We start from the raw sequence: 368400 nt of genomic DNA on the forward strand, positions 1-368400 counted from the left end.
GTTGGAAGAACGGTTTCATTCAAAACGATGAAAAAAGAAGCGAAGCCTCAAGAAGTCGTTTTGTCTATTGAAAATCTAGTGGTGAAAGAAAATCGTGGATTAGAAGCCGTGAAAAACTTGAACTTAGAGGTTCGTGCTGGCGAAGTACTTGGTATCGCTGGAATCGATGGAAACGGGCAGTCGGAGTTGATCCAAGCTTTGACTGGTTTGCGAAAGGCAGAAAGCGGACATATCAAGCTAAAAGGGGAAGACATCACTAATAAAAAACCCCGAAAAATCACTGAACATGGTGTAGGACACGTGCCAGAAGACCGTCATAAATACGGGTTAGTCCTAGATATGACATTATCTGAAAATATCGCACTACAAACCTATCATCAAAAACCTTACAGTAAAAACGGCATGCTGAATTATTCAGTAATGAATGAACATGCCAGAGAATTGATCGAAGAATATGATGTTCGAACAACGAATGAACTTGTTCCCGCAAAAGCTTTATCAGGCGGAAATCAGCAAAAAGCAATTATCGCTCGTGAAGTCGACCGAGATCCTGATCTGTTGATTGTTGCAAATCCAACTCGTGGACTGGATGTAGGTGCGATCGAATTTATTCATAAACGTCTGATCGAACAAAGGGACAAATACAAAGCAGTGTTACTGATCAGTTTCGAATTAGAAGAAATTTTAAATGTTTCGGATCGTATTGCTGTTATCCATGAAGGAGAAATTGTCGGTATCGTTGATCCGAAAGAAACATCTGAAAATGAATTAGGTCTATTGATGGCGGGCTATACCTTAGAAGAAGCACGAAAAGAGTTAGAAAAGGGGGCTGGCGCACATGAATGATCGCAGCGAGAAATTCCGTAATTTATTAGTGCCTGTACTTTCAGTTGTTTTAGGATTGATCTTAGGCGCGATATTGATGGCTGCTTTTGGTTTTCAGCCCATCCAAGGTTATTCTTCTATGCTAGATGCAGCCCTTGGTTCGCAAAGAGGGATAGGTGAAACGTTAAGGCAAGCAACGCCGTTGATTTTTACAGCATTAGGTTTTTCTGTAGCTAACTCAGCTGGGTTTTTCAATATTGGGCTTTCTGGACAAGCACTTTGCGGGTGGATCGTCAGTGTCTGGGTGGCACTTGCGTTTCCAGATCTGCCAAAAGTTGTTTTGCTTCCGTTATGCGTGATCTTAGGTGCCTTAGCTGGTGCGATGGCAGCGGCTGTTCCAGGTTTACTTCGAGCATTTTTTGGAACAAGTGAAGTGATCGTAACAATCATGATGAACTATATCTTATTATACGTAAGCACATTTGCTTTACATGAAGTGATGCCTGAAAGCTATCGCTCAAGTTTGGACTCTTCCAATATGATCAGTCAAAATGCCTCACTGCGGTTACCATGGTTAACACAAGCTTTTGGCGGCTCTCGCGTAAACTCAGGATTATTTTTAGCAATCATCGCGCTTATTTTCGTTTGGCTGCTGATGAAGAAAACGACTTTAGGATTTGAAATCCGTTCTGTTGGATTGAATCCTTTTGCTTCTGAGTATGCAGGAATGAGTAGTAAACGTACGATCGTTTTGTCGATGGTCATTTCTGGCGCTTTGGCAGGGCTTGGCGGTGTGGTTGAAGGATTAGGAACGTATCAAAACTTCTTTGTTCAAACGACTTCGCTATCTATTGGATTTGACGGAATGGCTGTCTCCTTGCTTGGTTCTGGATCAGCAATCGGTATTCTTTTATCAGCGATCTTGTTCAGTATTTTGAAGATCGGTGGACTTGGCATGCAGACAGGAGCAGGTGTTCCGTTTGAGATCGTCAATGTATCGATTGCTTTGATTATCTTCTTTGTCGGGATCAACTTCCTGATTCGTTTCGTCATGGCTAAAGTCTTCCAAGGGAAAAAACAAGAAGAGATCGTTGCGACAATCGAATCGAAACCAACGAATCAAAACCATGAAGGGGGCGAACTATAATGTCGACTATCGAATTAATTGCCTTGATCCTTACTTCTACACTGGTTTATTCAACACCGCTAATTCTAACGTCACTAGGCGGAACTTTTTCTGAACGAAGCGGGATCGTAAACGTAGGGCTAGAGGGAATCATGGTCATGGGTGCTTTTAGTTCCATCGTTTTCAACTTGACGATGAGTCCATCACTTGGTTCTATGACACCATGGATCGCTATTTTAGTGGGTGGCGTCGTAGGTATCCTATTTTCTCTGATTCACGCAGTAGCAACAGTCAGTTTGCGTGCTGACCATATCATCAGCGGGACAGTAATTAATCTGATGGCACCTGCTTTAGGTGTTTTCTTGATCAAAGCATGGTATGGTAAAGGTCAAACTGATAACATCACGCAGAATCTGGGGTATTTTTCTTTCCCAGGATTAGCAGATATTCCGGTCATTGGACCAATTTTCTTTAAAAATACATTCTTACCTGCTTATTGTGCTATTTTGATTGCTGTCCTAGCTTGGGTGATCATCTTCAAGACGAAATTCGGCTTACGCCTCCGTTCAGTTGGTGAAAATCCTCAAGCTGCCGACACATTAGGTATCAATGTATATGCTATGCGTTATTCAGGCGTACTGATTTCTGGCTTGTTAGGCGGTATGGGCGGTGCTGTTTTTGCTCAGTCGATTTCCGGTAACTTTTCAGCTGGTACGATCGTTGGACAAGGGTTCATCTCCATGGCTGCTATGATCTTTGGTAAGTGGAATCCTTTAGGGGCAATGGGTGCCTCATTGTTCTTTGGTTTTGCTCAAAGCTTGAGTATCATTGGCGCACAATTACCAGTTATTTCCTCGATTCCGCCAGTATTGCTGCAAATTGCTCCATATTTGCTGACAATCATTGTGCTGGTTGTTTTCTTAGGGAAAGCTTCTGGTCCAAAAGCAAACGGGAAGAACTATATCAAATCAAAATAATCTTTTAGCGAATAAAAAGGGTGGGTTACGGGAAGTGTTTTTCGTCTCGCCCTTTTTGTTTTAAAGGCAATAAAAATAAAAAGAAAGAAGGAATAATCATGTTTAAACGCGTACATCTGATCGTCATGGATTCAGTAGGAATTGGAGAAGCACCAGATGCCGATAAGTTCGGTGATATTGGTTCTGATACATTAGGACACATTGCGAAAGAAGCAGGATTGAACGTTCCACATTTAGAGCAGCTTGGTTTAGGAACGATCCGTCCTCTTGAAGGTGTGGAATCAGTGAAAGATCATCAAGGCTATGCGACGAAATTAGAAGAAGTTTCTGTAGGGAAAGATACGATGACAGGCCACTGGGAAATCATGGGATTGAATATCAAAACTCCATTTCGTGTGTTTCCGAACGGATTCCCTGATGATCTGATCAAACAAATCGAAGAATTTTCTGGCCGTAAAGTCGTATGTAACAAACCTTATAGCGGAACAGCTGTTATTGATGATTACGGTGAACACCAAATGAAAACAGGCGATTTAATTGTATATACTTCTGCCGATCCTGTCCTTCAGATCGCGGCACATGAAGAAATCATTCCTTTAGAAGAATTATATCGGATTTGCCAATTCGTTCGTGATATAACAAAAGATGATCCGTATATGATTGGCCGAATCATTGCACGTCCGTACGTGGGTGAACCAGGAGACTTCACACGAACAAGCAATCGCCATGATTATGCGTTGAATCCATTCGGACACACAGTCCTTGATTCTTTGAAAGAAGCAGGAAAGGACGTGATTGCTGTTGGAAAGATCAACGATATTTTCAACGGACAAGGAATCACTGAATCTGTCCGCACGAAAAGCAATATGGATGGCGTTGACCAGCTGCTGAAAGTTATGAAAAACGATTTTTCAGGAATCAGCTTTACCAATTTAGTAGATTTTGATGCATTATACGGTCATCGTCGGGATGTAGTCGGCTATGCGCATGCGATTGAAGAATTTGACTTACGAATTCCAGAATTGCTTGAAGCGATGGAAGAAGACGACTTGCTAATGATTACAGCCGATCACGGAAACGATCCGACGTTTACTGGTACCGATCATACGCGAGAATATGTACCGTTATTGGTTTACAGTAAAAAAATGAAAGAACAAGGGGCATTGCCTCAAGGATATTATTCAGATATTTCAGCAACGATTGCTGAGAACTTTAGTGTTTCTTCGACTGAAAATGGCGAAAGCTTCTTGAAATTATTAAAATAATCTTTTTAAATAGGAGAAAGCAAATGACCAAGTTAAGCGAGATGTTACAAGAAACGACCCAGTTTATCCTTGACAAAGGAGTAAAAGAAATTGATTTTGGTTTGATTCTAGGTTCAGGATTAGGTGAATTAGCAGATGAAATCGAAGATGTTGTAATGATTTCTTATGATGAGATCCCGTTCTTTCCTGTTTCGACAGTAGTTGGGCATGCAGGAAAGCTAGTTTATGGGTCTCTGGCAGGCAAGAAAGTGTTAGCCATGCAAGGGAGATTCCACTACTATGAAGGTCATTCCATGCAAACAGTGACCTATCCAGTACGTGTGATGGCCGGGCTAGGGGCCCATTCAGTCATTGTGACTAATGCATGTGGTGGTGTCAACGAATCATTTGTACCAGGAGATTTGATGCTGATTACCGATCATATCAATTTTACTGGTGAAAATCCTTTGATCGGTCCGAATGAAGATGCAATGGGCCCTAGATTTCCAGATATGAGTCAAGCTTATACGCCTGACTATCAAGCAACAGCAAAAGCAGCAGCAGAAAAACTAGGTTTGGATCTTAAAGAAGGCGTATATATGGGCTATTCTGGACCAACTTATGAAACGCCTGCGGAGATCCGAATGTCTCGGACAATAGGAGCCGATGCAGTAGGGATGTCGACTGTTCCAGAAGTCATCGTAGCAGCTCACAGCGGATTAAAAGTGTTAGGAATCTCTTGTATTACCAACTTAGCAGCAGGTATGCAAGCGAATCTGAGCCATGAAGAAGTTGTAGAAACAACTCAGAGAGTCAAACAATCTTTTAAAGCATTGGTTAAAGAAACATTGACATTATTGTAATAGGAGGAACAATAAAATGAGTGTGCATATTGAAGCGAAAGAAGGCGAGATCGCCGATAAGATTTTACTTCCGGGAGATCCTTTGCGAGCTAAATATATTGCGGAGACTTTTTTGGAAGATCCAGTTTGTTACAATCAGGTACGCGGTATGTTAGGCTTTACCGGCAAATATAAAGGAGAACGTATTTCTGTTCAAGGAACAGGAATGGGAATGCCATCAGCCACCATCTATGCCCATGAATTGATCCAGTCGTATGGTGTAAAGAAATTGATTCGAGTAGGTACATGCGGTGCATTGTCAAAAGACGTCCATGTTCGTGATTTAGTACTAGCACAAGGTGCAGCGACCAGTTCTTCGATGATCGAAAAAAATTTCCAAGCCTTTCATTTTCCTCCAATCAGTGATTTCAATCTATTACTGAAAGCATATGAGATAGCTAAAGAAAAGGGCTATACGGTTCATGTAGGAAATGTTCTTTCGGAAGATTCTTTCTACAAAGATGATTTGACAGAGACATTCCAATTAGCTGAACTTGGCGTTTTAGGAGTGGAAATGGAAGCAGCGGCTCTTTATTACTTAGGCGCGAAATACCATGTGCAGACATTAAGTTTGATGACCGTTAGCGACCATTTGATCACCGGTGAAGAAACAACAGCTGCAGAACGTCAATCTACGTTCAATGAAATGATCGAAGTAGGATTGGAAACAGCGATAGCAGAATAAGAAGGAAATGAAAAAGCTGCCCTGCATTAAGTAATAAGAACATCCAAGCAAAAATAGCTCCTCATGTTTTTGACTTGGCTGGACTTATTATTGCAAATGTAAGCTTTTGAACACCGTTTACTAAGAGGTTGTGAATCTGCCGTTTAACTCTGAGTCACAAGGAACAATTTCAAAAAACAGCTTTTCATGTTTGATGAATATTGTGACTTGTGACCGAGAAGTTGGCAGGAGAACACCGTTTATACGAAAAAAGGGACTGTGACAAATCGTGTCACAGTCCCTTTTTTATAGTGTTTTTTATAGGTAGTATTTTTTAGCAACTGTTAAGTCATCATTTAATTCATAAACAAGTGGTTGACCTGTTGGAATTTCAAGGTCCATGATGTCTTCGTCAGAGATACCTTCGATATGTTTAGCTAGGGCGCGTAATGAGTTACCATGTGCAGCTACTAAAACAGTTTTGTTGTCTAGTAATGCTGGAGCAATTTCATCTTGCCAGAATGGCAAAGCGCGTTCTAATGTCACTTTCAAGTTTTCTCCACCAGGAATATCGCGTTTGTCTAACATTGCGTAACGACGGTCATTTGCTGCAGAACCTTCGTCAGTTTCTTCCATTAATGGAGGAAGAGTATCGTAAGAACGACGCCAGATGTGTACTTGTTCGTCGCCGTATTTTTCAGCTGTTTCTTTTTTGTTCAAACCTTGTAATTTACCATAGTGACGTTCGTTTAAGCGCCATGATTTGATTTGTGGTACCCAAAGTTGATCTGAATATTCTAAGATCAAGTTACATGTTTTGATTGCACGAGTTAAAACAGAAGTGTAAGCAACATCAAATTCGATTCCAGCTTCTTTGATTTTGCGTCCGCCTTCTTTTGCTTCTTCGATTCCTTCTGGTGCTAGATTTACATCAGCCCAACCAGTAAATTGGTTCAATGCATTCCATTCACTAAGACCGTGACGAGAAAAAACTAATTTTGGCATGTTTAGCTCTCCTTTTAAGATAGGTTTATATTTCTGAAATTTTCAGTTCTGTTTTATTGTACAATTTTTTGGAAGAGATTTCCATCGAAAAATTAGATAAGATTCTATGAGAAAACAAGTAGAGAATATAAAAAAACGAACAGTGCCCACGCAACTGTTCGTTTTTAGGTATTAGATGCATAATTGCTCGATTTCTTTTTCAGGTAAATTGATATATTTATAACATGTTCCAACTGAAACACCGCATTTTGAAGAAATAAATTGGATCGTTTCTTTTTTTTCATAATAGAGACGTCGGATTTTTTTGATCGTTTTTGCATCGATTTTTGGTCTTCCGCCGATTTTTCCTTTTTTACGAGCTTCATCTAATCCAACTAACGTACGTTCTTTGATCAATGCGCACTCCATGTTTGCTAGGTTTTCCATTAATTGGAAATAGATTTTTCCCATTTCGCGCGTATCGATTCCTTCATCAAGACTAATCAAGTGCAGCCCGCGATCTTTGAATAATTGCGTGAGTTCTGTTAATTGCCGCGTAGATTTGCCTAATCGATGAAGTTGGCAAATGACTAGTGCATCGCCTTGTTGCATGTCAGCGATCACTGACTCCAAATGAACAGCAGTAGAATCATTTTGTTCCACTTCATATGTCTCATGGAAAATTTCTTGACAACCAAAGTCAGATAATTGATCAACCTGAGTTGTTAAATCAACGTCATTTATGGTTGTGCGTGCATAACCAATAATTTTCATGGTGATTCCTTTCTAGCAGTGATTTTCTAACTGGATATAACAGTAAAAATGTAGCATAAAGTACGTCAAAAAGATAGTTTTTTCGCAAATTTTCCGCTGTCTTTTTTTATTGGATGATCAAGCAGTTTTTCTTTATTTACGACGGATTGCGTCAAGAATCTCAACGCCTTTTTCTGAGCCGACAACTACTTTAGAAACCATGTTTAGGAAAAGCCCATGTTCTACTACCCCAACAAGTTCATCTAAATAGGTAGCTAAGCTTTCTGGCTGTTCGATGACTTCTAGATGCAGATCAATGATGTAATGACCACCATCTGTGGTTAGGACTTCTCCGTTTTCGTCTGTACGCAAGACAGGTTGGAATCCTTTTTCTTCAAAAATATGAAGTAGCTGTTGGGAGCCATAAGGGATCACTTCAACTGGGAGTGGGAACTTCCCAAGTTTATCGACTAATTTAGAAGAATCAACGATCCAAATCGTTTCTTTTGAGTACGTAGCGACTATTTTCTCGAAAAGCAAAGCAGCGCCGCCGCCTTTGATCCCTTGAAAATCAGCACTGATTTCATCAGCACCGTCTATTGTCAAATCGACTACGGGGACTTCATCAATACTCTTTAACGGTATTCCTAATTTTTCCGCTTGTTCTTTTGTCGCATTTGAAGTAGTAACTCCTGTGATACGTAAACCTTCTTCACGCATACGGCGACCAATCTCTTCTACCATATAATAGGCGGTTGAACCGGTCCCGAGACCTACGATCATCCCGTCCTTTACGAATTTCGCGGCTTCAATGCCAGCTAATTGTTTTAAATTCATCTTTGCGTCCACCTTTTTTTAGTTTGAGCATCGTGCTTTCCTCACTATTTTAGCGTGATTTACGGTAAAAAGATACCATTCTTTTTTATTCCAATAAAGCTTTTTCAAAAAAAATTGTATCTCTTGTTGACATGTTTTTTCATTCGTGATATTCTAACAAAGGTGCTTTATCTACAGGTTTCTGTGAAGAAACGTGCTGACTGTTTATCAAAGCATATTTGATAAGGATGCAGACATTGCATTTATTTTTTATCACAAAAAAAGAACCACCTGGATGTGTGGAACTAGACGCAAATCGTGGGAAGGAGGAAACAAGGAATGCCTACAATTAACCAATTAGTACGTAAACCTCGTAAATCAAAGGTGGAAAAATCTAATTCACCTGCTTTGAACAAAGGATATAACAGCTTTAAGAAAACTCAAACTAACGTAAACTCACCTCAAAAACGTGGGGTAGCAACTCGTGTGGGTACAATGACACCTAAAAAACCGAACTCAGCTTTACGTAAATATGCACGTGTTCGTTTGTCAAACTTAATTGAAGTTACTGCTTATATCCCAGGGATTGGTCATAACTTACAAGAACACAGTGTTGTATTATTACGCGGTGGTCGTGTAAAAGACTTACCAGGGGTACGTTATCATATCGTTCGCGGTGCTTTAGATACTGCTGGTGTTAACGACCGTAAACAAAGCCGTTCTAAATACGGAACTAAAAAACCTAAAGCTTAATTTTAATTATTAAACAAATGAAACTTGCTTCTACTATATAGAAGTAATTACTATGAACAATATTTCGGAAGGAGGAGTTACGGATGCCACGTAAAGGTCCTGTTGCAAAACGTGATGTTTTACCAGATCCTATTTATAACTCAAAATTAGTAACTCGCTTGATCAACCGTGTAATGGTTGACGGAAAACGCGGGATTGCAGCTAACATTATCTATAATGCCTTTGACTTGATCAAAGAATCTACAGGTAACGATCCATTAGAAGTGTTTGAACAAGCAATGAAAAACGTTCAACCTGTTCTTGAAGTTAAAGCACGTCGTGTTGGGGGTTCAAACTACCAAGTACCAGTTGAAGTTCGCCCTGAACGCCGCGTTACTCTAGGTCTTCGTTGGGTAGTAAACTACGCTCGCTTGCGCGGTGAACACACAATGGAAGAACGCTTAGCAAAAGAAATCATGGATGCTGCAAACAACACAGGTGCTTCTGTTAAAAAACGTGAAGACACTCATAAAATGGCTGATGCCAACCGCGCGTTTGCTCACTATCGCTGGTAAGATTCTCTCTGTTTGGTCGGCTTTTATAAGTCGACCTCAGATAGTGTCCTTATTTTTAGCAACTAGATAGTAAAGAGAGGAGAAACAAGGAGAATGACCAGAGAATTTTCTTTACAAAACACTCGTAATATCGGTATCATGGCCCACATCGATGCTGGTAAAACGACTGCTACTGAACGTATCTTGTACTACACTGGTAAAATCCATAAAATTGGTGAAACTCATGAAGGAGCTTCACAAATGGACTGGATGGAACAAGAACAAGAACGTGGTATTACGATCACTTCTGCTGCTACTACAGCACAATGGAAGGGTCACCGAATCAACATCATCGACACACCAGGACACGTAGACTTCACAGTTGAAGTTGAACGTTCATTGCGTGTACTTGATGGTGCTGTAACTGTTCTTGATGCACAATCAGGTGTTGAACCTCAAACTGAAACAGTTTGGCGCCAAGCAACAACTTATGGTGTACCTCGTATCGTATTTGCAAACAAAATGGACAAGATCGGTGCTGACTTCTTATATTCAGTATCAACTTTACATGACCGTTTGCAAGCAAACGCTCACCCAATCCAATTACCAATTGGTGCGGAAGACGACTTCACAGGAATTATCGACCTTGTAACAATGAAGGCTGAAATGTATACCAACGATCTTGGAACAGAGATCGAAGAAACAGAAATTCCTGAAGAATACCGCGAATTAGCTGAAGAATGGCGCGAAAAATTGGTTGAAGCTGTAGCTGAAACTGATGAAGAACTTACTTTGAAATACTTAGAAGGTGAAGAAATCACTGAAGCTGAGTTAAAAGAAGGTATCCGCCGCGCAACAGTTAACGTAGAATTCTACCCAGTACTATGTGGTTCAGCATTTAAGAACAAAGGGGTTCAATTACTATTGGACGCTGTTCTTGATTACTTGCCATCACCGTTAGATATCCCAGCTATCAAAGGGATTGACCCTAAAACTGATGAAGAAGTAGAACGTCCTGCAGACGACAGCGCTCCTTTCTCAGCTTTAGCATTTAAAGTTATGACTGACCCATTCGTAGGTCGTTTAACTTTCTTCCGTGTGTACTCTGGTGTTTTACAATCAGGTTCATACGTACAAAACGCAACAAAAGGCAAACGTGAACGTGTTGGTCGTATCCTACAGATGCATGCCAACTCTCGTTCAGAAATCTCTGAAGTTTACGCTGGAGATATCGCTGCTGCTGTTGGTTTGAAAGACACAACTACTGGGGACACACTATGTGATGAAAAGAGTCTAGTTATTCTTGAATCCATGGAATTCCCAGAACCAGTTATCCAAGTCGCTATTGAACCTAAATCAAAAGCTGACCAAGATAAAATGGGTGTGGCTTTACAAAAACTATCTGAAGAAGATCCTACTTTCCGTGCTGAAACAAACGTGGAAACAGGCGAAACAATCATCGCTGGTATGGGTGAACTTCACTTAGATATCATCGTTGACCGTATGCGTCGTGAATTCAAAGTTGAAGCTAACGTAGGTGCGCCTCAAGTATCTTACCGTGAAACTTTCCGTGCTGGCACTCAAGCCGAAGGTAAGTTTGTACGTCAGTCTGGTGGTAAAGGTCAATACGGTCACGTATGGATTGAATTTACACCAAATGAAGAAGGTGCTGGTTTCGAATTTGAAAATGCGATCGTCGGTGGGGTTGTTCCTCGTGAATACATTCCAGCTGTTGAAACTGGTTTGAAAGATGCTATGGAAAATGGTGTCTTAGCTGGCTATCCATTAGTAGATATCAAAGCTAAACTTTACGATGGTTCATACCATGATGTCGATTCAAATGAAACTGCCTTCCGTGTTGCTGCTTCTATGGCATTACGTGCAGCAGCTAAGAAAGCTAATCCAGTAATCCTTGAACCAATCATGGCTGTAGAAGTTGTTATCCCTGAAGATTACTTAGGTGATGTTATGGGTCACGTAACTGCTCGTCGTGGACGTGTTGAAGGTATGGAAGCTCGCGCTGGCGGCCAACAAGTTGTTCGTGCGATGGTTCCACTTGCTGAAATGTTTGGTTATGCTACAACTCTTCGTTCTGCTACTCAAGGTCGTGGTACATTTACAATGACATTTGACCACTACGAAGATGTACCAAAATCAGTACAAGAAGAAATCATTAAGAAAAACGGCGGAAAAGCTGAATAATTTCTTAAAACCGGATAGTCCTGCAAAGAGATTATCCAAAGAGACTATATTTTTAATATAGTTTCGTGTAAAATAATTATCGATGATATGGGCATGTGGTGTACCTTGTGTACATCATATACCTATCAGACAAATAAAAAATATATTGTATTTTTAGGAGGACATTTTAAAATGGCAAAAGAAAAATTTGACCGTTCTAAACCACACGTTAACATTGGTACTATCGGACACGTTGACCATGGTAAAACTACATTAACAGCTGCAATCACAACTGTACTATCTAAGAAAAACGGCGGCCAAGCTATGGCTTACGATCAAATCGATGGTGCTCCAGAAGAACGCGAACGCGGAATCACAATCTCAACAGCTCACGTTGAGTATGAAACAGATACACGCCACTACGCTCACGTTGACTGCCCAGGACACGCGGACTACGTTAAAAACATGATCACTGGTGCTGCTCAAATGGACGGAGCTATCTTGGTAGTTTCTGCTGCTGACGGCCCAATGCCTCAAACTCGTGAACACATCCTATTGTCTCGTCAAGTTGGTGTTCCTTACATCGTTGTATTCTTGAACAAAGTAGACATGGTTGATGACGAAGAATTACTAGAATTAGTTGAAATGGAAGTTCGTGACCTATTAACAGAATACGAATTCCCTGGTGACGATGTTCCTGTAGTTGCTGGATCAGCTTTGAAAGCTCTAGAAGGCGACGCTTCATACGAAGAAAAAATTCTTGAATTAATGGCTGCAGTTGACGAATACATCCCAACTCCAGAACGTGACAACGACAAACCATTCATGATGCCAGTTGAAGACGTGTTCTCAATTACTGGACGTGGTACTGTTGCTACAGGTCGTGTTGAACGTGGACAAGTTCGCGTTGGTGACGAAGTTGAAGTTGTTGGTATTGCTGAAGAAACTTCAAAAACAACAGTTACTGGTGTTGAAATGTTCCGTAAATTGTTAGACTACGCTGAAGCTGGAGACAACATTGGTGCTTTACTACGTGGTGTTGCACGTGAAGACATCCAACGTGGACAAGTTTTAGCTAAACCAGGTACAATCACACCTCATACAAAATTCTCTGCAGAAGTATACGTGTTGACAAAAGAAGAAGGTGGACGTCATACTCCATTCTTCACTAACTACCGTCCACAATTCTACTTCCGTACAACTGACGTAACAGGTGTTGTTGAATTACCAGAAGGAACTGAAATGGTTATGCCTGGCGACAACGTAACAATGGAAGTTGAATTAATCCACCCAATCGCTATCGAAAACGGTACTAAATTCTCAATCCGTGAAGGCGGACGTACAGTTGGTGCCGGTGTCGTTACAGAAATCAAAGCTTAATTCACTTAAGTTTTAAAGTAAAGCAACATTTATTCGGACGTAATCGCTCGGAACGAAGGTCTCAGGATCTTTGTTCCGAGCTTTTTTATTTATTGCAGGATCAGGGAAAAAGACAGGAGCATTATAATAGAAGAAACACGAAATAAAAGAGTCAGTATTTTCTAAATGAAACTTTATGAAAACAAAATGTTTTTTACAAGAAAAAGCCTTGCTTTGTGAGTTTATATATATTATAATGACAAAGGTGCGTTTACTTTAGTGAATTGCACAGACGTAATCAGAATGATTTCGTCGGCTAAGAAACGAGAGGTTGCGACACGCCCGGACGCTTTGCCACGAACGAGCGTGACGGAAATTTTCGTGGAGCTATGTCTACTTTTCAAAATAGGCGAAGGAGGGAACAAGATGGCAAAACAAAAAATTCGTATCCGTTTAAAAGCGTATGAACACCGTATTTTAGATCAATCAGCGGATAAAATCGTGGAAACTGCAAAAAGAACTGGAGCTAGCGTGTCTGGTCCAATTCCATTACCAACTGAACGCAGTCTTTACACAATCATCCGTGCAACTCATAAATACAAAGATTCACGCGAACAATTCGAAATGCGTACACACAAACGTCTTATCGACATTGTGAACCCAACACCAAAAACTGTTGATGCTTTGATGAAGCTAGACTTACCATCTGGTGTAAACATCGAAATCAAATTATAAAACTAAAACAAAAATAATGGAGGTGTACTCATGACCAAAGGAATCTTAGGGAAAAAAGTGGGAATGACACAAATCTTCACTGAATCTGGTGAATTAATTCCAGTAACTGTTGTAGAAGCTACTCCAAACGTAGTACTACAAGTGAAAACAATGGAAACGGATGGCTACGAAGCTATTCAAGTTGGTTACCAAGATATGCGTGAAGTTTTATCAAACAAACCTGCGAAAGGTCATGTTGCAAAAGCAAACACGGCTCCTAAGCGCTTCATTCGTGAATTCAAAAATGTTGAGCTAGGAGAATATGAAGTAGGAAAAGAAATTACAGTAGATGTTTTCCAAGCAGGAGACATTATTGATGTAACAGGTACTACGAAAGGTAAAGGATTCCAAGGGGTTATCAAACGCCACGGACAAAGCCGCGGACCAATGGCTCACGGTTCTCGTTACCATCGTCGTCCTGGGTCAATGGGTCCAGTTGCACCTAACCGTGTATTTAAAAACAAACGTCTTGCTGGCCGTATGGGTGGCAACCGCGTAACTATCCAAAACTTGGAAGTTGTACGTGTCGATGCAGAAAGAAATGTTATCTTGATCAAAGGTAATGTTCCTGGAGCTAAAAAATCTTTAATCACTATCAAATCAGCTGTGAAAGCTAAATAATTGTAGGAAGAAAGGAGGAACTAAGGAATGCCGAATGTAGCATTATTCAAACAAGATGGAAGCCAAAACGGTGAAATCACACTTAACGAAGAAATCTTCGGAATTGAACCTAATGAAAGTGTTGTTTACGATGCAATCGTAATGCAACGTGCGTCATTAAGACAAGGAACACACGCGGTTAAAAACCGTAGCGCTGTTCGCGGCGGCGGACGTAAACCATGGCGTCAAAAAGGAACAGGTCGTGCACGTCAAGGATCTATCCGCTCACCACAATGGCGTGGAGGTGGCGTAGTCTTTGGACCAACACCACGTTCTTACAGCTACAAACTTCCTAAAAAAGTTCGTCGTTTAGCAATGAAATCTGTATTGTCAGAAAAAGTTGCTGAAAACAACTTGGTAGCAATCGAAGGCTTAAACTTCGACGCACCAAAAACAAAAGAATTCAAACAAGTTCTTGCTAACTTATCTATCGACTCTAAAGTATTGGTTGTTCTAGAAAAAGGTAACGACTTTGCTGCTTTATCAGCACGTAACTTACCAAACGTTTCTGTAGTAACTTCTGATAATGTGAGTGTGCTAGACGTTGTATCAAATACAAAAGTGTTAGCAACACAAACTGCTCTTACTCAAATTGAGGAGGTGCTTGCATAATGAACTTACTAGACGTAATCAAACGCCCAGTGATCACTGAAAAATCAATGCTTGCCATGGATGACAAGAAATACACTTTTGAAGTGGACACTCGCGCAAACAAAACTTTAGTAAAACAAGCGGTAGAAGCTGCTTTTGACGTTAAAGTCAAAAACGTGAACATCGTGAACGTACGTGCGAAATTCAAACGTATGGGCAAATATGCAGGATATACAAAAAAACGTCGCAAAGCGATCGTTACATTGACTGAAGATTCAAAAGAAATCCAATTATTCGAAGCTGCTGAATAAGCACTAATAGATAACTCATTAAATTAGGAGGGAAAAACGTGGCGATTAAAAAGTACAAACCTACCTCAAATGGTCGTCGTAACATGACAGGTTCTGATTTTGCTGAAATCACAACATCAACACCTGAAAAATCATTGTTACAACCATTGAAAAACCATGCTGGACGTAACAACAACGGCCGCATCACTGTACGTCATCAAGGTGGCGGACACAAACGCCAATATCGCGTGATCGACTTCAAACGTAACAAAGATAACGTTGTTGCAACTGTTCAAACGATCGAATATGATCCAAACCGTTCAGCTAACATCGCGTTAGTACACTATGAAGATGGAGTGAAAGCTTACATCTTAGCACCTAAAGGACTAGAAGTGGGTATGAAACTTGTTTCAGGTCCAGAAGCAGATATCAAAGTCGGAAATGCTCTTCCATTAGAAAACATTCCAGTTGGTACTGTTATCCACAACATTGAAATGAAACCTGGTAAAGGTGGACAATTGATCCGTTCTGCTGGTACAAGTGCTCAAGTACTTGGTAAAGAAGGCAAATACGTATTGATCCGCTTGAACTCTGGTGAAGTTCGTATGATCTTAGCTGCATGCCGTGCTACAATCGGTTCTGTAGGTAACGAACAACACGAATTAATCAACATCGGTAAAGCTGGACGCTCTCGTTGGATGCGTAAACGCCCAACTGTACGTGGTAGCGTAATGAACCCTAATGATCACCCACACGGTGGTGGTGAAGGTAAAGCTCCTATCGGACGTAAAGCACCAGTTTCTCCTTGGGGTCAACCAGCTCTTGGTTACAAAACTCGTAACAAAAAAGCTAAATCAGACAAACTTATTGTTCGTCGTCGCAAAAATAAATAATTACTTTGACCATGTGTCGCACATTTTGAGAGGAGGTTCACCATGGGTCGTAGTTTAAAGAAAGGACCTTTTGTCGATGAGCATTTAATGAAAAAAGTTGAAGCTCAAGCAGGGGTTGAAAAGAAAAAAGTTATCAAAACTTGGTCACGCCGTTCAACAGTTTTCCCAAGTTTTGTTGGATATACCATCGCAGTTTATGATGGACGTAAACATGTACCAGTTTACATCCAAGAAGACATGGTAGGACACAAATTAGGTGAATTTGCACCTACAAGAACTTATCGTGGACATGCTGCTGACGATAAGAAAACGAAACGCTAATTTGAGGGGAGGATAAATCCAAATGGCAGAACAAATCACATCAGCTAAAGCAACTGCAAAAACAGTTCGCACTTCACCTCGAAAAGCCCGTTTAGTAATTGACCTTATCAGAGGTAAAAGTGTCGCAGATGCAATTTCAATCTTGAAATTCACACCAAACAAATCTGCTGGAATCATTGAAAAAGTATTGATGTCAGCAGTTGCGAATGCAGAAAATAACTTTGACTTAGATGTTGAAAACTTGGTAGTAAGCGAAGCTTTTGTTAACGAAGGACCTACAATGAAACGTTTCCGTCCTCGTGCAAAAGGATCAGCTTCTCCAATCAACAAACGTACAAGTCATATCACGGTAGTCGTATCAGAAAAATAAGGAGGGATAATCAGTGGGTCAAAAAGTACATCCAATTGGAATGCGTGTAGGCATCATCCGCGACTGGGATGCTAAATGGTATGCTGAAAAAGAGTATGCTGAGTTCTTACACGAAGATTTAAGAATCCGTAAATTTATTTCAACTAAACTTGCTGATGCTGCTGTATCAACAGTTGAAATCGAACGCGCAACAGGTCGCGTAAACATTTCAATTCACACAGCTAAACCAGGTATGGTTATTGGTAAAGGCGGTTCTGAAGTCGAAAGCCTAAGAAAAGAATTAAACAAATTAACTGGTAAAAGAATCCATATCAATATCGTGGAAATCAAAAAACCAGATCTAGATGCAAAATTAGTAGGTGAAGGAATCGCACGTCAATTAGAAAACCGTGTTGCTTTCCGTCGCGCTCAAAAACAAGCCATCCAACGCTCAATGCGTGCTGGCGCTCAAGGGATCAAAACTCAAGTATCTGGGCGTCTAAACGGAGCAGATATCGCTCGTTCAGAAGGATACTCAGAAGGAACTGTTCCTCTTCATACTTTACGTGCGGACATTGATTACGCATGGGAAGAAGCAGATACAACATACGGAAAACTAGGAGTTAAAGTGTGGATCTATCGTGGAGAAATTCTTCCAACTAAAAAAAACACTGAGAAAGGAGGGAAATAATCATGTTAGTACCTAAACGTGTAAAACACCGTCGTGAATTCCGCGGAAAAATGCGCGGGGAAGCTAAAGGCGGAAAAGAAGTAGCATTCGGTGAATACGGTTTGCAAGCTGTTGATTCACATTGGATCACAAACCGCCAAATCGAAGCTGCTCGTATCGCAATGACTCGTTACATGAAACGTGGTGGGAAAGTATGGATTAAAATTTTCCCTCACAAATCTTATACTGCCAAAGCAATTGGGGTACGTATGGGTTCTGGTAAAGGGGCACCTGAAGGATGGGTTGCACCAGTAAAACGTGGTAAAATCATGTTTGAAATCGCAGGCGTTCCTGAAGAAGTAGCTCGTGAAGCGTTACGTCTAGCTTCTCACAAATTACCAATGAAAACTAAGATCGTAAAACGTGAGGAAATGGGTGGTGAATCGAATGAAGGTTAAAGAAATCAGAGAATTAACCACTGCCGAAATGCTTGATCAAGAAAAACAATTAAAAGAAGAATTGTTTAATCTTAGATTCCAATTAGCAACAGGTCAATTAGAAAACACTGCACGTATTAAAGAAGTACGTAAATCGATTGCACGCATCAAAACTGTGTTGCGTGAACAAGCTAAGTAATTATGGAAGGAGGCCATTAAGCGTATGACTGAAGGAAGAAATCAACGCAAAGTTTATCAAGGTCGCGTGGTTTCAGACAAAATGGATAAAACAATTACCGTTGCTGTCGAAACAAAGAAAAACCACCCTATCTATGGCAAACGCATGAACTATTCTAAGAAATACAAAGTGCATGATGAAAACAACACAGCAAAAGTTGGCGACATCGTGAGAATTATGGAAACTCGTCCATTATCAGCTACAAAACGTTTCCGTTTGTTGGAAGTAGTCGAAGAAGCAGTTATTATCTAATAACACGAGATTTTCCTATATAGATTGAATGCAAAATCTGAAAGGAGGATACACAACGTGATCCAAGCAGAAAGTCGTTTAAAAGTCGCTGATAACTCAGGCGCACGTGAAATTTTGACGATCAAAGTCCTTGGTGGATCTGGTCGTAAAACTGCTAACATCGGTGATGTGATCGTTGCTACGGTTAAACAAGCAACGCCAGGTGGGGTTGTCAAAAAAGGTGACGTCGTTAAAGCCGTTATCGTTCGAACAAAATCAGGAGCTCGTCGTACAGACGGTTCATATATTAAATTTGATGAAAATGCTGCAGTGATTATTCGTGATGATAAAAGCCCTCGTGGAACACGTATCTTTGGGCCAGTTGCACGTGAACTACGTGAAAACAACTTCATGAAGATCGTTTCACTAGCACCAGAAGTTTTATAATCTTGAGACACTTATCAAAGGAGGTGCGAAACAGTTATGTTTGTTAAAAAAGGCGATAAAGTTAAAGTTATCACTGGAAAAGACAAAAACAAAGAAGGCGTTGTACTAGCAGCGTTCCCGAAAAAAGATAAAGTTATTGTCGAAGGTGTAAATGTCGTTAAAAAACACCAAAAACCTTCTCAAGCTGCTCCTCAAGGTGGAATTGTTGAGATGGAAGCGCCAATTCATGTTTCTAACGTGATGGTGGTTGACTCTACTGGTGTAGCTGGCCGAGTTGGCTACAAAGAAGTAGACGGCAAAAAAGTCCGTGTTTCTAAAAAAACCGGTGAAGTTTTAGATAAATAAAAGTTTAAGGAAGGAGGGTCTTACTGAATGAACCGCCTAAAAGAAAAATATCTTAAAGAAGTAACTCCATCATTGATGGAAAAATTTAACTATAGCTCTGTTATGCAAACACCTAAAGTTGAAAAAATCGTCATCAACATGGGTGTTGGTGATGCGGTATCAAACGCTAAAAACTTAGATAAAGCAGTTGAAGAATTAACTTTGATCACTGGTCAAAAACCAATGATTACAAAAGCTAAAAAATCAATCGCTGGATTCCGTTTACGTGAAGGAATGCCAATTGGTGCAAAAGTTACATTGCGCGGAGAAAGAATGTACGAATTCTTAGACAAATTGGTTTCTGTTTCACTACCACGTGTACGTGACTTCCATGGTGTAAGTAAAAAAGCCTTTGACGGTCGTGGAAACTATACTTTAGGTATTAAAGAACAATTGATCTTCCCAGAAGTAGATTATGATTTAGTAGATAAAGTACGTGGTATGGACATCGTTATTGTAACAACAGCAAACTCTGATGAAGAATCTCGTGAGTTGTTGACACAATTAGGCATGCCATTCCAAAAATAATTAAAGGAGGCGAACTACGTGGCTAAAAAATCAATGATTGCTAAAAACAAACGTCCTGCAAAATTTTCAACACAAGCTTATACTCGTTGCGAACGTTGCGGACGTCCACATTCAGTTTATCGTAAGTTCCATCTTTGCCGTATTTGCTTCCGCGAACTTGCCTATAAAGGTCAAATTCCCGGCGTGAAGAAAGCTAGCTGGTAAAAAGTAAATTCGCATAAGAAGGAGGTAAAAGATCAATGGTCATGACAGATCCAATTGCAGATTTTCTAACTCGTATCCGTAACGCAAACATGGTTAAACATGAGTCTTTAGAAGTACCTGCATCAAAAATTAAACGTGACATCGCTGAAATCTTGAAACGTGAAGGTTTCGTTCGTGATGTTGAATACATCGAAGATGACAAACAAGGCGTGATCCGTGTTTTCCTAAAATTTGGTAAAAACGGCGAACGTGTTATCACAAACTTAAAACGTATCTCTAAACCAGGTTTGCGTGCTTATGTCAAAGCTGACGAAGTACCAAAAGTATTGAACGGTTTAGGTATCGCAATCATTTCGACTTCTGAAGGTGTTGTCACTGATAAAGAAGCTCGTGAAAAAAATATCGGCGGCGAAGTTATCGCTTACGTATGGTAATCAAGTAGAATCTACAAGGAGGTGTCTTTAAGTGAGCCGTATCGGAAATAAAGTCGTTGTTATCCCTGAAGGAGTAACAGTTACTCAAGACGGAAACAACGTTACAGTTAAAGGACCAAAAGGTGAATTGACTCGTACTTTTTCAGCAGATATCAAAATGAATATCGAAGGAAACGAAGTAACTTTCACTCGTCCAAACGACAGTAAAGAAATGAAAACAATTCATGGAACAACTCGTGCGAACTTCAACAACATGGTTGTAGGTGTCAGCGAAGGTTTCCAAAAAGCGTTAGAACTAATCGGGGTTGGGTACCGTGCACAATTACAAGGATCAAAACTTGTATTGAACGTTGGTTACTCACATCCAGTAGAAATCACACCACCAGCTGGAGTAACTGTTGAAGTACCAGCTAACACACAAGTAATTGTTAAAGGTGCGAACAAAGAAGAAGTTGGCGAATTAGCTGCAAACATTCGTGGAACTCGTCCTCCAGAACCTTATAAAGGTAAAGGTATTCGTTATGTTGGCGAATATGTACGCCGTAAAGAAGGTAAAACTGGTAAATAATCGTTTAGAAAAATTGCATAGAAGCCAGCAGCAGGAAAAAGGCATTTGGCTGAAGTTTACCTTCAAAAAAATACATTTTTACTTGTGCCGCAGCTTCTATTTTTCGAAACGTATTTACTGCTTGAAATAGTAGTACAATAAAATAAAGAGGTGACAATTGTGATTACAAAACCAGATAAGAACAAAACACGTCAAAAGAGACATCGTCGTGTACGTAACAATATCTCTGGTACTGCTGAGCGCCCACGCTTGAACGTTTTTCGTTCTAACAAAAACATCTACGCTCAAATTATTGATGACGTAGCGGGTGTAACGCTAGCAAGTGCCTCTACCTTGGATAAAGAAATTTCAGGTGGAACAAAAACAGAAGCAGCACAAGCTGTCGGTAAACTAGTTGCTGAACGTGCAGCTGAAAAAGGCATTAAAGTAGTAGTCTTTGACCGTGGTGGATACCTTTACCATGGCCGTGTGCAAGCTTTAGCTGAAGCTGCTCGCGAAAATGGACTAGAATTTTAGAAGAAGGAGGAATACCATTCATGGTTTATATCGATCCAAAACATTTGGAATTAGAAGACCGCGTTGTTGCAATTAACCGTGTAACAAAAGTTGTTAAAGGTGGACGTCGTCTACGTTTTGCTGCTTTAGTTGTTGTCGGTGACAAAAACGGACACGTAGGATTTGGTACAGGTAAAGCTCAAGAAGTTCCTGAAGCAATCCGTAAAGCAATTGAAGATGCGAAGAAAAACTTAGTTGAAGTACCTATGGTTGGTTCAACAATCCCACACGAAGTAATCGGTGCTTTTAGTGGTGGTAGAATCCTAATGAAACCTGCTGTAGAAGGTTCTGGGGTTGCTGCTGGTGGACCAGTTCGTGCCGTATTAGAATTAGCTGGGGTAGCAGATATCACTTCTAAATCTTTAGGCTCAAATACACCAATCAACGTTGTTCGCGCAACAGTTGAAGGTTTGAAACAATTGAAACGTGCAGAAGAAGTTGCAGAACTTCGCGGCAAATCAGTTGAAGAATTAATCGGATAAGGAGGACAACAATAATGGCTGAATTAAAAGTTACTTTAAAACGCAGTATTATCGGACGTCCTCAAAACCAACGCGATACAGTTAAAGCGTTAGGTCTTACAAAGATTAACAGTTCAGTGGTTAAGCCTTCTAATGAAGCAATTAAAGGCATGATCAATACTGTTTCTCACCTAGTGGACGTTGAAGAAATTTAATTTAGAAAAATCATAACTAGAACATTAAGGAGGTGCCAAACCTATGAAACTTCATGAATTAAAACCTGCTGAAGGTTCACGCCAAGTACGTAACCGTGTTGGTCGTGGTACTTCATCTGGTAACGGAAAAACTGCCGGACGCGGACAAAAAGGACAAAAAGCTCGTTCAGGCGGCGGTGTGCGTTTAGGATTTGAAGGGGGACAAACACCATTGTTCCGTCGTTTACCAAAACGAGGATTCACAAACGTGAACCGTAAAGACTATGCAGTCATTAATCTTGATGTATTGAACCGCTTTGAAGACGGAGCTGAAGTAACTCCTGTTGCTTTAGTTGAAGCTGGAATCGTGAAAAACGAAAAAGCTGGAATCAAAGTATTAGCTAATGGGGAACTAAACAAGAAATTAACTGTGAAAGCAGCAAAATTCTCTAAAGCAGCTCAAGAAGCAATTGAAGCGGCTGGTGGATCAATCGAGGTGATCTAATGTTTAGACTATTAAAAGATGCTTTTAAAGTAAAAGACATTAGATCGAAAATCCTATTTACTGTATTTGTGTTGTTTGTATTTCGCCTAGGTGCACATATTACTGTACCAGGCGTAAATGCTGCTTCATTGCAAAACCTTTCTTCTTTGCCATTTTTCAACATGTTGAACTTGGTAAGTGGTAGTGCGATGCAAAACTTTTCCATTTTCTCAATGGGGGTTTCACCATACATTACTGCTTCTATCGTCATTCAGCTTCTTCAAATGGACATCGTGCCTCGATTTGTTGAATGGTCGAAACAAGGGGAAGTTGGTCGTAAAAAACTGAATCAAGCGACTCGATATCTGACATTAGTATTGGCATTTATCCAATCTGTCGGTATCACTGCTGGATTCAATCAATACGCTCAATTAGGTTTCGTGAATAATCCTAACGTAGCAACTTACGTAACGATCGGTTTGATTCTAACAGCCGGTACGATGTTTGTTACTTGGCTAGGAGAACAGATCACAGAAAAAGGTATCGGAAATGGCGTATCAATGATCATTTTTGCAGGTATCATTTCTAGATTGCCTGAAAGTATCAGAGAAATTTATGAAGATTACTTTATAAATATTGATCCTTCAGACATATGGAAATCTGCTATTTTTGTGGCCATTTTACTAGTAGCGGTCTTGTTGATCGTGACATTCGTAACATTTTTCCAACAAGCTGAACGCAAGATCCCGATCCAATATACGAAACGCGTAGCTGGCGCGCCTACAAGCAGCTATCTGCCGTTGAAAGTAAATGCAGCTGGAGTTATTCCAGTTATCTTTGCTAGTTCGTTTATTGCTACGCCAAATGCTGTTTTACAAGCATTGAGCGGTAGATTCGGTTCTGAAAACTGGTACAAAGTGATGATGGAGATCTTTAACTATAATACAGCACCTGGTGCTACGATTTATACGATTCTGATCGTTGCCTTCACTTTCTTCTACGCCTTTGTTCAAGTAAACCCTGAGAAATTAGCGGAAAATTTGCAAAAGCAAGGAAGTTATATACCAAGCGTACGCCCTGGTAAGGGGACTGAAGAGTATGTCTCAAGATTACTGATGCGTTTAAGTACAGTTGGTGCAGTCTTCCTTGGTTTAGTGGCATTGCTTCCAATCATTGCTCAAATGGTTTGGGATCTTCCACAATCAATCGGATTAGGCGGTACAAGCTTACTGATCGTTATCGGTGTAGCTTTAGAAACTGCGAAACAGTTAGAAGGCTTAATGCTGAAACGTAAATATGTTGGATTCATTGAGTAAGAAAGCGTGTTGAGGTTTCCCCTCAACACACGTTCTCACACATTTATTAGGAGGGAAAACAATGAACCTCATTTTAATGGGGCTGCCAGGCGCAGGTAAAGGAACACAAGCTGAAAAAATCATTGATGCTTATGGTATTCCGCACATCTCAACAGGAGATATGTTCCGCGCAGCGATGCAAAACGAAACAGCTCTTGGCCTGGAAGCAAAGTCTTATATGGATAAAGGTGCATTAGTTCCTGATGAAGTAACAAATGGAATCGTGAAAGAGCGACTAGCTGAACCAGATACAGAGAAAGGCTTCTTATTAGATGGCTTTCCACGTACGCTAGATCAAGCAAAAGCTCTGGACGCAATGCTAAAAGATTTGAATAAAAAAATTGATGCTGTCATCGATATCCATGTTGGTGAAGAAATCTTGGTCGAACGTCTAGCCGGCCGATTTATCTGCAGCAATTGTGGAGCAACTTACCATAAAATTTTCAACCCTACAAAAGTTGAAGACACATGTGATCGTTGCGGTGGGCATGAATTCTATCAAAGAGAAGATGATAAACCTGAGACGGTTAAAAATCGTCTGGCTATCAACATCAAAAATAGTGAACCAATCTTGGCTTATTATAAAGAACAAGGTTTGCTAAACACTATTGATGGTGCTCGTGAAATCGATGCTGTATTTGCAGATGTACAAAAAATCATTGAAAAATAGCACGATTGCCCGTAGCCGACTTGCATTATGCAGTTACTCTTGTCAAGTTCAATAAATTATGATAGAATATGTCAGTCCGACTTCTAGAGAATCCTCTAGATGATCCATTTTGAGAATTTTGAGGTGGGAACTGCAGTTTCCGCCATTTTATCGTGTGAAAATGCGAAACAAGTACAAGGAGGTACTGTGCGTGGCAAAAGAAGATATGATTGAAGTCGAAGGTACAGTCGTCGAAACTTTGCCGAATGCAATGTTTAAAGTTGAACTAGAAAACGGACACCAAGTTCTTGCTACTGTTTCAGGTAAAATTCGTATGCATTACATCCGTATCTTACCTGGTGACAAAGTAACGGTTGAATTGTCTCCATACGATCTTAACCGTGGCCGTATTACTTATCGCTTTAAATAATTGTACTCCGTAAAACTACAGGAGGTATTATCATGAAAGTAAGACCATCAGTAAAACCAATGTGCGAACATTGTAAAGTAATTCGTCGTAAAGGACGCGTTATGGTGATTTGCCCAGCAAATCCAAAACATAAACAACGTCAAGGATAATTGGAGGTGCTATAAATATGGCTCGTATTGCAGGAGTAGATATTCCTCGTGATAAACGTGTAGTAGTTTCACTTACTTATATCTATGGTATTGGTAACACTACTGCTAAAAAGATCTTAGCTGATGCTGGTGTATCTGAAGATGTTCGCGTTCGTGAATTAACGAATGAACAAACAGATGCTATCCGTGCAGAAGTAGATAAATTAAAAGTTGAAGGGGATCTTCGTCGTGAAGTGAACTTGAACATCAAACGTTTGATGGAAATCGGTTCTTACCGTGGAATCCGTCATCGCCGTGGATTGCCTGTTCGTGGACAAAACACGAAAAACAATGCACGTACTCGTAAAGGCCCAGCTCGCGCTATCGCTGGCAAGAAAAAATAATTCTTAAGTGAAGGAGGTTAAAACTTCATGGCAGCAAAAAAAGTGAATCGTAAACGCCGTGTGAAGAAGAATATAGAAGCAGGTATTGCACATATCCATTCTACATTCAATAACACTATCATCATGATCACTGATACTCACGGAAATGCATTAGCGTGGTCATCAGCTGGTTCATTAGGTTTCAAAGGAAGCAAAAAATCAACTCCTTTTGCCGCTCAAATGGCAGCAGAAACTGCTACAAAAGCAGCAATGGAACACGGATTAAAGACTGTTGAAGTAACAGTTAAAGGACCTGGTTCTGGACGTGAAGCAGCAATTCGTTCATTACAAGCTACAGGTTTAGAAGTGACTGCAATTCGTGACGTGACTCCAGTTCCTCATAATGGTGCCCGCCCTCCAAAACGCCGTCGTGTTTAATGAGTGCCGCTCATTTTGAGTTTTATCAGTAACGTCATTGAACAAGACACTTTTCGTTTTGAAAGGGGTAAAGATAAGAATGATTGAGTTCGAAAAACCAAGAATCGCAAAAATTGATGAAGAAAAAGATTATGGCAAGTTCATCGTTGAACCTCTTGAAAGAGGGTATGGGACTACTTTAGGGAATTCCCTACGTCGTATTTTATTATCTTCTTTGCCAGGTGCTGCCATCACTAATATTCAAATCGATGGTGTACTGCATGAATTCTCTACCATCAAAGGTGTTAGAGAAGACGTCACTCAAATCATCTTGAACATTAAAGGCTTAGCGCTGAAAATGTATGGCCAAGAAGAAAAAACCCTTGAAATCGATATTACCGGACCTGCTACAGTAACTGCTGGCGATATTATCGTTGATAGTGATGTAGAAATTCTTAACAAAGATATGTACATCTGTAGTGTCTCTGAAGGAGCTACGTTCCATGCTCGCTTAACAGTGAAACCTGGACGTGGTTATGTTCAAGCAGATGAAAATAAAAAAGAAGATATGCCAATTGGCGTTCTTCCAGTCGATTCAATCTACACACCTGTTCGTCGTGTGAACTATCAAGTTGAGAACACACGTGTTGGACACCGTGAAGATTTTGATAAATTGACGATGGAGATTTGGACAGATGGTTCAATTGAACCGTTGGAAGCAATGAGTTTGTCTGCGAAAATCATGACTGAACATTTGGATATTTTTGTGAACTTAACTGATGAAGCAAAAAATGCTGAAATCATGGTCGAAAAAGAAGAAACACAAAAAGAAAAAATGTTGGAAATGACGATCGAAGAGTTAGACTTGTCTGTTCGCTCTTACAATTGTTTGAAACGTGCAGGAATCAATACTGTACAAGAACTTACAAATAAATCTGAGCCTGAAATGATCAAAGTCCGTAACTTAGGACGTAAATCATTAGAAGAAGTTAAAGCAAAATTGCACGACTTAGGTTTAGGTTTACGTAAAGAAGATTAAAACCTTTTACGAAGGAGGGAAACCAACGTGAGTTATCGTAAACTAGGACGCACATCTAGCCAACGTAAAGCGATGTTGCGTGATTTAACAACTGATTTATTAATCAACGAACGTATTGTGACTACTGAAGCTCGTGCGAAAGAAGTTCGCTCAACTGCAGAAAAAATGATCACTTTAGGTAAACGCGGAGATTTGCATGCACGTCGTCAAGCTGCGGCTTTCGTACGTAATGAAGTTGCCAGCGTGCGTGAAGAAAATGAGGACATCGTCATTGAATCAGCTTTACAAAAACTGTTCAACGATATTGCACCTCGTTACGCAGAACGTCAAGGCGGATACACACGCATTTTGAAGACAGAACCAAGACGCGGTGATGGTGCACCAATGGTTGTCTTAGAACTTGTCTAAAATCACACTAATAACATCACTTTATAGATGATTCTTTTAGAGTGTTATGATGTTGGAAGATATTTTTCCGAGTCTAGCTCAGCGCTGCTCCTCAAGCGAATATCGCTTGGGGAGTAAGCACTCATCATAAAGTGTTTTTTTATACCTTTAATTACCTGTCATGACAGATATGTTTGAAGGCATAAAAAAACATTTTAAGCGAGAAATAATTGAAAATTTTGTCTTTTTTTGATAGTGTTAGTAGGAACTTTAGGATGAAGAAGGAGTAATCATGGAGCCAATTATTGAATTAGAAAAGATAAATTATAAATACCAGCCAGATGATCTTCGCCCCGCATTGAAAGATGTCTCCTTTACAATTGATAAAGGTGAGTGGATCGCTATTATTGGACACAATGGTTCAGGAAAATCGACACTTGCCAAAACGATCAATGGATTGCTTCTGCCAGAATCAGGGATCGTGAAAGTGGGAAATCAAATATTGGATGAAGAAAATATTTGGACGATCCGACAGATGGTTGGAATGGTTTTTCAAAATCCAGACAATCAGTTTGTTGGTTCGACAGTAGAAGATGACGTTGCTTTTGGTCTTGAAAATCAAGGGATTCCCAGAGAAGAAATGCTAGTGCGTGTGAAAGATGCACTTGAGAAAGTTAGAATGGCTGAGTTTGCTTCACGCGAGCCTGCTCGTTTATCAGGAGGGCAAAAACAACGTGTTGCCATTGCCGGCGTGGTTGCCTTACGACCTGATATCATTATTTTAGATGAAGCAACCAGTATGCTAGATCCAGAAGGTCGTGAAGAAGTGATCTCTACGATCAAGAAGATCAAAGAAGAAAGTCAATTGACCGTTATATCTATCACTCATGATATTGATGAAGCAGCTAATGCCAATCGGATACTAGTGATGAGACAAGGAGAACTTGTCCGCGAAGGTACACCAAAAGAAATTTTTTCTGCTGGTCCTGAACTGATCGACTTAGGTCTGGATCTACCATTTCCTGAAAAACTGAAGAGCGCACTGAAAGAACGTGGGGTTGATGTGCCAAGTGAATATATGACAGAAGAAAGGATGGTGGATTGGTTATGGACATCCGTTTTGAACAAGTAGACTTCACTTATCAGCCGAATACACCATTTGAACAAAGAGCCTTATTTGACATCAATATGACGATCAAAGAAAACAGTTATACTGCATTAGTAGGGCATACCGGAAGCGGGAAATCAACCTTACTTCAGCATTTGAATGCGCTTGTTAAGCCAACAAGCGGTACAGTCCATATTGGAGAACGAGATATTCAGCCGGATACGGATAATAAGAATTTAAAGCCCATCCGAAAAAAAGTTGGTATCGTCTTTCAGTTTCCAGAAGCACAGCTATTCGAAGAAACGGTAGCAAAAGACATTGCTTTCGGTCCTAAAAACTTTGGTGTCAGCGAAGAAGAAGCACTAGTCCTAGCAAAAGAAACATTAGAACAAGTTGGGCTGGATGAAAGCTATTTGGAACGTTCGCCATTTGAACTTTCAGGAGGGCAAATGCGTAGAGTAGCAATCGCTGGTGTGCTTGCCATGAGGCCGGAAGTACTTGTATTGGATGAACCAACGGCAGGACTTGATCCCCAGGGTAGAAAAGAAATGATGGAGATGTTTTGGCGTCTTCATAAGGAACAACAGATCACTATTGTATTAGTTACGCATTTAATGGATGATGTAGCCAATTTTGCAGATTATGTCTATGTGCTGGAAAAGGGACGAATCGTTAATAGCGGGGAGCCGCAAGAGGTCTTTCAAAACATTGAATGGCTAAAAGAAAAACAACTAGGCGTACCTACTGCCACCGAGTTTGCAGAAGAATTAATGGCTAAAGGGATGAACTTTGCTACCTTGCCTTTGACAGCTGAAGAATTAGCAGACGCTATCGTCCATTATGCTGGAGGAAATGCCCATGATGAATAAATTGATATTTGGTCGTTATATGCCTGGAGATTCCTTGATCCATCGATTGGATCCCCGAGCTAAATTATTAGCCAGTTTTTATTTTATCGGAATCATTTTTTTAGCAAATAATTGGGAAACGTACCTTTTGTTGGCATTTTTCACATTACTTTCTGTCTTCTTGTCAAAAGTAGATTTGAAATTTTTTATCCGAGGCATTCGCCCATTGATCTGGCTAATCCTCTTCACTGTAGCTTTGCAGGTCTTGTTTACAAGTGGCGGAGAAACTTATTGGAGTTGGGGTGTTTTCCATATCACTGAATTTGGTGTGATGAACGGCCTCTTTATTTTCTGTCGATTCGTGTTGATCATTTTTATGTCGACTCTACTCACGCTTACTACACCGCCTTTGGAATTATCGGATGCGATTGAGTACTTGCTTCGTCCATTGAAAGCCGTACGGTTCCCAGTCCACGAAATTTCATTGATGCTGTCGATTGCTCTTCGTTTTGTGCCTACATTGATGGACGAAACAGAAAAGATCATGAACGCTCAGCGCGCTCGCGGTGTTGATTTTGGTGAAGGAAACCTAGTTCAGAAAATGAAAGCAGTCATTCCTTTGCTGATTCCTTTATTTGTCAGCAGCTTCAACCGTGCGGAAGATCTTGCGACTGCTATGGAAGCAAGAGGCTACAAAGGTGGGGAAGGAAGAACGAAATATCGTGTATTGCATTGGCATAATAGAGACACGATGGTTATCATTGCTTTTGTATTATTAACTGCGCTACTGATCTTTTTAAGAGGATAAACGTTCAGTGGGCCGCTATCTATTCTTTTCTTGCTGATCTGTTTGCAAGAAAGGATGCGAGCAGTGTATGACAAGAAATATTAGGGTCTGTGGCAGACTAAGGTCACAGGCCTCTTTCTTTTATCTGAAAAGAAAGAACGAAAAAATTTTATAGAAAAATCATTATTCCAGATAACCTTTTAGGAACAAAGGAGAGAAAAACATGGTACGTTACAAAGCAATCATTGCGTACGACGGAACAAATTTTAATGGATTCCAAAAACAGCCAAATGGGCGTACTGTTCAAGAAGAAGTAGAAAAAACATTACAAAAAATGGCAAATGGAAAAGAAATCACGGTTTTTGGTTCGGGAAGGACAGATGCCGGAGTACATGCGATCGGGCAAGTAATCCATTTTGATTATCCAGAGGAGCGTCCGTTAGAACGAATGCGTTTCGCGCTAGATACCCAGTCACCAGAGGATATTGCTGTAAGACAAGTAGAAATTGTTTCAGAAGACTTCCACGCAAGATATTTGGTCAAAGAAAAGACGTATCAATTTCGAGTGGATATAGGGAAACCACGCAGTCCTTTTCGACGCCATTATGCAAGTTATTTTCCTTACCCTCTTGATTTGGAAAAAATTCAGCGGGCACTTCCTGATTTATTAGGGACTCACGATTTCACCTCTTTTTGTGCATCAGGAAGCTCGATAGAGGATAAAGTACGTACGATCTACGAGGCTAAGATGGAGGTAAATGAAACAAAAGACGAATTGTTGTTTACATTTAGGGGAAATGGCTTCTTGTATAAGATGATACGGATCTTAGTAGGAACGCTTTTGAAAATTGGCAATGGCCGATTGCCTGAAGATAGTATCCCAGATATTATTGCGAAAAAAGATCGTAATGCAGCAGGACCTACAGCACACCCTGAAGGACTTTATTTGTATGAAGTGAAATATGAATAAGAGGTTATGATAGAAGTGGTCAGTTTCAAGAAATAAGAAGGAATTTACGAAAATTACTTCTCAAAATTTTGCAAAATTTCGGCTTATTTTCGAAGGAGCTACTTCTGGAACACCGTGAATAAGAGGTTGTGAAAAAGCTGCCCTGCATCAAGCAATAAACCCAGCCAAACAAAAATAGCTTCTCATATTTTTCGTTTGATTGGGCGTATTACCGCAGATGCAAGCTTTTGAACACCGTTTAAGGAAGAGGTCGTGAAATCAGCGTTTTGACCTGAGTATTAGAGAAACAAACGGGAAAATAGCTCCTCATATTTTGCCGTTTGTTGAGCTAATACCGAAGGTCAGCTGATTGAACACCGTTTAAGAAAGAGGTCGTGAGCCTGTCATTTAACTCTGAGTCACAAGGAGCAATTTCAAAAAACAGCTTCTCATCTTTGATGAATATCGTGACTTGTGGACGAGGCGTTGATAAGTGAATCATCTTTTTGTTACCTATTTTTTCTGTAACCAAAAAACGATGGAACGTTGTTTTGATTGCCCTTGGTGCGGACAGTCTGAACAGGTTCCATCGTTTCTTTATTTTCTTCGTCTTCTTCTGTGTGTATTTCGCGGTTTTTCTTCTATTGCTGGATCAATCGTGCCATAAAAGGGGCGATTGCGGTCAAGGTACCAGACATAAAGAATAAACAATGCAATACATAGGACAAAAAGGATTGCACCTATCATAAATCCTTCAGGCAAGTAACTGAAAGTGACAGTGTGTTTACCTGCTGGAACTTTTATCATCAAGAATGCGTCTTTGAAATTGCTGACCTTGACTGGTTTCCCATCAATTTTAGCTTTCCATCCTTTGTCATAAGGAATAGTTGTCACCAACATGGAATCTTCTGCGGTATTTACAGTCCCAGAAGCTTTTCTGCCAGTGGCTTCCATTTCGACACCTTTTTCTTTGATCTGATTCATTGCGGCTTGATAGGCTACAACATCTAGACCAACGACTTTAGGCTCCATGAAACTTACTTCTTTCGTTCCATAAAAACTTGCAGTAAATGTCACTGTTGTCTCTTGAGGATAATAGCCAAGATCATAGTATTGACCAGAAATGTTGATTTGCGTTTTTCGCGATGTACCATTGACAGTGATCGTCGCACTAGAACTTTCTAATTGTGCAAAATTGGTTGGGAACAAACTTAAGTAAGCTTGTGTATTTGCAGGCACATGGACTTCCCAAGTGAGCTCTTTTGGCTGGTTATCTGCTGTTTCTGAGTAAGTGACGCCAGTCGTTGTCTTTGTGATCGTCGTATTCAACTGATTCTTCAAAGTAGGTGTATAGAATGTAAAATACTGTTCATTTAGACCAGACAATGTATTGATCAAGTTTGTCTGACTGGTCAAATTATCTGTCACTGGCTGCTCAACATCATTAACGGACAACGGTGCAGTAAATGCTAGTGGCAATGCATTGACATTCTGATACAGTGTATAGTCGCCGCTTTTACCATCTTGGCGGAAGCCATATTTACTGAACGTGCTTTCGTTTTTAGAAATGTTATATTTGATTCCTGTAAACCCATCCATCAGCAAAGTATTATTGTTATAACGGATATTCAAATTTGTCCCTCTTGAACGGAAACCTAATTTATCCAGGTAAGAGGAAGAATTACGATTTCTTATAGAAGAAAACAAACTGATACCACTGTAACCATAGTTGATCGAATCGTTTGCAGACACTGGATCCAGATTTTCCAAGCGGTAAAACGAGTCGGAATCTTTTTTTGTTTCATTTACAAGAGCTTTCAAGTCAGGATAAGGATCAGTATATAAACTGCGGGAAGCATAATTCCAATCATCAAGAATGCCATGGATCATACTGTTTGTATTGACCAGTGCTTCAGCAGACATGATCAATAATAACAATATACTCAGATGATTGAATGAAAGTTTTTTATGCTGATAAAATCCCACAGCAAAAGCATAAATCCCTAAGAAAACCACTGTCAATACAAAGGAAGTCATCGTCACATAGGTATAGCTTCCTTCAGGTTTTATGCCCCATGCCACCGCAAAGAGAGCAGCTACGACCAAAATGATTCCTAACAACAGCCCACGATCGTCTTGTTCTATCTTTTCCCATCCTTTTCCTGCAAGCAGGAGCACTAAGAAAGAGAACAGATAGGCATAACGGAATAAAAACATATTCGGTGCATGCATACCATGCCAGAACAAATTTAATGGAACAAGATAAAAACTTGCGATAAGTATGGCGAAAAGACTGCCGTACAAAAATTTATTTTTCAACGGTACTTTCCGACTGGCAAAATAAAACAGACAGAGGACTAATGGTAGCAGACCTGCGTAAACGAACGGAATCGATCCGTATTTTGTCGTGTCATAAACACCAATCATATTTTTCATGATCAGATCCAGATAAGAAGTCGCTTCTGTTTTCAACGTAGTGATCTGACTCAGTGCCTCGCCATTTGACCGAAGATCCAGCACTGCTGGCAATACAATGATCATTGAAGCGCCGCCTGCCAGTAAAGAAGTGATACCATAAGGAACAATCGTTTTTTTATATTCTGACCAGTTTGTCAATAGACGGGCGATAAAATATAAGAAAGAAAATACGCCAATCATAAAACCCATATAAAAACTGGATAAAAACAAGAGTAAATAACTGATAAATAAAAGTTTCGGCCGTTTAAGATCCATAGCACGATGAATCCCCAAAATCACTAATGGAAGATAAACAAATGCATCCAGCCACATGATGATCTCCGAATGTGCAGTGATAAATGAGATCAATGCGTAACTGACGCTAAGTGCAACATGCCCCCAGCGAGGAATCTTGAACGTACGTGCAAGAAACCAAAAAGCCAATCCGGCACAGCCGACCTTAAGCAAAGTCAGAACATACAGTGCATCTGGCATCATCTGGTTTGGAAAAAAGAACACCAGTGGCGTGAAGATCCCGCCTAGATAGTAAGAAATTAAAGATAAATAATTCAATCCTAGAGAAGCATTCCATGTATAAAAAATACTTTGCTTTCCAAGAAGAACATTTCGGAAGCTGGCATGAAAATTAGAAAACTGTGAAAAGGCATCACTTGCCAAAATACTTCTGCTGCTTCCAGGATAGATCCCGATACTTAGATAAACAAGTGCTAAAATCAAAAACGGAATCAGGAAACTAGCTGCTGCGTAGCGTCCGTTTTCTCTAAAGAATGACTTTAAATTTTTTTTCATATTTATTTTCCACCAAATTTCTATGAAGTTGTATTCAGTTTATCATATCCTTGTTTTTCTCTGCTTAAAAAGAGTCTAGTTTTCACAAAAAAATAAAATTTAGAATAAATAACTTCATAATTTGTTCGTATAACAAAAATAAACGCAAAAAAAGGGTAGGAATCAAAAGTCCCACCCTTAAAAATTTTTATTAAATAAAAAACCGTTCACTATCTGAACGGTCCAAGTATCATTCAATTAAACGCGTTCAACTTTTCCTGATTTCAAAGCACGAGTTGACACCCAAACTTTTTTAGGTTTTCCGTCGACCATAACGCGAACTTTTTGTAAGTTAGGTTTAACAGTACGTTTTGTTGAGTTCATAGCGTGTGAACGGTTGTTTCCACTTTTTGTCTTGCGACCTGTAAAGTAACAAACTTTTGCCATGGTAATTTCCTCCTTTGCCTTGATTTGGAGCAATAGAATAATTCAGCTCATACCAGACTAACATATCATATAGAATGGGAATTTGCAAGTACATTTTCATAGATACAATTGACAATTGAGAAGAATAATTGTAAATTAAACAAGGTTATACCTGAAATTTTGCAAGGTTTTTGAGTACTTTGGGTAACTGCCTTTTATTTCAAGTTGCGCTATGATAAAATATGATAGAAGAAAAATGGGAGTTTTTTACCCGTTAAGGAGGCTCATTCATGGCTGTAAAAATTCAAACGTCAGCTGGAACCATTGAAATTACCAATGATGTAATTGCAACAGTTGTTGGTGGCGCCGCGACAGATGTGTTCGGTGTTGTAGGAATGGCCAGCAAAAATCAAATTAAAGATAATATTACTGAGATTTTGCGTAAAGAAAATTACTCAAGAGGAGTAGTTGTCCGCCAAGAAGATAATGGTATTGCTGTAGATGTTTATACGATTATCAGCTATGGTACGAAAATCTCTGAAGTTTCCCGCAACGTCCAAGAAAAAGTGAAATACAATCTAGAGGCATTATTAGGCGTAACTGCCAATTCAGTTAATGTCTTTGTACAAGGTGTTCGTGTACTGCCAGACTAGGCAGGAGACTGGCTGGTAACTCAGCAGTCGATCTGAAGGAGGATTATCTAGGTGAGTGTAACAGAAATAAGTGCAAGCCAGTTCCAGGAAATGGTCCAGGCAGGTGCGAATCGTCTGCAAGTAAATGCAGAATACGTCAATTCATTAAATGTATTCCCTGTGCCAGATGGCGATACGGGAACAAATATGAATCTATCTATGACTAGTGGAGCTAAGGCAGTAGTAGATTCAACCTCAGAAAAAGTAGGAGAATTAGCAGCAATGCTTTCAAAAGGATTGCTGATGGGTGCGCGCGGAAATTCCGGCGTTATTTTGTCTCAATTGTTTCGTGGATTTTCTAAGCAAATTCCAGATGTTGTCTCATTAAATGCTTCTGATCTTGCTGCAGCCTTCACTCATGGAGTTGAAACTGCGTATAAAGCAGTAATGAAACCAGTAGAAGGAACGATTTTGACAGTAGCTAGAGAAGCAGCGAAAGCTGGAGAAAAGAAAGCAAAAAGTACTGATGATGTCGTTGAAGTAATGACAGCTGTTGTAAAAGGAGCAAAACGTGCTTTAGCTAAAACTCCAGACTTGCTTCCAGTCCTAAAAGAAGTCGGTGTCGTAGACAGTGGAGGGCAAGGACTGCTGTTTGTTTATGAGGGCTTTTTAAGTGCATTGAATGGAGAATTCCAAGCGGATGAAACATATGAACCTTCTCCAGCAGAAATGGATGATATGGTCAATGCAGAACATCATCGCAGTGTCCAAGGTCAAATGGCGACAGAAGATATCCATTTTGGTTACTGTACAGAAATCATGGTAAAAATCGGAGAAGGACCTACAGTCGATAGTACATTCGATTACGAAGAATTCCGTAACTATTTAGATGGTATAGGAGATTCTTTACTTGTGGTCAATGATGACGAGATCATCAAAGTCCACGTGCATACAGAAAACCCAGGAGAAGTCTTGAATTATGGACAAAAATTCGGTTCATTAGTCAAAATCAAAGTCGACAACATGCGCTTGCAGCATGAGACGATTTTGGAACACGATGAAGAAGTGAACGAGTTTGCGAAAAAAGAAATACCACGTATCCCGTATGGTATCGTAGCGATCGCTGCTGGTAAAGGCGTCCAAGAGCTGTTTGAAAGTTTAGGCGCTAATTATGTTATCAGTGGTGGGCAAACAATGAATCCAAGTACGGAAGACATTGTTAAAGCGATTCAAGAAGTAAACGCAGATAAAGTGATTGTCTTGCCAAACAATAAGAACATCTTCATGGCAGCTGATCAAGCAGCAGAAGTAGCAGATATCCCAGTAGCAGTTGTTCCTTCAAGAACGATTTCCCAAGGATTGACAGCTATGCTTTCATTCAATGATCAAGCTTCTTTAGAAGAAAACAAAGAAACGATGACAGAAATGTTGTCTAGCGTTGTGAGCGGTCAAGTCACTCACGCGATCAGAGATACCTCAATTGACGGTGTAGAGATCAAAGAAGGAGACTTTTTGGGCATGATCGATGGAAAAATCCTGATCTCTAACCCAGATATCACAGCAACAGCGTTAAGTACACTAGAACAAATGATCAATGAGGACACAGAGATCGTAACGATCTTGGCAGGTGATGAAGGAACAGTTGAACAAGCAAATGAATTTGCTGAGAAACTAACAGAAAAACATCCTGATTTGGAAATCGAGATTCACCAAGGAGATCAGCCTGTCTATCCTTATCTATTTTCTGCTGAATAATTTCTGTGTCAGAATATCTTTCTAACACAGTATTCATTCATAAAAGGCCTTCGGTTAGTGATCAGGTATGATCGCTGACCAAGTCCTTTTTTTGTTAAAGGAGGGAGGAAAAATTTATGCGTTCTTTAGATGATCCAATCACTATGCTGGCAGGAGTCGGAGAAAAAAGAGCAGCTAGTCTTGCCAGCTTGGGCATCCAAACGATTGAAGACTTACTGACTTATTATCCTTTCCGCTACGAAGATATTCAGGAAAGAAATCTAAACGAGATCCAAGATCAAGAAAAGGTTACTTTGAAAGGAATCGTAGTCTCGCCTCCTGTGATGAATCGATTTGGTTATAAAAAAAGCCGATTGCAATTTCGTATGATGCAAGAACATGATGTGTTCAACGTTTCTTTTTTTAATCAACCTTATCTAAAAGAAAAAGTCATTTTATCGGAGGAAATCGCCGTATACGGTAAATGGGATGCAAAGCGTAAAGCATTGAACGGGATGAAGATTTTAGGTTCTCAAACAATGGATGACTTTTCGCCGATATATCACGTCAACAAATCAATTCGTCAAACGACATTAGTTGATCTAATCAAAAAAGGGTTTCAAGAATACGGCACATTGATTGAAGAAAATCTGCCAAACAACCTTGTGGAGAAATATCGACTGCTTGACCGAGCTTCTGCTGTAAGAAGTATGCATTTTCCAAAAGACCACGAAGAAAACCATCAAGCCAAACGACGTGTCGTTTTTGAAGAGTTCTTTTTATTTCAAATGCGTCTTCAAGGATTGAAAAAAGCAGAAAAAGCAGAAACGAATGGTTTGGAGATCCTTTATGATGTCCAAAAATTGAAAGAATTTACTCAAAAGCTACCTTTTGAACTGACAAATGCACAAAAACGTGTAACGAATGAAATCTGTCGGGATCTTCGCAGTCCGCAGCATATGCAGCGACTTTTGCAGGGAGATGTAGGTAGCGGAAAAACAGTGGTTGCCGCGATTGCGTTATACGCTACCGTTACAGCAGGTTTCCAAGGTGCGTTGATGGTGCCTACAGAAATCTTGGCACAACAACATATGGAAAGCTTGCAACAGCTGTTTGATCCCAATGAAGTAACCATCGCATTGCTTACGGGGTCAACGAAAGCAAAAGAACGTCGTGAGCTCCTTGAAAAACTAGAGCAAGGGGAAATTAACATCGTGATCGGCACACATGCATTGATCCAAGATGGAGTCGAATTTCAGAATTTAGGTCTAGTTATTACGGATGAGCAGCACCGTTTTGGCGTGAACCAGCGGAAAGTACTTCGTGAAAAAGGCTGGCGACCAGATGTCTTATTTATGACAGCGACTCCGATTCCTAGAACATTAGCTATTACAGCATATGGTGAGATGGATGTATCTATCATTGATGAACTTCCAGCTGGACGTATCCCGATCGAAACACGCTGGGTAAGAACACCTCAATTGGACAGTGTACTGGATTGGACGAAAAAAGAACTGGCAAGAGGACATCAAATGTATGTCATCTGTCCGCTGATTGAAGAATCAGAAGCATTAGATGTAAAAAATGCAGTGGAAATCTATGAAAAACTTCGTGAACTATTTGCACCAAAATATGAAGTTGGCTTGTTACATGGTAAAATAAAGAATCAGGAAAAAGAAGTAATCATGGAAGCCTTCAAAGACAACCAGATGCAGATATTAGTTTCGACTACTGTAATTGAAGTAGGGGTAAACGTGCCGAACGCGACCGTCATGCTGATCATGGATGCGGATCGATTTGGATTGGCACAGCTGCATCAACTTCGTGGACGTGTTGGACGCGGAAGTGATGCTTCCTACTGTATCTTAGTTGCTAATCCTAAAAATGAACTAGGTGTGGAACGGATGAAAATCATGACAGAGACCACCAATGGTTTTGTACTAAGTGAAAAAGATCTGGAATTACGTGGTCCTGGTGAAGTATTTGGCTTCCGTCAATCTGGTCTGCCTCAATTTGCGATTGCTGACTTGGTGACGGATGGAAATGTTTTGGAGGTAGCCAGAGAAGAGGCTGCAGCCCTTTGGCAGATAAAGGATTGGCAGATGCTTCCTGAGTATCAGCCTTTAGCGCAAAGCCTCCAAATAGAAAATCAGGATAATCGTTATTTCGATTAGCAGACTGTGCTATACTTTATACTGATGACGGAAAAAGGAGTGGAAACAATGAAAATTGCCGTAGATGCAATGGGCGGAGATCACGCACCTCAAGCAATTGTAGAAGGCGTGGCTTTAGCGCAGCAAGATTTTCCAGAAGTAGAATTCTTACTTTACGGAAAAGAAGCAGAAATCAAGAAATACTTAACAAATGAAAAAAACATCACGATTATCCATACAGACGAAAAAATCAATAGTGATGATGAGCCAGTAAAAGCAATTCGACGAAAAAAGACTGCATCAATGGTCCTTGCTGCACAAGCAGTGAAAAACGGTGAAGCAGATGCTGTATTTTCAGCAGGGAATACAGGCGCGCTACTAGCAGCAGGGTTGTTCATCGTAGGACGTATCAAAAATATCGAACGCCCTGGCTTGATGTCTACCTTGCCAGTAGTAGGGAAAGAAGGTGCCGGTTTCGATATGCTGGATCTTGGCGCTAACGCAGAAAACAAACCAGAACATTTGTTGCAATACGGTATTTTAGGTTCTTTTTATGCACGTAAAGTCCGAGGTATCGGACGTCCTCGTGTCGCACTCTTAAACAATGGAACAGAAGCAACAAAAGGTAGTGAAGTGACGAAAAAAGCCTATGAACTCCTTCAGAATGAAACAAGCTTGAATTTTATTGGAAACGTAGAAGCTCGTGAGCTACTCAATGGTGTGGCTGATGTAGTGGTCACAGATGGATTTACAGGCAACGCTGTTTTGAAATCTATTGAAGGAACAGCAATGAATATGATGAATCTATTAAAATCTGCTATTCTAAATGAAGGGATCAAAGGAAAAATGGGCGCTATGCTTTTAAAAGACGGCTTACGTTCTTTGAAAGCAGAAATGGATTATTCCAAACATGGCGGTGCCGTTTTGTTTGGCTTGAAAGCACCAGTCATTAAAACTCATGGAGCAACAGGCCCCGATGCTGTTCGCTATACGATCCGCCAAATCCACACAATGCTTGAGACAGATGTAGTTGGACAATTAGTCGAACAATTTGAAAAAAGCGAAGAATAGCATTTGGATATCTGAAGCGATCCGTTCCATTGAAAAAAAGGTGGACATTCCTGAAAAATGCCAGTAAAATTAGCCATGGTGTAGGTAATTGACAAGTGTATGATTCTTGGAGGTGAAAAAGTTGACTCGCGAAGAAGTATTTAACAAAGTAGCGAAAATTATTTCAAATCATTTTGAGATAGATACCGATAAAGTGACGGATGAATTGAACATCAAAGATGATTTAAAAGCTGATTCAATTAGTATTATGGAATTCGTTTTAGAGCTTGAAGATGAATTCGGTACGGAAATTTCAGATGAAGATGCTGAACAAATTGAAACAGTCGGTGGCGCAGTAGATTATATCAGCAGCCATCTTAAATAATTTCAAATAAAAGCAAAGAAGGATAAAAAGCTGCATGCAGCTTTTTATCCTTCTTTTTTTAATCTTTTTGACACGTAAAAGTCATTTTTCTGATAATTCTGGCGATAAACAGAAATTATGTTGCAAAGTAAAGCGGTTTTCTATATAATTGTTAATAATTCATTACACAAAGATAAGAATAACCTTTGTTATAAAACGCTTTATTCTGTGTAATGTCCTTTTTTATTAAGAAAAACTTCCATTTAGGAAGCAGAGAGGGGTATTCGATTGTCCGATAACCAATTATTAGAAGTTCAGAACCTACATACAGGATTCCGACTCAAAGATGACTATTACGATGCAGTAGATGACGTTTCATTTACTTTAGACAAAAACGAGATTTTAGCAATCGTTGGGGAATCTGGGTGCGGGAAAAGTACCTTGGCTACTACGATTATGGGATTACTTGATCCTAATAACACAAAAATTACAGGTGAGATTTTATATAACGATCTGAATTTAATCGACCTGAACGAAACGCTCTATAATAAAATCCGCGGAAATGATATCGGAATGATTTTCCAAGATCCGTTGTCTGCATTAAATCCTCTCATGAGAATCGAAGACCAGATCAAAGAAGGACTTTCCTATCACACAAAGATGAATGCAGAACAGCGTCAAGCTCGTGCACTAGAATTGCTAGAACAAGTAGGGATTCCTAATCCTGCGAGAGTTGGACGCCAATATCCCCATGAACTATCAGGCGGCATGAGACAACGTGTCATCATCGCAATCGCAATCGCCTGCAAACCTCCAATCGTCATTGCAGATGAACCGACGACAGCCCTAGATGTAACCATCCAAGCACAGATTCTTGATTTACTGAAAGACCTTCAGGAAGAAACAAAAACAGGGATCATCTTGATCACTCATGACTTAGGAGTCGTAGCAGAAATGGCTGATCGAGTGGCAGTGATGTATGGCGGACAGTTCGTTGAAGTAGCAGGTGTAAAAGAACTGTTTGATCATCCTAAGCATCCTTATACACGCTCTTTACTGAACTCTATACCACAAGAAGGAAATCATGATGCAGAACTCCATGTGATCGAAGGTGTCGTTCCTTCTCTGAAAAACATGCCTCGTAAAGGTTGTCGGTTTGCACCACGTATTCCATGGATACCAGCAAGCGATCATGAAGAAGAGCCTATCCTTCATGAAGTCGAACCGAACCACTTGGTACGTTGCTCCTGCTATAAGCATTTCCACTTTAGAGACGAAAAAGGAGAGGTGTAGATGACAGAATTAATCACAATCAAAGACCTGAAAGTTCATTACCCTATTCGCAGTGGATTCTTCAATCGAGTAACGGATCATGTATATGCTGTAGATGGTGTGGATTTTATTATCGAAAAAGGAAAGACATATGGTTTAGTGGGAGAGTCTGGCTCTGGAAAATCTACTACGGGAAAAGCCGTTGTGGGATTAGAAAAGGTGACAGCCGGACAAATCATGTATGAAGGAAAAGATGTAACGAAGCGAAGCAACCGCAAAAAAATGGGTTATAACAAGGATGTGCAGATGATCTTCCAAGATTCAATGTCCAGTTTGAATCCTAAAAAGCGAGTGTTGGATATCATTGCTGAACCCATCCGAAATTTTGAACGATTAAGCGATCAAGAAGAAAAGAAAAAGGTAAAAGGACTGCTAGATATCGTTGGGATGCCGGAAGATGCGCTATATAAATATCCTCATGAATTTTCAGGCGGACAACGTCAACGTCTAGGAGTAGCCCGTGCTGTTGCTACCAATCCAAAACTAATCGTAGCCGATGAACCTGTATCTGCTCTGGATCTATCTGTTCAAGCGCAAGTATTGAATTTCATGAAACGAATCCAGCAAGAATACGGCCTCAGCTATTTATTCATTTCACATGATTTAGGTGTAGTAAAACACATGTGCGACAACATCGCAATTATGTACAAAGGTCGATTTGTAGAAATCGGTACAAGAGAAGACATTTATAATGACCCGCGACATATCTATACGAAACGTCTGCTTTCAGCTATTCCGCAAATCGATGTAGAAAATCGGGAAAGCCACAAAGAAAATCGACGAAGAGTAGAACAAGAGTATATCCAAAATCAAAAAGAATACTATGATGCGACTGGTCGAGTCTACGATTTGCGTACGATCACAACTACACACAAAGTGGCGTTGAAAGATGGAGGTGCAAGCTAATGTGGAAAACGATTCTGCGACGTGTTTTATTGATGATCCCGCAAGTTATTATTTTAAGTGTTCTGATCTTCTTATTAGCCCAAGCGATGCCGGGGGATCCATTTACCGGTTTGATCAATCCAAATCAGGATCCGGCAGTGATCGAACAGATGCGACAAGCAGCTGGCTTGAATGACCCATGGTATGTCCAGTACTTCCGTTGGATCGGAAATGCTTTGCAAGGCGATTTTGGTCAAAGTTTCTTATACAAACGCTCTGTTGCTGACTTGATCGGCGAACGGATCATCAACACTTTATATCTATCGATCTTGACAGTTGTCCTTACTTATTTGATTGCTGTGCCTCTGGGGATGCTTGCTGGCCGGTATCAAAATTCAATCTTGGATAAGATTGTCGTAATCTACAACTTCTTTAGTTTTGCTGTTCCTTTATTTATCTTCGGCTTGATCATGCTATTTGTTTTTGGTTATCGTTTAGGCTGGTTCCCAACAAGTGGATCACAAACACTAGGTTTGCAAGGTGGATTTATCACTCAATGGATAGACCGTTTGAAATATATTCTGTTACCATCAATTACCCAAGCATTTTTGGCGACTGCCGTCACAATCCAATATCTGCGAAGTGAAGTAATCGATTCGAAATCGCTCGATTTTGTCAGAACAGCCCGTTCCAAAGGGGTACCGACGAATAAAGTATTCAGTCGACATATTTTCCGAAATGCAGCGTTGCCGATGGCTTCTCAAATGGGGTATGAAATCACTTCGTTGATTGCTGGTTCTGTAGTTATCGAAAAGATTTTTGGTTATCCGGGAGTCGGAAAACTATTTATTGATTCCATCGGCCAACGGGACTATACCGTGATCACATCCTTAGTATTGATTTTAGGAATCGCGACGCTAGTGGGGACATTACTTTCAGATATCATCATGAGTATCGTTGACCCGCGTATTCGGATTCAATAAAACCAATCAGAAAGGAGAATGGATCGATGAGTGAAAAAAACAATACAGCAGTTCAAGAAAGTATTCCTCCTATGGGGATACGAATGATTGCTCGAGAATTTAAAAAAGATAAAATTGCTATTTTTTCATTAGGTTTGCTAGTGGTTTTATTATTAGTGATCTTTATCGGTGCGATGCTGACCGATCAAGACAAAGTGATGTATGTTAGTATCTTCGACAAATACGCTGCACCAGGAACAGTTTCGACACAAGGACAAAAGTTCATTCTGGGAGCAGATGAAGGCGGACGTGATGTATTAGGACAATTGATCATAGGTGCTAGAAACTCTGTTACGATCGGATTTGCGATCACGATCCTTACTTCGATCATCGGGGTTGGATTAGGGATCATCTCTGGCTACTACGGAGGGATCATTGACAACATCTTGATGCGGATCGTTGATTTTATCATGATTCTACCGATCATGCTGATCATTATCGTCTTCGTATCGATTATTTCCAGATACAATGTCTGGTCCTTTATTTTCATCATGAGTGCATTTTATTGGGTAGCTAAAGCCCGATTATTCCGAAGCAAGACATTATCTGAAGCAAGAAGAGATTATGTAAGTGCCTCAAAAACAATGGGAACCAATGATTTTAAAATCATGTTCCGCGAAATCATGCCGAATCTAAGTTCATTAATCATTACTAATTTGACGATGAACTTTGCGGCAAACATCGGTATCGAGACAACTTTGACTTTCTTAGGTTTCGGCTTGCCGGCAAATGTACCTAGTTTAGGTACATTGATCGGTTATGCAAGTAACGGAGAAGTCTTAGTGAATCGGCAATGGATCTGGTTACCCGCATCAATCCTTATTTTAGTTTTGATGTTGAGTATCAATTATGTTGGACAAGCATTCAAGCGTTCTGCAGATGCGCGCCAACGGTTAGGCTAGTATAGAAGTGAAGGGGGAAATAGGAATGAAGAAAACGATTTTTGGATTTGCAGCGCTGATGTCTGCTGTCGTTCTTGCAGCATGCGGGGGCGGAGGTACAGATACCTCTGGAAACAACTCTGGAGGCAACGGCAATAACAAAGAGGAATTAACTTTTCCAATTGCAACAAAAAATAATGATGATGCAATCGAAGACGGCGAATTAGAAGCTGCGGTCGCAACGGACAGTCAGTTTAAAGGATTGTTCCAGTGGGAGTTTTACCAAGATTCATATGATGCAGCTTTTATGGCTCCTTCTCATGAACCGCTATTTGCAAACGATGACGATTTCAGAATCACAGACGACGGAGCTGCAACGCTTGATCTAGATGAAGATACGAAAAAAGCGACAATCAAAGTAAAAGACAACGTCAAATGGTCAGATGGTGAAGATGTAACGGCGGACGATGTGATTTTCCCTTACGAAATCATTGGGAATAAAGATTACACTGGTATCCGTTATGACGACACTTTCCGTAACATCGTAGGTATGGAAGAATATCATGATGGAAGTGCCGACACAATCTCCGGAATCAAAAAAATAGACGACAAAACAGTTGAAATCGAATATAAAGAAGTAAACCCAAGCATGCTTCAATCGGGTGGTGGTATCTGGTCATATGCAGCACCAAAACATACGTTAGAAGGTGTAGCAATCAAAGATATGGAATCAAGCGATCAAGTACGTAAAAATCCAGTGACTTTTGGCCCTTATTACATGAGTAATATCGTTGCAGGAGAATCAGTAGAATACTTGCCAAACGAGCACTACTGGAATGGTACGCCTAAATTGAAAAAGATCACGATGAAATCTGTACCGATGGCAAGTGCAACTGAAGCATTGAACTCTAAATTATATGATATGATTTTCCAAATGCCAACAGATACTTACGATACCTATAAAGAAATTGCTGGCTATACAAACTTAGGCCGTGAACAAACTTCTTATACTTATCTAGGATTCAAGTTAGGTAAATGGAATGCAGATACAAAGAGTGTGGAATACAATCCAGATTCAAAAATGGCTGATAAATCATTACGTCAAGCAATGGGCTATGCATTAGATAATAATGCAGTAGGTGAACGTTTCTATGCAGGTTTGAGAAGCAATGCGACTTCATTGATTCCTCCAGTATTCCAGTCATACCATGATGATGAGATGAAAGGATTCACACAAGATCTAGACAAAGCGAAAAAACTATTAGATGATGCTGGCTACAAAGATGTGGATGACGATGGTTTAAGAGAAGACAAAGATGGAAATAAACTAACAATCAACTTTGCTTCGATGTCCGGTGGGGAAACAGCGCAACCATTGGCAGATTACTATATCCAACAATGGAAAGAAATTGGTTTGGATGTCCAATACACAACAGGTCGTCTGATCGAATTCAATTCTTTCTATGATAAATTAGAAAACGATGATCCTGAAATTGATGTTTACCAAGCTGCTTGGAATACAGGAACTGATCCAAATCCAAGTGGACTATGGGGACCAAATGCTGCGTTCAACTACACTCGTTATGAATCAGAAGAAAATACAAAATTGATCAACGATATCAGTTCAAGCAAAGCATTTGATGAAGAGTACCAAAAAGAAGCATATCAAAAATGGCAACAATATGCATTTGAAGAAGCATTTGCGATTCCAACGTTGTTCCGTAATGAAGTATTGCCAGTCAACGACCGTGTCAAAGACTGGGATTGGTCTTATGATGTACCAAACCCATGGGCAAATGTTTCTGTTACAGCAGATTCACGTTCATAATCACTAAAAATGACCGAAAAAGGGCGATGTCCTTTTTCGGTTTTTTGATATTTTTCTGTTTATTTCTCTAATATTCAGGTCAAGGCGCTGATTTCATGACTTCTCCAATAAACGGTGTTCAAAGTCCAGTTTCTCGGTATTAAGTCAAATTTATGCAAAAACATGGAAAGCCATTTTTACAAAATTTTTTCTTCATACTCGAAACTAAACGAATTTTTCACAACTTCTCGTCAATCACTAGGATTATTAAAGCTTTACTTACCTTTTGACCGAACCATTTCAAATTTGACAAAAAACCAGTATAATAAGGAAGTATCGAAAAAATATCCATAAAAGGAATGTGGAAAATGGACAACCAGCTGACAAAAGAACTAAAAGAAAACTATAACATCGTTTTTCACGATCTAAATTTGCTTGAACAAGCTTTTACCCATTCATCCTATGTGAATGAGCATCGCAATCTGCAATTATCGGATAATGAGCGACTTGAATTTTTAGGAGATGCCGTTTTAGAACTGATGGTTTCTCAGTATTTATTCCGTTTATATCCTCATTTGCCAGAAGGAAAATTGACAAAAACACGAGCTGCGATCGTTCGCGAAGACAGCTTGTCGAAATTTGCCAAAGAATGTCACTTTGATCAATATGTTCTGTTGGGCAAGGGAGAAGAGAATTCAGGAGGACGTACGCGACCAGCATTGCTTTGCGACCTATTCGAAGCTTTTTTAGGCGCGTTATATCTTGACCAGGGATTCGACACGACCCATGCATTCATCGAAAAAGTGATTTTTCCTAAAGTCAAAGCAGGTGCTTTTTCACATGAGATGGATCATAAAACAAAACTACAAGAAGTCTTGCAAAAATCAGGTGATGTATCAATCGAATACCGATTGATAAATGAAGAAGGTCCAGCTCATGAACGAGTATTTTGGATCGAAGTTTATGTAGATGATCAATTGATTGGCACTGGACAAGGAAAATCGAAAAAATTAGCAGAACAAGCTGCGGCGGAAAATGCATTGGCAGCACTGTAAAAGTAAGTGAGGGAAAGCTTTGTATTTGAAACGAATTGAAATAGCCGGTTTTAAATCATTTGCAGACAAGACAGTCATTGATTTTGAAAACAGCGTCACAGCAGTGGTTGGACCAAATGGCAGCGGAAAAAGCAATATTACAGAGGCTATCCGCTGGGTATTAGGAGAACAATCTGCTAAAAGTCTGCGAGGCGGAAAAATGCCGGATATCATCTTTGCCGGTTCCGATACCCGTAAGCAGCTGAATATTGCAGAAGTCACAGTGATTTTAGACAATAGTGATCATTATCTGCCATTGGAGTACAATGAGATCAGTGTAACCCGCCGTTATCGACGGACTGGGGAAAGCGAGTTTTTCATCAATAAACAAAGCTGCAGATTAAAAGATATCCAAGAATTGTTCTTAGATTCTGGATTAGGAAAAGAATCGTTCTCAATCATTTCTCAAGGAAAAGTAGAAGCGATTTTCAGTAGTAAACCGGAAGACCGTCGTGGGATCTTTGAAGAAGCAGCTGGTGTCTTGAAATACAAGCAGCGGAAAAAGAAAGCAGAACAGAAGCTTTTTGAAACAGAAGACAACCTCAGCCGCGTCCAAGACATCATCCACGAATTGGAAGAACAGTTAACTCCTTTGGCCGCCCAGAGTGAGGCAGCAAAGGAGTTTTTACGGCTAAAAGAAACACTGACTCAAACCGATGTCTCTTTGATGGTTGCCGAAATCAAGACAGCAAAAAAAGATTGGGACAACAAACAAGCACAGCTTGCGAAATTCAATCTAGAATTAGGCAAACTATCTGAGTCGATCCAAGAACAAGAATCCATTTTGGCGAAGCAGCGTAAAGAAAATGCGCAAGCCGACCGTCTGATCGAAAAAAATCAGCAAGTATTATTAGATCTTTCGGAAAAACTGAAGCAGACAGAAGGACAAAAAGATGTTTTGCAGGAGCGGACAAAGCATACACAAAAAAACTCGCAAGAATATCAAACTTCATTAGCAGAAGCACAAAAAAAGGTTAAACATTTTGAAAAGCTTCAAGAAAGCTTGATGAAAGAAGCAGCAGAAAAAGAAACAGAGATCCAAAAAGCTGAAGCAAATCTCATAAAAACACAGCAAGAATTAGAAAAATACCAAAAATCAACGAAAGAATTATTGGCAGAATTAAGAGATCAATATGTTGATTTGATGCAAGAACAAGCAGCTGTAGGAAACGAACTGAAGTATCTAGAACGTCAATATATACAAGAAACAGCAAAAAGCAAGCAGACGTTAGCCAAGCAATCGGAAGTAGAAGCATCAGTAGATCGATTGATCTTACAAAAAGAAGAATTGACACAAAAGCAGGCGCAGCTAAAATCATCTTTAACTGAAACAAAAGAGAAGTTAGAAATGATCCAACAAAACGGGAAAAAGTTCCAAGAAGCATTAGCAAAAGAACAGCCTAAAATGTATCAATTGATGAATCAAGTCCAGCAGCTGCGTGCTCGTCAGAAAAGCCTTCAAGAAATCCAAGAAAACTATTTTGGTTTTTACCAAGGGGTTCGATTGGTCTTGCAGCATAAACAGCAGCTTTCGGGTATTGTCGGAGCAGTGGCTGAACTGATCGATGTTCCTGCAGATTTCACGTTAGCTATCGAAACAGCTTTAGGTGGGGCAGCCCAGCATGTCATCGTTGAAAATGAAAAAGATGCTCGGCAAGCCATCACGTATTTGAAACAGCAAAGAGGAGGAAGAGCAACATTCCTTCCACTGACGACAATCAAACCAAGACAATTACCGGCTCATATATTGACACAAGCAGCAGCTGTAGAAGGGTTTATAGGGATTGCCAGTGAACAAGTCAGTTATCCCGATCAAATCCAAACTGTGGTTCAAAACCTGCTAGGAACGATCCTTTTAGCCAAAGACTTAACTAGTGCCAATGCAATCGCGCAAACGATCCGCTATCAATATCGAGTGGTTTCCTTAGAAGGTGATGTGATGAATGCCGGAGGATCCATGACAGGTGGAGCGAATAAACGAGGAAACCAAGGCAGTTTGTTTGTACAAAATCAAGAATTGAAACAGTTGACTAGTGAATTTGAAGAAGCAGATAAACAACTCCAAGCACAAGAAAAAAAAGTTCAGGAGCTGCAACAAGAAACAGCTCGTTTAGCCGAAGAACAAGAAGTTTTGCGTACACGAGGCGAACAATTACGTTTTGAAGAACAAGAAGCGACAAATCAGCTGCAAAACATCATAAATGAACTTGAACGTTTTGAAAAAGAAAAGCAAATCTCAACATTTGAGACACGTGAACTGCAGCAGTTTATCGAAGATTACGAAAAGCAAACGAACGAATTGAAAGACAAACAAACAGATCTTGAATCGCAACGACAAAAAATCGACGAAGAAATCAAATCGTTAAGTCAAGAAAGCGACCAGATGGAAGCCAGAAGAGCACAAGTACAAAGTCAAAAAGCACAAGAACAAGCAGATCTTGCTGTCTTGAAAGAGCAGTTTAATCATCTGCAGATCCAGCTCCGCGGTGCCCGAGTCCAAAAAGCAGAGGCAACCGAACGTCAAGAAGCGATAGAAAAGCAGTTGGCGACATTGACAGCAGACTTTTCTGATCATGAAGTCACAGAAGAAAGTTTGGAAAAACAAATTAACGAATTATCTGCTCAGCGAGAAACATTAAAAGCCGAGTTGGCAAAAGCCAAAGAGCAGCGAGATAGAAGGCAAAAGGAGATCGATAAGCTTGAAGCAGTCTTGGCAGAGCGTAATCGTGAGCAAAAAGCACGACTGTCGGAACAATCCAAATTAGAAGTCCAAAAAGACCGAGCTGAAATGATTTTAGATAATCATTTGACCTATCTGCAGTCAGAATATCAGCTGACATTTGAGAAAGCTTCCCAAGACTATCAAGAAACAACCGATATCGAAGACAGTAGAACAAAGGTTTCATCCTTAAAAGAACAGATTGAAAAACTGGGACCAGTAAACTTAAATTCAATCGAACAATACGAACAAGTCAGTGAAAGACATACATTCTTAGCAACACAGCGAGATGATCTGTTAGCAGCGAAAAACCAATTGTTTGAAACGATGGATGAGATGGATGATGAAGTGCGGACAAGATTCAAAGAAGTATTTGAATCTATCCGTCAAGAATTCAAAATTGTCTTTCCAAATATGTTTGGCGGCGGTAAAGCTGAATTAGTACTGACAGAACCAACTGATTTGCTGAAAACAGGTATTGAGATTGAAGTACAACCTCCTGGCAAAAAACTGCAAAGTCTAAGTTTGCTTTCTGGAGGAGAACGAGCACTTACAGCCATCGCGTTGCTCTTTTCCATTATCCGTGTCTGTCCTGTTCCGTTTTGTATCTTAGATGAGGTAGAAGCAGCGTTAGATGAAGCCAATGTGAAACGTTTTGGTCGTTACTTGAGCGATTTCCAAGATGACACACAATTTATCGTAGTCACACACCGCAAAGGAACGATGGTCGCAGCAGATGTACTGTACGGAGTGACGATGCAGGAATCCGGTGTATCAAAAATCGTTTCTGTACGGATGGAAGATATCAATGAAGAGGCGAAAATCAACGAAACGAAAGTGTAGGAACGAAAATGATCAAATTAGTAGCAATCGATTTGGACGGTACATTATTAAATGAACAAAAGCTGATTTCAGATGAGAATAAACAAGCATTAGCACAAGCAAAACAGCAAGGGGTCAAGATCGTTCTATGTACAGGACGCCCCTTAGCTGCGATGGCGCATTATCTGCAAGAATTAGGACTGGTAGATGAAGGTGACTACAGCATCACTTTCAACGGCGGTTTGGTACAAAAAAATGATACTGGTGAAATCATGGAAAAGAAAGTGATGGAAGTATCAGATATCCAACGCTTATACAAACTGGCTCAGCAATTGGATCTGCCACTAGATGTTTTGTCTGACAATGTGGTTTTACAGCTGCCTAGTGCCCCAAGGAAGCAATCCTTGTACAATGTGTTGAATAAGCTGCTGCAATTCCAACCAGCGGATATAAGCGATATTACAGATGAATTTGTGCTTAATAAGGCAGTAATCGCTTATGACCAAGAAGAATTAGATCCTAAAATCAAAGAAATACCAGCAGAATTCCATGAAATGTATGAGATCATCAAAACGAGAAGTATGCTTTTGGAATTTATGCCAAAAGGTGTTACAAAAGCTTATGGTATTTCTTTATTGGCAAAAGATCTTGGTTTGAAACAAGAAGAAATCATGGCAATCGGTGATGAAGAAAATGATTTACCGATGATCCAATACGCTGGACTAGGCGTAGCGATGGAGAATGCTGTGCCTTTCGTCAAAGAAGCAGCAGATTTCGTGACAGCCAGCAATGAAGAAAATGGCGTAGCCAAAGTGATCCAAAAATTTGTATTAGAGTAGGGGGGAGTCAAATGGGATTTTTTGATAAAATCAAGCGTGCTTTTACTGGCGAAGAGAAAACAGAAGAAGTTGAAGTACAGGAGAAGTACGACAAGGGTTTAGAAAAGACGCGTAAAACATTTGGTGAACGGATGAATGAGTTGTTTGCCAATTTTCGAACAGTCGATGAAGACTTTTTTGAAGAATTAGAAGAAACACTTATCGGTGCAGATGTAGGTTTTGAAACAGCGATACGAATCACCGAAGCATTACGTCAAGAAGTGAAACTCAGAAATGCGAAAAAATCGGCAGAAGTCCAAAATGCGATCATCGAGAAACTTGTGGATCTCTATGAAGCGGAAGGAATCAATGAAGTAAATGAACTAAATATCCAAGAAGACGGACTAACAGTTATTTTGTTTGTCGGTGTTAATGGTGTAGGGAAAACAACAAGTATTGGTAAACTTGCCCATCAGTTCAAAAACGAAGGTAAAAAAGTATTGATGGCAGCAGCAGATACCTTCCGCGCTGGAGCAATCGACCAGTTAGTTGTCTGGGGCGAACGCGCTGGTGTTGAAGTTGTTCGTGGCAATGCAGGCGGCGATCCAGCAGCTGTCGTATTCGATGCTTTGGAAAGAGCAAAGACAGAGCAGGCAGATGTTTTACTAGTTGATACTGCAGGCCGACTGCAAAATAAAGTGAACTTGATGAACGAATTAGAAAAAATAAAACGAGTAATCCAGCGGGAATTACCAGAAGCACCCCAAGAAACACTTCTTGTACTAGATGCAACAACTGGTCAAAACGCGATGGTTCAAGCAAAACAATTCAAAGAAACAACAGATGTGACCGGTCTTGTTTTGACAAAATTAGATGGTACAGCAAAGGGCGGTATCGTACTTGCTATCCGTAACGAATTGCATTTACCAGTGAAATTGGTCGGTCTTGGTGAAGGAATCGATGACTTGGAGCCGTTTGATCCAAATGATTTTGTCGTTGGATTGTTCAAAGGATTACTAAAAGAAGAATAACCGATGTCTAAAAAGCAGGAGCTGTGACAAAAGTTGCAGCTCCTTGTTTGAATGATTGTTTTTAACATAGCTGTGTTTTTGATGCCTTCATTTTTATACTTATTTGTAAGCGGTTCTCAAACAATTTCGTTCTTTTTCTTAGACTTTTTGATTATAATTAGATTCATATGAATTGGAGGTCACTTAATGATGAATTTTAAGCAATTATTATTGCATGTCAATGCGCGCCCTTTTATCGACCAAGCTCGATTTGGTATAGAACGGGAAGGACAGCGGGTTGATCTTGCAGGAAATCTAGCAAAAACCGATCATCCAGCAATCTTTGGCGATCGATCCTATCACCCCTATATCCAAACAGATTTTAGCGAAACACAAACAGAGATGATCACCCCTGTTACCGATTCTATTCCCGAATTATTTCAGTATCTCGCTGCTGTTTATGATGTGACTGCTCGTTCTATACCGAAAGAAGAGATGATCTGGCCATTAAGTATGCCACCTTCCTTACCGGAAAAAGACGAAGAGATCATTATTGCAAAATTAAAAAATTTCGAAGATGTCTTGTATCGACGTTATTTAGCAAAAGAATACGGGAAGCGAAAACAGATGGTAAGCGGTATTCATTTCAATTTTGAATTTGGCGATGAGTTGCTAAGAACATTGTTCAGCCATCAGGAAGAATTTCAAGATTTTTCCGAATTCAAAACAGAACTTTATTTGAAAACAGCGAGAAACTTTATGCGCTATCGCTGGATGATCACTTATTTATTCGGTGCTTCACCAATGAGTGAGAAGAACTATTTTTTAGATGAATCACATCCGCAAGAACCTGTTCGCAGTATTCGCAACAGTGCGCTGGGCTATACGAATCATCCAAATGTGAAAGTTTCCTATGCTTCTATGAAACAGTATTTAGCAGATATCGAGCGAATGATCGAAGAAGGGAAACTTTCGGAGGAGAAAGAATTTTATACACCGCTTCGTTTCCGAGGCGGAAAGAAAGTCGCAGATTTAGCAACAACAGGTGTTCGTTATATTGAATTGCGGAATATCGATTTGAATCCTTATGCAAGATTGGGTATCAATCCAGAGCAAGTTCGGTTCTTACAATTATTCCTGATGTACATGTTATGGACAGAAGAAAAAGAAGACTGCGACCAATGGGTAGCAGAAGGTACGACTCGAAATAACAAAGTAGCACTAGAACAACCATCAGATCAAACAGAATTTCATCAAGAAGGTAGAGAAATTCTTGAAGGGATGAAGCAAATGCTGGTTGAATTGGATTGGTTGGATTCTCTTTATTTAGTAGAGGAAGCATTGACTCAAATGGATCATCCTGAACAAACGTTAGCAGCGAAACTCTATCAAGAAGCACAGCTATCGAGTCAGCAAGAAGTTGCTGTGGCATTGGGACATCAATATTATAAAGAAAGCCATGAACGTCCCTATCAGTTGGCCGGTTTTCGCGAAATGGAACTTTCTACTCAGATATTTATGTTCGATGCCATCCAAAAAGGTGTCCAAGTCAAAGTATTAGATGAGTCGGATCAATTTTTGCGTCTGCAATTCCAAGACCATGTAGAATATGTGAAAAATGCAAACATGACAAGTAAGGACAGCTATATCGTCCCACTTATCATGGAAAACAAAACAGTAACGAAAAAAGTCTTAAAAGAAGCTGGGTTCCGGGTACCAGGAGGCGCAGAATTTTCATCCATGGAAGAAGCGGTAAAAGCTTATCCGAGATTTGCCGAGCAGGCATTTGTGATCAAACCTAAATCAACCAATTACGGGTTAGGTATCACGATTTTCAAGGAAGGAGCTAGTCTGGAAGATTATCAAGCAGGTTTAGCCATTGCTTTTCGTGAAGACAGTTCGGTTTTAGTAGAAGAATTTATGCCGGGAACGGAATATCGTTTCTTTGTGATCGACGGAGAAGTCCAAGCCATCATGTTGCGAGTCCCTGCTAATGTTATTGGTGACGGTATCCGAACAGTGAAAGAACTTGTTGAAGAAAAAAATAGTGACCCTTTGCGTGGAACGAATCATCGTGCACCTTTAGAATTGATCCAATTAGGTGAATTAGAACAATTGATGTTGAAAGAACAAGGGTTGACGATCGAATCAGTTCCCCAAGCCAATCAAATTGTTTATCTAAGGGAGAACTCAAATATCAGTACAGGTGGTGATTCGATCGATATGACTGATGAATTTTCTGAAGCTTACAAAAAAATCGCCGTTTCTGCGGTAGAAGCACTAGGAGCTAAGATTAGTGGTATCGATTTGATTATACCAGATAAAGAAATCGATCCTACAACTGATAAAAAAGCATATGGGATCATCGAAGCAAATTTCAATCCAGCGATGCATATGCATGTTTATCCTTTTGCAGGAAAAGGCAGAAGATTGACGATGAATGTATTGAAATTGTTATATCCTGAAGTATTTTAAAAGAAAAAGCTTTTGACAGATTGTCCTATTTGATGTCAATCTGATCAAAAGCTTTTTTTGCATGTAAAAATTTATGTGTTTTTTCGTTTTAAAATAAACGATCCCAGAAGCTTTTTTTCTTTTTTGGTTTTTCTTTTTCAGCTGGCGAAGAGTTTTCTTCTGGGTATTTTTTTTCGATATCAATCACAGGTTCATTTACTGCTTCTTTTGCTGTTAAGAGCAATCCGAATTCCTCAGGATTTGCAGTGACGTAATCGTTGACTACAGTGAAACGGCTATTGTTTTTCGTTGCTAGCTGGATATATTGGTTTTGGACAGAAAGGGGTAGAGCCCCATTCAAGAGTATGGAAGCATCTGGATGTTTTTTGAGTTCTTTTAAAAAGTTTTCTTTGTTTTTTGGTTGGATCATTTCAGCAACAGTCATACTAAGATAGCAGCGTTCCCTGAATGTCCCTAAATATTTATGCTGTTCTTCAGGGTTCACTAAAGGTGTACCATAAAGTCCCTTATCCAAATGGCTTTTTACATCATCTTGTGCCATAAAAAATACCCTCCTTCTTCTCTTTGTCTTTCTTACGATTATAGCATATTCCCAATAATACCTAAAACATATGAAAAAGCGGTTGCTTTTGTTCAACGATTCACTTAAAATAAGAATGAAAATCATTCTCAATTAGAAAGGTGGATTGGATGCGCTACGGACGACTAGTAGCATTATTAGTTATTTTAAGTAGTATTTCATTGTTCATCGGAGTATCGAATGTACAATTGTCAGAACTGCTCCAGTTAGATGGGCAAAGCTTACAAATCTTGCTAGCGACTCGTTTGCCACGAACGATTTGTTTGATCCTTGTGGGAGCGACCAGTAGTATTTGTGGGTTGATCATGCAACATTTGACCCAAAATAAATTTGTTTCACCAACGACTGCGGGCACGATGGATAGTGCGCGTTTAGGTATTTTAGTGGCTATGATTTTCCTACCTGGTGCATCCTTGATTGTCCGATCCTTGACAGCATTTTGCTTTGCTTTTGCAGGAACATTGCTTTTTTTATCCCTTACGCGATTGTTCCCCCAGAAAAATCAATTGATGCTTCCGTTGAGTGGGGTCATGTTAGGGAATATCATTGGTTCAGTTGCTACTTTTTTTGCTTATCAATTCCAGTTGGTACAAAATATGACTTCATGGCTTCAAGGGAACTTTGCAACTGTGATACGAGGAAATTATGAGTTATTGTATGCTGTTGTTCCATTGTTGCTCTTGGTTTGGCTATTTGCTTACCGATTTACGATCATTGGTCTGGGCGAATCGTTTGCAGTAAATTTGGGAATAGATTACCAGAAGATGCAGTTTTTAGGCATTGGCTTAGTATCATTGGCTAGTGCAGTCATGTTGATCATGGTAGGAAGCATTCCTTTTATCGGAGTGATCATTCCGAATCTTGTCTCTAGAATATATGGAGATCAAGTGCACAAAACAATTGGCGTAACTGCTTTAGCAGGTAGTTTGTTCTTAGTATTTTGCGATCTTGTCGCTCGCGTGTTGATTTTTCCTTATGAAATACCAGTCAGTGTGATCGTTGGAATCATCGGTGGGGCTATCTTCCTTTATCTTCTGATAAGGGGGCGACGATATGCTTAAAAAAAAGCCATCTATTTTTATTGGTATGCTTGTTCTTGTTTTATTTGTTACAGGAATGTACTTGACGATCCATACATATGGAAACTGGCATTTTGCATGGGCATTGAGGAGTAAGAAAATTTTTGCATTTATCCTTGTCTCGCTAGCTGTCAGCAGTGCCACAATCAGCTTTCAGACAATTACGCATAACCAGTTTTTGACTCCTTCAGTATTGGGACTTGAGTCGTTATATGTCCTTGTCCAAACGGTCCTTTTCTTCTTTATCGGAGGAGTGACGATGCTTCAGCAGACAGGTACAGGTTTTTTCTTATTGAACGTTGGGCTGATGGTCGGGCTGAGTCTGTTGTTATTTTTCTTTCTTTTGAAAAAAATGAGAGCGAATCTTTTTTTATTACTGATGTCAGGGATGATTTTAGGTACGCTTTTTGGTAGTGTCAGTACCTTTTTACAAGTCATCATGGATCCGAATGAATATGATTTGCTTCAAGGCAGATTATTTGCAAGCTTTGGCAATATCCAGAGTCAGTATCTTTTGCCTGCTTCTTTGATCATTATCGGCTGCTGGTACCTGTTATTTCGATATCGACATGCGCTAGACGTTTTCCATCTCGGAAATGAACAAGCAGTAAACCTCGGGATAGACACAGATCGTTTTGAATTTTTGATTTTATGTTGTGTCAGTCTTTTGACAGGGACATCAACGGCTCTTGTGGGTCCAGTTACTTTTTTAGGGTTTATTGTCGCAAATATCAGTTACCGTGTCTTTTCTACTTATCGTCATGGTCAGCTATTTATCGGAAGCTTTCTGGTAGCTATGCTGTTTCTGACAGGAGGGCAGCTCGCAGTAGAGCAGATTTTCGGCTGGAATACAACAGTGAGTGTCGTCGTTGAATTTGTCGGAGGAATTTATTTTGTCACAAAATTGATTCGCGAAAGGAAGAGTATCCTATGATTGATTTACAAAAGGTCAATAAACTGTACCATGGAAAATCAGTGGTTAAAGATGTACAGTTAACGATTCCTGAAAAGAAGTTGACTGCTTTTATCGGTCCAAATGGTGCTGGAAAGTCAACGGTGTTGTCGATGATCAGTCGTTTGATACCAAAAGATACAGGTGAAATCTATTTAGACCATAACGAAGTAAAGGCTTGGAAATCCAATGAATTAGCCAAAAAATTATCGATCCTACGACAATCGAATGAAATAAATGTCCAAATCACCGTGAAAGAATTAGTAGAATTTGGACGATTTCCTTATACGAAAGGAAAATTGACGACAAAAGACGAGGAAATCGTTCAGGAATCACTGGAACACCTTGGGTTAGAAGAAATAGCGGATCAATCGATTGACACTCTTTCAGGCGGTCAACTCCAACGTGCGTATATTGCAATGGTACTAGCGCAAGACACGGATTATATTTTACTGGATGAACCTTTGAACAATCTAGATATGAATTTTGCGGTTCAAATCATGCAGATTTTAAAAAATTTAGTACAAAAAATCGGAAAAACGATTGTTATTGTTCTTCATGATATCAACTTTGCTGCAAGTTATGCAGACGAAATTATTGCAATGAAAGATGGGAAGTTATTCACGCAAGGAACGACCCAAGAAATGATAAAAAAAGATGTATTGGATGAATTGTACGAAATGGACATACGGATTTGTGAGATTGAAGGCCGCAGATTCTGTCTTTATTTCTAAAACTAACATTAGGAGAGAAGAGATGAAAAAATTAGTAGTAGGTATCTTGATTCTAGCATCATTTGGTTTAGCAGCATGTGGAAATAGTAACAATACCAGTCAGGCAGACACAAAGAAAAGCAGTACGCAAGCTGAAACGGCATTAACGATAAAAGACAGTAATGGAGACCAAATCGAGGTGCCAAATAATCCAGAAAAAGTCGTCGTATTCGACAATGGTTCTTTAGATACGATGGATGCTCTTGGTGTTGGAGATAAGGTAGTTGGAGCAGCTACAAGCAGCCTTCCTGAGTATCTTTCATCCTATAAAAAAGTAGAATCTGCAGGTGGAATAAAAGAACCAGACTTAGAAAAAATTAATCAGCTTCAGCCAGATCTAATCATCATTTCTGGCCGACAAAGAGATTTTCAAAAAGATCTAAGTCAAATCGCTCCGACTATTTTCCTTTCTTTAGATGCGAAAAAGCCATGGGAATCTTTCCAGCAAAATGTCACTACTTTAGGGGAGATCTTTGGCAAGCAAGAAGAAGCCAAAACTCAATTAGAGGAATTATCTAGTGCAATCGATCAGACGAAAAAGAAAGCAGAAGCGTCTGATAAAAAAGCACTAGTCACACTTGTGAATGAAGGGCAATTGTCAGCCTACGGATCTGGTTCTAGATTCGGTTTCATCCATGATTTATTTGGCTTTGAACAAGCAGATGATCAAATCGAAGCATCCACTCACGGTCAAAGTGTTTCTTATGAATATGTGCTAGAAAAAAATCCGGATATCTTATTTGTGGTAGACCGAACAAAAGCTATTGGTGGAGACGACAGCAAAGATGATATTTCTGCCAATGAACTGGTAGCACAAACGAATGCTGGTAAAAATCAGCAGATCATCTCCCTTGAACCAGATGTCTGGTATTTAAGCGGGGGCGGTTTAGAATCAATGAAACTGATGATCGAAGATGTGAATCAAGCATTTAAATAGCATAAATAACAGAGGATTAAACTCTCATACTATGTAACAATAATGTTTCTTACATTCTTAAATAGCAAGAGCCTATCCTAAAAGAAGTTATCAAAAACCATCCGTAAAATCGTATTGATGATTTTACGGATGGTTTTTATTTATTTGGGAAATCTTTTTTCAACGTGAATTCATTCTCTACATCATACGGGTTGATTCTAGAATGGGGAGTGGCAAAAAATAGTGTGATCCATTTTTTCAGCATCAAGATCGCCTCCTTTGATTTGAATCAAAGGTACAAAGCGAAACTTAGATAAAACTTAAATTTAGATATTTTTATTTTGTACCGATCTCTTCTTTAAACGATGTTCCATCTGCTGCTTCTCGGCAATAAGTCCACTAGACTAGAAAATATGAGAAGCTATTTTCTGTCCAGCGTTCTTATTACTCAAAGCAAATCGCAGTTGTCACAATCTCTTCTAAACGATGTTCAATCAGCTGACCTTCGGTATTAGCTCAAAGCACTGATTTCACAACCTCTATTTAGGCATGTGTCTCAGCAAGTGGTTGATAGTTGATGATCTGCATTTTTCGATAAAAATCGGCGGGAAGCTTACTCCACCGTTTTAATAATTGATAGAAATAACTTTCTTCTGCTTTGATTTTATACTCGCTTAATATCAATCCAAAACTATTCGTTTTTTTTGAAGCTAATTTTTTATAAATATCCAATGCTTTGGTTTTATCTTCATTGACAAATAGTGTTTTTACTTCAATATAAGAACCCTCGATATTTTGTGTTTCTTCGATAAAATAGATGTTTTTTATATATTCCTTCATAGTGATTCCTCCAAAGAAGTCTTTTTATTTGATAAGTTTACTCTACCGAAGAGTTGTTAATAATCCGTGAACAAAAAGTAATTCTTTTTCCAATAGTTGTTAAAGATTTTTTATTTTTTATAGTATTTTTTGTTATTTAAGAAAGGAATAAGGTTAAACAAATAACAGGTTGCTTTTTGGGTCTTTTTCCGTTCAAGAAACTGAACGAAGAAAAGGGAAAGTTGTCTCTTTTGTGATAAGAGAAATCATAATAAACGAATGACTTACTTTCCAATAAATTGAGAACAGTCAGAACCAGACAAATTAGTTGCATCTGATGAATAAAGTGATTATTCTATGACATGAGGTGATACAGATGAAATTAGAAGTGACAAAAGAAGCACAAGAAGTATTGAAGAATAAATTAGAAGCAGACGATCAACTTTTATTAGATATCGAAAACGGTGACGGTCCATTTGCAGAAAGCCAAGTCAGTTGCCAATTGGACACGGCATTTCGATTGATCATTGTCAAAAAAGATACACAAACAGATCTAAGTCTTTATTCTGTAGTGGCTGATACACCAGTTGGACCAATCAAAATCAAAGACAGTGCAATACTTTACATGGATGATCCATCCACACTTGCTTTAGAACCAACTTATAATAGTTTACAATTAAAAGGACCAAGCGGCTTGAGAAAAGGCAACTTGCAAGTTGTTCGAAAAGACTAGAGGGATAAAATGGGAAAATTGGCGATCATCAGCGACCTACATGTGGACATCAATAAATTCGGCGAATCAGAGCTGATGCAGCTTTGGCAAGTTTTGCAAAAGCACAAGATCACTCGGCTTCATCTAGCCGGAGATACGGCTAATAAAGTAGACCGTTGCCTAGCTGTTGTCGAATTTTTCGTCAATAAAGGATTATCTACGACATTTCATTTCGGCAATCACGAGTTGGCAGATGTGCCCAATGAACAGATGATGGACCATTTTCCAGACCCACATTTTTTAAATGAACGGTATATTGCTTTAAATGAGCAGACCGTTCTTTTAGGGATGAATGGCTGGTACGACTATCAGTTTTCCGAATTGAAAGATTACGAGGCAATCGTACGAATGAAGCGTTTGTATTGGTATGATCGGTTCATCCAGCGTGGGAAAACAGATCTCGAGGTCAATGCAGAAATGCTTGCAGCTGCAAAAAATTTGCTAGACCAGCTGGAAGCAAAAAAACTTGAGGTGATTTTATCCACTCATTTCGTTCCTAAACGGGCATTTATCATGTATCAATCTGCTCCTTATGAGCGTTGGAACAAATTAAATGCATTTTTAGGATCAGAATCATTCGGAGAATTACTTGACCGTTATTCAAATATCAAACAAGTAGTTTTTGGCCATACGCATCGTCGCTTTGAAGATAAATCCATCGGTCACACGATTTACAGCTGCAGACCTTTTGGTTATTATTATGAATGGCAGCTGACCCGAGATTTTGTCTTGAAAGAACAGCTGTTAGATAGCTATGAACCCATGAAATTACGTGTCCTCTTGCGTGCCCATCACCCAGCTTTTCAGGTCTATCAAACACAACATTTGCAAGAGGAATTTGAACAGGCGATGACAATCGTTCCGTATTGAGACAGCATTAGTAATGTGTAAAAGAAAATACCTTGTAAAACATAAGGATAAGTAAGAGCAGTAGATCCATTTATCGTGGATATGCTGCTTTTTTTGTGGAAAATAATCAGCGAATGTTTATTTGATCGGATGATTTGTAACTCGCGGAGTACTAGATGCAAGCGTTTATTCTTTTTTTGAACGATAATCACAAAAAAAATATAATATACATTTTTTATTTAATTATAATTAATATTGATTGAAGTCTAGGCAGTCAAGTCACATTTTGATAGATAGGAGGGGGACTTACGAATTATTTTAAAGGCTATGACAGCTGTATTTCTAGATTGTGTTTGCATCAAGTTGCAATAAAAACTAGAAAACAAATCGGGCTGATAATCATTTATAACTAATCGATACATAGGACCAAATATAGGTCTATGTTCTTTTATTTCATAAGTATCGTAAAACAGAATTTTGCTATGGATTAATCCAATCGACTGATATGTTTAGTAAATAAAGAAAGAGGAATGTCAATGATGAAAAAAGAAATCGTATTAACAGCAACAACGATGTTATTCAGCATGGTAGCAAGTACGACTTTTGTTTCTGCAACTGAAGTATACCCAAAGGAATATAACACAGAAGGAACGATTACATTTGAAGCAGGAGATGAGGGTGTAACTCCTCCTGTTGATCCAGAGAATCCTGATCCCAATAAACCTGTCGATCCATCAGATCCTCCAAGCCCTGGAACAGGAGGGGCATTATCGATTGATTATGGATCAAAATTCAAATTTGGGACTCAAAAAATTTCTACTGCGGATAAAACGTATTATGCAGCTGCTGATGTGATGAACGATGGGTCTAGAAAACCGACATATGTCCAAGTGACAGATAGGAGAGGTACCTTATCTGGGTGGAAATTAAGTGTCTCTCAACCAGAACAGTTTAAAACTGCCAGTGGGGATGAACTAGTTGGAGCACAGCTGAAATTTACGAAAGGGCAGGCTGTTTCTTTGGTTGATCCAACATATACGCCGCAAACGGTGAATTCTGAATTAACGTTGACACCGGGAGGAAACAATACGTTAGCAATTAATGCTAAATCAGGAACAGGTGTGGGGACTTGGGTCTATCGATTTGGTGCAAATGAAAATGAAAATCAAGATGCGGTACAGCTTTCGGTACCCGGTAAATCTGTCAAGTTAGCGCAACAATATTCCACTAAATTAGTTTGGACATTAGAAGATACACCTAACAACTAGTTTACTGAAAAGAACTGTTAAAAATAAATACGTAGTCATATTGTCTTGCGAGGTAATCGAGCAAAAATTGTCAAAGGCTAGGCTAAATTTGTTTGGATACGAATAGTTCATCTAGGAATTTAACGATCAGGAGGAAAAGATATATTGGAAAAGAGGAGGATCGTGCTCATTTTAAGCAGTCTCTTAGTGACTAATATCTTTCCGATCATAGGGTACTCTTTGGAATTGAATCAGTTGGAGCATGGAAATAGAAGAGACGAAGAAAGCAAACTCACTTCGACATTCGACAGTTTAATAGAATCCAACCAGACACAAGAAAGCAGTGAGGATTTAAGTATTTCGAGTAGTGGAGAGACCACTGACAACGTAGAAGCTGAGGGTTCGGATAAACAAGGACTGGAAGATGCACCAATTTCTGCGGTTGAGCTGCCTGACGATCCCAATATTATTTCTATCGATAAAATTTTTCAAACACCTATCGGTACTAGCACGTCCATATTGGAAAATGGGAAGTTACTGCAGTTGAACCCAGCAGAAAGGTCTCAAAGAGGTGCTATTTGGTCAAATAAGAAGATTAGTTTACTCTCGGATTTTACATTTAAATCTTATTTATACTTAGGAAATCAACGAGATAGAGCGGGAGATGGCATGACCTTTACATTGACTGGCGATCCTAGAATGGCTAGTAATCCCAGTCAAGTTATTGGATCGCCAGGTATGGGAATTGGCTCATATTCTACTCGTTCTGGCCAACCTTACATTGCGAATGCGCTCTCGATTGAGTTTGATACGTATAAAAATAGTGGTTCTTCTGATCGAATGGATCGAGAGATAACTGCTGATAATAGAGGGCATGGACATGTCGCTTTTGTCACGCCTAAACCAAATAATAATAATTATTCTGGAGAGCATACTGGCGTGACGGTAGCTCCTACATTTCTTTCTAATGGCACATGGCGCTTGTTAATAATTAAATGGGACGCGGAGCAAAGAAGTCTTACTTATGATTTGGAAGGTGTCGGTCGCTCTTCTCGGATTATACCTGATCTCATTAGGCAGTTCGGTTCTACAGAAGTAAATTGGGGGTTTACTTCTTCAACAGGTACTTTTTTTCAAGAAAATGCTGTCGCTGTCACGCGACTTCCATCGAATGTCACATCAACAGCTGATGTAAAAGTCAACGATAGTGATTATGGGGCCATCGCTGAAGCTGGAGGAAACGATAAGATAACTATCAGAAATACATTGAAGGTCGAGGGGGATTTTCTTGAATATAAGAAAATGCAGACTAGTATCGACCTCCCACAAGAATTAACTATTCCCGAGCATATCTTGATCAATGGAAATCAAATTGATGCCAAAGATATCTTGATAACCGGAAATCGAGTCACGCTAAATCTGACAGATTATTTTATTGCTGGAGATACGTTAATAATCGAATTGGAGACAACTTTGCAGGAAGTAATTCCTGAAAAAGTACTCACTATGCATTTTGAATACCTTGAAAACGAGAATTTGATTGAGCAATCGAATGAAATAAACCTAAAGATCGCAAAGCTGAAGGAGATAGATATCCATGTTTATTATAAAGATAAAGACAGTCAGATTGATATTGCTGAAATGAAAACAATCACTGGGAAAATAGGAGAGAAGTATAAAGAAACTCCTATTGATATTGAAGGGTATGTCTTTGACTCGGATTCAGCGAATACAGAAGGCATCTTCTCCGAAAATACAGAGGATATCTATTTTTATTACAGAAAAGGCAAACTTTATCTCTCAACTGCTCCTCAATATGTCAATTTTGGAAAACATAAAATATCCAGTAGACCATTAAGTGAATTCGGACAGTTTTCAGGTGGGTTGAAAATTATAGATGAACGGGCTTTTGGAAGTTGGAAATTACAATTGAAACAAGAGAAAGTTCTTACAAATGGAGATTTTGAGCTTCCAGAAGCTCTTTCCTTTGTTACCTCTGAAAATACAACGGTTATAGGGACATCCGCTGTTACGATTTTCGAAAGTGATCAAAAGGGTGAAAGCGATTTGTCCTCTCTTTTAGATTCTACAGCTCATCGTGGAATCAGAATAGATATTCCTGTAGAAAACCAAAGAATCGGAACCTTTGAGGGGAAACTATCTTGGATACTTGCAGATGTCCCAGGAAATTAACAGGAAGAGAAGAATATAACAAAATTATTGAGTTTCAAGAAGGGCACAGGTACCATAGGCTCTTGTGTCCCACAGAAACAAGATTTTGTTATAGTCTTCTCTTACATATGATTAAAGGAGCGATTTTCTTGAGACCAAAACAACAATTATTTATAACACTCCTAGTTATTTTAGGGGCACTTTTTAACAATATATCAGTGTCAGCTAGTGCATTTAATTTTTCAGTGACGCCGATAACTTCAGAGAATCAAATCGACAAGAGAAAAACTTACTTCGATCTTCAACTTGATCCGGATCAGGAAGTAGAAGTAAAAGCGGAATTGAGAAATGATACAGAAAAAGAAGTGAAAATCGATATTTCTGTGAATAGCGCAACCACCAATTCAAATGTGATGGTTGAATACGGAAAAAACGAGATTGAAAAAGACATGAGCCTGATCTTTGATCTGGTAGATTATGTGAGCTATCCACAGATAGTGACGCTAAAACCTAAAAGTGTCCAAACCGTTGCTTTTCATGTCAGGATGCCGAATGAGCGATTTGATGGTGTATTGGCTGGTGGGATCACATTCCAAGAAATCCAGACGGAAAAGGACCAAACAGAAACTAAGGATCAAAGCTTATCGATTGAGAATGAATACACCTATATTATTGCTTTGTTGATGCAACAGACACTGAACGAAGTTGCTCCGAACCTTACTCTTCATGAAGTTAAACCAGATCAAATCAATGCAAGAAATGTCATCTTAGCAAACGTTCAAAATGATCAAAAAACCTATATCAATCAAGTAGTTATTGAAACAAAAATTACAAAAAAAGGACATTCTGAAGTTTTATATCAAGAGGAAAAAGAAGGATTGCAGATTGCGCCGAATACAAACTTTTCTTTTCCAACAGCTTTGAATGGTCAACCGCTAACCCCAGGTGAATATCACCTTACAATGACTGTTTTAGGAAATGAAAATGAAAATGGAAAATTTTCGAGAAAAAAAGGAAATACTACGATCAACTATACCAATCAATGGGTATTTGAAAAAGATTTTACAATAGACGGAAAAGTAGCCAAGGAATTGAACACGACGGATGTTACGATTAAAAAAGACAATAATTGGATTTATATCTTAGTAGCTTCACTTTTCTTATTGTTTATTTTATTATGCATACTTTTGTTTGTTTTGAGAAAAAAAGAAGAGAAAGAAAAGTAAGGTTAAGATAACAAATAGTAAATTTTTATTATTGTAGGATGGTTGGGCTCTTTTTATAATAATATAAAATATACCATTTTATTAATAAAAATGCATACTAGTAAATGATATAATTCTTATAACAGGTTTGATCGCGAGAAAGGCCAAATAAAACGCTCTCCAAAATGTTAAAAAAAAGACAGGACGATGTATATTATACAAGCAAGAATCGCTGACAACAGTGACTCGAATCCAGGAAATCAGTTTTATCCCCAGCTAGTTGGTGAATGCATGGAAAGTAATATACGTAGAAAGAGCTGATGACTAATGAATTATGAGTTTTTTTTAAGCAAAGAAGATCACAGAAGTTATTCATTACTTAAATATTTAGAAGCAAGCTCAAATTTATCAGAGTCAATATCGAATGTTCAAGAAGAGTTGTCGCTATCGACATTTCTCTTGAAAAAAACGATCGATAAGCTGAAACATGATTTACAAAAGTTCGATCTAGAGAAAAATTTGCGAGTAACCGTCAGTGAATTGGATATATGTCTGGAAATTAATGGAAAATGTTCTAGCAAAGCTCTGTTATCTCGTTATATAACGGATTCTTTATCTATGAAAATGGTATTGGCTTTCTTTCAGGAAAAATATATCTCAGTAGAAAATTTTGCTAAACAGCATCACGTGAGTTATTCTGTGGCTTATAAAGTATTACAAAGACTAAAAAGAAATCTAAAAAAATATCAAATTTTTTTTGAAAAGAGAAAGTTGACAGGGAATCCTAAAAACATTCGGCTTTTTTTATATAATCTTTTTAACTCAACAGAGATAAGTTTTGTGGAATTGTATACGCTACCTATAATTATAAAAACAGAAAAAATGTTAAAAGATTTAAAACAGTATTATCCTCTGTCTGCTTATGAAAAAAAGAAATTATTCCACTTTTTAGCAATCAACCTGTTGGCTGAACAAGCTGGTTCTTTAGATATTGCTAGCAATCAGTCGCTATTTTTTTCGGATATAGGATTTTACCACTTAAAAGGAGTATTAGGAGAAAAATCCGTTATTTTTATCAATAAGACACTCTCTTGGCTTTATCTTCATGATAAATTGGATCAAAAATACTTGAGAAAAAATGAAGATGAAACAATCGAATGGTTGAATGAACTATTCATTGAAAGTTTTGAAAATCAGTTTAATCTGTTGCGAGAAGAGACGAGCCAATTGATCCGAAGAGAGTTAACCAAAATACATTTTAAACTTTTGCATTACACTATTAATAAAGCTGATGAATTTCCACTTGATGTTTCTTTTTTTAGAGAAAACTATCCAGCATTTTATTGCTATTTGATAGAGTATATAAATGATCTAACGTCAAAACGCAAAGAGTTGCTTCAAGATAAATTTTTTCTTTTTTTCAGTTATTTATTATTATTGATCAATCACATACCCATTCAACTGATTTCTGAACCAGTAAAGATCATCATCGATTTTTCTTATGGTGCTGCCTATAATCAATTTATCAAGAAAAATTTAAGCTTGTACATTAATCTGAACACGGAAGTGATAGAGGCAGGAAAGCCTGAGTTCCCGGATGTTATAATCACGAATAGGAATAATCTATATGAAGAAAGTGCATCTCAAGTAGTGGTTTGGCTCGATCCGCCAAGAGCAGTAGACTGGGGGAATCTTACAAAGATTTTGTTGACTATCCAAGAAGAGAAATACAAAGACAGCAAAATTGACAAGCAAATAGACGATTTTCCTGAAGAAATCATCGACAGGATCGAATAGTGAACTTCTTTTAGAAAGTCCGACTGCTTTTTCTAAAAATAAAAAAACTTGGTACGCAATCGCTGTACCAAGTTTTTTTATTTAGCTTTTGATTAAGCCATAAATAATAATTTATATAAGAATACTGCTACGACACCAGCACAGATAGGTGCTACAACTGGTACCCATGCATATCCCCATTGAGAAGAACCTTTATGTTTCAATGGAAGAAGTGCGTGTACAAGACGTGGAGCAAAGTCGCGGGCTGGGTTTAGTCCAGGACCTGTAGGACCACCAAGTGAAGCAACTAATGTCCATACAAGGAAACCAAGTGCTAAGTGAGCTGTACCAAGATTATCTTGGAAGAATGGTGCTTTTGTAATACCTAGGGCACCAAAGAATAAAACGAATGAACCAAAGAATTCATTGACGAAACCATTGAATTTAGAACCAACGCTGTTGATTGTTGAGAATGTACCTAACACATGGTTTACGTCTTCTGTTTGGTCGTAGTAAGGTTTGTAACAAGCTACTACGATCAATTGTCCAATCGCTGCACCAATCAATTGTGCAATGATATAAGGAACAACTTCAGCCCAAGGGAATAGACCATTAGATGCTAAAGCAATTGTAAATGCTGGGTTGATGTGGTTACCGCTGATTCCACCAAAAATCATTGCTGGCATCATAACCCCGAATCCATACCCGACAGCAATCAGCATCCAGTCACTGCCATATCCTTTTGTACCTTTTAAATCTACGTTTGCTACAGCACCGTTACCTAGAACGATTAGTAATGCTGTACCAATCATTTCCGCCGCAAGACGGGTCATTAGTGAGTAATCCATAAATACCTCCAAAAGTTATAAAAATGCAAAAAAAAAGAAACATCAACACGAAAAGCATCGGTGCAGTGTTTCGTGTCGGAAGGATTTCTGCAGTCTTAACAAATGTGAATAAAAAAATGAATTCCATTACTTATAAGAAACCAGACCAACAGTAAAACTCCAACTCTTTTTAAAAGTTCTCCACAAATCACCAAGCTTAACTATAAATATACCAAAAAAAAAACGTTTTTTTTCTCAAAAATTGTATCTTAGAAACAGCATGTTTTGAAACTTTCAGAAAAGGTTTGTTAGTAAAATGAAAGCTATACGTAAGGAGTGTTGTTTGATGAAATTTTTTCAAGAGTTTTTCATTATTATTTTCTTTTCTGTATTAGGAGAAGGCATACGGATTTTTGCTCATTTACCTATTCCTGGAAGTATCTTAGGTATTCTTTTTTTATTTTTAGCATTTGAAATGCATCTTGTTGATCCTGAAAAAATCGGAGCAACTGGTGATTTTTTATTGAATAATCTAGCTATTTTATTTGTTCCTGCTGGTGTAGGTTTATTGGAATATTTTGATGATATTGCTTCGATATGGCCTGTTTTACTGGGAGCAGTCGTCGTGTGTTCCATCGTCACGATGGTTGCAGCGGGAAAAACGGCAGAAGGTGTAGAAGCTTTGCTGGGCTATGTCCGTAAGAAAAAAGCAGGAAGGGTATCTGTAAACGAAATGGAGGAAAATCAAATTGACTGAGTTTTTTGTGAATCCACTATTTGGCTTAAGTTTGACTTTAGGAGTGTATGTATTATCTGATAAATTTTTGCGGAAATATAAACTGCCTGTTTTGAATCCTCTCGTATTATCGATTGTTGTTATTATCTTATTTTTGCATTTTTCTGGGATCAGCTATAAAGACTATAATATCGGGGGCAATTTTTTGACTATGCTGATTACTCCTGCGACAGTGGCACTTGCCATCCCTCTTTATAAAAACTTCCGTTTACTGAAAGAGAATTTTTATCCTGTAATGGCTGCGATTTTAGCAGGAATAGTCGCAAATTGCTTGGTTAGTGTAGGGTTCGGTTACTTCTTCTCTCTTCATAAAGAGATGGTGATCTCATTACTACCTAAATCTGTAACGACGGCTATTTCTGTCGATTTATCTCATACGATGGGCGGGGTGAATGCCGTGACACTTGCTATTGTTGTCTCTACAGGTATTTTTGGTTCGCTGATCGCCACTCATATTTTCCGCCTATTCAAGATCGAAAGTCCAGTTGCTCGCGGTGTGGCGTTAGGAAGTACTTCTCATGCTATCGGTACAGCAAAAGCAATCGAGATTGGCGAAGTAGAAGGGATCATTTCAGGGCTTGCGATATGCGTAAATGGGATATTGACCGTTTTGTTGCTGCCGTTATTCTTTCAGCCTTTTGCTGGCTTGTTTTGATGCGAAAACCACTATTTTATGCTACAATAACCAAAACGTTCGAGCATAAAAAAGGAGGGAAAGACGTGTATTTGTCTTCCGAGTATCTTAAACAATTTGATAAAGATCTATATTATAAGATTCTCCTCCTAGAAAGTTTTGAGGATCAAGCTTGGCATACCGCTGCACAATTAGCGCAAGTTGTTCAGCTGGATGCCCGCAGCGTGTCGAAATACCTGAACGAGCTGTCTAAAAACTATCAGCAGTTTAGCGGTAAGACACACCCTTTGTTTACAAAAAATCACCGTTCTGGTTATAACTTTTATGATACGCTCGATTCAATTGAACATGAGCGTTTTTTGATCTATCTCGTGCAAAGTACGCTGAAATTCCAGTTGCTGCACGACATTTTTTTTGAAGAATTCCATACAATGTACCAATTTGCGCAAAAGCATTACATTAGTGAATCTACTGCTCATCGAAAAATCAATGAATGGAAACAGCAACTGCAAACTTACGGAATTCGGCTGCAACGAGGTACATATATCGCTCAAGGCGAAGAAGAAATCATTCGACTTTACTTGCATATGACATTCTGGCAGTTGTTTCGAGGGAAAATCTGGCCATTTGAAACGATTTCTCAAATGGACGTAAAGAATATGGCAGAACATATCATGGCTTTTTTTAATGTTCGTCTGAACGAGATCAAAAAAAGACGATTGGAATATATGCTAGGTGCCTTTTTTTTAAGAAAATCACAGAAGCATTATGTTGTATTGAATGAGAAAAAAAGACGGCTGATTTCTGACAATCTGTTGTTCCAGCGATTTTGCCAAGTCATGGAGCCGGTATTTCCTAATTATTTTCAAGTAGAAGACGAGTTAGGCGCATTATTTCTTGTACTGATGACTCGTGAAGAATATTATAGTGATCCTAAGATACGGAAGAAAATTTTTGATTTTCATCAACAAGCAAAAACACCGCCCTTTACAGCCCTTTCAGAAGCAAAAGCCGCTCTTTCTCTTTATCAGGAAGAGCAGGGGCTGCCAGCAGAAAATCTAACCTTCGAGGCAGAAAACTATTTATTCAGCAGTCATTTTTTCGCCTATCTTTTTCCTAATGCGAAAGAAACGATTGATGGCAATAGTAGTGATTTTATTAATCATTTAGTTATTGAAAACAAGGAATTGAAACAATGGCTCGTACATTTTTTTGAAAGTAGACACAAACATCCCAATCATCTGGCATTTAAAAATCATGCGTTTTTGATGGGTCGGTATCTGACTGTGTTTAAAACATTAGGAGCCTTTACTCCACAGCTTCCAAAGATCACGATCCTTTTAATGACAGATTTCCCATTATTTGAAGAGCAACTGTTAGAGGAGGGATTACGGACATTTTTCCGTAATGAGTATCAGCTGATTTTTCTGCCAACAGATTATCGGGGGAGAGAAGTTGATCTTCTGATTTCGACAAGTAAAGTCCACCGCAAACCATGGGCGGATCTTGACTATTTTATTGTGACTGAAGAACTAAAATTAATTGATTACATCCAACTATCTCAAAAATTTGAAATGATTCAAAAAAAACTATTAAAACAATAACAAAGAAGGAGAAAAAAGATGACATTTGAAGAAATTTTACCAGAATTGAAAAAAGGTGCAAAGATTATTCGTAAAGGATGGAGTGGATTTGAACTTTATGTTGTTCTCGTATCCGATGATGAATTTGATGGCTGTCCAGTGACACCTTACTTATTGATCAAAACAAGTGACGAAGGTTTTTCCAGCTTCGCTCCTACAGTCTGTGATATTTTAGCAGATGATTGGGCGATCGTAGAATGAAAAACCAGTATCCAGATCTAGCTAAACAGGTTGTATTTATCACAGGAGCTGCTTCTGGAATTGGTGCTGCGCAAGCCCGAGCGTTTCTTGAACAAGATGCTTTTGTATTTGGATTAGATCAAAAGTTCGGTAAAATGGAAGAACTCTCTTTGCGATTTCCTGAAACTTTTGCCTACGCACTAGGTGATGTTCGACAAATGAAAGAACTCCAACAAGCGGTATCGAAATGCCAGGATCGTTTTGGTGAAGTTACGATTTTACTGAATACAGCGGGGATATTGGATGCCTACAAACCATTGATGGAAACTGACGAATCGCTGTGGGATCTTATTTATGAGACGAATGTGAAAAGCATGTATCAGCTGACAAAAATCATCCTTCCTGATATGATCCGCCGAAAAAGCGGAACAATCATCAACATGGCTTCGATTGCGGGTTTGGTTGCTGGCGGAGGTGGGATCGCTTATACAAGTGCGAAACATGCAATCGTCGGTTTTACCAAACAACTCGCTCTGGATTACGCAGGACAGGGTATCCGAGTAAAAGGAATTGCTCCAGGAGCCATCCAAACACCAATGAATGCGGCTGATTTCGAAGGAGAAGGCGAGATGGCTGAGTGGGTCGCAAATGAAACACCAGTCAAGCGATGGGCACAGCCGGAAGAAGTAGCTGAGCTGACGTTATTTCTTGCCTCTCCTCAAGCAAGCTACATACAAGGAACGATCATCCCAATCGATGGCGGATGGTTGTTAAAATAACCTTGTGTTTTTTTCAAGCTTCTGTATGATAAGAAATAAAGAGAGAACCAAATGGTTGATGATAAAAGAAAGTCGATGATTGTTCCCGACATTCGATGCCGAACAGCCAGTTCAAAAAATTCTTTTTAATAATCGTTAATATTCGAAACTAAGCGGCTTTTCACGACCTTTTGATATAAACGGTGTTCAAAAGCTTGCAACTGCGGTAACAAGTCCAGCCAAATGAAAAATATAAGGAGCTATTTTTATTTGACTATTCTTATTACTTGTTGCAGGGCAGCTTTTTCACTACCTTCTGCGGCACTTCAGTTGGAATTTTCTTCCCATCCTTTGGTCGCAGTCATTACCAAGATAAAATTATCTTGCAAAGGAGAAATAGAACATGGAAAAAAATAATACCCGTTCAGCCAAACGCTGGACAACGACAGATGTGACTCGGATGGCGCTAGTCACTGGTTTATATGTGGCAGTGACGCTGGTTTTGTCTGTCTTTAGCTTTGGAGTGATTCAGATTCGTCTCTCGGAGATGTTCAACTATCTGTCCTTGTATAACAAAAGATACATCGTCGCGGTAACAGCGGGAGTAGCTTTGGCTAATATTGCTTCTCCTTTTGGACTGATAGATGTTGTAGTAGGAAGCGTCAGCACGCTGATTGTATTGCTTATCAACTATAAAATCACTAGTCGCATCAAAAACATGAAAATCAAAATGGCTGTGACAGCATGCGTATTTGCTTTTTCCATGTTTACAGTAGCTGGTCAGCTAACGATTTTATATCAACTACCTTTTTTCTTGAATTGGTGGGTGATTGTTTTAGGAGAATTGGCATCAATGATTGTCGGTGGGATAATTATTTATTGGATCGGTAAAAAAGTGGATTTGTCAAAATAAAGATCTGTTTAATTTAAAATATGGCAGCGTGGAAGAGACTTTGAGTCTTCTTCCATGCTGCTTTTTTGATTAATTTGTATGAAGAAATCGATTTAGCCGTTTTTTCATCAAGATACCGATATAAGCTGCTCCAGTTGCCTTGATTGCTTCCGGCAGTAAAAACGGCAGTAGTCCACTGGCAAATGCAGTTGTAAAAGTAAGATCACCACTTATTTTCAGCCAGATCGTTCCGCAGATCAATGCAGCAAGAGAGCCCATTAGATTGGCAAAGATTGCATACAAGTAATGAGCATCCGTTCTTTCGATCATCCAACCAGTTATCCACGTTTGTAAGAGAAATCCAATCAAATATCCGCCAGTTGGCCCAAATAAAACAGCTATACCTCCAGTCATCCCTGAAAATACAGGAAGACCAATCAAGCCAAGTAAAAGATAAACTGCAACAGATATCAATCCTAGTTTTCTTCCGAGAAAAGTTGCTGTTAATCCAATAGCAAATGTTTGCCCTGTCAAAGGAACCAAACCAAAAGGAATGGTCATCTGAGAAAGGACAGAAATAATCGCGGCAAATTCCGCAGCAAGTATCAATTCTTTCAATGTTCGGTTCATAACGCCCTCTTTTCGTTAACTTAATATTTTTATTTGGTTAACGAAATTGTAAAACAAAGTGATTCCTTTGTAAATAGAAAATATAAAAAAAGACCAGCTATCCAATAGATAGCGGTCTTTTTCAAGAAAGCTTTTGAAATTATAAGCTTTGGTTGTAGTATTCAACGACAAGAGCTTCGTCGATTTCTGGATATAGTTCGTCACGTTCTGGTAAACGAGTCAATGAACCTTCCAATTTTTCAGCGTCAAAGCTTACGAATGCTGGGCGTCCAACAGTTGCTTCTACAGCTTCTTTTACTGTTACGATGTTTTGTGATTTTTCACGAACTGAGATCACTTGACCCACTTCTACGTGGTATGAAGGGATATCAACGCGTTTGCCATCAACTAAAATGTGACCATGGTTAACTAATTGACGTGCTTGACGACGAGTCGTTGCAAGTCCTAAACGGTAAACAACATTGTCTAAACGTTGTTCTAGTAAGATCATGAAGTTAACACCATGTTTACCTTCTTTGATTTTGCTAGCTTTTACGAACAAGTTACGGAATTGACGTTCGTTCATTCCGTACATGTGACGAAGTTTTTGTTTTTCAGTTAATTGCATGCCGTATTCTGATTGTTTGCCACGGCTGTTAGGTCCATGTTGACCTGGTGCGTAAGGGCGACGTGCTAATTCTTTTCCTGTGCCTGACAATGAGATGCCTAAGCGACGAGAAATTTTCCATGATGGTCCTGTATAACGAGACATTAAAATTTCCTCCAATGAATATAAGTTTTTGGAGTAAAATAATCCGTTGAAAAATTCATAATCATATAGTTTGTTCTTCAATCTTCACCTTTGCAGCCGCGGTTACACAATCGAACCCGAGACGGGGCAACAAACTAGGGATGAGTTATTATTTTTCTGCTGCATTATTTTACACAAACTACAGTATATGATAGATCATCCATGAATGTCAAGATAATTAGTACATAAAAACGCTTTACAAACCTAGGCTGTCTTTATAAAATGAGAGGGTATGTGCAAATGGAAAAAAGCGAAGGAAGTTTAAGGAGAAAATCAATGAATCCGGTATCACCATTATTTGAGAAAATCGATGCTTCAATTGAAAAGAAGGCGAATCTTTTTGAAAACAGCTTTTCACGTTACGCTGTTCGAGCGGTTCTCGCCTGTTTGTTTTTGACTTTAGGAACGGCTGTGGCATTTGCGATCGCGATGAAGGGGGAAGATATCGCGCATGGTCTAGGAAAGATTTTATACGCATTTATGTTCAGCTGGGGTCTGGTCATGATTCTATACATGAACGCCGAATTAGGAACATCGAATATGCTTTATATGACCGTGGGTGTTTTTCGGCAGAGACTTGCTTTAAGTAAGGCAGCCAAGATTCTATTTGCCTGTATTTTTTTCAATATGATTGGCGGTATATTATGTGGATTTCTAATTTCTATGACTACGCCATTTCAAGATTTAACGTTGGACAACTTTATGTTAGAATCAATAGCAGTAAAACTAGCAAAACCTGCAGCAACGATTTTGGTGGAAGGGATGTTTGCGAATATCGTTGTCAATACCGCTGTACTGATCAGCATGCGGATGAAAGAGGATGCCGGAAAAGTGATCACAGTCGTATTCATCATTTTCATTTTTGCTTTTTTAGGATATGAACACGTGATAGCGAATTTTCCTGCCTTTACGCTTGCTTACTTTGCTTCTCACGGACAGATGGATGGAATGACAGTCAGCAATGTGTTACATAATTTGTTTTTTGCTTTGGCAGGAAATTATATTGGTGGCGGTTTAGTAATGGGACTGGGATATGCTTGGCTGAATCAGTCAAAATCATCCTATGTGGACTAAAAAGTCGTTCATTAAAGGGGAAGTGCCATGGAAGTTTTAGTTTTTCCAAAAAATGAGGAAAAAGCGTTACAAATGGAAAAGTACATGAAAAATCTTTTTTCCTTTGCTGGAGTACCTAAGCCGGAACGCGCTCTTTTACAACAACCGTTACTGGATGAGAGCAAAAATTTATCTATTTCTGAAGTTTTAGCTTTTGTTCATTATTATTATGAACAAATCGAAAGAGAGTATCAGTATGTAGCGATCGATTTAGTCCAGAAAAACATCAAACGGCTTACATTTGAAGACTTAGTCGTATTGTTGCCACTAGTTCAGAAAAAAGAATGGTGGGACAGCATCGACTCTTGGAGAAAAGTATACAGCACATGGTGTAAAGCCTACCCAGAGCAGCGTGAAGAAGTCTTTCAATTGTTTGAAAAAAAGGAAGATTTTTGGCTACGTCGAATAGCAATCACGTTGCAATTAGGTTATAAACAGCAAACAGACACAGGACTATTGATCCGAGCAATAGACGAAGATCGTCAAACAAAGGAATTCTTTATCCAAAAAGCAATTGGTTGGGCATTACGCGATTATAGTAAGACCGATGCCGATTGGGTAAAAAGACAGCTGACAACAGATTTGAGTAAGTTAGCTGTTCGAGAGGCAAGTAAGTATTTATAAGAAAGCGAGACGACAAGAGATGAGACGCAAATTATTTGCTTTTGATATTGATGGAACGTTGTTAGATTCAAACAAACAAGCTTTAGATAGCACGAGAGAATCATTGGAAAAATTACGCAAAGCCGGTCATCTGGTCACGATTGCTACAGGGCGGAGCCGATTTCATGCGCAAGAGATCATTCGCGATCTTGATTTTACGAACTACATTTTATGTAATGGAGCGGCCGGTTTTTTAGACCATGAACAAGTATATAAGAATTTACTAGATCGCGACCAGTTGGATGCGTTCGTTCAAGAAGCGCATCATGAGCAGATCGATACAGCTTTTGTCAGCTTAGACAATATCAAGCGTTCTTCTTCCAATGATGTAACGGTGATGGAAGAAGCGATGCATTCTTTCGGTGCTGTCTTGCCTGAATTAGATCAGTTTTTTGCAGAGGAACAAGAAATATACCAAGCGTTAGCATTTTTCGATCAAACATATGATGGGAAGTTCTCTTCATATGATAAAATTCGATTTGTCCGCTGGCATGAGAACAGTGTAGATGTCGTACCTAAAAATGGTTCTAAAGCAGCGACAATTCTGCACTTAGCAGAACAAGTAGGCATCCCTCATGAAGACATCATCAGCTTTGGCGATGGACAAAACGACCGTGAAATGTTGCGCATGTCAGGAATTGGGATAGCTATGGGGAATGCTGTGCCAGAAGTACAAGCAGAAGCTAAGATGGTCACTGATACAAACGATCAGGATGGAATTTGGAAGGCATTGAAAGAGTTAAGCGTGATTTAAAAGAGGTTGTGAAAAAGCTGTTCTGCATCAAGTAATAAGCCCAGCCAAACAAAAATAGCTCCTCCTATTTTTCGTTTTTCTGGGCTTATTACCGCAGATGCAAGCTTTTGAACACCGTTTAAGGAAGAGGTCGTGACAGAAGTGGTCAGTTTCAAGAAATAAGAAGGGATTTACGAAAATTGCTTCTCAAATTTTTGTAAAATTACGGCTTATTTCTGAAGAAGTAGATGAAACAACGTTTATTCGGGAAATGGGGCTGTGACAAGATGTTTGTCATAGTCCCATTTTTTATTTTATTTTTCAAAACTAAGAAATACCAGGAAAGAGTTCCTTTTGTTTGACCTTTTCTTTCTTATTGAAAACAACTATAATATAGAGTGATGTTAAAAGAGAAGAGGAATTTAGTGTGCGGGTATTGTTTATTGGTGATGTAGTAGGTTCAATGGGACGAGAGATGATTACTGAATATCTTCCTAGATTGAAGAAGAAGTACCGTCCGCAAGTAACGATTGTAAATGGTGAGAATGCCGCTTCTGGACGTGGAATCACAGAAAAAATCTATAAAAAATTTTTGCAAGACGGCGTAGATGTCGTGACGATGGGGAATCATACGTGGGACAACCGCGGAATCTTTGAGTTTATAAATGAAGCTAAAAAGATGGTTCGTCCGGCAAATTTTCCGGAAGGGACGCCTGGACAAGGGATGGTCTTTGTCAAAGTGAACCAAGTCGAACTGGCAGTGATCAACATGCAGGCTCGTTCTTTTATGGTGGACTTGGATGATCCTTTTCGTAAAATGAATGAGCTGGTAGAAGAAGCCAGAAAACGTACGCCGATCATTTTTGTAGATTTTCATGGAGAAACAACAAGTGAAAAACAAGCAATGGGCTGGTTTTTAGATGGGAAAGTTTCAGCAGTGGTCGGTACACATACACACGTTCAGACAAATGATGCGCGAATTTTGCCAAGAGGAACAGCGTATCTGACAGACGTTGGGATGACAGGTCCCTATGATGGTATTTTGGGTATGCGCAGAGAACCTGTAATCGAAAAGTTTCTGACTGCATTACCAAAACGTTTTGAAGTTGTGGAACAAGGCCGATCGATTTTAAGCGGCTGTATCTTGGAATTGGATGATACGACAGGCCATGCAAAAGAGATCCAGCTGATTCAGATCAACGATGATCGACCGTTCATGGAGTAGAAAGAGAGGCAGTTTTTTGCAGCAGGAGCCGGAAATTCAAAAAGAAGTAAGGAAACTGACAAAACTTTTAGGAGAGAATGAAACGATCATTCGCTACAAAGAACTTGAAGAAAAGATCCAGCAAAACCAGTATTTAGCTGAGTTGAGAGAAAAAATCAAACAAGCGCAAAAAGATGCTGTTCATTTTGCCCACTATGACAAACCAGCAGCAGAACAAGAAGCAATCAAACAAGCGGATCAATTCATGCAAGAATTTGATCAGCATCCGCTTGTTGTAGCTTATAGAAAACAGCTGTTGGAAGCAGATGATCTGCTTCATCATTTAACAACTATGATACAAGAAGAAATCAATGGACAAATAGAGGAGGAAAAACATGCCTCAAAAAACTAAAAATACTCCTATGATGGAACAATATCTAAGCATCAAGGCCCAATACCAAGATGCTTTTTTGTTCTATCGTTTAGGAGACTTTTATGAACTATTTTACGAAGATGCGATCAAAGCGTCACAGCTTTTGGAATTAACGTTGACGAGCAGAAATCGAAATGCAGAAGAACCTATTCCTATGTGCGGTGTACCTCACCATGCAGCACAAGGATATATCGATGCCTTGATTGAAAAAGGCTATAAAGTAGCGATTTGCGAGCAGGTAGAAGATCCAAAGACGACTAAAGGGATGGTCAAGCGCGAAGTGATCCAGCTAGTCACTCCTGGTACAGTCATGGACAGCAAAGGATTGTCGGCAAAAGACAACAATTTTTTAACAGCTGTAGTTAGTCAAGGAAATGAATTTGGCTTTGCTTATGCCGATTTAAGTACGGGAGAATTGAAGACGGCTCGGTTGCATGATGAAGAAGCTGTTTTAAATGAAGCCTCTGCATTGCAGACAAAAGAACTCGTATTAGGCAGTGAGATCACTGATACCCTTCGTGAACAGCTAAGCGGGCGTTTAGGGCTAGTCTTTTCTCAACAAAATGAGATGGAAGAAAACGCGGAATTTAGCTTTTTGACAAGCGAACTAGTCGATCCGCTGGAAAAAGAAGCAACCGGCAAACTATTGACTTATTTATCGGTGACACAAAAGCGGAGTTTAGCTCATATCCAAAAAGCAGTAGAATACCAACCAGATCATTTTTTGAAAATGGATTATTATTCAAAATTCAACCTAGAATTAAGCCAATCTATTCGGACTGGGAAAAAGCAAGGCACTCTTCTATGGTTGTTAGATGAAACAAAAACAGCAATGGGTGGCCGTTTACTAAAACAATGGCTAGACCGTCCGCTTATCCAGGCAAAACAAATTAAAGCAAGACAAGAAATGGTCGCTTCTTTGCTAGACAGCTATTTTGAACGTATCGATTTGCAGTCAGCATTAACGAAAGTCTATGATCTGGAACGCCTAGCAGGTCGAGTAGCTTTCGGTAATGTCAATGGGCGAGACTTGATCCAGCTGAAAACTTCTTTAGAACAAGTGCCAATGATCAGAGGGTTGATTGAAGGAATCGATCAAGGTCAATGGCAAAGTCTGCTTTCAGAAATGCAGCCGATGGACCATCTCGTCCAATTGATCGACCAAGCTATCCAAGATGATCCGCCGTTACAAATAACGGAAGGAAACATCATCAAAGATGGATTCAATGAGCAGCTCGATATGTACCGTTCTGCTATGAGAAACGGAAAGAAATGGTTGGCAGAACTTGAAGCAAAAGAGCGTCAAGAAACAGGAATCAAGAACTTAAAAATCGGATTTAACCGCGTTTTCGGTTATTATATAGAAATTACAAAAGCAAATCTTGGAAATGCAGAACTGGAGAAGTATGAACGAAAACAAACTTTAGCAAATGCAGAGCGTTTCATCACACCAGAACTAAAAAAATTGGAGACACAAATACTCGAAGCAGAAGAAAAATCTGTTGATTTAGAATATCAGTTGTTTTTAGCTGTGAGAGAAGAAGTCAAAAAGGCTATCCAGCCGCTACAAGTACTTGCAAAAGCAATCAGTGCAGCAGATGTGCTACAAAGTTTTGCAACGATCAGCGAACGCTATCAGTATGTTCGGCCAGAACTTGTCAGTGACAAGCATCAGCTTCTGATCAAAGACGGACGACATCCTGTAGTAGAAAAAGTATTAGGACATCAGGAATATATCCCTAACAGCGTAGAAATGGCAGAATACGAAATGATCTTGCTGATTACAGGACCGAATATGTCTGGTAAAAGTACGTATATGCGACAGTTGGCATTAACTGTTCTGATGGCGCAAATGGGCTGTTTCGTTCCGGCAAAACAAGCAGTTTTACCTATTTTTGATCGGATTTTTACCCGAATCGGTGCAAGTGACGACTTAATCGCTGGACAAAGTACTTTTATGGTAGAAATGATGGAAGCCAATCAAGCCCTGCGTTATGCTACGCCAAACAGTTTGATTTTGTTTGACGAACTCGGGCGAGGAACAGCAACATATGACGGAATGGCATTGGCCCAAGCAATCATCGAGTATATCCATCGTCATGTACAAGCAAAAACACTCTTTTCTACCCATTATCATGAACTGACGGTACTTGAGAAAGAACTTCCGCAGCTTAAAAATGTCCATGTTGGAGCCGTTGAAAAAGACGGAGAAGTTGTCTTCTTGCATAAAATGATGGATGGACCTGCGGATAAAAGCTACGGCATACATGTGGCAAAGATCGCAGGATTGCCTTCCAATCTACTAGAACGAGCAGCAGATATCCTGCATACGCTAGAAAATGGCGATAACGGACACCATACTGTTCCAGCTGAAGTAGAAGAGAAAACTAAAACAGCCAAACAGGAGCAAATAAAACCACCTGCAGAAAAAGTAAATCAAGACCATATACAAGACCGTGTAAAAGAAGAAAACCAACAGCTTTCTTTATTCAGTGAATTATCCGAAAATGAAACAGAAGTCATTGAATCACTGAAGCAAATAAATTTACTAGAAATGACGCCAATGGATGCACTAAACACATTATATGAATTACAAAAACAACTGTAGGAAGAAGGCGGATATCGATGGCCAAAATCCAAGAATTATCTGAACGTTTAGCTAATCAGATCGCTGCGGGAGAAGTAGTGGAGCGACCAGCTTCCGTTGTGAAAGAATTAGTGGAAAATGCAATTGACGCCGGCAGTACTCAGATTGATATCTTAGTTGAAGAAGCGGGACTGCGGACGATCCAAGTGATTGATAACGGAGAAGGCATTTTGGCAGACGACGTAGAGAATGCCTTCAAGAGGCATGCGACAAGTAAGATCCATAATCGCGACGATCTTTTCCGCATACGAACGCTTGGATTTCGCGGTGAAGCTTTGCCAAGTATTGCCTCGGTTTCTGAAATGACTCTGGAAACGGCAAATCAGGAAGAAAAACAAGGCACCTATCTGTCGCTGAAAGGCGGAGAAGTTATTGAGCATCGACCAGCACCACTGCGTCAAGGAACGAAGATTACCGTCAGCAATCTGTTTTTCAATACGCCAGCCCGCTTGAAATACGTGAAAACACTGCACACAGAATTAGCGAACATCGGGGACATCGTCAATCGACTGGCATTGAGTCATCCATCGATTGCTTTTCGTTTAGTACATGATGGAAACAAAATGCTGGCAACTGCTGGAAATGGCGATCTGAAACAAACAATTGCGGGAATCTACGGATTATCTACCGCAAAAAAAATGCTGAAAATCGAAGGAAAAGATCTAGATTTTGAGTTATTTGGCTATATTTCATTGCCTGAGGTGACTCGTGCCAGTAGGAACTACTTATCGACGATCATCAATGGACGTTTTATCAAGAACTTTTCCTTGAATAAAGCAATCGTTGCAGGTTATGGGTCAAAATTAATGGTCGGTCGTTTCCCTATTGCTGTATTGGAAATCAAAATGGACCCGCTTTTAGTAGATGTAAATGTTCATCCGACGAAGCAGGAAGTCCGGCTATCGAAGGAAAAAGAACTAACAGAGCTAATTAGTAACGCCATTCAAAAAGCATTGTCTCAAGAAAATCTGATTCCAAGTGCAGCGGATAATCTACGGTTTAAGAAAAAAGTACCCGATCAGCCTAAAACAGAACAAATCGAAATCGATTTGTCCTACGCTTTTGAAGAAGAAAAACCTAAAAAGCCAAGTAGTTTGAATTTTGATCGAGAGACAGGAACCTTTTTCGTAGAAGAACCAAAAAACACATTTGTTGACAGAATTGTTGATAAGTCTGTGGAAAATGTTGAAAACTATTCTGGTTTTTCTGAAGAAAACACCACTTATCCAGAAAAAACAGCGAAAACGGTGGATAAGTTTGGTGAAAATGTTGATAACTTTGTAGAAAAAACAGTGGAAAAATCTGAAAAGAAAGAATTTCCCATTGTGGATAACATGGAGAAAACAAATGAAGAACAAGCAGATAAATCCGTAGAAGAGGATGAAAAGATTTACGAGGAAGAATTGGCGCTCCATCCTGAATTTGATTTCACTCAAGGAAACGACAAAACATTAGAACAAGCGATCAAGAAACTAGAAACGGAAAAACCAGTTCAACGTTTTCCTCAATTGGAATATTTTGGACAGATGCACGGAACGTATCTTTTTGCCCAAAGTAGCGATGGGTTGTACATCATTGATCAGCATGCTGCCCAAGAGCGCATTAAGTATGAATATTTCCGGGAAAAAATTGGGGAAGTATCTGATGATCTGCAAGAATTGCTTGTTCCATTTGTGTTAGACTATCCAAACAGTGATGCTTTGAAATTAAAAGAGCAAAAACACTTGCTAGAAGATGCAGGGATTTATTTAGAAGAATTTGGTCAAAACAGCTTTATTGTACGGGCCCATCCTACTTGGTATCCCAATGGAGAAGAAGAATCGATTATTCGGGAGATGATCGATATGCTGCTGACAACTGGAAATGTGAGTGTAAAAAAATTCCGTGAAGCAACAGCAATCATGATGAGTTGCAAACGATCGATTAAAGCCAACCATTATTTGAATGAAGCACAAGCACGTGTGCTGCTGAAGGATCTGGCACGATGCGAAAATCCTTTCAATTGTCCCCATGGCCGTCCAGTATTGATTCACTTTACCAATTCGGATATGGAAAGGATGTTCAAACGAATCCAAGACCCGCATTAAGTCAAAGAGAAGAGGGAAAACATGAAGATTGTATTAGCATCCCAATCACCAAGAAGAAAAGAGTTATTGGCTCATATCGTTTCAGAATTCGAGATTGAACCTGCTGATATCGATGAAACGCCATTTCCAGACGAACAGCCCGTCGATTATGTTCGTAGAATGGCTGAAGAAAAAGCACGAACTGTCTGGGAACAAGTTGAAAAAGAAGACCATTTAGTGATTGCCAGTGACACGACTGTTGTTCTCAATCAAGAGATCATGGGTAAACCAGAAGATCTGGCTGAGGCTGAATTCATGCTGAAAAAACTAAGCGGGGAAACACATACTGTATATACAGCTGTTGTTTTAAAAACAAAGGAACGAGAAGAACGGATACTAGCAGAAGCACATGTCACTTTTTATCCTTTGACAGACGAAGAGATCAAACGCTACTTGGAGACGGGAGATTATGCGGATAAGGCAGGGGCATACGGCATCCAAAATGCTGCGAGTGTATTCGTCAAAGAAATTTCTGGAGATTATTACAGTATCGTAGGATTTCCGATTGGTGCTGTCAATCAGGCACTGAAAACATTCATTTAAACAAAAAAGCGGACTATCTGATTTTCGATTGAAAATCCATGATAGCCCGTTTTTTTATTGAAAAGATTACTTATCTACTCTGACTAAGATTTTACTTCAGCTTTACCGACTGCTTCGCCCGGGCGAACAAGTCCTGATTGGTCAAGAGAAAGTCCTGCAACTTTTTCATTATTGGTCAAAGCAACAATAATGTCAGTTTTCTTGCCAGCTTGTTCTATTTCTGGCAAATCCATTTCAGCAATCAGGGTCTCTGGTGTGACAAGGTCTCCTTCTTTCACGAATACATTGAAAGGAACACCCTTTAGTTCAACAGTATCTAATCCCATGTGAACAAGTACTTCCAGCTCCTCATTAGAAAGAATACCAATGGCATGTTTTGTTTCAAAGACACTCGTCACTTTACCGTTTACTGGTGCATAGACTTTGCCGTTTGACGGTTCGACAGCATAACCGTCACCCATCATTTTTTGTGAGAAAACTGGGTCATTTACTTCAGTTATTTCCTTGATGGTCCCTGCAGCGACTGCGAATAATGGTTCTTTTGTTGCAACTGCCGTACCAGTTGCTGAAACAGGTTCGAAAGACTGTGGCGTTGCTGTTGCGCCATTTGCTGTTTGAAGTTGTACATCAGCAGCATTTTCAGGAACAGCAGGATCAATCTTATTCAAAATTCCCTGACGTCTAAAGATGATCGTCAAGCCAAATGGAATGATGACAGCAATGATCATTGCGATGATGAAAGGTACCCATGTTTCTGCTTGGATAGCTAGTATTCCTGGCAAACCACCTACTCCGATCGCGTTAGCTCGAACACCCATCAAGTTAGCAAACATGCCAGCTAATCCAGAGCCGACCATTGCAGCGACGAAAGGATAGACGTATTTCAAATTGATTCCGAACATAGCAGGTTCAGTTACGCCTAAGTAACAAGAAATCATTGCTGGAATCGAGATTTGTTCTTCTTTTTTATTCCCACGATGTAAGAAGATGATGGCTAAGACTGCAGAGCCTTGGGCGATATTTGATAAAGCAATCATCGGCCATAAATTCGTTGATCCGAAATCTGCAATCAGCTGCATATCGATGGCATTGGTCATATGGTGGAGACCAGTAATCACTAAAGGAGCATACAGGAATCCGAATACGGCACTAAACAACCAGCTGATAGAAGACGTCAATCCAGTATTTACGATATTTGAGATCCAGCTTCCGACTGTCCAGCCGATAGGACCTAAAATAACGTGTGCAGCTAAAACAGTTGGTAACAATGAAAACAATGGAACAAAAATCATCGAGATCGACTGAGGGATATATTTGCGGAAGAAGATTTCTAGATACGCTAACATAAACCCTGCCAGCATGGCTGGAATAACTTGCGCTTGATAACCAATCATCTGGACTTGAGCAAAACCAAAATCCCAAAATGGAATATCTGCTGCGGCTGTGGAAGCTACACTATAAGCATTTAATAATTGCGGAGAAACTAACGTAATTCCTAAAACGATTCCTAATATTTGTGTAGTACCCATCTTTTTTGCAATACTCCAAGTGATACCTACTGGAAGAAAATGGAAAATTGCTTCACCCGGTAACCACAAAAAGGCATTGACACCATTCCAAAACTTCGAGTGTTCAACGATTGTTCCACCAAGACTTTCAAACTGGATACCTTCAAGTACATTTCTGAATCCAAGGATCAATCCACCGACAATGATTGCAGGAATCAGTGGTGTAAAGATTTCTGCTAAAACGGCAATAGCACGTTGAACGGGATGAAGGTTTTGTTTTGCAGCTGCTTTTCCTTGTTCTTTGGAAACCCCTTCAACTCCAGATACTGCAACGAAGTCGTTATAAAAAGTAGAAACATCGTTTCCTATGATGACTTGGAACTGTCCTGCATTCGTGAACATCCCTTTTACGCTAGGTATATCTTCGATCGCTTTTTCGTCCGCTTTTCCTGGATCATTCAGGACAAAACGCATACGAGTCGCACAATGACTAACTGCAGCAATATTTTCTTTTCCGCCGATATCATGTAACAGCTTCTCGGCATCTGCTTGATATTTTGCCATATCAATAAACCCCTTTCTCTTAACTTGTCTATGCAAGTTGTTTCTTCATTTACTATACTTTTTTTCGGAGAGAATTGCAAGCGTTTTATTAAAAAGTACGAGAGAAAATGATATCGTTTTAAAAAGCTTAAAATAAGCTTTTCTTAAAAATAGGAACATTGAAATACAAAAAGAGCTGTAGTATAGTGAAGAAATGATGGAAGAACGAGTGAGGGAAAAAACATGAATAAGTTCAATGAAATTTTTTTAGATTTGGAACAGAAAATTTTAGCGAAAGAATATCCTCCGCATTCGCTTTTACCCAGTGAGAACCAATTGATCAAAATTTATGGTGTTTCACGAGAAACAATTAGAAAAGCGCTGAATCTTTTGACTACGGAAGGTTATATTCAAAAAAAACAAGGAAAAGGTTCGATCGTACTGGATCGGAATCGCTTCGACTTTCCTATTTCTGGATTGACTAGCTATAAAGAGCTACAGGAGACCCAACGTATTCCAAGTGAAACGATCATCCATACGTTAGAAGAAACAGAAGTGACAAAAGCATTGAACGAGATCACTGGCTGGGAGATCGGTGCGCCTGTTTGGCATTTGATACGCGAAAGAAAAATCAATGGCGAAGTAGTTATATTAGACACCGATTATCTATTAAAGGAAATCGTTCCTATTTTAACTCCAGCACAAGCACAAGGATCGATCTATGAATATTTTGAAAATGAGCTTTCTTTGACGATTGCTTACGCGCAAAAGGAGATCACAGTAGAAGAAGTAACGGAAATCATGAAAACAGCGATGGATCTTCACGATGACATTTATGCAGTAGTAGTCAGAAGCCTCGTTCATCTGGAAGATACCCGCTGTTTCGAGTATTCTGAGTCGGTTCACCGATTAGATAAATTCCGTTTCGTTGAGTTTGCCCGACGCCGAAAAGTGTAAATAGTTCAAAAGAAAGCAAATTGTTGGCATCTGTCCACTTTGGCGCTATGATAGGATCACAAAGGGGGCATTTTTAATGGATAAACCAATAAGACCAGAAAAAGAAGAACTGAAAGAAAAGTTATCACCCATGGCTTATGCAGTCACACAAGAAAATGCAACAGAACGACCATTTAGCGGGAAATATGATGATTTTTACGAAAAGGGGATCTATGTAGATATCGTCAGCGGTGAACCGTTATTCAGCTCTGCAGAAAAATATGATGCAGGTTGTGGCTGGCCATCATTCAGCAAACCAATAACGAAAAGACAGGTGCGCGAAAAAGCCGATTTTTCTCATGGCATGCATCGAATAGAAGTTCGAAGCAAAGAAGCAGATTCTCATCTCGGACATGTGTTTACCGATGGACCAGTAGATCAAGGTGGTCTACGTTACTGCATCAATTCTGCCTCACTGAAATTCATTCCATATGAAAAGATGGATGAATTAGGTTATGGGGAATTCAAATCACTTGTAGAATAATGGAAATACACAAAGAGCGGTACAATACGGGGATTTACTCGATCGTCCGCTCTTTTTTTATTCAAGCGATTGCTATTTGAAAGAAACGCTCCCCAGACTCCTTTTTTCACAAGGTGAAATGTGCTACAATAAAGGGAACGTATGTGTGCAAAAGAAAGAGGACTAGAATATGTATGAATATCTGACAGGTGTGGTTACCTTTATCAACCCCTATTACATAGTAGTAGAAACCAATGGTATCGGCTACCAGATCGCACTAGGAAATCCTTACCGCTACAGTAGCAAACTAAATCAAAAAATAAAAATTTATGTCCATCAGGTGATACGTGAAGATGCGCATCTTCTGTATGGATTTGATTCGCTAGAAGAAAAGCAACTGTTTTTGCGATTAGTAAGTGTTTCAGGAATCGGTCCGAAAAGTGCCCTTGCAATCATGGCAAGCGAAGACCACTCCGGTTTGATTCAAGCAGTAGAATCCAGTGATGTCACTTATTTGACGAAATTTCCAGGAGTAGGGAAAAAGACAGCACAACAAATGATCTTGGATCTAAAAGGAAAATTCGGTGAGCTGAGTATCGATACACCTTTTAGTCTATTTGATGAAGCAAACACAAAAGACGCTACAGCTCTATCTGAAGCAATGGAAGCTCTCTCGGCTCTTGGTTACAGTGATCGAGAAATCAAACGTGTAGAAAAACAATTAAAAGAAGTCGATAATCAGACAACGGATGAGTATCTACGCCAAGCACTCAAGCTAATGATGAAAAAATAAGGAGGAGACCAAATGACAGATGAATACTTGTTATCACCAGAATCTGGCGAAAATGAACTGAGTTTGGAAAAATCTCTTCGACCACAGCTGCTTTCTCAATATATCGGACAGAGAAAAGTCAAACAAGAACTTCAGATTTACATCGAAGCTGCCAGAAATCGGGAAGAACCTTTAGATCATGTTCTGTTGTACGGGCCTCCTGGATTAGGAAAAACGACGATGGCCATGGTCATTGCTAATGAGATGACCGTAAATATTCGTACGACGAGTGGCCCTGCTATCGAACGTCCGGGTGACTTAGTAGCAATCTTGAATGAACTGGAAGCAGGGGATGTCCTGTTTATCGATGAGATCCATCGATTACCTAGAGTGGTAGAAGAGATGCTTTATTCAGCTATGGAAGATTTCTATGTAGATATCATGGTAGGACAAGGGCCAACCGCACATCCGGTTCATTTCCCTCTTCCTCCCTTTACTTTGATTGGCGCGACGACACGGGCAGGTATGCTTTCTGCACCTTTACGAGATCGATTTGGCATCATTTCTCATATGGAATATTATGACGAACAGGATCTGCAGGAGATCGTTTTACGTTCTTCGGATATTTTTCAAACAGAGATCATTGAAGAAGGGGCATTGGAAATTGCTCGCCGATCACGAGGAACGCCTAGAATTGCTAATCGCTTGCTCAAACGGGTTCGTGATTTTGCGCAAGTCCAAGGAGACGGGAAAATCGATCGCCCTATAGCGGATCAGGCACTTACTTTGCTACAGGTCGATCAGGCTGGATTGGATTATGTTGACCAGAAATTGTTGCGAACAATGATCGAGTTATATGGCGGCGGACCAGTAGGGTTAAGTACGCTTTCAGTAAACATAGGAGAAGAGCGTGAGACGGTAGAAGATATGTATGAACCGTATCTGATCCAAAAAGGATTTTTAAAGCGTACACCTAGAGGGCGAATTGCTACTGCTTATGCCTATGAACATTTTGGTTACGACTATCATATATGATTTTTGCTTTTAGATTGGAGGAAAATGAATGAGTGATACAACACGTACGAAACAATTGATCAAAAACGTATTGATTGATTTGTGCCAAACGCAATCTTTTCGAAAAATCAGCGTCCAAAAAATCGCAAATGAAGCAAAAATCAATCGACAAACATTTTATTATCATTTTACAGATAAATACGATTTGCTTCGTTGGGTCTATTGTGAGGATGCATTGCATTATTTAGATCCACAATGTCTTTCACTTGATAATTGGGAAGAGCAAGCATTGAAAATGCTGAAAGCAATTGCTGAGAAGAAAGAATTTTATGCAAATACTGTGCTTTCTGACCCAGAAATTTTACAAAAAGAGTTTTCTCAACTGATCCAAAAATCATTTATCAAGATTTTTGAACAAATGGATGAAGAAAGACAACTTTCTGCAAGAGACAAACTATTTTATGCTCGTTTTTTTTCTTACGGTTGCAGTGGTGTATTAGTCAATTGGATCACGAATGAATATGAAGAAACACCGATGGAAATCGCTATGCAGCTTTTCCGTTTAGCCAAGGATACGGAATTATATTCTTATCGTCTTTATGCAAAAGAAGAGTTGGAAGAACAGTAATAGAAAAATTTTTTGTTGGAAAAGCAATAATCGCTAAAAGGAGATGGGGAAATGACAAAAATTTTATTTGTTTGTTTGGGAAATATTTGCCGTTCACCGATGGCAGAAGGCTTGCTGAGAAAACGAATAGCAATAGAAGGAAGGGAAGCAGAATTTTTTGTGGATTCTGCTGCTACAAGCACGTATGAAGTTGGAAAGACACCGCACCCTGGAACGAAAAAAATATTAAACCAAGAAAAAGTAGATATGACGAATATGGTTGCTCGGCAAATCACACCCCACGATTTTGAAACTTTTGATTGGATCATTGGCATGGATCAAGAAAATGTAGAAGAACTGAAACGAAGAGCACCACGCTCAGCGCAGGGGAAAATCCATTTGTTTTTAAGTAGCATTCCTGGAAAAGAAAAAGAAAATGTTCCCGACCCATACTATACCAATAACTTTGATGAGACATATCACTTGATCACAGAAGGCCTGAATCATTGGTGGAATATTTGGATTGACGAAAATAAAATAACGAACAATTTGTAAAGTTAACGCTTTCTTTTTAAGGCGATGTTAGAGCATTTCCTTGTTTTTTTGTAAAATGTTAGGTAAAATAAAATTAATTAAGTAACACTTTCTTAGCTAAAGGAGGAGTGCTTTCGATGAACGAAGAGACAGTATCGCCAATGAAGAAGCTTACGAAGTTAGTTACTCATACTTCGTATCAACTTTTTGATTCTTTTGTAAATGACACTGAAGAACATGCTAAGAATGTACGATTGCAAGGAAAGTTTATTCTTGAGCTGCAAAAAGCTGCTACTGAACATAGTCTAGTTATCTTACAAGTAAGAGCAAATCGTTTGAGTAGCAAGTATGAAACGATCTCAGGCTGGGTGGCGACAAAAACGGTCGAAAAAGACCGAGTGATGATCCGCCTACAAAACGAAGAGCAGCAGATCCGGATGGTTCCTGTAGAACAAATTGAAAAAATAACAATCCTTTCACCAGCAGGGGAACAGGAACGATTATCAAAATAATTTATACCAGATAGAAAAGCACGTATGAGCTTGTACCATCAATCATTACTAATCAAAAATAACCGAATGCTTTAAGCTGATATCAGTAAAACGGAACGTTTTAGGATGAGTATCACAGCATGACAGCATTGGGTTGATTAGTTGAATCGATTGGATGGTACAAGTTTTTTTGATAAAAAAAGGTCCTGCTAGCCGGGGAGCTAGCAGGATAAGGAGTTAAAAATGAAAAAGTGTTGTTAGGGTTGTTTGTTGGTATGCTTATATAATAGTCACTAGTTGTGAATATTTTGTGACGAAAGTTTTCGAAAGTTGTTAAGTTTTTTTGCGAAAACTATTTTTATATCATATATATGTCTAAAATCTATATTATAAAAGAAATGTTGTTCGATCAGCTACTCTTCGGTATTAGTTCAAAACAAAACGGCAAAGTATATGGAGCTACTTTGCCGTTTTGTTTCTCTAATACTCAGGTCAGTTTATAGACGCTCAATAAACGGTGTTCAAAAGCCAGTTTCTCGGTATTAAGTCAAATTTATGCAAAAATGTGAGAAGCCATTTTCACAAAATATTTCTTAATACTTGAAACTAAGCGGCTTTTTCACGACCTCTCAATAAACGGTGTTCAAAAGTCAGTTTCTCGGTATTAAGTCAAGTTTATGCAAAAATGTGAGAAGCCATTTTCACAAAATATTTCTTAATACTTGAAACTAAGCGGCTTTTTCACGACCTCTCAATAAACGGTGTTCAAAAGTCAGTTTCTCGGTATTAAGTCAAATTTATGCAAAAATGTGAGAAGCCATTTTCACAAAATATTTCTTAATACTCGAAACTAAGCGGCTTTTTCACGACCTCTCAATAAACAGTGTTCAAGAGACAGCCTATCGGCAATAAGGCACAATTTTGTAAAATATGAGAAGCTATTTTTCAAAATTACTTTTTATTGCTCAAGGCTGAACGTCTCTTTCACAACCTCTTTTATCAATCTGCTACTTCTTCTTTCTTAGCGAAACTCCAAATCAGTCCGATAACAAAACCGATAACTGCTGGTACGATCCACCCCATCCCCAATTTGAAAAACGGCAAGTAGCTTTCCGCAACATGTAAAAGATTTTGAACAATAGGTGTTTGTTTGATAGTTTCTGGGCAAGCGTTCAACCCATCAAAAATCGAAGCAATCAATGTAAAATAAGTAGTCATTCGATAAACAGCCGTACGCTGCTTAAACAAAGGACCAACTAACACTAGTAAAATCAGTGTCATTGCTAATGGATAGATGAACATCAAAACAGGCAACGAAAATTGAATGATATTCGTCAAGCCTACGTTTGCCGCTAAACAAGGAAGGATACTAGCAAGTGCAACAAAGAATGCGTAATTTCTTTGCGGAAACAAATCTGTGAATGTTTCTGCAAAAGCTGTAATCAAACCAATACCGGTCTTCAAACAAGCTAATATAACGATAAATGCTAATAAGATACTGCCATAAGTACCTAAATAATGATCAGCAATCTGAGCCAGCGTGATCCCGCCATTTTCACTTAGAGCAAAGCTACCTAAGCTCATAGCACCTAAATAAGCGAGCAAAGTATAAATGATTCCCATCAATATAATGCTGATCGCACCAGATTTGATCGTGTCTTTAGCGATTTCAGCAGGTTTTGTTACACCCATGTTTTGGATTGTTGTGACAATGATGATCCCAAATGCTAAAGCAGCAAGCGCATCTAATGTGTTATATCCTTGAGTAAACCCTGTGAAAAAAGCATGCTCTTGATAATTTGGCTGAATAGGCGCTTGATTTACAGAACCTAGTGGATTCAAAAAAGCAAGGAGAAGCAAAGCACCTAATAAAACCAAAAATGCAGGATTCAGGAACTTTCCAACATAATCTAATATCTTTGTCGGTTTTCTTGAAAACCACCAAGCCAGCACAAAAAATACAATACTGAAAATTGCTAGATATAGCGTCTGTCTGCTAGGATCGATAAATGGTGCTAAACCAATCTCGAAAGATGTGGTTGCAAGGCGAGGTAAAGCAAAAAACGGTCCGATAACTAAGTAAAGCAAGATGGTAAAAACCATCGCATATGTTTGATTTATCCGTTTTGCTAATTCATATACACCTGAGCTTTTCGATACACCAATGGCAATCACCCCTAAGAAGGGAAGACCGATACCGGTAACCAAGAAACCTAGATTCGCCCAAAAGGTAGCAGCGCCTGCTTCTTGACCCAAATGAACGGGAAAGATAAGATTTCCAGCACCAAAAAATAGACCGAAAAGCATGGAGCCTATAAAAAGATAGTCTTTAAATGATAATTTTTTTGTCATACATAACTCCTTTACGGTTTTTTTAAAAGTAACAAAATTTCGAAAAATATGCAACAATTTTCAGAAAATTTCCTATATAAAACGATGGTTATTTAATAACGTAAGTGATAAAATAAAAGCGCTGAATCATCTGAGGAGGAATCATCGTGACAAAGACGAGATTAGAAGCATTTACTGATGGAGTGGTAGCCATTGTTTTGACAGTTCTTGTATTAGAGATCAAGATCCCTAATCCATCTAGCTTTCATTCTTTATGGGTCATCCGAAATACATTATTAGCTTATACCATCAGCTTTATATTTGTTGCGGTGATCTGGGTGAACCATCATCGTATATTTCAGATGGCAGAACGAATTAATTACCGAGTGGTCTGGTCGAATATCTTTTGGCTCTTCTGGCTGACTTTATGTCCTTCTGTTACTAGTTGGGTTGGGCGTAACCCTGAAGCTTTTTGGCCTGAGATGGCTTATGTCTTAGTATACACGATGTGGAGTTTTTCTTTTGGTATCTTGATGAGGCAAATCATGAAAGCAAATAAACCAGATTCCCATGTCGTGAGAGTTTTGTCAAAGGACCGTCGAAGTCTTATCTCCATGATGATTAACTTATGCTTGATTGCCGGTGTCTTTTTTGTACCGTTGATCGGGTTATTCGGACGTTTTTTTGTACCGTTGATCGGGTTATTCGGACGTTTTTTTGTATCTGGTATTTGGATTTTTTCCTATAAAAAAGCAGATGCCTATTATCAGCGGTTGTTTCCGGGGAAATAGAAAAGAGGCTGGGACAGAAGCTTTTAACTCCAAGAAATAAGCCGAAATTTCACAAAAATTTAAGAAGCAATTTTCGTAAATTCCTTCTTATTTCTCGAAGCTGACCACTTCTGTCACAACTACTTTCTTACTTCTTACGTTCATATTTCATATGATAGATCAGTAATAGAAGCAAGAACCACACAGGTGTTAGTAATAAAGCGATTCTCGTATCTTTTCCTAGGAACAAGACGACACACACAAAGGCCATGTAAAGAAATACCAGATAATTACTAAATGGGTACAACGGCATTTTAAATGAATGAGCTTTTTTGCCGAGGATACTTTTACGATATTTCATGTGCGTGTAGACAAGCATACTCCAGATAAACAAGAAACAAGTAGTGGCAATACTGCTTACTAGTGTGAATACTTCACTAGGCATCACATAATTCAAGATAACAGAAATGAAAATGACGATAGTAGAAAATGTCAAAGCATTCCCTGGCACATGATGTGTTGTTAACTTTTTGAATTTTTTAGGGGCACTGCCTTCTTGCGCTAAAGAACGAAGCATACGTCCTGTACTATATATTGCACTGTTGCAGGCAGAAGCTGCTGCACTTAATACGACTAAATTGATCAAGGAAGCAGCAATCGTGATCCCAATTTCCGAAAATACTTCTACAAATGGACTGTTATCTGGATTCAAGCTGTTCCATGGATAGATTGCCATAATGACAAAAAGAGATCCTAAGTAAAATAAGATGATCCTGATAGGAATATTATTGATAGCTTCCGGCAACACTTTTTCAGGATTTTCTGTTTCTCCAGCGACTAATCCAACTAATTCTATCCCAGCAAAAGCAAAGGTTACCATTTGGAAAGCTAAGATAAATCCTTTTGCACCAGTTGGAAAGAATCCGCCATGAGACCATAGATTCGTGATACTGGCTGTGCCAATATCTGTCGTATAGTGGGTGAGGATCATATAAGCTCCTACGAGGATAAAGGCAATGATCGCTACAACTTTGATCAATGCAAACCAAAACTCTAACTCACCAAACAATGAGACAGCCACCATATTCAAGCAAAGAAGAAGACCTAATGCAATCAGTTCAGGAAGCCACTGAGGAACACCAGGCGCCCAGTAGCGTACATACATTCCGATGGCTGTTAAATCGGCCATTGCAATCGATACCCAGCAGAACCAATACGTCCAGCCAGTGATGAAAGCCGCTTTTTTGCCAAGATATTCTGCAACAAAATCCAGAAAAGAATGGTTATTGGTGTTTGATAACAGAAGTTCGCCTAACGCACGCATAATGAAAAAACAGATGCATCCAGTAATAAGATAGGCGAGCAATATCGAAGGGCCAGCTAGCTGGATAGACTTTCCGGAACCTAAAAACAACCCCGTTCCAATCGCTCCGCCAATAGAAATCAGTTGGACATGTCTATTTTTCAGTCCACGCTGCAGTTCTTGCTCTTCATTCATTTTTAAATCATCCTAACTAAAAAAGTTTAATTACTTCCATATTAAGAGAGTTTTCTGAAAAACACAACTAAGATTCCAAAATTTTCAGAAATTTACCTTTTATGAGTAATTCATAAAAAAGAACTGCGGTAAACACCGCAGCTCTTTGTTCCAATCAGCTATTGATCTAAGCATTTAAAATACGTGAAAGGAATTCTTTTGTACGTTCTTCTTTCGGATGGACAAAGATATCTTCTGGTGTACCTTCTTCTGCAATCACACCTTTATCCATAAAAATGACACGGTCAGATACATCTTTTGCAAATTCCATCTCATGCGTCACGATAAGCATTGTCAAGCCAGTATGTGCTAAGTCTTTGATCGTATTAAGCACTTCGCCAACCATTTCAGGGTCTAACGCCGAAGTAGGTTCGTCGAATAGCAATACATCTGGATTCATTGATAATGCCCGAGCAATTGCGACACGCTGTTTCTGTCCACCAGATAATTGTGCTGGTTTGGCTTCGATATAACGATCCATACCAACTTTTTCCAGATTTTCGATTGCTACTTTTTTGGCAGTTTCTTTATCTCGTTTCAGGACAGTTGTTTGACCAGACATACAGTTTTCCAAGACGTTCATATTGTTGAACAGGTTGAAGGATTGGAAAACCATACCTAGATTCGTTCGATATTTAGGTAAATTATATTTAGGAGCTAATACATTTTCTCCATTATAAATGATCTCGCCGCCTGTTGGTTTTTCCAGTAAATTGATACAGCGCAAGAAAGTAGATTTACCAGAACCGGAAGAACCGATGATCGTCACAACTTCACCTTTATTGACTGTTACGCTGATATCTTTCAATACTTCATTTTCACCGAAGCTTTTTCTTAGATGATTGATTTCAATAATTTTTTCATTCATGATTCTTCCTCCTTATTCCTGCAAATTTGAATTGTCGATTTCTTCAAGCTTGGTATAAGCTGAAGGACCATCGATTTTCTTTTCTACCGCCCGCAGGATTCTGGTGATCGTAAAGGTCATGACTAAGTAGATGATCCCGACGATCGTAAATGTTTGGAAGAATTGGAAATTCGCACCGGAAGCAGAGTTTCCTTGGAAGAACAAATCAGCTACGCCGATTACACTTAAAACTGCTGTATCTTTGATATTGATAACAAACTCATTTCCTGTTGCTGGCAAGATATTCCGTAAAACTTGTGGAATAACAACTTTTCTCATCGTTTGGCCATGGGTCATACCAATGGCTTGCGCAGCTTCGAACTGCCCTTCATCTACTGCAAAAATCCCCCCACGAACGATCTCTGTCATGTAAGCTCCAGTATTGAGAGAGACAATAAACAAAGCGGCAATCGTTCGGTTCAATGAAATGCCAAAAGCGAGTGCCAGACCGTAGAAGATGACCATTGCTTGTACCATCATCGGTGTTCCGCGGAATACTTCGACATAGATAGAAAGAAGTGCATTTCCGATTTTTTGGAAGAAGCGAGTCAGTGCATTTCCTGATTCAGGTACCGAACGGAAGACACCAATCAGTAATCCAAGTGTAGTACCGACAACTGTCCCGATCAATGCGATGAACAAGGTAAGTCCAGCACCTCGTAAGAACATATTGCCGTATTGTTTCCAAATCGTAGTGAAATCAGAAATGATGCCAGGTTTTTCTTCACTATCAGTTGCAGCAGGCTGATCTTTGACTGCTTGGTCCATAATTTTGGTTCGTTCATCGTTAGAGATGCCAGAAAGAATCTGGTTTACTTTTTGGATATCCGGGTCGCCTTTACGCATACCAACAGAAATCTGAACATCTTCCGGGTTTGTCTGGAAGCCATCTGCACCGCTGAATTCAAGCATTTCCAAGTCTTTGTTCACACTAGTTGCCGTTACACCTTCCGGACGTTCGCTGACATAACCATCGATCATTCCAGAAGCTAAAGCTGTTCTCATTGCTGAGAAATTATCCATTGCTTGTTGTTTCTGCACATCTGGTATCTGATCGATCACAGTATAGTGGAATGTATTTAACTGAGCAGTGATCTTTGCTCCAGAAAGATCTGCTAAACTTTTTGCTTTTGCATATTTGCTATCTTTTTGAACTACTACTACTAATTGTGATTCGTAATAAGGATCGGTAAAATCAATTTCTTTTCGTCGTTCAGCAGTAGGGCTCATTCCGGCGATGATCGCGTCGATCTTGCCTGATTGAAGGGCAGGAGCCAGACCATCCCATTTCGTTTGGACGATGACTAATTTTTTCCCTAAACCATCTGCTACTTTTTTAGCGATTTGAACATCATAACCGCCGGCGTAACTATTTTGGCCTTGAATTGGCAAGGCATTATTCTCATCTGTTTGTTGAGACCAGTTGAAGGGTGCATACCCAGCCTCCATACCTACGCGAAACTCATCGCTCGGTGTTTTTTCATCTGCATTTGCCAGAGATCCCACACTGAATAGTGAGAAGACAAAAGCAAATAGTACGGCAACTGAAACCATATTTTTTTTCATTTTTTTCTCCCTTTCTGATTATATGATACACGAGCGGTCTAGATGAAATGCGGTAAAGCTTTATCTGAAAAAATAAAAAGCGACCGATTTATAGATATAAAAAGGCCGCTAAAATTCCATAAGGTGATAAACCTCTCACAAAACATAGCGCAACTTAGCATCACTGCTAAGACAGTCCGCAAGCTCTTAACTTGCGTCCCAACATACACTCCAAGCAAAAAAGTGCACATTTCGGCGATCCTCCCTATTCCTGCTTCTCCATGTTTGCTTCACTCCACAGGGTTAATGATTCTCGCGACCTCTACCTCATTGATTGAGGCATCTCGTATTCAGTTATTTATACAAAAAAAAGTTTACGATACTCGAGAGGCTTTGTCAATCTATAACTGCTGTTTTTTGAAAAAATACTGATAAATATAGAAATCTTTACTTTTACCGAAAAAACAATCAAAATGTGAATCATCTATCCATTGCAAACGATAGTATAATTATACACAAAAATGTATGTAATACAATAAAAAAAGAACTAGAACAGAAAATTTCCTGTGTCCAGTTCCATCTCGATCATTTAAGCTGCCGCTTTCTTTGGCTCACGTCCTAGGATCGCTTGCAAAAGAACAACGACGCCATAAATGGCTAATATTAGATAAATCAAACTTGAGTATTGGGTGATTCCCCAGCCCCATGTTCGATATACGGCTAATGTAATGGCTAAAACAATTGCGGCAATCACGTTGAATAAAGCAAAAGCCCAAAGATTTCCATTTTCTTTGCGTACAAGATAAAAAACAGAGAAATAAACGCTTAACGCTAACCAGGCGATACAAGCCAGAATAACGCCCCAATAAATAAAGAATGGTAACATATCGATTCACCTCACTTTTATACAGCAGTATTGTAACACGTTTTCATTCTTTTGTCAGTGAACATTGTGATAAATTGCTCAAATGCCCATAACACTTTTTTATTCCCATTTTTCTGACTTTTCAACAATAAATTTGTTCGAGTATGGGCTATAATGGAAAGTGAGGTGACAAAACATGAAACAATTAACAGTAGACGAAGCAGCAAAAGAGATATTAGCTTATCAGCAAATTACATTTTTGACCGGTGCAGGGGTATCCACACCTTCTGGAGTGCCAGACTATCGATCTTTGTCAGGAATCTACCACGGGATGGAGCAGCCGGAATACTTGCTGAGTCATCAAGCAATGGTGAATGAACCGGATAAATTCTATCAATTTGTCAAAAAGATTTATCATCCTGAAGCAAAACCCAATATCATCCATTTGGAAATAGCACATTTAGCGAAAGAAAAAAATGTTTGGGTTGTTTCCCAAAACATCGACGGTTTGCACGCAAAGGCTAAAAGCCCGCAACTCGTCAATTTTCATGGGAGTCTGTATCAATGTCATTGTCGAAAATGTCAACAAACGGTAGACTGGAAAGAATATCTTCACAGCGACAAACATCAAGCATGCGGAGGACAAATACGCCCAGACATCGTGTTATATGGTGAAGGGTTTCAAGATGGAGTCATGGAGCAGGCGGCTTATGCCGTCAGCCAAGCAGAGCTGATCGTCATTGTTGGAACGAGTTTTCAAGTTCATCCGTTTTGTGATCTGGTACAGTTTCGCCAGCCGTCAGCCAAAATCTTAGTAATCAATCAAACGCCTGTTTATTTAGCGGAGCCTTATACGTTTATTCAAGAAGACGGAGCGGTTGTTTTCAAAAAAATACAAGAATTAGGAGCAGATTATGACTGAATTCAAAACCGAAAAAGAAAAAATGATTGCAGGCGAGCTTTATTTTGCCAATGATCCTGAGCTGGTTGCCGACCGTATGTTTGCAAGAAGTCAAAGCCAAATCATCAACCAAGCAGAATCAGCGGAACTGCGATCCCAATTGTTGAAAGAGACTTTTGGCCGTACAGGGAAAAAAATCTATATGGAGCCAGTTATCAATTTTGATTACGGATATAATATATTTGTTGGGGAGAATTTTTATGCAAATTTCAATTGTACATTTTTAGATGTCAGCACGATTGAAATCGGTGATAACTGCATGTTCGCTCCGAATGTCCAGCTTTACACGGCGACGCATCCACTACATCCAGTGAAACGTAACAGCGGTCTGGAGTACGCAAAACCCATTAAAATCGGTAATAATGTTTGGTTAGGCGGAGGAGTTATCGTCACGCCGGGTGTCACTCTAGGGGACAACGTAGTAGTCGGCGCAGGTTCGGTTGTGACCAAATCTTTTCCCGACAATGTAGTGATTGCAGGAAATCCTGCTCGTATCATCAAGACAGTAGAGGAAGAACTAACAGAAGAGTCTCTTGAAACATTACGTCATAAGATCGATATGATCGATCGAGAGTTGGTTGCTTTATTAGAAAAAAGAATGGATACGGTAACTAAAATAGGACAAGTGAAAAAAGAAGAAAACCAAGCAGTTTATGATGCAAAAAGAGAGCAGCAAGTATTGGATAAAGTTGTTAGTCTGCTGAAAAATAAGGGATATAAGGAAACAATAACAGACACGTATGTTGATTTGATGAAACACTCGCGCGAATACCAAAACAAAATGAAGGAGGAATAAGTGTGATCGAAGGAGAGACACGGCGAAAACAAATCATGCAAACCTTGGCAAATACAGAAAAACCAGTGAGTGCTAGCAAGTTTGCGAAAACTTTTGGAGTCAGCCGTCAGATCATTGTAGGCGATATTGCTTTACTACGAGCTACAGGTAAAAGTATCGTGGCAACAGCAAGAGGTTATATCCTCGAAACAGAAGAAACCAATACTGGGCACATCAGTAAAATCGCTGTCCAACATGGAAAAGATCAAACAGAAGAAGAACTGAGACTAATCGTTGAAAATGGTGGTGAAATCATTGATGTAATTGTGGAACATCCCCTTTACGGTGAGTTAGCAGGAACTTTGCACATCAAAACGCCACAAGATATCGATTCCTTTATGAGACGTTATCAAAAAAGTAATGCTACTTTGTTATCCGAATTAACAGGCGGCATCCATCTGCATACGATCCGCTACCCAGAAAAGCATATGCTGAAAATCATCAAACAAAAACTAGCTGAAGCAGGAATCCTCTACGAAGGATAACATCGTAGCTGCTACTTTTTATCCTAGAAACTATTCTATCATCTCTGAGATAAACACCCATATGGAAGAAATAAGAAAAAATAAGAAAAGATGCGTATCCAATACACAGAATTTTTTGGAATTGCGATTTCTAGATGTCTATCTAAATTTCGATTAGTGGAGAAACATAAAAAAGGGAAGTGCAGCTTTTGAGCACTCCCCTTTTTTATAAAGCTTTCTTGTAGCATAGTATCGAAGGAACCTGCCAATTCTCTACTCGATTACCAATACGCCTTCTTTTAGTGCAAATGGATTTTGATCGTTGATGTGGTCATAGAACATCACACCGTTGATATGGTCGATTTCATGTTGAACGACGATTGATTCATAATTCTTCAAACGAATCTTGTGTTTTTCACCATTCATATCATAATAAGACACAGTGATTTTGGCATGGCGAACAACATATCCTGGTACTTCTCGATCAACAGATAAACAGCCTTCACCTTCCCCTAAACAAGCATCTTGAACAGAATGGCTCAAAATTTTAGGATTATACATAACAGTACTTAGAGAAGGTCCATCTGCCTCTGGGTCAGGACTTGGTACGTGAACAGCAATGATTCTTTTAGAAATATCTAATTGAGGAGCAGCTAAGCCAACACCGCCTCGTAAGTGTAGTTCTTCAGCTTTGATTGGATCTTGGCTGTTTTTTAAGAACTCAAGCATCTCTTTTCCTAAAGAGATATCTTCTTCGCTTAATGGAAGAGAAACTTCTTTTGCAACTTCGCGTAAGGTCGGATTTCCTTCACGAATGATATCATCCATTGTAATCATGGAATATGTACCCCTTTCTTAAAAGACTGTGTTTCAAGTCTATTTTCGCATTATAGTTTACCACAAAAATGGAAAAGTAGTAGTAAGATTGTTTGAAAACTACCTTTTCTTAATGATTAACTACTTGATTTTCAACCCGGTTTCAGGTAAAGTATAGCTGTGTGCTCTAGGCACATGACCTGCCACTTGGTTAAGCGAATCACCAACGTTTTACTCAGTCGCAGGGGAATAATCGAAAGAGGTGAAAGAAATGGCAATTTCAAAAGAACGCAAGAATGAAATCATCAACGAATACGCTCGCCATGAAGGGGATACTGGTTCTCCAGAAGTACAAATCGCTGTATTAACTGAAGAAATCAACCACTTGAATGAACATGCACGCGTGCACAAAAAAGACCATCATTCATACCGCGGCCTAATGAAAAAAGTTGGTCACCGCCGTAACTTGTTAGCTTACTTACGTAAAACTGACGTTCAACGTTACCGCGAATTGATCAAACGTTTAGGCTTGCGTCGTTAATTTTAGTCAAAAAGAGTGGGATTCACATGAATCTCACTTTTTTTACTCGTATATCAATTAAGTAAAATTCCGTGATCAAGCTAGATGGACTCCTACTAACCAAATGAAAGCTGCTCAAAAGACGGCTTTCGGCAGTTTTCATTTGTTTAGTAGCGTCTTGCTTTCACGAGAAGGAAAAGGAGAAGTTATGTCAGAAAAACAAGTATTCAAAACGACATGGGGCGGCCGTCCCTTACAAATCGAAGTCGGTCAGCTAGCAAAACAAGCAAACGGAGCCGTTTTAGTCCGTTATGGAGATACAGTAGTCTTAAGTGCAGCTGTGGCCTCTAAAGAAGCAAAAGATACAGACTTTTTCCCATTAACGATCAATTATGAAGAAAAAATGTATGCAGCAGGGAAAATCCCTGGAGGTTTCATCAAACGAGAAGGCCGTCCAAGTACGGAAGCAACATTGACTGCCCGTTTGATCGACCGTCCAATTCGCCCGATGTTTGCAGAAGGCTTCCGTAATGAAGTCCAAGTAACGAACATCGTGATGAGTGTAGAAACAGACTGCTCGCCAGCTATGGCAGCAATGCTAGGTTCTTCTTTAGCACTATCAATCTCAGATATCCCATTTGACGGCCCAATTGCAGGCGTAGAAGTTGGTCGTGTAAATGGCGAGTACGTCTTGAATCCAACAGTAGAACAAGCAGAACAAACAGATATCGAATTGACTGTTGCCGGAACGAAACAAGCCATCAATATGGTTGAAAGCGGCGCGAAAGAAGTTTCAGAAGAAGACATGCTTGGTGCATTGCTGTTTGGTTTTGACGCTATCAAAGAGTTAGTTGCTTTCCAAGAAGAAATCGTTCAAGCAGTAGGGAAAGAAAAAATGGAAGTGACTTTACTGCAAGTTGATGAAGTATTGAAAAAAGAAATCTTTGATGCTTCTTACGCTACAATGAAAGCAGCAGTAATGACTGAAGAAAAACTTGCTCGCGAAGATAATATCGAGCAGGTGAAGATCGATATCCGCGAAGCTTATGCTGAGAAATTTGCAGGTCATGAAGATGAAGATCACTTGGTGAAAGAAGTTAAACAAATCACAGAAGATCTTGAAAAAGATGTCGTACGTGAATTGATCACCATCGATAAGATCCGTCCTGACGGGCGTAAATTGGATGAAATCCGTCCATTGTCATCAGAGGTCAGCTTATTGCCACGTGTACATGGATCAGGTTTGTTCACACGAGGACAAACACAAGCTTTATCAGCTTGTACACTCGCACCTCTAGGAGAGCACCAAATCATTGATGGTTTAGGGGTGGAAGTCAGCAAACGATTCATCCACCACTACAATTTCCCTCAATTTTCTGTTGGTTCTACAGGACGTGCAGGCTCTCCAGGGCGTCGGGAAATCGGACATGGCGCATTAGGTGAACGTGCGTTAGCACAAGTAATCCCTTCAGAAGAAGAATTTCCTTATACGATCCGTTTAGTAGCAGAAGTATTGGAATCAAATGGTTCTTCTTCCCAAGCAAGTATCTGTGCTGGCACATTAGCATTGATGGATGCAGGTGTACCAATCAAAGCACCAGTCGCCGGTATTGCGATGGGACTTGTTTCTGATGGTGAAAACTATACGATCCTAACTGATATCCAAGGGCTGGAAGATCATCTTGGCGATATGGACTTTAAAGTTGCCGGTACAAAAGATGGTATCACTGCTTTACAGATGGATATCAAGATTCAAGGAATCACAGAACAAATCCTAACTGAAGCATTAACTCAAGCAAAACAAGCACGTATGGAAATCTTAGAAGAATTGACTTCAACGATTGCTGCTCCACGTGAAGAATTAAGCCAATATGCACCAAAAATCGAAATGATCCAGATCGAACCTGCTAAAATCAAAGATGTTATCGGTAAAGGCGGCGATACGATCAACGGAATCATCGATGAAACTGGTGTGAAAATCGATATCGATCAAGATGGAAAAGTAAGTATTGCTTCAGCTGATGCAGAAATGATCAAAAAAGCTATCAAGATCATCGAAGATTTGACCAAAGAAGTCAAAGTTGGTGAAGTTTATCTAGGGAAAGTTGTCCGTATCGAAAAATTCGGTGCATTCGTCAACTTGATCAAAGGAAAAGATGGACTTGTCCATATTTCCCAATTAGCAAACGATCGTGTCAATAAAGTCGAAGATGTTGTTAAACTAGGTGATGAGATCCTTGTGAAAGTAACTGAAATCGATAAACAAGGACGCGTAAATCTGTCAAGAAAAGCAATGTTGAACGAAGATGGTTCAACGAAAAATGAAGAAAAATAATTTAATTCATAGGAATAATGTACTTGTGATCGTGAAGGTGACAGGGGGACAATAATTATTCGAAAAAAGGGGACTGTGACAAAAGCCGTGTCACAGTCCTTTTTTTGCGAATAAACGGTGTTCAAAAGCTTGCATCTGCGGTAATAAGTCCAGCCAAGTTAAAAACATTAGGAGCTGTTTTTACTTGGCTGTTCTTATTACTTGATGCAGAACAGCTTTTTTACAACCTCTCCAATAAACGATGTTCAATCAGCTGTCCCTCGATATTAGCTCAAAAAACGGCAAAATGTGAGGAACTATTTTTCCGTTTGTTTCTCTAATACTCAGGTCAAACCGCTGATTTCACAACCTCTGATTCACGGTGTTCCAGAAGCAGCTTCTACGGAAATAAGCTGAACACTTTTGTTACAACTTCTTTTTTTCTGGAGTTTCTTGGCGCATATTTTTGGAGTCCTTCTGAATAAAGCGTAAAATAAAAGTGAGAAATATGGATAAAGGAGGGAAAGGAGATGCTGAATTTTTTATGGTCGTTATTTATCGGCGGTATATTAGGTTTGATAGCTGGCGCAATTTTAGGAAAGGAAGTCCCGGGAGGCGTATCTGGAAATATCATTATCGGTTTTTTAGGTAGTTGGCTCGGCGAATTTTTACTAGGACCACTGGGACCGGAACTCGGCGGTTTTTATTTGATACCAGCATTATTGGGTGCAATTTTTTGCCTTGCTCTTTATTCATTTGTGGCAAGACGTATCAGAGAACGTCCAAAGAAAGAATAATTTTATTCAAATAAGTTGACACTTCAGTGTGTTACTTGGATAATTAGAAGCAATTTAGGAAAGCGGGTGTCATGGATAAGAATATCATCTATCATTCAAGCTTACCTAAAGGATATCCATATAACAAGAAATGAGGGAAAAACGTGGCAACAACGCACAATACCAAAAAGATATCAATGGCTGGCCTGCTTGTAGCGATGGGAGTCGTCTACGGAGACATCGGGACAAGTCCGCTTTACGTTATGAAATCGATTGTTGAAGATAATGGCGGATTGTCAGGAATCAATCCTGATTTTGTTATCGGATCAGTCTCATTGATTTTTTGGACATTGACTCTACTGACAACAATCAAATATGTCGTGATTGCATTGAATGCAGATAACCATGGTGAAGGTGGAATTTTCTCACTCTACACACTTGTCCGAAAAGGTGGGAAATATTTGATCATTCCTGCAATGATCGGAGGAGCTGCCTTACTAGCAGATGGGGTATTGACCCCTGCTGTGACGGTAACGACTGCGATTGAAGGCTTGCGAGGAATTCCGCAGTTTTTTGACCGGTTCGGTAATAACCAGAACGTGATCGTCATTATCACTTTAGTTATTATTTTTGTTTTATTCATGGTCCAACGCTTTGGTACAGATATTGTCGGAAAAGCATTCGGACCAATCATGTTCGCTTGGTTTACTTTTTTAGGCGTAATGGGATTAATGAACTTCAGTCAAGACTGGACAGTTATCCGTGCACTGAATCCTTATTATGCTATCCAGCTGCTTTTTAGTGCAGATAACAAATTAGGCTTGTTCATTCTTGGAAATATTTTCCTGGCTACGACAGGTGCAGAGGCGCTTTATTCCGATCTTGGACATGTCGGCAAACGAAATATTCGTCTGAGCTGGCCTTACGTCAAAATTTGTTTGGTTATCAATTATTTTGGGCAGGCTGCGTGGTTGTTGAATGTTTATCAAAACCCTGAAGCACAGCAAATCAAGAACCTGAATCCATTCTTCCAAATGATGCCTCAAAGTTGGATCGTGATCGGCGTTGCTTTTGCAACAGTCGCTGCAGTCATTGCTTCGCAAGCATTGATTACAGGTTCGTTTACGCTAGTTTCAGAAGCAATCAAATTGAAACTGCTGCCTCGGTTAAAGATCATGTATCCTGGGAACAGTATCGGGCAAATGTATATCCCAGCAGTCAATCTGATTTTATGGATCGCCTGTTCTCTAGTGGTTGTCACATTCCGAACGTCTCATCATATGGAAGCTGCTTACGGTCTATCGATCACTGTGACGATGTTGATGACAACAGCACTGCTTTACTTTTATCTTATCCAAAATGGGCATTCTCGTTGGCTTGCATATTTAGTTACCTTTTTCTTCGGTGCGATAGAAGTCGTTTTCTTTATCTCAAGTGTTGTCAAATTCTTCCGAGGCGGTTTTGTAGCCGTTCTGATTGGTTTGATCATCTTAGTCGTGATGTTTATTTGGGAACAAGGGAACATTATTCGCGAATCGTCAACCGAGGATGTGTCTTTGAGAGATTATATCCCGCAGCTTAGAGAATTACGTGATGATACTTCTTTACCAATCTATCAGACAAATGTGGTCTTCTTGGTTCCTGATATGGCTGAAGATAAAGTTGGCCGACAGTTCATCTATTCGATTTTAGATAAACGGCCTAAAAGAGCACGAGTCTATTGGTTTGTTCATGTGGAAGTGACGGATGAGCCATATACGAAAGAATATCAAGTAGACATGATGGACACTGATTTTATTGTCCAAGTGAATCTGTTCTTAGGTTTCAGGGTTCAACAGGAAATCAACGTATATGTTCGCCAAGTCATCCATGATTTGATGAAACAAGGCCGTTTGCCAAAACAGCCACAAAGATACTCTCTGACACCAGGGCGAGAAGTTGGCGATTTCCAATTTGTCCTGATTGATGAAGTAGTTTCCAATGTGACAACTCTAGGAAAATGGCAACGTCAAATCATGCAGGCAAAACTGGCAATCAAAAAAATCGCTACCTCGCCAGAAACATGGTTTGGGCTAGAGTACAGCGAAGTAAAACATGAAACTGTTCCGCTTATCATTGGAAATACTCGGAAAACATGGTTGAAAGAGCGGTTGTGAAAGTAGCGCTTTGACCTGAACTAATGTCGAATGTCAGCTACTTGAACACCGTTTATCAGAGGTCATGAAAAAGCTGTACTGCAACAAGCAGTAAGAACGAGCAGATAAAAACAGCTTCTCATGTTTTTCATCTGTTTGGGCTTAATGCCGCAGATGCAAGCTTTTGAATACCGTTTTTATCAGAGGTCATGAAAAAGCTGTTTAGCAACAAGTAACGCAATGATTTTGAAGTGATAAGGAGATGTGGCTGAAAAATGCCGCATCTCCTTTTTTATTCCTAAATATGAATACGCATTATTTTCAATCTTTTTGTAGAAAAAGGGTACAATAGAAAAAGAGAAAGGCGGGAGAATATGGTTATCAATTTTATTATTTTATTTTTGATGATTGCAATTACTTCATTTTTTGTAGCAAGTGAATTTGCTTTAGTGAAAATCAGACGATCAAGATTGGAACAACTAGAAAAGGAAAATGTAAAGAACGCCAAGCTAGCTCTTCATGTTACACACCATTTAGATAACTATTTATCAGCTAGTCAATTAGGAATTACGCTAACCGGTTTGATCATCGGGTGGGTCGGTGAAGGATCTGTCGCGGCTTTACTAGAACCAGTGATCGGTAAACTACCTTTTAGTTCGGCTATTAGCAGTACAATCTCTGTGGCGCTGGGATTTATTTTAGTTACGTATATCGATGTGGTTATTGGCGAACTGCTTCCTAAGAGCTATAGTATCGTCAATACGGAGAAGGTCGTCTTGTTCGTAGTTAAACCACTTCATTATTTTTATAAAGTAATGTTTCCTTTTATTTGGATATTGAATCATTCAGCTGCAGGGCTAGGGAAGCTATTAGGTGTGCGTCTCGTATCTGAAGGAGAAGAGACATTGTCTCAAGAAGAGCTGACATTAGTCGCATTGAATTCTTATGAAAAAGGAGAGTTGACCAAAGAAGAATATCATTATTTGGAAAACGTGTTTGAATTTGATGATACCTTGGCAAAAGATATACAAGTAGACCGTACGTCCATGCAAGTATTCGAAGCTTCAGAAACCGTCAAAGAAGCGATAAAAGCTTCGATTGAACAAGGACATACTCGCTATCCGGTTATCTTAGAATCAAAAGACAATGTTTTAGGTTATGTCACCTTGCCAGATTTGATCAAGCAATCTTATAAAGATGACCAGCTGACAGTAGAACAGTTGATTGAAGAGCCGATCGTAACAACTGAAACGATCCCTATAAAAAAATTATTGACGATCATGCGAAAAAAGGGAAAGCATATTGCTATCTTAAAAGATGAATACGGAGGAACAAGCGGTTTAGTGACAATTGAAGATATTTTGGAAGAAATTGTCGGGGAAATCCGAGATGAGACAGATTTGGACGAAGCATTGATAGCGGAACAGTCAGATGGCTCTTATATCATCTCCGGCAAACTAACATTAGATGATTTCCAGCGTTATTTTCATGTAGAGATTCCAGAGTTTGAAGAAACGAATTTTACTACACTTGCGGGCTTTGCTTCTAGCCGATATAAAGAAATAAAAGCAGGAACAATCATTGAGATTGCATCTTTCCGTTTCACGGTATTAGAATACCAGCATGCACATATCGATTATTTCAAAGTAGAGTCCACGGAAAGAAAAACAGAATAAAAGAAAAAGGCTGTGACATTTTTTGTCACAGCCTTTTTGTTATCTAAAAAACCTGTTTTCGGTAAACGAAGAAGATATTTTCAATAAAAGTTTTCATTTTTAGCCGCAACGATTTCTTTTAATCAAGGCTATCTTGCTTCTGCATGTTCTAATGTGAAATGTTCCTCTTCACCCATGTGTTTCAATTGTTTCATCGAACGCATATAAGAGTAAAGCAACACGGCAACAGAACCGATCCAAGCTAAAGGAGAAGCTGCTGCTGCTCCTGGGTATCCCCACATTCCTGTAAGAACGATAGCTGCAAAAGAACGCATAAGCAATTCCATCATACCGGCGATCGTAGGGATCTTGCTTTGTCCAAGCCCTTGAAGTGTGTAGCGTAAAATGAACAGGACTGCTAAGATCCAGTAAAGAGACCCATTGATATTGAAGTAGGTTTGTGCTAATTCAAATACACGTGTTTCTGATGGGCTAACAAACAATTGAACAAAGAAATGACCGAAGAAAATGACGATAGCACCTGCTAAGAGACTAAATCCGACACTCATCAATAAAGTTTGACGTACCCCTTGCAAGATTCGGCCATATTCTTTCGCACCATAGTTTTGTGCAGTGAAAGTTGCCATTGCAATACCAAATGACATCATCGGCTGATTTGCAAATTGGTCGATACGACCAGCAGCGGCTTGAGCAGCTACGACATCTGTCCCTAGACTATTTAGTGCTGCTTGTAACACGATAGCACCAACAGCGATGATCGAAGATTGAAACGCCATTGGCAAAGCAGCGTTTAGGTGTACAGCAAACTCTTCTTTTTCAAATTTGAAATCTTTTTTGCGTAACTGTAACAAAGGCATTTTTTTCTTGATATACACTAGACACAGTACGCTGGAAGAAACTTGTGCGATTACTGTAGCAATAGCTGCACCTTCTACACCCATGCCAAAATAGATAATAAAGATCAAATCAAGTACGACGTTGATGATGACCGCAATGATCAGAAAGAATAGTGGTGTGCGGCTGTCACCAAGTGCGCGAATGACATTAGAAAGCAAATTGAAACTGACTGATGCAAAGATCCCTAATAAAATAATTGAAATAAATGTTTGTGCTTGATCAAGTATTTCAGGAGGAGTTTGCATCAATTGAAGCATCGGACGAATAAACAGGAGACTTAGGACAGTTAAAATCACAGTGACGACAAGACTAATGACAACACTAGCAGCAAAACTTTTCTTCAGACCCCGATAATCTTTTGCACCGTAACGTTGTGCGGTAATAATGGCTAAACCAGCTGTTAAACCTTGGGCAAAGCCAATGATCAAAAATGTCAGGCTTCCAGTTGCACCAACCGCTGCCAGCGCATTTTTACCTAGCGTCTGACCCACGATGATCATATCGATCATATTGTAGAACTGCTGAAAAACATTTCCGATCAGTAAAGGAACAGTGAACATCAAAATCAGTTTAGCGGGGCTTCCTTTTGTTAAATCGCGCATCTTTTAAACTCCTTATATCTTTAAAATTTAGTTAGTAGTATATAGCGTTTATCCTGAGAATACCAATTAGAAATCAATGATAATTTATGAAACTCCATAAAAAGAAGCCAAGAATTGAGTCAAAGAATCAACAACTTGGCCTGGTCTGTAAAATAAGGGACATCCACGTTTATCTATCACCTTAATATTGTCTAATCTCACTTGGTAAAAGGATCGTTTCTCTCGTACCGTCATCATAGGCGTATACTTGAGCAGGAAATTGGTTCGAATAGGCAAACGGCAAATCAATATCCATTTCCACATTGCTTCCTGCTTGAGAAAAATGCATCGTCACTTTTCCACGATTTTCGATCAAATCAAAGGTTAATATATTTTCTAATGGAATGACTCCCTTAAGATCTAGGTCAATAATAAACCATATACTGTCAATCAATTCATCTGGCAAACTTGATACTACACCAACTGAAGCGTAACGGTTGCGGCTGCTATCAAAACTTTCAAACATCTGTTTAACCTCCTTCGAATCAACGAATGTTTTATTTTTATAATTAATCCTAGGATAAACTAGAAATACTTACTTCAACGAGGGTTCATTCTAATAAAGAATCAGGAAAAATGCAACAATAATTGAATACTTTTTTTCAAAGTATAAATTTTTATAAAGGTACGATAAAAGTATGCGAGGAAAAGCTTGGTAAATTAGGATTTTTCGTTTGCAAAGCTATTTGTAAAAGTGGAAGCCTCATATGAAAATAAACGATTAGAAAGAAAAAAAGGCGTGTTAAAAGCTGCTGACCCGCCGCTTCTAACACCACCTGATTGTTTCAGTATTATTCTTCTGTTGAACCGATCACTTCTGGTTCGCCACCTTCACCTGTGCTTTCTTCTTCTTCACTTTGAGCGACTACAGCAGCGATTTGCTCTTCACTGTCGGTCACGAATTTGTAATCGTCGTTTTTTGGAAGATCGGCTACTGTAATAGAATCACCTAATTCCAAGTTTGTCACGTCAACTTCAATTCGTTCAGGCAATTTGTCTGGTGTAGCAGATACGACTACTGTATACAAGTTTTGAGCTAACACTCCACCAGATTTAGCACCCACTGATTCGCCAACAAGAACGACTTCTGTTTCGACTTCTGTTTCTTCCGACATGTTTACAGATAGAAATTCTGCATGTTCGAAATGATTGGTAAAAGTGTTCGTTTGGATCTTGTGAACCAATGTATTGACTTTTTGTCCATCGATGTCCATCGTGATGACTGTGTTCGCTCCATGCTCACGCAACAATTTGCTTAGTGTCAAACCATCGAATGAGATAGGGGTACTTTCTACTTTATACCCATAAACAACAGCTGGAACTTTCCCTTCGTGACGAAGTTTGTTTCTTAATGAACGGGGACGTACTTCTCTTTTACTTACTTCTAATGATACTGACATAACCAAAATTCCTCCTTAAAATGTGACTGTCTGCTTTGGTAACGGACAGATTTTATTTAAGTGAATTCTAAAGGCTAATCTCGTGCACATCATCGAAGGCAGGGCGCTTAAAAAAGCGCAAAAGGAGAGATGCGCGCATCTCCCCTTAGAAAGTCAGGATTCAACTTTTCTCCACCAGGTCATTACGCTGTGTATGAGAAATCCAATTCACTTTACTATTTAACCGTAACGTGAACTGTTAATTAAGTCAAGGAATAACTATGATGATGTATTTGCAAGCAAGAATATTCAAGGTATAATTAATTAGTAGTAATAAGAAAGGAAACAGCATGCGTTTAGATAAATTAATAGAAGAAAAATTAGAAACGACACGCAAGGAAATGAAGCGGCTGTTTGCTTTGAAGCAAGTGATGATAGATGGCACAGTCGAATTACGACAAAATCGAAATGTAGATAGTTTACTGCATCAAATCGAAGTAGCAGGTGAACACTTAGAAACAAATGAGTCCTATTATCTTCTCAATAAACCTGAAAAAGCTGTTACAGCTGTATCAGATCCAGAAAAGACGACAGTAATCGATCTGATTGCAAGTGCCGATCGTTTCCAACCATTATATCCAGTGGGAAGACTAGATAGAGATACAACAGGACTATTGCTGATCACTTCGAATGGACAATTGGGATATGAAATGCTACTTCCAGAAAAAAAGGTTTCAAAGACTTATCAAGTAGTTGTGAACGAAAGGGTGACATCAGCAGACGTAACAGCATTTGAAAATGGAATCGTATTCGCTGATGGGTATCAATGTAAGCCGGCTGATTTAAAAATACTCAAAGCAGACAAGCACCAAAGTACGGTTTTATTGACGATCCAAGAAGGAAAATTCCATCAAGTCAAAAAGATGTTCTTAGCCCAAGGAAAGAAAGTGATCGCATTGAAGCGGTTAAGCATGGGACCATTGGAATTAGATGAACAGCTAGGAGTAGGCGAGTATCGATCGTTGACATTAGCAGAGATGAAAAAGTTAAGTATTTATTTTAAATAGGAGGTCAAAAAGATGAAATATAAAACTTTATTGTTCGATGTAGATGATACATTGTTAGATTTTCAATTAACTGAAGCCAATGCTTTAAGTGCTTTGTTTGCAGAACAAGGAATCACATTGACACCAGAAATCGAAACCAGCTATAAGGCTTTGAATCATCATTTATGGCAGGAGTTTGAAAAAGGCAGACTATCACGAGAAGAAATAATAGGCAGTCGTTTTGGGTTACTTTTCCAGCAATTTGGGAAAACAGTAGATAGTGATCAAATGGAAAAACGCTACCGCCACTACTTGAACCAAGGTCATGATCTTGTTCCAGGAAGTCTAGAAATCCTGAAAAAGGTCCATCCGCATGCTGAACTTTATATTGTGACGAACGGTGTGTCGCACACGCAACATCGGCGATTAACAGATGCAGGAATGCTTGATTACTTCAAGGATATCTTTGTCTCAGAAGCTGTCGGAGCGCAAAAGCCGATGAAAGAATTTTTTGATCATGTCTTTTCCCACATTCCTAATTTTGATAAAAAGCAAACTGTGATCATTGGTGATTCTTTGACTTCTGATATCAAAGGAGGAAATATGGCAGGGATCGATACGATTTGGTTCAATAGAAATAAATTACCAGAAATCGAAGAAATCCAGCCTACTTATCGAATCGATTCATTAGAGGAACTTTATTCATTATTGGAAATTGAAAAGGATTAATTTTCAGAAAAATATAGCATTTTCGTGTTTTTTCGCTATAATAGATTAGAATGAAAAAACGGATACGAAAGAGGTTTTAGTCAATGACAAAAAGCAAGCCAATTATCATTGGTGTGACGGGTGGATCCGGAAGCGGAAAGACAAGTGTCAGCCGTGCGATTTTCAACAACTTCCCGGACCATTCCATCATGATGCTTGAACAAGATTCTTATTACAAGGATCAGAGCCATTTGAGTTTTGAAGAACGATTGAACACAAATTACGATCACCCATTTGCCTTTGATAATGATCTGCTGATTCAGCATGTAGGCGACTTACTGAACTATAAAGCCATTGAAAAACCCGTGTATGACTATGTAGCGCATACAAGAAGTCAGGCAACGATCATTCAGGAACCAAAAGAAGTGATCATTCTAGAAGGAATCCTGATTTTAGAAGACGAACGTCTGCGTGACTTGATGGATATCAAAGTATACGTAGATACAGATGATGACATTCGTATCATTCGTCGTATCAAACGGGATATGGAAGAACGGGGACGCACATTGGACTCCGTGATCGAACAATATTTGACAGTTGTTAAACCGATGTATCATCAATTTATCGAACCAACGAAGCGCTATGCGGATATCATTGTTCCAGAAGGCGGAGAAAACCACGTTGCTATTGATTTGATTACAACAAAAGTAGCTAGTTTCTTAAACCATAAATAGTGCGCAGCGAAACAGTTGAACGGACTGCGACCGTTTGAAAAGCAAGGATTCTGCTTTTTGAACAGTCACCAGCCAACTGTTTTTTTATTTATAACAAGAGGTTGTGAAAACAGCATCTTGACCTAAGTATTAAAAAGAAGAAATGGAAAATAGCTGTTTATATTTTACCGTTTTTTGAGCTAATACCGAAGGTCAGCTGATTGAGCACCGTGAAGTAGAGGTTGTAAAAAAGCTGTCTTTGCATCAAGCGATAAGAGCATCCAAATAAAACAGCTCCTCACGTTTTTCGTTGGGTTGGGCTTATTATCGTAGATGCAAGCTTTTGAACACCGTTTAACGAGAGGTTGCAACAGAAGTGGTCAGATCCAATAAATAAGAAGAAACTTACGAAAATTATTTCTCGAATTTGTGTGAGATTTCGTCTTATTTTTTTGAAGAAGCTCTTTTGTCGCACCCCCTAAGGAGGCAGTTTTAATAAATGAAAAAAGATGTGGGGAATATAGATGTCTAAAAAAGGATCAGTTTTACAAAAATGTCTTCAGATCATGCCCATTATTGGTCTGTTGTTTTTCTTTGTGTTGATTCTTTATGCTTATCATCATGGGATTTTTCGATCGAGCACGTCTTTGCAAGCGTTTATCCAGCAATTTGGCAAGTATGCAGTGATGATATTTGTTCTGCTGCAAGTGATCCAAGTGATCATTCCTATTTTGCCGGGAGGGATCTCCTCAGTAGCGGGCATGCTGATGTTTGGCAATGGATTTGGGCTTTTATATAGTTGTATTGGCCTAGTGATTGGGGAAGCAATCGGATTTTTACTTGTCCGTTACTATGGCGTAGCCTTTGTCCAGCTTATTTTATCGCCAAAAAAGTATAAGAAATTTGATGAATTGCTGACAAGAAAAACGAAAGATATCAAAAAAGTACTAGTCGTTACCTTGCTGCTTCCCTTTGCGCCAGACGACTTGATCTGTCTAGTAGCTGGTTTGACGAAATTATCTTTTAGGGAATTTATGCAGATTGTGATTTTCTTGAAACCATGGTCGGTAGGTGTGTATAGCATGATCATGCTCTTTTTATTCCATCAAGCGCAAGGTCATTTATAATGTAAAAAAGGACGTGGGTGTATGGAAAAAATAAAAGTAACAGAAAATGAATTGGATGAGCTGATGGCAGTCATACAAGAAGTATGGCCGGAAGCTTTTGTGCCGATCATTGGTCAAAAACAAGTGGATTACATGCTGAAAACTTATCAGTCAAAAAAACAGATTCAAAAAGAACTGACAGAAGGTGTGTCCTACTTTTTATTAAAAAGCGAAGAAAAGACGGTCGGTTACACTGCTTATGAAGAGATAAATGGAAAAATTTATTTAAGTAAATTATATTTGCTAAATAAAGTACGTGGTCAAGGATTGACTTCTTCAGTTTTTCGCTGGTATGAAGAACTTGCTGCGCAAACAAAGGAAAGAGAGATCTTTTTGCGAGTGAACCAGGGAAATCATCAAGCAATCGAGGTTTATAAGCATGAAGGATTTGAGATTACAGAAGAACTTGTTTCAGATATCGGTCAAGGATTTCAAATGGTCGATTATAAAATGAAAAAAGCTCTCGCATAAACATAGGAACTGTGTTAAAGTAAATTTATGCGACGGGTCGAGAAGGACTCTGGTTTACAGAGCTCCTAATTGATTTTGGAGGCACAGGATAATTGATTTCTATCTTTATCACCTGCCGGATGCAGGGGTGTCGGGCAAGACTTTTGTGGAGAAGGGCTTGTCTGCTTGAGTAATCAAGTACCGTAAAAATGCAGAAAGAAGCTTATGCTTCTTTCTGCATTTTTTTTTACAAGAATATATTCTGTAAAATTGGTTTATTTCCCCTTTAATGCTAAAATCGAAGAGCAGATTAGTTATAAGACTGTTTAAGGGAGCCATTGTCATGTTCGAAAAACTCAAACGATTTGGGCGTAATTTTACACAAACAACGCCCTTTATCTTAAGTAACACGGTTATTTTTATTCCTTATCTTTTATTTTTGGGACTAACAGACTCGCATAACTGGCTGACGATTTTGCCATTTACGCTGTTTTATGCCTTTCGGATGACTGGACTATTTTTAGTCAACAGTCTACGATTTGGTCTAGATAGTTACACGTTGCTGATGATCGCTCTGCTGATTGGTGGTGCTGGTTCATTGCTTGGAATATTAGGCGTATTTTATTTTCCTTTATTTTATTTTTCAAGTGTTTTGCTAGGGCTGAGTGCAGCATGGCTTGTACCTGCTAATACCACGGTCAATTTTCACGAAAAGACGCAAGGTTTTATCAATATGGATGGGAAAAAGTACTTATTTGCAGCTATCTGGCTATTTCTCCTGTATCAAGCGATTGAGTTGCCTGCACCGACTCAGATTGCAGCAAGCTTTACTATTTATACACTTTTTTACGTCATGGCCTACCATACGGTTAGTCATTATCCGCGTTACGAACTGGATTTCAAAGACATCAAAAGAAATCTGGTAGCTACGCGAGAGCTTGTTTTATTTTTGATATTCTTTGGCTTATTGTTTCTTTTGAGAAATGCCCGATTGTTATTCGATGAAAGGCTTTTTGATCTTGCTATTTATGGTTTCTTGCTGCTGTTCATCTTGTTCGTGTTTGTTTTAGGACACCAGAAGAAGGAATGGAAGTTGCCAAGCTGGCTAAATCTGTTTACTTTTCTAAATGGAATGCTAGGGAATTTCCTTTTTTTGTTTAGCAGTTTTTATGTTGGCATACTGTACGGATTAGAAAAACTTTCGATTTTTATGTATTTGCCTTATGCAGCAGGCTTGATTGCAGCAAAAATAGTCGGACCATGGATTTTGAAACGTTTATCATGGTCTCCATTGGCTATGCAATTGCTTGGACTGAGTTCTTCTTTATTGGTCCTCTTGATTCCAAATGGTTTTGCGATAGGTGTCTTTCTGCTTAGTTTCTGGCACGTAGTAACAGGCAGCTGGCTAAATAAGGAATATTATCAAACTGATGCAGCTATTCCAATGGATCGCCGGATCGTTGTCAAGTATACTACTCAAAATAAAGGGAGTGTGATCCACCAGTTTTTATTGATGACGCTTTTGTTTATTTTAGCAAAAGAAATGGGAGAGCCAATCCATCTATTATTGATCACGCTGAACCATGAATCAGTGCCGATAGAAAGTGTACAACTGCTTATCTTGGCAAAATGGATCAATGTTGGTCTTTTACTGAGCGGATTAGTAACTGTTTATCATTTATGGAAGAAGGCGAAAAAGAATGAGGCTATTCATTGATGGAGATGGTTCTCCAGTAAAAGAAGATGTCATAAAATTAGGAGAATCCTATGGTCTCGACGTGATTATCGTAACCAGTGTGGACCATTATACGACCAAAGAATACGCTAATCATGTCCAAATCGTCTACGTAGACCGCGGAGCTGATAGTGCGGATTATAAAATCGTCGGTATGGTTAAGAAGAATGACTTTTTGATCACGCAAGATTATGGTTTAGCTTCACTTGTATTGCCGAAGGGTGTGCGAGTGTTCCATCACTCTGGAAAAGAATTTGACGAAGCGAATATCGGCACGCTTCTAGAACAACGTTATCATAGTGGAAAGTTAAGAAAAGCTGGCATAAGGACAAAGGGTCCAAAACCCTTTACGGAGAAAGATCATATGTCTTTTCGTCAAGCGTTAAAAAAGGCAATTGACCAAGGTTTACCAAGTACAGAAGATAGTAGGTAACGAAGGTATTTTATTTATGCTCGAATACATCAAAAAGGGAACAGGGAAACAGGATAAATGTGTTCCATGTTCCTTTTTGATTGTTCTTATTACTGGGTGCAGAACAGCTTTTTCACATTTTTTATTCTCGGTGCTTCAGAAGTAGCCTCTTCGAAAAATAAGCCGAATTTTCACAAAAATTTGAGAAACAATTTATGCAAAATCCCTTCTTATTTCTTGAAGCTGATTCTTTCTGTCACAACCTTTTTCTACTTTTTCCTCTTCTTATACATTTGGATCAATGCATCGATTGCCAAAAAAATAATGACGAATGCGGCAATAGCATACGTAAATATCCCTAATAAGGAAACGACCTCTGCGTTTTCTACAGGTGCTGCTTGGACAAGCAGGGAGGACCCTACGATCAATGCAGCTAAAATCATACCGAAAACAAGCCGATTGATCATACTTTCGATCCTGCTCAATAATTTGTCTTGCTTTTTCAATTCCAAATTGACTTTTCCTTGTCCCGAAGTCCACATTTCTAATAGATGGTGGAGCTGTTGAGGGATCTTAGGCGCAGCCTTCATCCCTTCCAATAAGTCTAATCCGCTTTGTTTCAATGTATCTTCTACATCCAGATGAGTGAGAAAATAATGTTGGGCAAAAGGCGAAGCGACTTCCATGAGGGAAACTTCAGGGTCAAGGACGCGGATCACCCCTTCTAATGTCCCAAATGCTTTCAGCAAAAGCGTGATATCACGATCGAACTGCAGATTATTTTGATGACAAATCGTCACGACGTGTGTGAATACTTCTTGCAAGTTGATTTCATCAATAGGAGAATCATAATACTGTTCAAGAAAACTTGTCAGTTCTTGGTGGAACCGACTTTCATCAAACGAGCCTTCTTGCTGACAAAGTCGAAGGACCGCTTTTTCGATTCGATAAGCATCTTTCGTATACAGCGCTAAAACGGCTTGTGTGAGTTTTTGCCTAAGTCCTGCAGAAAGATGCCCCATCATACCAAAATCGATGTAGTTGATGGTATATGGCGCAACAGGGTCTTCTGTAGAAGTGGAGGCTCGAAAAGCAAAGGAACCGAACTCTTTTTCATGGACTGTTTCAGTTTTTCGGCTAGCTTGTGTCTGTTCTTCTTTTGTTAGTACATGGAATAGCAGATTCCCTGGATGAGGATCAGCATGGAAAAAACCATCATCAAACACCTGTTTCATAAAGTTCTCAACTAAAAGCTTTGCAACTTCTTGTTTCAGCTGCTTGTTTTGAATTCCAGTGATAAAAGTTTCAGTTTTGTTTTCGGCGTTCATTAAATGATTCAAGTTTTTACCAGACATTTCTTCCATCACGATCACTTTTTTCGAACAAAAAGCGTCATAAATCTTGGGGCTGCGGATCTCTTTCCAGCCATTGTTCTTTTGATAGAATTGTTCGCCATTTTGACTTTCTTTTAAGAAGTCCATTTCATTGATCAAGGAACGTTTTACTTCTTGGAGTACCCCTTTTAGATCAACTACGCTAGTTTCAGGAATGTATTTGATCAAAGGGATTGCTCGTTCAAATAGTTGAAGATCAAGTCGAATCTCTTCGGCGATGTTAGGGTGTTGGATCTTAACGACGACCGAGTCACCGTTCTTCAGCTTGGCACGATGAGCCTGCCCCATAGAAGCAGAGGCAAAAGGCGATTTGGAAAAATCATCGAATATATCTGATAATGAAAGAGAAAGTTCTGTTTCGATCGTCTTTTTGACCGTTGAAAATGTGTCGCTAGGTACACTATCTTGTAATGTTTTGAATGTTTGAGTGAAGGCAGAAGAAAGCAAATCTTCTCGAACAGAAAGCATCTGTCCTATCTTGATGAAGGTGGGGCCTAGTTCTTCAAAGGCTTTTTTTACCTGTTCGGGATTTTTTTGCTGTACAAAGTTTGGCACTACATTGTAATTGATGAACACTCGAATGATTTCTGCCAAGCGGCTACGTGGATTTGTTTGCGCCATCATCATCCCTCCTTTTCTTTATCATAACTTTTTATAAAAAACGGGACAAATAATCTAGCTGACAAAAAATAAATGACGTTTGTTCTTTTAGGAACCAACTCGTTTTTTTATAAATAAGTTATTCGTTTATTTTTGTTTTGTGCTAAAATATGAGAGTAAATCACTGAACGATTTAGAATACAGGAGGACAATCTTTTGAAGATTACTTTACTATATGGCGGACGCAGCGCAGAGCATGAAGTGTCCATTCTTTCCGCATTTTCAGTTTTAAATGCCATTTATTATAATTATTACCAAGTTCAACTCATATTTATTACAAAAGAAGGACAATGGGTCAAAGGTCCATTACTAACAGAAAAACCTGCCAGCAAAGATGTCTTGCATCTTTCATGGGACCCAAGTGGACAGACAGAGGAAGGCTTTACAGGAAAAGTGATCAATCCGGGCGAAATCAAAGAAGAAGGAGCCATCGTTTTTCCAGTTTTACATGGGCCAAACGGGGAGGATGGAACGATCCAAGGCTTCTTAGAGACATTGAATATGCCTTATGTCGGCGCAGGCGTATTGACCAGTGCATGTGCCATGGATAAAATCATGACCAAGTATATTTTACAAGCTGCTGGTGTGCCGCAAGTTCCTTATGTACCAGTACTTAAGAATCAATGGAAAGAAAATCCTAAAAAAGTATTTGATCAATGTGAAGGTTCTTTGCTTTATCCGATGTTTGTCAAACCGGCGAATATGGGTTCTAGTGTCGGCATTACAAAAGCAGAAAACCGAGAAGAGCTGCAAAATGCTTTAGCAACAGCCTATCAGTATGATTCTCGAGCAATCGTTGAACAAGGAATTGAAGCGCGCGAAATCGAAGTTGCTGTATTAGGAAATGAAGACGTTCGGACGACTTTGCCTGGTGAAGTCGTAAAAGACGTAGCATTCTATGATTATGAAGCAAAATATATCAATAATAAAATCGAAATGCAGATTCCAGCCGAAGTGCCAGAAGAAGTTTATCAAAAAGCACAAGAGTACGCGAAGTTAGCTTACACGATGTTAGGCGGAAGCGGATTGAGCCGGTGTGATTTCTTTTTGACAAATAAAAATGAATTATTCCTGAATGAATTAAACTCTATGCCAGGATTTACGGAGTTCAGTATGTACCCACTTTTATGGGAAAACATGGGCTTGAAATACGGCGATCTGATTGAAGAACTGATCCAGTTAGGAATGAATCGATACCATCAGCGTCAATCTTTTTTTGAAAAAAATGAATAAAGAAAAAATAAAGGAAGAAGCTGGAGTGAACGCGTAGCCGCGTTCATTCTAGCTTCTAAATACGAATAGAGAAATTTACTTGGAAGTGAGAGTCATACGGACCCGCCGTTTAGACCAAACGCTTTTTTCACAACCTTTTTTAGGAGAGATCTCAATGAATCTAACAATACAAGAAATTGCACAAGCCGTGGGCAGCGAATGCTCTGCACTAACAAAGATTACCAATGTCGAATTTGACAGCCGGAAGATAACCGAAGGAAGTTTATTCGTTCCTCTTGCTGGTACGCGAGATGGACATGAATTTATCCAGCAAGCGATCACAAACGGAGCATCTGCTTCATTTTGGAGCTTGCCTGTTGAACAAGCTCCAAAAGATTTTCCAGTTATTCCTGTAGCAGATCCTTTGAAAGCCATGCAGCAATTGGCAACCTATTACTTGGAAAAAGTAGGCGCAGAAGTCGTTGCAATTACAGGAAGCAATGGTAAAACCACCACGAAAGATCTAACCGCGTCTGTCTTGTCTGAAAAATACAAAACATATAAGACGCAAGGAAATTACAACAATAATATTGGTCTTCCTTACACGATTTTGCACATGCCCCAAGATACAGAAAAGATCGTTTTGGAAATGGGCATGGATCACGCCAATGAAATCACGGAACTTTCACTTATGGCTCAACCAAAAGCTGCAGCAATCACAATGATCGGTGAAGCACACATAGAAAATCTTGGGTCGCGAGAAGGAATCGCTAAAGCCAAAATGGAAATCACTGACGGACTTGTACCAGACGGATTACTCGTTGTGCCCGCAGATGAACCGTTGCTGACACCTTTAACGGCAACATTAGTACAAACAGTCACAACATTCGGTATTGGAAATGGCGATGTTCATGCGGAAGTGACAGCAAAAGGAAAAGCACAAACCGATTTTGTAGTAGAAGGAGAAACATTTACGATCCCGCTGCCTGGAAGTTATAATGTAACGAATGCTTTGATTGCGTATACGATCGGGCGCTTCTTTGGACTGTCCATACCTGAGATACGCCAAGGGCTCGCCCATGTTTCTATCACTCAAAACAGAACCGAATGGCTAACGGCAGGAAATGGTGCAGCTATTTTGAGCGATGTCTATAATGCAAATCCAACAGCCATGGGACTGGTATTAGATACTTTTAAAAATCTACCAACAAAAGGACGCAGAATCGCTGTGTTAGCAGATATGCTGGAATTAGGGAAAGAGTCTTTAAATATGCATGCGCAAATGAGTGAACATATCGATCCTGAGAAATTCGCCATGATTTTCCTTTATGGGGAACAAATGCATGCACTAAAAGAAGAATTGAACCAAAAATACCCCCAACTACCTGTGTTCTATTTTGAAAAAGAAAAGAATAAATTGATTGATGCTGTAAAACAAAATCTTGAAGCAACAGATAGTATTATGCTAAAAGGCAGCAACAGCATGGGCTTATTTGAAGTGGTAGAACAGCTTCAGCAAATGAAATAAAAATCTGTAAACTTGCAGAAAACGAAAAACTATGTTAGAATAACCTATTGCCGAAAGATGAAGAGAAATTGGACTGGTTTTGCCATAGAAACAACTTGTTGAAGCCAGATGTCATAATAATGATAAAGCTGAACGCGACCCGTTTGGCTTTTCTAATGCCTAAACTTCGCAAAGTGATTTTTCGGTGGTGCCACAGGGGCTAAGAATGGATAAAAACGTGCGTGGCCACTGTCAAAAAGAAACAATACACTTTGACCGAACAAATCGACGGGGTAGCAAAAAAGCTACATCCTCAGTTAACAACCATATAGGAGGATTCATTTGAAATTTAAAGAACTAGAATTATCACCAGAATTGTTGAAATCAGTCGAACGCGCTGGTTTTGAAGAAGCAACACCTATCCAATCAGAAACGATTCCACTAGCATTAGCTGGAAAAGACGTTATTGGACAAGCACAGACAGGTACAGGGAAAACAGCTGCATTTGGATTACCAATGTTAGAAAAAATCGATCCAGATCGTCACGAATTACAAGGTTTAGTTATCGCACCAACACGTGAATTAGCTATCCAAACACAAGAAGAATTATATCGTTTAGGGCGCGACAAAAAAGTACGTGTACAAGCCGTTTACGGCGGAGCAGATATTGGCCGTCAGATCCGTGGCTTGAAAGATCGTCCACATATCGTTGTGGGTACACCAGGACGTATGCTTGACCACATCAACCGCCACACATTGAAACTTGGAACCGTTCAAACATTAGTTTTGGATGAAGCAGATGAAATGTTGAATATGGGCTTCTTGGAAGATATCGAAAAAATCATTTCACAAGTTCCTGATCAAAGACAAACATTACTTTTCTCAGCAACGATGCCGCCAGCTATCAAGAATATTGGCGTTAAATTCATGAAAAATCCACATCATGTGAAGATCAAAGCGAAAGAAATGACAGCTGACTTGATCGATCAATACTATGTCCGCGCAAAAGAATACGAAAAATTCGATATCATGACTCGCTTGTTTGATGTTCAAACACCTGAACTAACAATCGTCTTCGGACGTACAAAACGCCGTGTAGACGAATTGGCACGCGGATTAGAAGCACGCGGTTACCGTGCAGAAGGAATCCATGGCGATTTGTCTCAACAAAAACGAATGAGCGTATTGCGTTCATTTAAGAGCGGTCATTTAGATATCCTTGTAGCGACAGACGTTGCTGCACGTGGATTAGATATTTCAGGTGTCACTCATGTGTACAACTATGATATCCCTCAAGATCCAGAAAGCTACGTTCACCGTATCGGACGTACAGGCCGTGCCGGAAAAGGCGGTATGTCTGTGACTTTCGTTACACCAAATGAAATGGACTACTTGCATGTGATTGAAAACTTGACGAAAAAACGGATGACGACTTTACGTCCACCAACCGAAAAAGAAGCATTCAAAGGTCAATTAGGTGCTGCAGTTGAACAAATCGAAACAAAACTTGCAGAAAATGGTCTAGATAAATACCTGCAAACAGCAGATAAATTATTAGAAGAATATTCTGCACAAGATTTAGTTGCACTTTTGCTAAAAACGACAGCAAAAGATCCAGCTGATGCAGTGCCAGTGAAGATCACACCAGAACGCCCATTGCCAATGCAGAAAAAAGGATACAATAAAAATGGCAAACGTGGTGGCGGAAACAACCGTAATCGTCGTGACGGCGGTAATTATCGTGGAAACAAATCAAAAGGCGGTTATAGCAAAAATAATAACAGCCAAAAAGATGGCGGTAAACGTCACAATGATAAAAAACGCGGATTTGTAATCCGTTCAAATAACGATTAAACATAAAATGAAAGTTTCTCTTTTTTAAGAGAAACTTTCATTTTTGTTATTTGTGGACTTATTTGTGTCAAAATGGTTATAATTTGGTAGAATGAGAGTGTTCTAAATTTATTGAAAAGAGAAAAGCATATGATAAAAGGAATTGGGATCGATGCAGTCGAACTTCCTAGGATCACTCGGCTGATCGAAGAAAAACCAAAATTCATTGCACGAATCTTGACCTCTGGTGAAATGAAACTATTCCAGTCCTTGCCTTTTCATCGCCAAGTAGAATTTTTAGGCGGGCGTTACGCTTGCAAAGAGGCTTTCTCTAAAGCTTGGGGAACTGGGATCGGAAAAGTTACCTTTCAAGATGTCGAGATTTTAAAAAATGAAAATGGTCAGCCTGTTGTGACGCGTTCACCTCATGAAGGCAATGTATGGGTCAGTATTACTCATACAAATGAAACAGCTTTTGCACAAATTATTTTGGAAGACTAGAAAGAAGGAAAAACGATGGTTGTCGCTTGGCACCGCCCAACGAAAGCAGTGATACATAAAAAAGCTATAACTGAAAATGTAGCAAATGAAGTTGCAAGACTTCCGCAAGGAAAAGAATTGTTTGCAGTAGTAAAAGCGAACGGATACGGTCATGGAGCTATTGAAACAGCTGAGGCAGCAGTTGCAGGTGGAGCTTCGGGCTTTTGTGTTTCAAATTTAGATGAAGGAGTCGAGTTGAGAGAAGCTGGATTTACTCAGCCCATCCTTATCTTGAATATGGTTCCTTACGACGCACTGACTGTAGCTGTTGCTCATGATTTATCAGTAACTGCAGGTACACGGGAATGGTTGCAAGCAGCAGCTGCTGTTTTAGAGAAAAGTAAGCTAGAGACGCCTCTTTCGATTCATCTAAAAGCAGACACTGGGATGGGTCGTATCGGATTTTGTACACCTGAAGAAGTAAAAGAGGCAGCTGCATTCATCAAAGAAAGTCGTGTATTAGAATGGGAAGGTTTATTTACCCATTTTTCTACAGCAGATCAGGCAGATGATACATATTGGAATCTGCAAAAAGAACGCTTTATAGAAGTGCTGAAAAAACTTCCCGAACTTCCTCGATATGTACATGTCAGCAATAGTGCAACGGCTTTATGGCATGATGAAACAATCGGCAATATGATTCGTTATGGAGTAGCAATGTACGGACTTAATCCCTCTGGGCACGCACTACCGGAAGTTTATCCATTGCAGCCAGCACTTGAGCTGGTTTCTGAATTGATTCAAGTCAAAAAACTCCCAGCAGGTGAAGGAATCGGCTATGGAGAAACATATATCACTCCTGAAGCAGAGTGGATCGGAACGATACCGATCGGTTATGCAGATGGCTGGCCACGAAAGATGCAGGGTTTTTCTCTATTGGTAGAAGGGAACTACTGTGAAACGATTGGGCGTGTATGTATGGATCAACTGATGATCCGATTGCCTCAAGAATTTCCTGTCGGAACAAAAGTGACGCTTATCGGCAAAAATGCAGACAAAGAAATCACTATGCAGGATATAGCAGATCAATTAGGTACGATCCACTATGAAGTGGCTTGCGGATTAGGACAGCGGATACCAAGAGAATATCAAGAATAAGGAGGATCCTATGGTAAAAAGAGGAGATATTTATTTTGCTGATCTTTCTCCAGTCGTGGGATCGGAGCAAGGCGGAACACGCCCAGTTTTGGTTATTCAAAATAATCTAGGTAACCATTTTAGCCCGACGATCATTGTTGCGGCCATAACGGCAAAAATGGCTAAACCTAAGCTTCCGACTCACATTGGGATCAAAGCTACTGGAACAGGAATAGAAAGAGACTCCGTTATCCTGTTGGAGCAGATCAGAACGATCGATAAATCAAGATTGAAAGAAAAGGTCTGCCATTTGGATCGACCCATTATGGCAGAAGTTGACCGAGCATTGAAAATTAGTGTGGGTATCGAAGCACTGACTCCTGTTACTAAATAAATATAGCGAAGTAACCATGCAGCCTTTACATATAAAAAAGGACCAGCTGTGCGTAAAAAAAGATACGTCTGCTTCTAGTACCAGCATTTCTGCTAGAAGCAGACGTATCTTTTTTGATGATCCAAGGAGTGGTCCATGCGCCCTCCTCCTTTACATTACAGCCAGACTTGGATTACCAGCTGGCTTTTTTTACTCCTGGAATCAAACCTTTATGTGCTAATTCACGGAATTTTATACGGGACATCCCGAATTTACGCATGTATCCGCGAGGGCGTCCATCGATTAAATCACGATTTTTCAATCGTTCTGGACGAGCATCTAAAGGAAGTTTGCGCAAGCCTTCGTAATCTTTTTGCGCTTTTAATTCCTGGCGTAAAGCAGCATAGCGTTCAATCGTTTCTTGCTGTTTTTTTGCTTTGGCAATCTTTGATTTTTTAGCCATCAACAAATTCCTCCAATTATTTTTTATTAGCGTAAATCGTAATCTTTACGCTTTTAGATAAATAATTTAACACGTTTCGCGAAAAAAGACAATTATTTTGTTTTGAATCATGCGCCAAAACGAAAAGACATTTTTTTTGTCAAAATAAAGGCATAAACGTAAACTTAAAGAAAAAGGGAGATGGTGACCATGCGAAGATTTGCAATTAACGGTTACGGAGAAGCACAAGATGTTTTTGAAGAAATCGATGCTCATCCCAGAGAAGTCGGTTCTGGACATGTTCGTGTAGAAATAAAAGCATTCAGTGTGAATCCTTATGATGTTGCCTTGCGTTTAGGAGAAATGAAAGAGATACGAACATTGAAATTCCCTTATGTACCAGGTAATGATGGTGCTGGTATTGTGACAGAGATTGGTTCAGATGTCACAACTGTTCATGTAGGTGATCGAGTAGCTGTCCATGCAGTCGGCGGGACTTACGGAGAAGAAGTCGTGTTGCCATCAGCAAAAGTAGCAAAAATTCCAGATAAAATGAGTTGGGAAGAAGCAGCCGGAATGGTCACGCCAGGAATTACGGCTTATAATCTAATCAACCATTTGACGGAAATCCAGCCGACAGATACTGTAATGATACTAGGAGCATCAGGTGCGGTCGGGTCAAGTCTGATCCAGCTTCTCCATGAAAAGGGAATCCGAATCTTAACCAGTGCATCCAGTAAAAATGAGGAAAAGGTAAAAAAATTAGGAGCTTCAGCATTTGCTGCTTATGATAAAACAAATCCAGGTCTGCAATTTGCTGATCAGGCAGACCTTGTAATCGATGCGACGAAAGGAAGTATCAAAGGAGAAACCGGCATCCAGATCATGAAACCAGGCGGCAGGTATGTTGCATTAAATGACCTCCCAGATCTAGATTTGCGGCAAAAAAAGGAAGGCTTTTATGAATCGTTTGTTCCAAGAAAGGAATATCTAGATGCAGAAGCCTTTGCTGGCATAATCAAAGCCTACCAAAAAGGAGCCTTTCATGTTTTTATTTCAATGAATCTGTCTGCTTCACTTAAGCATGTCATCCAAGCACATCAGCTAGTTGAAGGACATCCTCCTGCTGGGAAAATCATCCTGTCATTCGAAAAATAAGAAATACAGGAATAAAAAACGAAAAAAGCTGAAACATTTTTGTGGGGGCAAAGACAAAAAATGTTTTAGCTTTTTTGCGTATACGTATAATAGATAAAAACTTTGGCATAAAATTATCTTTCCCTTTTATTTCATGATAAAGTAAAGGCTGTAATCCTTAATTATTTCTCAATATGTAAGAGATTACAATGAGACAATTGCCGTGATATGTCCAAAAATTCGACTTTTTTGAAAAAAGCCGATTGAAAAAAGTATGAAATACATGGTAAAGTAATTCAGCTGAAAAAAGAAGAAGGGGGAGAACTATGCAGTCAATCAAAAATACGCTTCGATTATATTTGCTTGACTGGAAACGGATTTTCAAAAACCCGATTGCAACACTTCTGATCATCGCGATCATGATCATCCCTTCGCTATATGCGTGGTTTAACATCAAAGCATTATGGGATCCATATGGAAATACTGGAGAGCTGCCAATTGCTGTTTACAGTGCAGACAAGCCAGCAGAGTTTCAAGGTAAAGAAGTGGCCATTGGGGAGCAAGTCATCGAATCGCTTCATAAAAATAAACAATTAGGATGGCAATTCGTTGATTCAAAAGAACAATTAGAAGACGGAGTCCGTTCCGGAAAGTATTACGCAGGTATTTACTTGCCAAAGGATTTCTCAGAAGATCTGCTGAGTTTTACTAGTGGTGATATCAAGAAACCAAAAATCGAATATACGGTAAATGAAAAAATCAATGCGATTGCACCGAAAATCACCGATAAAGGAGCAAGTTCGATCCAATCGCAAATCACAAATGAATTTATCAAAACAGCCAGTTCGACTTTATTGAAAGTATTCAATGAGATAGGTTACGACATCGATACGAACCTAGTAAGTATCAATAAAGTCAAAGATATGATTTTATCAACAGATGAAAATTTGGACACGATCGACGGCTACACAAAACAAGTCCTCGAATTACAAAGTCAACTACCTGAAATCAAGGAAAAACTGAATAAAGCAAATGAATTCGTGGATTACATCCCTAAAGTAGATGAGATGGGTGAAAAAGTCGTTGCATTGAATGACAAAATGCCTGAATTGAAAGACCAAGCAAAAATCATCCTTGATTTGCAAGAAAAAATCCCAGAGATCCAAAATGCCGGTAAACAACTAGCAGAGATCGACGGTGATTTTGCTTCGATCCAAGAGACAATGAACCAAGGAATCGATGAAGCAAAACAAGGCTTGACGATCATCCAACAAGTACAGGATATCTTGCCAGATGTGAAAAATTTAGAAAACCAGGCAAGTGATCTAGCAAACCAAACAAAATCAGGTGCCTCTCAGCTGAAAGAGGCGATACCAAGCATCACAAACAGCGTAGATGTCACATTGAAGTCAATTGGACAAGTGGCAACAACGACAGGTTCGTTAATAGATACTGTAAGAACAGCTATTGAAGATGGTAAGCTGACTGATGATGAAAAGAAAAACATCAGCAATGTATTGAACGGCTTTATTGACGGAATATCTCAACAACAAAATGCAATCGATAAACTGGTCGAGTTCCTGACTAAATTGCAAACAAGTGCTGGAAATACGAAATTGCAGCCAATTATTGATCAGCTAAATCAATTAAAACCCTTGCTAAGCAATCTGCAAAACCGCCTATCTGCTTTGAACACAGCTGTTCAAAATGAAGACACGAAGGCTATTGATGAATTGCTAGATCAAATTGATGCCGTTGTTAATAATATCAATGGCATCATTGCTGGTATCAATACAGGTCAAATCAGTTCCACTGTCACTTCTCTACTAGACCAAGTCATCGATACGATTGGGACTGCACAAGGCGCACTGAGCAAAGCGGACCAGATCGACTTTGATTCGCTTCTCAGCTCAACGAAAGCAACTGTAACGAATGCAGTGGCAATTTTAGAAAAATATCAAAAAGAAATGCCTGCAATTGGACAAGAAATCCATGATGCCAATACAATGCTGAATGGAAATATGGATACCATCGTCAATGGCATCAATGAAGGGGCAGACCTATACAACAATGAATTACCGATCCTTCAGCAAAAATTAGGATTGGCCGCTGATTTTATCCAAAATGATTGGCCAGCACTAAAAAATGAAATCACCGGTACATTGACAACAGTAAATGAAAAAATGCCAGAAGTCGTAACAGCTGTGAACGCTGCTGCGGACTTGATCAACAATGACTGGCCAAATATCAAAGCTGGTATCCAAAAAGCAGCAGACGCGATCCGAAAAGGCGAACAAGAAGTCGATCTAGGCGAAGTCATCAAATTATTGAAACTAGATGCAACAAAAGAAAGTGACTTCTTTACACAACCTGTTGAGCTACAAACCAATGCGCTTTATCCAATCGCAAATAACGGTTCAGCTAGCACCCCGTTTTATACTGCACTATGTCTGTGGGTCGGCGCTGTTCTTCTTTCAAGTGTTGCTACGACAGAATACTATTTAGGAAAGAAAGACCGAAACAATTTTACGAAACGAGAACAATTCGTTGCTCGTATGCTGACATTTTTGACAATGGCGATTGCGCAAAGCTTGATCGTTACATTAGGGAATATTTTCTTACTAGGAGTAGATGTCCAAAATCCGGTCTACAGCGTGTCATTTGCTGTCTTGATCGCCTTAGCGTTCATGATGATCGTCTATGTCTTGGCTGCATTATTCGATAATGTCGGTAAAGGGATCGCTATTATCATCTTAGTACTGTCGATCTCTGGCGGAGGCGGGAACTATCCGATCCAAGTCTCAGGGAAATTCTTCCAAATGATCAATCCGTTCTTGCCATTTACTCATGCGGTAAACTTGTTACGGGAATCTGCAGGAGGAATTTATTGGCCAAATGCTACGAAAGCAATCTGGATCATGATCGGTTTGTTTGTTGTCTTTGGAATCGTAGGAACGGCAATCTATCCGTTCATCGAAGAAAAAATGACGAAATTCAAAGAAGCGGCGCATGAGAGCCATATTTTTCATTAAAAAAAGAGGTTGTGAAATCAGCGTTTTGACCTGAGTATTAGAGAAAAAAATGGAAAAATAGTTCCTCATATTTTGCCGTTTTTTGAGCTAATGCCGAGGGTCAGCTGATTGAACACCGTGTACCAAGAGGTTGTAAAAAATCTGCTCTGCATCAAGTAATAAGAACGACCAAATAAAAATAGCTTCTTATGTTTTTAATTTGGTTGGGCTTATTACCGCAGATGCAAGCTTTTAAACACCGTTTATCAAGAGGTTGTGACAACTGCGCTATGCTTCGAGTAGTAAGAACGATGGGTAGAAAGCAACCTTACATCTCTCTTTCAAAAGTTAAGATATCAAAAAGGATAGAACTTGATTTTCTAAGTCAAGTTCTATCCTTTTATTATAGAATTCAAAGAAAAAGCACATAAAAAAATGTTAGATTTTTGCTGTATTAAAGCGTTTGAAAAAGCGCTTGATATTTTTCTGTTTTTTTCCAATTATTTTCTTAAAGTTTATTGACTTTTAAGGTCAGTGAGCGTACTATAACATCTTGTTTACTATAAATTTTCGACTATAAAACTTGAAGTAAAATTGTGTGTAAAGGAGTTTAGAAATTGGATTACTTAAAAAGGTTGTTAGTAGGTAAGCCTTTAAAATCTGCTGAAAATGATGAGCACAAATTAACCCGATTTGCTGCTTTGGCATTATTGTCGTCTGATGCGTTATCATCTATTGCATATGGTACGGAACAAATCGTTGTCGTTTTAGTCGCTTTGTCTGCTGCAGCCATCTGGTATTCGCTACCCATTGCCGCTTTTGTTATTATTTTATTGATTTCATTAACGCTATCATATCGTCAAATCATCCATGCTTATCCTCATGGCGGGGGAGCATATGTCGTCAGCAGTGAGAATCTTGGAAAGAATGCTGGCTTGATTTCCGGTGGCTCTTTATTGATCGACTACATGTTGACAGTAGCAGTATCTGTCTCAGCAGGTGCTGAAGCGATCACATCAGCGGTGCCAGCACTCTACGGTCATCAAGTCGCTATTTCTGTGACAATCGTTTTGCTACTGATGATGCTGAATCTTCGTGGTCTGAGGGAATCTGCATCGTTCCTATTATTTCCGGTGTACACATTTATCCTTGTGATCTCGTTACTGATCGTTGTTGGTTTATATAATATCGTGACAGGTGCTGTGCCATTGCAAGCTACTGCACTTCCAGGAGCGGCTGTGCCGGGTGTTTCTATCGCTTTGATTTTACGAGCATTTTCTTCTGGTTCTTCCTCTTTAACTGGGGTGGAGGCGATTAGTAATGCTGTACCATTCTTTAAGAAGCCAAGAGCAAAAAATGCCGCTGCTACATTGACGATGATGGCATTGATCTTAGGTTTCTTCTTCGTGGGGATCACATTTATCAACTATTGGTATGGGATCGTTCCTGAAAAAGAAGTCACTGTTTTGTCTCAAATTGGTAAAGCTGTCTTTGGACATGGTATTTTGTATTACGTCCTTCAATTTGCTACAGCGCTGATTTTAGCAGTTGCTGCTAACACCGGTTTTTCTGCTTTTCCAGTTCTTGCATACAATCTGGCAAAAGATAAATTCATGCCTCACATGTATCAAGATCGTGGGGATCGACTAGGCTATTCCAATGGGATTATCACACTAGCGCTAGGTTCGATCGTATTGCTGTTTATTTTCCATGGCTCAACAGAACGCTTGATTCCGTTATACTCTATCGGCGTGTTCATTCCATTTGCTTTATCTCAAACAGGGATGGTCGTCAAATGGAAAAAAGAAGGAAAAAGATGGTTAAGCAAATCGATTGCCAATATTACAGGTGCGTTCATCTCATATGCAATCATTGCGATTTTGTTTGTCTATCGGTTAGGGGACATTTGGCCTTTCTTCATCATTATGCCAATCGTTATGTTCATTTTTTATAAGATCCATGATCATTATAAAAAAGTAGCAGAACAGCTTCGTTTAGAAAATGATGCAAAACTACATGATTATGACGGGAATACCGTTCTTGTATTAGTCGGGAATGTGACACGGGTAAATATCGGTGCGTTGAATTACGCACGTTCGATCGGTGATTATGTCGTTGCGATGCATGTTTCGCTAGACGAAGATGTCGAAAAAGAAAAAGAAATCGAAGCAGAATTTAAAAAGCATTTCCCAGATGTCCGTTTTTCAATCGTCCACTCTTCTTATCGCTCGATTGAAAATCCAATTATCCGTTATGTAGATATTGTAAGTAAAAATGCAGCGAAACAAAACTATACAACTACTGTGTTGATTCCTCAATTTGTACCAAACAGACGCTGGCAGAATATTCTCCATAACCAAACAAGTTTGCGGTTAAGATTGCGATTGTCTTGGCGTGAAAATATCGTTGTCAGCACCTATAGCTACCATTTGAAGAAATAAACCAAGTTTTAAAATCAAAAACAGACCCTCTAGCTCTTAATTGAAGCTAGAGGGTCTGTTTTGTCTTATTCCCAGCTAAAGGTGCCCTCTATAAGCCATTAAAGATGGGAACAGCGTATGAAATGTTATTATTCTTCCTATTTAGCTGTAAAACATTTTGATTTTGATGTCTTGATCATAATTTCCGAATCCTTTGCCAAATAATGTACAGCCTCCTATATTTTCAGCTTCTTCCTTTACCTCGACTCTTAAGTGCCATGTGTCTTCATAAGTAGAAATCTCAGCCTCGTCAAGTGACCATTTTTTGTTACCATAACTCAGTGCCATTTTTAATTGGTGATTCACAAACCCGACGGTCTAAGCAAGTATCAAATCGATAGTGAACATGAATGGCAGGAGACGAAAGAGGCAATCATTTTTGAGGCAGTAGAAGACTTGACGGCCAAAATCAGTTTTGAATAACCGTTACAAATCTTGCGTGCGTATCCTCAGGTTATTCAAGATATCAATCAAGTCACACTGCAACGAGGAACCTTCGTGTATTGGTGTTGTTGCATAGACTCACAGGCTTTGGATTCGACCTTTGCTAAAGATGATACGTTGTTACCAATTACTTTACGTTTGGCTACCGCTAGTCGTAAAGGAGTAAGAAGTGAGCGTGGACAAAGATCCTCCCTAAAAAGGGGTCTTTTTCTCTATGTAAAAAAGAGGAAAAGTTTGCTGAATTTAAGTGCTTTATTGTATTTTTTGACGTACTTAATCAAGTACGCTATAATTATATCAGAAAAAGGAGGAGAGACAATGGCTAATACAACGATGAATCCTAGCACTGCTCGTAAAAATTTTTATCAGTTATTGAAAGAGGTAAATGAAAATCATACTGAAATCGAGATTATTAGTGATCGTAGTGGAAACAATGCTGTATTGATTGGGCTGGAAGACTGGAGAGCGATTCAAGAAACCCTCTTTCTTGAGCAAACAGGTACTTTAGATAAAGTACGAGACCGCGAAAAAGACGACAGTGGCTTTACGAATATCGATGATATTGATTGGGAAGCTCTTTGATGAATAACTATACAGTCGCAATCAAAAACTCTGCGAAAGTGGATTTAAGAAAAATCAAGCAATCGAATTTAAAGAAACAATTTGAAGAAGTGATTCAGACATTGAAGGAAGATCCATATATGCCCACGCAGTCTTTTGAAAAGCTGAGACCTACACATGAAGGCAGATACTCACGCAGGCTGAATAGACAGTATCGAGTGGTTTACAAAGTTGATGAGGAAAATAAAGTTGTGGAAATTTATTCTGCCTGGACACATTATGAGTGAAGTGAGAAGAGCCAACCTTTTTAGATAGTTAACAAAGAGTCTCCCCAAAAAGGAGACTCTTTTTTTGTTCTAAAACCAACCTTCTTGGATTTATTGCATGATTTCTTTAATTTGTTCCTATATCTCCACCTTTGAAGGGTCATTGTTTGAGTTTAGGAATGGAATGTTGACGGGTTTATGTAAAACAAGGAGGAAGAAGTGTGACAAGGAAAATCAGTAAAATTGGAGCATCGTTGTTAGTGTTGGCAGTGGCAACGACCATCGATTATCGCCAAAGTGAGGCGAAGACAATTGGAAATGTCGTTTATCGAGAAACAGCCAAAAGTATGTTGAAAAAAGCAATGGACAATCAACCGGAGTCGTCTTATTGGTTCCCAGAGGATTCGTTGGCATGGTCTTTTGGAAAAGATACAGATACGAAATACAATACCAGTGTCGTTCCTTTAGCAGAGCGGGTATCCAAAGCGACATTGCCGAACATGAATGTTACTCAAACGGAAGAAGTCAAAGTCGTGGCGCTTTCGGCCATGAATAGCAGTATCAACGGCAATGCATCACGAGGGATCGATACCTTTGACGCCAATGTCTTTTCTTATTGGCAATATATCGATCAATTGGTTTACGGGGGTGCTCTTCTGGTGAAGGATCATCGTACCGCCAAGTCTAGTTGCAACGGATGCAGTCCATAAGAATCGTGTATCGGTTTTAGGAACCGCAAACCGCCCATGGCGAGAAGCTTGAATGGCTAGATATGTTTTTAGCCAAGGATGAGGATGGCAAGTTCCCGATTGTAGAAAAGATGATCGAAGTTACCGATACGTATGGCTTTGATGACTGGTTCATCAATCAAGAAACCGATACGGCAGTCACCAGTTTTGATGATGTAGCTGAAGGCATCGAACAATCGAGGACTGATGGAAAAGGCTTAAATGAAAGCCACGCCAAAGGATGTAAGAATTGATGCCCAATTCAAAGAACAAGCAGACGAGTATTTAGAGATCATGTGGTATGAATTCCATGACGAGTGATGGGAAAATGGATTGGCAAAATGCCTTAGCGGATAAGAAAAAAACTTAGTCGGTGGATGCAGAGATGCACCCGTTGGCAGTATGAAGTTGGAGTATACGGAATGGATAAATAGCTAAGAAAAGCAACTCTTTGCCCATAAGGAGGGAAGAATCAGAGTGGATTATTGCCTTAAAAAATGACAGAACTAAAAAAGCCTTTGCGACCAACAAATGGTCGCAGAAGCTTTTGTTTTTTACAATAACATCAGCGTGATGTACGGCTGGCTGGATCTAGCCGTCTTTCCAAAATACCTAAAAGCCAGTCCGTGATAATCGCCATTAATGCAGTTGGCAATGCACCTGCTAAAATAATCGATGTGCCATCTGTTGCATTGGTTCCTCGGATAATGATATCTCCAAGACCACCAGCACCGACGAATGCACCGATCGCGGTTATCCCGATGGCAACAACTAACGCGTTTCTTATGCCTGCCATGATAACAGAAACAGAGAGTGGTAACTCTACCATGAATAGTCGTTGTCTAGCAGTCATCCCCATGCCTTTGCCGACATCAAGGATGTTTTTGTCTACTTGGATCATCCCGGTATACGTATTCTTGATGATCGGTAAGAGGGAATACAAAAATACAGTAACAATCACGACATTGACTCCCAGGCCTAATCCAATGATTAAAATGGAGATCATGGCTAGAGAAGGGATCGTCTGGATGATATTCGCCAAACGAATCACCCAGTTTGCTAATTTACGTCTCCTAGAAATCATGATCCCAACCGGAATCCCGACAACTGCTGCAAAGAGGACACCATAGATAGAAATCAGGAAGTGACGGATAAATTGTGCAAAGATATAGGAGCCATTTTCCTGGAAATAATAGAAAAATTGTTGAAAGACATTCATTTTATCCAATTGCTTCACTTCCCTTCAAAATAGTGGTTTTCTTGTAAGAAACGTTGTGCTACTACTGATGGTTCCACTAGATTATTATCTGCTTCGTAGTTCAATTCCTGCATTTTTTCCGTACTGATGGTATGACCTAACTTATTTAAGGCTTCTTTTAAATGAGGCGTATCAGCTAATATCTTGTTGTCTACAACTGGAGCAGCATCATATGGTGGGAAGAATTGACGATCATCTTCCAACATGACTAGATCATAACTGGCGATCCGTCCATCCGTAGAGTAGCCAAGAACAATATCCATTTTTCCTGCTTCGACTGCGTCATAAACAAGTCCAATCTGCATAGGTAATATCGAATTGAAGGAGAAGCCATAAGTTTCTTGGAAGCCGTCATAACCGTCTCCTTTACGATTGATCCAAGAAGTATCTACACCAGCTACTAATTCATCCGCTACATTTTTCAGATCGCTGACTTTAGATAGATGGTATTTTTGTGCGGTGTCTTTTCGAACAAGAAAGACATACGTATTTTCAAAACCATAGGACGGGAACCACGTTTGATCGTATCTTTTCTCAAATTCATCTTTCACGGTAGCAAACGCTTTTTTCGGATCTTTTTCAGGAGGAAGGTTCAATGTAGTCGTTAAATCTGTTCCTGTGTAGCGAGCCGCTGAAATTGAAGCATCTCCGTTCATCATCGCTTGATGGTTGATAGTTGTGGTAGCCAGATTGTTGATGATTGCGGTATTTTTATCTGTATAATGTTCAACCATTCCGGCAACTAGGCTTGCTAAGATCTGTGCTTCTGAAGTGATTCCACCTGTGATCGAAATGGTGTCTTCATCTGTATTGCTGGCAAGACCAGGGAAAGAACAACTCGCAAGTATAAGAAGGGAGGAAAGTATCATGGTCATTTTTAATATACGTTTCATTCTTCATTCTCCTCTCTAAGTGCGATCGGTGTCAGCCGGTGTTCCAAGAGACCTAGAAGCCAATCAGCCAATAGTGCTAAAATTGTTACAGGGATCGTACCTGCCAAAATGAGATCTGGTTGGTAATTATTCAGTCCACTAAAAATCAAATCACCTAAACCACCAGCGCCGATATAAGAGGCAAGTGTAGCCCATGCAATCACGTAAACGGCAGCTAAACGGATACCAGCCATGATCGTTGGCATAGCAATGGGCAATTCAACGGAAAAAATGGATTGGAACTCAGTCATCCCCATGCCTTTTGCCACATCCCGATAATTCCAATCGACATTTTTCATCCCAATGTACGTATTACGTAAAATCGGCAATAATGAATAAATAAAGAGTGCGATAATCGCAGGTAATTTACCTACGCCAAATAGCGGGATCATCAATGCCAATAAAGCAAGAGAAGGGATTGTCTGCAAGGCACTGGTTAAGCCAATCACAATCGTGGCAGCTTTTGGAAAACGTGTCAGTAAGACACCAAGCGGTACAGCAATGATGATACCAATGATCAAAGCAAGTCCCGAAATATAAAGATGTTCAAAACCTTTTGAGAGAATTTCTGAACCGTGCTGATGAAAAAACTGCTGCATAGGTCAGACCTCCTTAGATTCTTCAGGAGTAGCTGACTCTGCAACATCAGTAGTTGCGGGATCTTCTCCCCAAATCACATCGTAGACGATATCCACTAATGATGCACGAGTCAGGATACCTACGACTTTGTTCTGTTCATCAACGACCGGCACGTATTTCAGCCCGCGTTTTAAAATGCGTTGCAAGGTATCACGAAGATAGGCGGATTCTTTTACGTAAAAAACATGTTTATTCAAAATGTCGCCGACACTGGATACTTTTCCTCGCTTTTTATTCAACGTTTCTACATCGATAAATCCTTTTAATACATTCGAATTATCGGTAACTAACAACGTATCTACACGTTTTTCCCTCATCAGTTTGATTGCTTCTTGTAATGATTTTTCCGGTGTAATCGTGATTGCTGTATTTAGCATAACTTCTCCGACTCTTGTCGCATTTGGCTTGGCTTGTAGTAGGCGATCTTCTCCAATCAACTCTTCTACGAAATCGTTTGCAGGATGACGTAAAATATTTTCTGGTGTATCAAATTGGATCACACGGCCTTCACTCATGATGGCGATACGGCTTGCTAGCTTAATCGCTTCATCCATGTCATGGGTTACAAATACGATCGTTTTTCCCAAGCGCTCTTGTAAATCTTTGACAAGGTCTTGCAAAGAATCACGAGTGATGGGATCAAGCGCACCGAATGGCTCGTCCATCAAGATGATATCTTGATTCGCTGCAAGGGCACGAACGACTCCAATACGCTGCTGCTGCCCACCAGATAATTCATGTGGGTAGCGATCTAACATCTCACGGGGCAATTCCACAAGATCAATCATTTTTTCAGCTGTTTTATTCCGTTCTTCTTGACTGACTTTCAACAATTTTTGGACAAGAGTGATATTTTCACGGATCGTCATGTGAGGCATCAATCCAATACTTTGGATAACATAGCCGATCTGACGTCGCAATTCCACTGGATCAATTTCTTGGATGGATTTTCCATCAATCAAAATTTTCCCTTGTGTTGGATCAGTCATTCGGTTGATCATCCGCATCGTCGTCGTTTTTCCGCTTCCGCTCGTACCGATAAAACAAATGAACTCACCCTTTTCAAATGAAAGATTGACGTCCTCTACAGCGACTTTTCCACCTTTATAAATTTTTGACACATTTTGAAATTCAATCATGGTGCCACCTCTTTTTCTATTTTCAATGAAGAACTATCTATTACTAGTATGCCTAAAACAATGAAAAAATACAAATAGGGTAGTTTTTTTATTTAGGAAAACAAAAAATAGAAGTGAAAAAGTGCTGATTTTGCCAACAGAACGAAAAACATGATAGAATGATGAAGCACATGATAGAAAGTGAGTGACGATATGTTAACAACAGAAGATTTTGATTTTGACTTGCCGGAAGAATTAATCGCACAAACACCATTAAAAGACCGCGATCATTCTCGTTTACTTGTTTTGGATCGGAAAACTGGAGAGATGGAAGATAAACATTTCCATGAAATCATTGAAGAGTTACAGCCTGGTGATGCGCTAGTTATGAATAATACACGAGTTCTGCCTGCTCGTTTATATGGAGAAAAACCAGATACTGGTGCGCATTTAGAAGTCCTTCTTCTAACGAATACACAAGGAGATACGTGGGAGACATTGATCAAACCTGCGAAACGTGCCAAAGTTGGGACAAGAATCTCTTTTGGTGATGGCAGATTGCAAGCAGTAGTGAAAGAAGAATTGGAACACGGCGGACGGATCATTGACTTTGAGTATGAAGGAATTTTTCTAGAGATTCTTGAATCATTGGGAGAAATGCCATTGCCTCCATATATCAAAGAACGTCTGGAAGACCCAGATCGCTATCAAACTGTCTATGCGAAAGAAAATGGTTCTGCTGCAGCGCCAACAGCTGGATTGCATTTTACGAAAGAATTACTTGATGAGATCGAAGCAAAGGGTGTTGAATTAGTCTATCTGACACTACATGTAGGGTTAGGTACATTCCGACCTGTCAGCGTAGATAAAATTGAAGAACACCATATGCATAGTGAATTCTACCGTTTGACGGAAGAAGCAGCTGAGCGATTGAACCAAGTACGTGAAAATGGCGGGAAAATCGTGGCTGTCGGAACAACTTCAATTCGAACATTAGAAACGATTGGAACGAAATTTAATGGAGAAATCAAAGCAGACAGCGGATGGACTGATATTTTCATTACGCCTGGCTATGAATTCAAAGTGGTAGAAGCTTTCTCAACTAATTTCCATTTGCCAAAATCGACTTTAGTCATGTTAGTTAGTGCCTTTGCAGGAAGAGAATTGACTTTATCTGCTTACCAGCATGCGATTGAAGAGCGCTATCGTTTCTTTAGTTTTGGAGATGCGATGTTCGTGAAATAAGGTTATGAAAAACCGCTAGTTTTGAATAACAAAAAAGCTTTACAAAGATTTTATGACAAAGAAAAAGCCGAGCTCTCGATAAGCTCGGCTTTCTTGTACCTCGGAAGGTTTCAAATAAACAGAAATGATTGTAACTTTCCATCATACATGCAAAGCACGGTGTTGAATTTCTTCATGTTAAACAAAAATTTTGTTTTCGTTACATCTTCAACATTTGAAACATCTCTTGTTCCTATTCAATTTTCAGACGTTTACGTTATTCAATTGTTACGTATCGCATTACTTCTTGTTTCGGATACTTCGTGATCCAAACATCCATACGCATTCACTATTTATAGGTTTGTACTCTACACGCATGTCTGGGTGAAACCTGTACTTCTAACAACTTTGTTTGCTTACACTGTTCTATCGAGAAATTCTTCTGTCTATTTGATGGTATCCTCCTTCCTTACATCTATATAATAGCATCCTTTGGTAGCGTTTGCAAATATAAGCACTTTAAATTTTACGCTTTCTTAACAAATAATCGATAAGCCCTTTATTTGAAGTAAATAAAAAAAGGATGTTATAGTAAAATAAGTACCTTTTTTTGTACGAAGATTTTAAAGGAGGAATAGGATGGAAGAATACAAGCAGACAATAGAAGAAGTAAAGAAGGTAACAGAAGCAGATCCAGATACTGGGTTGTCTTCACAAGAAGTGGATGAACGGCGAAAAAAGCAGGGATTGAATAAATTCGATGAGGCGCCGAAAGAATCGATGATCAAAAAATTCTTTCGAAGCTTGTCCGATTTTACAACGATCATCCTTCTTGTAGCAGCGGTGATTTCCTTTTATACCGCATTTGCTACAGAACATGGGGATTTATTTGAAGGACTGCTGATCATCGCTATCGTTGTGATCAACTCGGTATTGGCGATTGTCCAAGAAGGAAACGCAGAAAAAGCACTGGAATCCTTGCAAGATATGAATAAACAAACGGCAACTGTCATACGAGACGGCAAAGTGACCACTGTTGAGTCAGAGCAACTGGTAGTGGGTGATATTCTTGTTTTAGAGTCCGGTGATGCTATTTCTGCCGATGCCCGTTTGATCGAAGCATCACAATTACGTGTAGAAGAATCGGCGTTGACTGGAGAAAGTGAAGCAGTTGAAAAAGATGCAGCATTTATTGCTGAAGAAGATGAGTCATTAGGTGACCAACTTAATATGGTATTTAAAGGATGTACGGTTGCTGCAGGTCGTGGGAAAGCGATCGTCACTGCCATTGGTATGGCTACAGAAATGGGTAAGATCGCGGATCTTTTGAACGAAAATACTATGCAAAAAACACCTTTACAGGTCCGATTGAATCAGCTAGGCAAACGAATCAGTATGATCGCTTTAGCGGCTGCGGCTTTAGTATTTGTGATTGGTGAACTGCAAGGAGAACCACTCCTTGAGATGTTCATGACTTCGATTTCCTTGGCTGTTGCAGCTGTACCGGAAACCTTGACTGTTATTGTTACGTTGACACTTGCATACGGTGTGCAGAAGATGGCGAGGAAACATGCGATCATCCGACAGTTACCAGCAGTTGAAACGCTAGGAACCGCTAATGTTATCTGCTCAGACAAAACAGGAACGCTGACACAAAATGAAATGCGCGTCCGCCGGGTATGGAGCAAAGAAGATGAAGTAACGAATATCGAAGATTCAATGACGAACAGCGCGATGGAAATATTGAAAATGGCTGCACTATGTACAGATGTGACGGTCGAGCAAGAAGATGACGACCTTGTTATCAAAGGTAATCCAACAGAAGTAGCCATCGTAAGGGCTGTTGAAGAGAATTATCATACAAAAGCAGAATTAGAAGAAAAATATCCACGAGTAAACGAGCTTCCTTTTGATTCTGAACGAAAAATGATGACAACAGTTCACCAAATGGGCGAAAAATACATCTCAATCACCAAAGGAGCATTTGATGTTCTTGCTCCGCGCTTTAGTTCAGGCGATGTAGAACAAGCGGCGATCGTTAATGATCGCTTTGGTAAACGGGCACTGAGAGTGATTGCTGTTGGTTATGCTACTTATGACGAAGAACCGCAAGATATTTCTTCTGAAGCACTGGAAAAAGACTTACGTTTGATTGGTCTGATCGGAATGATCGATCCACCACGTCCAGAAAGTAAAGGAGCAATCAAGCGAGCGAAAAAGGCTGGCATCAAAACAGTCATGATCACTGGAGATCATGTGGTAACTGCCAGTGCCATAGCGAAAGAATTAGGTATCTTGAATGATCCGTCAGAAGCACTCTCAGGATCAGAACTGCATCAATTATCAGACGAAGAATTAGATGCGCGTGTCAAAGCTCTCTCTGTCTATGCTCGGGTAACGCCAGAAGACAAGATCCGGATCGTCAAATCTTGGCAACGTACGGGTGCAGTCGTAGCGATGACTGGGGATGGTGTGAATGATGCACCAGCGTTGAAAGCAAGTAACGTTGGGTGTGCCATGGGGATCACAGGGACAGATGTGGCGCAAAGTGCCGCAGATATGATTTTGACGGATGACAACTTTGCGACGATCGTAGATGCTGTTAGTCAAGGGCGTTCAGTTTATCAGAATATTCGTAAAGCAATCAACTTTTTACTAAGCTGTAATATTTCGGAGATCTTTATTGTTTTGATTGCGATGCTGTTAGGATGGGGAGCACCATTTACAGCTGTGCAACTACTGTTTGTCAATGTAGTTGCTGATGGACTTCCAGGATTTGCTTTAGGAAGAGAGCCAGCGGAACACGGCATCATGGATCAGCCACCCATTCCGAAAAACGAAGGGATCTTTGCTCGAGGTTTATTGCAAAAAATCGCCATAAACGCAGGAGTCTTCACCATCGTAACGCTGTTTGGTTACTATTTAGGTAGTTATGTCGATACTATCAGCCCATGGGTAGACGCAAGTCAGCATGTCGGTCAAACTGTTGCATTCTTGATCTTAGCTTATTCATCGATTCTGCATGTGTTCAATGTACGCAGCAGCCAATCGATCTTCAAAGTCAATTTAGCAACCAATAAAGCTTTGGTAGAAATGGCGTTACTGGCATTAGCTATTACAACGGCTGTTGCTTTGCTGCCATTTACGCAAGAACTATTCGGCCTAGTACACATCAGTTTGAATCACTGGTTCTTGGTAGGGATTTTATCTATCGTACCAATCGCGGTGAATGAACTGATCAAGTTCCATCGATTACCGGAAGCAGAAGAAGAGGAATGATTAACTGTTTCTAAGTTGATTTTCTTTTTACTGGAACTATACAAAAAGGAGGTGTGACATGAATGTTGTCACACCTCCTTTTTGCTAATGGGCTGAATGTTTCTTTTACTGCCTCTCGATAAACGGTGTTCTCCTGCCAACCCCTCGGTCACAAGTCACACTCTCTTTTAAATATCTTTTGGCAATTGTTCATAAAATGCTGCTTTTGTTGCGGAAATGTATGGGCTGAGCCATAGATAACCAATACCAGCAGTTGCTAATGCTAAGATATGCCAGCCGATAAATGAAAGATCTAACCAGAAAAGTTGTCCTTTATAACCATCCATCAATTTTCGACTTGCAGTGATCGTATCCAGTACTTTAGGTGTTTGTCCTGTTTCTTGGACGATATCGTAGTAGATAAAATAGCTTTGAGAATAAGAATAGCTTTTAATGATTCCAGGAATAACTAATAGCAAACCCCATAATGTTGTAAAGATCGAGATCAGCACAGCTAAGCCGATCACTCCGCCGATAAACAAACCTTTGAATCCACGAAATGCATCTTTGAATGGTTCGATCTGATCTTTTTGTCCACGTAAAATATCAAGATAAGTCCAAGAAATACCGCTCATGAACAAAGCGCTAATGATGCTGGAAATAATTCCGCCACCGCCTCCTGAACTACCGCCTCCTGAAGTTGTCGCATCTGAGACGCTCGCTGATCCATCATATATGGTGGTGGCAAATAAGATAATAGGAATCATAATAAGAAGAATAGCAGCAATACCAATCAATGTAGGGATTAGATTTAGTAAAACAGCTTGTCCCCAACGTCCTTTTAGACTCTCTTTTGCTTGGCGTTTTAATTCTGCAGAAGATTGCATGATTTTTCCCTCCTTTTCTTTAATAACACCAATATACCATGTATCAAAAAATATTTCTGTCATAATGTTTTTCTTTTTTTTTGTTATTCATAAAAAAAGGATAAAAAAAAGAATATTAAATAAAGTAGAAGGAAGCCGAGGGAACTTGCAAAAAGCACTTGAAACGATTATGATGGTGGGAGTTGTCAAGATATTTTATATAGAAAGTAGGGAAATGAATGACGCAACCTGCCATTCGCTATCGTTTAATCAAGAAAGAAAAACATACTGGCGCGCGTTTAGGGGAATTGATCACGCCACACGGAACTTTCCCCACACCAATGTTCATGCCAGTAGGAACATTAGCTACAGTAAAAACAATGTCCCCAGAAGAGTTGAAAGAAATGGGTGCTGGCGTTATTTTAAGTAATACATATCATTTATGGCTACGCCCTGGTGAAGACTTAGTAGAAGAAGCTGGCGGACTGCATAAATTTATGAACTGGGATCAACCGATTTTAACAGATTCAGGCGGCTTTCAAGTTTTTTCATTAAGTGATATGCGGAATATCGAAGAAGAAGGCGTGCATTTCAAAAATCACTTGAACGGTTCGCGTATGTTTTTATCACCAGAAAAAGCAATCAACATCCAAAATAAATTGGGCTCTGATATCATGATGAGTTTTGACGAATGTCCACCATTCGATGAAAGTTACGACTACGTGAAAAAATCAGTAGAACGTACGTCTCGATGGGCAGAACGAGGATTGAAAGCTCATGCTAACCCAGACCGTCAAGGATTATTTGGAATCATCCAAGGAGCAGGATTTGAAGATCTTCGTCGTCAAAGCGCGAAAGATCTAGTCGGGATGGATTTCCCTGGTTACTCAATCGGCGGGTTATCTGTCGGGGAACCTAAATCAGAAATGAACCGTGTATTAGAATTCACTACACCGTTGATCCCCGAAAACAAACCACGTTACTTGATGGGTGTCGGTGCTGCTGATTCATTGATCGATGGTGTTATCCGTGGAGTAGACATGTTTGACTGTGTCTTGCCTACTCGAATCGCTCGAAATGGCACATGTATGACTTCTCAAGGTCGTCTAGTAGTGAAAAATGCGAAGTATGCTCATGATTTCCGTCCAATTGATGAGAAATGTGATTGTTATACATGTAAAAACTATACACGTGCCTATATCCGCCATTTGATCAAATGTGATGAAACATTTGGGATTCGTTTGACTTCTTACCACAATTTATACTTCTTGTTGAATCTAATGAAACAAGTACGTCAAGCAATCATGGATGATAATTTGCTTGAATTTAGAGAAGCCTTTTTTGAAGAATACGGGTTCAATAAAGAAAACGCAAAAAGCTTCTAAAGGAAAATCTTTTAAAAATTAAGTAAAAAACTAGTGTTAGCAGCATTTTTCTGCTAAAGTGTTTTTTGTAGATACAGAATTAGTGAGGTGAAAAAAATGGGAACATTACCAATGCTTGTGATGTTTATCGCGCTATTAGCAATGTGGTTTTTTATGTCACGTTCGCAAAAGAAACAACAGCAAGAACGTCAAAACTTGTTAGATAGCATGAAACCAGGTGATTCAGTCGTAACGATCGGCGGATTACATGGAGTTGTTTCAGAAATCGACAATGACAAACGGACAGTTGTTTTAGACTGCGAAGGGATCTTCCTTGAGTACGATCGTGCAGCAATCAAAACGGTCAAACCAGGGACTGTCGTAACAAATGATGCAACGACTACTGTTGAAACAACAGAAGAACCAGCTGAGACAGTTGAAGTAAAAACTGAAACAACAGAAACGCTGGAAGAGACAGAAGAGAAGAAAGAAAAATAAGTATCAAAGCTTATTTAAAGACGAGGTAGGGCAGAAAGATGTCCTACCTCATTTTTTATTCAAAAAAGAAAGAGATAAGAGTATAGGATATATTGCTCAATATTGAATAATCGGGTGTGTTATATAAATAATAATAAATAACTTTATATATTTTTCTATACAAACACCTGTAAATAAAGCAATTTTATATTTAAAAATAACTGTGAAAAAAATCACAAAAAAGTGTTTACATAGAAAAACAAATATTGTATGATATACATGTGAATGATTTAACAAATAACCATGACCCATTAGGAGGATAATGATGGCTAAAGTAATGGAAAAAGAAAAAACGAAGACAATTGACGTACAAACAATGATTGATGATTTGGCAGAAAAAGCAAATGCAGCATTGAAAGAAATGGAAAGCTTTGATCAAGAAAAAGTAGACCATATCGTGCATGAAATGGCAATGGCAGCTTTGGATCAACATATGCCATTAGCGAAGATGGCTGTAGAGGAAACAGGCCGCGGTGTTTACGAAGATAAAGCAATCAAAAATATGTATGCGTCCGAATATATTTGGCATAATATCAAACATGATAAAACAGTTGGTGTGATCAATGAAGATGTCCAAAAAGGGTTGATTGAAATTGCTGAACCAGTCGGTGTGGTTTGCGGAGTAACTCCAACAACGAATCCGACTTCCACAACGATTTTCAAATCAATGATCGCGTTGAAAACAAGAAATCCAATCGTTTTTGCTTTCCATCCAAGTGCCCAAAAATCTTCTGCAGAAGCAGCACGAGTAGTACGTGATGCTGCTATCGCTGCCGGAGCTCCTGAAAATTGTATCCAATGGATCGAACATCCTTCGATCGAAGCGACTTCTATGCTAATGAACCATCCAGGTATCGCGATCGTCTTAGCGACAGGTGGAGCTGGAATGGTCAAGTCTGCTTACTCTACAGGAAAACCAGCTTTAGGTGTAGGTCCAGGTAACGTACCAGCTTATATTGAAAAAACAGCAAAAATTAAACGTGCAGTGAACGATTTGATCGTTTCGAAAACATTTGATAATGGAATGATTTGTGCTTCTGAACAAGCTGTGATCGTGGATAAAGAAATCTATGCAGCAGTAAAAGCAGAATTCCAAGCACACCAAGTTTATATCGTAAAACCAGATGAATTGCAAAAATTAGAAGATGCAGTGATGAACGAAGGAAAATATGCGGTCAATCCATCAATCGTTGGACATTCTGCGATGGAAATCGCAAAATTGGCAGGAATCAGTGTACCAAAAGGAACGAAAATGCTGATTGCTGAATTGGAAGGCGTAGGCCCAGATTATCCGCTATCAAGAGAAAAACTTTCTCCAGTTCTTGCCATGATCAAAGCTAACAACACGGACCATGCGTTTGATTTGTGTGAAGGTATGTTGAATCTTGGAGGATTAGGACATACAGCAGTTATCCATTCAGAAAACGAAGAGTTGCATGTCAAATTCGGTCTTCGAATGAAAGCTTGTCGTATTTTAGTGAATACACCATCTGCAGAAGGCGGCATCGGTGATATCTATAACGAAATGATTCCGTCATTGACTTTGGGATGCGGTTCTTATGGTAAGAACTCTGTTTCTCGTAACGTCTCTGCTGTAAACTTAATCAATGTCAAAACTGTAGCGAAACGGAGAAATAACATGCAATGGTTCAAATTACCGCCAAAAATCTTCTTTGAAAAGAACTCTCTATTGTACTTAGAGAAAATGGAAAACGTTGAACGTGTCATGATCATTTGTGACCCTGGTATGGTCCAATTCGGTTACTGCGATACAGTTCGTGAAGTATTGGCACGACGTAAAAATGATGTGAAGATCGAAGTCTTCTCAGATGTTGAACCGAACCCATCGACAAATACCGTATACGCAGGAACGAAACTGATGGCAGACTTCAAGCCAGATACAGTAATCGCTCTTGGAGGCGGTTCTGCAATGGACGCAGCTAAGGGAATGTGGATGTTCTATGAACACCCAGACACATCTTTCTTTGGTGCAAAACAAAAATTCTTGGATATCCGTAAACGGACATATAAAATCGACAAACCAGAAAAAACACAATTCGTATGTATCCCGACAACATCAGGGACTGGTTCTGAAGTAACGCCATTTGCGGTCATCACTGACAGTGAAACACATGTGAAATATCCGTTAGCAGATTATGCATTGACGCCAGATGTCGCAATCGTCGATCCTCAATTCGTCATGTCAGTTCCAGCATCTGTCACAGCAGATACCGGGATGGATGTGTTAACACATGCAATCGAATCCTATGTTTCAGTCATGGCTTCAGATTATACACGTGGATTGAGCCTACAAGCAATCAAGTTAGTCTTTGACTATTTAGAAAAATCAGTAAAAACACCTGATATGGAATCACGTGAAAAAATGCACAACGCTTCTACAATGGCTGGTATGGCGTTTGCTAACGCATTCCTAGGTATTTGTCACTCAGTCGCACATAAAATCGGCGGGGAATACGGGATCCCTCATGGACGGACAAATGCGATTCTTTTACCGCATATTATCCGCTATAATGCAAAAGATCCACAAAAACATGCGATGTTCCCTAAATATGACTATTTCCGTGCAGATACAGATTACGCAGATATTGCAAAATTCTTAGGTCTGAAAGGCGAAACAACAGAGGAATTAGTCGAAGCTTTAGCAACGGCTGTTTATGAATTAGGAAAATCTGTCGGCATCAACATGAGTCTAAAAGCTCAAGGAGTCACACAAGAAACACTAGATACAACCGTAGACCGTATGGCTGAATTAGCTTACGAAGACCAATGTACGACAGCTAATCCGAAAGAACCATTGATCTCTGAATTGAAACAGATCATCATTGATGCTTACAACGGATAAGCAAAAGAAAGCGTAGAAAAAAGATAAGAAAATAGATGAAAAAGAACTTGGAAAACGTTGTTTCTCCAAGTTCTTTTTTTAATTTTCAAGTAACTGAAAGTTACTTTTGTTATTTAACATTTAGGTCAATTTTAGACAGTTTTTGTTCAAAAAGCGATATTTATAGTGGACGGTATTACTGCTATATTAAGGATATAAAATGAAAGCGTTTAAAAAGGTGGCGTAAAGATGATTATTAAAGAAGAGATTTTTGTACCTAAAGAATTAGTGAAAGAAAAAATTGACCTGCTCGTTGAAAACCTGACAACGATCAAAGACGATAATGGTGAATTTTTGTTGGACTTTGATGGACTGAAAGTAGATGACAAGAGCTGGACAGTGTGGAATTGGCCACAAGGTGTCGGTCTATATGGTATTTATAAAAATTACCAGATGACAAAAAATCCTCGCGCTTATCAAGTGGTCAATGAATGGTTTGAGGATCGTATGGAAGAAGGCGCTCCGCCCAAAAACGTCAATACAATGGCACCGCTATTGACTATGGCTTACTTGTATGAAGACACGAAAGATTCACGCTATTTGCCTTATTTAGAACAATGGGCAGAATGGGTCATGAATGACATGCCTCGGACAAATGAAGACGGGTTACAGCATGCCACATATGGACCGGAAAATAAGAATCAGTTGTGGGACGATACATTGATGATGACAGTGCTTCCTTTGGCAAAAATCGGGAAACTGTTGAATCGCCCAGAATATTTAGAAGAAGCTCGTTACCAGTTTATGATCCATATCAAATACTTGATGGATAAACGAACAGGATTGTGGTATCACGGCTGGACGTTTGAAGGAAATCATAACTATGCCGAAGCATTTTGGGCTCGTGGAAACTGCTGGTTGACGATTGCTATTCCAGAGATCATTGAAATCTTAGAATTATCGAAAGAAGATGCATTGCGCAAATTATTGATCGAAACACTTGAAGCACAAGTGCGTGCATTAAAAACTTATCAGTCTGAAAGCGGTTTATGGCATACGTTGTTGGATGATCCTTCTTCTTACGTAGAATCTTCTGCAACTGCAGGATTTGCTTACGGTATTTTGAAAGCGGTCCATAAACGTTATTTACCACAAGAATATAAAGAAGTCGCTTATCGTGCTATCCAAGGATTGCTTGAACAAATCGATGAAAAAGGAGAAGTTCAAAACGTTTCAATCGGGACAGGAATGGGGGACAGTTTAGATTTTTATCGGAATATCGGAATCACAGCAATGCCTTATGGACAGTCGTTAACGGTGCTTTGTTTGACAGAATTGCTCGTCTCTTATTGTTAAAAGAAAGGAAACCCATATGAAAAAAACATCACTGCTGTTTGCAGCAAGTTCGCTTAGCCTAGGTCTGCTAGGTCTAAGCGGCTGCGGAAATAATTCTAGTGTGGCAACTGTCGCAGATGCAGACGTAAATGAGATAGTTACCTTGCGCTTTGCTTATGCAAGCAACAGCCAGCCAGTAATTGATGCAATGAATGAATTTGGGCGTTTAGTAAAAGAAAAAACAGATGGTTCCGTACAGATCCAGTATTTCCCAGATGGACAACTGGGTGGAGAACGTGAACTGATCGAATTGACACAGTCAGGAGCAGTAGATTTCACAAAAGTAAGTGCCTCAGCGTTGGAAAGTTTCTCTAAAGATTATTCGATTTTTTCAGTTCCTTATCTATTCAATGATGAAGAACATTTCTTTAAGGTGATGGATAATGAAGAAATAATGGAGCCAATCTACCAATCGACCAAAAATTTAGGATTTACCGGATTGACCTATTATGATTCTGGTCAGCGCAGCTTTTATATGGTAGACGGTCCGATCCATACGCCGGAAGATTTGAAGGGAAAGAAGATCCGTGTGATGCAAAGCGAAACCGCTATCAAAATGGTAGAGCTTTTAGGCGGTTCGCCCGTACCTATGGGAAGTGATGAAGTGTACACGTCTCTTCAATCCAATTTGATCAACGGATCAGAAAACAATGAATTTGTCTTGTATACAGCTGGACATGGCGGGGTAGCTAAATACTATTCTTATGATGAGCATACACGTGTGCCAGATATCATCATCATGAATGATGCCATCAAAGAACAGCTAACTGATGAGCAGGAAAAAGCCATTGAAGAAGCAGCGAAAGAATCAACGGTTTTTGAAATTGAAGCTTTTGCAAAAGCAATTGAAGAAGAAAAAGCTTTAGCACAAGAAGAACATGGAGTCCAATTCAATGATGTAGATAATACACCGTTTCGAGAGGCAGTTGCCCCACTTCATGATATATTCAAAAACGATCCTACCTACAAAGACCTTTATCAAAAGATCCAAGAGCAAGGAGCGTAGCTGTGATGAAAATGATTTTAAACAAGGTATTAGAGATCCTGGGAGCTGTTTTGCTTGTTGGGATGGTCGCTGTTGTTTTATGGCAAGTATTTTCCAGAACGGTTTTAGGAAATCCAAATACGGTCACGGAAGAACTTGTTCGATTCGGTCTTGTCTGGTTTGCCATGTTGTCTTCCGCGTATGTTGTGGGACAAAAAGCACATTTAGCCGTAACGGTTTTAAGTGAAAAATTAACTGGCAAAAAAAGTAAAATTTTAGAAGTTGTTGTTCAAAGTTTATTTCTGGTATTTGCTGCGATGATCATGGTGTATGGCGGATGGAATGCTGTCACATTGACAATGGGGCAGATCTCGCCTTCTTTAAGTATTCCTATGGGATATGTTTATCTGTCAGTACCTGTATCGGGGGTACTCATCATTATCTATAGCCTGATCAATCTAATCGATACATTAAGCAACAAGCCAGCAATTCAAGAAAAAATATAAAATTGGAGGAATAAAATGGCAATAGAAGCCGGATTAGTGTTATTTTTTGTGTTTGTTGTGTTGCTTGTATTAGGGATGCCGATTGCTATAAGTATTGCATTCTCATCGATGATGACTTTATTGTTAGTTATACCGTTTGATGTTTCTGCTTTTAGTTCAGCTCAAAAAATGGTGGGAAGTATCAATAGTTTTTCGCTGATCGCTATTCCGTTTTTCGTTCTCTCGGGCATTATCATGAATAATGGAGGGATAGCTAAGAAACTAGTGGATTTTGCGATGTTGTTCGTCGGACGCGTACCGGGGGCTTTAGCTCATACGAATGTGTTAGGGAATGCTTTATTTGGTTCCATCTCTAGCTCGGCCATTGCCGCTTCTACCGCGATTGGTGGAGTGTTGATCCCTCAGCAAGTGGAAGAAGGATATGACCGGAAGTTTGCGACAGCGGTCAATATTGCGTCAGCTCCGACAGGTATGGTCATTCCTCCAAGTACTGCTTTTATCATGTATTCACTTGTTGCTGGTGGTGCTTCGATCTCTGCTTTGTTTATGGGAGGTTATCTCGTAGGCGCTTTGTGGGCGCTAGGAATCATGCTAGTAGCATTCATTGTTGCTAAAAAGAATAAATACCCTGTTGTCGAAAAAGGACAGATGGCTCATGCTGGAAAAATAATAAAAGAGGCGATTCCTAGCCTTCTATTGATTGTCATCATTATCGGTGGTATCTTGACGGGGATATTTACAGCAGTAGAAGCTTCAGCGATAGCTGTCATTTACTCCCTATTGATTGCTATGTTTTACTATAAAACGGTAAAACTAAAAGATATACCTAATATGTTGTTTCAATCAGTAGCAATGTCAGGGACGATCATGTTCTTATTAGCTACTTCTTCCATGATGTCTTTCGCCATGGCGTTTACCGGTATTCCTCAGGCAATTAGTTCGTTGATTATGGGCGTAACGGATAATAAATTTATTATTCTGTTATTAGTCAATCTTGTGTTATTACTGGTGGGTATGTTTATGGATGTGGCGCCTGCTATCTTGATTTTTACACCAATATTTTTACCAATCGTCACAAGTGTAGGGGTTGATCCTGTACATTACGGGTTGTTTTCAATCATGAATCTGTGTGTAGGCTCCATCACGCCGCCAGTAGGTACAGGACTATATGTCGGTGCAAGTGTAGGAGGCGTAAAAGCAGAGGCAATGCTGAAACCACTTCTTCCGTTTTATGGGATTATCCTAGTTGTCTTGTTTTTGATTACCTATTTCCCGCAAATCGTCATGTGGCTACCCAATATGCTGAGTTAGGAGAATAATTATGTTAAACATTACAATTAGAGGACATGATCTTTCCCAAGTCCAAACGATAGAAGATCTTGCAGAAAAAACAAAAGAACAAGGGATCCATACACTGCAGCTCGCCTTAGGTCTTTCGTTTCCTGCAATACCTTCTGGCGCAAATGAAATCAATTCTGGGATGGGAAATTATGTCAAACGAGTTTTAGAAAAGCAAGAAGTGACTGTAGGAATTTTAAGTTGCTATATCAATATGATTCATCCAGATTTAACGATACGAGAAGAGTTGCTGACAAAGTTCGAGCAGTATCTTCGCTATGCTTCTTCTTTTGGTGCGTCGATGGTTGCTTCGGAAACTGGATGTGTCTTGCCGGAAATCCAATATACGGAAGAAAATTTCACAGATGAAGCATTTGCTGAAGCAGTGTCCGTTATCCGTCGCTTGGTAAAAGCTGGAGAAAAATACCAAATGATGGTGGGGATAGAACCAGGTTTGAATCATCCGGTGTATTCTTTAGCAAGAGTAGAGCAGCTGATCCAAGCAGTGGATTCGGACTATCTGGGAATCATTTTAGATCCGACAAATTTGATCACAAGTACTGATTATCAAGAACAAGTCCAATTGGTAGAAGAAGCTTTTGAGCGTTTTGGTGAAAAAATATGTGCGGTTCATTTGAAAGATTTTCGTGTCGAACAGGAAAAAATCGTGCCGGTAAATTTGGGAGACGGTATGATCGAGTACACAAAAATCAAAGAAATCATCAAGAAGAACCGTCCGTATCTGTATGTGGTTCTTGAAGAAACAAAAGATGATGGGATTCGTTATGGAAGAAGTCTTCTTGAATAATGTAAAGAATACATTGATTAACTAATATTTAGAATGGAGGGGGCGGGGCTAGAAGATGCCACGTCTCTTCTTTTTTATAAGAGTATATAAAAGCAGCTCTTTTTGATTACAAAAAACGTGGTATAATAAAATTGTGCATAAGTGAACAAAAGGAGGTGCGGCACATGCTCCAAAAGAAAATCAGCGGTGAACAAGTCAATACGATGGTTTCTGATCAGTATGAAATCTATCATGTCAAAGATGTCGTCAGCCAAAATAAAACGATCTATCATCATCATGATTTCTATGAGATCCATGCTACATTAAAGGGAGAAGCGACTTTTTATTTGAACGGACGACAATTTACGATCAAAGCAGGAAGTGTGCTGCTCATCCATTCCAATGATTTGCATCGTATCGTCCGCCAATCTTCAGATGTATTCGAGCGTGTCTATATCTTTGTCACCCCTTCTTTTCTAGAAAGTCGTTCCACGCCATGGTCTAATCTATCGGCTTGTTTTCAACCAATGGGAGAAAAGAGGAGTCGTGTATTGCAAATAGAACAGGAAGTATTGAAGCAAAAATTATCATTTATCGACCATCCTCCTGATAAAAAAATTTACGGTGAAGACATAAAATATGAACAAGCTCTGGTAGAATACTTGATTTTTCTCAATCAAGTTGTACAAAAAGAAGAGAGTGCGCAAGAACAGAATGCTGTAGTTCCTAATGAGCGTGTGGAACAAATGTTACAATATATCTCAAAAAATTTATCTCATCCGCTTTCTTTAGAGGAAATGGAAAAGCAGTTTTTTGTCAGCAAATACCATATCACACGAGAATTTAAAAAGTACACTGGATTTACGTTTCATCAGTATGTAATGAAGAAAAAGCTGATCTATGCCAAGCACTTGTTGCGAGAGTACCGCAGCTCTAGTGCTGTATATAGTAAAAGTGGTTTTTCGTCTTATCCGCATTTTCTGAAAGCATTCAAGAGAGAGTTCGGCATAACGCCTAAAGAATTTTTGAAACGTGATACACAGAAACAGTTGGTTCATTATGAACATTTTGAAGATGAACAATGAGAATGATCACTAAAAAATAACCGCAGTAGCTGCTGTTGTTTATATAGAAGCAGAAACTGCGGTTATTTTATTTTTATCTATATATTTCAAAATATTTTGAAAAAATGACGTACATATTATATGAATCAGCTGAATTTACGGAAGTCTCTCGGCGATAGTCCTGTTTTTGCTTTGAACAGGCGGCTAAAGTAAGCAAAATTCTCAATCCCTATTTCTTCGGAAATCATTCGAACCGTAAATTCTGTATACCGAAGAAGGTCTTTAGCGTAAGAAAGTTTTTTGCTGATCAAATAATCGATTGGTGGAGAACCGATAAATTTGGAAAAATCTTTGCTCAGCTGATATTTATTCAATAAGAATTGTTGTTCTAATTGATCAAGTGTAATCGTTTCTTTGAAATGTTCGTCTAAGTATTGCTTCAGTTTGTAAACGTAGGCGGGAATATCCTCTTCTTCGAAATCTAGCTGATACTTTTGCAAAATCAGTTCATTCAACAACTCGTGGATAGCTACAGAGGACTGGAAATCGGTACGGGCATTCGTGCCTTGTTGCATGTGGATCAATTCTGTGATCAAATGGTGGATCTTGTTTTCTGATGGATCCCCTGTTGAATGGAAGGTGTTATGGCCGTCTTTTGTGAACTCCTGATAAAATGATTGGACGTTCTGACCATTCAAATGGATCCAATCCATTTCCCATGGTTCTTCGCTGATCGTTTGATAACGCTGATATTCTTGGCAGTCAATAAAAAATAAGTCTCCAGCTTTTAGCTGTTGCTGATTATCATTATATGTAAGCGAACCTTCGCCAGACAAAGTAAACTTTATCAAGTAAGAAGGTAAATGTGCTCGTTCAGTATAGTAAGGGATTGGTGCTTTGAAGTAACCGATTTCTTGGATATAAAAAAATAAATTCCTGCTTCTTTGTGTAGGCGTCAAGATCACTCTTTTTGAGTCTTCCGACCATGAGTGGTTGGCTTTTTCCCAGTAATCCATGTAAACACTCCCAACTTGTCAAGATAATGCAATTATATACCAAAATAGTGTGAAGCAAAATATAAGATTCTGTATTATGATAGCATTGTTAATAAATGATAACGCTTTATTAATAAAGTGCTAATCAACAATAAAGTAAAAGAGGTGGAGAAATGAATCCAACATTTGTTGCCATCGATATCGGTGCATCAAGCGGACGACTAATGAAAAGTACGAGGGATGCAAAAGGTTCTTTGATCTTGGAAGAAGTGCACCGGTTCAAAAACGGCTTTCGGAACAAAGACGGTCACGATCGCTGGAAGATCGATTATCTTATCAAAGAGATTTTGATTGGATTTGAAAAATTAAAGCAGACAGGGATTGATCGTCTTTTTGCGGGGATCGATACATGGGCAGTCGATTACTGTCTGATTGACGAACAAGGGGATCGGATAAATGATCCGATTGCTTATCGGGACAAGCGTACCAATGGAGCAGTAGAACAGTTTTCTGAAATCTATTCTCTAGATAAGTTGTATGAGCAGACAGGGATTCAGATCCAGCCTTTCAATACCTTGTTCCAATTGTTTGCTGAAGAAAAAGAAAATTTGGCAAAAGCACATAAATTGTTACTGATACCTGATTATTTAGGGTATGTCTTTACTGGTAACATGGTGACGGAGAAAACTAATGCATCTACTATGCAGCTGCTGAATGCAGGGACAAAAGAATGGGAAATAGAACTTCTTGAAAAAATCGGTGTCTCGAAGGAATTATTTCCACCATTGACAGAGCCGGGAACGATACTAGGAGATCTGCAAAAAGAACAATTTTCAAAATATGATTTGCCAGATGTGACCTTTATCACAGTAGCAAGTCATGATACGGCGTCAGCTGTATTAGGAACGCCAGGTCAAGGAGAACGTTGGGGTTATATCAGCAGTGGGACATGGTCGCTTTTAGGGATTGAAACAAAGATCGCCAATGTTTCTCGCAATGCTTTTTCTGAAAATTATACGAATGAATGGGGTGCCCATAACACGGTGCGTTTTTTGAAAAACATCATGGGGATGTGGTTGATCCAGGAAGTTGCCCGAATGCAAGAGTACGAGTACAGTTATGCGGAATTGGCAGAGCTTGCTGCAAAAGAAAAACCGCTGCAGCAAGTGATGGAAATCAATGACCCTCGATTTTTGAATCCCCCAAATATGATAGAAGAGATTCAGCAATACTGTTTTGAAACAGAGCAGCCAGTCCCTGTCTCATCGGGAGCTATCGCTCGTTGTGTGTATGATAATCTTGCTCTTTGTTACGCACAAGAGCTGATCAAAGTAGAACACTTAACTGGAACGAAATTGGAAAAGCTGCACATCGTAGGGGGCGGATCGAATAATCGTCTACTGAATCAATTGACAGCAGATTATGCCGGAATCATTGTAGAAGCAGGTCCTAGTGAAGCCACAGCAATCGGGAATGTTGCCATGCAAATGCTCAGTACAGGTCAGTTTTCGAATATAGAACAAGCAAGAAATGTAATCAAACAGTCGTTTCCATGTGAAACTTTTTACCCAGATGAAAATAAGCAAAACACGATGGAATGGTACGTGAATAAAATCAAAGGAGTAATCGTATGAACACGATTGAAAGAAATTACGAACAAGCAAAAGAAAAATATGCAACTATCGGTGTAGATACAGATGCTGTACTAGAAAAGATACAGGACATCAAAATTTCTATGCATTGCTGGCAAGGAGATGATGTCAAAGGTTTCTTGACACCGGATGGCGAATTGACCGGTGGAATCATGGCGACAGGGAATTTTCCAGGAGCCGCACGAACACCTGAAGAGCTTAGACAAGATCTGGAGAAGGCTTATTCGTTGATACCGGGCAAACACAAATTGAACCTTCATGCTATCTATTTGGATACAGAAGAATCTGTCAATCTAAATGAAATTGAGCCGAAACATTTTGAAAAATGGGTAGAGTGGGCAAAAAAAGAAGAAATCGGTCTTGATTTCAATCCGACTTTCTTTTCGCATCCAATGATGAAAGACGGCTTTACATTGGCTCATCCAGATAAAGAAATTCGTGAATACTGGATCGAACACGGGAAAAGAAGCCGCAAAATCGCGGAGTACTTTGGGAAAGAAACTGGACAAACAAGTATCAATAACTTTTGGGTACCTGATGGGATGAAAGATAATCCGATTGATCGTTTTACCCCACGGAAACGTTTAATGGAATCACTCGATGAAATTTTTACAGAAGAGTTAGATGAACGGTATGTACAAGATGCAGTAGAAAGCAAACTATTTGGTTTAGGCGCTGAAGCTTATACAGTCGGTTCCCATGAATTTTATATGGGTTACGGGTTGACTCGTGACAAACTTGTTTGTCTAGATGCTGGACATTTTCATCCAACAGAAGTGATTTCCAATAAATTATCTTCATTAGCTTTATTCAGCAAAGGAATCATGCTGCATGTTTCCCGTCCAGTGCGTTGGGATTCAGACCATGTGGTTTTGATGGATGATGAATTGCAGGAAATCGCTAAAGAATTAGTCCGTAACGAATTGTTGGAAAAAACAAATATCGGTCTGGATTTCTTTGATGCAACGATCAACCGTATCGCTGCTTGGGTCATCGGTACGAGAAATACACAAAAAGCACTGCTGAAAGCTATGCTGGAACCAGTTGAGCGATTGAAAGAAATGGAGCTGGCTTTTGACTTTACTTCAAGAATGGCTTATACGGAAGAATTGAAAGATTTCCCGTATGCCGATGTATGGAATTATTTCTGTTACAAAAATCAAGTTCCAGTTGGTTTGGATTGGCTGGAAGAAGTCCAGGAATATCAAAAAGACGTGTTGGAATTAAGAAAATAGGAGTGTGGCTATATTGAAAAAAATAGATATTTTACAAGCGCCTTATGTGAAAGAAATGATCGAAACGACGTCGAATCTTTATCGCTTGGGATGGGATGAAAGAAATGGCGGGAATATTTCTTATTTACTAAAAGAAGAAGAGATCACACCGTTCTTGGATCCTGAAAAAGTGATCCGCCGCATCTCGATGATTTTTGATGCCAGCCGTTTAGCAGGATGCTATTTTATTGTAACTGGTTCAGGAAGATATTTTAAAAATGTAGCGAGCGAACCTGCCGAGAATCTTGGAATCGTTCGAGTTGCTGAAGATGGCAAAACATTGGAACTTTTGTGGGGGCTGGAAAACGAATGCCTTCCTACAAGCGAGTTGCCAAGTCATTTCATGAGTCATATCGCCCGTTTAGAAGTAGACCCAGATAATCGGATCGTTATGCATTGCCATGCTAGTCATCTATTAGCGATGAGTTTTACGCATGAATTAGACGAACGTTCCTTTAGTCGTACGCTATGGCAAATGTGTACGGAATGCTTAGTTGTTTTTCCAGAAGGAATTTCCATCATTCCGTGGATGGTTCCGGGAACAAATGAGATTGGGGAAGCAACAGCTGAAAAAATGAAAGAAACTCGATTGGTTTTATGGCCACAACATGGAATCTACGGGTCAGGAAAAGACATGGATGAAGTCTTTGGTTTGATCGAGACAGCAGAAAAGGCAGCAGAAGTCTATACGTACGTCAAAGCGCAAGGACCAATCTTGCAAACAATCACAGACGATAATCTGTGGCGCTTAGCAGATGCGTTTGGTGTTACTCCGAAAGCAGGTTATTTGGAGGAAGTTCATACGAAAGCAGGTGTCTGACATGGTGAAAAAAGCTTTTTGCATGAAAGTTTACCCAGAAAAACAAGAAGAATACAAAAAAAGACATGATGAACTTTGGCCAGAGATGCGTACAGCACTTCGTGAACACGGGGTCATCGACTATTCGATCTATCTTGATCCGAGTATAAGTTTGTTATTTGGTTACTTAGTGATCGAAGATGAAAAGTTATGGGAAAAAATGGCAAATACATCTATCAATCAAAAATGGTGGAAGTACATGGAAGATATCATGGAGACAAATCCAGATGCCTCTCCAGTCAGTTGGGAATTGATGCCAGTCTTTGAACTGTAGTAACAAGCAACTGGGCAACCGGTTGCTTGGAGTTCTTTCGTTTTTATTGTGAAAAATAATACAAATTAGGAGGAATAAAAAATGAGTAATCGAATGATTTTAAATGAAACATCGTATTTTGGAAAAGGAGCGATTGAGTCGATCGTCCCTGAATTTCAGCAGCGAGGATTCAGCAAAGCAGCTGTCATTACTGACAAAGGATTGATCGAGCACGGTATAGCAACAAAAGTAACAGAACTTCTAGATAAAGCAGCAATCGATTATGCTTTATACGACGGGATCGTACCTAATCCAACGATCCAAAATGTAAAAGATGGAGTGGCTTTTGTTAAAGAGGCAGAGGCAGACTGTTTGATCGCAATCGGTGGAGGTTCGCCAATCGATACGGCAAAAGCCATTGGGATTATTTTGACGAATCCAGAGTTTTCAGACGTCATTAGTTTAGAAGGTGTTGCTGATACGGAAAATCCATGTTTACCTATATTAGCTATACCAACGACTTCTGGAACAGCAGCAGAAGTAACGATCAACTACGTCATCACAGATGAAGTAAATCACCGAAAATTTGTTTGTGTTGATCCTCATGATATCCCAATCGTCGCGTTCATCGACAGCGATATGATGATGGGAATGCCGAAAAAATTGGCTGCATCAACAGGTATGGATGCTATGACGCATGCTATTGAAGGGTTTATCACAAAAGGCGCTTGGGAAATGACTGATATGCTGCATTTAAAAGCAATCGAAATCATCGGTCATTCTTTGGAAGCTTCTGTAGATGGCGATCAAAATGGGCGAGAAAAAATGGCATTAGGACAGTATATTGCGGGAATGGGCTTCTCAAATGTCGGTTTAGGACTGGTACACGGGATGGCTCACCCGTTAAGTGCATGGTACAACATTCCTCATGGCGTAGCGTGTGCAGCACTTTTGCCAACTGTCATGAAATATAACAAAGAATATACTGGAGAAAAGTACCGTGAGATCGCTCTTGTTCTAGGGATTAAAGGAGCAGCTGAAATGTCTTTAGAAGATGTAAGAGAAGCGGCTTGTGGTGAGATCGATCGGTTGAGCAAAGCGGTTGGAATCCCAGAAACCATTTCTGAATTAGGTGTAAAAGAAGCAGATATCCCAGCAATTGCAGAAGATGCTTTGCGAGATGTATGCACACCAGGAAATCCAAGAGAAACGACAGTAGAAGAAATCATTGCTTTATATCAAAGTTTGATGTAAAAACGAAGCGGATCTTCAACATTAAATTGCCTGTAAAGAGAAATGGTAGTTTATATCTGGATATCTCTTTTAAATTGATGGTATTTCCGCTATAATTTTTCTTATAAAGAAATAGGAGAATATTATATGGAAAATAAAAAGCCTTATGGAACTGTATTGATCAAAGCCTCTAAAATACTAGACTATTTAGCGGAAAACCAAGATGTCTCTTTGCAGACGATCGCAAAGGATGTGGGAATGACCTCTTCTACAGTCTTGAAAATACTAGATACTTTGCTGATGATCGGCTACGTAAATAAAAATTCAGAGAAAAACTATCGTTTAGGTGCAAAGCTTATTCGCTACGCGAATAAAAACATTGAACAAATCGATTTGGTAGAGTTGACTTTACCGTTTTTAGAACAGCTGCAGCAAAAGATCGATGAGACTATCCACTTAGGAGTATTGGACAACAATGAGATCTTGTACGTGAACAAACTAGATCCAAAACATCAAACGATCCGCATGTCTTCAAAAATCGGAATCACCCGACCATTATACAATTCTGCGATGGGCAAAGCCGTATTAGCAGAATTCAGTGAAGAGCAGTACACTGATTATCTTGAAAAGCATCCGTTGATCCCTTACACAGAATATACGATCACCAATGCATTACGGTTGAAAAAGGAAATCCAAACGGTAAAAGAAACCCACATCGCATTTGACGATGAAGAAATCGAACGTGATATTTTTTGTATAGGAGCCTCAATTGTGAAAAACGAACAAATCATTGGTGCATTTAGTGTAAGTATGCCGAAATATCGTTTAACAGATGAGACAAAAGAACAAATAATCAGTGCCCTCAAGCAAACAAAAAGCGAAATCGAGCAAAGAATTCAAAAATAATGAAAAAAGCGTTTGCAATTTTTCTTTTCTGCCGTATAATATGGGTATAGATTTCCAAGTTATAAAATAAAATTTCTAAATAGGAAATAGGTGGAGAAGATGAAAAAAATTGATATTTTATCTCGATTGAAAAACGCCGGAGTGATTGCGGTGGTACGCGGAAAAAGCAAAGAAGAAGCTTTGAATGCTTGCCACGCAATCATCAAAGGTGGTCTAACTGGTATTGAGTTGACTTTTACAGTCCCTCAAGCAGATCAAGTAATCAAAGAACTTTTGTCATTCTACAAAGACCAACCAGAAATAGTGATTGGCGCAGGCACAGTATTAGACGCTGTCACAGCTCGCTTGGCTATCTTAGCTGGCGCAGAGTATATTGTTAGCCCTTCCTTTGATCAAGGAACGGCAGAGATGTGCAATCTGTATCAAATTCCTTACTTACCAGGATGTATGACTATTACCGAGATCAAAACAGCGCTGAAAAGCGGGGTAGATATCGTCAAACTATTTCCTGGAAGCGCTTATGGACCAAGTATCATTTCTGCCTTCAAGGCGCCGATGCCTCAAGTCAATATCATGCCAACTGGCGGTGTGAGTCTGGACAATATGAAAGAGTGGTTCGATGCTGGTGTCGTAACAGTCGGAGTAGGTGGGAACCTTTTAGCACCCGCAGCTACAGGAGATTTTGACAAAGTAACGGAAGTCGCGCAACAGTATGCAGCAAAAATGAAAGAAATCAAGAGGTAGCTGCTTATGGGAAAAGTAGTGACACTCGGAGAAATCATGTTGCGATTGTCCACAGATCAGGGAACCCGTATCGATTCAAGTGAACGATTCGCTGCCCATTATGGCGGAGGGGAAGCAAACGTAGCAATTTCTTTAGCTAATTACGGACATGAAGCGATTTTTGCTACAAAAGTACCTGATAACGCATTGGGAAAAGCAGTCAAAAAGCACTTGCAATGTTATGGAGTAGATACGAAACAGGTATTATCTGGTGGATCAAGACTAGGTACTTATTATATGGAAACTGGTAGTGGCGAACGCGCCGCCTCAGTGATCTATGATCGTGCCGGATCAAGTTTTGCTGAAATGGATCATTTGGAATGGTCGCTAGAGGAGTTATTCCAAGGAATAGATATATTTCATGTTTCAGGAATTACCCCAGCTTTGTCTAAAAAATGGCAAAAAATGACGAAACAGGTGATAGAAACTGCAAAAAAAGCTGGCTGCCTGATCAGCTTCGATATCAACTATCGTGGAAAATTATGGACACAGCAAGAAGCCAGCGAAGTAATCCATCAGCTTTTACCTTTAGTAGATATCTGCTCAGCTGGAAAAATGGATGCTCTTTATTTGTTAGGTATCGAGAAAGCGCCAGAAGCAGAAGAACAACCTCTAATTTATTATTATCAAAAAATGCAGGAAAAGTTCCCGAATATTCAGGTGTTTTATTCGACCAAGCGTACCGTTCATTCAGCAAGTGAAAATGAACTGAAGGGGACATTGTGGATGAACCATGAATATGTGGAATCCCAAGTCCATAGAATTACCCCAATCGTGGATCGAGTAGGTGGCGGAGATGCTTTTGCAGGTGGCGTGCTCCATGGGATTTTATCCAATATGTCTCCGCAAGAAATCATTGATTTTGCTACGGCAGCTTCTGCCTTGAAGCATACGATCCATGGGGACTGCAACCAATTCAGTCAAGAAGAAGTCGCACAATTTTTAGCATGCGGCTCTGGAAAAATCATTCGATAGAAGGAGTAGAAGAAAATGCAAGAAATGGAAACACGTTATACACACAGTCCAGAAGATATCCGTCATTATTCAACGGAACAATTGAGAAAAGAATTTTTAGTAGAAAAGGTATTTGAACCAGGGAAAATCAGTTTGACTTATACGCACAACGATCGAATGATCTTTGGTGGAGTGACACCTACTGAAAAAGAATTAGAAATCACATTAGACAAAGAACTAGGTGTTGATTACTTCTTAGAGCGTCGTGAACTAGGTGTGATCAATATCGGTGGACCAGGATTCATCGAGATCGATGGGCAAAAAGAAGAAATGAAAAAACAAGACGGATACTATATCGGAAAAGAAACACGACATGTTGTATTTTCTTCTCAAGATGCTGAAAACCCAGCTAAATTCTATATTAGTTCTGTTCCAGCTCATCATAAATATCCAAATGTAAAAATCAGTATCGACCAAGTAAAACCAATGGAAACTGGTGAAGGCCTGACACTGAATGAACGTAAAATCTATCAATACATCCATCCAAATGTATGCGAAAGCTGTCAATTACAAATGGGTTATACGATTTTAGAACCAGGAAGTGCTTGGAATACGATGCCTTGTCATACACATGAACGTCGTATGGAAGCTTATGTCTACTTTGATTATGCCAATGAAGATACACGTGTGTTCCACATGATGGGCAAACCAGATGAAACAAAACATTTAGTTGTAGACAATGAACAAGCCATTATTTCGCCAAGCTGGTCGATCCATTCAGGTGTAGGTACAAGCAATTACTCATTCATCTGGGCAATGTGCGGAGAAAATATCACCTATACAGACATGGATATGGTGCAAATGGATCAATTAAAATAAGCATAAGGGAGAGAAAATGATGGAATTTAGTATGGATATGTTTCGTTTAGATGGAAAAGTAGCATTAGTCACCGGTGCTGTCTATGGTATTGGATTTGAGATTGCACGCTCTTTAGCTACAGCAGGAGCAAAAATCGTATTTAATAATTTGAATCAAGAATCAGTTGATGAAGGTATAGCGCATTATAAAGAAGCAGGCATCGATGCAAAAGGTTATGTCTGCGATGTGACCGATGAAGAAGCGGTTCAAGCGATGGTTCAACAGATCAAAGAAGATGTAGGTTCAGTTGATATTCTAGTCAACAATGCAGGGATCATCAAACGGACACCGATGATCGAAATGGATGCGGCAGACTTCCGCCAAGTAATCGACGTGGATTTAAATGCCCCATTCATCGTTTCAAAAGCAGTTATTCCGGATATGATCGAAAAAGGCGGCGGTAAAATCATCAATATCTGCTCTATGATGAGTGAATTAGGACGCGAAACGGTCAGTGCTTATGCTGCGGCAAAAGGCGGATTAAAAATGCTGACGAAAAACATCGCTTCTGAATACGGTCAATACAATATCCAATGTAATGGAATTGGACCAGGTTATATTGCTACACCGCAAACTGCTCCATTACGCGAAACACAAGAAAACGGTGAACGTCATCCATTCGATCAATTTATCGTTGGACGTACGCCAGCAGCACGCTGGGGCGAGCCAATCGATTTGGCTGGACCATCTGTCTTCTTGGCTTCTAGCGCATCTGATTTCGTTAACGGCCATGTCTTGTATGTGGACGGAGGCATACTTGCCTATATCGGAAAACAACCTTAAAAGAGCTTTAATACACTGTTTAGTGGAGAGGTTGTGAAATCAGCGGCTTGAACGAATACCGAAGGACAGCTGATTAAACATCATTTATTCGAAAAAAGAGGCTGAGACAGAAGCATTTAACTCCAAGAAATAAGAAGGAATTCACGAAAATTGCTTTTCAAATTTTTGTGAATTCCTTCTTATTTCTTGGAGTTGCTTTTGCTTCCGCCGTTTGTACGTGTTTAGAGCGTGAGACAAAAGTGTTCTTTACTTTTGTCCCACGCTCTTTTCTGTGCGTCTTCCATACTTCACTAAGTCGATCCCTCTTGCTTCGCACCAATCCTTCACTGGTCCGGAAAAGATCAGAGATTGTTGGTGTAGGGCCGCGGTATTCGTTGCGCCGACCATAGTATAAAGCAGACGAAGCTCTTCTTGCCATTGCTTCATCAGTATAATAGTTTCTTCTACGCCATGATTCATCAGATGCGTCAGTACGGTTCCTGAAGTACCCACTGCATTTGCGCCGAGACAAAGGGCTTTAAATATGTCATAGGCATTGCGGATACCTCCGGAGGCTAGGATTTCCATAGAAGTGTCTGCTTCATTTGCTTCAAGCAATGAAGAGACTGTCGATTGCCCCCAGTCAGCTAAATAACTCAGTTCCCGCTTGGAGCGACGGGCGTTTTCGATCTGGGTGAAGCTTGTTCCGCTTCGACCGCTGATATCAACTGTATGAACTCCTAAAGAAGCTAGATCATTGAGCGTTTCTCTTGTCATGCCAAAACCGACTTCTTTTACGATGAGGGGGACGTCAATGGCTGTTTGAGTCTCTTGAATAAGTACTTTCCAATTGGTAAAATCACGGTCTCCCTCAGGCATAACCAACTCTTGAGGTGCATTCAAATGAATTTGTAAGGCATCTGCGTGAAACAATCGGATAGCTTCTTTGGCTCTTTCGACAGAAGTCCCTGCACCGATGTTGGCAATGATTTTCCCGTGAGGATATTCTTGTCGCATAATCGTATAAGTATCGGCTAAAGAAGGGTCTTTCAAGGCAGCGCTGACTGAACCAGTGGCAATCATCAAATCTGCTTCTCTTGCGACGATTGCAAGATCTTGGTTGATTTTTTTTGTTTTTTCGCTTCCGCCAGTCATCGCATTGATATAAAATGGGCTGCTTAGTGTAAACCCAACTGCCTGTGTACTTAGATCGACATCAGAAACTGCTATTTGCGGCAAAGGGTTATGGATGATCCGTACGAAGTCAAATTCGTTTTTTTGTTTATCATGAAAGGCTTTAGCTAGTGAAACATGTTCGTCTTTTCGATTCATCGGTTTTCCTTTCTTTGATCGCTATAGACATGTAACGGCAGTGGAGTGATTTCTGCTTTTTCCCATGCACTCATTAAAGGAAGAATGCCAGATTTCTGGTCAACAATTACGATTCCGCAATCGCCCCCACCTGCACCAGAAGATTTTGCGGCTCCTTCATACTGTTCAGCTAAATTACACAATTTGTTCAAAGCAGGCGTTTCGATGACGACCCCAGTGATTGCAGATAAATCATGCAGTAATTGTCGGTTTTTTCGAATCATCTGTTGGATCAACGTTACATTATTTTCTTTAAACCCTTTGATCATTTCGTTGACACATTCTGTACTGTTTTTTAAGAAAAGCTGATAAGCCACCATTTTATCTTCTCTCGAACGGTGAACTTGATCGACCAAATCAGAAGTAGAGGCAGGGCTACCCGTCCAACCAATCAATAAACGTAAATCTTCAGGAGCAATCAATGGCTCAATGGATAGACCTGGCCAATCCAGGGCAAGTAACTCACTGATAGAATGCTGAGTTTCTTGTTCTTGGAGCCAAGGATGGTCGAAGGTTGAGAAAGCGATCCAGCCACCATAACAGCTAGCAGCGATGTCGCCGCAGGAACCATTATCTTGAACTGCTAAATTGGCTAGTGCTGCAATCTTGAAAATCTCCAACTGAGATAAATTCAACGCGTAAAAAACATTCAAGGCTTTGACCGTTGCAACGGTCACGGCACCGCTAGAACCCAATCCATATTTCCGGCCATTTGAACTGTCTAACTCACTTGTTACTTTCAGATCATAAAAGGATAAAAGAATGTTTTTTTCTTGTGCATACTTTTCAGTCAAGCGAATAGCAGCAAGGATATAATGAAAAGGATTTTCCCGAATATCTAAAACTAATTCTCCGTTGCGTCTTGTCCAACGTACAGGCATCCCACTATATTGTGCAGATTGGATACTTCCGACTTTTCGTGCAGATTCTACAGTGACTGTCACGAATTGATCGACTGCAGCGATAACTGCTGGATGGCCTGTTTCAACAACTGCATATTCTCCGGCAATATAGAGTTTGCCTGGTGCAGATACTTCAATCATAAAAATCTCCCTTTATTCAATAATCGCAATTCCTGGACCAGCATGGGCAGTAATTACTTGTTCTTTGCTAAATAATTTGGTAAAAGCTTCTTGTACCTCAGATAAATAGGTGTTTTCCACTAAAACTTTGACATTAGGCCCAGCGTCCATCGTAAAGTAGCATGGAATGCCTTGCTTTCTCAATTGCCGCACTGCATCCATCGCTTTTAAGCTGTCAGGAGACCAGTAAGTGAATGGAGGCTGGGCAGCTAAAGTCGTTCCATGCATTTTTAGTCCGTTTCTTTCCATCGTTTCTCCGAGAAGTTGGAAATCTTTTGTTTTGATTGCTTGTTTCAATTGATATAGATCCCCTTCAACGGAATCTAACCAGCCTTGATAAAAACTGGATGTTTCGACTGTCCGACGCATCCCATTTCTGCTGGACACTTCTTTTTTCTGGTCGTTGATCAAAACGAAAACCATTGCTAAATCGTCTTCGAAAGAATCGGAAGGGACAGGCTTAGCGTAAGAACTTAAGTCGTCATGGCCTTTTTCCCATTCGACGAAACCACCGAAAATACTTCGGCAAGCTGAACCAGACCCGCGTCGAGCAAATCTTGAAAGAGAGAGATCATCTAATCCAAGCTTAAGAGCAGTATTGCAAGCGCCTGCTAAAGCAGCTAGCCCGCTGGCAGAGGAGGCTAATCCAGCTGCGGTAGGAACGAAATTCTGACTGATTACTGAAGCTTTTAGTGAGAGGCCGGCTTCTTTACGAAAAAGGTCAAGAAACTGACTGACTTTTTTTGTTGCTTTTTCGTCTTGCAAGGTGCCATCTAGATAAAATTCATCTACCATATAGCTATCAGAAAAGATGACTTCTGTCTCTGTATAAAATGCATCCAATGTTAACGAAAGGCTGTTGTTCATTGGAAGGATGAGTTCTTCATTTTTCTTACCCCAATATTTGATTAGAGCAATGTTGGTATATGCGCGTGCTTTGCCTTTAAACATAGGTATGTACTCCTAATCCTTGTATCCAAGTTTCAGCAGCACCCGCATCTTCAAGTGCTTGACTGATTTCTTGGGCTTTTGTTTTTGTTTGTGCTAATGCAATCATACAGCCACCGCGTCCACCGCCAGTTAATTTGGCACCCAATGCCCCGGCATCTTTTGCTGTTTGGATCAATAGATTAAGAAAATCATTGCTGATTGTCAGCTTTTCCAGAAGTGATTGTGATTCATCCATTGTCTGTGCCAACGTTTCTGGTGAATTTTCAATGATTGCTTGTTTTGCTTGCTTCGTCAAGTATCCTAATTTTTGGATCATTTGTCCAGTTTCATGAGGCTGGGTTTCAAAGAGGTGAGCGACATCTTTGACGGCTTCTCTTGTTTGTCCTTTGATTCCTGTATCAGCGACAATCAAAAAAGCATCGATGTTCAAAGAAAAGTAGTCGAAAGGATGCCCTTTTGTAAAATAAATCGGCTGCAAGCTGCTAGTAGCGGCTGCATCGATTCCACTAGGATTACCGTGGGCAATTTTTTCCGAAAGCTGGACATTTTCTAATAGTATTTCACGAGACAAAGGAAATGCTAAGTAATCATAAAAAGCACGAGTGACTGCTGTGGCGACTGCAGCGCTTGATCCCATTCCACGTTCAGCAGGAATCGTGCTTTCAATGGTCAGTTGCAAGTTTTTTTGGATGTCATGCTGTTTTTTTAAGTGAATGAATAATTTTTTGATATTTTTTAATGCATGAGGAGCTTCGGCTAAATTTCCTGAATAGTAGGAAGAAACCAGTTGATCGTCCATTGCATCCAGCTCTTCAAGGAATGCGGTGACTTTTGTTGCATAGAAAGGAAAGGCAATCGCTGGTTCTCCATAAACAACCGCGTGCTCGCCCATCAATATGATCTTTCCGCTTGATTCTCCTTGGCCATAGTTTGCCATAATCTAACTCCTTCTCACGTAAAAGTGATTTTTAAGCAAAAAATAAAGCGCCCAAAACGAGTTGCGCTGCTTCACGAATTTTTTTGTCCACTAAGGGTCTCAAAAAACATTCCTCCTTTATTTTACTAAAACCATCTCAGAAGTAAAACTAAGAATACGTTTTCTAAAGAAAAAACACTTTTTTCTTAAGAATTTTTTGACTTTTTTTCTTCTTTGACTAGAAAAAAATACAATTGACACTACTAGATATTGGGGGTATATTTAAAAAGGTTGGAGTTAAACACAATATTTAGTGATGAAGTGAGCTGGAGGTAAATGAGCGTGATCGTTTTAGCAGGTACAATTGGTGCCGGAAAATCAAGTTTAACAGAAATGATGGCTGAACACTTTGATAGTCAGGCATTTTATGAATCGATTGATGATAATGAAGTCTTGCCCTTATTTTATGCAAACCCTGAACAGTATGCTTTTTTGCTGCAAATTTATTTTTTGAATAAACGTTTTGCAAGCATCAAACAAGCAATGAAAGATGACAATAATGTATTGGACCGTTCGATTTATGAAGATTCACTGCTTTTCCATCTAAATGCAGATCTAGGAAGAGCAACAGAAACAGAAGTTCGTGTGTATGATGAACTGCTGGAAAACATGATGGAAGAACTTCCCTATGCTGCCCATAAAAAACATCCGGATTTATTAGTTCATATTCGTGTATCTTTTGATACGATGTTGGAGCGTATCGAAAAACGTGGTCGTTCGTATGAACAATTGTCCTTTGATCCAAGTCTATACGATTATTACAAAGAATTGAACAGACGTTACGATCAATGGTATGAAGAATACAAAGAAAGTCCAAAAATCCAAATCGATGGAGACCGCTATAATTTTGTGGAAGATCCTCAAGCAAAAGAAGAAGTCTTGAAAATGATCGAAGAAAAATTAGCAGAGATTCGCCAAACCAAAGTAGCCATTTGATTTACAGTTGCTCAAATAAAGGGTAAACCTTTATTTGAGCGACTTTTTTCTTTATACTGGAAACAAATGCCAGGAGGATAGAGTATGCGGGAAAAACACTATTTTAATCAAGACCGTAATTTTTGGATCAATGTACAGCAAAACGATGTGCTAGCTGTTAAAAACTTAAAAGAAGAATATGGCATTAGTGACGAGATGCTGACTTATTCTCTAGATAAAAATGAACGGGCGCGCGTAGAGTACGATTCTTTTGATGAAGCGTTACTGCTTGTATCAAATGTTCCGCACCAGCAAAAAGTCGATAATCATTATGAAACTAGTCCTATCGCTTTTATTTTAAAAGAAGACGGTTTGTTTACATTTACCACGCCGAATACCGAGTACGTGATTCGACTAATTCGATCGCTTTTGGAACGAATGCCAGACATGAGTGTATACAGTTTATTGTTTCGTACATTGTTTTTGATTTCTGATTCCTTTTTTCCTTTAATCGAGGAAGTGAATAGTGAACGTCAGCGGCTTAATCTGAAATTAAGAGAAAAAACAACGAACAAGAATCTGCTGCAACTTTCAGATTTAGAGATCGGTTTGGTTTACTTAGTTACAGGAACAAAACAAAATGTAGTACTTTTAGAACAAATCAAGGCATTGGCTATTTATCGCAAGTTGTCAGAAAAGGAAAAAGAAGAGTTGGACGATGCACTGATCGAAGCACGACAAGCAGTTGAAATGACGAACTTAGCTTCGCAGATTTTAGACCAGCTCTCTGGCACTTATAATAATTTGCTGAATAACAACTTGAATGACACGATGAAATTTTTGACGGTCTGGTCGCTGATCTTGACCGTTCCAACTATTGTGACAGGATTCTTCGGAATGAATCTCCAGTTACCCTTTACCCATTCCGTTTTCGGATGGGGAATCGCCTTGATCATCAGTTTGGTCTTATCTATTTGGATGCTTATTGCACTGTGGCGGCGGATTCGTTGATCTAGTCTTTGATCTGCAAACCAAGGGCTTGGGCGATCACAAGTGCTTGCTCTTGGTTGACGATTAGTCCCGCCAAAGAATCTTGAGATAAAGCGATTGCTGTGAAGAAATTAGTCGTAAAGTCTAATCCCTTCAGAGAAGTTCGAAACCAGTTCGAACCGGTTAACTGATTGTCAGACAAAAAAAGGTTTTTCCAAGTGACCTCATAAAATTCGCTGTCTTCTAATTGACAATGATCGAAGGAGACAGCTTTCAAGTTTGTACTACTAAAGGAAGCCATCGAAGCAATACAATCAGTGAAAGTACAGTCTCGAAGATAACTTTCGGCAAAATTCGTACCTGTTAATTTACATTGATGAAACACGACTTGGTGGAAACTGCCACCAATCCACTCCAGATTGGAAAAATCACATTTTTCAAAAATGACATTACTGCATTCAAAATGACGTAAAACTGTTTTTTGCATCGTAAGTTTTTGGATATGACTCTCTCTTAATACCATATTTTTGGCATCGAGATAGCTTTGGTCACCCCCGTTGATCAGAAGACCAGAGAAGATCTCCTCATCTTCTAAATAAAACTCTCCCTTTGTAAGAAGAGGAAGAGAAGGTGGAATAGGTTCGATTTTTTTCATGTGGGTTCACCTCGTTTTTCTTTAGTATAGCAAAGAAGCGGGAATCACTGCTAGAAAGTCTGCTAATCTAATCATTTTCAGAAAAGGAAGACAAACTGTATGAAAAACATTGACAAAAAGATTAGTTTTTGCTATACTATGATGGTTGAGAAATAAAAGCAGAAGCACCCGCTTCTCGCCTTAGTTGATAATGTCACTGGGCTAGATAGTTTTCACTGGTTCTATTAGGTGAAGTACGCGCGGGTTCTGTAAAAGAACTCGTTTTTTTATTGCCGTTTATTCGGTAAGCTTTTCTTTCTCTCATAATATTTGGAGGTGAATGACCATAGCAAAGGATATGATGGTTAACGACGGCATTCGTGCACGAGAGTTACGATTGATCGGTTCAGATGGTGAGCAATTAGGAGTTAAGACAAAAGCAGAAGCATTGAATATTGCAGAACAAGCAAACTTGGATCTTGTGTTAGTTGCCCCTGGTGCGAAACCACCAGTTGCGCGAATCATGGACTACGGTAAATACCGTTTCGAACAACAAAAGAAAGACCGCGAAGCGCGTAAAAAACAAAAAGTGATCAATGTAAAAGAAGTTCGCTTAAGTCCTACGATCGACTTGAATGACTTCAATACAAAACTTCGTAATGCACGTAAGTTCTTGGAAAAGGGCGATAAAGTGAAAGCTTCTATCCGTTTCAAAGGCCGTGCCATTACCCATAAAGAAATTGGTCAAAAAGTCTTGAATCGCTTAGCTGAAGAAACTGCGGATATTGCAACAGTGGAACAAAAAGCGAAAATGGACGGACGCAGCATGTTCTTGACGCTGGCACCGAAAAACGACAGTAAGTAATTTGAATGACTAACTGGCTGTTGGACAGCCGATAGTCGGATAACGAAAGATTTTGAGGAGGAAATATAGTCATGCCAAAACAAAAAACACACCGCGGATCAGCAAAACGTTTCAAACGTACTGGTAAAGGCGGATTGAAACGCTTCCGCGCGTTTACAAGTCACCGTTTCCACGGCAAAACAAAAAAACAACGCCGTCAATTGCGTAAAGCAAGCATGGTTTCTAGTGGCGACTTCAAACGTATTCGCCAACAACTAGCAAAAATGAAATAAGAAGTACAAATAACAGAATCTGAAGATTTATTTTTATTAGGAGGAATTATACATGGCACGTGTTAAAGGTGGAACAGTAACTCGTAAACGTCGTAAAAGAGTGCTAAAATTAGCAAAAGGTTACTACGGTTCAAAACACACTTTATTTAAAACAGCAAAAGAACAAGTAATGAATTCATACAACTACGCATATCGCGATCGTCGTCAAAAGAAACGCGACTTCCGTAAATTGTGGATTGCTCGTATCAACGCAGCAGCTCGTATGAATGGCTTGAGCTACTCAAAATTAATGCACGGTTTGAAAGTTGCTGAAATCGACATCAACCGTAAAATGTTAGCTGACTTGGCTGTTAACGATGCAGCAGCATTTACTGCATTGGCTGACCAAGCAAAAGAAGCTTTGGCTAAATAATTAAATAAACGTTGTCGTATCAACGTATACCCCGCCTTTATTGAGCGGGGTTTTTATTATTGTTTTAAGACCTAATTGAGCTCGCAAAGCGAGTAAAACACAAAATTACCTGCTATGCGGATGGCAAAAGTGTCAAGGTCGTATGGATTGAACATAAAATGTGAAAGTCAGCGTCTTTAGGCGCTGTCCGGTATTGTGGCTTTTTATAGTTCTGAAACAAACCACCCTTTTGAAGAGTGGTTATGATTATTTCAGCTAGTTAAAAATCTGATGCTTGATTAATCTAACTATGTTAGTATTGAATAAATAAGCTTTTTTATGGAAAATTAAAAGAGCTAACAAGGAGTGGAAGCAAATGAGTGTTTACCGAATTACAGCGTGTGTACAAGTGAAAGGGGACTATCAAGCTTGTTATGATTTTTATACGGAAAAAATAGGGCTGGTACCGATCTATGGTGATGGATCAGGTCCTTATACAAGTTTTGCATCAAAGAAAGAGGAATCTCCCTTTTTTGCGATGTTTCAAATAGGTGCTGTAGTTGAACAAATGGAGGGTTATCCTATTTCGGATAATCGGATCTCGTCTGACACCCTCTCAGCAACTTTTCATACCACAACCTTTGATGATGATTACAATAGAATGGTCAATGCTGGAGTAGTGTTTGAAGTTGGGAAAAAAGTATTAGGTGAAGGTGCAGAAGCTTTTCATATAGCTTACTTTCGTGATCCAGAAGGGAATTTGATGAGCTTAGAGGACGGTGGAGTATAGTCAGAACTGTGTTGCTAAGGACAGGTAAGTTTTTAATTCTCTTTTTTTGTCTGTATAAGTTATATAGTCCAAACTACCGTTTCGGTATTTAAGGTGTAAATGGTCATGGTAAAACAGAGAGAAAAAACGTTCACACTTATAATTTACAGAAGGAGTGATTACTTAATGTCCCAAATTACTCGAGAGACTAAAAATGGATTGATGAACTATAGGCGCTTAGTACGCGTCTTACAGGTTGTTCGTATTCTCTTGATGAAGGTTGTGTATCGTGTATCGAAGAAAGTTTCATGAACGAAGCAACAGAGCTGCAGTTTGCGGTTGAATGTTGGTTACAGAATCTGCTTGAATTTAGGAAACGCCCAAAATGGTTAGTCCTAAAGTAGCGCTTGCCGGTATTAGAATGTAGCTGAGGGCAAAAATGCGCTGTCCACAGAAATGCGGTGAGCAGTACATCGCTATGGTTTTAACTCATAAAGAAAAAGAGCAACCCTCAATACACATAAGTATGCTCTGTGTTTCCTCTTTTTTGTTTACAATCCTCCATCAAATGAAACAGGACAATAACGTATAAGTCTAAAATAGCATAATTAAGGTTTTTTAATTGAAAACTGAACATTTATGGTCATCCTTTAATGAAAGCGCTAACTACATAAGTTAGAATGAGTTTGACTGATATATTAGTTTGCTTATCAGAAAAACAAAATGGACGGAGGAATAACATGAGTGATATTATTATTGGTATTTTGTTAGTTATCTCATTCTTTTTCATGGTCTGGTACTGTGTAAAAGGCTACAACTTGATGGTCGGCTTTGCCATCATGGCTACTGTATGGATGGGATTAGCGCTAGTCGGAAACACGTTTTCACCAAACCCGGCGATGGAAGGGCAAGGAGTAATTGATGTGTTGACGCATATCTATACGACGGGGCCAGCTGAGTACGCCAAATCGATCTTGGTAAATGTCTTCTTTGGTGCCTTTTTCGGGCGTGTTCTAGTAGATAGCGGAATCGCAGCTACCCTGATTCGAAAGGTAGTTGAACTTGGAGGGGACAAGCCAAGAATCACGATGAGCTTACTATGTATTGTAACCGCTGTTATATTCATGTCGATGACAGGAATCGGACCAGTGATTTCTATTGCAGTTATTGTGTTGCCGATCTTGATGTCATTAGGTATTTCAGTACCGGTTGCACTGTTCTCATTTATGGGCTCGATTATGGCTGGAATCTTTGCTAATATCGTCAATTTCAAACAATATCAAACGATTTATGCTGGTTTCAATCCAGCGGCTGAAAGCTATACTTATAATGACTATTTCCAAATTGGTATGATTGGGATGATTGTAAGCTTAGTTGTGGTACTAACGGTCGCTAATATATCAATGAACAAAAAGAAACGCTATGCAATGGCAGCAAACGTACCAGCTGAAGGTGGCGACGCACCAATGACCTCATGGTTAGCCGTCTTACTACCAGTTTTAGGGGTCGTTCTTTTAGATCTTCCAATCATCTTAGGTTTTATTCTAGCAGGTATCTGGGCATTGCTGTTTACTGGAAAATTGCGCGGAGGTTATAAAGAAATCTGTCGTCAGTTTGCGAAATTATTTACAGATGGCGCAGTCGATGTTGCACCAATGGTTGGTTTCTTGATGACCTTAGCGATGTTCAATAATTCAGCTGCGTATGCTTCTCCTTATTTTTCAGCTATTTTTGGAGATTGGATACCGCAATCACCATTAGTCTTGGCAATCGTATTTGCTATATTGACACCACTAGGATTTTTCCGCGGTCCAATGAATCTAGTCGGTTCAGGCTCAGCTATTTTAGCTGTCGTGTTAGCTGTTAATCCAACGATGTCGCCAGCCTTTTTGTTCCCGTTATTTGCAATCACAACGATTGCTCCTCAGCATTTAGATATTACACAATCTTGGGTTGCTTGGGGATTAGGTTATACAAAAGTAACTTCTCGAGAATATATGAAGAAATCCATCCCAACTGGTTGGATCATCGGTGCGATCTTATGCCTGATCACGTTCTTATTGTACGGGAACGCCTAGTAAACAAAACGTCGATAAAAACGATTAGATGAATGGAGGAAAAGAAAATGAAACGTTTTGTGCGAATGGGAATTGATGTTGGCGGTACACATACGAAAGCAGTCGCAATCGATAATGCGACGCACGAAATCATCGGAAAATCTTCAGTGAAAACAACCCACGATGATGTCCGTGGAGTAGCCGCAGGTGTCGTTCAGTCTTTTCAAAATTGTTTGCGGGAAAATAATATCAGTCCAGAAGATGTTGTGTTTGTTGCACATTCTACCACACAAGCGACTAATGCACTGATTGAAGGAGACGTAGCAAAAGTCGGCGTAATCGGGATGGCAAAAGGTGGATTAGAAGGTTTTTTAGCAAAACGACAAACTAGATTGAACGATATCGATTTAGGGAATAAGAAAAAAATAGAGATTGTCAATGCATTCTTACCTGTCAAACACTTAAATGTAGACCGTGTTTCAGAAACGATTTCTTCTTTAGAAAGAGAAAGAGCGGAGGTCTTGGTTTCTTCTATGGCATTTGGAGTAGATAATGGGGAACCAAAACGAGTTGTTTATGAAGCAGCATCTGTGAAAGCGATCCCTACAACGATGGCTTCTGACATTACGAAATTATATGGATTGACAAGAAGAACTCGGACAGCAGCAATCAATGCATCTATTTTACCAAAAATGCTAGATACGGCAACCTCTACAGAAGATTCCGTACGAGAAGCAGGGGTCAATGTTTCTTTGATGATTATGCGCGGAGACGGCGGAGTAATGGAAATCAATGAAATGAAAAAACGACCTGTTTTAACCATGCTTTCCGGTCCTGCTGCATCAGTCATGGGCTCTTTGATGTACTTGAGAGCGTCTAATGGTGTTTATTTTGAAGTAGGCGGAACAACAACCAATATCGGGGTCATTAAAAATGGACGTCCAGCAATCGATTATTCAATTGTAGGTGGCCACCCAACATATATCTCTTCATTAGATGTTCGGGTTCTAGGTGTGGCAGGCGGTTCGATGGTACGGGCTAATCAGTCAGGAATCATCGATGTCGGTCCACGTTCTGCACATATTGCCGGTCTAGATTATGCAGTATTTACGGAGACAGAAAAAATCAAAGGTCCTAAGGTTGAATTTTTCTCTCCTAAAGAAGGAGACCCTGCTGATTACGTCAAGGTAGTGATGGAAGACGGAGAAGAAGTGACTATTACAAATACATGTGCAGCCAATGTCCTTGGATTAGTGCAAGAAGAACATTTTTCTTATGGAAATGTCCCATCTGCACGAAAAGCCATACAGGCATTAGCAGACTATTGTCATACGACGGTTGAAGACATCGCAGAGCAGATCATGGAAAAATCCTATGCTAAGATTGAACCGGTGATTTTAGAATTGGCAGACAAGTATCACTTGGAGAAAGATCAGATTTCTCTTGTAGGTGTAGGGGGCGGCGCTGCCTCATTGATTACTTACTTTAGTAATAAAATGGGTGTGAAATATTCGATTCCTGAAAACGCCGAAGTGATTTCTTCTATTGGTGTAGCACTTGCAATGGTCCGAGATGTTGTAGAACGTATCATCCCTTCGCCAAGTAAAGAAGATATACGATCGTTGAAAAATGAAGCGATGAATAAAGCGATTGAATCAGGCGCTACACCAGAATCGATCGAAGTCCACGTAGAAATCGATCCACAGACTTCAAAAGTAACGGCTATCGCTACTGGTTCTACGGAAGTGAAAGCAACCGATCTAACCAAGGAGATCACAACAGAAGAAGCACTAGAGCTTGCTGCAGAGGATATGCGATTAAATAAAAATGAAGTTTGCTTATTGGAAAATACACCTTTCTTTTATGTATGCGGCGAACAGAATCGTTCAAAAAATGCTGGAAGTCTTCGGATCATCGATCAAAAAGGATTTATCAAGGTCCAACGTGGACATGCTTCATGTATGAAAACAACTGCAGCCAATTATATGACAGCTGTCGAACAACTTTGGGAAGATATGGCAGTTTATCAAACTGAATTGATTGCCCGACCAGAATTTTATCTCTGCTTAGGAGCAAGAGTCTCTGATTTTACAGCGACGGATCTGGAACAACTACAGCTTTTGATGGATCTGGAAGTATCTACTATGGAACCGGAGGAAGAAGTGATCGTCGTTGCCGGAAATATCAAACAAACATAAGTTAGAAGAGTTACTAAACGAATTACAACAGATCCCCGAAGAAATTTGGGGATTCTACCAGTTTCGGCGAGATTTATTTTGGAAAAAGATTCCTTTGTCCAAGCAGAAAATTCTTATACAAAAATCAATCGATTGTGGTATCGAAACGGCATGTAGCATCAAAAAAAAGTACCCTTTTGCCGATGTAGGAGAAATTTGTGAACAAATGGCTGTTCCAATCGTTTCCTGTGAATCAGAGCAAATAAACGAACGAATCACTTTTGCAACTTATGCAGAAGATGAAGGGATCCGATTGATGACGGAGCCGTTAGAAAAATTAAAATGTTCAGGACTAGCTTCGATCTCTAAAGAAACAGCGCAAGCTTTGATTATTGGACATGAACTATTTCACCACATCGAAGCTTCTGTTAAGGGAATTTATACGCAAAGCGAAAAAATTGTGCTGTGGCGGTTGCCTTTTTATACACATCAATCAAACATTCGTGCATTGAGCGAGATAGCAGCGATGAGTTTTTCAAAAGAGATGAATCAAAGCGATTTTTCGCCTTATGTATTAGAGGCAGTCTTACTTTGGCCATATAATGAAATTCGTAGCCAAGGGATCTTAGAAGAAATAAAAGAAATAGAAAAAAGATGTACGGAGTATGATTTAGATTACAAATAAAGAGACTGTGACAAAAGTCGTGTCACAGTCCTTTTTTTCCGAACAAACGGTGTTCAAAAGCTTGCATCTACGGCACTAAGCCCAATCAGATGAAAAATATGGAGTGCTATTTTTATCTGATTGTTCTTACTGCTTGATGCAGAGCAGCTTTTTCACAACCTCTCCACTAAACGGTGTTCTCCTGCCAACTCCTCGGTCACAAGTCAAAATATTCAACAAACATGAGAAGCTGTTTTTTGAAATTGTTCCTTGTGACTCGGAGATGAACGGCAGGCTCACGACCTCTTGGAAAACGGTGTTCAAAAGCTTGCATCTGCGGTAATAAGTCCAGCCAAGTTAAAAACATAAGAAGCTATTTTTACTTGGCTGTTCTTATTACTTGATGCAGGGCAGCTTTTTCACAACCTCTCAATAAACGGTGTGCAATCAGCTGACCCTCGGTATTAGCTCAAAAAAAAACGGCAAAATATGAGGAACTATTTTGCCGTTTCTTTCTCTAATACTCAGGTCAAAACGCTGATTCCAAAACCTCTTATTTGATGGGTCTGTCCTGAATATCTTCAAAATAATCGGGGTAATTATGAATCACGTATTCTTGCTCCTCGATAATCATATGTAAATGCATCGTGCAAAGAAATCCGACTTCATCAAAGTTATGATCAATCATTGATTGAAGCATTGTCTGATGTTCATCTAATACTCGACCCCAGTCTAATTCTGAAATCGTCAAACGTAACCATCTGAAACGGTTCAAGTGCGTACTATAACTTTCTAGCCAATCCCAAATTTCTCGTTTTCCAGCAATTTCATAACAAGTTCGGTGAAAATCAGTATCCAAATCAAAAAAAGCTTTTTTATTTTGAGCGATCACTGCCTGATCGGTTTGTTCTAGTATTTTTTCTAGTTTAGCTTGATCTTGCTTGGTCATTTTCGCACTGCATTCTTGCAGGATCGGTTTTTCCAACTTTTCCCGCGTATAACGGGCTAATGAAGCAGATCGGATATCGATTTTTGAAACATAAGTGCCGGACTGTGGAATGGTTTTTACAAGCTCTTGATTGCGCAGTTGGATCAGTGCTTCTCGAATCGGTGTACGCCCGATAGCTAGTTGTTCTTCTAACACTTTATCGGAGATTTTACTTCCAGGTGCTAACTCGGAATAAATGATTTGTTTACGTATAGATTCATAAGCTTGCTGTTGCAAATTATTGATAACCATTTAACCTTCCTTTCTATGCAGATATAATCTATTATAACATAAATCGCTTACAAATCGTGTGGGCATAAAAACACAGTCTGCAAAAAAAGCCCTGATAGGCATGCCTATTAGAGCCTCGAAAAGAAAAATATTGAATCAATCTGGTCGTACCTCTTGGATCGGTTTGACACGACCGCCGATTCTTTTAGCAAAAGCTTCGGATTCTTTTTTGTCTTTGAAAATGAGCAGATTGTCTAAGTTTTTTTCCCGAGTGCGACAGCCAGTTTTATCGATGTAACCGTGCATTACTTTAACGACATACATGGGGATCACCTGCTTTTTTCTTTTCATTATACGAACTACTCGACACAATACAAGAAAAATGCTTAGACGGTCTTTATTAAGAATTTACATCATCCAAAGAAGCGTACGCTTGGAATAACTGATCTAACTCCGGATTGACTTTGCTCAGCTTCACTAATCGCTGCGAATCAGAAAGTAAAAAACAGTGTTTACTACTGCCAGTAGTTTTTAATTTTTTGTCTTCAGTTCCCACAATTTCGTAGCTAAAATCCAACCGTGTCCCCGTATACTTTTGGATAGTTGGATGGATGCTCACTTTTTCTCCGTAATGGATCATTTCTTTATAGCTGCAATTTACTTCCAGAACGGGGATGATGATCCCAGATTCTTCGATTTTTTTATAGGGAAACCCTAGATGTACCAATAAGGCTACCCGAGCCTCTTCAAACCAGCGGATATAATTGCTGTGATGAATAATCCCCATTTGATCTGTTTCATAATAAAAAGGTTCTCGCACATAACCTGTAAATTTCTCCATGACTCATGCCTCGTTTTCCATTGATTTTTTACAAAAATAATTCATCCACTTCGGAAGTGCTTCGCTGATTTGTGTCGGCAAAACAATATATTGTTCTTTTGCCAGCTGGTCTCCAATGAAACTATGAAGATAAACAGCTGCTGCAATCGTTTGGTCATTTTGAGGAAACTGGGCTAAAAATCCTGTGATCATCCCAGCTAAAGTGTCACCCATGCCGCCTGTTGCCATAGCAGCAGAACCTAAAGGATTGGTGTAGAAGTGCTGGTGACCATAAATTTTTGTCTCATGACTTTTCAAAACGAGCACAGCACTGATTTCCTGTTGCTTCTTTTTGTTTTCTTTATCCCGTTGTTCTTGTATCGGTAGAGAACTCAACCGTTGCCACTCCATTTGATGAGGTGTAAGTACAGTTTGTTCGGGATAGGGTAGCAAAAGATGATTAGCAGCAAGTAAACTTAAAGCAGAGCCATCAATCACCAGCCATTGTTCTTTTGATTGGTTTTCTAGTACTTGTTTGAAACGTTCCAAACTCTTAGAAGAAGTACCCAATCCGGGACCAATCAAGAGTACATCTGCTTGCTTTATTACGGAAAGAAACTGGTCAGTATCCGTCCAATCTACAATCATTGCTTCTGGCAGATGACTGTGAAGAGCACTCCGATTTTTTTCATCAGTTACTACAGTCGTGAGACCCGCTCCACTGTGTACGGCAGCTAAAGCACTCATAATGATTGCTCCGCCATATTGTTCATTGCCGCCAATCAAAACGATACGTCCAAATGTTCCTTTATGTGAAATTTTTGGACGAGGTGTGATGACTCTTTTCACTAGTTGTTCGTTTATCAGCATCGAAAAACCTCCTTTTACTCATTATAGCGTATATTTTTTTTAGAGAAAAACAGATAAGAAAAGGAATTGTCAGATTTTTTGAACTATTTTTTTCTGTAATTTGTGGTATTATGAACACGAAGACTTAAATAAGTGGAGGATTAACTTTATGACAATTGATTGGCAAAAAGAAGTAGAAGCACGTAAAGAAGACTTGCTTGAAGACTTGAAAAATCTTTTACGTGTCAACAGCGAGCGCGATGACTCAAAAGTAACACCAGATGCACCATTTGGACCTGGACCTCGCGACGCATTGAAACATATGTTAGCTTATGGCGAACGTGATGGATTTAAAGTAAAAAATGTCGATAACTATGCAGGGCATATTGATCTTGGCGAAGGAGACGAAACGCTAGGGATATTTGGACACATGGATGTCGTTCCTGCAGGAGATGGCTGGGACACAGATCCTTATGAACCAGTAATCAAGGATGGAAAGATCTTTGCACGCGGATCAAGCGATGACAAAGGTCCAAGTATGGCAGCTTACTATGCGATGAAGATCATTAAAGAACTTGACTTGAAACTATCAAAAAAAGTTCGCTTCGTAGTCGGCAGCGATGAAGAAAGCGGCTGGGGCGATATGGCTTATTATTTCGAACATGAAGAAGAACCAGATTTTGGTTTCTCACCAGATGCTGAATTCCCAATCATCAATGGTGAAAAAGGAAATGTTTCTTTAGCTTTACGCTTCAAAGGCGACAATGCAGGAGATTATGTCTTGAAATCTTTTGTTTCCGGACTTCGCGAAAATATGGTGCCAGGAACAGCAACTGCAGCACTTCAAGTACCAAGTGCAGATGCAGCTATCGCGATGGAAGAAGCATTTTACCAATTCATCGAAGCAAATCCAGTAAGCGGAACGATTGAAGCGGACAATACGTATGTAAAAATCGAATTAGTTGGTAAAGGCGCACATGGTGCAAGCCCACAATCTGGTATCAATGCAGGTTCTTTCTTGGCATTGTTCTTAGATAACTATGAATTCCTAGGATCTGCTAAACAATTTATCCATGTAGCAGCTGCTTATGTCCATGAAGATTTTTATGGAGAAAAACTAGGAGTCGCTTATGAAGATGAAAAAATGGGCAAATTGACAATGAATGCTGGACTATTTGCTTTTGAAGAAAATGGTACAGAGGAAGCGAACTTCATCAATATGAATTTCCGTTTTCCAAAAGGTGTAACAGTAGACGGATTGCAAAGTGACATCGAACAAACAGTGGGGCAAGAAGGCGCAACAGTTACTCGAGGTGCTCGCGTAATGGAACCACATTACGTACCAATGGATGATCCATTGGTGGCTACATTATTGCAAGTCTATGAAGACCACACTGGAGAAAAAGGCTACGAACAAATCATCGGTGGCGGAACTTACGGACGTTTGTTGAAACGTGGCGTTGCTTATGGAGCGATGTTCCCAGGATATACTGATACAATGCACCAAGCAAACGAATTTATGAGTCTTGATGACTTGTTCAGAGCAACAGCAATCTATGCAGATGCCATCTATCGTTTGGCAAAATAATTAATTAAAAAGAGGATCAAGAATTGCAAATTATTTTTGCAGTCTTGATCCTTTTTTTACTTTCTACTGTGGTATTCATGATAAACATGATATAGATTCAATTCATATTCTTTCTTAGCGTTCGTGACGACTGTATCCAAAATCAACCCTGTTACTAATGAAAGAAGTGCTAAAGTCATCAATCCAGTACTTAAAATCGCAGAAGGGATGCGTGTAATAAAGCTTGTCAGCATATATTCGCGAATCACAGGAATCCCCGTGACCAATCCAAATAAAAAGAAGAAGATGGTCCAAATCCCAAAGAAAAGCAAAGGCTTATAATCTTTAAACATTTTAATAATCATCATGATCACTTTGAATCCGTCAGAGAATGTATTCAATTTTGATTCGCTGCCTTCAGGACGATCACGATAATCGATTGGGATCTCAACGAACTTGAATTTTTTATCTAAAGCATGGATCGTCAATTCCGTTTCGATTTGAAAACCAGAACTCATAATAGGAAAACTTTTGACAAAGATACGATTGAATCCTCGATAGCCGGTCATGACATCAAGAATTTTTGTTTTATACATTCTAGTAATTGTATTTCTAACAAGGTTATTTCCAAAATCGTGGAAAGGTCTCTTATTCTCATCAAAGTAGGTTCCATTTGATAGGCGATCACCAATGACCATATCTGCTTCACCAGAACGTAATTTCTCGAGCAAACCATGTACAGCTTCTGCAGGATAAGTATCATCGCCATCTACCATTAAATAATAGTCGGCATCGATATCAAAGAACATTTGGCGGATCACATTTCCTTTTCCTTGACGAGGTTCTTTTTTTACGATTGCTCCACCTTGAACGGCCAATTCGTATGTTCGATCGGTCGAATTATTATCATAGACATAAATATCTGCTTCTGGTAATTCTCGTTTAAAGTCTGCAATGACTGTTGAAATTGTTGCTTCCTCATTGTAACAAGGAATCAGAACAGCAATTTTTTCTTGTTGTTCCATTTTTCACTCTCCTTAACTATAGAAAACAAAAGCTAAATTAAAAATACCTCATAATCAAAGGAAATGCTAGTTTTTCCCGCTAAATATCATTTATTTAAAAAGAAAATACTGGAATATATGTTTGGAAAGCTCTATCTAAAAAACCACCCACTACAAAAGAAGGACATGATACCTCTCTTTTGAATAGTGGGTGCGTATCCGTTCTCTCACTTTTTTGACGTATTAATCTGTTGTACCTTTTTTTCTTGAAATTTCTAATACGGTTCCTGTATGAGCATCTGCTAAAAATTCATAATAAACAGTTTCGCCATCTTCTATTCGAGAAAGACCTCCCCGATAAGCACTCGACCGAACGGCGAATTTCCTAATAGGTTCCTTTTCAAAAGAGATCCAAGAACCTTCGATTGCACCTTCTTTTAGAAAAGATGACTTGATATTTTCAAGTACTTGGTCTGCTGACAATACTTTTTTGCGATGATACCAAATCGTTGAAGCTACCCCGCTCAATAATCCTAGACCGATTCCAACTGCTAACCCGCCTTTAAAATAGCTTAGTTCGCTTTCTTCATACATGTGGACATACCTCCTTCTTCTCACTTGTTACTCCTTATGCTTATTTTACCACACTCTCATATTTTCTTTGAAATAAATAACCGCTACCAGAAAAAATAAGCTATAATAAATACGATCGGTCTGCAGAAAAAATCATATTTTATCCGCAGATCAATATAAGTCTGAGAGGAGTTTAGTCTAAAATTTAGACGAATAGCATATGGAAGAAAAAACATTTCAACGAATCAAAGAGTTAACAGAATTACAAGGAACAAGCGGTTTTGAACAAGATGTTCGCGCTTATATGGAAAGTCATATGGAACCGCTGGTAGATGAGTTACAGTTAGATGGTTTGGGCGGCATTTTTGGTCTGCGCCATCATGAAGAAGCGGATGCACCCCGTGTAATGGTCGCAGCACATATGGATGAAGTCGGATTCATGCTGACACAAATCCAAGAAAACGGGCTTTTTAAAGTCGTACCTCTAGGCGGCTGGAATCCTTACGTTGTTTCTGCACAGCGTTTTACACTTAAAACCTCTACTGGTAAGAATTATCCATGTATTTCTTCTTCCGTTCCCCCACATTTATTGCGAGGAACAAGCGGACAAAAATCAGTAGAAGTAACCGATATTTTGTTCGATGCTGGGTTTGAATCAAGAGAAGAGGCAATGAGTTACGGTGTCCTTCCAGGAGACACAATCGTTCCTTACGCTGAAACGATCAAAACAGCCAACGGAAAGAATATCATCAGCAAATCATGGGACAACCGCTATGGCTGTACAATGGTATTAGAAGCTTTAGAAGCGTTGCAAAATGAAACATTAGGTCATACATTGATTGCAGGCGCGAATGTCCAGGAAGAAGTAGGCTTGCGTGGTTCTAAAGCTTCTGTCAATAAATTCAAGCCAGATCTGTTCTTTGCAGTAGACTGCTCTGCAGCAGATGATACAGTGACGAAAAATGGCACATTCGGACATTTAGGAGAAGGTACATTGATGCGTATCCAAGATCCAGGTTTGATCATGCTTCCTCGTTTGCGCGAGTACTTGCTGGATATCGCTGAAACAAACAATATCCCTTATCAATACTTTGTTTCAAAAGGCGGTACAGATGCAGGTGCTGCTCATACACAAAACGAAGGAATCCCAAGTACAGTGATTGGCGTAGTGGGACGTTATATCCATACGCATCAAACGATGTTCAGTATTCGCGATTTTGAAGCTGCACGAGAAATGTTGATTCAAACACTGAAAGGCTTGGATAAATCAACAGTGAATACGATTGTATACGGAAAATAACGCGATAGTGAAACTATAAAATCTGGCAAAAGATTGCTTTTGCCAGATTTTTTTTATAAAAAGAGGATCAATGTTTGTTAGTTCGAAAGAAAGGTGTATAATTTAATTGAAAAATACATAAACAGAAAGTAGAGGACAAAGAATGATTATCCCAAATAGTTTAGAAGAATTAGCAGGCTACGTAGAAACTGGAAAGAGTGTATTTTTCTTTACTGCCGGCTGGTGCGGAGACTGCCGTTTTATCAAACCGCAAATGCCTGAAATTGAAAATGACTTTTCTGATTGGCAATTTATTGAAGTAGATCGTGACAAGTACATAGATGTAGCCGCTGAATGGAACATTTTTGGTATCCCAAGTTTTGTCGTGATCCAAGACGGAAAAGAATTAGGTCGTCTAGTGAATAAAGATCGTAAAACAAAACAGGAAATCGAATCGTTCCTAGAAAGTGTAACAAAAGGCTGACATCTGTTAGGAGGGGTCAAGATGAATCAAGAATATAAGAACATTTTAGTAGGTATCGACGGTAGTGAACAAGCACTTGCTGCTTTCAAAAAAGCGGTAGAAGTGGCTCGCCGTAATAATGGGAAAGTATATGTAGCAAACGTAATCGATCAGCAATTTTATAACTTTATGGGCTATGCACCTATTGATCAAAATCTAGTCGATCAGCAAACTGAAACAGCCAAGGAAATGATCGAAGAATGTAAAGAATATGGGAAATCTGTTGATTACACAAATATAGAAGGAATTATTGCATATGGTTCTGTTCGTGAATCCATGGCAGTCAAATTGCCAAAAAAATATGCAATCGATCTAATCATGGTTGGGCAGTCAGGTCTAAATGCAGTCGAACGCTTTATGACAGGAAGTGTAGCCAGCTACGTGATACGTCATTCACCTTGTGATGTCTTGATCGTTTCTGACGAAGAAGAACAGCCAAGTAATTAAGCAAGTGGAACTTGTACGACCTTTTTAATCAATTAACTAAAACAGTAAAGGGACTGTGACAAAAGTCTTGTCACAGTCCCTTGTTACGAATAAATGGTGTTCCAGAAGAGGCTTCTTCGGAAATAAAGCATGAAAAAAATCTCATGCAGTGAATGCAATTTTTTGTTAAGATAAATCTCAGCAAAGGATAATGGAGGAAAGAACATGATTTTTGCTTATAATAAAGCACACGTCGGAGACACCTTGATGGTTATCATAGCCGACGATAAAGGAACAGAAAACACCGTTGAACGCAAATGGAATGTTGCTCGGATCAAAGATGAACAAGGACAAGTTGTTGCTTGGAACTTTTTCCATATCTCCGATCATCTAACGATCGAAGGGAACGGCCAAGTAAGATTAACCGATGAAGAATTAGCGAAATTGAATCGATTGATCAAAGAAGCAGGATTCGAAGAACAGCTTGAAGCTGATCATGAACCGAAGATCGTTGTCGGGTACGTAAAAACATGCGTCCCACATCCTGATTCTGACCATTTATCGATTACTGAGACAGAAGTAGACAATGGTACAGTATTGCAAATCGTTTGCGGTGCACCCAATATCGAAGCTGGACAAAAAGTTGTCGTTGCAAAACCAGGAGCTATGATGCCAGATGGAATGATGATCTGGCCAGGAACTTTGCGAGGGGTAGATAGCTATGGAATGATCTGTTCCGCTCGTGAATTGCATTTGCCAAATGCTCCAGCAAAAAAAGGAATCTTAGTATTGCCTGAGGATGCCGTAGTCGGAGAAGCATTTCCAAAATAAAGAGGTTGTGAGTCTGCCGTTTCACTCTGAGTCACAAGGAGCAATTTCAAAAAACAGCTTCTCATGTTTGTTGGATCTTGTGACTTGTGACCGAGGAGTTGGCAAGAAAAATATAGTTTATAAAAAGAGGTTGTGACAAGTCTTTGTCACAACCTCTTTTTTATTAATTTTCACTATTTTGATTTTGTTTTAATGCCGATTGATCGATCGTCAATTCAACAGTAGTTGTTTTTTCTTTTGAGCCTTCATAGTAAGTGATTTTGACAGAATCTCCCACTTTTTTCTTATACAAAGCAGATTGAAGTTCTACACCAGAAGAAACTTCTTTGTCATCGATCTTAGTAATGACGTCGTATTTTTTCAGTCCAGCTTTTTCAGCCGGTGTAGCTGTTTGGACATTTGTCACGATGACACCGTTAGTTACAGATGAAGGAATCTTCAAGATTTGTTCTTGCTGCTGAGTAGAGACAGCAGATAAGTCGACCATTGTGATACCTAGAGCTGGACGTGTCACTTTTCCGTCTTTTTCCAGTTGATTGATGATATTCACTACATCGTTACTTGGAATAGCAAATCCCATTCCTTCTACGCTTACATTAGAAGTAGATTCAGAAGTACTTGCGATCTTACTTGAGTTGATACCGATAACTTGTCCTTCGATATTAACTAAAGGACCACCAGAATTTCCAGGGTTGATTGCTGCATCTGTTTGGATCGCATTGATATTGACTGTTTCGTTCGATTCATTCGTACTTGTCACTTGTCGGTTCAAGGAAGAAATGATTCCTGAAGTGACAGAATTTGCATATTCAGATCCTAGTGGGGAACCAATCGCAATCGCAGGCTCACCAACCTTCAGAGCACTTGAGTCACCAAAAGAGGCAACTGTTTCGACTTTGTCTGAATTGATCTTCAACACCGCTAAATCTGAATAAGCATCTGTTCCAACTAATTCAGCTTTTACCTTCGTACCGTCTTTCATCAAGACTTCTAGACCTTGCTGTCCATCTACTACGTGGTTGTTTGTGACTACATAAGCAGTATTTCCATCTTTTTTGTAGATCACGCCGCTTCCTTCACTATAAGCTTCCAAATTACTATCATCTGAGCTGCTACTTTCTTCTTGCTGCCCGAATAGTCCGCCAAAACCGCTTGATTGGTTTTGACTTTGTAAGTTGATAACAGAAACGACAGCGTCTTGAACTTTATCTACCGCTTTGGTGATATCAGAATCTACATTGACTTTGACATTTTCCACAACTGTTTCACCGGCAGAATTCTGATTGCCGCTTGTAGCAGTAGAACTATTGTTGCCAGTGCCCATCGCTGCATAAAAAATGCCAGCTGTCAGTAGTCCTCCAACGATCCCTCCAACAAGCCCCAGACCTAACTTACGCCAGAGGCTATTATTTTTATTTTTTTTCATCTTTGGTGTCACATTTTTTCTATCCATGTGTTCCTCCTCCAATTACATTCATTTATCTACTGTTAGTATAGTCTTATTTGTTGACTTTAGTCTACTTTGAGACTGTGAACTTTTTATGAAAAACTTTAGGAAAAATCATTGTTTTCAGATGAAAATATTTGATTTTCTTTTTCCACAGATACTGTGTAAAACTACGCGGATAGGATTGGAAAAATAAGGAATAAAACATATCCACAGCCTGTGTATAAAGTGGATAAATTCTTATAAAACGTATGTTTGCCTAATGAATGTGATGAAATAAGGTAAAATAACACTGTTTTCTGTGGATAAACCTGTGGATGTTGTGCATAACTATTGGGGAAATCTTTTTAACAAAAATAGCCAAAATAAACATATAGACGAAAAAATTGATTATAATAAACAAAGTGAGCATGAAGACCAAAGGAGAGAAAACATGAATATCAAAATTATTTCAGTAGGAAAATTAAAAGAAAAATACTTGATCCAAGGTATCAATGAGTATGTCAAACGGCTGAATGCCTATGCAAAAATCGAATTGATCGAAGTTCCTGACGAAAAAGCCCCGGAGAATTTAAGTGAAGCGCAAATGAGACAAGTAAAAGAAAAAGAAGGAGAACGGATCTTAGCGAAAATCAAAGAACAAGAATATGTCTATGCCTTAGCAATTGAAGGGAAAAATCCCACAAGCGAATCTTTTGCTAAACAAATCGACCAATTAGGTATCCAAGGAAAAAGCCACCTTGTTTTTGTTATCGGCGGCTCTTTAGGACTCAGCGAAGCCGTCATGAAAAGAAGCAATGCTCAGATCTCTTTTGGCAAAATGACGTATCCACATCAATTGATGCGTCTGATCCTCGTCGAGCAAATCTACCGTGCCTTCCGGATCAATGCGGGGGCGCCTTATCATAAGTGAGACAAGAAGAATGAAAGATAGTAAAGTAGTAGTAAATAGTCATATCCAAGAAAGCGGATATGGCTGTTTTTTTATGAAAGATGTTTGTTTCGCTAAAGAGATAGCAATCCACGCTCGGTAAATATAAGAGCCACATAATTAAGCTTTGAACTCATTAGTTAAGCAATTCGATGTCGGAACAATTCTTGCTGTTCAGACCATTACCTCCCTCTCTTATAATTTTAGTGCTTTTTTAAGTGAGAGTAAAAATAAATAACGATTTATTTAAAATTTAAGTTATACTAGATAAAGCAATCCATGAAAGGAGTATATAATTAAGTAATGCAAGTAAAGAAAAAAATAATATTGTCCATTCTCCTAGCAATTATTACTGGACTTTATTCAATCAATTATTTTAGAAATGTTCATACTATTTCTACATCGGGGGATATTGCCTTCCATTTTGCTAGAGTCAAAGGGTTATCTTCAATTTTTTCTGGTCCAATCAATTTTACGACGTTTAATCATTATGGGAGCGGAGTGAATTATTTTTATCCCTACTTGACCTTTTTTCCGGCAGTCATTTTTTATTGGATAAGTAATAATTTAATCGTTAGTTATATCTTATATGTTTGGCTATTGAATGTTTGTACTATCATGCTGATGTTTCATTATGGACTAAAATTTTTAAAAAGAATCGATGCGGCTTTTATATTTAGCTGTTTATATACATTTTATGGGTACCGTACGATTGATATTTATCATCGTTCTGCTATTGCTGAAGCGATTGCACTTACGGTTATACCGATAGTTATGTATTATGCTTACGCACTGATTTATGAGAAAAAGCCATGTGCAATTCCATTAGCAGTCAGTATGAGCTTACTCATTTATACACATGTTCTTTCCACTTTTATGAGTGTAATAGCCGTTGGCTTACTAGTCTTAGGTGGCTTTGTAGTAAGTGAAACAAGAAAAAAAGAAAGCATCCGGTTGATTGTGGAGTTGTCAAAGGCAGTAGGAATGACGATTCTTTTAACAGCATACTTTTGGTATCCGATGTTCCGACAAATCATGGTTCAATCGATTAATGAGCCAGATAAAACGACCTTACAACACCAAGCATTAAATGTCTCGGATAGTTTGATTGGTGCGATGAATAATGACCTGACAACCTTTACGGTAGGAATCATTGGTATTATTTCTTTGATCTGTCCACTCTTCTTTTTTAAAGGATTTAATCGCAAAGAAAAAGTGATTTACCTTAGTGCGGTAGTCTCTTGGCTCTTATCCACCAAATTTTTTCCATGGTCTTTATTACAAAATACACCCATTCAAATGATTCAATTTCCTTGGCGAATCTTAGGCTTTCAAGTACTGTTTGGCTCGTTGATTTTATCGTTCGTTTTCATGAAGAGCACATCAGCTAAGCAAAGAAAAGTAGTTAATATAACGACAATTGTTTTATTACTGTTGGCTGTATCTGCTGCAACAAAAGCAAACTATGAACATAAAGTTGTCACTCAGAGAGATCACTTGGTAATGAATCAAGAAAATCTTATTCGTTACACGACACTCCTTCCCGGAGGACTTTATGACTATGCACCCACGGAAGCATTACAATACAAAGAACATTTGCAGAATCATGAAGTAAGAATTGGCAAGGAATGGCATACTATGCCTTATCAAGTGATGGATTCGAAAATAGTCTATACAGTACATGAATCTAAAGGACAAAAAATAACGCTTCCTGTATTTGATTATTGGGGGACAGTCGCAAAAGTAAATGGACAAAAAAGAGAGATTGATAATAGTGAAGGACTAGTGTCGATTGAAGGAACACAAGGAGAAACAATCATTGAAGTTTCTTCCATTTATCCTCCAACTATGAAGTTAGCTTTTTTAATTAGTTTATGTAGTTACCTCTTTCTTTTAATTAGTTTTCTTATCAGGAAGTTACAACATATAAAAATAATGATCTGATTACATTTTTTTCAATATTAGCTTACTAGAGAATAAGAAAAAGTAAGTAATAAACCAAATTTAAACTTTATATTATAATAATGAAGCTTAATCTTCTTTATAGAGAATTGGGCTATTTTTAATGGCAAAGAGGGGAAGAAGATGTTTCAAAACAAAGGACAACGCTATGTTGTAAAAGGAGTAAAGGAATCTTACTGGAATCAAAAATCTTTATTGAGGAAATTATCTTTGAATCTAAGCACAAAGAAATGAAGGTACACTAGATAGCAATGAAGATATCTTTGTCATTAAACGTCGCTATTTTACACAAGCAAGTGATGATTCGATTCATGCCTTTTCCAATGAGTGGTTTGTTTCTGAGAAAGAATTACATGCTTCTAATCTGCAATATATGCCAGGTGAAGATCCAATTCCTAATATGAAAGCAATTATCAACAGTAAGGATTACGAAGGATATAAAGCCAAACATCCAGAAGCGAAACCATTTAAATACCCACAAGAAATGAAGCGAGCATGGCGTAAAATGTTAGATGATGAGTTGATTCCCCTTGAAAATGAATTGAGGTAAACGAGAAGAATTCAATAAACTGGATGATAAAAATATAATATGACTATAAATTGGTTACAGCTTCAACCTATAAGTTGTAATAAATTAGCCTAAAAGTAATTTATTAATGATGAAGTGAATTTGATTGGTACAACAAGATATATCACTTAGAGAGGGAGAAGCAGCACTACAAACTACTTTTCAATAAGTAGGAATTATAGAAATTTTACTCAAAAAATCTTCAGTAAACAATTTGGCTAAATAAGATTCAGTTGTTATACGAGAAGGTTACGGTTCTTCTTAACTAAGCTTAGTATGTTTTTATTCAAGGCATGATTTTCTCTATGTGATCATTCAGTTTCTGTAAGAGTTCTAATAATTCTTTTTTGGAGTACTTGTAATTGCTTTCTACCCATCGATTGAGAACAGATAGACAACCTTGGACGTGGTACGTAGTGAAGAATCTCATTTCTTCTGTGATAATCGTTTTCTTGTCTTCATATAGCCATATGTTCAGATAGTTTTCTTCAATAACTTGTTTAACCTTCTTCTGAAACGAAATATCACCATGGTTGAGGATAAATAAGTGATATAAAAAAGTATTTGCGTAAACATAGTCAATCAAGCGAGTGTATAGTTCCTCATAGCTATGGGCTGGATCATAAGAGAGAATTTCATTTAGATCCCGAAAAAAGTTGCTTTCTAATTGATCATATAGATCATAGATATCTTTATAATGTGTATAAAAAGTCGAACGATGTACATCTGCCGTTTCTGTTAGTTCGCATATAGTGATTGCTTGAATCTTTTTATTTACTAATAATGTGGATAGTGCTTCAGCCAAAGCTTTTTCTGTTTTTTTGACGCGTCTATCTGTCTTTTTCATTTACCTATCTCCTTATCCGACATATCAAAGCAAAGCTGTCGCTTAATCGACAATCTTATAGATGATTGATTATAGATAGTAGACACTGTGTCTATTATAATGTAAGTATAACACAATCATTGAAGTTGTGGAGGCGAAATGATGAAACTAACTTTTAAACCCTTAGAAAAGAAAGATTACAAAAAAGCTATCTATTTTGCTGTTGAAGGAATGAACTTTGATAGATATATGGAAAATGAACTTCTGCTGAATCTTTACGGAAGATATTTTTTGTATATGGAGTTGAATCGAGCTACTCAAATTCTTGCTTTGTATGCAGAGGACGAGTTGGCAGGTGTTTTGCTGGCGGAGATAAAAGGAGAAAAAAAGAAACATCGTTCTTTTGGACAGCAAATATATGTTAAGATATTCGATTTTTTACAAAATATATTTGCTAAAGAAAGTAAAGGAGCTTACGAGACAGCAAATGAACAAATGCTTGCAGCATATTTAAAGAAGCATTCACCAGATGGAGAGATCATTTTTTTAGCTGCAAATCCTGATTTGAAAATAAAAGGCATCGGTACCAAGTTGCTAACAGAATTTGAAAAAAGAGAGAAAGGAAAAGAAATATTCCTTTTTACAGATAGTGGCTGTACGTATCAATTCTATGAACGACGTGGATTTGAAAGACTAAAGGAAAAAATTAGCAAGATAAAAATCTTAGATAAAGAAATAGATCTCCGATGTATGCTGTACAGGAAAATCATTCAATGAAAATTTCGATAGAAACGACAATAGTTGGCAAGATCACTTTTAGTGAGTCTTCTTGCTAACTATTTTTTGTAGTATATTCTACCAAAAGAAAACCGCCTTTTTGACTAAACTTGATAGTGGTCAATTTTTTATGATGGATAAGTCTCTATACTTAGTCTCGTAAGAACGAAAAGGAAAAGAGGGAGAAAGATGAAATTTCAAAAGTGGATCCAAGAGCACCGAAATCATATCACCGCCTTATCAGCTGTGTTGATTATTTTTGGTTTTATCGGAAAATTTACTGGATTTGTCTTGTTCTATAACATTGTTCTAGCCATAGCTTCTGTTATTGCGGTCATACCTATTATGATCCACGCGTATCAGGCAGTAAAAGTCAAAGTTATCTCAATTGATTTACTCGTTACTATTGCTGTGCTTGGTGCCTTTATGATCGGAGAATACAAGGAGTCAGCTATCGTTACATTCTTGTTTTTGTTTGGTAGCTATCTGGAACAAAAAACATTGACCAAAACGCGGGAATCAATCAAGGCTTTGACCGAGATGGCCCCATCGACTGCTAGTGTTGTCCAAGAAGATGGAACGACTGAAGAAGTGGAAATCGATGACGTGGAAGAAGGCGATATCGTCTTAGTAAAAACTGGTGGAGCTATTCCTGTGGACGGTCGAGTCATTGACGGAAAAGGTTATGCGGATGAAGCCGCAGTGACTGGTGAATCACGACAAGTCGTCAAAATCAGTGGAGATGAAGTCTTCTCTGGAACGATTTTAGCAGATGGCTATATGACGATCGAAGCAACTAAGGTCGGAGATGATACGACCTTTGCCAAAATTATCGAATTAGTAGAAGAAGCACAAGATACCAAATCCCATGCGGAAAAATTCATTGATCGATTTTCTCAGTATTATACTCCAACCGTTTTACTTGTTGCGTTGCTTGTTGGTCTGATCAGTCGTGATTTTCGTTTAGCAATCACTGTTTTGGTTCTTGGTTGTCCTGGCGCTTTAGTCATTGGTGCGCCTGTTTCGAATGTAGCAGGAATCGGTAATGGAGCAAAACGGGGCATCTTAGTCAAAGGCGGTGAAGCAATGGATACTTTTTCCAAAATCAATACTTTTGTCTTTGATAAAACCGGTACATTGACCAAAGGAACTACTGCTGTATCCACTATCAAGAACTATACAGAGAATGAAGGGGACAGCTTAGCTTTAGTGGCTCGATTAGAAACGTTATCCGATCATCCTCTGGGGCGCGCCGTGATCCATTATGCTCAGGAGAAAGACATTGATTTTAAACAATTAGCAGTCAAAGATAATCAGACAATCAAGGGACAAGGAATCACAGCTGAGATTGATGGTCATACAGTTTGTGCGGGCAACACCAAATTGATTGCCGCTCACAAACTTTCTCTCACACCAAAGCAAGTACAAGATTTACATCAATTACAACAAACAGGCAGCTCGGTCATTATTGTAGCAATCGACAAAAAAATCACTCAAATCATAGGTGTGTCAGATGTGATTCGACCAGAAGTCGCTGAACAATTAGCTAAGTTGAAACAAGCAGGAGCAAAACAGTTAGTGATGCTGACAGGTGATAATCAGATGACTGCTGATTATGTAGCTGATATGTTAGGCATTGATGAAGTCCATGCTGAATTATTACCAGACGAAAAGGTTCAATTTGTGAAAAAATACCAAGAACAAGGATTGCGCGTTGCTTTCATTGGAGATGGAATCAATGATTCTCCCTCTTTGGCTGCGGCTGATATCGGGATTGCTATGGGATCAGGAACGGATGTTGCTATCGAAACGAGTGACGTTGTCTTGATGCAATCTAGTTTTGGATCGTTGGTTCATGCCTACCGCTTGGCTAAGAAAACTGTTTTAAATACCCGTGAAAATGTAGTGATTGCCATTGGTGTCGTCTTATTTTTACTCATCGGCTTATTTGCCGGGTTTATTTACATGGCTAGTGGGATGTTCGTTCACGAAGCTAGTATCTTGATCGTTATCTTTAACGCGATGCGTTTATTGTATTTTGGACACGAAAGCAAAGAAGAAAAATCGTAAAACTTGATAAGAATCAATTTTTTTATGGAAGCTGTAATCTAGAATAAGACTATCAAGAAAAAGGAAGGAAGAACTACGATGAAAAAAATTATTATGCAATTAGATACACTAGCTTGTCCAAGCTGTATGCAAAAAATCGAACATGCGGTTTCTCAACAGCCTGGGGTAAGCAATACGAAAGTTTTGTTTAATGCGAGCAAAATCAAAGCAAACTTTGATCCAGATGAAGTCCACCCTGAACAATTAGCTGCAGTTGTGGAAAAATTAGGTTATGAAGTCCAATCAGCAAAAGTAAAAGAGGCGTAAATCAATGAATATAGTGGAAGAAAAATTTGCTCAAGAAACAAAACAAGCAGATATCGATCATCATAAACCAACTGCTGGCGCCATGGTGGGGCATGTATTGGCAAATTTTAAATTAGAAGAAATGAAATTGATCCAAGCACAATTGTATGTTCTGGGTACATCTTCGCAAGAATTAAGTACCCTTTTTTCGGAATATGCTGATCAAGAAGCGAGATGGTTCAATAAAATCTCTCATGAGTTAGTGATTGATAATGAAATCGTTCCGTCTACTTTAGAAGAAGTCATGCGTTATGGAAAAATTTACGAACATGGTCAAAACAAATATTTACCAGCCTCAACAATGTTGGAAAACTTTGCAAAAGATTTTGATTTCCAAAATATGTTTATCACACGGGCAATCAAGTTAGCTGAAAAAGAAGAAAAATATGGCTTGCAACAATTGCTTGTTGAACTTTTAAGTTTCAATAAAGAAATCATCTACCAAGTGCAAAGACTCCAAGGAAAAACTGTCCGACAAGATTTGGATGAGGAAGACGATGATGACTAAAAGTCTATGTTTCTTCAAATACAAATATAAAGCGTGAGAAAAACAGGAAAAAAACACGAAGTTTTGTCTTAAAAATAAAATAAAAAGAAGCACCCGCTGATGTCTTATAGACAACTTCAGCGGATGCTTCTTAGTTTTTAAAAGGTTTAAAAGATGGATGAGAAAATACAAAAAATCAATAAAATCACATTGCTTATTTGATAGAATAAAGAAGTGGGAGTAATCGAAAGGAGTTTTTTTATTGAAAAAAAGGATTTTAGTAACAATTGGTCTAGCTTTTTTGTTAGCTGGTTGTACCAACGGGAATGAATCGAAAAAAGAATCAACAAAAGAAACAGCGAAAGCAACAATTGCAACTACTACAACAACTAGCACAGAGAGCAAGTCAACTGCAACAAGTACAGAAACAGCAGATACCTCTACTTCGTCAGAGTCTTCCAAAACGACTGAAACAACTCAAACATCTACTTCAAGTTCTTCTGTAGAGGCTTCATCTTCCTCTTCAGAAAGCAGCGAACAAGTCGAACAAACACTGTGGAATGCAGACAAATCCGCACAATTAGAGGCATTTATGGCTACATGGGGCCAAACAATGGGACAACAATACAAAAGCTATACGAATCAAATGAGTGTGGACTTATATGGTCTTAAAGTCCCTCAAGTTATTTTGAACGGGGAGTGGAAGATGGCTATTGGTGGAGTGCCTGTTTCTGCAGAATGGTCAGAAAGTGGGACAGGTCAAGCAGACTATCAAATCACAGCCGTCTATTCCGATGCAGAGACAGAACCATATCTGAAAAAGCACGTCTATCTATTCGGGTTTCAGCAAAATCAGCCAAAAGTATTGGTGACACAACAAAATCAGGGGAATCCCGATAATTATCTTTACTTTAACGAGACAGCGAATAATGAATTGAAAAATGGCTTTAATCAAATCGTTTATGGACAAGCAAATTAATGAGATAAACAAGGGGTTGTGACATGTCTTTTATCACAACCCCTTGCTCAGTTTATTTGTTAGTCTTTTATTTTTTGTGTCGCCCATGTTGCACTGTACTGGTTACCTGCAACAAGATCATATTGTATCAGACGATAATCTTCTAGAATTTCTTTTTGTTTCTCAGTTAAATTTTTTTCTTGGATAATTTGACTATCCTCTGTAACAAAGACCTGTTTTCCATTAAAACGATTAGACAAGCTTTCTGTAGGATCAATTGTTAATGCAGGTAGATGATTAGATACTTCTGTCAACAACGCATAGTAAGGAGTTACTTTGATATTCGCATGCTCAAGAGCCATAGCACCAAAGTTATTAGGAGCAACAACTTCTTTATTTAACGTAGCTGCTTGTTCACGACTATACTTGTTGCTATAAATGAAATAATCTGTCTGGTGCTGTTCTAATCCATATTTTTTCGAATCATTCCCACTATAGATTGCAGGTAAATGGTCACCATAAAAAACAAAGGTAATCGGTTTATCGATTTTGTCGATTTCTTGGATGAATTTTTTTACTGCTGTATCGGTATAGTGAAGGCCTTGCATATAAGTTTGTAATTCTTTTCTTCTATTAGGAATGACAGCAGTTCCTTCAGCAGTGTAGTTCAATTCACTATAGTAATCATCATAAGGCATATGGTTTTGCATAGTGGATAATTGGATGAATTGCGACGTTTCTGTATTGCTTTGTAAAGCTTTCAAGGTTTCTTTGTATGCTGAATCATCCGATATGCGTGGGCTTTGTTCTATTTTATCCGTATAAGTTAATTTATCCGGACTGTCTAAATAATAGAACCTGTCAAAACCAAATTTATCAAACACTTGTTTTCTGCGATAAAGAGCAGCTGTAAAAGGATGGATGGCTATTTTTTCATCGAATAGATCGGTAATATTTGGACTTATTTTCTGACGCTCCACTAGCTGGGTATAAGGTGTAACTAACGAAGCAGACAGGTTACTGATACTCAAGCCTGTCAGTCCTTCCCATTCCATGTTAGCTGTTCCGCCACCATAACCGACGGATAACATCAATCCTCCTGTTCCTTCTGTTATAATGCTTTTGATGTAAGGAATAGGGTCTGTAGGTACTGTCAGATTAGGGACACGTGCAGGATCACTGAAGCTTTCACTTAAATTGAGAACGATCGTCTGATTGTTTAACCAGTCACTTCTTGTTTGGTTGATTTCATCTGCCTTTGTGTTGTACTTTTTCATTATTCCATTAATTTTTTCTTTCGAATAGCCAGCAGGTTCTTCCATGATTTTAATGTCGATATTGTTTAGGAATTGAATGACTGGTCCGTTATCTTTTACGGCGCCTTGCTGGTTAAAGAAAGTCTTGTTTACTTTAAATAAATTAAACAGCAAGAAAGAAGGCGAATTTTTGTGATTAATGAAAAAGACACCCGAAAAACATCCTAATAATACAGCGATACTGATAAATCGACGTTTCCAATGAATCTTCAAGGAATACTGTTTTTGTAGTCTACGTTGTACAATAATACTAGTAATCAATAATAGGAGAAGGATCAATCCGCCCACGATTAATAAGACTGGGCTAACCATCGATAATAGTTCTGACAATCCGGTCAGCATTTTTAAATCTGAAGGAAAGACAGGCTCTTCCCGCATTTCCATTTTGATTACTGTCGAAATAGTGAGCAGTAAGTTAATGATCAAGGTAGCAGTCAAGGCGTACCAAAAACGATTGGAAATCAACAATAGTAAGAAGAAAAATCCCATAATAATGATGATTGTCAGGATCATGGGTGCTTGTCGCTGAGTAAATATTTTTAAGGCAACCTGGATAGTTTCTTTCCAACCTTCTTTTGGTTCTAAAACGAAAATCTGCACGAAGGTAAAGCAGTAAAAAAATGCTGCAACTAAAAAATAACTTTTATGAACAAAAAGCCAATGAATTCTTTTTTTCCAACGTTGTGTTAATTGTTCAATCGAATCAAAAGCGAAGTATTCGATGAAACGATGAATGAAACGGATTTTTTGTATATAAAATAAAAAGATAACTAGGAGGGACACTGCTAATAAATAGTAAATAAAAAACTGCCCGATATTTATCAGCCATGCCTTCCCTGAGTTTGGAAATTCACGTTTCATAAATGTAGATACGCGATAAGAAACTAAAGGGAAATTACATATAACTTGAGTGACAATCAAAAATACAGCAAGAAAATTTCCTCTTCCTTTTATACCTAATTTATCAGATAGCATTTCTAAAAATAAAAACGAAGAGAAAGTATAATACATTGCGAAGAGAGAATATGGTTTAGAAAACCTCAGCGCTGTATCTGTATTTCCTCTGATGATGAGTGAAATTTGTGTCATCAAAATAATCAAACCGAATAAAACAATCAAGCTGATAAATACTTGAGGAAGCTTATAGCGGACCTTTTCTTTCCAGTTCCATTCTTTCAAACCATAACCCATTAAAAATAAATAAAAAATCCATAAAATACTCTGTCCATTCTGTAATGCAAACGGGTCTTTATTAAATAGAGTAGAGCAGCCAACTAATCCAATTGTTAAAAATAATAGTAGATATTTAATTGTTGTTTTCGATAATTTATTTAAAAATCCAACTGTATAAGGAATACTACAAAAAAGCAAAGTACAAGAAACAGCATAAGTAAAGTAATTCTGACTGATAGGTGTTAGGATAAGCCAATAATCACGAATATTCAAGCTGCCAGCTTGTACGTAAAAAAAGATATTGCAAGCTAGTGTGGCTGTTAGGAATATAAAGGCAAAACGACTTAAATAATGTAAAACTTTTAAACGGGCGATTTTTTGATATTGGTAACCCATGTAAAGTGGGATCAAATTTGTACCAATAACAACGGAAGTTTGTAAAAATGTATAGATGTAGAATCGACCAGGGTTTGTTGCATATGTAGGAATAGTGACTGCTGAAATCAATATACGCTGTAAAACCATCATTATACAAGCGACAAAGATTGTCAGGAAGCCATAACTTTCCTTCTTTATTTTTTTCAAGAATAAACACCTCACAAAAAAATTGGACAAAAACATAAGAAAACGTTTCCTGAGAAGTTGCCCATTAATAACATCCTAACTTAGAATATCTCAAAAAACAACGTGTAGACAGAAAAAGTACAAAATTAGCAAGAAATGGTTGTTTGTATTGTTAGAATTTTTAGAAAATTATACCTTTAGTTTCTTTGCATAAAATGATACAATGATTGTTAAAATTGTGAAAGGGTGGTCATTTGTTAGAGAAGTTTTTGGATATGTCGTTAGTTCAACGTATTGTTGTTGGTATTTTAGTCGGAATATTGTTTGGTATCTTTTTCCCCACGTGGACATTTATTTCAATATTGGGGACGTTGTTTGTCAGTTGCTTGAAGGCAATCGCACCTATTCTGGTTTTTTTCTTGACGATGGCGTCAATTGCCAAGCATAAAATTGGGAATAAGACATTCGTGAAGCCTATTTTGATCTTATATTTAGTGGGAACATTGCTTTCTGCACTTGTAGCAGTTATTGTAAGTTCAATTTTTACTGTTCCTATTACTTTACAAGAAACAGTATCTGAAAAAGCACCGCAAAGTTTGGAAAGTGTTTTATCTACTATGTTGACGAATGTCACACAAAATCCTGTTCAATCTCTTATTGATGCGAATTACCTTGGCGTTTTATTCTGGGCTGTATTGTTGGGACTAGCTTTTCGAGCACGTTCAGAATCGACAAAAGAGTTGGTGGATCAGATATCTATAGCGTTGTCACAAGTCGTACAAGTGATTATTGCATTTGCTCCGATAGGGATTTTAGGATTGGTTTATCAATCAATTGCTACGACTGGAATCGCTGGATTGGCAGAGTATCTGCAGCTTTTACTTGTTTTGATCGGTACGATGCTGTTTGTCGCATTAGTTGTGTACCCATTCCTCACGTTTTTGTTTATTAAAGAAAATCCCTATCCATTGATTTTCTTTTGTTTGAAAGAAAGCGCACTTCCCGCTTTCTTTACCCGAAGTTCTGCCGCAAATATCCCGATAAACATGATGTTGGCTGAAAGATTGAAATTGACAAAAGAGTCTTATTCCATATCGATCCCGTTAGGTGCTACGATCAATATGGGCGGTGCCGCGATTACCATTTCCTTGATGACGTTGACTGCTGTACATTCTTTAGGGATTGAAGCACCTTTTGTTTTGAAAGTCCTTTTATGTATTTTGTCTGCTTTAGCTGCTTGTGGAGCTTCAGGTGTTGCGGGCGGTTCACTGTTATTGATTCCATTAGCATGTAGTTTGTTTGGTATCTCTAATGATGTCGCGATGCAAATCGTCGGTATTGGATTTATTATCGGTGTTATCCAGGATTCAATGGAAACTGCCTTAAATTCGTCAAGTGATCTGTTGTTTACTGCAATAGGAGAGCTAGGCGCGCGTAAAAGAAGTGGGGAAAAAATCAAATTGAAAGATTGTTTAGATGGATTAAGTGAACGTTGAACGTTAGATATTTAGTATTTTTAAAATGATTCGAGTTTTTAATGAGTTATATAGATGTTCGTGTAAATAGAGGTTTCTGTTAAATCAAGACAAAGTCGTTTATAATAACAATTAAAAGCATAGGTAATTGTTATTGGAGGCGTATCATGGATTTTTTACGTAAATTTGGTTTTTTCTTTTTATTATTAGGCGTGCTGAGTGATTTTTTGACTCCGTACGTATTAGGATTGTATTATCCTGAATTAGATCAAATGAAGAGCGTGATCAGTGTATTTGGAGAGGTTTCCAGTCCTGTAAGAAAAGCGTTTCTTATTTGGTCTGTGGTTTCAGGGATCTTTTTCATCCTGTCATTGCCTGCATTGTATGCTGCATTTGTAAGTACATCTCGTGTGTTAGCTACCCTAGTTACAGCAGCCATCGCGTTCTATGGTATAGGTGATTGTATCTTTACAGGTGTGTTCAGTATCAATACCCATGAATCTTCGTGGAATGTCTCGACATGGGTCCATAATATCGGATCAGGTTTAGGTTACAGTGGTTTTTTATTGTTTCCAGTTCTTCTTTTCTTGATCTATCGAAAAAATGGGCAAATGGACGTAAGCCACTTATACCTTGGACTGTCTGTGATCAGTTTGCTTTTTGCGGCGATTTATGGACTGGCAAGAATTCCTTCTATAAATTCTTGGCCATTACTGAATAAAATAGGTTTTTGCCAAAGAATCAGTTTTTTCTTTAATTATGTACCCATTGCCTGGTTGAGTATCTTGCATCTCAAACAGTAAAACTTGAGCCGTCAAATTGAACAGTCAGCGGATACTTCATCCGGTGGCTGTTTTTTGTTTTTCTGAAATATATATTTCCACAGTTTTCTTGTATAGCTTCTGTCTTAGAGAAGCAAGGAGCTATATTTTGTGCTACAATCTTAAAAAGGTAGAGAGAAGACCAAATGGAAGACAGAGGAGCCACTAAAATATGAGAAACATCAAGTTGACAATCGAATATGACGGAAAAAGATATTCAGGATGGCAAAGACTTGGAGATGACGATAAAACCATTCAAGGAAAAATCGAAAAAGTATTGCATCAGATGACAAATGAAGAGATAGAAATTATTGGATCAGGAAGAACAGATGCTGGCACCCATGCGCGAGGACAAGTAGCAAATTTTAAAACAAACACAGAAATTGGACTGGCAGAAATGATCGACTTTATGAATCGTTACCTTCCGCGGGATATTGTCATCAAAAGAATCGAAGAAATGCCTGAGCGCTTCCATTCAAGATATAATGCGGTGGGCAAAAAATACAGCTATTATGTTTGGAACAACGTGATTCCTTCAGCATTTGAGCGAAACCACAGCTTTTATTTCCCTCAAGAGTTGGATATGGACAAGCTGAATGCAGCTTGCGAAAAATTAGTGGGTACACATGATTTCATTGGTTTTTCTGCATTGAAAAAATCAAAAAAATCCACAGTGCGTACGATTGATGAATTATCTATCGAACGAAAGGGAGAAATGCTTCATTTTACTTTTGTCGGAGACGGATTCTTATATAAAATGGTACGGATTATCATGGGGACATTACTAGAAATCGGCACAGGTGCCATGCCGATAGAAACAATCGATGAAATATTTGAAAGCAAAGTGCGGCAACATGCAGGAGAAACCGTCCCTGCACAAGGTCTGTTTTTGGATGAAGTTTATTATCGATAAAAATACTTTGATAATGGATGAAACGCATGTTTCACAGTATAAATATCGATGTTAAATAATGTATGAAGCAAATTAAAGAAATATAAAAAAAGACTTTTTAGCCTGTTTATGTGTACAGCTAAAAAGTCTTTCTTAAATAAAAATCTAGTGAGAATGTTGTACTTCTCTTCTCGGTTGTTTTTGTTTAGAAAAAGTAAATCGATAAAGTAAAAATAAAATCAAAGTAACGATAGATAAATATCTTGAAGCAATTGCTAGTTTTGTGTACTGATAAGTAATAACGACTTTATTTATACCTGGAGGAATAGTTAATTCAGTTGTGCCAAACTTAGATAATTTTGTTTGTACTAGTTTGCCATTAATAGAAGCCACTTGCCCTTTATAACGATAAATAGGTGTCGTCAAGACAGTATTTTTATTATTCGAATTATCTAATTCAATTGTAAGTTTGTTACTCATAAAATGAGTTGTTGGATTTATTTCCTGGTTACCTAGTAAATATTGATCATTATTAATCATATCAGGATGATAGATTGACTCTTTGTTTGCATAATCAGTATGATTGTAATTTTCAGCTATAGCAACAGCGTCTTCAGGTGCTATAAGTGTTAATGAATCTTTGTTAGCATGGATAGAATTGCTTACTCCTGAGAGATGCAATATTAGTGCAAGAAACATAAAGACCATTATTTTCCATGAATTATTTTTAGTAGAAAAAATATAATAGATCACTATACTCATCGTATAGGCTATAAATAAAGAAGAAAAACCATTTAACCGCCAGACAAATTGTAGACTCTTAACTGGTGTATGGTTAAAAAGTTGCCAAGGAAATAAATTGGTTGAACAAAAAAGAACAAATACACCAAGAAAGAAAATAAATAAATCATCAGCAGTTAATTTTTTTATAAAAATAAAAGCACCAATCAATCCGAGAAATAAGAATAATCCAATAGTATAGTTGTTATAGTTATTATTTAAAATATGTGTCAGCATATCACTAGGAGCCATACCACTTAATTCTTTTCCCAGTGGGACTTTCAATTCTTGTGCTCTAGATTGTTGAATAAAAGGAATTAAGAATCCCGCACTTAAAAAAAAGGTGAGTGCGGTAGCTTTTAAAAGACTTAAGAGTCTAGCGATTTTTTGGTCCCAAAAATAAAAAGAAAGAAACAACGTTCCTCCAATAAATACAGAAACCATAGCGACAGAAAGTAAATGAGTATACACTACTAGCGTCATGCCAATAGACAACCAGTACCATTTTTGGTAATCTCTAATATAAATTTCGTAACACCCCATTAGTATCAAAGGCAAAAATGTTAAAGCGACAGCTTCTCCCAATGAAGCACGATGGAATATGTCAATGGCACGATAGGCGGAAAATGTATAAATAATCGAAAATAACAGCGAAATATAACGATTGTTTTTTATTTGTTTCATAGAAAAATAAGAAACGACCATTGTTAAAAAAGTGATAAAAAAATAGTAGATATTATAACCTAAAACAAGATTTCCCATCATTTTATAAAATAAAAAAGCTGGATAAAGAGTAAGCCATGGATAAAAAATATTCATCATTGTTCCATGATGATCGAAGTTATTGAAGTTTACTGGAGAACTCCATACATTATCTAGTCCTATGATTCGAGATAAATGAAAGTAAGTATCCTGATTGACACTATGATAGATTCCCTTAGACATGAATAGAGGGATGACGTAAGCAAAACTTAGAAATAACATAAAAATGATATCTATTATTTGGTTTTTGTTTTTTTTCATTTTTTTCTCCTATTTAAAAGTAATAAAAATTGATTCTTTTCTAGTATATCATACTAGTGCTATGAAAAATTTAACGCAAAGCTTATTAAAAAAAGACAATTCTAGTATACTGAAAATAGAATTAAAAAAGGAGAACAACAAATCTATGAAAATAAGTAAAAAAGCATTTCTTTTAGTAGTTCTTATCTTACTTAGTACTTTATATTCAGTAAATTTTATGAGAAATGCTCAAGAAATTTATACAACAGGTGATTTATCTTTTCATCTTTCACGAATCAAAGGGTTATCTTCTATTTTTGAAGGGCCAATCAACTATACAACATTTAACAATTATGGAGATGGACTGAACTATTTTTATCCTTTTCTTACAATAATTCCTGCAGTCGTTTTTTATGGAATTTCAAATAACTTAATATTAAGTTATGTTCTATATATTTGGTTATTAAATATTTGTACGATTCTGATTAGTTTTTATTATGGAGAAAAGTTTTTTAAAAAGATAGATGCTGCTTTTTTATTTAGTTGTTTATATACTTTTGCAACTTATCGAACAGTTGATATCTATTATCGATCCGCAATTGCAGAAGCAATCGCTCTTACGATTATCCCAGCTGTTTTATATTATGCTTATGGATTGATATTCAATAGAGAAAAAAAAGTCATCGCTTTATCTGTCAGTATAAGTCTACTTGTGTATACTCATGTCTTAACTACACTATTGTGTAGTGCATTGATTGCTTGTATGATTATAGTTCGTTTGTTTTTAAGCAAGCAAATAAAAAACGATATAAAATTTGTGGTCGTGAATTTAGTAAAGGCTGTTTTTTTGACTTGTGCATTAACTAGCTATTTTTGGTATCCTATGTTGCAGCAGATGAATTATCAAGAAATACACAGTCCCTTCAAAACAGATTTGCAGCTAGAAGCACTTTCTATTTCAGATAGTATCATTCAAGCGTTAAATAACGATATTACAACATACACTATGGGGTTATTAGGATTGGTTGCGTTGATTTTTCCTTTATTCATACTGAAAGAAATGGAGAAAAAAGAAAAAATCATCTATGTTGGCGTAGTTTCTACATGGGTATGCGTAACTAATTTATTTCCATGGTTTTTGTTTCAAAAAACACCGATAAGCTTGCTCCAGTTTCCTTGGCGTATCTTAGGTATCCAAATCTTTTTTTCTTCAATGATCATAACGCTTGTTTTTATGAAAAAGACTATGAATAAAAAATATTCATGGTTAATCATTGGCGCTACTGTGGTGTTTCTACTCGTCACGTCTATAGCAGCAAAAGAAAATTACGCAAAAGTTATCCAATCAAAACACGGTCATATTGTTATCAATGAAGAAACACTCCCACGTTATACAACATCAGATATGGGAGGATTATACGATTACGCCCCAACAGAAGCGATAAAAGAAAGGCCTCACTTAGAAAAACATGAAGTAAAAGTAGGAGAATCGTGGGAAAAAGGGAAGTATAAAGCTGCAGATAATAACATTACTTACACAGTGGAAAGCAACAAAAAGCAAAAAGTGACAGTACCAGTATATGCTTATTTAGGTACACAGGTAAAAGTAAACGGTAAAGTCGTAAATGACTCTTATAAAAAACATGGCTTAGTGAATGTGGATGTAAATGCTGGAGAAAATAAGATAGAAATTACAACAAAATATACTCCAACTGCTCTCATGGCTTTATGGATCAGTATTCTGACTTATTGTTTAGTGGTGTATTCAAGTTTTAAACGATTTGCACCTAATAAGTTGAAAGATTCTCGATATGTGACTAAAAAGGAGATAAACAAGAAGAATGAAAATAAATAAAAAAGTAGTAATATTGAGTGGATTAATTATAGTTAGTAGTATATATTCTTTCATCTTTTTCAAAAATACACAGAGTATTTATACCACTGGAGATCTTTCTTTTCACTTATCTCGAATCAAGGGGTTATCGACTATTTTTACCAGTCCGATTAATTATGAGACATTCAATTATACTGGATATGGTGTAAATTATTTTTATCCCTTTCTGACTTTTTTTCCAGCTGTAATGTTATATTGGATGACAAAAAATTTGATTGTAAGCTATATTATTTACGTTTGGTTATTGAACTTGTGTACAACACTCGTAGCTTATCATTATGGCGAGCGGTTTTTAAAACAAAAAAAAGCGGCATTTTTATTTAGTTGTCTCTATATTTTCTCTGCTTATCGGACAGTAGACATCTACTATCGTTCCGCAATTGCCGAAGCTATCGCAATAACACTTGTTATCCCTGTATTATTTTATGCTTATCAAATCATCTCTGGAAAAGAAGAAAAGTATCCGTCTGTAAAGCTAGCATTGAGTATGAGTTTGCTAGTGTACAGCCATGTACTATCAACATTAATGAGTACAGCATTAATTATCATTTTTATTTTTATTCGTTTGGTTTCTAAAGGTTTCAAGAATGCAGATTTTATTGCTATATTTAAAAAATTATTTAGTGCGGCAGGAATGACATTGGTTCTGACGAGTGCTTTTTGGTATCCGATGTTTGAACAAATGCTCTACCAAAAAATCAACAAACCTAGCGTGACAAATTTATATGCTCATGCATCTAATGTGTTCGATAGTCTGACTGAAGCTATGAACAACGACTTAACTACTTACTCAATGGGACTAGTTGGTCTGTTATCTTTATGTATTCCCCTGATTTTATTTAAAAAATTAACAAACATAGAAAAAAAGATTTATTATGGTACGTGTTTGACTTGGCTAGCTACAACTAGTTTGGTGCCATGGTATCTTCTGCAAAATACGCCAGCCAAATTGTTACAATTTCCTTGGCGGATCTTAAGCTTGCAAATAATATTCTCTTCTCTGATATTAACGATGATATTTTTCAAAAATAGAAGATACAATAAGACAAGAGAACTATTTTATTTATTTATGACTGTTTTGTTATTAATCACTTTAACTGTTTCTAGTAAAAAAAATTTCAATCAAAAAATAATTTCTCAGCCGGGACATATTGTTGTAAACAAAGAAACAGTAGAGGCGTATACCACTAAAGGAATGGATTATTTTTTATATGATTATTCTCCTATCGCTTCATTGGAGAATAAGGAGCATATAATAAAACACGAAGCAAAGATTGGCAGTCAATGGGTAAACCTTCCTTATAAAACAACTGGTAGTTCTATCATATATAGAGTAACTAATGAGAAGAGCCAAGTAATCACACTTCCTGTATATGCTTATTTAGGAACGAATGTAGAAATAAATCATCAACCTGTAAAGGAGCAGGTGAATGCTAATGGATTGGTACAAATAAGCGGAGTCAAAGGAGTTGCTGATATTAAAGTAAGCACAAATTATACAGTAACGACTATTATTTCTTATCTTGTTACATTAACTGCATATTTATGTTTATTTTTTAAAATAGTTTTCCATAAAAGGTAAATTAACTTTTCATTTATAAAATAAATTGATTAAAAAGGAGAATCTGTCGATAAGGATTCTCTCTTTTTTATACGAAAAATCTGTAGGGGGATGAAGTAATCGCTTATTTCCTCACTTTATGATAAATTACAGCTAAAGTCACTAGCTTGTCTTCTTCGGAAAGGAGGAGAATCTATGGATGAGGAACAAATATTCATTCAAACACTTTATAATCTGATTTTGAATCCGAATACACGAGATTGGGAACGAAAAGTATTGATTCAGATAAAGAATGACATAAGAGAAAATATATCCGTTAAAGAACAGTTATCAAAACTAGAAGCAACACTACGTCCATTAGCTATCCGAATGAATCTGACGCCTGATGTAATGGACTTTTATTTATTGATTACGGAAGGATTTGATAAGGAGCAAAAATATGACTTTTCCAAGCATGCCATGCAAGATGCTGACTATCAAGAACGTGCAGTATTTGCAGGGGGATGTTTCTGGTGTATGGTCGAGCCGTTTGAATCGAAAAAAGGGATCCTATCTGTTTTGTCAGGATACACGGGCGGACATGTTGAAAAACCAAATTATGATCAAGTAAGTGGTGGTTACACAGGTCATGTGGAAGCTGTGAAGATCATTTATGACACAAGAGAAATAAGTTATAGCGAGTTGCTGACAATCTATTGGCAAATTACTGATCCCACAGATACATTTGGACAATTTCAAGATAGAGGGAAGCAATATCGTCCAGTGATTTTTTATCAAGACGAACGACAAAAAGAATTAGCGGAACAATCAAAACAGAAACTAGACAGTTCAAGGACTTTCCACCAACCAATCGTCACAAAAATCGAACCAGCCGGTACGTTTTGGCCAGCAGAAAACTATCATCAGCAATTTTACAAAAAACAACCGAAACGCTATAAAAAAATCCAGCAAGCACGTAATCAATTTCTGATCTATCAACGAGTAAAAAACAAATGGCAAAAAAATATACGAAAAAATCATTTTGAGTAACTCCTTTTCTTTAAAATGTAGTAAACTAAAAATAGAAAACAAGAAAGCGTTTTAAAAAGATTTGATGAGGAGGAGAAAAATTGTATATTGCAGATAGTGCACGTTATGAAAAAATGGAATATCGTAAATCCGGTCATTCAGGTTTGAAATTACCGATTTTATCTCTCGGATTATGGCAAAATTTTGGTGATTATGATCCTATCCATAATCAAAGAGAGATTTTAAGAGGCGCATTCGACATGGGAATTACCCATTTCGACCTTGCGAATAATTATGGAGGCCCTGCTGGAGCTGCAGAGAAAAACTTTGGGCGTATTTTTAGAGAAGATTTTCAAGCCTACCGTGATGAACTGATTATTTCTAGCAAAGCAGGTTATCATATGTGGGAAGGGCCATATGGGGAATGGGGCTCTCGTAAATCCATCATTTCAAGTTGTGACCAAAGTCTCCAAAGAATGGGGCTAGATTATGTTGACATCTTCTATCATCATCGCCCAGACCCTGATACACCTTTGGAAGAAACAGCAGAAGCGTTGATGCAACTTGTAAGACAAGGAAAAGCATTATATATTGGTATATCCAACTATAATGGAGAAAATACAAAAAAAATGACTGAAATTTTAAAAAGAAAGGAAGCACCGTTCATTATTCATCAGATGCGCTACAATATGTTTTCTCGTGCACTACTAGAAGACGATCTATCTCCAGTATTAGAAGAAGAAGGGCTAGGGGCAATCACGTTCAGTCCGCTTGCTCAAGGGTTGCTGACAAATCGTTATCTACATGGTATTCCTGAAGATTCTAGAGCACATCGTAAGGAAATACCATTCCTTTCAGAAGAACAAGTTGGATCAACTCTGGAAAAAATCAAAGCACTGCAAACAATCGCCGTATCACGAGGACAATCATTAGCGCAAATGGCCCTTGCATGGAATTTGCGACAAAAATCTGTTACAAGTGTACTGGTCGGAGCAAGTCGGTTAAGCCAGTTACAAGAAAGTGTTCGAATGATGGATAATTTAGATTTCTCACCAGAAGAAGAATTGAGAATCGACCAAATTCTAGAATAGAAACGATGTAATCAAACTTTTTATCCATATATTAAAAAAAACAAAAGATGACATCAAGAATCGAATGAAGATCGTCTGTTATTGAACATCATATTTTTTGTCGTTCAAAATAAAAATGATCGAAGGCTAGGAGTGAATTTTATCCTAGTCTTTTTTATGGTAAATATCTTCTTCGTTTGTATGTCTATGAACGGATTAATCAATTTTGTATACAAAAAATCATCAGATGATTCAAACGTGTTATAATAATTACGAAAAAATACATCAGATGAAAAGGAGGTATGTGGTTTGGAAGAAAATAAAACCCTAGTAGAAGTAACTACTGACAAGATCCTTAGATATTTAAAGGAAATGCAGTTGCAAGTAGGAGATAAACTGCCGAATGAATATGAATTGTCCGATTATTTAGAGGTGGGGCGAAGCACGGTGCGAGAAGCTGTGCGGGCTCTAGCTTCCAGGAATATCCTTGAAGTTCGGCAAGGAGCGGGGACATTTGTCAGTGATAAGCGAGGGATTGCCAATGACCCACTCGGTTTTTCTTTGATTGAAGATCAGGATCGGATGATACGAGACTTATTTGAACTGAGATATTTATTGGAGCCTAAGATGGCAGGTTTGGCAGCGGAATATGCAACGAAGAATCAAATCGTCCAAATGAAAAAATTAACGCAAAAGATTGAAACTTCTTTTCGAGAAGGCACACAAGAACATGTTCAATTAGACATCGATTTTCATACGATGATTGCAGAAGCTAGCGGAAACGTAGCCTTGCTGCATATTATCCCAATCATTAATGAATCAATTGCTTTGTTTAATAAAAATTATGATATCCAGCATCTGAAAATCGAGACGATCGATATTCATACAGAGATCGTTCAGGCCATCGAAAGGCGGAATGCACTTGCTGCGTTTGATGCAATGACTGTCCATATGGCAATAAATCGGAGAGAATTACAGAAAATAATAGGAGAAAAAGAAACTAATTGACAGTTCATCTGATGTATTTTATGATAAATACATCAGATGAATTTCTGTTTTATATTTGGTAAAAAAGAGGAGTAAATAGTTTCTGTTCATCGAAATGTAAGCGCTGACTAATAGACAAAAAGAGATGACGTCAAGGAGAAGAAGCAGGAATGAGGGGATCTGGAATGAGTTTTATGGATAAATTAGCCAATGTTTTTTAGGAAACGTGGCAACGAGAATCAATAATTTAAGGTATATCATGGTGATAAAAAACGCATTTGCTGCATTGATTCCGGTAATTATTACGGGTGCTTTTGGCACATTGTTTTCAGCAATGGTCTTTGACTCGGAAAATGGCTTAGCACAGATAAGTTTCTTGCGTTTTTTAGAAGAATTAAAGCCTATCGCATCTGCCATCAGCTATGTCACACTAAGTTTCTTGACCATCTATGCTGTTTTTCTGATAGGGATCGAATTAGCCAAGCTGAATAAAGTGGATGGTGTATTCCCTGGTATCATCGCAGTGATGTCTTATTTATCTGTTAATCCAACTGTTTATGAATTAGTGAATGAAAATCAGACTGTTATAGTAGAAAACGTATTGGCTAAACAATATACAGACACGAAAGGGTTATTTTTGGGAATGTTGGTCTCCATCCTTTCTATTGAACTTTATTGCTGGTTGAGGAAACAGAAGAAACTACAGCTGAGAATGCCTGATACCGTGCCAACGAATGTTTCTGCTAGTTTTTCTGCTTTATTCCCGACGATTCTGACTGTATCGGGTATCGCGGCTGCGGGATTTATCATCAAAGAACTTACAGGAATGTACCTTTATGATATCATTTACAATGTCGTACAACGACCATTAGAAGGTGTCGTACAAGGGTTACCGGGTATTTTGCTATTGATGTTTATTGCGCAAGTCTTTTGGGTGATTGGTATCCATGGAAATCAAATGGTGAAGCCGATACGGGAACCGTTGCTTTTAGCGGCAATTGCTGTAAATACGGAAGCTTTTGAAGCTGGAAAAGAAGTACCGAACATTATTACTATGCCATTTTGGGATATGTATATGAGTATGGGTGGGTCTGGAGTCACGATCGGTTTACTGATTGCAGTATTGTTAGTTGGAAAACGGGAAGATATGAAACAAATCACCAAGTTATCCCTTGCTCCTGGGATCTTCAACATCAATGAACCAGTTATTTTTGGTATGCCGATCATGCTGAATCCAATTTTAGCTATTCCGTTTATCTTAACGCCTCTTATCACAGGAACGATTGGTTATTTTGCAACCGCTTTAGGATTTGCGGCGAAAGCAGTTGTAATGGTCCCTTGGCCAATGCCGCCGATCGTCAATGCTTATCTAGCAACAGCAGGAAATATCGGTGCAGTTATTACGCAACTTGTTTGTATTATTGTTTCTATTTTGATCTATCTGCCATTCGTAAAAGTAGCAAATCGTGTGGAAAATGATGGGGTCTAAAAAACAGGAGGAAATCATGAAAATTACTATTCCAAAAAATTTTATTCTTGGTGCTGCATCTTCTGCTTGGCAAACGGAAGGTTGGAAAGGAAAAAAAGAAGGACAGGATTCGTTTATAGATAGCTGGTATAAAAATGAACATTTTGTTTGGCATAATGGGTATGGCCCAGCCGTAGCAACTAATTTTATGGAACAATACCAGCAGGATGTGGATCTGATGAAATCCATCCATCTGACACATTATCGGACTTCTATCAATTGGGCTCGTTTTTTTACTGATTATGAGAACTGTATAGTAGATGAAGAATATGCTCAGCATATAAGTGAAATGATCGACTCTTTGATCGAAGCAGACGTAGAACCGATGATTTGTTTGGAACATTATGAAGTCCCAGCTTTTCTTTTGGAAAAATATGATGGCTGGTCTTCAAGAAAAGTAGTTGATTTTTATGCTAAGTATGCTCAAATTGCCTTTGATCGTTACGGTGTTAGGGTAAAAAACTGGTTTACATTCAACGAACCAATCGTTCCCCAAACGCGTTGCTATTTGGATGCTGTTCGCTGGCCGCATGAACAAAACACAAAAAAGTGGATGATGTGGAATTATCATAAAGTTTTAGCAACGGCTAAAGCAGTAGAGATTTACCGCAGCGGAAATTACGGTGGAAGGATTGGCTGTATTTTAAATCCTGAAATGGTCTATGCTCGATCCAATTCTCCAGAAGACCAAAAAGCTGCTTATATGTATGATTTGTTTTATAATCGAGTATTTTTTGATCCGATGGTAAAAGGGTACTACACAGAAGAGTTCCTGGAGTTGTGTCAAAAACAATCGATTTATTTCGATCCTGCAACAGAGGATTTAGAAACGATTCAGCATCATACAGTAGATTTCCTTGGAATCAATCAATATTATCCTAAACGTGTTCGCGCTCCTCGTTATCAATGGAATGAAGAGACACCTTTCCATCCAGAACGATATTATGAGGTCTTTGATTTACCTGGGAAGAAAATGAATAATTCCAGGGGATGGGAAATCTATCCGAAAATCATGTATGATATAGCCATGTATCTAAAAGAAAATTATCATAATATCCCTTGGCTGATAACAGAAAACGGTATGGGAAGAGAACATGAAGAACAGTATATGGATGAGAAAGGAATCGTGCAAGATGATTACCGTATCGAATTTATCGGACAGCATTTGCATTACTTGATCAAAGCAACAGAAGAAGGCGCAAATTGCGAAGGCTATATGTTATGGGCATTCACTGACTGTGTGTCACCAATGAATGCATTTAAGAATCGATATGGATTAGTTCGAATCGAATTGAACGATGAACGAAGCAGAACATTGAAAAAATCTGCTTCGTGGTATCAGACTTTGATTGATAAGAGAGAATTGGATTTGCCTGACGAAATCTATAAATAAATAGAAGTTTTTTGTAGATGTTCATTGTATTTACTGGTTATTTGAAATAAAAGAGGTTGTGAATCCAGCGTTTTGAGCTAATACCCAGGGTCAGCTGATTGAACACCGTTTATTGAGAGGTTGTGAAAAAGCTGTCCTACATCAAGTAATAAGAACAGCAAAGTAAAAACAACATCTTATGTTTTTAACTTGGTTGGACTTATTACCGCAGATGCAAGCTTTTGAATACCGTTTATTCGAAAAAAGTTGTGACAAGTTTTGTGTCACAACTTTTTTTGTGCACGTTAAAAGAAAAAAGGTAATAAAAATTAATTTGTGTGTTTAGTGTGCGCTTTCTTTTTTAGTGTGTATGCAACTTGGTATAGACCTTAAATGTGATGATATCAACTTTTTAAAGCGCTTTTAAAGTTGGTACGCTACTTGCTTATATACAAGTGTAAGTATAGAAAGGAACGTGTTTAAAATGGAAAAGAAAACAATCATGCTTGTATGTTCAGCTGGAATGAGTACAAGTCTCCTAGTCACAAAAATGCAAAAGGCAGCAGAAGCAAAAGGAATGGAAGCAGACATCTTTGCTGTATCTGCTTCAGATGCGGATAATCAACTAGAATCTAAAAATGTAGACGTTTTACTTTTAGGACCGCAAGTACGCTTTATGCAAAATCAATTTGCTGAAAAGCTAGCACCTAAAGGCATTCCTTTAGATGTAATCAATATGGCTGACTAAGGCATGATGAATGGTGAAAAAGTACTCGACCAAGCAGAAAAACTAATAAACAAATAATAAAAATTATCGGAGGATACAATAAATGGAAGATCAAAAAAATCTAGAAGCCATCATGGGTCTGATCATGTTTGGCGGAAATGCAAAAAGCGATGCAATGGAAGCGATTGCTGCTGCGAAAAAAGGTGATTTCAATTTAGCAGATGAAAAAATCAAAGATGCAGAGGAATCTTTAGTCCAAGCACATCACTCTCAAACAGAGATGCTGACACAAGAAGCACAAGGAAATCACGTTGAAGTCACGCTTTTGACGGTCCACAGTCAAGATCATCTGATGACATCTATAGCTTTTACAGATTTAGCAAAAGAGATCATTGATCTGTATCGTCGATTGAACGCGTAATCTACAGTAAAGAAAAGAGGGAAGATTTATGGATAAATTTGTTGCATTTATGGAGAAACATTTTATACCTGTAGCATCAAAAATTGGTGCACAACGGCATTTAGTTGCGATTCGGGACTCATTTATGGTGAGTATGCCGTTAATGATCTTAGGAGCATTAGCAGTAATGATCAATAACTTACCGATTCCCGGGTTCCAAGAATTGATGAACTCAATTTTTGGTGGTGAATCATGGAAAGGATTCGGGGCTGCTGCTTGGAACGGTACATTTGCCATTCTTTCTGTCTTGATTGCTTTCTTGCTTGCTTATCATTTAGCTAACGGCTACCGAAAAGACGGTGTTTCCGCAGGTGTGATTTCTTTAGGTTCTTTCTTCGCTTTAGGCGGAGCATTAGGTATGAGCTCAAACGGTTTGTTTATTGCTATTATTGTTGGGATTATTTCAACAGAAATCTTTGTACGTTTAAGCGGAAATGAAAAATTGATCATCAAAATGCCTGATGGTGTGCCACCGGCAGTTGCAAAAGCATTTGCTTCATTACTACCAGCAATGATCACTATCTCTGCGTTTGCTTTAGTTGCTGCAATTTTTGCTGCATTCGGTGTTGATGATATCGTAGGTTCTTTCTATACAGTGGTCCAAGAACCATTTATGGGACTTGCAAACTCTTATCCATCTGCCTTACTGCTTGCATTTATCACACCATTCTTATGGTTCTTTGGTTTACACGGAGCGAATATGGTCGATCCTTTGATGCAAACAATCAATGCGCCAGCCATTGAAGCAAACGTTAATGCAATCGCAGCTGGACATAGCGCACCGTTTATCGTGAACAAACCTTTCTTTGACAGCTTTGTCAACTTAGGAGGAACAGGTGCAACTTTAGGTTTACTGTTAGCTATTTATTTAGTAGGACGTAAAAACAAACCATATATGGTTGTAACAAACTTGTCGATTGCGCCAGGTGTCTTCAATATTAATGAACCAACGATGTTTGGGTTACCTATCGTGTTGAACCCGATCATGTTCATTCCATTTATTTTGACACCAATGGTCTTAGTTAGTGTTGCTTACTTTGCGACTTCTACAGGTTTAGTGCCAGCAGCTACCGTTATGCCTCCATGGGTAACTCCACCAATTATTGGCGGTGTATTGGCAACAAAAAGTATTGCAGGTGGTGTGCTAGCCGCTGTCAATTTGGTTCTTTCTATTTTGATCTATCTACCGTTCGTCAAGGTAGCTACGATCCAAGAAAGAAGAAAAGAAGCTTTAGATGCTTGATTAATCAAAAAACGGAGAACAAGTGATTGTTTTCCGTTTTTTTTTACATCACTATTGTTGTCATTGCTAATTTTCATAAAGACTTGTATAATTTTTGTAAACGTTTTATTTTAGTCGGAGGTTTAAACATTGGTTACATATAACTGGATCAAATTAAGAGAACACCCAGAATTAGTAAAACAAAGCGCGAATTGGTTTTCATCAAAATGGGGAGTTCCTGCTGTTGTGTATGAGGAAAGTATTCGTACTGGAATCGCTAATAAGGAAAGTATTCCTCAATGGTATGTGGTCTTAGATGAAAAAGAAACCATCGTCGGAGGAGCGGGCGTTATTGAAAACGACTTCCATAACCGCCCTGATTTGACACCAAATCTTTGTGCCCTGTTTGTTGAACCGGAAAAGCGTAAGCAGGGGATAGCCAAGCGGATATTAGCGGAAATCAGAAAAGAAATGCATCAACTTGGGTACGAAAAACTTTACTTAATTACAGATCATACCACGTTTTATGAACGATACGAGTGGACATTTTTGACAATGGTCAAGGAAGAAAGTGGGACGACCGCTCGTCTGTATCAAAGTGATACGATAGGGTGAAAAAAGAGGCATGAGATTTGAAAAATTCTCATGCCTCTTTTTTTTTGCTTGTTCTCTTCATTGCTTTTTTTTCGTCGTAAATAAAAATGTTCCTTACGATTCTGAGAATAGGACGAATCGTCAAGAAAATAGCACCAGCCAAATAAAAATAGGTGCCATATCGATCGGGGATTTTAGTTAAGGAAGCAAGGCTTCCAAAAATATAGAAAATCCCGGTTAATAAATCGACAGCCAGTGAGATCAATGTGTAACGATTTTGGAAATAGAAGCGGAAGCGACGTCCTCGTATTTCGATATCTTCTTCTTTTCCTATTTCGATCTCATGGGTATTTCGTTTGATTTTGGGCATAAAGAAAATCACCTGTATTTTTTACTGAATTCAAGGTTTCAAAACAACTTTTATATTTTTATCTTCTTTTTTGTCAAAGATCTCATATGCTTGTGCTGCTTCTGATAGTGGCAGCGAATGAGTAATGATTTGTGTAGGATCGAATAGTCCTTCTGCAATCATTTCGTAAATTTTTGGCATTAGATGGATAATTGGTGCCTGTCCATGCTTGACAGCGATATCCCGCATAAAAAATTCTTGCAGCGGGTAAGAAGAAGCTGGAGTCATATAAACACCAGTTACTTGGACTGTTCCAAATTTTTTGACAGCTTGCGATGCCATCTGTAATGGAGAGATTGTGCCGCTTTGTAAGCTTACTAAATTTTTCGCTTTTTCTTTGACAGGCTCTAATCCGTCCATTCCTACACAATCGATAATGACATCTGCGCCACCTTTAGCCAGTTCATACAATTCTGTTCCAGCTTGTGCCGTGTCTTCTAAGAAATAAGTTTCAACCCCATTGTAATTAGCCGCTTTATCTAGACGGTGCTGTACTGGATCTACTGCGATTACGCGCTCTGCTCCAGCCATAACAGCGAATTTTTGAGCGAATAGACCGACTGGACCAGAACCTAGAATCACAACTGTATCGCCTTTTTTTACTCCTGCGTTTTCAACGCTCCAATAAGCTGTGGGCAAAATATCTGATAGAAATAAAACTTTTTCATCAGGAAGATCATTATCTGGTACAACAAATGAAGTAGAGTCTGCATAAGGAACTCTTAGATATTCCGCTTGACCACCCCAATGATTACCGTTCAACTTGCCAAATCCGAAAAGCCCGCCATATAACTGATCTGGATTTGATTCATCACATTGGCTTTCCATGTGATTCAGGCAGAAATGACAATGACCACAACTAATATTAAAAGGGATAACCACACGTTGCCCTTTTTTCAATGTTTGAACTTGAGATCCCACTTCTTCAACGATTCCCATTGGTTCGTGTCCTACAACATACCCTTTTTCCAAAACTGCTTCACCATGATGGTAAAGATGCAGATCGGAGCCGCAAATGGCTGTTGCTGTGATACGGATGATTGCATCTGTTGGTTCTAATATTTTTGGATCATCTACGTTTCTGATTTCCATTTTCTGTTTTCCTTGCCAAGTGACTGCTTTCATTGGAGATGCTCCTTTCAGATTCATAAAATTGTCTGCATTATTAGTACTACAGATAATTTCATTTTAAAGGAGAACTTACCTTTTTGATAATGAAACGCTTTTTTTCTTAAATGAAACATTCTATAGTCTTATGTATTTGTGTTCGGAGAGGTGTGTTTCCGATTTTTTAGTGTAATGGTAATCATTGAAATAGTTGTATCCGTTAGATGATGTTGGATTGGCAAGAGAGTAAACGTTGAAAAAATGGTTGTTTTCAAAAAGAAACAGACATAAATAAAAAGAGGTTATGACAGAAGGGATCAGTTTCTCGGTATTAAGTCAAATTTATGCAAAAACGTGAGGAACCATTTTCACAAAATTTTTCTTCATACTCGAAACTAAACGACTTTTTCATAACCTCTTGGTAAACGGTGTTCAAAAGCTTGCATCTGCGGTAATAAGTCCAACCAAGTCAAAAACATAAGAAGCAGTTTTAGCTTGGGTGTTCTTATTACTTGATGCAGGGCAGATTTTTCACAACCTCTTGGTTATTCAAACATTTTTTTTGCGGCACGAGCTAGAGTAGGAATATCTTTGTCGTAACGCGGTGTTTTGACAAGACGGGACATAGGAATACCCGCAAAATGGAAAGCAGCGATTTCTCCAGAACGTACAGCACTTTGTTCAGTAAAGATCATCTGATAAGGCTGCTCGACAAATTCTCCTGTAAAGGCCAGATTGGTCGAATGTTTAGGAATGACTTTTGGCCGATCGCTTTTGGCACGATTATTGAACAACGCGGAAGCATAAGGCATATAGACAGGGATATTATTTATCACGCTGTCGAAAATTTCTGTTTCTTTTTCACGAATATTTACTGGTCCAGGATCTACTTTTGAAAGTTGTCCGATCAGTTCTTCTAACATTTCTTTTCCATTCATTTTAATATACTGTTTATCCACAAATTCGCCACGTCGTCTTGGATAAAGGAAATAACCCCAAATAACTGTTTCATTTGGTTTCTGAGACGTAAAATGCGGTTGATGATGCACGACGATAGACATATTGACATCTTTTTGGCCTAACGGCGTGATCGGTGTGGTTGAAATAAATGAATTCAAGGCATTTCCTGGTTCTTGAGTCGTGATACGGGTGATTTCATTCAACAACAAATGGTTTTTCGTCGTCAGGGTAAAGCTGACCCATTCGCTTGCATCTCGATCAGCAAAGAATTTGTCAGGATTTCCCAAGTTGTAGAAACGTTCACTGGCTTTTTTCCAGAGACTAGAAGCTGCACCATAATCCATATTTTCTACAGCTGGTGTTTCGTAATCTCCTAAAGTAGCTGAATCTGTAATGGACCCATTAGTGAAAATAACTGCTGTATCTTCATCGACCACAACGTGTTCTTCTTCTTGAGTCAGTGTATTGGTCATTTTCAAACCAGTCACAGTGATTTCATCTTGCATCGGTGTTTCTTTGAATTCCCAGTCAGTGACACGGCGGTTCAAAATGATTTTGCATCCTTGTTCTTTCAAGTACTCGATCAAAGGAAGCATAATACTTTCGTATTGATTGTAACGTGTTCGATTGACGCCCACTAGATGTTCGATTTGAGTGAATTCATAAATCATTTGATGCATATAGCGACGCAATTCTTGAGCAGAACTACGTGTTCTAAAAGCAAATGTTGTTTCCCACATAAACCAGAAGTTTGTTTCAAAAAAGTGTGGATCATCTTTGAAATATTCTTCGATAGTGATATTGTCTAGTTTTTCTTCTTCTGAATCAGGCATAGCAATCAGTTTAGTCAGAAGAATACGGTCTTTATTATTGAATCCCAGTTTTCCGCCATCAATGATTCCTTTGCCACCTTCCATCAAACGTGCTTTGTCAAAGGTTCGGTGTTTTGCATCAAAATCTCTCGTATCTTCTTCAGCAGTCATCCCTGGCTCAGTAACAGAAGGTATTCGACTTAACAGATCCATCAAATCTACATAGGTACGGTAATTAAGCATGCGACCGCCTCGAGCAATATAGCCTTTTTGGTTTTCTAATGGATGGTTTTTATTCCAATATTCATCCACTACAGTGTCGGTCGGTGCACCATCATTTGAACCGTGATCATCCAATGAATAAAAGGTGATCTGATCCCCTTTCCATTTGCCTTCTTGAATCAAATAAACAGCCGCTGCCATATTGGCAATACCGGCACCAATCATTATTGCTTTACTTTTTCTCATTGTGATTCCTCCAATGTCTTCCAAGTATGTCCGTAGTGATTCAACTAAATAGGATGCTAGATTGATTCGAATTCATCATATAAATGACTGTCATCTTCGAATAGTCCTGTCTTTTTTCCTAGATATGCAGCGCCAAGGGCAAGCAAACCTAAACCGATGCCGACTTTGATTAATTTTTTACTCATGAAAAACGCCTCCTTGTTTTCTCTTTCTATATCCAAGGATAGTTCGTTTTTATTAGAATGCCAAATGATAGGACGAGAAGAAAAAGGAAATTTTGACAAAAAAGAAGAAGTGTCTGATTTTCCTGTAAATAAAAATAGGGTAGGTAAGAAGAAAAGATTTGAGGAGGTGTATGGTTCTATTTTTAGAAATTTGGGTACAAAAAAAGCACCGAGACAGTGCTTCTTTGAAAAGCTGATGACGGACTAAGCCTTATTTTAACTTGCTACGTTGTTTTGGATACTTCCACGATTTATGGATGGGGGGAGAAAAATGGGAGAGTGAAAAAGAAAAATTTAAGCGAACCGTTATCATTAGAACAACTTTTAAATAGACGAACAAGGTAACTTTCTTTTACAATAAAAGAATAGGAACAAATTAAAAGAAAGTAGGTAGCGTATATGTTTCGCTCAAATTTAATTGAATTTCTAGAATGGATCATTGCTATTTTAAATATTTGTTCTATCGGTATCTTAATTGTCGGGATCATTCTTGTTCTATTCAAACTTTTTGATTGGTCTCATGTCAAGAAAAACTATGCAGAACGTAATACTCGTAATGCAGATACAAGAAAATTGCTAGCAAGTTATATTTTGTTAAGCTTGGAGGTACTAGTCGTTGCTGATATCATCGAGTCAGTTATCAAGCCGACTTGGACAGATATTTTGAAGCTTGCACTTATTATTATCATTCGAACAGTCATTTCTTATTTCTTGAATCAGGAAATAGAAGACAAAGAAAAACAAAGAAGAGGAGAGGTAGGATGACGACAGAGTTGATGCAGTTTCTTCTTCCATATTTTGAAAAACTTGTACTGGGACTTGATATCTTTGCTATCTGTTTATTGGTTTGGGGTGTTTGTCTATCAATCAAGGATTTTTTGAAATATTTATTTGTCCATACAAAAGTACAAAACGACCGAGTCAGCGAGAACAATGCTATTAAAAAGATGTTGGGAGGCTATATACTTCTAAGTTTGGAAATTCTTGTTTCAGCTGGGATCATCGAATCGATTATCAAACCTACCTTGCAGGATATTTTCCAACTAGCGGCGTTGGTAGTTATCCGAACCATCATTTCTTATTTTTTAAATAAAGAGATCGGACCCGTAGATGTCCAAAATAAGTGAGGTTGTGAGCCTGATGTGTATCAAGAGATTGTTACAGAAATGGGCATCTTCAACAAATAAGAGGCTGTGACATGATTTTTGTCACAGCCCCTTATTTGTTTTGCACAGCTGAAATGATAGCTCGATCGATCGTATTGATCGAAATAGGAATAATATTTTCATATTGGACCGCATCTGGTGTATATAATGTACGTTCACATAATACCCGGTTTGAGGACTGCTGCGCATACTTCTTTATATCAGATATACTTGAATAAATTGTTGGTGCAACTTGAAAATCGAAAGTAGTTACAGCTTCCAAGGCTTCCCGATAAATCAGATAATGAACATCCGAATTTGTGACGATATAGATAGTCAGATGTTCTTTTGTCAGACGGAGAATTCCGCTCAATTCGATCACAAAAGCCCGCATGCAATTAGGATTCAACCGTAGATCATAAGGTAACTGGCTGGACCAGCTGGAAAAAATTGTCTGGACTTCTTTATATAAATTTGTCTGTTCCTCATTTAAAAGATAAAATTTTTCTGGCATGAATAATTGATAGTTATCCCAAGCCGAACGCATCAGATGAATCAGCGCACGTTCGAATGGTTGGTTTCCGAATAATTCTTGATTGAAGTGAGATTCAAAGGTAGCAACTAGTTCTTTTATTTCGGGAGTATTGTCAATAAACACTTGGTGTAGCTGTTGAAAGTCTTCCGCAATCAACTGATAAGAATGGAAACCATAATTACAAAGATTGAATAGTGTCAAAATAAAGGCGAATTCTTCTTTTTTATAATAGGTTTGGAAATCAGTGTTTTCCCATGCTGATTCGACATAATTGTAAATAGGACGTTTTTTGATTTCTTCGATAAATTTTGAATCTATTGTCACAGCACACACTTGCTGGCGTAGGAAACTGATAGCAAAACCAATCGATAAGATTTCTTTATTTTCTTTATCATAAAATCTGCCACTATTTTCCGTTACGGATTCAATGAAACGATCGGCACGTTCAAAAAACGATTCAGGTAGCTCCCAAGAATTAAAACCGCCTAAACGATACGACACATTAAGAAGCAGCAGACGTCTTTCCATTTCAGTGAATCGAGGGGAGTAGCGGTCGATTTCGATCCCGCAGTCATTAAAATAAGCTAATACTTGTTTTTTTAATGAATAAGCTTTGCTGACAGAGATGAATTCACATTCAGTTAATTGAAGATAATCAGGTTCATCTTCTTCCAAATAAAGCAGACAAGTTTTTAAAAACAACGAATTTTGAGACAATTGCTGCATGATCTTGCATCGAGGTATATGTTCTGAAAAATATAAAGTGTAACGGTCCTTTTCCCGATGTGTATAAGCGATCTGTTCTTCAAATTCTTTTTTTATGTTATTGATATCATTGAGCAAAGTGGTTTTGCAAACATGCAGGAGATTGGAGAGCTTTTCTAGATTGACTTCTTTATTTACATAGAATTGCCCACATAAAAACAGCTGTCTTAAAATATTTTTCTCAATATATTCTTCAATCATAGTAGAGCCTCCGCCTTGTATTTTTTTGCACAATATGGGAAATATTATGACATGTTTTCTTTTTGAAATCATCAGTTAATTTCTGAAAAAGCATATAAATGCCGTTAAAAAAGGTTTTTTATGTTATAAAATTTGGAAAACAGATAATTCTATTAAAAAATAAATTGTGAATTTTTAACAATATAAAAAAATAAAAATATGTTTAGTGAATGAAGGACAGTCATTTTATTTGTTTGTTCGTTTTTTTTAGGTTATCTATTTTAGAAGACTGATTTATTGAAAAATTGTTCGTTTTTTTGCGTTGAATTATCAGAAAAATCCGACTTTATTTATTTTTGTTTGTAAAAATCTACGTGGATTTGATGTTATAAAAAAAATTTTCTCATTTTTGGTGCTATAGTGAAGAGGTGTTACAGATAAACACATGTATCTGCGAGACATTGACCAACAAAATATGGAGGGAAGAAAAATGAAAGATATGGATATCAAGGCCGTCTTTATAGGCGACAAAGCTGAAAATGGACCAGTTTATAAAATGTTGTTGAACAAGATGGTAGATGAACATCTTGGATGGAGAGAAAATTATATTCCTTCAGATATGCCTGCAATTAGCGAAGGAGATAAGCTCACTCCAGATTATCTAGCCACCCGCGACCATATGATAGAGGTCTTGGATGAAGTCAGTCAGCGATTACGCGCAGGATCGATCCCATGGCATTCAGCAGGCCGTTACTGGGGACAAATGAATGCTGAAACATTGATGCCTGCTTTATTAGCTTACAACTATGCGATGCTGTGGAACCCAAATAATGTTGCATTGGAATCTTCTATGGCAACTTCGCAAATGGAAGCAGAAGTAGGACAGGATTTTGCTTCATTATTCAATATGACAGACGGATGGGGACACATTGCAGCAGATGGTTCTATTGCTAATCTTGAAGGATTATGGTACGCCCGCTGCATCAAATCGATTCCTTTAGCTGTCAAGGAAGTGCTGCCTGAAAAAGTGAAAAAAATGTCTGAGTGGGAACTTTTGAATTTATCTGTTGAAGAAATTTTGGAAATGACCGAAAGCTTTACGGACGAAGAAATGGATGAGGTCAAAGCAGCTTCTTCCCGTAGCGGAAAAAATATCCAAAGATTAGGGAAATGGCTGGTCCCTCAAACAAAACACTATTCTTGGATGAAGGCGTTAGATATTTGCGGAGTCGGCTTAGATCAGATGGTTGCTATCCCAGTTCAAGAGGATTATCGAATGGATATTAATGCTTTGGAAAAAACAATTCGTGAATTAGCTGAACAAAAAATCCCAATTCTAGGTGTGGTTGCTGTCGTAGGAACGACAGAAGAAGGTCAAGTAGACAGTGTAGATAAAATCGTCCAATTAAGAGAAAGGTTAAAAGATGAAGGGATCTATTTCTATTTACATGTTGATGCCGCATATGGCGGCTATGCGCGTTCACTGTTTCTAAACGAAGCAGGAGAATTTGTGCCGTATGCTTCCTTAGCTGAATTCTTTGAAGAACATCATGTTTTCCACCACTGCGTAACGATTGACAAAGAGGTATATGAAGGGTTCAGAGCTATTTCAGAAGCGGATTCTGTCACGATAGATCCTCATAAGATGGGCTATGTCCCTTATGCTGCTGGAGGAATCGTAATCAAACACAAAAATATGAGAAATATCATTTCTTATTTCGCGCCATATGTGTTTGAAAAATCAGTAAAGGCTCCAGATATGTTAGGAGCTTATATTTTGGAAGGATCAAAAGCTGGAGCAACCGCCGCCGCCGTCTGGACAGCACATCGTGTATTGCCATTGAATGTGACCGGATATGGTCAATTGATTGGGGCTTCAATCGAGGCAGCTCAAAGATTCAGAGAATTTCTCGATCATCTGACTTTTACTGTTAAAGGAAAAACAATCGAAGTCTATCCATTGAATCATCCTGATTTTAATATGGTCAATTGGGTATTCAAAGAACAAGGCTGTACAGATTTGAACGCTATCAATGAATTAAATGAAAAAATGTTCGATCGGTCTTCTTATATGGATGGCGATGTTTATGGTGAACGGTTTATTACTTCTCATACTACATTTACACAAGGAGATTACGGTGATTCTCCGATTCGTTTTATTGAAAGAATGGGTCTAACGAAAGAAGAATGGAAAAAAGAACAGAAAATCACTCTGCTACGTGCGGCTATCATGACTCCTTATTTGAATGATGATCGAATTTTCAATTTTTATACAAAAGAAATCGCCAAAGCAATGGAAAAGAAACTAAACGAAATCATCCAATAGAACTGATTTTTGTGTGAAAGAATAACAAGAGACATATGGAGAACAGACAATTATTTGCTTCATCAAAACAATTGTATTTCCCCCTGTTTTTCATATATTCCTCGCCAAGATATTCTTTTTTATAAAACGTTCTATAAGTTGGATCGTTCGTTTCATGTATCAAACCCAGTTCACTAAGATCGTTCAATGGATGTTTCGGTGATACTGGGTTTTGTACTGAATCGATGAAACCTAGTCATTTCTGTTCTTGAACAAAAATAAAAGAAAACAAAAACATATGTCGCTATTGAAAGAAGGAATAAAGATGAAAGATACTGGTTCATCAAAGCAAATCACGACCATGACCTTTATCGGAATGACCTGCGCCCTTGTAGCAAGTGTACGAAATATTCCAGATGTAGCAGCAACGAGCTGGACGATGATTTTTTACATGCTGGTTGCAGTATTATTGTACGCTTTTCCAATCTCATTGATCTCTGGTGAATTTGCCGGAATGTTTCCCCAAAAAGGTGGTCCAGAACTTTGGGTATCGAATGCTCTAGGAAAAAAATGGGGGTTCGTTGTCTCATGGCTGTTATGGGTCCAAATGTTTCCTGGGATGGTGATGGTCGCTTCAGCACTCGCTCCGTTGTTTGGTAATATTATCGATAATGTGCCGCTTGGTTTGAACAGCAAATTTACATTAGTTGTTATTTTAGTCGTTTATTGGATCATCACTTTTTTGAATTTGAAATTTGATATGGCAAAAATCGGCGGAAAAGTCGGTGTTTGGTTAGGATTGTACGTGCCTTTGACGATGATGCTCTTATTAGGGTTTGCTGCGTGGATCAAAGTTGGGATCGTACCAACCGGAACATTAGGCAGTTTTTCATGGGACAAATTAATACCAGATACTACGACTGCATCCTCATTTGTTTATTTTGCGCCGATCATGTTTATTTTTACTGGTATCGAAATGTCCTCTGTGTATATCACTCGATTGAAAAATCCAGTTAAAACGTATATTCGCGGAGTATTTGCCGCGTTAATTTTTATATTTTTCGTCAATATTTTGAATGCTTTAGTTGTAGCAAATGTCGTACCAAAAGGACAAATGGAATTGAATAATATCGCGCAATCTATTTCGATTTATTGCCAAATTCTTGGTTTGCCACATCTTATTGTGAATTTGTTTAGTTTACTTGTCTTCATTGGTGTAGCAGTCCAATTATCTGCTTGGGCCTCAGGACCAGCAAAGACAGTGACAGAAAGTGCTAGAAAAGGTGCGTATCCACCAAAATTCAATTTTTGGAAGACGAATCAATTTGACGTATCCAAATCCGTTATTTTGACTCAGTCTGTCATTATCTCAATCTTTGCACTTTTTTATTTGCTGATTCCTGGCGTCAATCAAGCATTTTTGATGCTCGTAAATTCAACTACTGTTATCTACTGTATCGTCTATGTCATCATGGGGATCGCAGTTTTGAGATTGCGTTATACACATGCAAAGTTGAATCGACCATTTAGAATTGGAAAAAAAGAGAAAAAGAGCAATCTTGGAGTTTGGACTGTCGTTATTGTTTTATTTGCGGCAATCGGATTTTCTGTCGGGCTGACGATGAAAGCTGGAACATGGATCAATCTAATTGCAGTCACAGCCATCAGTGTCATTTTGTTTGTAGTACCACTCTGTATTGAAAAAATAAAGAAACCTTCTTGGGAACAGGAAGTCGCCATGCTGCTTGAAAAAGAAAAAGGTGAACTTGATGGAAAAACCGGCAATGAAACGGACTCTAACTAATCGAAATATCCAGTTAATCGCATTAGGTGGCGCAATTGGAACAGGATTATTTTTAGGTTCAGCAAAGGCAATTGCATCAGCAGGGCCAGCTGTTATTCTCGTCTATTTGATATGCGGTTTGGCTATTTATGGTTTGATGCGGGCCATGGGTGATTTATTTTTAGCAAATAGTACATTTAACTCTATCAGTGATTTCATTGACTATTATTTAGGCAAAAAGTGGGCATTTTTTGTCAATTGGACTTATTGGCTTTGCTGGCTTGGAGCTGGACTTGCGGAATTAACAGCAATAGGATTGTATATCCATTTCTGGTTTGTACATGTACCAGCTTTGATAAGCGGAGGTAGCGCACTAATGATCTTAATGGCAGTCAACCTTGTTGCAGTCAAGTGGTTTGGTGAATTGGAATCTTTTTTCTCAATCATCAAGATCTTGGGGATTTTCCTTTTTATCTTATTGGGTATAGGATTGAGTGTCTCAGATTTTCATACCCAGTCTATCGGAATCAAAGAAAATTTTGGACAGATCGATGAATTACTACCGTTTGGCTTTGCTGGAATGGTAGTCTCATTTCCTATGGTTTTATTCAGTTCTGCTGGAATTGAAATGATCGGATTAACAGTTGGTGAGACGAGTGACCCACAAAAGAATTTGAAAAATGCAATCAACTGTCTGCCTTGGCGTATCCTCTTTTTCTATGTAGGAACGATTTTGTCGATTTTATTCGTTGTTCCATGGCATTGTTTAGATTTAAAAGAAAGTCCTTTAGTCACTATGTTGCAAATGATCCATTGCCAAAGCGGGGCAGCAATTGTCAATCTGATGATTCTGGTTGCTTCTTTGTCTTCGGCAAATAGTGCGGTTTACAGTACTAGCAGGATCTTATATCAAACAGCAAAAGAAAAAAGTCTGCCCTCTTGGTTTTGTGCGCTTTCTAAGAAAGGCGTACCTTTACACGGTATTTTGATTACAGGAACGTTATTTCTTGCAGGTCTTTGTCTACATTTTTTTGTCGCTGATAGTCGATTGTTTTTTCAGCTTTTGGCAGGCATGACAACGAGTTGTTTTCTATTTGTGTGGTCTTCGATCTTATGTGCACATGTTCAATTTGTTAAAGAAAAGAAACGGAACACTACAGCAAGATATAAAGACCTTGCTTTGTTGGTATTTTTTGCTGCCATTGCTTTCAGTTTGTTATTCGAAAGCACGACACGCTTTATTCCTTTTTTATTGGTTATCTGGTTTGTATTCTTAAATTTTGTATATAAAAGAATAAGCAATAGAAATATCAGTTAGGCCCAGATACATTCTGCAAAACGAATTATTTCAGACCCCCCTGAAATAATCGATACGTCTGAAAAAACTTCCCTGCGTATAATAACAGTATCAATTAAACAGGAGGGGATAGGATGAACTGGTACAGATTGACGGTAGAAGATGTATTGAAAAACTATCAAACATCAACAGAAGGCTTGTCGCAAGAAGAACGACAGAAACGCCTGACTGATCAAGGATATAATGAAATAAAAGCAAGGCAGCAGACAAAACGATGGAAAAAAATAGCAAAGCACTTTACTGATCTGCTGATGATCGTGTTGATCATTGCCTCTTTTTTGAAATTTGCTTCTAGTGAATATATTGAAGGAAGTATTATTTTATTCGTAGTGATCGTCAATGGACTCGTTAGTTACTGGCAAGAAAGAAAAGCGGAAGAATCATTGAATGGTTTGAAGCAGCTGATGGGACAAGAAGCGATAGTACTATCAGACGGGATGCAAGAAAAAATCCCTGCGAAAGAACTGGTAAAAGGAGATGTCATTGTCTTACGTGCCGGAGATGTCGTTCCAGCAGATATCCGATTAATCGAAGCACATGATTTATTAGTGGAAGAATCGATTTTGACGGGAGAATCAGAAGCATCTGAAAAAAGTCATGCCGTTTTGACAGAAGAAGAATCGATCGGCGACCAGAAAAATATGGCTTTTTCAGGAACGCTTGTACAATCTGGTTCTGCAGTCGGTGTCGTTGTAGAAACAGGAAACACGACAGAAATCGGTAAAATCAATCAAGCATTGCAATCGGTCGAACAACAAACGACGCCTCTGATTAAAAAAATCAACCGATTAAACAAACAAATTTTTCAAGGCATTCTTTGTTTGAGCCTATTCTTAGTTATTTTTACGACATTTCGATATGGTATGGATTGGCATATCCTTCTTTCGGCTATGATCGCTTTGGTGGTGTCAATGGTACCCGAAGGATTGCCAGCTGTTTTGACCATGATCCTATCTGTCGGAGTAAATGAAATGGCAAAAGAAAAGGCAATCATCAAAGGACTGCCTTCTGTAGAAACATTAGGTTCTATGACAGTGATCTGTTCAGATAAGACAGGGACATTGACAAAAAATGAAATGACAGTTGTGGATATAGCAGCAAAAGAAGAAACTCGCGTACTGTCTATTATGAAAAATTGTCAGGAATTAAAAACAAAAGAAGAACAGAAAACAGAAAATTTAAGTGGCAATCCGACAGAAGTTGCGCTGATTCGATACACAGAAGCAGCCAATCTGCCTTTGAAAAAAATAGAAGCAAAGATTCCGTTCAGCTCTGAATACAAATATATGGCAACGATGCATACGGAGGAAAAAGGAGGGGTGATTTACGTCAAAGGTGCGCCAGAAGTATTATTGACTAAATCAACTCTTTCTTCTTCAGAACAAGAAGCATGGGGTCAAACAGCCACAGCGTTTGCGAAAAAAGGTCAGCGTGTTTTAGGATTTGCTTATAAAAAAGTAGATTCGAAACAGGAACTCACGCATGAGACTTTAACCCAATTAACTTTTGCAGGGATTGCCGGGTTGATCGATCCGCCAAAAGAAAGTGCAGTCAAAGCTGTAAAGGAATGCCAACAAGCAGGGATCTCAGTGAAAATGATTACGGGGGATCATAAAGACACAGCAAAAGCGATTGCGGAACAAATTGGCTTAAAACATACTGCTAAAGTTTTAGAAGGGATCGATTTGGATCTTATGTCTGAAGAAGAGTTGATTCGACAAGTACCAAAAGTCGATGTCTTTGCTCGAACGACACCAGAACACAAACTGCGAATCGTGAAAGCTTTGCAGAAAAATGGAGAAATCGTCGGAATGACCGGAGACGGCGTAAATGATGCACCTGCTTTGAAAAGAGCCGATATAGGAATCGCTATGGGAATCAAAGGTAGTGAAGTAAGCAAACAGGCAGCTGATATGGTTTTAGGAGATGATAATTTCCATACGATCGCAAAAGCCGTAAAAGAAGGTCGGCGCATTTTGGATAACTTGCAAAAGACCATCAATTTCTTCTTACCAACTGCATTAGCTCAAGGATTGATCTTGATTTGGGCGCTGATACTGAATCGGCCGCTACCTTTGTCCCCAGTACAGATTTTATGGGTCAATATGGTAACGACAATTACTTTATCTTATGCATTAGGGTTCGAGTCGCCAGATCCAGAAATCATGAAGCGTCCACCAAGAGATCCAAAGCAAGGAATCCTATCAGGTTATCATTTGTTTCGGATCATCTATGTCGCACTACTGATCATGGTTCCTGCCTATTTATTGGCTATGCAATTTGAAGGGCAAAGCTTACAGCAAACCATTCTTCTGCAAAATATCGTCTTAGCTCAAGCTGTTTACATGATCAATTGCAGAGAGTTGTCCAAGCCGTCATTGAACCAAGGTCTTTTGCAAAACAAATCGCTTTTTCTTTCATTGGGTATCCTTGCTTTATTGCAGGGGATGGTTATTTTTCTGCCAATCGGCCAGCAGCTGATCGGTACAGTAAGTTTAACGATGACACAACAGTTATTGATTGGGGCAAATGTGATTCTTCTATTCTTGGTTGTAGAAATAGAAAAAGGGATCATGAATAAACTGTTTCGCAAAAAAGAAAAAACAGCTAGAGAATACAGTCGCTAGCCGTTACTATAAAAAAGTTTTGAAAGTGAGTTCAGTCAAACGATTGAGCTCATTTTTCGTAGGAATAGAAGAAATGTATACGATAGGGATATCTAGAGAATCCAGCGGGAAATTGGAAATCAAGATATCTGTTTTTTCGAAAGAAATAGTGGAAAGATCGGTTAGTTCGATAGGTAAGAAGCAGACACGTTTTCCTAGATAATCTTTTAATTCCTGCTGCAAGAACGCCTTCCATGAAGGTTCTCCTTGGAAAATAAAATAGACATTGAACAAATTCGGTTTGATAGAAAAAATCGTTTGTTGGATCAGTAAAGACAAGAGCTGGAGAAAGTAATTTGGTTCATTGATTTCCATTTCTTTTTTTAGATCGTTCAGTAAATTCTCTTTCTGTTGATACAAGTGTGCATATTGCTGATCATACGTCTCTAAAAAACGATGGTATTGGCGTTCCAAAGGTTCAATCAGTATCGGCGATTCATGATATTTTAATACGAGGAGAGCCAAGTTATCAGTCAGAGACGTTTTTTTTAGCTGATCAAGAGACAGCTCTAAAGCTAATTCCTCTACAAACGTTTCGATGCGTTCGAAAAATGGAGAATGATGCAGGCAGCGAGCGGTTTCTTGTCCATAGTTATTGTTGTAATTCCAACTTTCCAGAAAGCAGAAAGAAGCAAAAGAAAGCTCAGTGTCTTTGAGATAAATACCTTCCGTTAAATACAATTTTTTCAATGCAGAGTCATACAGGGAGGAGAGTGTACTGTTGATATGGATAGAAGAATCTAATCGGCAATTCGCTTTTATACGGATCGTATTGATAAAGAACCAACATGTTCCAAAAATCTCTTCTGTTTCAACCGCTAGCTCCGTTCGATTTATTGTTTTTAAAAATTGAAAATAATGGGATTCATGAATCGAATAATCTTCGAAAAAATAGTTGTTATGAGTAAAAGGAATCAGCAGTCGATGATAGAAAGTGCGAATCGCACGCTCTTTCCCAAGAATAGAAGCGGTATATTTCGTCAAATCGATCTGCAAGTCGTAACTTGCTAAACGCTGATTGATTTTAGTCACATGTCTTTTCAATGTCCCATAAGAAAGCCCATGGTCGGCTAGAAAATCAGGGACAGCAACTTTTTTTGTAAAAAGCAGACTTTTCAATAGTTCGACACTGACTGATTGTTTGAAAAAAATCTCCCAAAGGTCATTTGCTAATAAATTTTGCTGGTTTTGCAAACTGATCCCTGCTTGATCGCTAATGATGTCCCAGCCTTCAGGCAGTTGAGAGCGAATAGATTGAAGGTCAGAATAAATTGTTCGTTCGGTTGTCCCTATGATTTCAGCTAATTCATTTACGGTTATCTTTGTATGATTCAGCAATTGTTCTACTAAAGAAACATGACGTCGAATATCTTTTTCGGTAATGATTTTTTTCATTAGTGAATACATCAATCAGACTCCCTTCTATTCTAAGAATACGGAGAAAATAAACGGTGGTCAAGTTTCAACTGATTTTTCAACCAGTATTCATTTTTCTATTCTTACGTGGTATCTTTGAATAAAGCGAATCAATAAGAAAGAGATGGAAGCAGATGCTAACGAAAAAAGAACTAATCGATCACATCAATGAAACATACAATTTGTCTCCAGAATATATTTTTAAAAAATTTCCTGATTATTGCGTATTCAGACATCAAAAAAGCAAAAAATGGTTTGGGGTCCTGATGTCTGTTCCAGAAGAAAAAATCTATGATGATGCAAGTGACCATAGGATCATCAATATTCTTGATTTGAAGGTCGATCCTGAACTTGGCGGAATTTTGCGAGGAAAAGAGGGGTATTTTCCAGCCTATCACATGAATAAAGAACATTGGATCTCTATTGATCTACGTAAAATAGAAAAGCTAGATGAACTAGCAGATTTGATTGATGGAAGTTTTAAATCAACGCAATGAATGTCTAGGACAATAGAGAAGAGGTTGTGACAGAAATGTTTAGCTTCAAGAAATAAGAAGGAATTTACGAAAATTGCTTCTCAAATTTTTGGGAAATTTCGGCTTATTTTCTAAGAAATTACTTCTGGAACACCGTTTGTTCGAAAAAAGAGCTGCGACAAGAATTTTGTCCCAGCTCTTTTTTTTTATTTTCCTAAATAAAATTCCCGCATCGTTTTTGCAATCATTTTGATCAAAGGATGATCTTCTGTGAAGCTAGAAGATAAATAAATTGTTCGTGTCAAGGGCAAATCTTTGATTTCCCGCAAGACGAAAGGATCATTTTTATCGTAAGACCAAGAAACTTTTGGGAAAAAGCTAACAGCTAATCCTTGCTTGACAATAGAACGTAATGTCGCAGGATCATCTGTCGTCGAACTGATCGTCAATTCGATACTTTTCGCTTCAAGTGCTGCATCCAGTGTATGACGGAAGGCGTTGCTCTTTGACAGCATCAAGATGGGGGTGCGTTGGATATCTTCTAATTGCAGATGTTCTTTTTTCGCAAGAGGATGTTTCTTAGGAATGGCGACATAAACAGGTTCTTTCATGATAGGAATATTGGTCATGCCAGGCTTCATCTCCGAAGTGATGTACAGTACAGGATCGGTAATATCATCTGGTAAATGATGTTGCATGATCGTTAATTGGATATCAGGATGCTTTTCCATAAAAATTCGGACCAAGTTCGGAATAGAAACAGAGGCTACCTCTAAATACAATATGACGGAAGTAACGATCTTCTCATTGACCGAAGACAATAATTTGATTCCTTCTTCTAATGTGTCTAATGTCTTGACTGCATATGGATAAAATTCTTCTGCATAAACGGTCGTCTCAATGTTTCTGCCGCTATGGTAAAACAAAGGGACACCTAATTCGTTTTCCAAATGTTTGATCGCACGGCTCAAGGCAGGTTGAGAAATAAATAATTCTTTGGCTGCTTGGGTAACATTTTTTGTTTCGAATACTTTTTTAAAATACTGCAGATGAAGCAATTTCATAATTATCCATCCTATCCATACCTTTTTGTTATGGTTTTTTCTTTTTTTGGCATTTTTTATTATAGCAGAAATTGACTAAGATAGCAGTGGAAAAAGTAAGTGCTGAGGAGGCGAGGCTCATGAGTACAGGTTTCTTATTTCCTGGACAAGGCAGTCAGAAGTTAGGGATGTTAGCGGATATCCCTGAAATGTACATGGAACGTTTAGAAAATGTGACGGGGTATCGGTTAGTTGATAAAGAAGAAAACTATCAAGATACGGTTTTTATCCAGCTAGCATTACTGACAAAAGCAGTATTTTATTTAGATGAAATGGAAAAAAACGGTATTCAGCCTGATATTGCAGCAGGACATTCGATTGGTGCTTTTTGTGCAGCTGTTGCTTGTCGATCTTTGAGATTTGAGAATGCAGCGGAACTAGTCTATCACCGGGCTGTCTTAATGAAAGAAGCTTATCCAAGCGGTTATGCAATGGGCGTAGTAGTAGGTGTGACGAGAAGCGAAGCTGAGGAAATTGTAGCAAAAACATTTGATCCTGACCATCCAGTTTATCTGTCAAATGAAAATTGTCCGATGCAACATACGTTATCTGGGAGTATCGAAGGTTTATCCGTTACGTTGGCAGAAGCCAAACGGCACCAAGCGCAAACAGCGAAGCTGCTGAAAGTTCCTGTGCCATCTCACTGTCTCTTGATGAATGATACGGTCAAGAAATTCAAGCCGTATATGCAGTCTGTCCATCTATCTGATGCTAGATGTTTGTATATAAAAAATACGGATGGAAGAGCCACTCAGGACGCAGAAGAGATTCGTAAAGATTTGTTGGAAAATCTAGCTTTCCCTGTGCAGTGGAACCAAATGATGGACTTGGCAAAAGAATTAGGAATGGATCTGACGATTGAATTTCCCCCCGGCAATACTTTGACAAAGCTGATTCATACAAAATTTGGTGTAGATAAAGGGATCCGTACGATCAATCTAGACCAACATGGTATTGATGACGCCACGTTTCTATATCAAAAATGGAGATGACTAATTATGGAAAAACCAAACCGCAACTGGGCTTCTAAACGCGAAAAAAAAGCGCAGCGATTGGAAAAAATCAGCAACTTGCTCAATGGCAAGTATGTAGAAACTGAAAAAATCGTAGAAGTAATGGAAAAACTGATTGCTCCCGGCGACAAAGTTGTATTAGAAGGCGACAATCAAAAACAAGCAAGTTTTCTTTCAGAAAGTCTTGAAAAAGTAGATGCAGAAAAAGTGAATAATCTGCATTTGATTATGTCTAGTATCTCACGACCAGAACATTTGAATATTTTTGAAAAAGGAATCGCAAGTAAGATCGATTTTTCTTATGCTGGTGCACAAAGCTTGCGTGTCGCCCAAATGATTGAAGACGGCACAATGAAATTAGGTGATATCCATACTTATTTGGAACTTTATGGACGCTTATTCATCGATTTGATTCCAAATGTTGTTTTAGTAGCTGCAGATAAAGCAGATAAAGACGGCAACTTGTACACAGGTTTCAATACGGAAGAAACACCAACAATCGTCGAAGCTGCAGCTTTCAAAGATGGTATCGTGATCGTTCAAGTCAACGAAGTTGTCGATTCTTTACCACGTGTAGATATCCCTGGTGACTGGGTAGACGTTGTCGTGAAAGCAGATAAACCTTATCAATTAGAAGCTTTATTCACACGAGATCCTCAAAACATCACAGAATTGCAAATCCTAATGGCAATGATGGCAATCAAAGGAATCTACGCAGAACACGGCGTACAATCTTTGAATCACGGTATTGGATTCAATACAGCAGCTATCGAATTGTTACTGCCAACTTATGGCGAATCACTAGGGTTGAAAGGGAAAATCGCGAAGAACTGGGTATTGAACCCACATCCAACGATGATTCCAGCCATCGAATCAGGTTGGGTTGAAAGCATCCATAGTTTTGGTGGCGAAGTTGGTATGGAAAAATATATTGCTGCTCGCCCCGATGTCTTTTTTGTCGGTAAAGACGGCACGATGCGCAGTAACCGAACATTATCACAAGCAGCTGGACAATATGCCATCGATATGTTTATCGGTTCAACCTTGCAATTAGATTACGAAGGAAACTCTTCTACCGTAACAAAAGGACGTTTATCTGGTTTTGGCGGTGCGCCTAACATGGGACATAATCCTGGCGGTCGTCGTCATTCTACACCAGCATGGCAATCACTTCGCGACAATGATGATCCATTAGGGAAAGGCCAAAAATTAGTTGTTCAAATGGTTGAAACATATGGTTCAAATAAAAAACCAGTCTTTGTCGAAGAATTAGATGCACTAGCTGTTCAAAAACAAGCAGGCTTAGCCAATGCACCAGTGATGATCTATAGCGAAGATACTACACATATCGTGACAGAAGAAGGAATTGCTTATTTGTACAAAGCAAAAACAAAAGAAGAACGACAAGCAGCAATTGCAGCCATCGGCGGTGTCACACCTCTTGGGATGACAAGTACTAAAGAATCACTAGACCGTTTGCGTGCAGCCGGCATCGTGAAATTACCAGAAGATCTAGGCATCAAACGCAGTGAAGCGAAACGTTCATTATTAGCTGCACAAACAATCGATGATTTGATCGAATGGTCAGATGGACTATATGAACCACCAATGAAATTCAGAACTTGGTCATAAAATTGGCGAGAAAAACCTTTTGTCGCCATTTACCCAGATGGAAGAAGAAAGACGAATAAGCAGAACGTGTATGCTCTGTTTTACAAAAAGGGGAGAGATCCATGGAACAATTAGCTTATAAATATCCAACGAAACAGCCGATCAATAAGAAAATCCATGTAGGAGTGGTCGGTTCAGGAGATTTGGAAATCTTGATGTTTCCAACAGAAAAAACAGAATCTACTGTAAAAATCTGTACAGGAAGCGATGGCTTCGGCGAAGTATGGAACAATGTATTAACGAGATTTTTTGATCGTTATCCAATTTCAGCAGATATCGTGATCAATGACTTCGGTGCTACACCAGGAGTTGTGTACCTGCGATTGACGCAAGCAATGGAGGAACTTTCAGATGAAAAATAGTTTTGTAGAATTAAATGCCAGAGAACGAGTGAATGCTCTACTTGACAATGGACGTGAATTGATTGGCCCATTCGATCAAATCATCGCGCCAAGTTTACCAGCACAAGGAATCGTCCCTGAAAGTGATGACGGGATCGTTGTCAGCCGTGGAACGATCAATGGCAAACAAGCAGTAGTAATCGCTATGGAAGGAAAATTCCAAGGTGGCGGTATCGGTGAAGTTTCCGGTGCAAAAATCGTTGCTGCACTTGAACATGTGTTAGAAGAAAATAAAAAAGGAAATGAGATCTTTCCAGTCATTGTACTAGATACAGGTGGTGTTCGTTTGCAAGAAGCAAACTACGGACTGTTATCTATTTCAGAAATCGGAAATGTAATCATTGCTCTAAAACAATATGTACCAGTCATCGGTTTGATTCCAGGACGTGTAGGATCATTTGGCGGTATGTCGATTACTTCAGCATTAATGAGTTATTTAATCGCAACAAAAAAAGCGAGAGTCGGTTTGAATGGACCAGAAGTTATTGAGCAAGAAGCAGGCGTTCGAGAATTTGATTCTAGTGACAAAGACTTGATTTGGAATACATTAGGATCTCGTCAACGGGTAGAATCAAAAATCATTGATGAATTAGTGACTGATAGTGTAGAAGCAATCAAAGCTGCTGTCATCGCAGCAATGGACGAACGAAAAGACACGCATCGCAGTGAAAGCTCAGCATTTTATTTATCATTACTTGATTCTTTAGATCTTTCAAAACCAATGGCCATTAACGATTACAATGAAGCAATTGCTAACCATCAAGCAAAATCAATTGACTTACCAGAAGTAGCAGAAGGAAATGAACCAGCTGCAGCAAGTGTTGGTTACGATTGGTTTGCGGCACTAACTGGCATGAAAAATCCAACTTCTTCTATTAGTACTGTGTATTATGGTAAATCAAGTAAATTCATAGAAGAAGCCATCGTGACATCAATCGTACCTGATCCTAAAAACCCGATGTACCGTGTACGAAACGGTGAAGTTGGTTTAGTTGAAGGTTTCCGCATGGGACAAATTTTGGATCACGTTTACGAAGAAGATAAAGACAAAAAAGTGAAACGGCCAATCATCGTTGTGATCGATGTACCAAGCCAAGCATACGGCTATAACGAAGAATTGATCGGTATCCATGTGGCTTTGGCTAATAGTGCTGCTGCTTATGCAAAACTCCGTCAAGCTGGACATCCAGTTATTGGATTGATTGCAGGAAATGCTATTTCAGGTGCATTTTTAGCACATGGATTACAATCAAGCCGCTTGATTGCTTTAAACAATAAAGAAATTACCGTCCAAGCGATGTCTAAAGAAAGTGCTGCACGTGTGACAAAACGTTCGGTTGCTGAAATCGAAGCAGCTGCTGAAAAAGTTCCAGCTATCGCTTACGATATCAATAATTATACAAAACTAGGAGCGATCTATCATTTCCTAGAAGATATCACCGACCAAGCTGCTTCAGAACAAAATGTCAGCAAAGTCATCGAAGCAATCAATGAAGCCATTCAAGATGTCCGCAATACAAATGACACGATGCTGACAAATCGATACACAAACGAAACAGCCAAAACATTCGGACGTGTCGAAACAAATAAAGTCCGTGCCAAAATGGACGAAGAATGGGATGCATAAAAAATGATTCAAGCACATGATATTGTCCTTTTTGATAAACATGAAATAGAAGGGTTCACCTTGCCTGAATGGGTCGTTCTAACTGAAAAGATGTTCGGAACAGTTCGTCGTGCGTCGACGGATCACGCAGAAATACTACCGATTGGTTTACGTGGACCTGCCCGCAATCAGAGATGGGCAACAGAAATCTCAAAACATGCCGTCAAACAAGTCATTCATCCGTGGGACATCATCGAACAAGAATCGCATAGACAAGAGAAAATCATGGATTATCCTGTTTATCAGCAATTTCATGCTGCTAGAAACATATTATCAGGATGTAAATGGGGAATCGGCGGCAGCTTAGGATTTGAATTATCGACTGGGATTCCGGCAGTAAAAGAAACCAGTGATTTTGATTTGCTACTGTACGCAGATTCACCGATTGAATTGCCAATTCAGGTAATTCAATCGCATCCTGCTTTTTTTGATCAATTCGATACCCAAGTAGTGACTCGGCAAGGCGGTTTTTCACTAAAAGAGTATTTGAGAGAGCCAGAGAAAAAAATTCTATTGAAAACAGTCGAAGGACCTAAATTAACCAAAGAACTTTGGTAATAAAGAAAAAGAGAGAGAAAGAGATGTTTGAAAACAAAAAAATCAAAATCAACGTAAGTGACTTCCAGAAAGTATCAGCTGTAACGGCTGTTATGATGCAAACGATATTGAGCTTTGCTTTGGCAAACAGCCACAGCGCAACAAATACAGCTTTTCTTGGTACCTTTTACGTCATCGTTAAATACACAGCACCAATGTTTATTTTTGCAATTGTTTATAATATGGTAAAAACAAGTCAGCATTTGTCTTATTGGGAATTTTTGAAAGAAAAGTTTTTTGAACTAGTCGTTCCGTATCTTCTATGGACGACGGCTTATCTTTGGCTATTTCCAGCAGTCCAACAACAAACTCCGTATACGGATACTGCAAGCTTTTTACTGAAATATGTCACAGGTGATGGAGCGCCTCATTTATGGTATACCGTTATGATGCTGCAGATCCAATTGTTCATGCCGTTTTTTGTTTGGCTCGGTTACAAAGTATTTGCTAATAAAAAATATGTATGGCCAGTATTGATTGGTTCAACGATTTTATATGTCGCATGGTATCTGTTCTATCAAACACAAGTATTGACTGGGCCTTATCATGACAGCTGGTACTTATTAGATCGGTTTGTTGCTAGTTTCATGATTTACGGGATTTATGGGGTAGCCGCATTTGTTTATCACGAAAAAGTTTATCAATATTTGGACAGAGTACGTTATCTTTTCTTACCTGTTGCCTTAGTTATCGCGTTCTTTTCTGTCCGTTCATTGCTCGCACATCCAGGAGACTTGAGCTTTGCGAATGCGCCTTACTTGAATACGATCCAAAGTTTATACAGTTTAGTCATCATCTTTGCTGTCTTCATAGGCGCTTCCAAAATGATTGTAAACGATTCGCCAAAATTGCCATTGTTCAAATGGTTGTCTGTTTATGCTTATCGTACGTATTTAGCCAATGTATTTGTTTTCCAAGTACTGTTATTATTGTTTAAAGATAGTTGGCTGCAGTTACCTTCAGGAGTCATGATTCTTGTAGCTTATCTAATGACGGCAAGTTGTGCATTTGCTTTAAGCTGGTTACTTCATATCATTTGGGTAGCTATCAAAAAAGGTTTCAGCAAGTAATAGTAGAAAGAAGGAGTGAGTGTCATGATAAATGACGAACGAAAAAAAGCAGTAACTCAGCAACTCGCTGCGTTGGTAGAGGAAGCATTGATCGCAGAAGTAACATTAAGTCCAAAACCTGGATTAGTGGATGCACTGGATGCGGGTGCACATTCCGATATGGACTATGCTTTATTTCTTAAGTCTGCTAAGACGCTAACTCCTTTTTTTGAAGAAATGGCTCAAATAGCATGGCATCATGCTATTGATCAGGAGTTAAGAGAAAGAATTGCTGAGATTGGGCGAAAAGCGGAAAAGGCAATGCTGATTGCTACAAATGGCATCAATACCCATAAAGGAGCAATTTGGGCAATGGGGCTATTGATCAGTGTCATTGCACAAAAAATCAGTATGGAACAGCCTTTTTCTTTAACGGAAATACTCGGTGATGTCAGCAAGCTTGCTGCTTTTCCTGATACAAAATATCGTCATAAAAAAACCACTCATGGTCATACGGTGAAGCAAAAATATGGCGTAAATGGTGCATATGAAGAAGCGATATTAGGGTATCCGCATATCAGGCTTGCAATCCAAGCAGCTAAGGAGCTAGATAATGATTCATATGTACAGAAACAAATGCATATGTTGTTAGTTTTGATGAGTTCGCTAGATGACACATGCGTATTGCATCGCAGTGATCAGAAAACGTTAGTGGAAATGCAAAAACTTGCTCATGCTGCTAGTCAAAGTGCTTTACCAAATCGTCCATTTACAGCACTGCTGCACTTTTGTCAGGAAAACCAAATCTCTCCTGGAGGAAGCGCAGATCTCTTGTCTGCCAGCTTGTTCATGCTGAAGATAGAGGAATTATGGACTGCCGACACATACATCTGTCCGATATTACTCAATGACTAAATAAGTCAAAATTGCTAAAAAAACAGTTTATGCATCTGGTTATTGACTCTTCCTTTTAGCAAGGCTATGATAAAAATAGTTTTTTGTAATAAAAGATAACGAGGAAGACAATGAAAAAAATCAATTATTTAGCAATCATTTTGTTAGTGGGCCTATGTTTGTTTGCTCTGCCGACCCAAGGATTCGCTGTCGCGGGTGGTCATGGTGGAGGTACATATAGCGGTCGAAGTTCGGGCAGAGGTTCATTTGGCGGTCGTTCATATGGGGGCAGTTATTTTGGCAGTCGTTCTTACGGCAGAGATTCTTATGGGTATTATGGTCCAAGTACAGGTCCTTCTAGTTATGAGCAAACGGGATTTCTTGCATTAGCTGTTTTGTCAGTAGGAGGGGTTTCTGCTTTTTCTATCGTCAAGAATAAAAGACAAAAGAAAAGGCTGAAAGCGGAGATATTGTCCCGCATGTCAGGAACGGCTAAAGAAAAGAAAGCACAGTTTCTGGAAATCCAAAAGATATTCATGAAGATCCAATCCGCTTGGGAAGAAGAAACTCCTGAAAAAGCCAGAAGCTGTTATACAGACAAGCTGTTTGCCGAACATCAGAAAGTTCTGCAAAAAAGCAAAGCAGACGGTGTAAGAAATCATACTAAAAAAATAACTATTCAGGAAGTAGGAAATTATCGACAGATCCACGAAAATAGTTTTGCCATCCGAATTGATTTCAGATGCTGTGATTATTCAGTCGATCGAAAAGATGGGCGATTGATCTCAGGAAGTAAGACACAACGACAGTATTTTTCTCAGATATGGTATTTTGATTTTTCTGAGAAAGAAAAAAGATGGCAAGCCGATTTTATTCAACCGATTATGCTGGATTGACAGGAAATATTTATGAACGGAGTTGTGACAAAAGCCTTGTCGCAGCTCCTTTTTCTGAATAAACGGTGTGCCAGAGATAGCCTATCGGCAATAAGGCACGATTTTGTAAAATATGGGAAGCGATTTTTCAAAATCGCTTCTTATCGCTCAAGGCTGAACATCTCTGTCACAACCTCTCCACTAAATGGTGTTCAAAAGCTTGCATCTGCGATAATAAGAACAACCAAACAAAAAATAGGAAGCACTATTTTAGTTTAGTTGTTCTTATTACTTGATGCAGGACAGCTTTTTCACAACCTCTTTTTTGTATGGATGGGCAAAATTTTTGTAATAATAGGCGTATGTCTTTTTCGTTGAGGAGATGAAAAAGCATATGGCTTATTTTTTGTTTGCTTTGCTTACTTTCTTTCCACTTCAAGTGGCAGAAATATCTACTTTTTATTATGTAAGCGGAACCATATACTTGAAATCAGAAGGAGATCATTTCTATGAAAACAAGAACAATTGAAATACTTCACAGAATCATGACAGCCCAATATCCAGTAAAAGCAAAACATCTAGCAAGTGAATTCAATGTCAGTCAGCGGACGATTCGTCAGGAAGTTCTTGAAGCGAATATCTGGTTGAGCAGTAAAAAGCTTCCGGAGATCCGTACAATTCGCAACAAAGGTTTTTTGTTGAAGCTGGAAAAGGAAAAGCAAGCTCGATTAGAAACTGAAATAAAAGATGTGAAAGACGGCTTTTTGAATCGGCGCGAACGTATTTTTGATCTAGTTTTAACCGTTGCTTACAGCCGAATACCGATCCATCTAAACAAAAAAGAAGAAGAATTTCAAATCTCTAAAAGTACATTAGATGAAGATATGAGACGGTTACGAGCAACACTGGTCAGTTATGGGATAGAGATCGTCAGTTATGGAAAGCAAGGACTGGTTTATAAAGGTTCAGAACGATCTATCCGTACGATGATCTATGATTTTATCAATCAGAATCTGGGAATGACCGACTTCTTTATGAATCAAGATGCACAATTAACACCGGCTCAAAAAATCTTTCTCCATTATTTTCCTTTGGTGGAAATCAAAAAAATACAGGAGATCTATTCCAATAAGTTGTTGAAACAAGAAGATGATATTTATAAAAAACAAATCCTGCTTTTTACATTGATCTGGATCCAGCGAATCAGGAAACATGAATTTATCTCTGCCATTAATTGGAAAAATACAGAAATAAAAGACAGTAGCTTTTCTGCATTTATTGACCACATGATCGAGGAATTTCAATTGGACAATGTCCCGCAAGTAGAAAGAAATTATCTTCGTTTCACTATTGAGACGTTCAATGCTAGAGATATCTCCAATTCAATCGAGTGGGTACAAGCTCAATTACTAACGATCCAATTGATCCAATTTGTAGAGAACGAGACACACGTACCTTTCCATCTAAAGGAAGAAGCTTTATTCGAAAATCTCTATAAGCACATGGCTGCACTGATTGTAAGAATCAAGAATCATATCCAAGTCATGAATCCATTGAAAGAAAACATCCGAACAAATTATTTCCCAATCTACCGCGCAGTCACTCATTTTGTTCCTACAATCGAAGAAGTAATTGGTGGCAAGATACTGGAGGACGAGATAGCTTTTCTTGTCATCCACTTTTCGACGATCGCCAGTGTAATCAAGCGAGACTTGAATTATGTTTATAAATCAGTCGTTGTCTGTAACCATGGGATGGCTACTGGAAATCTGTTAGCAGAGAATCTGAAAGAAAAGTTTCCTCAGATCGAGATTACTGCAGTTTTAAGTTCAAAAGAAATCGAATTAGTAGATAAATTGGATGTCAATCTGGTTTTCAGCACCTTTCAATTGAATTATCGAAATAAGCCGCTTTTAGTTGTCGATCCGATTTTAACTGAGACGAATATCTTGGTTATAGAAGACTTTTTGAAAAGAAATGAAGAACTACAGCGGTTAGAGCCTAACAGTCATGAATCGACGGAGTTATTCACTCAAATAATAGATGTCGTGAAAGAAAGTGGTGGCCGAGTAGATCGAATCATCTATGGCAAGTTAGAAAAATTATTCGAAACAAACAATTTAGAAATCAACAAAAGGGAGATCCAGCCTATGTTAAAAGATATTTTGACGGACAGCAATATCATGATCAAAGAAAAAGCCACTACTTGGGAGGAATCGATTGAACTAGCTGCTAGACCATTGGTTAAAGAAAACATTGTCGAAGAGCGCTATGTCGAAGCGATGATTCGTGCAGTGAATGATTACGGACCGTATATCGTGATTGGCAAACACATGGCACTAGCCCATGCCCGACCAGAAGATGGGGTCAATAAATTAGGAGTCAGCGTAGCTACGATTGAGCAACCAATCGATTTCGGTAATCCTGAAATGGATCCAGTAAAGATTATTTTTTGTTTGGCAGCAGTAGACTCCTACTCGCATCTGAACATCATGAAAGAACTAATTGAATTGATCAACAACGAAGAGAAGTTGGATCGATTGATTGAATGCACAAATATCGAAGATTTCAAACAACTGCTTTTTTCAGTAGTTGAGAAATAATAAATGATACGGGGGAGAACAAAGATGAACAAATTGAATATTTTATTCGTATGCGGCGCAGGTTTAGGAAGTAGTTTTGCAGCACAGATGTCTGCTGAGGATGTTTTGAACAAATTAGGAGTAGAAGCCAAACTGGACCATTGTGATATTTCTTCCGCAGTTTCCATGAAACCAGATGTGATCATCACAGCAGAAAATTTTCGTTCGCAGTTCGAAAAGTTCGCAGTTGATCCTAAAACGGCGATGATCTATTTGAAAAATATTGTTTCAAAAAATGAAATTGAAGAAAAAATCACCCCAGTTCTGCAAGATAAGGGAGTTATCTAAATACAAAAAGAAAAGAGGGTAAAAACATGAGCGTTATCAATTTTATCATCGAAAATATTTTGACTCAGGCATCGATCACCATTGCATTGATTGCTATGTTGGGTCTACTACTGCAGAAGAAATCAGCAGGACAAGTCATCTCTGGCACGTTAAAAACACTCCTAGGATTTCAAGTGTTGAGTGCCGGTTCGAGCATCATCGTTGGAAGTTTAACTTATTTCGGGAAAATCTTTACTGAAGGATTTCATATGCAAGGGATCATCCCTTCTATTGAATCTATCAATGGTCAAGCAATGAATGATTTGGGTTTAGGTAGAGATATTGCACTGACGTTGTTAGCCATTTTTGTATTCAATATTATTTTGGCTCGTTTCACAAAATGGAAGTACATTTTTTTAACTGGTCAAGCAATTTTATGGATGGCAACGATGACGACAGTCTTTGGCTATTTTGCCGGTCTGCGAGGGATCGTATTGATCTTGGTCGGTGGTTTTATCGGAGCTTGTTTCGCCATTGCTATGCCGGCAGTAGCGCAACCGATCATTCGTAAAATCACTGGATCAAATGATATTGCTTTAGGTCATTTTTGTACGATCGGGTACTTATTTGAAGCCGGTGTTGCTAAGCTTTTTGGTGAGAAAGGCGAAAATAAAAAGTCGATCGAAGATATCAAGTTGCCGACACATTTCGAATTTCTGCAAGATACTTATTTGTCTGTCATGGTCGTGATGGTCCCGCTATATATCATCACTGTTTTATTTGCAGGCGAACCATTCGCTTCTGAATTATCAGGAGATCAAAACTATATCATGTTTGCCTTTTTACAAGCCATCCAATTCGTAGTGGGTGTGTATGTATTGCTAGCTGGTGTACGTCTACTGTTAGGTGAAATCGTGCCGGCATTTCGAGGGATAGCTATGAAATTAGTTCCTGATGCGATCCCTGCCTTAGATTGTCCAGTTTTCTTTCCTTATAGCCCAAATGCTGTCATTTTAGGTTTCATTACGACAACGATTGGTACGATTATTGCCATGTTTACTTTGCCCATGTTCGGCTTAGCGATGATTTTACCTGGTATGCTAACCAATTTCTTTGCCGGAGGGACAGCAGGAATATTTGGCAACGCAGTTGGCGGACGCCGAGGAGCGATCATTGGCGGTATTGCTCATGGTTTCTTTATTACATTATTGCCCGCTTTGCTAGTAACGATCTTTAATTCGATGGGATTCATCAATGCTACAGCAACCGATGTAGATACAGTAGCCGCAGCACTCTTATATGCCTGGATCTTAAGCCCAGTTTTGAAAGCATTTTAATTGAAAGTAGGGAAAATGATGTTTGGATTTTTTAAGAAAAAAGAAAAAGAACCGAAAAAAGTTCTGGCAAAAGAAGAAAAAGCCCTATCGCCAGAAGCGACCGAAAAGATTCAATCAGAGATCACACAATTGAAACAAGAGATTTCCACTACCCAAGATAGGCATAAATTAGCGGAACTTTATGAACAAGTTGGACTTAAATTTTCTGAATTGTATGAGAACGATCAAGCCATCCAATATTTAGAAAAGAGCTTGGAAAATAAACAGACGATCGGAGATGGGTATAAAAAACTGATGAGCCTCTATAACCAGAAGCGTGCAGATGCTGCTCGTGCTGGTGATGATCAAGGGATCGATTACTACATGGGCAAAATGGATGAGATGCGACAAATTGCAAAACAAGTAACGATCAAAGGAAACAAATAAAAAGATAAGGTGGCAATAAAAGATGTATACAACATTGAAAGAAGTAACAAAAACAGCAGAAGAGTTGAATTTTACAGTTGGAGCTTTTAATACGCATAACCTAGAAATGCTTCCTGCTATGCTAGGCGCAGCAAAAGAAATGGGTTCGCCAATCATTATTCAAACAAGTGTCGATACCGCTAAATATATCGGCATGCATGTGTTAGTCAATGTAATGACAGCTATTGCAGAAGAAGAAATGGTTGATGCAGTCTTGCACTTAGACCACGCCCGAGACTTTGATGATATCAAAGAAGCAATCGACAGCGGATATACTTCTGTCATGTATGATGGGTCCCATCTGCCTTTCAAAGAAAATATCCTGAAGACAAAAGCAGTAGTAGAATATGCCCATGCGCACGGTGTTTCCGTAGAAGGAGAACTTGGAACAATCGGCGGTACAGAAGAAGGAATCCATGTCGCTGAAAATGACAAGGTATATACAAGACCGGAAGACGCAGTGAAATTTGTAGAAGCTACAGGCGTGGATGCATTAGCTATTGCTATCGGTACGAATCATGGACAATTCAAATCAAAAACAGAAGTAAACATTCCCTTGCTGAAAGAAATCGATGCAGTAGTTGATGTCCCCCTAGTTATCCATGGAGGAACAGGTGTGAAAGAAGAAGATTATCCTGAATTGATCAATAACGGGATCCGCAAATTCAATGTTGGAACGGAGCTTTTAGTCAACTGGACGAAAGTAGCTAAAGAAACCTTTAGTGAAACAGAAATCAACAAGTCTCTTCGCCATAATGTGATTCCAGCAAATGAAGCAGTAAAAGAAATTGTCAAGCATAAGATTGGACTGTTTATGAACTTGGAAAGTCCAATTAACTTAGGAAATAAATGAGATGAAAAAGTATTTCATTCTTCTGGCTGGTAGTCCTGGTACAGGAAAAACATATCTTATGAATAAACTACGGGAACGATTTCCAGATATGTATGCCATCACGCTCGATGAAATCAAGGAATACTATGCAGAATCCATCGGGTTTAACAATTTGAAAGAACGGGCGGAACAAGAAAGGACGAAAGTTTATCCTTTCTATTACAAAGCACTTGATTTGTATATGGAAGCAGGAAAGAAAGTGATTGTGTCCGAGTATCCTTTTAGTGATAAGCAAAAAGCACGACTCCAAGAATTAGCAGATAGATACGGATATCAGGTGATCACGATTCGCCTAACAGCAGACTTTGAAGTGTTATGGCAACGTCGGTACAAACGTGATCGTGAATCAGATCGTCATTTGAGCTATATCATGGATCATTATCACTATGGTGACGTATTGAAAGATCGAACGAAAGGGACCAATCATATTACGAAAGAAGCATTCAAAAAGATCATCGCCGACCGAAAATATGACAAATTCCAGTTAGGAACACTATATGAATTTGATGTAACAGACTATACTCAAGTGGATTACACTCCACTATTGGATAAATTAGAAAAAGAAATCAATGACAATAAGTAACAAAGAAATGGCTTAATATCGAAAGATTGGTTTTTGAACGCCGTTTACCGAGAGGTCGTGAGCCTGTCGTTCAGCTCCGAGTCACAAGGAGCAATTTCAAAAAAACAGCTTCTCATGTATGATGAATATTGTAACTTGTGACCGAGGAGTTGGCAGGAGAACACCGTTTACCGAGAGGTCGTGAGCCTACCGTTCAGCTCCGAGTCACAAGGAGCAATTTCAAAGAAACAGCTTCTCATGTTTGATGAATATTGTGACTTGTGACCGAGGAGTTGGCAGGAGAACACCGTTTACCGAGAGGTCGTGAGCCTACCGTTCAGCTCCGAGTCACAAGGAGCAATTTCAAAAAAACAGCTTCTCATGTTTGATGAATATTGTAACTTGTGACCGAGGAGTTGGTAGGAGAACACCGTTTAAGGAAGAGGTTGTGAAGTCAGTGTTTTAATATGAGTATTATAGAAAAAAACGGCAAAATAGCTCCTCATATTTTGCCGTTTTTTTAGTGAATACCGAGCATCAGCTGATTGAACACCGTTTAGTGGGGAGGTTGTGAAAAAGCTGTCCTGCCTCAATTAATAAGAACAGCCAGACAAGAATAGCTCGTCATATTTTTCGTTTGGTGGGGCTTATTACCGCAGATGCAAGCTTTTGAACGCCGTTTATTCACAGCCCCAGAGAAGTCGAATGTCTTTTGTTCTCGAGTTTTTTAACATTCTTTTATTTATTGCAGATTTCATTATATTTATTTGCCGTAATTAAACTAGTCTTCTATACTTGATTACATAGTCATACATTTGCTAAAAAAGAAGGGAAGAGAATGAACAAGAAGTTGGCTCAATACAAAAGACTACTCGCACTTTCTCAAGCTGGTCTATATTATGGAAAAGATGTATTTGATAAAGAGCGTTTTGAGGAGATCCGGACGATTTCATTGGAATTGATCAGTGAAATAGGAAAAGAAACTTTCGAAGAAATAAAAGCGCTCACAACGATTGGAGAAGGACATCCAACACCAAAAGTAGATGTTCGTGCCTATATCAAAAAAGATGGCAAGGTCCTACTAATCGAAGATAAACGGACGAAAGAATGGTCACTTCCTGGTGGATTTGCTGAAATAGGATTGTCTCCTGAAGAAAATGTGCGTAAAGAAGTCTATGAAGAAACAGGATTAACAGTAGAAACTACTCAGTTGCGAGCAGTTTTTGATACGAATAAACAAAAAGATATTCCACAGCTTTTTCAGTATTATAAACTTGTTTTTGCTTGTGCGATACACGGTGAAGAGGCCAAGTTTATTGAGAATAATGAAACTTCCAACATGGGATTTTTTAGTATAGAAGAGTTGCCAAAGCTATCAGAAAAGCGAACAACGAAGAAACAGTTACTTATTTTAGAAAACAAAAACCAGATCTATTGTGATTGAGCTTTTTCGTAAAAGAAGAAAAGAATATACTTTACTAGTTATTAAAAAAGAACTTGATTTTTTTATTGAAAATAGTTGCATTTGCAACAAAAAGAGGTAAACTAGTCTTACAAACAAAATAAAGGTGGGATGAAATGGCTGAAATCCTTCGAGACATCGGAATGATTGCCCGAGCGCTAGATTCTATTAGCAATATCGAATTCAAAGAAGTCGATTTAACAAGAGGACAGTATCTTTATTTAGTACGTATTTGCGAAAATCCTGGAATCATCCAAGAAAAACTAGCAGAAATGATCAAAGTAGATCGTACAACGACTGCCCGAGCAATCAAGAAATTAGAATCCAATGGGATGATCGAACGTTTGGAAGATAAAGAAAATAAAAAAATCAAGAAACTCTATCCGACTAAAAAAGGAGCAGAAATCTATCCTTTCATCATTCGAGAAAACAACTACTCCAATGCAGTCGCATTAAATGGTCTTTCTGACGAAGAAGCAAAACAATTGGAATATCTTTTAAATAAAGTATGCAAGAATGTTAGCGAAGATTGGAATTTTGTCAAAAAAGGCAATAAAAGGATCTATTGAAAGGAAGAAGCCGTGAATAAATACGAAATTCGAAAAATGACGCCTTCAGATGTAGACTTACTACAACAAATTAGTATCGAAACATTTACAGATACATTTGGAAAAGATAATTCACCGGAGCATTTAGCTGATTACTTGACACAAGCTTATGCACTAGAAAAACTTACAGAAGAGCTAAAAGATAAAGAAACCGATTTTTTCCTAGTGAGTATCGATCAAGAGCCTGCGGGTTACCTGAAACTAAATACAGGAACGAGTCAATCTGAGGAAATGGCTGATCATTTTTTAGAAATCGAGCGAATCTATGTACGAAAAAAATTTAAACATCAAGGTATCGGTACATTTTTACTAGATACAGCTATTGAAAAAGCAAAAGAAAAGCAAAAAACAGCCATTTGGCTCGGTGTTTGGGAACACAACGATGTTGCGCTCGCTTTTTATCGTAAAAAAGGATTTATCAAATACAGCGAACATGTTTTTTATATGGGAGATGATCCCCAAACAGACTATCTATTCATCAAGCAATTATTCTAATCAAGAGGTGTGAACATATGAAAAAAGTAATAGTGGATACCAATTTCTGGGAAGTATTTCCTGAAGCAACCATCGAAATCTTATCCGTAAATGGTATCGATAACCACGTAACAAAAGAAAGTGAAGAAACGTATCATCAATTATTGAATGAGGCAGCAAAAGAAGCAAGAAATTACCTTACAGAAGAAACATTCAGCCAAAACGAAGTCATTGCTCAGTGGCGTCAGGCATTTACCACATTCAAGACTAAAAAAGGTGCACGTTCTTCTATTGAAGCTTTACTGAAACGTGCAAATCAAGAACGGGAATTTTTCCCAATCAATCCGCTTGTAGATATCTATAATAGTATTTCCTTGTCTTTTGGCGTACCTTGCGGCGGAGAAGATATCGAAAAGATCGCAGGAAATCTGCATTTAGGAAAAGCCCAAGGTGGCGAATCATTCCTGCCTTTAGGTGCAGATTCCGATGCTCCGGCACTTCCGGAAGAAATCATCTACTATGATGAACAAGGAGCGATCTGTCGCTGTCTCAACTGGCGTGAAGCCCAAAGAACGATGCTGACGGAAGAAACACAAGCAGCGGTGCTGGTCATTGAATCCATCAATGCTGAACAAGCGGCACGTGGCGCACAGGCAATCGAAGCGTTGAAGGAAAAAATCGATCAAACATTTGGCGTAACTAGTGTTAGACACACACTAACCAAAGATGAATCAGAAGCAGAATTATAAAAGAATCGAAAAAAGAAGAGCGGCATTCATTGCCGTTTTTTTTTGTAAAAAAAGTTTGTGGAGGAAAGCAATCCTAGTAACTATTGCTTTATTTTTCTTGAATAGTATCAAACACAAGGTGTTTGCGCTTTCGTGATATAATGGAATCAGTTTATAGACAGGAAAGAAAATCAAATAGAAAGAAGGGTCAAACGATGATACAAAAAACACGTGTGATGCTTTATGTCAATGACGTAGAGATGATTTGCCGATTCTTTGTAGAAAAAATTGGTGCAGAAATTTCTGAAACAATCGAATTGCCAGAAGAATTTAAGAGTATTGTACTCAGCATCTCAAAAGAATTAGAATTAGGCGTATTCCCAAAAGTATTTGTGCAGAAATTTTCACCAGAAGTATTAGGACCACCGCCTTCTTTAGTGTTTTTTACGGACGAATTTGAGACTATCTACGAGAACATGGAAGAACCAGGAGAAATCACAGACAACAATGGCGTCTTGACTTTCAATTTTTCGGACCCTGAAGGCAATTATTTTGTTATAGGAAAAGCTGAGTCGTCTGATTGAATAAAAAGGAGGAAAAACAGTGGATCTAATGGGAAGATTAGAAGGTTATTTGAAGTATCGGCGAGCAAAACATAGTGAGAAGCTTCGAGCAAAGAATCTCAAATCAGGAAAAAAGAAGACAAAAGGCTGGGGAAAAATGGTCGATACAGGTTTTGGCGGACTAAATAATCTGAATCCTGTCGATACAAAAGAATTCATCAAAGAAGAACAGAAACGAAATGGTAAAATCAAATCACACTATTGATTTTTGAGACTAGAATGAAGAAACTTTATTAACACAATAAAGAAATTCTTGTAATCCAAAGTGAATGTTCATGAACTTTGAGATAAAGGGATTTAATCAGATGGAACGTTCGGATTTTGCTTAAAATCCGAATTTTTTGTTTACTTATGTTTTGTTTTAGTATATGATAAAACACGTTGTTTTATTAATAAATCGAAATTTTAACGGGCTTTATTTATAATGTTCGGATTTAGGGGGATGGAAGATGAAGGAAAAAATACTTTCCTACTTCGAAATAGAAAAATTGAACACCACGGTAAAACGTGAGGTACTGGCAGGATTTACAACATTTATCTCAATGGCTTATATCTTATTTGTAAATCCAACTGTATTAGGTGCTTCTGGAATGGATGAAGGAGCAGTGTTTACTGCGACTGCATTAGCCAGTGCGATCGGCTGTATTTTAATGGGGGTATTAGCCCGTTATCCAATTGGAACGGCACCTGCTCTTGGGATCAATGCTTTTTTTGCTTATTCTGTTTGTTTAGGAATGGGGATTCCATGGGAAACAGCATTAGCCGGCGTATTCGTTGCTTCTTTGATTTTTATTTTGATCACAATCTTCAAGCTGCGGGAAATGATCATTGATGCGATCCCAGCAGATTTGAAATATGCGATTTCTGGCGGTATCGGTCTATTTATTGCTTTCCTTGGTCTGAGCGAAGGTGGGATCATCGTTTCGAATGAATCTACATTAGTAGGATTAGGATCACTCAACGTTGGTTCTACTTGGTTGACGATTTTTGGATTAGTCGTAACTGCTATCTTGCTTGTTCGGCGTGTACCAGGTGGCATCTTCATCGGGATGGCAGCTACAACGATTTTAGGTCTGGTCACAGGTTTGATTCCAATGCCTTCTGAAATTGTTGCCGCAGCACCAAGTTTGAAACCAACATTTTTAGTTGCATTAAAACATGTAGGAGACATCAATTCTCTTCAAATGTGGGTCGTAGTGCTGACATTCTTGCTTGTGACTTTCTTTGATACAGCAGGAACTTTAGTTGGATTAGCAAACCAAGCAGGTTTCATGAAAGACAACAAGATGCCTCGTGTAGGGAAAGCTTTAGCTTCTGATTCAACAGCTATGCTTGCGGGTTCCTTATTAGGTACTTCTCCCGTTGGTGCATTTGTAGAATCATCAGCTGGTATCGCCGTTGGAGGACGTTCAGGTATCACAGCTATTACTACAGGGATTTTCTTCTTGTTAGGCTTGTTCTTTTCTCCATTACTATCAGTTGTTACTTCACAAGTAACTGCACCAGCATTGATTATGGTAGGAGTATTGATGGCACAATCTTTGCGTCAAATCGAATGGGGAAAATTAGAGATTGCGATCCCTTCATTCTTGATCTTGATCGGTATGCCTTTGACTTATAGTATTTCAGATGGGATTGCATTAGGTTTTATCTTCTATCCAATTACCATGTTAGCAGCTAAAAGAGGAAAAGAAGTATCTCCAATCATGTATGGTCTGTTCTTTGTATTCGTGGGATTCATGTGGATATTGAATGTGAAATAAAGAGGTTGTGAAATCAGCGTTCTGGCCTGAGTATTAGAGAAAAAAACGAAAAAATAGTTTCTTATATTTTGCCGTTTTTTGAGCTAATACCGAGGGACAGCTGAGTGAACACCGTTTATAAAGAGGTTGTGAAATCAGTGTTCTGGCCTGAGTATTAGAGAAAAAAACGAAAAAATAGTTCCTCATATTTTGCCGTTTTTTGAGCTAATACCGAGGGACAGCTGAGTGAACACCGTTTATAAAGAAGTTGTGAAATCAGCATTCTTCCCTGCATAAATCAATCCTTTCAAAAAACAGTTGAGGGAATTTCCTCAGCTGTTTTTTTGTTTTATTCTGTTACCGATAACAAGGTGCAATAGCTATTTGAAAGCGTTACAATTTTTAGTGAGAGAGACTAAAATAAATGATTAAGCAAAAAATAGAAACATCCATTTATAGGAGGAAAATCATGGAACAAAAATGGTGGCACCATTCAGTTGTTTATCAAATCTATCCAAGAAGTTTTCAAGATTCAAATCAAGATGGTATTGGAGATTTGCGGGGGATTATTTCCAGGTTGGATTATCTGGCGTATTTAGGTATTGATGCAATTTGGCTTTCTCCAGTATACGAGTCTCCAAATGATGACAATGGGTATGATATCAGTAATTATCAAGCAATCATGGCAGAATTCGGTACGATGGAAGAAATGGAAGAACTGATTGAAGAAGCAAAGAAAAGAAATATCCGTATCATCATGGATCTGGTGGTGAATCATACTTCTGATGAACATCCGTGGTTCATTGAGGCCCGTAAAAATAAAGAAAATCCTTATCGGGACTATTATATTTGGCGTGATCCGGTCAATGGAAAAGAGCCTAATAGATTGCGCTCAATATTCAGTGGTTCTGCTTGGCAGTTGGATGAAAAAACGGGGCAATATTTTCTGCACTTGTATAGCAAGCGTCAACCTGATTTGAATTGGAAAAATAAACAGGTTCGCCAAGAGATTTATCAAATGATGAATTTCTGGATCGATAAAGGTATTGGTGGCTTTCGTATGGACGTGATCGATATGATTGGCAAAGAACCGGATAAAGAAATCACAAGTAATGGACCTAAACTGCATGAGTATCTTCAGGAAATGAATCAAGCAACTTTTGGTGACAAAAATCTGATGACTGTTGGCGAAACATGGGGAGCAACTACCGAAATCGCTAAACTTTATTCCAATCCTAAAAGAAATGAATTATCCATGGTCTTCCAATTCGAACACATAGGATTAGATCAGCAAGAAGGCAAAGACAAATGGGATTTGAAACCCTTGAGTATCTCTGAACTGAAAAAAGTATTATCCAAATGGCAAACATCTTTAGGTGATGAAGGATGGAATAGTTTATTTTGGAATAATCACGATCTTCCGCGAATTGTTTCTCGTTGGGGAAATGACGATGTGTATCGAAAAGAAAGTGCCAAGATGTTTGCTATCTTGCTCCATATGATGAAAGGCACCCCTTATATCTATCAAGGAGAAGAGTTAGGCATGACGAATTGCCCAATCGATGATATCGCGGAAGCAAAAGATATTGAGACAATCAATATGTATAACGAAAGGATTTCTTCTGGATTTACAAAAGAGGAAATCTTGGAATCAATCAATGCGAAAGGAAGAGACAATGCTAGGACGCCTATGCAATGGAACGCCCGTGAATATGCTGGGTTTACTACTGGAATTCCATGGCTTCGAGTCAATCCAAATTATAAAGAAATCAATGCAGAAGAAGCGTTAGCAGATCAAGATTCTATTTTTTATATGTACAAGAAATTGATCGATTTGCGTAGAAAACATGACATCATCGTCTGGGGAGACTATGAATTAGTAGAAGAGACGCCAGAGCATGTCTTTGCCTATTCTCGCATATATGAAGACCAGCAATGGCTCGTTATTTGTAATATGTCCAGTGAAAAGCAGACGTTCACTGTTCCACGTGAAGCTTTAAGGGTTATTGTGTCAAATTATCCTCTGAAACAGTTACCAGACGGCAAAGTTGATTTACGACCTTATGAAGCATTTGTGTTGGAAGTAAAATAAATCGTTTGCTTAGATGGTTAACGAGTGTTTTCTTTCGGGGATCGTCTTATGTATTTGTTATATATAAATATTAAAAATGAAGAGTAGCATTCAATTTTTTTCTTCTCTTCTGCCGAAATAGTTAGAATATCTTGTTTTGATGAATCGAGCTATACTTCAAGTAAGAAATTGTTGATAGCGAGGAGAGATAGTTATGGATCAGGAAATATTTCCAGAAAATTTTTTATGGGGCGGAGCAGTAGCTGCTAATCAATGTGAAGGTGCATGGCTGGAAGACGGCAAATTACCTAATGTGACAGATACGCTTATCGGGATCATGAACCAGCATCCTAGTATTCAGTGGAATGAAGAAAAAAAGATTTGGGAGATTGCTTTAGACGAATCACTCCATTATCTTTCTCATGAAGCGATTGATTTTTATCATCGATTTGAAGAGGATATTCGTTTACTGAAGGAGTTAGGTTTAAAAGCTTTTCGAACAAGCATCTCATGGGCACGAATATTTCCAAGAGGAGACGAACAGAAGCCAAATGAGGCTGGTCTCGTATTTTATGACAGACTAATCAATACATTAAATCGATATGATATCGAGCCAGTAATTACTCTTAGTCATTATGAAACCCCCTTAGCATTGGTAGGAGAGTATGGGGGGTGGCAAAATCGAAAATTAATCGACTTTTTTGAATTTTATGCGCAGACCGTCTTTGAACGCTACCAAGGGAAAGTGAAATATTGGATGACCTTTAATGAGATCAATAATGCTTTTCGTATGCCTTATGCAGCTGCTGGATTGGTTACATTCCCTGCTAGAGATAAACTTGAACCCATTGCTACACTAACAAAAAAAGAGATTTATCAAGCCTGTCATCATATGTTTCTAGCGAACGCCCGTGCTACTCAATTATTAAAGAAAATCGATCCAAATGCTAAGATGGGTATCATGTGTAGCTTTTCTGCATTAGCGACTTATGCATATGACTGTGATCCAGAGAATGTATTTGGTTCACTGCAATTCAAACGCAATTCATGGTTTTTCTCCGATGTCATGTGCCGAGGGCATTATCCAGCTTATATTTACAGGACATGGAAGGAAGAAGACTGTGCACCAGTAATGTTAGATGGGGACGAAAAGTGCTTGCAAGCTAACACGGCAGATTATATTGCATTTAGTTATTATCGTAGCGCTGTCTATAAAAAAGAAGCAGAAATGCGCGTAGATACTGGCGGAGCAAATGGTTTCGATAATCCCTTTTTGAAGGAAAAATCTCCCGAACCTTGGAGTTGGCCAATTGATCCTCTAGGGTTTCGTTATGTCATGAATGAATTGACAGACCGTTATGAATTACCATTATTCATAGTTGAAAATGGCATTGGACTAGATGAAGCACCAGATGAATCGAATCGAATCCACGATTCAAAACGTTGTGAGTATCTAAAAATACATCTTCAGGAAATTGCTGAGGCAATAAAAGATGGTTGCCAAATCATTGGTTACTTATGGTGGGGACCAATCGATATCGTATCGGCAGGAACAGGGGAGATGAGGAAGCGATATGGCTTTATTTATGTGGATAGACAAAATGATGGGAGCGGAAGCTTTAGGAGATTGAAAAAAGATAGTTTTGAATATTATAAACAAATTATCCAGTCTAATGGTAAAAACCTTGAATATAGATCTTTCTTCAAATGATTTTTAAACCTCTGCAAGTGACTATTGTCATTTGAGAGGTTTTTCCTGTATGTTTATAACAAAGAGGAGGTGTAAGCAAATGGACTTAAATAAACGACAACTCCAAATTCTTGTAGTATTAAGAAATAAGAATCATTGGATAACAAGCGAAGAATTAGCTGAAGCTTTAGGTACCAACAAGAAAACGATCCAAACTGAAATCAAAAATATGCTTGCTATCTACGAGAAGAAAATCATTATCCAGTCAAATAAACGTTCAGGTTATTTTTTAGAATCAATTGAATCTGAAACTAAACAGCAAATCATACAAGAGGTGACGAAACATAAAATCTATTCCAGCATGGATTTCCGAGCTTCAACTATTGTGACGTACTTATTGTTTCAAAAAGGGTATGTCAGTATGCAAAAGATAGCAGACATTTTCTTTCTTTCAAAAACAGCCGTATCATTACAAATAAAAACGATTTTGCGTTGGATCGAGCGCAATCCTAAATTAGAACTGGAAGTTTCGTCGACAAAAGGACTAAAAATCATTGCTGAAGAAAATTCAAAAAGAATTTTCTTATCTCTTGTTGGAACAGAAACGGTGATCCAACACGCAAGGTTGCCTCAACAAATCAGTACAATTTTTTCCAATATCATGCCGACTGTCCAAAAGACATTAAAAGAGGTTCTTATATCATATAATTATATTGTTTCAGGAGAGGACTTCATACGATTTTCTCGGTATCTCGTTTTGACCATTCTTCGAAGAGAAGAACTTTTAGAAAAAACAAACAGGTATACATTATTTATTCCGATGGTAGAGACCCTCACAAAAAAGTTATCATCAGAACTACCCTATTCTTTTTCCAATCAAGAAAAACAAGCAATTGAAAATCGACTATTAGAGTTAAATTATTTGATGATCAATGATGAAAAAAACAAAGAAATAGAGAAGAATCTAAGAGCATTTGAGCAAACGATTATTCGTTTTTTAGATCTTCCTGTTTCGTTATTGTTCCATGAAACAGAATTTTTGCTAACCCATATCAAACAAATGAAAACGAGGATGGATGCCGGACATAATACCATGAATCATTTTGTACAAAAGATCATCTCACGTTATCCTTTAGAAATTTATTTAATTCGGCGTTTCTTCCCAATACATTTTCAATTACGTCCCAACTTAGCTGAAAGCGCTTATTTGGTTTTGTATCTTGCCGAAGCGTTGAATCTTTTTCGAAAACAAGGGGAGATACTGATTGTTAGTAACCAGCCAATTAGTATTTTGAATACACTAAAAAAACAGATTCAACAAAGTATGAACATGTGGATCAAAGAATGCCGGATAGAACCAGTGTATCTTTTCAAAAATCAATCAAACAAAATAACGGAATATGATGCAATTTTGACTACTGAGCAAGAGCTTATTTTTGAGTGGGATGATTTGATTTATCTACCTAGTGTTCTAGATGAGTTTGAATCTTCGGAGATTTATCAGATTTTGCGTGAAAAGCTGACCATAGTTGAAGAAAAAAAGAAAACAAAACTGCTTGATCATTACTACAAAGAAGAAAATCAAATAAAAATCCATAAAAAGATAGATTCCATTCAGCAACTAATTTCTCCTAGTTCTGACCTAGTTATGCTTCCGTTAAATGCCGAGACTTTGTTGTGCTGTCTTATCAAAAGCCAAGTAGAAACAAAAATCACAGAGTATCAGCTTGAGCTACCACTTATATATCAGCAAAGGAAGATCAAGCGTGTTTTTTTTGTCTCCTTTGACTATAAGAGAAACGATATACTTGTTTTCTTTCAAGCAGTGAGTGATTTGCTCGGCTAAGTAAACCATACACACTATTGTACAGTTTCGTTCGCTATTAGAAGGGGTACTAATTGAATGGAGAAACCGTTTTCTAAGAACTATACTTATCTTGTAAGAAGGATTGCTACGGCATTAATTAACAAGGGGGAAGGAAAAATGGACTATTCACAATTAGCGAAAGATATTGTCCGATTTGTCGGAGGCGAAGAAAATGTCAGCAATGTTTACCATTGTGCAACAAGGTTACGGTTTACCCTAAAAGATAATAAGAAGGCAGATAAGGAGAAGGTAGAGCAACTAGAAGGTGTGATCACTGTAGTCGAAGCTGGAGGAATGTTTCAAGTCGTAGTAGGAAATGCAGTAAATGAAGTGTATGACGTATTATCCAAACAAATGAAACTAGAAGATGATGCATCTAGTGGAAAGAGAGGAACTGAGAAAAAAGGCATTTTAAACTCTTTTATAGACATGATCGCCGCTGTTTTTGCCCCGACTTTAGGCGTCTTGGCAGGAAGTGGTTTGATCAAAGGAGTACTCGCCTTATGTACGAGTTTGAATTTATTAACTACTGAATCAGGAACTTATATCATTTTGAATGCAGCAGCTGATGCATTTTTCTATTTCTTGCCTATATTTTTGGCATATACTGCTGCAAAAAAGTTCAATACAGATCGTTTCATCGCTATGGTTATTGCAGCAGCTCTCGTTTATCCTACGATTGTCAGTGCATATAGTGATAGCATAACCTTGCGATTTCTAGGGATGCCCGTGATTCTAGCAAGGTATACAAGTACGGTTATTCCAGCAATTTTAGCTGTATGGGTTCTTTCTTATATTGAGCCTAAGATTCGCAAAAGCTTGCACGAAAGTATTCGAAATTTATTGACACCATTCATTTGTATCATCGTGATGGTCCCAATTACTTTATTAGTTGTAGGTCCAATTGCAGATTATGCAAGTCAGCTGATTGCAGCTGGATATTTAGCTGTTTATAACTTTAGCCCTGTTTTATCTGGTGCTGTTATCGGCGGATTTTGGCAAGTGTTAGTGATTTTTGGGTTACATTGGGGACTTGTACCAGTAATGACCAACAATCTTTCTTTCTACGGTCGTGATACGCTAGGTCCAGCATGTATGACTGCCGTAGCTGCGCAAGCAGGAGCAGTACTTGGGGTATTTTTGAAAACGAAAAATAAGAAAGTAAAAAGTTTATCTTTATCTGCATTTATCACAGCATTATTTGGAATCACTGAACCTGCTGTTTATGGTGTGACTCTTAAATATAAACGACCATTTTACATTGCTTGTATATGTGGAGCTATATTTGGTGGAGTAGCTGGTGCCGCAGGAGCCGGTGCTTTGGCAGTTGCTACAAGAAGTATTTTGTCTTTCCCGATTTATATTGGTGAAGGATTTGTTTGGCTAGTTGCTAGTTATTTCTTAGCGATGATCAGTTCCTGTATGCTAACTTTTCTTTTCGGCTACAAGGATGAAATCGAAGAAGAATCCTCAAAGGATATAGTGTTAAGTACTCCTGCAGCAGGTGAAATAATTGATTTATCTGAAGTAAACGATCCAACATTTGCCAGTGGATCTTTAGGAGAAGGGTTTGCGATCATTCCAACGGACGGAAAAATCTACAGTCCTGTAAACGGGGAAGTTTCAACAGTTTTTCCAACGAAACATGCAATTGGGGTAGTCAGTGAAGAAGGAGCAGAGATACTGATCCATATCGGTATTGATACAGTGAATTTAAATGGCAAATACTTTCAAAGTGCAGTATCTGATGGAAAAAAAGTACGTAAAGGCGATTTATTGATGGAAGTAGATTTGCAAGAATTAATCAAAGAGGGATATGATCCGACCACAATGGTTATTGTTACAAATAGTAGTAGATTCAAAAATATCATTACTAGTCATAAGAAAAATAATCAAACAAGAAAACTAGCAAGTTTAGGGGGATCGATATGAAAAAATTTCCAGAAGGATTTTTATGGGGCGGAGCGACAGCGGCCAATCAATGTGAAGGTGCATGGGATGTAGATGAAAAAGGATTATCTGTGTCTGATGTGTATACATTCGACAGCGATTTACCTAAAGAAAAATGGACAGATCAATGGCATATGATGACGCATCAGCAAGTAAAAGCGGCTCAGGATCCCAACAGCAAGTATTATTATCCTAAAAGACACGGAAATGATTTCTATCATCACTTTAAAGAAGACATCCGTTTATTTGCTGAAATGGGTTTTAAATGCTATCGGATGTCTATCGCATGGACAAGAATTTTTCCTCATGGTGATGAAGAAACACCCAATGAAGCGGGATTATTTTTTTATGATCAAGTGTTTGACGAATGTCTAAAATATGGGATTGAGCCAGTCGTTTCTCTTTCCCATTATGAAATGCCGTTATATTTGGTTACAGAATATGGTGGATGGCCTAATCGAAAGCTTATTCAGTTTTACGTTCGTTTCGCTGAAACAGTATTCAAACGCTATAAAAATAAAGTAAAATATTGGATGACTTTCAATGAGATCAACTGTGTAAAACATCACCCTTTTGTTAGCGTAGGAGTAATTGAAGAAAACCATCCCCATTTGGAACAAGCGAAATACCAAGGTGCACACCATCAGTTTATAGCAAGTGCTTTAGCTACAAAAGCTTGTCATGAAATTATCAAAGGTTCACAAGTCGGTTGTATGATCAGCTATCAGCTTCTTGTTCCGTATTCTTGTGATCCGGATGATATTCAAAAAACAATTGAGCAGCAAAGAACTTCTTTGTTCTTTAGTGATGTTCAAGCAAGAGGATATTATCCAGTGTATACGCAACGAATGTTTGAAGAAAAAGGTGTCAACTTAAAAATAGAAGTAGGTGATGAAGAAATCTTAGCAGCCTACCCTGTTGATTTTGTTTCTTTTAGCTACTACATGTCTAGTGCAGTCAGTGCTCATCCAGAAAATTTGGAAGGGGTCCAAGGAAACTTAATAACTGGAGGAATTAAAAATCCGTATCTTCCATCAAGTGAATGGGGCTGGCAGATTGATCCTAAGGGTTTGAGAATTGCTTTGAATCAATTATATGATAGGTATCAAAAACCACTGTTCATAGCTGAAAACGGACTCGGAGCTATAGACAAAGTAGAAGAAGATGGAACCGTTCAAGACGATTACCGCATTGACTATTTGAAGCAGCATATTGAGCAGATGAAGGAAGCTATCGAAGATGGAGTAGATTTATTTGGTTATACGTCGTGGGGCTGCATTGATATCGTCAGCGCTTCTACTTCACAAATGTCAAAACGTTATGGATATATCTATGTTGATCAAGATGACGAAGGGAATGGCACAAAGAAACGGTTAAAGAAAAAATCATTTGATTGGTACAGACAAGTCATCCAATCAAATGGCGAAATCCTATAATAAAAGGAAAGAAGGGGCTGTGACAAAAGTCTTGTCACAGCCCCTTCTTTACGAATAAACAGTATTCTCCTGCCAACTCCTCGATCACAAGTCACCATAGTCATAAAACATGAGAAGCTGTTTTTTGAAATTGCTCCTTGTGACTCGGAGTTCAACGGCAGGCTCACGACCTCTCAATAAACGGTGTACAATCAGCTGACCATCGGCATTAGCTCAAAAAACGACAAAATATGAGGAACTATTTTTGTTTGGCTGTTCTTATTACTTGATGCAGGACGGCTTTTTCACAACCTCTGATATAAACGGTGTTCAAAAGCCAGTTTTTCGGTATTAAACCAAATTTATACAAAAATGTGGAAAGCCATTTTCACAAAATTTTTCTTCATACTCAAAACTAAACGACTTTTTCACAACCTCTGATTCACGGTGTTCCAGAAGGAGTTTTGTCGAAAACAAGCCGAAATTCTTTGAAGATGGCTACTTCTTTTTCTCAAATCTAGACAGAGCAGGCGGACATTATTCCGTGTTTTTTGACAAAAAATAAAAATCATACTATGATATGTACGCCAATGGAGGGGATGAAATGGAAAAGCCAATTGAAAAAGCGTTAGATGAATGTCTTTTCTTTAGCGTGAAAAAGCTAGATCGCATGTTGAATAAATTAGCTGATGAAGCGTTTAGAAGGACAGGTCTGGCACCAACTTATGGTTTTATTTTATTGATATTAAAAGAAAAAGACGGAATACCACAAAAAGATATTGCACAAATGCTCTATTCCGCTCCATCAACGATTGCTCGTTTTGTTGAAAAATTAGAATATAAAGGATACGTCAAAACAGTTAGCGAAGGTCGCTTGTCATTAGTTTATCTTACAGAACAAGGACGCCAATTTACTAAGGAAGTCGATGGTAGCTGGGAAGAACTCCATCAGTCGTACAAAGCAGTCTTGGGAAATGAAGCAAGTAAAGAATTAGCCGAGATAATGAATGAAGCAACAGATAAGTTACAAAAAAAATAAAAATTTTTTTAAGCAAATTAGTTGCATGTGCAACTAACAGAGTAGTTTAATGATAGATGATTCTCGATAGGTTAATCAGAGCGAATTATGGGAGGAATGACAATGTCACAATTTGATCAATCAATTACTTTACCTTCAGGAGTTCAATTGAAGAACCGATTGATGCTGTCGCCTATGACGACACAACTCAGCTTCTTCAATGGAGTGATCACCGAAGATGAGATCACTTATTATAAACAACGTTCTAAAGGACTTGGTGCTGTTATTACTGGTGCTGCAAATGTCCAAGATATCGGAAAAGGCTGGCCAGGTGAACTGAGCATCGCTCACGATGAAATGATTCCTCGGTTAAGTGAACTAGCTAAAGCAATCCAAGGAGAAGGTGCAAAAGCGATTGTTCAGATTTTCCACGGTGGACGAATGACTAGTCGAGCTACTCTATCAGGAGAACAGCCTGTATCTGCAAGTGCAGTTGCAGCGGAACGACCTGATGCAGAAACACCGCGAGCATTAAGTGAAAATGAAATCAAAGAAACAATCCAAGCATTTGGCGAAGCCACACGCAGAGCGATTGAATCAGGATTTGATGGAATCGAGTTGCATGGAGCAAATACGTATTTGATTCAACAATTTTTCTCTCCGCATTCGAATAGACGAGAGGATCAATGGGGCGGTAGCTTGGAAAGTCGTTATCGTTTTATTGAAGAATTATTAACAACGGTTTTCTCAGCGGTTGAACAATATGCTAAAAAACCATTCATCGTAGGGTATCGTTTCTCACCAGAAGAATATGAAACACCAGGTATCCGTTTTGAAGACACGATCTGGCTTCTTGAACGATTACGTGAGTCAAAACTAGATTATCTGCATGTTTCATTAAATATGTATGATCGAATAGCTCGTTCTGATAAATACAACGATAAATCGATTCTTGAAGTGGTCCATAACACGATTCAAGGAAAGATCCCTTTAGTTGGTGTCGGTGGGATCCGCAATCGCGAAGATGTAGAGCAGGTATTGAAATATGCAGAACTTGCAGCAATTGGACAGCAAATGATCGTCGATCCTGACTGGGCAGAGAAATTATTGGAAAACCGTGAGGATGAATTTGTAACGAAACCCTTCGAAGAAGCATATAAAGAGCTTTATTTGCCAAGTCCATTATATAATTTCTTGAAAGCACGTTATCAATAACGCAATTTTTATAGAAAGAGGATGGGAAAATGAAAGTATTGATCGTATTAACAAATGTAGAAAAGTACGAAAAGATCGAGCGTCCTACAGGTTTGTGGTTAAGTGAACTGACTCATTTTTATGATGTATTAGTAAAAAATGGGATCGATGCAGATTTTGTCAGTCCTAAAGGCGGATATGTACCTTTAGAACCGCAAAGTGTTTTGAATATGGATGAAATCGATTGGGCCTATTATAAAGATGAAGATTTCAGAAATCGGGCCTTGGGAAATACCTTACGTCCTGATGATGTGGATGCAAATGATTATGCAGCGGTTTATTATGCTGGTGGCCACGGAACAATGTGGGATTTTCCAGAAGCAATAGATCTTGGGAAAGTCGCTTCACAAATCTATCGAAATGAAGTGCTGGTCTCAGCTGTTTGTCACGGTGTTGTAGGATTGTTGCCAGTTACAGATGAGTCTGGAAAATCTATTTTAGCTGGACGTACGGTGACTGGGTTCAGTAATGAAGAAGAGGAAGCAAATGGTACAACGAATGAAGTACCATTCTTAGCAGAAGATGCTTTGAAAGAAAAAGGAGCAAACTATCAGTCTGGTGGAGCTTTTTCAGAAGTGGTTCACATTGATGGGCGGCTTCTTACAGGGCAAAATCCTCAATCTGCTCATCAATTAGGCGAAGCAGTTGTTGAAGCATTAAAGAATTAAAAATTGTTAGCATAAAAATGATGTGTCTATTCTAACTATTACATTACACACACTAAAACTCGTCTTTTCGTTCTTTTCTGTTTCCTATTTGGACAGAGGTACGTAAAAGGCGAGTTTTTTTCTTTTATAAGAGTACATTTTTTGAAACATCTCTTCAGAAATGATACTCTTCAATTAGGTCCACTAGTATATTATTAAGAAGCAGACCTAGAACACGGTATGATGGAGAGGGTTGATTCTGCTGCATCGCTATGTATCATAAGGTTGAAAGCGAGTTATGAATACTGTGTTTTCTGATTGAGAAGTTAGCAGTAGAACACCTTATAAGAAAGAGGAATGCAGATGAACATTGTAATTGTCGGCGGGTCGTTTGCAGGGATTCATGCGGCTATTTATCTTCGCCAATTGATGCCAACAAGTGAAATATATTTGATTGAAAAGCAATCGAAGTTAGGATGGATTCCCAGCGGGTTCAATTTGATATTAAAAGGAAAGGTTACCAGTGAAAAACAACTTTCTTGGATCACGAAAGAAGAACTGACTGACCGCTATCGAATCCATGTTTACACAGAAAAGACAGTAATAGGATTGAAAGAAAAAAAAGTCGTTTTAGCAGGAGGAAAAAAATTGGATTTTGATCGTTTGATTCTAGCGACTGGTTCAAATCAAAAGTTTCGAAATATTTCTGCAGAATCAACGCTTATTCACCCAGTTAAAAAGATACAAAACGTAACGGCTCTTCAGCAAAAGATCATGAATGCAAAGAAAATTGCAATTATTGGTGCAGGACAAGCAGGAATCGAAATAGCTGAAGGTTTGGCATCAAGAAAAAAACAAATCCATCTTTACGAAAGCCGAAAGTCAATTCTTTTTCGTTATCTAGATCCTGAAATGACAGAACCGTTAGTAAAGGAAATGAAAAATCAAGGGCTTTCACTTTTTTTAGAAGAACAAGTTGTGTCTTTGACCGAAAATGAAACCGCTATTGTAGAGACGGAAAAAAGAAAGGAGAACTATGATCTTGTTTTGCTGGCTAATCATTCTCGCCCCGACAATCAGATGTGGGAAGAACAATTAACATTGAATGATGATGGAACGATCTGGGTAGATGACTACTTGCAAACGTCTCAAAAAGACGTTTATGCGATTGGCGATGCGATCCAAGTAACTTTTCGTCCAACAAATGAAAAAATGTATGTTTCTCTAGTAAATAACGCTGTCCGTACAGCACGAAATGTCAGCAAGACAATTAGTGGCTCACAGACAAAGGATCAGGGAACCTATCGTCCAGTCGGCAATCAGTGGTTTGGCTATTTCTTAGGAAGCGTAGGTTTGACAGAAGAAGAGAGCATTTTTTATCCCCAAAAAATTGAAACAGGATACGTAGACTACAAGCTTACAGCAATAAATCAAAGCAAAGTTAAACTCAAATTTCTATTTGATTCTGAAAAAAAGATTCTTGGAGCACAGCTCCAAAGCAAAAAAGAGATGTTCCACCTTCTTGACCAACTGACAATTGCAGTAGAAGAAGGATGGACGTTTGAACAGTTAGAAGAACATGAGCTATTTTTCCAGCCAGAATACCGTGTGCCAGATATGGTGTGGTCAAAGGTGGCGAATACTGCCTATGAAGATTGAAGCATTATTAGAAAGAAAAGAGCAGTTACAGATCCTGATTTTGCGAAACCTTGTTCTGCAAGGAGGAACAGCCTCTATCAATGGTTTGAGAGAGCATGTCCAACTGTCAAAAGCCTCGTTTGATCAATATTTGGAAGATATTGAATTGATTGGCCGAATGATGGAAAAAAAAGTAGAAGTACAGCGAAATGAGTATCAGGCGCTGCTGGTGTTGGACGAAGATGTAAGTTTGGAAAAAATTCTATTGTTTTTATTGCAGGAAAGCTTGAAGTTTAAGATGCTCGTCTATTTATTAGAACATCAGCAAGTATCCATCGTTCGATTAGCGACAGCGTTTAATATCAGTGAGTCTTCTGTTTTTCGAAAGATCAAAGAATTGAACCAGCTCTTAGAGGAATTTGGATTACAAATCAAAAACGGTCAATTATACGGAGAAGAGCTACAGATACGATATTTTTATTATGAACTATTCCAATATATCCCGGAAGATCAGCGACCGCTTTTTTTGCAAAATACACCAGAAAAAAGACCGTTCATTCTAGGATTGGACCGTGTATTAGAAACAACGTTTACGGCATCAGCAGAAGCACAGATTGCTTGCTGGCTCGGGATTACGAAAAAAAGACTATTGAATGAAAAAAGTACGTACGCAACTTTGAAAGAAAAGAAATTACTCTATCAGTCGGATCGGCTTTATCAAGCAATCGATCCAATCATCGTGATGCATCTTAGTCGAACAGCAGCAGAACTGAATGTATACGAAACAATGATGTTTTACAGCTTTTTTGTTTCTTTTTCGATAGTAGACGAAGAAATATTTTATCAGTATGATTTGACACGGAGCAAAAAGTTACCAACCGCTGTTTTAGATACTTACATTCGGGAAACGATGTTATGGCATTATCGTCCTCGTCGTTTGAAAATCAAAGAAGAAAAGGCAGTAGGCTACCAAATTTCCCAGATCAACAATGAATGGTTTTTCTTTGTTGGAAAGATCGAAGTCTATGAGCGTGATCGGCTTTTGGAACAGCAGCAGAAAATGCTCGGGCATTCCTTAACACAGTTACTGGCGAAATTACAGGAAACAGCGGTGCAGCAATTGCCTAGGAAAAGAGCTGAAGACAGTGAGCTTAGTTACCTGATGATCCAGTATGCCAATGTTCTTTTGATGATCGATTTTTATATTGCAAAACCAGTAGTGATTGGAATCGATTTAGAAAGTCTGCCGATTTATCGTATTGCTTTTCAACAATATCTGATCAGAGAACTGAGGGGAATCGGCGGTATTGAGATTGGAAGTTATGAAGAAGGTAAAGAATATGATTTGGTGATCACATTTTGCCAGAGAAACAAAAAACAGTGTGAATATTATTTGTCAGAATTTGCGTCACCTTACGACATTATTCGATTGAAAAGAAGAATAGAGACGCTGAAAAAAGAAAAGAATTGATTAAAAAATAGCTTCATAATAAAAAACTGTCAAAAAAAGAAAAAAAGAATAAAATTTTGACAGTTTCTTTTTTTAAAACAGTAGTATGATAAGAGTAGTTAAAGAAAGCGTTTGCATATAATGGAGGGAATCACAATGACAGAACCAACGTATATCATGGCGATTGACCAAGGTACAACTAGCTCACGAGCAATTATCTTTGACAAGAAAGGAAGACATATCGGCAGTTCTCAAAAAGAGTTCACGCAATATTTCCCGCAAGAAAGCTGGGTTGAACATGATGCAAATGAAATCTGGAATTCTGTACAGTCAGTTATTGCCGGAGCGTTCATCGAATCAGGGATCAAACCAAACCAAATTGCTGGGATTGGCATAACGAACCAGCGTGAAACAACAGTAATCTGGGAAAAAGATACAGGACGTCCAATCTATCATGCAGTTGTTTGGCAATCCAGACAATCAGCTGGAATTGCAGATAACTTAAAAAATGAAGGCTATCAAGAATTTTTCCACGAAAAAACAGGGCTAGTGATCGATTCCTATTTCTCAGCAACGAAGATTCGCTGGATTCTTGATCATGTAGAAGGTGCGCAAGAACGAGCTGAAAAAGGCGAATTGATGTTTGGAACGATTGATTCGTGGTTAGTATGGAAACTGACCGATGGACAAGCACATGTTACTGATTACTCGAATGCCAGTCGGACGATGTTGTTCAATATCCATCAGCTAGATTGGGATCAGGAGATTTTAGATTTACTAGATATTCCTCGAGTGATGTTACCAAAAGTCACTTCTAACTCAGAAGTTTATGGTTATACGCAAGGTTATCATTTTTATGGAAGCGAAGCACCAATTTCAGGGATGGCAGGAGACCAGCAAGCCGCATTATTCGGACAAATGGCATTTGAGCCAGGTATGGTCAAGAATACTTATGGTACAGGTTCATTTATTGTCATGAATACCGGTGAAAAACCGCAATTATCCAAAAATAATTTATTGACGACAATTGGTTACGGCATAAATGGAAAGGTTTACTATGCTTTAGAAGGAAGTATTTTTGTGGCTGGTTCTTCGATTCAATGGCTGAGAGATGGACTTCAAATGTTGCAAAAAGCTAGCGATTCAGAAGACGCAGCGAAACGCTCTACAAGCGAAGATGAGGTTTATGTTGTTCCTGCATTCGTTGGGCTAGGTGCTCCTTATTGGGATCAGGCAGCACGAGGGGCTATGTTTGGCTTGACACGTGGTACGACAAAAGAAGATATCATTAAAGCTACTTTACAGTCGATTGCTTATCAAGTGAGAGATATCATCGATACGATGCAAGATGACACTGGAATCAAGATTCCTGTATTGAAAGTAGATGGCGGTGCAGCAAACAATGAATATCTGATGCAATTCCAAACAGATATCTTGAATGTACCGATCCAACGAGCAGAAAACTTGGAAACAACGGCGCTAGGGGCAGCATTTTTAGCAGGATTAGCTGTCGGTTATTGGAAAGATACAGACGAGATCCGCGAATTTTATGAAGCTGGAAAGCTATTTGAAGTTCAAATGGAGGAAGAGCGCCGAGAAAAACTTTACAACGGTTGGAAAAAAGCAGTAAAAGCTACCCAAGCATTTGAATAAGGAGGAAATCCATATGTTTTCAAACAAGACAAGACAAGATAGCATTCAAAAAATGCAGCAAGAAGAATTGGATCTGTTGATCATCGGTGGCGGAATCACTGGTGCCGGTGTGGCAGTCCAGTCAGCAGCATCAGGAATCAAAACAGGATTGATCGAAATGCAGGATTTTGCAGAAGGGACTTCCTCTCGCTCGACCAAACTTGTTCATGGCGGTATTCGTTATCTGAAGACATTTGATGTGGAAGTAGTAGCTGACACAGTTGGTGAACGTGCAGTCGTACAAAGTATTGCCCCACACATCCCAAAACCAGATCCAATGCTTTTGCCAATCTATGAGGGCGAAGGAGCAACAACCTTCAATATGTTCTCGGTCAAAGTAGCAATGGACCTTTATGACAAACTGGCAAATGTGACAGGAACCAAATATGAGAATTATACGCTGACACCAGAAGAAGTATTGGAAAGAGAACCGTTTTTGAAAAAAGAAGGGCTAAAAGGCGCGGGTGTCTATCTAGATTTCCGCAACAATGATGCCCGTTTAGTGATTGATAATATCAAAAAGGCTGCCGAAGATGGGGCTTATCTAGTAAGTAAAATGAAAGCGGTTGGCTTTTTATATGATGGCGATCAAATCGTTGGCGTCAAAGCTCGTGACTTGCTGACAGATGAAGTGATCGAAATCAAAGCAAAATTAGTGATCAATACGAGTGGTCCTTGGGTAGATAAAGTACGAAACTTGAATTTTACGCGTCCAGTCTCTCCTAAAATGCGTCCAACTAAAGGGATCCATTTAGTTGTAGATGCGAAAAAACTGCCTGTACCGCAACCCACATACTTCGATACAGGAAAGCAAGATGGGCGAATGGTTTTTGCTATTCCAAGAGAAAACAAGACTTACTTTGGTACGACAGATACGGATTACCAAGGAGATTTTACGGATCCGAAAGTCACACAAGAAGATGTAGATTATCTATTGGATGTGATCAATCATCGCTATCCAGAAGCAAATATCACATTGAAAGATATCGAAGCAAGCTGGGCAGGACTTCGTCCACTGTTGATTGGTAATTCTGGTTCTGATTACAATGGTGGAGATAATGGATCGATTTCAGACAAGAGCTTCAATAAAGTTGTCGATACAGTAAGTGAATATAAGGAAAACAAAGTTTCTCGTGCTGAAGTAGAAGACGTGTTGAACCATTTGGAAAACAGCCGTGATGAAAAAGCACCTTCTACGATTTCCAGAGGTAGTTCTTTAGAAAGAGAACCAGATGGCTTGCTGACTTTATCAGGCGGGAAAATCACCGATTACCGTAAGATGGCAGAAGGAGCTTTGCGATTGATACGCCAATTATTAAAAGAAGAATACGGAATAGAGACGAAAGAAATCGATTCTAAAAAATATCAGATTTCAGGTGGAAATTTCGATCCAACGAAATTAGAAGAAACAGTAACAGAATTGGCAAAAGAAGGAGTAGCAGCCGGCTTAGAGGAAGAAGACGCTACTTATATCGCTGATTTTTACGGGACTAATGCTCGACGTATCTTTGAATTAGCAAAAGAAATGGCACCTTATCCTGGTTTGAGTCTCGCTGAGTCAGCTCGGTTACGTTATGGATTAGAAGAAGAAATGGTTTTGGCCCCAGGCGATTATCTCATTCGTCGTACAAATCATCTGTTGTTTGAACGAGATCAGCTTGATGAGATCAAGCAACCTGTGATCGATGCAATTGCTGGGTATTTTGGGTGGACAGAAGAGGAGAAGGCGCAACAGACTAAACGTTTAGAAGCATTGATTGCAGAATCAGATCTGCGGGAACTAAAGGGGGAGAAATAAATGAACAGTGATATGACTCAAATCATGGGGGAGTTTATTGGGACACTGATCCTAGTTTTGCTTGGAGATGGTGTGTGTGCGGCTGTGAATTTAAACAAAAGTAAAGCACAGGCTTCTGGCTGGATTGTCATCGCATTTGGTTGGGGACTCGCTGTAACAATGGCTGTCTATATTTCTGGATTCATGGGCCCAGCTCATTTGAATCCTGCAGTCTCTCTAGCTATGGCGATGACAGGGGCAATTAGTTGGAATCTCGTCGTTCCTTTCATCATTGCACAAGTTTTAGGAGCTTTTGCAGGGGCTATTCTTGTTTGGCTTTCTTATTTGCCACATTGGAATGCAACGAAAGATGAAAGCGCGATTTTAGGAACGTTTGCAACAGGCCCTGCTATACGGAATTATCCAGCAAATGTGATCACAGAATTAATTGGTACATTTGTATTAGTTCTTGGGTTGCTAGCTTTTGGACAAAACGAATTTGCACCTGGAACGAACGTATTCGCTGTAGGCGGATTGATCTTAGCCATCGGTCTTTCATTAGGAGGGCCAACAGGATATGCAATCAACCCTGCTCGGGACTTTGGTCCTCGATTAGCTCATGCGGTATTGCCAATAGCTAATAAAGGTACTTCAGATTGGGCATATTCATGGGTACCAATTGCAGGGCCAATGATCGGAGCAATTATCGCGGTAGGTGTCTATTCATTAATGGTGTAAATCTATAAAACATACTAAAGTTTGACAACCAAAATGTGTCTTGCTATAGTTAAGTGGAAAATAAATAAGACCTAGAAGAATGGGGTATGTTTTGTGAGTGTAGCTGGTATCTAATCAGTAAGTCGAATAGCCAATAAACAAAGTTTATTTGGTGTGCTTATGAAACGGTACCTGTCAGGAAAACAATATCTTTGTATTCTAATAAGGATAGGACATGACTTTTTTAAGCTGTGTTCTATCCTTTTATTTATCTCTAGGCCCTTATTTATTTTGGGACAGGTATCTCTTCAAGAAAAGGAGAGAGTATGAACAACGAAATGATTAGTCAATTACAATTTGATCGGATCAAAAAGGAAATTCAAGCAAGAGCGATTGGAAACTATAGCAAAAAACGAATCAGCGATATGACGGTCTCGACAAACCTACAAACTGTCTTGGATCGTCAAGAAGAAACAAGAGAAGCACGCTTGATCTTAGAAAGCAGTCAGCATGTTCCATTTATGGGGTTGCCGAGGATCGATGCACTGACAGAACAAGTCAAAAAAGGGTTGATTCTGTCCCCCGCTGATTTGATCGAATATGCGAATTTTCTAAGAAGCAGTCGGATGATCACAAAGTTTTTTGATAAGAATCAATACCAGGCACCTTTGTTATTTGCTTATAGCAAGCATCTTCCTGATTTGATAAATGTAGAAGAGTTGATTGACCAGAAAATAAAAAATAATAAAGTCAGTGACGACGCGTCACATAATTTGCGTAAAGTACGCAAACAATTGCAACTAATCGAAAAAGAAATCCAGTCAAAATTGCTGAAATTCTTGCGTCATCCGAAAAACAAAGAAATGATCCAAGAAGCAATGATTGTTCAAAAAGGCGAATACTATACGATTCCTATCAAAGCCAGCTATAAAAATAAAATAGATGGAACGATTATCGATGAATCAAATAAAAGAACGACGGTTTTTATTGAACCAACTGTGATTTCTAAATTGAATGAACGCTATCAGTTGTTAAAAGCTGAAGAAATCAGTGAAGAATATCAAGTCCTGGCGGCATTGACTGGTGCTATCGCAGAAAACGAAGAAGTGATCGATTTATTGATCGAAACGATCACGGTGTTAGATATCATCTTTGCTCGGGCAAAATTTAGCCGAGAAATCAATGGAATCACACCTAGAATCAATAAATCAGAACATATCATTATCAAGCAAGGCAGACATCCATTTTTACCTGAGCATGCGGTACCATTGGATGTTGAAATCGGTAAAGACTATCGAGGCTTGATTATCACCGGAGCAAATGCCGGAGGCAAAACAGTCGTGTTGAAGACGGTCGGTTTATTGACTTTGATGGCGATGTTCGGTATGCAAGTTCCGGCAAAAGAAGGGACAGAGCTTGCTGTCTTTGATGAGATTTTCGTCGATGTCGGTGACCACCAAAATTTAGAAAATGCGTTGAGTACATTTTCTGGTCATATGCAAAACATCGCTGCTATTTTGAAAAAGATAAAAAGGAATACGTTGGTACTTTTAGATGAGATTGGCAGTGGAACAGAGCCAAATGAAGGGGCTGCACTAGCGATCGCAATCATGGAATCTATGTATGAGCAGGGGGCATTGATCATTGCCACGACCCATTATGGAGAAATCAAGAAATTCGCCGGAGATCATGAAGATTTTGTGCCGGCTGCTATGGCTTTCGATCGTGAAGCACTTCGTCCTAAATATCAGTTGCGGGTTGGAGAAACAGGAGAAAGCCAAGCTTTGTGGATTGCTCATAAAATGGATATGTCGATGAAATTGATCCATCAAGCAGAGCGTTACTTGGCGGAAAAAGCCTATCGGACAAAGAAAAAAGAATTTCTTCCTAAGACAGCAGTTACAAATAGGAAGGAGAATAAAAAAGAACGCCAGCTCTTTGCAAAAGGTGATCGGATATTTGTCAATGAATACCAAAAAGAAGCGTTAGTTTATGAAGATATAGGTGAAGATACGATTGATGTATATTTAGACAAAAAAATAATCCACGTGCCTCGTCAGCGTGTTCGTCTGGTGTGTTCAGCAGAAGATCTGTACCCGACAGGTTACGATTTAGACAGTCTGTTTATCGATTATAAAACACGTAAACGGCAGCGTGACCTAGAGCGAGGATCAAAAAAAGCTCATAAAGTACTAGTAAAAGAAATGCGCAAACGACAGGAAGAAAGAAGAGTAAACGATGAAAACAGCAAGTGATTATCTCAAATTAGCTCATAATATCAGTGGCTGTAAAGAAAAATAAAAACAGTGAAATCATTGGTTTTATTCCCCGTGTAAGCTAAAATAAAAAGAAAAGATTGCTGAGGAGGTGGGGCGATAAAATGAAATTAAGCACAGACTGGCGTAAAGAAATACAAACGATTCCGAATCTTTTATCGATATTCCGTATTTTTTTGCTGCCGATTTATCTTTATTTTGTGCTGAGACAGTCATTTTATATAGCAGGAGCGGTCATTGTTGTCTCAGGTTTGTCTGATTATCTAGACGGGGTCATTGCTCGGAGATATAATCAGGTAACAGACTTAGGGAAGGTGCTTGATCCGTTTGCAGATAAATTGACACAACTTTTTCTGATTTTGTCTATGGCATGGTATCGACCGTGGCTTTGGCTGTTGTTTGGTCTATTCTTGATAAAAGAAGGCTTTATGTTTGTAGCTGGATTAATCGGGCTATCTAAAAATATCAAATTAAGTGGAGCGAAGTGGTATGGCAAAGTAGCGACTGCTGTCATCTATGTTGGCATGATCCTTTTGCTGCTTTTCCCAGAATTACCAACGCTGTGGGTGAGAGTCATTTTTGCCGTCATCACTTACGGTCTTTTACAATCTTTTGTCTTGTATGCTGTCGAGTACCGAAAGATGTTTCAAAGAAAATAAAAAAGGGGTGTGACCTATGTCGCACTCCTTTTTTTGATAAATAGACTCCCAGTAGCTACTTCTCGATAATAAGCCAACCAAACCAAAAACAGGAGAAGTTATTTTTGAAATTATTTCTTGTGATTCGGAGTTAAATGGTAGGCTCACAACCTCTTGGTAAACGGTGTTCAATCAGCTGACCTTCGGTATTAGCTCAAAAAACGGCAAAATATGAGCAGCTATTTTTTCGTTTGTTTCTCTAATACTCAGGTCAAACCGCTGATTTTACAACCTCTGGATAAACGGTATTCAAAAGCCAGTTTCTCGGTATTAAGCCAAATTTATGCAAAAATGTAGAAAGCCATTTTCACAAAATTTTTCTTAATACTCGAAACTAAGCGACTTTTTCACAATCTCTTCCTTAAACGGTGTTCAATCAGCTGACCTTCGGTATTAGCTCAAAAAACGGCAAAATATGAGGAGCTATTTTCCCGTTTTTTTCTCTAATACTTAGGTCAAACCGCTGATTTCACAACCTCTTCCTTAAACGGTGTTCAAAAGCTTGCATCTGCGGTAATAAGCCCAACCAAACGAAAAATATGAGAAGCTATTTTTGTTTGGCTGTTCTTATTACTTGATGCAGGACAGCGTTTTCACAACCTTTGATTCACGGTTTTCCAGAAGTAGCTTCTTCGAAAAATAAGCCGAAATTTCACAAAAATTTGAGAAGCAATTTTCGTAAATTCCTTCTTATTTCTTGAAGCTGATCACTTCTGCCGCAACCTCTACTGACTAAGGCTTGATATAAGCATAACCTTGGGATTGCAGTTCAACTAAATCAAGGACACCTGCTGGTACAACGATTACTTGTTCAGGTAAAGAACTTTCTGAAATATGATTAGCACGCATAGCATTGGCGCAAGCGTGAAAAACGACTCCTTGCAAATCTAAGAATTCTGCATTGGCAGAGTCTAGATAACCGGTAATCGCGATGCCATTTACAGATACGACAATCGTCGTTTCTGGAGAAGCTTTTATCAGGTTTTTTACGTTTTTCCCTGTTTCTGACCATTTTTCTAATTCATCAATATGGAAAACGACTTTCATTGAAATCATTCCTTTACTTTTTAATAATCATCTTGATCGCTTGCTCTAATTTAGCCGCTTGTTCTTCTGGATTACTATCAGGTTTCTCAAAGCAATTTTTCAGATTATCTGCAACGATCATGCCCATTACGCGATCAATACTAGAACGAACAGCGCTTAATTGAGTGATGACATCCATACATTCTTTTTCGTCTTCGATCATTTTTTGGATACCACGAATTTGTCCCTCTGTACGTTTCAAACGGTTCAGGATATTTTTATTATCAATCTCCATAACACATTCTCCTCTATTTTTATAATTAGATAATACCCCTTATCGGTATTTTATGCAAATATAAAAAGTAGTGAAAAAAATGAAGAGTCATTCTGGTTGACATATTAATAAAACTTCTGTTTAATATACCCCATGAGGTATTTATAAAAATGTAAATGAGGTGCAGAAAATGAATTTGCTATTTCAATCAATAAAATCGATAACAGTCCCAGAATTAAAGGAAAAGCTTTTGGAAAATCCAGCGTTACTTGATGTTAGAACACCTGCAGAATACCGGGGCGGGCATATAAAAGGAGCTAAAAATGTTCCATTACAAAGTATAAACAGATATGATGGAGACAAAGAAAAGACCGTCTATGTGATTTGTCAATCAGGGATGAGGAGTAAACAAGCAGCTAAAGAATTAAAGAAATCTGGTTATGATGTAGTGAATGTACGTGGTGGCATGAATCAATGGTTTGATCGAACAGTAGGAGGGAAATAAGATGAAAATCGTTATTGTCGGAGGTGTAGCAGGTGGAATGTCTGCTGCTACACGGCTTCGCCGATTAATGGAAGATGCAGAAATCGTTGTTTTTGAAAAAGGACCGTATGTTTCTTTTGCAAATTGCGGCTTGCCTTATTATCTTTCGGGAGAAATCAGTGAACGGGAAAATCTTCTTGTCCAAACGCCAGAATCATTATCCGCTCGTTTTTGTTTAGATGTGCGTCCAAATCATGAAGTGACAGCCATCTTTCCCGAAAACAAAACGGTAGAAGTCGTACATGAGGGTCAAAAACACATTGAACAGTACGATGCATTGGTTTTATCTCCTGGTGCAAAACCAGTTGTTCCATCGATTCCAGGGATAACAGAAGCCGACAATGTTTTTTCTATTAGAAATGTACCAGATATCGATAAAGTGATGCATGCATTAGAAAAACAGCCAAAGCGTGCTGTGATCGTTGGTGCAGGATTCATCGGATTGGAAATGGCAGAAAACCTAAAAAGAAGAGGTTTAGAAGTCATGGTGATCGAACAAGCACCACATATTCTTCCGACACTGGATGAAGAAATGGCAGCTTTTATAGAAAAAGAATTGTCTCATCAAGGAGTAGAAGTGATTACTTCTCATGCTGTCGCTAGATTTGAAGATCACGGGAAACGATTGCGACTGGATGATGGGCGTACCATCCCTGCTGATTTAGTTATTTTATCCATTGGTGTTCGTCCTGATAACCAGCTAGCAGTGACCGCTGGAATCGAATTAGGCATACGCGGGGGTATCCTAGTAGACGAACGTTATCAAACGAATATTCCTGATATTTATGCGGTGGGGGATGCTATCGTTGTAAAACAGCAAATCACTGGAAAAGATGCACTTATTTCTCTTGCTTCACCAGCCAATCGTCAAGGTAGACAAGTTGCGGACACGATTTCCGGAATTTCTCGAAGAAATCAAGGCGGTATTGGAACAGCAATTATACGAACGTTTGGAATGACTGCCGCATCCACCGGATTAAGTGAAAGAACAGCCAAAGAAAACGAGCTGTCTTTTGAAGTCGTTCATGTGTCAGGAAAAGATCATGCAAGCTATTATCCAGAAGCAACAGATATTTTACTGAAGTTGATCTTCCATCCAGAGACTGGCGAGATTTATGGTGCACAAGGTGTTGGGGCAAAAGGTGTGGATAAACGGATCGATATTTTAGCAACAGCAATCAAAGGGCATTTGACGATCTTCGATTTGCCGGAGTTAGAATTGACGTATGCACCGCCATTTGGCTCAGCCAAAGATCCAGTAAACATGCTAGGATATGCAGCAATGAACATTGCAGAAGGGCTTAGTGAAACCGTACAATGGCATGAATTGCCGACAGAATTAGCAAAAGGGAAAATTTTATTAGATGTGCGAACAGCAGAAGAATTGGAAAAGGGCAAATTCAAGGAAGCCAAACATATCCCTTTGAATGAACTTCGGGACCGATTAGATGAATTAGACAGCCAGCAAGAATATATCGTCAGCTGTCATAGCGGATTACGTAGCTATCTAGCGGAAAGAATCTTGAAGCAGTCTGGCTACCACGCAAAAAACCTTGATGGTGCATTTTCTTTATATCAAACTGTCCGACCTGAAGAACTGATATATCCTAACAAATGATACTCGTTAAAAAGCTTGCATTCGACTCTTAAAAGAGGTAGACTGATCGGTTCCACCACTTTAAAAAAAGAGGAGAATGTGTATGGTCAACACACAAAAGCAGTTAGAAGAAGCACATCTGAAGAACGTGTATCAAAAGCTAATCGATAAAAGAAACGAACTGCGGGAATCGATGGATATGGCAAAAATAGAAGGAAACCAGTCGCTGAAAGAAATGGCTGGCGATCTTCGATTGAATTTTGACAGTTATTTAGATAATTTGGATACTTTTTCGATGATTGAAATGAAAAATAGAGAAATCGATCAGATGAATATCAAACAGAAAAACGCAGAAAATCAGCTGGCAAAGATCGAACGTTTGTTGAAAAGTCCCTACTTTGGAAAAGTCGTTGTAGATTTTCTAGATAATGAGCCACAAGAATCCTTTTATATTGGTACAGCAAATTTCACAGATGATGCAGATGAGAATCTTGTTTATGATTGGCGATCGCCAATTGCCGAACTTTTTTACAATAACATGATTGGTCCATCTTCTTATACGGTTCGTCAAAATAAAATCGATACGGTTATTAAAGAAAGACGACAATTTATTTTGGAAAGAGATCGTTTGGTCAAGTTTTTTGATACGTCTGTAGCTATTCAAGATGACGTATTATTAGAAGTCTTAGGTCAAGATGAGACCAATGAAATGAAGGCTATCACTGCTACGATCCAATCGGAACAAAACACAATCATTCGGGATGTGAAAAGTCAAAATATCTTGGTAAATGGCGTAGCAGGAAGTGGTAAAACCTCTGCTATCATGCAGCGTATTGCGTATCTGCTCTATTTATATCGAGATACGATGACATCCGATGACTTGCTGATTCTATCACCTAATCATCGGTTTATCGACTATATTTCGAATGTCCTACCATCATTAGGTGAAAGAAATCCACTGAATCTAACCATCATACAGCTGGTTTCACAGCTTTCAGCAGAGGAAATAGAAGGTGAAGAGGCTTATTTCAAACGTATCACGGGAGAAAATGTATCGGAGCAGACAGAACGTTTGCGTAGCAAAAAGTTTATCGATAATCTAAAACAATCAGATCCTTTGTTTTTAGACCATCCGAATTTTATCCGTGGACTTACTAAAAATGGAAAAACAGTCCTTTCTAAAAAAACGATCGAAAAAATATATGAGAAAGTTCCTGCTCATCCTAAATTGATCGATAGGCTTCAAGCAACGAAAAAGGCACTGATGAGCGAATGGAAGAATCATCTTTTGAAACAAGCAAAAAGTCCTGCTGTGCAGAATCAGGTACTCTCGTTGACAGAAGATAGGCAGTTGGAATTATTCGGTAAATTGATTTCTGATGATTCGGAACAAAGTATTGCAGCTTATGCAAGGAAACTTTTACAAAAAAAATATCGAAAAATAACCAGACAAATCGAAGAAATGGCATGGGTGGAGGAGCATCAGTTGTTTGAAAGAATTTATGAAAAACGATATGGCTCAGCTTATGCTTGGCAACCCACACGTACTGTTGATGAAGCAGTCATTATATTAGCTATTCGTCATTTACTTGTTGAAAAGGTAAATGTACCAGCATTTCGCTATCTATTGATTGATGAAGTACAAGATTATACCCTGGCACAATTAGGTCTATTGATCGAATTATTTCCAAAAACTCACTTTACTTTAGTAGGTGACGAGAATCAGGCAATCTTTAATTCTTCCACTACTTTTGCTGATATTATGCATTGTTTCGACGACTACCATCTGCCGATCCATCGGTATGATCTTAGAAATAGTTACCGTTCTAGCGGAGCAATCACAGAGCTTTTCAAAACCTATGCTGTGGATCAAGAGAAGATCGACATCGTATCGATCCGACCGCAAGGAAAAGAACCCGAATACCGCTCTTTTCGATCCTCTGAAGAATTGTTGAAAATACTAGCTGAGATTTTGGTTTCTCTAAAAGGAGAAAAAGCGGCAGTTATCACCCAAACAGAAGAGGAAACACAAACGCTACAAGAATCGATTAAAAAAAATTCATATGGATTAGAAAACTGCCAAATCATTCCTTTGAGTCTAGCAAAAGGACTGGAATTTGATCATGTAATCTTATATCCATTTGAAAACGATGGAGATGAGCAAAGAAGACGCAGACAAATGTACACGGCGATATCTAGAGGAATGAAAAGCATTGTCGTATTGGAAAGAGCAACATAATTAAGAGATAAAAAATAAAAAGAACAACTGATAAAAAGAACAAAATATTTTTCATTTGCTGATGAGAAATGTTTTGTTCTTTTTCTTAGGAAAAATTTAGGAACACTTTATGTGAAAAGAAATGAAATGTATGGTAAACTCCTACGTCGTAACAAAAAAACGTGAGGTGAGGATATGAAAAAAGTAACAAGAGAAGAAGTTGCATCAATTTTGGTGAAAGATAAGTATTTTTCAAAAGGTAATTACTGGTTAAAGATTTGGCAAACGTTAGTGGCTCTTTTAGGATGGATGATCGTTGTTCTTCCTTTTATATGGGTGTTTTTCCCATTAACGAGACCAGAAAGAGCCAAGGATTTTTCCTTGTACGCTTTTTTATCAGAAAAGAAAATGCTGTATTTCTTAATCGGCTTTTTTGTATTGATTTTTTTCAGTTTCCTGATTACCTCATTTGTATTGACTAGGTGGAACAATCGAAATCTATACAAAAAAGTAAATAAATCTTTTGAATATGAAGATGAAAAATTGAAAAAAAGACAAGAATTACTTGAAGAAGTGTATACGGAACGTTTTGGAACAAAAGAAGAGAGAGAAACGGTCCGTTTTTATTCTGTCTCCGCGGAGCAAAATCTAGATACGACATTCATTGCAGATTTGTATAAAGAAAATGGGGTGGAACTGAAATGATCTCAATCACCCATACAGGTAATTTATTCTTAGATACTTGTTTGTCTATTATGTATTTTTTTCTCGTTTCTTATCCGATTTTAGGCGGATTTGTATGGTTTATTGGTGTCTGGTGTTATGTGTTTTTATACAAACATAAGCAAAAAGAATGGGTAGATGTTCCCTTGAGTGTCGAACCGTTCATCACGATCATGGTGCCAGCCCATAATGAAGAAATTGTGATCGAAGATACAATCGAGTATTTGATGACGAAATTGAATTATCACAACTATGAGGTATTAGTGACAGACGATGGTTCAACGGACCAAACACCAGAAATATTAGCTAGACTGATGAAAAAATACGCTAATCTTCGTGTGGTTCGGATCGAAAAAAATAAAGGAAAAGCCCACGCGTTTAATATCGGACTTGCCTTTGCAAAAGGGAAATTGATTTTAAGCAATGATGCAGACACGGTACCGGAGCCAGATGCACTGATTAGGTATGTGAATTATTTCATTCGCCCTGGTGCAAGACATATTGCTGCGGTCACTGCAAATATGGATGTCCAAAATCGTACCAAATTGATTGCAAAATCTCAAACGGTTGAATTCTCAAGTATCGTGGGTATCATCAAACGAACACAGTCAGCTGTTTTCGGTGGTCTTTATGCGTACAGTGGAGCAAATACGATGTATCGAAAAGAAGCCTTGATCGATGTGGGCGGATTCAGACAAGATCGAGCGACAGAAGACATCAGTATTGCTTGGGATCATCAGTTAAATGATTGGGTATCTGTATTTGCTCCTGGGATCATCTTTTTCATGGAAGTACCTGTGACGTTGAAGATGCTATATCGACAAAGAAAACGTTGGGCAAAAGGTGGAACAGAAGTCTGGCTGACGAATTTCAAAAAAGTGATGCTCCATCCTTTTAAACATATTGGAAGAACGATCATCTTCATTGATCAAACATTGAGTATTGTCTGGTCAATATTCTTTTGTATTTCCGTAGTTCTTTTTGCTGGATTAATCGGGCATTATGTATATCAAGGAAACTACGAACAGATTTATATTACTTTTACATTCAGTTTTGTGTTCATCTGCTTTGAAATGGTCGCAGGATTTTTCCAGTTGCTAGCTTCGCTGATTGTAGATGATCGACGAAGAAAATTGAAATACCTTCTTTTCGCACCACTATATATGCTTTTGTTCTGGATAGTGAACGCGATAACGATCGTGACGACTTTCATTCCAGCAGTCAAAACGATTTTAGGTTATGGAAGCGGGACATGGAAAAGCCCGGAACGTACAAAAAAATAAAAGATGCACCGTTTTTTAGACAAACAGCCTGTTGTGTTTATGGTTCTTCCAAACATTTTTGCTTATAATAAGAAATTAGTTAAAAAGTAGTAAGGATGGGAAAAGTGATGAAAAAAAGAATGAAGCCGTTAATCTGGCCAATTGCTGTTTCCAGTATTTTCTTATTGGGACAGACAGCTTTTGCGGAAACTTCTGAACCTGCTCAAACAGAACCTTCAACAACTATAAGCTCTTCTGGTGCTGAAAACGGTGCCTCGGAAACAGAAATGACTTCCAATGTACCGACAGATAATTCAGGAGAAACGATTTCGTCTTCAGAAGATACATCAATAAATAGTTCTACCTCTTCTGACCCAATCGATCATTTGCAAGACTTGGAAAATAAAAGAAAAGAACTCGAAGAAGCATTAGAGGCTGCAAAAAACAAATTGAAAGAAGACCAAGCAGCAATCGATCAAGATTTAGCTGATCTTAAAAATAAAGCGGGAAATGATCGTGCACAACTTGAGAAAAAGCTTGCTGAAGCGAAAGCAAAAGCGGAAGCTGTCCAAACAGATCTTGACGGGAAGATCCAACAAGCAAAAGAATTCAATCAACAATTAGATCAGGTTGCTCAAACAGCTTCTGGAAAGCTAAGTCAAACTCAAGCGGATATCACAGCGGCCAGTCAAGCGATCCATGGAAAGATCAGCGAAGCGCAAACAGTTGCTAATGATTTTGAAGCAAAAAAAGCAGACTTAGCAGCTAGTTTCCAACGAATAAAAAATATTTTGCATTCGGCAGGAGAAAAATCAGTGGCCTCTGGAACCACGACAGAAACAGTTCATCAAACGACAGAGCCATCCGAATCAACAAGTCAGACTTTACCAAAAACAAATGAAAAAACAGCTTCTGTCAATTATTCCTTCGTAGGCACAGGTGTGCTAGTTGCAGCAGCTTACGGAATCATTCGCAAAAAGAAATAAAAAAGAGAGAATGGGAAGGTAGTGAACCTCGAAGTTAGACTGAAAAATCTAACTCTTGGGTCCCACTACATGTCCCATCTCTTTTTATTTATTAAGACAGCTATTCCTACTTATCTTGTGGAGACAGCTGTTCCACTACATGTGACCATCAGCATGCCATTGTCGCTGCCTAATACTTCGTAGTCCATTTTTACGCCGATGATTGCATCAGCTCCTAATGCTTTTGCACGTTCGGCCATTTCCGCAAGGGCTTCTTCTCTTGCGCCCATTAGTTCATTTTCATAACTTTTTGAACGGCCGCCGAAGACGTTTCGCAAACCAGCCCCAAAATCTTTCAATACATTGATCCCAGTAATAACTTCACCAAAAACGATTCCTTTATAAGCTACTACGGTTTTTCCTTCCACACTATTCGTGGTTGTTGTAATCATTCGATCACTCCTCTCTTTAATAAAAGTATAACAAAGTTCAAGATGCGCAACACATATTTTCCCAAAATTAGGAATTTATTATATACTTGAATTGTTCATTAATGAAAGCGAAACCAATCGTTAGCAACTATGTAAAAGAAAGGAAGATTCTTGTGAAAAAGAGTATTTTGCTTATTTCTCATAGTCAAAAAGTAACAGATGGTATTAAAGAAATGATTGAGCAGATGCAAAAATCCGAAGAGGTGCAGATCTTTTCTCTCGGCGGAATAAATGGCGAGATCGGATCAGACCCGATGAAAATCGTAGAAGCTGTCAATGAATCAAGTGATGCAGCTAGTTATTTTGTTTTTGCGGATATCGGCAGCGCGGTATTGAATTCGGAACTGGCAAAAGACATGTTGGAAGAAGAACAGCAGCAACGTTATCATCTGGTGGATGCGCCTTTAGTGGAAGGAGCTTTTGCAGCAGCCATCACTGCCGGTATAACGGATGATACTCAGCAAATCTTAACAGAAGCACAAAATGCCGGAAAGAAAGGATGGGAATAAATTGAAAAAAATCATGAATGATCCAAGCAATATTGTCGAAGAAATGCTGGAAGGATTAGTAAAAAGCTATCCAGAACTTGTTCATCGTGTAGAATTTTCCCGTGTTGTAGCCAAGAATCAGAAAGCGGAACAAGTTGGTTTGGTTTCTGGTGGAGGAAGCGGACATGAACCATCCCATGCCGGGTTTGTAGGGGAAGGAATGTTAAGTGCAGCGGTGCTTGGTGATGTGTTTACTTCTCCAACTCCAGATCAGATTCAAACGGCTATCAAGGAAGCGGATAGTGGAAAAGGAGTTTTACTGATCGTTAAGAATTATACAGGGGATGCATTGAACTTCGATATGGCAAAGGAACTAGCTGCTATGGACGATATTGAAGTAGAAAGTGTGATCGTAGATGATGATATCGCCGTTGAAAATAGTACGTATACTGCCGGAAAACGCGGAGTCGCAGGTACTGTCCTTGTACACAAAATCGTGGGCGATGCAGCAAGAAACGGTGCTTCTCTAGCAGAGTTGAAAGAACTGGGAGAAAAGGTCGTACAGGCAACTAAGACGATCGGTGTAGCGCTTCGAGCAGCAACTGTACCAGAAGTAGGGAAACCAGGATTCGAACTGGGAGAAGATGAGATCGAGTACGGTGTTGGTATCCATGGTGAGCCAGGCTATCGTCGAGAAAAGATGCAGCCTTCTAAAGTACTGGCAAAGGAACTTGTTACTAAGATTTTAGATGATTACTCGAATTTGCCAAAAGAAGCAGGTGTACTAGTCAACGGAATGGGCGGGACGCCTTTGATGGAACAGTTCGTGTTCATGAATGATGTTTTAGCTTTGTTGGAAGAAAGAGGAGTCAATGTAGTTTTCCGAAAAGTCGGTAATTTCATGACTTCACTAGACATGCAAGGTCTTTCTCTGACACTGATCGACTTGACAGGGACACAATGGAAAGATTCTTTAGAAAGCAATGTACAGACGATTTCATGGTAAAAAATCTCAAGATAAAAGGGTGATAATATGAAACTAACCGTTCAAGAAATCCAAGAATGGCTCACGCAATTTGCAGAGGCAATCAATCAGAACAAACAATATCTCAGTGATCTAGATACCCCGATTGGCGATGGAGACCACGGAAATAACATGGGAAGAGGAGTTTCAGCTTATGAAGAAGCTTTTCAAGCCGATCATCCTGAAACAATCAGCGATACATTCAAAGTATTTTCTATGGCGATGATATCGAAAGTCGGTGGGGCTTCTGGTCCGTTATACGGATCTGCATTCATGAACATGATGAAAGCGACAAAAGAGGTCGATTCTATTGATTCTCAAGAAAAATTAGGAGAAGTGATCGAGCAGGGAACAGCGGGTATTCAAAGCCGAGGAAAGGCAGAAGCTGACGATAAAACGATGTTAGATGTTTGGCTGCCAGTCACAGAGGCATTGAAGGCAGGGAATTTAACAAAAGAAATCATTGACCAGGCAAAAGAACACACCAAAGACTTGGTAGCTAAAAAAGGACGAGCTTCCTATCTAGGAGAGCGTGCAATCGGACATATCGACCCAGGAGCTGCTTCTAGTGCCATTTTATTTTCAATGCTTTTAGATGTGATCAATCAACCTTAAGTTCAATAAAACTGCGGTGATGCTCATCGCAGTTTTTTGTTTGGCTGTTCTTATGACTTGATGCAGAACAGCTTTTTCACAACCTCTATTTGTCCATATCGCAAAATTCAGGTAGAATACAAAAGATAACGTAAAGAGGCGAAACAATGGAACTTGGAAAATCAGATTATCAGTTGTTTGATCGACCAATCTACGCATTCAAACAGCTCAAAGAGAGCCATCCAACAGATAAGATCGAACAAATCAAGAAAGAATATAAAGAACACTGGCAAAAATGGAAAGAGATTCAGCTCCAGACAGCTGCACTTTTGCCTGATATGTACGGCATGAGCAAACCTAAAATCGAAAGCTGGACGAATGGCTGGAATTTACGCAGTCATTTTTGGAGCGCGTACCGAAGCGAATCTCGTCAAGACGAGAATGCCTGTCTAGCAGTTTTGTTGAATCAAAAACAATACCAAATCTATTTGATGTACCAACATTATAAAAGCGAAGAACGATATGGTAGCATTGCAGCGTATAGCCAGTTGCTTGCGATACTGAAAGAGTGGAGCAAAACAGTCGATATCAAGGATTATTACATATGGCCGCAACCAGAACATGAACTTGACGACCACTTAGCTTTGTCTGACTATTTGTCCGATACAAAGAAACAAGAAGAGTTGAAAAAAGCGATGAGAGACCGAACCTTTCAAATGGGTAAACTATTCTTCTATCCGCAAGAAATCGAACACGTTGAGCAAATAACCGCTGAAACCTTACAAGAACTAGCACCACTATATCAAAAGCTAGGTGCGGAAAAATTTCAATAGACAACACGAAATAAGCAATGCGAAAAACAAACCTTACTCTCGGCTTGCGAGTGAAGGTTTGTTTTTGATTATTCAAAAAGTAAATATTTAAAAAATTGATAGGAATCAATTACTTAAGGTCTCAAAAGAAGGAAAATAAAGCAAGTGACAAAAAGAAATCCACTCTATTTGCTGGTATCTGGTTCGCTTGACGTTTATGCTATGATAAAAGAAAATTATCAGTTGGAATAAGGCAAGCCATGTTCCTTTATTAGAAATAGCTGTTTAGAAGGAGGAGAGATTATGAGTCATGATCATTTATGTGTTTCATTTGTTCCTTTGTTCAATCACTTAGTACAGCAAGATCAAGAAAAAGTACACGCACTTGTCAAACATCACTATGTGGAAAAAGGAGAACAGATTCTTGCGCCGAATGGAGAACCTCAATTAGTGATCGTGGCCTCCGGCAGTATGAAAGTGTATCAATTATCTGCTAGCGGAAAGGAACAGCTTTTACGAGTAATAGAGCCGGGCGGATATGAGGGAGAGAGCCAGTTGCTAGGCGTTCCAAATGAGTCTTTATTTGGCGAAGCACTAGAAAAAACGGAAATTTGCATATTGAGACAAAAAGATTTCTCGGAACTCTTACTGCATTATCCCGCCCTTAGTCTGAAACTTTTAGCAATCAACGTTGAGAAATTAACAAAAGTACAGCAGCAGACAACTTTTTTGATGATGGAAAAAGTAGAAGAACGAGTCGCTGTCTATCTGCTTGACTTAGCTAAAGCGACAGGGAAGGATCACTTTTTCCTGCCAATGAAAATGAAAGAACTTGCTGCATTTATCGGTACGACCCCCGAAACTTTATCTAGAAAATTTAAATTATTAGAGGAGAATGGTTATGTAAAAAGAAAGAATCGAGAAGTCTGGATCATTGATAAAGAGCAGTTAGAAGACTTGTAAATAAAAAAATGACCTCCAAATGTTGGATTTTTGACCCAGATTTGGAGGCTAGCATGAAATTGTACATGCTTTTTTATTATCCTTCTAGTAAGTCTCTTCGCCTATAACCAATAGAACCAAGAACGAACAGTGCAAGGCTGATACATGATAACATAAGGAACACGGAAAGATCAAAAGAATCGTTTGGCATCCGTGGAACCCAGCTAGGGACAGCTGTTTTGGAAAACCATTCTGGTAAATCCAAAATTCCGCCAAAGTAATTGAGTGCAAAGGAGTAAGCTAAGTAGATATAAGCAAGTTTACCCATTCGAGGAAGCCATCCGAATAGAAAGCCACTAATTCCGATAAACACTAAAACGGCAGGCAGGAAATTGAACCCGGCTTTAAGAAACATCAATAGATCCATGTCTTTCGCATCCTTCATCGAAGCCAAAGCAGAAAGCCCTAGTGCACCAGAACTAATCAGGATTGCCAATATAGCAAATAGAATAGCTAGTAACATATTGGTCCAATAAAGTTGGTTCCTAGAAATTTTTGTTGCGAACAGCTGATTCATACGTCCGTGGGTTTCTTCTGTAAATAAACGATTGATGCTAGCAATTGGTAAAATAGCAGCTAGACAAATCAAGACGACCATGATCGTGCTTGTAAAGTTTTTTTCAATTGAGACGCCAGATTGGATAAACATCTGTTTCATTAAGTCGTTACTTTCTAAAAACTGTTGCATATTCCCGTAGATAGAGCCGTATGCCGCCCCCATCAAACCAAAAGTGATAAGCCAACTGATTGTCATCCCTTTATTTAGATAGAATAATAAACCACGCAAGGATAAAAGAGAACGTTTAGCATACGGTTTTCCTTCACGTTCGGGGATATAGCCGGTGTTCAAATCTCGATGTTCCTCTAAAACAAATGAACTGATTATCAAGATTAGACTGAACAAAAACAAATAAAGCAAAGGAATCCAGTTGTTAGTTGTAAATGGATAGGTCAAATAAGACCAGCCTAAAGGATTCCACATCGAAAGGGAGGAATCAGCTACATCTGTTATTGCTCGTAGAAGGTAAAGTCCACCTAAAAACGCTAAAGACAGACCATTCGAACTGGCTGAACTTGGCATCAGTTGTGCAGCAAACAGTGCAACGGCACTCCCCAAAATCCCCATACTACCTACAGATAGCCCAAAAAGCCAAGCACCTTCTGCAGTGATCGAATCTGCTTGGAAAAAAATCATCGTACAGCTGATCGATATTGCTAAAAGCAAATTGATCAGAATACTTTCAGCGATGACAGCTAAAGAGTTTGCTTGACGTCCGACTCGAAAGGAACGAATAAGTTCAATCAGACCAAGTTCTTCTTTTTTTCTCGTTTGGCTCACCACGTGTAAAACAGAGATCACAGCAGCAAACAAACTGCAAAAAAGCAACATTTCATTTGCATACATCGCTCCTAAAGTATACTCAGCAGCATTCGAAGCTGGAGTTGGTCCGACCATTGCAATCATTGCCGGGTTTTGCAAGGTTTCGTATAATCCAGCTAATCCTTGTCCGGAAGTCAATTCTTCAAACGCAGGGACAAAACCACCAGAAAAAGCAGTGACACCGACTAGCCATATCAGTATCTTTTTCCAGTCACGGCTAAGGTTTTGAGAAAAAAGGGTGGACCAGCGTGAAAATTTATCAGTCATTTCGCTTCCTCCTCATCCTTCATAATGTCTCATGAATAAATCCTCAAGAGTCGGTGGAATAGATTCAAATTTTTTCACACCTAATTTGGACGCTTCAGCTAAAATCACATCGAAAGCTTCGTTATCAGCAGCAAATTGAGCGAGGTGACCTTTTTGCACAAAGTCATGGACACCGTTCAATTGTGCTAAGTGACTATTCTCTGCTTCTGTTTCTATAGTGATGGTCGAACGAGTCAAATGACGCAATTCATCGAGTGTTCCTTCTTCTACGACTGTTCCTTCGCGTATGATCACGACTTTATCGGCTAGTCGCTCGACTTCACTGAGAATATGAGAAGAAAGTAGGATGGATTTGCCCTGTTCTTTCAATTTTTCAACTTCTTCTTGGAAAATCGTTTCCATCAAAGGATCTAAACCAGAAGTAGGCTCATCAAATAAATAGAGATCCGAATCAACAGCCAAAGCAGCAATCAAGCCCACTTTTTGGCGATTTCCTTTTGAATAGTTTTTTGCTTTTTTCTTAGGATCAAGAGAGAAACGTTGAATCAGTTCATCTTTTTTTTGAGCATTCCCTTTTCCATGAAGCTTCATGAAGAGATCGATGATCGCTCCTCCAGTCAAATTTCCCCACAAAGAGATATCGCCTGGAACATAAGAAAGACGTTCATGGATAGATAAACTATCTTCCCATACATCTTGCCCAAAAATCGTTGCCGTTCCGCCGTCTTTTTTTATAATCCCTAAAAGTGTCCGAATCGTCGTGGATTTTCCAGAACCATTTGGTCCGATAAATCCAACGACTTCACCTGAATGTACGGTGAAAGAGACATCTTTTAAAGCTTCGAAACGACCAAAGCTCTTTTTCAAATGTGTGACTTTGACGATTTCTGCCATAAAAACCCCACTCCTTTTTCTAAAAATATATACTAAACAAGATTAAATAGTTTAATAAAATGGTTTTATACCTTTTTATAAAACTTTTCTTATTATTTTAGTACATAATATTCTTTTTATAAATTTCTGTCAATGAATTCATAAACAAGGAATTGCTAGCTTGATACTTTCTCAATAGATAGTTATAATAAACCTCAGAATAAATTTGAACTATATATATTATAAAAGTTTAAAATTACGGGAGGCTCTACAAATGAACGGTTTTGAAAAGAGAGCACAAGAGAAAAAGAAAGAGATTTTACAAGCAGCTTTTGACTTGATGAACACAGACATAGGAACCGCTGGAGTGACAATGGATAAGGTAGCTGAGAACGCTCAGGTAAGTAAAGCGACGATTTTTAAATATTTTGGTAGCAAGGAAGGGCTGATTTATGAAGTATTTTTTGCATTTATGAATGATTTAGGGCAAGAAGCGAAAGCGTTGATTGCGGAAAATCTTCCATTTGAAGAAACACTGATTGCCATGAGTGAAAACAAAATCCGTTATCTCAATCGAGTAAACAAACAATTTTATATCGATTTGATGACATACTATACAAAAAAAGAAAAAAAAGAATTTTCTGACGCGATGGATGCGTATACGCAAGAAAGTTTCAGTATCATGCTTGATCTTTTCCATCGAGGGCGGAAAGAAGGAAAAGTGGATTTGAAATATTCGGATGAGTTCTTGATCCTCTATTTTCAAGCAATGGTAGAAGGAATTTCTAAGCCGGAGATATACGCAAAACTGCTTCCATATACAGCAGAATGGACAGAAGTCCTGATCAAGGGAATCGCACCGAAGAAGAAATAAAGCATAAAAAAGCCGAAACTGACGATAAAATGTCAGTTCGGCTTTTTTGGTTCATAAATGACGTAAAATCAAGCAGATTCGCGTGCTTCTTTGTCATAGACATCATGGACATTGATGAATGGATCAAGAATAGGATTTTTTCCGTCTAAATCAGATTGAAAACGAATGCCATCGATATTGATCCGAGCATTTCGATAGAAATCGGTACCTAATTGTCCCCAAGCTGGTGTAGAAGCATCGACATTACAGAAAATATCGAAACCTTGACTCTTCAAGTAAGCAAATTTTTGATTTTCTGCTGAATAAGGCTGCCAGTCGCTGATGTCTGCACCAAATGGATAAATCAGAATATTTGTTTTTCCTAGGATAGGTGCAACTTCTTGCTGCCACAATTCATTGTCTTTTTTTACATCTTCTAGTGAAGCTTGAGTCATATTCAAGTGACCCCATGTATGGGAAGCAAAGCTCCAGCCGTCTTTCTTCAACTGTTCCGCCACTTTTTTAGCTTCTTTAATCTCTTTTTTTGTTTTTTCATTGTCTCCATATTGAGATTTTGATGTTCGATAACCTAAAACTCCGTTGTAACCTGTCAGGGCCAAGGTACCTTTTGCGCCTCGATAAGAAAAATCAGGATGTTTCTTGACAAAGGCATCGATCAGAGGAACCATGTCAAAGTCACCGATTTCTTCTTTATCTTTCTCTTTATAGACATTTTTGATTTCATTGTTATTTGATACGACCAATCGGCTAGGAAAACCGGAATTATCCATATATTCATAATAGCTGACATCATCTTGTGAAAGAACCAATGGTTTTTTTCCTTCAGGTAGCGCAAGCCCGTTAAAGGAAAGATTTCCTTGTTCGTCTTTTTGGATCAAATCATTCAAATTAACTAAAACAAAATCATTTTGATAAAGTTGTTCGATCGAACGGTTGAATTCTTCAACAGTCACCATATAATCTTTGAATCCTTGTGCCTGTTGAGAGTGGAAGGCTTTTTGCGGGTCCACGATCAAGCTATGGAAAAAAACATGAGAGATCTGAGTAGGATCAGACCAGTCGATCAGTTGTTCTTTCTCCTTTTTTAGTGTTTGAAGAAGCTGTTGTGTTTCAGTAGATCCGTTCTTACTATCTTTTTCCAATAACGCAATCGCTTGGTCATAATCGTAGCTTTGAGCCAGATTTTTTGCTTGAGTAACTAGTTGTTGCTTATCATCTGTCGGTTCTTTTGCTTTTTCTGTTATTTTTTTTTCAGGAATGATTGGTTCTTTTTTTGTAGATGATCGGATGACAAAAAACAAACTTAGAATTAAAATAACGATAGTTAAAGCAGAAGTGGCTCCTAAAATAATTTTTTGCTTTTTTTCCATATACCTCGTCCCTTGCTTTTTCATTTTTTTACTTGTCCCATTCCTTATTGTAACGAAGAAAGAATAAGAGGCAAAGTAAAGTGACTTCTCGATAAATTGCAGAAAAAATACAGAAAAAGTTATTTCTTTTAACAATAATTGAAAATAAAATGTTCGGAATTAGAGCGGATTCAAAAAAGAAAAAATGAGGAATTTAAAAAAAATATCCTTTTTCTGTTGACAAAGAAAAAGTTGCGCTCTATGATAGACACATATTAATAATAACAAGACGAAGATCGAAACGAAGTAGTTGTTAAAGCCAATGTTTCAGAAAGCTGGTGGTCGCTGCAAACCAGTACATGCTTTAAAGCGAATTACATTTCAGGAGTCTTTGGCAGTGATTGCCACGCGACAGCGTTAAATGTTCGAGAGGTATGTTGGATATCTAGACATACAAATTGGGTGGTACCGCGAGATTTCGTCCCTTGGCTTATATGCCAAGGGACTTTTTTTATTTCCTATCCTATCCTGAAGAAATACTTAATTACACATGCTAGCAGGTTCCTGCTTTCATAAAAAAACTACACGGAGGTCAGTAAAATGAATATTATTGATGAATTAACTTGGCGCGACGCCATTAATCAGCAAACAAACGAAGAAAGACTTCGCGAGCTCGTTGAAGAAAAGAGCATTTCACTTTATTGCGGCGTTGATCCAACTGGTGATTCGATGCATATCGGACATTTGATTCCATTTATGATGATGAAAAGATTCCAATTGGCAGGCCATCATCCATATATTCTGATTGGCGGCGGAACAGGAACGATCGGCGACCCAAGCGGCCGCAAAACAGAACGTGTGTTGCAAACGATGGAACAAGTGCAACATAACGTGGACGCACTTTCCAATCAAATGAGAAAATTGTTTGGTAAAGATGCAAATATCACATTTGTGAACAACTACGACTGGTTGTCAAAAATCTCTTTACTTGAATTTTTGAGAGACTACGGTAAAAACTTCAACATCAACACGATGTTAGCAAAAGATATCGTTGCCAGCCGTTTGGAAGTAGGAATCTCATTTACAGAGTTTACTTACCAAATCCTGCAATCTATCGACTTTTTGCATCTGCATAAAACATACGATGTGCAATTGCAAATCGGTGGAGCAGACCAATGGGGAAATATCACAGCTGGATTAGACCTAATCCGAAAATTAGAAGGACCAGAAGCAGAAGCGTTCGGTTTAACGATCCCATTGATGCTGAAGGCTGATGGAACGAAATTCGGAAAAACTGCAGGCGGTGCCGTTTGGCTTGATCCGAAGAAAACTTCACCATTTGAGTTCTACCAATTCTGGTTGAATCAAGATGATCGCGATGTAGTGAAATACTTGAAATTCTTTACTTTCTTGTCTCAAGAAGAAATCGAAGACTTAGCGAAAAAAGTAGAGACAGAACCTGAGAAACGTGAAGCACAACGCCGTTTGGCAGAAGAAGTTACAAGATTTGTGCATAGTGAAGAAGACTTGAAAGAAGCGCAAAAAATAACGCAAGCATTGTTCTCTGGAAATATTAAAGAACTAAATGCGGAAGAAATCGCGCAAGGATTCGGTAAAATGCCGAACGTTGAAATTTCAAGCACACCTGAAAATATCGTGGAACTGCTTGTTTCCACAAAAATTGAACCATCTAAACGTCAAGCACGTGAAGATGTTTCAAACGGAGCTATAAGTATTAACGGTGACCGCGTTACCGATTTAAATTTTGTCATAAATCCATCCGATGAATTCGATGGTAAGTTTGTGGTTATTCGAAAAGGTAAGAAAAATTACTTTTTGGCCAAAGTAATTGATTAGAATTTAGTAAGTTTTTACCTTGAAAAAGGGAAATACTATTACAACATTCCAATTTTGAAACCCATCCTAAAATAGAACGCTGGTTGTCGTTAATACAATCTTTGCGAGGGAGTTTACATTTGTAAATTCCCTCGTTTTTTTTAATTATTTCAAAAGTGTGAACAATTCGGATAATTGATACATATTAAAATATGATTAAAAAGCAGGCCAAAACTTAGTTTACAGAATAGAAGAACAGGTGTAATGTAGGGCTCGACAAAATTTAAATATTTTTTTAGGAGGGTTTCACTATGAGTGAATCATTGTCGAAAGATCTAAACCTAAATGCCCTATTCATTGGGGACAAAGCTGAGAACGGCCAAATCTATAAAGCTTTGTTGAATGAATTGGTGGATGAACATTTAGGCTGGCGTCAAAACTACATGCCTCAAGACATGCCTATTATTACGCCAGAAGAAAAAAGCAGTGCTAGTTTTGAACACACTGTGAATAAAACAAAGGATGTTCTATCAGAAATTTCAGCGCGGATGCGTACCCATTCCGTTCCTTGGCATAATGCCGGACGTTACTGGGGTCATATGAACTCTGAAACATTGATGCCATCTTTACTAGCGTACAATTTTGCTATGCTATGGAATGGTAATAACGTTGCCTATGAATCTTCTCCTGCAACAAGCCAAATGGAAGAAGAAGTAGGAATGGAATTTGCAAAATTAATGAGCTATAAAGATGGCTGGGGCCACATCGTTGCTGATGGTTCTTTAGCAAACTTAGAAGGACTTTGGTATGCCCGCAACATCAAATCATTGCCGCTTGCAATGAAAGAAGTGACACCTGAACTAGTTGCTGGAAAAAGCGATTGGGAATTAATGAACTTGTCAACAGAAGAAATCATGAATCTGTTAGACAGCGTCCCAGAAAAAATCGACGAAATCAAAGCTCACTCAGCACGTAGCGGAAAACATTTAGAAAAATTAGGAAAATGGTTGGTTCCACAAACTAAACACTATTCATGGCTAAAAGCTGCCGACATCATCGGTATCGGTTTAGACCAAGTGATTCCAGTGCCAGTTGACCACAACTATCGCATGGACATCAACGAACTTGAAAAAATCGTTCGTGGTCTAGCAGCTGAAAAAACACCAATCCTAGGTGTAGTCGGTGTTGTAGGATCAACAGAAGAAGGAGCAATCGACGGTATCGATAAAATCGTTGCATTGCGTCGCGTATTAGAAAAAGACGGTATTTACTTCTACTTACACGTAGATGCTGCTTATGGCGGATACGGCCGTGCGATTTTCTTAGACGAAGACAACAACTTCATTCCATTTGAAGATTTAAAAGATGTTCATTACAAATACAATGTCTTTACAGAAAACAAAGATTATATCTTAGAAGAAGTACACAGTGCATATAAAGCAATCGAAGAAGCAGAATCTGTAACGATCGACCCACATAAAATGGGCTATGTTCCATATTCTGCCGGTGGTATCGTCATCAAAGATATCCGCATGAGAGACGTTATCTCTTACTTTGCGACATATGTATTTGAAAAAGGCGCAGATATCCCAGCATTACTTGGGGCTTATATCTTGGAAGGTTCAAAAGCAGGGGCAACAGCAGCCAGCGTTTGGGCAGCACACCATGTCTTACCTTTGAATGTCACAGGATATGGTAAATTAATGGGTGCATCAATCGAAGGTGCACATCGTTTCTACAACTTCTTGAATGACTTGTCATTTAAAGTAGGAGACAAAGAAATCGAAGTTCATCCATTAACTTATCCAGATTTCAATATGGTAGACTATGTATTCAAAGAAAAAGGCAACGATGACTTAGTTGCAATGAATAAATTGAACCATGACGTATATGATTATTCTTCATACGTGAAAGGAAGCATTTACGGTAATGAGTTCTTAACTTCACATACTGACTTTGCTATCCCAGACTATGGCAACAGCCCATTACAATTTGTGAACCAACTAGGATTCTCAGATGAAGAATGGAACCGTGCCGGAAAAGTAACTGTATTGCGTGCCAGCGTAATGACACCATACATGAACAAAGAAGAACACTTTGAAGAATATGCTGAAAAAATCAAAGCAGCTCTTCAAGAAAAATTGGAAAAAATCTACGCAGACCAATTATTGGCAAGCGAAGCAAAATAAGCAAGGTAATCATGTTAGAAAACAGCTTGAATACTAACTGTTTCTGACGCATGTTTGGATCTGAAGAGCAAGGGGAGACCTAAGCTCTTCGATCCCTTTGTTTTGAGGTTGTCTTTGAAGAAACCCTTCAAGCAATAGACTCAAAGAATCCCCTCAAATATTCGCTGAATTGTTTCGTTTATTGCTGAAACTACTTCAAAGACACCGTTATTTTATCCAAAAAATCAAGGAGAGTGTCAACGGTGAGTAAATCTGAAGTAAGTAAAATGGGTCTTGGGACCTTTATCGGTCTGACAATGGCACTGTGTGCAACGGTTCGGAGTATTCCTACGTTAGCCGCAGTCGGTTGGACATTGATTTTTTATTCAATTTTTGCAGTTTTGTTTTTTGCCGGTCCGATATCAATGGTTTCCGGTGAGCTTTCCACGATGCTTCCTCAAGAAGGCGGTCCTCAGTTATGGGTAAAAACAGCACTGGGCAGCAAATGGGGATTTGTCGTTGCATGGCTATTATGGGTGCAAATGTTCCCAGGTATGGTAATGGTCGCTTCTACTTTAGGACCATTGTTAGGAAACACATTTGGTAATGTAGAACTTGGCAATAATCACTGGTTCGTTTTAGGTTGTATTTTAGTTATCTACTGGATCATCACGATCTTGAACTTGAAATTCGATATGGCAAAAGTCGGCGGGAACATCGGTGTATGGCTAGGGGTATATATCCCAGTAGTCATCATGTTCGTTTTAGGTGTTTTGGCAGCCTTCAAAGTCGGACTAGTCTCAAACGGCTATCTAGGTGACTTTTCATGGTCAAAAGCTTTCCCTGACTTGGAACATATTGATTCATTGAAATACTTAGCTGGTATCACATTTATTTTTGTTGGGATCGAAATGAGTTCTGTTTACATGCCTCGTTTGAAAGACGCAACAAAAAATTATACAAAAGGCGTATTTATCGCTTTGATCGGATTAGTTTTATTGAATGTCATCAATGCGATGCTTGTAGCAAATGTCGTACCAGATGGAAAAATGGAATTAGCAAATATCACGCAGCCTATCTTGATTGACTGTCAAATCCTAGGCTTACCAGAAGTGATCGGAAATATCTTCAGCTTCATGGTATTTATTGGTGTGCTTTTACAATTATCAGCTTGGGTTACTGGACCATCAAAAACAATCATCCAAGTAGCTCGTGAAGGATTCCTTCCACCAAAATTCGGATTCCATAAAGAAAACAAATACGGCGTATCTAGAAATGTCGTTCTAACACAATCAATCGTTATTTCATTATTTGCTTTGCTTTATGGTGTAATGGATGACGTAAGTGCTGTATTCTTGACACTTACAAATGCTACAACTGTTATTTATTGTATCGTGTACATTTTGATTGCTGTTTCATTGCTTAAAATGCGTAAGAAACATCCAGAATTCGAACGTCCTTACCGAATTGGTAAAAACGGAAACGGATTAGCTTGGGTAGTCAGCTGCATGCTGATCTTCTCTATCATCGTTGTCGTATTTGCTACATTAGGTACAGCGACATTGAGTGATGCATTATTAGTAGCAGCTATCACAGTGGTCATGTTCGTTATTCCATTGATCATCAATCACTTCAAGAAAGATTCTTGGGGGATTGAGGTAGAAAAAAGTTTAGAAGAAAAATAAAAAAATAAGTCTTTCAGCCGACGTTTTGTCGCTGATTTAGTAGGAGGTCCTGCCAAGTGAATAGTTTTTTCATGGCAGGGCCTTTTCATTTGAAATAGGAGATCGACGATGAATAAAAATATTTCTTTAAAAGAAAGTATCGCTGTATTGATCGTGTTGTTGGCACTCCTAGGAGTACTGATCATCGGATTCCAGCTCTCGCCACATATCCCGATCCTTGCAGCTTTCATGTGTTTGTTGTTTTATGGCAGATTTAAAAAGTTCACATGGGATGAGATCCATGACGGGATCATCAAAGGAATCACTCCAGGGATCATTCCAATCCTGATTTTTCTTTTGATTGGTGTCTTAGTTGCTTCATGGATTTTATCTGGAACCATCCCTACGATTATGGTTTATGGATTTAAACTTGTTTCTGTGCGTTTCTTTTTACCGACAGCATTTCTTGTTTGTGCAATTGTCGGAGTGACTGTCGGCAGTTCATTTACAACGATTTCGACGATTGGAATTGCTTTTTTGGGGATCGGTCATTTACTTGGATTCAATGATGCAATGACTACAGGCGCAGTCGTTTCCGGTGCCTTTTTAGGGAATAACTGCTCGCCTTTATCAGATACGACCAACTTGGCAGCGGGTATTGGAGGAGTTAATCTATTCGAACATATCGCTGGTATGCGTTATACGGATTTCCCAGCATTCGTCCTTTCGTTGATTTTTTATACGATATTAGGACATAACAGTCATTCAGCCGATCTAGCTAGTATCAATGAAATGATCCAAAACATGAAAGCGAGCTTTTGGATCTCTCCTTGGACATTGATTCCACTAGTTATTTTATTTGGGGGGGCAATCAAAAAAATTCCGGCTATCCCTACATTACTAGCGGGATCAACAGCTGCTCTCGTTCTTTCTTTTATCCATGAGAAAAGTTTGACGGTCGGAAAAGCAGCAGACATCTTGATGAATGGTTATGTCGCAAATACACCTGATCCAAAGCTAGATGAACTGCTTTCTCGAGGCGGGATCATGAGTATGTTAGGTTCTGCTAGTTTGATTTTACTTGCATTGGCATTAGGTGGGTTACTGATCAAATATCTGATCGTTGATACCATCGTTCAAGAATTAAAAGAAAAGATGGACCGACCTTCTCGTTTAGTCGGGTTTACTGCCTTGAGCTGTATCGGAATCAATCTGATCGTTGGAGAACAGTATCTGTCCATCATTCTTCCAGGAGAAACATTCAAGCGTTCTTTTGATGACGTTGGCTTATCAAAAACCTATTTGACACGAACACTAGCGGATTCAGGTGCGACCGTCAATTCTCTCGTACCGTGGGGAGTCAGCGGCACATTCATTATGGGAACGATGAAAGTTAGCGCGTTGCATTACTTGCCATTCGCCTTTTTCTCGATTCTTGCACCTGTCTTTACAATATTAGGCGGTTTTTTATTGAATCGTCGACGTGTAAAAAATTGAAGGAAGGAAAAAAGAGGCTGGGACAGAAGCGTTTAACTCCAAGAAATAAGAAGAAACTCAAGAAAATTGCTTTTTAAATTTTTGTGAATTTCAGCTTATTTCCGAAGGAGTTGCTTCTGCTTCCGCCGTTTATACGTGTTTAGAGCGTGGGACAAAAGTGTTCTTTACTTTTGTCCCACGCTCTTTTTTACAGATAAACAATGTGTTAGAAGTAGTATCTTCTTTTACATAAAAAGCTGACCATAGAATAAATGGTCAGCGTATTTAGTGAGTCAGCTATTTAGTATGGGTTTTCTAAAGGAACGACTGTCTCTCTTTTGATCAAGCGATGAGGGATGACCAAACGTACGCCACTGCTCAATTCTTCATGGATCAATTCGCGCAGCTTTTGCATAGCGACACGTCCTAATTCGGAGATATCGATATCGATACTTGTAAGGTAAGGGTGTGTTAATGTTGAGAAGATCGAGTTGTTGAAGCTAATGACGGAGAGTGTCTCTGGAATGACATAGCCGTACATTTGCGCCAACTGCATCGTGCGAAGGGCGAAGATATCGTCAATGACCACCAATGCTGTGGCTTCGTTTTCTTTCAACGTTTTCTCAAAGGACAGATAATCTTCCGGATGCTCTAGTACTACACTAGATAACGCAGGAAGACCAGCCATCATCATTGCTTTTTGATAACCGAAATATCGTTCGAAATACAAACTTTCATGAGTCGTGTTTGTCACAAACAGGATATTCTTATGTCCATTCTGGATCAAAAATTCTGTTGCTTGTTTACCTAGAAGCTGGTTATCGTTATCTACATAAACGATTTCGTTCTCATGATGATAAGGCTGTCCGATCAAAGTGAAAGGGATGTGGTTTTGGTATAAATAATCAATGACAGGATCTTGACTATCTGAATACACTAGAATAAAACCATCTACTTGTTTTTGTAAATGCATACGCTGGACGTTCTCTAACAGCAATTCAAAATTTTTAGCAGTAGCGATTGCTGTAGTCATATCATAATTCCGCGCTTCTTCGTTGATTGCTTCCATGATCTCAAGATAAAATGGGTTACCGATCCGCTCTTTTGAATCAAGAGGGGGTAAGATCACGCCGAGGGCACTGGAAATGCGTTTTCCTAGATTGCGGGCAGTCATGTTAGGAACATAACCTAGTTCATCCATAATTTTTCGGACTTTCTTCTTTGTTGTCTCGGAAATACTAGGATGATCGTTGATGACACGAGAGACGGTCGAAGTGGCAACACCGGCTTTTTTCGCCACATCTTTTACGGTAATAGCCATGATAAAAACACCTTTCTCTTGTTATTGTGCAGAGAACCGATAAATCGTCTGACTGATCCGTTCTTGACCAGGATGGAGGTTGATCGATCCAAAGTTGGGGAAATGAACGATATCAGGGATTTCTTGCGGTTCGATTGCTAATCCGTAGTTTGAATGCATCTGTTTTCCATTGACAGAGAAATCAGCTTCGAATCCAGTCGTAGAAAATAATACCATACTTTTATTAGAAGTTGCTATAGTCATTTGGCGACCAGAATGCTTCTCGAATAATTGTAAGGAAGTTTTGGAAAGCCTAGGATGATGCAAAAGAAATACATCATCTAGTCCATCTGGATAACATGCAAGGATCTCTTGCAGTGTTGGGGATTTTCTAAAGTCGATTGGCAGTTCTTCTTTTTTTGTCCAATTTCCAGTAGGCAATTTTTCTTGATCTAATTCAAGCACACCATCTAAAAAGACCGTTAACTGATGTTCATAGATGTCTCTTGTTCCATTTCCTGAAAGGTTGAAGTAGGCATGGTTGGTCGGATTGCAGATGGTTTCAACAAGGCTACTAGCAGAGGTTGTCATCTCTAATTCGTTTTTTGTTAAACGGTAAGTGATCGTAGCAGTGATTGGTCCTGGATAGGTAGAAAATTCATCTTTTAAGTAAAAGACCACACCTATTGATGATGGAGTTTTGAAAACTTCTACTTCCCAAAATTGGAAAGACCAGCCTTTCGTGCCACCGTGGATATGGTGTGATCCGCAGTTTTTCTCCAATCTATGCTCACCCCAAGAAGCATCCCGGATCCTTCCGGCTACAGGTCCGACAGTTGCTCCAAAAAAGCTTTTGTCTGTTAGAACATCTTCGAAACGATCGTAAGACAATAAAACATTTTCTGATTTTCCTTCTTTGTCTGGTGCGAAGATTTGGTGCAGGCGGGCACCGTAATTGAGAAGAACGACTTCTAAGTAGTCGTTCTTCAATGTGATTTTCTTTATTTCTGTCTCTGGAACTGGTACGACGGAGATCTCTGGATTATCCATGGTCATGCCACTTTTCTTTCAAGTAATCGATCGTAAGAAAAGTCGTATCAGGGACAAGCGGGATCTCCTCTCCAAGGTCTTCAGCACGTCCCACGCCAATTGGTTGAGCACCACTTGAGAGGATGGCTTGGATACCGGCTTGCGCGTCTTCGATCCCGATACATTCTTCTGCTTTTAGTCCGACAGCTTTTGCTGCAAGGAGGAAGATATCTGGCGCAGGTTTTCCGTTTGTTGCTTCTGCCGGGTCGGCAATAGCATCAAAGTAAGGTGTAAGACCCATTTTTTCAAGTAGGAAAGGCCCATTTTTACTTGCAGAAGCAAGAGCAATCTTGATTTTTTCTTCTTTTAAAGAATCCAGTAAAGGCACGACCCCGGGGAAGACATCTTTTGGTTCGATCGTCTGGATCATCTCTAAATAATAATCGTTTTTTCTTTTCGCTAATTCTGCAAATTCTTCCTTTGAAAAAGAGTGTTCTTTTCCGCCATAAGCTAAAAGCAAAGAGAGTGAGTCTTCTCGGCTGACGCCTTTTAGCTGTTCGTTGAATGTGCGGTCGATCGTAATGCCGATTTCCTGACCAAGCTTTCGCCAAGCACGATAATGGAATTCAGCAGTATCGGTAATGACACCGTCTAAATCAAACAATACCCCTTTAAACATTTGCTTCCTCCTTTCTTAGCGTTATTTCTAGACGATCCGCTAAAGAATAAGACTGTTCATAGACGTAAATTTCTAGAGGAGAACCTTCTAATAACTCGAAAGTAACTTGTTCATCTGTGACTGAGATGAACAATAAACGTCCGCGATAATTGATATGGAAAGAATAAGCTTTCCAAGTTTTTGGCAGAAATGGTGCGAATCTCAACTGATCATGGGCAGTTTTCATTTGAGCAAACCCTTGGACGATCGACAACCAGCTACCAGTCATGGAAGTGATGTGCAAGCCGTCTTCTGTGTCGTTATTGTAATTATCCAAATCCAAGCGAGCTGTTCGCTGGTACATTTCTACAGCTTTGCTTTCCATTCCTAATTCTGCTGCTAAAATCGAATGGATACTTGGCGAAAGGGAAGACTCATGGACAGTCATTGGTTCATAGAAATCAAAGTTTTTTTGTTTTTCTTCTTTTGTAAAAGTATCATTGAAGAAATAAATCCCCTGTAGTACATCTGCCTGCTTGATGAAGCAAGATCTAAGGATTTTGTCCCAAGACCAATGCTGATTCAGAGGAAGATCGCTTGTGGGAATATCGGATACAGGCATGAGATCTTTATCTAAGAATGTGTCATGCTGGACAAAGATTCCTAATTCTTCGTCAACTGGGAAGTACATGTTCTCTGCGATATCTTTCCATTTGGCTAGTTCTTCTTCGCTGATAGTGATAGCAGCTTCTTTTTGATAAGTTAAATAATTTTCTCGCGTGTAACGCAAGACCCAAGCTGCGATCGTATTTGTATACCAATTGTTATTGATATTGTTCTCATATTCGTTTGGGCCGGTCACACCGTGGATCATGTATTTATTTGCTCGTTTTGAAAAATGGACACGGTCTGCCCAGAAGCGTGCGATTTCTGCTAAAACTTCCAGTCCTTCATTTTTCAAATATTCCGTATCGCCGGTGTAATTCGTATAATTGTAGATTGCATAGGCAATCGCGCCATTTCGGTGAATCTCCTCGAATGTGATTTCCCACTCGTTATGGCATTCGACACCAGTGAAGGTGACCATAGGATAAAGCGCGCCTTTTAATCCTTGTTGCTGAGCGTTGTGGATTGCTTGCGGCAGTTGATTATGCCGATATTTCAGCAGATTCTTAGTTACTTCAGGTTTGGCTAAAGCAAGATAAAGAGGGACAGCATACGCTTCTGTATCCCAGTAAGTGGCTCCGCCGTATTTTTCTCCTGTGAATCCTTTGGGGCCGATATTCAATCGTTCATCTTCGCCGTAGTAAGTAGAGAATAGTTGGAACAAATTGAATCGAATGCCTTGTTGTGCTTCTTCGTCTCCTTCGATGACCACATCGGCAAGCTTCCATCGTTCTGCCCAAGCCGCTGTTTGCTCTTCTTTTGCTTGGATATAATTGTTTGTCTGGTTCGTTAATTCTGAGACAGCTTTTTCTGCTTGCTGCGCTTCTGGAATATCTCTACTAGTAAGAACGATAATTTCTTTTTCCACTGACCATGTCTCACTTTGAGATAATTCTGCAGACAAGCAACCATGTAATGCTAAAGTATCTTCGTGATAGTCAGGGATGACTGATTTTCCATTAACGAAATGGCGCATTGCTGCAGTAACAGTAAATTGTTCAATCCCAAAGTTGTTTGGAATAGTTTTAGTCGTCAAATAGCCGATTTCTTCTATAGTTCCACGATCAATCTCATTCCAAAAATGTTCATCATAGTTGCTGTCTTCGTTTTGAACATTTCCATCCAATTTTGATACGAGTTTGACTGTTCCGCTACCTTCAAGCATTTCTATAGTTAAATAGATATAAGCTGATTCTTTTTTGACAATGCTCAGAAAACGTTCGAAGGAAATGCGTACTTTATTAGTAGAAGTAGTGATTGTGAATGTACGAGATAATACACCATTTTTCATATCTAATTCCCAGTAAAAGTCTTCTGGTTCCAAAGAAGCCAAGTCGATCAGCTGATCGTTGATCGAAATATCTATCGCGATAAAGTTCAAGGCGTTGATCACTTTTCCAAAGTATTCTGGATAACCATTTTTCCACCAGCCGACACGTGTCTTATCGGGATACCAGACACCCGCCAAATAAGTACCTTGATGGTGGTCCCCTGAGTAAGTTTCTTCAAAGTTCCCGCGCATACCCATATAACCGTTTCCAATACTTGTTAAAGATTCTTGCAGTCGAAGATTTTTTTTATCTAATTGTGTCGTGCTGATTTTCCATGGATCAATAGCAAATAGTCGTTTGATCTGTTTCATTTTTCTCCTCCTAATGAGCTGTTTTATACGTTCATAATAAACGCAACCGATTGCACAAGTCAATAGACAAAAGAAAATATTTCATAGAAAAAAGCATAAAAAAATAAATTTTTAGGAGAAAATTATAGAAGGGAACACACGCATTATAGGTTTTCTAGAATGGTATAGACAGAAAAATAAAAAATAAAGCATTTACAAAAAAGAAAACGCACGCTATAATACGTTTAACGAAACCGATTGCGTAAAGGAGCTAAACGGAATGAAAAAGATATTTAGTTTTGAGTTTTGGCAAAAATTTGGAAAGGCTTTAATGGTTGTGGTAGCAGTTATGCCGGCAGCTGGGTTGATGATCAGTATAGGGAAATCAATTCCCTTGATCAATCCTGATTGGACGCCGCTTGTCACAACGGGCGGAGTAATTGAAAATATTGGTTGGGCAATTATTGGTAATCTTCATATTTTATTTGCTTTAGCAATAGGAGGAAGTTGGGCAAAAGAAAGAGCAGGCGGAGCATTTGCAGCTGGGATCTCATTTATTTTGATCAATCGGATCACTGGGGCTATCTTTGGTGTCACAAGTGACATGCTTGCGAATGAAGATGCATTTACCCACACTCTGTTCGGTACGAAGATCATGGTTAAAGGATTTTTTACAAGTGTATTGGAAGCACCAGCTTTGAATATGGGAGTATTCGTAGGGATCATCGCTGGATTTGTCGGGGCAATGGCTTATAATAAGTACTATAATTATAGAAAATTGCCGGATGCTTTGTCATTTTTCAATGGAAAGCGCTTTGTTCCGTTTGTTGTTATCTTATGGTCAACAATCGTGGCATTGATTCTTGCTGTGGTGTGGCCAAACGTACAGGCTGGAATCAATAATTTTGGTTTATGGATCGCAGAATCACAAGAAAGCGCACCGATTCTAGCACCGTTTTTATTTGGAACATTAGAACGTTTACTATTGCCATTTGGATTGCATCATATGCTGACGATTCCTATCAACTATACACAGCTTGGCGGATCGTATGAGATTTTATCAGGCGCACAGGCGGGGACACAAGTATTTGGGCAAGATCCGTTATGGTTGGCTTGGGCCACTGATTTAGTGAATCTTAAAGGTGCAGGGGATATGTCGCAATATGAGTTTGTGTTGCATAACTGGACGCCGGCTCGTTTCAAAGTAGGACAAATGATTGGTTCTTCAGGTATCTTGATGGGAATGGCTTTTGCGATGTATCGTAATGTCGATCCTGATAAGAAAGCAAGATATAAATCAATGTATTTTTCAGCAGCGTTGGCTGTCTTTCTAACAGGTGTAACAGAACCATTGGAGTTCATGTTTATGTTTGCTGCTGTGCCATTATATGTCATTTATTCAGTGATCCAAGGGGCTGCATTTGCGATGGCAGATATCTTGCCATTGCGGGTCCATTCATTTGGGAATATCGAATTGCTGACTCGGACACCGTTAGCTATCAAAGCGGGTTTAGGTGGAGATCTTATCAACTTCGTGTTGTGTGTGATCGCTTTTGGTGTTGTTACGTATTTCTTAGCAAATTTCTTGATCAAAAAATTCAACTTTGCTACACCGGGACGTAACGGAAATTACGACAATGACAGTGAAGAAACCGTTGTATCTAACAGCGGAACAGGAACAGCAGATCAGCAAGTGGTCCAGATCATTCATTTGCTGGGAGGAAAAGAAAATATCAAAGATGTCGATGCTTGTATGACTCGGTTACGCGTAAGTGTAAATGATCGAGAAAAAGTAGGGACTGAAGAAGCCTGGAAACGAGCAGGGGCGATGGGATTGATCGTCAAAGACAATGGAGTCCAAGCAGTTTATGGACCAAAAGCAGATGTCTTGAAATCAGATATCGAAGATCTGCTGCAATCAGGAGCAGAGATTCCAGAGCCAGAAATGGTTTCTACAGGAAATAGACAAGCAGATAGTAAGCAATACTTAGGTATAGAACAAGAACTAGTTTCCGCAGCTTCTGGAGAAGTGATTCCTTTATCTGAAGTAAAAGATCCGGTATTCTCACAAAAAATGATGGGTGACGGCTTTGCTGTTATTCCAACATCAAGAGAAGTTGTTGCGCCGATCGCTGGAAAAGTGACAAGTATTTTCCCAAGCAAACATGCAATTGGGCTGGAAACGAAAGATGGTATCGAAGTTTTGATCCATATGGGAATCGATACAGTCCAAATGAATCAGCCAGCTTTTGAGATTGCTGTCAAAGAAGGCCAAGAAATAGGAACAGGAACGAAATTAGCTGAGATGGATCTTGATGTGATCCAAAACGAAGAAAAAGATCCAACGATCATGATTGTATTTACAAACGATAAAGTAGAAGAAGTAGTGATCAAGCAATTAGGTACAGTGACAGCTGGTAAAGTGATCGGCTCCATTAAAATGTAAGGAGAGGTTGTGAAATCATTGTCCTGACCTGAGTATTAGAGAAACAAAACGAAAAAACAGCTCCTCGTATTTTGCCGTTTTTTGAACTAATACCGAAGGTCAGCTGATTGAACACCATTTATCGAGAGGTTGTGAAAAAGCTGTCCTGCATCAAGTAATAAGAACAGCCAAACAAAAATAGCTCCTCCTATTTTTCGTTTGGTTGGGCTTATTACCGCAGATGCAAGCTTTTGAACACCGTTTAAGGAAGAGGTTGTGAAAACTGCGTTATGCACTGAGTAATAAGAGCGCTAGTCAGAAAATAGCTTTTCATATTTTCTAGGCTAGTGAGCTTATTACCGAGAAGCAGCAGTTTGAATACTGTTTAGTGGAGAGGTCGTGAAAAAGCTGCCCTGCACCAAGTGATAAAAACAGCCAAACAAAAAATAGCTCCTGGTCCATTGAGCTTATTACTGAGGAGTTAGCAGGAGAACACTATTTGCTGGAGAGGTTGTGACAAAAATTTTGTCACAACCCTTTTGTTTCGAAATGAAGACAAGGAGAAAACCAATGAAATTCATGACACTCAACACGCATAGCTGGCTTGAGCCAGAACCAGAGAAAAAATTGCAAGAATTAGCAGATAAGATCCTGTTAGAAGATTATGAAGTGATTGCTTTACAAGAAATCAACCAATTACTGGAATCTGAAGAAGTAGAACCTGCGAAGCTAATGAAGTTCTGTCCGGTAAAGAATCAAGTACCTATCCGTAAAGATAATTTTGCCTACCGTTTAGTTCAGCTTTTAAAGGAACACGGAAAAGAGTATTTTTGGAGTTGGGAAATGAGCCACATCAGTTATGATAAATATGAAGAAGGAAATGCACTGCTTGCGAAAAAAACATTGGAAAGTCAGGTCCTTACCGTCTCCCAATCTCAAAAGAAAGAAGATTATCAGACACGCAAGATCTTGATTGGGAAAACAAAGATAGATGATCAGGACATTTTTGTCTCGAGCTGCCACTTTTCTTGGTGGACAGATAAAAAAAGTGGCTTTTATTTTGAGTGGAAAAACTTGGAAAACTACTTTTTGGAAACTCGCGTACCACTTTTTTTCCTAGGTGATTTCAATAATCCAGTAGACTCTCAAGGTTATTATACTGTAAGAGAAAGTTGCCTTCTTCTTCAAGATTCGTATGTTGTCGCGAATGAAAAAGGAAAAGCAGCTACTGTGGAAAAGAAAATCGATGGTTGGGAACAAAATACAGAAAAATTGCGTATAGATTTTATTTTCGTCTCTGAAGGAATGAAGGTTAAAAAATATCAACGGATTTTTGATGGGATCGATAGTCCAATCATCAGTGATCACTACGGGGTGGAAATCGAATTAGATGTGAACGAATAAAAAATATAACATATAACATAAAAAAACTGATTAAAATAAAACTCTCCAAACGATTATACCGTTTGGAGAGTTTTTTTGATCGGATGCATTTATCCCTTTTGCCTAAGCACGTAAATGCTTGTATCTATGATAAATAAATAAACATAGCAAGGTAAACCAGCCAATCAAAGTAAGAGAAAGAATGAAATAGAAATAGATTGGCGTTTGATAATGAAGCGTGAGCTCGTTGATTCCTTTTTGCTGCTTCACGATTGGGGTCCCGATATCTGTTACTTCATAATCAGTCAATGTTTTTCCATTTTGCTGTAGCACAGTCCGATCGTAGACGATAACAGGGATATGAACAGTTTTGTCCCCAGTGTTTTTCCACTTGATTGTCAAAAGACCGCCTGGATGTGTTTTTATAAAAGTTGTTTCGTTTTCTAGTATTTCTTCGTTATACCGGTCGTATTTATTGTCTTTTGTCTCCTTATAGATTGGCAGATAGTCAGGTGTGGTTTTTTGGAAAACGAACAAGCTGGTAGACATATCTTTGCTGAAGAATGTTTTCCTTGCTTCTTCCGGCGTATCGAATAGATAAGTATGTCGACTGACAAATGTTTCATTTTCCCACTTTTCCAGATGCTGGTATAAGTTCTGGATCGTCTGTGCTGAAAAAATAAGAATGCCAAATATACTTAAAAGACGGAACCACTTTTGTTCAGACCACTGGTTCAGTGAAAGGGCAAGGTAAAGTAGAAGCAATAGCGTAAATGGCACGAAAAATCGAAATGGAAACTGGATCAAACTAATAAAAGGCACATTTTTTTCGATCAATGTCGTCCATGGAATCAAGCTAGTAGAAAGAAAAAAGAAAACAAGACTTGTGTACAACACGATTTTTTGGAATAAGGTGTTCTTTTGTTGAAAGAAAATAAAAAGCAAAAAACCTGATAATATCAATATAGGAAAGGCCTTAGGGTAATGGAGCCAATAACTGCCATCCAGATCTATCGCCTTTTGACTCATTTCTCTGTTAACAAAGGGAGGAAGAATCTTATTCCCACTGTAAACAATAGCTAATCCTGCCCAAATATTTGCTGTCAGAACAAAATAAAGCAAGACCGACTTAATCAGTTGAAGCAGTGCTTTTCCTTTTTCAGTCTGGTTAAAAAAGTAATAAAGATAAAAAGGGATATACATCAAAGCTAACATGATCGAAGACAGTAAATGGATCTGTGTCATAAGTCCCACTGAGACAGCGACTTTGATAACAGGAAACTTTTTATGAAGGACGAAATCAGCAATAGGGATCATACATAAAGGATAAAAACAAGTCCCCCAGCTAGTGAATCCTTGGTTGATAGACCAGTATTGAATAGAATACGTACTCATGAATAAAACGGCTACTGGTACACTTACCCAATTTCGAATATTGACATATCTCAGTAAAATCAGCATAGAAAATCCTGAAATAAGATAAAGAATGAAATTTGAAAGAATTTGATAATGAAACCAGCTACCTGCAAGCAACACGATCAATCCTTGTAAATAAGCGAAAAATGGGCCGTAAACGGCATTCACGATCCTGCCACTTTGCTGGAATCCATAAAGGGAAGGAAAATAATGGAAATCCCCATATTTAATTTGTTGCGCGGCATCATAGAACCGATTGTAATGGAATGGGGCATCAGCACCCAAAATTAGTTTATGTGTGAATAAATGAGGCATGAGAAATGCCAAAGCAATGAAAAAAATTGCTAAAAATGGGCCATATTTTTTCAATTGTCGAACTCCTTTGCAAACTTTAGATAAATTCATCATATATCCTATGCGAGAGGTAGGCAAGAAATTAGAAAATTCATGAAAATATTTATGAATTTTACAAGAAAAACATAAGTGAAAGTTCTAAGGAGAGAGGATGCGACATAAGTTTTGTTGCATCTCCTTGTTTTGAAACAGAATTTTTCTTAATACTCGAAACAAAGTAGCTTTTTCATGACCTTTCGGTAAACGGTGTTCAATCAGCTGCTTCTCGGTAATAAGCTCACTAGCCTAGAAAATATGAGAAGCTATTTTCTGACTAGCGCTCTTATTACTCAAAGCATAACGCAGTTTTCACAACCTCTTCCTTAAACGGTGTTCAATCAGCTGCTTCTCGGTAATAAGCTCACTAGCCTAGAAAATATGAGAAGCTATTTTCTGACTAGCGCTCTTATTCCTCAAAGCATAACGCAGTTTTCACAACCTCTTCCTTAAACGGTGTTCAATCAGCTGCTTCTTGGTAATAAGCTCACTAGCCTAGAAAATATGAAAAGCTATTTTCTGACTAGCGCTCTTATTACTCAAAACATAACGCAGTTTTCACAACCTCTTCCTTAAACGGTGTTCAATCAGCTGCTTCTCGGTAATAAGCTCACTAGCCTAGAAAATATGAGAAGCTATTTTCTGACTAGCGCTCTTATTACTCAAAACATAACACAGTTTTCACAACCTCTTCCTTAAACGGAGTTCAAAAGCTTGCATCTGCGGTAATAAGCCCAACCCAACAAAAAATATGAGTAGCTATTTTTTGGGGCTGTACTTATTACTTGATGCAGGACAGCTTTTTCACAACCTCATCGGCTTTCATTTTCTATTTTTTTCCTGAACCCATATAATAAAAGAAAGAACAAAAAAACTTGCAAGGGAGGACACATGTGAAGCAGAGTAAGCAAAAACAGTCTCGTCGACTTTTGTTTCGTTTGTTTTTATTAATATGTATCGTCGTAGGGTTACTGATCGCTTTATATCCATTTTATGTGGATTCTTTAAATAGTTTTATTGATCAAAAACGTATCGAACAAGTACAAAAACGGACCGCAGCTGAAATTGAAGTGCAGCGAAAGAAAATGGAGGAGAAAAACCAACGATTAACTGACCAAGGATTCAATCCTGGTACTGATCCTTTCAATGAAAAGAACAGAAATGAAAGTACAACATCCAGCCAATTAGAGGAATGGCTGATCGGAAGTATCAATATACCTAAGATCCAATTAAATATTTCACTTTATGATCGGCTCAATGGTAGGATCCTTGAAAATGGAGCAGGCGTCTTGCAAGGAACCTCTTTCCCGCTTGGTGGAAATTCGACGCATTCAGTGATCTCTGCTCACAGCGGTTTACCTAATCGACGGTTATTTACCGAATTAGATCGTTTAGAAAACGGAGACACGTTTATTTTGACTGTTTTGGGGGAGAAATTGGCTTATCAAGTTAAAAATATACAAGTGGTACTGCCAGATGACACGTCTGTTCTAACGATTGCAGAAGGAGAAGACTTAGTTACCTTGCTTACATGTACGCCGTATATGATCAACACGCATCGTTTGCTAGTGACAGGGCATCGGATTCCTTATAACGAATCGGTAAAAAAAGAAGAAGGAAAAGGAAATCAGGAAAGAACCATGCGGCAATGGTTTATTCTTGCAGGAACGATAATAGCTGTAGTCATACTGTTAGTGTTTATCGGACGACTAATCTATCAGTATAGATTAAGTAAAAAAGTGCTTGATTTTTCATTTATTATTAGTGATTCGTCAGGGAAACCGGTAAATGGTAGTTCATTCATTTTGAAACATAAGAAAAAAACACTTACTAGAAATGGTGTGCCGTTTTCAGTACAAAGCGACCATCATGGGAAAGTCAAGCTGGATCAATTGCCTGGTGGGACTTATCGAATCGTTTCAGCTGATGATCCTAAAGTTGCTGTTTCTTTTGGTATTAGAAAAGTAAAACAAGAGAAGATATACTTTTTTGAGGGGCGAAAACTTGTAAAAGAGCTTCAAAAAAATGGTTTTTATTTTAAAATCAATGAATAAGTAAGGAGAGAAAAAATGATCCGCACAACAACAAAATTGTCTACCAAAGAACTGGAATCTGTTCTATCGATTTGGCTACATGCTAACTTGGATTCTCATGAATTCATTCCATCAACTTATTGGGAGAATCAAGTAGAATCTGTTAGGAAAGCTTTACCAGATGCAGTGATTTACTTAGCAGAAATAGATCAAGAAATTATTGGTTTTGCTGGGGTGATTGATCAGTTTATCGCAGGAATCTTTGTGAAAAGGGAATACCGGCAACAAAGAATCGGTACGCAACTAATGAAAAAAATAAAAGAAACCAATAAAACACTGACTTTGACAGTCTATCAAAAAAATCAATCAGCTATTCATTTCTATCTTTCACAAGGTTTTACAATTCAAACACAGCAAAAAGATGAAGCAGTAAATGAGGAGGAACTTGTGATGAAATGGAATCAAAACGCTGATTTTTGATGAACAGAATAACGAAATAATGCTCCCAGCCTAATTTTTTGCTGGGAGCATTATTTCATTTTGAAGTCACTAATTTAACTGTGTGAATATGCAGTTGTTACAATCTTTGATAAACAGTGTTCAAAAGCTTGCATCTGCGGTAATAAGCCCAACCAAACAAAAAATATGAGGAGCTATTTTTATTTGGCTGTTCTTATTACTTGATGCAGAACAGCTTTTTCACAACCTCTGATTCACGGTGTTCCAAAAGTAGCTTCTTCGGAAATAAGCCGAAATTTTACAAAAATTTGAGAAGCAATTTCCGTAAATTCCTTCTTATTTCTTGAAGCTGACCACTTCTGTCACAACCTCTTTCTTAAACGGTGTTCAATCAGCTGACTCTCGGTATTAGCTCAAAAAACGGCAAAACATGAGGAACTATTTTTCCGTTTCTTTCTCTAATACTCAGGTCAGAACGCTGATTTCACAACCTCTCTTTCACAACCTTATTTTACTCGTTTATAATTTTCATCGAAATATTTTCCGCTACGGATATCATCTGGCATTCCATCGTATGGTTCTTCGCTAATAACATCTTCATTGTCTATACCTGCATCACCCATATAAGTGATAGTAGCAAATTCAGGAACAAGTAATTTTGGATAAGTTTCATATTTTTCACGAGCTGCTTCCATTTCTGCGATATGTTCGTTTTGGAAAGTAACAGTGATTTCTGGATGTTCTTCAACCCATTTAGGGAAAAAGATCATTCCGTGAAGTTTCTTTTCATTTGGCATAAAGTCCAATGCAACGTCTGTCCCTGTTGGCTCTGTCCAAGTGATTTTGAATACGCCGTCCGTCAATTTAACGATATCAGCTTCTTGGTCTTTTACCCAACGGCCTTTGACCATTCCGCCATGGATACGGTAATCAACAGTATGGTCATTTTTGGCATACCATTCATATTCCCAACCATTGTCATACGTATAGATAAAGTGAGTTCCAATAAAATCTTCCAATTCTTTAAATTCTTTCATGTTTAAGCATCTCCTTATAAATTAAAACATGTAATAAACTACATGTTTTCAATTACTCATTTATGATAGAATGGATTTAAAGATTTGTCAAGGAGGGAAAACTGATGGCAAGAAAAAATACACTTCGATATATTTTGTTAGGGTTATTAAGTAAGAAGAAGATGACAGGATATGAATTGAATCAATCGTTCAAAAATGAAATAGGAGAATTTTGGCAAGCAAAACATAGTCAGATTTATCCTGAACTTGCAAAAATGGAAGAGCAAGGAATCATTCAGCATCAAGTAGAGATCACAGGTGAAAAATTGGAAAAGAAAGTTTATGAATTAACAGAAGAAGGGAAGGAACAATTGGCAGAGTGGATTCATACACCCACCAATGAAATACCGGTTAATCGAGACGAATTTGTTCTGAAATTGTATTTCGTCAAAGACGTGAATGATCCGGCATTAGTAGAAATTATTCAGCAGCAGCGTGACCTTCATGAAGAAAAACGACTTCATCTATTAGAGCGAAAAAAAACGATCTTTCCTACTGAAAAAGAAAAACATGAAAATTACGGACACTACCTGATTTTAGCGCATGCGATCAATCGGGAAACAGAATATGCAAATTGGCTAACAGATGTATTAGAAGAAAGTAACCGAAAAAAATAAAAAAATATCCGAACAGTGATGGAGAATTCCTTTCTATATGAAAGAAACGCAGATCACCGTTCGGATATTCTTATGTTCAAACAGGCCTTTTTTCAAGTATTTATGTAGCATCTACTTATTAAAAAGCTTGGTACTTAGGAGATTAGTGGCGTTTAGAGTTCTTTTAACAGCTGTTCGTAGTCAGCTTTTTCATCGACAGGAAGGAGCTTGTAAGTTAATTCGTCTGTCTCGTTGTCATGAATGATGTACATCTTAGCATTCTCTTCTTTGAAGTTACCGATTTGTAAAATCGTATAGCGTTCGTCGATCAATTCGATATCTTTGATTGCTTTTGAAAAAACTTTACGGACATGGTGCATTTTCTTTTGGCGGATTTCTGCCTTTTCTGCAGCTTTTGACAAAGTAAATCCGTCATCTAAATATTTTTTGATCAGTTCTACTTTTATGACTGTAGGTAAACGATATTTTCTAGGACAATTCGCATCAGCTTCGATCGAACGAATGAATCCCTTTTGTTCCCAATACCTTAATTGACGTGGAGACACACCTACGATATCACTTAATTCACTGATGCCAACAACCAATTGATCATTTTCCAACAAACGTTTAAGGGAAGCCCCAACCATTTTTGTCACTCCTTTTGTCCTCTTGCTTCCCTTAATTATATCCGTATTAACTTATGTGTCAAGTAGGTTGACAAATAGCGAATTTAGGACTAAAGTATTCTAGTAGTTTCAGAAAAAATTCAGAAAGAAGGAGAAATATGAGTAACAACCAACCCGTAGATATTTACGGAAAACCATATAATCGGACACTTTTAGTTGTTGTCTTATTAATTGGTACATTTTGTACCGTTTTGAATCAGACCTTATTGACGACAGCTTTTCCTACATTGATGAAAGCTTTCGATATTTCAGCGTCTGATGTGCAATGGTTAACGACTGGTTTCTTGCTAGTCAACGGGATCATGATCCCAATAACAGCATGGCTGATCAATAAATTCAGTTCAAGAAATTTATATCTTTCTGCCATGACGATCTTTTTGATCGGAACAATTACTTGCTTTACAGCACCTAATTTTAGTACATTACTAATCGGTCGCTTGATCCAAGCTTGCGGTGTGGGAGTATCGATGCCATTATTGCAAAATATCATGCTATCTATTTTCCCGCCAGAAAAAAGAGGATCAGCAATGGGGATGTCAGGGATCGTTATTGGACTTGCTCCTGCTTTAGGCCCTACATTATCTGGTTATATCATTGATAACTACCATTGGCGTGACTTGTTTGGTATGGTACTGCCAATCGTTGTTCTTGTCTTGGTTTTAGCATTCTTCCTAATGAAAAGTGTTATTCCATTGTCAAATCCTAGCATTGATATTTTATCCGCTATTTTATCAACGATTGGATTCGGTAGTTTACTTTACGGATTTTCTAGTGTAGGAGATGACGGCTGGGGAAGCTTGAAAGTAATTGGTTTCTTAGTTGTTGGTGTGATTTTCATCGCCTTGTTCTCATGGCGTCAATTACATTTGGAACATCCATTCTTGGAACTTCGCGTATTCAAATCATCTACATTCACGATTGCCGCTGTTTTAGCTGGTGTAACAAATATGGCGATGGTAGGGGCAGAAATGGTCGTACCATTGTATATTCAAAATATTCGTGGAGAATCAGCATTCCATTCTGGCTTGATGTTGTTGCCGGGTGCATTGATCATGGGGGCTATGATGCCTGTTACGGGTGCGATTTTCGATAAATATGGCGCGAAACGTTTAGCCATCACAGGGATGTTCATTTTGACAGCCGCAACTGCACCATTTGCTTTCTTGACAAAAACGACTCCAGTTTTATATATCGTGATCCTTTATGCGATCCGTATGTTTGGGATCTCCATGGTCATGATGCCGGTAACGACTTCTGGTATGAATGCATTGCCAAATAACTTGATCAGTCACGGGACAGCGGTAAATAATACATTCCGTCAAATCGCAAGCTCGATTGGTACAGCTATTTTGATCAGTGTGTTGACGAATGTGACAAAAGCAAATATCCCAAGCAAATCTGTATTGGATAATACACCATTAGCTTATAAAGATCAGGCAATCAATGCCACACTGTCAGGTTACCATGCCGCGTTTATCGTAGCGATCATCTTTGGGATCCTTGGCTTTATTATTGCCTTTTTATTGAAGAAAAAAGAACCTGTTCTAACGAAAGCGGGGGATAATGCATGATTATTGGAGTTTTGATTGTCAGCTTGCTTGCTTTTGCTTTAACGAACGTGTTCGCTAAAAAAACATGGCAAACCTTTTTATCTTTGATTTTCGGACTAATCTTCGTCGCTTCACTAAGTTTGATCGTCGCTAATTTGTCCAATCACTTTGGAATGGAAAAAGTAACGGAAACAAAAACAGAAAAAATTGTTTCCAGTGCTGATTCCCAAGGAGCAGATATGCTTTTGTATAAAGCTTTAGGGAATGGAAAAGAAAAAGTGTATCTTTACCGAACAAATGAAAAACAAGAAAAACCAAAAGCAACTGGTACGGATAACGAAACAAATAAAGTAGAAAAGACAGACGGCGATGCTGAAAAAGTGACGAAAACTACTTATTGGGAATACAAAAACGACATGTATAAATTCTGGTTCAATATTGCTGATAACAATCACGAATATGACAGCCGAGTGAATACATTCAAAATCCCAGAGACATGGGTAGAATTAAGTACGGACCAAGCAGCCAAGTTAGCTGAATTAGTGAAGAAACAGCAAAGTACGATGGAAAGTGAAGCAAAAGCTTATGTTCAAGACGGTATGGTAAAAGCAATGACTGAAAATCCAAAAATGAGCAAAGCAGAGCAAGAACAACGTACGAAAGCCTTAGCTGCTGAATTCCAACAACAAGCATTCGCAAAATTAGTGAAAGAAGCAAAAGGCGAATAATATTTTGAACACCGTGTAGGAGGTTGTGAAAAAGCTGCTCTGCATCAAGCAGTAAGAACAATCAGATAAAAATAGTACTCCATATTTTTCATCTGATTGGGCTTAGTGCCGTAGATGCAAGCTTTTGAACACCGTTTAAGGAAGAGGTTGTGAGCCTGCCGTTTAACTCTGAGTCACAAGGAGCAATTTCAAAAAACAGCTTCTCATGTTTGTTGAATATTGTGACTTGTGACCGAGGAGTTGGCAGGAGAACACCGTTTATTCGAAAAAAGGAACTGCGACAAGACTTTTGTCACAGTTCCTTCTTTTTTTTGCTATGCTATACTAGATGTAAAAAATAGGAGAAATAAAATGAGGGAAATTTATTCTTTTGAATCAAAAATCTATGCTTCCGAAGTCGGCAAGGGCGGGGCATATATTATTTTTCCGTATGATATAAGAAAAGAATTCGGCGCTGGAAGAGTTAAAGTCCAAGCAACTTTTGACAATGTGCCGTATGAAGGCAGTATCGTGAATATGGGTGTGAAAAATCCAGATGGTTCAGTCTGCTACATCCTTGGACTACGAAAAGATATTCGTAAAAACATCGGAAAAGAAATCGGTGATATTGTAGCAGTTACAGTGAAGCAAAAATAAAAGAGGTTGTGACAAAAGACGTGTCACAACCTCTTGATAAACGGTGTTCAAAAGCCAGTTTCTCGGTAGTAAGTCAAATTTATGTAAAAATGTGGAACCCCATGTTTACAAAATTTTTCTTGCTACTCGAAACGAAGCGTCTTTATCACAACCTCTTGATAAACGGCGTTCAATCAGCTGTCCCTCGGTATTAGCTCAAAAACGGCAAAATATGAGAAGCTATTTTTCCATTTTTTTCTCTCATACTCAGGTCATAACGCTGATTTCACAACCTCTTCTTTCATAATGGTTTTTCACCATCTTTATAATAAACTGGTTCTTTGATATGGAAATCTATTTTTTCCAACCAATCTAAAATCTTGTAACCTAACTCTTCTGACATCGGAAAAGAGGCGTTGATTTGTGCATTGGAGATATGGTCAACATGGATACCGGAAGTGATCGTACAACTTCCCGGAACGGCAGTTTTGATGATCACAGCTATTTTTTCGGCTAAGACATCGTCTTTATGGAACCGACCATCGTGGCTAGGGAAACGTACAGTTTGCATCTCTGTATCACGAGAAAATGTAGTGACTGTTCCGATATGTGGTGTATCTCCGCCTGTTAAAGTGATCAATAAATCTTTACCGATTACTTTAACAGCAGCTTGGATCGTGAAACCTAGTTTGGTTACTTCAACTATCGTTTCTTTTTCCATATTAATCACCCTGCCAACGTTTTGAATGCTCATTTACAATTCCAAATTGATCCAAAAGTTTCATTGTATGGTGATTAACAAGATCTTGGATCGTTTGAGGCTGATTATAAAAAGCAGGAATTGGTGGTATGATTTGCACACCTAGTCGTGCTAATTTAGTCAAGTTTTCCAAGTGAATGGCATTTAATGGCGTTTCACGAGGAACAATGACTAACTTTCGTTGCTCCTTCATTGTTACATCAGCAGCACGTGCAATAAGATTGTCGCCTAAACCAACAGAGATACCTGCGACTGTTTTCATACTTGCCGGTACGATGATCATTCCATCGGTCAAAAATGATCCGCTGGCGACAGCAGCACCTAAATCTTTGTTTGAATAATGGTAATCAAACAGGCTTTCGAATTCATTTAGTGATAAGTCGGATTCCAGCTTTAAGTTCTGTTTTGCCCATGGACTGATGATTCCGTGTGTTTCTACCATCGGATATTCTTTTAGTTTCTTCACTAGGTTGATGGCATAAATGGTGCCTGAAGCGCCACTTACACCAATCACGATTTTTTTCTTCCGTTGTGCCAATTGTTCCATTTTCCGCACTCCTTTTTATGATGTCAAAACAGTTGCAGATCATTCATTATTTCAAATATTTTTCCCAATCTTCTACTTCTTGGAATTTTGCACGTACAAAATGTTCTTTCATATCGAAAGGAACTGTACCGTCAAAGATAGTTTTTGCACTCATCCCACGGAAACGAATAGAGCCAGGATTATATTCTGGTAATTCTGATGGGTCCAATGGATGGTTCCTCATTCCTGGGATCACGATGATATCTTTATCTCCTTGGAAACGAGTGTTGAAAGTCCAAACTACATCGTTCATGTCGAAAATATCAACATCTTCATCGACTAAAATGACTGTCTTCAATTCTTTGAAGGCTGATAAAGCAAGAATAGCTGCTTGACGCTGAATACCTTCATCCGCTTCGTTTTCTTTACGGATTTGCATGATGGTCATCAATTTACCACCACCTGCAGGAGGATTGTAGACATTTACTACTTTTCCTGGAATAGCTTTATCGACCAAGGCAAGAATACTTGCTTCTGTAGGAATACCGGCCATAGATACGTGTTCTTCACTGGGACCAATCGTTGTTTGCATGATTGGATTGTCTTTTCGGTGAGTAACTGCTTTGACTTTCACTACTTGTACAGCTGGATTAGCATCCCCAGTATAGCCAGGAAATTCTGGCATTGCTTTTCCTGAGTTCGTGTTGATATCTTCTTGCATTGTTTCATTTGGCATGATTTCTGCTTCAATAATGAATTCAGCACGAGCAATACCCACTTCATCGACTGCTACACCATCAACGATTTGAATAGGTTCGTTACGCAAAGCTCCTGCACACCATAGTTCGTTGTAGCCAAGTGGAGTGGTAGGTGGTTCGAAAGTCGTACCAATGGCAATTGCTGGATCTAAACCAATATTGATAGTGATAGGCATTGGTTTATTCAATGCTTCAAATTGTTTTTGGAAGTGACCAATGTGGCGCCCACCAGGCATGATGTACATACCGATCGTATCTTTGTCTTCTAGAACCATACGATGGATCGTTACATCGCTCATTGTTTTTTCTGGATCTGATCCTAAAACTACACCCATCGTGATGTATGGACCTGCATCTTCAGGAGTATTTGTAGGTGCAGGCAAAATGTTGCGAATATCGAAGTCTGCATCGGTAGCTAGATGAACGACTTCTTGTGCTGGAGCATCTGCTTTGTCTACTTTCACAGGTTTGATTGGATTTTCTACAGCGTCTTTCAAGAAACGACCAAGTGTTCGATAATCATGGTGCAAAATTTCACCTACACGTTTACGACTAGCCATTGTTCCGATGTTCACACGTGTGCCGGGGAAACCTTCGATATTGTTGAAAGTCATAGCTGGTCCTTCTTGAGTCGGACGTTTTACTGTACCGCCAGCACCGATATAACGGTAAACACCAGATAATTCTGCTTCAGGATCGATTTCAATATCTGTTTCGTGATATTGACCTGGAAGTGTTTTTAGTTCTTCGATGACTTTTCTTAAATCATACGGTTGATCTGTCATGAGAGATTCCTCCTTAGTTGTCTTTACCTATCTATAGTAAAAGGTGAAAAAGAGGAAAACAATTCAACTTGTTCGGTAAAGTATTCTACAATGGAATGGATGCGTTTTTTTGATAATAGAATAAACTATGATATACTTATCACTAAAAGAAAGCGCATACTTAGTGTTGGAGGAAGGAAAGTGAAAAAATGGAGGAGTCATTTCCTAAAGCAGTAAAAGTGGAAAATATAGCGAATATTTTGAAAGTTACATTTGAAAACGGAGAAGTAAAATACGTGAAATCTCATTGGACAGAAGAGATAACCGATGCCTTGCAATTTGGAAAAAAAGGAAGAGGAAAAAGAAAAAATCTTCTCGCACTTTCTCGTAATATGTGGATTGGGACTGAAGTAACGATTGAAGCAGATGGAACAGTATTCATAAATGGAAAAGACAGGTATACGCCAGAAGAGTTGTGGTACAAAGGAAAGAAAAGTATACCAGAATTATAAAAAATAATTAAAAAAAACAGCGCGAAACAAGGAACATATTACTTCCTCGTTTCTTGCTGTTTTCTACTATTTCAGCGCTCTTATGACTCAAATCTAAATGTGGTTGTCACAACCTTATTCTGCACGCAAAGCGATAGCGGCGTCTTTTTTCGCTGCCATTCGTGCAGGAAGATGACCGCCAAGCATCGTCAATATAGTAGAGACGATCACTAGAATAATCGCATGGACAGGATTTAGTTGAGCAACATTTTTTAGATCCGTCATGTTGTATAAGATGCTATTGATAGGGAACGTAGCTAGCCATGCAATAAACACACCTAATATCCCAGAAGAAATACCTAAAATACACGTTTCTGCGTCAAATACGCGAGTGATGTCTTTTTTACGTGCACCTAAAGCTTTTAGTACACCGATTTCTTTTGTCCGTTCAATCACAGATGTATAAGTAATGATACTGATCATGATCATACTTGTTACTAAAGAGATCCCTGCAAAAGCAATAAGGACATAAGTGATAGCATCCATCAATCCGCCAGTCAGTTCAGTCATCGTTCCAGCTAAATCAGTATAAATGATTTTATCTTCATCTGATTTGCCTTTATTGTAATCATCTAGATAATCCAAGATCTTTTCTTTGTCTTCAAAATTGTTCGGATAAATCATGATACTTGAAGGCAAGCTGTCTCCACCTAAATAACTAAGCAATGTTTGTTTGGCATTTTCGTCAACTTTTTCAGTAGTTAAGACATTTACATCACTGTCTCTTTGAGCTTTGACGATTTCTGATTCTTTGTTTTCGTTGACGATTTGAGTCGTTAATTGATCGCTATAAGCGATTCCTGGAGATAAGAGATTCATTGTAGAAGAAGATTTCACGCGTAGGATCCCCGAGATCTTCAATTCATCAGAAGCATTCTGATACATCGCATCATAATCTGTATTAGGGATAAAATTCCCAGTTGGAAGTTTTGTATAGTAAGTATTGTTGTTTACTAATTTGAATGTTGTACCAACGATATCATCAAAATCAAGTTTTTCGTCTTCTTTCACATCAAATCCAAGATTCTTCAATGCGTTGATATTAGTATTATTATTGCCGTCTACGATCAGCACGACATCTGTTGCTGAGGCTGGATAACTTCCGGCAAGTAAAGAATAATTGTCTTTTAAAAAGTTTTCTTTGCTAGTGTCAAGCTGTGTAGGGAAACTTGACACTCCCACACCTGTCATTGCTGACATCGTACTAGATAAAGAAAGAGATTCCGTATCAGGATTTTGATTCGAGAAGCTGACAGGCTGTACTTTGCCATTTACATCACGTAAAAGATTGATTCCTGTAGTACGGGTAAATCCGATATTATTACTTAAGTTAGGATCGATGTCTGTTACGTAATCGACGTATGTTTGATCAATCTTATTCGTGTGCTGTGCTTTATCTTCTTCGCTGACTTTTGCAGTAATCGTTTTGCTGTCTGGATAATCCGCTTTGCTTGCACCCAATCCGGCATCGTCACGAGTCTGGTTAGTCGTTACCTTAGAAATAGTAATCGGAAATTTCGCCATCGTTTCAGCTTGCGTGTTATCGATTTGTTTTTGGAATCCAGAAGAAAGGGACAGAACGATCGCGATTCCGATGATCCCAATACTGGAAGCAAAGGAGGTCAAGAAAGTACGTCCTTTTTTTGTTCGGATATTGTTGAAGGAAAGCTTTAACGCTGTCCAAAAACTCATCTTTGTTCTACGTAAGTTAAATTGATCATCTTTTGGTCGTTCGATGTGAGGATGGGAATCTGTTAAGATCTTACCATCAGAAAATTCAATGATCCGATCTGCGTATTGATGGGCCAGTTCAGGATTATGTGTGACCATGATCACTAATTTTTCTTTCGATAACTCTTGGATCAATTCCATGATCTGGATACTTGTTTCTGTATCTAACGCTCCGGTTGGTTCATCGCACAAAAGGATATCTGGGTCATTGGCTAGTGCTCGAGCGATGGCCACTCGCTGCATTTGTCCACCAGATAACTGATTTGGCTTTTTATGCATATGATCTGTCAAGCCGACCCGGTGCAATGCATCTTCTGCCCGTTTTCGTTTTTCGTCTTTAGAAACACCACTTAATGTCATCCCAAGTTCAACGTTTTCAATAATGCCTAGATGACCAATCAAGTTGTAACTTTGAAAAATGAAACCGATAGAGTTGTTTCGGTAGGCATCCCAGTCACTGTCCTTAAAGTCTTTAGTAGACTTTCCGTTGATTACCATATCACCGGAATCATAATTATCTAGTCCACCAATCACATTCAGCATAGTCGTTTTACCAGAACCACTAGGACCTAAAATCGCTACGAATTCTTTTTGTCTGAAAGCGACAGACACACCATCCAATGCTTTGGTGGTGGTTTCGCCGACTTTATAATATTTTTTTATATCTTTTAATTGAAGCATAATCACCCTTCTCCCGTATTGAAATATTCGGTATACTAATAAGTATATCAGAACAATGATCGTAGTATACGAAATAAATGTTAACTGAAGATGAACTACAAGAAAAAATCTAGAAATTTTTCAAAAAACAGAGGGAGATCAATGAATCGTATTTTAGTAGTAGAAGATGATCCGCAATTACAGTTGCTTTACCGTTCTGTGTTGGAACGAGCGGGCTTTTCAGTCATCACCGCACTGAATGGAGAGGATGCGCTGAAAAAACTAGAAGCGACACATATAGAATTGATCATTACAGATGTCATGATGCCTGAAATGGATGGCTATGACTTGGTAGGATCATTACGTAACGCCAGATTCGACATGCCAGTTCTGATGATTACAGCAAAGGCTGATTTCGAGGACAAGAAACGTGGGTTCAAATTAGGTGCAGATGATTATATGACAAAACCCATCGATGTCAATGAAATGATCCTGCGTGTGGAAGCATTGCTTCGACGTTCAAAAATCAATTACAGCAGTATCTTGACGATTGGGCAAACAAAATTAGAGCTGGATACTTATACTGTGGTACAAAATCAGCATTCTTTTATTCTGCCTCAAAAAGAATTTCTGCTTCTGTATAAATTACTGTCTTATCCAAACAAGATTTTCACTCGCCAGCAGTTGATGGACGATATTTGGGGATTAGACACGAATACAGAAGAACGAACGATCGATGTACATATCAAACGTTTAAGGACCCGTTTTGAAAAGACAGAAGATTTTCAAATCATCACAGTACGGGGACTAGGCTATAAGGCGGTTATTTAAAGATGAAAAAGAAGCTATTTTCACAATTATGGATCTATTTTGCTAGTATCGTATTTATTTCGATCTTAGTAACACTGCTGTGTTTTCTTGGTTTTATTTTCTTATTGTCTCGACATTCTATCTCGCCTGCTGAATCGGCTGGAAAACCAACGTTATACCCGTTATTCGTCTTTGCGGGGTTCAGTATGGTCGTGGGTACAGGAATATCGATTTTTGTTGGGCGGCGTATCCTGCATCCAATCAGTGCGCTAGGGACAAATATGAGTCTGGTAGCAACGGGAGATTTTTCGATTCGAATGGATGAACAGCAGAAAGTAGCAGAAGTACAGCAACTGTATAAGGATTTCAATGTTATGGTCCAAGAACTCAATAGTATCGAAACATTGAGGAATGATTTTGTGTCCAGTGTATCCCATGAATTCAAAACACCATTAGCAACGATCCAAGGATATGTACAATTGTTACAAGCCCCAAATCTCTCTGACGAAGAACGCCAAATATTTTTATATCGGATTATCGAAAGTATCACGCAGCTTTCACAATTAACAGAGAACATCTTAAAATTGAACAAACTGGAAAACCAGCGTATCCAACTGGAAAAGAAAGAGTATCGATTAGATGAACAAATCAGAGAAGTAATCGTTTTTTTGCAGCCTAAATGGGAAAAAGAACAGCTAGAATTGGATATCGAACTTGCTGCAGTAAATTACACAGGCAATGAAGAGTTTTTGTACCAAGTGTGGTTGAATATCATGGATAACGCCATAAAGTACAATCAAATCAATGGACAGATTCATATAAAACTATTTGAGACAGCCACAGAGATTGTACTGGAAGTGACCGATTCAGGTGTAGGAATGAATGAAGAGACCAGAGATCGAATGTTTGAAAAATTTTATCAAGGAGATACAAGTCGTCAAATTTCTGGGAATGGGCTAGGACTTTCACTGGTTAAAAAAATTCTAGAACTGCATGATGGACGTATTGATTATAGCAGCATCGAAGGAGTAGGAACGACAGCAATGATACGGTTAAGTAAACAATAGGAAAAAGAATAAAACCCCTAAAAATTCTATTGAAGGTTTTTAGGGGTTTTTAGTCGTTTTTTTGTGATTAGGGAAATGTTCTTACGGTTCTTTTGGCATAAAAATCGCTGCTTTCTTATTGAACTACGAGAAATGTTAGAGGTGTCATTGAAACAAGGACATGATGCAAGAAAGAGAGCGAAAGTCATGAGTCGCTCTCTTTTTTGATGGATAGATAGAAAATGAAGGGCTTAGTTCTCTTCTTGTCTCAAATACTCCCAAAATGTGTCTGAAGCCAAAGAATGTTCACCGATTTTACGCGTAAATGCGAGATAACTTTCTTTTGTTGGAGAGATGGGGAGGATCACAGTATTTTCTTTTAACAGATTTTTGACTGTTTTTTCCATAACAATAGCAATCCCCATGTCATTTGCAATCATATTGATAATCAAGTCGATCCTTGATCCTTTATAAGAGATTCTCGGTTCAAATCCAGCTTCGCGACACAAGTCCAGCACAGGTTGATACAAGTTCGTAGTAGGGCCAAGAACCAAAAAATTCTCCTTTTTCAGTTCGCTTAGATCCAATTTCTTTTTACTAGCTAAAGGATGATTTTTAGGTAGAACTGCTACAAAATCGTCTGTTTCAGTAGGCAACCACTCAATCGAACTTGGTGGGGCCTGAAAGCTTCTGGCAAAGTGGATCGTATCACTATGTTCATTTGTATCGTAATAAGTCAGTTCGATACTTTCCACTTCTTTCAACTGGACCGTAAATTCAGGATGGCGTTTCAAAAATTCGGTAATTTTGGAAAAGCCTTGGTAATTGATCATTGTCGGTATCGTTAAGATATTTAATGAAAGATTGTTGTCTTTCGTATAGGTTTCAAGCACTTCTTGCATAGCATGGTATTGTTCTACGACATTTTTTACATATGGGAGCAATAAGCTTCCAGCTTCGGTCAATTCGATTTTTCTATGGGCGCGTTCGAATAATTTGACGTCTAATTCTGTTTCTAACGAAAGAATCTGTTTAGAAATATTTCCTTGGGTGGTGAATTGTCGATCAGCAGTTTTGGTGAAATTCATTGTTTCGGCTAAATCAAGAAAAACTTCGAATTTATGGATATCCATCATATTCCTCCTACTTATTCCAATAAAGAATACTTTAACACAAAAAATGAATTGGTGTAATCTTCTCTGTCTGTTACAATCTTTCTTGCAGCGAAAGCAATAATTACAGAAATTTTTCTGATTTTTTTCGCTTCGTAGAAAAAGAGAGGAGTTTTTTGATGCCAACTGGAGTTTTGATCAATGTAGGTTCCGTTTTGCTTGGCGGACTAATTGGCGGATTAGTAGGAAATAAATTAAGTGAACATTTTAAAGCACAGCTGACGATGGTTTTTGGTGTGTGTTCGATGGGGATGGGAATCTATTCCATTGCGCCGATGAAAAATATGCCGGCTGTTATTTTTGCTTTAGTGATAGGAACAGCGATTGGTCTGATTGTTCATTTAGGTAATGGGATAAATAAGGGGGCTGCGCTGATGCAAGTACCTATTTCTAAAATCTTCCCTAGCGAAAAGCTTGGTATGACCCACGATGAATTTATCAGCACATTAGTGACGGTCATTGTTCTATTTTGTGCAAGTGGTACGGGGATCTATGGAAGTTTAGATTCTGGGATGACAGGAGACAGTACGATTTTGATTTCTAAATCTGTCCTTGATTTTTTCACAGCAGCAATTTTTGCATGTAATTTAGGATATGTCGTTTCTGTGATAGCAATTCCCCAATTCATTATTTTTTATATTTTGTTCTTATTGGCAAAATTTATTTATCCATTGACTACACCAGACATGATCTTAGATTTTAAAGCTTGCGGCGGATTCTTGATGGTCGCTACCGGTTTTAGAATGATCAACGTGAAAATGTTCCCAGTAGCTGACATGATACCTGCAATGATCGTTATCATGCCACTGAGCTGGATGTGGACAAATTGGATTATGCCACTGTTATAATAAAAATCAAAGAGAAGCCATTTTTTGCTGACTAAAAAGGATCAAATCTTTTAGTCAGTTTTTTTGTATTTGACAAACTGATTTTGAAACTATATTATATGTTGTATAATATAGATTGAAATAAAATATTACACTTGAGAATAGAAGGTGACGTAATGCACATCCAGATTCCAACTGTTCTTCTTGATGGTACTGTGCTAGCAGCATTAAGCAAGGAAGATATGTATGGGTATGCCTTAACAAAAATCGTACAAGAAAGTCTCTCTGTCAGTGAATCTACACTATATCCGGTTTTGAGAAGATTGAAAAAAGAAGGATATCTTGAGACCTATGATGAACCTTTTGAAGGCAGAAACCGTCGATATTACTCGTTGACACCAATGGGAAGTCGTCATTTAGAAGAAATTATTGATGAATGGATTGTTTTTCGAGATTCTTTAGACCGGTTATTGGAGGAGAGCACAAATGAATGAATATTTGAATGAAGTTGTGGATCATCTTCAAGAAATTCCTGAAGACGATCGTTTTGATTTGATCCAGTATTATGAGGAATATTTTTTAGATTCTGGAAAAACATTAGATCAGATCATTGATGAATATGGTACACCAAAGCAGTTTGCCTTAAAATTAAAAATCAGTTACTTTTCAGAAGAAGAACAAGCAGAAAACGAGTTAGTGAAAAATCCAAAAAGACAAATTCGCCTGATTTGGTTAATCATTATCGGTTTATTTGCTTCTCCTGTCCTCATTCCACTAGCACTGGGCTTTATATTGGTTATTGGGGGACTATTGGTTGCTTTACTAGCGCTCATTTTTAGTATCTATGTTTTATGTATCAGTATCTTAGGTGTTGGCCTATTCATGATCATATCAGGAATAAGTGTGTTTGGACAATCGATTCTGAGTGGATTATTCTTTATCGGTGTCGGTCTGTTCGCCACAGGAAGCGCAGTATTTATTTCGCCACTGTTGCTGAAAGGAACAAAAGGGCTTTTTTATGTCATGATGAACTTTGTTAAATGGATGGGACGACGTTTTATTACAAAAAGAGATCTGCATTCAGCGGGCGTTTGAAGGAGGACACATAAATTGAGATTGAAACATTTTTTGATTACCGGTATTGGTCTGATGCTTACTGGTGGCTTCCTAGCAGGTGCAACTTATACATTAGGCGCTCAAAAGAGTCTGACTTGGGATAATGGTCCTCGGTTGATCGATATGGTTACTGAGACAAAAAAAATCAAGGATGCAAACAAAATCGTCATCCATGCAGAAAATCAAACAGTTTCGGTCATACGCGGATTGGATTTTGAGATAAAAACGACTTATGATAAGACAGAAAAGCCAGAAATAAAGGAGACAAATGGCGTGTTGACTGTGAATGCAGTCAAAAAATCAACAGGTGCAATCATTAGTTTAGAAGACACAAGTGCACAAATCACAATTGTTGTCCCTGCAGATCATGAATTATCTGAATTGACAATCGAAGGGAATAATAGTGCAGTTGATATCAACGAAGTATCAATCAAAAAAGTGAATACTAAGACACATGATGGCTGGGTATCGTTCAATGAATTTACAGGAGGAACAATAACTGCGAAAGATGAATTAGGCTCACTTCGACTAGATGAGGCCAATGTGGATAACTTGATCGTCACAGGTGAAAACAGCAACTTCCATCTAGAAGACAGTTTGATCAGCAAAGAAGGAAAAGTCATCCTAAACGGTGGTAATTTATCTTTGCATGAGATGGAAAACAGTGGCTATACTATCCAAACGTCTGGTGAATCTTATATTGAAAAAGACTACCAGCCAATAACAAATACTTTGTTAGAACAAGGACAGAAAAAGCTAAAGATCACTGCTAAAGACACATCGATCAATATTACGACGGATCAAGAGGACAATGAAACAGATTGATCCTGTACTCAACTGGATATTTTAAGAAAAAACAGCAAAGATCCTTCCAATCTTTGCTGTTTTTCATCGCTTAACGCACATAACTATAGTAAAATAAGAAAGAAAATATCTAAAAAGAAAACAGGGTGAAAGAGTATATGAAGGTAGAAGAAGGTCAAAGAGAAAAGTTAAAGACAGAAATGGAAAGATTACATACTTATATCACTCAACTAAGCCAAACCTTCTATGATCCAGACAAAGAAAAAGTGATGGTTAATTACCCGAACAATTCAGAAGGTCGCCAATTAGAGCAAGTGTACCATGAAGTTTTCAAACATTTATTGACGGTGAAGAAAGAGCTGGATTATTATTCTTTACCGATTATCGATACAGGAATATTGAAGTATGATGGGAAGAAGGAACGATTTATCTTTAAATCTGTTCGGGAAGATTTGCCTCTTTCAGCAGGGATGGATCTAGAGATCTTGGTAGAAGACTATTTTACAGAAGAAAAGCACTGGGTTCGAACAAAATTGGATTATTTACCGCAGGCAGCCGGAGGGACACAGGCAAGCGGTTGGTACATCACTGAAGACAAAGAGTTAGAACTAGAAGGTGTAATGGCGCGTATTCGAAAAAAAAATTAAAAAAGTAACATTAGATATTTATTGAAGGATAAAGGAGCGCAGGAAGTAGCATGAGAGAAAAAAGAGCATTTTATATCAATGGCTATGCAGGGATTGTCGGATTGGTCGTATTAGCTTTAGTTGGATTGTTTTTCTTCTATTTAGGCATGTGGCAAGCGAAAGTTTGGGCACTTTTTTTAAGTATTTTTCTTTGGTTGATCACGTTATTGTTGTTAAGTTCGGCAACTGTAGTCAGTCCTAATCAAGCAAAAGTAATTTTGTTTTTTGGACAATATTTAGGTACGATTCGAGAAAATGGCTTTTTCCTTACGATACCTTTGGCACAAAAAATGACTGTTTCGTTGAAAGTTCGGAATTTCAATAGTTCTGTTTTAAAAGTCAATGATTTGGATGGAAACCCCATCGAAATCTCAGCAGTAGTAGTCTTTAAAGTCGTTGATACAGCAAAGGCATTATTCGATGTAGCGTATTATCAAGATTTTGTAGAAATCCAAAGTGAGACAGCCATTCGGCATATCGCTAGCCAATACCCGTATGATACATTCAATGAGAATGATTTGACGCTTCGAGGAAACACGACGGCAGTGTCTGACGAGTTGCAAAAAGAGCTGCAAGAGCGTTTAGCAGTAGCAGGTGTCGAAGTAATCGAAACACGCTTGAACCATTTAGCCTATGCAACAGAAATCGCTAGTGCCATGCTCCAACGTCAACAAGCAAAAGCCATTTTGTCTGCTCGACAAACCATTGTTGAAGGAGCTGTCACAATCACTCAAATGGCCTTAGAGCAAATCGAAGATGGACAAGAAATCAATTTCACCGATGATCGGAAAGTCCAATTGATCAATAATTTACTTGTCTCAATCATTACAGACAAAGGAACGCAACCTGTTATCAATACAGGCGACATGAAAGACCGTAAGTGACATACTTTTTGTAAGATAGGAAGAAGGAGTTTAGGACGGATTATTGTCTTGAACTCTTTTTTAGTTGTTTTAAAGAAAATGACAAAATTGAAAGAAGAATGATAGTTGATTCGAAGGCAGAATTGTTCGCTTTTTTCTATAATCAGTATATAAAGTAAGAGAGAAGGGGAAAAAGTGAAAAAACTTCTGATCGGTCTACTTGTTTTCATCGTTGTGGTACTTGCAGGGGTGAAAATCGCAGATTACGTAGTTATGGGTGGAGAAGAATACTATGTACAAATTACGACAGATGGTACAAAAACAGTTTCAAAGTCAGACTCTGGACAAGAAACAGTCAACTATAGATATATCCTGCCTGGCTATACGAAAGAGGGTAAGGAAAAAGAACTGGACTTCAAGGGACAATTGACTCGACCGCTTCGTAAAGGAGCATATTTAAAAATCACCTGGAACAAAAATAAAGGTGTCACTTCGTATGAAGAAGTCGAAAAAAAAGACGTGCCGAAAACAGCACTGGAAAAACTAATTAAAGGGTAGGGAAAGAAATGAACAAAATAGTCGAAGTACAGAATGTAACAAAAGTATACGGAAAAAACAATGAGAAAAAGACGCAAGCATTAAGCGGCATCAGCTTCGATGTAGAAAAAGGCGAATTTATTGGGATCATGGGCGCTTCTGGTTCTGGTAAATCGACACTTTTGAATATTTTATCCACATTAGATAAACCAACAGATGGGCATATCCGAATCAATCAAAAAGATGTGACCACATTAAAAGGAAATCAACTAGCAGATTTTCGTGCGAATGAGATTGGCTTTATTTTCCAAGATTTCAATTTATTAGAAAGCTTGACAGCACAAGAAAATATCGCTGTTCCTCTTTCTTTACAAGGCGTCAGACCAAAAGAAATCAAGCAACGTGTCCAAAAAATTGCAGAACGTTTATCCATCTCTCATATTTTGGAAAGCTATCCTTCTGAGATTTCCGGTGGACAAAAACAACGGGTCGCCGCCGCACGTGCATTGATCACACAACCAACGATTCTATTAGGGGATGAGCCTACAGGTGCGTTGGATTCCAAAAGTGCCCGGGATCTTTTAGATACGATGGACGAATTGAATACAAAAGATCATGTATCGATTCTTCTTGTGACGCATGATCCGTTTTCTGCAAGTTATTGCCAACGTATTTTATTCATCAAGGATGGCGGTATCCATCAAGAAGTGAAACGTGGAGATCAAAGCCGTGATTCCTTCTATCGAGAAATACTATCTATTCTTGGAAACTTGGAACAGTAGGGGGAGATTGACTATGCTTTGGAAATTATCACTTACTGGGATCAAGAGCCGTTTAAGAGACTACTTGGTGTTATTCTCAGGATTAGTTATGGCATCTGCTATTTTTTACATGTTTGAATCAATGGCAAGCAACGAAGCTTTTTTGAAAAGTAATACGGTCGTTGCTTCTACAGTTATCATTTTCCGATTAGGTTCTGTTTTACTAGGGATCATTACCTTCGTTTATATTTTATATGCGAATTCCTTTTTGATGACGATGCGGCAAAAAGACTATGCAATGTTTATGATGCTAGGAGCAAAAGGCAGAAAAATCGCACAGATGATTTTTTCTGAAACATTCGTAGTAGGGATCGTGGCTACTTTAGTAGGTTCAGCTGTCGGTGTAGGTTTGACAAGTATCGTCCACCGATTATTAGTGGATCAGTTAGATATCAATATTTCGCATTTTACATCTTTTAGCATTCATGGGTTGTTGATCACTGTTTTGTTTTTTGCTGTTTTGTTTTTATTAGCAGCTGTTGTCAATGCTTTTTCGATTGTCAAAAAACCGATTTTAGCATTGATTCGTGCGGATCAGACACCAACAAGAATCAAGCAGCATAAATTCTTGTTTTTCCTTGAAGTAGTACTGGGGATTGCTTTTCTAGGCTGCGGTTATTATATGATGAAGCACGTGGGGACCTATCAAGTTTTTGGTATGGGAGTAGCTCTAGTCACGATCGTATTAGGAACTTATTTCATTTTCCACTCTGTGATCATTTTCTTTTTATCATTACTAAAGAAATCAGAACAGATTTCATTGAAGAAATTGAACAATTTCACATTGTCACAGTTAAGTTTTCGTATTCGTGAATATACACAAATGCTTTCAATGGTCGCTATGCTGTTTGCCTTGGCCCTTGGCGCTTTGACGGTAGGATTAGGTTTTAAAAATGAAATTACAGACTTGACAGAAAACAATTCTGGATATGATCTAGTGATGAATAATCCTCGGGCAGAAGATCAGCAAAAAATCAAAGAACTTTCACCAACACTTTCTGCTTCTTATACTCAAAAAGAAGATGCGGGAACGATTTACTATAATGCAAGTGAATTTGCGGCTCAACCATTGATCATGATAAAACATGAAGATGGAACACCGCCGAAGATCACGAAAGAAAAAGTTCCTACTGAAAAAATGAATGAACTGACTGTACAAGACGAGCTTCGTGGCTATGAATTGCCGGAACAGCAAGAAAAAGAAATCAAAGTAGTCAGTCAATCAGAATTTAATCAACTGAACTTGCCACAATCTACTTTACAGCTAGTTCAGGTAAAAGACTTCCAAGCAAACTTGGAACCAATCAAAGCACTTGCTACACAAAATAAAACAAACAATCCATCTTTGCAAAAAGTAGAGTACAGCAACCAGAAGTATGAAATGTATGAAGTATATAATAGTGTATTCTCTGGTTTTGAATTCATGGGATTCTTCTTAGGTTTAGCTTTCTTGACCATGCTTGCTAGCTGTTTGATGTTCAAGATCTTGTCAGGAAGCAAGAGTGACATCGCTCGTTATGAAATGCTTGAAAAGATAGGAACGCGACGCGGATTGCTTAAACAATCGATCCGTAGAGAAGTAGGCGTGTTATTCTTAGCACCAGGAATCTTAGGTGTAGTCCATGTCTTATTCGGATTACAAATGTTTGGTCTATTCTTGCACAATCCATACAAAGGCATTTGGATACCATTTACGATCTTCTTCGTATTGTATTTCATCTACTATGTACTGACGACATGGTTATATACTGGAATCGTATTGAAAAAGAGATTGTGAAAAAGCTGTCCTGCATCAAGTAATAAGAACAGCCAAGCAAAAATAGCTCCTCATATTTTTCGTTTGGTTGGGCTTATTACCGCAGATGCAAGCTTTTGAACACCGTTTGTTCGGAAAAAGAGGTTGTGACAATATTTTTGTCACAACCTTTTTTTCACGGTCTTTTATTAGAATATAGTAAATTTTTTCTCGTTACTCACGGAATAAGCTGTTAAGAAAACGGTTTCTGTGTATACTGGAATCAGTGCAAATGAAAGAAAAGAGGGTGCAAGGAACATGGAAATCAATGAACAAAATTTTGGCGAAAACTATCACTTGATTACGATCACGAATCAAAATGGGACATCTTTGTCTGTCAGTGATCTTGGGGCACGGGTTGTTCATTTTCAAACAATAATCGATAATGAAAAACGAGAGTTGATCTTAGGTTTTGATGAAGCAAAAGAATATCTAGAAAAAGACCCTTATATCGGTGCTTCAATCGGACGTATGGCTGGACGGATCACGAATGGCACATTCAAATTAGATGATGAAACGTTCGAAGTAAAAACAGACCCGGACACTGGTCATTGTTTACATGGTGGTGCACCTAGCTTTGAAGCCAAGCAGTGGCATTATACAGTCATCAATGGTGAAAACGAAGCATCGGTCATTTTCTATCAGACTAGCCCAGACATGGAAAACGGATTTCCTGGAACTTTAGATGTAGAAGTACGGTATACGCTGACGAACGATGATACATGGCGAGTGACGGTCCAAGGGATCAGTGACCGCAAAACAGTATTCAATCCTACAAATCATGTCTATTTCAATTTAACCGGTGATCCAGCACAGTCAATCGACGAACATATACTTTGGTTGAATAGCCGATTATTTGCTACGCTCAATAAAGATACAACGCCTACAGGAGAAGTAGTTTCAGTAAGTGGCACAGCATTTGACTTCCAACGTCCTAAAAAATTAGGTGAGGTCTTTGCCAGTGATTTTCGCCAATCAATGATAGTGGGCGGCATCGATCATCCATTTTTGTTGAAAAAACAATCTGGTTTACTAAATGCTGCGGAATTGACAAGCCCAGATGAAAAAGTATCGATCCAAGTAAAAACAGATGCTTCAGGAATCGTGATTTTTACAGCAAATTTTGGAGAAGATGGACCGGAAATGCGCGGGAATAAATTAGTAAATCATGGCGGTATCACATTTGAGACTCAAGAACTGCCAGGAGCGGAGCGACTTGAAAGTTTTGGAGATGTCACTCTGGAACCTAACCAAGTACGCGAGTTTGTAACGGAATACAAAATAAATATAAAGAAATAGAATAAATTAAAAAGGGAGTGTGACACTGTCACATCCCCTTTTTAATTTATTCTATTTCTTTAAAGGCAGATCAAGCCAGAATGATTTGTCTAAACTTAACAAGGTTAGTACAGGAACAGTTGCAGCTTTAACTGTACGAGTAGTTGTTTCTGGTATCTGTCTTGCCGTAAAATTGTTCCACAAATCCCAGATTGAAGCGACACGGAAGATGGAAGAAGCGTTGTTGACGCGTTTTTTCGTTGAAAATTCTAATCCTGTGATTGGCACGCCATCTGTTGTCCATTTGATTGGCACATCGAATCGCTTAGACATATTGAGGATTTCAGCGTTTGCTTCTTCAGTTGTTGCTGCTTCTTTTTTCGGTTCATCATATTTTGTCAGGTCATACGCTTCGATGATCGCGTTCAATTTTTGTGAATATTGGCGATCTGTAGCATAACGTCCTTCCAAATATTTGGTTGCTTCTTTGTAGTCTTTTGTTTCCGACTTCCAAGTTGGTTTGTAGAAATCAGGATTGCCAGTCAGTCCATTTTTGATCAAGTCGGCATAGTCTTCCAAACTTTCCTTGTAAGAAGGATATTTACGGAATTGTGCGCGGATTTGGTAGCTTTGTCCGGAACTATCTTGTTCAAGTGTATTGAAGGTCACGCTGCTTCCATTATATGATCCTTTGATACCAAAAAGGTTATGATTTGGTTCGCTTGATAATAAGCTGTTTCCAGATCCACTTTCAAGGATGGCTTGAGCCATCATAACTGACGCATAGATCCCTTCTTTTTGCCCGATTTCCTGTGCATCATCTGCAATCTTTTTCAAGAACTGATCAGTTGTTTGGTTTTGACTGAAATGGAACGAGCCATCTAATCCATCTAAAATAGATGAACCAGTTAGCGAGCCTGAAGCAGCAGGTAAACCTGCTAAGTTTACTCGGACAGCAAAATCAGGCGTGAAATCTGAAATAGAAGTTACTCGAACTTTATCTCCTGGTTGGGGCGCATGGATAAATTGTCCGTTCCCAATATAGATACCTACATGGTGAGTAACACCGGAAGAAGGTCCCCAGAAGACGAGATCACCAGGTTGGGCCTGACTTACTGGAATCTGCGTACCTGCATATTGCTGTTCGCCTGTCCAGCCACCGATATAATGACCGGTTGCTTTCATATATACGTAATAAGTCAAACCAGAACAGTCAAAAGTATTTGGACCTTTTGCTCCCCATACATATGGTTTTCCAAGATGCTTGAATGCTTCTCGAACGATTGCTTGTTGGACATTCGTTGTATTTGTAGGCAATACAGCATCAATTGGTGATTTTACAACAAAATCAGAAGAAGCAGAAGATGGATTCTCTATACCGCTTTGATTTGCTGTATTTGGACGAGATGAAGCATTGTTCGTTCCGCCATTCGATGAACCATTGTTTGGATGGTTTGGTTCTCTCTGAGTATTTCCATTGTTATTCGATCCAGATGGGTTTGTTTGATTCGAAGAATTCCCGCTGTTCGAATTATTGTTATTATTGTTTGAATTATTTGAACCATTATTATTGTTGTTATTATTGTTATTACCCACATCTGGTTTGTTTGGCGTTTCCGGATCTGGTGTACTAGGGACTTCTTCACTAGGATCAGTTGGTTTCTCTGTTGAAGTATCCGGTACAGGTTCAAATTCTGCAGTAATAGATAAATTGTTCGTACCTACTGTGAAGGTCTTTGCATCATAATTTACTTCTTTGGCACCATTAACAGCGACTGAAGCAATTTGTTCACCTTCAGCTGGCGTAATAGTGTAAGTTACCTTCGTTTCCGCTAATAAACCTTCTACCGTTCCACTTTCCGTAATATCCAAAGGTTGCTGTTCAGGGGAATCCGCTGTCGAAGCAGTCAGTTGGATCTTACCAATCAAAGAAGGAGCAATTGTAAGGGAATATGTCTCGGCTGGCTTTTCATTTTCTGATGGATCAGCCGGATCAATTTCAGTTGGCTCGGTCGATCCTGTTGTTGAGTTAGTTGTTCCAGTTGGGTCTTCTGTAAAAGAATCCGTTGTTTCACTAGTAGCTGAGCTGGATGTAGTCGTATCTGTTGTGACTGTTTGATCAGCTGTTTGATTATCTACGGCAAATACGGTATTGGTCGACAAAACAGACGGAGCAATCAGCCAAGTAGCAGCTAGCAAACGTATCGTTTTTTTATTTTTCATAATAAACTAGTCCTTTTCCTTTCATTGATTTTCTGTCTTATTCAGCATTCATTAGACATTTTTTGGAACAGATAATCGTGTCGAAAAGCTTTTTCTTTTCATAAATCTGTCTGTGTATTCTAAATAAAACAATTTGTAAATAAGCAACGAGCATTCATTCGTTTTTCTTTGACGTTCATTTTACTGCATAGACCACCTTTGTTTGGGGATAAACAAGTGGGGATAAAAATGGTTATGCATATGTAAATTATACCAAAGTTTGGAAAGTATCACAAAAATTTATAAAAATAATGATCCTAAAAAGAAAAAGACTGAAATATGTGATAAACATCTCATACTTCAGTCTTTTTCATTAACTATTCATAAGACATTAGGTCTTCATCAAACCCGCTAACGAGAGTAGTGATCATTGCTACGACTAGACTAACAGCCAGTCCTGCTAAGTACCAGAAAAAAGTACCGGAAATGAATGCAGGCAATGTGGTCAGACTACCAAATACAAAAGCGATCGCTTTCACTTGGGCAAATCCCATTACAGCTCCACCAGCAGCTGCACCAATGCAAGCAGCAACAAATGGTTTTTTCAATGGGATCGCAATTCCGTAAACAGTTGGTTCGGTCACTCCCGCAAGTAAAATCGAAGCAAAAGCAGAACCGGAGATCGAACGAGTTTTTGAACGTTTACTTCGTAGAAAAACACCTAAAGCTGCACCAGCCATTCCAAAATTGGCTGCTCCTGTCAACGGAACGATTCGGTCGAACCCATAAGCAGAGATATTACTGATCATGACAGGGTTTACAGCCCATTGGATACCAAATATTACCAAAATATTCCAACCACCAGCGATGATTGCGCCGCTGATCGGTCCGTTAATATCCATCATCCAAGTAATTGCGGCAGCTAAACCTTCGCCAAGGTAAACACCCGCAGGCCCGAATACCATTAACGTCAAAGGAACCGTGATAACTAATGAAAGTAAAGGTACAAATACTAATTGCATATTTTCTCGAATATATTTTTTGAGGAATTTTTCAACAAAAGAATAAAAGAAAATACCTAAAATCGCCGGCATGACAGTAGACGTATACTGCATCAGTACTACAGGAATCCCCAGAAAATCAGTAGCTGCTTTGCCACTGTCTGAAAGTAAAGAGGTCAGATTCGGTTCAATCAGTGCTGCAGCAATGACAGCCGCAATATATCCATTCACTTTAAACGTTTTGGCGGCAGAAAAAGCAAGAAAGATTGGCAGAAAATAAAAGACGGCATTCGACGCAGCAGACAAAATGTGATAAGTTCCGCTTGTTTCACTAAGCCAGCCAATCGTAGTCGCTAAAACAACCAGACCTTTTAATATACCAGAACCGGCAAACAGCGGAATGATCGGCGTAAAGATTTCCGATATCAAACCAAATAGTTTTTCGATCGGATTTAGCTTTTCTTTCGGAGCTGAATGATCGATTTGACGCGTCAATTCCTTGTAAGCAGGAGCCAATCCCTGATCCATGATTATTTCTGCATATCTATCGAGTAAAATGAAATACTTAATGGAAGGGATTTGCTGTTTTAATTTTTCTGCATTGGCTACTGGCTGTTTTTTCAATTTGATACGAAGCCGAGTCGCACATGGAAGGACAGAATCAATATTGTCTTTTCCTCCCAACTGTTCAATCAGCATATGAATCTGCTCGGACAGTACCATCTGTTCAGGATTCATTGTCGTTTCCATTAGAAGACCACTCCACTCACTAATATAATATTGGCGTAAGGTGTCATTTCGCCTGTACGAATAAATGCATGACAGTTATTCAACTCTTTTTTCATTTCTTCATGTGGGATAAAGCTAATCGGTGTATCTGGTAACAATAATTTGATTTTTTCCAATATTTCCGGGTTCATTGTCTTTATTTCTTCCGCCAATTCAATCGATTGTACCTCAAGTTCTTCTAAAACGTTTTCTAAAACAGATAAAAAGCTTGGAAGACCGTTTGAGACAGCCAAATCTATTTTTTCAGTACCAAAGGGGACAGGCATGCCTGCATCCCCGATACTTAATTTATCAAAGTGCCCCATTTGTGCGATTACTCGTGAAATATCTGAATTGATTACTTTTCCTTTTTTCATGTTTGTTTCTTCCTCTCATTGTTAATTTTAGACTGCTGATTGTTCTAAAGCTTCGCGGTAAGGGATAGAAGGTTGCGCACCATAAGACTGCACAGCAACAGAAGAGGCTAGATTTCCATAAAGGATCGCTTCTTTCAAGTTACTAAGGTCTGGCTGAAGTGTGCTGCTTAATGCGCCAATAAATGTATCACCTGCGGCTGTTGTGTCAACGGCATCCACTTTAAAAGCAGGGACGATACCATGTTCTTTTTCTGTATGATAGAAAGCGCCGGCACTGCCTAGTGTAATGATTACTGTTCCAATACCTAATTCATGGAGTTTTTCGGCTGCTGCGACCAAACTGTTATGATCTGTCACTCTGATTCCTGTAATGATTTCTGTTTCTGTTTCATTTGGTATAATGATATCTGTTTTTTCAAGTAGTTCAGTAGGGATCGTTTCACGAGCTGGTGCAGGATTCAGGATCGTTGTTTTTCCTGCGTCTTTTGCAATAGAAAAAGCTAGGATCGTCGCATCTAAGCTACTTTCAAACTGAGCAATAATAAAGTCACTGTTTGTAATCAGTTGCTTGTTTTTTAGGACTTCTTGTTCATGGAAAGCATTATTTGCACCTGCATGGATCAAGATACTATTTTCTCCTACTGCGTCTACCATAATCATTGCTTGTCCGGTTGTGGCGCCTTGGATTTCAGCTATCCCAGATGTATCGATGTTTTCTTTTGTCAGTAGATCTAATAACTGTTGTCCTTCGCTGTCAGCCCCAACGCCTCCAATAAAAGATGTCCGTGCGCCTGAACGTTTGGCTGCCACTGCTTGATTGGCACCTTTACCTCCGCCAGCGTGAAAAATCTCATGCGCATGCATCGTTTCGCCTGGCTTGGGCATGTTGGTTAAACGAAGGGTAGTGTCCATATTAATACTTCCAATTACTGTAACCGTGTTCATTTTACAAACCTCCAACTATCTCATTTATTTTGATGGGAAAAATTATTTTTTAAAACGTTTTAGTAAAACGTTTTAATAGTTCGATAAAAATATAGCACACCTTGAAAGCTATTTCAAGGGTGCAGTTGAAAATCTTTTTTCTAAGCGTACAGGTAATCTTTTTTCTTCCCATTCTTTTTCTGGGAATTGGATCCGATCTAACAATAATTTGGCAGATGTTTGTCCCAATTCGAAGATCGGTTGTGCGATCGTTGTCAGTTTCGGCTTGATATACTCGCACATATCTATATTATCATAGCCAATAATGCTGTAGTCTTCAGGGATGCTTTTTCCAGATTCCTCTAATCCGCGATATAATCCAAAAGCTAATTCATCATTTAAAGCAAACACACCAGTTGCAGCAGAATCAAGAAGTTCTGCTGTGATCTGGTAGCCACCTTGTTTTGAGAACTGTGTAGGTAAGAGGATCAGTTGGTCGTGAGGGATTTGGTAAACATCAAGAGCAGATTTAAACCCCTCAATCCGAGCGTGGACATTTTCCGGTGGATTTTCAGGATAGACAAGGGCGATCGTTTGATGTCCTAGACTAAGCAAGTGCATGCCCGCTAGGTAACCACCGCGAAAATCGTCTGTTCGTACGGCATCACTAAATCCTTCAGATTTTTTCTGATCCAAAACAATGAAGGGTCGGCCTTGTTTTTTCAAATTTTCGTTGATTGCATCTGTAGAGACAGCAGAAGTCGCGATAATGAATCCATCCACACCTCGACGTGTGAGCTCGGCTAGATATTCGATTTCTTTTTGATGATCAGAATCAGCATTACATAATATCGTGACGAAATTCTGCTTATACAAGATATCCTCAATTCCTCGCATCAGTGTACTGAAGAATGGATTCGTGATATCAGGAACGAGTACACCAATTGTTTTCGTTTCCTTGGTAATCATTTGTCTAGCAAAATAGTCAGGCTGATAGCCTAATTCTTCTTTGGCAGCTAAAACTTTCTGAACAGTTTTCGGACTGAATTTCTCCGTATTTCCATTTAATATCAAGGAGACAGTTGTGATTGAAACGCCGGAAAGTTTAGCGACTTCTTTGATTGTGATCTTTTTTTTCACCATGTTCATACTCCTATCTAAATCCTGTGGTTATTTTCCCATGAAATCAAAAAGAAGTAAATGAAAATCACGTGTGCCAGTACTTATTTGCTTTGTTGGATAGCTTCGATTATTTGTTTCGTTGAGCGTACTCGTGCAGTTTTCGGAAATATCTTTTTTATGAACAATTGATGGGATTCTTTGTCACGATCACTGCAAGCATCTTCAGCAAGTACGACATGATACCCATGTTGAAAGGCATCTAATGCAGTAGCATATACACCGTTTGTTGTCGCTACACCGCTTAAAATGATAGTTTCGATTCCACGCCGGCGAAGTTGAAGATCAAGAGAAGTACCAAAAAAGGCACTTGGATTGTATTTTGTGATAGTCAACATATTGTTTGTATCTTTCAAGGAATCCTTCAACAACAAGTCAGTGAATTCTGCCGGAGCAGACAAAGCAGATATTCCTCCAGCATCTGTCTGATGACTTAGATAAGAGAAAGTAGTGATGTCTACATTCACTAAAACTTTCAAGGCAGCAGTACGTTTCAATGTTCTTACTAACAAATCATTGTTTGTCAGAATAGATGCTGCAGTGTGTGGAGAGAGTGTACCGTTATTTACGATCCCTTTTTGCATGTCGATCGCGACAAAAGCAGTTTTTGATAAATCAAAAATCATATTTTCCTTTAAATCATTCATGATGTTCCTTCTTTCAAATAACAATGTTTTTTATGTAAGTAAATCATAAATCGTTTATTTGTCAACTAAATAAATGATTCCTTTCTTTAGTCTAGAGAAATTCAATGGTAAAATGAATAAGTGTGAGAAAACGCATTCGATGACCAGATTTAGCGAGAACTATCATGAAAATGGAGGAATCAGAGTGAAGTATGTCGAAGTAAAAAATGAATACAAACGATACAAGATGGGAGAAACAACCATTACTGCAAACGAAAATATCTCTTTTTCTATTGAAAAAGGCGAACTTGTGATCATTCTCGGACCAAGTGGAGCAGGAAAGTCAACGATTCTTAATATTTTAGGTGGGATGGATACACCTGATGAAGGTCAGATCATTATTGATGACACAGATATTGCACAATTTTCAGACAAACAGCTTACTGCTTACCGACGAACAGATGTAGGGTTCGTTTTCCAATTCTATAATCTCGTTCCTAATCTAACAGCAAAAGAAAATGTGGAATTGGCAACGGAAGTTTCTCCGAATGCGCTTGATTCTGTAGAGGTATTGACGCAAGTGGGCCTAGCTCATCGATTGAATAACTTTCCGTCCCAATTATCAGGAGGCGAACAGCAGAGGGTTTCAATTGCTCGCGCACTAGCTAAAAATCCCAAACTTCTTTTATGTGATGAACCGACAGGAGCGCTGGATTTTGAAACAGGCAAGCAAGTATTGAAATTATTACAAAATGCTAGCAGACAACATGGCAATACCGTTTTGATCATTACACATAATTCTGCTTTAGCGCCCATCGCTGATAGAGTCATTCACATTAATGATGCTAAAGTAAGATCTGTTGAATTAAATGATCATCCTTCATCCATTGATGAGATTGTATGGTAGGGGGATCTTATGAAAACAAAAACATATCTTAAAGCAGGTTTTCGTGAAATTCGGCAATCTAAAGGACGATTCATTGCAATCATCCTTATTGTCATGCTAGGAACACTTTTATTTGTAGGTGTCAAAACTGCTGGACCTGTCATGCAAAAAACAATGAGCCAATATGTAGAAAAGGCAGATTTATCTGATCTTCAAATTGTGTCAACAGCTGGATTAACTCAAAAAGACATCACTCAAGCAGAAAAAATACCAGGTGTACAAGTAGAAACAGGCAAGCAGCTATATTATGCGAATCCCGAGACCACCGAAATTATACACATTTTTTCTTATAATAAGAAAAATAAACAAAACCAACTTTTTCTTGTTACTGGTCATTTGCCAAAAGAGGAAAATGAAATTGTCTTAGATGAAAAAGCTAAAAAACAAGGATATAAAATTGGGGATACCTATAGGATAAATACAGAAGACTTGCATATGAAAAATTATAAAGTAGTCGGATTTGTCCGCTCTCCTTTGTTTATTAACAATTTAGAGCGTGGTTATACTAATCTAGGAAATGGAAGAGTGGATTCCTTTGTTTATGTACCAGAATCTCAATTTAAAAAAGATGTTCAGTCTGTGCTTTACTTAGATTTTACTAATGTCAAGGGATTAGATACCTATGGTCAATCCTATAAGAATAAAATGGAAACAAACCAGGAAAAGACCAAAATTTATTTTAAAGACCGCCCACAGGAACGCTTGGATCAATTAAAACAAACTGCAGAAGAAGAATTGATTTCAGGTAAACAAGAACTAGCTAATGCACAAATGCAAGTTACTACTGCTAGGAAACAACTTGAAGAGGCAAAAATACAGCTAGCAAGACAAGAAGAATTTATTGAACAATTACCTGAAGAAGAGCAAACAATTCTTACTCAACAAAAAGAAGAATTAACACAACAAGACAAAATATTAACAGAAAAAGAACAAGATCTTGTAAAATTTCAGTCAGAAATTACAGGAAATGAAGGGAAAATTGCTGCTTTAGACAAACCGACTTATCTTTATAACAAGCGTTCGGAAAATGTAGGATTTCAAGAATACGGTGACCTAGCTGATCGAATTGCTGCTATTGCTAATGTTTTTCCAGTATTTTTCTTTTTCATAGCAGCACTCATCACTTTCACCACAATAACACGCATGGTAGAAGAAAATCGAAGAGAAATTGGAACATTAAAAGCATTAGGCTATACAAAATTTGAGATAGCAGGAAAATACATGATTTATGCGACCCTAGCTTCTGGAATGGGAATCATACTAGGAACGATTTTAGGAACGAATCTTTTGCCACGAATCATTTTTGAATTAGCCAATGAGAGTTATGATATTGAAAAGGCCGTTGTGTTTTATTACTGGGCACCGATTTTACAAGCAGCCTCTGCATTTTTCACTGCAACATTTGGCGCTGCAATGATCGTTTTATTCAAAGATTTAAGAGAACGACCTGCTGCATTGCTTCAACCGAAAGCACCGAAGCCAGGGAAACGCATTTTTCTTGAATACATCACTCCGCTGTGGTCACGCCTTAGCTTTAATCAGAAAATCAGTTATCGAAATCTATTTCGTTATAAAACGCGGATGTATATGGCAATCATCGGGATTGCCGGTTGTGCAGGCTTGATGGTCGCAGGTGTCGGGTTGAAAGATTCTCTAGGGGCGGTTTCCAACAAGCAATTTGGACCAATTATCGATTATCAGGCAGTCGTGACATTGAATTCAACAAAAAATTCAATTAACAAAGTAGAAGAATTTTTAGAAAAAGAAAAAAAAATAACGGATATTTTGCCAGTTGATACTCAAACACTTGAAATTAGAAAAACGGGACATACATCACAGAATATAACCATGATCGTACCTGAAAAAGAACGACAGTTAGATGAATTTGTTCATTTAAAGTCCCTCAATGATGATGTAGTTTCTCTAACTGAAGATGGTATTGCCATCACTCAAAAATCAGCAGAATTATTTGATCTATCTGTAGGAGATACTGTGTCATTGTATGATAAAGATCAAAATGAATGGAGTGTTTCCATAAAAGCAATCTTACAAAATTATTTAGGAAACTTTGTCTACATGTGTCCTAATTATTATGAGAAAGTATCTGGAAAGAAAATGACAGAAAATGCTTTCCTAATAAAAACAAAAATCATGACTAAATCAGAAGAAGAAGCACTTTCTGAAAAATTGATCCTTACAGAAGCTGTAATAAATACTTCCTTCATGTCAAAGCAGATCGAAATACAGGACGAAGCGATAGCTAATCTGGATTCGGTAGTTTTGATTTTTATCGTACTTTCTGGTTTATTGGCTTTTATCGTCTTGTATAATCTAACTAATATCAATATTTCCGAGCGTGTACGCGAATTATCTACAATAAAAGTCCTTGGATTTTTTGATAAAGAAGTCACGATGTACATTGTTCGAGAAAATATCATCTTTACTCTTTTAGGAATCATCGGAGGATTTGGTGTAGGATATATATTGACTGACTTCATCTTGCAACAAGCGTCTATGGAGAATGTCATCTTTCCATTAGTGATCACATGGTGGGCTTATGTCTTATCAGCAGGATTAACTATCGTATTTACGGTTATTGTGATGATCGTTACCCATTTCAAATTAAAGCATATCGATATGATTGATGCGTTGAAATCGAATGAATAAAAACAGAGGTTGCGAAATCAGCTGATTGAACACCGTTTAAGAAAGAGGTTGTGACAGCAGTGGTCAGATTCAAGAAATAAGAAAAATTTACGAAAATTGCTTCTCAGATTTTTGTAAAATTTCGGCTTACTTTTCGAAGAAGCTACTTCTGGAACACCGTTTAAGATAGTGGTTGTGAGTCTGCCGTTTCACTCTGAGTCACAAGGAGCAATTTCAAAAAACAGCTCCTCATGTTTTACATTTGAGAAGACTGATTGCCGTAGATAAAAGCTTTTGAACACTATTTATAGAAGAAACAAGAATATTTTGCTATTTTAAACAAGAGGATAGACAAATACATGTCTGATCTCTTGTTTTTTATTGGGCAACAGACCTCTTAGAATGTATAAAGATAAATTTTACAAACGCTTTCGGTTCAGTTATAATAATAAATGATAACTTGTATATATAAGTTGTGGTAGGTAATAAATCAGTTGAATGGAGGTAAATATCCATGACATTTAAAGAAAAAGTCATTTACCAAATCTATCCCAAATCTTACAAAGACAGTAATGGTGATGGAATTGGAGATTTAAAAGGAATCAAAGAAAAACTCCCGTATCTGAATGATCTAGGCATCGACATGATTTGGCTAAACCCTATTTATCCAAGCCCTCAAAAAGACAACGGTTATGATATCTCTGATTACACAGCCATCGATCCTATCTTTGGTACGATGGAGGAATTCGAACAGCTAATAGCCGAAGCAAAGAAATACCGGATAGAAATCATGCTCGATATGGTGCTGAATCACGTTTCGACAGAACATGAATGGTTCAAAAAAGCACTAGCAGGGGACCAGCATTATCAGGACTTCTTCATTTTAAGAGAAGAGCCAACGGATTGGGTATCAAAATTTGGTGGAAGTGCTTGGTCGCCATTTGGAGATACGGGGAAATATTATTTGCACTTATATGATCGGACACAAGCTGACTTGAACTGGCGGAACCAAGCAGTAAGAGAGGAACTATTCAAAGTTGTTCGTTTTTGGATGGAAAAAGGGGTAAAAGGATTCCGTTTCGATGTTATCAATGTTATCGGTAAAGACGAACAATTGAAAAATAATAAAGAAAATGATGGCAAACCTGAATATACGGACAAACCAATCACCCATACGTATCTAAAAGAATTGAACCAAGCAACGTTTGGGACGGATTCCACTATCATCACAGTCGGTGAAATGAGCTCTACGACGATCGAAAATTGTATCTTGTATACAGAACCTAGTAGAGAAGAATTATCAATGGTCTTTAATTTCCATCATTTGAAAGTCGATTATGAAAATGGGAATAAATGGTCTACTCCTCCATTTGATTTTGCAGAATTAAAGCGACTATTTCATACATGGGGAGAAAAGATGAGTGAGGGTAACGGCTGGAATGCTCTATTTTTTAATAATCATGATCAGCCACGTGCGCTCAATCGATTTGTAGCTATCGATCAGTATCGAAAACAAGGAGCAGAGATGCTAGCAACCATGATCCATTTGAACCGTGGGACGCCCTATATTTATATGGGAGAAGAAATCGGCATGATCGACCCAGACTATTCATCGATTTCCGACTATATTGACGTAGAAAGTTTGAATGCTTATAAGTTACTCCTTGAACAAGGATTCACAGAAAAAGAAGCGCTTCGTCGGATCAAAGCAAAATCTCGCGATAACTCTCGAACACCCATGCAATGGTCAGACACAGAACAAGCAGGATTTACTACAGGGAAACCTTGGTTAAAAGTTGGAGGCAAGCTAGAAGAGATTAATGTAGAAAAAGAACTATCTTCTGAAGATTCTATTTTGTCCTATTACAAGAAATTGATTCGGCTGAGAAAAACATATCCAATCGTTGCACAAGGAGATTATCATGCTTATGAAGCAAATCATCCGGAAGTTTATGGCTTTCTTCGCCAATTTGAAGGACAGCAGCTGCTTGTATTAACAAATTTCTATGATAAAGATACAAGGATCGCCATCCCAGAAGGATTCACAGAAGCCAATATTCTTATCGATAATTATTCCGATACTGTTCTTCATCAAAGTCTGGAGCTAAAACCATACCAGGCAATTGCTTTGCTGAAAAATTAAAACAAAAACACAAAACGTCGTTCCTACGAGTTATTCTCGTAAGATCGACGTTTTGTGTTTTATTTAAAATAATCTTCTTCAGAAAATGAAGAGTTTTCATACTCTCCTTTATCGCCATAAAATTTATTGTAGCGTTGTTTGAATTTACGGAAAATAAAAGTAACGAGTAATTTGACTAACGTATAGATAGGAATACCAAAAATAACGCCCACAATTCCCATTAGATCACCCATGACAAGTAAAACGATTAAGATCGTAATCGGATGGATCTGTAAACGATCACCCATTACTCGAGGAATCACCAAGTCACCGTGGAGAAGTTGTACGGCAAACCAGACAATGACAAATTTGACAGCCATAAAAGTAGAGTCTTGGAATGCAATGATCAAACCTGGAAAGAAGGCGATAAACGGTCCAATATATGGAATGATACATAACAACCCAGCAGAAATAGCTAAAACACTAGCAAATTCTAATCCGATCAGTAAGAAACAAACCCAGTAGACTGCTCCAAGGATAAATGAAGCAATGATTTGCCCCTTTAGAAATGAACCCAATTGTTGATTAGCAATCTTTGTCAAATTTTTAAAATCTGTACGAAATGCTGGTGGGACAATCGCTAAAACTGACTGATAAAATTTTTGAGGATTTCTCAAAAGGAAAAAAGCGACAATTGGACCAGTAAATAAAGTAATAAAAATAGCTGTAACAGTTGAAAAAATGTTGCTGATCCGTTGTGCGCCACTTTCCCAATAATTTCCAATAAATCCAGCTATATCAGACGTCACGTCGTCAATAGAAGCGAAAAATTGATTAAATGAATCGGCAAAAGGTGTTTTCTCCAAAAATTGTCGGAGACTCTCTTGAAAATCTTGAAACAAATCTGGCAAACTACTGATCAATGTCTTTGCCTGTTCTTCAAGAAAAGGAACAAGCCATACGCTTCCAAGCCCCAATAAAAATAAAATAATCACATAAACGATAATGACTGACAAGTTCCTCGAAAGGTGCTTGCTCAAACGTTTGATGACTGGTTCCAAAAGATAATACAAGATCAGTGCAAACAATAATGGGGGCAAGATAGTAGCGATAATGATTCCGACAGGCTTGAATATAAACGAGATCTGATGGAAAAAATAAATGATCAGCGCAAGTAAGATAACTATTCCTAAAACATAGTAAGAGGTTTTTCCTCCTAAAAAGCGGATCAAACGATTCGTTGTATCTGTTTCTTTTTTCACTCTTTTTCCTCCTTTATCTATAACTTCATTATAGACAAAAGCGGGTATAAAAGGAAAATGATAGAGGTTGATTGCAAAAATATCGTCAATCATTCATATAAACTTTCTCATCAATTAAAATAAGAAAACGCTTGACAGTTCTTTTAACCATATGATAAATTAAATCCTGTTGCTAAAACGTAACTATTACGGTTTGTAAAAGACGAATCGGAACATTCAAATGAAAGAAGATGAGAAGAGGAGTGTCATAAATGAAACGATTGATAGGTATATTGGCCATGCTGGTTTTAGCAGGTATGTTAACTGCTTGCGGGGCAAGTGGGAAAGCCGAGGACAGTAAAGAAAAATTGAGCGTGATGACGACCTTTTATCCTATGTATGATTTTACAAAAGCAATCGTCGGGGATGAAGGAGAAGTAGAGTTATTGATTCCAGCAGGGACTGATTCCCACGATTATGAACCTTCTGCTAAAGACATGGCAAAGATCCAAGATACAGATATCTTTGTTTATAATGATGAAAACATGGAAACATGGGTCCCCGCAATTCAAAAAACATTACAAGAAGGCAATGTCCATACGATAAAAGCGACAGAAGGTATGCTTTTACTTCCGGGAAGTGAAGAAGGACATGATCATGACCATGAACACGGGGAAGAAGGCCATACACATGAGCTAGACCCACATGTATGGCTAGCTCCAAGTTTAGCAATCAAGCAGGTAGCAAACATACGTGATCAGCTGATTGAAGCTTACCCAGAAAAACAGGAAGTATGGACAAAAAATGCAGCAGCCTATACCGAGAAACTTCAAGCACTCCATCAGCTTTATCAAGAAACCTTTAAGCAAGCAAAACAAAGATCTTTTGTCACGCAACATGCTGCATTCAACTATCTAGCGTTAGAATATGGATTGAATCAAGTATCGATTGCTGGTCTTTCTTCTAGTGAAGAACCGTCTGCGGCGAGAATCGCTGAACTGAAACACTTTGTTAAAGAACATGGAATCAACTATATTTATTTTGAAGAAAACGCCAAAGATAGTATTGCCAGAACGTTAGCAAACGAAGCAGGTGTATCTTTAGAAGTATTGAATCCTTTGGAAGGATTGACGAATGAACAAATAGAAAATGGAGAAAACTATCTTTCTATCATGGAATCAAACCTCGAAGCGTTGAAAAAAACGACAGAGACAGAAAACCCGTTAGAAGATACTTTGACCACCAAAAAAGAAAAGAGCGTCTATAACGGTTATTTCGAAGACGAGGATGTACAAGATCGCTCTCTTTCAGATTGGGCAGGAACTTGGCAGACAGTAGATACGTATGTAGAAGATGGGACTTTTGATCCTGTTTTTGAATATAAAGAAAAATTGAATCAGGATAAGACAGCACAAGAATATAAAGAATATTATACGAAGGGCTATCAAACAGATATTGCTTCAATCAAGATCAGTGAGAAAGAGATGGCATTTACGTTTAAGGATGGAACAACGAAACGTTCAAATTATCGTTATGTAGGGAAAGAAATCTTGACCTACGAGGCAGGAAACCGTGGGGTAAGGTATCTATTCGAAGCAGAAGATAAGGAAAGTGGAGCGTTTAGATATATTCAATTCAGTGATCACACGATTGCACCGGCTAACTCCGAACATTTTCATTTATATGCAGGAAATGAAAGTCAAGAAGCATTGCTGAAAGAAATGGAGAATTGGCCAACATTTTATCCAGATACAATGGATGGACGTGAAATTGCACAGGAAATGCTTCTGCACTGATAGGCAAAAAAGAACCGAAGGGTTTGAATCGGCTGGTCATTTAGTCGGTCCAAACTATTCGGTTCTTTTTATGAAATCAATTTCTTTAATCCACGGATAGAGGCTGGGATGGTCTCGCCGTTTGCCAACGTGACTTCTCTGGTTTTTTTATTAATCGACCGCACATTTTGTGTATTGATAACATAGGATTTATGACAACGGATAAAATTCCGATGCATTTTCTCGATTTCTTTGATCTTCTCATAGAATTGTAATTGGGCATGAGTCAAATGGACTTCCAGTTTATGTGGCGCTCCTAGCGAAGTAGAAAAATATTGGATGTCTTTGATCGGTAAAAATTTGATCTCATCATTAAACTCTATTTTGAAGATATCTTTTTGGATCTGGGACATTTGAAAATCTTCGAAAATTTTGCTCAGGATATGCTCGACATTTTCTTTTAAATCATAAAGATCTTCTTTGACGATATAATCAGTCGGTTCGATGTTGCTTTTTAAGATTTTCATCGACATTTCCGTATGGGAAGTCACATAGATTATTTTTCCTAAAGGATCCAATTCACGGATGAATTTACCGATCGCTACACCATCCATTTCACTGTTTTCTAGTTCGATATCTAAAAAGTAAATACCAAAAGAAGAAGTTCTGATCTTGGCTGCATTGAGAAGTTCTTCCGGATCAGAGGTAGAAATATGGACATAACTGTCTAAGTTTTCAATCATGATTCTATTTTTGATCACCGTTGATAAAACTTCTAATTGTTTTGGATCATCTTCACAAATATAAATGGGAATCATATCATTACTCCTTTATTTTATTTGTATATAAATCGTTTGAGAAAAACGCTGGTTTTCAATTGATGTTTCAAGGAAAAGATAAGGATTGGTCTTTGTCAATTCATCCAAGATAAACAAGCCAAGGCCTTCGTTTTTTGGATTTGTTTTTGTTGAGAACCCTTTTTGTTTCAACTGGTTTAACGGTAATGTATTTGTTGTTGTATTGATCACACGAATCATCACGGAATGATTCTTCTTGAGTATGGTCAATTCGATTTTTTTCTTCTTTGCAGCACTAGCTCCTTCAATTGCATTGTCCAAGATAATACCAAGCATACGTACAAGGTTTACCGTATGTTTCGTATCCAGTTCGATTGGCTCAGGAAAATGAAGCTGGACGACCAACCCTTTTTCCTGTGCCATCATGAGTTTTAATGACAGTAAACTACGGATCTCAGGAACTTTCATATTATCCAACATACTTAGATTGGCCGGAAAAAGGTTCATCATCTGGCGTGTAGGTAATATCGTTTGATCATAATAAGACCGTAATCCTTCTAAGTCGCCTTCTGAAATATAGCTGTGAAGAGAAAAAAGCAGATTTTGGTAATCATGTTTGAATTCTCTCAAGTCTTGATAGTTTTTTTCTAGATCTTTGATATAATCCTGTTGCATCCTGACTTGTTGCTCTAATAACTGATCAGCTAATTTCTTATTAGAGATTTTCCAATAATAAACCAAGATGATCAGGCCAACACACAGATATAGAATGAAAAAACTCGTATTCAAAGCTAAGACATCAGGTGTTTCACCAGAAAAACGGGTATAAAAAATAATGATATAGTATGTAAATAATATCAATGTCCCGATCGTACCGATCATACGGCGGTCCACAGTGTGAAACCAAGTCTCTAACGATTTTTTAAAACAAAAAGCTAATAAAGCAGATAAAAAAGCGGATAAGGCAATGTGGAAATACTGCAATGAATCTCCTGGTTCAATAACCGAAGATTTCAAAACAAAAAAATCGCCGATGCTTGTTAAGTGATCTCCTAAAAGCGACGTCAATAACCCAAAAGGAAGCGCGTAAACCAATTGTTGACGCGAAGTCGAAAAGAAGAAAAAAGTAAGCATCAGCATTCCTATAGCAATTAGAGCAGTAAAAATCCCTAAAATCGAATCGACCCATCCAATCAAAATACAAGAAATCAGAATGACTCCCGCAAACAGATATTTGTATCGGATGTGATGGTCAATCAATAAGATACAAATTGTGTAAATCAAATATTGCAACGCTATGGACCATAAAAACATAAAGTACAGCTCCCATTGATTTTTACCAAATTATAGCACAATTAGCGTATTATTTTTTTAATTTTTCAGGGATTTTGAATTCAGAACTCATACCAAAGCAGCAGCCAGATACAAAAAAGTCAGATAAGTTAGTTAATTGTTTAATGATTGTTTTTTTCATGAAAGATTCCTCCAAAATTCATCAAGTAGTTTGTAATAGGAAGCAACGTAGCTATTTCTAAAACAATCCCAAGTAGCAAATAGGTAGAAAAGTAAGAAGCTGAGAAAAATAAAGTAATGAGAGAAAAAATTAGAAACATGCTGATCGCCTTCTTTAATAATGGGGGACGTTTCTCGGGTTCAATGGGATTGATTGCTGTACCTCTTGATCCATAGCGAAGCAGTAACAAAAAGCAGCTGATTAACAAAAAGACCATCATTGGGAAGGAGATAGTCAATTGCAGATGTTTCATCACCAAGGGAACGCCCCATAAATAAAGTAGTGTCCACAGCAGACAAACGAATTCAGAGTCGGAATGCAATCCATAAGCATATCTGCGGATGCAGATATAAGAAAGAAAGGTGATTCCTGTTTCCGCCCATGAGCCTGTCACCAGAGAAAAGACTAGAACGACCGCTAGTTTTCCAAGATTATTCAATAAAACTTCTAAGGCAAATTTTACTTGGACATACACCATATCTTCTTCCGATTTGTCTCCGCTGAATAAGGCTTCTAATAATTTGTTCACAACTTTATCTTTCATCTCATACGTACCTCCACCACAAATTTTATGCTAAAAAAAATAAAAAACGTCTTTTGTTTCATAAAAAGTGGTTTTGACATCAAAACCGTCATGATTTCCTAAAAAAATCTTCGTTTTCCAAGAACCTTACCAAAAAAAGTGACAGTTTTGATACGAAAAGTACTTTTTATGACAAGTTTGTGCTTTTTCGGGTGATTTATGTTAAAAAATTACTGACCTTATAAAAGGTGATGGAGGGATTCTTATGGAAAATGAACAATTGTTTGAAGTCGGCGAAACATATGCATTTAAATCTGATTTATTTGAATCACCAATAAAAGGAAAAATAGAAAAAATCTATGAAAATAGTGTGATGATACGTGTCATGAAATGCGCAGTAGAAGACAATGATACCGCTCATAATCTGCACTGGCAGTTAGTTGTACGCAAATCAAGTACAATAGAAGAATAAAAACAGATAAAATGTTGAGAGCATAAAGAGGTTGTGAGTCTCCCGTTTAGCTCTGAGTTACAAGGAATAATGTTAAAAAACAGCTTTTCATGTTTTATGAATATTGCCTTGTGACCGAGGTGTTGGCAGGAGAATACTGTTTATTTGAAAAAAGGGCTGCGACAAGACTTTTGTCACAGCCTTTATTTTCATGAATAGGAGTTACTTTTGGCTACTTTTAGAGAAGTAGCTTTTAAGGAGCAGATAAAGTCAAGGCTTTTATTTCTATAAATGAAGTAGTAAAATGAAGAACAGATTTTATTACAGGAAGGATGCCGATAATTGTGATCATTGTTGCAGGAACGATCGGTGCAGGGAAAAGCACACTGACTGAAATGCTTGCCCAAGATTTAGAAACAAAACCTTTTTATGAGAACGTGGAAGATAATGAAGTATTGCCACTATTTTATTCTAATCCAGAAAAGTATACTTTTTTATTACAGATTTTCTTTTTGAACAAACGCTTTTTGGCAATCAAAGATGCTTTCAGCCATGATGACAACGTACTAGACCGCTCCATCTACGAAGATAGTATGCTGTTTCATTTGAATGCAGATTTAGGGCGTGTTTCTGAAGTAGAAGTAAAGCAGTATGAAGGTCTTTTAGAAACGATGCTGAAGGAGTTAGAAGAAATTTCGCCACAAAAGAAACCAGATCTACTGGTTTATATTCGTGTATCCTTTGAAACTATGTTAGCGAGAATCAAAAAAAGAGGCCGGGAATATGAACAGCTAGAACAAGATCCTGAACTCTATTCCTACTATAAAGAACTCAATCGACGATACGAAGAGTGGTATGAACAGTTTGATATATGTCCCAAAATAGTGATCGATGGGGACAAATATGATTTCGTAGCCGATCCGGCATGTGGAGAACAAATCGTACAAGAAATCAAGATGCGGGCAAAGAAAATGACAGAAGAGGCAGATGCCCAGTCGATCCGCTACACTACAAATAACCCGAAAGCAAAGGGAATCTTTACAACTAAATAATATAAAAACTAAGCAAATTGCTCACTCGCAGATATTTCTCTGTGAGCAGCATCTTGCTTAGTTTTTTTGATTCATTGAGATCAAATAGTGAACCGATTCGTATGATAAAATTGCCATAAATGAAATGTCTGAGTGAGGGCCATGATCAAAAATAAAATGGAAACGATCAAAATCGAATGGGCGCCAAACAGATGATGACAGAAAACAAGGACAATAGCTCCTGCGATAAAGGCAAGAACGACACTTAGATAGTGGAAAAATCGATCAAAATCTGCTTTTTCTTTAGAAATACAATAATCATATAAGTTCGTTGCTACCCCTTTTAAATTTCCAGTTGTAAATAAATTAGTGTAGGCACGCCCGTTGATTTTATCAAAAGCTACCCACTGGATCGATGCAGTAAAAGCAATCAAAATCGTTACTAATGCGGGATGCTCATGGACGGGTGTCAAACTAACAAAGAAAAAAATCACTGCTTCATAATATAGAACAAACAAGCGCCAGAAATGTTTTTCTTTTTTTCTAAAATAATCAATTAGATACTTTGTTAGAAGAATCCCTAAGAAAAAGAAAAGGGTAGACAATACTTTTTTACCAACACTTAGCCATTCTCCGTCAAATGCTTGGATGATCGATAGAATGATATTGCCAGTTTGAGCAGAGGCAAAAGCACCATATTGGATATAAGTATAACTGTCCATGGCTCCTCCGATAAATGTCAGCAAAAGTCCTATTGTACGCCCCTCGTGAAAGGAAGTCTGCATTTTTTTCATCACCTTTTATGAATATTTTTGTCTTCCTTATCTTAGCATAAACGATTGAAAAAAAGGAAAAATTTTCAGAAAACTAAAATCATATCGCTTCCCATTTTCATTTTTAGAAAGGTCTGTTAGTATAAAGAAAAAATAGACAACGAAACTTTAAATAACCAACTTGAAATAAACAAATTCAAAGAAGAAAGATGGGAAGGAAATCAATCAGTTGAATGAAAAAGAAATTCTCCGATTACAAAAAGAATTGAAACGCTGGGAGAACAAGTATAAAAAGCTTCAACAAGTCTTTCGGCTACAAGAAGAAATTATTGCTACCTATGAAGCGGCTTATGGCGAAGCACCCGGACTTATTGAGGAAGAAGTACAAGTAAAAGAAAGTGAAGGAAACAGCTCTTTCTTTAAAATGATGGAGAAACGTTCCTATAATCGCTTCAATCAAGAACAAAAAGCAGCTATCACATATGATATGAAGAAACATCTTCGAATCATAGCAGGAGCTGGGAGCGGCAAAACGCAAACAATCTGTGCAAAAGCTGTTTATCTGATGACGCAAAAACAAGTAGACGAAGAACGCATACTAATGATCACTTTTACAAGGAACGCTGCAAATGAACTAAAAAAACGAGTAGATAATTTCAGCCAGAGAAAAACCGCTGTCCATATCGGAACATTCCATAGTATCTTTTTTAGGATATACAATGAAATTTGTCGAAAATTTCCTGAAGTAGCAATGCAAGGAATACAAGGAGACTTTTCAAAGGATACTGCACAAAAAGTGAATGCTGTTTTGCAACAGCTGATACGTAAATATAATCTTTATATATTTGATCAATATGGAGAAAAAACGATTGCTTCTCGGTTAGACTATTGGCAGAATATGAACCTTTCAGTAGAAGAAATGGTTCAGTTAGTTAAAGAAAAATATGATTCCATTGATAAGAATGCACGACAGCCGATATCAGAACGACTGTATGGATTGCTCACGGAACTCCAAGAACAAAAAAGAAGCCAGCAATTGCTAGAGTTCAATGATGTACTCCAAAATCTGAAAAGCGCTTTGGAGAATGAGGAGATCCAGCATTATATCGGCCAAAAATATGATTATCTATTCATTGATGAATTTCAAGATACTAATCCACTTCAATGGGAAATCGTGAAACGGATGACAAAGGAAAACAGGATCAAGTTGATTGTTGTTGGAGATGATGATCAGAGTATCTATGGATTCAGAGGATCAGAGCCAGCATACATCAAGAACTTTGAAAAAGAATATCCTACCAAAACTCTTTTCTTATTAACTAATTATCGTTCTCGGGCAGCTATTGTCCAAGGAGCAAATAGATTGATCAGCTATAATAAAAATGATCGGATACCAAAGGCGATGATTCCAGCACAAAAAGAAGCAGGCGTTATGGAAGCCTATTTGTTTTCTGATACTAAAGCAGAAAGTCAGTGGCTAATCAAACAAATTCAGACATTTATTCAAAAAAATGGGAAATATAAGGAATCAATCATATTATACCGATCAGCTTCACAAACGCAGCAGCTTGTCCAATCTCTGCTGAAAACGAATATTCCTTTTGTACTGGAAGCAGATAGTCCATATGAAGGTATCTTTGGTATCAAGTCTTTCCAACATTTCTATCAAAAAATTGTTCATTGGCAAACAGCACTGAATCTGCAAAAGAAAAATCAGGCCTACCAGCAATTGCTCCGGCAGCTGATGGCAGACTGCTACCTGAAAAAAAGTGAATGCGATCAATACTTTTCTCCTAAATATCAAAATATAGCCGTTGCAGATTATATTTTGTCGATAAGCCCCAATTTAAAATCGAAATCTGCAGAAATCCGAGAGTTTGAGGAAGCGTTGCGTAAAACAGACCAGCATCAAGAAATCTATTCGCTTGTTCAAAGCTATCTTCATCTGCCACGTATAGCTAAGGAAATCGACCAGAGTGATCAAGAATGGATACGAGAAGAAGTAAAGCAGCATGCTACTTTCAGAAGACTCCAAGCCTTATCGCAAGAAACCCAAGCGACAGCTAAAGAATTAAAAACCCGCTTGATTGCTTACAGACAAGGAAAACTTGATGCACTATGTATCCAGAGCATTCACAAAAGTAAAGGTCTTAGTTACCGAAATGTCTTTTTGATTGGTTGTAACGAAGGAAGTTTGCCTTATAACGGAGCGACAGAAAAGAAAGTAATCGACTTTAATGAAATAAAAGCAGAACCAGTGACGACGATAGAAGAAGAACGAAGACTATTTTATGTTGCGATGACTAGAGCAAGAAATCGTCTGTATCTATGTGTACCTCAAATGAAAAATTCAAGAAAATTGAAAGTATCGAGATTTATCAAAGAAACCGGGAGTCGTGTGAAAAAAGGAAAGTGATAGAAGAGAGGGCGTGACAGAAGTGGTCAGTTTCAAGAAAGAAGAAGGAATGTACGAAAATTGCTTCTCAAATTTTTGTGAAATTTCAGCTTATTTTCGAAGAAGCTATTTCTGGAACACCGTTTATTCGGAAAAAGGAGGTGTGACAAGAATTTTGTCACACCTCCCTTATTTATTTTGAAAATGAGAATACTATTATCAAAATAGAGAATATATAGAATAATTCTCATTATTCAAACGGAAATAATCAGTTATTTTGATTTTTTTTTATATTTTATTAGCTAATAATTGGTATTTTAAAAGAAATTACTGTAGAATTGGATTATAATTAAAAAGGAGTGAGAAAATGATAAAAGTATATACTTCGCCTAGCTGTACTTCCTGTAGAAAAGCAAGAGCATGGTTGCAAGCGAATCAACTTGAATTTGAAGAGAAGAATATTTTTGCCGAACCGTTAACAGAAAGTGAGATCAAAAAGATCTTGGCAGCGACTGAAGGAGGAGTTCAAGATATTATTTCCACTCGGTCGAAAATTTACGAAAAGCTGGGCATAGATTTTAACGAATTAACTTTAAAGCAAATGATCGTCTTATTCAAAGAATATCCTTCATTATTGAGACGACCTATTTTGATTGATGAAAAAAGAATACTAATCGGATTTAATGAAGATGAGATCCGGTCATTTGTCCCTCGTGAAATTCGATGTGTTGCCAGAAATCTGATCTATTTACAAAACAATAACATCTTAAATTCATAGGGAGGGAGCCTTCGTGGAAGTGAAAGTCTATGGATCAGCGCACTGTGTAACAAGTCTGAAGGCGAAACAATGGTTAGAACACCATCAATTGCCTTATCAATTTGTTGACTTAGAAGAACGCGATCTAAGTACAGAAGAAGCAGAAGAATTATGCAGTTTTGAAGAAGTGCAAGCAGAACAGCTATTTGCGACTTGGTCTGAGGCTTTTCACAACATTGCGATTGACCTTTCCTGTGTAGGAAAAAAACAACTGATTTTTTTATGCACACAACATACCAACCTCCTCAGACGTCCTTTGATTATTATCGATGAAGTTCTATTTATTGGATACAATGAGCAGTTGATGGAACAGCTTATCTTAAATAAATAGACTTTAACTGTTTTAATCAAGTCACTGAGCATTTCATACAGTTGTAACAGTCGAACACTTAGCATCAAGCGTGTTATGTGTTCTTTTTTTGACTTTATTTTTCTACTATAGAGACATGCTCAATTTATGTGGTCAAAATTCAAATCTAGGTGGGGATATAGAGTTAAAAATATATTGACATGTGTAAATTTACATGATATATTCATTTCTGTTGTTTTAAGTAGCAAAGCAATAAAATAGTATTTTAAAAAATATATAAAATAGTTGTTGACATGTTAGAAATGACATGATAAGATAACTGAGTCGTTAAAAAGAACCACTTGCGAAGCTTGATTCTATCGAAAAAAACTTCAAAAAAGTTCTTGACAAATAACAAACGATAAGTTATGATAAATGAGTTGCTGAAAGATTTCGAAAAACGAAATCAAAAAAACTTTTAAAAAAGAGTTGACAATCGCTTGTCTCTCTGATATGATATAAAAGTTGCTACGGCAGCCAAAAATGAATCGGGAAACACTCCCGATGAAGTAGACCTTTGAAAACTGAACAAAGTAAGACAAACCAAATGTGTAGGGCGTCTTGATTCAATTCAAGACAACAAACATTTTTAACAAGCAAGCAATATGCTAG

343 protein-coding genes, 3 pseudogenes, 1 riboswitch and 2 other annotated features (1 of these 349 cut by a window edge) are annotated in these 368400 nt (G+C 38.6%); of the genes and pseudogenes, 266 read left to right on the forward strand and 80 right to left on the reverse strand.

What is annotated here, in order from left to right; genetic code table 11:
• From OZ002_RS00255 to deoD, 6 genes are all read left to right on the forward strand, one after another.
• Window positions 1-846, forward strand: the 3' portion of a protein-coding gene (locus OZ002_RS00255) for an ABC transporter ATP-binding protein (protein ID WP_002289202.1). The gene continues 717 nt to the left of window position 1, outside the view; only the last 846 of its 1563 coding nucleotides appear in the window; the start codon falls outside the window, past its left edge; its stop codon occupies window positions 844-846.
• Window positions 839-1972, forward strand: a complete 1134-nt coding sequence (locus OZ002_RS00260; RefSeq protein ID WP_002289201.1) for an ABC transporter permease — start codon at window positions 839-841, stop codon at window positions 1970-1972. Before OZ002_RS00255 ends, OZ002_RS00260 begins: the two co-directional genes overlap by 8 nt.
• Window positions 1972-2928 (forward strand): ABC transporter permease, encoded by a 957-nt coding sequence (locus OZ002_RS00265; protein ID WP_002289200.1) that lies wholly within the window; start codon window positions 1972-1974, stop codon window positions 2926-2928. The genes OZ002_RS00260 and OZ002_RS00265 overlap by 1 nt, the downstream gene beginning before the upstream one ends.
• A gap of 98 nt (window positions 2929-3026) precedes the next feature.
• A complete protein-coding gene (gene deoB, locus OZ002_RS00270) occupies window positions 3027-4193 on the forward strand; it encodes a phosphopentomutase (protein WP_002307310.1) in 1167 nt (388 codons plus the stop codon).
• Window positions 4194-4216: 23 nt separating this feature from the next.
• Window positions 4217-5035: a purine-nucleoside phosphorylase gene (locus tag OZ002_RS00275; RefSeq protein ID WP_104856162.1), complete on the forward strand. Its 819-nt coding sequence runs from the start codon at window positions 4217-4219 to the stop codon at window positions 5033-5035.
• A 16-nt stretch (window positions 5036-5051) separates the two neighbouring features.
• Window positions 5052-5759 (forward strand): purine-nucleoside phosphorylase, encoded by a 708-nt coding sequence (gene deoD / locus OZ002_RS00280; RefSeq protein ID WP_002289197.1) that lies wholly within the window; start codon window positions 5052-5054, stop codon window positions 5757-5759.
• A gap of 297 nt (window positions 5760-6056) precedes the next feature.
• On the opposite strand, the gene gpmA is transcribed toward deoD, so the two are convergent.
• The 3 genes from gpmA to rpiA all read right to left on the reverse strand — a co-directional run bounded on the left by gpmA (window position 6057) and on the right by rpiA (window position 8312).
• Window positions 6057-6743, reverse strand: coding sequence for a 2,3-diphosphoglycerate-dependent phosphoglycerate mutase (gpmA, locus tag OZ002_RS00285; protein ID WP_002294321.1), 687 nt, complete (start codon window positions 6741-6743; stop codon window positions 6057-6059).
• Window positions 6744-6914: 171 nt separating this feature from the next.
• Window positions 6915-7496 (reverse strand): recombinase family protein, encoded by a 582-nt coding sequence (locus OZ002_RS00290; protein WP_002294320.1) that lies wholly within the window; start codon window positions 7494-7496, stop codon window positions 6915-6917.
• A 132-nt stretch (window positions 7497-7628) separates the two neighbouring features.
• The gene (gene rpiA / locus OZ002_RS00295; protein ID WP_002294319.1) at window positions 7629-8312 is read right to left on the reverse strand and encodes a ribose-5-phosphate isomerase RpiA; all 684 of its coding nucleotides are present in this window, start codon (window positions 8310-8312) and stop codon (window positions 7629-7631) included.
• A gap of 318 nt (window positions 8313-8630) precedes the next feature.
• Between rpiA and rpsL the strand changes: the two genes are divergently transcribed.
• The 37 genes from rpsL to truA (OZ002_RS00480) all read left to right on the forward strand — a co-directional run bounded on the left by rpsL (window position 8631) and on the right by truA (OZ002_RS00480) (window position 31331).
• Window positions 8631-9044 carry a 30S ribosomal protein S12 gene (gene rpsL / locus OZ002_RS00300; RefSeq protein WP_002294318.1) on the forward strand — a complete coding sequence of 138 codons (414 nt, stop codon included), beginning with the start codon at window positions 8631-8633 and terminating at the stop codon, window positions 9042-9044.
• An 83-nt stretch (window positions 9045-9127) separates the two neighbouring features.
• Complete coding sequence (gene rpsG, locus OZ002_RS00305) at window positions 9128-9598, forward strand: 30S ribosomal protein S7 (protein WP_002290440.1); 471 nt, start codon at window positions 9128-9130, stop codon at window positions 9596-9598.
• A 93-nt stretch (window positions 9599-9691) separates the two neighbouring features.
• Window positions 9692-11779, forward strand: a complete 2088-nt coding sequence (gene fusA, locus OZ002_RS00310; protein WP_002294317.1) for an elongation factor G — start codon at window positions 9692-9694, stop codon at window positions 11777-11779.
• Window positions 11780-11950: 171 nt separating this feature from the next.
• Entirely contained in the window at window positions 11951-13138 is a 1188-nt protein-coding gene (tuf, locus tag OZ002_RS00315; RefSeq protein WP_002290442.1) for an elongation factor Tu, read from the forward strand.
• Between the two features lie 405 nt (window positions 13139-13543).
• Entirely contained in the window at window positions 13544-13852 is a 309-nt protein-coding gene (gene rpsJ, locus OZ002_RS00320; RefSeq protein WP_002290443.1) for a 30S ribosomal protein S10, read from the forward strand.
• A 30-nt stretch (window positions 13853-13882) separates the two neighbouring features.
• Entirely contained in the window at window positions 13883-14512 is a 630-nt protein-coding gene (gene rplC, locus OZ002_RS00325; protein WP_002290445.1) for a 50S ribosomal protein L3, read from the forward strand.
• 27 nt (window positions 14513-14539) lie between these two features.
• A complete protein-coding gene (rplD, locus tag OZ002_RS00330; RefSeq protein WP_002290446.1) occupies window positions 14540-15163 on the forward strand; it encodes a 50S ribosomal protein L4 in 624 nt (207 codons plus the stop codon).
• The gene (gene rplW / locus OZ002_RS00335; protein WP_002290449.1) at window positions 15163-15453 is read left to right on the forward strand and encodes a 50S ribosomal protein L23; all 291 of its coding nucleotides are present in this window, start codon (window positions 15163-15165) and stop codon (window positions 15451-15453) included. Before rplD ends, rplW begins: the two co-directional genes overlap by 1 nt.
• 38 nt (window positions 15454-15491) lie before the next feature.
• Window positions 15492-16325, forward strand: coding sequence for a 50S ribosomal protein L2 (gene rplB, locus OZ002_RS00340; protein WP_002290451.1), 834 nt, complete (start codon window positions 15492-15494; stop codon window positions 16323-16325).
• A 42-nt stretch (window positions 16326-16367) separates the two neighbouring features.
• On the forward strand, window positions 16368-16646 hold the full coding sequence (gene rpsS, locus OZ002_RS00345; protein WP_002288655.1) for a 30S ribosomal protein S19: 279 nt from the start codon (window positions 16368-16370) through the stop codon (window positions 16644-16646).
• A gap of 22 nt (window positions 16647-16668) precedes the next feature.
• The gene (rplV, locus tag OZ002_RS00350; RefSeq protein WP_002288657.1) at window positions 16669-17016 is read left to right on the forward strand and encodes a 50S ribosomal protein L22; all 348 of its coding nucleotides are present in this window, start codon (window positions 16669-16671) and stop codon (window positions 17014-17016) included.
• Between the two features lie 13 nt (window positions 17017-17029).
• Complete coding sequence (gene rpsC, locus OZ002_RS00355; RefSeq protein ID WP_002288659.1) at window positions 17030-17686, forward strand: 30S ribosomal protein S3; 657 nt, start codon at window positions 17030-17032, stop codon at window positions 17684-17686.
• A gap of 2 nt (window positions 17687-17688) precedes the next feature.
• Window positions 17689-18123 carry a 50S ribosomal protein L16 gene (rplP, locus tag OZ002_RS00360; protein ID WP_002288661.1) on the forward strand — a complete coding sequence of 145 codons (435 nt, stop codon included), beginning with the start codon at window positions 17689-17691 and terminating at the stop codon, window positions 18121-18123.
• Complete coding sequence (gene rpmC, locus OZ002_RS00365) at window positions 18113-18301, forward strand: 50S ribosomal protein L29 (RefSeq protein ID WP_002288664.1); 189 nt, start codon at window positions 18113-18115, stop codon at window positions 18299-18301. The genes rplP and rpmC overlap by 11 nt, the downstream gene beginning before the upstream one ends.
• Window positions 18302-18325: 24 nt before the next feature.
• Complete coding sequence (gene rpsQ / locus OZ002_RS00370) at window positions 18326-18592, forward strand: 30S ribosomal protein S17 (protein ID WP_002288668.1); 267 nt, start codon at window positions 18326-18328, stop codon at window positions 18590-18592.
• Window positions 18593-18649: 57 nt separating this feature from the next.
• Window positions 18650-19018 carry a 50S ribosomal protein L14 gene (gene rplN / locus OZ002_RS00375; RefSeq protein ID WP_002288669.1) on the forward strand — a complete coding sequence of 123 codons (369 nt, stop codon included), beginning with the start codon at window positions 18650-18652 and terminating at the stop codon, window positions 19016-19018.
• Window positions 19019-19054: 36 nt separating this feature from the next.
• On the forward strand, window positions 19055-19363 hold the full coding sequence (gene rplX, locus OZ002_RS00380) for a 50S ribosomal protein L24 (protein ID WP_002288670.1): 309 nt from the start codon (window positions 19055-19057) through the stop codon (window positions 19361-19363).
• Between the two features lie 27 nt (window positions 19364-19390).
• Window positions 19391-19930: a 50S ribosomal protein L5 gene (gene rplE / locus OZ002_RS00385; protein ID WP_002288671.1), complete on the forward strand. Its 540-nt coding sequence runs from the start codon at window positions 19391-19393 to the stop codon at window positions 19928-19930.
• 18 nt (window positions 19931-19948) lie between these two features.
• Window positions 19949-20134, forward strand: coding sequence for a type Z 30S ribosomal protein S14 (locus OZ002_RS00390; protein ID WP_002288673.1), 186 nt, complete (start codon window positions 19949-19951; stop codon window positions 20132-20134).
• Between the two features lie 35 nt (window positions 20135-20169).
• Entirely contained in the window at window positions 20170-20568 is a 399-nt protein-coding gene (gene rpsH / locus OZ002_RS00395; protein ID WP_002288675.1) for a 30S ribosomal protein S8, read from the forward strand.
• Between the two features lie 31 nt (window positions 20569-20599).
• Window positions 20600-21136 carry a 50S ribosomal protein L6 gene (rplF, locus tag OZ002_RS00400; protein ID WP_002288677.1) on the forward strand — a complete coding sequence of 179 codons (537 nt, stop codon included), beginning with the start codon at window positions 20600-20602 and terminating at the stop codon, window positions 21134-21136.
• A 159-nt stretch (window positions 21137-21295) separates the two neighbouring features.
• A complete protein-coding gene (rplR, locus tag OZ002_RS00405; protein ID WP_002288679.1) occupies window positions 21296-21652 on the forward strand; it encodes a 50S ribosomal protein L18 in 357 nt (118 codons plus the stop codon).
• A 20-nt stretch (window positions 21653-21672) separates the two neighbouring features.
• A complete protein-coding gene (gene rpsE, locus OZ002_RS00410; protein ID WP_002288681.1) occupies window positions 21673-22173 on the forward strand; it encodes a 30S ribosomal protein S5 in 501 nt (166 codons plus the stop codon).
• 14 nt (window positions 22174-22187) lie between these two features.
• The gene (rpmD, locus tag OZ002_RS00415; protein ID WP_002288686.1) at window positions 22188-22367 is read left to right on the forward strand and encodes a 50S ribosomal protein L30; all 180 of its coding nucleotides are present in this window, start codon (window positions 22188-22190) and stop codon (window positions 22365-22367) included.
• Between the two features lie 43 nt (window positions 22368-22410).
• The gene (gene rplO, locus OZ002_RS00420; RefSeq protein WP_002288687.1) at window positions 22411-22851 is read left to right on the forward strand and encodes a 50S ribosomal protein L15; all 441 of its coding nucleotides are present in this window, start codon (window positions 22411-22413) and stop codon (window positions 22849-22851) included.
• Window positions 22851-24146, forward strand: a complete 1296-nt coding sequence (gene secY / locus OZ002_RS00425; RefSeq protein ID WP_002288688.1) for a preprotein translocase subunit SecY — start codon at window positions 22851-22853, stop codon at window positions 24144-24146. The genes rplO and secY overlap by 1 nt, the downstream gene beginning before the upstream one ends.
• A 61-nt stretch (window positions 24147-24207) precedes the next feature.
• Window positions 24208-24855, forward strand: a complete 648-nt coding sequence (locus OZ002_RS00430) for an adenylate kinase (RefSeq protein ID WP_002288690.1) — start codon at window positions 24208-24210, stop codon at window positions 24853-24855.
• A 190-nt stretch (window positions 24856-25045) separates the two neighbouring features.
• Window positions 25046-25264 (forward strand): translation initiation factor IF-1, encoded by a 219-nt coding sequence (gene infA / locus OZ002_RS00435; protein WP_002288695.1) that lies wholly within the window; start codon window positions 25046-25048, stop codon window positions 25262-25264.
• Between the two features lie 32 nt (window positions 25265-25296).
• The gene (gene rpmJ, locus OZ002_RS00440; RefSeq protein ID WP_002288710.1) at window positions 25297-25413 is read left to right on the forward strand and encodes a 50S ribosomal protein L36; all 117 of its coding nucleotides are present in this window, start codon (window positions 25297-25299) and stop codon (window positions 25411-25413) included.
• Window positions 25414-25430: 17 nt separating this feature from the next.
• Window positions 25431-25796, forward strand: a complete 366-nt coding sequence (rpsM, locus tag OZ002_RS00445) for a 30S ribosomal protein S13 (protein ID WP_002288713.1) — start codon at window positions 25431-25433, stop codon at window positions 25794-25796.
• 27 nt (window positions 25797-25823) lie between these two features.
• Window positions 25824-26213: a 30S ribosomal protein S11 gene (gene rpsK, locus OZ002_RS00450; RefSeq protein WP_002288714.1), complete on the forward strand. Its 390-nt coding sequence runs from the start codon at window positions 25824-25826 to the stop codon at window positions 26211-26213.
• A gap of 79 nt (window positions 26214-26292) precedes the next feature.
• On the forward strand, window positions 26293-27231 hold the full coding sequence (locus OZ002_RS00455; RefSeq protein WP_002288715.1) for a DNA-directed RNA polymerase subunit alpha: 939 nt from the start codon (window positions 26293-26295) through the stop codon (window positions 27229-27231).
• A 27-nt stretch (window positions 27232-27258) separates the two neighbouring features.
• A complete protein-coding gene (rplQ, locus tag OZ002_RS00460; protein WP_002288716.1) occupies window positions 27259-27639 on the forward strand; it encodes a 50S ribosomal protein L17 in 381 nt (126 codons plus the stop codon).
• A 271-nt stretch (window positions 27640-27910) separates the two neighbouring features.
• Complete coding sequence (locus OZ002_RS00465; RefSeq protein WP_002288720.1) at window positions 27911-28750, forward strand: energy-coupling factor ABC transporter ATP-binding protein; 840 nt, start codon at window positions 27911-27913, stop codon at window positions 28748-28750.
• Window positions 28726-29595, forward strand: a complete 870-nt coding sequence (locus OZ002_RS00470; protein WP_002288722.1) for an energy-coupling factor ABC transporter ATP-binding protein — start codon at window positions 28726-28728, stop codon at window positions 29593-29595. Before OZ002_RS00465 ends, OZ002_RS00470 begins: the two co-directional genes overlap by 25 nt.
• Complete coding sequence (locus tag OZ002_RS00475) at window positions 29585-30382, forward strand: energy-coupling factor transporter transmembrane component T family protein (RefSeq protein ID WP_325082725.1); 798 nt, start codon at window positions 29585-29587, stop codon at window positions 30380-30382. Before OZ002_RS00470 ends, OZ002_RS00475 begins: the two co-directional genes overlap by 11 nt.
• A gap of 202 nt (window positions 30383-30584) precedes the next feature.
• Window positions 30585-31331 carry a tRNA pseudouridine(38-40) synthase TruA gene (gene truA, locus OZ002_RS00480; protein ID WP_002298563.1) on the forward strand — a complete coding sequence of 249 codons (747 nt, stop codon included), beginning with the start codon at window positions 30585-30587 and terminating at the stop codon, window positions 31329-31331.
• A 576-nt stretch (window positions 31332-31907) separates the two neighbouring features.
• Here the strand turns inward: truA (OZ002_RS00480) and OZ002_RS00485 are convergent.
• Both OZ002_RS00485 and rpmB read right to left on the reverse strand, forming a co-directional pair.
• Window positions 31908-34577 carry a YfhO family protein gene (locus OZ002_RS00485; RefSeq protein ID WP_156249201.1) on the reverse strand — a complete coding sequence of 890 codons (2670 nt, stop codon included), beginning with the start codon at window positions 34575-34577 and terminating at the stop codon, window positions 31908-31910.
• Between the two features lie 237 nt (window positions 34578-34814).
• Window positions 34815-35003 (reverse strand): 50S ribosomal protein L28, encoded by a 189-nt coding sequence (gene rpmB / locus OZ002_RS00490; RefSeq protein WP_002290463.1) that lies wholly within the window; start codon window positions 35001-35003, stop codon window positions 34815-34817.
• Window positions 35004-35272: 269 nt separating this feature from the next.
• Here rpmB and OZ002_RS00495 point away from each other — a divergent pair, with 269 nt between their 5' ends.
• The 15 genes from OZ002_RS00495 (at window position 35273) to gshAB (ending at window position 55780) form a co-directional block, all read left to right on the forward strand.
• Complete coding sequence (locus OZ002_RS00495) at window positions 35273-35635, forward strand: Asp23/Gls24 family envelope stress response protein (RefSeq protein WP_002294298.1); 363 nt, start codon at window positions 35273-35275, stop codon at window positions 35633-35635.
• Window positions 35636-35686: 51 nt separating this feature from the next.
• Window positions 35687-37369 (forward strand): DAK2 domain-containing protein, encoded by a 1683-nt coding sequence (locus OZ002_RS00500; protein ID WP_002289723.1) that lies wholly within the window; start codon window positions 35687-35689, stop codon window positions 37367-37369.
• Window positions 37370-37485: 116 nt separating this feature from the next.
• Window positions 37486-39522 (forward strand): ATP-dependent DNA helicase RecG, encoded by a 2037-nt coding sequence (recG, locus tag OZ002_RS00505; RefSeq protein WP_125179143.1) that lies wholly within the window; start codon window positions 37486-37488, stop codon window positions 39520-39522.
• Window positions 39523-39570: 48 nt separating this feature from the next.
• Window positions 39571-40572: a phosphate acyltransferase PlsX gene (gene plsX, locus OZ002_RS00510; protein ID WP_002289721.1), complete on the forward strand. Its 1002-nt coding sequence runs from the start codon at window positions 39571-39573 to the stop codon at window positions 40570-40572.
• A gap of 121 nt (window positions 40573-40693) precedes the next feature.
• Window positions 40694-40936: an acyl carrier protein gene (acpP, locus tag OZ002_RS00515; RefSeq protein ID WP_002294295.1), complete on the forward strand. Its 243-nt coding sequence runs from the start codon at window positions 40694-40696 to the stop codon at window positions 40934-40936.
• Window positions 40937-41203: 267 nt separating this feature from the next.
• On the forward strand, window positions 41204-42208 hold the full coding sequence (locus OZ002_RS00520; RefSeq protein WP_125179144.1) for an ABC transporter ATP-binding protein: 1005 nt from the start codon (window positions 41204-41206) through the stop codon (window positions 42206-42208).
• Window positions 42209-43153: an ABC transporter ATP-binding protein gene (locus OZ002_RS00525; RefSeq protein WP_002287891.1), complete on the forward strand. Its 945-nt coding sequence runs from the start codon at window positions 42209-42211 to the stop codon at window positions 43151-43153.
• Window positions 43153-44115 (forward strand): oligopeptide ABC transporter permease, encoded by a 963-nt coding sequence (gene opp4B / locus OZ002_RS00530; protein ID WP_002287892.1) that lies wholly within the window; start codon window positions 43153-43155, stop codon window positions 44113-44115. Before OZ002_RS00525 ends, opp4B begins: the two co-directional genes overlap by 1 nt.
• Window positions 44116-44141: 26 nt before the next feature.
• The gene (locus OZ002_RS00535) at window positions 44142-45056 is read left to right on the forward strand and encodes an ABC transporter permease (protein WP_002287893.1); all 915 of its coding nucleotides are present in this window, start codon (window positions 44142-44144) and stop codon (window positions 45054-45056) included.
• Between the two features lie 25 nt (window positions 45057-45081).
• The gene (locus OZ002_RS00540; RefSeq protein ID WP_002287894.1) at window positions 45082-46863 is read left to right on the forward strand and encodes an oligopeptide ABC transporter substrate-binding protein; all 1782 of its coding nucleotides are present in this window, start codon (window positions 45082-45084) and stop codon (window positions 46861-46863) included.
• Between the two features lie 347 nt (window positions 46864-47210).
• A complete protein-coding gene (rnc, locus tag OZ002_RS00545) occupies window positions 47211-47897 on the forward strand; it encodes a ribonuclease III (protein ID WP_002287896.1) in 687 nt (228 codons plus the stop codon).
• A 19-nt stretch (window positions 47898-47916) separates the two neighbouring features.
• Window positions 47917-51498, forward strand: a complete 3582-nt coding sequence (gene smc, locus OZ002_RS00550; RefSeq protein ID WP_156249202.1) for a chromosome segregation protein SMC — start codon at window positions 47917-47919, stop codon at window positions 51496-51498.
• A gap of 8 nt (window positions 51499-51506) precedes the next feature.
• A complete protein-coding gene (locus OZ002_RS00555; RefSeq protein ID WP_002287898.1) occupies window positions 51507-52316 on the forward strand; it encodes a Cof-type HAD-IIB family hydrolase in 810 nt (269 codons plus the stop codon).
• Window positions 52317-52327: 11 nt separating this feature from the next.
• Window positions 52328-53326 (forward strand): signal recognition particle-docking protein FtsY, encoded by a 999-nt coding sequence (gene ftsY, locus OZ002_RS00560; protein WP_002287900.1) that lies wholly within the window; start codon window positions 52328-52330, stop codon window positions 53324-53326.
• 186 nt (window positions 53327-53512) lie between these two features.
• Window positions 53513-55780, forward strand: coding sequence for a bifunctional glutamate--cysteine ligase GshA/glutathione synthetase GshB (gene gshAB / locus OZ002_RS00565; protein ID WP_156249203.1), 2268 nt, complete (start codon window positions 53513-53515; stop codon window positions 55778-55780).
• An 88-nt stretch (window positions 55781-55868) separates the two neighbouring features.
• Here gshAB and OZ002_RS00570 read toward each other — a convergent pair whose 3' ends face one another.
• The gene (locus tag OZ002_RS00570) at window positions 55869-56321 is read right to left on the reverse strand and encodes a YueI family protein (protein ID WP_002287902.1); all 453 of its coding nucleotides are present in this window, start codon (window positions 56319-56321) and stop codon (window positions 55869-55871) included.
• A gap of 149 nt (window positions 56322-56470) precedes the next feature.
• Between OZ002_RS00570 and OZ002_RS00575 the strand changes: the two genes are divergently transcribed.
• From OZ002_RS00575 to OZ002_RS00590, 4 genes are read left to right on the forward strand one after another with little or no spacing between them, the layout of a single operon-like run.
• The gene (locus tag OZ002_RS00575; protein WP_156249204.1) at window positions 56471-57421 is read left to right on the forward strand and encodes an ABC transporter permease; all 951 of its coding nucleotides are present in this window, start codon (window positions 56471-56473) and stop codon (window positions 57419-57421) included.
• Window positions 57414-58373 carry an iron chelate uptake ABC transporter family permease subunit gene (locus OZ002_RS00580; protein WP_104856169.1) on the forward strand — a complete coding sequence of 320 codons (960 nt, stop codon included), beginning with the start codon at window positions 57414-57416 and terminating at the stop codon, window positions 58371-58373. The genes OZ002_RS00575 and OZ002_RS00580 overlap by 8 nt, the downstream gene beginning before the upstream one ends.
• Window positions 58370-59125 carry an iron ABC transporter ATP-binding protein gene (locus OZ002_RS00585; RefSeq protein ID WP_156249205.1) on the forward strand — a complete coding sequence of 252 codons (756 nt, stop codon included), beginning with the start codon at window positions 58370-58372 and terminating at the stop codon, window positions 59123-59125. The genes OZ002_RS00580 and OZ002_RS00585 overlap by 4 nt, the downstream gene beginning before the upstream one ends.
• Before the next feature lie 22 nt (window positions 59126-59147).
• The gene (locus tag OZ002_RS00590; protein WP_104765162.1) at window positions 59148-60101 is read left to right on the forward strand and encodes a siderophore ABC transporter substrate-binding protein; all 954 of its coding nucleotides are present in this window, start codon (window positions 59148-59150) and stop codon (window positions 60099-60101) included.
• Between the two features lie 522 nt (window positions 60102-60623).
• On the opposite strand, the gene OZ002_RS00595 is transcribed toward OZ002_RS00590, so the two are convergent.
• Window positions 60624-60920, reverse strand: coding sequence for a phenylalanyl-tRNA synthetase subunit alpha (locus tag OZ002_RS00595; RefSeq protein ID WP_002287909.1), 297 nt, complete (start codon window positions 60918-60920; stop codon window positions 60624-60626).
• Window positions 60921-61275: 355 nt separating this feature from the next.
• Here OZ002_RS00595 and OZ002_RS00600 point away from each other — a divergent pair, with 355 nt between their 5' ends.
• The 6 genes from OZ002_RS00600 (at window position 61276) to OZ002_RS00625 (ending at window position 68941) form a co-directional block, all read left to right on the forward strand.
• The gene (locus OZ002_RS00600) at window positions 61276-61632 is read left to right on the forward strand and encodes an iron-sulfur cluster biosynthesis family protein (RefSeq protein WP_002287910.1); all 357 of its coding nucleotides are present in this window, start codon (window positions 61276-61278) and stop codon (window positions 61630-61632) included.
• 9 nt (window positions 61633-61641) lie between these two features.
• Window positions 61642-62541 carry a metallophosphoesterase gene (locus OZ002_RS00605; RefSeq protein ID WP_156249206.1) on the forward strand — a complete coding sequence of 300 codons (900 nt, stop codon included), beginning with the start codon at window positions 61642-61644 and terminating at the stop codon, window positions 62539-62541.
• Window positions 62542-63059: 518 nt separating this feature from the next.
• Window positions 63060-63788, forward strand: coding sequence for a WxL domain-containing protein (locus OZ002_RS00610; RefSeq protein ID WP_002325942.1), 729 nt, complete (start codon window positions 63060-63062; stop codon window positions 63786-63788).
• 144 nt (window positions 63789-63932) lie between these two features.
• A complete protein-coding gene (locus tag OZ002_RS00615) occupies window positions 63933-65960 on the forward strand; it encodes a lectin-like domain-containing protein (protein WP_156249207.1) in 2028 nt (675 codons plus the stop codon).
• A gap of 107 nt (window positions 65961-66067) precedes the next feature.
• Window positions 66068-67165, forward strand: a complete 1098-nt coding sequence (locus OZ002_RS00620; protein ID WP_002311353.1) for a DUF916 and DUF3324 domain-containing protein — start codon at window positions 66068-66070, stop codon at window positions 67163-67165.
• 306 nt (window positions 67166-67471) lie between these two features.
• Window positions 67472-68941, forward strand: coding sequence for a helix-turn-helix domain-containing protein (locus OZ002_RS00625; protein ID WP_156249209.1), 1470 nt, complete (start codon window positions 67472-67474; stop codon window positions 68939-68941).
• Between the two features lie 92 nt (window positions 68942-69033).
• Here OZ002_RS00625 and OZ002_RS00630 read toward each other — a convergent pair whose 3' ends face one another.
• Entirely contained in the window at window positions 69034-69768 is a 735-nt protein-coding gene (locus OZ002_RS00630) for an MIP/aquaporin family protein (RefSeq protein ID WP_002290500.1), read from the reverse strand.
• 325 nt (window positions 69769-70093) lie between these two features.
• Here OZ002_RS00630 and OZ002_RS00635 point away from each other — a divergent pair, with 325 nt between their 5' ends.
• The 6 genes from OZ002_RS00635 (at window position 70094) to OZ002_RS00660 (ending at window position 74671) form a co-directional block, all read left to right on the forward strand.
• Window positions 70094-70504, forward strand: a complete 411-nt coding sequence (locus tag OZ002_RS00635; protein WP_002294274.1) for a CidA/LrgA family protein — start codon at window positions 70094-70096, stop codon at window positions 70502-70504.
• A complete protein-coding gene (locus OZ002_RS00640) occupies window positions 70497-71198 on the forward strand; it encodes an LrgB family protein (protein ID WP_002307343.1) in 702 nt (233 codons plus the stop codon). Before OZ002_RS00635 ends, OZ002_RS00640 begins: the two co-directional genes overlap by 8 nt.
• Window positions 71198-72781 carry a helix-turn-helix domain-containing protein gene (locus OZ002_RS00645; protein ID WP_002332009.1) on the forward strand — a complete coding sequence of 528 codons (1584 nt, stop codon included), beginning with the start codon at window positions 71198-71200 and terminating at the stop codon, window positions 72779-72781. Before OZ002_RS00640 ends, OZ002_RS00645 begins: the two co-directional genes overlap by 1 nt.
• Before the next feature lie 18 nt (window positions 72782-72799).
• Window positions 72800-73021, forward strand: coding sequence for a DUF2829 domain-containing protein (locus OZ002_RS00650; RefSeq protein WP_002290506.1), 222 nt, complete (start codon window positions 72800-72802; stop codon window positions 73019-73021).
• Window positions 73018-73779 carry a 3-oxoacyl-ACP reductase gene (locus OZ002_RS00655; protein ID WP_002307347.1) on the forward strand — a complete coding sequence of 254 codons (762 nt, stop codon included), beginning with the start codon at window positions 73018-73020 and terminating at the stop codon, window positions 73777-73779. The genes OZ002_RS00650 and OZ002_RS00655 overlap by 4 nt, the downstream gene beginning before the upstream one ends.
• 382 nt (window positions 73780-74161) lie before the next feature.
• Window positions 74162-74671 carry a QueT transporter family protein gene (locus OZ002_RS00660; RefSeq protein ID WP_049142293.1) on the forward strand — a complete coding sequence of 170 codons (510 nt, stop codon included), beginning with the start codon at window positions 74162-74164 and terminating at the stop codon, window positions 74669-74671.
• A gap of 69 nt (window positions 74672-74740) precedes the next feature.
• On the opposite strand, the gene OZ002_RS00665 is transcribed toward OZ002_RS00660, so the two are convergent.
• A complete protein-coding gene (locus OZ002_RS00665) occupies window positions 74741-75280 on the reverse strand; it encodes a biotin transporter BioY (protein WP_002297927.1) in 540 nt (179 codons plus the stop codon).
• Window positions 75281-75419: 139 nt separating this feature from the next.
• Window positions 75420-76031, reverse strand: a complete 612-nt coding sequence (rpsD, locus tag OZ002_RS00670) for a 30S ribosomal protein S4 (protein ID WP_002294265.1) — start codon at window positions 76029-76031, stop codon at window positions 75420-75422.
• Window positions 76032-76292: 261 nt separating this feature from the next.
• On the opposite strand from rpsD, the gene OZ002_RS00675 reads away from it, so the two are divergent.
• The 8 genes from OZ002_RS00675 (at window position 76293) to OZ002_RS00710 (ending at window position 85532) form a co-directional block, all read left to right on the forward strand.
• Entirely contained in the window at window positions 76293-77144 is an 852-nt protein-coding gene (locus OZ002_RS00675) for a formate/nitrite transporter family protein (protein ID WP_174123390.1), read from the forward strand.
• 27 nt (window positions 77145-77171) lie between these two features.
• Window positions 77172-77807 (forward strand): DNA alkylation repair protein, encoded by a 636-nt coding sequence (locus OZ002_RS00680; protein ID WP_002297142.1) that lies wholly within the window; start codon window positions 77172-77174, stop codon window positions 77805-77807.
• Between the two features lie 19 nt (window positions 77808-77826).
• A complete protein-coding gene (locus OZ002_RS00685; RefSeq protein ID WP_002332006.1) occupies window positions 77827-78600 on the forward strand; it encodes a Cof-type HAD-IIB family hydrolase in 774 nt (257 codons plus the stop codon).
• Window positions 78601-79006: 406 nt separating this feature from the next.
• Window positions 79007-79804, forward strand: coding sequence for a TIGR00282 family metallophosphoesterase (locus OZ002_RS00690; RefSeq protein ID WP_252704031.1), 798 nt, complete (start codon window positions 79007-79009; stop codon window positions 79802-79804).
• Window positions 79782-80195, forward strand: coding sequence for a YlbF family regulator (locus tag OZ002_RS00695; RefSeq protein WP_016628157.1), 414 nt, complete (start codon window positions 79782-79784; stop codon window positions 80193-80195). The genes OZ002_RS00690 and OZ002_RS00695 overlap by 23 nt, the downstream gene beginning before the upstream one ends.
• Window positions 80179-82824, forward strand: a complete 2646-nt coding sequence (mutS, locus tag OZ002_RS00700; protein WP_252704030.1) for a DNA mismatch repair protein MutS — start codon at window positions 80179-80181, stop codon at window positions 82822-82824. Before OZ002_RS00695 ends, mutS begins: the two co-directional genes overlap by 17 nt.
• Before the next feature lie 17 nt (window positions 82825-82841).
• Window positions 82842-84950, forward strand: a complete 2109-nt coding sequence (gene mutL, locus OZ002_RS00705; RefSeq protein ID WP_002332003.1) for a DNA mismatch repair endonuclease MutL — start codon at window positions 82842-82844, stop codon at window positions 84948-84950.
• 21 nt (window positions 84951-84971) lie between these two features.
• A complete protein-coding gene (locus tag OZ002_RS00710) occupies window positions 84972-85532 on the forward strand; it encodes a Maf family protein (protein ID WP_002307359.1) in 561 nt (186 codons plus the stop codon).
• A gap of 83 nt (window positions 85533-85615) precedes the next feature.
• Here OZ002_RS00710 and treP read toward each other — a convergent pair whose 3' ends face one another.
• Complete coding sequence (gene treP / locus OZ002_RS00715) at window positions 85616-87604, reverse strand: PTS system trehalose-specific EIIBC component (RefSeq protein WP_156249211.1); 1989 nt, start codon at window positions 87602-87604, stop codon at window positions 85616-85618.
• Between the two features lie 222 nt (window positions 87605-87826).
• Between treP and treR the strand changes: the two genes are divergently transcribed.
• The 7 genes from treR to OZ002_RS00750 all read left to right on the forward strand — a co-directional run bounded on the left by treR (window position 87827) and on the right by OZ002_RS00750 (window position 92481).
• The gene (gene treR / locus OZ002_RS00720) at window positions 87827-88540 is read left to right on the forward strand and encodes a trehalose operon repressor (protein ID WP_002307362.1); all 714 of its coding nucleotides are present in this window, start codon (window positions 87827-87829) and stop codon (window positions 88538-88540) included.
• Window positions 88541-88616: 76 nt separating this feature from the next.
• Window positions 88617-89063 (forward strand): peptide-methionine (R)-S-oxide reductase MsrB, encoded by a 447-nt coding sequence (msrB, locus tag OZ002_RS00725; RefSeq protein WP_002294252.1) that lies wholly within the window; start codon window positions 88617-88619, stop codon window positions 89061-89063.
• 169 nt (window positions 89064-89232) lie between these two features.
• Window positions 89233-89835, forward strand: coding sequence for a Holliday junction branch migration protein RuvA (ruvA, locus tag OZ002_RS00730; RefSeq protein ID WP_002290528.1), 603 nt, complete (start codon window positions 89233-89235; stop codon window positions 89833-89835).
• Window positions 89836-89847: 12 nt separating this feature from the next.
• Window positions 89848-90849 carry a Holliday junction branch migration DNA helicase RuvB gene (ruvB, locus tag OZ002_RS00735; protein ID WP_002289812.1) on the forward strand — a complete coding sequence of 334 codons (1002 nt, stop codon included), beginning with the start codon at window positions 89848-89850 and terminating at the stop codon, window positions 90847-90849.
• A 28-nt stretch (window positions 90850-90877) separates the two neighbouring features.
• Window positions 90878-91456 (forward strand): TetR/AcrR family transcriptional regulator, encoded by a 579-nt coding sequence (locus OZ002_RS00740; protein WP_002289813.1) that lies wholly within the window; start codon window positions 90878-90880, stop codon window positions 91454-91456.
• A 51-nt stretch (window positions 91457-91507) separates the two neighbouring features.
• Window positions 91508-91990, forward strand: a complete 483-nt coding sequence (locus OZ002_RS00745) for a low molecular weight protein-tyrosine-phosphatase (protein WP_002294249.1) — start codon at window positions 91508-91510, stop codon at window positions 91988-91990.
• A 116-nt stretch (window positions 91991-92106) separates the two neighbouring features.
• Window positions 92107-92481, forward strand: a complete 375-nt coding sequence (locus OZ002_RS00750; RefSeq protein ID WP_002289815.1) for a hypothetical protein — start codon at window positions 92107-92109, stop codon at window positions 92479-92481.
• Between the two features lie 978 nt (window positions 92482-93459).
• Here OZ002_RS00750 and brnQ read toward each other — a convergent pair.
• Window positions 93460-94812 (reverse strand): branched-chain amino acid transport system II carrier protein, encoded by a 1353-nt coding sequence (brnQ, locus tag OZ002_RS00755; protein ID WP_002307366.1) that lies wholly within the window; start codon window positions 94810-94812, stop codon window positions 93460-93462.
• A 146-nt stretch (window positions 94813-94958) separates the two neighbouring features.
• Here brnQ and OZ002_RS00760 point away from each other — a divergent pair, with 146 nt between their 5' ends.
• Window positions 94959-95582, forward strand: a complete 624-nt coding sequence (locus OZ002_RS00760; protein ID WP_252704029.1) for a TMEM175 family protein — start codon at window positions 94959-94961, stop codon at window positions 95580-95582.
• Between the two features lie 127 nt (window positions 95583-95709).
• Here OZ002_RS00760 and OZ002_RS00765 read toward each other — a convergent pair whose 3' ends face one another.
• From OZ002_RS00765 to OZ002_RS00780, 4 genes are all read right to left on the reverse strand, one after another.
• Entirely contained in the window at window positions 95710-97059 is a 1350-nt protein-coding gene (locus OZ002_RS00765) for an amino acid permease (RefSeq protein WP_002294242.1), read from the reverse strand.
• A gap of 166 nt (window positions 97060-97225) precedes the next feature.
• Window positions 97226-97966 (reverse strand): amino acid ABC transporter ATP-binding protein, encoded by a 741-nt coding sequence (locus OZ002_RS00770; RefSeq protein ID WP_002317066.1) that lies wholly within the window; start codon window positions 97964-97966, stop codon window positions 97226-97228.
• A 12-nt stretch (window positions 97967-97978) separates the two neighbouring features.
• Window positions 97979-99571 (reverse strand): ABC transporter permease subunit, encoded by a 1593-nt coding sequence (locus tag OZ002_RS00775; protein ID WP_002297081.1) that lies wholly within the window; start codon window positions 99569-99571, stop codon window positions 97979-97981.
• Between the two features lie 137 nt (window positions 99572-99708).
• A riboswitch (Lysine riboswitch) is annotated at window positions 99709-99883 on the reverse strand.
• 256 nt (window positions 99884-100139) lie between these two features.
• Window positions 100140-100436, reverse strand: a complete 297-nt coding sequence (locus tag OZ002_RS00780; protein ID WP_002293448.1) for a hypothetical protein — start codon at window positions 100434-100436, stop codon at window positions 100140-100142.
• A 175-nt stretch (window positions 100437-100611) separates the two neighbouring features.
• Here OZ002_RS00780 and OZ002_RS00785 point away from each other — a divergent pair, with 175 nt between their 5' ends.
• From OZ002_RS00785 to OZ002_RS00795, 3 genes are read left to right on the forward strand one after another with little or no spacing between them, the layout of a single operon-like run.
• The gene (locus OZ002_RS00785; RefSeq protein WP_002297083.1) at window positions 100612-101337 is read left to right on the forward strand and encodes an NAD-dependent protein deacylase; all 726 of its coding nucleotides are present in this window, start codon (window positions 100612-100614) and stop codon (window positions 101335-101337) included.
• Entirely contained in the window at window positions 101330-102172 is an 843-nt protein-coding gene (locus OZ002_RS00790) for a chorismate mutase (RefSeq protein WP_002294234.1), read from the forward strand. The genes OZ002_RS00785 and OZ002_RS00790 overlap by 8 nt, the downstream gene beginning before the upstream one ends.
• A 2-nt stretch (window positions 102173-102174) precedes the next feature.
• A complete protein-coding gene (locus OZ002_RS00795; protein ID WP_125179432.1) occupies window positions 102175-102696 on the forward strand; it encodes a transcription repressor NadR in 522 nt (173 codons plus the stop codon).
• A 252-nt stretch (window positions 102697-102948) separates the two neighbouring features.
• Here the strand turns inward: OZ002_RS00795 and def are convergent, their stop codons facing one another.
• Window positions 102949-103512, reverse strand: a complete 564-nt coding sequence (gene def / locus OZ002_RS00800; RefSeq protein ID WP_002289284.1) for a peptide deformylase — start codon at window positions 103510-103512, stop codon at window positions 102949-102951.
• 250 nt (window positions 103513-103762) lie between these two features.
• Here def and rpsO point away from each other — a divergent pair, with 250 nt between their 5' ends.
• The 5 genes from rpsO to OZ002_RS00825 all read left to right on the forward strand — a co-directional run bounded on the left by rpsO (window position 103763) and on the right by OZ002_RS00825 (window position 110912).
• Window positions 103763-104032, forward strand: coding sequence for a 30S ribosomal protein S15 (gene rpsO / locus OZ002_RS00805; RefSeq protein ID WP_002289282.1), 270 nt, complete (start codon window positions 103763-103765; stop codon window positions 104030-104032).
• Window positions 104033-104219: 187 nt separating this feature from the next.
• On the forward strand, window positions 104220-106346 hold the full coding sequence (pnp, locus tag OZ002_RS00810; protein ID WP_156249212.1) for a polyribonucleotide nucleotidyltransferase: 2127 nt from the start codon (window positions 104220-104222) through the stop codon (window positions 106344-106346).
• A 509-nt stretch (window positions 106347-106855) separates the two neighbouring features.
• Window positions 106856-107122 (forward strand): GlsB/YeaQ/YmgE family stress response membrane protein, encoded by a 267-nt coding sequence (locus OZ002_RS00815; protein ID WP_002289280.1) that lies wholly within the window; start codon window positions 106856-106858, stop codon window positions 107120-107122.
• A 143-nt stretch (window positions 107123-107265) separates the two neighbouring features.
• Window positions 107266-109257: a KUP/HAK/KT family potassium transporter gene (locus OZ002_RS00820; RefSeq protein WP_002289279.1), complete on the forward strand. Its 1992-nt coding sequence runs from the start codon at window positions 107266-107268 to the stop codon at window positions 109255-109257.
• Between the two features lie 353 nt (window positions 109258-109610).
• Window positions 109611-110912, forward strand: a complete 1302-nt coding sequence (locus OZ002_RS00825; protein ID WP_156249213.1) for a hemolysin family protein — start codon at window positions 109611-109613, stop codon at window positions 110910-110912.
• A gap of 128 nt (window positions 110913-111040) precedes the next feature.
• On the opposite strand, the gene OZ002_RS00830 is transcribed toward OZ002_RS00825, so the two are convergent.
• From OZ002_RS00830 to OZ002_RS00840, 3 genes are all read right to left on the reverse strand, one after another.
• Window positions 111041-112411 carry an MATE family efflux transporter gene (locus OZ002_RS00830; RefSeq protein WP_002289277.1) on the reverse strand — a complete coding sequence of 457 codons (1371 nt, stop codon included), beginning with the start codon at window positions 112409-112411 and terminating at the stop codon, window positions 111041-111043.
• A gap of 181 nt (window positions 112412-112592) precedes the next feature.
• Window positions 112593-112916, reverse strand: a complete 324-nt coding sequence (locus OZ002_RS00835) for a DUF960 domain-containing protein (protein ID WP_002289744.1) — start codon at window positions 112914-112916, stop codon at window positions 112593-112595.
• A 325-nt stretch (window positions 112917-113241) separates the two neighbouring features.
• Window positions 113242-113850 carry a 50S ribosomal protein L25/general stress protein Ctc gene (locus OZ002_RS00840; protein ID WP_002299254.1) on the reverse strand — a complete coding sequence of 203 codons (609 nt, stop codon included), beginning with the start codon at window positions 113848-113850 and terminating at the stop codon, window positions 113242-113244.
• Between the two features lie 329 nt (window positions 113851-114179).
• Between OZ002_RS00840 and OZ002_RS00845 the strand changes: the two genes are divergently transcribed.
• The 7 genes from OZ002_RS00845 to OZ002_RS00875 all read left to right on the forward strand — a co-directional run bounded on the left by OZ002_RS00845 (window position 114180) and on the right by OZ002_RS00875 (window position 120080).
• Window positions 114180-114896, forward strand: coding sequence for a 16S rRNA pseudouridine(516) synthase (locus OZ002_RS00845; RefSeq protein WP_156249214.1), 717 nt, complete (start codon window positions 114180-114182; stop codon window positions 114894-114896).
• Window positions 114897-114908: 12 nt separating this feature from the next.
• Window positions 114909-115604 (forward strand): YjjG family noncanonical pyrimidine nucleotidase, encoded by a 696-nt coding sequence (locus OZ002_RS00850; protein ID WP_002317068.1) that lies wholly within the window; start codon window positions 114909-114911, stop codon window positions 115602-115604.
• Window positions 115605-115687: 83 nt separating this feature from the next.
• Window positions 115688-116317, forward strand: a complete 630-nt coding sequence (gene udk, locus OZ002_RS00855; protein ID WP_002289751.1) for a uridine kinase — start codon at window positions 115688-115690, stop codon at window positions 116315-116317.
• 503 nt (window positions 116318-116820) lie between these two features.
• Window positions 116821-117423: a TVP38/TMEM64 family protein gene (locus OZ002_RS00860; RefSeq protein WP_156249215.1), complete on the forward strand. Its 603-nt coding sequence runs from the start codon at window positions 116821-116823 to the stop codon at window positions 117421-117423.
• 21 nt (window positions 117424-117444) lie between these two features.
• Window positions 117445-117933 (forward strand): GNAT family N-acetyltransferase, encoded by a 489-nt coding sequence (locus OZ002_RS00865; protein WP_002328042.1) that lies wholly within the window; start codon window positions 117445-117447, stop codon window positions 117931-117933.
• Between the two features lie 322 nt (window positions 117934-118255).
• Window positions 118256-119629: a hypothetical protein gene (locus OZ002_RS00870; RefSeq protein ID WP_002331998.1), complete on the forward strand. Its 1374-nt coding sequence runs from the start codon at window positions 118256-118258 to the stop codon at window positions 119627-119629.
• Window positions 119613-120080 carry a YaiI/YqxD family protein gene (locus tag OZ002_RS00875; RefSeq protein WP_002307386.1) on the forward strand — a complete coding sequence of 156 codons (468 nt, stop codon included), beginning with the start codon at window positions 119613-119615 and terminating at the stop codon, window positions 120078-120080. Before OZ002_RS00870 ends, OZ002_RS00875 begins: the two co-directional genes overlap by 17 nt.
• A gap of 248 nt (window positions 120081-120328) precedes the next feature.
• Here OZ002_RS00875 and OZ002_RS00880 read toward each other — a convergent pair whose 3' ends face one another.
• Window positions 120329-122074: an ABC1 kinase family protein gene (locus tag OZ002_RS00880; protein WP_038811416.1), complete on the reverse strand. Its 1746-nt coding sequence runs from the start codon at window positions 122072-122074 to the stop codon at window positions 120329-120331.
• A 195-nt stretch (window positions 122075-122269) separates the two neighbouring features.
• Here OZ002_RS00880 and OZ002_RS00885 point away from each other — a divergent pair, with 195 nt between their 5' ends.
• The 6 genes from OZ002_RS00885 (at window position 122270) to OZ002_RS00910 (ending at window position 128676) form a co-directional block, all read left to right on the forward strand.
• On the forward strand, window positions 122270-123346 hold the full coding sequence (locus OZ002_RS00885) for a D-alanine--D-alanine ligase (RefSeq protein ID WP_002307390.1): 1077 nt from the start codon (window positions 122270-122272) through the stop codon (window positions 123344-123346).
• A 154-nt stretch (window positions 123347-123500) separates the two neighbouring features.
• Window positions 123501-124853, forward strand: a complete 1353-nt coding sequence (locus OZ002_RS00890) for a UDP-N-acetylmuramoyl-tripeptide--D-alanyl-D-alanine ligase (RefSeq protein ID WP_002317074.1) — start codon at window positions 123501-123503, stop codon at window positions 124851-124853.
• A 321-nt stretch (window positions 124854-125174) separates the two neighbouring features.
• On the forward strand, window positions 125175-126686 hold the full coding sequence (cshA, locus tag OZ002_RS00895; protein WP_002294211.1) for a degradosome RNA helicase CshA: 1512 nt from the start codon (window positions 125175-125177) through the stop codon (window positions 126684-126686).
• Between the two features lie 129 nt (window positions 126687-126815).
• Window positions 126816-127166 carry a holo-ACP synthase gene (acpS, locus tag OZ002_RS00900; protein ID WP_002331996.1) on the forward strand — a complete coding sequence of 117 codons (351 nt, stop codon included), beginning with the start codon at window positions 126816-126818 and terminating at the stop codon, window positions 127164-127166.
• A gap of 15 nt (window positions 127167-127181) precedes the next feature.
• Window positions 127182-128303, forward strand: coding sequence for an alanine racemase (gene alr / locus OZ002_RS00905; protein WP_002296555.1), 1122 nt, complete (start codon window positions 127182-127184; stop codon window positions 128301-128303).
• A gap of 10 nt (window positions 128304-128313) precedes the next feature.
• Window positions 128314-128676 carry a type II toxin-antitoxin system PemK/MazF family toxin gene (locus tag OZ002_RS00910; protein ID WP_002289874.1) on the forward strand — a complete coding sequence of 121 codons (363 nt, stop codon included), beginning with the start codon at window positions 128314-128316 and terminating at the stop codon, window positions 128674-128676.
• A gap of 172 nt (window positions 128677-128848) precedes the next feature.
• Here the strand turns inward: OZ002_RS00910 and rpsN are convergent, their stop codons facing one another.
• On the reverse strand, window positions 128849-129118 hold the full coding sequence (rpsN, locus tag OZ002_RS00915; RefSeq protein WP_002293413.1) for a 30S ribosomal protein S14: 270 nt from the start codon (window positions 129116-129118) through the stop codon (window positions 128849-128851).
• Between the two features lie 189 nt (window positions 129119-129307).
• Here rpsN and OZ002_RS00920 point away from each other — a divergent pair, with 189 nt between their 5' ends.
• From OZ002_RS00920 to OZ002_RS00930, 3 genes are all read left to right on the forward strand, one after another.
• The gene (locus tag OZ002_RS00920) at window positions 129308-130255 is read left to right on the forward strand and encodes an NADP-dependent oxidoreductase (protein WP_002294206.1); all 948 of its coding nucleotides are present in this window, start codon (window positions 129308-129310) and stop codon (window positions 130253-130255) included.
• Window positions 130256-130560: 305 nt separating this feature from the next.
• A complete protein-coding gene (locus OZ002_RS00925; protein WP_156249216.1) occupies window positions 130561-133266 on the forward strand; it encodes a YhgE/Pip domain-containing protein in 2706 nt (901 codons plus the stop codon).
• Window positions 133267-133862: 596 nt separating this feature from the next.
• On the forward strand, window positions 133863-135686 hold the full coding sequence (locus OZ002_RS00930; RefSeq protein WP_002294202.1) for an APC family permease: 1824 nt from the start codon (window positions 133863-133865) through the stop codon (window positions 135684-135686).
• Window positions 135687-135827: 141 nt separating this feature from the next.
• Here the strand turns inward: OZ002_RS00930 and OZ002_RS00935 are convergent.
• Window positions 135828-135968: pseudogene (locus OZ002_RS00935) on the reverse strand (transcriptional regulator); the annotation flags it as partial.
• A gap of 51 nt (window positions 135969-136019) precedes the next feature.
• On the opposite strand from OZ002_RS00935, the gene OZ002_RS00940 reads away from it, so the two are divergent.
• The 5 genes from OZ002_RS00940 to OZ002_RS00960 all read left to right on the forward strand — a co-directional run bounded on the left by OZ002_RS00940 (window position 136020) and on the right by OZ002_RS00960 (window position 137978).
• Window positions 136020-136148, forward strand: a complete 129-nt coding sequence (locus tag OZ002_RS00940) for a hypothetical protein (RefSeq protein WP_002294200.1) — start codon at window positions 136020-136022, stop codon at window positions 136146-136148.
• A gap of 339 nt (window positions 136149-136487) precedes the next feature.
• A complete protein-coding gene (locus OZ002_RS00945) occupies window positions 136488-136751 on the forward strand; it encodes a type II toxin-antitoxin system Phd/YefM family antitoxin (protein WP_002294199.1) in 264 nt (87 codons plus the stop codon).
• Window positions 136751-137017 carry a Txe/YoeB family addiction module toxin gene (locus tag OZ002_RS00950; protein WP_156249217.1) on the forward strand — a complete coding sequence of 89 codons (267 nt, stop codon included), beginning with the start codon at window positions 136751-136753 and terminating at the stop codon, window positions 137015-137017. The genes OZ002_RS00945 and OZ002_RS00950 overlap by 1 nt, the downstream gene beginning before the upstream one ends.
• A gap of 200 nt (window positions 137018-137217) precedes the next feature.
• Window positions 137218-137706, forward strand: coding sequence for a hypothetical protein (locus OZ002_RS00955; protein WP_002307399.1), 489 nt, complete (start codon window positions 137218-137220; stop codon window positions 137704-137706).
• Between the two features lie 62 nt (window positions 137707-137768).
• Window positions 137769-137978: an endo-beta-N-acetylglucosaminidase gene (locus OZ002_RS00960; protein WP_002307400.1), complete on the forward strand. Its 210-nt coding sequence runs from the start codon at window positions 137769-137771 to the stop codon at window positions 137976-137978.
• Window positions 137979-138289: 311 nt separating this feature from the next.
• Here OZ002_RS00960 and OZ002_RS00965 read toward each other — a convergent pair whose 3' ends face one another.
• Genes OZ002_RS00965 through OZ002_RS00980 form a run of 4 tightly spaced genes read right to left on the reverse strand, consistent with a single transcriptional unit; the run spans window position 138290 to window position 141692 of the window.
• On the reverse strand, window positions 138290-138961 hold the full coding sequence (locus OZ002_RS00965; protein ID WP_002319469.1) for an ABC transporter permease: 672 nt from the start codon (window positions 138959-138961) through the stop codon (window positions 138290-138292).
• A complete protein-coding gene (locus OZ002_RS00970) occupies window positions 138958-139875 on the reverse strand; it encodes an osmoprotectant ABC transporter substrate-binding protein (RefSeq protein WP_002294193.1) in 918 nt (305 codons plus the stop codon). The genes OZ002_RS00965 and OZ002_RS00970 overlap by 4 nt, the downstream gene beginning before the upstream one ends.
• Window positions 139872-140513, reverse strand: a complete 642-nt coding sequence (locus OZ002_RS00975) for an ABC transporter permease (RefSeq protein ID WP_002293405.1) — start codon at window positions 140511-140513, stop codon at window positions 139872-139874. The genes OZ002_RS00970 and OZ002_RS00975 overlap by 4 nt, the downstream gene beginning before the upstream one ends.
• A 3-nt stretch (window positions 140514-140516) precedes the next feature.
• Window positions 140517-141692: a betaine/proline/choline family ABC transporter ATP-binding protein gene (locus OZ002_RS00980; protein WP_002294192.1), complete on the reverse strand. Its 1176-nt coding sequence runs from the start codon at window positions 141690-141692 to the stop codon at window positions 140517-140519.
• Between the two features lie 192 nt (window positions 141693-141884).
• Here OZ002_RS00980 and queA point away from each other — a divergent pair, with 192 nt between their 5' ends.
• Both queA and OZ002_RS00990 read left to right on the forward strand, forming a co-directional pair.
• Window positions 141885-142916, forward strand: a complete 1032-nt coding sequence (gene queA, locus OZ002_RS00985; RefSeq protein ID WP_156249218.1) for a tRNA preQ1(34) S-adenosylmethionine ribosyltransferase-isomerase QueA — start codon at window positions 141885-141887, stop codon at window positions 142914-142916.
• Between the two features lie 618 nt (window positions 142917-143534).
• Complete coding sequence (locus tag OZ002_RS00990; RefSeq protein ID WP_002289743.1) at window positions 143535-146174, forward strand: cation-translocating P-type ATPase; 2640 nt, start codon at window positions 143535-143537, stop codon at window positions 146172-146174.
• Between the two features lie 167 nt (window positions 146175-146341).
• Here OZ002_RS00990 and OZ002_RS00995 read toward each other — a convergent pair whose 3' ends face one another.
• Window positions 146342-147040 carry a DUF975 family protein gene (locus OZ002_RS00995; protein ID WP_002294185.1) on the reverse strand — a complete coding sequence of 233 codons (699 nt, stop codon included), beginning with the start codon at window positions 147038-147040 and terminating at the stop codon, window positions 146342-146344.
• Between the two features lie 218 nt (window positions 147041-147258).
• On the opposite strand from OZ002_RS00995, the gene tgt reads away from it, so the two are divergent.
• From tgt to OZ002_RS01040, 9 genes are all read left to right on the forward strand, one after another.
• Window positions 147259-148404 carry a tRNA guanosine(34) transglycosylase Tgt gene (tgt, locus tag OZ002_RS01000; protein ID WP_002294183.1) on the forward strand — a complete coding sequence of 382 codons (1146 nt, stop codon included), beginning with the start codon at window positions 147259-147261 and terminating at the stop codon, window positions 148402-148404.
• 96 nt (window positions 148405-148500) lie between these two features.
• On the forward strand, window positions 148501-148881 hold the full coding sequence (gene yajC, locus OZ002_RS01005; RefSeq protein ID WP_002300794.1) for a preprotein translocase subunit YajC: 381 nt from the start codon (window positions 148501-148503) through the stop codon (window positions 148879-148881).
• Window positions 148882-149185: 304 nt separating this feature from the next.
• On the forward strand, window positions 149186-151783 hold the full coding sequence (gene adhE, locus OZ002_RS01010) for a bifunctional acetaldehyde-CoA/alcohol dehydrogenase (protein WP_025476813.1): 2598 nt from the start codon (window positions 149186-149188) through the stop codon (window positions 151781-151783).
• Window positions 151784-152011: 228 nt separating this feature from the next.
• Window positions 152012-153118: a beta-galactosidase BglB gene (gene bglB / locus OZ002_RS01015; protein ID WP_002288261.1), complete on the forward strand. Its 1107-nt coding sequence runs from the start codon at window positions 152012-152014 to the stop codon at window positions 153116-153118.
• 16 nt (window positions 153119-153134) lie between these two features.
• Window positions 153135-154163, forward strand: coding sequence for a TRAP transporter substrate-binding protein (locus OZ002_RS01020; protein WP_002294179.1), 1029 nt, complete (start codon window positions 153135-153137; stop codon window positions 154161-154163).
• Window positions 154164-154168: 5 nt separating this feature from the next.
• Window positions 154169-154648: a TRAP transporter small permease gene (locus tag OZ002_RS01025; RefSeq protein WP_002288258.1), complete on the forward strand. Its 480-nt coding sequence runs from the start codon at window positions 154169-154171 to the stop codon at window positions 154646-154648.
• Between the two features lie 15 nt (window positions 154649-154663).
• Window positions 154664-155959, forward strand: a complete 1296-nt coding sequence (locus tag OZ002_RS01030) for a TRAP transporter large permease (protein WP_002307410.1) — start codon at window positions 154664-154666, stop codon at window positions 155957-155959.
• A gap of 10 nt (window positions 155960-155969) precedes the next feature.
• Window positions 155970-156794 (forward strand): sugar phosphate isomerase/epimerase family protein, encoded by an 825-nt coding sequence (locus OZ002_RS01035; RefSeq protein ID WP_002307412.1) that lies wholly within the window; start codon window positions 155970-155972, stop codon window positions 156792-156794.
• A 164-nt stretch (window positions 156795-156958) separates the two neighbouring features.
• Window positions 156959-157858 (forward strand): AraC family transcriptional regulator, encoded by a 900-nt coding sequence (locus OZ002_RS01040; RefSeq protein ID WP_002288252.1) that lies wholly within the window; start codon window positions 156959-156961, stop codon window positions 157856-157858.
• A 125-nt stretch (window positions 157859-157983) separates the two neighbouring features.
• On the opposite strand, the gene OZ002_RS01045 is transcribed toward OZ002_RS01040, so the two are convergent.
• Window positions 157984-158853 carry an AraC family transcriptional regulator gene (locus tag OZ002_RS01045; RefSeq protein ID WP_002298317.1) on the reverse strand — a complete coding sequence of 290 codons (870 nt, stop codon included), beginning with the start codon at window positions 158851-158853 and terminating at the stop codon, window positions 157984-157986.
• Between the two features lie 152 nt (window positions 158854-159005).
• Between OZ002_RS01045 and rhaB the strand changes: the two genes are divergently transcribed.
• The 10 genes from rhaB to OZ002_RS01095 all read left to right on the forward strand — a co-directional run bounded on the left by rhaB (window position 159006) and on the right by OZ002_RS01095 (window position 168448).
• The gene (gene rhaB / locus OZ002_RS01050) at window positions 159006-160466 is read left to right on the forward strand and encodes a rhamnulokinase (protein ID WP_002288250.1); all 1461 of its coding nucleotides are present in this window, start codon (window positions 159006-159008) and stop codon (window positions 160464-160466) included.
• A complete protein-coding gene (gene rhaA, locus OZ002_RS01055) occupies window positions 160463-161719 on the forward strand; it encodes an L-rhamnose isomerase (RefSeq protein ID WP_002307415.1) in 1257 nt (418 codons plus the stop codon). Before rhaB ends, rhaA begins: the two co-directional genes overlap by 4 nt.
• Before the next feature lie 13 nt (window positions 161720-161732).
• Complete coding sequence (gene rhaD, locus OZ002_RS01060; protein ID WP_002307417.1) at window positions 161733-162578, forward strand: rhamnulose-1-phosphate aldolase; 846 nt, start codon at window positions 161733-161735, stop codon at window positions 162576-162578.
• Between the two features lies 1 nt (window position 162579).
• Complete coding sequence (rhaM, locus tag OZ002_RS01065; protein ID WP_002298313.1) at window positions 162580-162891, forward strand: L-rhamnose mutarotase; 312 nt, start codon at window positions 162580-162582, stop codon at window positions 162889-162891.
• A gap of 81 nt (window positions 162892-162972) precedes the next feature.
• Complete coding sequence (fucO, locus tag OZ002_RS01070) at window positions 162973-164124, forward strand: lactaldehyde reductase (RefSeq protein WP_025481647.1); 1152 nt, start codon at window positions 162973-162975, stop codon at window positions 164122-164124.
• A gap of 126 nt (window positions 164125-164250) precedes the next feature.
• Window positions 164251-165009 carry an IclR family transcriptional regulator gene (locus tag OZ002_RS01075; protein ID WP_325082740.1) on the forward strand — a complete coding sequence of 253 codons (759 nt, stop codon included), beginning with the start codon at window positions 164251-164253 and terminating at the stop codon, window positions 165007-165009.
• Between the two features lie 99 nt (window positions 165010-165108).
• A complete protein-coding gene (locus OZ002_RS01080) occupies window positions 165109-165753 on the forward strand; it encodes a bifunctional 4-hydroxy-2-oxoglutarate aldolase/2-dehydro-3-deoxy-phosphogluconate aldolase (RefSeq protein ID WP_002331991.1) in 645 nt (214 codons plus the stop codon).
• A gap of 6 nt (window positions 165754-165759) precedes the next feature.
• Window positions 165760-166767, forward strand: coding sequence for a sugar kinase (locus OZ002_RS01085; protein WP_125179032.1), 1008 nt, complete (start codon window positions 165760-165762; stop codon window positions 166765-166767).
• A gap of 15 nt (window positions 166768-166782) precedes the next feature.
• Window positions 166783-167625, forward strand: a complete 843-nt coding sequence (gene kduI, locus OZ002_RS01090; RefSeq protein ID WP_002288239.1) for a 5-dehydro-4-deoxy-D-glucuronate isomerase — start codon at window positions 166783-166785, stop codon at window positions 167623-167625.
• A gap of 19 nt (window positions 167626-167644) precedes the next feature.
• Complete coding sequence (locus OZ002_RS01095) at window positions 167645-168448, forward strand: gluconate 5-dehydrogenase (RefSeq protein WP_002294167.1); 804 nt, start codon at window positions 167645-167647, stop codon at window positions 168446-168448.
• A gap of 246 nt (window positions 168449-168694) precedes the next feature.
• Here OZ002_RS01095 and fni read toward each other — a convergent pair whose 3' ends face one another.
• The 4 genes from fni to mvk are packed head-to-tail and all read right to left on the reverse strand — an operon-like array spanning window position 168695 to window position 172768.
• Window positions 168695-169759: a type 2 isopentenyl-diphosphate Delta-isomerase gene (fni, locus tag OZ002_RS01100; RefSeq protein WP_049142153.1), complete on the reverse strand. Its 1065-nt coding sequence runs from the start codon at window positions 169757-169759 to the stop codon at window positions 168695-168697.
• Window positions 169756-170841: a phosphomevalonate kinase gene (locus tag OZ002_RS01105; RefSeq protein WP_002288233.1), complete on the reverse strand. Its 1086-nt coding sequence runs from the start codon at window positions 170839-170841 to the stop codon at window positions 169756-169758. The genes fni and OZ002_RS01105 overlap by 4 nt, the downstream gene beginning before the upstream one ends.
• Before the next feature lie 12 nt (window positions 170842-170853).
• The gene (mvaD, locus tag OZ002_RS01110; protein ID WP_049142154.1) at window positions 170854-171831 is read right to left on the reverse strand and encodes a diphosphomevalonate decarboxylase; all 978 of its coding nucleotides are present in this window, start codon (window positions 171829-171831) and stop codon (window positions 170854-170856) included.
• Window positions 171824-172768, reverse strand: a complete 945-nt coding sequence (mvk, locus tag OZ002_RS01115) for a mevalonate kinase (RefSeq protein ID WP_125179379.1) — start codon at window positions 172766-172768, stop codon at window positions 171824-171826. Before mvk ends, mvaD begins: the two co-directional genes overlap by 8 nt.
• A gap of 315 nt (window positions 172769-173083) precedes the next feature.
• Here mvk and OZ002_RS01120 point away from each other — a divergent pair, with 315 nt between their 5' ends.
• Both OZ002_RS01120 and OZ002_RS01125 read left to right on the forward strand, forming a co-directional pair.
• Window positions 173084-173743 (forward strand): deoxynucleoside kinase, encoded by a 660-nt coding sequence (locus OZ002_RS01120; RefSeq protein WP_002294164.1) that lies wholly within the window; start codon window positions 173084-173086, stop codon window positions 173741-173743.
• A gap of 84 nt (window positions 173744-173827) precedes the next feature.
• A complete protein-coding gene (locus OZ002_RS01125) occupies window positions 173828-174733 on the forward strand; it encodes a magnesium transporter CorA family protein (protein WP_002294163.1) in 906 nt (301 codons plus the stop codon).
• A gap of 1 nt (window position 174734) precedes the next feature.
• On the opposite strand, the gene OZ002_RS01130 is transcribed toward OZ002_RS01125, so the two are convergent.
• Window positions 174735-175367, reverse strand: coding sequence for a pentapeptide repeat-containing protein (locus OZ002_RS01130; protein WP_002294161.1), 633 nt, complete (start codon window positions 175365-175367; stop codon window positions 174735-174737).
• Between the two features lie 150 nt (window positions 175368-175517).
• Window positions 175518-175643, forward strand: a sequence feature (ribosomal protein L20 leader region).
• A 43-nt stretch (window positions 175644-175686) separates the two neighbouring features.
• On the opposite strand from OZ002_RS01130, the gene infC reads away from it, so the two are divergent.
• From infC to OZ002_RS01165, 7 genes are all read left to right on the forward strand, one after another.
• Entirely contained in the window at window positions 175687-176211 is a 525-nt protein-coding gene (gene infC, locus OZ002_RS01135) for a translation initiation factor IF-3 (protein ID WP_002293357.1), read from the forward strand.
• Between the two features lie 71 nt (window positions 176212-176282).
• Window positions 176283-176483: a 50S ribosomal protein L35 gene (gene rpmI, locus OZ002_RS01140; RefSeq protein WP_002289309.1), complete on the forward strand. Its 201-nt coding sequence runs from the start codon at window positions 176283-176285 to the stop codon at window positions 176481-176483.
• A gap of 52 nt (window positions 176484-176535) precedes the next feature.
• A complete protein-coding gene (gene rplT, locus OZ002_RS01145) occupies window positions 176536-176895 on the forward strand; it encodes a 50S ribosomal protein L20 (protein ID WP_002289310.1) in 360 nt (119 codons plus the stop codon).
• Between the two features lie 355 nt (window positions 176896-177250).
• Window positions 177251-177664: a VOC family protein gene (locus tag OZ002_RS01150; protein WP_002307426.1), complete on the forward strand. Its 414-nt coding sequence runs from the start codon at window positions 177251-177253 to the stop codon at window positions 177662-177664.
• A 719-nt stretch (window positions 177665-178383) separates the two neighbouring features.
• Entirely contained in the window at window positions 178384-179721 is a 1338-nt protein-coding gene (locus tag OZ002_RS01155) for a citrate transporter (protein WP_156249221.1), read from the forward strand.
• 47 nt (window positions 179722-179768) lie between these two features.
• A complete protein-coding gene (locus tag OZ002_RS01160; RefSeq protein WP_325082741.1) occupies window positions 179769-181898 on the forward strand; it encodes a hydantoinase/oxoprolinase family protein in 2130 nt (709 codons plus the stop codon).
• On the forward strand, window positions 181873-182562 hold the full coding sequence (locus tag OZ002_RS01165) for a hypothetical protein (protein WP_002307432.1): 690 nt from the start codon (window positions 181873-181875) through the stop codon (window positions 182560-182562). Before OZ002_RS01160 ends, OZ002_RS01165 begins: the two co-directional genes overlap by 26 nt.
• 532 nt (window positions 182563-183094) lie before the next feature.
• Here the strand turns inward: OZ002_RS01165 and OZ002_RS01170 are convergent.
• From OZ002_RS01170 to OZ002_RS01185, 4 genes are all read right to left on the reverse strand, one after another.
• Window positions 183095-183781 carry a GntR family transcriptional regulator gene (locus OZ002_RS01170; RefSeq protein ID WP_002289316.1) on the reverse strand — a complete coding sequence of 229 codons (687 nt, stop codon included), beginning with the start codon at window positions 183779-183781 and terminating at the stop codon, window positions 183095-183097.
• A 135-nt stretch (window positions 183782-183916) separates the two neighbouring features.
• Complete coding sequence (locus OZ002_RS01175) at window positions 183917-184111, reverse strand: hypothetical protein (RefSeq protein ID WP_002315615.1); 195 nt, start codon at window positions 184109-184111, stop codon at window positions 183917-183919.
• A 49-nt stretch (window positions 184112-184160) separates the two neighbouring features.
• Window positions 184161-184601, reverse strand: coding sequence for an acyl-CoA thioesterase (locus tag OZ002_RS01180; RefSeq protein ID WP_002289317.1), 441 nt, complete (start codon window positions 184599-184601; stop codon window positions 184161-184163).
• 3 nt (window positions 184602-184604) lie between these two features.
• Window positions 184605-185450, reverse strand: a complete 846-nt coding sequence (locus OZ002_RS01185; RefSeq protein ID WP_156249222.1) for an NAD(P)H-hydrate dehydratase — start codon at window positions 185448-185450, stop codon at window positions 184605-184607.
• A gap of 148 nt (window positions 185451-185598) precedes the next feature.
• On the opposite strand from OZ002_RS01185, the gene pepV reads away from it, so the two are divergent.
• Window positions 185599-187017: a dipeptidase PepV gene (pepV, locus tag OZ002_RS01190; protein ID WP_002294157.1), complete on the forward strand. Its 1419-nt coding sequence runs from the start codon at window positions 185599-185601 to the stop codon at window positions 187015-187017.
• Window positions 187018-187073: 56 nt separating this feature from the next.
• Here pepV and OZ002_RS01195 read toward each other — a convergent pair whose 3' ends face one another.
• Together OZ002_RS01195 and OZ002_RS01200 are read right to left on the reverse strand one after the other, a co-directional pair.
• Window positions 187074-188021, reverse strand: coding sequence for a glycosyltransferase family 2 protein (locus OZ002_RS01195; protein ID WP_002289860.1), 948 nt, complete (start codon window positions 188019-188021; stop codon window positions 187074-187076).
• Window positions 188022-188243: 222 nt separating this feature from the next.
• On the reverse strand, window positions 188244-188594 hold the full coding sequence (locus OZ002_RS01200) for a PepSY domain-containing protein (protein ID WP_156249223.1): 351 nt from the start codon (window positions 188592-188594) through the stop codon (window positions 188244-188246).
• A 199-nt stretch (window positions 188595-188793) separates the two neighbouring features.
• Between OZ002_RS01200 and pepA the strand changes: the two genes are divergently transcribed.
• The 4 genes from pepA to ytpR all read left to right on the forward strand — a co-directional run bounded on the left by pepA (window position 188794) and on the right by ytpR (window position 191632).
• Window positions 188794-189873, forward strand: a complete 1080-nt coding sequence (gene pepA, locus OZ002_RS01205; RefSeq protein ID WP_002294156.1) for a glutamyl aminopeptidase — start codon at window positions 188794-188796, stop codon at window positions 189871-189873.
• A gap of 142 nt (window positions 189874-190015) precedes the next feature.
• Entirely contained in the window at window positions 190016-190336 is a 321-nt protein-coding gene (locus tag OZ002_RS01210; protein WP_002287837.1) for a thioredoxin family protein, read from the forward strand.
• Window positions 190337-190357: 21 nt separating this feature from the next.
• Window positions 190358-190822 (forward strand): universal stress protein, encoded by a 465-nt coding sequence (locus OZ002_RS01215; RefSeq protein ID WP_002325234.1) that lies wholly within the window; start codon window positions 190358-190360, stop codon window positions 190820-190822.
• Between the two features lie 204 nt (window positions 190823-191026).
• Window positions 191027-191632 (forward strand): YtpR family tRNA-binding protein, encoded by a 606-nt coding sequence (gene ytpR / locus OZ002_RS01220; RefSeq protein ID WP_002307443.1) that lies wholly within the window; start codon window positions 191027-191029, stop codon window positions 191630-191632.
• 163 nt (window positions 191633-191795) lie between these two features.
• Here the strand turns inward: ytpR and OZ002_RS01225 are convergent, their stop codons facing one another.
• Window positions 191796-193085: a S1C family serine protease gene (locus OZ002_RS01225; RefSeq protein WP_123840096.1), complete on the reverse strand. Its 1290-nt coding sequence runs from the start codon at window positions 193083-193085 to the stop codon at window positions 191796-191798.
• Between the two features lie 427 nt (window positions 193086-193512).
• On the opposite strand from OZ002_RS01225, the gene rlmH reads away from it, so the two are divergent.
• From rlmH to OZ002_RS01240, 3 genes and pseudogenes are all read left to right on the forward strand, one after another.
• A complete protein-coding gene (gene rlmH, locus OZ002_RS01230; protein WP_002287841.1) occupies window positions 193513-193992 on the forward strand; it encodes a 23S rRNA (pseudouridine(1915)-N(3))-methyltransferase RlmH in 480 nt (159 codons plus the stop codon).
• A 321-nt stretch (window positions 193993-194313) separates the two neighbouring features.
• Window positions 194314-195954 (forward strand): hypothetical protein, encoded by a 1641-nt coding sequence (locus tag OZ002_RS01235; protein ID WP_156249299.1) that lies wholly within the window; start codon window positions 194314-194316, stop codon window positions 195952-195954.
• A 253-nt stretch (window positions 195955-196207) separates the two neighbouring features.
• A pseudogene (locus OZ002_RS01240) lies at window positions 196208-196522 on the forward strand (hypothetical protein); the annotation flags it as partial.
• Window positions 196523-196826: 304 nt separating this feature from the next.
• On the opposite strand, the gene OZ002_RS01245 reads toward OZ002_RS01240, so the two are convergent.
• Complete coding sequence (locus tag OZ002_RS01245; protein WP_325082745.1) at window positions 196827-197387, reverse strand: TetR/AcrR family transcriptional regulator; 561 nt, start codon at window positions 197385-197387, stop codon at window positions 196827-196829.
• A 141-nt stretch (window positions 197388-197528) separates the two neighbouring features.
• Between OZ002_RS01245 and OZ002_RS01250 the strand changes: the two genes are divergently transcribed.
• From OZ002_RS01250 to OZ002_RS01270, 5 genes are all read left to right on the forward strand, one after another.
• The gene (locus OZ002_RS01250; protein WP_002338589.1) at window positions 197529-198143 is read left to right on the forward strand and encodes a GNAT family N-acetyltransferase; all 615 of its coding nucleotides are present in this window, start codon (window positions 197529-197531) and stop codon (window positions 198141-198143) included.
• A gap of 189 nt (window positions 198144-198332) precedes the next feature.
• Window positions 198333-200213 carry a heavy metal translocating P-type ATPase gene (locus OZ002_RS01255; protein ID WP_156249298.1) on the forward strand — a complete coding sequence of 627 codons (1881 nt, stop codon included), beginning with the start codon at window positions 198333-198335 and terminating at the stop codon, window positions 200211-200213.
• Window positions 200214-200291: 78 nt separating this feature from the next.
• On the forward strand, window positions 200292-200519 hold the full coding sequence (locus OZ002_RS01260) for a heavy-metal-associated domain-containing protein (protein ID WP_002294740.1): 228 nt from the start codon (window positions 200292-200294) through the stop codon (window positions 200517-200519).
• A gap of 4 nt (window positions 200520-200523) precedes the next feature.
• Window positions 200524-201066: a ferritin-like domain-containing protein gene (locus OZ002_RS01265; protein WP_002298699.1), complete on the forward strand. Its 543-nt coding sequence runs from the start codon at window positions 200524-200526 to the stop codon at window positions 201064-201066.
• Between the two features lie 241 nt (window positions 201067-201307).
• Entirely contained in the window at window positions 201308-202024 is a 717-nt protein-coding gene (locus tag OZ002_RS01270) for a DUF4767 domain-containing protein (protein ID WP_156249297.1), read from the forward strand.
• Window positions 202025-202083: 59 nt separating this feature from the next.
• On the opposite strand, the gene OZ002_RS01275 is transcribed toward OZ002_RS01270, so the two are convergent.
• Entirely contained in the window at window positions 202084-205077 is a 2994-nt protein-coding gene (locus tag OZ002_RS01275) for an LTA synthase family protein (protein WP_279285160.1), read from the reverse strand.
• Between the two features lie 254 nt (window positions 205078-205331).
• Between OZ002_RS01275 and sstT the strand changes: the two genes are divergently transcribed.
• From sstT to truA (OZ002_RS01290), 3 genes are all read left to right on the forward strand, one after another.
• Window positions 205332-206552: a serine/threonine transporter SstT gene (gene sstT / locus OZ002_RS01280; RefSeq protein WP_002304113.1), complete on the forward strand. Its 1221-nt coding sequence runs from the start codon at window positions 205332-205334 to the stop codon at window positions 206550-206552.
• Between the two features lie 146 nt (window positions 206553-206698).
• Window positions 206699-207334 (forward strand): DUF998 domain-containing protein, encoded by a 636-nt coding sequence (locus OZ002_RS01285; RefSeq protein ID WP_002331965.1) that lies wholly within the window; start codon window positions 206699-206701, stop codon window positions 207332-207334.
• 190 nt (window positions 207335-207524) lie between these two features.
• On the forward strand, window positions 207525-208265 hold the full coding sequence (gene truA / locus OZ002_RS01290; RefSeq protein WP_002294728.1) for a tRNA pseudouridine(38-40) synthase TruA: 741 nt from the start codon (window positions 207525-207527) through the stop codon (window positions 208263-208265).
• A 144-nt stretch (window positions 208266-208409) separates the two neighbouring features.
• Here the strand turns inward: truA (OZ002_RS01290) and OZ002_RS01295 are convergent, their stop codons facing one another.
• Window positions 208410-210047, reverse strand: a complete 1638-nt coding sequence (locus OZ002_RS01295; RefSeq protein ID WP_125179438.1) for a hypothetical protein — start codon at window positions 210045-210047, stop codon at window positions 208410-208412.
• Window positions 210048-210192: 145 nt separating this feature from the next.
• Between OZ002_RS01295 and OZ002_RS01300 the strand changes: the two genes are divergently transcribed.
• The 11 genes and pseudogenes from OZ002_RS01300 (at window position 210193) to OZ002_RS01350 (ending at window position 222470) form a co-directional block, all read left to right on the forward strand.
• On the forward strand, window positions 210193-211881 hold the full coding sequence (locus OZ002_RS01300; RefSeq protein ID WP_231596146.1) for a hypothetical protein: 1689 nt from the start codon (window positions 210193-210195) through the stop codon (window positions 211879-211881).
• A complete protein-coding gene (locus OZ002_RS01305) occupies window positions 211868-213502 on the forward strand; it encodes a 6-pyruvoyl-tetrahydropterin synthase-related protein (RefSeq protein ID WP_002326423.1) in 1635 nt (544 codons plus the stop codon). Before OZ002_RS01300 ends, OZ002_RS01305 begins: the two co-directional genes overlap by 14 nt.
• Before the next feature lie 174 nt (window positions 213503-213676).
• Window positions 213677-214510 (forward strand): peptide-methionine (S)-S-oxide reductase MsrA, encoded by an 834-nt coding sequence (gene msrA / locus OZ002_RS01310; RefSeq protein ID WP_156249295.1) that lies wholly within the window; start codon window positions 213677-213679, stop codon window positions 214508-214510.
• A 113-nt stretch (window positions 214511-214623) separates the two neighbouring features.
• The gene (locus OZ002_RS01315; RefSeq protein WP_197081281.1) at window positions 214624-215580 is read left to right on the forward strand and encodes an aldo/keto reductase; all 957 of its coding nucleotides are present in this window, start codon (window positions 214624-214626) and stop codon (window positions 215578-215580) included.
• A gap of 288 nt (window positions 215581-215868) precedes the next feature.
• Window positions 215869-216567: a FadR/GntR family transcriptional regulator gene (locus tag OZ002_RS01320; protein WP_002287585.1), complete on the forward strand. Its 699-nt coding sequence runs from the start codon at window positions 215869-215871 to the stop codon at window positions 216565-216567.
• Window positions 216568-216716: 149 nt separating this feature from the next.
• A pseudogene (locus OZ002_RS01325) lies at window positions 216717-218035 on the forward strand (PTS sugar transporter subunit IIC).
• 16 nt (window positions 218036-218051) lie between these two features.
• Window positions 218052-219467 carry a glycoside hydrolase family 1 protein gene (locus OZ002_RS01330; protein ID WP_002331958.1) on the forward strand — a complete coding sequence of 472 codons (1416 nt, stop codon included), beginning with the start codon at window positions 218052-218054 and terminating at the stop codon, window positions 219465-219467.
• A 463-nt stretch (window positions 219468-219930) separates the two neighbouring features.
• Complete coding sequence (locus OZ002_RS01335; protein WP_156249293.1) at window positions 219931-220194, forward strand: PTS sugar transporter subunit IIB; 264 nt, start codon at window positions 219931-219933, stop codon at window positions 220192-220194.
• Window positions 220195-220276: 82 nt separating this feature from the next.
• Window positions 220277-220594 carry a PTS lactose/cellobiose transporter subunit IIA gene (locus OZ002_RS01340; protein ID WP_002299897.1) on the forward strand — a complete coding sequence of 106 codons (318 nt, stop codon included), beginning with the start codon at window positions 220277-220279 and terminating at the stop codon, window positions 220592-220594.
• Window positions 220595-220622: 28 nt separating this feature from the next.
• Window positions 220623-221876 carry a PTS sugar transporter subunit IIC gene (locus tag OZ002_RS01345; protein ID WP_002287577.1) on the forward strand — a complete coding sequence of 418 codons (1254 nt, stop codon included), beginning with the start codon at window positions 220623-220625 and terminating at the stop codon, window positions 221874-221876.
• 129 nt (window positions 221877-222005) lie between these two features.
• Window positions 222006-222470, forward strand: a complete 465-nt coding sequence (locus OZ002_RS01350; RefSeq protein WP_002287575.1) for a GNAT family N-acetyltransferase — start codon at window positions 222006-222008, stop codon at window positions 222468-222470.
• Window positions 222471-222498: 28 nt separating this feature from the next.
• Here OZ002_RS01350 and OZ002_RS01355 read toward each other — a convergent pair whose 3' ends face one another.
• The 4 genes from OZ002_RS01355 to OZ002_RS01370 form a co-directional block, all read right to left on the reverse strand.
• The gene (locus OZ002_RS01355; protein ID WP_002287574.1) at window positions 222499-222819 is read right to left on the reverse strand and encodes a YrhK family protein; all 321 of its coding nucleotides are present in this window, start codon (window positions 222817-222819) and stop codon (window positions 222499-222501) included.
• A 30-nt stretch (window positions 222820-222849) separates the two neighbouring features.
• Window positions 222850-223983 (reverse strand): alcohol dehydrogenase catalytic domain-containing protein, encoded by a 1134-nt coding sequence (locus tag OZ002_RS01360; protein ID WP_002299903.1) that lies wholly within the window; start codon window positions 223981-223983, stop codon window positions 222850-222852.
• A gap of 527 nt (window positions 223984-224510) precedes the next feature.
• Complete coding sequence (locus tag OZ002_RS01365; RefSeq protein WP_002299871.1) at window positions 224511-226205, reverse strand: oleate hydratase; 1695 nt, start codon at window positions 226203-226205, stop codon at window positions 224511-224513.
• Window positions 226206-226261: 56 nt separating this feature from the next.
• The gene (locus OZ002_RS01370; RefSeq protein ID WP_002287569.1) at window positions 226262-226390 is read right to left on the reverse strand and encodes a hypothetical protein; all 129 of its coding nucleotides are present in this window, start codon (window positions 226388-226390) and stop codon (window positions 226262-226264) included.
• On the opposite strand from OZ002_RS01370, the gene OZ002_RS01375 reads away from it, so the two are divergent.
• The 3 genes from OZ002_RS01375 to OZ002_RS01385 all read left to right on the forward strand — a co-directional run bounded on the left by OZ002_RS01375 (window position 226389) and on the right by OZ002_RS01385 (window position 227556).
• Complete coding sequence (locus OZ002_RS01375) at window positions 226389-226637, forward strand: hypothetical protein (protein ID WP_002321251.1); 249 nt, start codon at window positions 226389-226391, stop codon at window positions 226635-226637. The two genes, OZ002_RS01370 and OZ002_RS01375, sit on opposite strands and share 2 nt — an antisense overlap.
• A gap of 191 nt (window positions 226638-226828) precedes the next feature.
• Window positions 226829-227194 carry a DUF1622 domain-containing protein gene (locus OZ002_RS01380; protein ID WP_156249292.1) on the forward strand — a complete coding sequence of 122 codons (366 nt, stop codon included), beginning with the start codon at window positions 226829-226831 and terminating at the stop codon, window positions 227192-227194.
• On the forward strand, window positions 227191-227556 hold the full coding sequence (locus OZ002_RS01385; protein ID WP_002307868.1) for a DUF1622 domain-containing protein: 366 nt from the start codon (window positions 227191-227193) through the stop codon (window positions 227554-227556). Before OZ002_RS01380 ends, OZ002_RS01385 begins: the two co-directional genes overlap by 4 nt.
• 91 nt (window positions 227557-227647) lie before the next feature.
• Here the strand turns inward: OZ002_RS01385 and OZ002_RS01390 are convergent, their stop codons facing one another.
• Entirely contained in the window at window positions 227648-229075 is a 1428-nt protein-coding gene (locus OZ002_RS01390; RefSeq protein ID WP_002287562.1) for a helix-turn-helix domain-containing protein, read from the reverse strand.
• A gap of 469 nt (window positions 229076-229544) precedes the next feature.
• On the opposite strand from OZ002_RS01390, the gene tdc (OZ002_RS01395) reads away from it, so the two are divergent.
• The 4 genes from tdc (OZ002_RS01395) (at window position 229545) to OZ002_RS01410 (ending at window position 237126) form a co-directional block, all read left to right on the forward strand.
• Window positions 229545-231380 carry a tyrosine decarboxylase gene (tdc, locus tag OZ002_RS01395; protein ID WP_002331956.1) on the forward strand — a complete coding sequence of 612 codons (1836 nt, stop codon included), beginning with the start codon at window positions 229545-229547 and terminating at the stop codon, window positions 231378-231380.
• Window positions 231381-231684: 304 nt separating this feature from the next.
• Window positions 231685-233163 carry an amino acid permease gene (locus OZ002_RS01400; RefSeq protein WP_002307870.1) on the forward strand — a complete coding sequence of 493 codons (1479 nt, stop codon included), beginning with the start codon at window positions 231685-231687 and terminating at the stop codon, window positions 233161-233163.
• Complete coding sequence (locus OZ002_RS01405; protein ID WP_325082748.1) at window positions 233129-234460, forward strand: amino acid permease; 1332 nt, start codon at window positions 233129-233131, stop codon at window positions 234458-234460. Before OZ002_RS01400 ends, OZ002_RS01405 begins: the two co-directional genes overlap by 35 nt.
• 113 nt (window positions 234461-234573) lie before the next feature.
• On the forward strand, window positions 234574-237126 hold the full coding sequence (locus OZ002_RS01410) for an HAD-IC family P-type ATPase (protein WP_156249290.1): 2553 nt from the start codon (window positions 234574-234576) through the stop codon (window positions 237124-237126).
• A 6-nt stretch (window positions 237127-237132) separates the two neighbouring features.
• Here OZ002_RS01410 and OZ002_RS01415 read toward each other — a convergent pair whose 3' ends face one another.
• Window positions 237133-238572, reverse strand: coding sequence for a helix-turn-helix domain-containing protein (locus OZ002_RS01415; RefSeq protein ID WP_002331954.1), 1440 nt, complete (start codon window positions 238570-238572; stop codon window positions 237133-237135).
• A gap of 143 nt (window positions 238573-238715) precedes the next feature.
• On the opposite strand from OZ002_RS01415, the gene OZ002_RS01420 reads away from it, so the two are divergent.
• Window positions 238716-239078 carry an MmcQ/YjbR family DNA-binding protein gene (locus tag OZ002_RS01420; protein WP_002287552.1) on the forward strand — a complete coding sequence of 121 codons (363 nt, stop codon included), beginning with the start codon at window positions 238716-238718 and terminating at the stop codon, window positions 239076-239078.
• Window positions 239079-239263: 185 nt separating this feature from the next.
• Here the strand turns inward: OZ002_RS01420 and OZ002_RS01425 are convergent, their stop codons facing one another.
• Window positions 239264-240121 carry a LysR family transcriptional regulator gene (locus OZ002_RS01425; RefSeq protein ID WP_002287551.1) on the reverse strand — a complete coding sequence of 286 codons (858 nt, stop codon included), beginning with the start codon at window positions 240119-240121 and terminating at the stop codon, window positions 239264-239266.
• Between the two features lie 119 nt (window positions 240122-240240).
• On the opposite strand from OZ002_RS01425, the gene OZ002_RS01430 reads away from it, so the two are divergent.
• From OZ002_RS01430 to OZ002_RS01605, 36 genes are all read left to right on the forward strand, one after another.
• Window positions 240241-241152 (forward strand): ACP S-malonyltransferase, encoded by a 912-nt coding sequence (locus OZ002_RS01430; protein WP_002287550.1) that lies wholly within the window; start codon window positions 240241-240243, stop codon window positions 241150-241152.
• A gap of 6 nt (window positions 241153-241158) precedes the next feature.
• Window positions 241159-242805 (forward strand): malonate decarboxylase subunit alpha, encoded by a 1647-nt coding sequence (mdcA, locus tag OZ002_RS01435; protein WP_156249289.1) that lies wholly within the window; start codon window positions 241159-241161, stop codon window positions 242803-242805.
• A gap of 101 nt (window positions 242806-242906) precedes the next feature.
• Window positions 242907-243206 carry a malonate decarboxylase subunit delta gene (locus tag OZ002_RS01440; RefSeq protein WP_002287548.1) on the forward strand — a complete coding sequence of 100 codons (300 nt, stop codon included), beginning with the start codon at window positions 242907-242909 and terminating at the stop codon, window positions 243204-243206.
• A complete protein-coding gene (gene mdcD, locus OZ002_RS01445; protein ID WP_125179235.1) occupies window positions 243196-244872 on the forward strand; it encodes a biotin-independent malonate decarboxylase subunit beta in 1677 nt (558 codons plus the stop codon). Before OZ002_RS01440 ends, mdcD begins: the two co-directional genes overlap by 11 nt.
• A 3-nt stretch (window positions 244873-244875) precedes the next feature.
• A complete protein-coding gene (locus tag OZ002_RS01450) occupies window positions 244876-245469 on the forward strand; it encodes a malonate decarboxylase holo-ACP synthase (protein WP_156249288.1) in 594 nt (197 codons plus the stop codon).
• A 23-nt stretch (window positions 245470-245492) separates the two neighbouring features.
• Window positions 245493-246578 carry an acyltransferase family protein gene (locus tag OZ002_RS01455; protein ID WP_002325260.1) on the forward strand — a complete coding sequence of 362 codons (1086 nt, stop codon included), beginning with the start codon at window positions 245493-245495 and terminating at the stop codon, window positions 246576-246578.
• A 24-nt stretch (window positions 246579-246602) separates the two neighbouring features.
• A complete protein-coding gene (mdcB, locus tag OZ002_RS01460; RefSeq protein WP_156249287.1) occupies window positions 246603-247472 on the forward strand; it encodes a triphosphoribosyl-dephospho-CoA synthase MdcB in 870 nt (289 codons plus the stop codon).
• 110 nt (window positions 247473-247582) lie between these two features.
• The gene (locus OZ002_RS01465; protein ID WP_156249286.1) at window positions 247583-248347 is read left to right on the forward strand and encodes a TIM44-like domain-containing protein; all 765 of its coding nucleotides are present in this window, start codon (window positions 247583-247585) and stop codon (window positions 248345-248347) included.
• Between the two features lie 488 nt (window positions 248348-248835).
• Window positions 248836-250929: a BglG family transcription antiterminator gene (locus OZ002_RS01470; protein ID WP_156249285.1), complete on the forward strand. Its 2094-nt coding sequence runs from the start codon at window positions 248836-248838 to the stop codon at window positions 250927-250929.
• A gap of 24 nt (window positions 250930-250953) precedes the next feature.
• Window positions 250954-251256, forward strand: a complete 303-nt coding sequence (locus OZ002_RS01475) for a PTS sugar transporter subunit IIB (protein WP_002287534.1) — start codon at window positions 250954-250956, stop codon at window positions 251254-251256.
• A gap of 26 nt (window positions 251257-251282) precedes the next feature.
• Window positions 251283-252572, forward strand: coding sequence for a PTS sugar transporter subunit IIC (locus tag OZ002_RS01480; RefSeq protein ID WP_156249284.1), 1290 nt, complete (start codon window positions 251283-251285; stop codon window positions 252570-252572).
• A gap of 18 nt (window positions 252573-252590) precedes the next feature.
• Complete coding sequence (locus OZ002_RS01485; protein WP_002307887.1) at window positions 252591-252998, forward strand: hypothetical protein; 408 nt, start codon at window positions 252591-252593, stop codon at window positions 252996-252998.
• A gap of 22 nt (window positions 252999-253020) precedes the next feature.
• Window positions 253021-253890, forward strand: coding sequence for a class II fructose-bisphosphate aldolase (locus tag OZ002_RS01490; RefSeq protein WP_002294699.1), 870 nt, complete (start codon window positions 253021-253023; stop codon window positions 253888-253890).
• 1 nt (window position 253891) lies between these two features.
• A complete protein-coding gene (locus OZ002_RS01495) occupies window positions 253892-254512 on the forward strand; it encodes an AAA family ATPase (protein WP_325082753.1) in 621 nt (206 codons plus the stop codon).
• Between the two features lie 817 nt (window positions 254513-255329).
• Window positions 255330-255935, forward strand: coding sequence for an NUDIX hydrolase (locus tag OZ002_RS01500; protein WP_002294695.1), 606 nt, complete (start codon window positions 255330-255332; stop codon window positions 255933-255935).
• Between the two features lie 134 nt (window positions 255936-256069).
• Window positions 256070-256522: a MarR family winged helix-turn-helix transcriptional regulator gene (locus OZ002_RS01505; RefSeq protein ID WP_002294693.1), complete on the forward strand. Its 453-nt coding sequence runs from the start codon at window positions 256070-256072 to the stop codon at window positions 256520-256522.
• 36 nt (window positions 256523-256558) lie between these two features.
• Window positions 256559-257056, forward strand: coding sequence for a GNAT family N-acetyltransferase (locus OZ002_RS01510; protein WP_002321138.1), 498 nt, complete (start codon window positions 256559-256561; stop codon window positions 257054-257056).
• Between the two features lie 17 nt (window positions 257057-257073).
• Entirely contained in the window at window positions 257074-257784 is a 711-nt protein-coding gene (locus tag OZ002_RS01515) for a B3/B4 domain-containing protein (RefSeq protein ID WP_002296773.1), read from the forward strand.
• A gap of 140 nt (window positions 257785-257924) precedes the next feature.
• Window positions 257925-258347 (forward strand): VOC family protein, encoded by a 423-nt coding sequence (locus OZ002_RS01520; protein WP_002349820.1) that lies wholly within the window; start codon window positions 257925-257927, stop codon window positions 258345-258347.
• A 19-nt stretch (window positions 258348-258366) separates the two neighbouring features.
• Window positions 258367-258591: a hypothetical protein gene (locus tag OZ002_RS01525; protein ID WP_002294687.1), complete on the forward strand. Its 225-nt coding sequence runs from the start codon at window positions 258367-258369 to the stop codon at window positions 258589-258591.
• 244 nt (window positions 258592-258835) lie between these two features.
• Window positions 258836-260149, forward strand: coding sequence for an NCS2 family permease (locus tag OZ002_RS01530; RefSeq protein ID WP_002307889.1), 1314 nt, complete (start codon window positions 258836-258838; stop codon window positions 260147-260149).
• Window positions 260150-260597: 448 nt separating this feature from the next.
• Window positions 260598-262220, forward strand: a complete 1623-nt coding sequence (locus tag OZ002_RS01535; protein ID WP_156249282.1) for a glycoside hydrolase family 13 protein — start codon at window positions 260598-260600, stop codon at window positions 262218-262220.
• A 193-nt stretch (window positions 262221-262413) separates the two neighbouring features.
• Window positions 262414-263910 carry a glycoside hydrolase family 1 protein gene (locus tag OZ002_RS01540; RefSeq protein ID WP_002307892.1) on the forward strand — a complete coding sequence of 499 codons (1497 nt, stop codon included), beginning with the start codon at window positions 262414-262416 and terminating at the stop codon, window positions 263908-263910.
• 49 nt (window positions 263911-263959) lie between these two features.
• Window positions 263960-265735, forward strand: coding sequence for an HTH domain-containing protein (locus tag OZ002_RS01545; protein WP_325082754.1), 1776 nt, complete (start codon window positions 263960-263962; stop codon window positions 265733-265735).
• Between the two features lie 57 nt (window positions 265736-265792).
• Window positions 265793-267688: a beta-glucoside-specific PTS transporter subunit IIABC gene (locus OZ002_RS01550; RefSeq protein ID WP_002307894.1), complete on the forward strand. Its 1896-nt coding sequence runs from the start codon at window positions 265793-265795 to the stop codon at window positions 267686-267688.
• Window positions 267685-269142, forward strand: coding sequence for a glycoside hydrolase family 1 protein (locus OZ002_RS01555; RefSeq protein ID WP_125179232.1), 1458 nt, complete (start codon window positions 267685-267687; stop codon window positions 269140-269142). Before OZ002_RS01550 ends, OZ002_RS01555 begins: the two co-directional genes overlap by 4 nt.
• A gap of 583 nt (window positions 269143-269725) precedes the next feature.
• A complete protein-coding gene (locus OZ002_RS01560; RefSeq protein WP_002328305.1) occupies window positions 269726-270160 on the forward strand; it encodes a MarR family winged helix-turn-helix transcriptional regulator in 435 nt (144 codons plus the stop codon).
• A gap of 102 nt (window positions 270161-270262) precedes the next feature.
• Window positions 270263-271354 (forward strand): NADH-dependent flavin oxidoreductase, encoded by a 1092-nt coding sequence (locus OZ002_RS01565; protein ID WP_002328304.1) that lies wholly within the window; start codon window positions 270263-270265, stop codon window positions 271352-271354.
• 29 nt (window positions 271355-271383) lie between these two features.
• Window positions 271384-272061, forward strand: a complete 678-nt coding sequence (locus tag OZ002_RS01570; protein ID WP_325082755.1) for a type 1 glutamine amidotransferase domain-containing protein — start codon at window positions 271384-271386, stop codon at window positions 272059-272061.
• Window positions 272062-272403: 342 nt separating this feature from the next.
• Window positions 272404-273699: an NAD(P)/FAD-dependent oxidoreductase gene (locus OZ002_RS01575; RefSeq protein WP_002294670.1), complete on the forward strand. Its 1296-nt coding sequence runs from the start codon at window positions 272404-272406 to the stop codon at window positions 273697-273699.
• Window positions 273689-275149 (forward strand): helix-turn-helix domain-containing protein, encoded by a 1461-nt coding sequence (locus tag OZ002_RS01580; protein ID WP_002296783.1) that lies wholly within the window; start codon window positions 273689-273691, stop codon window positions 275147-275149. Before OZ002_RS01575 ends, OZ002_RS01580 begins: the two co-directional genes overlap by 11 nt.
• Before the next feature lie 135 nt (window positions 275150-275284).
• Window positions 275285-276781 carry a glycerol kinase GlpK gene (glpK, locus tag OZ002_RS01585; protein WP_156249281.1) on the forward strand — a complete coding sequence of 499 codons (1497 nt, stop codon included), beginning with the start codon at window positions 275285-275287 and terminating at the stop codon, window positions 276779-276781.
• Window positions 276782-276794: 13 nt separating this feature from the next.
• Complete coding sequence (gene glpO / locus OZ002_RS01590; protein ID WP_002307900.1) at window positions 276795-278618, forward strand: type 1 glycerol-3-phosphate oxidase; 1824 nt, start codon at window positions 276795-276797, stop codon at window positions 278616-278618.
• Window positions 278619-279335 carry an MIP/aquaporin family protein gene (locus OZ002_RS01595; protein WP_002292560.1) on the forward strand — a complete coding sequence of 239 codons (717 nt, stop codon included), beginning with the start codon at window positions 278619-278621 and terminating at the stop codon, window positions 279333-279335.
• Between the two features lie 305 nt (window positions 279336-279640).
• Window positions 279641-281569 carry an endonuclease MutS2 gene (locus tag OZ002_RS01600; protein WP_325082757.1) on the forward strand — a complete coding sequence of 643 codons (1929 nt, stop codon included), beginning with the start codon at window positions 279641-279643 and terminating at the stop codon, window positions 281567-281569.
• Window positions 281570-281694: 125 nt separating this feature from the next.
• The gene (locus OZ002_RS01605; protein ID WP_002294657.1) at window positions 281695-282249 is read left to right on the forward strand and encodes a CDP-alcohol phosphatidyltransferase family protein; all 555 of its coding nucleotides are present in this window, start codon (window positions 281695-281697) and stop codon (window positions 282247-282249) included.
• Between the two features lie 771 nt (window positions 282250-283020).
• On the opposite strand, the gene OZ002_RS01610 is transcribed toward OZ002_RS01605, so the two are convergent.
• Together OZ002_RS01610 and OZ002_RS01615 are read right to left on the reverse strand one after the other, a co-directional pair.
• Window positions 283021-283335 carry a DsrE family protein gene (locus OZ002_RS01610; protein ID WP_002321527.1) on the reverse strand — a complete coding sequence of 105 codons (315 nt, stop codon included), beginning with the start codon at window positions 283333-283335 and terminating at the stop codon, window positions 283021-283023.
• Window positions 283336-283348: 13 nt separating this feature from the next.
• Window positions 283349-283609 (reverse strand): metal-sensitive transcriptional regulator, encoded by a 261-nt coding sequence (locus OZ002_RS01615; RefSeq protein ID WP_002294653.1) that lies wholly within the window; start codon window positions 283607-283609, stop codon window positions 283349-283351.
• 169 nt (window positions 283610-283778) lie between these two features.
• Here OZ002_RS01615 and OZ002_RS01620 point away from each other — a divergent pair, with 169 nt between their 5' ends.
• The 6 genes from OZ002_RS01620 to OZ002_RS01645 all read left to right on the forward strand — a co-directional run bounded on the left by OZ002_RS01620 (window position 283779) and on the right by OZ002_RS01645 (window position 290918).
• Window positions 283779-284093 carry a rhodanese-like domain-containing protein gene (locus OZ002_RS01620; RefSeq protein WP_002294651.1) on the forward strand — a complete coding sequence of 105 codons (315 nt, stop codon included), beginning with the start codon at window positions 283779-283781 and terminating at the stop codon, window positions 284091-284093.
• A gap of 1 nt (window position 284094) precedes the next feature.
• A complete protein-coding gene (locus OZ002_RS01625) occupies window positions 284095-285750 on the forward strand; it encodes an FAD-dependent oxidoreductase (RefSeq protein WP_104856061.1) in 1656 nt (551 codons plus the stop codon).
• A gap of 82 nt (window positions 285751-285832) precedes the next feature.
• The gene (locus OZ002_RS01630) at window positions 285833-287968 is read left to right on the forward strand and encodes a HelD family protein (protein ID WP_325082759.1); all 2136 of its coding nucleotides are present in this window, start codon (window positions 285833-285835) and stop codon (window positions 287966-287968) included.
• Window positions 287969-288142: 174 nt separating this feature from the next.
• A complete protein-coding gene (locus tag OZ002_RS01635) occupies window positions 288143-288652 on the forward strand; it encodes a hypothetical protein (RefSeq protein ID WP_002307905.1) in 510 nt (169 codons plus the stop codon).
• On the forward strand, window positions 288649-289953 hold the full coding sequence (locus OZ002_RS01640) for a glycosyltransferase family 2 protein (protein ID WP_002319539.1): 1305 nt from the start codon (window positions 288649-288651) through the stop codon (window positions 289951-289953). The genes OZ002_RS01635 and OZ002_RS01640 overlap by 4 nt, the downstream gene beginning before the upstream one ends.
• 107 nt (window positions 289954-290060) lie before the next feature.
• The gene (locus tag OZ002_RS01645; protein ID WP_002307908.1) at window positions 290061-290918 is read left to right on the forward strand and encodes an LPXTG cell wall anchor domain-containing protein; all 858 of its coding nucleotides are present in this window, start codon (window positions 290061-290063) and stop codon (window positions 290916-290918) included.
• Between the two features lie 110 nt (window positions 290919-291028).
• Here the strand turns inward: OZ002_RS01645 and OZ002_RS01650 are convergent, their stop codons facing one another.
• On the reverse strand, window positions 291029-291349 hold the full coding sequence (locus OZ002_RS01650; protein ID WP_002292575.1) for a putative heavy metal-binding protein: 321 nt from the start codon (window positions 291347-291349) through the stop codon (window positions 291029-291031).
• A gap of 152 nt (window positions 291350-291501) precedes the next feature.
• Between OZ002_RS01650 and dhaM the strand changes: the two genes are divergently transcribed.
• From dhaM to OZ002_RS01675, 5 genes are all read left to right on the forward strand, one after another.
• A complete protein-coding gene (gene dhaM / locus OZ002_RS01655; RefSeq protein WP_002304157.1) occupies window positions 291502-291897 on the forward strand; it encodes a dihydroxyacetone kinase phosphoryl donor subunit DhaM in 396 nt (131 codons plus the stop codon).
• On the forward strand, window positions 291872-292882 hold the full coding sequence (gene dhaK, locus OZ002_RS01660) for a dihydroxyacetone kinase subunit DhaK (protein ID WP_185052995.1): 1011 nt from the start codon (window positions 291872-291874) through the stop codon (window positions 292880-292882). Before dhaM ends, dhaK begins: the two co-directional genes overlap by 26 nt.
• Window positions 292883-292909: 27 nt before the next feature.
• Entirely contained in the window at window positions 292910-293515 is a 606-nt protein-coding gene (gene dhaL, locus OZ002_RS01665) for a dihydroxyacetone kinase subunit DhaL (RefSeq protein WP_123840116.1), read from the forward strand.
• Window positions 293516-293661: 146 nt separating this feature from the next.
• Window positions 293662-294327 carry a glucose-6-phosphate 1-dehydrogenase family protein gene (locus OZ002_RS01670; protein WP_123840117.1) on the forward strand — a complete coding sequence of 222 codons (666 nt, stop codon included), beginning with the start codon at window positions 293662-293664 and terminating at the stop codon, window positions 294325-294327.
• A 282-nt stretch (window positions 294328-294609) separates the two neighbouring features.
• On the forward strand, window positions 294610-295269 hold the full coding sequence (locus OZ002_RS01675; RefSeq protein WP_002289290.1) for a Crp/Fnr family transcriptional regulator: 660 nt from the start codon (window positions 294610-294612) through the stop codon (window positions 295267-295269).
• 76 nt (window positions 295270-295345) lie between these two features.
• On the opposite strand, the gene OZ002_RS01680 is transcribed toward OZ002_RS01675, so the two are convergent.
• Window positions 295346-296956: an ABC transporter permease gene (locus OZ002_RS01680; protein ID WP_002331935.1), complete on the reverse strand. Its 1611-nt coding sequence runs from the start codon at window positions 296954-296956 to the stop codon at window positions 295346-295348.
• Window positions 296957-296968: 12 nt separating this feature from the next.
• On the reverse strand, window positions 296969-297850 hold the full coding sequence (locus OZ002_RS01685; protein WP_002307912.1) for an ABC transporter ATP-binding protein: 882 nt from the start codon (window positions 297848-297850) through the stop codon (window positions 296969-296971).
• Window positions 297851-298103: 253 nt separating this feature from the next.
• Between OZ002_RS01685 and OZ002_RS01690 the strand changes: the two genes are divergently transcribed.
• Window positions 298104-298703: a TetR/AcrR family transcriptional regulator gene (locus OZ002_RS01690; RefSeq protein ID WP_002294634.1), complete on the forward strand. Its 600-nt coding sequence runs from the start codon at window positions 298104-298106 to the stop codon at window positions 298701-298703.
• A 68-nt stretch (window positions 298704-298771) separates the two neighbouring features.
• On the opposite strand, the gene OZ002_RS01695 is transcribed toward OZ002_RS01690, so the two are convergent.
• Entirely contained in the window at window positions 298772-300073 is a 1302-nt protein-coding gene (locus tag OZ002_RS01695; protein ID WP_123840118.1) for a polysaccharide deacetylase family protein, read from the reverse strand.
• 262 nt (window positions 300074-300335) lie between these two features.
• Window positions 300336-300541 (forward strand) — a binding site (T-box leader).
• Window positions 300542-300652: 111 nt separating this feature from the next.
• On the opposite strand from OZ002_RS01695, the gene tyrS reads away from it, so the two are divergent.
• From tyrS to nhaC, 4 genes are all read left to right on the forward strand, one after another.
• Window positions 300653-301909, forward strand: a complete 1257-nt coding sequence (gene tyrS, locus OZ002_RS01700) for a tyrosine--tRNA ligase (protein ID WP_002286405.1) — start codon at window positions 300653-300655, stop codon at window positions 301907-301909.
• A gap of 290 nt (window positions 301910-302199) precedes the next feature.
• Window positions 302200-304077, forward strand: a complete 1878-nt coding sequence (gene tdc / locus OZ002_RS01705; RefSeq protein WP_002286400.1) for a tyrosine decarboxylase — start codon at window positions 302200-302202, stop codon at window positions 304075-304077.
• Window positions 304078-304343: 266 nt separating this feature from the next.
• A complete protein-coding gene (gene tyrP / locus OZ002_RS01710; RefSeq protein WP_002316652.1) occupies window positions 304344-305741 on the forward strand; it encodes a tyrosine-tyramine antiporter in 1398 nt (465 codons plus the stop codon).
• 108 nt (window positions 305742-305849) lie between these two features.
• The gene (gene nhaC, locus OZ002_RS01715) at window positions 305850-307217 is read left to right on the forward strand and encodes a Na+/H+ antiporter NhaC (RefSeq protein WP_002286385.1); all 1368 of its coding nucleotides are present in this window, start codon (window positions 305850-305852) and stop codon (window positions 307215-307217) included.
• A gap of 280 nt (window positions 307218-307497) precedes the next feature.
• Here nhaC and OZ002_RS01720 read toward each other — a convergent pair whose 3' ends face one another.
• From OZ002_RS01720 to OZ002_RS01735, 4 genes are read right to left on the reverse strand one after another with little or no spacing between them, the layout of a single operon-like run.
• The gene (locus OZ002_RS01720) at window positions 307498-308517 is read right to left on the reverse strand and encodes a LacI family DNA-binding transcriptional regulator (RefSeq protein ID WP_002307914.1); all 1020 of its coding nucleotides are present in this window, start codon (window positions 308515-308517) and stop codon (window positions 307498-307500) included.
• Between the two features lie 21 nt (window positions 308518-308538).
• Complete coding sequence (locus tag OZ002_RS01725) at window positions 308539-309546, reverse strand: aldose epimerase family protein (RefSeq protein WP_010731081.1); 1008 nt, start codon at window positions 309544-309546, stop codon at window positions 308539-308541.
• Window positions 309539-310204, reverse strand: a complete 666-nt coding sequence (pgmB, locus tag OZ002_RS01730) for a beta-phosphoglucomutase (RefSeq protein WP_002307916.1) — start codon at window positions 310202-310204, stop codon at window positions 309539-309541. The genes OZ002_RS01725 and pgmB overlap by 8 nt, the downstream gene beginning before the upstream one ends.
• The gene (locus OZ002_RS01735; RefSeq protein WP_123840119.1) at window positions 310197-312491 is read right to left on the reverse strand and encodes a glycoside hydrolase family 65 protein; all 2295 of its coding nucleotides are present in this window, start codon (window positions 312489-312491) and stop codon (window positions 310197-310199) included. The genes pgmB and OZ002_RS01735 overlap by 8 nt, the downstream gene beginning before the upstream one ends.
• A gap of 259 nt (window positions 312492-312750) precedes the next feature.
• Between OZ002_RS01735 and OZ002_RS01740 the strand changes: the two genes are divergently transcribed.
• Both OZ002_RS01740 and OZ002_RS01745 read left to right on the forward strand, forming a co-directional pair.
• On the forward strand, window positions 312751-314916 hold the full coding sequence (locus OZ002_RS01740) for a PTS transporter subunit IIBC (RefSeq protein ID WP_002307917.1): 2166 nt from the start codon (window positions 312751-312753) through the stop codon (window positions 314914-314916).
• A 549-nt stretch (window positions 314917-315465) separates the two neighbouring features.
• Window positions 315466-316299: an endonuclease/exonuclease/phosphatase family protein gene (locus OZ002_RS01745; protein WP_325082772.1), complete on the forward strand. Its 834-nt coding sequence runs from the start codon at window positions 315466-315468 to the stop codon at window positions 316297-316299.
• A gap of 102 nt (window positions 316300-316401) precedes the next feature.
• On the opposite strand, the gene OZ002_RS01750 is transcribed toward OZ002_RS01745, so the two are convergent.
• Window positions 316402-318102: a hypothetical protein gene (locus tag OZ002_RS01750; protein ID WP_016628416.1), complete on the reverse strand. Its 1701-nt coding sequence runs from the start codon at window positions 318100-318102 to the stop codon at window positions 316402-316404.
• Between the two features lie 875 nt (window positions 318103-318977).
• Between OZ002_RS01750 and OZ002_RS01755 the strand changes: the two genes are divergently transcribed.
• Both OZ002_RS01755 and OZ002_RS01760 read left to right on the forward strand, forming a co-directional pair.
• Window positions 318978-320138 carry a class C sortase gene (locus tag OZ002_RS01755; protein WP_002307920.1) on the forward strand — a complete coding sequence of 387 codons (1161 nt, stop codon included), beginning with the start codon at window positions 318978-318980 and terminating at the stop codon, window positions 320136-320138.
• A gap of 15 nt (window positions 320139-320153) precedes the next feature.
• Window positions 320154-320597, forward strand: a complete 444-nt coding sequence (locus OZ002_RS01760; protein WP_104765660.1) for a GNAT family N-acetyltransferase — start codon at window positions 320154-320156, stop codon at window positions 320595-320597.
• 485 nt (window positions 320598-321082) lie between these two features.
• Here OZ002_RS01760 and OZ002_RS01765 read toward each other — a convergent pair whose 3' ends face one another.
• Window positions 321083-321613 carry a phenolic acid decarboxylase gene (locus OZ002_RS01765; RefSeq protein ID WP_002286355.1) on the reverse strand — a complete coding sequence of 177 codons (531 nt, stop codon included), beginning with the start codon at window positions 321611-321613 and terminating at the stop codon, window positions 321083-321085.
• 104 nt (window positions 321614-321717) lie between these two features.
• Here OZ002_RS01765 and OZ002_RS01770 point away from each other — a divergent pair, with 104 nt between their 5' ends.
• Window positions 321718-322269: a PadR family transcriptional regulator gene (locus tag OZ002_RS01770; RefSeq protein WP_156249278.1), complete on the forward strand. Its 552-nt coding sequence runs from the start codon at window positions 321718-321720 to the stop codon at window positions 322267-322269.
• A 152-nt stretch (window positions 322270-322421) separates the two neighbouring features.
• Here the strand turns inward: OZ002_RS01770 and OZ002_RS01775 are convergent, their stop codons facing one another.
• Window positions 322422-322895, reverse strand: a complete 474-nt coding sequence (locus tag OZ002_RS01775) for a MerR family transcriptional regulator (RefSeq protein ID WP_002286344.1) — start codon at window positions 322893-322895, stop codon at window positions 322422-322424.
• Between the two features lie 137 nt (window positions 322896-323032).
• Between OZ002_RS01775 and OZ002_RS01780 the strand changes: the two genes are divergently transcribed.
• The 3 genes from OZ002_RS01780 (at window position 323033) to OZ002_RS01790 (ending at window position 325848) form a co-directional block, all read left to right on the forward strand.
• Window positions 323033-324505, forward strand: coding sequence for an MDR family MFS transporter (locus OZ002_RS01780; protein ID WP_002293204.1), 1473 nt, complete (start codon window positions 323033-323035; stop codon window positions 324503-324505).
• Window positions 324502-325212: a DUF4811 domain-containing protein gene (locus tag OZ002_RS01785; RefSeq protein WP_002286342.1), complete on the forward strand. Its 711-nt coding sequence runs from the start codon at window positions 324502-324504 to the stop codon at window positions 325210-325212. The genes OZ002_RS01780 and OZ002_RS01785 overlap by 4 nt, the downstream gene beginning before the upstream one ends.
• A gap of 351 nt (window positions 325213-325563) precedes the next feature.
• Entirely contained in the window at window positions 325564-325848 is a 285-nt protein-coding gene (locus tag OZ002_RS01790; RefSeq protein ID WP_002286335.1) for a DUF1905 domain-containing protein, read from the forward strand.
• Window positions 325849-326128: 280 nt separating this feature from the next.
• Here the strand turns inward: OZ002_RS01790 and OZ002_RS01795 are convergent, their stop codons facing one another.
• From OZ002_RS01795 to OZ002_RS01805, 3 genes are read right to left on the reverse strand one after another with little or no spacing between them, the layout of a single operon-like run.
• Window positions 326129-326548, reverse strand: a complete 420-nt coding sequence (locus OZ002_RS01795) for a prenylated flavin chaperone LpdD (protein WP_002286333.1) — start codon at window positions 326546-326548, stop codon at window positions 326129-326131.
• A gap of 1 nt (window position 326549) precedes the next feature.
• Window positions 326550-327134, reverse strand: coding sequence for a UbiX family flavin prenyltransferase (locus tag OZ002_RS01800; RefSeq protein ID WP_002328281.1), 585 nt, complete (start codon window positions 327132-327134; stop codon window positions 326550-326552).
• Between the two features lie 46 nt (window positions 327135-327180).
• A complete protein-coding gene (locus tag OZ002_RS01805; protein ID WP_325082779.1) occupies window positions 327181-328656 on the reverse strand; it encodes a UbiD family decarboxylase in 1476 nt (491 codons plus the stop codon).
• 188 nt (window positions 328657-328844) lie between these two features.
• On the opposite strand from OZ002_RS01805, the gene OZ002_RS01810 reads away from it, so the two are divergent.
• Window positions 328845-329147, forward strand: coding sequence for a hypothetical protein (locus OZ002_RS01810; RefSeq protein WP_002286327.1), 303 nt, complete (start codon window positions 328845-328847; stop codon window positions 329145-329147).
• Window positions 329148-329261: 114 nt separating this feature from the next.
• Here OZ002_RS01810 and OZ002_RS01815 read toward each other — a convergent pair whose 3' ends face one another.
• Window positions 329262-331598 (reverse strand): ABC transporter ATP-binding protein/permease, encoded by a 2337-nt coding sequence (locus tag OZ002_RS01815; RefSeq protein WP_002297413.1) that lies wholly within the window; start codon window positions 331596-331598, stop codon window positions 329262-329264.
• A 141-nt stretch (window positions 331599-331739) separates the two neighbouring features.
• Between OZ002_RS01815 and OZ002_RS01820 the strand changes: the two genes are divergently transcribed.
• Window positions 331740-332408 carry a response regulator transcription factor gene (locus OZ002_RS01820; RefSeq protein WP_002297412.1) on the forward strand — a complete coding sequence of 223 codons (669 nt, stop codon included), beginning with the start codon at window positions 331740-331742 and terminating at the stop codon, window positions 332406-332408.
• A gap of 2 nt (window positions 332409-332410) precedes the next feature.
• Window positions 332411-333454 (forward strand): HAMP domain-containing sensor histidine kinase, encoded by a 1044-nt coding sequence (locus tag OZ002_RS01825; RefSeq protein WP_002294614.1) that lies wholly within the window; start codon window positions 332411-332413, stop codon window positions 333452-333454.
• A 230-nt stretch (window positions 333455-333684) separates the two neighbouring features.
• Here the strand turns inward: OZ002_RS01825 and OZ002_RS01830 are convergent, their stop codons facing one another.
• Complete coding sequence (locus OZ002_RS01830) at window positions 333685-334566, reverse strand: LysR family transcriptional regulator (RefSeq protein WP_002331923.1); 882 nt, start codon at window positions 334564-334566, stop codon at window positions 333685-333687.
• A gap of 158 nt (window positions 334567-334724) precedes the next feature.
• On the opposite strand from OZ002_RS01830, the gene OZ002_RS01835 reads away from it, so the two are divergent.
• The 10 genes from OZ002_RS01835 to OZ002_RS01880 all read left to right on the forward strand — a co-directional run bounded on the left by OZ002_RS01835 (window position 334725) and on the right by OZ002_RS01880 (window position 343353).
• On the forward strand, window positions 334725-335453 hold the full coding sequence (locus tag OZ002_RS01835; protein ID WP_002294613.1) for a DUF554 domain-containing protein: 729 nt from the start codon (window positions 334725-334727) through the stop codon (window positions 335451-335453).
• 155 nt (window positions 335454-335608) lie between these two features.
• Window positions 335609-335926, forward strand: a complete 318-nt coding sequence (locus OZ002_RS01840) for a PadR family transcriptional regulator (RefSeq protein ID WP_002286315.1) — start codon at window positions 335609-335611, stop codon at window positions 335924-335926.
• Entirely contained in the window at window positions 335919-336527 is a 609-nt protein-coding gene (locus OZ002_RS01845; RefSeq protein WP_002286313.1) for a DUF1700 domain-containing protein, read from the forward strand. The genes OZ002_RS01840 and OZ002_RS01845 overlap by 8 nt, the downstream gene beginning before the upstream one ends.
• A 54-nt stretch (window positions 336528-336581) precedes the next feature.
• A complete protein-coding gene (locus OZ002_RS01850) occupies window positions 336582-337373 on the forward strand; it encodes a DUF4097 family beta strand repeat-containing protein (RefSeq protein WP_123840135.1) in 792 nt (263 codons plus the stop codon).
• A gap of 137 nt (window positions 337374-337510) precedes the next feature.
• Entirely contained in the window at window positions 337511-337999 is a 489-nt protein-coding gene (locus OZ002_RS01855; protein WP_002297406.1) for a DUF5348 domain-containing protein, read from the forward strand.
• A gap of 50 nt (window positions 338000-338049) precedes the next feature.
• Window positions 338050-338922, forward strand: a complete 873-nt coding sequence (locus OZ002_RS01860) for an SPFH domain-containing protein (RefSeq protein ID WP_002286307.1) — start codon at window positions 338050-338052, stop codon at window positions 338920-338922.
• Between the two features lie 174 nt (window positions 338923-339096).
• Window positions 339097-339459: a YxeA family protein gene (locus OZ002_RS01865; RefSeq protein WP_002286306.1), complete on the forward strand. Its 363-nt coding sequence runs from the start codon at window positions 339097-339099 to the stop codon at window positions 339457-339459.
• A gap of 8 nt (window positions 339460-339467) precedes the next feature.
• The gene (locus OZ002_RS01870) at window positions 339468-340220 is read left to right on the forward strand and encodes an ABC transporter ATP-binding protein (RefSeq protein WP_002286304.1); all 753 of its coding nucleotides are present in this window, start codon (window positions 339468-339470) and stop codon (window positions 340218-340220) included.
• A 13-nt stretch (window positions 340221-340233) separates the two neighbouring features.
• A complete protein-coding gene (locus OZ002_RS01875) occupies window positions 340234-342036 on the forward strand; it encodes an FtsX-like permease family protein (RefSeq protein ID WP_123840125.1) in 1803 nt (600 codons plus the stop codon).
• Window positions 342037-342312: 276 nt separating this feature from the next.
• Entirely contained in the window at window positions 342313-343353 is a 1041-nt protein-coding gene (locus OZ002_RS01880) for an aldose epimerase family protein (RefSeq protein ID WP_002286298.1), read from the forward strand.
• 51 nt (window positions 343354-343404) lie between these two features.
• Here OZ002_RS01880 and OZ002_RS01885 read toward each other — a convergent pair whose 3' ends face one another.
• The 6 genes from OZ002_RS01885 to OZ002_RS01910 form a co-directional block, all read right to left on the reverse strand.
• Window positions 343405-345555, reverse strand: a complete 2151-nt coding sequence (locus tag OZ002_RS01885; protein WP_123840126.1) for a glucosaminidase domain-containing protein — start codon at window positions 345553-345555, stop codon at window positions 343405-343407.
• Window positions 345556-345911: 356 nt separating this feature from the next.
• Complete coding sequence (locus tag OZ002_RS01890) at window positions 345912-347285, reverse strand: PTS transporter subunit EIIC (RefSeq protein ID WP_002286296.1); 1374 nt, start codon at window positions 347283-347285, stop codon at window positions 345912-345914.
• Window positions 347285-347680, reverse strand: a complete 396-nt coding sequence (gene rbsD, locus OZ002_RS01895; protein WP_002286295.1) for a D-ribose pyranase — start codon at window positions 347678-347680, stop codon at window positions 347285-347287. The genes OZ002_RS01890 and rbsD overlap by 1 nt, the downstream gene beginning before the upstream one ends.
• A gap of 27 nt (window positions 347681-347707) precedes the next feature.
• The gene (gene rbsK, locus OZ002_RS01900) at window positions 347708-348625 is read right to left on the reverse strand and encodes a ribokinase (protein ID WP_123840127.1); all 918 of its coding nucleotides are present in this window, start codon (window positions 348623-348625) and stop codon (window positions 347708-347710) included.
• A gap of 108 nt (window positions 348626-348733) precedes the next feature.
• Window positions 348734-349747: a ribose utilization transcriptional repressor RbsR gene (gene rbsR, locus OZ002_RS01905; protein ID WP_002325301.1), complete on the reverse strand. Its 1014-nt coding sequence runs from the start codon at window positions 349745-349747 to the stop codon at window positions 348734-348736.
• Between the two features lie 80 nt (window positions 349748-349827).
• Complete coding sequence (locus OZ002_RS01910) at window positions 349828-350430, reverse strand: cysteine hydrolase (protein WP_002307934.1); 603 nt, start codon at window positions 350428-350430, stop codon at window positions 349828-349830.
• A 184-nt stretch (window positions 350431-350614) separates the two neighbouring features.
• Here OZ002_RS01910 and OZ002_RS01915 point away from each other — a divergent pair, with 184 nt between their 5' ends.
• The 3 genes from OZ002_RS01915 (at window position 350615) to treC (ending at window position 356144) form a co-directional block, all read left to right on the forward strand.
• The gene (locus tag OZ002_RS01915; RefSeq protein ID WP_002307935.1) at window positions 350615-351316 is read left to right on the forward strand and encodes an ABC transporter ATP-binding protein; all 702 of its coding nucleotides are present in this window, start codon (window positions 350615-350617) and stop codon (window positions 351314-351316) included.
• A gap of 9 nt (window positions 351317-351325) precedes the next feature.
• Window positions 351326-354022, forward strand: coding sequence for an ABC transporter permease (locus tag OZ002_RS01920; protein ID WP_156249274.1), 2697 nt, complete (start codon window positions 351326-351328; stop codon window positions 354020-354022).
• A gap of 493 nt (window positions 354023-354515) precedes the next feature.
• Complete coding sequence (gene treC / locus OZ002_RS01925) at window positions 354516-356144, forward strand: alpha,alpha-phosphotrehalase (protein ID WP_123840128.1); 1629 nt, start codon at window positions 354516-354518, stop codon at window positions 356142-356144.
• Window positions 356145-356203: 59 nt separating this feature from the next.
• Here the strand turns inward: treC and OZ002_RS01930 are convergent, their stop codons facing one another.
• The gene (locus OZ002_RS01930; protein ID WP_016628138.1) at window positions 356204-357478 is read right to left on the reverse strand and encodes an AI-2E family transporter; all 1275 of its coding nucleotides are present in this window, start codon (window positions 357476-357478) and stop codon (window positions 356204-356206) included.
• Between the two features lie 158 nt (window positions 357479-357636).
• Here OZ002_RS01930 and OZ002_RS01935 point away from each other — a divergent pair, with 158 nt between their 5' ends.
• Window positions 357637-359160 carry a zinc ABC transporter substrate-binding protein AdcA gene (locus OZ002_RS01935; RefSeq protein WP_123840129.1) on the forward strand — a complete coding sequence of 508 codons (1524 nt, stop codon included), beginning with the start codon at window positions 357637-357639 and terminating at the stop codon, window positions 359158-359160.
• 68 nt (window positions 359161-359228) lie between these two features.
• Here the strand turns inward: OZ002_RS01935 and OZ002_RS01940 are convergent, their stop codons facing one another.
• The 3 genes from OZ002_RS01940 to OZ002_RS01950 all read right to left on the reverse strand — a co-directional run bounded on the left by OZ002_RS01940 (window position 359229) and on the right by OZ002_RS01950 (window position 361993).
• Window positions 359229-359957 (reverse strand): LytR/AlgR family response regulator transcription factor, encoded by a 729-nt coding sequence (locus OZ002_RS01940; protein ID WP_002307941.1) that lies wholly within the window; start codon window positions 359955-359957, stop codon window positions 359229-359231.
• Between the two features lie 12 nt (window positions 359958-359969).
• Window positions 359970-361250 (reverse strand): GHKL domain-containing protein, encoded by a 1281-nt coding sequence (locus tag OZ002_RS01945; RefSeq protein WP_325082793.1) that lies wholly within the window; start codon window positions 361248-361250, stop codon window positions 359970-359972.
• A gap of 140 nt (window positions 361251-361390) precedes the next feature.
• A complete protein-coding gene (locus OZ002_RS01950; RefSeq protein ID WP_002296063.1) occupies window positions 361391-361993 on the reverse strand; it encodes an accessory gene regulator B family protein in 603 nt (200 codons plus the stop codon).
• A gap of 244 nt (window positions 361994-362237) precedes the next feature.
• Between OZ002_RS01950 and OZ002_RS01955 the strand changes: the two genes are divergently transcribed.
• Both OZ002_RS01955 and OZ002_RS01960 read left to right on the forward strand, forming a co-directional pair.
• On the forward strand, window positions 362238-362444 hold the full coding sequence (locus OZ002_RS01955; protein ID WP_002286271.1) for a hypothetical protein: 207 nt from the start codon (window positions 362238-362240) through the stop codon (window positions 362442-362444).
• Between the two features lie 311 nt (window positions 362445-362755).
• Window positions 362756-363475 carry a deoxynucleoside kinase gene (locus OZ002_RS01960; protein ID WP_002321450.1) on the forward strand — a complete coding sequence of 240 codons (720 nt, stop codon included), beginning with the start codon at window positions 362756-362758 and terminating at the stop codon, window positions 363473-363475.
• A gap of 80 nt (window positions 363476-363555) precedes the next feature.
• On the opposite strand, the gene OZ002_RS01965 is transcribed toward OZ002_RS01960, so the two are convergent.
• Window positions 363556-364239, reverse strand: a complete 684-nt coding sequence (locus OZ002_RS01965) for a YoaK family protein (protein ID WP_002286265.1) — start codon at window positions 364237-364239, stop codon at window positions 363556-363558.
• Window positions 364240-364456: 217 nt separating this feature from the next.
• Here OZ002_RS01965 and OZ002_RS01970 point away from each other — a divergent pair, with 217 nt between their 5' ends.
• The 3 genes from OZ002_RS01970 to OZ002_RS01980 all read left to right on the forward strand — a co-directional run bounded on the left by OZ002_RS01970 (window position 364457) and on the right by OZ002_RS01980 (window position 367770).
• Window positions 364457-366643, forward strand: a complete 2187-nt coding sequence (locus OZ002_RS01970; RefSeq protein WP_002286261.1) for an ATP-dependent helicase — start codon at window positions 364457-364459, stop codon at window positions 366641-366643.
• 346 nt (window positions 366644-366989) lie between these two features.
• On the forward strand, window positions 366990-367400 hold the full coding sequence (locus OZ002_RS01975; RefSeq protein ID WP_002286258.1) for a Spx/MgsR family RNA polymerase-binding regulatory protein: 411 nt from the start codon (window positions 366990-366992) through the stop codon (window positions 367398-367400).
• A 13-nt stretch (window positions 367401-367413) separates the two neighbouring features.
• Window positions 367414-367770 carry a Spx/MgsR family RNA polymerase-binding regulatory protein gene (locus tag OZ002_RS01980; protein WP_002286247.1) on the forward strand — a complete coding sequence of 119 codons (357 nt, stop codon included), beginning with the start codon at window positions 367414-367416 and terminating at the stop codon, window positions 367768-367770.
• The last annotated feature ends 630 nt before the right edge of the window (window positions 367771-368400 follow it).

The sequence above is a fragment of the Enterococcus sp. E4-150 genome (assembly GCF_035726465.1).
Lineage (GTDB): Bacteria > Bacillota > Bacilli > Lactobacillales > Enterococcaceae > Enterococcus_B > Enterococcus_B faecium.

Coding starts and splice junctions, on each gene's coding strand:
- OZ002_RS01515 (WP_002296773.1), top strand. CDS start 257,074: ATGAAAAAAGTAATAGTGGATACCAATTTCTGGGAAGTATTTCCTGAA.
- OZ002_RS01465 (WP_156249286.1), top strand. CDS start 247,583: ATGAAAAAAATCAATTATTTAGCAATCATTTTGTTAGTGGGCCTATGT.
- OZ002_RS00750 (WP_002289815.1), top strand. CDS start 92,107: ATGAACGAAGAGACAGTATCGCCAATGAAGAAGCTTACGAAGTTAGTT.
- OZ002_RS00825 (WP_156249213.1), top strand. CDS start 109,611: ATGGTTATCAATTTTATTATTTTATTTTTGATGATTGCAATTACTTCA.
- OZ002_RS00555 (WP_002287898.1), top strand. CDS start 51,507: ATGATCAAATTAGTAGCAATCGATTTGGACGGTACATTATTAAATGAA.
- OZ002_RS01080 (WP_002331991.1), top strand. CDS start 165,109: ATGAAAAAAATTGATATTTTATCTCGATTGAAAAACGCCGGAGTGATT.
- tuf (WP_002290442.1), top strand. CDS start 11,951: ATGGCAAAAGAAAAATTTGACCGTTCTAAACCACACGTTAACATTGGT.
- rpsQ (WP_002288668.1), top strand. CDS start 18,326: ATGACTGAAGGAAGAAATCAACGCAAAGTTTATCAAGGTCGCGTGGTT.
- OZ002_RS00430 (WP_002288690.1), top strand. CDS start 24,208: ATGAACCTCATTTTAATGGGGCTGCCAGGCGCAGGTAAAGGAACACAA.
- OZ002_RS01675 (WP_002289290.1), top strand. CDS start 294,610: ATGAGTCATGATCATTTATGTGTTTCATTTGTTCCTTTGTTCAATCAC.
- OZ002_RS01185 (WP_156249222.1), bottom strand. CDS start 185,450: ATGCTGATAAACGAACAACTAGTGAAAAGAGTCATCACACCTCGTCCA.
- rbsR (WP_002325301.1), bottom strand. CDS start 349,747: ATGGTGAAAAAAAAGATCACAATCAAAGAAGTCGCTAAACTTTCCGGC.
- OZ002_RS01950 (WP_002296063.1), bottom strand. CDS start 361,993: ATGAAAGATAAAGTTGTGAACAAATTATTAGAAGCCTTATTCAGCGGA.
- OZ002_RS01410 (WP_156249290.1), top strand. CDS start 234,574: ATGAACTGGTACAGATTGACGGTAGAAGATGTATTGAAAAACTATCAA.
- OZ002_RS00995 (WP_002294185.1), bottom strand. CDS start 147,040: ATGCAATCTTCTGCAGAATTAAAACGCCAAGCAAAAGAGAGTCTAAAA.
- fni (WP_049142153.1), bottom strand. CDS start 169,759: ATGAATCGAAAAGACGAACATGTTTCACTAGCTAAAGCCTTTCATGAT.
- queA (WP_156249218.1), top strand. CDS start 141,885: ATGTTAACAACAGAAGATTTTGATTTTGACTTGCCGGAAGAATTAATC.
- OZ002_RS00770 (WP_002317066.1), bottom strand. CDS start 97,966: ATGAATGAAAAAATTATTGAAATCAATCATCTAAGAAAAAGCTTCGGT.
- OZ002_RS00835 (WP_002289744.1), bottom strand. CDS start 112,916: ATGTTTGAAAGTTTTGATAGCAGCCGCAACCGTTACGCTTCAGTTGGT.
- rpiA (WP_002294319.1), bottom strand. CDS start 8,312: ATGAATTTAAAACAATTAGCTGGCATTGAAGCCGCGAAATTCGTAAAG.
- OZ002_RS01355 (WP_002287574.1), bottom strand. CDS start 222,819: ATGCCCAAAATCAAACGAAATACCCATGAGATCGAAATAGGAAAAGAA.
- OZ002_RS01955 (WP_002286271.1), top strand. CDS start 362,238: ATGGAAAATGAACAATTGTTTGAAGTCGGCGAAACATATGCATTTAAA.
- OZ002_RS01120 (WP_002294164.1), top strand. CDS start 173,084: ATGAGCGTGATCGTTTTAGCAGGTACAATTGGTGCCGGAAAATCAAGT.
- rpsG (WP_002290440.1), top strand. CDS start 9,128: ATGCCACGTAAAGGTCCTGTTGCAAAACGTGATGTTTTACCAGATCCT.
- OZ002_RS01550 (WP_002307894.1), top strand. CDS start 265,793: ATGGAGAAACCGTTTTCTAAGAACTATACTTATCTTGTAAGAAGGATT.
- OZ002_RS00875 (WP_002307386.1), top strand. CDS start 119,613: ATGAGGCTATTCATTGATGGAGATGGTTCTCCAGTAAAAGAAGATGTC.
- OZ002_RS00630 (WP_002290500.1), bottom strand. CDS start 69,768: ATGGATTACTCACTAATGACCCGTCTTGCGGCGGAAATGATTGGTACA.
- OZ002_RS01160 (WP_325082741.1), top strand. CDS start 179,769: ATGAAACGTTTTGTGCGAATGGGAATTGATGTTGGCGGTACACATACG.
- OZ002_RS00645 (WP_002332009.1), top strand. CDS start 71,198: ATGCGAAAACCACTATTTTATGCTACAATAACCAAAACGTTCGAGCAT.
- OZ002_RS01400 (WP_002307870.1), top strand. CDS start 231,685: ATGAAAGATACTGGTTCATCAAAGCAAATCACGACCATGACCTTTATC.
- OZ002_RS00740 (WP_002289813.1), top strand. CDS start 90,878: ATGAGTGATACAACACGTACGAAACAATTGATCAAAAACGTATTGATT.
- OZ002_RS01510 (WP_002321138.1), top strand. CDS start 256,559: ATGACGCCTTCAGATGTAGACTTACTACAACAAATTAGTATCGAAACA.
- OZ002_RS01105 (WP_002288233.1), bottom strand. CDS start 170,841: ATGATTGAAGTATCTGCACCAGGCAAACTCTATATTGCCGGAGAATAT.
- OZ002_RS00635 (WP_002294274.1), top strand. CDS start 70,094: ATGAAATTTTTTCAAGAGTTTTTCATTATTATTTTCTTTTCTGTATTA.
- OZ002_RS00495 (WP_002294298.1), top strand. CDS start 35,273: ATGGCTGTAAAAATTCAAACGTCAGCTGGAACCATTGAAATTACCAAT.
- rplP (WP_002288661.1), top strand. CDS start 17,689: ATGTTAGTACCTAAACGTGTAAAACACCGTCGTGAATTCCGCGGAAAA.
- OZ002_RS01645 (WP_002307908.1), top strand. CDS start 290,061: ATGAAAAAAAGAATGAAGCCGTTAATCTGGCCAATTGCTGTTTCCAGT.
- OZ002_RS01610 (WP_002321527.1), bottom strand. CDS start 283,335: ATGAAAGTCGTTTTCCATATTGATGAATTAGAAAAATGGTCAGAAACA.
- ftsY (WP_002287900.1), top strand. CDS start 52,328: ATGGGATTTTTTGATAAAATCAAGCGTGCTTTTACTGGCGAAGAGAAA.
- OZ002_RS01045 (WP_002298317.1), bottom strand. CDS start 158,853: ATGGATTACTGGGAAAAAGCCAACCACTCATGGTCGGAAGACTCAAAA.
- ytpR (WP_002307443.1), top strand. CDS start 191,027: ATGATTTTTGCTTATAATAAAGCACACGTCGGAGACACCTTGATGGTT.
- OZ002_RS01795 (WP_002286333.1), bottom strand. CDS start 326,548: ATGGAAAAAGAAACGATAGTTGAAGTAACCAAACTAGGTTTCACGATC.
- OZ002_RS01265 (WP_002298699.1), top strand. CDS start 200,524: ATGAATATAGTGGAAGAAAAATTTGCTCAAGAAACAAAACAAGCAGAT.
- OZ002_RS01495 (WP_325082753.1), top strand. CDS start 253,892: ATGAAAAAGTATTTCATTCTTCTGGCTGGTAGTCCTGGTACAGGAAAA.
- OZ002_RS00850 (WP_002317068.1), top strand. CDS start 114,909: ATGAAATATAAAACTTTATTGTTCGATGTAGATGATACATTGTTAGAT.
- OZ002_RS01635 (WP_002307905.1), top strand. CDS start 288,143: ATGAAAAAAGTAACAAGAGAAGAAGTTGCATCAATTTTGGTGAAAGAT.
- OZ002_RS01530 (WP_002307889.1), top strand. CDS start 258,836: ATGAAGGAAAAAATACTTTCCTACTTCGAAATAGAAAAATTGAACACC.
- OZ002_RS00605 (WP_156249206.1), top strand. CDS start 61,642: ATGGGAAAATTGGCGATCATCAGCGACCTACATGTGGACATCAATAAA.
- OZ002_RS01500 (WP_002294695.1), top strand. CDS start 255,330: ATGAACAAGAAGTTGGCTCAATACAAAAGACTACTCGCACTTTCTCAA.
- infC (WP_002293357.1), top strand. CDS start 175,687: ATGACCATAGCAAAGGATATGATGGTTAACGACGGCATTCGTGCACGA.
- OZ002_RS01975 (WP_002286258.1), top strand. CDS start 366,990: ATGATAAAAGTATATACTTCGCCTAGCTGTACTTCCTGTAGAAAAGCA.
- OZ002_RS00860 (WP_156249215.1), top strand. CDS start 116,821: ATGTCTAAAAAAGGATCAGTTTTACAAAAATGTCTTCAGATCATGCCC.
- glpO (WP_002307900.1), top strand. CDS start 276,795: ATGTTTTCAAACAAGACAAGACAAGATAGCATTCAAAAAATGCAGCAA.
- OZ002_RS00695 (WP_016628157.1), top strand. CDS start 79,782: ATGATCGACCGTTCATGGAGTAGAAAGAGAGGCAGTTTTTTGCAGCAG.
- mutL (WP_002332003.1), top strand. CDS start 82,842: ATGGCCAAAATCCAAGAATTATCTGAACGTTTAGCTAATCAGATCGCT.
- OZ002_RS00600 (WP_002287910.1), top strand. CDS start 61,276: ATGAAATTAGAAGTGACAAAAGAAGCACAAGAAGTATTGAAGAATAAA.
- rplO (WP_002288687.1), top strand. CDS start 22,411: ATGAAACTTCATGAATTAAAACCTGCTGAAGGTTCACGCCAAGTACGT.
- OZ002_RS01740 (WP_002307917.1), top strand. CDS start 312,751: ATGAAAAAGATATTTAGTTTTGAGTTTTGGCAAAAATTTGGAAAGGCT.
- rpsE (WP_002288681.1), top strand. CDS start 21,673: ATGGTTTATATCGATCCAAAACATTTGGAATTAGAAGACCGCGTTGTT.
- rpmI (WP_002289309.1), top strand. CDS start 176,283: ATGCCAAAACAAAAAACACACCGCGGATCAGCAAAACGTTTCAAACGT.
- OZ002_RS00815 (WP_002289280.1), top strand. CDS start 106,856: ATGCTGAATTTTTTATGGTCGTTATTTATCGGCGGTATATTAGGTTTG.
- OZ002_RS00290 (WP_002294320.1), bottom strand. CDS start 7,496: ATGAAAATTATTGGTTATGCACGCACAACCATAAATGACGTTGATTTA.
- OZ002_RS01640 (WP_002319539.1), top strand. CDS start 288,649: ATGATCTCAATCACCCATACAGGTAATTTATTCTTAGATACTTGTTTG.
- OZ002_RS01735 (WP_123840119.1), bottom strand. CDS start 312,491: ATGAAACAGATCAAACGACTATTTGCTATTGATCCATGGAAAATCAGC.
- rplV (WP_002288657.1), top strand. CDS start 16,669: ATGGCAGAACAAATCACATCAGCTAAAGCAACTGCAAAAACAGTTCGC.
- OZ002_RS00990 (WP_002289743.1), top strand. CDS start 143,535: ATGGAAGAATACAAGCAGACAATAGAAGAAGTAAAGAAGGTAACAGAA.
- ruvA (WP_002290528.1), top strand. CDS start 89,233: ATGTATGAATATCTGACAGGTGTGGTTACCTTTATCAACCCCTATTAC.
- OZ002_RS01315 (WP_197081281.1), top strand. CDS start 214,624: ATGGAATATCGTAAATCCGGTCATTCAGGTTTGAAATTACCGATTTTA.
- OZ002_RS01225 (WP_123840096.1), bottom strand. CDS start 193,085: ATGGATAGAAAAAATGTGACACCAAAGATGAAAAAAAATAAAAATAAT.
- OZ002_RS01085 (WP_125179032.1), top strand. CDS start 165,760: ATGGGAAAAGTAGTGACACTCGGAGAAATCATGTTGCGATTGTCCACA.
- OZ002_RS00830 (WP_002289277.1), bottom strand. CDS start 112,411: ATGCGCGATTTAACAAAAGGAAGCCCCGCTAAACTGATTTTGATGTTC.
- OZ002_RS01670 (WP_123840117.1), top strand. CDS start 293,662: ATGGAACTTGGAAAATCAGATTATCAGTTGTTTGATCGACCAATCTAC.
- OZ002_RS01300 (WP_231596146.1), top strand. CDS start 210,193: ATGAAAATAAGTAAAAAAGCATTTCTTTTAGTAGTTCTTATCTTACTT.
- OZ002_RS01760 (WP_104765660.1), top strand. CDS start 320,154: ATGATCCGCACAACAACAAAATTGTCTACCAAAGAACTGGAATCTGTT.
- rpmC (WP_002288664.1), top strand. CDS start 18,113: ATGAAGGTTAAAGAAATCAGAGAATTAACCACTGCCGAAATGCTTGAT.
- OZ002_RS00960 (WP_002307400.1), top strand. CDS start 137,769: ATGTTTTTAGCCAAGGATGAGGATGGCAAGTTCCCGATTGTAGAAAAG.
- OZ002_RS00975 (WP_002293405.1), bottom strand. CDS start 140,513: ATGCAGCAGTTTTTTCATCAGCACGGTTCAGAAATTCTCTCAAAAGGT.
- OZ002_RS01335 (WP_156249293.1), top strand. CDS start 219,931: ATGGAAAAGAAAACAATCATGCTTGTATGTTCAGCTGGAATGAGTACA.
- OZ002_RS00870 (WP_002331998.1), top strand. CDS start 118,256: ATGTTCGAAAAACTCAAACGATTTGGGCGTAATTTTACACAAACAACG.
- OZ002_RS01930 (WP_016628138.1), bottom strand. CDS start 357,478: ATGATTGACGATATTTTTGCAATCAACCTCTATCATTTTCCTTTTATA.
- OZ002_RS01260 (WP_002294740.1), top strand. CDS start 200,292: ATGAAAAAAATTATTATGCAATTAGATACACTAGCTTGTCCAAGCTGT.
- OZ002_RS00540 (WP_002287894.1), top strand. CDS start 45,082: ATGAAGAAAACGATTTTTGGATTTGCAGCGCTGATGTCTGCTGTCGTT.
- tyrP (WP_002316652.1), top strand. CDS start 304,344: ATGGGTCTTGGGACCTTTATCGGTCTGACAATGGCACTGTGTGCAACG.
- OZ002_RS01360 (WP_002299903.1), bottom strand. CDS start 223,983: ATGAAAGCAGTCACTTGGCAAGGAAAACAGAAAATGGAAATCAGAAAC.
- OZ002_RS01765 (WP_002286355.1), bottom strand. CDS start 321,613: ATGAAAGAATTTAAAGAATTGGAAGATTTTATTGGAACTCACTTTATC.
- OZ002_RS01370 (WP_002287569.1), bottom strand. CDS start 226,390: ATGAGTAAAAAATTAATCAAAGTCGGCATCGGTTTAGGTTTGCTTGCC.
- OZ002_RS01150 (WP_002307426.1), top strand. CDS start 177,251: ATGAGTGTTTACCGAATTACAGCGTGTGTACAAGTGAAAGGGGACTAT.
- OZ002_RS01210 (WP_002287837.1), top strand. CDS start 190,016: ATGATTATCCCAAATAGTTTAGAAGAATTAGCAGGCTACGTAGAAACT.
- OZ002_RS01805 (WP_325082779.1), bottom strand. CDS start 328,656: ATGACAGATCAACCGTATGATTTAAGAAAAGTCATCGAAGAACTAAAA.
- OZ002_RS01615 (WP_002294653.1), bottom strand. CDS start 283,609: ATGGAGATTGATAATAAAAATATCCTGAACCGTTTGAAACGTACAGAG.
- yajC (WP_002300794.1), top strand. CDS start 148,501: ATGGGAACATTACCAATGCTTGTGATGTTTATCGCGCTATTAGCAATG.
- opp4B (WP_002287892.1), top strand. CDS start 43,153: ATGTGGAAAACGATTCTGCGACGTGTTTTATTGATGATCCCGCAAGTT.
- gpmA (WP_002294321.1), bottom strand. CDS start 6,743: ATGCCAAAATTAGTTTTTTCTCGTCACGGTCTTAGTGAATGGAATGCA.
- OZ002_RS00890 (WP_002317074.1), top strand. CDS start 123,501: ATGAATCTAACAATACAAGAAATTGCACAAGCCGTGGGCAGCGAATGC.
- rpmJ (WP_002288710.1), top strand. CDS start 25,297: ATGAAAGTAAGACCATCAGTAAAACCAATGTGCGAACATTGTAAAGTA.
- OZ002_RS01405 (WP_325082748.1), top strand. CDS start 233,129: ATGGAAAAACCGGCAATGAAACGGACTCTAACTAATCGAAATATCCAG.
- OZ002_RS01455 (WP_002325260.1), top strand. CDS start 245,493: ATGTTTGAAAACAAAAAAATCAAAATCAACGTAAGTGACTTCCAGAAA.
- OZ002_RS01200 (WP_156249223.1), bottom strand. CDS start 188,594: ATGTATGAAGAAAGCGAACTAAGCTATTTTAAAGGCGGGTTAGCAGTT.
- OZ002_RS00650 (WP_002290506.1), top strand. CDS start 72,800: ATGACATTTGAAGAAATTTTACCAGAATTGAAAAAAGGTGCAAAGATT.
- def (WP_002289284.1), bottom strand. CDS start 103,512: ATGATTACAATGGATGATATCATTCGTGAAGGAAATCCGACCTTACGC.
- OZ002_RS01680 (WP_002331935.1), bottom strand. CDS start 296,956: ATGACTGATAAATTTTCACGCTGGTCCACCCTTTTTTCTCAAAACCTT.
- OZ002_RS01940 (WP_002307941.1), bottom strand. CDS start 359,957: ATGATTCCCATTTATATTTGTGAAGATGATCCAAAACAATTAGAAGTT.
- OZ002_RS01605 (WP_002294657.1), top strand. CDS start 281,695: ATGAAATTAAGCACAGACTGGCGTAAAGAAATACAAACGATTCCGAAT.
- OZ002_RS00610 (WP_002325942.1), top strand. CDS start 63,060: ATGAAAAAAGAAATCGTATTAACAGCAACAACGATGTTATTCAGCATG.
- OZ002_RS00950 (WP_156249217.1), top strand. CDS start 136,751: ATGAATAACTATACAGTCGCAATCAAAAACTCTGCGAAAGTGGATTTA.
- OZ002_RS01890 (WP_002286296.1), bottom strand. CDS start 347,285: ATGGAAACGACAATGAATCCTGAACAGATGGTACTGTCCGAGCAGATT.
- OZ002_RS01170 (WP_002289316.1), bottom strand. CDS start 183,781: ATGGTTATCAATAATTTGCAACAGCAAGCTTATGAATCTATACGTAAA.
- rhaM (WP_002298313.1), top strand. CDS start 162,580: ATGGTGAAAAAAGCTTTTTGCATGAAAGTTTACCCAGAAAAACAAGAA.
- OZ002_RS00655 (WP_002307347.1), top strand. CDS start 73,018: ATGAAAAACCAGTATCCAGATCTAGCTAAACAGGTTGTATTTATCACA.
- OZ002_RS00785 (WP_002297083.1), top strand. CDS start 100,612: ATGAAACAATTAACAGTAGACGAAGCAGCAAAAGAGATATTAGCTTAT.
- tdc (WP_002286400.1), top strand. CDS start 302,200: ATGAGTGAATCATTGTCGAAAGATCTAAACCTAAATGCCCTATTCATT.
- OZ002_RS01595 (WP_002292560.1), top strand. CDS start 278,619: ATGAACAGTGATATGACTCAAATCATGGGGGAGTTTATTGGGACACTG.
- tgt (WP_002294183.1), top strand. CDS start 147,259: ATGACGCAACCTGCCATTCGCTATCGTTTAATCAAGAAAGAAAAACAT.
- OZ002_RS01285 (WP_002331965.1), top strand. CDS start 206,699: ATGGATTTTTTACGTAAATTTGGTTTTTTCTTTTTATTATTAGGCGTG.
- OZ002_RS01600 (WP_325082757.1), top strand. CDS start 279,641: ATGAACAACGAAATGATTAGTCAATTACAATTTGATCGGATCAAAAAG.
- OZ002_RS01570 (WP_325082755.1), top strand. CDS start 271,384: ATGAAAGTATTGATCGTATTAACAAATGTAGAAAAGTACGAAAAGATC.
- OZ002_RS01945 (WP_325082793.1), bottom strand. CDS start 361,250: ATGTTTTTATGGTCCATAGCGTTGCAATATTTGATTTACACAATTTGT.
- fusA (WP_002294317.1), top strand. CDS start 9,692: ATGACCAGAGAATTTTCTTTACAAAACACTCGTAATATCGGTATCATG.
- rbsK (WP_123840127.1), bottom strand. CDS start 348,625: ATGAACACGGTTACAGTAATTGGAAGTATTAATATGGACACTACCCTT.
- adhE (WP_025476813.1), top strand. CDS start 149,186: ATGGCTAAAGTAATGGAAAAAGAAAAAACGAAGACAATTGACGTACAA.
- OZ002_RS01340 (WP_002299897.1), top strand. CDS start 220,277: ATGGAAGATCAAAAAAATCTAGAAGCCATCATGGGTCTGATCATGTTT.
- brnQ (WP_002307366.1), bottom strand. CDS start 94,812: ATGACAAAAAAATTATCATTTAAAGACTATCTTTTTATAGGCTCCATG.
- OZ002_RS00925 (WP_156249216.1), top strand. CDS start 130,561: ATGCAGTCAATCAAAAATACGCTTCGATTATATTTGCTTGACTGGAAA.
- OZ002_RS01785 (WP_002286342.1), top strand. CDS start 324,502: ATGATTATTGGAGTTTTGATTGTCAGCTTGCTTGCTTTTGCTTTAACG.
- OZ002_RS01690 (WP_002294634.1), top strand. CDS start 298,104: ATGAACGGTTTTGAAAAGAGAGCACAAGAGAAAAAGAAAGAGATTTTA.
- OZ002_RS00665 (WP_002297927.1), bottom strand. CDS start 75,280: ATGAACCGAACATTGAAAGAATTGATACTTGCTGCGGAATTTGCCGCG.
- OZ002_RS01860 (WP_002286307.1), top strand. CDS start 338,050: ATGAGAGAAAAAAGAGCATTTTATATCAATGGCTATGCAGGGATTGTC.
- OZ002_RS00685 (WP_002332006.1), top strand. CDS start 77,827: ATGAGACGCAAATTATTTGCTTTTGATATTGATGGAACGTTGTTAGAT.
- OZ002_RS01365 (WP_002299871.1), bottom strand. CDS start 226,205: ATGAGAAAAAGTAAAGCAATAATGATTGGTGCCGGTATTGCCAATATG.
- OZ002_RS00920 (WP_002294206.1), top strand. CDS start 129,308: ATGCGAAGATTTGCAATTAACGGTTACGGAGAAGCACAAGATGTTTTT.
- rhaA (WP_002307415.1), top strand. CDS start 160,463: ATGAACACGATTGAAAGAAATTACGAACAAGCAAAAGAAAAATATGCA.
- OZ002_RS01960 (WP_002321450.1), top strand. CDS start 362,756: ATGCCGATAATTGTGATCATTGTTGCAGGAACGATCGGTGCAGGGAAA.
- OZ002_RS01390 (WP_002287562.1), bottom strand. CDS start 229,075: ATGATTGAAGAATATATTGAGAAAAATATTTTAAGACAGCTGTTTTTA.
- OZ002_RS01040 (WP_002288252.1), top strand. CDS start 156,959: ATGCTCCAAAAGAAAATCAGCGGTGAACAAGTCAATACGATGGTTTCT.
- OZ002_RS00780 (WP_002293448.1), bottom strand. CDS start 100,436: ATGTTACCATTCTTTATTTATTGGGGCGTTATTCTGGCTTGTATCGCC.
- OZ002_RS00585 (WP_156249205.1), top strand. CDS start 58,370: ATGATTGATTTACAAAAGGTCAATAAACTGTACCATGGAAAATCAGTG.
- OZ002_RS00790 (WP_002294234.1), top strand. CDS start 101,330: ATGACTGAATTCAAAACCGAAAAAGAAAAAATGATTGCAGGCGAGCTT.
- OZ002_RS01935 (WP_123840129.1), top strand. CDS start 357,637: ATGAAACGATTGATAGGTATATTGGCCATGCTGGTTTTAGCAGGTATG.
- rplD (WP_002290446.1), top strand. CDS start 14,540: ATGCCGAATGTAGCATTATTCAAACAAGATGGAAGCCAAAACGGTGAA.
- OZ002_RS00590 (WP_104765162.1), top strand. CDS start 59,148: ATGAAAAAATTAGTAGTAGGTATCTTGATTCTAGCATCATTTGGTTTA.
- recG (WP_125179143.1), top strand. CDS start 37,486: ATGCGTTCTTTAGATGATCCAATCACTATGCTGGCAGGAGTCGGAGAA.
- OZ002_RS01580 (WP_002296783.1), top strand. CDS start 273,689: ATGAAGATTGAAGCATTATTAGAAAGAAAAGAGCAGTTACAGATCCTG.
- acpS (WP_002331996.1), top strand. CDS start 126,816: ATGATAAAAGGAATTGGGATCGATGCAGTCGAACTTCCTAGGATCACT.
- mutS (WP_252704030.1), top strand. CDS start 80,179: ATGCCTCAAAAAACTAAAAATACTCCTATGATGGAACAATATCTAAGC.
- OZ002_RS01470 (WP_156249285.1), top strand. CDS start 248,836: ATGAAAACAAGAACAATTGAAATACTTCACAGAATCATGACAGCCCAA.
- OZ002_RS01745 (WP_325082772.1), top strand. CDS start 315,466: ATGAAATTCATGACACTCAACACGCATAGCTGGCTTGAGCCAGAACCA.
- kduI (WP_002288239.1), top strand. CDS start 166,783: ATGCAAGAAATGGAAACACGTTATACACACAGTCCAGAAGATATCCGT.
- OZ002_RS00575 (WP_156249204.1), top strand. CDS start 56,471: ATGCGCTACGGACGACTAGTAGCATTATTAGTTATTTTAAGTAGTATT.
- rpmB (WP_002290463.1), bottom strand. CDS start 35,003: ATGGCAAAAGTTTGTTACTTTACAGGTCGCAAGACAAAAAGTGGAAAC.
- OZ002_RS01920 (WP_156249274.1), top strand. CDS start 351,326: ATGAAAACAAAAACATATCTTAAAGCAGGTTTTCGTGAAATTCGGCAA.
- secY (WP_002288688.1), top strand. CDS start 22,851: ATGTTTAGACTATTAAAAGATGCTTTTAAAGTAAAAGACATTAGATCG.
- OZ002_RS01490 (WP_002294699.1), top strand. CDS start 253,021: ATGTATACAACATTGAAAGAAGTAACAAAAACAGCAGAAGAGTTGAAT.
- OZ002_RS01725 (WP_010731081.1), bottom strand. CDS start 309,546: ATGGATAATCCAGAGATCTCCGTCGTACCAGTTCCAGAGACAGAAATA.
- rnc (WP_002287896.1), top strand. CDS start 47,211: ATGGACAACCAGCTGACAAAAGAACTAAAAGAAAACTATAACATCGTT.
- nhaC (WP_002286385.1), top strand. CDS start 305,850: ATGAATAAAAATATTTCTTTAAAAGAAAGTATCGCTGTATTGATCGTG.
- treC (WP_123840128.1), top strand. CDS start 354,516: ATGACATTTAAAGAAAAAGTCATTTACCAAATCTATCCCAAATCTTAC.
- OZ002_RS01800 (WP_002328281.1), bottom strand. CDS start 327,134: ATGGAACAATTGGCACAACGGAAGAAAAAAATCGTGATTGGTGTAAGT.
- OZ002_RS01380 (WP_156249292.1), top strand. CDS start 226,829: ATGTTTCGCTCAAATTTAATTGAATTTCTAGAATGGATCATTGCTATT.
- OZ002_RS01255 (WP_156249298.1), top strand. CDS start 198,333: ATGAAATTTCAAAAGTGGATCCAAGAGCACCGAAATCATATCACCGCC.
- OZ002_RS00625 (WP_156249209.1), top strand. CDS start 67,472: ATGAATTATGAGTTTTTTTTAAGCAAAGAAGATCACAGAAGTTATTCA.
- rplC (WP_002290445.1), top strand. CDS start 13,883: ATGACCAAAGGAATCTTAGGGAAAAAAGTGGGAATGACACAAATCTTC.
- OZ002_RS01870 (WP_002286304.1), top strand. CDS start 339,468: ATGAACAAAATAGTCGAAGTACAGAATGTAACAAAAGTATACGGAAAA.
- OZ002_RS00745 (WP_002294249.1), top strand. CDS start 91,508: ATGACAAAAATTTTATTTGTTTGTTTGGGAAATATTTGCCGTTCACCG.
- OZ002_RS00680 (WP_002297142.1), top strand. CDS start 77,172: ATGGAAGTTTTAGTTTTTCCAAAAAATGAGGAAAAAGCGTTACAAATG.
- OZ002_RS01880 (WP_002286298.1), top strand. CDS start 342,313: ATGGAAATCAATGAACAAAATTTTGGCGAAAACTATCACTTGATTACG.
- mdcB (WP_156249287.1), top strand. CDS start 246,603: ATGATAAATGACGAACGAAAAAAAGCAGTAACTCAGCAACTCGCTGCG.
- OZ002_RS00675 (WP_174123390.1), top strand. CDS start 76,293: ATGAGAGGGTATGTGCAAATGGAAAAAAGCGAAGGAAGTTTAAGGAGA.
- OZ002_RS01560 (WP_002328305.1), top strand. CDS start 269,726: ATGGAAAAGCCAATTGAAAAAGCGTTAGATGAATGTCTTTTCTTTAGC.
- OZ002_RS00775 (WP_002297081.1), bottom strand. CDS start 99,571: ATGAAAAAAAATATGGTTTCAGTTGCCGTACTATTTGCTTTTGTCTTC.
- OZ002_RS00265 (WP_002289200.1), top strand. CDS start 1,972: ATGTCGACTATCGAATTAATTGCCTTGATCCTTACTTCTACACTGGTT.
- OZ002_RS01175 (WP_002315615.1), bottom strand. CDS start 184,111: ATGAAAAGAAAAAAGCAGGTGATCCCCATGTATGTCGTTAAAGTAATG.
- OZ002_RS00910 (WP_002289874.1), top strand. CDS start 128,314: ATGGTAAAAAGAGGAGATATTTATTTTGCTGATCTTTCTCCAGTCGTG.
- deoB (WP_002307310.1), top strand. CDS start 3,027: ATGTTTAAACGCGTACATCTGATCGTCATGGATTCAGTAGGAATTGGA.
- rpsH (WP_002288675.1), top strand. CDS start 20,170: ATGGTCATGACAGATCCAATTGCAGATTTTCTAACTCGTATCCGTAAC.
- OZ002_RS00845 (WP_156249214.1), top strand. CDS start 114,180: ATGCGTTTAGATAAATTAATAGAAGAAAAATTAGAAACGACACGCAAG.
- OZ002_RS01520 (WP_002349820.1), top strand. CDS start 257,925: ATGGAATCAGTTTATAGACAGGAAAGAAAATCAAATAGAAAGAAGGGT.
- fucO (WP_025481647.1), top strand. CDS start 162,973: ATGAGTAATCGAATGATTTTAAATGAAACATCGTATTTTGGAAAAGGA.
- rbsD (WP_002286295.1), bottom strand. CDS start 347,680: ATGAAAAAAGGAAAAGTAATCAATTCAGATATTTCACGAGTAATCGCA.
- tdc (WP_002331956.1), top strand. CDS start 229,545: ATGAAAGATATGGATATCAAGGCCGTCTTTATAGGCGACAAAGCTGAA.
- rpsK (WP_002288714.1), top strand. CDS start 25,824: ATGGCAGCAAAAAAAGTGAATCGTAAACGCCGTGTGAAGAAGAATATA.
- OZ002_RS01385 (WP_002307868.1), top strand. CDS start 227,191: ATGACGACAGAGTTGATGCAGTTTCTTCTTCCATATTTTGAAAAACTT.
- deoD (WP_002289197.1), top strand. CDS start 5,052: ATGAGTGTGCATATTGAAGCGAAAGAAGGCGAGATCGCCGATAAGATT.
- OZ002_RS01850 (WP_123840135.1), top strand. CDS start 336,582: ATGCTTACTGGTGGCTTCCTAGCAGGTGCAACTTATACATTAGGCGCT.
- OZ002_RS00580 (WP_104856169.1), top strand. CDS start 57,414: ATGCTTAAAAAAAAGCCATCTATTTTTATTGGTATGCTTGTTCTTGTT.
- OZ002_RS01475 (WP_002287534.1), top strand. CDS start 250,954: ATGAACAAATTGAATATTTTATTCGTATGCGGCGCAGGTTTAGGAAGT.
- OZ002_RS00765 (WP_002294242.1), bottom strand. CDS start 97,059: ATGAATGAAGAGCAAGAACTGCAGCGTGGACTGAAAAATAGACATGTC.
- OZ002_RS01330 (WP_002331958.1), top strand. CDS start 218,052: ATGAAAATTACTATTCCAAAAAATTTTATTCTTGGTGCTGCATCTTCT.
- OZ002_RS01215 (WP_002325234.1), top strand. CDS start 190,358: ATGAATCAAGAATATAAGAACATTTTAGTAGGTATCGACGGTAGTGAA.
- OZ002_RS01790 (WP_002286335.1), top strand. CDS start 325,564: ATGAGGGAAATTTATTCTTTTGAATCAAAAATCTATGCTTCCGAAGTC.
- OZ002_RS01180 (WP_002289317.1), bottom strand. CDS start 184,601: ATGGAGAAATTTACAGGTTATGTGCGAGAACCTTTTTATTATGAAACA.
- mvaD (WP_049142154.1), bottom strand. CDS start 171,831: ATGTTTAAAGGCAAAGCACGCGCATATACCAACATTGCTCTAATCAAA.
- OZ002_RS01845 (WP_002286313.1), top strand. CDS start 335,919: ATGAATGAATATTTGAATGAAGTTGTGGATCATCTTCAAGAAATTCCT.
- gshAB (WP_156249203.1), top strand. CDS start 53,513: ATGATGAATTTTAAGCAATTATTATTGCATGTCAATGCGCGCCCTTTT.
- udk (WP_002289751.1), top strand. CDS start 115,688: ATGACAAAAAGCAAGCCAATTATCATTGGTGTGACGGGTGGATCCGGA.
- OZ002_RS00620 (WP_002311353.1), top strand. CDS start 66,068: ATGATTAAAGGAGCGATTTTCTTGAGACCAAAACAACAATTATTTATA.
- OZ002_RS01840 (WP_002286315.1), top strand. CDS start 335,609: ATGCACATCCAGATTCCAACTGTTCTTCTTGATGGTACTGTGCTAGCA.
- OZ002_RS01035 (WP_002307412.1), top strand. CDS start 155,970: ATGTTAAACATTACAATTAGAGGACATGATCTTTCCCAAGTCCAAACG.
- rpmD (WP_002288686.1), top strand. CDS start 22,188: ATGGCTGAATTAAAAGTTACTTTAAAACGCAGTATTATCGGACGTCCT.
- OZ002_RS01485 (WP_002307887.1), top strand. CDS start 252,591: ATGTTTGGATTTTTTAAGAAAAAAGAAAAAGAACCGAAAAAAGTTCTG.
- OZ002_RS01885 (WP_123840126.1), bottom strand. CDS start 345,555: ATGAAAAATAAAAAAACGATACGTTTGCTAGCTGCTACTTGGCTGATT.
- rplT (WP_002289310.1), top strand. CDS start 176,536: ATGGCACGTGTTAAAGGTGGAACAGTAACTCGTAAACGTCGTAAAAGA.
- OZ002_RS00525 (WP_002287891.1), top strand. CDS start 42,209: ATGACAGAATTAATCACAATCAAAGACCTGAAAGTTCATTACCCTATT.
- pepA (WP_002294156.1), top strand. CDS start 188,794: ATGGAAGAAAAAACATTTCAACGAATCAAAGAGTTAACAGAATTACAA.
- OZ002_RS01650 (WP_002292575.1), bottom strand. CDS start 291,349: ATGATTACAACAACCACGAATAGTGTGGAAGGAAAAACCGTAGTAGCT.
- OZ002_RS00275 (WP_104856162.1), top strand. CDS start 4,217: ATGACCAAGTTAAGCGAGATGTTACAAGAAACGACCCAGTTTATCCTT.
- ruvB (WP_002289812.1), top strand. CDS start 89,848: ATGACAGATGAATACTTGTTATCACCAGAATCTGGCGAAAATGAACTG.
- OZ002_RS00970 (WP_002294193.1), bottom strand. CDS start 139,875: ATGAAACGTATATTAAAAATGACCATGATACTTTCCTCCCTTCTTATA.
- OZ002_RS01020 (WP_002294179.1), top strand. CDS start 153,135: ATGAAAAAAACATCACTGCTGTTTGCAGCAAGTTCGCTTAGCCTAGGT.
- OZ002_RS01075 (WP_325082740.1), top strand. CDS start 164,251: ATGGAAAATAAAAAGCCTTATGGAACTGTATTGATCAAAGCCTCTAAA.
- tyrS (WP_002286405.1), top strand. CDS start 300,653: ATGAATATTATTGATGAATTAACTTGGCGCGACGCCATTAATCAGCAA.
- msrA (WP_156249295.1), top strand. CDS start 213,677: ATGGATGAGGAACAAATATTCATTCAAACACTTTATAATCTGATTTTG.
- OZ002_RS01420 (WP_002287552.1), top strand. CDS start 238,716: ATGCTAACGAAAAAAGAACTAATCGATCACATCAATGAAACATACAAT.
- OZ002_RS00865 (WP_002328042.1), top strand. CDS start 117,445: ATGGAAAAAATAAAAGTAACAGAAAATGAATTGGATGAGCTGATGGCA.
- rlmH (WP_002287841.1), top strand. CDS start 193,513: ATGAATATCAAAATTATTTCAGTAGGAAAATTAAAAGAAAAATACTTG.
- OZ002_RS01780 (WP_002293204.1), top strand. CDS start 323,033: ATGAGTAACAACCAACCCGTAGATATTTACGGAAAACCATATAATCGG.
- glpK (WP_156249281.1), top strand. CDS start 275,285: ATGACAGAACCAACGTATATCATGGCGATTGACCAAGGTACAACTAGC.
- msrB (WP_002294252.1), top strand. CDS start 88,617: ATGGATAAACCAATAAGACCAGAAAAAGAAGAACTGAAAGAAAAGTTA.
- rpsN (WP_002293413.1), bottom strand. CDS start 129,118: ATGGCTAAAAAATCAAAGATTGCCAAAGCAAAAAAACAGCAAGAAACG.
- OZ002_RS00260 (WP_002289201.1), top strand. CDS start 839: ATGAATGATCGCAGCGAGAAATTCCGTAATTTATTAGTGCCTGTACTT.
- OZ002_RS01415 (WP_002331954.1), bottom strand. CDS start 238,572: ATGTATTCACTAATGAAAAAAATCATTACCGAAAAAGATATTCGACGT.
- OZ002_RS01030 (WP_002307410.1), top strand. CDS start 154,664: ATGGCAATAGAAGCCGGATTAGTGTTATTTTTTGTGTTTGTTGTGTTG.
- dhaK (WP_185052995.1), top strand. CDS start 291,872: ATGCCGGAAAGAAAGGATGGGAATAAATTGAAAAAAATCATGAATGAT.
- OZ002_RS00945 (WP_002294199.1), top strand. CDS start 136,488: ATGGCTAATACAACGATGAATCCTAGCACTGCTCGTAAAAATTTTTAT.
- pnp (WP_156249212.1), top strand. CDS start 104,220: ATGTCAGAAAAACAAGTATTCAAAACGACATGGGGCGGCCGTCCCTTA.
- OZ002_RS01695 (WP_123840118.1), bottom strand. CDS start 300,073: ATGGAAAAAAAGCAAAAAATTATTTTAGGAGCCACTTCTGCTTTAACT.
- OZ002_RS00840 (WP_002299254.1), bottom strand. CDS start 113,850: ATGTCAGTATCATTAGAAGTAAGTAAAAGAGAAGTACGTCCCCGTTCA.
- rhaB (WP_002288250.1), top strand. CDS start 159,006: ATGAATCCAACATTTGTTGCCATCGATATCGGTGCATCAAGCGGACGA.
- OZ002_RS01575 (WP_002294670.1), top strand. CDS start 272,404: ATGAACATTGTAATTGTCGGCGGGTCGTTTGCAGGGATTCATGCGGCT.
- OZ002_RS00535 (WP_002287893.1), top strand. CDS start 44,142: ATGAGTGAAAAAAACAATACAGCAGTTCAAGAAAGTATTCCTCCTATG.
- OZ002_RS01770 (WP_156249278.1), top strand. CDS start 321,718: ATGGCAAGAAAAAATACACTTCGATATATTTTGTTAGGGTTATTAAGT.
- OZ002_RS01235 (WP_156249299.1), top strand. CDS start 194,314: ATGCAAGTAAAGAAAAAAATAATATTGTCCATTCTCCTAGCAATTATT.
- OZ002_RS01630 (WP_325082759.1), top strand. CDS start 285,833: ATGGTCAACACACAAAAGCAGTTAGAAGAAGCACATCTGAAGAACGTG.
- OZ002_RS01750 (WP_016628416.1), bottom strand. CDS start 318,102: ATGATGAATTTATCTAAAGTTTGCAAAGGAGTTCGACAATTGAAAAAA.
- OZ002_RS01250 (WP_002338589.1), top strand. CDS start 197,529: ATGAAACTAACTTTTAAACCCTTAGAAAAGAAAGATTACAAAAAAGCT.
- OZ002_RS01815 (WP_002297413.1), bottom strand. CDS start 331,598: ATGCTTCAATTAAAAGATATAAAAAAATATTATAAAGTCGGCGAAACC.
- rpsJ (WP_002290443.1), top strand. CDS start 13,544: ATGGCAAAACAAAAAATTCGTATCCGTTTAAAAGCGTATGAACACCGT.
- OZ002_RS01545 (WP_325082754.1), top strand. CDS start 263,960: ATGTTTATAACAAAGAGGAGGTGTAAGCAAATGGACTTAAATAAACGA.
- dhaL (WP_123840116.1), top strand. CDS start 292,910: ATGAAACTAACCGTTCAAGAAATCCAAGAATGGCTCACGCAATTTGCA.
- OZ002_RS01375 (WP_002321251.1), top strand. CDS start 226,389: ATGAAAAACGCCTCCTTGTTTTCTCTTTCTATATCCAAGGATAGTTCG.
- OZ002_RS01430 (WP_002287550.1), top strand. CDS start 240,241: ATGAGTACAGGTTTCTTATTTCCTGGACAAGGCAGTCAGAAGTTAGGG.
- pgmB (WP_002307916.1), bottom strand. CDS start 310,204: ATGTTTAAAGGGGTATTGTTTGATTTAGACGGTGTCATTACCGATACT.
- OZ002_RS01095 (WP_002294167.1), top strand. CDS start 167,645: ATGGAATTTAGTATGGATATGTTTCGTTTAGATGGAAAAGTAGCATTA.
- pepV (WP_002294157.1), top strand. CDS start 185,599: ATGACAATTGATTGGCAAAAAGAAGTAGAAGCACGTAAAGAAGACTTG.
- OZ002_RS01835 (WP_002294613.1), top strand. CDS start 334,725: ATGCCAACTGGAGTTTTGATCAATGTAGGTTCCGTTTTGCTTGGCGGA.
- OZ002_RS01965 (WP_002286265.1), bottom strand. CDS start 364,239: ATGCAGACTTCCTTTCACGAGGGGCGTACAATAGGACTTTTGCTGACA.
- OZ002_RS01875 (WP_123840125.1), top strand. CDS start 340,234: ATGCTTTGGAAATTATCACTTACTGGGATCAAGAGCCGTTTAAGAGAC.
- OZ002_RS01295 (WP_125179438.1), bottom strand. CDS start 210,047: ATGAAAAAAAACAAAAACCAAATAATAGATATCATTTTTATGTTATTT.
- OZ002_RS01830 (WP_002331923.1), bottom strand. CDS start 334,566: ATGGATATCCATAAATTCGAAGTTTTTCTTGATTTAGCCGAAACAATG.
- plsX (WP_002289721.1), top strand. CDS start 39,571: ATGAAAATTGCCGTAGATGCAATGGGCGGAGATCACGCACCTCAAGCA.
- OZ002_RS01155 (WP_156249221.1), top strand. CDS start 178,384: ATGAGTGATATTATTATTGGTATTTTGTTAGTTATCTCATTCTTTTTC.
- rplW (WP_002290449.1), top strand. CDS start 15,163: ATGAACTTACTAGACGTAATCAAACGCCCAGTGATCACTGAAAAATCA.
- OZ002_RS01540 (WP_002307892.1), top strand. CDS start 262,414: ATGGATCAGGAAATATTTCCAGAAAATTTTTTATGGGGCGGAGCAGTA.
- OZ002_RS01505 (WP_002294693.1), top strand. CDS start 256,070: ATGGCTGAAATCCTTCGAGACATCGGAATGATTGCCCGAGCGCTAGAT.
- OZ002_RS00485 (WP_156249201.1), bottom strand. CDS start 34,577: ATGAAAAAAAATTTAAAGTCATTCTTTAGAGAAAACGGACGCTACGCA.
- truA (WP_002294728.1), top strand. CDS start 207,525: ATGAGAAACATCAAGTTGACAATCGAATATGACGGAAAAAGATATTCA.
- OZ002_RS01685 (WP_002307912.1), bottom strand. CDS start 297,850: ATGGCAGAAATCGTCAAAGTCACACATTTGAAAAAGAGCTTTGGTCGT.
- OZ002_RS01480 (WP_156249284.1), top strand. CDS start 251,283: ATGAGCGTTATCAATTTTATCATCGAAAATATTTTGACTCAGGCATCG.
- rpsO (WP_002289282.1), top strand. CDS start 103,763: ATGGCAATTTCAAAAGAACGCAAGAATGAAATCATCAACGAATACGCT.
- OZ002_RS01440 (WP_002287548.1), top strand. CDS start 242,907: ATGGAACAATTAGCTTATAAATATCCAACGAAACAGCCGATCAATAAG.
- OZ002_RS01825 (WP_002294614.1), top strand. CDS start 332,411: ATGAAAAAGAAGCTATTTTCACAATTATGGATCTATTTTGCTAGTATC.
- OZ002_RS01025 (WP_002288258.1), top strand. CDS start 154,169: ATGAAAATGATTTTAAACAAGGTATTAGAGATCCTGGGAGCTGTTTTG.
- OZ002_RS01555 (WP_125179232.1), top strand. CDS start 267,685: ATGAAAAAATTTCCAGAAGGATTTTTATGGGGCGGAGCGACAGCGGCC.
- rpsM (WP_002288713.1), top strand. CDS start 25,431: ATGGCTCGTATTGCAGGAGTAGATATTCCTCGTGATAAACGTGTAGTA.
- bglB (WP_002288261.1), top strand. CDS start 152,012: ATGATTATTAAAGAAGAGATTTTTGTACCTAAAGAATTAGTGAAAGAA.
- OZ002_RS00710 (WP_002307359.1), top strand. CDS start 84,972: ATGAAGATTGTATTAGCATCCCAATCACCAAGAAGAAAAGAGTTATTG.
- OZ002_RS00455 (WP_002288715.1), top strand. CDS start 26,293: ATGATTGAGTTCGAAAAACCAAGAATCGCAAAAATTGATGAAGAAAAA.
- rplX (WP_002288670.1), top strand. CDS start 19,055: ATGTTTGTTAAAAAAGGCGATAAAGTTAAAGTTATCACTGGAAAAGAC.
- OZ002_RS00980 (WP_002294192.1), bottom strand. CDS start 141,692: ATGATTGAATTTCAAAATGTGTCAAAAATTTATAAAGGTGGAAAAGTC.
- OZ002_RS01810 (WP_002286327.1), top strand. CDS start 328,845: ATGGAGGAGTCATTTCCTAAAGCAGTAAAAGTGGAAAATATAGCGAAT.
- rplE (WP_002288671.1), top strand. CDS start 19,391: ATGAACCGCCTAAAAGAAAAATATCTTAAAGAAGTAACTCCATCATTG.
- OZ002_RS01855 (WP_002297406.1), top strand. CDS start 337,511: ATGAAGGTAGAAGAAGGTCAAAGAGAAAAGTTAAAGACAGAAATGGAA.
- truA (WP_002298563.1), top strand. CDS start 30,585: ATGGTACGTTACAAAGCAATCATTGCGTACGACGGAACAAATTTTAAT.
- OZ002_RS00470 (WP_002288722.1), top strand. CDS start 28,726: ATGGACATCCGTTTTGAACAAGTAGACTTCACTTATCAGCCGAATACA.
- OZ002_RS00570 (WP_002287902.1), bottom strand. CDS start 56,321: ATGGCACAAGATGATGTAAAAAGCCATTTGGATAAGGGACTTTATGGT.
- OZ002_RS01620 (WP_002294651.1), top strand. CDS start 283,779: ATGAATTTGCTATTTCAATCAATAAAATCGATAACAGTCCCAGAATTA.
- treR (WP_002307362.1), top strand. CDS start 87,827: ATGAATAAGTTCAATGAAATTTTTTTAGATTTGGAACAGAAAATTTTA.
- OZ002_RS00880 (WP_038811416.1), bottom strand. CDS start 122,074: ATGGCGCAAACAAATCCACGTAGCCGCTTGGCAGAAATCATTCGAGTG.
- rpsD (WP_002294265.1), bottom strand. CDS start 76,031: ATGTCTCGTTATACAGGACCATCATGGAAAATTTCTCGTCGCTTAGGC.
- OZ002_RS00660 (WP_049142293.1), top strand. CDS start 74,162: ATGGAAAAAAATAATACCCGTTCAGCCAAACGCTGGACAACGACAGAT.
- OZ002_RS01450 (WP_156249288.1), top strand. CDS start 244,876: ATGATTCAAGCACATGATATTGTCCTTTTTGATAAACATGAAATAGAA.
- OZ002_RS01195 (WP_002289860.1), bottom strand. CDS start 188,021: ATGGAACAACAAGAAAAAATTGCTGTTCTGATTCCTTGTTACAATGAG.
- OZ002_RS01775 (WP_002286344.1), bottom strand. CDS start 322,895: ATGGTTGGGGCTTCCCTTAAACGTTTGTTGGAAAATGATCAATTGGTT.
- OZ002_RS00475 (WP_325082725.1), top strand. CDS start 29,585: ATGATGAATAAATTGATATTTGGTCGTTATATGCCTGGAGATTCCTTG.
- sstT (WP_002304113.1), top strand. CDS start 205,332: ATGTCGTTAGTTCAACGTATTGTTGTTGGTATTTTAGTCGGAATATTG.
- OZ002_RS00465 (WP_002288720.1), top strand. CDS start 27,911: ATGGAGCCAATTATTGAATTAGAAAAGATAAATTATAAATACCAGCCA.
- treP (WP_156249211.1), bottom strand. CDS start 87,604: ATGGCAAAATATCAAGCAGATGCCGAGAAGCTGTTACATGATATCGGC.
- OZ002_RS01130 (WP_002294161.1), bottom strand. CDS start 175,367: ATGAAAAAAATCGAACCTATTCCACCTTCTCTTCCTCTTCTTACAAAG.
- OZ002_RS01425 (WP_002287551.1), bottom strand. CDS start 240,121: ATGAAATTGCTTCATCTGCAGTATTTTAAAAAAGTATTCGAAACAAAA.
- OZ002_RS01245 (WP_325082745.1), bottom strand. CDS start 197,387: ATGAAAAAGACAGATAGACGCGTCAAAAAAACAGAAAAAGCTTTGGCT.
- OZ002_RS00595 (WP_002287909.1), bottom strand. CDS start 60,920: ATGAAGGAATATATAAAAAACATCTATTTTATCGAAGAAACACAAAAT.
- rpsL (WP_002294318.1), top strand. CDS start 8,631: ATGCCTACAATTAACCAATTAGTACGTAAACCTCGTAAATCAAAGGTG.
- mdcA (WP_156249289.1), top strand. CDS start 241,159: ATGGAAAAACCAAACCGCAACTGGGCTTCTAAACGCGAAAAAAAAGCG.
- OZ002_RS01125 (WP_002294163.1), top strand. CDS start 173,828: ATGCGGGAAAAACACTATTTTAATCAAGACCGTAATTTTTGGATCAAT.
- OZ002_RS01720 (WP_002307914.1), bottom strand. CDS start 308,517: ATGGCTATTACCGTAAAAGATGTGGCGAAAAAAGCCGGTGTTGCCACT.
- OZ002_RS01305 (WP_002326423.1), top strand. CDS start 211,868: ATGAAAATAAATAAAAAAGTAGTAATATTGAGTGGATTAATTATAGTT.
- OZ002_RS01565 (WP_002328304.1), top strand. CDS start 270,263: ATGTCACAATTTGATCAATCAATTACTTTACCTTCAGGAGTTCAATTG.
- alr (WP_002296555.1), top strand. CDS start 127,182: ATGGTTGTCGCTTGGCACCGCCCAACGAAAGCAGTGATACATAAAAAA.
- mvk (WP_125179379.1), bottom strand. CDS start 172,768: ATGGCAAACTATGGCCAAGGAGAATCAAGCGGAAAGATCATATTGATG.
- OZ002_RS01625 (WP_104856061.1), top strand. CDS start 284,095: ATGAAAATCGTTATTGTCGGAGGTGTAGCAGGTGGAATGTCTGCTGCT.
- rpsS (WP_002288655.1), top strand. CDS start 16,368: ATGGGTCGTAGTTTAAAGAAAGGACCTTTTGTCGATGAGCATTTAATG.
- OZ002_RS01910 (WP_002307934.1), bottom strand. CDS start 350,430: ATGAATGATTTAAAGGAAAATATGATTTTTGATTTATCAAAAACTGCT.
- OZ002_RS01535 (WP_156249282.1), top strand. CDS start 260,598: ATGGAACAAAAATGGTGGCACCATTCAGTTGTTTATCAAATCTATCCA.
- OZ002_RS01820 (WP_002297412.1), top strand. CDS start 331,740: ATGAATCGTATTTTAGTAGTAGAAGATGATCCGCAATTACAGTTGCTT.
- OZ002_RS01345 (WP_002287577.1), top strand. CDS start 220,623: ATGGATAAATTTGTTGCATTTATGGAGAAACATTTTATACCTGTAGCA.
- mdcD (WP_125179235.1), top strand. CDS start 243,196: ATGAAAAATAGTTTTGTAGAATTAAATGCCAGAGAACGAGTGAATGCT.